The organism is Streptomyces mobaraensis (assembly GCF_020099395.1).
GTDB lineage: Bacteria > Actinomycetota > Actinomycetes > Streptomycetales > Streptomycetaceae > Streptomyces.
Genome location: NZ_CP083590.1, coordinates 7,303,907 through 7,638,929, shown reverse-complemented (window position 1 = coordinate 7,638,929; position 335,023 = coordinate 7,303,907). Strand labels below are relative to the sequence as shown.

Sequence of the window (335,023 nt, the reverse complement as noted above, 5' to 3'; positions counted from 1 at the left end):
CCGCAACCCGACGCGCCGCCGCACGCGGCGGAAGAGCACCCCCACTCCGTGGGGTGCTCCGGGACTCCGTCCCGGAGATCCGGCCACTCCGTGGCCCGGGAGGCCAACTCCGTTGGCCTCGGCTCGGATCGCTCCGCGATCCGCCTGACGGAACGCGCTCCGCGCGTTCCTGGGCTGGCTAGGGGTGGGGTGTCGGGGTGACGGAGCGTCAAGGGGGTTGTTGGGTCATGGGTTGGGTGGAGCGGTGTGCTGTCTTTCGTCATGGCGGTTTCTTGGGCAGGTGATGGCGCGCCGGGGTGCTTCGGAAAGGCGTGGTGCGTCATTCTGTCTGGCCGCTATCTTATGGAGAGAGGAGCGGTCCCCGCTGCGGATTCGGGTGACCGGCAGGGCATCCTGACTCGGACGGAAACATGTTCTTGAAAAGCTGAATTTGTTACCTTGGTATTCAACTCCTGTGTTTCTGGCGCAATTGGATTCCAGTGGATCCGAAAGGCTTCGGCGGGAATGGCGAAGGGAATTGGTATGCTGGGGAAAGAACTGTTCCCGCATCAGGTGGAAGCCGTCGACGCCATCCTCCGCGCCCTACGGACACCCGCCAGTGGGCACATGCCGGCCGGGGACTGCGGACCCAGGTCATCGCCGCGACAGGCTCGGGCAAGACTCTGATCGCCGCCGAGGCCACCCGGAAGCTGGGGGCGCGGCGAGTGCTGGTTCTGGTGCCGACTCTTGATCTTCTGACACAGACCGCGGCCGTATGGCGGGAGGATGGCCGTGCGGGGGCGTGATCGGGTCTGCTCGCTACGGGCCGGCGACTCCGGCGGCATGCCTTGTACGACGGATCCGGCCGAGTTGGTGGGGTGGGTGCGGGGCTGGAGCGGGTGACGGTGTTCGCCACCTACGCCGCCGTCGGCCTCGGCATCCTCCAGCGCGCACATGCTCAGGGCTGGGGGTGTGGGACCTGATGGTCGTGGACGAGGCCCACCGGACCAGCGGGGATGCAGGCAAGCCCTGGGCAGCCGTACATGACCAGACCAAGATCCCCGTAGCCGCCGTCTCTACATGACCGCCACGGCCCCGTGTCTGGAAGCAGCCGGGAGCGGTCGTGGCGAGGAGCCGCGCCTGATCGCGAGCATGGACCCGGCTCCCCGTGTTCGGGCCCGTGGCCTTCAAGCTCACCTTGTCTGAGGCCATCAGCCGCGGACTCGTCGCCCCTTACCAGGTCGTGTGCGTCGATATCACCGACCCTGAGCTCACGAGGCGCACCAGGTTGCCGGCCCTGGGGCGGATGCGGTGCGCGGGGTGCGGCTGGCGGCGCTGCAGGCTGGGGTCCTGACCGCGGCGGCGCAGGAGGGGCTGCGGAGGATGCTGGCCTTCCACGGCAAGGTCAGCGAGGCCGAGGCCATGGCCGCCGGCGTCGTCGGTGCCGCTGAGCGCTGTGGGAGGACGATCCGCGCCGGTTCCCGGCGCCGGAGCGCGTATGGGCCGGCTGCTGTGCGGCGAGCACCCCCCGGCCACCGGTAGGGTCGTGCTGGAGGAGTTCGCGTCCGACGTCATCGAGGGCCGGACGCGGGTGAGGGCCTGGGCTACGGCGGCCGTGCTGCGTGTGCTCAGCTCTGTGAAGGTACTGGGCGAAGGCGTGGATACAGCGAATTGTGATTCGGTCGCCTTTTGTGATGCGCGGTCGATGATCGATATCGTGCAAATGGTCGGTCGCGCACTCGGATGAGGCCTGGGGAGGGGAAGATCGCGTCACTGATCGTTCCGGTATTCCTTGCACCGGTGAGATTCCGGACGACATGCTGACCTCTCCGCTACGGCACCCTGGCGAAGATTCTCGAGGCTCTCCGCGCCCACGACACCGACACCATCGAAGCGCTCGCCGACCCCCGTGTGCGCAGCGGCAGTTACGAGCCTGAGAGGAGGCCGGCTGGCGCAGGTGGTCAGAGCGGTGGGAGGGCGGGCGGGGGCCGAGTGTGCTCGCGCGGGAGCTGCTGAAGTTCAGCACGCCGCGGGATCCGGCGCTGCTGGCGCGTTTGTGAAGTTGCGGGTGCTTGAGCCGAGAACGCCTTCTGGCGGCGCGGGATCGAAGCCTGCGTGCGGTATGTGAAGGAGTCCGGTGCCGGCGGTTGCGGGTGCCGTACGGGTTCGTCACCCCGGACGACTGGGTGCCGGCGGGGTTTCCGCTGGGGACGTGGCTGGCGGACCAGCGGCGTTTCAACAAGCCGGGCGCCTGGCTGCGGACCGGGTCGCCGAGCTGGACGGGTTCGGGATGGTCTGGTCCCACCGGGACGTCGCGTTCGAGGAAGGACTCGCGGCCGCCCGAGGGTGGGCGCTGTGCACGGGCATTTCCTGCCGCCGGCAACCGCTGTCTGGGATGGGTACCCGGTGGGGACCTGGGCGAAGAATCAGCGGACTGCGGCCCGGCTCGCGGACACCATCGCCGAGCGCCGCGGGGCCGGTCTTCCCGTCGAATCCAGCGTCAAGGCACTCACCGAGGCGCGGCGTGAGGCGTTGGAGGAGATCGACCCGGCTGGTGCCCGCGTGGGATGTGGGTGGCAGCGCTGCTTCCGTCTCGCCCAGGCCCATGTCGAGACGGCGGGGCGGTGCCGACGGTGGTAGGTGAGGTGATCGTGCAGGGCGAAGACCTGGACGCTGGGCGGCCGGCTGTCGCCTTGGCTGGGATGACCTGCTGCCGGTCCAGCAGTGGCTGCTTGAGAACGTTCTTGGTCTCACGCCGCCGAGGAAAGAGGAACGCCTGTGAAACGCACACAGAGCGACAGGTGGGCGCTCAACCTCCGTGCTGCACAGCAGTTCCACGCCCGCGAAGGCCACCTCAACGTACCTCGGAAGCACGTCGAACACCTGGAATCAGAAGGCGGGCCGCGGGCCGGCAGGGCGGCACTGGGGGGCCTGTGGCCATCAAGCTCGGCATGGTCCTCGACAACATCAGGAAACGGGCCGGCAAACTCACCGCACAACGCCGCACCGACCTCAACCAACTCGGAATGCGCTGGTGATGGGGTGGGTGAGTATGTGGAGCCGAGCTTGCTGATGGCCGGCGGAGGGCCTCCTACGACGGCAAGCTGTTCTGTGTCGTACGCGGTGACGGCAGCCGCTGGAGCAGCTTCCAGCAGCTCCCCTCCGGTTACATCCCCGTGGCCCCCGCACTCGCCCCGTACAACGGCACGCTGTACTGCGTGATGCGCGTCAGCGGCGGCCATGAGTTGTATTGGGCCACCTTCGGTGGTTTCGCCTGGAGTGAATTCACCATGGTCAACGGGGTCGCCAGCCTCGAAACCCCTGCCCTGGCCAGCAATAACGCCTACCTGTTGTGCGTCTGCTGCGGCTGACGCATCACTCTGACCGAGGGTCACTCTGGTTCCGGACGGCCGTTGGCGCTTCTCCGTGGTACGGATGCGGTCTGGGGCGCGCGCTCGTCGCAGGTGGTCTTCGAGGCGGTCTCGGCGGCGTCGGTCAGGGGGGTGGCCCGGTCGGCGGACTTCCCGTCGATCTCGCTGTCCTGGAAGCGGTCGGCGACGGTGATCCGCAGGCTGTCGATCTTCGTGTCGAAGGGCTCGATGCGGTAGTCGGGGGCGAGGGCGAGCAGGTCGCGGTGGAGCTGGTCGAGGAGGAGTGTCCAGGCGGGGACCTGCCTGTCGCAGGGGACGGGAAGGCCATGGGAGTCGTCCATGGGCTTCATGATGGCGGCGGGGTCGGAAATGGGCCGCGGCCGCGTAGCCAGCGGTGTTGGAGCGGGAGCCGTCAGCAAGGTGGGCGCTCCGTAGGGGCGTCCGGTCTTCGATCTGGTCAGGCGGCGGTCTGCTGGAGGAGGTCGGTGTTGGCCTTCACGTTGTACCCGAGCGCCATCGCATGGCGGGGAAGCTCGCCGAGGAGTTCGAGCGGGGGCTTGGTGTCGGGCAGGTCGGTCGGGAGGAGGGCGAAGATGTCGGGGTAGCGGTCTTCGGGGCCGGCGGTGAAGGAGTCGGTGTCCTGCGCTCCTCGGTTCTCGTCGGGGAGGGCGGGTTCGGCCCCTGGGGGTGATCTGGGGGAAGAGGGTGCGGGCGGCGTGTTCTTCGGTGGCCAGGGTCAGGTCGAGCCGGCTCGCGGGCTGGGTCGGGGAGGAACTGGGGCTTGACGTTCTTTGCCGGACTCCTTCCACAAGGGGGTGCGGCTGCCGGGGTGAGGGGCGTCGGTGGCCTTCTGGTGCTGGGTGGGGTAGAGCTGTTCGCCGCGCTGGACGCGTTCGCGGGCGGCGGCCGGTGGTGGAGGTCGGCGGCCACGTGGTCTGGCAGGAGAAGGCGTTTCAGGTGGTCGGCCTGTAAGGGCAGCGGGTGCTTGTGCTGGGTGAGGACGGCACGGACGCGTCGTTGCCGCTGGGGTGGTTGTTCGTCGATGCGGGCTTTGCGGTGGTGGGCGCGCGGGCGCCGGATGCGGTGCCGCAAGTGGGGGCTGTTAGGGACAGTTCCGCTGGCAGTCTGGCAGCGGCACTGGTGGCTGCCGCACGTCCGGGGGGGTAGAGATCGGTCGGCCGCACTCTGAGGGCAGCCGGGAGGGGCAGTGGAGCGGGCCTGTGCGGAGGCTGTTACAGGGGCGGGGTGCGCGCCTCGACCCGGTAGTCGAAGGCGACACCGCTGACGCTGGTGGTGGTCACCCCGCCGTCGACGGTCAGGACGGCCCCGTTGACGTAGGACGCGGCGGGCGACAGCAGCCAGGCGATCGCCTCGGCGACCTCCTCCGGCTCACCCGGCCGCCCGGCGGGAGACAGCCGGGTCGCCTCCTCGTACCCCGCCTCGGCGCCGCCCGCCAGCCCCGCCTCCGCCGCGAACCGCGCCATCCGCCGGTCGGCCATCTCCGTGCGCACCCAGCCCGGGCACACCGCGTTGGCCCGCAGCCCCTGCGGCCCGTAGTCGACGGCGAGGGAGCGGCAGAGGTGGAGCAGACCCGCCTTGGACGTCGCGTAGCCGGCGTTGCCGACGCTGTTGCGGAGCGCGGCGACCGAGGCGACCGCGACCACCGCCCCGCGGGCCGCCAGCAGATGCGGCAGCGCGGCACGCAACAGCAGGAAAGGACCGGTGAGGTTGGTCCGTATCAGCTCTTCCCAGTCCTCGACCGCGATGTCGCCGACCGCGCCGGGCCGCCCGACTCCGGCGTTGAGCACCACACCGTCGAGCCTCCCGTAGGCCGTCACCGTCTTCTCGACGAGCTCGCGCACGGCCTCGGGGTCGGCGGTGTCGGAAGGGTGTGCCAGCGCTCCGGTCTCCTCGGCCACCCGGTGCAGCGGCTCGGGCCGCCGCCCGGAGATCACGACCTGATGCCCGGCGGTGCGCAGCAGCCGGGCGGTGGCGGCCCCGATTCCCGTTCCCCCGCCCGTCACCAGAACAACACGCTGTTCGGGCATGGTCGTTCGTCCTCCGAAGGTGGTCGGCTTTTCGGCTCCCCGTGCTGTGATCATACGAAGTGCCGGCATGGCCGGGCCGAGCGGGGGGCGTGGTCGTCGGCGGCACCGCGGCTGGGTGCGGGGGCGGCGGAGCGAGGGGGCCATGAGGTCGTTTTCGTCGGCGAAGTCTGTTTGATTCCCGACGTGTCTCAGGGCCGAGAAGTGACTTTTGGGGTTGTGGAGTTCAGTGCGGTCACTGCGACTCGTTGGGGGCCCGTATCCCAAAGGTATTGCGGAAGGTTGTGTTCAGGGCATCTTCTGGGTACGGGCGGGGTGTTGAGGGCTCAGTCGTTGTGGGTGGAGACGTTCACCGGGCTGCGGAGGCGGCAGTTCGAGGGTCTGTTGCGGGTGGTGTGGGAGCGGGGTGGCAACGGTCGCGGCGGCGGTCGGCCCGGGGGGGGCTGCCGATGGCGGGCCGGGGTCCTGCTGGTGGCGGGCCGGGGTCCTGCTGGTAGTCGTCTCCTACCGCACGGACCTCACGATGCGACAGTCGCGCCGCTGTTCGAGATCTCGCCGGCGACCGTGGGCCGGGTCATCCGGCGGCTGCGGCCCCTGCCGGCCCTGGAGCCGGCCGCCCCGCCCACGGATGCCGCGGACCGGCTGTGGATCGTGGGCCGGCCCTTCGGCGCCTTCGGTGAAGCGGCCGGTCAGTGTGCGAGAAGGATGCGTCTTCGGAGTAGGTCGAAGCCGGCCCTGGCCGTAGTGCCGACGCTTGAGGAGCTTGATTTTCGTGATGTCGCCTTCGGCAGCACCGGAGTTCAGCGGGACGCTGAGGCCGGCGGTGACGGCATCGAGGTGCCAGGCCCACATCCACAACGGCGGAGTGGTACCGGCGGCGGAGGTGGGCGAGGTGGTCATGCAGGGCGAAGACCTCGGCCGCTGGGATGGGGTGTGTCGTGCTGGGATGGGGCGTGTCGCCGTGGCGGGGACACTCTCACGCCCGTCCGGCAGTGGATGCTGGGAAACGTCCTCGGCCTTGATAGGGCTCGTTGAATTTCCCCACCCCCTGCTCGGGGTATGGGACAGACCTGCTCGCTGTGGTTCCCCACCCGCGTCGGCCGACCTGCAGCCGGACGCCACAGTGGAGGGGCCGCCCGATAGCCAGCCAGCACCAGGGCCGAGCCGAACTGTCCAGGGTGAGCGCAGCTCATCGCGTAGCGACGCCGTAGGCGCCCTTGACCGGTCGGCACGGCCCGCACACTCATCGACCGGGCGGCCCCGGTAGCCAGTTGACCGCTGAACCAAGTGGGGAACCCGAGTAGCCCCGGGGAAATTCGCTGATCCCCATCAACCTCACCCCGGCCGGGAGGTACGAGCGGTCCGTGAAGCGCACGCAGGAGACACGTGGGCTCTCAGTGTCGGGGCGGCACGCCAGTACCGTGCACGCGAAGGCCCCTCAGCGTTCCCAGGAAGCACATCGAGTACCTGGAGCTGAAAGGCGGGACGACGGCCCTCAGGGCGGCGCTGAGGAGCCCCAGGCGGTGAAGCTCGGCATGGTGCTCGACAACGTCAGGAAGCGGGCCGGCAAGCTCACCGGGCAGCGCCGCGCGGACCCGGACGCACTCGGCATGCGCTGGGGCCGGGACCGTATCCAGCGGGAGCCGGCGGTAGAGAGCGGCTGGGAGTACGCAAGGGCCCCGGCCCTTGCGGGTCCGGGCCCGTCCTCGGGCTCTTCTACGCGGCGAAGCCGACGTTGGTGACGTATTCGTACTGCCCCCATTGGGAGCCCAGGTCGACGATCGTGTCGTCCCAGGCGGCATCGAGGCCCTGGTGGTCGCCGGCCGCCCAGGCGCCGATGATGCGGTCCCAGCGGCGCACGTTCAGGGTGCGGTATTCCACCACGCGCTGCAGCGGGCGCGGGACCTGGGACTGGTTCAGGGGGTGGATCTCCACCCGGGTCCCGCGTCCCTCACGGTTCAGGCGCCTGAGGAGGTGCCGGGCGACGTTGCGCCGGCGCACCGCCCGGTAGGCGGCATCGATGCGTTCCAGGTTCGCCTTCGACGGCTGGCGCTTGCCCTCCAGCCACGCCTTCAGCGTCCGGTCGGTGACCGTCAGCCCGGCCTCGCGCGCGGCCTGGCGGCTCTTGCCCGACTTCGTCAGGTAGTGCAGGCGTGCTGTCCAGCCGCGCCGGGCGGTCACCGGGGTGGCGATACCGCCCGCGAGTTCGTCGAGTGTGCGGGCGACGGCGTCGCTGCCCTTGATGCCCCGGGCACCGAACTTCCCGAAGTCGAGGTTCTTCTGCGGCACTACTCCTCTCCCTCCCCTTCCGTCTCGTTGGTGTCGGTCCCGGCGGTGTAGGTGTCCTTGACCTTCACCTCGGTAACACCACGGCCCTCCGGGAAGACACTGCGCCAGTCACCGATGACGTGGAGCTCATCGGTGCCCATCGCCCGGACGACCGCCAGGCCCTCATCGTGGGCCTTGAGCGCCTTCAGCCACAGGTTCGCGAACGCCTGCGAGCGGATGATGTGCATCCAGTCCGGACGGTAGAGCTCCCGGTTATAGTTCGACTCCCCCATCGTCGAGACGAACTTGGAGTACATCGCCTTCACATACTCCACAGTGACCTCGTCGCCCTCGGCGATCGCGGTGTCACGAGCGTCCTTCAAAGCGATACGGAACTTCTCCAGCAGGTTCTCGGTCGCCCCGGAGGTGTAGGACTCGTGGATCTCCGGCGGTGCGCACAGCGCGTGTTTCGGGCCCGACAGGCGCAGCAGCAGGCGCAGGGTCGGCTCGGTCACCCACAGCGGTCCCGGCTCGTCGCGTTGGCCGATCGGGTTCGGCAGGACCGCCTCATGTTCCCAGGCGGGCGGGGTGATCAGGTAGACGCCGGCGCGGCGGCGGTCGTGCGGGAGGCCGGCGGAGTGCTCGAGCCGGCCCAGGGGCAGGTGGGTTTTGAGGGCGGAGAGGTAGGCGCCGTTGACATCGAGCGCCGTCACCTCATGCTTCCCGGGCGGCAGCTGGTGGCGGGTCCATTTCGGGCGGGCCTCCCAGATCTGGTCCGCGCCACGGGAGGACTGCTTCTTGAGGATGTCCGGGATCCACGGGTGAGCGATGATGTCGTAACGGGCGCCCTTACGGGTCTCGTCCAGCAGCCGCATCGCATCCGGGATCGCCCGCTTCACCAGTACGGCCGTCGCCGCCTCCACGTCACCGTGATGCTCGACGAGCACGGCCTTCACCGCCCGGCCGATCAGATCGACCGGAGCAGACGGCTCCTGGAAAGCGCGACGGGACGGGCCCTGGGAACGCTCAGAGGGACGCGCCGCCGGGCGCGGTGCGCGCGACGGCGGCTCCCCGACCGAAGCGGCTTGAGACCGGGCGAGCGCCGTGACCGGCCGGGTGACAGGCCGGGCGGGCGCTGTGACAGGCCGGGCAGGTGCTGTGACAGGCCGGGCAGGCGGCGCGGTGGGCCTGTCGGGCGCGGCAGTAGCGGCCTGGCAGTCGGCCGGGTGAAGGTGCTGGGCGAAACCCGCCACCCGGGTCCCTGCCGGATACCCGCACAACACACACGGCTCAGGCACCGCGAGGACCTCCACCTCGTCACCCTCACCGCCTTCCTCGGACACCGCCGGGGAAGCCGGCGGAACGTCGGCCGCGGCAGAAGGCTGGGCCACGGCCGGCTCGACGCCAGACAGGGCCACCGGCACCGTGCCAGTGCTGATGCCAGCGCCGACGCCAGTGCCGGTGCCAGCGCCGGTGCCAGCGCCGGTGCCGGTGCCAGCGCCAGTGCCAGTGCCAGCGCCGGTGCCAGCGCCGGTGCCAGCGCCAGTGCCGGTGCCAGCGCCAGCGCCGGTGCCAGCGCCGGTGGCGGTGCCAGCGCCGGTGCCAGTGCCAGTGGCGGTGCCGGTGCCAGCGCCGGTGGCGGTGCCGGTGCCGGTGGCGGTGCCGGTGCCGGTGGCGCATTTGGCGGCCAGCCCGTCCAGCAGATACGCGTACTTGGTGCGGGTATCGCCGGCCGGGTCCCGGCCGCTCTCCCATGCGGCGACCGTAGACGGACTCACCCCGAGCGCCCTCGCCACCTGCGCCTTGGACAACCGGGCCCGTTCCCGCAACACCTGGCGGACCTGAGGAGAGGGGAGTTCGGCTTCCGGGCCTACGCCGGCGAGCAGCGAATCGATCGCATCGAAGTCACTCACCTGTCCACTCCCCCGGGGATGTATGGGGGATGTAGGTGACGGGGTTACGGGAAAGGTGCGGGCTGGGGGTGGGCCGGCCGACGCGCGGGTCGCCGTGCAGGAGGGTGCCTTCGAGGGCGTAGCGGTCGCCGTGTTTGGAGATCCCGGTGATCCGCGCGACCACGAGGACGGTGCCCTCGGTGTTGATGATCTGCACCTCGTCCTGCGAGAGAGCCCGGTCGGCATTGAACTTCCAGATGCCCCGGCCCGCTGCCCACGCCTCGTCCTCGCTCATCCCGGGGCGCCACCCCAAGGTGACACGCCCCAGGCGGTCGTCCGCGTCCGCAGCGCGTTCGGCACCGATCTGGATCTGCAGCACCGCCCACCTCCCCAAAGAAGAACTATCCAACTTGTTGCAATGTTAGCCAAACGGGCGCGAGGGGAAGGTGCCGCCGTCCCGGGCCGGGCGTGTCGCACGCCGAGGAATCGGCAAACCCCTCATGCGCGCAGGCTGCGGTCGGCGGGATGAGCTCATGGGTCACAGGAAGATGAGGCCGGACCGGGTGCGGCCGATCTTGGTCAAGTGTCCGGAAGGTCCTGTGGAGGCGGTCGTGGAGGCCGACGCACTCGACGCCGCGCTGGATATGGACAGCGTGCTGGCGCGGGTACCGTTGTCCGGGGTCGTCTCACAGGACGCCGGCGAGGCACCGCGGTGGCGGGTCGTGGTCGCGGTGCAGGACGGCTGTCCGCAGCCGGCCCGGGACGGCCTCAACTCACTGCTGTGGTTCCGGGCCAAGGACGAGGCACAGAACCCGGCGGAGCGGCGTGCCCTGCTGGCGGCCGTGACCCGGCTGGAGAGCGAGCGCGTCGATGACCTCACCGTGCTCGGGACCCCGCTACCGGATGGCGCGCCGAGGAGTACACAGGGCTGGGGTGCGACGGCATCGGGCAACCCCGGCCCACCGACTCCGAACCCCCGTCCCCAACTGGGACCGCGGCGCCCGGGACGCGAGCATCGACGACGGCCTGGTCCTGGACCCCGAAGCACCCATCGCACCCGCCCAGGCAGCGGAACGGCTGGCACTGCGCGATCTCGGCTACGCCGGGGGCCGCTTCCCCGAGGACGTGCGCGGGGACTCCCAGCGGGCGCTGACGACCCACCCGGTAGGCCGTTCTATCTGTTACGGCGGCAGGGCACCGGGCCCAGCGTGTCGCAGATCTTGAAACCCGTCCCCATGGGAGCCCATGCCGTTCGGCTGGTGCGACACGCTCGGAACCCGGCAGTACCGGCGCCGGCCGGTCCCGAACCTCCTGTGCGGTTTGGGGCGTCTGCGCTTCGGCCGCCGCTCGGCCACGGGGCGCGGCCGACGGCTCAGCTCACGCTGCGCAGGCTCTCCCGCAGATAGTCGTGCACCGCCTCCTCCGGCACCCTGAAGGCGCGCCCTACGCGGATGGCCGGGAGATACCCGGCGTGTACCAGCCTGTACACGGTCATCTTCGACACGCGCAGGGTGGAGGCGACTTCGGCGACGGTCAGCAGCCGCCCCTCGTAATCCGGCAGCGGCGGTTCGGGCCTGTGCCGGGCCTGCGATCGCGCTGCCGCGTGTCAGGCTCGGGTTGGGCCACAGGAGAACCGTCCGGGCGGGGCGGCTGCGCGGTGGCCGGGGCGCTGCGGGATGCGGGGGTGGCCCCGAGCGAGGGCGCCGGCGAGCTGGTTGAGGAAGCCCGTGCGGGCAGGACGGGGGGCTTTCTGGAAGGCTGGAGTAGTGCGTGCCGGGGCGGCGCACAGCTGAGAGCCGAAGGAGTCAGGCCGCACCGGGACCTCCTTGCGCGGAAGCTTTGGCCGTCTGCGCGGACGTGCTCGGGGCTGTCTGCGGCAGGGGTTCCACTGCCTGGTGGGCCAGGCCCTGCCGGAAACAACGGTCTTCGGGGCGGCGATCCCGGCCGCGAGGGCGCCCAGTGGGCCGGCGACTTGTGCCGACGCTCCGAAGGCGGCCGCGAGGCCACCGCCCAGCACGACCCGGATGACTACGGAGGCCAGGTGGGCGGCGAAGGCGGCTTCGCCTTCCTTGCGCCAGGGGAAGTCCTTGACCCGGTGGATCGCGCGGTACAGGACCAGACCCTCCACCGCAGCCGCGCCGGACGACCCCCATAAGGCCGCCGCCCACCACAGCGCCAGACCACTCCCCTCCCCCGCACAGGCCGAGCCGGTATCCGGCCGAGGATGCCGTACCTCTCCGAAGACCGCGAGAGGGGCAGCGGCCATATCCGTCCAGGAGCACAACAGGATCCGGACAGCTGGGCGCCACGGCCGAGCCGCGGAGAAAGCAACCTCGGCCCGGCCATCAGCCGCCGGCTCCCGTCGAATTCCAGAGCGCCAAGCAGCGCACCGGGGCCGGGAAGCATGTCATGCGGCTGCTTGAGCATCGGCTTCGCAGGAGGCGCCGGCACCACCGCGTCGTCCTGGGCGTTCCCGGCGGGCGGAAGCTGATTCATCCCCACGTCCAGAAGCACAACGGCCCCGTGCTGCCAGCAGTGTTCGGCCGTACGGGCACCGCTTCAGCGGTCAGAGTGACGGGGGAAGCCACCCGGCCCGGCTGTATCACACCTCTTCCTCACTGCTGTCGCGTCGGGAAGAGGTGTCGCCGCCTCCGGACGGCTTACCCACAGAGCCTGACCTGCGCGAACGGGCGGCATCCGATGTGGGGGGGGCGCCCACCTTCGGTCATCCCCTCGACCCCTCGCTCGGAGCAACCGTCCAGCCAACGGTTCAGCCGTTCCTCGGCCCGACCCGCTCCTGATACGGCAGGCCGGGTTCTTGGCCTTTGCTGCTGTAGCGCGCGAGATGAGAAAGCCCCCCGGGCACTGCCGGGCAGCGAAGCTTTCGTGGGCCGGGGTATCGCCCGCAACAGGGGATCAGGAGGGTGATCCGGGTTCTCCGCCCTGTTGTGCGCGCAGCAGGCGATCGGCCTGCGCACGGGCCAGGGGAAGAAGAACACGAGCGTTATCTGGGTTTTTATCCGCGTTTTGATAGGTCAGCAAGGCGACGACTGTGCCCACACGCACCGCTATCTGGGTGGAGCGGGCCGGGCTGTGTGCGCTGAGGAAAGCGAGCAGCCGGCCGTGGTGCGTCTCATCGAGCTCGGTCACCCGCTCCTCCCCCGGATGGAGCGGCGGTTCGTCGACCGTCCAGCGGAAAGCCCAGGCGATCGGGTCGACCACTGCCTCGGCGTCCTACCAGGTGGAGCGGCGGCGATCGGCTGGTGGACGGCATCCGCCGCTTCGGCACAGGCGCCGGTCGACACGGTCAGGACGGAGATCAGCCACGCGTGAGAGTGAGGTGTCGGTGGAGCACCGCACATCCTTACGCGCCGTGACGTCAGGGCCAGCCCGCTACCGTTCACCGTGCCGCCTGCTGTCACCGGTCGACTGCCTGCAGAGCGTACGCCGGGCGCTATGGGCGCCGTCCCAGCGGGGTCGTCAATGCGTTGGAGGCACTCCGGCCATGTCATGCTGAGCAGTCGCAATTTCTATTTACATAGGAAAGGGACACTATGCGCTTCCCGTGGCGCCGACGACCGGCAGGGCGGTCGCAACGGCTCCTCAGTTTGGCGGGCGTCACGCCGGGATCGGTTGACGGCACCGACGACCTCGACGTCTGCCGACAGGTCGCCTTTCGGGTCGCCCGGAAGGGTCACAGCGCGACCGTCGAGGTTCTGTCGGTCGTCGAAGACCTTCTGGGCGAAGAGGCAGAGTACGAGTTCGTCGTCACGTTTCTGGAGGACCTCCAAAACCTCGTCTCCCACGGCCTCGACGTTCTCCGGTCCGCTGACGAGATACGTCTGCTCCTCGGGCCCCGCAACACGATCTGCTGGGACACTCTGAACGCTTTCTGGGCCGCGGTGGCCGACTGGCGGGTGCGCACCGGCCAGCCGTTGCAGCCCGCCGCCCCGCTTCTTGGCGTCCAGGACGACCACCTGCGCATGCTTCTGTGGACGACGAACAGGGCACTCCCGTCGGGCGAGAAGCTCGGCATAGCCGACGCTGTGCGCTACGAGAAAGCCGGCGAGCCGACTATCCCTGGATACAGCCACATCGCGGTCGCACTGCGCATCGCCGGGCAGGACGGGTCCTGACCCCGCAATCGAAGGACGTCGCGCTCTCTCCGAGGCGGTCCCCTTCATTGCCCCTCCCCCTTTGTTGCTGTCGAACATGAATGGGTGTTGTCGGCGGTATGAGGTTCGGCAAGTCGCGCGGCCGTACCCCGTAGGGATCCAGGTTCGATGCTCACGCCCACAATGTGCCGGTGATGAAGAGCGAGGCGGATCTGCTGACGATACTGGTCAAGCTCGATGACCCGGAGTGGCTGGAGTGGCCGTCCGGCTGCGATCGCACCCGGACGGCTGCCCTGTTCGGCGACCTGGTGGCACGGCTTGAGGCCGACTTCACAACTCACTGCCGAGCGGGACACCCAGGACTCCAGCGAGTACGGACGTGTCGTCGTGCCCGCGGAAGCAACCTTGCGTGGGACTCGGATCGTGGCCTGCGTGAGCAAGTTCGGGTCCCTCGCCCTCATCTGTGCCGAGAACCCAGGAGCCTTCCTCGGCACAGAGGATGCCCAGGCCCAGGGCGAGCTGGATGCCGCCGATCTCGCCAAGGTCGAATGGGCACTGGCCGATCTCGGGTATGTGGTACTTCCCGAAGAACTACTGGAACGCGATTACGACGGGCCCAGCCAGTTGCCTTCGCATGTCCAGCGGCCCAGTTGGTGGCATCGCTTCTTCGGCAGCTTCTGATGACCACATTCTGAGAGCCAAGACGGTACCGACGACGCAACCGCCGACCAGGCCCGGGAAGTATTGGATCTGCTTGAGCCTGCGTTTGACGGCCTTCGTGATCCGGCGCCGAGGTCGGCTGCGGTGAGGTTGCCGACGTCGCGTCTGACAAGTGATCAGATGCCCTCCTGCCGATGGCGGCCGGTGAGTATGCGGACAGCTCGAAGACGGTGAGCCAGTCGGCATTCACGGCGGTGAACTCCCGAAGCGGGGCCGTTAGGTGGATCCGGACGCAGGCGCATACCAGGATGATTGGGCCACCGAGCCCAGGACGCGGGCGCGTATGAGCAGGCTGCGGAAGTCGCGCCATCCGAAGCCCTTGGGCTGGTCCTTGCGGCCGTTGTACTCGCAGACCGCGTGGGAGGTTCGAGACCGCTCGCCGGGTTTGTAGCAGGCAGGCGGGGATAGCACCACACCTCGCCCACAAGCTCAGTAGTGCGCCCCGGCTGCGTCCCGGACGGCGGTGTGGACGGCTCGGGCGAGGCGGGAGCCCCACAGAGATCGGGGGCCGGCGAAGGCGTGGGGTTCCTCGCCGGGGCGCGGAGCGTGCGCGGCGACGCAGACCGCGTCGGTGGGTGTGCCGGAGCAGTCGAACCCGGCGTCGAGCAGGGCTTGCACCTTGGCCTCGGTGGCCGTGGCCACGGCGTTGACCAGTGCCGCGTCGGTCAGGGGGGCCGGGACGGCGAGGACGATGTTGATGGTGCCAGGCCGGGGGCGGCGGTCGTGCCGTCGGCAGTGCGGCGGCCCAGCCGCGCACTCCAAGCCCCGCGGTGACGACCGCCTCGGCCCCGCCGTCGCGCGCGTGGCCGTGGGCCCGGACGTCCGCGGCCGTGAGCAGACCCACGCCCGGCCCGCGCGCGCCCGCCCCGGAGGCCAGGGCGGCGAGGTGCCGGTCCGGGTCGGTGCGCCGGTAGCCGTGCGGGACCTGGGCGTTGAGGACCCAGGACCGTTCACCGATGCCACCGCCGAGTACCGCGCTGCTGACCACCCGCCACCCGGGCCCCGCCCGCCACTCGCGCCGAGGTCGGCTGGGGGCAGCTGCGCGCGGTGGAGAAGGGCCGGCGCTCCCCGCTCTCGCCGCCCTTTAGCCGCAGCCGGCCCGACGAACACCGGCCGGAAGCGATGGCGCCTCTCCGCCTGCGGGGGAGGAAGCGGGGCACCACCGTCCCACACGGGCACATCCCAGTCCTGAGAATCAGGAAACGCACGTGCGCTCAAGCTGTGGTCGGCAGGATGGGCGCATGAGTCATGGGGAGACGACGCCGGACGGGGTACGGCCGATCAAGGTCAGGTACCCGGAGGGTCCGGTGGAGGCGGTCGTGGAGGCCGACGCACTGGACGCCGCGCTGGATGTGGACACGGTGCTGGTGCGGGGGCCGTTGTTCGGGGTCGTCGCACAGGATGCCGGCGAGGAACAGCGGTGGCGGGTCGTGATCGCGGTGCAGGACGGCTTTCCGCAGCTGGCCCGGGACGGCCTCAACTCGCTGCTGTGGTTCCGGGCGAAGGACGAGGCCAAGGACGTGATGGAGCGGCGGGCCCTGCTGGCGGCGGTGGCCCGGCTGGAGAGCGAACGCGTCGATGAGCTCACCGTGCTGCGGACCCGCTACCGGGTGGTGCGGGCCGAGGAGTACACGGGGCTGGGACCCGACGGGATTGAGCAGCCTCGGCCGACCGACTACGAGCCCGCCGTCCCCAACTGGGACCGCGGCGCCCGGGACGCGCGCATCGATGACGGCCTGGTCTTGGACCCCGACGCGCCGATCACGCCCCTTCAGGCCGCGGAACGGCTGGCGCTGCGCGATCTCGGCTACGCCGGGGGCCGCTTCCCCGAGGACGTGCGCGGGGACTCCCGGCGGGCGCTGACGACCCATCCGGACGTGATGCCGCTGCCCCCCGTCTTCCGGATCGTGGAGCAAGACGGGCAGGGGTGGAAGGCCAGCGGCGGTCCGCACGCCACCGCCCACGACGCCCGCAAGTCGCTGGACTTCGCCCTGACCTGGCTCGAGCCCCGCCGGCGCGGCCTCATCCCCTGGGACTGCGACGACAGAACGGTCGACGCCCGCGCGATCGCCGCGCAAGGAACCGACCCCGCGGCCGGAGAGCTGACCGAGTACGCACAGGCTGCCGACCGGCTGCGGACCGAACGCGCCAACCAGCTCGAGGCCGGCGGCACCGTCTACCGGATCTGCCGCGCCCGCCGACTCCTGCGCTGGGGCCCCGACGGGCCCGAAGGGCCACGCCCCTCCGACACCGACGGCCACCCTCCCGCGCAGATCCACCCCTACCTCGACGAAGACGGCAACGTGCACTACGACGATGACGCCAACGAAGACTGACATCACCGGCGTAGGCGACGGACGAGGCGCTGAACGAAAGGCCCCGCAGCGCGCTGCGGGCCCCCGCCGGGGCCTTTCGCGCCGGCGGCACGACCGCCCTCCTGGCTGAGCGAATTCGTCCGCACGGCACGCCCGCGAGCCGTAGGCTCCGTCCATGGGCGACTTTTATGTGCCGCATGCCTTCTCCGACATCGACGCGCACCCCGACCCCGGGCGGCTGGTCACCACGCTGCACCGCCTGAGGGCCGAGTCGTTCTTCGTCTCCTACAAGCAGCGTCTGCGCGGTCTGCTTCGGGCGCAGCCCGGCCGGCGGTTTCTCGACGTCGGGGCCGGCACCGGGGATGCCGTGCGCGAACTCGAAGCCGAGACCGGCGCCGAGGCCGTCGCCTGCGACCTGTCCCAGACCATGTGCGCCGAAATGAAGCGCGCCGGCCTCCGGCGGTTGGCCGTTGCCGACAGCCGTCGTCTTCCGTTCAAAGACGGGGCGTTCGACGGAGCGTGGGCGGACCGTGTCCTCCAACACGTCCAAGGCCCCGGCCAGGCGCTGGACGAGATGCTGCGCGTCGTCCGCCCGGGAGGTCGCATCGTCATCTGCGACCCGGACACGGCGACGCAGGCTCTGAACATCGAGGACCACCAGCTGGCCGCGGAGATCCTGGACCTGCGCCAGAGGGTCAGTGTCCAACACGGCACCTTCGCCCGACGCGTTCCCGGCCTGCTCACCGCGCGTGGTCTGCTCGACGTCGAGGTCGAGCCGCGTACTCTCCTCGTCCGCGACAAGAGCACCGTCGACGACACGATGGGCATCCGCAGCTGGGCCGAGGTCTTCGCCGACCTTGGCCACCTCGACCGGTCCGAGGCCCAGCGGTTCAACACGCTCCTCGACAAGGCGATCGAGGGCAGCCAGTTCCTGTACTCCGTCACCTACTTCCTCACCTCCGCCACCGTCCGGTAAGCGACGAGGGCGCCGCCATCTGACCCCGTCGGCGGCCCGCGTTTCCACGACATCGCGATGGGGCTCCTCCAGGCCGCCGGCGACTTCGCTGCCGTCGGCTTGACCGCAGAGACAGCACGGGGGCTTGGCCCTGTCCACGACCGGGCCCTGGCGGAGCGCCGGCACGCCCACCACCAGGAGCACGCCGTGCTCGGGCTGCTGTCGGCCGAGGAGAACCTGTGCCGCCCGCACGGGTAGCGCGCCACAGGCACCAGATGCCCGGGACTACGGCGCACGGGTGTGCGAACCGGCGCGCGCACGATGCGTTGAGTTGCGCGCGATGCAACGCACTCCCCCGCCTGGTGGTGCGCATCGGGCGGACTCCACCTGCGCCTGGCGATGCCTTCCCCTCTCTACTCGGTGTGGGCGGTGCCGCGCACCTCCAGGTGGAACGCACCATGAGTGCCACGCAGTCAGAGCTCCGCGAGGAGGCGGAGGACCGCGGCGGTGATCTCGCGTTGGCCGTCGAGGGTGATGTGGACGCCGTCGTCGAGGTGACGGCCGGTGACCGCCGGGCGGGTGTCGACCGCCGGTTCCGGGCGTTCGAGGAGGTACGCGGTGATGGCGTCGACGTCCTTGCCGGCCCATGTCAGTCCCGCCCTGCGGAAGGGCTCGAAGGACGCGACCCGCTTCTCGTCGACCGGTGTCGGGGTGAGCCAGACCCAGCGGGCGTCGGTGAGTTCGCGCAGGGCCGCCAGGTTGCGCCGGGTCTCGGAGGCGCTGACGAGGGTGGCCGGACCGGTGCGCCGGGCGTCGTTGGTGCCGAGCAGGCACAGTACCCAGCCGGGCCGGAGCCGGGTGAGGGCCGGGGCCTGGGCCAGGGCCTGGGTGGTGGTGGAGCCGGAGACGGCGAGGTTGGTGACGGCGACGCCGTCGGGCAGCAGGTGCCGCAGGATCTCCAGCCAGGAGAGCCGGTCGGCGGTGGTGCTCTCGCCGAGGGCGACGATCCGCTGCCCCGGCGCGAAGGGCAGCCGGGCCGGCAGGCCGGCGGTGCCCGGTGCGTCGCGGAGCACCGCCGCCGCCGTGCGGGTCTGCGCGTCGAGGGCCGCCAGCCGGTCACGGTACGCCGGTGGCGTCAGGCCGAAGAGCCCGGCGACACGGTCCTCGTCGAGGCCGGTGAGGTACGGGAGGTCGCGTTCGGGGCGCTGGAAGCGGACGAGTTTGGCGGTGAGCGCCTCGTGGGCGGCGGTCTCACGGTCGGGGTTCATGGGCACTCCTCGGTGCGGACGCGGTACGAGCCGGTGTGGGCGCCTGGGTGCGGGCACGCTCCCGGGGCAGCAGGAACCCGGCGGCCACGAGCCAGATCAGGCCGGAGAAGCGGGCGGCCGGCAACAGCGGTGCCGTGTCCTCGGCGAGCAGGACGAGCACGCCGAGTTGGGCGACGGCGGCGATGACCAGCCCGGCGTACGCGAACCAGCGGGGCAGCAGCCGGGCGAGCAGCCCGGGTACGGCGATGCCGGCGACGAGCAGGCCGAGCGGCGCGACGTGGCCGGGGCCGCCGGAGACGAACGCCACGTAGTGCAGGGCTCGGACGAGCCCGGGCTGCGCCAGGACCTCGGGGCGGGTGAGCACCCAGCTCGCGAGCGCCGAGCAGACCAGCAGGCCGGCCGCGAGCAGTCCGCCGGCCAGGGCGATGAACGCGCCGGGGGCCCGCACGCCGAGCCGGTGCAGACGGGCGGTGACGGTGGCGGCGTAGACGGTGAGCGGCATCGCGGCGGCGAACTGGAGCGCGGCCCCGAACCGTACGGCGTCGTCGTGGTCGCGGAAGTAGGCCACGATCGAGTCGGTGTCCCCGAAGGGCGAGGGGAAGGGGCTGCCGCCGGACAGTACGGCGGTAAGAACGACCCCGGCCACGAAGAGCGCGGCGAAGACGGTGGCGACGGCTCCGGGCGGCGGCCCGCCCTGGTGCGGGGCGCTGGACGCGCGGGTCGCGGCCGCGGTGACGGCGGTGCTCATGCGATCACCCGCCCACCGGTCAGGTCGAGGGTGGCGCCGGTGACCCAGGAGGCGGCGTCGGAGGCGAGGTAGAGAACGGCCTCGGCGATGTCGTCGGACCGCCCGAGGCGGCCAAGCGGGAACCCGGCGGCGAGTGCGGCCCGCTGCCCGTCGGTCGTCTCCCGCCGCATGCGGTCGTTCGGTACGGCGGAGGGTGCGAGGCAGTTGACGCGGACGCCGTGCCGGCCGACCTCGGCCGCCAGGTGCTTCGCGAACATCACCACCCCCGCCTTGGCGACGGCGTACGCGATGTTCGCACCGCCCGGGACGCGCCCCGCGGTGGAGGACATCAGGACGACGGCGCCGGAGCCCTTTTCGATCATGCCGGGCAGGAACGCCGAGACGGTCAGGAAGACCGAGGTGAGGTCGGATTCGATGACGGAGCGCCAGCGGTCCGGGTCAAGTTCCGCGGTGGGTACGGGGCCGCCCTGGCCGCCCGCGAAGGGGGCGAGGATCTCCACCGGGCCGAACTCGCCCTCCACTCGGGCGCGGAGCCGGTCGACGGCGGCGGGGTCGGTGACGTCGGCGGGAGCGGCCAGGGCCTGCCCGCCGCCTTCGGCGATCGAGGTGACGACCGCGGCGACGGCGGCCGCGTTCCTGCCGGTGACGGCGACCCGCGCGCCGTGCGCGGCGAGGGCCCGGCAGGTGGCGGCGCCGATGCCGCCCGAGCCGCCGGTGACGAGGGCGGCCTTGCCCGCGAGTCCGGAACGGGACCCGGGGCCGGGATGGGGATGGGGACTGGAGTTGGAGATGGGGCTGGGGCTGAGCGGGGCCGGGGAGGCCGAAGGAGATCGGGATGACACAGCGCAATCCATTCTCTCTACTGAACGATTCATACAGCTGAATCGTTCTGGTGGCGTACGATAGCCCCGTGAGCACGACAAGGCAACCGAGCGAGGAACCCGGCAGGGCTTCAACTCACCCCCGCGGCACGGCCTTTCTCCTGGCCCAGATCGGGGCGCACGCGGCGGGCCGCTTCGGCGAACGCGTCGCCGCCCTCGGCCTCACCCCGCCGGACGTCGGGCTGCTGCGCATGATCGCCAACCGCCCCGGGCTCAGTCAGCGGGCGCTCGCGGCGGACCTGGGCGTGGTGCCCAGCCGAGTCGTGACCCTCGTCGACCACCTGGACGGCAAGGGGCTCGTCGAGCGGCGGCGCAGCACCGAGGACCGCCGCAACCACGCGCTGCACCTCTCCCCCGGCGGCCGGCGGATGCTGGAGGAGATTGGCGAGGTGGCCGCGGAGCACGAGGCCGACATCTGCGCCGGCCTGGACGCGGAGGAGCGCGCCACCCTTACCGCACTCCTCGAACGCGTGGCCGCGCGACAGGGCCTCACACCTGGCGTGCACCCCGGCTACCGGGGCATGGCGAAAGGGAGGCCCCGGTAGGCACCGACACTCCCGACGGTCGTCGCGCGTCCGCAACGGCCGGCGCCCGCGCGGCGGATCATGCGGCCACCTCGGGTTCGGGAGATCCCACGAACGAGAAATGGGAGCTCCCCCGCACCCGGCCGGACTCTCTCGGCGGCGACAAGCCGCACCCCCCGCGCCGCAACCGCCGCTACTTGCGCAGACGGCAGAACAAGCACACCCGCGATCCACACGCGCGGGAACGAAGCGGAGCGGCTGAAGGAGCCCGTCGACGATCCGCTGCCCGAACTTCAGGAGCGCGGGGACGGGCCATCAGCGAGCAGCTGGTCTAGCGGGCGCGCTCTCCGGGCAGCCGGCCGTACTTCTTCACGTAGTCGTCGGTGATGCCCTCGAGGACGCCTTCGATCCGGCGGCGGCGGGTGGAGGACCAGTCGATGAGCTCGGAGCCGACGCCGGCCATCTCCGTCACCGGGCGCAGGCCCGGCGTCACCTCCCGGGGCGCGGTCGCCGACCCGGCTTCTCGCACCTCGGTGGTCATCTCCAAGGTGTACAGCGGGTCGGCCGCCACGATGTTCTTGTAGAGCCGGACCGTGTCCAGCGCGTACCAGAAGCCATCCGCGCGCTGTACCCGGTTGGCGATCAGACAGTGCTCATGCAAGACCTCCGTCCAGGAGCTCGCGCTTCATGCGGTCGGCGTCCGGGTGCCGGCCTTCCCCGGACACCAGCTTCGTCTGCCGTTCCGTCACCACCTGTCCGTCCGTGAGGACAAACACGGGCAGGCCGCGGCCCCTCCACGCCCCGGGCGGCCGCCCGGCCATCTCCTGGGTGTCCTTCAGCGACCAGTCGGCCACCCGGTGCCCGTTCCCCGATGCGACGCCTCGCCGCGCACGCAGTACCGCCAGGCATTCCGTCGCTGGACCTTCGCAACACTGATCAACCCGGCAGCGAACACCTGCTCTGGCCTGTGCGAAAGAACGGTTCCGCGGGGCGGGGGGGGTGACCGGAACTTCACGGTCGATCCCGCACAGCGGGTGCCGGCAGCGACGTCTCGCCCGTCCCGCGGGCGCCTCCGAGACCACGCAACTCCCGCGCGTCGCCCGGCCACACGCCCCCCCACCCCGAAAACCGCCAGCAGATGACTCCACTGTCAAGGCCCGTACATCTACGCACAGCTCTCCGTGGGTGACGCTGTCGGGGATTTTGTTGGCTGGTTCTGAACATCTGGGTGCCACGGGCCTCCGCGTCACTCGTTGATGGGGCTGTGGGGGGGTTCCGGGGGTATCCGGTTTCCGTCAGCCGGGTGGCGCGGGGATCTGGTAGGGCCGTATGGGTCAGGCAGTGGAGGATGAGGGTTGGCAGGCTGTGGCCGGTGTGGTGCCGTCGGTGGCTGCCGCGTTCGAAGCGGACACCGAGATCGGCCAAGCCCGTGATCTCGCTCGTTCCTTTCTGACGGACGTGCAGGCGGTGCACGGCTTGCCGGTGTCCGAGCGGGCGATGGGCATGGTGCTGCTGGTGGTGAGCGAGCTGGTGACCAACGCGCGCAAATACGCCCCGGGACCGTGCCTGCTATCGCTGGAGGTCGACGAGGGCGCCGTCGAGGTGACCGTGTGGGACAGCGAACCGGGGCTGCCGTCGGTAGGCGCTCCCGACGCGGAACGGATCGGTCAGCATGGCCTGGAAATCGTCATGGCGGTCTGCCGGAGCTTCGCGATGCACCGCGAACCCGTGGGCAAGCGCATCACAGCCGCCGTCGTGCTCGCCGACGGCCCGGGCGGCGGCCAGACGCCGTGATCACATAGCCACGCCCACGTCAAAGGGCGGTTTCCACCCTTGTGCACGCTCGATGCCCTGCACCGCCCGCACCGGGTGCGCATCGCGGCCGTGCACTGGATGCCGCAGCCCGGGCGGAGGGAGACGGTTGCGGACGGGGCGGGAGTGCACTGCACCGTCGGTCAGCGCACCGGTGCGCCTGATGGGCTGTGCCGTCACCGCGGCGAGCGTGGGGAAGGCGAGGGAGCCGGGCTGGAACCGCTGCCGCCCGCCGGAGGCTCCGACAGCGTCGGCACACCATCGCGAGATGGGAGCCCTTACGTCGCCTTGTGACGTCACAGCCCAGCAGTTGTCTTCGGGGTGAGGCTGGACGGCACGGCCGACGAGGTGACATCGGTCCTGGCGCGGGAACGGCCGTGATCAGCACTCGCTTCCGAGCGGATCAAGCCACATTCCGGCCCCTACGGTGACAGTCGCCGCTCTCCGAGGGCGGGATGACATTCCCCAGGCTCATGATCGGAATCGAGCACCATGTCGCATGACAACAGCACCGCACTCCGCCGCCTCGGCAAGGCGACTGCCGCCGTGGCGATCGCCGCCGCAGCATGCGGTCTCGCCGTGAGCCCCGCCGACACGGCCCCCAGCAGACGGCCTCGGTCTCCTCGGCCCTCGGCGACGGCAACCTCCTCCCCGGTGACGCACTGAGCGCGCACAGGTCAGGGCGCGTCCTTGTGTGCGGTCAAGGCCAGGTCACGGTGGGTGCGGGGGTGGCCGGTGCGGAGGGGACGCCGCTGGGGCCGACGGCGACGATCTCCAAGGCCGTCGTGGTTTCCTGCCCGTGGCGTAGCAGCTCGGGGACGTGGCAGACCGTGTTGGTGGTGGCGGCCAGGAAGACCTTCGGCCGCGTGCGGTAGACCTCGAAGTGGTGCACGGGCGCTGTGGGCGCCGGTTCTTTCCAGCGCAGGCGCAGGGCTTTGCCGCGGTCCGTGGCGCCGGCGGCGATGGAGACGACACTCGGGTCGGTAGGTGCCGCCGGAGCGGTCAGCGGCTCCTGGTGGACGGCGAGCTGCCCGATGCGGAGGGCGGAATGGGCCACAGTGGCGCTGGTGGCACTCAGGTGCAGGCCGATCTGGGCGATGGCCCGGCCCTGGTGGGCGATATCCAGGTCGGCCGTAAGGGTCTGCCAGTCGGTGGACGTGACATCGCCCAGATCCGCGAGGACGAAGCGGGTGGGGTCGTCGGTGAAGGCGAGTGCGGCCTTGAGGTGGAGGGAGTGCGCGGCCTCGCTCTTGGCGGTCACTGTGATCCGGGTTCCGGCGGCGACGGGCAGCTCTGCCTGGTAGAGGCGGAGGAGCTGGGGTTCGCCGGCCTCGACGGCACCCTGGAGGAGGAGGCTGGTACCCCCGTGGTAGGCGTCGTCGAAGGCGAGGGAGGGGGTGAGTCCGGCGCCGTCGCCGCTGATGATCCACCGATAGGTCGGCAGGACGTCCTGCAGCGACAGACTGTGCCAGCCGCCGACGCGTACTTTGTCGCCCTGGGCGTAGAAGTCGGTGCCGTGCCCGGTGTTGAAGCTGGTGACGAACGGCAGCTCGCACACCGGTGAGTACTCGGGGATGCAGCGGGCCACCCCGGTGCGTGCGGTGGCGCCGGTGGTGTCGGAGGGATCACCGTTCGGCCCGACCCAGAACACCGACTCCTTGCGGTAGTACTCCTCCAGCTTCATCGAGTCGATCTCGCCGAGGCTCGGCATCGACGCTCTTTGCGCCGGATACAGCCCCACCGAGACCCGATGCTCCTTTCCCGGTGGGCACACCTGGTCCAAGTCGCCGTATTTCTCGACGAGTTCCAGGCCGGCGTACAGGTCGTACGGGCTGCGGCCCAGCTTCCGCGCCAGAGCCGCGGATCCCTTCAAGTGATCGGCTCCCCACCAGTAGTTGAGGAACATCGAGTCGGCGACCTGTGTGCCGTCGTCCTGGAAGAACATCTTGTTCGCGTCGGTCAGTGCGTTCTGATAGGAGATCGACCCGTCCTCGATCATCGAGTCGTACCACATGACGTCCACTTGCCCGGGAGCCAGGCCGCGGGTGTAGGCCATGAAGGCGCGCATGTCGGCGCCGATCCGGTCGATGCGGGACGCGGGGGTCTCCTGGTTGACGAACCAGCCGTCGAAGCCGTAGGTCCGCGCGACTTCGACGAGCTTGTGCGCCACCGGGAAGGTGACCTGATGACCGCTGACCTTCTTCCGCACGAAGTCCCTGAGTTGCTGCCGGTGGTCTTCGTCCGAGCCCGCGGGAAAGAAGATCGAGCCGTAGACCTTGACGCCGTTGCGGTGCGCGGCGTCGATGATCGTGGGGTTCGGCGCCAGAATGAGCCCCTCCTTCAGCGAGCCGCCGAACGCCACGACGATATCCACGTACTGCCAGTAGCCGAATGCGTAGTATTTCCAGGTCGGTGCTCCCTGCGACGGATTCTTCGATGTCTCGTGGAATTCGGCCAGGGACACGAGCCGGGCTTCCGGGCGTGCGTTGGCGTTGGCGGCCACCTTGAGGTTCCGCACACGCTTCGCGAGCGGCACCCGGGAGCGGTTGAAATCCGCGTCCGGGTCCTCTTTCGGGTCCCAGTCCAGCAGGGTGCGCGGATGCCAGACCGAGGCGTACGGACAGAGGTCCGGTGGCAGCGGGCCAATGTCCTCGCCTGCGGAAGCCGGCGGAGTGTTCATCGGAAAGCCTTTCTTGCGCGGCTCCGGCAGTACCGGCGCTCGGACGGGCCGGGGCCGCGCGGATCTCGGTCCGCTCAGTCCATCGCGCCGAGCAGGGGTTCGATGTCAGCACCCGCCGCAGGTCACCAGGCTGGAGTACTCCATCGCGCCATCTGCCGGAGGCCGCACTTTCGGGCGCGTGGCCGGGCCGGGGGTCTGAGCAGGCAGCCCGCACCCTGCGGGCCGGCAGCAGGAACGACGACATGCCGCTCCGCTTCCGCACCGCCGACTCGCGCTCCCTTCGCTACGCCGCGGAGCGGGCCCTGGGCGACATGCGCGCGACCGTGCTCACCCCACTCGGCGGCTGGGGCGGTCTGGAGCAGATCCCCCCGCCCCCCTTCGCGCTGGACCGCGACTCCGCGCGGCGGTCCAGCCCGTAGGAGACCGACGCCATGGTCGGCGGCGTCCGCTGGTGCTACGGGTTCGAGCTGGGCAGGCACCGCGTTTCGACCACAAGCGCCGCCCGCTGGCGTTCGTCCTGACCGCGGGGCGGAAGGGGCGGTCAGTGGCGGGTGTCCGTGCGGGGGCGTTGGAGGGTGAAGGTGTCGACGGGGGTGAGGTCGCCGTGTGGGCCGTCGAAGGTGTAGTAGGTGACCCGCATGCGTGTCAGGCCCTCGTGGCGGTCGCCGGGGTCGACGTCGAACGCGGCGAAACCGCGGTTGTACTTGCGGTCCTGGACGGCCGCCCAGGGGGCCTCCTCGGCGATCCACACCGGTTCGCGGTGGCCGGAGGAGGTCTTGTCGTCCTTCAGGGCGACGAGGACCCGGGCTTGGGGCGTGTCGAAGAGGTCGTCCTGGCTCGTGGCGATGTTGCCGCCCGCGCCGATGACCATGTGGACGGTGCCCTTGCTCGTGTCGACCAGGTCGGTGCGGGTGGCCGTCGGTATGGGGGTGCGGGTCTCGTTGGGGAGGGTGCCGCGGACCGGGTGTGAGCGCTCGTAGTGGTGTTCGTGGCCGCTGACGACCAGATCGACGCCGTACGCGTCGAACAGCGGGCCCCAGGCCCGGCGCACCCCCAGGTCGCTGCCGGCGCTGCGGTGGCTGGAGATCATCGGCTGGTGCATGCACACCACGATCCAGTCGATGTCCCGGTCCGCCCGCGCCGCCTTGAGTTCCCGCTCCAGCCAGCGGCGCTGGGCGCCGCCCGAGTAGCCGCTGATGTAGGTGTCGCCGCCGTCCTGGAGTGCCACGTCGTCGTTGGCGAGGCTGATGAAGCGGACGGCGCCGACGGTGAACGCGTACCACATGCCCCGCGTCTCCTCGTCGCCCGAGGTGGAGGAGGGCAGCGCGAAGTAGGTCTGGTAACCGGCGGCGCCGATGGGGCCGTTGCCCTTCTCGTTCTCGTGGTTGCCCGCGCAGGGCATCCATGGGCGCAGCCGGGTGGAGCGGCTGTTGTTGATGAACCAGTCCGCCCAGGTCGCCACCCGGCTGGTGCCCCACGCGCCGGCGATCGCGGCGTAGCAGAGGTCGCCGTTGACGAAGTTGAACAGCGGGGCGACCCGTTCCACGGCGGCGACGATGTCGGCCGAGGCGGGCGAACCGACCTGGCTGCTGGTGTGCAGCGGGAAGCGGTTGACCGGGGAGGGGACACCGTCCGGGAGGTGGATGATCCGGCGCAGGTTGGGTGTGGCCTGGTCGCCGAAGCTGGTGAAGGTGAAGGCGGCGCGGCCGCGGGGTGCCGTGGTGAACGAGCCGGTCTCGGGGGTCGCGCCGTCGTGCCCGGCGGTGTAGAGGTACGTGGTCGAGGGGCGCAGGCCGGTGATCCGGGCGTGGTGGACGTACACCTCCTCCTTCGACAGCCCGTCGCGGTAGGTGCGGGTCTCGGCCTCGACGGCCCGGCCGCCGTGGCCGCCCGCGGGCGAGCCGAGCCGCACCTGGGGTCGGCGGACCGACTGCGGGGTGATCCAGGAGACGGTCATCTCCGACGACGGGTCCGAGCCGAACTGCAGGTGCACGCCCAGCACTCCGGGCGCGCCCAGCCGGTGCGGCCGGTTCTGCAGCAGGGGTCCGACGGCCGGCGCCGCCGGTGAGGGGGCGGCCGCCGCTTCCCCTTCACCGGCGGCGGTGGCCACGAAGGAGGCGGCGGCCGCGGCCGATGAGCCCTTGAGTACGGATCTCCGTGTGATCGCCATGTAACGCCCTGCTTTCGTGGGGGAGTTGATCAATCAGGGCACTGTAAGCGATGGCGTGTTGATATGCCCATGACGAATTCGTGGGTGCGGTGCGTCCGGTCGGGTGGATGGGAGCGGGCGCCGGCCGTGACGTCGCGCGCGTCAGCCGTTCGCCCGGGGTGCCGGGGAAGCCGGCCGTGGGCGGTGGGGAGCAGGCGCGCGATGAGTGTCCACGAGCGGGCGGCCAAGGCGGATGTCGGTCGCGGCGAGCGAAGGTCGTCTTGCCTGACCCCGCCGAGCCCAGCGGCACCCTGCGACGACGTCTGAAGGCGAGGAAGCCGCGGGCCGGCACCCGGCGTCCGCAGCGTGGCAGGGCGCAGGCGGCGACGGCGCGCAGTGCCCGGAGGGTACCGGCCGTCGCCTTCCCGCACCGGGCGGCGGACGGGGTCGGCAGTGGTCGCTTCGAGGGGGCGTTCGCCCGGCGGTCGGCGTCGGAGGCCGTTGTCAGTGGTGGGTGAGAAGGTGGGAACACCGAGTCGGAACGAGGGGGAGACGGCCATGTCCGGAACGCAGAACTACATCAATCACGTTGCCCTGGTGCTGGACGCCAGTTCGTCCATGTCGCATCTGAGCCAGAAGGTCGTCGACGTCGCCGACCAGCAGATCGCCTACCTGGCCCGCCGGTCGGAGGAGCTGGACCAGGAGACCCGTGTGACGGTGTACGTCTTCGCGAACGAGGTCGAGTGCGTCATCTACGACAAGGACGTGCTGCGCATGCCGTCGCTGAGGGAGCTGTACCGGGTCGGCGGGATGACGGCTCTGCTGGCGGCCACGCTGAAGTCGCAGCATGAGCTGGCGCAGACAGCGCAGCTGTACGGTGACCACAGCTTCCTCACGTTCGTCCTGACCGACGGGCAGGAGAACGCGAGCCATCACTGCGCGGACGCTCCTTCCGGTGACCGGCGTGAGCTGGTGCGGGCGGTGGCCAGGATGATCGAGACGCAGGAGGACAACTGGACGCTGGCCGTGCTCGTTCCGGACCAGATGGGCAAGCGCGAGGCCATGCAGTGCGGTTTCCCGAAGGACAACATCGCCGTCTGGGACGCCACGAGCACACACGGCCTGGAAGAGGCCGGGCAGGTCATCCGGGAGGCCACCGAGAAGTTCATGGTGGGCCGCTCGCAAGGGATCCGGGGGTCGCGGGCCGTGTTCTCCACGGGGGCGGAGGCGGTCAATCAGGAGACCATCAAGGCGGCCGGTCTCACTCCGGCGGACCCTTCGGGATACGAACTGATCCCGGTGGTGCGGGAGATGGCCATACGCGACCGGGTCGTCGAGCACGGTCACGCTTACCGTACCGGCTGCGCATTCTATCAGTTGAGCAAGTCGGAGAAGGTCCAGGCGCGCAAGCAGATCGCGGTGCTGGAGAAGGAGACGGACCGCGTCTACACGGGGCCGGAGGCACGCGCCCTGCTCGGACTGCCGGACGTGGAGGTCCGCGTCAGGCCCGACCACAACGACGACTTCACGATCTTCGTCCAGAGCACCAGTGTGAACCGGAAGCTCGTACCGAACACTCGGTTGCTGGTGATGCTCTGACGGAGGCGGTTTCGGGGCGCGCACGGGTTGGTACCCATCTGGACCTCTGGACGAAGCGGGCCTCGGCGCGGAGGTGAGCGGCCCGTGGCGGGATGCGCCGCGTCACGCGGGGTCGGTGGTGGGGGGTGGAGGGGCCAGGATGATGCCTCGGCGGGCGTAGAAGCGGCCCAGTCTGTCCCAAGGGACGGGGAAGTCGCGTTGGGAGGTGCCCGGGAAGCCGGAGGGGTTGTGGATCAGCAGGCAGTGCTCGGTGGCTCCGACCGCGAGCACCAGGTGGCCGCCCTTGGCCGGGGGTTCGCTGTCGGGGTGGCGGATCGACGGGTGCACCGACAGGATCGCCAGTCCGCCGGCGGCGAGGATGCCGGGGAGGTCGGCGGCGGACAGTTCGGGGCGCGCCTCGGCCGCCAGGCCGAACCGGTCCCGCACCCAGGAGGCGAACGGCGCGTGGATCAGGCCGTGCAGCCCGTCGGCGTGCTTGACGTATCCGCCGGCGGCGGTGCATTCCGCGGCCAGTTCCATCGCCTTCGGCGGGGTCCGCCCGAAGTGCGCGAGGGCCATGCGCAGACAGGCGATGCCGCAGAGCCGCCAGGACCACCACGCGTACTCCTCCGGGTCGGAGGCGCCGTACTGGGCCCAGGCCGGGTCCTCGCTCGCCCGGATCCGGCCGGTCACGATGTCCTCGACGAGGTGGGCGGAGGCCCACTGGGCGAAGTACGGAACCGGTGCCGGCCGGAGGGTGGTGAGCGTGTCTTTCATGGGTCCTGAGCCTATCCGGCCGGCCGGTCAAGCGGGCCTGGGCGGTCAGGGCGGTCTGGGCGGCTCCGGCGTTGGGCGGGCGGGGCCCCGGGCGTCCGTGTGCGCGTGACGCGTCGGGTCAGGTGGTGTGCCACTGCTGGTGGGAGCCGAGGTTGCAGTCCCAGAGGATGACGGACGCGCCGTTCCACCAGTTGGCGTTACCGATGGTCAGGCATCGGTCGTACACCGGATCGCGCAGCCGGGCGCCGTCCCAGACCCACTGCTGCGGGGCTCCGCCGTGGCAGTCCCACATGTTGAGCGCGGCGCCGTTCTCGCTGTTCCCGGCGACGACGTCGAGGCACTTCCCGTTGAGGTCGCTGCGGATGGTCGAACCGTCCCAGTACCAGCGTTCGTTGGAGCCGCCGTGGCAGTCCCACATGTCGACCAGCGCGCCGATGCCGGTGTTGCCCGCTCTGACCTCCAGGCACCTGTTGTTCATATTGGAGGCGATCATGAAGCCGACCTTGATCCGGGCACCGTCGGGGCGCTCCGCGGCCGGAACCGCGGCCGTGGCCGTGGTCGGCGCGGCGAAGAGGCCGGCCAGGCCCAGGCACAAGCCCACGGCTGCCGACAAGGAGCCCAACCGCCTTGACGTACGCACAGGTACCTCCAGTGGGTGCACGGGCTTTCGTCGGCGCCGACCCTAGGGGCCGGACAGGGCCACGGGTGAGACGAAAACCCGCCGCCCGTGTCCTGCCCCTCGTCGAGGGGCTGGTCCCGGGACGGGTCCGGGCTCGTGTCCGGCCGTCTGCGGCGGTCTCGCCGGGCGGCTGTTCGTGGATCCGCCCCCGGCCTCCGCGGTCGATGTCAGACCCTGGCCTCATCATGGAAGCCGGCCCGAACGCGATGGGTGATGTGCTGCGAAGGAGGGGCAGGAAGCATGGCCGACGGTACGGGCGGCTTCCACGCCGCCACGGGTGACGAGGGGCCGTCCGCGCCCGCCGGTCGGAGGCCCGACGAGCGTGCGGACGCCGTGCGGCAGGCGATGGACGGGCTGCACCGGATTCGTGCGGTGATGAACCCGCCGGCCGGCAGGCCGTTGTCCGTGCCCGCCGACTGGGAGCGCCTCCAGCCGGTCCGCGCCGTCGCCCTGGCGCTGGAGGCCGCCGGTGTGCCGCCGTCCGCCGTCGGGACCGACGGCCGGCGCCTGGCGACCGGTTACCGTGTGCACGCGGACGGGGGGACGGTACGCGTCGAGTGGGTCGGTCCGCCCGGCAGTCGCGTGCGGTATCAGCAGCAGGAGGGCCTTCGGCGGTGCGCGGACGTGCTGCGGGGGCTGGGCTGGCAGGCACTGGAGTACCGGGGGGCGCGGGGGCTGCGCTGGTTGGAGGTCGAGCCGCCGTGATCCCGGGACGGGGCGCCTCGTCCCGCGGAGCCGAGCCGATCCGGGCCCGGCCCCTTCCCTCCCCTCCCCTCCCCTCCCCTCCCCTCCCCTCCCCCGCAATGGTCGGCGTCGCGACGCCGTCGGTTACCGAATAGTGCACGCCGGCGCGGGCGCGCGGTTCCAGCGCATGCGGGACCAGGGCAGGGTCAGTCCGCTCCGGTCGGACACGTCGCGCGGGGCCAGGTCCGTGATCGGGACGGCTTCGTGGTGGCGGGCGTGGACGGTGTCGGTGTAGCGGTGGCCGGTATCGGCGGCGATGAAGGCGGTCGGGCGAGCGCTCACGTTCGTGGCGGGCGGCGAGGTAGCCGGCGCCGGTGGACAGGCCCGCGAAGACCGCGTGCCGCCGTAGCAGGTCGACGCTGCCGGCCAGCGCCGCCTCGAAGGAGATCCAGTGGAGGGTGTCGTATAGCTCGTGTGAAACGTTCCCGAACGGGATGGAGCTGCCGATTCCGGCGATAATGATCTCGGGGTCGGTGACGTGTTCGGCACCGAACGTGACGCTTCCGTACGGCTGGACGCCGACGAGCTCGACGTCGGCCGGCCCGTCGGGCCCGTCCCGCAGTCGGCGGGCGAGCGCGCCCGTGGAGGCCCCCGAGCCGACCCCGCCGACGACGGTCAGTCCGTCCGCGCCGACCGCCTCCCGGATCCGGTCGGCGATCGGACGGTAGCCGAGGTAGTGGATGTCGTCGTGGTACTGGCGCATCCAGTGGTACTCGGGGTGTTCGGCGAGGATCTCGTGGATCCGCTCCACGCGGCGCTTCTGGTCCAGTTTGAGGTCGCTGCACGGCTCCATCTGTTCCAGCGTCGCGCCGAGGACGGCCAGTTGGACGCGCAGAGTGCGGTCCACGGTCGTCGAGCCGACGATTCGGGCTCCCCGTCGCGCTGCGGGTCCGCGGGCACGGGCGCGCCGCCATCCACGCCATGGTCGCCGCCCGCGGCTACCCCTCCTTCGGCCTCACGACCGGGCGGCTCCCCGACGGGCTGACCGCCCGCCCCCTGACCGACCCTGTACCGCTCTATCCGTGGCACGCCGTCTGGCACCCGGCCACCGGCGCGTCACCCGTGCTGGACCGCACCCTCGAACTCGTCCATACCTACGCCCGGGACCACGGCTGGCACCGCCTCCCCGACCGCGAGTGGTGGCTGCCCGAGCCGGACCGCGAGGCCGTGGACCGGGCGGCGGGGGCGCGGTCGCGCTGAGCCTGTCCTTTAACCAGGCGGCTGGCTCAGTGCCGGGCTGAGTGTCAGTGCTGGCACGTAGATTGTGCGGGTGAGCTGGGATGTATTCATCATGCGGTTTCCGCCCGAGGCCGAGGCGATAGACGAGATCCCCGAGGACTGGGAGCCACCGAGCCTGGGCGCGGGCCGCGACGTTCGCGGTGTCCTTGCGGATGTGTTGCCGGGCATCGAGTATTCGCAGAATGGTTGGGGCGACTACGAGGGGCCCGGCTTCTCCATCAGTACCCCGGTCAACGAGGCTGATGACGCCCCGGTCGCCGGAGTCAGTCTCTTCATCCATGGCGACAGCGAAGCAGCAGCTCACGCTGCCCTCGCGGTCGCCGATGCGTTGAAAGCACGGGCCTTCGAGACCGGGTCGGGAGACTTCCTCACCGCGGACTGCGCCCAGTCGGCTTTCGATGCTTGGCGCGCATACCGGGATCGCGTCCTGGACCAGCGTGGGCACTGAGCACGTCTTCTGACCTCTGAGGCTGTCGCGTTCGATGATGTTCTAGGGCCGTCTGGTCGTCTTCCCGACGTCCTAGCGGGTCGTGGGACGGCGATTCTAGGAGCCAAGCGGTCTTCCTGGTCCAGGTGTTGAGGGTTTGGGGGCACGGGCCGGGACGGCCACCCGGCTCGAAGAACCGACGCCCCGCCACCCGCTACGACGTGGGCAAGACCGCGAAACGACCAGAAAGCATTACCGAACGAAACCTACTCAGACCATAAAGAACAAGCTGAGGGAGACGGGCGCGGGTCCGTCTCACGGTCCGTCCCGCGCGTCACTTGCCGAGGCTTCTCGCCGCGGCGGCGCGCCGGGCGAAGACCTCGTCCCGGGCGTCCTCCATCTCGCGGAGGGCGGACTTCCGTTCCCGCCGCGTCAACCGGTCCAGGTACAGGCGGCCGTTGAGGTGGTCGGTCTCGTGCTGGAGGCAGCGGGCGAAGTAGCCCCTGCCCTCGATCACCAGCGGATCGCCGTTCTTGTCACGGCCCCGCACGACGGCGCGGTCGGGGCGTGGCACGACGCGGTAGGGGCCGGGGACGGAGAGGCAGCCCTCGGATTCGTCCACCAGGCGGCGGTGTTCGGCGGGCACCTCGTCCAGGACGGGGTTGGCTATGTGCCCGACGTGGCGGACGCCCCACTCGTCCGTGATGTCCCAGACGAACAGGCGCAGGTCCACGCCGACTTGGTTGGCGGCGAGTCCGGCGCCGTCGGCCGCCTGGTTGGTGGCGAACATGTCGTCGATCAGCGCCGCCAGTTCGGGAGTGCCGAACCGGGTCACCTCCCGGCACGGACGGTGCAGGACCTCCTCCCCGACCACGGTGATCCGGCGCACCGCGCCGCGTTCCACCTCGGGGGCGAGGCGCGGGTACGACGCGACGGGCTCGCCCTGCACGCGTACGCGGCGGTCCCGCGCGGTGTCACCGAAACCAAGAGCCATGAACGATCAACGCCTTCCGTGTGTGCCGCCGGCGGGACGCGGGGTGCCGGTCCGGCCGTCTGACAGGTTGCCAGATGCTTTGCAAAGTAGCACCCTTTGCAAAGTGAGTGATCAAAACCCTCGAACCACACCCGCCGGTCCCCCGCCGGACCGCGCCCCGCGCTCCCTTCCCGACCACCCCGTCCGGATCGCGCTGCTGGACCTCCTGGCCGAGGCCGGCACCCTCACCTCCACCGAGGCCGCCGTCCGCCTCGGCCACAGTTCCGGCCTCTGCTCCTTCCACCTGCGTCAGCTCGCCCGGCACGGCCTCATCGAGGAGGTCCCGCACCAGGGCGGCCGGGCCCGGCCGTGGCGGCTGCGCTGGGGCTCGCCCGAACCGTCCGGCCGGCCCCCGCAGGCCGAACACGACGAACCGGAAGCGTTCCCGGCCCTCGCCCGCGGGCTGGAGGACGAGAGCTACCGGCAGTGGCTGACCCACCGGCACCAGGCGCCGGCGGAGTGGCAGCGGGACGACTCCTTCAGCGCCGTCCTCCACCTCACCCCGGCGGAGGCCGCCGAACTCACCTCGTCCGTCCGCCGCTTGTTCGCCGCCTACCGCGACCGCGACGAGGACCCGGCGGCGCGCCCCCGGGGCGCCGTGGCCGTGGCCGCGATCAACCGGCTGTTCCCCCTCGTCGGCGGGGCGTTCCCTGCGGCTTCGGCGGAGACGGGGGCGGAGTAGCACCCGGCGCGCCCCTCCCCGACGCGGGGATCACCGCGGCCGCGAACCGGTGTGATCCCGGCGGGCGGGCGGCAGCGCGTCCTTCTCCCCCGCCGGTTCCGCCACGGAGAACCAGGCGAGGACGGAACCGGCGACGCCGACCGCCGCGGTGGCCACCAGGACCCGGTTCAGGCCGTCGGCCATGGGGCCACCGCCATGTTGGAACAGGACGCCGAAGGCGGCGACCCAGAGCGTCTGCCCCAGTTGCCGGAAGGTCGTCATGGCGCCGGCCGCCATGCCGGACCGCTCGGCCGGGAACGCCGCGAAGACCGCGGTGCCCATGACCGGCCCCGTCAGTCCCACCCCGACGCCGGTGACGGCGAGTCCTACGGCCAGGGACGCGGCGGACGAGTCGGCGCGCAGCCCCGCCTGCAGCGCGCAGCCGGCCCCGTTCAGCAGCAGACCTGCGGAGAGGACCACGCGCGGAGGCTTTCCGTGCAGCCTACGGCCGCCGATCAGTGAGGTGACGAACGAGGCCAAGGCGAGGGGCATGAGCGCGAGCCCGGCACGTACCGGCCCCAGGCCGAGCCCCGACCGCAGACACAACGAGGTGTAGACGAGCGCCGCGAAGGCGGCCGTGGAGGCGATCACGCACGTCATCACCGCGGAGAAGGACGCCCGGGTGAACAGCCGCACGTCCAACAGCGGCGCGCTGCGGCGCAGTTCGACGCGGACGAAGACGGCGAAGGCGAGGGCGGCCAGGGCCGGCAGCCCGAGTGCCGCCGGGGATGTCCAGCCGTCTTCGCCGGCCCGCGTCAGGGCGTAGGCCAGCGATCCCGCGCAGACCGCGAAGGCGACCGTTCCCGGCAGGTCGACGCGGATCCCGGCATCCGGCCGCCCGGCCGTCAGGACGCGCAGGGACAGTGCGACGGTGACGGCGACGAGGGGGAGGTTGAGGAAGAAGACCGCCCGCCAGCCGAGGTACTGGGTGAGGACACCGCCGAGCATCGGCCCGACCGCGGCGGCCAGGCCGGTCACCGCCCCGAAGACTCCCATCGCCCGTCCCATGTCGGGGCCCCGGTAGACGGCGCCGATCAGGGCGAAGGTGGTCACGGCCATCGCCGCGCCGCCGATGCCCTGCACCGCACGGGCCGTGATCAGCACCCCCGTGTCCGAGGCCAGGCCGCACGCCAGGGAGGCGAGGCCGAAGACCGTCAGGCCGGCCACGTACACGGCGCGCGCACCGTGCCGGTCGGCCAACGCCCCCATGGTGAGCAGCGAAACGGCCAGAACCAGTGGGTAAACGGTCACCACCCACTGCAGGGCGGGCAGCGGAGCGGACAGGTCGTCCCCGATGTCGGGCAGGGCGACGGTCAACACGGTGGTGTCGAGCAGGAACAGGAACGTGCCGAGGCAGACGGCCGCCAACGGCCACCACTTGCGCATGGGGCTTCCTCCATGGAGCTTGTCGGTTGCCTCCACGGTCGGGACCGGCACCCTGATCAGCCATCCGGCCCGTCCCGCGCGCCGGATACTGGCACACTCGTCCCCCGTGAAGGGGGATACCGTCAGGCTGGACGAGGTGGACCGGGGGCTGGTCCATGCCCTGCAGATCGACGGGCGCGCCCCGTTCCGTCTCGTCGGCCGAGCGCTCGGCGTGTCCGAGAACACCGTCGCCCGCAGGTACCGCCGGCTGCGCGCCGCGGGCATCCTGCGTGTGGTGGGCGCCCTCAACGGCGCCCGCCTCGGGCACAGTGCCTGGACCATCCGGCTGCACCGCACCCCCGACGCGGCGACCGCCATCGCCAGGGCGCTCGCCGCCCGCCCCGACACCTCCTACGTCCATCTGCTCTCCGGCGGCACGGAAATCTCGTGCGGTGTCCGGACATCCACCACGGAGGAGAGCGAAGCACTGCTGCTGCACAAGCTGCCCAGGACCGGGCGCGTCACCTCCGTCTCCGCCCACCTGCTCCTCGACCACCACGCCCTGCCCGGCGACTGGGCCGGGATCGCGTGCCTTACGCCGGAGCGGACGGCGCTGTTCACGCCTCCGACCATCGGAGTCGGCGAGGTCTCCCTGGAGCCCGTGGATCGCCGGCTCCTGGAACTGCTGTCGCGGGACGGGCGGTCGAGTCACGCCGAGCTCGCCGTGGCGGCCGGTGCTTCCGAATCGACCGTGAGACGGAGGATCACCGCCCTGCGGCGGGCCGGTGTCCTGACCTTCCTCCTCGACATCCCACCGGCCGTACTGGGCTTCCGCAGCGAAGCCCGCCTGTGGATGTCCGTACGGCCCTCCGAACTCACCGCCGTCGCCTCCGCGATGGCCCGCCATCCCGAAGTCTCGCTCGTCGCCCGGACCACGGGTCCGACGAATCTGCTCGCGGCCGTCAACTGCCGGAACGCCCTCGATCTCGCGCGGTATCTGAGCGAGCGGATCGCCTCGTTGAACGCGATCCGCACGATGGAGACGGCTCCGGTGATCCGCACGGTGAAGCGGGCCGGCGCTCTTCTGCCGGTCGAACGCTGAGCGGGACGGCTGGGGGTGTCCCCGTCGCGCCGGGCGGTCCCGGGTTACGCCAGGCTGCCGCCGTCGATGGTGAGCACGGTGCCGGTGACGAAGGAGGCGGCGGGGTCGGCGAGGAAGAGGACTCCGGCGGCGATCTCCTCGGGGCGGGCGTAGCGGCCCAGTGCGTTGGTGGACCGCTGGCGGTCGGCCGTCGGGCCGTCCTGCGGGTTCATATCGGTGGCCGTGGAGCCGGCCGCGACGACGTTGACGGTGATGCCCCGGGGTGCCAGGTCCCGCGCGGCGCCCTTGCTGTATCCGACGACCGCCGCCTTGCCCGCCGCGTAGTCGGCGACGCCGGGGAAGGCGGTGCGGGCGGCGAGGTTGGAGCCGATGGTGATGACGCGGCCGTCGTCGGAGAGCAGGCCGGCGGCGGCGCGGATGGCGGCCACGACGCCGCCGACGTTGACCTCGTACTGGCGGTCGAGCGCGGCGGTGTCCGCGGCCGGGTCGCCGACCGTGCCGGAGGCGATCACTCCGGCGTTGTTGACGAGGATGTCCAGCCGGCCGAAGTCCTCGGCGACGGTGGCGACCAGCCGGGCGACCTGCTCGGGGTCCGCCTGGTCGGCGCGGTGGGCGGCGGCCCGGACGCCGAGGGCGGTCAGTTCGCCGACCACGTCCTCGGCCCGGGCGGCCGACGCGGCGTAGGAGATCGCGACGTCCGCCCCCGCCTCGGCGAGCATGCGTGCGGTGGCCGCTCCGATGCCCCTTGATCCTCCGGTGACCAGTGCGACCTGGCCGGCCAGTCGCCGCTCGCGAGGGGCCGGGGCGCTCTTGGTGGGTGTGGTGCTCGTGGGGACCATGGAAACCCTCCCTAGTTCTGTACCGATCGGTACTGAACGGGGACGCTACCATACCGTTCAGTACAGAACTTCGACGGAGGCAGCCTCATGACGCCCGGACGCCCGCGCGAATTCGACCTCGACGAACGGCTCGACCGCGCCCTGCGCGTGTTCTGGCGCCAGGGGTACGAGGGCACCGCGCTGTCGGACCTCACCGAGGCGATGGGCATCAGCCGGCCCAGCCTGTACGCCGCCTACGGCAACAAGGAGGCGCTGTTCCGGAAGGTGCTCGACCGCTACATGGAGACGGCCCTCCATGTGCGGGACGCGCTCCGGCAGCCCACCGCCCGTACCGCCACCGAGACCCTGCTGCGCGGCACCATCGCGGCCACCACCGGGGAGGACGGCCCCGGCTGCCTCATGGTGCACGGGGCCCTGGCCACCGGGGGCGCGTCCGGCGCTGTCCGCGCCGAGGCGGCCGCGCGGCGGCACGCCGCGGAGGACGCCCTGCGCGAGCGCTTCGAGCAGGCCGTCCGCGACGGCGACCTGCCCGCCGGCACCGACGCCGACGACCTGGCCCGCTACGTCTGCCTCCTCTGGTACGGCATCGCCGTCCAGGCGACCTCCGGCGCGACCTCCGGCGACCTGGAGGGCGCCGTCGACATCGCGATGCGGGCCTTTCCGGGGAAGTGAGCGGGCCGCATGCCTCCCGGGAATCGTCGGAGCGCGGCGCGAGTGGGTGGTTGAGGGATCGGGTGGTGGAGGAGCTGGGTGGTTTGGGGACCGGGCCGCGGCCGCGGCCCCCTGTCTCAGTGGGGCCCGTAGGCGGCCCCGAACGCTCGGCGTGCGGCGCGGCGCCACTGGTTGGCGGGCAGGCCCGGGCGCAGGGCCGCGAGCCCGCCGCAGTACTTGGTGAAGGTCGCAGAGCGCTCCCCGTAGGAGTGCAACAGCCGGTCCGCGTCGGTGAGATGGCCGGCCGACTTGGTCTCGACGAGGACGAGGTCCGTGTCGCAGTGCACCGTCCGCCCTGTCCGCAGATCGCCGCAGACCAGCCCGGCGTCGCAGGTGACGCGCTCGCCGTCGGCCACCAGGGTGGTGCGCAGATAGTCCGTGGTGACGGACGGGGTGAGCGCGGCGGGGGGTTCGATGCCGTAGGCGCGGCGCAGCGTGCCCGCGAGGAAGGAGCGGTGGCGGGCGTCGAGCGGGCCGGCGCCGTCCGTCAGGGCGCTGCGGTGTTTGACGGTGTCGCCGCGCCGTCCCTTGAGCTTGATCTCGAACTGCCGCTCGCCCGAGTCCTCGTACACCCGCTCACGGATCTTGAACCGGAGTCTGCGGCCCTGGCGGTGGTCGTGGAAGGAGCGGAGTCCCGGAGTGTCGTAGTAGACGGAGTGGTAGCGGAAGGCGCGCCGCCCGTCGATCGTCAGGGCGCGGAAGGGGCCGCCGGGGCGCCGCGGGTCCGTCAGCCGTTCGGCCAGCCGCAGGAAGACCTCCGTGGGGAGCAGGTAGGAGCGGTCGAAGCGGGTGAGGAGCCCGGCGCGTGCGTTGAGTTCGGTGAGGGAGACGGGGGAGGCGGCGTCGGCGGCGGCCCGGATGCCGCGGACGCCGGCCGATAGCGTCGCCATCTGTCCGATGCCGCTCACGCCGCCTCGCCGACGGGCTGGGCGCGGTGCGCGTTCACCCCGGGGAGCGCCGGCAGGGGCTCGCGGTACCGCACGTCGACGACGGTCAGGTCCCGGACGTAGTCGACGTTCAGCACCGCCCAGTGCACGGGCTCGCCGAGCCTTCGGGCGAGGTCGGCCCGCAGAGTGTCGGGGTCGCCGTGCGCGGTGTCCAGGGTGACCAGGGCCCGGCGCGATCCGGCCAACAGGCGTGGGTGGTCCGCGGCGTGGACGACGAGCAGCAGGACGGCGCTGAGCGCCGCGGCCGTCAGGAGCGAGAGGTGCGGCAGCGCGCAGAGCAGGCCGAGGACCATCGCGGTGAAGTAGTAGCCGACCTCCTCCTGCTGAACGGCGTCGGACCGCAGCCTGACCAGGGACAGCACGCCGAACAGCCCGAGCCCCAGCGAGGTCCCGCCGTGGCCGCCCCCCGTCGCGGCGAGGACGTGGACGACGGTGAACAGCCCGACGTTCAGCGCCAGTAGGGGCGGGACGAGGTCCCGGCGCCCGTGGCGCGGATGGTAGATGCGGAAGGTCAGCAGGCAGACGGCCGCGAGGTCGAGTCCCAGATGGGCGGTGAGGTGCCGCAAAACGTCCATGGTGGTGCCCCCTTGTGCGCGTTCTCGGTGTGGTGGAACGGGCACCGACGATAGGCGCGACCGCGGTGAACATGCGTTCGGCTGTGGAGAAACGATGCGCCATGATCCGTCCCCCTTAGCGCTCTCCGTTCGGGGGGAAAGAAGACGGAAGGCGGCCGACGGGCAACCCGCGCACGGAAGTTGACTCCCGGGACCACTCACCCCTCCCCCGGGCGACCGAGAGCAGGAAGGAAGAGTCATGGAGGAACCGCTGGGCACGGCAGCTCTGATCGTCAATTCGCGTGGGGAGTACCTGCTGCACCTGCGGGACGACATCCCCGGCATCTGCGACCCGGGGACCTGGTCGCTGCTCGGAGGGGGCCGGGAGGGCGACGAGGAGACGCCCGAGGCGGCCGTCGCCCGGGAGCTGAAGGAGGAAGCGGGCCTGGTTCTGCCCGGGCTCAGGCCGTACGCCGTTGTCCCAGCGCACGCGACGGACGCGACGGACGCGACGGACGCGACGGATGACCTGATCGCCGTCTTCCTGGGCCGCTGGGACGGTGAGGCCGAGGCCCTGCCCCTCACCGAGGGGATCATGGTGCGCTGGTTCCCGGCCTCGGTGATCCCGCGCCTGGTCATGTGTCCGTGGGCGCAGGCCGTCATCGAGCGGTACGAGCGGGAGAAAAATCTTTGAGCGGGGCCGGATTCCCCGGGGTGCGCGGCCTGGCCGCGGCGTGCGGTGGGGACGGTCGGCTTCGGGGCGTCAGGACGTGCGGTACACGGCCGCTTCGGCGATGAAGCGCAGAGCTCGGGGGGCCATCACCGGGCACCGTCCCCTCCGCCCCCGTACCCGCCGCCATTTGCCGCCGTTCCCCTCCATGCCTCCCGTGCACGGCACATCGCCGCCTGCCGACGACCGCGCGCCCGCAGCGCGCGAGAGCACGGGAGCGCGCCAGGCGGACGGCCCTGCCGTGCGCGCCCCCCGTGTGGTGCGCGCTACCGGTCCTCGGTGGAACGCGGCGCGGTTGGGCATGCATGTGCCTCAGTGAACGGGCCGCTTCCGCTCCCGGGAGCGGCTGGTGCGAGTGGGGAGGGTGTGGCATGCGCCGGGCGAGGTCGTGGGTGATGAGGTGCGGGGGTGCGGCCTTGGCCGTGGGGATGATGGCGGCCGGGCCGGCCACGGTGGAGGCGCAGGGGGCGGCAGCGGCCGTCAGCTGCGTCGGGACCAACACCGTCGGGTTCTCCCCGGGGCTCGGCCTCCAGGCGAGAAGGACCCGGATCTCCGGGACGGGCGTCTACACCTGTCCGTCCGCCCACCCGGGATTCGCCTCCGCCACGTCCGTGATCAGCGGCGGCGGTGTGAACGGGTGCTTCGCCTCGGATGCCACCACGGTGGAGAAGATCACCTGGAGGAACGGGGCGAAGAGCGTGGTGATCTATCCCATGGGGGCTGTCCAGCAGGTGGCCGGCCAGGCGGTCGTGCTGGTGGTCGGCAAGGTGGTCTCGGGCGCGTTCCGGGGGCGGACCGTCGCCTCTCCCGGGGTCCAGCTCACACTCGACGTGCCGGCGTGCACCACGGCACGGGGAGTGCGGGAGATCACCGGTCCTTCGACGCTGGCGATTCTCTGAGCACGCCCGACGACTCCGCGAGCGCGCCCGTCGACTCTCTGAACGCAGCCACCGACCGGCGGCCGTGGCGGACCACCTGATGGAGTACGTACGCGACATCGTCCCGGGTGCTGCCGGGGTTGACGGTGCACATGCGCAGCACCGTGGCGCCGTGCACCCGGGTGGTGAGGAGCAGCGCCTCGCCTTCCGCGCACACCGCCCGGCTGATGTCCTCCTGTGCGGCGTCGGCGTCCCAGCCGGGCGGGGCGTCGGCCGGGTGGTAGCGGAAGGTGAGGACGGCGAGGCTGGCCGGTGTGACCAGCGTCAGCTCGGGCCGGTCCGTGATCAGGGCCGCCGCGTGCTCGGCCAGGTCCATGCCGTGCTCGATCGCCTGCCGGAAGGCTCCCGCGCCGAAGGTCTTCAACGACAGCCACAGCTTCAGGGCCCGGAGTCCGCGGCTCTGCTGGGGGCCGTGGTCGGAGAGGTTCACCTCGTCGCCCCGGGGGAAGGTGGGGGCCAGGTAGCCGCTGTCCAGGGTGTGGCGTGCCAGGTCGAAGGTGGCGCGCAGCAGTTCCGGGCGGCGTAGGAGGACGCATCCGATCTCGTATGGCTGGAAGAGCCATTTGTGCGGGTCGACGGTGAGGGAGTCGGCGCGGCGCAGTCCCGTGCGCAGCCCGTGGCCGCGGGCGGTGGCGGCCGCCGCCGCGCCGTGGGCGCCGTCGACGTGGAGCCAGAGTCCTTCCCGTTCGCAGAGGTCGGCGAGGTCGTCGAGGGGGTCGACGGCGCCGGTGCCGGTGGTGCCGAGGGTGGCGACGACGGCGAAGGGGCGCAGGCCGGCGCCGCGGTCGCCGGTGACGCGCCGCGCGACCTCCGCCGGGTCGAGCCGCAGGGCGCGGTCGGCCGGTACGACGGAGAGGTGCCCGCGGGTGAGGCCCAGGAGGTGCGCGGCGCGGGCGACGGAGGGGTGGGCCTGGGTGGAGCAGTAGAGGCGGGCGCGGGAGCGGTCGTCGCTGAGGTGGTGGTCGCGCGCGACGGCCAGGGCGGTGAGGTTGGCGACGGAGCCGCCGCTGACGAACAGACCGCCGGCCTCCTCGGGCAGGCCCAGGAGTGCCTTGAGCCAGTCGAGCGTGGTGAGTTCGAGCTGGGTGGGTCCCGCGCCGACCAGCCACGCCCCGGGGACGGAGAGGTAGGCGGAGGCGAGGGCGTCGGCGAGGACGGCCGGGAAGTTGCCGGTGGCCGGGGTGAAGACGAAGCTCCGGGGGTGGTCCAGGCGGGTGGCCTGGCCGAGGGCGTCACGGGTGACGCGTTCGAGGAGGGCGCACAGGTCGTCCGTGCCGCTCTCGGGCAGGGGTTCGTCCAGGACGGCCCGTAGCTCGTCGGGGGACGGGACGCACAGCGGCGGGCGCGCGCGGGAGGTGGTGAACCGCTCGATGATGAGGTCGAGGGCGTGGAGGCCCGCCGTGCGCATCGGCCCCTCGGGCAGCCGGAGCAGGGGCGTCGTGGCCTCTTCCTTCTCTTCCTCCTCTTCTGTCCACGACAGGCCGTGGAAGGAGGAAATCCACTCCCGTGCCTCCGGGTGGAGGCGGGGCCGAGGTTCGAGCGGGGCGACGGGGTGCCGGAACTGGAGCAGGGCCAGCTCCTGGCCGGCCGCGACCGGTCCCGGACGGGCGACCGCCCAGTACAGGGCCTCGTCGTCGTGGAGTTCGGTCAGGTCCGCGGGCGCGGCGAGCGGGCCTGTCACAACTCGGCCGGCACGCCGGTAACGCCCGGTGGGAGCAAGGCCGTGCAGCGTGGTGTCCTCAGCGGCATGGACGACGAGTTGGCTCGGACGGCACGGTTCCGACGGCAGCGTCCCCGGCACGGACGGCGGCAGCGCGGGCAGGAGGAAGGAGAGGATGTGCAGCCCCAGCGTGGGCAGGAGTCCCGCCGCGCGTTCGGCGGCCTGGACGAGGGAGACCACGGTCTGGAAGCGGGGGTTGACCTCGACGGCCAGGAGCCTGCCGTCCTCTTCGACGAGGTCGAGTCCGAAGACGCCCCGGAAGCCGCGGCCCCGCAGCACCTCGCCCACGCGCCGCGCCGCCTCGCGGGCCTGTCCGTACAACCCGTCCGGCAGATCGCCGGGGTGGACGAGCTGGTTGCCGCAGTGTGTGCCCCAGGAGGCGGCGAGTTCGGGCAGTCCCACCAGCTGGTGGGAGACGGCCGAGACGACGGTCCTGTCCGGTCCGGCGCAGGCCGTGACGGTCAGGGAGATCCCGGGAGCCCGGCGGCTGAGCCGGACCGGCTCGTCCGGCCAGCCGGCGAGGCGGCGGTCGAGGTCGGCCGGGGAGGCGAGCGGGGCGGTGCCCCGTCCGATCAGGTTGTTCTCCCTGCGCTGGGCCACGGCCCCGGGCCAGTCGTCGTGCCAGTACGCCCGCGCCGGTGCCCGGCCGGTCGCGGGGACGACCACGCACGGCGGGGTGGCCACTCCCGCTTCCCCGAACAGCTCCAGCACGCTGATCTTGTCCGCCGCCCAGGCGGTCACCCCGGCGTCCGGCGCGAGCAGCCGGTAGCCGTGGGTACGGGCCCAGGTACGGGCGTTGGGGCCGTGCTCGGGCGCGAACGAGACGCACACACGTCGCCGCCCTGGCGTGCCCCGGAGGCTCGCGGACGCGGGCGGCGGCACGGGCAACGGCCGGAACGCGGACACCGGTTCATGGCGCAGCCAGGCCGGTGCCGGGCCGAACGACGCGCTGACGAACGCGCAGTGGTCCAGCCACACGGCCTCGTCGAGCAGGCCGTCCAGCAGCTCCCGGCCGGTGTCGGCGTCGATCCCCTCGATGTCTCCGGTGTGCTCCGTGGCCGGCCCGCCGTCGCCGGCGCGACCGTTCAGTCGTTGGTGCACGGTGCTCCTTCCCGGGACGGGTGCTGGGCGAGTGGGCGCGCAGGAGTGCGGGAGTGCGGGAGGCACCGGCGGGTGCGCACCGCTCGCACAGGCTGCCGTGATGACGGCGATCTCGCCGCTGGGCCTCCCGGTGCGTCGTCTCACGCTCCAAGGTGTCCTGGAGGAGTTCGCGCACCAGGCACTTGGAGACGCCGTATACGGCGCACCGTGGCGCGGCGGTCCCGGTCGAACGCCCCGGAGGGTCCCGGCGGCATATGAGGCGACTCCATGGTCGGACGGGTCTCTTCCCGGTGGACGGCCATGGGGAAGCCGACGGCGAACTCCACGGCGGTGCCGGGCGATGCCTGTCGCGGACGATGCCGCCGTACCGGCCGTCGTCGTTCTCGCGGGCGGTCACTCCGCCGGCTTCGCGAGGTCCGCGACGCGGTGGTGCAGGCGGTCCAGGTACGGCTCGCTCTCCGGTTTCATCAGGACGCTGCGCAGGACGTGCGTGTCCTCGTCATCGCGTACGACGTGCGGGTGGCGCCGGGTGAAGGCGTCCGCGTCGACCCGTGCGACGCTGAGGAAGACGGGGGTCTCCTTGGCTTCTTTGGCATCCATGCCGCGGGCTTCCATGCGGCGGACTTCCATGCCGCGCCGCATGACCTCTCGCGACGCGGTGCCGATGCGGGACAGAGCGGCGGGTTCGGTGCGCGGGTGGTACGTCATGATGTCGAGCTCGGGCCGCTGGTAGAGCTCCAGGTGGGGCGTGGCGGCGATCAGATCGGCCCATCGGAGGGCCGCCCGGCGCCCTGCGGCGAGCACTCCGCCCAGCCCCTGCCGGGTGAGCGGCAGCAGCCGGAGCGTCAGCCACAAGGCGGCCGCGGCGGCTCCCGACCGTGAGCACTCCAGGCTGATCTCGCCCAGGTGCGGCCGGGCGGAGGTGAAGTAGGTGTAGGGAGAGTCGTGCCGGTAGAAGCGGGCCACCGTGGGGTCGGCGAAGAGGACCGCGCCGCAGCCGTAGGGCTGGAGGCCGTGCTTGTGCGGGTCGATCACCACCGAGTCGCACCGGCCGACGGCCCGGAGCGCGTCGGCGGTGTCCTCGTCGAGGAGCGGGTCGTCGGTGAGCAGCGTGAAGAACCCGCCGTAGGCGGCGTCCACATGGACGCGGGCACCGTACCGCCGCGCCAGCGGCACGACGCGGTGCACGGGGTCGACCGCGCCCAGCGCCGTGGTGCCGGTGGTGACGACGACGGTGCCCACGTCCCCCGAGGCGAGCAGCCGCTCCAGAGCCCCCACGTCCATCCGTCCCGCGCCGTCGGCCGGCACGGTGCGCACCCGCACGCCCAGCAGGTGGCACATCCGCGCGTGGGTGTAGTGGGCTTCGGCACCGACCGCGACGGAACGTCCGGGCCGGCTCTCCCGGGCGACGAACAGCGCCTCCAGGTTCGCCAGGGTGCCGTTGCTGGTGAGATGCCCGAGAAAGGTCTCCCCCAGGCCCAGCATGGAGGCCAGTTGAGCGACGGCCTCCTCCTCCAGGGCGGAGGTGGCGGGGCCGCCGTCCAGCGCGTGGTTGTTGGAGTTGACGAGCATCGCGGCGAGGTATCCGGCGACGGCGGCCGGATGCGGGGGCTTGAGCATCTGTCCCGCGTAGCAGGGGTGGAAGAACGGGTAGCTGCCGCGCAGCCTGCCGGCCAGTTCGGCGAACGCCTCGGCGCAGGCGTCCTCGGTGACCTCCATGGCCGGGTGGGCCGTGTACTCCTCGTACGACCGGGTCCACGCCTCGAACGCCTCGACCCCGTACGCCAGCCACCGTTTCAGCTCCACGTCCGCCCCCCAGCGCCACAGCCCGACCGGGCCACGGTAGCCACGGCCCCTCCGGACGCGCGGCCCTCGTCCGCGGTCTCACCCGAACGGGGGAAGCGCATCCCGGGTGTATGTGCGCCGTGACGCGCTCCCCGGCCCCCGTCCGATGGCGGTGCGCCGTGCCCCTGTTGCTTGCGCGCGGGGGGCCAACTCCCCGCATGCCCCGGGGTGTCCGGGGGCCGCTTGCCGACAGCGGACGGCCGTCGCCCGATTCGGATAAGGCGGAGGGCCGACGCGCCCTACGGTTCCGGAGGGAATCGGCGTTCTGGAGGCGTACGTACATGGAGAACTGTCGCGATGCGCGGACGGCCGTGATCGTGGGTGCGGGCGTGGCCGGTCTGGCAGCGGCCACCGCCCTGGCACGCGAGGGATGGCAGGTGGAGATCGCCGAGGCCGGACCGCCGGAGGCGGCTTCCGGTTGGGGGCTGTGCCTCACCGGCCCTTCGCTGCGCGCGCTGGACGCGCTGGGTCTCGCGGACACGTGTCTGGCCGAGGGCTACGGCATGAGCACGATCACGCGTGTGGACGTGCGCGGTGAGCCCGTGGGTGAGGTCCGGTTGCCGCGCCTGATCGGTGCGCGGCGGCCGGCCATGGCCGGTATCGCCCGTCCCGCACTGCACGGCGTCCTGCGCGCGGAAGCCGAGCGGCGCGGTGTGGTGGTCCGCCACGGAGTGACCGTCACCGCGGTGGATCCGGAGCGGGAACCGGTCCGCGTACGGTTGTCGGACGGGACGGCACGGCGAGCCGCGCTGCTGGTGGGCGCGGACGGGATCCGCTCGACGACACGGGGTCTGCTGGGGCTGGAGACCTCGCCCGGCTGTCACGGGCAGGTGGTCTGGCGGGCTCTGGTACCACGCCCGCCGTGGGCCACCGGGATCCACCAGTTCGCGGGGAAGGCCGGCGCCGCCGGTCTCGTGCCCCTCTCGGACGGGCAGGCGTACGTGTTCCTGACGGAGAACACGGAGAACACGGAGAACGGTGCCGAGCGGAGCGTCCTGCCCGACGCCGAACTCGCCCCGCGCCTGCGGCGATTGCTGGCCCCCTTCCCGGGCCGGGTGGAGGAGATCCGCGCCCTGGTGTCCACGTCGGAATCGGTGGTGCGCCGCCCGGTGCTGACCATGCTCGTGGCGGGCGCCTGGAACCGGGGCAACAGCGTGCTGATCGGCGACGCGGCGCACGCGCCCGCACCGCAGACGGCCGGCGGCACCGCCCTGGCCGTCGAGGACGGGCTCGTGCTGGCCCGGGAGCTCGTGCGGCACGAGTCCGTCGGCGCGGCGCTCCGGGCGTTCGCCGGCCGGCGCGCGCGACGGTGCCGGACGCTCGTCGAGACCTCGGTGGCGATCGTCCGCCTGGAACGGGCGCGGCGCCACCACGTGGCGTACCCGCTGGTCGATTCCTGCCACCGGCTGATGGCCGAGCCCGCATGACCGTCCGGCCCGTCGATCCGGAGCCCTGGGGGCCGGGCACCGGCCGGCGGGGGCGGAGGACTTCGCGAGCCGGGCGCGCGGGACCACGGAGCGCGGCGACCGCGAGGGAACGGCGACCGCGAGGGCGCGCTGGTACGACGCCCCAAGGCGGCCCGGTCGTTCCCCGGCGGTCACATCGGCGAGGGGCCCCGAGGGAAGCGGCGGGCCGCGCGTCCGGAGGGGCCGAGGCAAGGGGCGGGCCCGGTGGCCATGGCCGCCGATAGATCCTGGAGAGATGACCGACACCACCGTGCCGACGCCGCTGCGCAACCACCTCATCACCAGGTCTCGCAACCCCGTCGACCTGCTCGACGCCGCCGCCCGGCTGTTCGGCGGGGCGATCGCCACATCGCCCCTGGGCGAGCTGAGCGGCGGCGAGCACGAACTGCGCGGCACGGCCGCGCACGACTTCGCGGTGGGCTGCTTCGCCTCGCCGCTCGATGTGCGCGTCGCCCCGGCCGGGGGCCGTGACGGCGGCTCCTACTTCGTCAACGTCGGTGTGTGCGGGGCCATCTCGGCTTCGTGCGGGGGCCTGCGGGCGACCCTCGACGAGTCGACGGCGGGAGTCGCCAACCCCGGGGACACCCAGGAACTGCGGCCCCTGCCCAGCCGGCGGACGCGGTTCCTGGGCCTGCGGATCGACGCCGCCCTGGTCCGGCGGGAGTTCACCGCGCTGACCGGGCGTCCGCCGGCGTCCACCGTGCGCTTCGACTTCGCCCTCGACCTGGCGGGGTCCAAGGGCCGGGCGGTGCGACTGCTGATCCACTCCCTCGTCGAACAGCTCGACTCGGGAGACCCCCTGTTCCAGCGCGCGGAGCTGCGGCGCGGCCAGCTGCGCTGCCTCGTCACCGCCCTGCTCCTGGCCCAGCCGCACTCGCACACCGACGAGCTGCGCGACGGTCCGCGACCCGGCCTACCGCGCTCCTTGCGGGCGGCCCTCGCGTACATCGAAGCGAACCTCGCCGAGCGCATCAGCCTCGGCGGCATCTCCGACGCCGCGGGCTGCAGTCCGCGGACCCTCAGCGCCGCGTTCCGCGACCGGCTCGGCCTGCCGCCCATGGCCTACGTCCGCGGCCTGCGGCTCGACCGGATCCGCGAGGACATCCTCGCCTCCACCGACCCTGTCGGCACGATCGCCTACCGGTGGGGCGTCGCGCACCTGGGCCGCTTCGCCCGCGAGTACCGCGCCCGCTTCGGCGAACTCCCCTCGGAGACCGCGACGCGCGGCTGACCCGGTCTTTCTCCCCCGGGGCCCCACCGACTCCGACCGCCCTGTGCCTCCGCACGACGCCGTGGTCCCCGCCCGCACCGTCGCCAATCTCCGCGGAAACCCGCGGCAGGCGACCTGACAGGCGCGGATGGCGCGGCGGCCGCGCCGACCACCTACCTCCGACGCCCGCCGGAGGCATGAGTGAGCACCGGCCCGGAACGCTCCCCCCTCAAGGGCACGTGACAATCTGCCCCGCCCAGGACATCCCGCCGCCGAAGGCCATCAGCAGGACCGGTCCGCCGCTGGGCAGTTCGCCGCGCTCGGTCAGTTTGGCGAGGGCGAGGGGCACGGACGCGGCGGAGGTATTGCCGGAGTCGACGACGTCCTGGGCGACCACCACGCTGTCGGGCAGGTCGAGTTGGCGGGCGACGGACTCGATGATGCGCAGGTTGGCCTGGTGGGTGACCAGGCCCGCCAGGTCGGACGGGGCGAGCCCGGCGCGGCGGCACGCCTCGCGGGCGAGGGCCGGGAGTTCGGCGGTGACCCAGCGGAAGACGGTCTGGCCCTCCTGGGCGAAGCGCGGGTGCCAGTCGCCGACGAGCCGGACGGCGTCGGCGCGCGTCGGGTCCGAGCCCCAGACGACCGGGCCTATCCCCTCGTGGCCGGCGGCGCTGACGACGGCCGCGCCCGCGCCGTCGCCGAGCAGGACGCAGGTGCCGCGGTCGGTCCAGTCGGTGACGTCGGACATCTTCTCCGCGCCGATGACCAGGGCGTGGCGGGCGGCGCCGGCGCGGACGGAGTGGTCGGCGGTGGCAAGGGCGGTGCAGAAGCCGGCGCAGCCGTTGTTGAGGTCGTACGCGACGGCCGAGGGGATGCCGAGGCGTCCGGCCACCTGGGCGGCGGTCGACGGGCAGCGGTCGACGGCGGTACAGGTCGCCACCGTGACCAGGTCGATGTCGGAGGGCGCCAGGCCGGCCGCGGCGAGGGCCTTGGCCGCCGCGGCGGTCGCCATGTCGGCGACCGACTCGGTCTCGGCGGCGATCCGCCGGGTGGCGATGCCGGTCCGGCGGCGGATCCACTCGTCACTGGTGTCGACCATGCCCGCCAGGTCGTCGTTGGTCAGGACGCGCGACGGCTGGTAGTGGCCCAGGGCGGCGATACGGGATCCCGGCACGGTCGTTCTCCTTGCTTCGGTCTGCTTCGCTGCTTGCTTCGGTCTGCTTCGCTGCGACTCGACAGGAAGGGCGGCGCACCCGGGGTCCGGCCGGGCGAGGCACCGCCACGCCGGAATATAGCAACCGACCGATCGGAAGCTAAATGCCGCCCGGATGACTAGGATGGCCGGATGAGCCCACGCAAGTCCGCCGCCGAAGCCCGCTCCACCCGCCGGCGCATCATCGACCGCGGCATCGCGATCGCCTCGGTGGAGGGCCTGGAGGGGCTGACCCTCGGGCGGCTCGCCACCGACCTGGGCATGAGCAAGGCCGGTGTCCTCGGCCATTTCGGCACCAAGGAGACCCTCCAGCTCGCCGTTCTGGAGGGCGCCTCCGCGGTCTTCGCCCATGCCGTCTGGCACCCCGCCGAGGACGCCGCGCCGGGCCTGCCGCGGCTGCGCGCCGTGTGCGAGGCGTGGATCGGCTACCTGGAGCACGAGCGCGCCGTCTTCCCCGGCGGGTGCCTCTTCACCACCGCCTCCGTGGAGTTCGACGCCCGGGGCGGCCGGGTGCGCGACGCGGTGGTGCGTCTCAGCCGCGTCTGGCGCCGCCGCCTCGCGGCCGAGGTCCGCCACGCGGTCGCGGCCGGTGACCTGCCCGCCGGCACCGACCCCGAGCAGGTGACGTACGAACTCGTCGGCTGCTACCTCGCGCTCAACCAGGAGTTGCAGCTCCTCGCCGACCCGGAGGCCCCGGCCCGTACCCGCCGCGCCCTGGACCGGCTGCTCGCGCCGGGCACCGCGGGCCGTCCGCGGTGACGGCGCCACCGGGCACCGCGAGCCGTCCTCGGTGACGACGCGGCCGGGCGCCGCGGGCCGACCTCGGTGACGACGCGGCCGGGCGCCGCGGGCCGACCGCGGTGACGACGCGGCCGGGCGCCGCGGGCCGACCTCGGTGACGACGCGGCCGGGCGCCGCGGGCCGACCTCGGTGACGACGCGGCCGGGCGCCGCGGGCCGACCGCGGTGACGACGCGGCCGGGCGGCCGACCACGGCCGGGACGGACCCGCGCGGAACGGACCCACGCGGAGGCGACCTCGCCGCCCGGCGGACGTCACCCGCGCACCGGTGAAGATTCCGTGTAACGCCGGACGCCCCCCACCGCGTACAGGGGGAGAGATCGGATCACGGAAGGAAACACGGTGGGGGAAGCACCCGGCGACTACCTGGAGTTCGCGACCGCGCGCAGCGGCTATCTGTTCCGCACGGCATGCCTGCTGACCGGCGGTGACTGGCACCTCGCGGAGGACCTGGTCCAGGAGACCCTCGCCAAGATGTTCCGGTCGTGGCGCCGGATCGACCGCCGGCAGTCGCCCGTCGCCTACGCGCACACCGTGCTGGTACGGACGTTCCTCTCGCACCGGCGGCTGCGCAGTTCGCGCGAGCGCCCCAGCGACTGTTTCCCGGACTCCGCCGGCCGCGCCGACGACGTCGAGCTGCGGCTGACGCTGCTGGACGGTCTGGCGCGGCTGGCCGCCAAGGACCGTGCCGTGCTCGTACTGCGTTACTGGGAGGACCGGACGGTCGAAGAGACCGCCGCGGCGATGAAGATCTCGCAGGGCGCGGTACGGGTGCGGAGCCTGCGGGCCCTGCGGCGGTTGCGCGAGCTGCTCGGGGACGAGCTGTCCGAGCCGGCCGTCCGCTGACCCGCCCCACTCCCCCCTTCCCACCGCGGATCCACCGAGGTGCCCGGCACCACCTTTGCTGCCCGGTCACCGCTGTTCGAGCCGTACGAACGGAGCTGTCCATGCCCCTCGACGACCACGACGACGCGTTGGCACGGCGGCTGTCCGCCGCCTTGAAGAACGCGGCCGAAGCCTGCCCGCCGCCCTCCCCCGGCCTGGTCGACCGCGCCACCGCGCGTGGGCGCCGGCTGCGCCGGGCCCGCTTCCTCCAGGCCGGTGCCGGGGCCGCCACGCTGACGCTCGTCGCGCTCGGCGGCACCCTGCTGCTGGACACCGGCGGGGCCGGCGGGGCCACGCCGGCCGAGGACGTCCGCCCCGCGGCCCCCCGCACCGCGCGGCCGTCCCCCACCCGCGTCAGCGGGCAGGAGATGGTGGCGACGCTCACGAGCCTGCTGCCGAAGGGCGGCACCGTCACGGGCGCGAGCGGGACCGGCTCGGGGGACGCCGGGCAGGCCCTGACCGCCAAGCTCACCTACACCGGCGCGCACGGCGCCACCGCTCTCGACATCGCGATCCGGCGGCTGAACCCAGGCGACCGGCCGGACGGCTGCCTGCCCGTCCAGGTCCGCCCGTACGACCGGTGCGAGGCGCGCGAACTCCCCGGCGGGGGAACGCTGTACACCACCCGGTCCTTCACCCGCCCCACCGGCGACACCGGCCAGCGGCGCTGGTACGCCGAGCTCGTCACCAAGGACGGCGTGTCCCTGCTGCTCCAGGAGTTCGGGGGCGGCGAGGAGAAGGCCACGGAGAGCGGCGCCGACCCGGCCCTCACCCTCGACCAGTTGGGTTCGATCGTGCGGAGTCCGGCGTGGCACAAGGCCGTCGACGCCCTGCCGCCGGCCGGCGCCCCCTCCTCGTCCGGGAAACCCACCGCCTCGGACGGGCGCCTGGCCCGGGTGCTGCTCTCCCTGCTGCCGCCCGGCGGCCGGATCACGGATCTGCACTCCGACGACGCCCTCGTCCAACTCGTGTACGACGACGGCCACGGCAAGTCGATGATCGAAGTGGATGTGCAGGACGGCATGGCGGAGGCGCTGGACGGCCATATGACCTGCCCGTCCGACGCCGGCGACGACTGCCGCGCCCGGCCCCTGCCGGACGGGACCCGGGTCAAGGTCACCCGCACCCCGTCGGAGAAGGGAGGCGACGCCGTCGTCTGGACCGCCGACACCCTCCGCAAGGACGGCCGTCGCGTCCTGGTCCGGGAAATCAACTCCTTCGCGGAGAGCGGTCCGGTCACCCGTTCCGAGCCGCCGCTCAGCCTGGACAGGATCCGGAGCATGGCGCTCGACCGGAAGTGGATCGAGTAATCCCGGGGAGGCACCAGGCCGTCGGGACCGGGGCGCCGATGCGGGCCTCACCGAGTACCTGCTGACGGGCCGGGCGCCCGGACGCGACACGACGTGCGCGGCCGGTCCGCTCCCGGTCCCCGCCGAGGCGAGCGCGCGACCGGCCTCGTATGGTCCCCGATGCCCCTGAAGTCCCTGCAGCCCTTCACCCTCCGAGGTGCCCGCGCAGCACCTCCGTATGGCTGTGGGCCGGGTCCTTGGCCGCGGTCAGGAGGGTGACGGGGCCTTCGGCGACGAGGCCGCGCAGACGCCCGAGGGCCTCGGCCGCCTCGGGCGCGGCGAGTTCGGCCTCGTAGCGGCGGCGGAACTCGTCGAACGCGCCGTCGTGACCGTGGTACCACCGGCGCAGCTCGGTGGAGGGCGTGAGCTCCTTGGGCCACTCGTCGACGTGCGCGTCCTCCTTGGCGAGGCTGCGCGGCCAGAGGCGGTCGACCAGGACCCGGGTGCCGTCGGCGGGCTCGGGAGGGTCGTAGACACGTCGCACGCGGACGCGGGGTGCGGGTTTCCGGCTCATGGAGGCTCCTGTCCTTCCGTCACGGTGGTGCCGTATGCCACGGCTGCCACAGGCCACCCTCCCGGAATCCGCCCGGTCCGCCGCGCTGCCACGACGCGGGTCGCGGGAAGACAGCGGAATCCCGACGGCCTGCGGTGACCGGACACCGCCCATGGCACAGTGCTGCCATGAGCAACCTCGATCTTCATCCGGCTCCCACTCCGTGCGGCGGCCGGGAGGACGTCACCGCGCGTCCCGTGCACGAGCTGCTGCGGGCGAAGAGCGTCCCGCTGGGTGAGAGCACCATGGTCCGGCGGCTGCTGCCCGGCATGGGACGGCGCATGATCGGCGCCTGGTGCTTCGTCGACCACTACGGGCCCGACGACATCGCCGGCCGGCCGGGGATGCAGGTGGCGCCGCATCCGCACATGGGTCTGCAGACCGTCAGCTGGCTGCACGAGGGCGAGGTCCTGCACCGTGACAGCCTCGGCAGCCTGCAGACGGTGCGGCCGCGGGAATTGGGGCTGATGACGTCCGGTCGGGCCATCGCCCACTCCGAGGAGTCGCCGCGCGAGCACGCCCGCCTGCTGCACGGCGCGCAGTTGTGGGTGGCCCTGCCCGACGCCGACCGGCACCGGGCGCCCATGTGGGAGCACCACACGGACCTGCCGCGGGTCCACGGCGGCGGCCTCGACGCCACCGTCATCCTCGGCGAACTCGACGGCGCCCGCTCCCCCGGCACCACCTTCACCCCGATCGTCGGCGCCGACATCACCCTCGCCGCGGGCGCCTCGGCACGCCTCCCCGTCGAGCCCGACTTCGAGTACGCGGCACTGACGATGTCGGGCGAAGCCGAGGTGGACGGCGTCCGGCTCGCCCCCGGCTCCCTGCTCTACCTGGGCTGCGGACGCCGCGAACTCCCGCTGCGAGCCACCACGGACAGCGCGTTCATGCTGCTGGGCGGCGAGCCGTTCGAGGAACACCTGGTCATGTGGTGGAACTTGGTCGGTCGTTCCCACGAGGATATCGCACAGGCCCGTTCGGACTGGATGAACGGCTCCCGATTCGGCACCGTGGACGGCTACGACGGGCCCCGACTGCCTGCTCCCGAACTGCCGCCGGTGGCGCTCAAACCGCGAGGAAGGGTGCGCTGAACCGGGCAAACGCGTAAGGGCCAGGCTGCTCGCCGCAGCCGTGGCCTTCCGGCCCAGTCCCTCGCCGAACCGGCCTGGGCGCCCGGCGGTTCGACAGCCGCATCAGGGACAGCCTGCTTCCAAAGCTTGGACCTCTGCCGACAACTTCTTTCATCCTCATGCCGACCTAATGCCGACTTCACTGACGGCTCATCAGTACCAGCGGCCGCTGCGCCTGGACAGCCGGGCGCGGCAACCGCGTTGTCCCGCCCCCGGACCACCGGGCCCGCTTGTAGGCTCGGGGTGTGACGACGAGCGCTGAGCGCGGGCGGGGCGGCGGTGCCGTGGCCGGGGCCGAAGGAGCCAAGGTCAAGGTGGAGTTGAGCGGCCTCCCGGAGACGCTGTTGTGGACCTTGTGGAACCGGGCCTGCGAGGCGGAGCACGCCGATCCGGTGCTGGCCGATCCGATGGCCGAGGCGCTGGTCCGGAAGCTCGACTACCCCTTCGAGAAACGGCTGGGACCGCCGCATCCGCTCTTCTCCCAGGTGCAGGGCCTGCGTTCGCTGACCTTCGACCGGGCGGTGCGGCAGTACACCGAGCGGCGTCCGGAGGCGACCGTCGTCGCGCTCGGCGAAGGCCTGGAGACCGGGTTCTGGCGGGTGGACAACGGGCGGCTGCGCTGGCTGAGCGTCGACCTGCCGGAGGCCGCCGGGTTGCGGCGCGCCCTGCTGCCGGAGCACCCGCGGGCGCGGGTCCTCGCCCGGTCCGCCGCCGATCTGAGCTGGCTCGACGAGATCGACGCCCCGGAACGGGGCACGATCGTGACCGCACAGGCGCTGATGATGTACCTGCGGCCCCGCGAGGTGCGGGACATCATCGCCGCGTGTGCCGAACGGCTGCCGGGCGGGGCGCTGGTCCTGGACTCGATGCCCCGCTGGATCACCCGGCTGACGCGCGAAGGGAAGATCCGCATCGGTGAGCTGGCCATTCCGCCGATGCGCTGGTCGATGGCGCCGGGCGACCGCTCCCGGCTGTACGCGGTGCACCCGCGGATCACGGATGTGCGGGCGCTGACCATGCCGCGCGGCCGCGGGGTGACGGGCCGGCTCGTCCGGTACCAGCACCTGGTGCCGGTCTTCCGGTCCGTCTCCCCCGCGGTGACGCTGCTGCGGTTCGCCTGACCGCGTAGCGGGACCCGGCCGGTCAGGCCGCGGCCCCGGCGCGTGCCACGACGCGGTACGCGTTGGAGAGCCGCGTCCGGCGGAGGAGCGGCGCGAGCAGCTGTTCCGCGCCGTACACACCGGCCAGCACGGGCACGGCCGACCAGAACAGGGCCGTACGGGCCCTCCGCTGGAGATTGCTGGGCGGGGTGGCGCGCCAGGGGTCGTCGGCGGGCGGCAGGGCGTGCGCGAGGGCGAGGAGCGCGGCGCCGGTGAAGTCGAACGGGATGTGCGGTTCCTGTCGTTCGACGGCGACGACGGTGTAGCCGAGTGCTCCCAGCTCGCGGCGGAGGTTGGCGAGCGGCATGAGGTGCAGGTGCTGGGGCTGGAAGTACGGGAACCACCAGCGGCCCAGGACCGCGCTCGCCAGGCACTCCGGGTCCGGGACCTCGACGATCAGGTGCCCGCCGGGGGCGAGGGCCGTACGGGCGGCGGTCAGTTCCGCGCGCGGGTCGGTGGTGTGCTCCAGGTAGTGGAACATGCTCACCGTGTCGTACGTGCCCTCCAGCTTGGGGGCGAGCTCGGTGAGGAGGCCGCGGTGCGCCTCGGCGATCCGGCCCTGGCGCCGGGCCTCCTTGACTCCTTCGCCGACGTCGAGGCCGTCGAAGTCGGTGGCCGGATGGACCGTCGCGGCCGTCCGCGGGAAGTGCCCGTGCCCGGTGCCGACGTCCAGCCAGCGGCGGGGCGTGCCGAACGGGAGGAGGGCGCGGGCACTGGCGAGGTAGCGCCTGCGGCTGCCCTTGCTGTCGAAGATCCACGCCGCCTGCTCGGCTCCCAGGCCGTCGTAGAAGTCCCGGTAGTAGAAGTCCAGTCCCTCGGGCGTGAGCCGGGGGTTCTGGAAGGAGTGGGAGCAGGCGCGGCACTGGTCGACCACGAAGGTGCCGGGCTTGTGCTGGAGCAGGTCGACGGTGCGCAGGCGGGTGCGCAGGCGGGAGGAGCCGCACCAGGGGCAGGTGGTGCGTCTCGGTTCGTGGAAGCGGTCGGTGCCGAGGGCGAGTTCACGTTGGTAATCGGCACGGAGCCGGTCTACCTCCTGGGTCCGGTTCATGGTCTTCCCGGTTCTCCTCGTCGGGTGGGGGCAGGGGTGGGCTCGGCTTCCGCCCAACGTACGGCGGCCTCTTCGAGGTGCGTGGCGGCCGCGGCGGCGCCTCCCGCGGCGCGGAAGGAGTCCCGGACGCGGTGGGCGGCCGCGCGGTACCCGGGCTCGGTGAGCACGGCGTCCAGTGCGGCGCCGATCACCTGGCGGTCGCCGCGGCCGAACCGGATCCGGATCCCGGCACCGGCCGCGGTGACCTGTGCGGCGATCACGGGCTGGTCGTCCCGGATGGGGGCGACGACCAGGGGCACCCCGTGCAGCAGGGACTCCGCGACGGTGTTGTGCCCGGCGTGGCAGACGACCGCCGACGCCCGCCGCAGCAGGGCGAGTTGCGGCATGCTCGGCACGGCCAGCACCGTGTCGTCCGAGGTGCCGGCGAGCGCCCCGCCCGGGTCGGCGACGACGGCCTGGAGGCGCGGCGAGCGGTCCCGTACGGCCGCCGCGCACTCGGTGAGGAACCGGCCGCCGAGGTCGGTGTTGGCGGTGCCGAGGGACACCAGGACGGTGTGCCGTGCCGGGTCGAGCCGCTCCCAGGGGAAGGGCGCCGTGTCGGACCGCCGGGCGAGGGCGGGCCCCACGAAGCGGGTCTGCGGGGGCGCGGCGCACCCGTCCGCCAGGGCGGTGGTGGTGAAGGCGAGGACGAGGTCGGGCGAGAAGCGGAGGTCGTGGGTGCGTGCCGGGTCGCCGAGCGTGGCGCGCAGTCCGGCCAGCAGTCCGTGGATCCATTCCGCCACCTTCGGCATTCCGGCGAGGACGGCGGAGAACTCGGCGGAGGTGGTGGCGGAGGTCGCGTAGGGGATGCCGAGCCGCTCGGCCGTCAGGGCGCCGACAAGTGCCTGCTGGTCGGCGACGATCACGTCCGGGCGGAAGACGGCGGCCGCCCGTTCGACCCCGGGCGCCATCGCCGTGGCGAGCGGGACGAGGAAGTCCTGCCACAGGAAGCGCAGTGCGGCGGCCCCGCGCAGATCGGGCGGCCGGTGGAGGTCGCGGGGTGCGTCACAGGGGTGGATCTCGGCGCCGGGTCCGGCCAGGTCCCCGACGGGCCCGGGGAGACCGGCCCAGGCGACCCGGTGTCCGCGCCGGGTGAGTTCGGTGGCCACCGCGACGGCCGGGTTGACGTGTCCGACGAGCGGCGGCACGACGAAGAGGAATCGCCTCGGCCGCCTCATACGCGCGCCGCCTTCGCCCGGTGACCGTCGCGGATCCAGTCGAGCAGGAGCGTCCCGACGGCCCGGGGGGCGTTCACGAGGACGGAGTGGCCGTGGCCCGCGATCCGGTGGGTGCGGCAGTCGGGGAGCAGGGACTCCAGCCACGGTGCCGTGCCGGCGAGGTCGGAGGTGCTGCCGTACACCGCGAGGACGGGCAGGTCGAGCTCCCGCCAGCGTTCCTCGGTGGGGATCCGGCTGGCCGCGATGTCGGCGGCGATCGTCGTCTCCCGCAGCAGCGGGCGGGCCTGGCGGACCAGCCGGGCCGAGTGCCGGCCGTAGTTCCGCTCGATCCAGGGCAGGGCGCGCGCGTCGTGGAGGCTGCCCGCGGAGTCCGCGAGGATGCCGCTCATCTTCGCGGCCCAGGCCGCGGTGGGCGGCTCGGACTCCACGACGACGAGGCCGGCGACGCGGTCGGGGTGGCTCAGGGCGTAGTCGAAGGCGACGGTGCCGCCGAAGGAGTTCCCGACCAGGTGGACGGGACCGGTGGTGTCCAGGCCGTCGACGAGGGCGGCGAGGTCGCCCGTGAAGTCCTCCAGCCGGTAGCCGGCGGCGGGGCGTTCGCTGCGGCCGTGGCCACGCTGGTCGTACATCACCACGTCGTGTCCGGCCTCGGCGAGCGCCGCGGCCACGGTGAAGTAGTAGCTGGTCAGGTTGTCGGTGGCGATGCCGTGGACCAGGACGGCGGTGGTCCCGCCGGGTGGTCCGACGCGGGCGACGTTGAGGCGCGGGCGGCGGGCCGTCGTCACCTCGTACGCCCTGCGACGTACCGGACCAGCCGCCCGGCGGAGAGCTCGATGACCTCGGTGAGTTCGAGGGAGGCGAAGAAGGCCGGGAAGTCGACCCGGTCGCCGTAGCGGCGCCCCAGTTCGGCGGTGAGGGTGACCAGGTCGATGGACTCCAGGTCGAGGTCCTCGACGAAGCGGGTCTCCATGGTGACGGGCGTGCTCTCCAGCGCGAGTTCGGGGATGACGGCGTGCAGGGCCTCCGTGAGCTCGGCGAGGACGGCGCTCTCGTCGGTCCCGGGGAGGGGGGTGACGGCGTCGGGCGTGGGGGTGGTGGTCATGAGGGACTCTCCTCGTGGTGCTGCCGGTGGGCGTCCTCGGTCCAGGCGACGACGTAGCGGCGGGGCGGCAGGCCCGCCGGGTTGCCGACCTCGGCGAGGGACACGGAGTGGGTACGGCCGGAGGGCGTGCGGACCGTCATCCGGTCCCCGTCCGCGGCGGTGACGCGGAAGTCGCGCGGCCTGCCGTGCAGACCGGTGCCCTCGGCCTTGGCCGCGGCCTCCTTGGCCGTCCAGAAGCGGGTGAGGGCGCGCGCGTCACCGCCGAGGCGGTCGTGGAGCGGGAGTTCCCCGGGGGCCAGGACCGCGTCGCGGGTGGCCGCCGGCCGCTCGGTGATCTCCTCGATGTCGATGCCGACGCCGGGGCCAATGCCGGGGCCGGTGCCCGTGGGCGCGGCGTCCGACGGGCGGGCCAGGGCGACCGCGGCTTCCGCGCAGTGGGCGAGCGACAGGTCGAGGAGCGGCAGTTCGCGGCCGTGCACCCCTTCCGCGTACGGCCGGCCGGTGTCGTCGTTGCGCACCCGGATCTCCGCGGGGAAGACGGGGCCCGCGCCGTGCCGCCACAGGTGGTGGCGTACGGCGTCCTTGGCGGCGATCCGGCCGAGCAGCCACTGCGCTCTGCCGCGCGCCGGGCGGGCCGCGTAGGCGTCGCGTTCGGCACCGCCCAGCAGGTTGCGCATCGCCAGGTCACGGGAGGCAGGGTCGGGCCAGTGCTCGAAGACCAGGTGCCAGCCGCCGGGCTGAATCCGGGCGAGGGTGCTGTCCCCGGGCCTGCGCCGGATGGCGTCGGCGGCGGCCGGCGAGTCGAACCGGCGGTCCTCCCAGCCGGTGATCTCGCACCGGACGGTTCCGCGCCGGCTGAGCTGGACGTCCGCCGCCAGCCGGGTCTCGGTGAGGTCGGTGATGCGGACGTGGCAGTCGAGGCGCTCGCCGGTGGCGGGTTCGGGGCCGTGGAAACGGATCTCGCGGATCCCGACCGGCAGGACCACCGTGCGGTCGGAACGGGTGGCCATCAGCCAGTAGCCGAGGAGCTGTCCGGCGCTGTCGAGGAGCGCACCGGGCGCGGGCGGAACGGTGAGCACGCCCCGGACGTGCCGTGCGCCGAGTCCGGTGACCGCGGTGACGCCCTGGAAGAGCGGACCGTGGAACATCCAGCGCTGGTCGTACATGCGCCGGGCGGACACGGTGGGCGCCTCCTCGCCGGCCGGCACGCTCCAGCGGGCCGGCGGCGCCGGGTACCGAGGCGCCGTTTCGGTCTCGGCGCGCGCGTACGGGCCGAAGTCCACGGTGTGGCGGCCCGGGCGTCCGGGGACGCTCCGGACGGTCATGGTCACGTCGACGGCGGGCTCGGCGACCAGCCAGGCGAGGAAGCGGGCGCCGCGGACGGCGACCGTGACACCGGCGCCGGACGCGGCCGCCGCGTCGGTCATGTGCCGGATCATGGTCGTCGCGGGGACGACGGGCCAGCGGTCGCCGATGTCGGGCCAGTCCGGCCGCTGGTGGTAGAAGCAGTGGTCGGTGAGGTAGGGCATGGTGTCGAGGGCCACTCTGAGCGTGGTGGTCCGCGCGGGAGGCGGCAACGCCGCGCCGGGGGCGGCCGCGGCGGACGGGGCCTCTTCCGGCCACCGGGGGGCCGCCCCGGCCGGGCCGGGGGCGGGGTCTCCGGTCGCGCCCTCGGACTCCGGACCGGCCACCGGCGCCGGCGTGCCGGGGGCGGAGGACTGCGCGGCCGCGCCGCGAGTGGAGTGCGCCGCGAAGAGGGCCGCGGCCGTGCCGGCCGTCTCGGTCAGCAGGGCGCGCAGCTCGGCTGCCTCCGGGAACCGCCGTGCGGCGGCGTCGAGCTGACCGGTACCGGGCGCTCTCGCACCGGTGAGGGCGGCGCGCAGTTCCGTCCGCAGCCGGTCCCTGGTGGCCGGTTCGAGACGGACCGGCCCGGCGTCCAGGCCGAGCCGTACGCCCGGGTGGGCCGGTGCCGTGGGCGGCAGCGGGACGGTGCCGGCGGAGCGGCCCGCCCCGGGGGCCAGGGCGGCGAGGTCGGGTTCCGCCCCGTACGCCCACAGACCGGCCGCCGCCCGGCGCAGCGGACCAAGGCCGTCGCCGTCGGTGCTTCCGACGGTGACCGCCAGGTGCTCGCGGTCGGCGAGGATGTCGTCGACGAGGGCGGGCAACTGGCCCTGGCCCGCCTGGACGAAGGCCCGGAACCCGGCCGTGTGGAGGGATGCGACCAGGCCGCGGAATCGGACCGGTTCCACAAGGTGACGTACCGTCACCTCACGGATTTCGGCCTCCTGCGCGGGGAACGGTGCGCAGGTGGTGCCCGACCAGACCGGCACCGAGGGGCGGTGCAGGGCGAAGCGCCGCATCGCCTCCCGGATCGGCCCGAGATAGGGCATCAGCATGGGCGTGTGGAAGCCGGACGCGAAGGGCAGCGTACGGCCGAGCACACCCGCGCGGCCCAGCCGTTCCGCGACCTTCTCCACCTGGGCCGCGGGGCCGCAGGCCACGGACTGGTGCGGGGCGTTGTCGTGGGAGAGGGCCACGCCGCGGATCCCGGACATGGCCGCCTCCACCTGCTCGGCGGGCGCTCCGAAGGCCGTGAAGACCAGGTCGGGGACCCGCAGCGTCAGGGGGTCGAAGTCCCTCAGGAAGGCGTCGACTTCCTTGTCGGCGAAGATTCCGCCGACGGCCATGGCGGTCCACTCCCCCACGCTGTGCCCGGCCAGGGCGTCGGGGGTGATGCCGCAGCGGCGGAGCGCGGTGGCGAGGAGCCGGCCGAGGTCGACGACGGCGGCGCCGTGTTCGGCCACGGCGCCGACGCGGGCCTGCTGCCAGGTGGGGCGGGGCAGCCCGAAGTGGCGGGCGACGTCCTCGCCCTGCGGGGTGAAACCGGCCTCCAGGCCGGGGAAGAGGAAGGCGGTACGGCCGCCGGCCGGCCCGAGCAGCGGCCTGGGCGCGAACCACACCTCGCGGCGGCCTCCCCAGGCCGTGCCGCGGGCGACCACTTTACGGGCGAGGGCGAGACGGTCGGTTCCGGGCCCGGCCACGGCCAGCCGGACGCCTCCGGTGCCGGCGTCCGTCGCGGCACGCAGCCGGGCGTCCTCGCTGTCGAGCAGCGCGCGCAGCCCCTCCGCCGAGTCCGCCGCGAGCCGCAGGACCGGTTCGGGCTCGTCGACCCGGAGCCCCGCGGACGCGGAACGCCTCTTCCCCACCGACGGGCGGAACTCCTCCAGCACCACATGGGCGTTGATGCCGCCGAAGCCGAAGGCGTTCACCCCCGCCCGACGCACGTCGGTCTCGGGACCGGCCTCCCAGGGGCGGGCCACCGGGGACGGGCGGAAGCGGGTGGCGAGCAGCCCGGGGTGGGGGTCGTCGCAGTGCAGGGTGGGCGGCAGCACGCGGTGGTGGAGCGCGAGAGCGGCCTTGACCAGGCCGGCGGCGCCCGCCGCGGGCATGGTGTGGCCGATCATCGACTTGACCGAGCCGATGACCGCGTCCGGTTCACGCGGAGTGCCGAACACCCGTCGCAACGTGGTGATTTCGGCCGCGTCCCCGTTGGGCGTTCCGGTGCCGTGCGCTTCGAGCAGCCCGATCGCGCCGGGCGCGGCGGGATCCAGGCCGGCCGCCTCCCAGGCGAGCCGGACCGCCCGCGTCTGACCGTCCGGGTCCGGGTTCACCAGGGCGGCGGCACGCCCGTCGCCGGCCACGCCGGTGCCCCGGACCACCGCGTACACCCGGTCGCCGGCCCGGACGGCGTCGGCCAGCCGCTTGAGGACGAGCACGGCGGTGCCCTCGCCCATCAGCACGCCGTCCGCGTCCCGGTGGAAGGGGCGGATCCGCTGGCTCGGGGAGAGGGCCCCGAGCCGGGCGAACACCGACCACAGCGTCACGTCGTGGCAGTGGTGCACGCCTCCGGCGAGCATCACGTCGCAGCGTCCGGCGGTCAGCTCGCCCACGGCCTGGGCGACCGCCAGCAGGGACGAGGCGCAGGCCGCGTCGACCGTGTAGGCGGGGCCGCGCAGGTCGAGCCGGTTGGCGACGCGCGAGGCGGCGAAGTTGGGGACCAGGCCGATGACGGCCTCGGGGCTGTCCGGCCCGAGGGCCTCCTCGAAGGCGGTACGGACCCGGGCCAGCCGCTCCGCGCCGAGCTCGGGCAGCAGCTCCCGCATCGTACGGACCAACTGGCCTGCGGTGCGGACGCGTTGGTCGAGCCGGGCCAGCCCGGGCGTAAGGTAGCCGCCGCGGCCCAGCACCACTCCGACCCGTGCGGGATCCACCGCGGCGAGCCCGCCCGCGTCGGCGATCGCGGCGGCGGCCGTCCGCAGGGCGATCAGCTGGTCGGGCTCGGTGGCCGGGACGGAGCCCGGCATGATGCCGAAGGCGGCGGGGTCGAAGCCGGCGAGCCGGTCGTCGACGAAGCCGCCGCGCCGGCAGTAGACGGCACCGGAGCGGTACTCCTCCTCGTCCCAGCGCCCCGGCGGCACCTCGGTGACGGCGTCCACGCCGGTGCGGAGGTTGCGCCAGTAGCGGTCCAGGTCGTCCGCGCCGGGCAGCACGACCGCCATGCCGGTGACGGCCACCGGTTCCTGCACGGGGTTCCCGGAGCGGCCGCGGTCCACCGTCACCACCCCGGAGCGGCGTGGACGACCTCGCACGTGGCGTCGTCGCCCCAGGTCAGCTCCCGCAGCAGGGCGAGCGTTCCCTCCCTCGGGTCGATCAGGCCGATGCCGCGCCGGGCGTACTCCCGGGCGAGTTCCGGGCCGACCATCCCGCCGTGCGAGCCGTCCGGGGCCCACGGCCCCCAGTGGACGGTCACCGTCCGCGCGCCCGTGGCGCGGTGCCACGCCCGGCCCTGGGCGGCGAGGGCGTCGTTGGCGGCGGCGTAGTCCGCCTGGCCCCGGTTGCCGTGCACCGCCGCGACGGATCCGAACAGCACGGTGAAGCACGGAGGTTCGGGGAGCCGGCGCAGCGCGGCGAAGAGCGTGCGGGCGCTCTCCGCCTTGGTGTCGTGGACGCGGGTGAAGGAGGCCGGGTCCTTGTCGGCGATGAGTCTGTCCTCGATGACGCCGGCGGCGTGCACGAGGCCGTCGACGCGTCCGTGCCGGGCGTGGATCTCCTTGACCGTCTGCTCGACGGCCTCCGCGTCCCGCAGGTCGACGGAGCGGTATCCGGCCGCGCCGCCGGACGTGCGGATCGCGGCGAGGGTCGCCTCGATCTCGCGGCGGGCCAGGACGAGGCCGGCCTGCCGGTCGATCTCCGCGGGCCGGAGCCCGTCGAGCCCGGCGAGCGCGGTCCGCAGGGCGGCGCGCCCGGTGACCCCCGCGATGCCGGGCGGCTCGGGGGCGTCGGACAGGGCGGTGCGGCCGAGCAGTTCGATCCGGCAGCGGGCGGCCGCCGCGAGGGCGACGGCGACGCGCGCCGCGATGCCGCGCGCCCCGCCCGCGAACAGCAGGACGGACTGCGGGCCGAGCCCGAGCGCCGTCGCCGCCCGCTCGGCCGTGGACGCGTCGTCCGTGAGCAGCGGGCCCAGCGGGGCCTCCCGCGGCTCGGTGCCGAACCGCCGGCCGTCGTCGGTGCGGACGACGACGGGTTCCCGGTCGGGGGCGAGGAGTTCCGCGACGATCGCGGCCGCCGTCCCGCCGGTGTCCGGCCCGCCGGGCAGGGTCACCAGGCGGGCGACCGTGTCCGGATACTCGCGGGCGGCGGTACGGAGGAAGCCGCCCAGCCCGTCGGCCCGGTCGCCGTCCTCGGCCCACCGTACGCACAGCAGGTGGCGGGGCCCGCGTCCCAGCAGCTCCTTCAGGAGGGGGAAGGCGCCCGGCAGCACGGGCCCGGCGCCCTCCCCGGCGGACCCGTCCAGCAGGATCACCGCGCCCAACGGCCCGGGTGCGTCGTCGGAACGGGTGGCGTGCGCTCCCATCTCCCCGAGCCGGGCGAGGAGCGCCCGGGCGGTCGCGTCGCCGCCGCCGAGCACGAGGACGCGGATGCCCCGCAGGTCCGGGGGCTCGTCCGGCGGCGGGGTGTCGTCCAGGGCCACGCGGCAGGGGACGTACCGCCGGGGCGCGACGCCGGCCGGTTCCGGCGCCGCCGTGCCGTCCGGCTCCTGGTCCTGGCCCGGTCCCGGGGCGAGGGTCTCCGCCGCCGGGCCGCCCGTGTGCGCGCCCATCCACGCGACGATCGACTCCGCGGTCCGGGCCCGGGTCAGGGCCTCCAGGTCCGCGTCGTCCGGGATCCGCGCCCCCGTGCCGGCCAGCCGTCTCGCCAGTTCGCCCGCGATCTCCGTCCGCTTGATGGAGTCCACGCTCAGGTCGGCTTCGAGGTCGAGCCCGGGGTCGAGCATCTCCACGGGGTAGCCGGTCCGTTCGCTGATGACCGACAGCACCGTGGCCAGCAGGTCGGGCTCGGCGTCCTCGGCCGGGAGGGCCGCCGCCTCGGCCGCCGTTCTCGCCGCGGGGACGGCGGCCGGCTCCGGCAGCAGTCCCGGCAGCGGCTCCGCCGGAGCCTGCGGCGGGACGGCCTCCGTCCCGCCGAAGTACGTCAGCAGGACGTCGCGCTGTGCCGCGATCAGCTCCCGGCCGCCCCGCAGGAAGTCCTGGAGAAGGACCGCGCGGTCGGCACCTCCGGCCCCGTGCGCGCCGGCACCGCCCGGGGCCGGTGCCGGCGGTGCGATCCGCCGGGCCGGCCGCATCCCTCCGGGGACCGGCCCGCCGTCCGCGGTGCGGACCAGGTGCCCGTCCACGATCCAGCCGGGGCGCTCCGGCGTCCGCCCGGGCTCGGCCTCCACCGCGTCCCGGCCCGCGAACAGCGCTTCCGCGTCGATGTGCACGCCTCCTGAGACCGCCAGCCGGGCCAGCGTCTCCAGGTGGCCGCGCAGCCCGGCCTCGGGGTGCGGCTCGAAGGGGACGGCGAGGTGCGGCCGGTCGCCGAGGGTGGCACGCACCAGGCCGGTGAGGACGGTGCCCGGGCCGGCCTCGACGAAGACCCGGGCCCCGGCCTCGTACATCGCCTCGATCTGCTCGGCGAAGCGCACCGGCGCCGTGATCTGCCCGGCGAGGCGGGACCGCAGCTCCGCGGGGTCGGCCGGGTGACGGGTGGCCGTCAGCCCGGACCACACCGGGATCTCCGGTGCCCGCAGCGGGCGGGAGGCGAGCGCTTCGGCGAAGGTCTCCGCCGCGCCGGCCATCATCGGGCTGTGGAAGGCGCACGCCACGTCGAGCGGCCGCACGCCGAATCCGGCGTCCTCCAGTGCCGCCGTTCCCCGGCGCACCGCCAGGCTGGGGCCCGAAATCGTCGTCTGGGACGGGGAGTTGCGGCCCGCGACCACCACGTCGCCGAGGAGCCCGGCCCCGGCCAGTACGGCTTCGACCGCGTCCGCCCCCGCCGTGACGGCGGCCATGGCGCCCGGCTCGCCCCCGGCCGCGCTCAGCATCGCCTCGGCGCGCAGCTCGCTCAGCTCCGGCAGGTCGGCGGCGGGGAACGCGTCGGCCACGCAGAGCGCCACGAGTTCCCCGTAGGAGTGGCCGGCCGCCATGTCGGGCCGGACGCCGAGCGTCGACAGCACGTCGTGGACGGCCAGGCAGGTGGCGCCGAGGGCGGGCTGGGCCCGCCGGGTGTCGGCGAGCCGGGCCCGCTGCGCGTCCCGCTCGGCCGGGTCGAACGCGGCCGGCGGGAACATCGCGGCGACCGGGGCGCGGCGCAGGCGCTCGTGCGTCTCCGGGAAGGCCGTGAACAAGTCGGCCAGCATGCCGGGCCGCTGGCTGCCCTGGCCCGGGAAGAGGAAGGCGAGCTTGCCGGCCGGACGTCCGGCGGTGGGCTTGGGGGTGCACGCCTCGGCCCGGGGGGTGAGGGTGTTGCACTCGGCCTCGGGTGCGCGTCCGTTCCCTTCGGCACCGGGAGTGAGGGCGTCGCACTCGCCCCCGGAAGCACGGCCGTCCCCATCGGCCCCCGGCATGAAAGCGTTTCCCCCGGCCGCGGACGCGAGCGCTTCGCGCTCCTCCCCGGCGGTGAAGACGCCCGGCGCCGCGCGGCCCGCCAGCGCGGCCCTGAGCAGGCCGGGGAGTTCGGCGAGGTCGGCGGCGACCACGGCCGCGGTGACCGGCCCGGCGGCCGGGTCCGCGGCCCGGCGCGCCGCCGCGCGCGCCAGGTCGCGAAGGCGCCAGGGCCGCCAACGAGCCGCGCCCGATCCGTCCGCGCCGGCCTCCCACCCCGCCTCCGACCCCATCCCCGCCAGCCGCAGCAGCTCCTCGATCGCCGCCTCGCCGCGGAACAGGAAGAGCTCGGCCGGCCAGGCGTCGGCGGCCTGGCGCGGGGGCGCGTCGTCTTCGCAACCGCGCAGCACCACATGGAAGTTGGTCCCGCCGAAGCCGAAGGCGCTCACACCGCCCACCCGTTCGCCGGGCGGCACGGCCCACGGCAGGGCCCGTCGGTGGAAGACGAACGGGCTGTTCTCCGGACGCCACGCCGGGTTGGGCCGCCGGACGTGCAGGGTCGGCGGGCGCACCCCGGTGTACAGCGCCAGGGCCGTCTTGATCAGGCCGGCGAGGCCGGCCGCGCACTTGGTGTGGCCGATCTGCGACTTCACCGAACCGATCACACACCCGCCCGGTTCGGCCCCGGATTCCCGGAACACCTCGGTGAGCACGTCGAGTTCGGTACGGTCGCCGACCACCGTGCCCGTGCCGTGCGCCTCGACCAGGCCGACCTGCGCCGGTGCGATCCGGGCCTGGGCGTAGGCCCGCTCCAGCGCCGTGCGCTGGCCCTCCGGCCGTGGCGCGGTCAGGCCGCGGGAGCGTCCGTCGCTGGAGGAACCGACGCCCTTGACGACGGCGTAGATCCGGTCGCCGTCGCGCCGCGCGTCGGCCAGCCGTTTGAGCACCACGCAGGCGATGCCCTCGCCCAGGGCGATGCCGTCCGCTTCGGCGTCGAAGGTCCTGCAGCGACCGGTGGGGGACAGCGCGTGCACGGACGAGAAGAGGACGTAGTCGTTGATGCCGTTGTGCAGGTCGGCGCCGCCGCACAGGACGAGGTCCGCCGTGCCCGTCGTCAGCTCCTTGCAGGCGGCGTCGAGGGCGGCCAGCGAGGAGGCGCAGGCGGCATCCACGGTGTAGTTGGCCCCGCCGAGGTCCAGGCGGTTGGCGATCCGGCCGGAGATGACGTTCGCGAGCATCCCGGGGAAGGAGTCCTCGGTGAGGACGGGCAGCTGCTCCGCCAGGTCCTCAGGGAGCGGCCCGCCCAGGTAGGAGGGCAGGACGGTGCGCAGCGCGGTCGCGTTCGAGAGGTCGCTGCCCGCCTCGGCCCCGAAGATCACCGCGGTGCGTGCGCGCGGGAAGTCGCGCCGCTCGTAACCCGCGTCGGCGAGGGCGCGCCGGGCCGCCTCCAAGGCGAGCAGCTGCACGGGCTCGACGGACGCGAGTGAGGCCGGCGGGATGCCGAAGCGCAGTGGGTCGAAGGGGATGCCCGGCAGGAAGCCGCCCCACCGGGAGGCCGAGGTGTCGTGCGCGGGCGCTTCCGGGCCGTGGTGGAGGGCCGGGTCCCAGCGGCTCTCGGGCACTTCGGTCACCGCGTCCGTGCCGGCGAGCACCTGGGCCCAGAAGGCGGACAGGTCGGGGGCTCCGGGGAACATGCCGGCCATGCCGACGATCGCGACGTCGAGCGGCGGCGCGGGGGCCGGGGTGGTGCGGGAGGGCGCGACGCCGGCCGCCGGTGCGGCGCGCCGCTCGTAGAAGGCGGCCGCCCGGTCCGTCACGGCGCGGTGCAGTGCGGCCACGGTCGTGGTGGCGTCGCGGAGCACCGCGACCTCCCCGGCCATGAACATGCCCTCGTCGAGCTGCCGTTCCTCGTCCACCGGGCGAAGTTCGTCGGCCACGCGCTCGACCCCCTTGGCGGCGATGCGCAGCCGTCCCAGGTTGAGCCGTTCCAGCCGCTCCCACGCCTCTCGCCCGCGAACGCCCTGCCGGCGCAGCTCCTCCTGGCGCCTGCGGTAGGTGTCGGTGAACGGGCTGGGTACGCAGCGGGTGACGTGTCCGGGGGCGGTGTCCAGCAGGACGGTGCTCTCCGCGGCGAGCACGGTGTGCTGGAAACCCGGCCGGACCGCGCCGCACTCCACCGCCTCGCGGGTGAAGAGGTACGCGGTGCCCATCAGGACGCCGACGGCGGCACCGCGCCGGGTGAGCCCGGCGGACAAGGCCGCGACCATGGCCGCCGAGCGCTCGTCGTGGATCCCGCCGGCGAACAACACCTCGATTCCCGGTGGTTCGTCCGGCTCCCGCCGGTGGCGGTCGTCGAGGAACCGTTCGAGGACGTCGAGTTGGGCCTCCCAGAGCGGGAAGGAATTGCTGGGGCCGACGTGGCCGCCGCACTCGGCGCCCTCGAAGACGAAGCGCCGGGCCCCCGCGTCGAGGAACTGCCCGAGCAGCCCGGGCGTCGGGGTCTGCAGGAACGTTCGGACGCCGTGGGCTTCCAGGGCGGCGGCCTGGGCGGGGCGGCCGCCGGCGAGGACGGCGTGGGTGGGCCGGAGTTCGCGGACGGCGTCGAGCTGGGCGCGGCGCACCTCGTCCGGCGCGAAGCCCAGGATGCCGACGCCCCAGGGCCGCCCGGCGAGCACGTCCCTGGTCTCCTCCAGGAGGGACCTCGTCCGCTCGGGGCCGGAGAGGGCCAGCGCGAGGAACGGGAGTCCACCGCTCTCCGCGACGGCCGCGGCGAAGCGCGCCTGGTCGCTGACCCGCGTCATCGGCCCCTGGGCTACGGGTAGTTCGGTGCCGAGCGAGCGGCACATGGCGGATCCCGGACGGAGCGCGTCGGCGGCGCCGGGGGCCCGGAAGGCCTGCTCGACGCCCTCGCGGACGGCCCGTACCGCGTCGCCCACCGTGCGGTGGTCCCGGGCGAAACGGCGGGCGAGGAAGGCGTCCTGCCCGAGCGGGACGGGGCGTTCCCGTAGCTCTGCGGGGAGGCCCGGCCGTTCCCGGTCCAGCAGGCGCCGCCCGTCGGCGTGGACCGTGCCGGTGCCGTCCGCCGTGCGCAGCAGGCGGGCGAGCGCGGGCGGGGTGGCCGCTTCCGCCAGCAGCGCGAGCTGTACGTCGAGGACGACGCCGGCGGCGCCGGCGAGCACGGCCGCCGCGGCGGTGTTGGGCCCGACGCCGCCGCACGCCCAGACGGGGACGTCCGACTCGGGGTCGGCGAGCAGCTGTTGCAGCAGCACGTAGGTGGACAGGTCACCGGCCGGCCCCCCGCACTCGCTGCCGCGCGCGACGATGCCGGCCGCCCCCGCCCGTACCGCTGCCCGGGCTTCGGCGCGGGAGCCGGCCTCGGCCAGGACGGTGACGCCGGGACCCCAGCCCACGGGCGGGCGGGCGCCGGGGGCGAGGAGGACGGTGTGCGGTCCCGGGGCGTGCCGGTCGCGGAGTTCGTCCGGGGAGAGCGCGCAGCCCTCCGCGACGCGTACGCCGAAATCGCCGCCGGTCCAACGACGAACGAGCGCGAGGGCTTCGCGGGCGTGCCTGCCCCCGTCGCCGAGGTCGAGGACGCCGAGTCCGCCGGCTCTGCGGACGGCCGCGACGAGTCGCGGGTCGGCCTCCCCGAAAGGACTGACACCGATCACGGTTGTCTGCACCACGAAGACGGCTCCCCACGAGGGACTCTGGAACCTGGACCATGCCGGAGGAGCCGGAGGCAGGACGCTCACTCGCGCCTCCGCAGTTGCTTGCGCCTCGGCAGCAAACGTTCCGGATCAACCTTCCACGCCCGCGACCGGCGGATCAAGTCGGGTCGCAGGGCGCACAGTTGCACACACGGGAATCTGTCAGCGCTCGCGCATCATATTCCGCTTGACAACGGACCTCAATACCTCATCCTCATGCGGGCCGATGGCCCCTTCCCGTAACCACGTCGACGTCTCGGCCGGCCGGCATCGACACCATCGGGTTCCCCCCGAACGCCCCCGCTCGCCGCCCCCCTGCAGCCGGCCCCGGGGACCCTGCCCGTCCGGCGCCCGCGACGCGTCCGAAGTCGCCGCGGTGTCAGGCCCTCCGTCGAGGTCCAGCTCGTAGGCACGTGCCCCTACCGTGCCGAGACCATCACCGTCGTCACGCCCGAAGGCACGCATTTCGCCGGCGAGATGCTGTGGGTGCGGAAACCCGGCCGGGCCACGTACCCCGTTCGGGCAGCATGACCTCCGACGGCGGGGCGCTGACGGCCGACACCGTGCCGCTGGACCTGCGTCCGTCTCCCGACCCGGACCGCACGGCCATCCTCCAGGCCGAACTCGCCGTCGACGGAGCGGCCGAGACGGGCACCGCGGACGTGCGCTTCCATTTCGACACCTGCCCTGCGGGACCGCCGGCCTCACCGCTCAAGGTCCCGATGGGGACCCGACACCGTATCCGGGGTGTGGTCCCGAAAGAGTGAATACGGGAGGCCAGCTGTTGGGGTGCCGGGCGCATGGGCATGGACACGGGTGCCGTCGTTCCCGGACTCTGAGGAGAAGCCTTGCGCACCCGTGTCGCATCGGTGGCTGTGGCAACCATGGCCGTCCTGCCGGTATCGGCCGTGCCGGCCGCCGCGCAGCCGTACCCGTCGGGTCCCTTCGCCATCCAGTCCGTCGGCAACTCCGGGACCTGTATCGCCCATGCTTCTTGAGGTCTCGGTCGAGGCGCGTGGTCTCGGCACCGTCTGGCCGTTTCCGGATCAGTGGGTCGAGAACGGGATGTGTCTGTGCAACGCACATGCGTCGTAGCGGTGGTCGGAGCCGGGCCCAGTGGATTGGCGGTCGCCGCGATGCTGCGCCGTGCCGGGGTTCCCCCGGTGGTGCTGGAGCGGGGCGAGGGGGTGGGAAAGAGCTGGGCCGACCGCTACGACCATCTCAGACTGCACACGGTGCGGGGGGCGTCGCGGCTTCCCGGCCTGCGGCTCCCGCGTGGTTGCGGTCCGTGGGTCGGTCGGGACGACTTCGTGCGCTACCTGGAGCGCTACCGCGAACATCACCGGCTTCCGGTGCGGTTGCGGACCACGGTGGAACGCATCGAACCGGGCCCCGCCGGGGCGGTGGAGCGCTGGCGGGTGCACACCGACGGCGGCGTGGTCGCGGCCAGGGCGGTGGTGGTGGCCACCGGGCGCTGCCACACCCCTCAACTGCCGGACTGGCCCGGCCGGCAGAAGTACCGCGGCCATCTGCTGCACTCGGCTCACTACCGCGGCCCCGCCCCCTACCGCGGCAGGTCCGTGCTGGTGGTGGGCGCAGGAAACAGCGGTACGGAAATCGCGAGCGTGCTGGCGGACGCGGGAGCCGACCGGGTGTGGCTGTCTTTTCGCACCCCTCCGAACATCCTGCCGCGCAGCTCCAGCCAGTGGCACGTGCTCGGGCGCCTGACGGAGTCCCTTCCCCTGTCCTGGCGCGACCGCTCGGCACTGCTCACCCAGCGCTGCTCGGTTCCCGACCTGACGCCCTTCGGTATTCCCCGGCCCCGCAAGGGGCCCTTCACCCGCAACGCCGAAGAGGGCAACAACCCGGTGCTCGACCACGGGTTCGTGGAAGCCGTGCGGGCAGGTCGGGTCCGGCCGGTGGCGGCGGTGGCCGGCTTCGAGACCGACCGGGTGGTGCTGACGGACGGCACCCGTCTCCGTCCCGACGTCGTCATCGCCGCCACCGGCTACCGCCCGGGACTCGAACAACTGCTGCCCGTCCAGGACGTTCTGGACGCCTCGGGCCGTCCCATCGTGCACGGGGCGGAGACCTCCCGCGCCGCCCCGCACCTGTACTTCGCAGGCTTCACCAATCCCCTCAGCGGCGCCTTGTACCAGGCCGGCGTCGAAGCACGTGCGATCGCCCGGACCCTCGTGGCCGGCACTCCGCGGGTGCCCGCGCCGCGCGGCACGTCCGACCCCGGCCGGAACCGCTCCGGACCGGGCCGGGCGGCGGGACACCCGCAGCCCGGTGAGTGAGCCGCCCCACCGCGGCGCGCGGCGACGAAGAAGGAAGAGCAGCCATGGCGCACGTCGGCCCGCGGTGCCCGGACAGGCCGCTGCCCTACCCGGACGGATGGTTCGCGGTCGCCTTCAGCAGCGAGCTGAAGCCAGGAACGGTCCTGCGCTCACCGCCGATGGGGCCGACGTGGTCCTCTGCCGCACCCGGCGGGGCACCGTCCGCGTCGTCGAACCTACGTGCGCACTCCACCCTGCGCGGGACGCACTGGCCGTAGGAGCACTGGCACACCGACGTGGCAGCCACGGACGGTGCGCTGCAGACCGCGGTGCTGTGCGCCGAGCGCACACTCGAACGCATCACCGTGCCCATGGGCATCGACGACTACGTGCCCCCGCGCGCACCTGCACGGCGTCGTCCTGGTCGCCCGCCCCTCCTGAGCAAGGCTCGCCCGCAGTCGAGCCGGGCGGCGCGGTGACGCGGACCGATCCGTTCGGCCACCTCGACGGGCAGCGCAGGCACCGACGGCTCGACGCCGGCGAAGTGTGCGGCGGCTTCGGCGTCGCAGACCTCCGCAGAAGCCACGCCGACCCTTCCCGGCACGGAGTCCGGGCGTCCCTCGCGCGTCGTTGCGGCGGTCGTCTGTCGCGTCAGGTGCTCCGGTTCGCCGCGGGTCCAGAGGATCAGGGCGCGGCGCGGGGCGGTCGGGGCGCGTGGCCGAACTCTCGCTGTCTCCGCCACCGAAGTCGGTGTGACGACCGACTGACCAGCCATCACAGCGTCGGTCGGCAAGCTCAAGACATGGCGCGGGACCCGGAGCACACAGTGATCAGGACTCAATGGCCCTAGGGCGCCCACACGTTGCCGGGGTCTTGTTACCGAATGCGGACAGACCTGAGCGAACGACGCCCGTCCTGACGTCGTCTCATGGGGTGCACAGCGAAACAGCCGATGCGGACGGTCGCCTTGTGGTCGAAGGGGAAGTGCCGTCCTGACAGACCGTGGGGAACCCTCATCATGATCAATCACCATGCCCGCCGTACCGCCCGTTCCGCCGCCCTGGCCGCCGTCACCGCCGCGCTGGCGCTGGGCCTGACCGCCTGCGATGGCGGCGACGACGCGAAGGCGTCGGGCGGCGACCACACCGCTGCTCCCGCCCAGAGCCGGTCCGCGTCCGACGCGCCCGGCAGAGACAGCGCGGGGCAGCCCGACAGTGGTGGTGACCGCAAGGAGGAGTCACGCCCGGCGACCGGCCCGGGCAAGACGCGGGAGGCCGCGGGCAAGAGCACGACGGCCGGCGCCCGGCAGTGCCGTGGCGACGAGATGCTGGTCACCGCGGTGCACCGGTTCGCCGGTCAGCAGGGCGACCACCTGCTGGTCACCGCGTCGAACAAGGGCACCACACCGTGCTGGGTCACCTCGTACCCGGCCGTGAAGCTCGGCGGAGACGTCGACACCGCAGCGCTGCCGCACTCGAAGAAGGACGACTCGGGCGGCGACCAGCACATCACGCTCCACCCTGGAGACAAGGCGTACAGCGCGGTGAACCTCTTCGACTACGGTTCGAAGAACCACACGGCGCAGTCCTTCGCCATCGCACTGCGCGGCGCGGACGGTCACGACGGCCCCTTCTATTCCGTCGACTCCAAGGGCGAGAAGCCGACGTTCAGCTGGAACGAGGCCGACGTCCTGAACTGGAGCACCAAGAAACCGTACGGCATCTGACGGTGCGTCGGCCGGTGACGTACCACCGTCTTCCGGCACGTCTGAGGCCGGCAACCCGCAGGGTTCCCGGGTGGCCGACGACTCGGCGCAGCACGCAGACCGCCCCCCTGCCCCGGTGACGATGAGGAGGCCGGCTCCGCCGAGCAACCGGGGAGTGCTATTGGCGCCGGTGTGGGCGAATGAGCCCTCGGGCTCGGCCACGGCCGCGGGGTGGACCGGCCTCTACCGCCGTGTCCGTACCGTGCGCACAGGCCGCCGCGACCGTCACCGCCGCGTGGAAAGCAAGGCACCTTTCGGTCAGCGGGCACGAGGGCCAGTACGCGATGCGGGAGATCGTAAACGCGCAGCACACCTGGCAGCGCGCGTCCCGGGCATAGGGGTCTGCGTCGCCTTGCCCTGCGTGCCGTGGCAGCCGTTTCGCGATCCTCCCTGGCCGCCCGAGCCGGACTGGCCACGCCTCGCAGGCCGAACCGCCTGGTCAAGCGGCTGACGGCCGCCTTGCCCGCAGGCTGCCCCCTGACACCCCGCTGAACGGCGGTCCCTGCGCCGCGAAGGCCCGGGAGCGGCTCCTTGTAGGATCCGGAGGCTGCGTCCAGGGATGCGAGGGGGAAACCGGTGATCGAACTGTCCGACATGATCGGTGAGTTGAGACAGCAGCTGAGCGCGGCCCTGGCCGACGGGGCCGGGGAAGCGGTACGGTTCGAGCTCGGGCCCGTGGAGCTGGAGGCGACCGTCGCCGTCAGCCAGGAGAGCGGCGCGGACGCGAAGGTGCGGCTGTGGGTCGTCGACGCCGGGGCGGACGGGAAGTACGCCCAGGCCCAGACCCAGCGGGTCTCCATCACGCTCATGCCACGCACCGGGGCGGCCGGTACGCATCCCGTCCTCATCGCGGGCGGGGAAGCAGACGGTGAGCGGTAGTCCTGAGTCGCTCGTGTACAGGATGACCGGGTGCTGAGCGTCGAGCGGGTGGCCGAGGTTGTGGTCGCCCTCCCCGGCGGGGGCGGGCGCCGCGGGTCGGGCTACCTGGTAGCACCCGGCCGGGTACTGACCGCCGCGCACGTCGTCGACGACGCGTTGGCCATCCGGGTTCGCTTCGACGCCGACCGGCCGGGCGAGCGGACCGGTACGGCAGATGTTGTGTGGATGCACCCGGGCATCGACGTCGCCGTGCTCGGGGTCGCGGACGAGGGAACGGGTGTCGCTCCCGCCGCCTTCGGGCGGCTCGGCGAGCAGGACGCGGTGGTGCGCTGCACGGCCGTCGGGTTTCCGCGGTTCAAACTCCGCACGGACGAGGACGGTTCGCGCTACCGGGACGCCGAACACGTCCACACGAGCTGCGCCGCGCTGTCCAACCGCCGTGAGGGAACCCTGGACCTCCGCGTCGACGCGCCACCCGCCGACGACCCGGACGCCGGGCGGGACGCCTGGGAGGGGATGTCCGGCGCGGCCGTCTTCAGCGGCGGGCACCTGGTCAGCGTCGTCACCCGCCACCACCGGTCCGACGGACCCGGCCGCATCGCCGCCGGCCGCGTGGACCGCTGGGCCGAAGTTCTGGCGGCGGATGAACTCGACGCGCTGGAAAAGGCTCTGGGCAGCGGCGTCCGGCCGGTCCTGCTGCCGGACGTCCTGCCCGCGACCCAACTCGGCCTCCTCCAGGAGTTCCACCGCGCGCACCTGGCCGACTACGCGCCCGAGGAACTGCGGGATAGGCGGCGCGAGACCGAAGCCCTCGTCGCGTTCTGCGGCGGCGCCGAGCCGTACCTCTGGCTCCAAGGCCCGCCGTGGGCCGGGAAGACCGCGCTCACGGCCTGGTTCGCGCTGCATCCGCCGAGGGGTGTGGTGCCGGTCTGGTTCTTCGTCACCGCGCGCGACGCCGGCCAGTCCGACAGCGGCGCCTGCTCCGAGGCGCTCGTCGACCAGCTCGCCGCGATAGCCGACCGGGAACCGGTCAGCCGCGGGCCGTCGCCCGCCCACGACGGCGAACGCGGTCTGCTGCTGCGCCAGGCGGCGGAGCGCGTCGCGCGGGACGGCGGCACCCTCCTGCTGATCGTGGACGGCCTCGACGAGGACCAGTCCCTCCGGCCCGGCGGCACCGGAAGGAGCATCGCCGCGCTGCTCCCCGAGCGCCTGCCGCCCGGTGTCCGCGTCCTGGTGACCAGCCGGAGCGGTGTCGAGGTCCCGGCGGACGTCAAGGGCGGGCACCCGCTGCGCACCTGCCCGGTCATGGACCTGCCGGCCAACGCGGCGGCACGGCACACCGAGCACGAGGCGCGGTACGAGCTTCAGCAGGCGCTGTTCGGCGGTACGCCGACGGAACGCGACCTCGTCGGACTGTTCACCGCCGCGCGCGGCCCGCTGACCGCCGGAGACCTGCGCGCGCTCACCGGCGAGCCCGAGTTCGTCCTCCGCCGGCTGCTGGGCGGCTCCTTCGGACGCATCCTGCGACCGCAGGCTACCGGCACGCCGGGCCGGAACGGCGACGGCACGGCCTCCCTCGCAAAGAGCCGCGGCTACGCCTTCTCGCACGATACGCTCCTCGCCGTGGCCCTCGAGGAGTTCGGGCCGGACCTGGACCCGTACCGGGAACGGCTGCACACCTGGGCCGCCGGTTATGCGGCGGAGGGCTGGCCGGCGGGCACTCCGGCGTACCTGCTGCGCCCGTACGGCCGCATGCTCGCCGCTCTTCAGGACCCGCGCGACGCGCGGCGGGCCGTCTCCCTGGCCACGGACACGCGACGGCACGAGCGGTTCCGGGAGGAGACGGGGAGCGATGCGGCGTGCCTCGCGGAGATCGCCGCGGTACGGGAGGCGGTGTACGGGCTCGGCGCGTCCGCCGGACTGGACGCCCTGGCGGCGCTGGCGGTGACGGAGGACCTCGTGGCCCGCCGCAACGAGCAGCTGCACTACGACGTGCCGGCCGCCTACGCCCGCCTGGGCAAGGTCCGGCTCGCCGTCGGCCTGGCCCGCAGCGTCTTCCATCCGCTGCACCGGTCGACGGCCCTGCAACGCCTGGCCCGGGTCCTGGCGGAGGCCGGTGACCGGCGGGCGGCTGGACTGGCGGAGGAGGCGGTACGGCTCGCCGAGGGGGAACTGCGCGGGAGCGACCCAAAGGTCGCGCTGACCTGCCTCTGGACGGCGCTGGGCATCCAATCTGCCGCGTTGGCGCGGACGGGCCGGCGGGAGGAGGCGATGACCATCCTCGCCCGGGTGCCCCAGCCGCGAAACAATCACGGTGAACGCGCGTCGTTCGCCCACGCCATGACGATCGCGGCCGTCGCGTTGCGGGACGCCGAGACGTCCTCCGGCCTCCTGCGGGCGGCGGAGGAAGCCGTCCACGGGATTGACTCCCCGCCGCAGCGGGCGTCCGAGCTGTCGGTCCTCGCGCGGGCCTGGCAGGACTGCGGATTCCCGGAGGAGCGGGACCGGCTGCACGACAAGCTGCTCACCTTGGTCCACGATCGTCCCAGGGACGCTCGCCTGCCGCCGATCGCCGCCCGCGCGCTGCGCGCGACCCGCCCTGAGGTGGCAAACGCCCTCATCGATAGCGCCCTCATCGAACCAGCCCATGGATTCGGCCACGGACCCGACGCAGTGTTCGCGTTCATCGCCGCCGGCAGGATGCCGGACGCCCAGCGCTTCGCAGCCCGCTTGGATCCGGAGAAGAGTCGGGAGCAGTGGGATGGCGATGTGCACCGGTGGGGGCAGATCGCGAACGCCCTCGCCGAGGGGTGGGCGCGCTGGGGCGAGGCCGCCGCAGCCTGGACGGCCCTCGAACTCTCATGGAGTAGTACTACCGACAAACTCTACCGGGACGGCAGCGCGACGACCGTCGCTACGCTCCTCGCTGAGTCCGGCCGGGCCGCGGAAGCCGAGGCATGGCTGACCAGTACGGAGGTTCTGCCCCGGCATGTCGCCGCCGAGGCGTTCTCCGCCCTGGCCCTCCACCACGCGGCAGATGACCCGGACCGCTCACTGCGGCTGCTTTACCAGGCTGTGCACGGTTCCCGGCCCGGCAGTCGGACGATCGCCTCCCACCAGCAGAACCACTTTGTCCCGCTGGCCGGCGCGCTCGCCGCGGCGGGGCGCCCCGACACCGCCGAGCGCCTGGTTGCCGCGTTCTCCGACCCGGCGGTCCGTATCCGCGGCCTGGCGACCGTGTCGCTGGCCGTGCGGTCGGCGTACCCGGGCCGTGCCCTGCGGCTCGTCGAGCAGGCCATATCCCTGGGGCCCAAGGCCGACCTCCGGAGGGCTCCTGGTGCCGAGACGGCCATCTACCAGGCGCTGGCCGGCGCCGGTGCCGCGGAACGGGTCACTGAGGCGCTCGACTACTTAGAGGATGTGACGGAAAGCGCCGATGCCCTCAACCGGGCCAGGCTCGAAGCGGCGACGCTGCTGTGGCCCCACGACCCGGACGCGGCGGCCGACTTGCTCGACCTCGCCGTGAGCGATCTGCTCGACCGGTCCGACGGGGCGAGCTACATCCAGTTCGTCCAGGCGCTGGTCGCCGTAGGCCGTCACGACGACAAGCGGGCCTCGACTCTCAAGGGCATCCTCGACGACCGCGAGCCCCGTACGTACCGGCGTTATCTCCACCCCAGGTGGTCGTATCCCTCCGGAGACGCGTACGTCGACACCGTGCCAGCCGGGCTGCTCGCGGCGGTGCGCTACGGCCCTCATACGCGCTACCACTCCATCGACGCAGTGGCCGAAGAAGACGAGGGAGTGACACTGCCGGCCGCACGAGCGGGAGCCGTCGCCCTCGCATACGCGGCACTCGGCGACCACCAGCCGGCCCTGGACCGCGCCCGCCGCGCCCGCAACGAAGCGGAACGCTCCGAAGTGCTCGCCCAACTCGCCGCCTACTACGCCTGCCTGCCCGGCGACTCCGTGGCTGCACCCCTCTACGAGGACGCCTCCGACATCCTGCCCACGATCCGGCGCCTGGCCGGCCTCGTCCTCCCGCCCCCGTCGGGCCCCGACATCCCCCGTGCCGAGGCCCTGCTGGCGGAGGCGCTCACTCCCGGCGGCTGGCACCACGCCGTGTCGGTGCTCGTGGAACTGGACCCCGCGGCCGCCCTCGACGCGGGCGACATCGTCCTCGCGCATCTCGGGGTCGAGGGCTGAGGGGGCTGAGGGGTGCATACGGGCGGATGCTCGGCCGGGTCGGGCCCGTACAGCTCGTCGCCACCGTGGAACATGCCCGTGGCGACCACCCGGCAGCCCCTTGGCCTGCGCAATGGCTTGCGCAGGCCAGGTGTGTGGCGGAACTCCGTCGGCCGTTCCCACGACGGGATCGCCGAGGCCCACACGGACTCGCACCCGCTCCGCGGGAACGCCGGGCCCGGCCGCTCAGGCGGCCTCGCCGGCCGCCGCGTCGTCGAGGCCGCGGACGGTGACCAGTCGGGCGGTGCCGTCGGCCAGCCGGTACGACAGGCCCACGACCGCGGCCCGTCCGGCGTCCACCGCCTCGGCGAGGACGCGGGAGCGGTCCAGCAGGAGGTCGACGGTGTGCCGTATGTGCTCGGCGATGAAGTCCTGGTCCTCCGTGCGCCCGGCCGCGCGCACGGCCAGCACGCTGGGTGTCACCCGTTCGATCACGTCCCGCACGTAGCCGCCGGCCGTCGTGCCGTCCTCCACGGCGGAGCGGGTGGCCGCGACCGCGCCGCACGCGTCGTGGCCGAGCACCACGACCAGGGGCGCGCCGAGCACGCTCACCCCGTACTCGATGCTGCCCAGCACCTCGGGGCCCATGACGTGCCCGGCGGTGCGGACGACGAACAGGTCGCCCAGCCCGCGGTCGAAGATGATCTCGGCCGCCAGGCGCGAGTCCGAACAGCCGAAGAGCACGGCGAAGGGGCTTTGGGCCGGAGCGACCTCCGTGCGGCGGGCGGCGTCCTGGTTCGGGTGCTCGGGCGTCCCCGTGACGAACCGCTGGTTCCCCGCCAGCAGCATCTCGAAGGCATCGCGCGGCGTCGGATTCTGGGCATGGGTCATGACCGCAGGTTACGGGACCGCGGTCCCGCCGGGACCCCCGCCCCGGCGCCTGTGTACGGGCTCGTCGGCCACCGGCGTGTGCACCTGTCCCCTGGTCCTCCTGCCGGCCACCGCCGTCGTGGGCACGCCGGCGGGTTCGCAGTGCGGCTACGCGATCGGTAGAAAGGCCGGCGGCGCCCTGCCGGCCCGCAGCCGCTCGGCCCGGCTGCACGAGGGCGCCCGGCGGGCGCCGCACGGCGGAGCGGGACGGGCCGGTGACCCGGCACCGCACAGCGGCCACGGTGGCCCTGACCGCCCTGACCGCCTTCGCGCTTCTGGCCGGGATCGTCACCGCACGCGGCGGTGGCCCGCTGCCGGGGGACGGCTCCCTGCTCTCCCGGGCCGTTGCCCACCGCCCGGCCACGGCGGTGACCGCGATACGGAGACTCACGGACACGGGGACGGGGCCGATGACCCTCATTGCCCGAGCACGCTTCCGTCAGCGGCTGTCGTCCGGCCCGCAGTTCCTCCGCCGGTGCTGTGCCAAGGTACGTGCCATTTCGCTCTTGGGTGGTCGTCGCTCTCGTTGTCCGTACGGCGTCGGCGCAGCGCGAAGACCGCTCCTGCGGGACGACGATGAGGAGGAGGAAGCCGGATCCGCCGAGCGGCCGGGGGGCGCTGTCGGCTCCGGCGCGGGCGAGCGAGCCCTCGGGCTCGGTGGCTGCCGGCCGGAGGGTCCGAGCCCGTCCGGGACGGGCTCTGACTTCGGCCGGCAGCCAGCCTATGATCACCCGGCAGAAGAGCCACAGGTTCGGCAGGTCGGCGTACGGGAGACGTGCGGGTGAAGAGGTCAGAGGTGCCTGCGGTGGGCGGGGCGGTGCGCATCCGCTTACTGGGGCCGGTCCGGTACGTCTCGGCCCGGGGGGACGCCAGCCGGCCCGGCGCTCCCGGGCCGCAGGCCGTACTGGCGGCGCTGGCGCTGAGCGCGGGGTCGATGCTGACGGTCGACGAACTGGTCAACGGCCTCTACGACGACGACCCGCCGGCCTCCGCCCGGCGGGTCGTCGTCAACTACGTCCACCGGCTGCGCACGCACTTGGAGCGCGAGGACGGCCCGGAGCCGGGCGGCGAGGGGCGGGACGCGCTCATCGCGACCGCGGCCGACGGGTACGTGCTCCGGCTGCCCGGGGAGCAGGTGGACGCCGTGCGCTTCGGCCGGCTCACCGCGCAGGCCCGGCGCCACGCCGGGGCGGGCGCCCCCGAGGCGGCGACTGCCTGCCTCGAGGAGGCGCTCGCGATGTGGCAGGGCCCCGCGCTGGCGGGGCTGCCCGGTCCGTTCGCACAGGACTGGCGCCGCGCGCTGGGCGAGCAGCGCGCGTCCGCGCTGGAGCTGCGCCTGGAACTGCTGCTGACGTGCGGGCGCCATGCGGAGGCGGTGCCGGACATCGAGCAGGCCCTCAAGGCGTACCCGTATCGGGAGCGACTGCACGGTGCGCTGATGCTGGCCCTGTACCGGTCGGGGCGCGGCGCCGAAGCGCTGTCGGCGTACGACCGGGCCCGCCGGGTGCTCGCCGACGACCTGGGCATCGACACCGGACCCGCCCTGCGCGAGCTGCACGCCGCGATCCTGGCGGGGGACCGGACTCTCCTCCTCCCGACCGCCGACGGCGGGGGCGGGGGCGGGAGGGGAGGCTCCACCGCTCCGCCGGACGCCTCCGGACTCCAGGAACCGGCCCAACTGCCGCCCGTGCCCTCCGACTTCACCGGACGCCACGAGCAGGTGGCCGCACTGGTCGCCGCGCTGACGACCGGCGGCCCGCACGCCGTGGCCGTCATCACGGGCATGGGCGGGGTCGGCAAGACGGCGCTGGCCCTGCGGGCGGCGCACGCGATCGCCGGGTCCTACCCGGACGGGCAGTTGTACGCGAGCCTGCGCGCCCCCGACGGCACCCCGGGCGAACCGGCCGGGATCCTGGCGGGCTTCCTGACGGCGCTGGGCGTCCCCGGCGAGCGGATACCGGTGTCCCTGGCCGATCGCGCGGCGCTCTTCCGCACCCTGCTCTCGCGGCGGGCCGTCCTGGTCGTGCTCGACAACGCCACGGCGGCGGCGCAGGTCGAACCGCTGCTGCCGGGCGCGGGCCGGTGTGCCGTGCTCGTCACGGGCCGTTCCCTGACCGCGATGCCGGCGACGGTCACCGTGCCGCTGAAGGGGCTGGGCGCCGACGAGGCCGTGGAACTCCTCGGCAGGATCGCGGGGGTCCGGCGGATCGAGGAGGAGCCGGAGGCCGTCGCGGCGCTGGCGGCGACCTGCGGCACCCTGCCGCTCGCGCTGCGGGCGGCGGGCGCGCGGCTGGCGGCGCGTCCCGCGTGGAGCGTCGCCGCGCTGCTGGAGCGGGTCTCGGACCAGGCCCGGCTGCTCAGGGAGCTGCGGGTGGGCGACACGACGGTCGAGGCGGTGTTCGAGATGTCGTTCGCGCAGCTCTCCGCCCCGCACGCCGGAGCGCTCCTGGCCCTGTCGATCCCGCACTTCTCCGAGTTCGGCGTCCAGGCGGCCGCGGCGGTCCTGCGGGTGCCGGAACAGGACGCGGAGGGCACCCTGGAGGCGCTGGTCGACGCCGCGCTCCTGGAGGCGGGCGCGCCGGGCCGGTACCACTTCCACGACCTGGTCGGGGCGTACGCGCGGGAGAAGGCCCGCACCGGACTGTCCGCGTCCGAACGCCGCGGAGCGGTGCGCAACGCGGTCGACTTCCTGTGCGCCGGGGTGGTCGCGGCCGTCGTGGCCTCCCAGCCGCTGGCCGGCCCGCTGACCGCCGACCTGCACCCGCGCCGGACCAAGGACGTGCACGTCGGCAGCGGGCGCGAGGCGATGCTGTGGATCCGCCGCGTGCTGCCCGAACTCACCGCCGTCGTCGAGCAGGCGGCGGTCAGCGGCGACGCCGAGTCGGTGGCCCTGGCCGTGGACGTGCTGGTCCTCGTGCCCTGCTTCGAGGAGGTACTGCCCCTGGGCCGGCTGGCGCGGGCGGCCACCGCGCTGGTCCCGGCCGCCCTGGCGCACTGCGGGGAGAGCGTGGTCGGCATGGCGTACTACGCGGCGGGCACCACCCTCAAGAAACACCTCTCCCCCGGTTCCCTGCGCCGCTCCCGGGAACACCTGCTGAAGGCGGTGGAGATCTTCGGCGCCGCGCCCCGGCCCGCCGACGGTCCGCGACCCTTCCTCGTGGTGCTCTTCGCCCTCGCCATGCTGGCCCAGATCGACGTGCAGTTGGGGGACTTCGCGTCGGCCCGCGGCCACGCGCAGCGGTCGGTCGCGTTGGCGGCGTCCACCGGCGACCGGTCCCTGGTCGCGCGGCGCGGCACCGTGCTGCTCCAGGTCGAGGTCCAGGACCCGGGCCGGCACGTGGACCTGGCCGCCATCGGAGCGCGGTGCCGGGAGCTGGCCGGTGTCTTCACCCGCGGCGAGGACGTGAAGTGGCTGATCAGGGTGATCATGACGGAGGCGGAGAGCCTGTTGTACGGCGGTGACCACGCGGCGGCCGCCCGCCTCTACCGGCGGGCGCTGGAGCGGGCCCGGGACAGCGACCACGTCCGCAACGAGGCGGAGTGCCGGTTCCAGCTGGCCAGGGCCCTGCTGGCGGCCGGGGAGGCGGAGGCCGCCGTCGGCCACGCCCGGGAGGCCGTGGCCGTGGCCCGGCTCACCCAGGAACACCAGCTCATGGCGGGCAGCCGGCAGGCGCTCGGCGAGGCCCTGCGGGCCGTGGGACGGATCGCGGAGGCGGACGGCCATCTGGCGCGCGCCGCGGACCTGTACCGGGAGATGCGGCTGGCCGCGCCGGCGGACGCTGCGACGACGTGAAGCCGTAACGCCGCGGCAGCGGTACGGCGTGACGGCGTACCACCGTCACGCCGTACCACCTTGACGCCGCGACGCCATGACGCGGCCCCGCCCCGATCATGGGGGTACCCGGGCGGGGCCGCGCCGGTCTGGTCACCCGCGTGCGGGTGTCCGCCGGTCTCCGGCCAGCCGGTCGGCGAGGACCGGCCCGATGTGGGCGAGCCGGTCGGGGCGGGTCAGCTCGCCGTGTGCGCCCTGGACGGGGGTGACGTCGATGCGGCCCGTGACGTACGGCCGCCAGGCGTCGGCCCGGGGGGAGCCCGCGGCCTTGCCCTCGGTGGCCTCGAAGAGCAGCATGTCGCCCTCGAAGGTCCGGGGCACGAAGCCGTCTTGGAGGGCGCCGTGGTGGGCGAACACCCGGACCATGGCGGCGAGGGCCCGCTCGCCGAGCAGCGCGAGCGGCCCGTCGGGGTCGGCGGCGTCCGGCCGGTGTCCCAGCGAGGCGAAGAGGGCCCGCCGGAGCTCGTCCTCGTCCGCCTCTCCCCCGGCGGGGACGGCGGCGGCCGGCGGGAAGCTGTCCATCAGCACGAGGGAAGAGACCTCCTCCCCTTCCTCCTGGAGCCGCACGGCCATCTCGTGGGCCACGAGCCCGCCGAAGGACCAGCCGAGCAGCGCGTAGGGTCCCCGCGGCCGTACCGAGCGGATCCGCGTGAGATAGGACTCCACCATCTCCGCCATGCTCGCCGGTGCGGCGTGTGCCTCGGTGAAGCCGTGCGCCTGGAGGCCGTACACCGGTTGGTCGGGCGCCAAGTGGCGGAGCAGTCCCGAGTACACCCAGCTGACGCCCGCCGCCGGGTGGACGCAGAACAGCGGGACGGGTGCGGCGGCCGTGGAGGGAGTGGAGGGAGAGGCCGCCGTGCGTGCCGTGGGGCGCGCCTTGCGCAGGGGAAGGAGGACGGCGAGAGAGTCCTCGCGCCGTTCCTGACCGAGCAGTTCGCCGAGTTCGGCGACGGTGGGCGCGTCGAACAGGGTCCGGATGTCGAGTTCGGCCCCGAGCACGGAACGCACCCGGCTGATCAGCCGGACGGCGAGCATCGAATGGCCGCCCAGGGCGAAGAAGTCGTCGTCGACGCCGACCTCCGGCACGCCCAGCACCTGCGCGAACAGGCCGCACAGCAGCTCCTCGCGGACCGACCGGGGGCCTCGGCGACGCACCGTCGCGCCGTCTCCCGGAGCCGGCAGCGACCGCCGGTCCAGCTTGCCGCGCGAGGTCAGCGGCAGGGCGTCGAGGACGACGAAGGCGGACGGGACCATGTGGCGCGGCAGTGCGGCCGCCGCGAAGCGGCGCAGGTCGCCCGGGTCCGTTGCCGACGGGCCGTCATCATGCCGGTCGCCCGGGTCCGCCGCCGGGCCGTCGCCGGGCCGTTCGAGGACCGTGTAGGCGACGAGCCTCCGGTCGCCCGGCCGGTCCTCGCGGACGACCACGGCGACCTGACGGACCGCCGGGTGACCGGCGAGCACCGTCTCCACTTCGCCCGGTTCGATCCGGAAGCCCCTGATCTTGACCTGCTCGTCGGCGCGCCCCACGTACTCCAGCACCCCGTCGGCGGTCCACCGCGCCAGGTCCCCGGTGCGGTACATGCGCTCGCCCGGCCCACCGTAGGGGCAGGCCACGAACCGCCGCGCGGTCAGCCCGGGCCGGCCGACGTAGCCGCGGGCCAGGCCCGCGCCCGCCAGGTAGAGCTCACCGACCACTCCCGCCGGAACCGGTCGCAGCCCCGGATCCAGGACGTACGCCCGGCTGTTGCCCATCGGCCGTCCGATCGCCGGCCGCTCGTGCTCCGCGGCGTACGCGTACGTGACGTACACCGTGGCCTCGGTCGGGCCGTAGCCGTTGACGGTGACGGTCCCGGGCACGGCGCGCAGCTCGCTCCACAGGGCCTGGTCGCAGCCCTCGCCGCCGAGCTCGATGATGCGCGGCCGCGCGGGCCGCGCGTCGGACAGCAGCCCCGCGGCCAGCAGTTGGCGGCAGAACGTCGGTGAGACCTCCAGGTAGTCGACGGCCTCGGCCGCGACGTACTCGGCCAGCGCCTGCGGATCGCGGCGCGTCTCGTCGTCGATCAGGTGCAGCTCGTGGCCGCCCATCGGCCACAGCAGCGGGCACCAGGAGGAGTCGAAGGTCAGCGGCCCGGTCAGCGCGGCCCGGATGCGCCGCCCGCCCGCCGCCTGGGCCGCGTGGACCTCGCCGAGGTGGCCGTGGAGCAGGTTGGCCAGGCTGCGGTGCTCGACCGCCACGCCCTTGGGCCGTCCGGTCGAACCGGAGGTGTAGATCGAATAGGCGAGGTGGTCGGGGCGCAGCCGTACGGGCCGGTCCTCGCGGGCGGGGTCGACGTGCGCGTAACGGATGCGGACGGCCTGGACGGAGGGGTCGTCGACCGGCAGGACCGGCAGGTCCGGCGCGCAGTGCGGCCGCATCCGGGCCTCGTTCGCCACATCGGTCAGCAGCAGGGCCGGGGCCGCGTCCTCCAGCATGAGGGCGAGCCGCTCGACCGGGTCCTCCGGGTCCAGCGGTACGTAGCAGCCGCCGGCCTTGAGCACGGCCAGCAGGGCGACGATGTGCTCGCTCGTGCGCGGCAGCAGCGTGGCCACGTGCTGGTCCGGGCCCACGCCCTGGCCGATCAGCATCCAGGCCAGCCGGTTGGCGCGGCTGTTGAGCTCGTGGAAGGTCATCGGGCCGTGCGCGTCCACGAGGGCCGTGGCGTCGGGCGTGCGCCGGGCGTGCTCCTCGAAGACCTCGTGCGGCAGCCGGTCGTCGGGCAGCGCGCGGGCGGTGTCGTTCCACTGGGTCAGGATGCGGCTGCTCTCCTGCGGGGACAGCAGGTCGAGCGTGCCGACGGGGGTGTCCGGAGCCTCGGTGACGGCGGTCACGAGACGCAGCAAGCGCTGGGTCAGGGACGTGGCGGTGCCGTGGTCGAAGAGGTCGGCCGCGTAGTGCAGGGTGCCGCGCAGCCCCGCGGGCGTGCCGTCCGCCGTGTGCCGCTCGGCGAAGGTGAAGTCGAGGTCGAACTTGGTGGGCGCGGCGTCGAGCTGCCGGGGCGTGATGCTGGTGCCGGGGAGGTCCAGGGTCGCCTCGGCGTTGTTCTGCAGGACGAACATGGTCTGGAAGAGCGGGTGCCGGGCACTGGTGCGCTCCGGGTTGAGCTCCTCCACCAGCCGCTCGAACGGCAGGTCCTGGTGGGCCAGTGCCGCGAGATCCGTTTCCCGCACCCGTCGTAGCAGTTCCGCGAAGGTGGGATCGCCGGACGTGTCGGTGCGCAGGACGAGCGTGTTGACGAAGAACCCCACCAGCTCGTCCAGCGCCTGGTCCGTACGTCCCGCGGTCGCGGTGCCCAGCGGAATGTCGGTGCCGGCGCCGAGCCTCGTGAGCAGGGTGGCCAGCGTGGCCTGGAGCGTCATGAAGAGGGTCGCGCCGTGGTCACGGGCGAGGGTTTCCAGGCGGGTGTGGAGTTCGGCGGGGATGTCGAAGTGGACGAGTCCGCCGGCATGGGTGGGCTGTGCCGGGCGGGGGCGGTCGGTGGGCAGGGCCAGTTCCTCCGGCAGACCGGCCAGGGCCTCGGCCCAGAACTCCGCCTGCTCCTTGCCTGTCTCCTCCAGAAGCTCACGCTGCCAGAGCGTGTAATCGCCGTACTGGACCGGCAGGGGCTCCCACCGCGGCACGCCCCCGGCCCGCCGGGCCTCGTAGGCGATGGACAGATCACGCAGCAACGGCACCTCCGACCACCCGTCGCTCGCGATGTGATGCAACGTCAGAAGAAGGACGTGGTCGTCGGTGGCCGTCGTGAACAGAGATACCCTGAACGGGAGTTCATCCGCCAGCCGGAAGGGGGTGAAGGCCTCCTCGTGGAAACGCGCGGTGACCTCCTCGGCCGCGCACCGGACCACCTTGAGCTCCACCGAAGCCTCACCGGGAGCGAGGATCCGCTGGAAGGGCTCACCCTCGACCGCGGGAAACACCGTCCGCAGGGACTCATGACGTCCCACCACATCGCCGACCGCCGACCGCAGGGCGGCCACGTCCACCTCACCCCGGACACGGAAGGCGAAGGGCGCGTTGTACGTGGGGCTCTGCTCGAACCGGTCGAGGAACCACAGCCGCTGCTGCGCGAACGACAGCGGCAGCACCTCCGGCCGCACCCGGCGCGTCACCGCCGGCCGGGCCGTCACTCCGTCGGCCAGGCAGGCGGCCAGGCCCGCCACGGTGGGCGCGCCGAACAGCGCGCGGACGCCCAGTTCCACGCCCAGCACCGAGCGGATCCGGCTGATGAGCCGGGTGGCCTTGAGCGAATGACCGCCCAGGGCGAAGAAGTTGTCGTCCACACCCACGCTCGGCACATCCAGCACCTGGGCGAACAGGCCGCACAGCAGCTCTTCCTGCACCGACCGCGGGTTCCGCTCCTCGCGGACCGCCGCCGACGCCGCTGCCGCTTCCTCGGCGATGGCACGGCCGCGTTCCTCGCAGCGGGCGCGCAAGGCGCGTTCCTGCTCCGCCGCCTCGAAGAACTCCAGCGAGCCGACGGGCGTCTCCGGGTCCGCGGCGGCGGCGTCGAGAAGGCGTCCCAGGAGGCGGTGGAGGGTCTCGGCGGTCGCGTGGTCGAAGAGGTCGGTGGCGAACTGCAGGATGCCCGCGATCCCCGCCGGCCCGCCGCCGGCCTCCCGTCGTTCGGTGAAGCTCCAGCCGAGGTCGAACTTGGAGGGCGCGGCGTCGAGAGGCTGCGCCGTGACGGTCGTGCCCGGGAGGTTCAGGGCGGCCTCGGCGTTGTTCTGCAGGACGAACATGGTCTGGAAGAGCGGGTGCCGGGCGCTGGTGCGCTCCGGGTTGAGCTCCTCCACCAGCCGCTCGAACGGCAGGTCCTGGTGGGCCAGTGCCGCGAGATCGGCCTCTCGCACCCGCCGCAGCAGCTCGGCGAAGCTCGGGTCGCCTGAGGTGTCGGTGCGCAGGACGAGCGTGTTGACGAAGAACCCCACCAGCTCGTCCAGCGCCTGGTCCGTACGGCCCGCGGTCGCGGTGCCCAGCGGAATGTCGGTGCCGGCGCCGAGCCTCGTGAGCAGCGCCGCGAGGGCCGCTTGCAGGGTCATGAAGAGCGTCGCGCCCTGCGCGCGGGCCAAGGCTTCCAGGCGGGTGTGGACCGCTGCGGGGATGTCGAAGTGGAGGAGCCCGCCGGTGTGGGTGGGCTGTGCCGGGCGGGGGCGGTCGGTGGGCAGGGCCAGTTCCTCCGGCAGACCGGCCAGGGCCTCGGCCCAGAACTCCGCCTGCTCCTTGCCCGTCTCCTCCAGAAGCTCACGCTGCCAGAGCGTGTAATCGCCGTACTGGACCGGCAAGGGCTCCCACCGCGGCACGCCCCCGGCCCGCCGGGCCTCGTACGCGGTGGACAGATCACGCAGCAACGGCACCTCCGACCACCCGTCGCTCGCGATGTGATGCAACGTCAGAAGAAGGACGTGGTCGTCGGTGGCCGTCGTGAACAGAGATACCCTGAACGGGAGTTCATCCGCCAGCCGGAAGGGGGTGAAGGCCTCCTCGTGGAAACGCGCGGTGACCTCCTCGGCCGCACACTCGACCACCCTGAGCTCCACCGAAGCCTCACCGGGAGCGAGGATCCGCTGGAAGGGCTCACCCTCGACCGCGGGAAACACCGTCCGCAGGGACTCATGACGTCCCACCACATCGCCGACCGCCGACCGCAGGGCGGCCACGTCCACCTCACCCCGGACACGGAAGGCGAAGGGCGCGTTGTACGTGGGGCTCTGCTCGAACCGGTCGAGGAACCACAGCCGCTGCTGCGCGAACGACAGCGGCAGCACCTCCGGCCGCACCCGGCGCGTCACCGCCGGCCGGGCCGCCGCCGCGCCGTCCGCGGCCTGTGCCGCCAGTCGTTCCGCCAGGCCGGCCACGGTCGGCGCGCCGAACAGCTCCCGCACGCCCACCTGCAGGCCCAGCACCGAGCGGATCCGGCTGAGCAGCTGGGCGGCCTTGAGCGAATGGCCGCCCAGGGCGAAGAAGTTGTCGTCCACACCCACGCTCGGCACATCCAGCACCTGGGCGAACAGACCGCACAGCAGCTCTTCCCGCACCGACCGCGTCTTCCGCGAGTACGTCATGACTCCCCCTTGAGGATCCGGTACCGGTTCACTTGCCGACGGCCGGTCGCGGCGTCAGGTCGTGCCAGTGCTCTTCGACGTAGTCGAGGCAGGCCTGGTAGCCGGCCGCGCCGTACGCCACGGTCCAGCCCATGGGGGGTGCGAGCCGCGTCGGCCACAGGGAGTGCTGATTGCTGTCGTTGGTCAGGACCAGGTAGGTCCCGTCGGCGTCTTCGAAGGGGTTCGTCACCACTGGGGTGTCCTTTCCGGCAGGGTGGAGAGAAGGGGGGGGAAGGTGGAGGGAGCGGGATGCGCCGTGCGGGCTCAGGCGGGGGCGCCGAGCGGCGGGCCGGTCAGCGCGCGGATGTGGACCGGCAGTTCGCGCCAGATGTCCGGGGTGTAGAAGTGCCCTCCGGGCAGGACGTCGTGGCGGTAGGGCCCCGTCGCGACCCGGCGCCACTGGTTTCCGGCGTCCTGCTCGATGACGTCGTCGTCGGTCGCCGAGAGCATCTGCACCGGGACGCTGACGGTGGTCCCCGGCGTGTAGTGGAAGGTGTCGCGGACCTGGATGTCCGCCCGCATGAGCTCCACCGCCATCTCCTGGAGGTCGGGGTCCTCCAGGACGTGCGCGGGCATCAGGCCGTTGGAGCGCATCCAGTCGAGCAGTGCCGCGTCGGTGTCCTGCCGGGCGGGGAACATGTCGCGGGGCGTCAGACCGCGGTCGGGGGCGTTGCACGAGGAGACGACCAGCGTCTCCGGCAGCGGCCCGCCGGCGCGCTCGATGCGGGCCGCGACGTCGAACGCCATCCAGCCGCCCATGCTGTGGCCGAACAGGACGTACGGACCGTCGACGGCGGAGAGCACGGCGGCGGTGGTGTCGGCCGCGAGCCCGTCCCAGTCCGTCGCGTACGGCTCCGCGAACCGCCCTTCGCGGCCGGGGTAGCAGACGGCCGACAGGGCCACGTCCGCCGGGAGGCACGCGCTCCACGCGTGGTACGGCCCGGTGCCGCCGCCGCAGAAACCCAGGCAGATGAGGGTGCGTGCGGTGTGCTCGTCCCGTTGGTTGACCCTGATGACGGTGGTGTCCTGTGTTCCGGGGGTTCGTTCGGCCATGGCGATTTTCTTCCTCGTCTTCTTGTGCTGCTCGTACTTCTTGGGCTTCTCGTGCTGCTCGTGCTGCTCGAACGGGTGCCGTCCGGCGGCGGGGCGGTGACCGGCGGGCCCGCGCCCCGCGTGGCGCGCCGCGGTCAGGCTCCGCCGTGCCGCGGTCAGACTCCGGCGCGCAGGGTGTCGACGTGCCGGGCCAGGTCCCGGAGCCGGGGATGCCGGTAGACCTCGCGGGTCGACATGGCGATCCCGAACTGTTTCTTGAGGCGGGCCACGACGCGCAGCGCGATCAGCGAGTGGCCGCCCATGGCGAAGAAGTCGTCGTCGGCCCCGACGCGTTCGCGGCCGAGCACCTCGGACCACACGGCGGCGATCAGCGTCTCGGCCTCGCCCTCGGGGGCGTCGCCCGGCGCCTCGTGTGCCGCCGGTTCCGTGCTCTCCACGGGGGCGGGCAGGGCGGCGACGTCGACCTTGCCGTTCACCGTCAACGGCAGGGCGTCGAGGGGGGTGTAGACGGTGGGCAGCATGAACCGCGGCAGTACGCCGGCCAGCCGCCCGCGCAGTGTCTCGGCGGTCGGGACCTCGTCCGCCGGGCCGGGCGCCGGCACGTAGTACGCGACGAGTTGCTCGCCGGCGACCGGGCCGCGGTGCAGCGTGACCGCGGCGGCGGCGACGCCGGGCTGACCGGCCAGTGCCGCCTCGATCTCGCCCAGTTCGACGCGGTAGCCCCGGATCTTGACCTGCCGGTCGATGCGGCCCAGGTAGTCGAGGGCCCCGTCGGCGCGCCGGCGCACCTTGTCCCCGGTGCGGTACATACGGGTGCCGTCGGCGGCGAAGGGGTCGGCGACGAACCGCGTCGCGGTCTGCGCGGGCCGGTTCACGTACCCCAGGGCCACCTGGGGTCCCGCGAGGTACAGCTCGCCCTGCGTGCCGTCGGCCACCGGCCGCAGATCGGCGTCCAGGACGTACGCCCGTACGCCCGTCAGCGCGCGGCCGACGTGCGGGGTGCCGCCCTCGATCCAGGCCGCGGTGGCGTCCACGGTGCACTCGGTCGGCCCGTACAGGTTCAGCGCTTCCAGCCGCCCGGTGGCGCGGGCCTCCGCCAGCTCCCGCCAGGTCTGTTCGGGGACCGGCTCGCCGCCCATGAACAGCCGCAGCGCGCCCGTCCGGTTCTCGGCCGCGCGGACGAGCAGGTCGGCGCGGAGCAGGTGCCAGTGCGAGGGGGTCAGGTCGAGGTCCCGCACGCCGTACGCGTCCAAAGCCTCGACCAGGCGCGCCGGGTCGGTGCGCTCGTCCTCGCCGAGCACGACCAGCGTGTCGCCCCGGCACACCCGCGCCCACTGCTGGACCGAGGCGTCGAAGGAGACGCTGGCGTTCCAGGCGACGACACGGGGCCGCGCGGCGTACATGCCCGCCTCCTCCAGCCCGGCCACCAGGGCGGCCACACCGCCGCGCGTGGTCGCGACGCCCTTGGGGGTGCCGGTGGAGCCGGAGGTGTAGATCACGTAGGCCGGGGTGTGGGCGGTGACCGGCACGGGCTCTTCGCCGCCACCGGCTCCGACATGTGCCGGGTGCCCGTCCGCGTCGGCTGCGATCCGGCCGTCCGCGTCGGCCGTGGTCCGTCCGGGCTCGACGGTGCGTACGCCGTCCGGCCACGCGCCGCCGTCGGCGGTCAGCAGGATCCGGACTCCGGCGTCGCGCACCATGCCGTGCCGCCGCTCCCGCGGGTACTCGGGGTCGATCGGGACGTACGCCGCGCCCGCCCGCCAGACGGCGAGCAGCGCGACGACGAGGTCCGCGCCCCGGGGCAGGCTGACACCGACCCGGTCGCCGGGGGTGACGCCCAGTCCGGTCAGCACGGCCGCCGTCGCGGCGGTGCGCCGGTCGAGTTCGGCGAAGGTCAGGTGGCTGCCGTGGTCGTGGACGGCGGTCCCGGACGGGTCGTCCGCCACGGCCTGCCGAAAGCGCGTCAGCAGGTCGACGGGTGTGGACGGGCCGTACGCCGTCGCCGGGGCGACGGCCGGCTCGGGGCTGTGGGGACCTTCGAGAACGCCGGTCACGCGGCCTGCTCCTCTCGTGCGGCGGGGGCCACGGTGGGCCAGCAGGCGTCGAGCCCGACCGGGTCGCCCATGGCGACGACGATGCGCCGGTCGCCCCGGAAGGGGTCGCGGCCGTGCGTGGCCAGGATGTTGTCGACGAGCAGGACGTCGCCGGGCTGCCAGGTCCGGCGCATCGTCGCGGCCTCGTAGGCGGCGTTGATCGTCTCGATGTCCTCGCGGCTCAGGGGCTCCCCGTCGGCGAGGGCGGTCTCGAACGGCAGGCTGTCCGGGCCGAACTCGTCGAGCAGCGCCTCCCGGAGTTCCTCGTCCAGCGACCACGAGTTCCAGAAGGCCATGTGGTTGAACCAGACTTCCTCGCCCGTCCCGGGGTGCCGGATGATGCCGGGCCGCAGTTGCCGGGTGCGCAGGGCGCCGGAAGCGTCCCATACGCAGGAGATGAGGTTGTCCGCGCAGTATTTCTCGACGTCCTCGCGGCTCTCGGTGCCGAACGCCGTGCGCCAGTCGAGCGAGATGTGTTCCGAGTAGGTGCGGGACAGCACCCAGCCGGCGGCGCGCATCCGGGCGACCAGGTCGGCGGGGAGGCGGCGCAGCACCTCGCGGCAGTCGGCGACCGGTGTGGCCCCGCCCTCCTCGGGGGCCGTCAGGCAGGCGAACAGCAGCAGACCGGGGAAGGTGAGGGTGTAGCTGTTCTCGTTGTGCATGCGGATCGACTGGTTCGGCGGCAGGTCGGTCGAGGAGTAGACGTCGTTGCCGTAGCTGCTGCGCGGGGTGGCCTTCTCGCGGTAGGGCGTGCGCTGCGGGACGAGGACGTCCCGTACCCGCGCGAAGTCGTCGACGTCGTGTACGGGCAGGCCGCGGAGGTAGAGCGCGCCGTGCCGGTGCAGTGCGGCGCGTAGTTCGGTGTGGACCGAGGCGAGCCAGGCGCACGCCTCGGTGGCGTCCGCGAAGTGCGGGACCTGGGTCGTGGCCGGTTTTCCGGTCTCGACGGTCCACTCGATGGTCGGCTCGATGGTCCGGGAGGGAGAATCACTCATCGTGGTGCGTGTCCTGTCGTGTTGACGCTGTCGTGTTGTCGCTACGTGTTGTCGCTGACGGATTTCCTCGAATGCCACCGGGTCCCGGACGTCATCCCCATCCGGTGTCCCCTCCACCGTTCGGGCCGTGGTGGATGACGGTCGGGATGCGGCGCAGGAGCATGGGGATTTCCTCGTGCTTCCGGAACGGGGGTGGATTCCTTTTTCCGGCCGGCGCCTCGTCTTTCCGGTCGGCGCATCGTCGGACTCGGGCGTCCGGCCGTCGGACTCGGGCGTCGGACCGGAGCACCGCACGCGGTCACCGGATCCGGAGACCGGATGCCGAGACCGGATTCGGTGACCGGATGCGTTCACCGGCCGGCGGGATTCACGCTGTCATCGGAAAAGCGCGCTCACCAAGGGAGTTCGGGGCTGGTGTTCACGCCTGTCGCATAGATGAGAGGGGGCGAAAAGGGGCGATTGCGATCACAAGGAGCACTCGGCCGGGCCCGCCGCCTCCCCTCGTGTCGGCAGGTCGCGGCGGGTGCGGATGGGCGAGCACAGCAGGATCAGCGCGGTCAGCGGGATGCCCGCGGTCATCAGACCCAGCGTCGGGCGCACCCCGAGCCAGGTGCCCAGCCCGCCGGCGAGCAGCGCGCCCAGCGGCAGGGTCCCGTAGTTGAGGAACGACGAGCAGGCGGAGACCCTGCCGAGCACTCCGGCCGGGCAGTATGCCTGGTGGAAGCCCGCCTTGATGACGTTGCCGGCCACGACGCCGACCGAGGCGCACGCGTAGCCCGCGACGAAGAGGGCCAGCCCGGCGCCCCGGGTGGTGAGCGCCATGAGCGGGGCGAGCGCCGGTACGCCGAGCTCGAACACCAGCAGTGCCCGTGCGGTACCGAAGCGGGCCACTCCCCGGCGCACCACCAGCGCTCCCAGGACACCGCCCGCCCCGCCGATCGCCACCAGTACCCCCACCCCCGTCCCGCTCATGCCGACGTCGCGTACCAGGAAGACCACGAGCAGCGTCTGGCATCCGCCCAGGAACAGGTTCGAGGCGGCTCCGAAGCACGTGAGGCTACGTAGGTAGGGGTCGCGCGCCACCAGCCGCACGCCCTCGCCGACCTCCTTGAAGAGGGCGCCCCGCGTCCGTACGACCACGGGTGCCGGCGGCTCGCGGTGCCGGATCCGGGACACGCACACGAACGACACGAGGAAGGTCGCCGCGGTGGTCAGCATGCCGTCGACCACGCCGAGGACCTGGGCGATCAGGCCGCCGGCGGCGGTTCCGGCGAGCTGCGCCGCCGAGGCGCTGCCGTGCAGCTTCGCGTTGCCCTCGGCCTGGTCCGCCGCGTCGACGAGGCCGGGAAGGTAGGCGGTGTACGCGGTCTGGAAGAAGACCGCGGCGGTTCCGGCGAGCAGGGCGGCCAGCAGCAGCCCGCCCACGTCGAGCGCGCCGGACCGGTGGGCCGGCGGGACGGCCAGGAACACCGCGCAGGAGACGGCGTCGCCGGTCAGCATGACCGCCCTGCGCGGCAGCCGGTCCACCCAGACTCCGGCCGGCAGGCCGATGACGAGCCAGGGCACCCAGGTCGCGGCGGTGAGCAGGCTCACCTCGAAGGTGCCCGCGTGCAGGGCGGAGACCGCGACGAGCGGCAGCAGCACGCCGGTGACAGCGGCACCGAACTTCCCCGTGGTCTCGGCGTACCACAATCGCCGGAAATCCCGGTTCCGGCCCAGGAGTCCGCCCCTTGCGGACCGGTCCGCGGGCCGCCTCCCGGCGCTCTTCCCGCTGTTGTCCGCCGTCCCTTCTCCGCGGCTCTCCCGCTCCCTCACCGCCATGGGGACGGCTCCGTCTGCTCGCCGTTGACCGGTTGTTGACCGGTCGCCTCTAGGGTGATCGCGATCGGTGGAAATCTCGAATACCGCAGGGGGGTCATGAATACCTCGCACTCACTCGGTGAAATGGATCTGAGCCGGGAAGCCCTGGACGTTTTCGCATTCGCGGCGGACCGGACCGTATTCGGCATCGCGGATCTCGCGGAGGCGGGCCTCGACCCCGACGACGCGGAGCGGGCCGTCAAGGAACTCCTGGGCTTACGGCTGCTGTGCCATCCCCAGGGGGTGCCGGACCGCCTCACCGTCGTGCCCCCGACGGTGGCCGCCAACCGGCTGCTGCGTCCGATGGAGCGCCGGATCCAGCACCAGCAGGAGGAGATCGAGCGGTTCCGGTGGATGTTCGACGCGTTACTCCCCGCCTACGAGGCGCGCCGCGCGCGCAACTCCGCGACCGCGCCCGTCGAACTGGTCACCGACCTGCACGTGGTCCAGGAGATCATCGAGGAGCTGACCCTCACCTGCCGCGAGGAGGTCCTCACCGCGCAGCCCGGCGGCGGGCGTTGCCCCGAGACGCTGGGGGCGGCGCAGGAGCGGGACCGCCGCATGCTCGCGCGCGGCGTCGCCATGCGCACGCTGTACCAGCACCCCGCCCGCTACCACCAGCCGACGATCGCCCATGTGCAGCACGTGACGAGCCTGGGGGCGGAGGTGCGCACCCAGTCCGAGGGCTTCTGCCGCATGCTGATCTTCGACCAGCAGACGGCGGTGCTGGGCGTACCGGACGACCCGCGGGCGGCCCTGCTCGTACGCGAGCCCCATCTCATCCACAGCATGCGGGGCTTCTTCGACTGGGCCTGGCGCGGTGCCTCGCCCTTCCCGCTCGCCTTCGACACCGCGTCGGCCGTCCGCATCTCGGGCGAGATCCAGGAAGCGATCGTCGCCATGCTGGCCGAGGGGCTGGAGGACAAGTCGATCGCGCGGCGGCTGGGCATGTCGGTCCGCAGCTGCCAGCGCCACGTCGCCGAGGTCATGAAGGCGCTCGGCGCCAAGAGCCGCTTCCAGGCCGGATTCCTCATCGGGCGGTCGCGCGACGACACCGCCGACGGGGCGCTGCCCGGGGCCGGGTGCCGCGTGCTCGCGAGCGCCGGTCCGGCGGACGCCCGGCGCCGGTGATGACGGCGGGGAGCCGTCCGCCCCGGGCGCCCGGCCCTCAGCCGGACCGGCGGGCGGGAACGGGCACGGGTGCCCCGGGGTCGGCCACGGCCAGGTCCGCGACGAGGCGGCCGAGGTCCGCGGCGTGGCGGTCGGCCTGCTCGGGCGCGTAGGTGGCCGGGTTGGCCTCCACGCACACGGTCGTCCCCTCCCCCGGCGACCCCACGTCGAAGAACAGGCTGAGGTCCGGGACGGGCCCGGTGACCAGCGTGCGCACCGAGCCCCCGGCGGTGCCGAACCGCAGGTCGCGGTCGAAGTTCACGACGTTGACGAGCGGTCCGACTCCGGGTGGGACCGCCGGGCCCGCGGCGGCGGCCAGGGCGCGCCGGAACTCCTCGTAGCGGTACCGGTGGTGACGCATCGCCTGCCTGATCCGGCCGTCCGCCCGCAGGCAGGCGTCCCGTACCGAGGCGTCCGGCGCCACGGCCACCCGCACGGGCAGGATGTTCGCCAGCGGCGCGACCACGCCGCGCAGTACGCGGGTGGGGCGGCCGGCCACGGAACAGCCGAAGGTCACCTCGTCCGCCCCGGTGACCTGCCGCAGGTACAGGGCGGTGGCCGCGATCAGGAAGTGCGCCGAGGGGATGCCCAGCCGCTCGCTCTGCTCCCCGGCCGCGGCGACGGCGGACGCCGGCAGGTGATGCCGGGCGTGCAGGGCCGCGGACGCGGGCGGCGCCTCCGCGTGAAGCCGTCCCGTGGCCGGCCAGGCCGCCGCCTCCGCCGCCCAGAACTCCCGGTCCGAACGGTACGTGCGGCCGGCCGCGTACGCCCGGTCGTGCTCCACCGCGGCCGTGACGGGCTCGAAGGGGTGCGGCTCCGCCGCGTTCCCGCTCAGCAGCGCGTTGTAGAGAGCGGCCGTCCTGCGGGCCAGGGCGGCCTGGCCGTATCCGTCCGCCACGATGTGGTGGACGCGGCGATACCAGAGGTGGCGGTCGGGCGCCACCTTGATCAGGGCGGCACCGAGCAGCGGACCGGTGGTGAGGTCGACCGGCCGGGCCAGGTCGGCGCGCATCCAGGCCACCGCCCGCCCGTCCGGGCCCGGGCTCCCGGTCATGTCCAGGACCTCGAACTCCCACTCGGCGGGCCGCAGTTCCTGCACCGGCGTCCCGTCGGGTTCCGTCACGAACCGTGCGCCCAGCGACCCGGCCTCGTCCACGGCGGTGCGCGCCGCCCGCTCCAGCAGCGCCGCGTCGAGAGCGCCGGTGATCTCGTAGTAGTCGCCCACGTTGTAGGGCGTGCCGGCCGGTTCCAGGATCTGGGAGATCCAGATCTCCAGTTGACCGGCTGTCAAAGGGACTCGCACGTTTCCGCTCCAGACGCCTCGGGACCGTCGTCCCTTCACCCTGACACCCGCCTCGGCCTGCGCGACAGGCCCCACCGGGGGTGGTGTTCCCGCCTGTCGTGCATCCGAGGGGCACTCTCGGGGCCGCGGCAGCGGGTCCGGCACACCGCGCGGCGACGGACGTCCGCGTCCGGCCGTCGAACAGCCGGTGGTCATGAATGATCACGGATGATCACGGAGCTGTCCGCGCTCCGTGGCCCGTCGGGCGCGTTCGTGGCGGCCGGCCCGCGCCTCGCCCGCGTGAGGGACCCGGCCGAGCCGGGCCCCGCCCGGACCCGGCCCTGAGGAAGCAGCTCAGAGTTCTGCCGTGCTGAACAGGCCGGCGCGGGCGGCGAGCAGGGCGGCGGCGGCCGCGCGGTGGGCGGCCTGTTCGTCGAGGGGTTCGCCGGTGATGAAGAGGCGGTGGTAGAGCGGGGCGGTGGCGGCCCGGATCAGCTCCACCGGGTCGACACCGGCGAGGAGTTGACCCCGTTCCACGGCGCGGGTCACGACTTCGGCGGCCTGCGGTGGCGGGCGGTGAAGAAGGCGCCGAGTGCCGCCGCGCCGAGGTCGGAGCGGAGGGCCGCGGCGATCAGGGCGGTCGGGGTGGTGCGCAGGTCGGGGTCGGTGAAGGTGGCGTAGACCTCGTGGGCCATCAGGTGGACGTCCTCGTCCACGTTCCCGGTGTCGGGGATCGGCCAGGGTTGGTCGGCGGAGAGCGCGAGCGCGTCGGCGATCAGGCCGTCGACGCCGCCCCAGCGCCGGTAGACGGTGGTTTTGTGGACGTCGGCGCGGTGGCGGATCGCCTCGACCGCGAGGTGGTCGTACCCCTTCTCGGCGAGCTCGGCGAGGGTCGCGGCGACGACGGCCGCGCGGACCCGGGCACTTCGCCCACCGGGCCTGGTGCCCGCCGTCGTGGCCTTCTTGGCCGTCGTGGCCTTCTTGGCCGTCGTGGCCTTCTTGGCCGTCGTGGCCTTCTTGGCCGTCGTGGCCTTCTTGGCCGTCGTGGCCTTCTTGGCCGTCGTGGTCTGCGACTTCTCAGGCAAAGTCAACTGCAGTCTCTTTAAGACTTGCGCAGGGGCGGATGCACTGCGAAGATCCTAACGCCACTCCGGTTGCTTTAGCTGCTGTAGCGAAGAAAGGACGCCCCCATGACCGCGTCGATCCCGAACCCCGAGGCCCTGCACCCCCTGCCCGAGCACGACCGGGTGGTCCTGCTCCGCCCGCTGGTCACCGACGCGCGGATCGAGGTCGGCGAGTACACCTACTACGACGACCCCGACGGCGCGACGGAGTTCGAACGCCGCAACGTGCTCTACGGCTACGGGCCCGAGCGGCTGGTGATCGGCAAGTACTGCGCGATCGCCGCCGGCACCCGCTTCCTGATGGCGGGCGCCGCCCACCCCACCATGGGGGTCTCCACCTTCCCCTTCACCATGTTCGGCGGCACCTGGACGGAACGGACCCTCGACCTGGTCACCGGCACACCCAGCCGGGGCGACACCGTGATCGGCAACGACGTCCGGATCGGCTACCAGGCGCTGATCATGCCGGGCGTACGGATCGGGGACGGCGCGATCGTCGCGGCGGGCGCCGTGGTCACCGCCGACGTGGAGCCGTACACCGTGGTCGGCGGCAACCCCGCCCGCACGATCCGGCGCCGCTACGAGGACGCCGACATCGAGCGGCTGCTCACAGCGGCGTGGTGGGACTGGCCGGTGGAACTGGTCACCGAACACCTCCGCACCATCATGGCGGGCACGCCCACCGAGATCGAGCGGATCGCGCGGCAGGCCGCCATGTGACGACGGAGAAGCGGGTCCGGCGGGTCAATGAGCTCGGGGCTCATCCGCCTCCGCTCACCTGTGCACGCCATCGGTTTCGTGCCGGCGGTGATCCATGCTCGACTCGGCCGGATCGCGCCCGCGTGGGATACGGCCGCTGATCGCCAACAGCAGGGCTGTCGACGGGGCAAGCGCACCTGCCACGACGAGTTGTACCCGGTAGTCGACGGTCGCGACCATGGCCGTGCCCGCGAGGAGGGCGAGACCGGTCGGGGCGAAGACCAGCGTGTTCGCCGTGGCCGCCACCCGGCCGAGGAGTTCGTCCGGCGTTTCCTTCCGCGCTGTGGTCAGTGCGCCGATGAGGGGCCAGGGCAGTCCGAGGCCGATGAGCAGGCTGCCGCCCAGTACGGCGGGGACGAGCGTGGTGAGCCGGGCCAGGGCGCCGACGGCGAAGAGGACGGCCCCGGTGGCCGACAGGACGTGTGGCGGAACGCGGCGCAGGAGCGCGCCGGCTGCCAGGCCGCCGGCGACCGACCCGATCCCTTGGACGGAGTTGAGGACGCCGGCGAATGCCGCGGGCTGATGCAGTCCGGTGCCGAGGAGGGCGTAGGTGGCCGTGCCGCTGAGGCTCGATGCCGCCATCGCGCAGCCGGCCGCGAGAACCAGGGAGCGCAGCGTCGGATGCCCCCACAGGTAGCGGACCCCTGCCGCGGTCTCCGCGGTCCAGTTCCGACGTGGCCGGTGGGCGGGGTTGGGTTCGCGCACGCGGAGGAGGCTGAAGGCGGCGGCGCCCAGGAGGAAGGACAGTACGTCCAGCAGAGCGACGGCGGGTCCGCCGAGCACGGCGAAAAGGCCCGCGCCGATCAGGGGGGCGAGGAGTTTGCTGCTCTCGATCGCCGTGCGGACCAGGCCGCCCCACTGTTCCTGGAACCGGCCCCCGGCGGTCGGCGTCCTTCCACGAGCCCGCAAGATCGACTTCGTTGAAGGATGTGCCCATGCCCGGTATGGCTGCTCGCTACCTCTACCTCACTCGCCACGCCGAGGCATCGTCGGACGAAAGTCAACTGACCGACGTGGGCCGCCGCCAGGCCGCCTTGCTGGGAGAGCGGCTCCGTGAGGTTCCGCTGTCGGCGATCCACCACGGTCCTCTGGCCCGCGCCGAACAGACCGCCCGACTGGTCGGCGAACGGCTCGACGGCATTCCCCACCGTCGCTCCGAAGCGGCCGGCGACTACGTCCCCTACCTGCCTACTCACGAAGAGCTGCCGCCGGAGGCAGCCGACGCCTGGCTCCAGTTCCTGGACCGGTTCACGGCTGAGGAACGCGAGCAGGGCCCCGAGCTCGCGGCGGCGGCACTCGCGGAATTCACCGGACCTGTCGTCGGCGACGAACCGCGCCACGAGCTGGTGGTCACCCACAACTTCCTTGTCGGCTGGCTCGTTCGGGCCGCGCTCGACGCGCCGAAGTGGCGATGGCTGGGCATCAATCATGCCAACGCGGCTCTGACCGTCATCCGCTACACACCCGACCGCCCCCCAGCGGTTCTCCTCTTCAACGACACCGGCCACCTCCCCGCCGGGCTCCGCTGGACCGGCTTCCCGCCGGAGCTCCACGTCTGAGGTCCCCGGGAGAATCGATGTCGCCGGCCCGGACGCGATCAGACGCGCCAGTGGCGGATCGGTTCAGCGCAGGTGAACACATCCGCTTGGCCGGCCCGTACGGCGTGCGCGAGGTCGATGAAGCCGCCGTAGGGTTCGGCGAGTCCCTCGCCGGAGGCCTGCATGGAGGAGATCGCCCCGAGGGCGGCGAAGGTGGGGTTGCGCGCGAGCAGCGGGCGGACGCTGACGATCTCATGGAACAGCGCGGCCGCACGCCGCGAGGCGTCGGGCAGGTACTCGGGCTTGGGAGCGTTGACCTTGTGGCGGGCCACCGCGGCGACCAGCCCCGAAAAGCCGGTCACCTCAAGGGCCTTGGGAAGGAACGCGGCCTGCTGCTCAAGAAGCCATGCCACATCGATAGAGAGCTCGGGCGGCATCACTCGGGCGGCCTTCGCCCCCGAGCGGCCGGTGGCGTCGGGTTCCTCGTCGGGGAACGCGGCGGTCTTGCCGAAGACGAACGCGCGGGACCGGCCGGACAGCAGTGCGGAGACAGTGATCGCGGTCGGCCTTCGGACAGGAGGCCATCATCCCTGCGGCGGTGCCGGGCCCGACGAGTCACGGAATCACCTGCTCGGCATCGTCTTGGAGCCAGCCGGTGTGGCCCCTGGCCCATGACATTCCCGGTCCGGCCTTCACAGCCCGCAGAGTGAGCAGGAGCACCGCCAGGCGCGCCTCCGCCTCGGGGGCTGGGGCCTGGGCGTGGGCGTGGGCGGCGACATAGTGACGGACTCCCGGCGCCAGAACGCCGATGAGCCGACGCACCGTGGCCCGGCTGACCCTCGCCGCCAGACCGCCCGTCTTCTGACCCGCGGTGAGCCCGGACGGTCGGACAGCCGCGTCGACCGTACCGACGGCCGGCCCAGAAGTTCCTCGGTGGCTCCGAAACCGCTGGCCTCGCGGCTTGTCGAGAGGGCGCTCAGCCCGGCCTGGCTGCCGAACCGACGGACATCCGTCGTGGTCCGTTGACCCGCCCCACCACTTGATGCACCCGGTTCTGCCGCGATTTCGCGAACCCGCAGGCATGACGCGAGTAGCGGAACGTTTCCTCTGGGTAGCCACGACAAGGTCCCCGTTTGGGGTCTGAGAGGTACGGGTTCCTGCCATGGGCGGGAGCCGGGAGAAGGGGCGAAACGATGAGAATGTGGGCACGCGTGGCAGCCTGTACGGCATCCGCAGCCGCTGTGATCAGCGGCCTCGGCATCGGCGCAACGACAGCCCATGCGGCCGCCGACAGCCACCCTCCGGCGACGGCGGCCGCCCCGGCGCGGCCCTTCGACAATGAGCCCGCGCCGAGTTGCTCGGACAACAACAACACGGTCCCTTGCTGGGAGTACCAGACCTGGTACTGGACGTACGACAACTGCAACAAGGCGGGCACCAACGCCGTAAACGCGGACCGGGGCAAGTTCGACAACCACGTGTGCGTCCTCACCGGCAACGGCGTAGGCGTGGGGCTGTGGTTGCACAAGCTCCACGACTGACCGCGCCGCACCTATGGCAACGGCGCCTGACCTCGAAGTGTCGTACGGAGTCCGGTTCGGGTCCCGCGAACCGCCCAAGCCCTGACGCGATTATCCCGCGATTGTCCAGGGCAGCGACCCAGCCCAAGGCGCGTTTCGACCGGCCTGCCGGTCAGGTGGAACGGATGTAACGGATACCCGGACCGAGATCGGCGTTGTCCGACAGCGGGGCGAGGTGAAGGGGGGTCTGGGAAAGGGTGATGCTGCTGGGGATCAGGCAGAGCGAGTCGTTGTAGCCGATGACGACGGTGCGGTCGGTGCGGTTCTTCACCGAGCGGGCGGTCATCAAGCGTGCGGGATCGCCGGCGGAGGGCTTGACGATGCGGGTGCATTCCACGAGGGCCGACTTGTAGACGGTCTTCTGGCCGCGGAAGCCGCGTTCGGACCAGAAGCAGATGTTGCCCGCGGTGCATTCGTCGGGCCCGACCAGGCGTCCGATCCGGCGTTCACCGGTGTGGTGGTCGGTGTCGCCGTGGCCGTGCCCGTCGTCGGCACCGGCCTTGCCCGGGATGCCGGCGCGGAACAGGGCCTCGCTGCGCCGGTGGACGGTCAGTGCCTCGTCCGGGCGGCCGGTCCGGCGCAGGAGCCGGCCGAGGGAGTTGAGAGCGGAAGGTTCGGCGAGGCGGCTCTGCGCGCCGGTCTGCCGGCTGAGGCAGTCGGCGCCTTGGTGGAGGTGGGCGATGCCTTCGTCGGTCCGTCCAAGCCTGTTGAGGGCCACGGCCGCGTAGTTGAGGGCCCAGCCGGCCTGGAGCTGGTCGTCGATCTCACGGGCGGGGGCCAGGGCCGTCCGCGCGGTGCTCAGTGCGGTGGTGTGGTCGTGGAGGCAGGTGCTGTAGGCCCAGGCGAGGTAGTCGAGGCGGTTTCGTCGCGCCTGCTGTTCAGAGCCGGGCAAAGCCGACGGCGCGCTCGGAGACCTCCGTCCACAGCTCCCAGTGCGAGGGGCGGTCGGAGAACCAGTGCATCGCCTCGGCGGTGTCGACGACCTGCCGGTGACGGCCGGCCGTCTGGGCCCGGCGCAGGGCGGCGAGCCACTGGGCCCGTTCGGCCTCCAGCCAGGCGTGGGCCTGGTCACGGTCGACCGGCGCGGTGGCCGGGTCGGGGCCGCCGCCGGCGTCGTCGTCGGAACCGTCGGGGCGGTGGTCGATGGTGAAGAGCCGTGCGGCGGCGGTGGCCCGGCGCAGCATCCAGGTGTCGGTGCGGGTGCGCGCGAGGGAGATGTCGGCGGGTGTGTCTTCCTCGTCCAACCGCTCGGTGGCGAACAGGCGGAGGAGGTCGTGGAAGCGGTAGCGCTCCGCGGTGGGGTGGGGCTGGAGGAGGCCGGCGTCGGTGAGGTCCTGCGCATACCGGGCGGCGTGGCGCGGGGGCAGACCGGCCAGGAGAGCGGCGGCCCGGGGGCTGAAGTCGGGGCCGTCCGCGAGAGCGGCGCGGCGGAAGACGGTGCGAGCGGTCTCGTCCAGTTGCCGGTAGGACAGATCGGCGCCCTGCTCGCCGCAGCCTGCATGACCGTCACGGCCATGCAGACCCCGGCGGCCGCCCAGGGCGCGACCAGCGGGCTCACCAACTGGCAGACCGGGTACTGCCTCGACAGCGACACCGGCGGAGCCGTCTACACCAGAGGGAACAGCAACGGCTGCGGCGCGAACAACCCCTACCAGCGCTGATTCGTCCACACCTCCGGCAAGCGCCTGATGCTGCAGAACAGCAAGACCGGCCTCTGCCTCACGGGCGGGGGAACCGGAAGTGACCGCGTCATCGCCAAAGCCTGCGACTCCGAAAACCCCCGGCAGTTGTGGGAGCAGCACTACCTGACGGCCGACGTCTCCGCGCTGATCAACCACCAGAACAAGCGGGCGCTGGACTCCAACATGAAGGGCAACGTGTACACCAGCGACTTCTCGGACTCCAACTCCTACATGAAGTGGTACATACCGTTCGCCTCGAACTGACGCCCGTATCGAGCCCCGCCGCGCCACGCGGCGCGGCGCGGCGGTGGCACCGCTCCTGGTCGGCCTGGCCCGGGCCGTGGAAGGCGGAGGTCGACGTCGACCTCCGCCTTGCCGGGATCAGCGGCTGAAGCGGCAGACGGCTTCCGCCCCGCTCCGGTCTCGGACGGTGGCCCAGCGCTGATACGGGCCGTCGACCTCGGCCCTCCCCGAAGGGGCGGGGCACCGCCCAGTGGCCCCAGGCGTACCGGACGCGCACGCGGACGCCGAGGAGATGCACGGCGAGGGGCCCGGCCCCGACCGGCAGTTCGCAGGCTCCCTCTGAGACGTCACGACCTTGACGACCCGGCGACGGAACCCGCCGCCGGATGGCCGGGAACGGCCCTAGGTCAGCCACAAACCCGGTGGCAGCATGAGCATGCCAAACAAGGAGCGTCGGTCGACTCAATGACCTCAGGGGGAATCATGCGAATGCCATCCCGTATACGTACGGCCTCGGCCGCACTCGCCGTCGCCGCGGCCGGCCTCACGTTCACCACCGCCGGGACCGGATCCGCCCAAGCGGCGGGCTGCCCGTCGAACGGCCAGGTGCTCGGGGCCATCCAGAGCATCAAGGTGGGCTCGCAGACCATCGGCCAGTTCTACCTCGGATGGAACTGCAGCGGTGCCTACACCGAGGTCAACCTGTGGAACACCAACTACGTCAACAACTGGCGCTTCGGCCAGGTCGATGTGAAGTCCAGCTCCAACTACGCAGTGAACCAGAACAAACCGGTGCTGAACAACGGCTCGTACTGGTTCGACGCCGGGTACATCCCGGTGACGAACGTGTCGAACACCCGGGAATACAAGGGCAACTGGAACTTCACCGCCTATGGGCACTCGTGCTCCGGGCAGACCTCGACGTGGAACTTCTCCTACGGCGGCGTGAGCACCACCGACAACCATCCGTACTCGAGCTGCAGCTGACGCTCCCGGCGCGTTGCCGATGAGCGGCTCCCGGAGGGGCTCGCCGGCCGGGCCCCTCCGGGAGCCGGAGCGTCGTCGCGCACGGACGGCGGCGCCAACCTCGACTCCCGGATGCGCACGTCACTGACGCACAAGGCGAAAGCCGGCCTCCCTCCGGACCAGGCCCGACAAGCGGTCGACCGCGCCCTCGCCCACGGACCGCCGAGCTGACCGGACGTGCCCGCAGCGCCGCGGAATCACGACGGCGATCACCGGCCGGCCGCCGGCGCACCCGGGCGCGGTCGGCACCGCGCGCCGGACGCACGGCCCGCGGCCGTGCTGTCGCCGTACGGACCTGAGTACCCGTACTCAGGCCCGGCTCCCGCGGAATCGGCAGACTGTGCCGCATGAGCGGAACGACGAAGCACACGGCGACGGGAGACGCGGGGCGCGCCAGACCGTCGATAGGGCAGGAGATCGGGCTCAGCCTGGCGTTGCTGCTCCTGGACCTGATGGTGATGGCCTGGTTCTTCTACGGCTACGGGATCACCGCGTGGGCGGACGGTTACGACACTCCCAACGCGCCGGAGGCGCCGGGGGTCGCACGCCAGGCGATGTGGGTCCTGGCCGGTGGTGCGGTGGTCACGGGCGGCGGCCTCCTCGCGCTCCGGCGTCCCGTCGCCGGCGCGTTCCAGCTCCTCGTCCTGGGCACCGGGGCCGCGTTCTTCGCCGACCTCGCGTCGCGCTGAGCCTCGCGAAGACCGCCGGGGCGGTGGAGCGGCGCTCGCCACCGGTTCGTACCCCGGCAGGGTGGCCGGGGGGCAGGCCCGGCGAACCGGCCGCCGTGGCCCGGCGGCGGATGCGCGGGAGGTCCAGGCCGGCCGTCCCTCACACCAGCAGTGAGGTGGCCGACCGGCGCGCGGACCGGGAGCGGCGCAGGTCGCGGCACGCTGGTGGTTGCGCGGGCACAGCAGGCCCACGTAGTCGCAGCGCGGCGGGTGGAACGCGTCCTCGGTGTGCCACAGCGGCTCGGCCTCGCTGCTGGAGCCCATCTGCGCGGTTTCCTCGCCGGGAACGGGCAGCACGTCGTGGACGATCCGGCCGTTCTGCTGGGTCGCCCAGCCGAACGCCTCACCGAGCAGGGCCGCGTGCAGCAGGAGCAGCGGCTCCTGGTGCCGGGTCCGCTCCGGATCCGGGGCGGGACGGGTCGTGGGGGTCGGTCCGATCCGTTCGTCGTCAACGCCGAAGCCCGTGACGACGAGGGCGCGGGGGCTGTCGCGGAGCCGCATGCCGGTCAGCTCGGCGCGGATGCGCGGCGGCAGTTGCTGCGCGGCGAGCCGGGTGCGGTGCAGCAGTTCCACGGTGGGGTCGAGCGGCACGTCGGCCAGGGTGTGCGACAGATCGTCGGCCTCCGTGCTCTCCTCACCGGTGAGTGCGACGGTACGCAGGTGCTGAAGGTCGGTCACGTTTCTCATCATCGGGGGCCACCGCCGGTGCGGCGACGGTCGCGTGCGCCTCGGAACGTACGCCGACGTCTCCAGACGGGCCGACGAGAGCTTCGAGGAGCGCACCCGGCTGCCGGCAAATCCCCTCCCGGCGAACCCCTATAGTCACCTTTTCGGGTGGTACGGCGCATGGGGTGCATGGCCGAGCGAACGGTGGAGAGAGTGATCGTGCACCCATTGATCACCGTCCCCCGGAGCATCCGTATGAGCCCACTCCTCACCGTTCCGGAACGGCCAACCGCCATGGGCCGCACGGCCGGACGGCAGCGGTGACGCGCCTCCGTATGCCGAAGGCCCGCCCCCGGGCCGCCGCCTCGTTTGTCACCGGGCTCGTGCTGCCGGCCGTCGCCCTGGCCGGCTGTGCGAGCCGGCAGCAGCCCCGCCCGGCCACTCCCGATGACGTCATCAAGGCGGCCACCCAGCGCCTCACGGACGCGTGCCTCGCCCGGCAGGGACTCAACCCACAGATCAGCGCGCAGAGTTCGCAGTCAGCCACCGAAGAGCGGCGAGTCACCGACGCGCTCTTCGGCGCGGGCCGGACGGAGCTGTCCGTCACCCTGCCCACCGGCTACGTCGTCCGCGCGCACAGCGACGGCTGCCTGGCCGCCGCCCAGCGGCGCCTCTACGGTGACCAGCCCCGCTGGTTCCGGGCATCCGTGATCGTCGACAACCTGAAGCCCGAGGCCGACCGCATCCACCGCAGCCTCGCCGAGGTCCGCGACCGGCACCGCACGGAGATCGCCGACTGGCGGCGGATGCGCGCGCGTGCCCTCACCGCGGCCGCCACCGTGCTCGACACCCCACCACCGACGGGAGAACCCCAACAATGAAGCGCCTGTCCGCCCTCCTCGCCGCCGTCCTGATCTCGGCCGGCGCCGCCCTGACCACGTCGGCCGACGCCCAGGCGGCGGTGTCGTGCCGCCGCGGCTACTTCTGCGTCTGGACGGACGCGAACTTCACCGGCATGAAGATCGAGCACAGCGGCGACGACCGCTGGTGGGAGGGCGACATGAACAACCACGACTCCTCCTGGGCGAACCACGGCGTCTCCGGGCCCGGCGTCAAGGACCACGTCAAGATCTACGACGGGCGCGAGCTGACGGGAGGCGTCACCCTGTGCCTGGCCCCCGGTCAGGAAGTCGCCTACAACGGTCACGCGAACGACAGGGGCGGTTCCCACACCTGGACCATGACGTGCTGATGGCCGTCTCCCGGTTCCCCAGGACCCGGTTCTTCCGCCGGAGCCCCGAAGCGACCGCGGCCGTCTCCCGTGAACAGTGGAGTGGTCGGTTCGGCAGGGGTTCCACGCGCCGGCACCGGGAATCCGCCGCTCGCCCCTTGACCGCCTTCGGGGACCCCTCGGAAACTTGGAGAGGTCTCCAAGTTTCCGGAAGGGCGTGGGGCGTGTGCAACCGGTCGAAAAGGGGCTGGTCGAAAAGGGGCTACGAGAGCGGCAGAAGGCCCAGCGGCGGGCCCGGATCCTCGACGCCACGCGTGAACTCCTGCGGGAGAACCCGGAGTCGGTGATCAGCGCCGAGCGGATCGCCCGGCGCGCGGGGGTCGCCCCGGCCACCGTCTACAACCTGGTCGGACCGCGCGACAAGATCTGGGAGGCGCTCGCCGACGGCTTCATGGACCGGCTCGAGCGCCGCCTGGCGGCGTCAACGCGGGGAGCCGCCGGCGGAGCCGTCGACCCGCGGCAGGTCGTGGAGGCGACCGTCCGGCTGTTCGTGGGCGACCCGGTCGTCTCGCGCCGCATGGTGCGCGAGTGGGAGGCGAGCGGCCTCGTCTTCCGTCGCGGCCCGCTCATCCGGCTCCGGCAGGCGATGGCGGACGCGCGGGACCGGGGTCTCCTGCGCGCCGACGTCGACACGGACGCGCTGGCCGCCGCCGTCGCCACCTCGTCCGTCGGCGCTCTGCACCAGTGGGTCGCCGGCCTGATCGACGACGACCGGTTCTTCGCGCGTGCCGTGTTCGCGCTGGACGTCGCGCTCGCCGCGGCGGCCGCGGCACCCCACCGCGACCGGTTCCTGGAACCGCTGCGCGTCGGGGGCACGGCATGACGGCCGGTGCCCGGCCGCGCCCCCGGAGTTTCGGGGGCGGCGGCGGGATCCGGCTCGCCGCGGACGTGTGGGGCGAGGCGTCCCCGCCGCCTCTCGTCCTGCTCCACGGCGGCGGCCAGACGCGGCACGCCTGGCACCGGGCCGGCCCCCGGCTGGCCGCGCTGGGGTGGCGGGTCGTCGCCCCGGACCTGCGCGGGCATGGCGCCAGCGGATGGTCGCCCGACGGCGACTACGACCTCGACCTGTTCGCCGAGGACGTCCGGGCGCTCGTCACCGCACTCGGCGACCGGCCGGTGCTCGTCGGGGCCTCGCTCGGCGGGCTGAGTTCGCTGCTCGCCGCCGGGGAGGCGCCCCGGGCGGACGTACGCGCTCTGGTGCTCGTCGACGTCGCCCACCGGCCCGACCCGCTGGGCGCGCGCCGGATCGCCGCGTTCATGCGCGGCCGGCCGGACGGCTTCGCCGGCCTCGGGGAAGCGGCCGCGGCGGTCTCCGCCCATCTGCCGCACCGCCCGCGCCCCGACGACCCCGAGGGGTTGCGGAAGAACCTGCGGCGCCACGGTGACCGCTGGGTCTGGCACTGGGACCCCCGGATTCCGGAGAGCTTCGAGGGCCACATGGACCCGCCCGGCATGGCGGACCGCCTCCTCGCGGCCGCGCGCCGGTCCGGCGTACCGATCCTGCTCGTCCGCGGCGGGCTGAGCGACGTGGTGCGCGCGGACATCGCCGAGCAGTTCTGCGACGCGGTTCCCCGGGCCCGGCGCGTCGATGTCGCCGGCGCGGGGCATATGGTGGCCGGCGACCGCAACGAGCACTTCGTCGACGCGATCGTCCCGTTCCTGGCAGAGGTGGCGGAAGGGGGCGCGTGAGGGCGGGGCCGCCGGTCGTCGGAGCGTCTCCACCCGGGCGGGATGGCGCGGAGCCGAGTGATCCGGGACGACCGGAACGCACGGCTGGTACGCATCCCCTCCGTTTCCCCGGAGCCGGCACCACCGCGCCGGCCCTCTGTTCACAAGGGCGGCGAACGCCCCCTTCACTCCCCCGCTCACTCCTCCGTGACCGGCTGCGGAACCGCCCTGGTCCGGCCGACTTCGACGCGGCCGGTTCCGGGCCGCAGGCATGGAAGGCACACGAGCCGCAGGGCATCGCCGCGCTTCGGCACCGGGGCGCCGGCGGTGGGCGTTCGGAAAGGCGGCGCGCCACCGGGCCCCCGGCGGCGGCCGCCCTCGTCGCCGCCGGCACCGGGGCGCCGCGGCGGCCGCGCCCCGGTCCGTCGCTCCTCACCGGCGGCCGGACCGCCGGCGCAGGAACCAGAGGCCCGCCGCGAGCAGGGAGACCGCGACGAGGACGAGCCCCGCGGTGCCCCAGAACCCGCCGGCGATCCGGACGTCCGCCACGGCGACCGCGGCGGCGGCGCCGAAGGGCACCACAGCGAGGACGACGACGCGCAGCAGCGCGACGAGCCCGGCCGTCCGGGGCGCGCGGAGGTGCCGTCTGCGGGCTCCGCCCGGCCGTCCGCCGGCGCCGGGGGTGTAGTAGCCGACGGCTTTGGCACCCAGCCGCAGGGTGTTCTTCCGGTAGATCACCGCCAGGGCGGGCACCCAGATCAGCGGCAGCACCATCCCGACGAGGAACAGGGCCACGATCGGGGCCATCGAGAAGACCTGCCGCACCCAGTAGCTCTTCTCCATTCTTCCCACGATGCCCAGGAGTTCGGCCATCCTGACGATCAGCGACCACCGGGTGCGCCGGGGGACCCGGCCCCGGCCTCCCGGCGGGTGGCGCTCCACCGCGCGCAGGGCCTCCATGGCCTCCTCGGTCGTCGGGTACACGTCCTGGAGGACGAGCAGGTCCGCCACCCGCCGTTCGTCGCAGGGGTCGTGGCCGGCGAGGGCGGCCAGTTCGAGCACCATCTGGGCCTGGGAGAGCAGGGCGGCGACGAAGCTCACGGGCATGAGGACCACGAACGGGCCCCCGAGCACCGCGCCGTCGGCCATGGTCAGGCGCGTGCCGTGGACGATCACGTCCCGGCGGAGTGCCTCCTCCCCCGCCAGGGGGTCGCGCTGCGGCCGGCGGTTCACGGAGCCGGCGGCGCGCGGGCCGAACCGCCGTACCGCGAAGAAGGCGAGCTGCTCGGGCATGTGCCGGGGATCGGCCCAGATCATCGGCAGCAGCGCCTGGGCCCGCACCACCGTCGACTCGTCCGGCCGCGGCGCCGGCCCTCCGCCGGTTCCCGGTCCGTCTCCGTTCATCCGGGCCCGCTTCCTCCGGCCGGCGGCCGGGCCAGGGCGGACTGCACGGCGCCGACGACGACGTGGGCGGCGACGCCGAGGAGCAGCACGTCGCCCACCATCTGCACCATGGTGACGACCCGCGCCGGGTCCGTGCGCGGGGCGATGCCGCCGAAGCCGACCGTGCTGAACACCGTGAGCGCGAAGTACAACGCGCCGGTCCGGTCGAGGTGTTCGCTGAAGTCGCCGGCCCGGGTCTGTTCCATGAGGTAGTAGGTGGCCGCGAAGAGGAGCAGGAACAGCGGAACCGTGGTGGCCAGCGCCTCGACCGCCCGCAGGCGGGGCCGGGAGGACCGCAGGACCGAGCGGATCTGCCACGCGAACAGGGCCGCCACGGCGGCCAGTCCGAGGACGAGGCCCAGGGCGGTGGAACCTTCGAACCTCTTGTTCAGGGGCAGGAGGTAGTAGGCGAGGACGAGCCCGGTCGCGGTGGCCAGCGGACGCAGCACGACACTCATCGGCCGGCCTTCCCGGCAGGTCGCCCGGCAGGTCGCTCCGCCGGCAGCCGTCGGGTGAAGGCGAGGGCGCCGAGGGTGATGCCCGCGGTGGCCAGGACGGCGGCCCGGAGGGCGTCGAGCTGGGCCGTGGCGTAGGAGTCGACGACCGCGTCGGCCTCGGCCGGCGGGAGCCCTGCGCGCCGGGTGGCGGCCCGCACCTGGTCCGTGCTCACAAAGCTGACGCCCGCCTCCATGGCGGTCCCGGCCTGGTGCCGGGCGGCGTCCGAGATCTTCGGGTTGTCGTCGATCTGGGTGGTGAAGGCGTGGACGAGGGCGCCGATCAGCAGGGAGCCGATGAGCGCGGTGCCCAGGGGCGAGCCGAGGTTCTGCGCGGTGTACTGCAGGCCGCCCGCCTCGCTGCGTTCGTCCTCTCCGACGCTGGACTGCGCGACGTTCCCCAGTTGCGAGGCGAGGAGTCCCATGCCCAGCCCGATGCCGCCCATCGCCAGGCCGAAGGAGAGGTTGTCGATCCGCGGCTCGATCGTGCCCAGCAGCCACAGGGCCGCCGCCAGCAGCACCAGCAGTCCGCCCCTCACCACCGTGCGCGGTGCGGCGACGCGGCCGAGGAGGGGGCCTGCCATGGCGGACAGCAGCATCGTCACGGACACGGGCAGCAGCCGGAGACCGGTCCGGAAGGCGTCGAGGCCCTGGACGACCTGGAGGGTGGGTGACGACGTATCTGACCTGGCGGCTGGTGTTCGCCGGCGAGGTCGTGGTGGTCCTCGCCATGCTGTGCGTCGTGCGGTGGATCCCCGACGTCCCGCCGGGGCCGCGCGCGCCGACTACGACCGGCTCCGCAGCCTCGAGACGCTGCGCGGCCGCCGCCTGCGGTACGCCGTGACGTCCGTCCTGCTGCTCCTGGTCTTCGTCCTCTCGCCGCTCGCGGTGGTGGCGACCTGGGCGAACAGCCAGGTCTCGGACACCGACCGCTATGTGCGGACCGTCGCCCCGCTGGCGAAGGACCCGTCCGTGCAGAAGGCCGTCACGGACCGGCTGACCACCCACGTCGTCGACAACGTCGACGTCAACGGGATCAGCGACGCCCTCAGCAGCGCGCTGGCCAAGGCCGACGCCCCGCCAGGGATCGTCGACAAGTCGCAGCTCCTCGCCGGGCCCCTGAAGAACGCGGTCACGTCGGCCGTCCGCGAGGTGATCGACAAGGTGGTCACGAGCGGCGAGTTCGCGGAGGTGTGGAACGGCGCGAACCGGCGGGCCCACGCGGCCGTCGTCAAGACGCTGACCGGCGAGGGGACCGGCGCGTGGAGGCCAAGGGCGACGCCGTCGTCCTGGACCTAGGCGGTCGACCGGTACATCCGCGAGACGGCCGGCGACACCGGCGGCACGAGCACCGCGGACGAGCTCCACAAGCTGTCGGAGATGCGCACCCGAGGCGACATCACCGACGAGGAGTTCCGCCTGGCCAAGGAGCGGATCCTGCGCTGACCGCTCGAAGGAGACACCGGCGGCCGTACGGCGCGGCGGGGTGACCTGTACGATCACCGGCGCACCGTCAGCGTTCCGGACCCCACGGCTACGGCACCCCGCAGCGGTCGCCGGGCGGCGTGTCTCCACAGAGCGGAGAGAACGTGTTCATCGCCTACATCACGGTCACCGTCCTCGGCGCGGTCTTCAACGGCGCCGCCGCCGTCACGTACCTGATCGGCCACGAATACCCCAAGTCCCAGGCGGACATGAAGGGCATACCCCGCAAGTACGTACCGGTGCTGGGCCTGTTGCTGGCGGCGGGCACCGTGGGGCTGGTGGCGGGGCTCGCGGTGCCGCTGCTGGGGACCCTCGCCGCATCCGGTCTCGTGCTGTACTTCATCGGTGCGGTCATCGCCCACCTGCGGGTGGGTTCGCGCGACATCGTGGGCGGGATCGTGTTCCTGGCCACCGCCGTGGCCGCCCTCGTCCTGGGGCTGTCGTACCACGGCGCTTGGTGAGCGGCGGGCTCGGCCGTCTCGGGCCCGCCACCGCGGGATACCCTTGCGCGGGGGCTCCGGCCCGCGGCGACCGCGCACAGCGCAGGCCGGTCCCCCCGCCGGCCGGTCCCCTCCGGGCCGCCGCGCCGGGAAGCAGTCAGAGCGGGGGCCCGTATCCATGCAGCGCACCACCTCCACCGGCCGGACCGGTCACGGGCGGCGGCCGGACGACGAGGTGGGGCTCGCGGTGCTCCTCCGGGCCTGGCGGGCGCGGGTGGGGCTCCGGCAGGGGCTGGGCCGGCCGCTGCCGCAGGTGGACGTCGCCGCGCGGATCGGCATGAGCGAGCGCTGGTACCGGGACCTCGAACGCGGCGCCACCCCGCGCATGGACGCCCGGACGCTCGCCGCCCTGTCGGACGCCCTCCGCCTCTGCGCGGACGAACGGGCGGCCCTCTTCCTCCACGCCGCCGGCGGCGAGCTCTTCCCCGCCGTGTCGCCCGCCGACGCCGACCTGGCACCACTGCGACGCCTGCTCGACCAGCGGCCGGAATGCCCCGCCTACCTCACCGATAACGCGTGGAACGTCCTCGCCCACAACGAGGCCATGGCCGAGTGGTTCCCATGGGTCCGACGCCCCGGGGCGAACCTCATCCGCTGGGGGCTCCTCTCCCCCGAGGCCCGCGAGCGACTCGCCGACTGGCCGCGGCACGGGCGGGCGTACCTCGCGATGCTGCGCTACGCCATGGCCCAGTACCCGGCCCACCCCGAGCTCGCGGAACTGCTGCGCACGGCCCTCGCCGACCCCGCGTGCCGGCGGATCTGGGACGACGGCCCGGTCGTCGTCGCCCACCGCGACGGCCACACGTTCCGCCTGAGCGGCGTCCCCCGCTTCGCGCCGCGCACGGTCGACGTCGTCGCCCGGGTGCTGCACCCGGTCGGCTGTCCGGGATTCCGGCTCACCTTCCTCGAACCGGCGGCGTGATCCGGGACGGCGCGTTCGTCTCGTGGAACCTGTCCGAGTACTGCGCCCTCTTCCCCGGCCGTCCGGCCCCGGACGAACCGGCCCGCTCCCGCCGCGTCGAAGCCGTCGACATCCGCGGCACCGTCGCGACGGCCACGATGACGCTCCGGCACGGCGTGGACACCTTCACCGACGTCTTCCTGCTGGTACGCGGGGCCGACGGCCGGCGCATCGCCAACAAGGCGTGCCACCGGCGGCGGTCCTGAGGGTCGCGCCCGGCAGGGTCAGCCGCGGGGCGCGGAGCCCGGCCCCGGGTCCCGGAAGGCGTCGCGGTGGCGGGCGGGGCTGAGGCCGCGGACCCGTTTGAAGGCGGCGCTGAGCGCGAAGGCGCTGCCGTAGCCGACCTGCCGGGCGACGGACGCCAGGGTGGCGTCGGAGGAGGCGAGGAGGTCGGCGGCGAGGGAGAGGCGCCAGCCGGTGAGGTAGGCCATCGGCGGTTCGCCCACCAGCTCGGTGAAGCGGCGGGCGAGGACCGCCCGGGAGACGCCGACCTCGGCGGCGAGCGCGGCGACCGTCCACGGCCGGGCGGGATCGGCGTGCAGCAGTCCGAGGGCGGGTCCCGCCACCGGGTCGCCGTGGGCGCGGTACCAGGCCGGGGCGGCGGCGCCCTCCCGGGTGAGCCAGGCGCGCAGCGCGCCGATCAGGACGAGGTCGAGCAGCCGGTCCAGGACGGCGGCCTGCCCGGGTTCGTCGCGGCCCATCTCCTCCTCCAGGAGCGGCAGCAGGGGCGAGTGCCAGGCGCCGGCGGCCAGGTGCAGCACGTGCGGCAGGGTGTGCAGCAGGCGGCGGCCGACCTCGCCGGCCAGCTGGTAGGTGCCGCTGACGAGGACGTGCGCCGCGCCGGGGCGCTCGCCCCAGGTCCGTACGCCGCGGTGGAGTTCCGCGCACAGGGCGGCCCCGGCCGGGTCGGTCGCCAGCTGTCCCGGGTGGATGACCGCCCGCGGTTCCGTCGTGGGGTGGTCGGCGACCGTGTACGGCTCGGGGCCGCGCACGACGGCCAGGTCGCCGGGGCGCAGCCGCACGGGCGGCCGCCGGTCGTGTGTGATCCAGCCCTCGCCGCGGAACATGGTCAGGACGGTCAGCGGCGCCTCGTCCCGGACGCGGATCGCCCACGGCGGGTCGAACACCGAGCGCAGCAGGAAGGCGCCTTGGGCCCGGGTGCCGGCCAGGAGCGCGCCGAGCGCGTCCCCGCCGGCCGGTGCGGGGTCGGCGGGACGCTCGCGTATGCGGCCGAGGTCCTCGGCCATGGCCGGGGGCGGGCCCGGCGGGTTGACTTGCGGCATGGCACTGCGAACGGGGGTTATGGGAATGTCGGTTGTACGCATGGCGGTCCTGTTCGGGGCGGTGGTGACCACCGGGCTCGGCGCCGGGCTCTTCTACTCGTATGCCTGCTCCGTGATGCCGGGGCTGGCCCGCGCCGACGACCGGACGTTCGTCGACGCGATGCAACGGATCAACGTGGCCATTGTCAACGGCTGGTTCATGCTCTCCTTCCTGGGCTCGCTGGCGCTGATCCTGCTCGCCGGCGTGCTGGAGTGGCGCGGTGGCGGCCGCACGGTGCTGCTGTGGATCGGGGCGGCCGCCGCGTTCCAGCTCGCCGTGCTGGTGATCACGGGCACGGTCAACGTACCGCTCAACAACAAGCTGGCGGCGGCCGGTTCCCCGGAGCACATCACCGACTTCGCCGCCGTCCGCGGCGCCTTCGAGTCGGTCTGGGTCCGGTGGAACCTGATCCGCGCCCTGGCCTCCACCGCCTCCTTCGCCTGTGTTTCCTGGGCCCTCGTGCTCGCCGCCCGCACTCCGGCCGCCGACTGAGTTCCGTTCCCCTCTTCCCCCGTCGCACCGGGTCGTTCCGGCGACCGGCAGAACATTGCCGGTCGGGATCCGTTGACACTCTCTCGTCGGGATTGCGAGTCTTTTTCTCACCGAGTCCTGAGAAATCGCTGGTCACACGCCCGTGAGGTGGGGTGGCGCACAGCGCCCCATGCCCGATTTCCTTTCGGATCGGACATCCCACCGAGTGCTGTTCCAGGAGCGATCTCGCATGCCTTCTTCGACGTTTTCCCGGCGCGGGCCGGCCCCGCGGCGAACCGCGGTCCACCAGGACGGAAGGCCCGATTCCGAGGAGCCGGCGGCGGCGCGGCGGGCCGACCGGCGGGTCATGGCACTCGCCTGCCTGCTGGTGTTCACGGCGCAGATGGCGACGACCGTCTACCTCCCGTCCCTGCCCACCGTCGCCGCCGACTTCGGGATCTCGCGGGGTTACGCGGCGCTGTCCGTCTCGGCGTTCGTGATCGGCGCCGCGGCGCCGGTGGTCCTGTGGGGTGCGGCCGCGGACCGTTACGGGCGGCGGGGGCCGCTGCTCGTCGCACTGGCGCTGTTCGTGGCCGCCGGCGTCCTCGTCGCGCTGGTGCGGTCGCCCGAGGCCCTGCTGGTGCTGCGCGCGGCGCAGGGCGTCGGGGCGGGCGGTGCCGCGATCATCGCCCGCATCCTGGTGCGCGACCGCTGGAGCGGCGACGAGCTGGCCCGCCGCCTGTCGGTGCTGTCGGTGGCGTTCATCACCGCGATGGGCGGCGGGCAGTTCCTCGGCGGCCTGATCGGCAGGTACGCCCACTGGGAGGTGGGGTTCGTCGTCCTCGCCGCGGTGGGCTCGGTGGCGGCGGCGCTGACCTTCGCCGTGCCGTTCGCGCCGGGCCGGGCCGTGCGGCGGCCCTCGGAGGTGCTGCGGATCTGCCTCGCCATCGGCGGGCGGCCGGGGTTCCTGCTGCCGGCTCTGGCCGGCGGCGCCGGGTTCGCCACGATCGTGCTGCTGCAGGAGGTCGCTCCGTTCGTCTTCCGGGAGCGCTTCGGGCTCACCGCCGACCGGTACGGGAGCCTCGGACTGCTCCTGGGCGCCGCCTACTTCGCCGGGGCGATGACCGTCAACCGCCTGGTGGGCCGGGTGGGCGCGGGACGGCTCATGGCCGCCGGGGCGGCCGTCATGACGGCGGCGGGCGCGGCGACGGTCGTGCTGTGGTCCGTGCCGGGACTGCCGGACGGCGGCGCCCTGGCGGTGTTCGTGGCGCTGTACTGCGTGACCACGTTCGGGCAGTCCGTCCTGTTCCCGAACAGCATGGCCGCCGCCGTGAGCGACCGGCCGGGCGACGGCGCCTACGCCGTCTCCCTCTGCGGCTTCCTCCAGCAGTCGATGGCGGGCGTCGCCGCGGCCGGCGCCGCGCTGCTCCACGCGGACCTGGCCTGGGCCGCGGCCACCGCCGCGCTCGGGGCGGCGGCCTGGCTGCTGACCTGGCTCCTGGGCCGGGTCGGCGCCGCGGCGGCGGCTTCGGGCGGCGAGGCGTCCCCGGGGGCGGAGGACGGGGCGTAGCCCGGCCCGCACCGTACGACGGCAGCGGGCCCGGCCCCACCGGAGCCGGGCCCGCCGTGGCCGGATCCTTCGTGGCCGGATCCGTCGTGCCTCAGTGGCCGCTCTCCCTCAAGGCGATGCCCTGAAGGTTGTAGACCAGGCCCTCATTGGACTCGGCGAGGGAGCGGTGCAGCACCTGCACGTGGACGTCCAGCGGTGTCCCGGGCTCGATGCTGTGGCCGGTCGCCGGGGATTCGATGACGAGGTGTCCGTCCTCACTGCCGTCCTTCACCACCGTGTACCAGTGGTCGGTGACCGCCGGGTTGAACCGGCTGCCGGCCGGCAGCCCGTCGAAGGAGAGCCGCCACTGCTGGACGCGGTTCTCGCTGGCGGCGAGGGTGAAGGTGTACGACCAGACGTAGCCCGTCGCCTCGGGAGGCCAGCTCTGCTCGAACCCGTTCTTCGTCTTGATGGTGACGTCGATCTTCGGCGGGCTCACCTTGGTCGTGACGCTTCCGGCCTTGTCCGGTGAGGTGTTGACGACGTCCGGCGTCTCGATCTTCGACGTGCTGGTGATGTCACCGGTGAAGCCGCGTTCGATCGTGCCGGTGACGCGGATGACGGCCGCGCCGCCCCGGGGCAGGTTCAGGGGCTGGACGAAGTCGCCGCCGGAGATGGTGCCTTCGCCGGCCGTGGCGCCTCCGGAGAGCTGGGGCGTCTCGAACGCCGGTCCGGTGAGCCGCGGGGCGAGGGTGCCGGTGAGCCGGGCGGCCGGTACGGCGTCCGGGCCCTTGTTCTCGACCGTCATCGTGTAGGAGATCTGCTTGCCCGCGTCGGCCGTCGCCGGTCCCCGCATGCCCAGGGGGACTTCGGCGGACGGCGGTGCCGTGACCGTCGTCGTGACGGAGTCGGAGTAGCGCGTCGCGATGTTGGCGCGCGTCTCCGAGGTGACGGTCGCGTCGCAGGTGATGCTGCCGCTGCCGCCGGTGGCGACGGTGCCGTTCAGCGGGATGACGGCCGTGCCGCCCACCGGGAGGTGCAGCGGTTGGGTGAACGTCCCGTCCGTGATGGTGCCGGTGCCCGCCGTGGCGCCGCCGCCGAGTTCGAGCGGCCCGAAGGTGGCTCCGGTCACCTCGGTCGGGAGCTTGCCGGTGACCTTCGCGTCCGGGACGGCGTTGGGGCCCCTGTTCTCGACCGTGATCCGGTAACCGATCGGCGAGCCGGCCTCCACCGTCTGCGGACCGGTCATCGCCAGCGGGAACTCGGCGGGGAGCGTCACTTCGAGGTCGCGGACCTCGTAGTTGTTGGTGAGCGCGCCGGTGGCGGCCGACAGGCCGAGCTTCAGCGTGGCCGGGAGCGCGGCCTGCCCCGGCGCGTTCCGCAGGTCGTAACCGTCGATCAGGCGCTGCCAGTTGTTGTCCTTGCGGACGGAGACCGTCACCTTGCGGTCGATGACCGAGAGCAGGATGCGGGTGGGGTTCTCCCGGCCGAGGCTCAGCGGCGGCAGGGCCGCGCCGACGAGGTAGCGGTAGCCGTCGTACCCGTCGCCCGAGCCGCGCAGCACGGCGTTGTCCGGGCGCGTTCCGGGCCCGGTGTCACCCGCGTCGCCGGGGTTGGAGAACGAGCCGTGCTGGTCGACGCCGATGCCGACGTAGCCGTGGGAGACGCCGGGCCGCCGGTCCGGCTTCCCCTTGCGGTAGCAGGCGTAGCCGAGGGCCCCGCCGGGGCCGCCCACGCCGGTCTCGTGCGCGCCGTCGATGAGGAAGAACGACATGCCGTCGGCCGGGTCGGCGCCGCCGTAGGCGGCGAGGTCGAACTGCACCGAGATGCCGTCGCTGCTGGGGAAGGCCACGTTCAGCAGGGCGGTTCCCGCCTTGAACGTCTGCGCCGGCGTGAGACTGAGCCAGCCCTGGCCGGTCATCCGCGCGGAGCCGTACAGCTTCCAGTCGGGCGGAGTGGCGGAGCCGGCGAAGGACTGCTTGTAGGGGAATAACGACATCCCGGTACCTCCGTGGCGAGGGAGCGCGTGCGGACGGGTCGCGGACGTGTGAACGTGCGGACGTGCCGACGCGCGGACGTCCGTGACGCCGCGAACGTACGGGTGCGCCCGGCGCGCCCGCACCGGCGGCATCCCGCCACCGGTGCGGGAACCGGCCCGTCCGGCCGCGGGGGCGCCCAGGCGGCGCACCGGCCCGCCGCGGTGGCCCGGCAGCGCGCCCGGCGCACCCGGAATATGCCCCTGACCATGGCCGGAACCGGGTCCGTAACCGTTTCTGCCGCCAGGGGCCCGGAGCGTCATTGGCCGGCTTTGGCCCCTGGCCGCGCCCGCCCGGCCGCGGGCGGGCGGGGTGAGCCCGGTCTCACTCGGACGGCGGCTCTTTCCTATGAAACGAGTTGCATAGATGATCCAGGGCATGGCGCTCGAGCACGCGATCCTCGTTTCCCTGCTGGAGAAGCCGGGCTCCGGCTATGAGCTGGCCCGGCGGTTCGAGCGGTCCATCGGCTACTTCTGGACCGCCACCCACCAGCAGATCTACCGGGTTCTGAAGCGGATGGTGGGCGACGGCTGGATCGACGTCCGGGAGGTGCCGCAGCAGGGCCGGCCGGACAAGAAGGAGTACTCGGTGGCGGCCCCGGGCCGCGAGGCGCTCGCCCGCTGGCTGCGGGAGCCGGTCGAGCCGGAGGGCCTCCGGCACGACCTGGCGGTGAAGATCCGGGGCGCGGCCTTCGGGGACCCGGCCGAGCTGGTCGACGAGGTCGAGCGGCACCGCCGGGTCCACGCCGAGCGGCTCGCCCACTACCTCGCGGGCGAGCGGCGCGACTTCACCGGCCCCGAGGCGCCCCCGGCGCTCGACACCGGCCAGGAGCTCCAGCACGCCGTCCTGCGGGGCGGGATCGCCTACGAGCGGATGACGCTCGCCTGGCTGGACGACGTCCTCGCCACCCTGCACCGCCTCACCGCCCCGCACCGCATCGGCTCCGCGCCGCGGTGAGCGCGCCCGACGCCAGTCAGCCCCCCGATCCCTCATCCCCCGAGCCGGAAAGGCGTACCTCCATGGCCATGGCCGACCCGCTGCTGTTCAACCCGCGCACCTACGACCCGGCGCACTTCGACCCCGAGACCCGCCGGCTGCTGCGCGCCACCGTCGACTGGTTCGAGGAGCGCGGCAAGCGCAAGCTGATCGAGGACTACCGCTCCCGCGCCTGGCTCGCGGACTTCCTCGCCTTCGCCGCGAAGGAGGGGCTGTTCGCGACGTTCCTCACCCCGGCCGAGGCCGCCGAGGGCGACGGGGACAAGCGCTGGGACACCGCCCGGATCGCCGCGCTCAACGAGATCCTGGGCTTCTACGGGCTCGACTACTGGTACGCGTGGCAGGTCACCATCCTCGGCCTCGGTCCGGTGTGGCAGAGCGACAACGCCGCCGCCCGCGCCCGCGCCGCGGAACTCCTGGCGGACGGCGAGGTGTTCGCGTTCGGCCTGTCCGAGAAGACGCACGGCGCCGACATCTACTCCACCGACATGCTGCTGGAGCCCGACGGCGAGGGAGGCTTCCGGGCCACCGGCTCGAAGTACTACATCGGCAACGGCAACGCGGCCGGCCTCGTCTCCGTCTTCGGCCGCCGCACCGACGTCGAGGGCCCCGACGGTTACGTCTTCTTCGCCGCGGACAGCCGGCACCCGGCGTACCACCTGGTGAAGAACGTCGTCGACTCCTCGAAGTTCGTCAGCGAGTTCCGGCTGGAGGACTACCCGGTCCGTGCCGAGGACGTGCTGCACACCGGCCGCGCCGCCTTCGACGCGGCGCTGAACACGGTCAACGTCGGCAAGTTCAACCTGTGCACCGCCTCGATCGGCATCTGCGAGCACGCGATGTACGAGGCCGTCACCCACGCGCACAACCGCATCCTGTACGGCCGCCCGGTCACCGCCTTCCCGCACGTGCGCCGCGAGCTGACCGACGCCTATGTCCGCCTGGTCGGGATGAAGCTGTTCAGCGACCGCGCGGTCGACTACTTCCGCTCGGCCGGCCCCGACGACCGCCGCTACCTCCTCTTCAACCCCATGACGAAGATGAAGGTGACCACGGAGGGCGAGAAGGTCGTCGACCTGATGTGGGACGTCATCGCGGCCAAGGGCTTCGAGAAGGACAACTACTTCGCGCAGGCCGCCGTCGAGATCCGGAGCCTGCCGAAGCTGGAGGGCACGGTCCACGTCAACCTGGCGCTGATCCTCAAGTTCCTCCGCAACCACCTGCTGGAGCCGGCCGGGTACGAGCCCGTGCCCACCCGCCTCGACGCGGCCGACGACGCGTTCCTCTTCCGCCAGGGCCCGGCCCGCGGCCTCGGCTCCATCCGCTTCCACGACTGGCGGACGGCCTTCGACGCGTACGCCCACCTGCCCAACGTGGCCCGCTTCCGGGAGCAGGCGGACGCCCTGTGCGCGTTCGTCACCACCGCCGCGCCGGACGAGGAGCAGAGCCGCGACCTCGATCTGCTGCTGTCGGTCGGCCAGTTGTTCGCCCTCGTCGTGCACGGCCAGCTGATCCTGGAGCAGGCGCGCCTGACGGGGCTGGACGAGGACGTGCTCGACGAGCTGTGCGCGGTGCTCGTCCGTGACTTCTCCGCGCATGCGGTCGAGTTGCACGGCAAGGACTCGGCGACCAAGGCGCAGCAGGGGTGGGCGCTGGGTGCGGTGCGTCGTCCGGTTGTGGACGAGGGGCGCTCGGCGCGGGTGTGGGAGCGGGTGGAGGCGCTGTCCGGGGCGTACGAGATGGCGCCGTAGGCGACGGCTGTCGCCGGGGGTGCCCCAGTCCCGCCCTTTCACCGTTTCTTGCGGGGGCAAGCCCCCGCCCCCCCAAACCCCGGACGGGCTGAATTCAGCCCGTTGGGGGTACCCCCTCTGGGGGAGTTTGAGGACAAGGGGGTCTGGGGCGCAGCCCCAGGAAACGGTGAAGGGGCGGGGCTGGGGACCAGAACCTCAGCCGCTCACCGGCGTCCACCGGATCCGCGTGCTGCACAGCGACACCACTCCCGCCGCCACCGCCACCGCGGCGAAACCCCAGGCCAACCCACTCGCGTTGGCGATGAAGCCGATGAGGGGCGGCCCGGCGAGCAGGCCCGTGGTGCCCATCGCGGCGACCAGGGTGAGGGAGTCGGAGCCCTGCCGGGCCGCCGCCGCGTAGACGCAGGGGGTGACGGCCGCGATGCCCAGGCCGACGCAGGCGAATCCGGCGAGGGCCGCCGCGACGCCGCCGCTCAGCAGGGCGAAGGCGAGTCCGGCGGCGGCGAGGGCGCTGCCGAGGAGGACGACGCGGCCGTCGCCCCAGCGGTCGCGCCAGCCGTCGGCGAAGAGGCGGGCGACGACCATCATTCCGGAGACGACGGCGATGCCCAGGGGCGCGAGTCCGGCGGACGCGTCGGCGACGTCCTTCATGTAGAGGGTGGACCAGTCGTTCATGGCGCCTTCGGTGACGGTGCCGAAGGCCATGGCGGAACACATCCAGAGCGTGATCCGGGACGGCAGGACCCACCGTCCGCGCGTCGGCTTCTTCTCCCCGGCCTCCTCCGGCCGCGGCTGCTCCTCCGTGAGGAGTCCGCCCCGCGCCGACGCGTTCAGCAGGACGAGGAGGGCGGCGGCCACGCCGAAGTGTGCCGCGACCGACGACGTCACCGCGGTCATGCCGGAGGCGAGGAGCGCGGCGAGCAGGGAGCCGCCGCTGAACGTGGCGTGCAGCCGGGCCATGGCCGTGCGCTCGAACCTCGCTTCGAGGGCGGCGCCCTGGGCGTTCATGGCGACGTTCAGGCAGCCCACGCAGACGCCGTCCACGCCCAGGACCAGCAGCGCCACCGGGTAGTTCGGTGCGGCGGCCAGGGCCGGGAGGAGCAGGGCCAGGGCGAGTTGCGACAGCAGGGCGAGCCGCCGGGAGCCCAGGCGCTTCATCAGCAGCGCCACCAGGGGGAACGACACCGCCGCGCCGATGCCCGCGGCCATCAGCAGGACGCCGACCTCGGCCGTGGACAGGCCGAGGTCCGTCTTGAGGGCCGGGATCCGCGCGGCCCAGGTGGCGTACTGGAAGCCCAGGGAGCAGAACAGCGCGACGATCGCCAACTGGGCGCGCTGGAAGGGGTCGTGGGGTCGGAACACGTACATCAGCTCGCTTCGTGGTGCACGGGCGGGCCGTGCGGCGCCGGCCCGCCCGGTCGGGGGTCCTCTGGGTCGTCGGCGGTCACCGGCCGGGACATGTAGACGGCGTGCGGGCCGTAGCCGTCGGGCAGCGTCACGTCCGGGTGCGCGGCGAATCCGCGGGCCGACCAGAACGTCTCGCTGCCGCCGACGGCGACGAGCGAGATCCGTTCGTCCCCGCGCGCCCGGGCGGTGCGCGTGAGGTGCCGCAGCAGGTGCCGGGCCAGCCCCCTGCGGCGCAGGTGGGGTGCGACGACGATGTCGTGCAGGTGCAGGTTGGCGGCCGGGTCCGCCGGCGCCCCCGGCGCTTCCGGCACCTCCGGCCGGGTCAGGTCCGGGCAGCGGAACGCCGGGTACGGCAGGGCCAGCAGGTAGCCGGCCGGCCGGGAGTCGACGTCCAGGACGAAGCAGGTGGCCGGGGAGGCGTCCGCGCGGGAGCGCAGCGCGGCGGGCCCCTCGGAGAGGCCGAGCGCGGTGTAGGCGCCGGCCTCCAGGGCCACGACGGCGTCCCAGTCGCGTTCGGCGATGCCGCGGACGCGGATGCCGCCGCTCACCGGTCCCACTCCGCTCCGTCGTCCGCGCCGCCGGCGCAGGTGTACGGCAGCGGGGCGATCCCGTTGAAGCCCTGGGTCATGTAGCTGGTGGCGTAGGCGCCGCAGGACAGCACCCAGACCGGGTCGCCCGAGGCGAGGTCGCCCGGCACCTCGACGGGCGCGTGCCCGGGCGTGTGGGCGTCGTCGCTGTCGCAGGTGGGCCCGGCGAGGACGGCGCGGACGTACGCGGCGTCGTGGTGCCCGGGGAACACCAGCCGGTACTGGAGCGCGTCCATCTCGTACAGGCCGTTGAACTTGCCGACGCTCAGGTACAGCCAGTGCTGCCGGCCGCCGTCCGGGCGGGGGCGCTCGGCGAGGCGGACGACGTGGGCGCGGACGGCGCCCTGGTCGGCGACGAGGTGACGGCCGGGTTCCACGACGAAGTCCAGCGGCGCGCCGTGGATCCGCCGCAGCGCGGCCATGCCCTCGCGGATGGCCGCGAAGATGGCGTCGAGCGGCGGGTCGAGGGGCATGCCCCGCCGGTCGAGGTAGCCGAGGGCGGGCAGGCCGCCGCCGAGGTTGACGTGGTCGAGGGTGATCCCGCGCCCGCGCAGGACGGCCAGCACCTCGCCGAGGGCTGTCAGCGCGTCGCGCCACGCCTCGGCCGTCATCTGCTGGGAGCCGACGTGCACGGAGAGGCCGGCCGGGGTCAGGCCGAGCTCGCGGGCGCGTTCCAGGACGCGGACGGCCTGGCCGGGCGGGCAGCCGAACTTGTGGGTGAGGCCCCACAGCGCGCCTTCCCCGCTGGTGGCCACGCGGCAGAAGACGCGGGCGCCGGGGGCGTGGCGGGCGAGGGCCTCCACGTCCTCCAGGCTGTCGGTCGCGAAGTCGCGGATGCCGAGCCGGTGGGCGTGGGCGATGTCCCGGTCGGACTTGACGGTGTTGCCGTAGTGCATGCGGCCGGCCGGTACGCCCGCGCGCAGCGCCTGTTCCATTTCCGGCGGGCTCGCGGCGTCGACGCCGGCGCCCGCGCGCGCCAGGGTGGCGAGCACCTCGTCGACCGGGCACGCCTTCATGGCGAACCGCACGTCGACGTCCGGGAGTTGGCGGCGGAGTTCGGCGTGGCGGGCGCGGATGCCGTCGAGGTCGAAGACGATCCGGTCTTCGTCGGAGGCGGCGAGTGCCGCGAAGAGCGGGGTGGCGGCGGGGCTGTCGCACAGAGTCGTCGCGGCGCTCATCAGGGCCGTCCCGAGGGGGTGCGGACGACGGGGGTGGTGCGGGCGGCGTGGACCAGGGCCTCCCATGCCTCGGTGAGCAGGGCGAAGTCCTCGATGTCGCGCCGGGCCTCGTCGAGGAGGCGCTCGCGGCGGCCGGCCAGCAGGTCGGCGAACTCCGCGTACCGGCCGCCGAGCCGGCGGTAGGCGGCGTCGAGGGCGTCGAGCCGCCGGACGTTCCCGGCCCGGTCGAGGCCGGCGCTCTCCCGGGCGAGTGCGGCGACGACGGAGGCCCGGACCCGTCCGCGGCCGTCGAGCAGCGTGTCGCCGGCCTCGGCCATGCGGGCGTAGACGGCGTTGAAGTAGAGCATGGACAGCAGGAACTTGGCGTAGCGCAGCTGGTAGGCCGTGAAGCCGGTGTCGGTGCGGCGCTCGCCGGTGTAGTAGTTGACGATGTGGCGGTTGTGCAGGACGCCGGGGAGTCCGGCGTCGTGGACGAGGTGGATGAGGAAGTAGTCGCTGCCGATGGTGTCGGTGGCGGGCGGCAGCGGTACGCGTTCGTGGACGTCGTGGAAGGCGATGTTGCACATGTCCACGCGCATCGGGTCGACGAGGGTGAGCAGGGAGCGGTCGCCGCGGAAGGGTTCCGTGCCGGCGCCGCGGAAGGACTCGGCGACGAGGTCGCGCTTCTGCTCGGCGGTCCAGTCCTCGGGTGCCCAGAGGCTGACCACGTCGTGGTAGACGGCGGGGTCGAGGGACTCGATCTCCCCGATGTCGACGGAGAGTTCGCCGATGAAGGAGGCGCCGACCATGGCGACCCGGCGGTCGAGGTGCTCCGGGGCGAGGGCCGTCGCGGTGACGTCGGCGCCGGCGTCCGCGGCGCGCCGGCCCAGCGACGTCAGCTCGTGGTGGATCGGGTACACCGGCTCGCCGTCGAGGGTCTGGTACCGGCTGTCGGAGTCCCTGCGGTGGACGGAGTCGCAGCCGAGCGCGGCGGCGATGAGGAACGCGCGGTTGGTGCAGGCGCCGTAGGAGAGGCGGTCCGGGAGCATCAGGTCGAGCAGCAGCTCGGGCTTGGGCCCGCCGGCGTCCGCGATCACCCGCCGGAGGAAGTCCCGCTGCGCGGCCTCGTCGAGGTGGTGCGCCGTGATGCGCGGGTGCGCGGGCAGCCGGCGGACGGCCTCGGCGTGGGCGGCGGCGTCGGCGGGCGCGCAGGAGTCGAGGACGAGCAGGTGCACCTCGACGTCGAAGTGCTCGACGGCGTGGGCGGCTTCGCGCCCGACGGCGGCGATCGTCTCGGCGCAGGGCCTGTTGGTGGGCAGGGTCAGACAGATTCCGCGCATATCTCTTCCTCGGTGGCCCAGCCGGTCTCGGCGGTCGTGGCGGCGTCGGCGGCTCCGGGGGCGCCGGCGTCCTCCCCGGTGGATCCGCCGTGCCAGGTCCGCAGGCCCAGCAACTTGGCGCCCAGGTCGTTCAGTTCGGCCCGCCCGTAGCGCAGGGACTCGTGCCGGACGGCGTCGCCGAGGAGGGTGGCGTTCCAGTCCGGCGTGGCGAGGTCGCGCCAGGAGGCGATCCGGGAGGCGCGCAGGGCCCGGTGGTTCTCCAGCGCGGGCATCATGGACAGGTACTGGACGGCGCGCACCCCGTCCTCCGACGTGTTGGGCGCCACTCCGTGGGCCAGCAGGCCGTTCCAGATGAGCAGGTCGCCGGCGCGCAGTTCGGGGCGGACGACGGGCATGTCGTCGCGGTCGATGCGGGGCCGGAGGGGGTCCCGGTCGTCGGGCTGGAGGGCCTTCCAGCGGTCGAACCGGCGGAAGAGTTCGGGACAGCACTGGAAGCCGCCGACGTCGGGCCGGGTGTCGTCGAGGGCGACGATGCCCTGGACGCGCTGCGGGAGGATGCCCTGGGAGGTGTCGACGTCCCAGTGCAGCTCGATGTCGAAGCCGCGTTCGCGGCGTTCGATCAGGGAGCGGGAGCGGTTGCGGACGTTGGGCGGGTTGAGGTTGAGCCGGTCCAGGGTCACCCACAGCTCTTCGCAGTCCCACACGTCGGCGAAGGCGTCGTAGACGCGCCGGGTCTGCCGGCTGTCCCAGATGAGCTGGTGGTGGTAGGCCTCGACGAAGCCGTAGACATGCAGTTCCCGGTCCAGGTCGGAGCGCCATTCGCGGTCCTGGTACCAGGTGTCGGGCCGGGCGGGGTCCATGCCCTGGAAGTCCCAGGCGAAGTCGAGGAGGCGCCGGGCGGCGGCCGCGGGGATCGCCTCGCGGACGATGACGTAGCCGTAGGTCTGCCAGAAGGCGAAGTCCTCCTCGGACAGCACTCTGAGGGGCCGTCTCTTCTGAAGGTCCCTCAGTTGGGTGCGCGCGAGGTAGGTCTCGCCGTCCGCGCTGAAGTAGGGGAGGTCGGTGACGGCTCGGTGGAGGTAAGGGTCAGCGGTCGGCATGCGGTACTCCGGATCCTTTCTGTCGCCCCCCGGATCTGGGAACGCCAACGGTGCACGGTGGGCGCGAGGGGCGCCGGCGCATGCCGGGGCCGCCTTCGCGCAGGGGTGGGTCGCGGTCCGGCCGGTGGGTCCGGAACGCGGGACGGCCGGGGCCGTCCGTCAGGGAGTGTGGGGCGGGAGCCGGTCGCGGCTCGTCACGCCTCCGGGAACGGCGCCCGTCTCGGGCCGTGGTCCCGGGCGCCGCCGGGGGGGCCGGTGAGTCCGTGTCGGTTCTTCCGGGCCGCGCGCCTCACGCGCCCCACGCTGTATGTGCACCCGATCAAGGTGGACTAGACCAACTCCGAATGTCAACATCCGAATTGAGATCATTTCACACGCTCATGATCCATTCGCCCGCTCTGCGCGGGCGCGCGTGAGGCCCCGTCAGGCCGCGAACGAACCCCGCAAACCCGGACGTTGTCCGTCGAAGTGATGCCGCACACCCTCTTGACACATGCGGTTAACCTAAGCGCACCCTTGTTGGTCTATACCAAAGCCATCGAGAGTGTCGCCGCCGCTCCGCCGACGCCTTCGCTGGCCGCTCCCCCACCGAAAGGCACCGGCCGATGTCCTCCAGTCAGCACAGCAACGCGTTGCGGCGACTCGCCCTCTCCGTCCTGCAGCCGGGTTTCGTGGGCACCGAGGCGCCGGACTGGGTGCTGCGGGACATCGGCGACGGGCTGGCCTCCGTCGTCCTCTTCTCGCGCAACATCGTCTCCCCCGAGCAGGTCGCCCGGCTCACCGAGCGGCTCCGGGCGGAGAACCCCGATCTGGTCGTCGCGATCGACGAGGAGGCCGGGGACGTCACCCGGATCGAGTCCGGGACGGGTTCCACCCGGCCGGGCAACCTCGCCCTCGGCACGGTCGACGACACCGGGCTGACCGAGGCCGTCGCCGCCGACCTGGGCCGCCAACTGCGCGCCGCCGGGGTGAGCCTGGACTACGCGCCCAGCGCGGACGTCAACTCCAACCCGGACAACCCGATCATCGGCGTCCGGTCCTTCGGCTCCGGCCCGGCGGTGGTCTCCCGGCACACCGCCGCGTGGATCCGCGGGCTCCAGTCGTCCGGCGTGGCGGCCTGCGCCAAGCACTTCCCCGGCCACGGCGACGTCGCCGTCGACTCCCACCACGACCTGCCGGTCTACGGCGCCGGCCGGGAGGAGATCGCCGCGCAGGCTCTGCCGCCATTCCGCGCCGCCGTGGACGCGGGCGTCCGCGCCGTCATGAGCGGCCACCTGCTGGTGCCCGCCTACGACCGCGACCTGCCCGCCACGCTGAGCCGGCGGATCCTGCTCGACCTGCTCCGCGGAGAGCTCGGCTTCGACGGCCTGATCGTGAGCGACGCCATCGAGATGGGCGCGGTCTCCGGCCCGCACGGCATCGGCGGGGCCGCGGTGAAGGCGGTGGCCGCCGGCGTCGACGCCGTCTGCGTGGGCGGCGAGAGCGCCGAGGAGTCCACCGCCCGCCTCCTGACGGACGCCCTCGTGGACGCGGTGGTCCGCGGCGACCTCGCCGAGGAGCGGCTCGCGGAGGCGGCCGGCCGGGTGCGGTCGTTCGCGGACTGGTCGGCGGGGCTGCGCCGGGCCGCCTCCGCCGGCGGGGCCGACGGGGACATCGGGTTCGCCGCCGCCCGCCGCGCCCTCCGGCTGACCGGGGCCGTGGACGCCGCGCTGCCGCTGTCCGCGCCGCCCCACGTGGTGGAGCTGGCCCCCGCCACGAACCTGGCCATCGGCAAGGAGACCCCGTGGGGCGTCGCCGGCCCGCTGAGCGAGCGGCTGCCCGGGACGACCTCCGTCCGGCTGTGCCCGCAGGACCTGGCCGCGCCCGACGCCGCGCTGGAGACGCGCGCGCTGGGGGCGGCGGTGGGCCGGCCGCTGGTCGTCGTCACGCGGGACGCCCCGCGCCACGCGTGGATGAGCCGGGCGCTCGCGGACCTCACCACGGCGCGTCCCGACGCGATCGTCGTCGAGATGGGGCTGCCGGGGGCCGAGGCGCCGGGGGCGGTGCAGATCTTCACCCACGGCGCGAGCACGGCTTGCGGGGTGGCCGCGGCGGAGGTGCTGGCGGGCAAGCGCTGAGCCCTCCCCCGCCCCACTCCTTCACCGTTTCCGCCAGGGCCGCGCCCCGGAGCCCCGGCCTCGCGGCCGCGCCGCGAGGTCCTCACCCGCCGGACGGGCCGGAACGCAGCCCGGCCAGCCGCTCCGCCACCTCCCCCGCGTCGGACGGCGGGACGCGCAGCGCGACATGGTGGTCGGGCCGGACCAGCAGCAGGTCCCGGGCCGCCGGTTCCTCCTGGGCGCGGACCAAGCCGCCGAATTCTCCGGCCAGTTCGCGCAGCGCCGGGCCGTCCGGGCCGCGCAGGGTGAACCACGGGCCGCCCTCGCCGCGCCGTACCCCGCCCGCACGCTCGCCCGCGTCGAGGCCGCCCCACGCCAGCGAACTCCACGGGTAGCCGACGCGCAGCGTCGTGGTGTCCTCGGTGACGGCGGCCTCCGTGCCCACGCCCGCCCTGCGCACGCCCTCGCGTACCGCGCCGAGGCGCTCGTCGGTCAGCCGCAGGGTCCACGCGGCGACCGGCAGGCGCTCCTCCTCGTAGGTGTCGAGCAGCGGCTCCGCCGCCTCGCCGCGGTGCACGAGCGCCAGCTTCCAGCCGAGGTTGAAGGCGTCCTGGATACCGGTGTTCATGCCCATTCCCCCGGCGATGGAGTGGACGTGCGCGGCGTCGCCGGCGAGGAAGACGCGGCCGACGCGGAACCGGTCGGCCATGCGGACGCTGATGCGGTAGACCGAGGTCCACCGCACGTCGGTCAGGCGGACGTGCGGCATGCGGGCGTGGCGGTCGAAGGTCCGCTGGAAGGACTCCTCGGAGGGCGGCAGCACCGCGCCGTCGGCGTCGCGCTCGGGCGCGGCCTGGAGCTGCCAGTGGTCGCTGCCGCGGAAGGGGCAGAGCATGATGCCGCCGTCCTCGTCGAACCACTGGTGCCAGTAGGCCGGGTCGAGCCCGTCGGCCCGTACGTCGCCGATCACCATGCACTCCTCGGCCTCGGTGGCGCCTTCGAAGGAGAGGCCGAGGAGCTTGCGGACGGACCCGCGCCCGCCGTCGCAGCCGACGAGCCGGCCGGCCCGGATCCGCCGGCCGTCGGCGAGGGTGGCGGTCACCCCGCCCTCGTCCTGGAGCAACCCGGTGAGTTCACTGCCCAGTTCGACCTCGACGCCGAGCCGGGCCAGGCGCCCGCGGAGGATCTCCTCGGTCCGCCACTGCGGGAGGAGCAGCCCGCTCGCGTACGGCGTGTCGGCCGTCGGGGTGTTGTTCTCGAAGCTCACGTAGTCGCTGACGGGGACGCCGCCGCGGTATTTGCGCAGGGTGATGTGCTCGATGCCGGAGGCGGTGGCCTCCTCGCCCACCCCCAGGTCCTCGAAGATCTCCCTGCCGCGCTGGTTGAGCCCCTTGCCGCGGGACTCCCGGTGGAACGCCGGCGCCTTCTCGACGACGCGGACGGCCACGCCGGCGCGCGCCAGCACGATGGCCAGCGTCAGCCCCGTGGGCCCGGCGCCGACGATCAGTACCGAGGTGTCCGACGGGGCGGTGGTGCGGGTCATGGCGGTTCCTTCCCCCGGTGAGCACTGAGGCGACGCCCGCTGTCCGCACGCGCCGCCCCGCCATGAAAGCCCATCGGCCCCCGAAAAGGCAACTCAGTAATGATTGATTCTCGGTAAGCCGACCGAGGGGGTGGCGCACCAGGGCGTCAGCGGCTGGAGAGCGTGGTCGGGCGCTCGGGTCGGTTTTCGGTCTCGGCGGCCGGCGCCGGACGGCCTGAATTCGCCGTTCCGACCGTGAGGTATACCTGCACGGCGCCGGCCCAGACGAGGGCCGAGCCGAAGAGGTGGAGGACGACGGCCAGGGCGGGCAGACCGCTCAGGGACTGCATCAGGCCGATGCCTCCCTGCGCCACGACGGCGATGAGCAGGAGCACGGTCTTCTGCCGGGCCAGGGCGTGGCCGCGCTTGGGCAGGACGGACAGCAGGTAGACCAGCAGGCCCAGCACGGCGGCGCCCAGCAGACCGTGCAGCGTGGTGACGAACCTCCAGTTCAGGGGCATCCGGGAGACGTCGGACGAGTCACCGGCGTGCGGGCCGGTGCCCGTGGCGAGGGTGCCCACCAGGATGAGGAGGGCGTTGGCGGCGACCAGGGCGACGGTGGCGGGGCGGACGGCCGGCGGCATCGGCACCGCCGGTCTCGCCTCCTCTCCGTGCCGCCGGACCCGGTGCCAGGTGACCACCGCGGCCGTGAGCAGCAGCATCGCGGCGAGGAAGTGCGCGGCGACGATGTACGGGCTGAGCTTCATCTTGACGGTGAGGCCGCCGACCAGCGCGTTCAGAACGACGATCCAGAACTGCGCCCAGCCGCCGCGCAGTACGGAGGGCATCGGGGTGCGCTGGAGCCGCGCCGCGACGATGACCCAGCCCACGATGGCGCAGAGCACGCCGGTGAGCAGGCGGTTGCCGAACTCGATGGCACCGTGCATCCCCATCTCCGCGGTCGGGGCGAGGGTGCTGTCCGAACAGGCCGGCCAGTCCGTACAGCCCAGACCGGAGCCGGTGACGCGGACGACGCCACCGGTGACGACGATGCCGATACTGGCCACGACCGAAAGGAGCGTTGCCCATCGGACGCTGCGGGGCGCGAGCGTATAGCGGTCGGCGAGCCAGGAGAGAGGTGTGCGCACGATGATCCCTTTCGTGCTCCGTGATACCTGGGCGTCAGCGTACGCGCGGGGTGGTGGCAAGGGTGCCGTTCTGGACAGGACCGGCGGGGCCCACCGCCACCCGGGGGCCCACGGCGGGCGCGGTCAGCCGTGGTCGTACACCGTGACCGGTATCCCCCGGTCCGTCAGCCGCGCCCGTATCAAGGGCTCCACCCGCTCCCAGCGCCCTCCCGCCAGGCCGCAGCCGATGCGGGGCATGTGCACGGAGGCGCCGAGCCGGGCGGCCTCGTCCGCGAGCTTCGCCAGGGCCGCGTCGATCGCCTCGTAGCGCACGGGCACACCACTGCCGCGGCCGGTGCGTATGCCGCGCTGCCCGACCATGTTGGCGATCCACAACTCCCGTCCCACCGGCACCATTTTCACGGCGCCGAGGCCGAAGTCGTTGTCGGCGCGGGCGCGGTGCCAGCGCCGGTACTCCCGCTCGGGCTCCGGCCAGCGCCGCGAGAGCGCCACGACGAAGCCCTTGCCCCAGCCGCCCAGGTCGTTGCAGACGTGCGCGATCACCCGGGGCCCCTTGCCCCGCGGTGCCGTCGCGTCACCCCGTACGTATGCGATGTCCGTTGCCACGCCCGTCCCCCTGTCCGTTCCCATGTCCGCAACGGTAGGGGGTACCACTGACAATCCGGCTCCGTCGGCGGCCTCCGGCAGCCCCGTCGGGTCCCTCGACCGACACGGCGACCCCGTCGCCGGTCTCCGCGCAGTCCGTCACCCGGTGTCCGCGCCGCAGGTCCGCGCCCAGGCCGAGGGCGCGCCGCCGGAGCAGTTCCGTGGTGCGCGCCTGCGGGATCGTGAGCGTGAACGGGAAGTCGGTGTCCAGCCCCCGGAAGTCGAGGCGCTCGTCGAGCACCGCGAAGTGTCCGCTGGGGATCCGGCCGCCTTCGGCCAGCAGGTCCCGGTGGGCGTCGCGGAGGGCCAGGGTCTCGATCGTCCGGGGGTGGACCGTCAGCGCCCGGGAGCGCGGGTCGATGCCCGGATCCCGCTCCAGGACCACCGTGGGGACGCCGGCCACCCGCAGTTCACAGGCCAGCCACGACCCCGTCGGCCCGCCGCCGACGATGACGACGCTCTGTTCCATGGCTTCGCTCTCCCTCATCGAATTCACCGGACTCACCCCGAACTCGCCGGAACTGACCGAATCGTGAGTCTCTATCACTGACCAAGACCGCCTGCGCCCAAGATACAATCGATCAGTGACCAAGAAGCAAGGGACGGCCGACCGCTCCAAGGTCGGCATCACGCTCGACCACGTGGTCGGCGCGGCGTTCGACGTCCTCGACAGGGGCGGCATCGGCAAGCTCTCCACCCGGGCGATCGCGGCGGAGCTCGGTGTCAGCATGAACACCGTCATGTGGCACATCCGCAGCAAGGACCGGCTGCTGGACGCGATGGCGGAGGCCGTCCTCGGGGAGGTCGGGCTGGAGGACCTGCCCGAGGAGTGGGACGAGCAGGCGGCCGAACTGCTGGGGCGGCTGCGCCGGGCGATGCTCGGGCACCGGGACGGCGCCGCGCTCGTCGCGGGCACGTTCCCCGCGGAGCCGCGGACCCTGGCGGTCGCCGACCGCCTGCTGACCGCGCTGCTGCGCGGCTGCCCCGACCGCCGGTCGGCCGCGTGGACGGCCTGGAACCTCTTCTACTTCACCCTGGGTCTCGTCCAGGAGGAGCAGGCCGTGCCCGCCACCGGCGCCCGCGACCGGCTGCGCGCGGGCGTGGACGTACGGGAGTTCCCGGGGCTGGGCGCCGCGCTGGAGGACTTCCTGTCCGTCGATTTCGAGGCGCGGTTCCGGTTCGGGGTGGGGCAGATCCTCCGCGCCGCCGCGCTGCCGGCGGCGCCCGGTGGCCCGCCGGGTCAGGGCAGGGGCATCAGCCGGTAGAAGACGGTCGCGACGAGCCGGCGGGCGAAGGCGGCGTCGAGCGGTCCGGGGCGGAAGAGGACGCGGTAGATCATCGGCGCCACCAGGTGGTCCATCACGGTCTCCGCGTCCGGTACGTGCTCGCCGCGCTCCGCCGCGCGGTCGAGGATCAGCTCGACCTGGTCGTGCGCGAAACCGGAGCACTGGCCGGCGTGGGAGCCGTCCGGGTCGCCGGCGAGGGCGTCGCGGATGTACGAGCGGCCGGGCGGGGACGACATCTCCTCCAGGAAGGCCACGGCCCAGTGCTCCAGGTCGGCCCGCAGGTCGCCGTGGTCCGCCGGGGGCGCCTCCGGGCGCAGGCGTTCCACCGCGACGTCGGAGAGCAGCTCCTGGAGGTCGCCCCAGCGGCGGTAGACGGTCGAGGGGGTCACCCCGGCCCGGGCCGCGACGAGCGGCACGGTCAGGGTGGCCCCCTCGGCCTGGAGTTCGCGTACGGCCCGGTGGACGGATTCCTGGACGCGGGCACTGCGGCCGCCGGGGCGTACGGCGGGTCTGGGGCTCATGACCCCAGCTTAACGCGACTTCATTGCGCGATGAGCTGGGCGGCGGCACGGTCCGGCGCCAGGCCCGGCCTGCCCGGTACGGCCTCGGTTCGCTCCAGGGCGTGACCGACGCCGAGGAGGGTCGCCTCGTCGAACGGCCGTCCGATGAGCTGCATGCCGACCGGCAGCCCCGCCCCGTCGAGCCCGACCGGGAGGGAGAGGGCCGGCAGACCGGTGATGTTCGCCGGGGCGCACAGCCGGACGTAGGCGTCGGCGACGGTCTCGGTGGTGCCGTCGGGCCAGCTCACGGTCTCCGTGTCCCGGGGGACGGCGGTGAGCGGGACGGTCGGCGCGGCGACGACGTCCACGGCGTCGAAGAGGCGCTCCCACTCCTGCCGCATGAGGGTGCGGGCGCGCTGGGCGCGCAGGTAGTCGCCGGCCGGGACGAGCCGCCCGGCCTCCAGCAGCGGGTGGACGTCGGCGCCGTACAGCTCGGGGGACGAGCGGAGGGTCTCCTCGTGCACCGCGCTCGCCTCGGGCACCATCAGCCCCCACTGCGTGGCCTTGACGTGCTCGGCGAGGGGGATCTCGACGTCGACGAGGCGCGCCCCGAGGTCCCGTAGCCGCTCGATCGCCGCGCGGACCGTCTCCTCCACGGCGGGGTCCACCCGGTCGAAGTAGTGGTTGCCCGGGACGCCGACGCGCAGGGAGCCGAAGTCGGGCCGCCACTCGACGGTCTGACGTCCCGTCAGGGCCGCGAGGACCAGTCCGGCGTCCCGGCTGGTACGGGTCAGGGTGCCGACGTGGTCCAGCGACCAGGAGAGCGGGACCACCCCGTCGACGGGGACGAGCCCGTACGTGGGCTTGAGGCCGACGACGCCGTTCAGCGCGGCGGGGACGCGGACGGAGCCGCCGGTGTCCGTGCCCAGCGCGAAGGTGGCCGCGCCGGCCGCGACGGCCACCGCCGAGCCGCCGCTGGAACCGCCCGCCACCCGGCCCGGCGCCCAGGCGTTGTGGGTCTGCGGGGTGGTCAGCCCGTAGGCGAACTCGTGCGTGTGGGCCTTGCCCAGCAGCACCGCCCCGGCCTCCGCCAGGCGCGCGGCGACGGTGCTGTCCCGGAGCGCCGTGTGGTGCTCGCGGACCCGGGAGCCCGCCCTGGTGGGCACGCCGGCCACGTCGATGAGGTCTTTGAGCGCCATCGGCACGCCGTGCAGCGGCCCGCGCCGCCGCCCGGCGGCGAGTTCGCCCTCCGCGCGGGCGGCGGCCCGGCGCGCGGCGTCGGCGAGGACCTCGGCGTAGGCGTTCAGATCCGGCTCGACGGCCTCGATCCGGGCGAGGACGGAGTCGGTGAGCTCCACCGGCGAGAGGTCCCCGGCCGCGACGGCGTCGGCCGCCTCGGCGAGCGTCAGCTCATACGGCCGCATCGGCGCGCTCTCCTTCCAGGGGGCGGGCGTGCGGAGAGCGGTCGGCGGCGGCCGGCCGGTACGCGACCCCGTCCGGCCGGTACTCCGCCGCGGGCCGGACGCCGTCGAGATCGAGTCCGCGCAGGGCGCCGAGGACGGACAGGACGTGGTCGGCCGTGGCCGCCACGGCGGCGGTCCGGCCGGCCGTCTCGGGCGGGCCCGGGTCCGGTGTGGTCATGACGTGCCTCCACCTTCCATGTAAAAGCAGAATCTTTGCGTTAGCAGCACCCTAGGCCCTAGGCTCCACTAAACGCAAAGATTCCGCCTTTACCGCCGGAGAGGACCCGCGCCCATGCTCCGCCCCGATCCTGCCCCCGAGCCGTCCCCTCAGGCCCCCGAACCGCCCCCTCAAACGGCCGTCCGCACGTCGTGGCAAGTCGGCGACGTCCGCGTCCACCGTGTCGACGAGATCGCCCTCCCGCCGGAGACCGGTGCGTGGCTGCTGCCGGACGCCACCCGGGACGTCGTGGCCGAAGTGCCGTGGCTGCGCCCCGACTTCACCACGTCCGACCACGCTCCCCTGCTCGCCAGCCACACCTTCGCCTTCGAGGCGGGGGGCAGGCGCGTGCTCGTCGACACCGGCATCGGCAACGGCAAGACCCGCGCCAACCCGGCCTGGCACCACCTGGACACCGGCTACCTCGGCCGGCTCACGGCGGCGGGGTTCCCGCCCGAATCCGTCGACCTGGTCGTCCTGACCCATCTGCACACCGACCACGTCGGCTGGAACACCCGCGCCGCCGGCGACGGTTCGTGGGTGCCCACCTTCCCCAACGCCCGCTACGTCACCTCGCGTACGGAGTGGGACCACTGGGCCGGGCAGGCCGACACCATGGAGGAGAGCCGCCGGCAGATGTTCCGCGACTCCGTCGACCCGGTCCGGGACGCCGGGCTCCTCGACCTCGTCGACGTCCACGACGGCGGCCCCGCCGAGCTGGCCCCCGGCCTCCGGCTGCTCCCGACGCCCGGGCACACGCCGGGTCACGTCGCCGTCGAACTCCGCGCCTCCGGAGGGTCGGCCGTCATCACCGGCGACTGCGTCCACCACCCCGTCCAGCTGGCCCGACCCGGCATCACCAGCTGTGTGGACACCGATCCCGCCCGGGCCGTCCGCACCCGCCGCGGCCTCCTCGCCTCCCTCGCCGGCACGGACACGCTGCTGCTGGGCACGCACTTCCCGCCGCCGACGGCGGGCCGCGTCACCGCCGAGGGGGACGGGTTCCGGCTCGTGCCGGTGTCCTGAGAACCGGCCGGGGCGAGGCCGGCCCAGGGCTCAGGACTGCGGCACCGCCTGGATGTCGAGCTCCACCCGGATCGTCGCGCCGATCATCGCGATGCCACGCTGGATCATCGACTTCCAGTTCAGCGTGAAGTCCTCGCGGTGGAGTTCGGTCACGGCCGAGCAGGCGGCGCGGGTCTCCCCCATGATGCCGGTGCCGATGCCCAGGTATCGGGTGTCGAGGGCGACGTTGCGGCTGACGCCGTGCAGGTTCAGCACGCCCTGGACGGACCAGCGGGGACCGCCGCGGTGGACGAAGCGGTCGCTGGTGAACTGCATGTACGGGTACTGGGCGACGCCCAGGAACTCGGCCGAGCGCAGATGCTCGTCCCGCTGCCGGACGCCGGTGTCGATGCTGGCCGTCTCGATCACCACGTCCAGGCGCGACTCCTCCATGCGCTCGCCGACCCACAGGGTCCCCTCGAACCCGTTGAAGCGGCCGTGCACTTGGGAGAGGCCGATATGGCGGGCGGCGAAGCGGACGGCGGTGTGGTCCGGGTCGATGCGCCAGGCGCCCGGGGTGGGCAGGGCCGGCGCGGGGGCCGGCTCCATCGCGACCGGTTCGACGGTGGCGTGGGCGCCGGCGGTACAGGTGAAGGGGCGGCGGACCGGGCGGAACCCCTCGCACGTCACCGCGAGGACGTAGTCACCCGGCGCCAGGGTGGCCGTGAACCGGCCGTGCGGGTCCGTCTGGCCGGTCAGCACCTCCCGGCCGGACGCGTCGCGGACCGACACGTCCGCGCGGTACAGCGGCAGTTGCACGGGATCCAGCACCTGGCACTCCAGCCCTCCCGCGCCCTCCGGGAGCCGGACGCCCCCCTGCCCCGACGAACCCTTCCAACGGCGCAACAGCACGAGAGCCATCCCCGCCACACCTTCCCCTCAACACAACAACAGCTCCCAACACCACCACATCAAGCCACACCAGCGCAAAACGACCCATCAGGCACCATCCGTACCATCGGTAACAGTGGCGGCCATCACGCCCACGGGGCATCATCCGGCGCAACAAGCCCTATCGGGCTCGATCCCCCGGATACCGGCCGGCCCGGCCGGTATGACGTCCCACGTCCCCACACCCCCGTCAGTCCACGCTGGACAGCACCTTGAGCAGGGCCTCGATCACCCGCTCCTGGACGTCCCGGCGCAGCGACGGGTACATGGGCAGCGAGAAGATCTCCTCCGCGCACCGCTCCGTGACGGGGAGGTGGGCGTCGGCGGCGGGGGTGCCGGCGAAGCCCTTCATGGTGTGGACGGGCCAGCGGTAGCTGACGTTCAGCTCGATGTCGTGGGCGCGCAGGCGCTCCAGGATGAGGTCGCGCCGGGGGTGGCGGGCGACGTAGAGGTAGTAGACGTGGTCGTTCCCGGGGGCGATGTGGGGCAGGGTGAGCGAGGTGTCCTTCAGGGCCTCCTGGTAGCGGTCGGCGACGGCGCGCCGGGCGGCGATGTAGTCGTCGAGCCGGCGCAGTTTGCGGCGCAGGATCTCGGCCTGCACCTCGTCGAGCCGGCTGTTGTGGGCGGGGAGGGTCTCGACGAAGTAGCGCTCCTCCATGCCGTAGTAGCGCAGCCGCCGCAGCGCGCGGTCGACGTCCGCGCGGCCGGTGAGGACGGCCCCTCCGTCGCCGTAGGCGCCGAGCACCTTGGTCGGGTAGAAGGAGTAGGCGGCGGCGTCCCCGAGCGTGCCGGCGGGCGTGCCGTTCCGGTGGGCGCCGTGGGCCTGGGCGCAGTCCTCCACGACCGCCAGTGCGTGGGCGCGGGCGACCTCCCCGATCTCCTCCATGGCGGCGCACTGGCCGTACAGGTGGACCGGGACGACGCAGCGGGTGCGGGGGGTCACGGCGGCGGCCAGGGCCGCCGGGTCCATGAGGTAGGTCGCCGGGTCGATGTCGACGAACCGCACGTCCGCGCCGGTGCCGGCGATGGCGACGACGGTGGGCGCGGCCGTGTTGGACACGGTGATCACCTCGTCGCCGGGGCCGATCCCCAGCGCCTGGAGGGCGAGCTTCACCGCGTTCGTCCCGTTGTCGACGCCGACGCAGTGGGCGATGCCGTGGTAGGCGGCGAACTCGGTCTCGAAGTCCCGCACGCTGGGCCCCAGCACCAGGCGTCCGGAGGAGAACACCGTGTCCACGGCGTCGAGGATCTCCGCGCGTTCGGCCTCGTACTCATCGCCGTAGGCCCATACCAGCACGCTCATGCACATCCCACCTCGGGTCGAAGACGGACAATCGGATGAAGCAGTGGGGCCGCTGGACTACCGCTCCGGTGCGAGGACTTCACCCGTCGCGGCGTCGCGTACGGTGATGGCCTCCATCGGGCAGGTGTCGGCGGCGTCGGTCACGCTGGGGTCGGGGTCGACGACCTCCTCGACCGGCCGGGCCCTGCCGTTGTCCAGGCGCATGTGCCGGGAGGCGGTCCCCAGGCACAGACCGGTGCCGGCGCAGACGTTCCGGTCCACCTCGATGCGCCACCGGCCGGCGGTGGCGGCCGGTCCGGGGGCCGCGGGACCGTCCTGTGGCCGGGCGTCGGGCGCGGTGCGGGGCTCGGGCATTCTCTTCTCCTCGGGGCGGGCGGCGGGGCGGTGGTGCGGGCTCGGGCCCGACGGGCCGGAACCGCGGTTCGGGGACGCGGTGCGGGGCCGTGGTCCGACGCCGTAGTTCAGGGCTGTGGCTCAAGGCTGTGATTCAAGTCCGGTTCCCAGAGCCGTGGTTCATGTCCGCGACTCAAGGCCGTGGTTCAGGGTCCGGCGCCTCGACGGTGTGCCGGTAGAGGGCGTCCACCGTGCGTTCCAGCGCCTGGTCCAGCGTCAGGCGCGGCTGCCATCCGGTGACGCCGCGGAACGCGGACGCGTCGATCTCGACGCTGTGGAAGTCGGCCAGTTCGGCGTACTCGGGCGGGTCGACGGTGAGGACGGGGACGGGCGGCCGGCCGGTGCGGTCCGCGACGAGGTCGGCGATCCGGCGGAAGACGGCGCCCAGCGGTTCGCCGTGGCCGCTGCCGATCAGCCAGTGCCGGCCGACCAGTTCGTGCCCGTGGTCGAGGGCCGCCGCGAAGGCCCGGGCGACGTCGTCGACGTGCAGCAGGTCGCGGAGGACGGAGCCGTCGTGCCACATGGTGATGGGCTCGCCGGCCAACGCCCGTTTGGTCATGGCCGCGACGACGCCCTTGGAGGTGGTGCGGCCGGGCGCGCAGCCGATGACGGTGGGCAGGCGCAGGGTGATCCCGTGGACGTCGCCGGCCCGGGTCGCCTGCTCCAGCAGCCGTTGGGCGGCGAGTTTCTGCCGGTCGTAGGCGCCCTGCGGCTCGTCGGGCTCGGAGCCGTCGATGCGCGGGGCGGCGGACAGGCCGACCTGGCTGGCCGCCCCGGCGTAGATCACGGTGGCCGGGCGGCCGCCGGGGCCCGGGCGGAGGACGTCCGTGAGGTGCCGCATGGTGCCGACGTTGACGCGCTCGGCGACCGGGTCCGCGCCCCGCCAGTTGATGTCGCCGGACAGGTCGGCCAGCAGGTGGACGACGACGTCGGAGCCGTCGACCGCGGCCGCGAGGGCCGCCGGGTCGGTGGCGTCGGCGGTGCGCAGTTCGACGTCCTTGGCGTCGGCGACGGCGGCCGGCGGGCGGTGGCCCCGGGTGACGAGGCGCAGCCGGACCGGCCGCCGGACGAACTCGGCCGCGACGGCGGAGCCGATGAACCCGGAGGCGCCGAGCACGGTCACCAACGGGCGCTTGTCGTCCGGGGTGTTCACGCGCCGCTCCCTTCCCGGCTCGCGCCCGGGTACCCGCCGTAGAGGGCGGCCTCGATCTCCAGCGACTCCCGGTAGTCCGGCAGCATGCCCCGCGCGGCGGACTCGTCCAGGGTGAGGGCGACGCGGTCGCGTTCGGACAGGATGGCGTCCTCGGTGGGAACGGGGAGGTTCAGCGCCGGGTCGTGGATGGAGACGGCCTGTTCGTGGGCGGCGGTGTAGGGGACGGAGAGGAGGTACGTCATGACCGTGTCCTCCAGGGCGACGAAGGCGTGGCCGAGCCCTACGGGCAGGTAGACGGCGCTGGGGTGTTCGGCGGTGAGCACCACCGACTCCCACACCCCGAAGGTGGGGGATCCGACGCGTAGGTCCACCGCGATGTCCAGCGCCCTGCCCTGGGAGCAGTGGACGTACTTGGCCCCTCCCGGCGGGGTCGTGGTGTAGTGGACGCCCCGGACGACCCCGCGCCGCGAACGGCTGTGGTTTGTCTGCCGGACGGGGAACAGGCCGTGCCCGGTGGCCTTGACGAAGGGCTCCTCCTGGAAGGGCGAGGCGAGGTGGCCGCGCTCGTCGGGGAAGTTGTCCGGGACGCAGTGAAAGGCGCCGGCGATCCTCAGTTCACGTACGTCCATGAAGGGGCCTTTCGGTAGGGGTGGGTGCCGTGGGGGAGCCGACGGCGGCCGTGGAGGCCGGGGCCGCGGTGCTGGCCGGGGCCCGGGCGGCGGGCGGTCCGGTGCCGCGTCGGGGTGCGCGCCGGTGTGTACGCGCGGGCGGCGGGCCCGCGTCCTCGTCGGGCACCGGCGGTCACCTCCACGGTCCGGCCCGGCGGCGGTCGTCGACGGAACCGGGAGAACGGAAGGGAGAACGGATGGGGAGAACGGGAACGGGGAGAACGGACGGGAGAGAGCCGACGGCGGGACGGCGCTCCGTGGCCGGTTCTCGGTGAACCGGTGCCGGGGCAGGGGGCGGGGACTCCCCGCCGCCCGGTCACCGAAACGATGCGCCTTCGGGGCCGTTCAAGGAAAGCGGCGTTCGAGCCCGGAGCTCGTCCGTCCACCGCGCGCGCCTCGCTCCCGGGCGTGGTCCCGTACCCGGCCCCGCCCGCGGCGGACGGGCCGGGGACGGTACGGTGACCTGCCGAGAGATCCGGTGCGGGCCGGGGCGGCCGGTGTTCAACCGCGCAGTCACCACGGTTGAACGGTCACCGGTGCGACGGCGGCGGCCGGGGCCGTGTGCCGTCGCGGGGCGCTTCCGGCATCGGCCTTCCCCACCGGCACCCGCGACAAGCACAACCAACGTGCCGGGCGGCCGAAAAGCAAGACCCGGAACCGGCCTTCGGCCTCCGCTCCGCCTGTGGGCCCGCCGTGCTCCGGGGACACCCGGGGCGGGACGGAAGCGAGGGCGGAGGCGGCGCGGGAAGCGGCCGTATCCGGACGTCCGCGGGCGCGTCCGGCCGTGCCATGCTGGCCTTCGGGAGGGAGCGGGGGCCTCCGGCGGCGTCGGCCGCCGGCCGGACGCCGCGCGGGCCGGGGCCGCTTCCCATCGCCTGCCGGGAACCAGCACGCTCCTCCGGCCGACTTCCTCGGGGCGGTGTCCTTCCCCGACGAGGCCGTGAGCCCAAGGAGTTCGGTCCGGATCGGGGAGCCACCGCGCGATCGTCCGACCACCGGGGCGCGGGCCGCGCCGGTGGCGGTGCACGGGTGCGAGCGCCCTCGACACCCGGAACCGGTCAACGGCGGCCTCACGGCCTCGGAGGGGAAACGATGCGGCACGGTACGGAGGAACTGCCGGAGGGCACACGGCGCCCGGCCGAGGACGAACGGCCCCGGTGGGTGCTGGTCGGCATCGCCGGGGTACTGTCGTTCGTGGCCATGCTCGACATGAACATCGTCAACGTCTCGCTGGCCGACATCGCGCACGACCTCCGGGTCTCCCCCTCCATGGCGCAGTGGACGGTACTCGGCTACCAACTGGCCGTCGTGGCCCTTCTGTTGCCCGCCGGGCGCTGGCTGGACCTGAGCGGCGGCGGGACGGGCACGGGGCTGCGTCCCGCGGTCCTGACGGCCACGTCCGGGTTCGCCCTGTGCGGCCTGCTCTCCGCGGCGTCGCCCTGGATGCCGATGCTGGCCACGGCGCGCGTGCTCCAAGGGGCGTTCGCCGCCGTACTGTTCGTCCTCATGCCCGTCCTGGCGGCCCGGTCCGTACCGCCGCACCTGCGCGGCCGGGCCATGAGCGTCCCGGCGACCCTGGGCCCCCTCGGCGCCGTCACCGGGCCTGCCGTGGGCGGTGTCCTGCTCGACGCCTTCGGGTGGCGCGCGGTGTTCCTCGTCAAGCTGCCGTTCTGCCTCGCGGCCCTGCTGGTGGCGCGCCGCGCGCTGCCCGCCCGGGGTCGCCTGGTCGCGCCGGACCGCCGGCTGCTGGCCGACGCCGCGCTCGTCGGCAGCGCGATCACCGCGCTGCTGCTGGCCCTGACCCTCGCCCCGTCCTCCCCCGCCTGGCTCCTGCTGGCGCTCGCCGGGCTGCCGCCCGCGGTGCGGTGGCTGCGCGGGCCGGGCGCCCGGCCGGTGGTGGACGTGGTCCGTGCCTCGGGTACGCAGGGCGTCTACGGGGCGGTGTTCGCGCTCGCCTGCGGTTTCGGCGCCATGCACTACGTCGTCGCCCTGCGGTTGCAGGACGACAGCGGGCTGTCGGCGACGGCCACCGGCCTGACCGTCCTCGCGTTCCCGCTCGCCATGGGCGTGGCCGGGCCCTTGGGCGGACGCCTCGCCGACCGGTACGGGCACCGGCCGACCGCCGTCGCCGGTGCCGCCCTCACCACCCTCGGCCTCTTCCTGCTCACCCTTCTCGGCGACCACGACTGGTCCACGGGCGACATCGTCTGGCGGCTCGCCATAGCCGGCGCCGGCATGGGCCTGTACGGCGGGCCCACGCAGGCCCTGGTGATGAACGCGGCACCCCCGAGGGCCGCCGGAACGGCCGGCTCCGCCGTCCAGCTCTCCCGCAACCTCGGCTTCACCTTCGGCCCCGCCCTGGCCTCCGCCACCTGGGGCCTCACCGACTCCCCCACGGGCGCCCGCTACGCCCTCGCCGTCGCCGCGACGGCGGCCGCGGCCGCGTGCGCGCTGCTGGTCGTACGGCGCGACACGGCGGGCGAGGCGGAGAGCGCGACGGCACCCGCGCCGCCGGTCGGCCACTGAGTCGCGGGCCGGTGCGGGGCTGCCGGGCGGCACCGCTCAAGTCCCCGACCCGGCACGACGGCACCGCTCAAGTCCCCAACCCGGCACGACGGCACCGCTCAAGTCCCCAACCCGGCACGGCGGCACCGCTCAAGTCCCCAACCCGACACGACAGGGCCGGCGGGCACCGCCCCGCGCCCGGCACCAACCACCGGGCGCCCCCTCTCCGCGCGCACCCGGGCCGCCGAACCCCGCGGGCCGGTATGGCGACCGCCGGACCCGACACCGATCACGTTCCGGACCGACGCGCCGCGACCCACCCACACTCCACCGCCAGCCCGGAGCCGACCCGTCACCCACCCCGCTCACCACCATGCGTCCGGCAGCCGTCGGATCCGCACCGGCCGAGGCTCCGGCCGCTCGGTACGCCAGGACCCGCTGCTCCGTTCAGCCGTGCCGGACCGCCGTCGCCCCCCGCCGGGCATCACTCGTAGTGCACCACGGCCTCCAGCGCCGCCGCGCGCACGTCCCCGTCCTCGTGCCGTCGCAGTTCGCGCAGCAGGACGCGCCACTCCTCCGGCCACCCCAGCCGCCGCCCCTGGGCGGCCACCAGGGCGACGGCCAGCAGCCCGCCCGGCACGCCGTCGGCGGCGGCCGTGTGCCGCGCCGCGGCCAGGACGGCCGCGGGGTCCGGCGGCGTCGCTCCGGCCACCTGGCGCTCCAGGTACTCGGCCGTGCGGCAGGCGAGCCCGGGGCGCCCCCGGAGCGCGTCGGCCAGCGCGGACAACCGGGCGCGGAGGACGCCGAGTTCCTGATCCGGGAGGATCAGAGAGCGCAGCAGGCCGGCACGGTGCTCGGCGACCGACGGTTCGTCCGCCAGTTGGTCGGCCACCGCCTCAAGGACGGGGACGGTGCCGGGGTCGACGCGGTGGGGCAGCCTCAGCAGCAGCCAGCGCAGGCGTTGACTGGCTGGACGGTCACGATCCGGCCTGGCGTCGTACTCGGCTCTCCGGACGGCGGTGAGAAGGTCGGCGATCGTGTCGTGGAACAGGCTGCCCGGTGCGGCGCCTCCGACGGGGTGGGGCGCTCCGGAGATGGCCAGGGACCCGAGTGCCCGGGCCGCCTCGCGCCAGCCGACGCGGACATCGAGGTCGGTGACGGTGCGGCCGAGAACGGTGGCGGCCTCCGGGGCGTACGGGGCCCAGGCCGCGAGGCGGTCGAGCGCCTCCTCGCGCACCTCGGGGTCCGTCGTGGAACACACCTCGGCGACCAGCCGGGCGTACCGGGGCCGGTGTTCCGCGGCCAGGTGCCAGGGGTTGGGCATCAGGAGCGCCCGCTGGACGCGCGGCAGCCCACGGCTCGCGTCGTCGAGCACGGCCCTCAGATCGGGGGCGCCCACCAGAGGTACCGCCGAGGCGACGACCGCGGCCCGGACGTCGGGGTGCTGGTCCGGTATCCGGTAGGCCGCGGCGAGCAGTGCCGCGGCGCGTGGCGCCGGGAGCAGCCGGGCCGCGAGCCGGACGGCCTCCTTGCGGCTGGTCACCTTGGCGCCCGGCTGCCGGAGGAGCACGTCCTCCAGTTGGCGGGCCAGTTCGGACGGCGCGACGGACCGTGCGGCGTGCCCGGCCGCGTACACGGCCACCCGGGCGCGGTCGCCGCCCGCGTGGCCGAGCAGGGTGCCGAGCACCTCGGCGGGCCGGCCGGCGCGGGGCAGCGCGGCCAGCGCGGCCTCCGCCAAGAGCACGTCCGGCGCCCCCAGTTGGTCAAGGGCCAGCCGGTGCCCGGCGGGCAGTCCGGCGACCGCGTGCAGGGCGGCGGCGCGCTCGGGCAGCGGCCGGGACGCGTCCGTGACGACCGCGCGCGCCACCCGGACGACCGCCTCCTGCTGCCGGGGCAGCAGCCGGTCGCCGTGGCGCGGTCCGGGCAGGGGGCGGTCGGCGCCCGGTGGCAGGAAGCGCCCGTACGGCGGCCGGTCGCCGAGGAGGGTGTCGAGCAGGTCCGTCCGGCGCGCGGCGAGGGCCTCCAGGACGGGCGGGAGGGCGGCGGCGGAGGGCTCGCGTTCCAGGACGCGGGCGACGCGTTCGTCGCGCGTCGCGGGCGGTTCCAGCCACAGCCGGACCGCCGTCCGGAACTCCTCGTCGTCAGCGGTGCCGAGGGCGTCCTCCAGCATGCGCTGGAGCGCGGACATCCGGTGGGCCCGCCGCCCGAGGGCGGTGGTGAACGCGAACAGCAGCCGGTGGTCCGCCTTTTCGTGGGCGGCTTCCAGCCAGGGGCGCAGCACCTCGAACAGCCGGTGCTCCTGGCCGCGCCGCAGGGTGCGGTGCAGCGGCCCGAAGTCGCGGTCGCCCATGTGTCCGGTGATGCGCTCCAGAGCGTGCAGCGCCCACTGCGGGAGGGCCGGCTGGGCACCCTCGCCCGTGCCGTGCGCGACGAGCAGGCCGGCGGCGAGCCGGCGCAGTGCGTCCCGGGTGGCGGCCGAGGCGTCACGGGCGCCGAGGGCGTCCAGCAGGATCCGGTCGAGCGGCCCGATGTCCTCGGCGGCGAACCGGGCGGGGTTCAGGCCGGCGAGGGCGCCGAGGGCGTCGGCGCGTACGGGGTCCCGTTCGTTGCGCAGCCGCCGCGTCATCAGCTCCAGTACCTCCGCCACCGCGGCCCGTCCTCCGTCGCGTCCCGCGCAGGCGACCAGCAGCGGCCAGACGGCGGCGCGGTCGCCCGCGTCGGGGCGGTCGAGCGCGGCGAGCAGGTGGGGCCTCGCCTCGTCGAAGGGGCCGTGCGCGCGGGTGTCCAGCAGGTCGAGCCAGAACATCTGCTCGGCGTCGGGCTCGGCGAGGGAGCCGCGGACCTCGGCCCAGCGGCGCTCGCGCGGGAGGAGGGCGAGGTCGCCGAGGGGCGCCCGGCCGGGCTCGTCGGCCGCCGTCACCTCGTCGAGGAACGCGGCGCGGCGGCCCGGCGGCACCGCCTTGACCAGGGCCGTCAGGTGCGGTGCGCTCCTCAGCCAGTGACGGCCCAGCAGGGGGAGGGACGGCGGGTCGGCCCGCACCAGCGCGCGGAACGCGCCGGACGGCAGGTGGGGTTCGTAGCGCGGGTGGTCCCGCTCCGGTGCGACGAGCCAGCGGACGAAGCGCTCGGCGTCCGCGGCGACGAGGGCGGCCGCGGACCGGCGGAGGCAGTCGGGCAGGGTGCCGGGGCCGTGGCGTTCCAGCAGGGTGAGCACCCGCTCCGGGTGGGTGGCTGTGACGACGGCCAGGGCGCCGGCGTGCCGCTGCCACCAGTCGGTGCGCTCCACGCCCGGGGGCCGCTCGGCGAGGTCCCGTTCGGCCTGGTCGAGGAAGGGGCCGGGGTGGCGGCGGGCCAGGCGCACCGGTGACGTGACGGCGTGCGCGAGGCCGGGCAGCGCGGTGGTCACGAACGGCCCCGAGCAGCCGGGGAGCAGCCGGGCCGCTTCCGTGACGTCCCCTTGCGCGCGGAGGCGGGTCACGAGCCGTTCGGTGAGGCCCGGGCGGTCTCCGGCCCACAGGAAGCGGGCGATCCGGTCGCGGGTCGCGGCGGACGCGTCCTCGTACGCCGTCTCGATCGCGGCGTCCGGCAGCGGGAGGGTTCGGGCGCCCCGGAGCGCGTACCCGGCGACGACGGGGTCGGGGTCGGCGAGGCGGGCCGCGAGGAAGTGCTCCTGCCGGCCGGCCAGGGCGGCCAGGGCCGCGAGGCGGCGCTCGTAGGCGCCGCGGCCGTCGAGGTCGTCCAGGACCGCGGTGAGCGTGCCCCGCTCGGCCAGGTCCGGCACGGTCAGCGCCAGCCGCCGCAGCCGGTGGGGGTGCGGGAGGGGGTCGAGAGCGGCGAGCAGCGTGTCGGCGGTGCGGAGCATGACGGGAGTGTGCCTGGTCAGGGCCGCTTTCGGCCAATGCATTACGGACGGCCGGGGGGGGCGGGGGCCGGTCCCCCACGACGGTCGTCACGTTCCTCGGTGGTCCCGGGAACCGCCCGGCCCCCCGTGAGCGTCATCCGGTCGCAGGCGTAACCTTCGTACCGGGATGAAACGGCGGACGCCGTTCCGCCCGGCTCCCTTCCCGACCACGTTCCGACCACGTTCCGACCACGGAAAACTCGCGAAAAACCCTGGAACCCACAGGGAACCGTGATGTTTTCGCGACGAAACGGCACAAATCCCTGGGACTCCATCCCATAGGGTCGAGCAGTGATCGAACGTCGTAAAGGGGCACATGCCCGGAAAGCCGCCGCTCCCGCCGGCCTCCGCCGGCTGCTGGGCACTCGTCAGGGAACCGCGCGCCGCCTCGGGCGGTGGTTGCGGCCGGCGTACCCGCGCCCGGGGCGGTCGGGCTGGCGGCGCTGGGTCCCCTCGTGGCGGCAGACCCTGGGGCTGATATTCAGCTGCGTCGGCGTCGTCACCGGCCTCCTGGCGATCATGTACGCGCGCACGGAGATACCCGCCGACCTCAACGCCTTCGCCACCCAGCAGGACAACGTCTACTACTGGGCCGACGGCACCGAGATGGCGCGCACCGGCGAGGTCAACCGGCAGGACCTGCCCCTCGGCAAGGTCCCGGAGAAGGTGCGCTGGGCGGCGCTGGCCGCCGAGAACGAGACGTTCTACTCCGACAGCGGCGTCTCCCCCAGCGGCATGCTCCGCGCCGTCACCAAGATGATCACGGGCGGCAGCACCCAGGGCGGCTCCACCATCACGCAGCAGTACGTGAAGAACGCCTACCTGAACCAGGAGCAGACGTTCTCGCGCAAGCTCAGCGAGATGTTCATCGCCATCAAGCTCGACCGCAAGCTGTCCAAGGACGAGATCCTGGAGCAGTACCTCAACACCAGCTGGTACGGGCGGGGCACCTACGGCATCGCGCGGGCCGCCCACGCGTACTACGACAAGGACGTCTCGGAGCTGAACGCGAGCGAGGGCGCCTTCCTCGCCTCGCTGCTCAAGGGGGCCGCGCTCTACGACCCCGCCGTGAGCGCCAAGAACCACGAGCGCGCGGTCGAGCGCTGGAACTGGGTCCTGGACCGGATGGTCGCCATCGGCAAGCTCTCCAAGAAGGAGCGGGCCTCGTACACCCGCTTCCCCGAGCCCGTCGCCCCGCCGCATCCCAGCGGGCTGGCGGGCCAGACCGGTTACCTGGTGGAGACCGCGCGGGCGTACGTGAGCGCGCACAGCGACGTCTCCGACCAGGACTTCGCCCGCGGCGGCTACCAGATCCACACCACCTTCGACCGGCGTCGCGTCGAGGCGCTGGCCAAGGCCGTGAGCAAGGCCCGCGCCACGCTCGGCCCGGACCCGGACCACCCCGACCGCGACCTGCGCATCGGCGCGGCCTCGGTGACCACCGACGGGCGCATCACCGCCCTCTACGGCGGCGAGGGCTATCTGAAACAGGGCTTCAACGACGCCAACTCCTCGGTGGTGCCCGCCGGGAGCGCGTTCACTCCGTTCGTCTACGCGGCGGCGCTGCGCGACGGCGTCCAGCGGGAGCGCGGCGAACCGCGTACGCCCGTCACCCCGGCGACGCTGTACGACGGCGACGACAAGATCTCGCTCATGACGCCGGAGGGCCCCTACTGGGACCGCTCGGGGAAGATCGTCAAGGCCGAGAACGACAACGGGAAGTCCTGGGGCAAGATCACGTTGAAGAACGCGGTCGCCCAGTCGGTCAACACCTCGATGATGCAGCTGGGCATGGACGTCGGCCTGGACCGGGTCGGCAAGGTGGGCGTGGAAACCGGGCTGCTGGAGAGCAGCCTCGGCGAGAAGCTGCCGTCGTTCTCGCTCGGCACCTCGACGCCCAGCGCCATCCGCATGGCCGACGCCTACGCCACCTTCGCGGCCGAGGGCCGGCACACCGACCCGTATTCGGTGAGCGGTCTCCGCCGGAACGGGGCGGACGTCCCCGTGGAGCGGCCCAAGCCGCGGCAGGCGCTGCCGGCGCCCGTGGCGAAGGCGGTGGACGACGCGCTGCGGGAGGCCGTCCGGCACGGCACCGCGCTCGCGGCGAAGGCCGCCGGGCCCGGCACGGCGGGCAAGACGGGCACGGCGCAGGACGCCAAGTCGGCCTGGTTCGTGGGGTACCGGGGCGGTCTCTCTACCGCGGTGTCGCTCGCCCGCATCGACCCGAAGAGCCAGGAGCTGCTGCCCCTGGACGGCGGCGGGGACGGCAAGGACAAGGGCGACAAGAGCAAGGACAAGGGGAAGGCCAAGGGCGGCGGTGGCCCGTCCCCCGCCTCCGTCCCGCTGGGCATCTGGACGCGGTACATGACCGGCCGCTCGTGAGCGGGGGCCCGGGGCGGTCTCAGGACCGCGCCGGGCCGGATACGACGTCTACTTCACGATCGACTTCCAGTCCGGGGACTGCGCCGGGTCGAGCCCGCGCAGCCGCGCCAGGACGTCGGGGTCCTGGACGTCCAGCCAGTCGGCCACCTGCTTGAAGGAGACGCAGCGGACGCCGTCGCGCTTGCACACGGACTTCACGACGTCCTCCATCGCCTTCATGTAGATGCCGCCGTTCCAGTCCTCGAAGTGGTTGCCGATGAACAGCGGCGCCCGGCTTCCGTGGTAGACGCGCTCGAAGCCGTTGAGGTAGCCGTCCCGGGTCAGTTTCCGCCACTCCGCGTATTTCTTCGGGTCACCCTTGGTGTTGTCACCGGACTGGTTGTAGAGGAAGTTGAAGTCCATGGACAGGACCTGCTTCTCGCTCTTGGGGTACGGCAGCAGTTGCAGCGGGAAGTTCCATATGCCGTCGATCTGGGACGGCCATATCTGGAAGTCGCCGGGCGAGCTGGCGTCGTAGCGCCAGTCGAACTGCCGCGCCGCCTTGAGCAGGTTCTTCTGGCCCTCCAGGCACGGCGCCCGGCCGCCGGCCAGTTCCTTCTCGTAGTCGAAGGGGAGCGGCGGCAGGTCCTTGTAGCCGGTGTTGGTCTTCCAGTGCTGGACGAAGGAGTACGCCTGCTCGATCTCGCTCTTCCACTCCGTCTCGCTCCAGTCGTCGCCGCCCTTCTTGCCGCAGAAGTGGCCGTTGAAGTGCGTGCCGATCTCGTTGCCGTCGAGCCAGGCCCCGCGGAGCTGCTGGAGGGTGTCCCGGATGTGGGCGTCCGTCGCGTAGGAGATGGCGGATTCGCCGGGCTTGTGCTGCGGGGGCTTGTACAGGGTCGCCTTGGACTTGGGCAGCAGATAGGTGCCGGTGAGGAAGAACGTCATGGTGGCGTTGTTCTCCTTGGCGACCTCGCGGAAGTGCGAGAAGAGGTGGTCGTCGCCCTCCAGGGCGCCGTCCCAGGAGAAGACGACGAACTGCGGGGGCTTCTCCCCCGGCTTGAGTTTCTCGGGCTTCGGCTGCTTCGGCTGGGGGCCGGTGTAGGACGTGGAGCCGTCGCCGAGCACCTTGACCTTGCCGTCCCACTTCTCCTCCGGCTTGCGGCGGTTCTGCGGCCGGCTCTTGTGGGCGGAGGCGGAGTCCTGTGACGCGCTCTGCGAGGGCGACGCCGGGGAGTCCTTTCCGCCGCCCTTCCCGCCGGAGTCCCCTCCGGAGTCGCAGCCCGACAGGCCGAGTGCGACAGTGGCCGCGGCGACCAGGGCCGTCGCACGCTGCATGGTCCTCTTCGACACCTTCGTACCCCCTGGCACCAAAACACACATTCCGGCCCCAGTATCACAGGGACCACTGCCCCAACTTCCCCCCACCCTGTTTCCATTCGGACATTCACCATCAAAAGCGTCGTAATCCATGGATGGTCAGGGCGCGGGAACCGGTGGGCCCGGCCGGGGAAACCGGACCGGGCCCGCCTCCCGGCCGCGCGGCGAGCGGTGTTCCCGCCCGCCGCGCGGCGGCACCGGTCAGGTGCGGTAGGCGTAGTAGACCGCGTCCGGGTAGGACGCGATGATGCTCGCCACCGACTTCCGGTAGGTGTTGGTGGAGTGGTACGTGAGGTACGGGAGGCCGTACCGGCTGCGGTACGTCACCATCATGGAGTGGTCCTTCGACCCGTCGGCGTCGAAGTCCATCTGCATGACGTCGCCGACCTCGAGCTGGTAGACGTTGGCCAGGCTGGTGACGCGCTTGGAGTTGAGCGCGTACCACGACCACTCGTTGACGCCGACCCAGCTGTCGGACTGGCCGGAGGAGGCGTACCACCACTTGCGGTAGTCGTCCGCCGGGCCGGTCTCGGGCTTCCAGCCGCCGGCCTTCAGGGCCTGGCTGAGGAAGTTGGTGCAGTCGCCGCCGGCGTCGTTGAACTTCCGGTAGGACGGGTTGTAGTTCCGCCAGTACTTCTCGGTGTACGCGGCCATGGCCGCGTAGTCGACGCCGGCCTTGGCGCGCTTGGGCACCGACTGGCTCGTCCACGCCGTGGAGGCGCGGGGGGCGCTGGGCGTGGGGCCGAGGGAGGCGACGCGCTTCCGCACCGTGGGGTCGTTGATGGCGATCGGACCGTCGTCGTCGGTCGTCAGGGCCGTGAGCTCCCAGGTGCCGCCCGGGCGGGCGGTGAAACGGGCCTCGTGCCGGGCCTTGAAGCCGGTCGTGACCGGCTCGTCGCCGCGGACCTTCTTGTACGTGAGCGTGGTGGTCTCGGTGAGCCGCACGACCGCCCGGCCGCCGGCGGAGCGGGTCCCGTCCACGGCGACCTGGACGTCCGCCTTGGTGTACGCCTCATGGAGCCCGGCGAGCCGCTTCTTGCGCGCCTGGAGGGTGGTCAGCCCGGCCTGCTCCGTCTTGGCCGCGGCCGCGGCCAGCCGCACCTTGCGGTCGAGCTGGGTGGCTATGCGCGGCGTCTTCACCGAGTCCAGCAGCGCCGACGTGCGCTCGGTCAGCAGGGTGTCCGCGGCCCGGCCGAAGGAGGCGACGGTCGCCTTGTCCACCGCGCCGGTCCTGGGCGCCGCGCTCGCGGTGGAGGCGGGCACCAGCACCGCCGGCACGGCCATGGCCAGCACGGCTCCGACGGCTGCTCTGAGAGTGGTTGGTTTCACGAAGTTTCCCCTTGTCACCCGGTCCACACGGACCGGGCACGGAATCTTCGCACGAGCCCCCGACGCCCGGAATGCTGGCCCCCGCATCCATCCCGGCCCGCTCCGGGCCGCCCGTGACGGCCCGTCCGCCGGGGCCGCCCCGGGGCTCTGCGGGCGGCGGAAAACCGCTGCCCCGGAGGGACCTTGTGACCTATGGTCCAGACATGACGAGACTCCGCAGGGCGGCCTCGGCCGCCGCACTCGCCTGTCTGCTTCCCCTCGCCGCGACCGTCACCGCCGCCTCCGCCTCCACGTCCGCCTCCACGGAAGCCCCCGGGACACCCGCCGCCGCTCCCCCGGCGGCGAACACCGCGCCCCGGCTCCCGGACCCCACCGGCCCGTACGCCGTGGGCCGTTCGACCCTGCACCTCGTCGACCACGGCCGCAAGGACCTCTGGGTCCCCGAGGCGGACGGCCGCGAGCTGATGGTCGACATCACCTACCCGGCGCGCCCCGGGGCCGGTCCGACCGCCCCGTACGCCACCACGGAGGAGGCACGCCTGCTCCTGAAAGACCGCGAACTGGACAAGGTCATACCGCCGGAGCGGTTCGCCGCGACGCGCACGCACAGCCGCGTCGACACGTCCCCGGTGGGCGGGCGCCATCCACTGGTAGTGCTCTCCCCGGGCTTCAGCGTCGCCCGCTACACCATCACCGCCCTGGCCGAGGACCTGGCGAGCCGGGGATACGTCGTGGCCTCGATCGACCACGCCTACGAGTCCGTGGGGACGCTGTTCCCCGGCGGCCGGATGCTGACCTGCGTGGCGTGCGAGAAGGCCAGGACCGAGAAGGACTTCCACGCGGCCGTGGTCAACCGGGCCGAGGACGCCTCCTTCGTCCTGGACCGGCTGACGGGTTCGCGTTCGCCGTGGAAGCACGCCGATCTGATAGACCGTCAGCGAATCGGCATGGCCGGGCACTCGCTCGGCGGCGCGACCGCGGCGGCCGTCATGGCGGCCGATCCCCGGGTGCGGGCCGGCGTCAATATGGACGGCTCCTTCCAAGGGGCGGTGCCCCCCGGCGGGCTCGGCGGCCGGCCGTTCATGATGCTCGGCACCGACGACGGGATCCACCGCCCGGGCGGTGAGGACACGTCCTGGGACGAGGCGTGGCCCCGGCTGGACGGCTGGAAGCGGTGGCTGACCGTGGCCGGCGCGGACCACTTCTCGTTCTCCGACTTTCCCTTCCTCGGCGACCAGCTCCTGCCGCCGGGGACCCCGTACCCGGGCTCCGGCCTCTCCGGCCGGCGGTCGCTGGACATCACCCGCTCCTACGTCGCCGCCTTCTTCGACCGGCACCTGCGGGGGATCCCGCAGCCGCTGCTCGCGGGCCCGACGCGCGCCAACCCGGAAGTACGGTTCAACCGGCCCTGACGAGGGAGTGACAGGTGACGACGGCCCGTCCCGCCGGTGAACGAGCGGCGCTCACGGCACGGCTGTCGGCCGAGGACGGGGTGGAACCGGCCGTGCGCGAAGGCCAGTTCCACCGCGTGCTGGTCGGCGCGCGGCGAGTGCTCTGCTTCCCGCGCACCCCGGACGCGGCGGCCCGGCTCCCCGCCCGCGCGGCGGTGTTGCGGGCGGTCGGCCGGGCGGGTCTGCCGTTCGCCGTCCCGGCGCCGCTCTCCGTCGAGGACGGCACCGGCGGGCCGGCCCACCTGGTGCTCACCCGAGTGCCGGGCGCGCCGCTGGAACCGTCCGCGCTCGCCCGGCCGGAGGCCTCCGACGCCGCGGCCCGGCAGGTCGCCGCGCTGCTGGCGGCGCTCGGCCGCGCGGGCCGGGAGCCGGGGCCGCGCGGGGAGCTGCCGGAGGCCCCCCGCGACGAGTGGCGGCGGTTCGCGTCCGACGTCCGCGCGGAGCTGTTCCCGCTGCTGTCCGCCGCCGGACGGGCGCGGGCCGAGCGGGAGCTGGCGGCGGCCGAGGCGCTGCCGTACGTGTCGGGTGCCCTGGTCCACGGCGACCTGGGCGGTGAGAACGTGCTCTGGGAGACGGAGGACGGGCTTCCCGTACTGCGCGGGGTGGTCGACTGGGACGAGGCCGCGATCGGCGACCCGGCCGTGGACCTGGCCGCCGTCGCCGCCTCGTACGGCGACGCGTTCCTGCGGCGCGTGGTGGCGTCGGCCGGCCCCGCCCTGTGCGGTGCGGCCGGCCGGGTGGCGGCGGTCCGCGGGACCTTCGCGCTCCAGCAGGCGCTGTCCGCGCTCCGGGACGGCGACGCGGCGGAACTGGCGGACGGGCTCCGGGGATACGGTCGCCGCCGAGACGCGACCGAGGTCACTTCCGGGGCAGGGCGTCGAGCCCCTCCCGCAGGTCGTCGGCGTTCATGACGGGGAGCAGCTCGACCTCGGCCTCCATGTCGAGGAAGAACCGCTCCAGCAGCGCCGGCATCTCGGAGGACTCCCGCATGTCGAAGACGAGGATGCAGGTGCGCCCGCCGTCCATGCAGGTGAAGTAGGCGGCTTCGGGGCGGAGCTGTTCCAGTACGTCCCGCATGGCCGCTCCCATGGTGCCGTTCCTGACCGCCTCGTTGGCCGTGTGGGTGTCCAGCCGGGCCCTGAGCAGAGTACGCATGGCGCTCTCCTTCGCCCTGGCGTGCCGCGCCCGGCGCTCGGGTTCCGCGCCGACCGGAAGCGCGGACGTCCCTTCCACCGTCCCTCGGGGCCGCCGGGGAGGCAAGGCGGTGGCGGTGGTGCTGCGGGGAAGGCGCGGCGGGGCCGCCCGGCGAAGTCCGGCCACACTCGGCTCAACCTGACCTGTACATGACCCCCCGGCGGTGGTGGCATGTCTCGCGCAGTCACTCGGCGGAGCAGCTGGAGGCATCCCCATGTGGAAACCGGCACTCATCGGCACCGCGGCCGCGGCACTCGTCGCCACCGCCTTCTCCCCGCGGGCCACGGCGGCCGAAGGCGCGCCGCCACCGGGCAGAATCCAGATCGACGTGGTCTCCGTCAACGGGTCCGGCTGCCCGGCCGGGACCGCGGCCGTCGCCGTGGCGGGCGACAACACGGCCTTCACCGTCTCCTACAGCAACTACCTGGCCCAGGTCGGCGTCGGCTCGAAGCCCACCGACTTCCGGAAGAACTGCCAGCTCGGCCTGAACGTCCACGTCCCGCAGGGCTACACCTACGCCATCGCCAAGGCGGACTACCGCGGATTCGCGCATCTGCAGAGCGGGGCGACGGGCCTGGAGAAGGCGAGCTACTACTTCCAGGGCATGCAGCAGACGACCTCCACCAACCACCGCTTCAGCGGCCCGTTCAGCGACGACTGGCAGACCACCGACGTGACGGACGTCGACGCGCTGGTCTACGCGCCCTGCGGCGTCCAGCGGATCCTCAACGTCAACACCGAGCTGCGGGTGAGCGCCGGCACCTCCGACCCGGCGTCGACCACCAGCTTCATGGCGATGGACTCGGCCGACGGCAGCGTCAACACCCTCTACCACTTCGAGTGGAAGCAGTGTTCCTGATCCGTGCCTCATCCGTGCTTCCGGGCGCGGCGCAGTGGGAGGGGACTTCATGCGCGGACGCACCAAGCTCAGACCGGCCGTGCTCGGCGGTGCCGTGGCGGCCCTGCTGACCGTCGCGGCCCCGCCGGCGGGCGCCACTCCGTTCGGGGTGCCGCCGCCGGACAAGGTCGTGATCGACGTGGTGACCGTCAACGGTTCGGGGTGCCCGGCGGGGACCGCGAACGTGGCGGTGTCGCCCGACAACACGGCCTTCACCGTGTCCTACAGCGACTACGTGGCCCAGGTGGGCGTCGGCTCCAAGCCGACCGACGCCCGCCGGAACTGCCAGCTCAGCCTGAACGTCCACGTCCCGCAGGGTTTCACGTACGCGGTCGCGCGGGCGGACTACCGCGGGTTCGCGCACCTGGAGAAGGGGGCCGCGGGGCTGGAGCGGGCGAACTACTACTTCCAGGGGATGCAGCAGACCGCGTTCGTCAACCACCACTTCACCGGTCCGCTCAACGACAACTGGCAGACGTCCGACACCACGGACATCGACGCGCTGGTCTACGCGCCCTGCGGGGCGATGCGCTACTTCAACATCAACACCGAGCTGCGGGTGGACGCCGGCACCTCGGACACCTCCAAGACGTCCAGCTTCCTGATGATGGACTCGACGGACGGCAACATCAGCACCCTCTACCACTTCGCCTGGAAGCAGTGCCCCGCGAGGTGAGACGTCCCGGGGTACGAACCGGCCCGCCCGGCGACGGAAGACGTCGCCGGGCGGGCCGGAACCACGGGGAGGGCGGGGAGCGCCTCAGTCGTGCGCCTCGGCTTCCACCGGCTTCGGGATGAGGAACGACGTCCCGATAGCGAGAGCCAGGATCACCACCCCGGCGATCATGCCGGCGACGTACCCGCCGGGCGAGGACGCGTCGGACGGTGCCGTGGCCGTCTTGACGGCGTAGAGCGCGGCGAAGCTGAGCCCGGCGCCGAGGTTGAAGGCGCCCGCGTTCAGGCCGGGCAGGAAGCCGGGGTTCTCCTTGGGCGAGAGCACGATGCCCAGTCCGTTGAGGACGATGTTGGCCACACCCGCGTAGGTGACGCCCACCAGCAGCGAGGTGACCAGCAGCAGGACCCGCGAGTCGGCCGGCACGGTCACGATCATCAGGATGACGGAGATCACGGCGCCGACGAGGCCCAGGCGCAGCACCCGGCCGTAGCCGTAGGTGGCGGCGAGCCGTCCGGCCACCGGTCCCATGGCCAGTCCGGCGAGGGCGTACGGGGTGAGGGTCCACCAGGCGGACTCGCTGGCGCTCATGCCGAGGCCGGCCTGCGCGTCCTGGGCGAACGCCGGGATCAGGCCGTTCATGACGGCGAAGACGCCGGTCATGGTGAGCACGGTGGTCAGCAGGGTGGCCCAGGTGGCGCGCTGCTTCAGGTGGTGGGTGGCGACCAGCGGGTTGGGCGAGCGGTCCTCGGTGCGCCAGAAGAGGGCGAAGGCGAGCGCGGCCACCACGACGAGCCCGACGACGAGCGTCCAGTCGGCGGCCTCCAGCTTCCCGGCCTCGTTGAGGGCGACGAGCAGCGAGCCGACGGAGACGACGAGGAGGCCGACGCCGGGCCAGTCCATCCGGTGGGCCGACGGGACCCTGGTCTCGGGGGTCATGGTGGCGACCATGACGGTGGCGATGAGGGCGACGACGGCCATCGCCCAGAAGACGGCCTGGAAGCCGTGGTGGTCGGCGAGGTAGCCGCCGCCGAGGGAGTCCACGCCCGCGATGCCGCCGTTGACGGCCGTGATCACGCCGAGCAGGGTGCCGTAGCGCTTGGGCTCGGGCACCTCGACGCGGAGCATGATCAGGGCGAGCGGCACGGTCGGGCCGGACGCGCCCTGGATGACGCGGCCGAAGAAGAGGACGGCCACGCTGTTCGCCAGCGCGGCGACGACGCAGCCCACGGCCATCAGGGCGAGCATCCCGACGAGCACCTTGCGGCGCCCGAGGATGTCGCCGAGGCGCGGGAGGAACAGGGAGAACAGCGCCGCCGAGGTGAAGAACGCGGTCTGGGTGAGACCGATCTCCGCGGACGTGGCGCCGAGGCTGTCCTCGATGCTCTTCAGCGCGGGGCTGAGCATGCTCGCGTTGAGCTGGAAGGCGATGCAGGCCGTGAGGAGGGCGGTGACCAGGACGGCCACCCGGGTGGTGCGGCCGGCCGGGGCGCCGGTGGTGCCATCGGCGCCGCGATGGCCGGTGTGAGAAACGTTCATGCCTCGACGTCTTCGTGGGGGGCGACACCCGCTGTCCGATGGGACAGCGGCGGAGCGGAGCGCGTCGGGTGTGCGGCATCGTCTCCGCCGTCCGCGGCGCGGGCCGTTCCGTCGGCCGGAACGAATCAGCCGGAACGAACCTGGTCACGAACCGCCCGTACGTCCAGTCCGTGCCCAAAGGTACCTGTTGCGGACCGTTGACCGGAGTCGGATGTTCCGCTCCAGGGCCGGACAGCTCCCTCACATCACCCGGTGACGCCCACGTCGTCACCGACCGCTACGAAGACCCCGGGAAGGCCGCCGATGGCCGTCAGGCGGCGCCCATGGTCTCCGCGAACGTCTCGGGATCGGCGTCGAAGCCGCGCAGGAGCGGGCGGAACGACCACAGCCCGGCGGCGTCGCGGACGAACTCGCCCACCGTGGCCGCGGTGGACCCGCCGACGGACGCGAAGTCCTCCTCCACCAGCACCTCGTACCCTGCCACGATCTGCACCCGGGGCGCTGCCACGTCCGCGAAGGTGAGCCGGCCGTCGGTCTGCTGGGCGGCCACGCCGACGACGACGCGCCCGTTGGCCTCGGCCATCCGGAACAGCTCGACGGTCATCACCTCGTCCCAGCCCAGCCCCTTGCCGTTGCGGCTGTCGCGGTTGAGGGTGACGGTGCCGTCGGGCGAGCGGCGGCCGAAGTGCACGAGCTGGGCCGGGGCGCCGTGCGGGTCGTCGGCCCTGAGGACGGCGATCACCAGGTCGAGGTCGTGCGGATCGGCGCCGTAGGGCGCGGGATCCCACTTCAGCCGCACCTCGGCCTTCTCGATGCCCTTGCCGAAAACGCTCACGCGTCGTCCCTCCCCGCGGTCCGGTGCCTGTGTCCCCACATGATGGCGTGCGGCGGGGCGGCCCCGGAAGGGGAATCGGACGGCACCGCACGGTGGGGGGACGCGGAAGGCGGACGGCCGCGGGGTCAGGACCTGCGGTAGCACCGCCGCATCCACGGCAGGGCCAGGGACCACAGCCGCCGCCACACCGGTCCCGGGAGGAACCGGCTGCGCTCCTCCCGCGCCACCCGCCCGTACGGGTGCTGGAGCAGCCGGGTGGAGGGGGCGGCGTAGCGGCGGCGGTACTCCAGGGCGACGACATGTTTGACGCTCTTGTAGCCGTACTCCTCCGGGGCCACCAGCCGCACGGGCGCGCCGTGGGCCGCGGTCAGGGGTTCGCCGTCAAGCCGGTCGGCCAGCAGGACGCCGTCGTCCCGGGCGGCGCGGCGGCGGCAGTCGCGGTAGCCGTCCAGGCCGGTGACCAGCAGCCAGCGGGCGCGCGGGTGGGGCCGGACGGTCTCGGCGATCAGCCGTTCGACCTCATGGAAGGGGACGCCCTCCCAGGTGAGGTCCCGCGCGCTCCAGGTCGACACGCAGTGCAGGTCGCCGCGGCGGGTGCGGCGCGGGGCGGCCCGGCGCAGCAGGTCGTCGAGGTCGAACTGGGCGGGCCGGGCCACGTCGCCGCCCACGGCCAGGACCGGCCGCTCGGGGACGGTGACGTGACGGCCGGCGAACTGCGGGGGTCCGAAGCGTTCGAAGGCGGTGATGTGCTGGCCGGGGGGCAGCGGCCGGTCCGGTCCGTGCCCGCGTCCCCCGTCCCCGGTGCTCACAGGGTCTGTGGGGTTCATGGGACCAGGCTGCCACCGGGGCGGGGCCGGCGCCCTCCGGGAGCCGCGGCCTTCGGGGCGGTATGCGCCGATTCGCCCCGTGGGTGCCGGACCGCCTCCCCGGCCACTTCTCTCCTGACGTCTTGTCAATGCAATGTCACATTACTACGTTACGCATCACACAGCGCTCAGCGGCCGTCCTCCCCAAGCACCCCGCACCAGGGGGCAGTTCGGCCGCTCCTCACATCCCCCCACGTATCCCCCCACTCTGGAGACAACGGTGTCCCGACACAGACCTGTCCGCCGCACCCTCGCCGCCGGCGCCCTCGCCGCGGCCCTGTTCGGCCCGGCCGTTCCGCAGGCCGTCGCCGCGCCGGCGGCCCCACCAGGCCACCCGGCCCCGAAGACGACCCCGACGACGGCCCCGGAGACGACGGCGGCGGCCGGCCCGGACTCCGGGCACGACCGGGCCGACCGCCTCGCCCGGGCGCCCCGCCCGAACGCCCGCCCCCTGCCGGCCCCCGGCGGCCTCCCCGACGGCCGGGTGGCGGGCGCCCGTACGCCCGCCGGCCCCGGCACGACGTCCCACCCGGGCCTGGCCCCCTGCACGCTCGACGGCATCACCGGCCTGGGGCCCGAGGCGTTCGCCGACTTCCTCGCCGATCCGGCCGTCACCGCCGACGGCTGCCTCCGCACCCTCATCTGGACCTGGGACGCCCGGCTCGCCCCCGTCATGTCCAAGGCGCACGTCCAGGCCGTCTCCCGGCGCATATCCGCCCTCGCGCCCCGGCACGACGGCCGCAACGGCAGCCATCTGCTGGAGATGCTCACCTACCTCCACGCCGTCGTGTACCACGACTTCTCGCGCTCCGAGATCGACGTCACGGACCCGCCGACCACCGAGGCCATGCGCCGCGCCCTCAGCGCCTTCGGCGGCGCGGCCCACAGCTTCGACGTCACGCGGTCCAACGCGGAGAGCCTGCGCGAGGCCCTGTACGCGGGCAGCGGCCCCGGCCTGCGGCAGTCCCAACTCGGCACGATCCGCAAGGTCCTGGCGACCATGGACCAGTACCACACCACGACGTACAAGGACCCGTCCTGGGGCGGCGCCGCGCTCGCCGGGCTGTCCGTCAACTACCTGGGCCTGTACCCGGGCAACAAGGACACCGCGTTCCGCACCGTCGTCACCGGCAACTCCGCGTACCGCGAGGCGTTCCGCAAGGTCGCCGGCTACACGCACCTGAAGGGCACGCCCAACGAGTGGGTGGTGCGGGACGCCGTCGGCGAGTACGGCCGCTTCGGCGAGGTCGACGCGCTGCGCACGGAGACGGTGTCCGGCCTCGGCGCGCTGCTGCCCGTCGTCGAGCGGAACTTCGGCGCGCTCGGCTCACCGTGGGCCAAGGCGGCGGGCTGGCTGGTCTACTACCAGTCCTGCGCCACCTACAGCGTCTGCAAGCCGGACATCGAGCGGCGCCTCTTCCCCGTCACCTACACCTACGACGGGGGCGGCATCAAGGTGCGCACCGCCCTGGACCGGGCCACCGTCGACCGCCTGTACTACGCGAGCAAGCAGGTGAAGGCCCAGTTCCACCGGGTGCTGGGCACCGACAAACCGCTGGCCGGCGACGTCAACTCCACGCTGAACATCGTCCTGTACGCCTCGCGCGCCCAGTACGAGGACTTCCAGCCGCTGCTCACCGGCCTGAGCACGAACAACGGCGGCATGTACATCGAGCAGGGCGCGACCTTCTACACGTACCAGCGACGCGTCCCGCAGGACTCCTCGCTGACCCTGGAGGAGCTCTTCCGGCACGAGTACACCCACTACCTCAACGGCCGGTGGGCCGTGCCCGGCCTGTTCGGCGAGGGCCCCTGGTACCAGGGCGACCGGACCACCGCGATGGACGAGGGCACGGCGGAGTTCTTCGCCGGCGCCACCCGCGGCGACGGCGTCAAGGTGCGCAAGTCCCTGGTCCGGGGCGTCATCAAGGACACCGCGAACGGCGGCCCGCGGATGAGCGTCGACCGGCTGCTGCACGCCACGTACGACGGCGACGGCTTCCGCTTCTACGACTACGCGGGCACCTTCTTCGAGTTCCTCTGGACCGAACGGCCGTCACTGCTGCGCGAGATGTACGGCCTGCTGCGGGCGGACGACCCGAAGGGGTTCGACGCCTGGCGCGACCGGACGGGCAAGGACGCGGGGCTCCAGCGCGCCTACGACGCCTTCCTCGACCGGCGGATCGCCGAGGTGGACCGGCTGTACGTGCCCAGCACCGACGTCATCCCCAACGACCGGCTGCGGGACGCGACCCCCGAGGCCGTGCGCGCGTCCTTGGTCTCGGCCGCCTCGCTGACGCCCGACTGCGTCGCGGGACCCGACCCGTCGGTGCGGCGCTTCGTGTGCACCGGCCGGATCACCGCGCGGCTCACGGACGCGGCCGACCCCGACCGGGTGTTCCGCGATATGTCGGGCACGGTCGACTACTTCATCCTGGAGCGGGCCCGGCCGGCCTCCACCAACCTGGAGGAGATGAACTGCTCCTTCGGCGCGGTGGACGTCTGGTCCGACGGCCGGGGCGGGACCGCCGACTACTCCTGTGAGGGGCCGCTGCGCAGCTGAGCGGCCGTTCCGTGGCGGGCCGGCGGCGCTGACCACGCCGCCGGCCCGCCCGGTCACCGTCAGGCGCCGGTCTCCAGGCCCATCGGCGGTTCGACGGGCGCCTGCGGCTCGGGACGCAGCAGGACGGCCCGGGCGACGGCCGGCGCGAACAGGGCGGACGGCGGGACGACGAGCCCCGTCATCGCCCGGAAGGCGGCCCCGACGACCGGGTCGCCGGTGGCCCTGCGGACGACGCGGGACATGTACCAGGCACCGGGCCGGTCGACGGCCCGTATCGCGGTCGCGTTCCCGACGGCGGTGGGCAGCAGCCGGTCGCCGCCCGCGGAGATGTTCCACGGCGGGCGGACGGTCGCGCACAGCGCCCGCTGCACCCGGCGGGTCGTCGGGACCCGGCGGACGTCGTCCAGCACCTGCCGCAGGGCCAGGGCGCTCAGCGCGGCCACCGTCATGCCTTGTCCGTAGACGGGGTTGAAGGCGCACAGCGCCTCCCCGGCGGCGAGGAAGCCCGCCGGGCGGCGGCCCGGAAGGTCGTAGCGGCGGCGGACATTGGCGGTCGACCGGTAGCCGTGGGCGGGGGCGAGCGGCTCGGCCTTGTCGATCCACTCGCCGAAGACGGGGTGCGGGAGGTGGTCGGCGAAGGCCCGGAACCCGGCGTCGCCGGTGGGCGGTTCGCAGCCCCGGAGCCCGGAGAGCAGGACGGTCCAGCGGTCCCCCTCCATCGGCAGGATGACCCCGCCGTACGGCTGGGTGGCGTCCGGAACGATGTAGATGCCCCGGAACGGCAGGTCCGCGTTGCCGCCGGCCCGGTAGAAGCGGGTGGCGTAGGCGAGTCCGGTGTCGATCCGCTCCTCGTGGGGCGGTTCGGCGCCGAGGTCCGTCAGCCAGCCGGGGGCCCGGGAGGAGCGGCCGGAGGCGTCCAGCACCAGATCGGCCGCGAGCGTGCCGGGCTCCTCCCCCGCCCGCCCGGCGCCCCGGGCCCGCAGCCGGACGCCCCGCACCCGGTCGGCGTCCCCGAGCAGGCCGGTGACCTCCGTCCCGTCGACGAGCCGGATCCGGGGATCGGCCAGGACCCGGCGGCGTACGACCCAGTCGACCAGCGGACGGGACGCGCTGACGAAACGGATGGTGGCGGGGGTGCGGCGGTACCAGCGTCCCGCCTGCCAGTGCAGCAGTTCGTCGGGCATCCCGATCGCCGGGGCACCGTGCCCGCGCAGCTCGTCCATGACCCCGGGCAGCAGCCGGTCCAGCGCCTGCCGCCCGCTCTCCAGCAGCACGTGCGTGTGCCGGTCCTGCGGCAGCCCGGCCCGGTGATCCGGCCCGTCGGGATAGCGGTCGCGTTCGACGATGGTCACCGTGCCGGCGTGGTCCGCCAGTACGTGTGCCGCGAGGAGCCCGGCCAGGCTCCCGCCGACGACGACCGCGTGCCGCGGCCGCTCCCGTCCCGCCGCACGCCGCGTCCCTGCCGTCTCGTCCACGCTCCACCCCCGACTCCGGCCGCCCCGGCCTCGCGACCGGAACGGGCGCCTTCCCCCGAGCACGGCCACGCTACCCGCCGGCCGGCCTCTCGCGGAACGGAGTCCGGCACGGCCGGGGGCCCGGCACCGGATCCGGCGTGAAGCGCCGTCCCGGGTGGCGCGTTCCGTTCCGTTTCCGCCGGCTCCTCAGCCCTCGGCCTCCGCCAGGAGCGCGGCGACGCCGTCCAGGAAGCGCCGCAGACCGAACTCGAAGAGCTCGTCGAGATCGAGGTCGTAGGGGCCGGAGGTGAGCAGCCGCGCCATCGTGGGGAGGCGGCCACCGGCCAGGATCCGCCGGAGCTCGGGCTCCTGGGCGTCCATCCACGTGTCGCTGTCCATGCCGGTCAGGGCCTGCGCCTCCTCCTCCGCCTCGATGTTGACGGCGGTGCCGCGGATGTAGTTGAGCAGCGTGAGGTGGGTGGAGAAGACCGTCGTGTTGTCCAGACCCCGGCCGTCCAGGGCGCCGAGTACCCATTCGGTGAAGGGCAGGGCGCTGGGGATCAGCTGGGGGCGGGTCACCGAGAGGGCGGGGGCGAGCCACGGGTGGCGGCGGAACGCCTGCCACAACAGCCGGGCCGCGACGGTCAGCCGGTCGCGCCAGTCGTCCGGCGGGGCGTCCGGGAACGGGGTCCGGGCGAAGACGGCCTCCATCATCCGCACCACCAGGGCGTCCTTGTCGGCCACGTGCCGGTAGAGCGACATGGTCGCCACGCCCAGGACGGTGGCGACCCGCCGCATCGAGACGGCGGCCAGCCCCTCGGCGTCGGCGACGCCCAGGGCGGCCTCGACGATCCGTTCGGGCGAGAGCCCGGGATCCGCCGCACCGCTCCCCCGCCGGTCCTGGGCCGGGGCGGGCTCCGGGGCGGCCGGACGGCGGGCGGGACGCCCCGGGCGCCGGGGCGGTGCGGCGACGACGGTGCCGACGCCCGGGACCGCGCGGACCAGCCCCTCGTGGCGGAGCTCGGTCAGCGCCTTGGTCGCGGTCGCCATGGCGACGCCCCACTCCCGGGTGATCTCGCGCGTCGAGGGGACCCGGTCCCCCGGGGCCAGTTCGCCCGTCTCGATGCGCCGCCGGATCTCCGTCACGATCCGGCCGGAGCGCGACGCCGTACGCCCGTCCACGGCCCCTCCCTTTCCGCACTAGTGCACCTCGAAGGGCATCACCGTAGCGACGGGCGCCGGGCGACGCGCGGCCGGACCGCCCCGAGCGGCCCCGACAGCGCTTCCCGCACTAGTGCACTAGTGCACTACACACCTCAACAAGGGCCTGCCTTCCGGTTATTGCCGCAAACCCCCGCTTGCCCAGCCGCATGCGTACGCCGTACATTCCTCGCCATGCAGAACACCGACATCCTGATATCCGGCGGAGGCGTCGCCGGCCCCGCGCTCGCGTACTGGCTGTGCCGGGCGGGCTTCTCCGTCACCGTCGTCGAGCGGGCGGCCGCGCCGCGGTCCGGCGGCCAGGCCGTGGACCTCCGCGGCGCCGGCCGGACCGTCGTGTCCCGGATGGGCCTCATGGAACAGGCGCGGGCGCTCGGCCTCGACCAGCGCGGCTTCGCCTACGTCGACGCCTCCGGCCGGATCTCCGCGCGGATGCCGGCGGACAGCTTCGGCGGGGAGGGGATCATTTCCGAGATCGAGATCCTCCGCGGGGACCTGGCGCGCCTGCTGTACGAGGCGAGCCGCCCCGGGCAGGACACCGAGTACCTGTTCGACGACACGATCACGGAGCTCACCGAGGACGAGCGGGGCGTCAGGGTCGCGTTCCGGTCCGCGGGCACCCGCCGGTTCGGGCTCGTCGTCGGGGCGGACGGCCTCCACTCGACGGTGCGCGGCCTCGCGTTCGGGCCCGAGCGGGAGCACGTCCGGCCGCTGGACCTGTACACGGCGTGGTTCACCGCCACGGACGGTCCGGACCTCGACGGCTGGTTCCTGATGCACAACGCGCCCGGCGGACGCGTCGCCACGGCCCGGCCGGGCCGGCGGCCCGGCGAGATCAAGGCGGGCCTCAGCTTCCGTTCACCGCCGCTCGCCGTCGGCCGCCAGGACGTGACCGCCCAGCAGGCGCTGCTCACCGAGCGCTTCACGGGGGTCGGCTGGGAGACGCCGTTCCTGCTGCGGGCGATGCGGGACGCGCCCGACTTCCTCTTCGACTCGATGGGCCAGGTGCGCCTCGACCGGTGGTCCCGGGGCCGGGTGGCGCTGCTCGGTGACGCGGGGTACTGCGCCACGCCGCTCACCGGGCTGGGCACCAGCCTGGCGCTGGTCGGCGCGTACGTCCTGGCGGGCGAGCTGACCGCGGCCGGCGGCGACCACCGGGTCGCGTTCCCGCGCTACAACCGGGTGATGCGGCCGTACGTCGACCGGGCCCAGGAGCTGCCGCCCGGCGGCGCGGCGGGGTTCGCGCCGATGAGCACGCTGGGCATCCGGCTGCGGAACCTCTCGATGCGCCAGGTCACCAGGTGGCCGATGCGGAACCTGCTCGGCGCCCAGTTCGCCAAGGCCGGGGACATCGACCTGCCCGAGTACCCCGTCACTGCGGGGCGGTGACACACCGGCCACTGGATCCCCGCCGGTGCCGGCCCGCCTTCGCCGTCCGCCCGCCCTACGCTCCGCCGCGGGGCGGCTCCGTACGCCCGACGGCGCACGGTCCGTACGAGGAACGGACCATCGCGTCGACTCACCCGAAAGAAGGATCCGCTCACGGATGACGACAATGAAGGGAGGAGTATGGCTCCTGCCCGCCAACCGGCTCTCATGGGAGCGGCACATGACGAACCCCGACCCATCGGCACGGCGTCTGCGCACACGCGTGGATCTCCACGGTGACCGCGCCGCCATCCGCCTCACGGGCGAGGTGGACCTCGGCACCGCGCCCGGACTGCGCCGGACCATCTGTGCCTGCCTCGGACAGCACCACCCGTACGCCCTGGACCTGCACCTCGCCGAGGTGAGCTTCTGCGACTGCACCGGGCTGAACACCCTGCTGTGGGCCCGGCTGGAGGCCGCGGACGCCGGGGCCGCGCTCTTCGTGCGGGGGCCGCTGCAGCGCGGCGTCGCCCGCCTCCTGTCGGTGACCGGCACCGATACGGTGCTCGGTCCCGTGGCGGCCGCCTGAGCGGCCGCGCCGGCCGCGCGTCTCACGGGCCGGTGGGCACGCGGTAGACCACCAGGGCCTCGTTCTCCTTCTCCAGGGTCAGGCCGCCCGGCACCGGGGCGGTCTCGCCGTCGTACGCGAAGTGCGCGCCGGGGTGCAGCCCGCCGACCCGCAGCCGTCGCAGGCGGGCGGTGCCGAGGACAGGGGTGCTGCGGATGCCGCCCGTGAGGGCCGCCGTCAGCAGGCGGGTGCGGGCGAGCCGGCCGGCGGAGACGATGCGGACGTCCAGGACGCCGTCGGCGAGGTCGTGGCGGCGCACCGGGGCCGCGCCCAGGCCGCGGTAGGTGCAGTTGCCGGCGAAGACCGTCCAGACCCGCCGGCGCCGGCCGTTGATCTCGACGGTGATGGGCCGGCCGGTCCGCAGGACGTGCACGGCGGCCAGGATCCCGGCGGGCCAGGCGCCGATCCGGGGGGCCCACCGCTCGCGGATCCGGACCAGCTCCGGGTAGGCGCCGACGCTGAACGTGTTGAGGAACCACCGTTCGTCGCGCTCCATACCGCCGCGGATCCGCACCATGTCGACGGCGACCGCCTCCCCGCACTCGACGGCCCGGCAGGCGTCGCCGAGGGTCTCGATGCCCAGGTCGTAGGCGAAGTGGTTGCGGGTACCGCCGGGCAGGACGGCCAGGGGCAGGCCGTGCCGCCTCGCGACGGCCGCGGCGGCGTTGACCGTGCCGTCGCCGCCCAGCACACCCAGCGCGCCCCCGAGCTCCCGCGCCCGGTCCGCCGCCTCCTCCAGGGCCTCGTCCAGCGAGGGGCCCGGCCCGTCGGGGCCGGTGCCGACGGTCAGGAACTCGGCGCGCGGCAGGACGGAGCGCAGGGGGTCGACGACGTCCGGGCGTTCGGTCAGCCGCTGGCCCGAGCCCGGGTTCGCCACCACGACCAGCCCTTTGCCCTCCGTGAGGGCGGGCGCGTCGGCCTGCGGCCGGGCGGGCGGCGCGAGCTGCCGGCGGGTGGGCGCCAGGCCGCGTACGGCGAACGCGGCGCCCGCGCCGAGCGCCGCCCCGATCAGCACGTCACCCGGATAGTGGACGCCCGTATAGACGCGCGAGAAGCAGACCGACGCCGCGAGCGGCGCCAGGGCGAGCCCCCAGCCGGGGTTCTCCAAGGCGACGCCGGTGGCGAAGGCGGCGGCCGACGCCGAGTGCCCGGAGGGGAACGACGTGGTGATCGGCTGGCGGGCCAGCCTGCGGACTAGGGGGACGACGTCCAGCAGGGGCCGCGCGCGGCGTACGGACCGTTTGCCGAGCGTGTTCACCGTGGCCGAGGCCAGGGCGAGCGACGCGGCACCGCGCAGCGCCGCCCGCCGGGCCGGCCTGCCGCCCAGTACGGCCGCTCCGGCCGCGATGCCGAACCACAGCAGGCCGCGGTCGGCGCTGCGCGACAACCGGGGCAGTACGCGGTCGGCGCCGGGCCAGTGCCGGGTCGCCACCGCGCGGAAGGCCGCTTCGTCCCATGAACTCACCGCTGCACGCATGCGCCACGACTACCCCGGCGCGCGATGTTGATGCGGACGTGCCGGAGGGCGGCGGCATCCGGGTTTCCGGTGCCGCCGCCCTCCGGCGTTTTGTTTCGCTCTCCGTCAGTACGCGGAGTTGACGTTGTCCATCGAGCCGTACTTGTCGGCCGCGTAATTGCAGGACGCGACGATGTTGGCGACCGGGTCCCAGATGTCCCAGGACGTGCCCTCGACGTGGTACGCCTTGAAGGTCGGGTCGATGATCTGCAGCAGACCCTTCGACGGCACACCATTGACCGCGTTGACGTCCCAGTCGTTGATCGCGTGCGGGTTACCGGTCGACTCCCGCATGATGTTCCGCTTCACACCCTCGTACGAGGCCGGAATGCCCTTGGCCTTCATGATGTCCAGGGCCTGGGAGATCCAGCCCTCCAGGTCGTTGCCGTACGCCTTCGGCGCGGGAGCGGCGGGGGCAGCCGGCTTCCGCATCGGCTTGCGGGCGGTGGAACGGTTCGCGGCCTGCTTCTCCGCGCGGTCCTTGTCCGCCTTCACCTTCGCCGCCGCCTCGGCCTTGGCGCGCGCGGCGGCCTCGTCCGACTTGTGCGCCGCCTCGCCCTGGCCCTGACCCTCGAACGCCTTGGCCTCGAACGCCACCGGCTTGACCACCGGACGCGCGTCCGCCACGGCCGTACCACCGGAGACCACCGCGAACGCGACCGCGGCGGCACCCGCGGCACCGAGACCGGCGGCGGAGAACTTATGGACCTTGGACAGACGGGTATAGCCGGAGTGGGTGGAACGCATGGAGAGGTGAACCTTTCGGATCGGGAAACCGCGACGGGCCTAGGACCGGCGCAAAGAAAAGCGCCGTTCTCGGTCGTACGGCGCCGTGCGGTCCCACCATTCTTAGCGGCGGCCGAAAACCCGAACAAGCACTGTGACCTACTCCCCCGCATCGTTCACCGAGCCGGGAAAGACCCGGAAATCCCCGGGAATTCGGGAACGCCTAGGACTAAAGAAGTCCGTATGTGATCGAGGCCCTATGCGCGGCCTCACACCCTGGGCCCCTCCAGATCACGCAGGGCGAGGATGCGCATACGCGCCGCGGCGGCGGCCGCGTGCGGCGCCGCGCGACGGCGCGTTCCGCGCGTGTGCGCCAACTTCCCGCTCCGTCACGCCGGTTGCGGTGCATCGGCCGGGGTGGAGCGGGCATGCGGTCGGGTGCCCACCGGCGGCACGGAGCCGGCAGCGATGGGCGTCAACGGCATGGACGGTTGTGAGACCGGGAGGTGAACGATGCTCTGGTGGGGCTGGTTGATCATTGCGGCCGTGGGCCTGCTCGTCGTGGCCGGCGCCCTGGCGGGCGTGCAGGCACGCAGGCGGGCCGGAACGGTGATCGTGGTCCGGCGTGGGCACCGGGCGGGCAGGGGAGGCACGCGGTGGACTCGCTGATGCTCGCGTCCGAGCTGGCCAAGCGGCCGGTGGTGACGCTCGACGGGGAGGCCGTCGCGGAGATCAAGGACACGGTTTTCGACGGCGCGGCCGGGCAGATCACCGGGTTCACGCTGAACGGGCGCGGCCTGCTGGCCGGCCCGCTCAAGCAGAGCCTGCCGTGGTCGTCGGTGCACGCGCTGGGCCGGCACGCGGTGATGATCCCCGGGCGGGAGGCGCTGGCCGAGCCGGCGGCCGTCGTGGCCTCGGGCGAGGCGGCGCACGGCGCGGTGCCGGGGGCGAAGGTGCTGACGGAGGAGGGCGTCGAGGCGGGCAGCGTGCTCGACGTCGTGGTGGCTCCGGATGGCCGCGTGGTCGGCTTCCGGATCTCCGCCACCGAGGCGTTCGTCCACCGGGAGCACGGGCGGAACAGCGTCTTCGTGCCCCGGGGCGAGGCGCTGGCCGTCTCGGGGCGGGCGCTGGTGGTGCCCTCCGACGCGCCCCGTTTCGTGGCGGACGACCTGCCCAGTTTCACCACGCAGGTCGAGCTCTTCGCCGCGAGGGTGACGGCCGCCGAGCGGCAGGCGTACGGCGGGCAGCGGACGGACGTCGGCGCGGCGGAAGGAAAGGAGCACCTGTGATGATGCTGTTCAGCGGGACGAAGGGCTTGCCCGTCGTGACGGCCGACGAGGCGGCCGAGCTCGGCACCGTCGAGGCGCTGGCCGTCGAGGCCCCGCTGGGGCTGATCGGTCACCTGCGGCTGTCCGGCTCCGGCGGCCCGGCCCGCAAGGGCCGGGCCTGGCTGCCCTGGAGTCTGGTGCGGGCGGTGGGTCCGGACGCGGTCATCGTCCGCTCGGCCGCGGAACCGGTGGTGGCGCGGGAGCCGGACCACCACGAGATCCTGGGCCGCCGGGTGCTCACCGACCGGGGTGACGAGCACGGCACCGTCAAGGACGTCGCCTTCGACCCCGCGACCGGGCGCATCGGAACCGTGCACACCACTCAGGGGAACGTGTCCGGGCACCGGTTGCTCGGACTGGGCGACTACGCCCTGGTGGTCCGCGCGGAGTGACCGGCCGGCCGGCTCTCGGGGCGGACGGCCCGGTCCGCCGTCCGCCGCACCCCGCGGGCCGCCGACGGAACCGGCGCGGCGGCCGGGCGGGGCAGGACGGCGCCGGGGGCGACCCCGGCGCCGGAGCCCGTCACGGCGTCGACGGCGTCGGTCAGTCGCCGGCGGGCGGCCCGCAGCGCGTCGGCGATGTCGCGGGTGCCGGTGGTCACGCAGAGGGTGTACGACACGTCCGCCAGCTGCCGCCCGATCGCCGGGTCCGCCGGCCGTGCGGTCGCGGAACGCTGCAGTGCCGTGTGGCGCTCGACGAGGTCGCGGAGAACGGCGGGGTGGGCGAGCAGCATGGATTCCTCCTGAAAGGACGTGGGCAGGCGTGCCGACCAGGAAGCGCCTGCCCCGGATCCCGCTCCTCATTCCGTTTCCGTTCACCGGTGCCTTCCGCTTCGCCGCCTGCACCGGCTTTTCCCTGTCGTCCCGGGGCTCCCCCGCGCCCCTGGGGGACCGCGTTCTCCGGGAGTCCCGCCCCGTCCGGGGAAGAGCAGAAAGGGCATTGTGCCGAGGGCATCAGTTCCGGTCTCGCGGATACACGTACCGGCATGAGCGGGGAACTCGCAGCCGTGGAAGAACTGTTGACGGGGGCGCGGACGCGCCGCCAGGTGGCCCGGGCCTACCGGAGGATCCGGGCGGGGGACGGGCCGGGACGGGACGGGCCGTACGCCCGTGGCGCCGCCGCCGGCTACCGGTGGGCGCTGGGCGCGCCCGGCGGGGCGCCGGTCACCGGCGCCACCCCGCACGGCGGGGTGGGCATGGAGACGCTGATGGCCGAGGTGGACGCGGCCGTGGTGCAGCTCGACGATCCGGCGCAGCCGCCCGCCGCCGCACTGTACACCCAGGGCGCGCACGACGCGCTGGCCTGGATCTGCGGTCTCAGCGACGACCACCCCTGACGGCGGGACCGGAGGCGGCACCGCGGGCGGGACCGCGGGCGGGACCGCGGGCGGGACCGCGGGGCGGGCGGTGGCTCAGGCCGGTACCAGGGTCGTCACCAGCACGTCGCGGACGGCGGGACGGCCGGGGTCGAGGGGGCGGACGGGCGAGACCTCGTGGAGGGTGGCCCGGTCGTCGCCCAGCAGCAGGGTGCCGGGCCGGGTGAGGGTGACGGCCAGCAGCCGGTCGCCGTCCGGCGTGTACACGGCGCTCTCGCCGCCGGTGGCGTTGTCCCGGGCGACGGCGAGGGACGAGACGAGCGTGACGCCGTCGCGGTGCCGGCCCTCGGGGGTGGGCTGCCCGTCGCCGTCGGCCGAGGCGAGGACGCGGAACGGGTGGACGTTGGCCTTCCACTCGGTGACGGTGTCCAGGGCGGTGGCCATGCGGCCGAGCAGCCGGAGGAGCGCGTGCAGCACGGGGTCGGCGGTGAACTCCGGGCTCAGGGGCTCGAAGTGGCGGTCGACGTCGACGTAGAGCGGGTTGCTGCGGTCGGGCTGGACGAACGGGACGTGGTCCAGCGCGCGGATCGTGCCGGTGGCCGGCGTCACGGCGAACTGGCCGTAGCGCCGCAGCCGTCGGGTGCCGTGCGCGGCGGCGTACGGGTCGGGGGCGAGCCGGTCCCAGTGGGAGGCGAACGCCGCCCAGCGTCCGTCGGCGGTCCGCGCGTCGAGGCGGGCGCGTACGTCGGGGGCGGGGAGCAGGTACACGCCCTCGGTGGCGAGGGCCCGCCGGGCGGCCTCCACCGGGTCGGCGTCCGTGCCGGGCGGGGGTGCCGGGTCGCCGGGCCGGGCGGTCGCGGCGGTGCCGTCGGTCGCGTCGGTCTTGTCGGTCACATGGTCCACGGGTGGTCGCCTCCCTCGGTCGGCGGGCCGTTCCCGCCGGGCGGGAAGCGGTGGCCGCGCCCGGGCCGTCGCGTGGCGGAACCGCCCGTGGGACGCGGACGGTTCCCTGACGGCCGTACTGCGCTGCGGACCGGGCGGGACCGGGCTCGGACCCCGGTCGGAATCCTCACGGTCCGGGTCCCGGCCAGGGCCTCAGTCGCGGTCCTCGTAGCGGGCCAGGGCGAGGCCGAGGGTGAAGAACGTCGGCGCCCATTCGCCGACGAAGATGCCCCAGCGGTCGGCCCGGGCGGTGCCGGCACTCTCCGCTTTCAGCGACCCGGCCCAGGCCACCACGGTCAGAGCGATGGAGCCGAAGGCCATGCAGTAGGCGTGTTCGCTCCGCAGACCGGCTTCGTGCAGTTTCTGGACGATCATGCTCCTTCACCCTTTCGTCGGGGACGTCGAGATCGTCGTTCCAGCGTGCACGCCCGCCTTCCGGGCCGCATCTCGGGCCGGGCGGGACGCTCGCCGGGTGCCGAGCACCGGGGAGGTGCTTCACCAGGGATGGTCGGGCGCCTCGTCGGGCTCGGTGACCCAGCCCGCGGCGAGGATCAGACCGGACTCCCGGTGCACGGCCAGGAAGCCGAAGGGGCGCTCGAAGAAGGCGGAGACGTGCCGGGAGCGGCGCGTCGGCACACCGGCCGCGGCCATGCCGAACGCGGTCACGGCCGCCGCCTCGAACCCGCGGGCGGTGAAGGCCGCCACGATGTCCTGCCGAGCCGACGAGACCGCCAGCGGGAAGGGGCTGATGCCCGGGAAGTGCCCGGTGGAGCGGTCGACGGCGGTGCGCAGGCCGAAGGCGCCCGGGCGTTCGAGGAGGTCGTGTCCGGCGCGGACGGTGAACCGGGCGGTGGAGGTCACCAGGACCGGGGCGCTGTCCCAGCCGGTGGCGTCGGCGACGGTGACGCCCGGGCCCGGGTTGCCGTAGGGCAGCGCGGAGCCGGGGACGGTGGCGTGGTCCCCGGCGAGCACGCCCGGGCCCGCCGCGAGGACCTCCGCGCCCGCGACCCCTTCGGCCCCGAGCAGCAGGTGCACGTCCAGGCCGTTGTCGCCCCGGATCTCGGCGACGGTCAGCGGTCCGGCGGGGGTGTCCGGCGCGACGCGGACCGCGTCCAGGTCCCCGCCGCTCCGGTACAGGCCGGTCAGCCGGCGGCCCCGCCAGGGTCCGGTCTCGGGGGTGAGCCAGCCCTCCGAGAAGGGTCTCGTCCACCGGGTGCGGACGAGCAGGGCGCCGGCCAGGACCATGGCGAGGTCGGGGCCGGCCGGCACGGGCATCGACGGGACGGCGCCGTCCGTGTGCCCGGCGGCCCAGGCGTCGAGCGCCCGGCCGTCCCGCTCGGCGTCGCCGGTCAGCTCGCCGCGCACCCCGCCGGGCAGCCGCGCCTCCCACACAGGCCGGACCGGCACGTCCCGCCTCGTCCACAGCCCGACGGCGGCGTCGACGCCGTCGGCAGCGCGCAGCAGCTCGACCAGCCGGCGGCCGCGGTCCGCCGCGTCGGCCGCTCCCGGCAGGCCCAGGACGCCGCGCAGTTCGGAGCGGGCCGGGCCGTCCGCGCCCGCCGCCAGGAAGGCGAGCAACGGCCAGACGGCGGCCGCGGAGAACACGGTCCCGCGTCCCTCGCCCGGTCCGACGGCGAGACGCGCCCAGTCGGCCGTCAGCTCGTTGACGGAACGTATCGATTCCTCGTCGGGTCCGGTCGGCACCGGGTCCCACCCCATTTCGTTCACGGACTTCTGTTCGCCCCCGCACGCGCACACGGGCGTCGCGAAGATCAGGGACGCCGTGGGCGTCCGCCGGGTTCCGCCGCGCGCGACGTGGCGGGCCGGTCAGGGCCGTTCGAGAACCAGGTGGCTCCATGTGACGTCCGCCCGGCCGAGCGGGTCGCCGCCGTGTGCGCGGTGGAGGGCGGCGAGCCCGTGCCGGCGGGCCAGGGCGGCGGTCTCGTCGGCGGTGACGGGGAACATCCGGCGCCCGGGCGGCACGGGTCCGTGCCGCAGGGAGAGGACGATCCGGCCGCCGGGGCCGACGAGGCCGCTCACGGTCTCCATGGCCGCCGGCCTCTCGTCCGCGTCCAGGTGCATCCACACGGCGGTCAGCAGGACGAGGTCGAACCGCCGCCCGCGCAGGGCCCGCAGCCCGGGCAGGGCGTCGTCGACCCACTCGATCCCCCGGTCGGCGTGCAGCCGCCGGCCCAGCGCGCGGAGCGCGGCCGTCGGCTCCACGGCGACGACGCGGTGCCCGCGTCCGGCCAGCGCGGCGGCGTCCCGTCCGCTGCCGGCCCCGATGTCGAGGACGGTGCCCGGCCGTTCGGGGAACAGGTGCAGCACCGCGCGGTGCACCTCGGCGAAGTCCACGCTCTCGTACTGCCCGGCGAGCGCTTCGGCGGCCTCGCCGTAGCCTGCGGTACCGGGTACGGGCGGGGGTTCGGTGGACGTCTCATCACGCATACCCCCGCACTCTAGGGGCTGTTGGGAGACGTGGTGCCGGCCGCCCCGGTCACCGGCCGCCCTGTGGCCTCCGGCGGCGGCGCGGGCGGCGGGCGGTCACGGCGTCCCGCAGTCCGTTCCGCAGTCTCCGGGCCGCCGGGGCGCTCGCCGCGATGAGCAGCCCGGAGAGCAGGTTGGCCAACAGGTCGTGGGTGATGAAGTCGTACACGGCGGTCCGGCGCGCGTCGGCCATGCCGGACCGCGCGCCGTGCTCCTTCGCGTACGCCGAGGCCACCGACGTCCGGCACATCCCCCCGGCTACCGGCGTCGTGCGAGAGGCCGCCGCGCTCCGCCGCCCTCGCGGGCGGGCCGGGACACGGGCGGTCCGGTACCGCCGCCCAGTCTGCACCGGCGGGGGGCGGAAGGGAAGCGGGTCGACGAGCAACCCACCCGGACCCGTGGGGTGTTCCGGCACGGGTCCGGCGCCTGCTCACCCGTAGGAGATGTGCGAGCAGATGTCGTCGTCGGCGGAGCGGGCTTCGTCGGTCACCCGGGAGGGGACGGTGGAGGGTGTCGACGCGGAGGGTGAGGGAGTGCCCGGTGCGGGGTGGGAGGCGTAGGAGGTGCCCAGGGTGACGTCGATTCCCGGTGCTCCCGGTGCTCCCGGCGTGGGGGCGGAGCGCAGTTCCGCGCCCGGGAAGCGGTCGGCGACGGTCCGCGCGCGGTCGTGGAGGCCCGGGCCGTAGGTGACGACGGTCGTCCGCTCGCGGGAAGGCGCGTCGCCGGTGCCGGTGACCGTGAAGCCAGCGGCCCGCAGTTCGCCGGCGGCCTTGGCGGCCAGGCCCGGGACGTTCGTGCCGTTGTGGACGCCGACGCTGATCCCGGCACCGGAGGCGGGCGAAGGGGAGGGCGAGGGCGAGGGTGAGGGCTTCGGACTTCTGCCGGCGGTCTCCTTGCCGTCGAGGGTGCGGTCGTGCCGCAGCGCGTCCCACAGGGCGTCGGCGTCGGGCTGGACGATCGCCACCCGGTTGCCCTGGTAACGCCAGGGCACGGTGACGAACTTGGTCTCGTGGAGGTCCACGTCCTTGAGCGACATGGCGAAGGAGAGCAGCTTCCGGGCCGAGTCGAGGCCCGGGTCGACGGTCAGGGAACGGGTGGCGGCGTCGGCCAGCGGCAGGAGGGTCGTGGGATCGAAACCCTCGCCCTTCACCTTCTTGATGAGGGCGCCGAGGAAGGCCTGTTGACGCCGGATCCGGCCGATGTCGGACCCGTCCCCCAGGCCGTGCCGCAACCGCACGTAGTCCAGGGCCTTCTGCCCCGACACGGTCTGCGGGCCCTTGGCGAAGATGCGCTCGCCGCGCGATCCGCGGTGGGGGTTGAGGTCCCCTTCGTAGACGTCACCGGGCAGGCACACCCGCACCCCGCCGACGGCCGAGGTCATCGCCGCGAATCCGGCGAAGTCGACGACGACGGTGTGGTCGACGCGCAGCCCGGTGAGTTTCTCCACCACGTTCTGGGTGCAGGCGGGGTTGCCCTTGGCCGTGAGCCCCACGGAGAAGGCGGAGTTGAACATGGCGCCGGACCGCGGCTCGGTCCATCTCCCGTCCGGCAGGCGGCAGGGCGGGATGTCGACCAGGGTGTCCCGGGGGACGGACACCGCGACGGCGTGTCTGCGGTCGGCGTAGACGTGCAGGAGGAAGGCGGTGTCGGAGCGTCCGACGTCCCCCTCTCCCCCGCCGAGCGCGCTGTTGGCCCCGGACCGTGAATCCGAGCCGATGACGAGGACGTTCCGGCCGCCCTGCCCTTCGGCGGGGCGGTTCTTGGACAGTCCCCCGGCGTCGAAGCTGTCGATGTTGCCGTCGAGCCGGCAGTAAAACCACACGCCTCCCGCGAGGAGCACGAGGACGCAGGCCGCGGCCGAGAACGCGAGGACGCGTATACGGCCGCGCCGCCGCCGCTTCACCCGCGTGGTGCGCCGGTCCGGGTGCGCGGTCCGTCGACTCGGCCGTGCGGTCTGTGGATTGGGTCCTGAGGTCCGTCGACCCGGTCCTGCGGTCCGTCGACTCGGGCCTGCGGTCCGTCGGCCGCCGTGGCGCCCGGCACTCGTGGCGCGCGTCATACGCACACCTTCATCCGCTTCCTCCGCAATTTCATGGTTGCGCAATATAGCAAGTATGAATGACGGCGCGACCGGGCGGCGCCCGGGCGCGGTGCGCGCCTCCGCGCGGCGCCCGTACGGGACTTCGGCGGGCCGCCCGGTGGGTAGGAGTTTTCGGGGCAGACCGCTCACCTGGCCTTGCGCCCACCCCCCGCTCCCGCTCCCGCCCGCAGCGACGACGAGGACCGTGCATGCCGAGCGCCGACCCCACACGGACCGAAGACCGAGCCGACTTCGAAGACGTCCTTGAACAGGGCCTGAGTTCACCGCGCATCACCGAGGCCCTCCGGACCACGACCGCCGTCTCCGCCGACCGGCTCCGCACCTGGGCACTGGAGTCCCGCGCGGCGATCGCCGCCGCCGCGATCCCCGAGTACCGCGCCTACCTCGAAGCCCGCTCGACGCGCCGGCGCGAGGCGCCGTCACCGCTCGGGAACGGACTGGGCGCGCTGGCCGTTCTCATCCCGGCCCTCGCGGCGGCCGCGGCGGCGGTGTTCCTCGTCCTCGGCTACGGCTTCCGCCTCCTCGGCGTCCAGGCCCGGCTCTCCCGCGGTCTGCAGGCCGCCGGCTGGACGGCGGTGGCGGTGGCGACCGCAGCGGTCGTGCTCGGGGTCGTCGCGGTCCTGGTGATCGCGGTACGCAACCGCACGGCGCGGCCCGCCGTTTCGAGCGGCGAACGCGTGGCGGAAGCGCGGGCGGCCTGGCGGCGGGCGCTGCTGGAGCGCGGGGTGCTGCCGTTCCTCCGCCATCAAATCGAAGAGGCGGGCCGCCCGGAGTGAGGGTGGCCCGATTCGGTTTCTTGCTTGCGCAACTATGAAACTATAGGGTCCGACCTGGGGCTGTCCCACCGCGTCCGGGGTTGTCCCACCGCGTCACCCCGACCGATCACCCATCATCTGGAGGAAGTTCATGGCAGTGACCCTGGCCAAGGGCGGCAACGTCTCGCTGAGCAAGGAGGCGCCGGGCCTGACCGCCGTCACCGTCGGCCTCGGCTGGGACGTCCGCACCACGACCGGCGCCGACTACGACCTGGACGCCTCCGCCCTGCTGTGCGACGCCAACGGCAAGGTGCCGTCCGACCAGCACTTCGTCTTCTTCAACAACCTGCGGAGCCCCGAGGGTTCGGTCGTCCACTCCGGCGACAACCTGACCGGCGGCGGTGACGGCGACGACGAGCAGGTTCAGGTCGACCTGGCCGCCGTCCCGGCCGAGGTCGACAAGATAGTCTTCCCGGTCTCCATCTACGACGCCGCCCAGCGCGGCCAGAGCTTCGGCCAGGTCCGCAACGCCTTCATCCGCGTGGTGAACCGCGCCGACGGCCGCGAACTCGCCCGGTACGACCTGACGGAGGACGCCTCCACCGAAACCGCCATGGTCTTCGGCGAGCTCTACCGCCACGGCCCGGAGTGGAAGTTCCGCGCCATCGGCCAGGGTTACGCCTCGGGCCTCGCGGGCATCGCGCAGGACTACGGCGTGCGGGTCTGAAGCACGGCGGAGCGGGCGCGGGCGTGCGGCGCGGACGGCGCCGAACCGAACACCGTCGCGACAGAGCCGCCGCCACGGCACCCCGGCGGAACGCCGTGACCGGCAGCGGACCGGATACCGGTAGTACCGTCCCCGGAATGACCGCGCCCTCCGCGAACCTCCTGTCCCGCGCCCTCGACACCCCCGGTGAGCCGCCCCTGCGACCGCTGCCGCCCGTGGTGGCGGAACTCCTGCGGACCCTGGGAGCCCCGCCCCGCCTGGCAGCGCACCTGCGCGCGGTCCACGACGTCGCGGCCCGGCTGACCGCCTGGGTGCGGGACCGCTACCCGGATGCGCCCGTCGACCACGACGCCGTCCTCCTCGGCGCCGCGACCCATGACGTGGGCAAGATCCTCCACCCCGGGGAACTGACGGGCCCCGGCTCGGCCCACGAGACGGCGGGCCGTGACCTGCTCCTGAGTCACGGCTTCACCCCGGCGGCGGCCCGGTTCGCCGCCACCCACGCGAGCTGGGACGACCCCGCCGTGACGATCGAGGACCTCCTGGTCAGCACGGCCGACAAGGTGTGGAAGGACAAGCGGGTCCCGGGCCTCGAGGACAGGCTTCTCCGGGAGTTGACCGCTGTGACGGGCAGGGAACCCTGGCAGGAGTACCTCGCACTCGACGACATCCTGACCCGCCTCGGCGCGGACGCCCCCCACCGGCTGGCCTTTCAGGCGGCGTTCCCGGTGAACGGGTGAAGCTACCGCTCGAAGCGGTGGCACCACCGGATCTCGCCTTCGTGCCATGCGTCCGTGGGCACGAGTCCCGCGGCGGCGGCCACGGCGGCGGACGCCCGGTGTTCGGGGTGGATGTGCGCGATGACGGTCCGCACCGACTGCCGTCCGAGCCAGTCGACGAGCCCTCGGGCCGCTTCGGTGGCGATCCCCCGTCCCTGCCACGGAGTCCCCACCACCCAGGCGATTTCGGCGCTGTGCCCGGGGCCGGAAGCGGTGACCGTGGCCTGGACGGTCCCGGTCAGGCAGGACTCTTCGCGGAGCCGTATCACCCAGTTCAGCCAGGAGACGGCCGGGTCGGGGGAGCCCGCGATCATGCGCCGGTAGCGCGAGCGGAGAGCTCGCGGCGGATCCGGGGTGCCGCCGATGAACGCGTGCAGGGCCGGATCGGACAGGACGCCGGCCATCTCCTCGGCATGCCCGACGCGCAATGGCAGCAGATCCAGCCGCTCCGTGCCGATGGCCTCGGCCGCCATGACGTTCATGACCCGGCCGCGATCAGGGCCGGGACACGCGTGCCCCGGCGCGCACGGCACTCGTGGTGGCGATTCCCTGGCACCCACATCTCCTTGAAGCCACCGGCACACGCGCCGGCCGAATCGAACCCTCCCACGGTCTCACCCACCCGGGAGCATAGCGAACCACCCGCACGCCACAGGCCCGGCTGTACAGGGTGGAGCCGGACGGAAACGAGGAAGCCGAGGAGCAAGCCCGGTCATGCCGCCTCCGCACCCCGGCACACCGGCTCACTCCGCCCGCGTGCTCAGCGTCGGAGCCGGTCTGAGGCCCCTCGGCCACGCGACCGCCCGAGTGCGCGGTCGGTGGGCTCGAAACTCGATGCCACCCCGCGGCCTGAGCCGCCTAGGATGCGCACACCCGACGCGGCCTGGTGCGACGCCGAATCGACCCTTCCCCTGGAGACGACATGAGCAGTGCCCTTCTTGTGATGGACGTCCAACGGGCCGTCGTGGACATCGCGGTCGACGACTCCGGATACCTGCCCCGGCTGCGCAGGGCGATCGACGGGGCGCGGGCGGCGGGTATCCCGGTGATCTACGTGGTCATCGCGCTGCGGCCCGGTTTTCCCGAGGTCGGGACGCGCAACAAGCCGCTGGCCGCCATCGCGCGGGGCGGGCTCTTCGTCGAGGGCGAGCCGGGCACGGAGATCCACCCCGATGTCGCGCCCCGGCCGGGCGAGGTGGTGGTGACGAAGAGGCGGGCGAGCGCTTTCTCGGGCAGTGATCTGGAGGTGGTGCTGAGGGCGCGCGGTATCGAAAGCCTCGTCCTCACCGGCGTCGCGACCAGCGCCGTGGTGCTGTCCACCGTGTGCCAGGCGAACGACCTGGATTTCGGTCTCACCGTCCTCTCCGACGCCTGCGCGGACACCGACCCGGAGCTGCACCAGGCCCTCACCGAGCGGCTGTTCCCGCAGTGGGCGGACGTCATCACCGTCGACGACTGGCTCAAGACGGTCGCGCTTCCGTAGTGGCGGAACGCGCGGAACGGGACGGTACCGGCTTCGTCGTGCGCGAGTTGAGCATGGCGGACGCCGCCACCGCGTCGGAGGTGCACCACGTCGGCCGCCGCGCCTACGCGGTCGAGGCCGAGCTCATCGGTTTCGCCGGCATCCCGGCTCTGCGGGAGAGCCTGGAGGAGATGCGGGCCCAGCCCCTGCGGTGGCTCGGTGCGGTCACCGGGGAGGGCCGGGTCGCCGCGTTCGTCGCCTGGCAGGAGCTCGGCGAGGAGACGGCCGTCGACGTGCACCGCGTGTGCGTCGATCCGCCCTGGTTCCGGCGCGGGCTGGCGTCGCGGCTGCTCCGCCACCTGCTCGACGAACTGGCCCCGGAGCACGACGCGGTGGTGAGTACGGGCGCGGGCAACCATCCGGCCGTGGCGCTGTACCGGCGGCTCGGTTTCGTCCGCGTCGGCGGTTTCGAGCCGGTTCCGGGGGTGCCCCTCGCCCGGTTCCGGCTGACGCGGAGGGTCACGGCGGGCTGAGCGCCCTGGGCCCGCCCCGTCCCGCCGCGCGAGTGACGACTCCACGCGTAGTACTCTCAGCGAAGTGGCTCACCCTTAGTACTACGACCGGAGTACCTCACATGGCACGACGTAACGACCAGCGCCGCGCCGCCCTCGTCGACGCCGCGATCGAGGTGCTGGCGCGGGAAGGTGCGCGCGGGCTGACGTTCCGGGCGGTGGACGGTGAGGCGGGGGTGCCCGCCGGGACCGCGTCCAACTACTTCACCAGCCGGGACCAGTTGCTCACCCAGGCCGGCTCCCGCGTCTACGAGCGGCTCCAGCCCGACGAGGCCCTGATCGCCCGTCAGCGGGCGGCCGGCCGCGACCGGGAGACCTACACGGAGCTGATGCGCGAGGTCGTCGGCCGCGTCGCCTCCTTCCGGACCGGGTACCTGGCGCTGCTCGAACTGCGGCTGGAGGCCACCCGCCGCCCCGAGCTGCGCAAGGTCCTCACCGAGCGGGTCCGGGCGGACGTCGACGCCAACCTCGCCTACCACGCGGCCTCCGGCCTCCCCGGCGACGCCATGGCGGTCAAGCTGCTCATCGCGACGCTGAACTGGCTGATCGTCGAGCAGCTCACCCTGCCGGACGTCTTCTCGGACGCGGAGCGCGACGAGCTGGTGCGGGCCGCCGTGGAGCGGATCGTGGTGGAGGAGGAGTAGGCGGCCGCCGTCCGGCGCGGAACAGCGGAATATTCATGTGCCCGGGCGGGTGCCGTTCCGGTAGCGTGCCGATCATGTCGAGCCCCGAAGCATCCAGGGTGGGGGCTGCCGGTCACGCCGTCAGCCCCCCGCACCACTGAATTCCACCGTCCTTCCGGACACTTGACCGGACGCGTGCGCCCGTGGGTGCTGACCGCGGTGACGAGACGAGCCTTCCCGCCTCTCCTCACCTCGGAGCCACTCGATGCCCCTCCCCTTGTATCTGCTCGCCCTGGCGGTCTTCGCCATGGGAACCTCCGAATTCATGCTGTCCGGCCTCGTGCCGGACATCGCCTCCGACCTCGGCGTACCGCCCGGTACGGCGGGCGCGCTCACCCCGGGCTTCGCGGTCGGGATGGTTGTCGGCGCCCCGCTCGCGGCCGCGCTCACGCGCGGGAGGCCGGGGCGGAGCAGTCTCCTCCTGTTCGTCCTCGGGTTCGCGGCGGCGCACGCCGTGGGGGCGGTGACGACGAGTTTCCCGGTCCTGTTCGCGACCCGGGCCATCGCCGCGCTCGCGAACGCGGGCTTCCTCGCCGTCGCGCTGACAACCGCCGCCGGCCTGGTGCCGCGCGACCGGAAGGGGCGAGCGCTGGCCGTCCTGCTGTCGGGGACGACACTCGCCACGATCGCCGGTGTCCCGGCGGGAGCGCTGCTCGGCACGCTGCTCGGCTGGCGGGCCACCTTCTGGGCGGTGGCGGCGCTCTGTCTGCCCGCGGCCCTCGGCATCCTCATGGGTCTGCCCGCCCTCCCACGGCAGGGGGACGCGGCCGGAAAGCCGGCCCTCCGCTCGGAGCTCTCGCGGCTGGGGAGCCCCCGGCTGCTCCTGGTGATGCTGCTCGCCGCGCTGGTCAACGCGGCGACCTTCGGGAGCTTCACCTTCCTCGCTCCCGTCGTGACCGACCGCGCCGGGCTGGGCAGGCTGTGGGTCCCGGCCGTCCTGATGCTCTTCGGGGCCGGTTCCCTCGCCGGTGTCACCCTCGCCGGGCGGCTCGCGGACCGGCGCCCCGGCGTGGTCGTCGCGGCCGGCGGCCCGCTGCTGCTCGTCGGCTGGCCGGCGCTGGCCCTCCTGGCCGAGCGGCCCGCCGCCCTGCTCGTCCTCGTGTGCGCGCAGGGCGCCCTGTCGTTCGCGCTGGGCAGCACGTTGATCACCCGGGTCCTGTACGAGGCGGCGGGCGCCCCCACCATGGCGGGCGCGTACGCGACCGCCGCCCTCAACGCCGGTGCCGCCGTCGGTCCGCTCGTCGCCGCCGCCACACTCGGCACCGGCCTCGGGCCCGTCGGGCCGCTGTGGGCGGGCGGCTGCCTCGTCGCGGCGGCGCTGTCCCTCGCGTTGCCCTTCCGCGCGGTGTTCTCGGGTGAGGGGAGTGAGGAGAGGAGGAACGGCGAGGCGGTCCGCTGACGCCGTCCGCGGCCGCTTTCCGCCGGGCGACGGACGCGGCCGCGGCCGCTCCGGCACCGGACGCTCGACCCCGCCGCGTCCGCTCCCCACCGGGCGTCCGGCCCCACCGCCTCCTCCCCCGGCACACGGCCGCCTGGCCCGTCCGCTTTCCGCCAAGTTCCCACGCCCACGCGGTGCCGGCGCCGGAAGGCTCCTCCCAGGAGTCCCGGCGCCACCCGCCCCCGTCGGTCCCGAGCGGAGCGTCGGCGCGGGTGGCCGGTTTCCCTCCCCTGCCGCCCTCCTCGTTCCGGTTCCGCTCAACGGGTGGGCGCACCACAGGAGTCCTGTCCCCCGTACGCACCTCTCATCGCACAGTGACCGAACGGAGACCGCGAATGAGCAGCGTAAGGACAGCGCGCAGGGCCCTGATCGCCGTGGCGGCGGCCGTGACGGTGGCCGCGACCGCCGCCACCTCGGCCGTGGCCGCCCCGGCGGCCGGCGGACGCACGTCGCACCAGGCGACCCAGGCCGCGTTGGAGGCGCACGTGCGGGCCGGGATACCCGGGTTGCTCGCGGAGGCACGGGACGAGAACGGGCGGTGGAACGGCGCGGCGGGCGTCGCGAACATGGAGACGCACCGCAAGCGGCTGTCCCAGGACCGCTTCCGGATCGGCAGCATCAGCAAGGTGTTCAGTTCGGTCGTCCTCCTCCAGCTGGAGGCGGAGGGCAAGGTCGGCCTCGACGACACGCTGGAGCGCAGACTGCCCGGCGTCGTCCGGGGCAACGGGAACGACGGCAGCCGCATCACCATCCGGCAGGTGCTCAACCACACCAGCGGCCTCTACAACTACACGGACGACGAAGGCATCCGGAAGGCGCTCAGCACGGACTTCTTCAAGCACCGCTACGACACTCGCAAGCCGGCCGATCTCGTACGCACGGCCCTGTCGCACCAGCCGAACTTCACGCCGGGCACGGACTGGCGCTACTCCAACACCAACTACATCCTCGCCGGGATGCTCATCGAGAAGCTGACCGGCCACTCCTACGCCGACGAGATCCAGCGCCGCGTCGTGAAGCCGCTCGGGCTGCGCGCCACGACGCTGCCGGGCACCGCGCCGGGCATCCCGGGCCCGCACGGGCGCGGCTACAGCAAGCTGTTCGACGACTCGTCCACGAAGGTCTACGACACCACCGAGCAGAACCCGTCGTGGGCCTGGGCCGCGGGCGAGATCATCTCGACCACCGGCGATCTCAACCGCTTCTACGGCGCGCTGCTCGCCGGCCGGCTGCTGCCCGAGCGGCAGCAGCGGGAGCTGCTGACCACCGTGCCGAGCAAGGGCGAGCCGGGCGAGACGGGGTACGGGCTGGGCATCTCGCGGGCCGTCACCTCCTGCGGCACGCCGGTCTGGCTGCACAGCGGCGGCATCCACGGTTCCACGTCGCTGGCCATGTCGTCGCCCGACGGGCGGCACACGGCGGCGTTCAACCTGAACGGCGACTGGGGCGGCGACCTGGCCGCCCTCGTCGACGCCGAGTACTGCGGCACGAGCACGCCCGCCCCGGGCGCCGGTGACCGGCGGGACGGTCACCGGGCGCTCCAGCGGATGACCGCACTGCGCTGACCCGACGCGGCGGGGCGGGGCGGGCAGGCCGGTACGTCCCCGCCCCGCCGGCTCAGGGGTGCGGCACCACGGCGACCGGGCCGGGCGCGTGGTGCAGGGCCGCCAGCGCGACGGGGCCGAGGCGGTGGACGCCGTGCCGCCCGGGCAGCCGGCGTCCGACGACCACGAGCGCGGCCCCGGCGCCATGGGCGAGCAGCACCTCGGCCGCGCTGCCCGTCTCGACGTGCACGGCCACGTCGACCGCCGGGTGGCGTTCGCGCCACGGGCGCAGGACCTCGTCGAGGCTCCCGCGCTCGCGTTCGTCCATCCCCTCGCCCTCCTCGGCGAGCCACAGGGAGCCGGGGCTCCAGGCGAAGACCGGCGGAACCGTCCAGGCCCGTACCGCCCGCAGCCGCGTGCCCAGCCGTTCCGCCGCGGCGAACGCGAAGTCCAGGACGGCGGCGCCGCGCTCCTCCAGGTCCTGTACGCCCACGACGACCTCGCCCGGGGCCGGGTCGTCCGCCGGACCGTCCGCGTACCGCCCGCTCCCCCGCCGGTCGTCGTCGCGCGGACCGCGGACGACCACGACCGGGCCGGTGGCCTGGCGCAGCACGTGCAGCCCGACGGATCCGAGGAGGTGGCCGACGACGGTGCCGTGGCCGCGCGAGCCGAGCACCAGCAGGTCCGCCCCGGCCGCCTCGGCGATGAGGGCGGGGACCGGGTCGGCGGCGACCTGCCGGGTGATGACGGTGAGGCCGGGGAACTCCTTGGCCGCCCGCTCCCCCGCGTCGCGCAGCACGTCGGCCGCCCAGCGTTCCCGCGCGGCGGCGTCGTCGGCGGGGACCACGGCGCGGGGGCGCCGTACGGAGGCGTGCACCAGGCACAGTTCCATGCCGCGCCGCGCGGCCTCGGCCGCCGCCCAGCCGGCCGCGGCGCGGCTGTGGTCGGTTCCGTCGACTCCGACGGCGATGGTGCCGGGCATGGGACCCTCCTGGGGCGCGGGGGCGGTGGGTGCGCGGGACGTGTGGCGGGAGCGACCGCCGTGTCCCACATGTCTGCCGCATCCAGCGTGGCGGCCGGGGCCGGTCTCCCGGGAGGGGCCGAAGGGCCCTGTTCCGGGTCCGAACGGGCCGGCGGCGACCGGCCGGGAGTCGGTCAGGCGTCCTCGCCCTCGAAGACTCGGTCAGGCGCCCCCGCCGCCGAAGAGACGGTCAGGCGCCGTTCAAGGGCTGACCGCCAGCACCACGTACGCCGCCAGCAGCGACAGGTGCACGCCGCCCTGGAGGGGCGTGGCCCGGCCCGGGATCACCGTGAGGGTGCCGACGGCGACGGTGAGGGCGAGCAGGACCATATGGGTCGCGCCGAGGCCGAGGACGAGCGGGCCCTCCAGCCAGACCGAGGCCGCGGCGACCGCCGGGATGGTGAGGCCGATGCTGGCCATGGCCGACCCGAGGCCGAGGTTGAGGCTGGTCTGGACGCGGTCGCGGCGGGCGGCGCGGACGGCGGCGATGGTCTCCGGGAGCAGGACCAGGAGGGCGATGACGACGCCGACGACGGACGCCGGGAGGCCGGCCGCGGCCACGCCGGACTCGATGACCGGCGAGACGCCCTTGGCCAGGCCGACCACCGAGATCAGGGCGACGCCCATCAGCCCGAGGCTGGTCAGCGCGGTCCGGGCGGTCGGCGGGTCGGCGTGGTCGTCGGTGTCGATGACCTCGCCGGCGGCCGTCACGGGCAGGAAGTAGTCCCGGTGCCGTACGGTCTGGGTCGCGACGAACAGGCCGTAGAGGAGCAGGGCCGCCAGGGCGGCGAAGACGAGCTGGGCGGCGGAGAACCGCGGTCCGGGGGTGCTGGTGGTGAACGTCGGCAGGGCCAGGCTGAGCCCCGCCAGGGTCGCCACGGTGCCGAACGCCGCGGCCGTCCCCTCCGCGTTGAAGACCGCCACGCGCCGCCGGAGCGCCCCCACCAGCAGGGACAGGCCGACGATGCCGTTGCAGGTGATCATCACTGCGGCGAAGACGGTGTCCCGCGCGAGCGAACTGCTCTTGTCGCCGCCGTCGGCCATCAGCGTGACGATGAGGGCCACCTCGATGACGGTCACCGCCAGGGCGAGGACGAGCGAACCGAAGGGTTCGCCGACCCGGTGGGCGACGACCTCCGCGTGATGCACCGCGGAGAGCACCGCGGCGGCCAGGCAGCAGCTCACGAGGGCCACGAGGCCGGGGGACAGCGACCGCCCCCAGGTCAGCGCGAGGACGGCGGCGGCCAGGACGGGCGCGCCCACCGGCCAGTGCGCCAGGAGGGAGCGGAACCGAGCGCTCATGAGCCGATCTTCGCAGATCGCCCGGTACGCGCATGTTTTCCGCGATCGTCCGCCTCTTCCGCCTCCGCCGCGCGACGATCACCGTGCGTGATGCGACCGTCCGAATATCGGACGAGCCACACACCGACTCACCTGCTTGCCCATAATCGAGACCTCCCGATCTCGCATATTGGACAGGCATGACCATGAGCCGGACACTGACGCCTTCGCCGCCCTCGGGCGGCGCCCCCGCAACCGACGCGCCGCCCGCCGCCGACGCCTCGCGGCAGAGCCCCTCGGGCTCGCTGTCGAACGGGCTCAAGCAGCGGCACCTGTCGATGATCGCGCTCGGCGGTGTCATCGGCGCGGGCCTGTTCGTCGGCTCCGGCGCCGGCATCGCCGCCGCCGGGCCCTCCATCGTGCTCGCGTACGCCGTGTCCGGCCTGCTCGTGATGTTCGTGATGCGGATGCTCGGCGAGATGTCCGCCGCCAACCCGGCGTCCGGTTCGTTCTCGGTGCACGCCGACCGGGCCATCGGCCCGTGGGCCGGCTTCACCGCCGGCTGGATGTTCTGGACGCTGCTGGTCGTGGGCGTGGCGATCGAGGCGATCGGCGCCGCCCACATCCTCCAGGGCTGGTTCCCCGGCACCCCGTCCTGGATGTGGGTGCTGATCCTGATGGCGCTGTTCTGCGGCAGCAACCTGGGCTCCGTCGCGCACTTCGGCGAGTTCGAGTTCTGGTTCGCGGCCCTGAAGATCGGGGCCATCGCCCTCTTCCTGGGCCTCGGCGTGCTGGCGATCCTCGGCGTGCTGCCCGGCAGCGACTCCCCCGGCACCGCGCACCTCCTGCACGACGGCGGTTTCCTGCCCACCGGCACCAACGGGCTGCTGATCGGCCTGCTGGCCTCGGTCGCCGCCTACGGCGGCCTGGAGACGGTCACCATCGCCGCCGCCGAGTCCGAGAACCCCGTGCGCGGCGTGGCCAAGGCCGTCCGGACGACGATGTGGCGGATCGGCGTCGTCTACGTCGGGTCGATGCTGGTGATCGTCACACTGCTGCCGTGGCACGACAAGGCCGTCACCGAACAGGGGCCGTACGCGGCCGTGCTGGAGCGGCTCGGCGTCCCGGGCGGCGGCCAGATCATGAACGTGGTGGTGCTGATCGCGCTGCTGTCGGCGATGAACGCCAACATCTACGGCTCGTCGCGCATGGCCTACTCGCTGGTCGCGCGGGGGGCAGGGCCCGAAGTTCCTGGCGAAGGTGTCGGGCGGGATCCCGCGCCGCGCGGTGCTCGCCTCGTCCGGTTTCGGCTTCTTCGCCGTCCTGCTCTCCTTCTGGTGGCCCACCACCGTCTTCGCCTGGCTGCTCAACATGGTCGGCGGCGTCGTGCTGATCGTGTGGGGCTTCATCGCCGTCTCCCAACTGCTGCTGCGCCGTCGGCTGGAGCGCGAGGCGCCCGACGCGCTGGTGGTCCGGATGTGGGGCTTCCCGTATCTGACGTGGGTGACGCTGGCGGGGGTGGCCGGGGTGCTGGTGCTGATGACGCTCGACGCGGACACCCGGGTGCAGCTGTACTTCACGGGCGGCCTGGCGCTGGCGCTCGCCGTGGTCGGACGGCTGCGGCAGCGCGCCGCGCGGGGCTGACCGGCCGGTCCCGTCCGCCCTACACCGGAAAACCTTCGCCGGAAACCTTCGCCGGAGAACCCGAGAGGCCGCTTCCCTATGGACGGGAGGCGGCCTCTCCGGCGTCCGCGCTTCACGCCCGTACCCCCCCGTACCACGGAGGCGGGAGTCGGGCACGTCACAGGAATAGCGGGCGACCCTCAGGGCAGCCGTTCCCTCGGAAGTCAAGAGACCGGACGGAAGTCAAGAGAACCGACTCGCGACGGCACGGGCATCTGACGGAACGTCAGGAAGCAGGGCTCTGTGCGTCGTCGCCTCGCGGGCCACCCTTCGACAGCTCGACAGAAAGGACGGACATGTTCTTCCTTGTCCTGGCCCTCTTTCTGCTCGGCGTCCTGACCGGGACGGCCGCGCACGTGCCGCTGCCCGTGACCCTCGTCTCCACCGCGGCGATCCTCGCCTGGCTGGCCGCCTTCGCGGTACGGGAGCGAAGCCGGGCGCACCGGCGGGACCGGTAAGGAGGATCCCTCATGAAACCCTTCCCTTCCCTCGACACGACCACCGACACGACCCTCGCCACGCGGAAGTCCGCCGAGGCGTACGGCCCGGCCGGCCCCCGGGGCTTCACCGATACCCACGGCCCGGGCGGCACGCACGGCTCCGCCGACGCGCACGAACGCGCCGGCGAGCGCCCCACCGCACCCGTCAGGCCGGACGCCGCCAGCCCCGGCCACGTACACCATCCCCCCGCCGACGACCCCGAGGAGCGGTTCCGGGAGGGCCGGGCCACCGGTGCCGGAGCGGCCGAACGCCGGCGCCGGAACGCCGACTTCATGGCCGTGACGTCGTTCGTCACGGGCCTGCTGAGCCTGCTGATCGCCAACCTCGTCTTCGGCCCCTGCGCCATCGCGCTGGGCGCCGCCGCCCTGGTCCGGGGCACCGTCCGGCGCTTCCGTGCCCGGCTCGGCATGGCGCTGGGGGCCGTGGGGCTGGTGCTCTTCGTCGCGCTCGCGGTGGCGGACGGGACGCCGAGCTGGCATCTGTGAGCCGGCCGCGACCGTGCGCGCGGAACCGCGCCGGTGCGCCGGTCAGATCCAAGCCTGCCGTTCCCGGCCGCGGGGGTCGTCGACCTGAGTCCACTCGGCAGCGATGCGCATCGTGGCCCGCCGTGTGGTGTCGTACGCGTCCCAGCCGGGATCGCCGGTCTTCGCGAAGCGGACCCAGGCGCCGTGTGTCCGGGCGGCGAGGTCCGCGGGGGGCCGGTCGGGGCCGAGGAGGGCGTCCGCACCCCGCAGCCGGGGAGCCTCCGCGAGATCGAAGACGAAGGGGAGCTCCACCGCGTGGGCGGCGCCGAGGTCTCCGTTCAGGGCGTGGGAGCGCCAGGCGAACTCGTAGCAGAACGTGGCGGACCGCGGGTGGCGGGCATGTGCGCCGGCCAGGGCCCAGCTTCCCGCGCCGAACAGCGCGTCGCCCATGATGGCCGAACGCAGCTCGCCGGAGGACGCCTCGGGGCGTGTCGCGCGGTACGTCCGCACGAGCCGCGCGGGCTCCGGGTGCGAGCGAGCCGCCGTGTCGTGGACGTCCGCGGCGGTCGAGGTGGCGTACTGGCCCACCGGGACCAGGTAGAGGTTTCCCTCCTCGGTGTTGGTCCCGACGAGCAGGTCGACGTCGGCGCTCAGGCCGGCGGCGACGGACTCGGCGGGCTGGGTGTCGAGGACCAGGCCGAACGGGCTGAGGCCGATCAGCGGGTCGTGATGGGTGGCGGTCCGCAGGTCGATGCCCGCGAGCCGGGAGGCGGCCGCGACCAGGTGCTCGTCGGAGACGTCCGCGAAGGCGTCGGCGTGCGGCTCGATGCCCAGGGTCCCGGCCGCGGCCTTGGTGACACGGGCGGCCTGCTCGGTCGTGAACGCGCCCAGGCCGCTGCCGCTCTGCGTGATCGCCCGGCGGAACAGGCCCGCGGCGTCGGGGGTGGCGAGGACGCCGCCGACGATGGTCGCCCCGGCCGACTGGCCGAAGAGGGTGACGTTGCCCGGGTCGCCCCCGAAGGCGGCGATGTTCTCCCGCACCCAGCGCAGCGCGGCGACGACGTCGAGCAGGCCGCGGTTGGCGGGCGCCCCGGGGATGTCGAGGAACCCGGCGATGCCGAGCCGGTAGTTGGAGGTGACCAGGACGACGCCGTCGCGGGCGAAGGCGGAGCCGTCGTACAGCGGGGACCGCGTCGACCCGGCGACGAATCCGCCGCCGTGGACGAACACCATGACGGGCAGGCCGTCGGCACCGGCCGCGGGCCGGAAGACGTTGACGGTGAGGTAGTCCTCTCCCCCGCTCCAGCCGGTGCCGAAGTAGGGGGACATGTCCACGCTGCCGAGCTTGCGCTCCGCCTGGGGGGCGTTGGGGCCGGGCGTGGTGGCGTCCCGTACGCCGTCCCAGGGGTCGTGCGGCTGTGGCGGGGCGAACCGGCCGGCGCCCAGGGGAGGAGCGGCGTAGGGGATGTTCAGGAAGGCGGCGGTGCCGTCGGCGCGGCGCAGGCCGCGGACGGCGCCCCGCGCGGTGGTGACGACGGGTTCGGGTTCGTGGGTCACGGCGATGCCTTTCCGCGGGCGTCAGCCCTGCTCGGAGTAGGGGGTGAAGGGCGCCCAGCCCTTGATGTCGAACGTGCCGCCGGTGCGCACGACTTCGGCGGCGCCGTGGCCGCCCAGGTGGGCGGGGATCACGAGCGCGTTGTTGTCGGCCGCCCAGCCCAGTACCTTGCGGCGGGTGACGCGGGCGCCCGCGGGGTCCTCGCAGAAGCAGCTGTTGGCGTCCGGTTCGAGGATCTGCACCGGGTTGTGCAGCAAGTCGCCGACGAACACCGCGCGGTCCGTCCCGGAGCCGAGGGTCAGCACGGAGGAGCCGGGGGTGTGGCCGGGAGCCGCGTCCAGGCGCAGGTCGGAGTCGATGTGGTGGCTGTTCTCCCACAGCAGTGTCTGGCCGGCGGCGTGCACCGGGGCCACGCTGTCCTCGAAGACGTTCTGGTTGCCGCGGCCGATCAGCGGCTCGTGGCCGTTCCGCGGGTCCCAGAAGTCGAAGTCGTCCTTCGGGATCAGGTAGGTGGCGTTGGGGAACGTGGGTGTCCACTGCCGCCCGTCCAGGTAGGTGTTCCAGCCGACGTGGTCGACGTGGAGATGTGTGTTGATCACGATGTCCACGTCTTCGGGCCGGACGCCGGCCCGGGCGAGGTTGGCCAGGAAGTCCGTCTCCAGGTGGCTCCAGACCGGCGCGTACGGGCGCTCCTTGTGGTTGCCCACACCGGTGTCGACGAGGATGGTCCGGCCCTGGCTGCGCAGCAGCCAGGTCTGGATCGCCGAACGCACCATCCTGGTCTCGGAATTCAGGAAGTGCGGGGCCAGCCAGTGGGCGCCGTTCTTCCAGACGTCCCGGGAGCTTTCCGGGAAGAAGGCGTGGGGCTCCATCTCCACGGACCCGTAGTACTCCCGGACGCGGGTGACGGAGACGTCGCCGAGCATGATCTGTTCCATGGGTTCCTCAAGGATTCGGGGGCTTTCCCGGAACCTACGGGCGGCGCCGGTACGGCGGTATCCGACACCTGACTGCACCTTGGCGCACCGTCCGCGCACGGTCCGGGCCGCTTGTAGCCTGACGTCGTGGAAGCGCACGGGAGGGAACGGATCGTCGGCCGGGACGCGGAACTGGCACGCCTCTTCCGCGCGATGGACTCGGCCACGGAGGACCCCGTCCTGCTGCTCCTCGGCGACGTGGGCATGGGAAAGAGCTCGCTGCTCGACCGCGCGGTACGGCGGGCCGCGGCGGGCGGCGCCCGGGTCCTGCGCGCCGAGGGCCGCCAGTCGGAGTCGGGCCTGGCGTTCTCCGCCCTGCACCAACTGCTGCGGCCCGTCCCGGCCGACATCGACGGGCTGCCGGAGCGGCAGCGTGCGGCGCTGCACGGCGCCCTCGGCATGGGCCCGGCCACGGCGGACGGCGACCTCATGCTGGTCGGCGTCGCCGTCCTGAGCGTGCTCTCGGCCCAGGGAGAGCGCGCGCCCGTGCTCGTGGTGCTCGACGACGCGCAGTGGTGCGACCGCGCTTCCCTGGACGTCCTCTCCTTCGCCGCCCGGCGCCTCGCGGGCGAGCCGGTCACGATGCTGATCGCGGCCCGTGCCGGCGATCGCCTCCCGGGCTTCGACCGGCACGTGCCCACGCTCACCCTGGGACCGCTCGACGCCGCCGAGGCCGGCCGTCTGCTGGACCTGCGGCCCCACGGCCCCACCGGCCGGACCAGGACGCGGATCCTCGACCAGGCCCAGGGCAACCCCCTCGCGCTGACCGAACTGGCGAAAGCGGCCGCCGTACGCGGGCCGGCCGCGAAGGCGCCGCCCGCGGGCCCGCTCCCGCTCACCGCTCGCCTGGAGCAGATCTTCGCGGCCCGCCTGGACGACCTGCCCGCCCCCACCACACGGGCCCTGCTGCTCCTGGCCGCCATGGACACCGTCGACTCCGCGATCGCCGTCCCCGCCACCGTCCCGGACGCCGAGGACGAGGCATGGCCGCCTGCCGAGCGGGCCGGGCTGATCCGGCGCACCGGGCACGACGTACGGTTCAGCCATCCCCTCGTCCGCTCCGCCGTGTACCACGCCGCGTCCCCCGCCGCCCGGCGCGAGGCCCACCTGGCGCTCGCCGAGCTGCTGCGGGACGAGCCCGACCGGCGTGCCTGGCACCTCGCCGCCGCGGCCAGGCGCCCGGACGCGGCCGTGTCGGGGGAACTGGAGCGGACGGCCCACCGGGCCCGTCGCCGCGGCGGCCACGCGGCGGCGGCCAAGGCCCTGCAGCGGGCCGCCGACCTCTCGCCGCGCCCCGAGCACGGCGCCCGGCTGCTCGTCGACGCCGCCGCGGAGGCGGCGCTCACCGGCGACCTCGCCTGGGTCGAGGAGCTGGCGGCCGCGGTACGGGCCCGCACCGACGACGCGTCCCTCCTCGCCGAAGCCGGGGCGCAGGCCGGACGGCTGGCCGTACTGACGGCGCGCCACAGCGTGGTCTTCCCCCGACTCCTGGAGACCGCCGAGGAGTTGAACCCCGTCGAGCCGTCCGCCGCGCTGGGCGCCCTGGCCGGCGCCGCCGTGGTCCGTTACTACTCCGGGCAGGACGCCCAGCGGCACCGCGTCGGGGCCGCCCTGCGCGGCCTGCGCCAGGACGCCTCCCACGCATGGCTGCGCGCCTGGGTGCGGGCCGTGTCCGACCCCTTCGACGACCGGGCCGGACTCCTCGCGCTGCTCCCGCGGGTCGCCGCCGAGGCACGCCGCCGTCCCGACCGGCTCGCCGCCTACGGTGTCATGGCCTGGCTGCTCGACGAGACCCCACGGGCCGTCCGCGCCTTCGACGAGGCGTTCGACCGCTGGGGGTCGCGCGGAGCGCTACCGGAGGGCCTGGGCGGCGCGGCCGCCTGGAGCTATGTGGATCTGGGCAGGTGGGGGCGGGCGCGGGAAGCCTGCGCCCGCGGCGGCGCGGTCGGTGCGGCGGCCGGCCTGGACCACGCCGTGGCGTGCGCGGCCGCGGTGGACGCCGCTGTGCTGGCCTACCAGGGCGACCCGACGGCCGCCCGCGCCCGGGCCGAGGAGGCGCTCGCCCTCGTCGACCCGCTGGAGAGCCGTTCGGTGTCCGTCTTCGCCCGCCGCGCGCTCGGCGCCGCGGTCCTCGCGGAGGGCGCCTACGAGCCGGCGTACGACCAACTCCGCTCGGTTTTCACGGCGGATGGCGGCCCCGTGCACTACCACGCCTCCTACCCGGCCCTGGCGGATCTGGCCGCCGCGGCGGTGCGCGCCGGCCGGCGCGCGGAGGCCGCCGCGATCGTCGAACGTGCCGCGCGCACCCTCGCCCGCGACGCCTCACCCCGCCTGCGCGCGCTGATCGACCGCGCGCGTGGCCTGCTGGCCGGCCCCCGGGACGCCGAGCCGCACCTCCGGGCGGCCCTGGCGGACCCCGTACTGGAACACTGGCCCTTCGAACGCGCCCAGACCCTGCTGGACCTCGCCGAGTGGATACGGCGCCGCCGCCGCATCGCGGAGGCTCGAGCGCCGCTCACCGAAGCCCTGGAGGTCTTCCGGCGCCTGGGCGCGCGCCCGTGGACCGAGCGCGCCCGCACGGAAGCACGCGCCGCCGGCCTCGACGTCATCGACACCGCCCCCGACGCGCTCGCCGAACTCTCCCCGCAGCAGCGGCAGATCGTCGGGCTCGCCGCCCGCGGGCTGACCAACCGGGAGATCGGCGAGCGGCTCTTCCTCTCCCCGCGCACGGTCGGCTCGCACCTCTACCGCAGCTTCCCGAAGCTCGGCATCACCGCCCGCTCCCAACTGCGCGACCTCATCGAGGGCCCCCTGGTGACAGCCGACCGCCGGGCCTGACGGCACGTCCGGACAGCGATGCCGTCATCCGACGCATACCGGCCCGCGGGCCGGCGAACCCTTGACAGCGTGTTGGTCTGAACCAACCATGCGGTCATGCCAGGACGCCGCGCCACCCTCACCCTGCTCCTCGCCCTCCTGCTGTTCACGGTCCTCACCGGGCCGTCGGGCTCCGCCGCCGCCCACGGCGCCGGACGGCCGGTCCTGCCGCCGGCACTCTCCCGCATACCGACGCACGACCGCGTCGTCTTCCTCACGATCGACGACGGCTGGTACCGCGATCCCTCGGCGGCGGCCCTGCTGCGCGACCGGAGGGTCCCGGTCTCCCTCTTCCCGCTCCCCGGCGCCGTGGATCAGGACCCCGGCTACTTCTGGCAGTTGACCGCGGGGCGCCGGTCGGCCGTGGGCAACCACACCGTCGGCCACCCCGACCTCACCACGCTCGACCCCGCGGGGCAGCGGCGGGAGATCTGCGGGGCCCGCGACCGGCTGGCCGCCGCGTTCGGGCGGGCGCCCGTCCTGCTGCGCCCGCCGTTCGGCCGCTACGACGACACCACCCGGGCCGCCGCGCGCGCGTGCGGCGTCCGGGCGCTGGTCACCTGGACGCACGACTTCACGACCTGGGGAGACGCTCCCCCGCCGGTGCCGCGGCTGCGGCGCGGCGACGTGGTCCTGCTGCACTTCACCCCCACCCTGACCGCCGACCTGGGCCGCGCCCTCGACGCGGCGCGGGAGGCCGGCCTCGTCCCGGCGCCGCTCGGCGCGTACGTCCCCTGAAGCCGCCGCTCAGCCGAAGTCGGTGAGCGGCGGCCGGTGGTGGCCGCCGTCGCCCTCGGCGAAGGCCGCGAGCACGGCTCTCCGTATGCGCGGCCGCCACAGTGGTCACGCCGGCGCCGCGTCTGCCGGGCGGCCACCGAAGAGGGCCGCCGGCCCGCACGACCTCCACGTGCGCGCGGGCCGGGCTCCGTCCGTCCCGTCCGGGAGGATTCCCCGGGCGGGGCGCCGGGTCAGTGGTCGATCCGCACCTCTTCGAGGCCCAGGTACATCACGGACGGCCGGGCCGGGTTGAAGGCGATGGCCGAGATGCCGTCGTGGGCGTTGTGCGTCTTGCCGACCTTGCCCGTCCGCGCGTCATAGCGGTACAGGTCGGTGCCGTACGCCTGGAAGTACGTGCCGTACTCGAAGTACAGGACGTTCGCGTCCACGGGGCTCGGCGCCAGCAGGGTGCTGTTGGTGAGCTCGGTGTCCGGGGTGTCGTCGACGATCCGGGTGTACGTCCGGCCGCCGTCGGTGGACCGGTACAGGTGCCGGCCCTCGGCGCCCGAGCTCGGCGCGGCCTCCACGAGGTCGATGCCCAGGGCGTAGACGACGTTGCGGTCGGCCGGGGAGACGGACGCGGCGAAGAGGTTGGCCTTGCCGCCGGCCGTGGCGGACAGGCCGGTGGCGGCGGTCCAGGTGGCGCCGCCGTCGGTGGTGACCGCGCCGCCGGTCGTCATGCCGCCGGCGACCGCGTGGTCGAGGTCGGCGGGGTCGAAGGACACGGTGTAGAGGTTGGCGCCCGGGCCGAAGGCGAGCTTGCCGACCGGCTTCCAGGTGGCGCCGGCGTCCGTCGAGTCGTAAAGCTGTCCATCGCTGCCGGCGAGGCGGACGTGGTCGCGGCGCGCCTTGTCGGTGCCGACGCCGACGATGTCGGCGCTGGGCGAGGACAGCTTGGTGACGGTCTTGCCGTCGACGCGGGCCAGGTAGCCGCCGTTCTTCTCCCAGGCGAAGGCCCGGCCGCCGGTGGCGGCGGTCAGCCAGGTGGAGCCGCTGCCGAGCGTCGCGACCTTGGTCCAGGTGCAGCCGGCGTCCGTCGAGCGCTGGAGCTCGTCGTTGTGCGTGGCGAGGAGCGTGTTGGGGGTGTCCAGCGCGACCAGGCCGTGGGTGTAGCTGACGGACTTCAGGGTGCCCGTCGTCGGGACGAGGGTCGCGCCGTCGTCGGTGGTGAAGGTGACGGCGCCGTCGCCGGCGACCTTGGCGCACGAGGGGGCCCGCCACCCGGAGGTGGAGTCCGCCGCCTGGGCGGCGAGGGACGACTGGGCCAGGACGATGGTGGTGACGGCCGCGGTGACGGCCCATCCCATCCGCTTCACGATCTCTCCCTTGTGGGGCGCAGACATGAGGTTGTTGTTGACGATCAGGTTCTATCGGGGCGGAGCTCCGGAGTAGAACACGCTTGAGCGCCAATCTTCCTGTCCAGAAAGGATCTTGACGGAAGGTTTCCGGTCTGCGGGCGGGGGTTTCGTCACCGTTCCGCTCGCCGGCGTTCACCCGGGCGCCACCCGTCGGCCGTCTCGTACGCCGTCCGTCGGCCGCCCCGCCGCCCCCGCGCCCCTCCCGGCCCGGGCTCCGCGGCGCGCCGTCCGATTCACCGATGCGGCAGGCGGCCTTTACCGCTTTAGCCGACCGATCTCGGGACCGGACCCTCGGACGTTCCTCGATTTTCGATCTTGATCATGGCGGTCACGCGAGTATTACCCGTCGGTATTCTCAGCGGTCGCGACCTGCGCATACCCTTCGAGTTTCGGAAGCGCTCCCCTTCCCCGCAAGCGGTCATTGCCCTGGCCATCTATCTGACGGCCGCAGGATGCGGGAGCAGGATCACATTCAGGCGATCACCCATTGACACTCCTCATTCAGTGATCAATCATCGCCGTACAGCCCAGACACCGATACACGGCGCCTGTCGTCCCGCGTTCGTCACGCCCCGGCGACCAGTGCGGCCCGGAGGTTTGCCATGCTTGACGACGCCTCATGAAGTCGTTCATGACGGCCGGTCGTTACCGGTGCAGCAGCCGGATTCCCCCCACGCGAACGCACGCCCCCACGCGGCCCCGCTTTCCCCCTTCCCCCTCCGTACAAAGCGGTGCCGTGCCGGGCGGGTTCCCGTCCCTCCCGTCCGGCGATCCCGGGCCCCGGGCGGCGGAAGCCCGCCGCAGAACCACCTCCCCTTGAGGAGAAGCAGCCTTGCCCGCGCAGCAGACCCCCAGCGCCCCTCTCCCCCAACAGCCGTACGCGGCGCGGAAGGCGGCGGCCGGCGGGCCGCCCGCCGCCCCCGATGGCGTGTCGGCCGGCCTCGCCCGGGACCCCGCCGCGCCGGACCGCGTCCCGGCGTCGTTCGCCCAGCGACGGCTGTGGTTCCTGGCCCAACTGCCGGGCGCGAGCGAGGCGTACCACGTACCGCTCGCCTTCGACGTGCGGGGCCCCCTCGACCGCTCCGCCCTGGCCCGCGCGCTCGACGCCCTGACGGCACGCCACGAGGCCCTGCGGACTCGCCTGTTGGCGGTGGACGGCGAGGTGTTCCAGCAGGTCGACCCGGCGGACACCGGGTTCGCGCTGTCCGTGGACGACCTGTCGCGGGCCGTCGGCGCCGACGCCGAGGTGGAGCGGCGGCTGGAGCGACTGCGGAGGGAGGAGGCCGCGGCCCCCTTCGACCTGGCCCGCGGCCCGCTCGCGCGCGGCCGGCTGGTCGTCCTGGGCGAGGACCGGCACCACCTGCTGCTGACCTTCCACCACACCATTTACGACGGGTGGACGGAAGTCCTGCTGATGCGGGAACTCGGCGCCCTTTACACCGCGTTCCTGCGCGGTGCGCCCGACCCGCTGCCCCCGCTCGTCTCCGGATACCCGGATTACGCCGTGCGGCAGAAGCGGGAGTGGGAGGACGGAACGTTCGCGGAGCAGGCCGCCTATTGGACGGAATCCCTGACCGGGGCGCCGCCGCTGCTGGAACTCCCCACGGACCGGCCGCGTCCGGCGGAACAGGATTACCGCGGCGCCGAGGTACGGTTCGCTTTCGACGCGGAACTGACGGCGGCGGTGAAGTCGCTCGGCGAGCGGCAGGGCGCCAGTTTGTTCATGACCGTGCTCACCGGCTGGTCCCTGCTCCTTTCCCGGATGTCCGGGCAGCGGGATCTCGTCGTCGGGATACCCGTCGCGAACCGCCGGCGGGGCGACGTCGAGGACGTCGCCGGATTCTTCGTCAACACCCTCGCGCTGCGCGTCGACCTGTCCGGTGCACCGACGGTCGCCGAGGCGCTGGACCGCGTACGGACGGTGGCGCGGGCCGGACTCCGCCGCCAGGACCTGCCGTTCGAGCACGTGGTGGAGCTGGTGAAACCGGTGCGCAGCCCGGCGCACACCCCGCTGTTCCAGAACATGCTGGCGTGGCAGTACACGGACGGCGGCGCGCTGGACCTGACGGGCACCGAGGTGACGCCGCTGCCGCTCCCGGCGCCGGGTGCCACCTTCGACCTGACGCTGATGGCGGCGGAGAAGGACGGCCGGCTGACCGGCAGCCTGCGGTACGCCGAGGCGCTGTTCGACGAGGTGACGGCCGAGCGGTACGTCGGCCGGCTGCGGCAGGTGCTGGCGTGGATGGCGGACGGCCCGGAGCGCCCGGTGGCGGATCTGACGCTGCTCGACGGGCCGGAGCGCCGCCGGGTACTGGAGGAGTGGAACGCCACCGCCCTGCCGGGCGCCCCGGCGGGGCTGGTGGAGCGTTTCGAGGAGCAGGCCAGGACGCGCCCGGACGCGCCGGCCGTGGTGGACGGCACCGTCCGCCTCGCCTACGCGGAGCTGGACCGGCGCGCCAACCGGCTGGCCCACGCCCTGATCGCCCGGGGCGTGCGGCGCGGCCACGTCGTGGGGCTGCACGTCCGGCGGTCGGCGGAGCTCGCGGTGGGCGCCCTCGGCGTCCTCAAGGCGGGTGGGACGTGTCTGCCGCTCGACCCGGACCTGCCGCACGAGCGGCTGGCCGGCATGGTGGAGGACGCCGGTCCCGCCGTGGTGCTGAGCGGTGAGCCGGCGCCGCCCGAAGGCTGGACGGCGCTCGCCTCCGTGGCGGCGGACCGCGAGGACGCGCCCGGCGTCGCCGTCTCCCCCGACGACCTGGCGTACGTCATCTACACGTCCGGTTCGACCGGCCGTCCGAAGGGCGTGGCGGTGCCGCACCGCGCCGTCCTCAACCTGCTGGACCACTGGGTGGCACGCTGCGGCGCGCTGCCCGGCGAGCCCGCGTCGCAGTGGGCGAGCACCGGCTTCGACGTGGCCCAGCAGGAGCTGCTGCTGCCGCTGACCACCGGGGGCGTGCTGTGCCCGGTCCCGGACGAGGTGCGCCTCGACCCGGCGGCGCTGCTGGACTGGATGCGGGAGCACCGGGTGGCGCAGGCGTTCCTGCCGCCGGCCTTCGTCCGGTGGATCGACGAGGCCCCCGGCGAGCGGCTGAAGGGGCTGGCGCTACGGCAGTTGCTGACGGGAGTGGAGTCGCTGCCCGAGGGCACGCTGCACCGTCTCACCGAGGCCCTGCCGGGGCTGCGGCTGCTGTACGGCTACGGGCCGACGGAGACGACGGTGTACAGCACGGCGTACTTCACGCCCCGGCCACTGGACCGGCAGAGCCCGGTGGGCCGGCCCATCGCCAACACCCGGGTGTACGTGCTGGACGAGCGGCTGCGGCCGGTGCCGCCGGGTGTGCCGGGTGAGGTGTACGTGGCGGGGGCGGGCCTGGCCCGCGGCTATCTGGGCCGTCCGGGGCCGACAGCCGGGCGGTTCGTGGCCGACCCGTTCGTACCGGGCGGGCGGATGTACCGCACCGGCGACCTGGCCCGGTGGCTGTCGGACGGCGAACTGGAGTACGCGGGGCGCCGGGACGACCAGGTGAAGCTGCGCGGGTTCCGGATCGAGCCGGGCGAGGTGGAGGCCGCGCTGCGGGCCGAGCCGGGCGTCGGCGAGGCGGCGGTGCTGGTGGACCGCGCCGCGCGGGGCGGACCCGTCCTGGTGGCGGCCGTGGGGCGGGACGGCGCGGAGCCGCGTCCGGCGGCGGAGTGGCGGGCGGCGCTGGCCCGGCGGCTGCCGGACTACATGATCCCGCAGGTCTTCGTGGAGTTCCCGCGGCTGCCGCTGACGGCCAACGGCAAGCTCGACCGCGCGGCGGTGCTGGAGCGGGCCGCGTCGCGCGGCCCGGCCGCGGTCAACCAGGCGAGCCCGCGCGACGACATCGAACTGACGCTGTATCAGATATGGCGGAGTGTCCTGCTGCACCAGGACATCGGCGTCCGGGACGACTTCTTCGCCCTCGGCGGCACGTCGATCTCCGCCATCAAGCTGGCGCACGCGGTCCGCGAGGCGTTCGGCGTGACGCTCCAGGTGCGGGACGTCCTGCTGCACCCGACGATCGAGGCGCTGGGCGGCCTGCTCCGCGAGGGCGCAGCGGGGCGCCGCCCCGGGAGCCTGATCGAGTTCCGCGCGGGGGCCGGTGCGGCGCGGGTGGTCTGCGTTCACCCGGCCGGCGGTACGGCCTTCTGCTACCTGCCGCTTGCCGGGCTGCTGCCGGACGAGGTCGGCGTGACCGGCGTCCAGGCACCGGGCCTCAACGAGGGCGAATCGTTCCTGCCCACCGTCGAGGCGATGGCGGAGGAGTACCTGCGGCTGATCGAGCCGCTGCCCGAGGGGCCGCTGGTGCTCACCGGGCTGTCGTACGGCGGCCTGATCGCCCACGAGATGGGCCGCAGGCTGGCGGCGGCCGGCCGCACGGAGGTGAGCGTCGTGCTGCTGGACACCCACGGCACCGACGACCCCGCCGAGCGGGCCGCGATCGAGCCGGTGGAGCTCGCCGAGTTCCGCGACAAGCTCGTCCGCTTCAACGGGATGTACCCGGGCATCGACGACGAGCAGATCGAGCGGTACTTCCAGGTCTACAACCACAGCCGGCTGACGACGCGCGACTACGAGGTCCCGCCGACGGCCGCCCGCACGGTGCTGCTCCAGGCCGAGGGCCCGGAGGACGACCGGGTGGCGCCCGGACAGCTGGCCCGCCAGCGGGAGTTCTGGACCCGTCGGACCGGCGCGGACCTGACCGTCGAGCCGCTCGCGTGCGGCCACTGGGACGTGCTGGAGGGCGGCGGCGTGACCCGCGTGGCCGCGCTGATCGAGGCCGAGCTGTCCCGCCTCCCGGCGTCCCCCGCCGCCGTCCCCACCCCCCGTACCGCCCCGGCGCAGGAGACACGATGACGAACATCCCCCTCGGCCTGGCCCGGAGCGTCCTCGACCGGGCCCGCCGCACCCCGTCCGCCCCCGCCGTGGTGGAGGGCGACCACATCCTCGACTACGCCGCGCTCGACGCCGGTTCCGCCGCCGTCGCCCGCGCCCTGCGCGCCCACGGGGTGCGGCCGGGGCAGGCGGTGGCCGTGGCGCTGCCGCGCTCGGCGCGACTGGTCCGGGTGATGCTGGGCGTGCTGCGGCTGGGCGCGGTGGTGGTCCCGCTGGACGCGCAGAGCCCGGCCGGCCGGCAGCGGCACATCCTCGCCGACTCGGGCGCCACCGTCGTGGTGCATGACGGGACGCCGCCCGCCGGCGCGGGCGAGGGCGTCACCCCGCTGGAGGCGGCGGCCCTGGAAGCCGGCCCGGCGATGGATGACGAGCAGCCGGACGAGCCGGCGGCCGACCCGTCCGGCACGGCGTTCGTCTTCTACACCTCGGGCACCACCGGCCTCCCCAAGGGCGTGGAGGTGCCGGACGCCGGGATCCTGCGGCTGGCCCGGCCGGGCTGGCTGCGGCCCGGCGGCCCGAAGCGGCACGCCTGGCTGGCCAACCCGGCGTTCGACGCGCTGAGCTTCGAGGTGTGGGTGCCGCTGCTGACCGGCGGCTGCTGCGTGGTGATCGACGACGCGACGGCGCAGTCGCCCGAGCTGCTGGACGCCGCGCTGCGCGACGCCCGGGTCGACACCCTGTTCGTCACCACGGCCCTGTTCAACGCCGTGGCCGACACCGTCCCCGACTGCTTCTCCGGGATCGGCGAGGTGCTGATCGGCGGTGAGAAGCTCACCCCGCGCGTCATCCGCGACTGGTACCGCGCCAACCCCGGCAGCGCCACGACGCTCTACAACGTGTACGGGCCGACGGAGTGCGCGACGTTCGCGCTGATCCACCCGATCCCGCGCGACTTCGACGGCGACGCGGTGCCGATCGGCCGCCCGCTGCCGGGCACCGGCACGCTGGCCGTGGCCGACGACCGCCCGGCCGCCCCGGGCGAGCTGGCCGAACTCCTGCTCTCCGGCGAGGGGTTGGCAGCCGGTTACCGCAACCGTCCCGAGGAGACCGCCCGCGCGTTCGTCCGCCTGCCGTGGCACGACGGCGGCCGGGAGCGGTACTACCGCACCGGCGACCTCGTCCGGCTGGACGACGACGGGCTCGTCACCTACGTCGGGCGCGCGGACCGGCAGGTGAAGGTGCGGGGCTTCCGCATCGAGCCCGGCGAGCTGGAGCAGCGGATCACCGCCCATCCGTCCGTCCGCCGCGCCCATGTGTGCGCCCGGCCCGACGCGGCCGGGGTGCTGGAGCTGCTGGCGTTCGTGGTGCCGGACGAGGGGCTGGCGTACGAGGAGTTCGACCGCCATCTGTCCGCGGCCCTGCCGCCGTACATGCGCCCGCACCACCTCTACCGGGTGGCGGCCCTGCCGCGGAACGCCAACGGCAAGGTCGACGAGGCCGCGCTGCTCGCGGGCGCCGAGGAGCCGTGGCGCCCCGAACGCGCGGTCGGCGCCGACGAGGTGACGGCGTGGCAGCGCGAGGTGCTGGACCTGGCCGAGGACGTGCTGGGTGTCACCGGCCTGCGGCCGGGCGACCGCTGGATCGCCAGTGGCGGCGACTCGCTCAAGGCGCTGCGGCTGCGCTTCGAGGCGCGCCGCCGCTGGGGCTGTGAGCCGCCGCGCGCGGCCGTGGTCGAGGGTGACTTCGCGTCCCTGGCCGCCGCCCTCGCCGCCCTGCGCGACGGCGCCCCGGCCGCGTACCCGCCGGTGCCCGCGCCGACGAACGCCCTCACCGCGCCCGCGACCTCGGAGCAGCAGCGGCTGTGGCTGCTCCAGCAGCGGGACCCGGACTCCCGCGCGTACCACGTCGGCATGGCCTTCCGGCTGGACGGCGCCGTGGACACCGGCGCGCTCCGCGAGGCGCTGCGCCGGCTGGTGGCCCGCCATCCCGCGCTGCGTACGGCCTTCGTCCCCGCGGCCGAGGGCCTGCGGCAGGAGGTCGGCGCGCCCTACGACCCGTGGGTGACCGGCACGGACACCGGGGACGAGGCGCAACGCCGTTTCCTCACCGCGCCGTTCGACCTGGCCCGGCCCGAGATGTTCCACACCCGCTGGCTTCCGGACGGCGACGGCGGCGGGACGCTGCTGCTGCGGCTGCACCACATCGCGATCGACGGCTGGTCGCTGAACGTGCTGTTCGAGGAGGTGTCCGCGGCGTACGCGGCCCTGGTGTCCGGCGCGGAGCCCGAGGAGCCGGCCGCCGTGCCCACGCCGCTGGACTTCGCCGGGTGGCAGGCCGCCTGGTTCGCTACGCCCGGCTACGCCGAGCAGCGGGCCGCGCTGCGCGCACGCCTGGACGGCGTCGAGGAGGCGGAACCGGCCCTGCCGTCCCTCCCCCGGCCGGCGGAGCCGGGGCGGCTGCTGCGCACCACGCTCGACGGCGAGCGGCGCGCGGTACTCGACCGGCTCTGCGCCGACCTGGGGCTCACCCGCTTCCAGCTGCTGCTGGGCGTGTACGCGTGGAGCCTGTACGGGGTGGCGGGCCGGACCCGGCCGCGGCTGGCGGGCCCGGTGGCCAACCGGCCGGTGCGGGAGTTCGCGGACAGCGTCGGCATGTTCGCCAACACCGTGCCGCTGCCCGTCGAGGTGGCGCCGCGCGAGAGTCTGCGCGGTCAACTGCTGCGCCAGGGCGGGCTGGTGCGGGAAGTGCTGGAGCGGCAGGACGTGGCGTTCGCCGACGTCCTGGCCGACCGGCCGGCCAGCCCGGACGGGCCGCCCTTCGACTTCCTGTTCGTCCTGGAGAACACGGACTTCTCCGCGCTGTCCCTGCCGGGCGTCACGGCCCGTCCGCTGTGGCCGGCGCCCGCGGACGCCAAGTGCCCGATGACGCTGTCCGTCGTGGAGCGCCGCGACGGCCTGGACTGTCTGTGGGAGTACGCGGCCGACCACTTCACGGCCGACGAGGTCGCCGCCATGGACGGCCTGTTCCGGCGGGGCCTGGACGCGCTCGCCGAGGGCGGCGACACGACCCCGGCCGAGCTGGTGGCCGGCTACCGGCGCGCCCTGCCGGAGCCCGGCCGGGGCCCGGCGGCCGAGCCGGCGTTCGCCACGGTGGCCGAGGGCTTCGCCCGCCAGGTGCGCCGCACCCCGGAGGCGACGGCGGTGGTGACGCCGGAGGGACGGGAGATCCGCTACGCCGAACTCGCGGCGTACGCTGAGGGGTTGGCCCTCGAGATCAGGGACCGGCACCCACTGCCGCCCGCCTACCGTCCGGCGAGCGTCGCCCTGTACCTGGAGCCGTCGGCCGAGCACGTGGTGGCGCTCCTCGCGCTGGCCCGGCTCGGGGTGACCGCCGTCCCGCTGGACCCGGCGTACCCGCCCGAGTTGCTCCGGCAGGTGCTGGACCAGGCGGCGCCGCTGTGCGTACTGGTCCCGCCGGGCGGCGCCCCCGCGCTCGACGCCATCGCCCCGGAGGGGCTGCCGCGCCACCCGGTGGTGCTGTCGGCGGCCCCGGACGGCACGGACCTCCCGGAGAACCCGGGCACTCGCCCGCTGTACACCCTCTTCACCTCCGGCTCCACGGGCCGCCCCAAGGGTGTCCAGGTGCCCGACGCGACGCTGTGCAACCTGCTGTGCTGGCAGGAGACGGACGGCGGGCTCGCGGGGTCCGCGGTCACCCAGCAGTTCTCGATGCTGTCGTTCGACGTGTCGTTCCAGGAGATCTTCACCACCCTCACCGGCGGCGGCCGGCTGCACCTGGTCCGGCCCGGCTGGCGGCGCGACGCGCCCGCGCTGCTGGAGCAGTTGGAGACGGCCGGCGTCGAGCGCCTCTTCCTCCCTTACGTGGCCCTCCAGTTGCTCGCCGAGCACGGGGTGCGGCTGGGCCGCTTCCCGTCCCGGCTGCGCGAAGTGGTCACGGCGGGCGAGCAGTTGCTGTGCACCGACGCCATCCGCAGCTGGTTCGCTGGACTGCCGGGCGCCCGGCTGTTCAACCACTACGGGCCGACCGAGACGCACGTCGTCAGCGGGCTGTGCCTGGACGGCGACCCGGCCGGCTGGCCGTCCCGCCCGGCGATCGGCCGCCCGGTGGCGGGCGCGGTGCTGCGGGTGGTGGACGCGGCGGGCGAGCCGGTGCCGCCGGGCTGCCCGGGCAGCCTGCTGATCGGCGGCCCGATGGCCGCGCCCTGCTACCTGGGCGACGACGACCTCAACGCCGCCCGGTTCACCGAGGTCCCCGGGGAGGGGCTGTTCTACCGCAGCGGCGACCGGGCGGCCTTCGACCGGCGGGGGCTGCTGCACTACCTGGGCCGCGAGGACCAGCAGGTGAAGCTGAGCGGTCACCGGCTGGAGCTGGGGCAGGTGGAGGCGGCGCTGCTGCGCCACCCGGCCGTCGTCAACGCGGTCGTGGCGCAGGACGGCGGGCGCCTGGTGGCGTCCCTCCAGTGCCACGGCGAGCCGCCGGCCGCCGACGACCTGACGAGGCATCTGGCCGGGCTGCTGCCCGCGCACGTGCGGGTGGACCGCTTCCGCGTCGTGGAGGCGCTGCCGCTGACGCCCAGCGGCAAGCTGGACCGCCGCCGGGCCCTGGCGGCGCCGGGGACGGACCTGCGCCCGGGACGTGCCTCCGGGCCGGCGCCGACGCCGCTGGAGGCGCGGATCTCGCGGCTGCTGGAGGAGGTGCTGGGCCGTCCGGTCGGCCCGGACGAGCGCTTCTTCGACGCCGGGGCGTCCAGCCTCGACCTGATGCGCTTCCACCTGCGCTGCACCGGCGAGCCTGGGCTGCGGTTCTCGATCCCCGACCTGTTCGAGCACGTCTCCGTCCGGCGGCTGGCCCGCTTCCTGGAGGCGGACGGGGCGCCGGACTCTCCCGCCGTCGCGGGGGACGCGGCGCCGGGCTCTCCCGCCGTCGCGGAGGACCGTCCCGCCGCCGACGAGCCGATCGCCGTCGTCGGCATGGCCGTCCGGCTGCCCGGCGCGGACGACCTGGCCGCCTTCTGGGACCTGGTCCGCGAGGGCCGGCGCGGCATCGAGACCTTCGAGGCGGCCGACGGACTCGTGGGCGCGCGCAGCCAGTTGTCGGGCCCGCTGGACTTCGACCCGGAGCACTTCGGCATCAGCCGCCAGGAGGCCCGGCTGATGGACCCGCAGCAGCGCCATCTGCTGATGGCGTCGGTACAGGCGCTGGCCCACGCCGGGATCACCGGCGACACGGGAGCGCGGCGCACCGGCATCGTCGCCGGCTGCGGGGAGAACACCTACTTCCAGACCCTGCTGCGGGACGCCGACCCGGCCGCGCTGCCGGACGCGTTCCGGCTGGCCCAGCACCACGACAAGGACTTCCTGACCACCAAGGTCGCCTACCACCTGGGGCTGACCGGCCCGGCGTTCACCGTGCAGGCGGCGTGCTCCAGTTCGCTGCTCGCGGTGCACGTCGCCGCCGGGCTGCTGCGCCAGGGGGACGCGGAGGTGATGCTGGCCGGCGGTGTCCTCGTCGACCCGACGCTCACCGGCGGCTACCGCTACCAGTCGCAGCACATCTTCTCCCCCGACGGGCACTGCCGCCCCTTCAGCGACGACGCGGCCGGGACGGTCGGCGCGAGCGGTGTCGGCGTGGTGGTGCTCAAGCCGCTGCGGCTGGCCCGGCGGGACGGTGACACCGTGTACGCCGTGGTGACCGGCTCGGCCGTCAACAACGACGGCGCGGACAAGATGAGTTACAGCGCGCCGTCGCTCGCCGGGCAGCGCGAGGTGATCCGTACCGCGCTGCGGCGCAGCGGCCGGACCGCCGCCGACCTCGGCTACGTCGAGGCGCACGGCACCGGCACCCGGCTCGGCGACCCCATAGAGGTGGGCGCGCTGCGGCAGGCGTACGGCCTGGCGGAGCCGGGCCGGTGCGCGCTGTCGTCGGTGAAGAGCCAGCTGGGCCACCTGGGGGCCGCGGCGGGCGTCGTCGGTCTCGTCCGGGCGGCGCTCGCCGTGCACCACGGGATCGTCCCGCCGACCGTCGGCTTCCGGCGGCTCAACCCGCAGATCGCCGACGAGCGGCTGCCGTTCAGGATCCCGACGGCGGCGGAGCCCTGGCCCGCGGACCGGCCGCGGGTCGCGGCGGTGAGCAGCTTCGGCATCGGCGGCACCAACACCCACGTCGTCCTGGAGGCCGTCGAACCGGCCGCCCGCGACGCGGCCGGGCCGGCCGTGCCCGTCCTGCCGCTGTCCAGCGGCAGCGAGGCCGGGCTGCGCGCCGACGCGGCCCGGATCGCCGACTACCTGGAGGCGCGCCCGGAGGCGTACGGGCGGGTGCTGCGGCACCTCCAGGCCGGGCGGCCGGCCCACCGGTGGCGGGCGGCGGCGGTGTGCGCCGACGCGGCGGAGGCGGTGGCCTGGCTGCGGACGGTGACCGGCGGCACGGCCGTGACGGCGGACGGCACGGCCGTCGACGCCGTGGGCCGGACGGCCGGGGAACTGGCCGCCGCCTGGCGGGCCGGTACGGACGTCCGCTGGCCGGCGGGCCCGGCGCAGGCGCCCTGGGACTTCCCGCCGCCCGCCTTCGACCTGGCCCGCTACGAGGTCGAACGGGCCGCCCCCGCACAGGAGACGGCCCCCGCACCGGAGCCCTCCTGGCCCGAACGCCTGCCGGAGGCGGAGTGGCTGCGCCAGCCGCACTGGGTGCGGCGGCACCACGCGGCGGCGGACCCGGCGTCCCGCGTCGCCGGCACCCTCGTCGTCCTGACGGACGGCCCCCTCCCGGACGGCACGCTGCGCCCGTTCGAGGCGGCGTACGAGCGGGTGGCGCACGTCCGGGCCGCGGCGGCCTTCGCCCGCGTGGGCGCGGACCGGTACGAGGCCGACCCGGCCGACCCGGCGTCGCTGCGGCTGGTGTTCGACGCGCTCGGTGCCTCCGGGGCGGAGACGGTCGACTGGCTGCACGCGCTGCCGCTCGCCGTCGAAGGCCCCGTCGGCGAGGAGTCGCTGGACCGCGCCCGGTGGGCCTGTCTCGACACGCCCGCCGCGCTGCTCCGGGCCGCCGCCGAGCTGCCCGCCGGGACGCGGCTGCGCCCGTGGTGGCTGTCGTACGGCGCCCAGCCCGTCGAGGGCCCGGTCACCCGGCCCGAACTCGGCCTGCTGGCGGGCGCGGCGGAGGTCGTGCCGCAGGAGTGCGGCGTCGACGGCCGCTGGCTGGACCTGCCGGGCCGCGCCCCGGCCGACTGGGCGGCGCTGCCCGCGCTGCTGGCCGAGGCGGACGCGGCGGACGAGACGGACACAGCCGTGGAGCTGCCGCGCCGGCTGGCGCTGCGGCAGGGCTATTGGTGGCGGCAGGCGCTGCTGCCGGTGCCCGCGCCCGCCCCGGTGGCGGCGCCGGCGCGGCCGGTGGGCCCGGGGACGTACCTGGTGCTCGGCGGGACGGGCGGCATCGGCCGCAGCGTCGCCGCCTGGCTGCTGGAGCACGCCGACTGCCGGGTCGTGCTGCTGGCCCGCCGCGCGGAGCTGCCGGAGGAGCTGGCGCCCTGGGCCGACCGCGTCGATCTGCTGGAGGCGGACCTCGCGACGGCGGCACTGGAGGCGGTGCTCGACCGGATCACCACCCGTGTCGACGGCGTGGTGCACGCGGCGGGCGTGGCCGCGGGCGGCCTGCTGGTCCGGCGTGACGCGGAGGCGGCGCGCCGGGCGTCGGCGGCCAAGCTGCGCGGCGCGCTCCTGGTGGAGCGGCTGATCGAGCGCGACCGGCCCGCGTTCGCCGTCTACTGCTCGTCGATGGCGGCGCAGTTCGGCGGCGTCGGCCAGTTCGACTACGCCGCCGCCAACGGCCTGCTGGACGGGTTCGCCCGGTACCAGGGGGACGGGAGCACGCTGCGGATCGGCGTCGACTGGGACGTGTGGAGCGAGACCGGCATGGCGCTGGGCGCCCTGCACGCCGACGCCCGCCACCAGGCGCATTTGGCGGTGGGGCTGACGGTGAAGGAGGGTCAGCGGCTGTTCGCCGACGCCCTGCGGCTGCGGCTGCCCCAGCTCCTGGTGTCCACCACGGATCCCGAGGAAGCGCGCGTCTTCTACGCGCCGCCGCCGGGCGGGGACCGGCCGGCGGCGCCCGAGGCGACGGTGGCCCCGGCCGCCGCCGAGCGGCTCGCGGAGTGGCTGTGCCGCTCCCTGGGAGTGGACGAGCTCAACCCGGAGGCGTCGCTCTACGACCACGGCGCCGACTCGCTCACCCTCCTCGACCTCATCAGCACGGTCGAGGACGAGTACGGCGTCGAGCTCGAACTGTCGCGGCTGAGCCACCGGGTGAGCCTGACGGAGGTGCTGGCGCACCTCGCGGCGGCCACCGGCGCTTCCGGTGCCCCCTCCGACGAGGTGCCGCTGGACGTCTGGCAGGAGGGTGCGGGCGGCGACGTGCTGTGCCTCGTCCATCCGGTCGGCGGCGACGTCCAGGCGTACCGCGAGCTGGTGTCGGCCCTCGATCCCCGGCTGACGGTCTGTCTGATCAGCGACCCGGGCCTGCGCGGCGCGGAGGCCCCGGACTGGACGGTCGCCGAGCGCGCGGACCGCTACCTCGCGGCCCTGCGCCGGCGCTTCCCCCGGGACGCCTGGCGCTGGCGGCTGGCCGGCTGGTCGTTCGGGGCGTGGGTGGCCCAGGCGATGGCGGCCGGGGCGGAGGCGGCCGACGGGCCGGTCGCGGAGCTGTACCTGCTCGACCCGCCGCCGCCCGGCGCCGGGAAGGACGTACTCGGCTACGACGAGGGGCAGTTGGAGCGGCTGTTCGCCCGGGAGCTGGCCGAGGCCGGCTCCGGTGCCCCGGCGGGTCCGGAGGCCCGGGCGTACGCCGAGCGGCTGGCGCGCTGCTGCCGCGCCAACCTGGCCGGCATGGCGGCCCACGAGCCGCCGCCGCTGCCCGGCACGCCGGTGCGGCTGTGGCTCGCGGACCGGGCGGAGTCCGGGCTGCCGTCCCGAGTTCCGGCCCAGGAGCAACGGCGGTTGTGGGCAGGGCGGTTGCCGCTGCTGGCGGAGGCGCGGTGCCTGGACACCACGCACTACGGGATCGTCCGGGCGCCGCACGTGACGGCGGTCGCCGAGGCCGTCAACGCGGCGTGCGTCCCGGCGCCGGAGCCGCCCGCCCGTATCTGACCGCCCGCCCCTCACCGACCACCACACGGACGAACCGAGGCCGAGACAACACCCCATGAATCCCTATCAGACACTTCCGTCCCGCTCCTTCTGGCGGCCCGCGGTCGCCGAGCCCGCGTGGGCGGACATCGACGGCCTGTGGACGCCGAAGTTCGCCATCGGCCAGGACGACGTCCTCCTCACGGCCGGGTCCTGCTTCGCCCGGCACATCGGCCGCGCCCTGCGCGACCGGGGCATGAACTGGCGCGACACCGAGCTCGCGCCGCCCGGCCTGACGCCGGAGCAGCGCCGCGACCGCCACTTCGGCGTGTTCTCCTTCCGCACCGGCAACATCTACACCGCCGCCGTGCTGCGCCAGTGGTTCGCGTGGGCGCTGGGCGCGGAGGAGCCGCCCGAGGAGGTCTGGCAGGAGGACGGGCGCTTCCACGACCCCTGCCGCCCGGCGGTCGAACCGGCCGGGTACGCCTCCGCCGAGGAGCTGTTCGCCGCGCGGGCGGCGACGCTCGCCGCGGTCCGCGAGGGCCTCGCCGAGGCGGACTGCCTGATCTTCACACTGGGCCTGACCGAGGCGTGGCGCGACCGCGACAGCGGCACGGTCCACCCGGTCTGCCCGGGCACCCTGCGCGGCACCTTCGATCCCGCGCGGCACGTCTTCCACAACTTCACCTTCGACGAGGTGCGCCGGGACCTGACCGCCGCCCTGGAGCTGGCCCGGTCCGTCAACCCCGGGCTGAAGGTGCTGCTCACCGTCTCGCCGGTGCCGCTCACGGCGACCGCGACCGGCGGGCACGCCCTCACCGCCACCACGTACTCGAAGTCGGTCCTGCGGGCCGTCGCCGGCCAACTCGCCGCCGAGCACCCGCACATCGACTACTTCCCGTCGTACGAGATCGTCACCGGCACTCCGTTCCGCGGCGCGTTCTTCGAGCCGAACCTGCGGACGGTGACGCCGGAGGGCGTCGCCTTCGTGATGGACCGGTTCTTCGGCGCGCTCGAAAGGCGCCCGTCTTCTGATACCGCCGTACCGGCCCCCGACCGCTCCCCCGCCCAGCCCACCGCCGGAGAGGACTTCGAGTGTGACGACGCCGTACTCGACTACTACAGCCCCCGCTAGGCCGGCCGCCGCCCGCTTCCTGCTGCTGGGCGACTCCCACGCCGGTCCGGTCGGCCGGGCCGCGGCGGCCGCCCGCGTCCCGTTCGCGGGCGGGCCCATCGGCTCGGGACGGGACTTCACCGCCGGCTTCTACGACCTGCGCGGGAACGACGTCGTCTTCCGCGACGCGGAGACGGAAACGCGTTACCGCTCGTTCCTCGACGAGCTGGGCGTCGCGGGCCTGGACCGGCTGACCGTGCCGCTGGTGTGCACGTTCGGCTTCAGCGCCCACTTCGTCGCGACGACCGAGAACTGGCGGATCTACCGCACCCGCGGCGGCGCCTTCCCGCCGGGCTTCCTCGACAGCCCGCTGTTCGACGCGCTCGTCCGGGCGGGCGTCCGCGACGCGCTGGCGTTCTACGCCCACGCCCGCGGCCTCGGCCTGCGGGTGCTGGCGGTGATGCCGCCGCAGCGGGTGCCCGGCATGTCGGACCGCGAGGTGTTCATGGCGGCGCAGGAGCGCGTCCGCCAAGCCGTCGCCGAGCTGGGCGTGGAGGTCGTGGACCTGCGCGCCCGCACCACCGACGCGTCGGGCATGCAGCGGCCCGAGCTGTGCGAGAAGGACGACATCATCCACGGCAACCTCGCCTTCGGCCGCGTCATCCTCGCCGAACTCCTCGACCGCGGGCTCTGAAAGCCCCCCACCCCTACCGCGACGCAGTACAGGAAAGGCCATGGAAGACTACGCACTCGACGCCGTGAAGGCGCTCACCACCCGCCCGAAGCCCGCCTACGAGACCATCACCCTGGACCCGCTGACCCCGGTCCTCGGCGCGGAGGTCTCCGGTGTCGACCTCTCCCAGGAGCTGACGGAGCGTCAACTCGCTGAGGTCAAGGACGCTTTCCTCGCCCATCACGTCCTGGTCTTCCGCGACCAGGAGATCACGCCCGAGGACCACAAGCGGTTCGCGACGCACTTCGGCCCGCTGCACCCAGTGGCGCTGGCCGCCCCCGACAGCGACCCGTACGTGCTGGAGATCAGCGCGTCGGCCGAGTCGAGGAACGTGGCGGGCAACGGCTGGCACGCCGACGGCACCGCCGACGCCGAGCCGTCGCTCGGCTCGATGCTGCACATCACCCGCATACCGGAGGCCGGCAGCGGCGGCGACACCATGTTCGCCAACATGCACCTCGCCTACGAGATGCTCTCCCCCGCCATGAAGGCGTTCCTGGAGGGCCTCACCGCCGTCCACGACGGCGCCCAGCCGTGGGGAAAGCAGGGCCCGCCGGCCGAGTACGAGGTGCCGGTGAACGAGCACCCGATCATCGTCCGCCACCCGGAGACCGGCCGCAAGCTCCTCTTCGTCAACCGCCCGTACACCTCGCACATCCCGCAGCTGTCGGCCGCGGAGAGCGATGCCCTGCTGGAGATGCTGTACCGGCACATCGCCGGCACGCCGCTGCTCGTCTGCCGGGTCCGCTGGCAGCCGAAGACCCTGGTGTTCTGGGACAACCGCTGCGTCCAGCACCACGCGATCTGGGACTACTACCCGCACAGCCGCTACGGCCGCCGGGTCGCCATCGACGGGACCAAGCCGCGGGCCTGACGCGACGCGTCGTCAACGGCGGGCCGCCCGCCCCGCGTTCACGGGGGGGGCGGACCGCCGTTCGGCGTGCCCGTCAGGGCCCGGTGTCCCCCGGGTGGGAGCAGAGGCCGCCCCGGTAGCCGCTGTCGTACCAGGCGCCGGTGGCGTCGAGGTCCAGGTTGGTGCGGCCCGGTCCGACGCAGCGGTGGTAGTTGGACCGGGGGAACCGCGTGACCTGGATCCACACGTTGGTGTTGGTGGCGCAGTGCTCGTAGTAGGCGCGCTCGCCGCCCCTGCTCTCGTTCCAGCCGCAGCCCTGGATCCGTTCCGGGGCGGCCGTCGCGGGGGCGACCGTGGCACAGGCGAGGGCGCCGGCCAGGGTGACCGCCGCGAGGCCGAGCCGGGCGGTCGTGCCGGACAGTGATCCGCGGAGTTTCATACGTCGTCTCCTTCGCCGGAGGGTGGTGGCGGGGCCGGTCCCGCCACCGCTGCTGACGACGCCAGAGTGGCCTGGCGGGAGCCGTGTCACCAGGCGTTTCGACGGTGCTCGAAGGGGCCGGAACGGCGTTGCCGGGATCGAACGGCCGTCCGTTTTCCCGGGGTTCCCGGCCCCGGCCCCTCAGGCGCCGGCGGTCCCTCAGGCCCAGGCAGCCCCTCAGGTCCCGCCCGCCTCACCGTTCCCCCCGCCTCAGGCCCCGGCGGCCCGCTCCAGGCTCCCGGCCAGGCCCGCCGCGAGCCGCCCGCAGGCCGCCCGGCGCCGCTCCTCCCGGCCGTCCACCGTGTCCGTGCCCTGCCCGGCGAGCGCGAGGGCGTAGGCGTTCACCGCGGCGAACGGGTAGCACGCCGCGTAGGCGGCCGGGTCGGCCGCCGCGTAGGCCGCCGCGAGCGCGCGGGCGTGCACGAGGGCGTTGGCGTCCGCGTACGACGTCACGTTGGCGCCGGTGTTGAGCTCGGCGTAGCCGTCCGCGAACTCCCGGGCCTCCGCCTCGCCGTAGTCGTTGGTCCGCGCCCAGGCGAGGGCGTTGGACGCGGCCGTGGCGAAGGCGTCGGCGTACGGGTAGGCGCGCCGGTGGACGTCCCGCAGCGCGGATTCGAGGGCGGCGGCCCAGGCGTCCTCCGCGACCGGCTCGCCCTCCGCCGCCCTCAGGTGCAGCGCCCGTACGGCCTCGTACGGCGTGGCCCCGGGTCCGGCCAGCAGCGGGACGACGGTTCGGGCGTGCCAGTCATGGACGACGGTGAGGGGGATCCGGCCGTCGAGGCGGACGCAGGCGTCGTGGACGCGGCGGGCCCACTCCCCCGCCGTGCCGGGCTCCAGGCCGTCCCACAGCGCGCCGGTGAGCTGGACCAGCCAGTCGGGCAGGTCGGGCAGGTCCGGTCCCTGCGCGGGCCGCTCCTCCCACCGGCCGGCCGCGGCGGCGTCGAGCCGGGCGAGGAAGCGCGGGAGTGCGTCGGCGGAGGGCGCGGGACGGCTCACGGTTCTTTCTCCTGTTCCGCTGTACTGCTGCGTGACGCGGGCCGGAGCGCTCCGGTCCGCCCCCGTATCCTCACCCGCCGGGGGCGCGCGGCGCGATGTCGCGGTGATCACGCTTCGGGCACGGCGGGTCCCGTGGGTCAGCGGGCGGTCCAGCCGCCGTCCAGGACGAGTGTGGTGCCGGTGACGGCGGAGGCGTACGGGCCGCAGAGGTAGGCGACGGCCTCGGCGACCTCCTCCGGTTCGACCAGCCGCTTGAGCGGCGTCCCGGCGAGGAGGACGTCGTTCAGGACGTGCTCCTCGGGGACGGAGTGGGCGGCGGCCTGGTCGGCGAGCTGCCGTTCGAGGAGCGGGGTCCGGACGTAGCCGGGGCTCACACAGTTGGACGTCACGCCGTGCGGCGCCCCTTCGAGGGCGGTGACCTTGGACAGGCCCTCCAGGCCGTGCTTGGCGGCGACGTAGGCCGACTTGAACGCGGAGGCCCGCAGTCCGTGGACGGACGATATGTTGACGACGCGCCCCCAGCCCCGCTCGTACATCCCCGGCAGGGCGCCTCTGATCAGCCGGAACGGCGCCTCCAGCATGACCGTGAGGACGGTGTGGAACGCCTCCGGCGGGAACGTGTGAATCGGGCGCACGGTCTGGATGCCGGCGTTGTTGACGAGGATGTCGGCGCCGGCCGCGGCGCGTTCGGCGGCGTCGAGGTCGGTGAGGTCGAGGACGACGGTCTCGACGGCGCCGGGCAGGTCCGCCGCCCGTCCGGCGAGCGCGGCTAGCTCCGGCGCGTCGCGGTCCAGGGCGCGGACGGTGGCCCCGGCCGCGGCGAGGCGGAGGGCGCAGGCCGCGCCGATACCGCTCGCCGCGCCGGTGACGAGGGCGGTGCGGCCGTGGTGCGTCGTTCCGGGGACGGGTGTCGGTGTCATGGGCGCAGCGTAGGCGGCGGGCGCCCGGGCGGTCGACGGTCCGCCCGGGCCGCTCGGGATGCGTCAGGCCACTCGGGACCGTCGGACTCCTCAGGGCCGTCGGATCCTCAGGGCCGTCGGACCCCAAGGACCGTCAGCCCCCCTCAGGACCGTCAGTCCCCTCAGGACCGTCAGGCAAAGGCGTTCTGCCCCGTGAGCCGGACCGAGAGGTCCCAGAGGCGGGCCGCCGCCTCGGGGTCGACGGCCCACGGCTTGACGCCTCCGAGGAGCATGTCGTCGGTGGTGGCGGGGCCGGCGACGTCGCAGTCCTGGCAGTACGTGCCGCCGTGCCCGGCCAGGAGGGGCGAGGTGGCCGCCCAGACGGTCGTCGCGGCGCCCTGGGCGGGGGACTTGAAGCCCGCCGCCGGGGTGCCGTCCGCGTCCATCCACCCCTGGGCGATCTGCTCGTCGCGGGGAACGTGCCGCTGGAGCGGGGTGAGGATGCTGCCGGGGTGGACGGAGTGGGCGCGCAGGCCGTCGTCGGCGCCCAGGGTGTCGAGGTGCAGGGCGAAGAGGGCGTTGGCCGTCTTGCTCTGGGCGTAGGCGAGCCACCGGTCGTACCCGGTGCGGAAGTGGAGGTCGCCCCAGCGGATGCCGGAGAGGAAGTGGCCGGAGGAGGCGACCGTCACCACCCGGGATCCGGCCGGGTTCAGGGCCGGGCGGAGGCGGTTGACGAGGGCGTGGTGGCCGAGGTGGTTGACGGCGAAGTGGAGCTCCAGGCCGGCGTCGGTCCGCGTCTCCGGGCAGGCCATGACACCGGCGTTGGCGATGAGGAGGTCGAGAACGCGGCCGGTGGCGAGGAAGCCGTCGGCGAAGTCCCGGATGGACGCGGGGTCGGCGAGGTCGAGCGCGTGGACGGTGACGGCGGCGTGCGGCCCGGCGGGGAGCGCCGCGCGCACGGCGGCCTCCGCCGCGGCGGGCCCGCGGACGGCGACGAGGACGCGGGCCCCGGCCCGGGCGAGGGCCCGCGTCGTCTCCAGGCCGAGGCCCGAGGCGCCGCCGGTGACCAGGGCGGTCCGGCCCGTCAGATCGATGCCCGCGAGGACGTCGTCGGCGGTGCTGTGGGCTCCGAAGCCGGAACCGAGCGGGCGCTGCCGGCGCATGCGGTCGTCCGGCACGTGGTGCGGTGTGTTCATGACCGGGACGCTAGGAGCTGGAGTGCGGTCCAGGTCAAGCTAGGCTGCGGCGCCATGGACACGAGTGCGGGCGACACGGGTGCGGACGAGACGGTTGCGGGCCAGACCGACGCGGGAGGCACCGGCGCGGGCGGCCTCTGCATAGGCGAGGCCGTGCGGGCGACCGGGATGAGCGTGGACACCCTGCGGTTCTTCGAGCGCGAGGGCCTGCTGCTGCGCCCGGTCCCGCGCAACGCGGCGGGCCGGCGGGTGTACGAACAGGCGGACGTGGACTGGCTGTTGCTCGTCGGCCGGCTCCGGGCGTCGGGCATGCCGGTGGCGACCGTCGGGCGCTTCGCGGCGCTGGTGCGGTCGGGGCCCGGGAACGAGGCGCAGCGGCTGGAGCTGCTCCGGGAGCATGAGCGGGCGGTCCGCGCGAGGATCGCCGCCCTCGGGGCGGACCTGGAGGTCATCCGGCACAAGGTGGCGGTCTACGAGCGGCATGTGAGCGAGGGGACGGCCGCCGGGCTCTGGGCTCCGCTTCCTTCCGCGCCCGCCGATGTCCCATAAGCCCTTTTTCCGGGGGCAGTTGCGGCAGTGCGAACCCCTGTCGTCACTCCCCTATCATCTGTCACATCCGGGCGCCCGACCGACGGCGTCCGGACGACAGGATTCCTACGGGGAAAGGCCCACAGGGCATTGCAACGTACAGGTAAGCGTCGAATATCCACCGTGGCCTTCTGCGCCGCGGTGACCCTCGCGGGCGGCCTCCAGGGCTCGGCCGGTGCCGCCGGCTCCCACCCGGCCGGGCCCGGCACCGCCCGTCCGGCCGCCGCGCCGGCCCCGGCGGACGTGCCGGACTCCGGCGCCTCCCGCACCGACGGCACGGTCTTCAGGAACGGCACCATGTCGCTGGGCCCGGCGCCCGCGGCCCGCCGGTCCGTGGCCGCGGCCCCGCACGGCGAGGGATGGCAGCTGGACAAGGCCACCAAACTGCTGGCCACCGGCTACACCGTCAAGTTCTACGACCAGAAGTCCGCGGACGTGCTGGCGCGTTATGTGAAGGCGTCGGCCGCGGACCTCCAGCGCGTCACCAACATCCGCTACACGGTCGACACCAAGCCGGTCGGCTGGGACTACTCCCGGCCGCGCGGCGAGGTCGTCATCGGCCTGCTGAAGCGGCCGTGCGTGCCGGGCGCCACCCCGGACGTGCCGTGGAAGGTGGTCCGGGACGGCTCGGGCACGGCCAACCTGAGCTGCGGCTTCTACTCGTCCTCGCTCCCCGACACGGCGACCAGCGGACACGCCTACATCGACAGCGAGTTCTTCACCGCCGACGGCAAGGCCATCCCGTGGATGGGCGAGACGTACCTGCGCAACCACATCAGCCACGAGCTCGCGCACACGATGGGGATGGCGCACGCCAACCGCAGCGAGAAGCGGGGCGACTGCGCGGTGGGCAGCGACTCCGGTGAGAAGCCCGTGATGTGCACGCCCAGCGACGCGTACCCGGACAAGCGCGCGGGCACCTACGTCCAGCAGTTCGACATGCAGGGGCTGCGCTTCCTCGCCCGGGGCGCCGGCGTGGCGCTCCCGCCGCAGGGCCGGGTGGCCGGACTGGCGAAGAAGTGCCTGGACGTCAAGGGCGGCAAGGCGGCCAACGGCACCCGCGTCCAGCTGTTCACCTGCAACGGCGGGGTGGCGCAGTCGTGGATCGTACAGAAGGACGGGACGTTCCGCGCGCTGGGCAAGTGCCTGGACAACGCCGGCAACGCCAAGAAGAACGGCAACACGATCCAGCTGTCGGACTGCACCGGCGGCCCCGCGCAGAAGTGGAAGGTCGACGCCAAGGGGCGCATCGTGCACGTCGCCTCGGGCAAGGTCCTCGACGTGACCGGTGGCCGGACGGCGAACGGCACCATGATCCAGCTGTACTCGGCGAACGGGTCCAAGGGCCAGGTCTGGTCCGTTCCCAAGTGACGTCCCGCCGGTGACGTTCCACTGCTGAGGTTCCGTACCCGCCGAGGGGCCGGACGGGCGCGCGCCCGTCCGGCCTCCGTCGTTTCCGGCGCACCTCCCCCGGAACCCCCGTCGCATGAGCCCCGCCGACCTGGGTAGCAGCCCGTTCACCGCGGACGGCGTGCCCCTACAGCGGCACCGCGCGGCCCCCACAGGGAAATCGGTGAAAGGAGTGGTGACCGTGTTGATGGCTCACCCCGCTGTTCTGGCCAATCTCGTGGAGCAGTACACGGCGCTCGACCTGCTGCACGCGGAGTCGGGTGACCCGGAGGCGCGGCAGCGGCTGGACGACGTCGCCTACCTCCTCTGCCTGGCCACGGGCACCAACGACGTGGACGCCGCGCTGATCGCCGCCCGGTACCGGCTGCCGGGCGCCCGGGTCCGGGACGATTCCCTGCTGGCCGCGAGCGAATGAACGGACATACGGACCGGCCCGCCGGCCGGACGCCGTGTGAACGCCCGGTGAAGGGGTAACCGGAGGGCTCGGAAAGCGAGCACTCGTCCAGCACGGAAACACGCAGGGAGGACACACCATGGCCACGGGTGAAACCGGATTCAGTGACGTCGTCTTCGATCTCGTCTCGGTGCAGTACCACTCGCTCAAGGCGGGCCATGACTACGGGCAGTACGTCCGTGACGCCGAGAACGCCGGCAAGAAGGAGATCGCGGAGTTCTTCCGCTCGGTCATGGCCGAGGACGCGCGCCGCGCGGCCGAGTGCCACCGGTTCCTCAAGGGACTGTCGGGGACGAAGGACGCGGGTCCGGCCGCCGACTGAGCGGGCCGGATCATCGTCGGAGGGGGCCGTTCCGTCCGGTGCGGCCCCCTCGTCCCGTTCGGCCCGCCCCCCGGGAACGGCACGGTGCCAATCGGCGGCGCTAGGCGACACGAGGCGGCGCGAGGCGACACGAATCGGGAACACACGGCCGGAAATTCCGGCCGGATTGCGAAAACCCCCGGCCGGGGGTTGGCTGGAAGCGGCGGTTCCGCACGCGTACGGCCGCCGGCCGGAATTCCGGCCCGGAACACCCGGGAACACCGGCCCATTCGGGCACCGGGCCGCGTCGCGTTTCCGGCCCGGCACCCGGCGTAAACGCAGCGAAAGCACAGCGAAAAACAGCGAAACGCGAAACGAGTGCGGAGGAACCGCCGTCGATATGACCGCCCCCGATGCCCTGCCCGTTCTGACATCCCTCGACGACCTGGTCGCCATGGTCGAGCGCGGGAAGAACCTGTTCGTGCGGTGGTCGCGGGGGCCCGGGACGGATCTGGGCCCCGCCTCCAGCACCGACGACCTCACCGGCACCAGCCTGCCCGGCCTGTCCGTCAACGCTCTCGACGTCGAACCGTGGTGGGACGACCGCCCGCTGCGGCTCTGGGTCGCCCGGCGCCTCTACGACTACTGCCATCTGCGCCGCGACAAGGGCCCCGGCGTACGGCCGTGGGTGCTCGACGGCCGGGAGATCGGCCGGGGGCCCGACAACGAGCCGCTGGTCCGGGACGTACGCCCGCTCGCCTGGATCGACACGGGGGTGATCGACGAGGCGGAGCGCGAGGTCGTCCGCCAGCGCGGCCCCTGGGGACCACTCCGCCGGTCGGCCGACGGCGAACCGGCGGGCTGAACGGGACGGGACGAAACGGGTACGGGACCGAACGAGACGGAACGGGATGGGACGAGTCGAGGGCGCGGGAAGGACCCCGCGCCCCTTTCTCACACCTCCAGCAGCTCCCGCATCACCGCCGCCGACCGCACCGCCGCGTCGCCGCAGCAGTTGTTGAACAGCACGTGCACCTGCTCGGCCTCCCCGGCCAGCCGGCGGATCCGGTCCCGCCAGGGCGTGAGCTCCTCGGCCGTGTAGGAGTGCCGGTACGCGTCCTCCTTCCCGCCGGTGCGCCACGCGGCCGACCGCCCGTGGAAGCGCACCACCGCCAGCTCGGGCCGGGTGACGGCGGCCACCGGCGGCATGGCGTCCGGCACGTCCTGGGCGGTGTCCACGGCCACCAGCGACATCCCGTGCGTCCGCAGCACGTCCAGCGTGCGCTCCCGCTCCCCCGGGGCCAGCCAGCCCGGGTGCCGGAACTCGACGGCCAGCGGCAGCCGGCCCGCGCGCCGCCGGCAGTCGGCCAGGAACGCGTGCCCCCGCTCCCCCGCCCGCACCCACGGCGGGAACTGCAGCAGCACCGCCCCCAGCCGCCCCGCGTCCCACAGCGGGCGCAGCGCGCCGGTGAAGCGCCGCCACAGCTCGTCCACCACGCCGCGCGGGAGCCGGGCGGGGGTCAGCCGGCGCTGCGGGGGTCCGGGCGGGCGGAGGTCGGGCGGCAGGGCGCCGGCGTGGGCGGAGTGGCCGGTCAGGGTGGCGAACGCCTTGACGTCGAAGACGAAGCCGGGCGGGGTGCGGCCGGCCCAGAGCGCGCAATTGCGGGTGCTGGGCAGCCCGTAGTACGTCGCGTCGACCTCCACGACGGGGAACCGGGCGGCGTAGTGCCGCAGCCGCTCCTCGGGGTCGTCGCGCGCGGCCGGCGGGTACCAGCCGCTGCCCCGCAGGGCGGGGTCGGTCCAGGAGCAGGTGCCGACGAGGTACTTTTCCATGCCGGGGCGGTTACCCCGTCGCGGCGCGGGTCCGCACGCCCCGTCCGCGCGCCCGCCGGTGCGGTTGAACTCCCGTCGGCCGGTTATCCGTTGGGCGTGACGGCGACGGAGAAGAGCACGGAGGGGGCCGGTCCGGGCCCCGGGGTGGAGCGGCGGGCCCCCGACGAGCCGACGCAGTTGCGCGCCGGCTCGTGGTGGTCGGTGCTGCGGCGGACGGCGAAGGAGTTCGTGGACGACGAACTGGCGGACCGCGCGGCCGGGTTGACGTACTACACGATGCTGTCCCTGTTCCCGGCGCTGCTGGTGCTGGTGTCGCTGCTGGGCGTCGTCGGGAAGTCGGCGACGGAGAAGCTGCTGGCGAACCTGGACCATCTGGCACCCGGCCCGGTGCAGGACATCCTCACCGGCGCGGTGCGCCAGGCGGGCGCGAGCGGGGGCGCCGGTTCCGTGCTGGCGGTGGCGGGTCTGCTGGGCGCGCTGTGGTCGGCGTCGGGCTATGTGGCGGCGTTCATCCGCGCCTCCAACGCCGTCTACGACATCAAGGAGGGGCGGCCGGTGTGGAAGCTGACGCCGCTGCGCCTGGTGGTGACCCTGGTGCTGATGCTGCTGGCGACGGCGAGCGCGCTGATCGTGGTGTTCACCGGCGGCATCGCCCGGCAGGCGGGCACCGCGCTGGGCGTCGGGGACGAGGCGCTGACGGTGTGGTCGGTGGTGAAGTGGCCGGTGCTCGTGCTGCTGGTGACGGTCATGATCGCAATGCTGTACTGGGCGGCGCCGAACGTGCGCGGGCGCGGCGTCCGCTGGGTGACGCCGGGCAGTCTGGTGGCCCTGGTGCTGTGGATGGCGGTCTCGGCGGGCTTCGCGGTGTACGTCGCGAACTTCGGCACGTACAACAAGGTGTACGGGACGTTCGCGGGTCTGATCGTCTTCCTGATGTGGCTGTGGTTCACCAATCTGGCGATCCTGCTGGGCCTGGAGTTCGACGCCGAGCTGAGCCGGGAGCGGGCGATCCTCGGCGGCCACCCGGAGGGCGAGGAGCCGTACGTGCCGCCCCGGGACACCCGTGCCTGGCCGCCGGGCGACGACGGCGCGGCGTGACGGCAAAGGTCCCGCAGGGATGAACGCCCGGGGGCGCGAGGCTCAGCCTCGCGCCCCCGACCGCTGTCTACCAGCTCCAGTAGCCGTGCGAGATCCAGCCGGACACGCCCGTGGTCACGTCGTAGACCTTGTCCCACTGGCCGTCGCCCGAGACGTCGCGGTGCGCGAGGCGGTGGTCGCTGTAGCACAGGCCGACGACCGAGCTGGACGTGCTCGCGGCGGCGCGGATGCGCACGCCCTCGCCCCTGCAGTGCCCGTAGACGTCGTCGGCGTGCGCCGGCGCGGCCAGCGCGGCGCCGCCGAGCGTGGCGGCGGCCAGCAGGCCCGCCATGGCGGCGGCACGCTTGCCCGCGGTCTTCCCCCGGTTTTCGGAATTCACTTGGTGCTCCTTGCTATCGGTTTCACACCGGTCACCGCTGGTCGCGTGCCCGGCGAGGAGGAACGTAGCAGCAGATGATCTTGAAAATGGGCCCTGATGCGATATGAAGACATGTTCATGATCAAACAGTGACAGTGCCGCGCCGCCCGGCACGCATGCCCGGCGGCCGGCCGGGCACCCGGTACCTGTGCCGGAGGCCCAGGGCCCGGCCGCCGTACACGGACGACCAAGCGGAGGATCACGCATGACGGACAAGGACACGCCGGAGCACAAGACCGGCAAGCCTCGCACCGCCGTCGAGGAGGCCGTCAAGGAGCTCGGCGAGATCACGTCCCGCCCGGACCGCCGGCACGAGCGGGACGCGGCCGACGGCATCACGCCCAGCACCGAGGCGCAGGAGTCCGTCCAGCGCGCCGGACGCGACGGCGGCGGGCGGCCGCGGAAGGGACACTGACCCCGCACCCGGAGGTAAGTACGCACGGAAAAGGGGGTACTTGGCCCGGCCCGCCGCCTCTCCGAGACTGACACCGCGGCCACCGCCAGGGTGGCCGCGGTGTCGGCGCACGGGCGCGGAGAGGCGGCGGAACATGCCGGGAACAGGGCGGGAAACGGAAGCGGCGACCGGGCGGCGGGAGGCCCGTTCCGTGGCGGTGCTCGGGCTCGGCAACATGGGCACGGCCCTGGCCGGCACCCTGCTGACGGCCGGCCACCGGGTGACGGTGTGGAACCGGACGGCCGCCAGGACCGCGGGCCCGGCGGAGTGCGGCGCGGCGGTGGCCGCGACCGTCGGAGCGGCGGCCGGGGCCGCGGACCTGGTGATCGTCTGCGTCCGCGACTACCCCGCCGTCGGGGAGCTGCTGGACCGGGCCGGGCCCGCCCTGAAGGGCCGGACCGTCCTCAACGCCACCAACGGCTCCCCCGCCGAGGGCCGGTCCATGGCCGGGCGGGCGGCGGCCCTGGGCGCCGGCTACCTCGACTGCGGCGTCATGGCCGTGCCCGCGATGATCGGCTCTCCGGAGGCCCTGCTGCTGTGCAGCGGCTCCGAGGCGGCCTACGCGTCCTGGCGCGACGTCCTCGACGCCCTGGGCCGCGGCTCCTACCTGGGCGAGGACCCGGGGCTCGCCCCCTGGCCGACCTGGCCCTGCTGACCGGCATGTACGGCATGCTGGGCGGCTTCCTGCACGCGGCGGCGCTGGTGCGGTCCGCCGGGGCGTCGGTCGGAGACTTCACCACCGAGCAGCTGGTGCCGTGGCTGCGGGCCATCGCCGGGATCCTGCCGGGGATGGCCGCGCGGGTCGACAGCGGTGACTACACGGCCACCGGCTCCGACCTGGCCATGCAGGTGTCGCACGACGCCATCGGGGACGTCAGCCGCGCCCAGGGCGTCGGCACGGAGCTGTTCGACCCGCTGCTCGGCCTCATGCGCCGCCGGGTGGCCGACGGCCATGGGAACGAGGACCTGGCGGGCGTCGTGGAGCTGCTGCACCGCCGCTGACCCGCCGAGAGCCCCGGCGTTTCCCCCGAGGAGCGCAGGGCAGCCGCACGGAGGAGACTGGAGGTGACGTCGCTGCGGGGCCGCGCGCGGGAGGAAGGAGCGCAGCATGTCCGACGACGCGATGGGTGACGAGGTCTACCAGCCGGTGCGTTCCGACACCCGGGACAACCCCGACGACCTGGACCTGGAGAACGCGCTCGACGGCGACGGCCTGGACGAGGTGCTCGACGAGGGCTGGTCGCCGCCGGAGAAGCCGCTGGCCGTGACCCACCACGGCACCACGGCCCGTGAGCAGCGCGAACGGGAGACGCTGGACCAGCGGCTCGCCGAGGAGGTGCCGGAGGTGGCCGTCCCCGACGGCGACGGCATCGGGGACGCGCCGCGCGACGGGGAGCCGATCGACGAGGAGGCCGGCGACGTGCGCGCCGGGCGGCTCACCGGGACGGCCGACCTGATGCCGCCCCGCATGAACGACGTGTACGCGCGGGACGTCGGCGTCAACGGCGGGGCCGCCTCCGCCGAGGAGGCGGCGATGCACGTGGTGCCCGAGGAGCCCGTCGTCCCGCCGGAGGAGTTCGAGGGCTGAGCCACCGGACGGCAGGTCCGGCCGTCAGACGCGGCGCCAGGAGTCGTCCCGCAGGTGCGACCCCGCCTGGGGTCCCATCCGCAGCATCCCGCCGTCCACGCTCCACGACGCGCCGGTGACGTAGGACGCCTCGCTCCCGCAGAGGAAGGCGATCACCGCGGCCACCTCCCGGGCGTCCCCCGGCCGTCCCGCCGGTACGCCGGGGCGGTGGACCCCGTGCACGTCGACGTCCTCCTGGCCGGTCATGGGGGTGGCGATCTCGCCGGGCGCGACGGCGTTGACGGTGATGCCGTGTTCGGCGAGTTCCAGGGCCATGACCTGGGTGAGCAGGCCGAGACCGCCCTTGGCCGCGCAGTAGGGGGCGGCGCCGACGCGCGGCTGGTGTTCGTGGACGCTGGTCACGTTGACGATCCGGCCGCCGTCGCCCTGCCGGATCATCCGCCGTGCGGCGCGCTGGCCGCACAGGAACGGGCCGACGAGGTCGACGTCGAGGACCCGCCGGACGGTCTCCAGGTCGAGGTCCAGGTAGGGCGTGGCCGTGCCGGTGCCGGCGTTGTTGACGAGGACGTCGATCCGGCCCAGTTCACCGGCGAGCGCGTCGACGGCGTCGGCGGCCTCGGGCAGCAGGGTCAGGTCCATCCGGGCCAGGGCGGCACGCCGCCCGTGGGCGCGGACCTCCTCGGCGGTGCGCTCGGCGCCCTTCCGGTCGCTGTGCCAGGTGATGCCGACGTCCAGGCCCTGCCGGGCCAGGTGGACGGCCGTGGCGCGGCCGATGCCGGAGTCGGCGCCGGTGACGACCGCGACGCGGGGGCCGGCCGTTGCGCTGCTCATCCACGGGCTCCTCTCGTGCGGGTGTCGGCCTGCGGGCCACCGGTTCGCGGCCGGGGCCCCGCGGGCGGGTACCCGGTCGGCGGAGCCGCTATACGGGGTCCGGGACGGGCGCCGGGAGGACATCCGCACGACGCCCGCGCGCCGCCGGGCCGGGCCCGCGCCGTGCGAGGCGGCGGGCCGGCCGCGGCGGCGCGCGGTCGAGGTTCCGGGGGCCGGCCCCGGGGGGCTATTTCTTCTTGGTGACGGCCTCGGTCACGGCCGCCGGCGAGTCGTACTCCTTCTTGGGCATGTTGCCGAGCGCCTCCAGGGTGGTCTTGTCCGCGCCCTTCTTCTTGGCGTGTTCGACGAGGGTTTCCTTGTCGGCGGGGTAGTGCATGCCGCCGAGGCTCTTCTGGAGCTCAATGGGGTTCGGCTTCGCTGTCATGGGCTCCGGGTACCCGTGGGACGCCAGGGGATGAGCGGGCGCCCGGGAATCACCCGGACGGCCGAGCTCCCGGAACCCCGCTGCGCCGTCCTCCGGCCCTCCGCATAAGGTGGCGATCATGGAAACGGAAGATCGGAATCCGCATACCCGGCCGGGCCCGTGGGAGCGCTTCCGGCGGTCCCCCTTCCTGCCGGCCACCGTGCTCGTCCTGATCATCTCGGCGGCGGCCGGCCTGTTCGCCGGTTCGTACACCTACGCCATGGCCAACCCCACCCCGCACCGCATCCCCACCGCCGTCACCGGGGTGCCCACCCCGGACGTCAAACGGGTCGAATTCGTCCAGGGCATGGAACGCGCCCTCGACGCGTCGCTCGAACTGCACCACTACGACACCTACGCCCAGGCCCGGCGGGCCGTCGAGGAACAGAAGGTGTACGCGATCCTGCGGCCCCGGCCGCGCGGCGCGGCACTGGACGTCTCGGGCGCCTCCGGCGCCACCGTCGCCCAACTGCTGAGCGAGACCGCGCCGAAAGTGGGGGACGCGATCGGGGTGCGGGTCGCCGTCACCGACATCAACCCGCTGCAGGAAGGCGACCCGCGCGGGCTGGCCCTCTTCTACATCTCGCTCGCGGCGGTGATCCTCGGCTTCGTCGGCGCCATCCAGCTCAGCGTCCACGCCCGCTCCCTCAACCCGGCCGAGCGCGTCGCCTTCACCCTCGCCTACTCGGCGCTCGGCAGCTTCGCCATCGCGGCCATCGTGGACTGGGGGCTGGGCGCGCTGCGGCTGCCCTTCGGGGAGTCGTGGTTCATCCTCGGCCTCACCATGTTCACCAGCGGCATGGTCTTCACCATGTTCAACACGTTGTTCGGCCGGTGGGCGATGCTGCCGACGTGGGGCCTCATGGTCCTGCTGGGCAACCCGTCCTCCGGCGGCGCGGTCTCCTGGCCCCTCCTCCCCTCCCCCCTCGGCGAGATCGGCCGCTGGCTCCCGCCCGGAGCCTCCGTCAACGCCCAGCACGCGGCCGTGTACTTCCGCGGCCACCAGCAGCTCTTCCCGTTCGCCGTCCTGGCCGTCTGGGCGGCGGTCTCCACGGCGGTCTTCTGGGTCTGGCGCCACCGCCACCCGGGCGGCCGGGAGCTGGGCGACCGGCTGGTGGAGGCACCGCAGACCTGACCGTCCTCATGGGCAGCCGTCGGGGACGGCGAAGCACCTGTGCCGGAAAACGGGCCGCCCCTGGCTCCGGTCACCAAGCGACGACAATCAGCCCGTTCCCGCCCCTGCCGCCCGGCCTGCCGGCCGCACCGGCCGAGCCCTTGGTGGGCGAAGCACCGCTCTTGCCGCCCGTACCGCCGATGCCGCCGCCCTCATCGAGCTCGAGGATGCCGGTCCCGCCGTTGCCGCCCTTGCCCACGCCCTTCGGCGGTGTGTAGAAGGTGCCGTCCGGAAGCTTGATGCGAGCGGTGTGGACGGCTGCTCCGCCGGCGCCTCCTGGGCCCGTCAGGCCGCCCGTCGTCCCCTGGTTCGCGTTCTTCTTCACGGCCTTGCTGCCACGGCCGGCGCTTCCCTTGGCACCGGGCTTCCCGACCGCGTAGCTCTGGCACCAGGCTCCATGCCGCGTATAGCCGCCTTCGCCTCCTCCCGCGACGGGTGCGCCGGACGCGCCGGAGACGCCCTTCTCCGTTCCCCCTCCACCTCCGCTCCCGCCGTGTCCCGCGTTTCCGCCGGAACCGCCTTGAGCCCCTGCGAGGATGCCCCTGGAACCGTCAGTCCTGTTGTAGTAGGCGTAGCTGACCTTGGGGGACGCTCCCTTGGTTCCGGCGCTGCCCTTGCTGCCCGCATCCCCGTCGGTGCCCAGTCCGTTGCTGCCGGGCTTTCCGCCCGATCCTCCGGAACCGCTGCTTCCGCCCGCGCCGCCCGCGGCCGGTTCCAGCACGAAACCGCGGAACTTCAGATAGCTCCAGACGCAGTACTTGAAGGTGCCGGATCCGCCCCCTCCCCCGCCGGCTCCTCCGCCGCCACCCGCACCGCCGCCACCGTCACCCGAGCCCGAGAGGACGCCGGACCCGAGCCCTCTGCCTTCGCCACCGCCACCGCCGCCCGCACCGCCGGCCCCGCCACCGCCGCCACCGGGGCCCCACACGTAGAAGTAGACCTTCTTCACTCCCTCCGGAGCCGTCCAGGTCTGCACACCGCTGCCGGGCGTGAAGACCTTGTACCGGGAGGGGGCGGCATCCGCGGGAACGGTCAGCTGCCCGGTCATCAGACTCGCGGCCGCCAGGGCCGTCAGCCACCCTGCCAAGGGACGCGATCGCTGCATGTCAACCCCTTCCGCCCCCGCCGGGCCGGATGTCCGGTCACGGGGAGGGGGCAGGTCATCGTCTGTCGAAGACGCGAAGCTCTCCGGGAAGTTGGCTCCCGGAGACCGGTGAACGCCCGTGCGGAGCCGGGGTCAGGAGCCGTCGCCGTTGTCGGCGCCGTTCAGTCCGTTGTTGGCCTGCACAGTGGTGCACGTAGCGGTGTCGAACAGCGCCCCGGCGAGCTTGTTGCCCTGCTGGGGCACGTCGTTGGCGACATTGCCGTTGGTGTGCGCCGGCAGGTGGTCCGAGCAGGTGATCGTGTCCGCCGTGGCCGTACCGGCGCCCATGACCCCCATGAGCCCGGTCAGCAGCCCGGCACCAGCGGCGAGCACGGCAACGTGGGTGAACTTCTTCATGGCTTTGTCGGCCTCCGGTTTTCGGCTCCTCGCCCCTGGACCGTCCAGGCGCGATACCCGGCTAACCGGCGGGACCCGGCGAGGTTATGGCCGACAACCCGAATGACGGATGATCGGATTCTGACTGACCGTCATCGCGGTGATCTTCGTGAATCTACGGCTTGACCTGCGCTGTCGGCGGTGACGAAGGAGACGCGGTGCCGCCCCGGAGAACGACCGGTTCGGGCAGCGGCCCGCTCACCCGGCCCGGCGGCTCCGGATCCTCGCGCCGGACCGCGGTGCCGTGACCGCCGAGCACGCCCACGCCTCCGGTGTGCGCCGGGTCGATCCGGAAACGGCGGTCAAGAAGGCCGTCCGGGACCGGGCCATCCAGGTCGTCACGGGCCGGGGCACATCCGCGGCCGGCCGGTCCCGCGCTGTGACAACCTTCGGGCAGGCGCGGGAAACGACCGGGGATGACCGCGGTGTGGCTGGTTTTCCGCCTGTACGGCCTCGGCGGAATGCCCCCAGGATTTCTCTCGCCTACCGGATGGCCGCCCTTCGAGGGCCGTAACCGATGATCAGTTCGGGTAGCTAGGGGGACGACATGCACAGCGTACGCAAGAGGATCACATCGGCCGCCGTCGCGGCCGCCGCGGTGCTGGCCGTAGGCGGGATCACCGTCCAGGCGCAGGCGTCGCCGGGTGGAGCGCTGGACCAGGGAGAAGCCCACCGGACGGTGTGGACCAGTGACCGCTCGGGAGAGGTCCAGGTCAACTGGGAGTGGGCGGGCAACGGCAAGGGCAGTTACGACGGCCACTACTGGGGCAAGTTCTACGACCACAAGATGGACGGCAAGTACGTGGTCCTCCAGGCGAAGTGGGAGGGCAGAGGCTGGTTCACCGTTCAGTCGGCCCAGAACGGCGAAGGCTTCAACTCCCGTTTCCACGACATCAAGGGCCTGAACTTCCGTGCCTGCCTCCAAGGCGGAGGCAAATGCGGGGCCGCCGCCTGGTAGGGACGCGGCGCGCGGGCTCGGGCGCCGTCCGATGCCCGCTTCCTCGCCGCCCTGTCTCGTCCGGCTCCCGACCGCCTGACGCGGTCGTGCGCGCGTTCGCAGAGTTCGCAGGGATGGGGGTCACCGGCGCGGTCTCCGTTGCCCCCCGGCCCCCATCCGCGCCCCCGCCGGCTCACGGCGGCTCACGGCGGCTCACGGCGGGAAGCGCGTCCGGTGGGCCCCCGGTGTGTGGCCGAAGGCCCGGCGGAAGACGTCGATGAAGGCGCTGCTCGACGCCCAGCCGCAGCGGCGGGCCACGGTGGAGACCGAGGCGCCCTCGGCCAGCAGGAGCAGCGCGTGGTGCAGCCGGACCTGGGTGCGCCACTGCGGGAAGCTCATGCCGAGTTCGGAGCGGAAGAGCCGGGTGAGGGTGCGTTCGCCGGCGCCGTACGCCGCGCCGAGCTGGGCGAGGGTGCGGTGGTCGGCGGGGTCGTCGCGGAGGACGGCGCAGACCGCGGCCAGGCGGGGGTCCCTGGGGGCGGGGACGTGCAGGGGCTGTTCGTCGGAGCGGCGGAGCCGGTCGAGGAGGACGGCGCGCAGGCGGAGGCGTTCCGCCGTGGGGGCCGCCGTGGAGGCCGCGGTGGGGTCGGTGGGCTCCTCGGTGTAGGCGAGGATCAGTTCCCGCAGCAGCGGGCCGACGCCGATGACGGCCGGCCGGTTGAGGGACAGCGGGTTCTCCGCCAACGGCAGTCCGACGAGGTGGATCTCGGTGTCGCCGTACGCGCGGTGCTCGTGCACCGTGCCGGCCGGGATCCAGAGCGCCCGGTTGCCCGGCGCGATCCAGCTGCCCTCGTCCGTCGTGACGGAGAGGACGCCGCGGCCCGCGTAGACGATCTGGTGCTCGTCGTGCCGGTGCGCGTCGACCTCCGTCCCCGCGCGCAGCGGCCGGTGGCCGGTGGTCGCGTGCGGTGTGTGCCGGATACGGATCCCGTGCCCGCCTCGCTCGTCCCCCCGCGGTCGTGTCGTCGGCACCCCGGTCTCCCTTCTGGTCCAGACCTATTGACGGGGGCGGCGGGCGCTCCTACGTTCCCTGACACCCCACTCCCACCCCCCACTCAGGGAGCGAACGTGACCCCTCGAACCCTTGGGACGGTACGCCTGTCGGCCACCGTCCTGGCCCTGGCGTGCGCCCTGCAACTGCCCGCCGCCGCGTCCCCGTCCGGTGGCTCGTCCGGCACCCCGTCCGGCACCTCGGGGGAGGTCTGCGCCACCAAGCCCAAGCCCGCGGGCAAGGTCCTCCAGGGCTACTGGGAGAACTGGGACGGCGCGGCGAACGGCGTCCACCCGCCGCTCGGCTGGATCCCGGTGACCGACGACCGGATCCGCGGCCACGGCTACAACGTGGTCAACGCGGCGTTCCCGGTGATCCTCTCCGACGGCACGGCGCTGTGGGAGGACGGGATGGACGCCACGGTGAAGGTCCCGACCCCGGCGGAGATGTGCCGGGCGAAGGCGGCCGGAGCGACGGTGCTGCTGTCCATCGGCGGCGCGGCGGCCGGGATCGACCTCAACTCGTCCACCGTGGCGGACCGGTTCGTGGACACCGTCGTGCCGATCCTGAAGAAGTACAACTTCGACGGCATCGACATCGACATCGAGACCGGCCTCACGGGCGGCGGCGACATCACCAGACCGTCCGCCTCCCAGGCCAACCTCATGCGCATCATCGACGGCGTGCTCGCCCGGATGCCCGACGGGTTCGGGCTGACGATGGCGCCGGAGACGGCGTACGTGACCGGCGGCAGCGTGACGTACGGGTCCATCTGGGGCGCCTACCTGCCGATCGTGAAGAAGTACGCGGACAACGGCCGGCTCTGGTGGCTCAACATGCAGTACTACAACGGCAATATGTACGGCTGCTCCGGTGACTCCTACTCCGCCGGGACGGTCGAGGGGTTCACCGCGCAGACCGACTGCCTCGACCGGGGCCTGGTCGTGCAGGGGATCACCGTCAAGGTGCCCTACGACAAGCAGGTCCCCGGCCTGCCGGCGCAGCCGGGCGCCGGCGGCGGTTATATGACGCCCGGTCAGGTGGGAGAGGCGTGGCGCACCTGCAATGGCCGGCTCAAGGGGCTGATGACCTGGTCCGTCAACTGGGACGGGTCGAAGGGGTGGACGTTCGGCGACAACGTCAAGGCGCTGCAGGGCCGGTGACGTCCCGCCCTACGGAAGGTTCGCCGACAGCGGGGCGCGGTCCCGCCACATCGCCACCATCGGCTCCAGCATCGGCCCCAGTTCGGGCATCCGCGGGACGACGCTGAGCGCCGACACCGTCTGGAGCAGCCGCGCCCCCTCCATGACGTGCAGCAGCGCGCGGTCGACGGGGACGCCGCCCGCGCGCTCGTACGCCTCGACGCCGAGGGGGCCGACGAGGGTCAGGTCCCACTCGACGGGTCCGCGCGTCGCGTCCTCGAAGTCGCTGAAGCGGTATCCCTCGGCGGTCCGCAGGACGTTGTACGCCGGGGAGTCGCCGTGCAGGGCCTGGAGGCGGGCGCCGGGGAAGCGGGCGGGCAGGTCCCGGACCAGGGTTTCCAGCGCGGCGTACTCGGCCTCGGCGCGGTCGAGATCGGCCGTCGTGAGCGTCTGCGGGTCCTTGCGCAGGGCCGCCAGCGCGGAGCCGATCGCCGGAACGAGCGGGGCGAGGACGGGCAGCTCGCCGGGGTAGTCGGCGAGGTGCCGGTGCAACTCGGCCGCCCAGGCGGTCTGTTCGGTGAAGCGCTCCCGCATCGCCTCGGCGTCGTCCTGCGGGAGGTCGGCGAGGCGGTCGGTCTCGGTGACGAACTCCCAGAAGGTGAGCGACGTCCCGTCGATCTCCACGGGCTCGCGGGGCACCAGCGGGCTGGGCCCGACGACGGGGACGCCCCGGTCGGCCAGCCACCCGGTCACCGCCAGTTCGCGCCGCTGCTTGGCGAGCAGCTCGTCGTACGGCGTGAGGGCCAGGGACGGGACGCGTACCACGACGGGGTCCGGCGCCAGGTGCACCAGGACGTTGAAGACGTCGTGCAGGACGCGGGGTTCGCCGGCGCGCAGGCCGAGCCGGCGGCCGGCCCGGGTCGCGAGGTCCACGGCGCGCCGGGCGCGGTCGCTGAGGGCGGCGTCGGGGGAATGCGGGTTCACCATGGAAATGATCTTGCCTGGTGGGTGGGCCGGTTGTCGACGCCGTTTCCCGGCCCGCCCCCCGGCTCAGGCGGCCGCGCTCCGCCGCCGGTAGGTCAGCACGAGGTGTGCGCCCATGCCCAGGACCAGTCCCCAGAAGGCGGATCCGATGCCGAAGAGGGTGACGCCGGAGGCCGTGGCCAGGAAGGTGACGAGGGCCGCCTCCCGGTCGTCGGCGTCCTGGACGGCGCCGGTCAGGCCGCCGGACAGGGCCCCGAGGAGGGCGACGCCGGCGACCGCGGCGACCAGTTCCTTGGGCAGGCCGGCGAAGAACACCACGAGTGTCGCCCCGAAGACGCCGATGAGCAGGTAGAACACCCCGCAGGCGACGCCCGCGACATAGCGGCGGCGTGGGTCCCGGTGGGCTTCGGGGCCGGTGCAGATCGCGGCGGTGATGGCCGCGAGGTTGACGGCGTGCGAGCCGAAGGGGGCGAGCAGGGTGGAGACCACGCCGGTGGTGCCGATCAGCAGGCGGTCGTCGGGCCGGTAGCCGGACGCGGTGAGGACGGCCATGCCGGGGGCGTTCTGCGAGGCCAGCGTCGCGATGGCGAGGGGGACGGCGATGCCGATGAGGGACGCGGCGGAGAAGTGCGGCGCGGTCAGGACCGGCCGGGCGAACTCGATCCCGTCCAGGTGGACGTCGAGGCGGGAGTCGGCGGCGGCGCAGATGACGCCGACCGCGAGGGCCGCCAGGACGGCGTAGCGCGGCAGCCACCGCTTGGCGAGGAGGTAGGCGAGGAGGACGGAGCCGGCGACGAGGGGCGCGGTCTTCAGTGAGGTGAACACGCCGACGCCGAAGGGGAAGAGGATGCCCGCGAGCATGGCGGAGACGACGGCGGCCGGCACCCGGCGTATGAGCCGGCCGAACACGCCGGTCAGCCCGGCGACGGTGATCGCCACTCCGGTGACCAGGAACGCCCCGATCGCCTCCGGGTAGGAGTAGGCACCCAGTCCGGTCACCAGGAGTGCCGCGCCGGGCGTGGACCAGGCGGTGATGACGGGCGTCCGGGTCCACAGGCTCAGGCCGAGGCAGGTGAGGCCGCTGCCGAGGGAGATCGCCCAGACCCATGAGCCGGTCTGCGCGGTGTCCAGGTGCCCGGCCCGGGCGGCGGTGAGGACGATGGCGAGCGGGCCCGAGTACGACACCACGACGGCCACGAGCCCGGCGAGCACGGCGGAGACGGAGGCGTCGCGCAGGAGGCGCGGCCGTCCGGGCGGTGCCGCTCCGGACGCGTCGTCCTGGACGGCGGCGGGATCGGTGGATCTGCTGGTGCCGGAGGTCATGGGGGGTCCTCTTCTGTCGCGGGGCCCCGACGGTATAGCGCCGACGATCAAGCTTCCACCCTGGGCAAAGCGGTGGAGCGGAAAGGGGACTTCGCGCGTGCGCCGCGTGACGGCGCCCCTCGGGCCGCACCCCCACCCCTCCTCAAGAACGACTTAGGTTAGGCTGACCTAACCAACAACCCGACCCGGCCGAACAGTCGGCGACAGGAAAGGTGCCACCGTGACGACGGCGTTCCCCCACGAGGTCCGTCCCCCGGCCCTCGCGCCCCTCGGTGAACGCGACCCGGTCCGCGTCCGCGCGGCCCGGCCGGCCGACGCCGCCGCGCTGTACGCGCTCTCCGAGCCGTTCATGCGCTCGGGCGCGCTCCGCCGGCGCGCCCGGCGGCTCTACGAGCTGACGGCGGACCAGTTCCTGGTGGCGGAGGACACGGACGGCACGCCGGAAGGCTGTGTGGCCCTGCGCACCTATCCGGACGAACCGGCCGCCGTCCTGCACAACTTCTGTGTCCGGGCCGACCGGCAGCGGCGCGGCGTGGGCTCGCGGCTGCTGGCCGCCCTGCTGGCCGAGGCGGCCGCCCGCTCGGCGAGCGAGGTCTTCGCGGCCACGACCGGCGGCGGGCGGTCGTTCCTCCGCGCCGGCTTCCGGGAGACCGACGCCTTGGCGGCGCCCCGCGTCTGGGCCGCCGCGCTGGACCCGGCGCGCGGCTCGCGGATCTTCGTCCGGGACCGGCCCTTCACGGAGACCTTCCCGCGGACCCGGCCGGAACACGCCGTCACCGGGTGACAGGGACGTGGCCGCACGCCCGGCGGCCCGGACCGCGTACGCTGCGCACGCGGCGGCCTCGGGAAGCCGCCCGATGGTGGGGAGCGGAGGTGGAGGGTGGACGTCCGGCAGCTGGAGTACTTCCTGGCGGTCGTCGACCGCGGCGGGTTCAGCCGGGCCGCCTCGGCGCTCTACGTGTCGCAGCCGTCGCTGTCCCAGGCCGTCCGGGCGCTGGAGCGTGATCTGGGCGCGGAGCTGTTCCACCGCATCGGGCGCCGGGTGGTGCTGACGGAGGCGGGCAGGGCGCTGATCGACCCGGCCCGCGCCGCCGTACGGAGCCTGGAGACGGCCCGCGCGAGCGTGACGTCCGTGCGCGAACTCCGCTCCGGGCGGCTGGACATCGCGGCGATGCCCTCCCAGGCGGTCGAACCGCTCACCACCCTGATGCGTTCCTACGCCGAGCGGTACCCCGGCGTGGTGGTGACGGTCGCCGCGGCCTTCACCGCCCGCGACGTCGTCGAGGCCGTGCGGACGGGGGCTACGGAGCTGGGCCTGCTCGCGTCGGCCGATGAGGTGCCGGACACCGAGGTCCGCTCGCAGGTGCTGGGCGAACAGCGCTTCGTGCTGCTGGCCCCGCCCGGAGGGCCCTTCGCCGGCCGGACGAGGGTGCGGTGCGAGGAACTGGCCGGGCAGCGGCTGATCGTGGGGCAGCCGGGGACGGGAATGCGTACGTACGTCGACTCCCTGCGGGACCGGGGCGTCGACTTCACCGTGGCGGCCGAGACCGGGCACCGGGTGGCGCTGCTGCCGCTGGTGCTGGCCGGGGCCGGACTCGCGGTCGTGACCGAGGCGTGGCGGGACATCGCCCGGCGGACGGGGGCCGACGTCCTGGACATCGAACCCGCGACCGCGCTGCGGGTCTCGCTCGTGAGCCGGCGCGGAACCCTCTCCCCCGCCGCCACGGCGTTCTGGTCGGCGGCGGCCCTGCCCGTCCCGACCGACGGATAGGCGCTCCTTATCAGGCGCATCCGGTCTGCGTCTTGGACGCCCCCCGGAGCCCGCTGCTGGAATCGACGGCATGACGAACCACCGCATCGCCCTGATCCCCGGCGACGGCATCGGCGCCGAGGTGCTGCCCGCCGCCCGCCGGGTCCTCGACGCCGTCGCCCGCCGCCACGGCATCGGCCTGACGTACACGTCGTACGACGACTGGTCGTGCGAGCGGTATCTGCGCGAGGGCGCGATGATGCCCGCCGACGGTCTCAAGCGACTCCGCGACAAGGACGCGATCCTGCTGGGCGCGGTCGGACACCCCGGGGTGCCCGACCACGTCTCGCTGTGGGGACTGCTGATCCCCATCCGGCGCGGCTTCCGGCAGTACGTGAACCTGCGGCCCGTCCGCGTCTTCGACGGCGTCGACAGCCCGGTGCGCGGCGCGCGCCCCGGCGAGGTCGACTTCGTCGTCGTGCGGGAGAACGTGGAGGGCGAGTACAGCGAGATCGGCGGCCGGTTCAACCGGGGTCTCCCGGACGAGACGGCCGTCCAGGAAGCCGTGTTCACCCGGGCCGGCGTCACCCGCGTGCTGGACTACGCCTTCGGGCTCGCCGCGCGGCGCGGCGGCCTGCTGACCTCCGCGACCAAGTCGAACGGCATCGTGCACACCATGCCGTTCTGGGACGAGCTCGTCGCCGAGCGGGCCGCCGCGTTCCCGAGGGTCGCCTGGGGCGCGGAGCACATCGACGCGCTCGCGGCCAAGTTCGTCCTCGCACCGGGCCGGTTCGACGTCGTGGTCGCCTCCAACCTCTTCGGCGACATCCTCAGTGATCTGGCGGCCGCGGTCGCCGGGTCCGTCGGCATCGCCCCGGCGGCCAACCTCAACCCGGAGCGGGAGTTCCCGTCGATGTTCGAGCCGGTGCACGGCTCGGCGCCCGACATCGCCGGGCGGGGCATCGCCAACCCGCTGGGCGCGATCCGGTCGGCCGCCATGATGCTCGACCACCTCGGCCACCCGGCCGCGGCCGGGGACGTCATGGACGCCGTCGTCGCGGTGCTGGCCGGGACCGACGTCCGCACCCCCGACCTGAGCGGCACCGCTACGACGGCCGAGTTCACCGAGAGGCTGCTGGCGCTCCTCTGAGCCTGCGGAGCCTCCGGGCCGCGCCCGTTGCCCGACGAGGAGAGGCGCCGCGGCCGCGGCCGTGCCGGCGACTCGGCCTGCCGGCCGTCCTGTCCGAGTGCCGGGCCCTGGCCGGCCTCGCCGGCGACAGCGTCGTCACCTCGCCGCCCGTCCCCCGGGAGAACGTCCTCGGCACCGTGCGCGTCGACGAGGTCCCGCGGCGGCCGCGCACCTGTGCCCCGACGGCGCGGGACGACGCCGCCGGTCTGTCCCCACCCGTTCGGCCCCGCCCGTTCAGCCCTGCCCGGACCGCCACTGCCGGGCCAGCACCCACACCAGGTAGCAGCCGCCGACGACGCCCGTCAGCACCCCGACGGGCAACTGCGTGGGCGCCAGCATCCGTTGCGCGGCGATGTCGCTGAGCGACAGCAGCAGGGCGCCCATCACCGTGGACGCGAGCAGGTTGGGCCCGGTGGCCCGGGTGAGCCGGCGGACGACCTGCGGGGCGACCAGGGCGACGAACGGGACGGGCCCGGCGACGGCCGTGGACAGGGCCGTGAGCCCGACGCCGACGGCGAGGGCGCCGGAGCTGACGCGCTGGACGGGCACCCCGAGCGCGGCGGCCGTGTCCTCGCCCATCTCCAGCATGCGCAGCGGCCGGCCGAGCAGCACGGCCGCCGGCCCGAGGACGGCCAGCGTCGCCACCATCGTCCAGACGTGCTCCCAGCCGCGGCCGTTGAGGCTGCCGGTGAGCCAGACCTGGGCGCTCTGCGCGTCGTTGAAGGAGGCGCGCGCGATCAGGTAGGCGTTGGCGGCGGAGAGCAGCGAGCTGACGCCGATGCCCACCAGGATCAGCCGGTAGCCGGCCGCGCCGCCGCGCCAGGCGAGCAGGTAGACGGCGGCGCTGGTGATCGCGCAGCCGATGACGGATCCGGTGGCGACGGAGGCCGCGCCCGCGCCGAGCACCAGGATGGTGACGAGGGCGCCGGTGGCGGAGCCCACCGTGAAGCCGATGACGTCGGGGCTGCCGAGCGGGTTGCGGGCGAGGGTCTGGAAGAGGGCGCCGGAGAGGCCCAGGGCGGCGCCGACCAGCAGCGCGGTCAGCAGCCGGGGCAGCCGGAGCTCGCCGACGATGTAGTCCGCGCCGGGCACGTTCTCGCCGGCCAGGACCTTGAGCACGTCGGGTACGGGGACGTGGAAGTCGCCCGTGGTCAGCGTCCAGACGCCGACGGCGGCGGCGGCCAGCGCGAGGAGGACGCCGACGGCGGTGGCGCGCGGGTCCCAGCGCACCGACAGGGTCCTGCCGGGCCCCGGCAGGCGCAGGGCGCGCGGCCGGTGCCGCGCCGCCGGACCGGCGGCGGGGCGCGCGGGCGTGGTGCTGCTGGTCACAGTTGGGCGATCCTCTTGCGGCGGACGAGGGCGATGAACAGGGGCGCTCCGAGGAACGCGGTGACGACGCCGGCCTCCAGCTCCTCGTTGGCCAGCACGACGCGGCCGACGATGTCGGCGGCGAGCAGCAGGGCCGCGGCGAGGACGGCGCTGTAGGGCAGCAGCCAGCGCTGGTCGGGGCCGGTGATCAGCCGGGCGAGGTGCGGAACGGCCAGTCCGACGAAGGCGATCGGGCCGACGGCGGCGGTGGCCGCGCCGCACAGCAGGGTGACCGCCGCCATGGTCGCGAACTGGGTGCGGCCCGGATGGGCGCCCAGTGACCGCGCGGTGTCCTCGCCGAGGGCGATGGCGTTCAGCGGCCGGGCCAGCAGGGCGGCCAGCAGGGCGCCGGCGCCCAGGAAGGGCAGCACCTGGACGAGGACCGAGCCCGACTGCCCGGCGAGCGTGCCGATCTGCCAGAACCGGAACTTGTTGAGGCTGAGCGGGTCCAGCAGGACCAGCCCGTTGACGAAAGCGGTCAGCACGGCCGAGACGGCCGTGCCCGCGAGCGCCAGCCGGACGGGTGTGGCCCGTGACCGGCCACGGGTGCCCAGGAGGTAGACCACGGCCGCGGCGACGGCCGCGCCGAGCAGGGCCGCCCAGACGTAGGCGGAGAAGGAGCCGAGGTCGAGCAGGGCGGTGGAGCCGGCGACGGCGGCGGCCGCGCCCGCGTTGACGCCCAGCAGGCCGGGGTCGGCGAGCGGGTTGCGGGTGAGGGCCTGCATCAGGGCGCCGGCCAGGCCGAGGGACGCGCCGATGACGATGCCGAACAGGCTGCGCGGCAGCCGGGAGGTGCGGACGACGATCCAGTCGTCGCTCCGCGGGTCCCGGGTCAGCAGCGCGTGGACGACGTCGCCGGGCGCGATGCTCTTGGCGCCGATGCCGATGCCAAGGACGGCCAGGACGAGGACGAGGCCGACGCAGACCAGCAGCCCGGCGGCCCGGCGGGCGTGCCAGGCGCGCCCGGCCCGGGGCGGCGCGGGGACGGGAGCGGGCGGGGACGACGAGGATGAGGGTGAGCCGGTGACGGCCGGGGCGGTCGTGCTCACGCGTGCTCGTGCTCTTCGTCCTCGTGGTGGTCGTGGTTCTCCACGCCGCGCTTCCAGTACCCGTCCACGTCCACCTGCTCCTTGGCCAGGCCGAGGTCGCGGCGCAGGTAGCGGCGGATGGGCTTGAGGCTGGTGGCCTCGCCGGCGACCCAGGCGAAGCCGAGCCCGTCGGTGGGCAGTTCGGCGGCGCGGATGGCGCGTTCGATGAGGTCGCTGTGGCCGGCCGGGGTGGAACCGCGGTGCAGCCAGGTCAGCGAGAGATCGGTGGCGGTGCGGAAGGTCTGCTCGTCCTCCGGGCCGGGGACCTCGGCGAAGGCGATGACGCGGACGCCGGCGGGCAGCTTCTCCAGCCAGCGGCCGAGGGCCGGCAGGGCGGTCTCCTCGGCGGCCAGCAGGTACCAGTCGTGGACCATCGGCAGCACCTCGGAGCCGCGCGGGCCGAGGACGCCGAGCCGCATGCCGGGCCGGGCCCGCTCGGCCCAGGTGGAGCCGACGCCGCTGCCGTGCAGGACCATGTCGACGTCCAGCTCGCGGGCGTCGCGCCGGTAGTGACGGACCGTGTAGTCGCGGGTGATGGGCTCCACGGGGGCGTCCATCCAGGTGTCGTCCACGACGACCGGCTCGACGGGGAGTTCGGCGCCGTCGTGGGCGAAGCAGAGCTTCACGTGGTCGGTGGGTGCCTGCTCGCAGAACCCGTCGAGGTCGGGGCCGCCGAGGGTGACGCGGACGGTGGAGGGGGTGATCCGGTCGACCTTCCGCACTTCCAGCAAGCGGTACTTGAGGGGGTGGCGGACGATGCGCATGCGCGGGAGCAGCGTGTCGGTGGTCATCGATCATCCCTATCCGGTCGGGCGTGCGGCGGGGCCGGTGCCGGTACCACCGCGGCCCCCGGCGCGGGGTACGCGCCGGGGGGCCGACGGGAATCGGCTCGTCGGTCGGGCCAACCCCCCCGACCGAGGTTAGGCTACCCTAACTCAGATCATGAGGTCTGCGCCATCCGCCCGGCGACCCGGCCCTGTTCGAGCCGGATCACCCGCGGCAGCCGCGCGATGGTGGCCGGCCGGTGGGCGATGACGATGAGGGTGCGGTCCTCGCTCATGCCGTCCAGGGCGTGCTCCAGCCGGGCCGCCGTCACGGGGTCGATGTCGGCGGTCGCCTCGTCGAGGACGAGCACCGCGGGGTCGGCGAGCGCCGCCCGCAGCAGTCCGACGATCTGCCGCTCCCCCGCCGACAGCCGCTCGCCGCGCACGCCCACCTCGGCGTCCAAGCCGCCCAGGTCGCGCAGCCAGTCCTCCAGTCCCAGCTCGCGGACGGCCCGTTCCATCGCGGCCCGGTCCGGGGCGCTGTGCACCAGCTCCAGGTTGCGGGCGACCGTGCCCGTCACCATGCGGACCTCCTGCGGCACCAGGACGACGCGGCGCCGCAGTTCGGCCTCGGACAGCTCGCGCAGGTCCGTCCCGGCGAACCGGACGGCCCCGCCGTCGGGGGCGTAGAGCCCGCAGAGCAGCTTGGACAGGGTGGTCTTGCCGGAGCCCGTCTCGCCGACGACGCCGACGCGGTCGCCGGCGGGGAACGCCAGGGACACCTCACTGAGCACCCGGGTGCCGTCCTGGTACCCGTACTCCACGCCGTCGCAGCGCAGTTCGCCGCGGAGCGGCAGGTCCGCCGGGCCAGCGGCGGCGGGCGCGGCGGGCTTGACCCGCTCGGTGGCAGCGAGCAGATCGAGCAGCCGGGCCAGCCCGGTGCGCGCGGTCTGGACGTGCCCGACGAGCTGCGACAGGTCCGAGAAGGAGTCGAAGAGGTTGCGGCTGGCGAGGACGAAGGTGACGACCGTACCGATGGTGATGTCGCCGTGCGACGCCTGCCAGCCGCCGAAGAGGAGCAGCGCGACGAGCGCGACGCCCTCGATCAGGCTCACCAGGTCGATGCGGTTCTCCACCCGGACCGCCCGGCGGGCGGCGGTCACCGCGACGGCGTTCTCCCGCCCGAAGCGGCGCATCCAGCCCGGCAGTCCGCCTGCGGTCTGCAGCGCCTCGCGGACAGCGAGGGTCTCGGTGAACGTGGCGGCCACGGTGGCCTCGGCCGTCGCCTTGCCACCGAACGCGGCGGACGCGTCCCGCTGGAACCAGCGCATCGCCAGCAGCGCCGGCGGGACGAACACGACGAGCTGCACCAGGGCGAGCTGCCAGGAGTAGAAGAACAGCACGCCCAGCGTGAAGACCAGGGTGGCCGTGGCGGACACCAGGTTCCGCAGGTGCATCCGGACGAACGCGGCCAGCGCGGCCACCTCGCCGGTGGTACGGCGCAGCAGTTCGCCGGTGCGGTGCGACTCCAGGAACCGCAGCGGCGCCGAGGCCAGGTTGCCGACGGACCGTTCGCGCAGGCTGCGGACGACGTTCTCGCCGGCCTTGGCGAGCAGGAGTTCGCCGGACCGGGCGAGGCCCAGCTGGACGACGGCGAGGGCGACCAGCGCCCCCGCGGTGACGAGCAGCCCGGTGCGGTCGTGGTGGTCCAGCGCGTCGGTGGCGCGGCCGACCAGCGGGGCGACGGCGACCAGCGCGGCGGAGTCGGCGAGGCCCACCGCGACGGCGGTGATCAGGGCCCGCCGGTGCGGACGGAGGTGGGGGGCGGCCCGGCGCAGCACCTGCCGCTCGTCGGGCCGGTCGTCGAGGAGTACGGGCTCAGCCACGGTCGGCCTCCAGGTGCGCGGCGGACAGGGCGGGTTCGCGGGGGGTGGCCGTCGCGTCGCGGTCGGCGAGGGTGACGACGCGGTCGGCGGCCTCCAGGACGGCCGTCCGGTGGGTCGCGAACAGCACCGTCCGGCCCTCGGCCCAGCTCCGCAGCCGCTTGAGGACCAGGGCCTCGGTGGTGGTGTCGAGGGCGGACGTGCAGTCGTCCAGCACCAGCACCTCGGGGTCGCCGAGCAGCCCGCGGGCGAGGGCCAGGCGCTGGATCTGGCCGCCGGACAGGGCGGTTCCGCTCTCGCCGAGCGGGGTGTCGTAGCCGTCGGGCATGGCGGCGATCTGGTCGTGGACGCAGGCCGTCTCGCAGGCGGCCCGCAGGGCCTCGTCGGACAGGTCGCGGCCGAGCCGCAGGTTCTCGGCGACGGTCCCGGACAGCAGCAGCGGCCGCTGGGCGACGTAGCCGATCCGGCGGCGGACATCGTCGAGCGCGGCGTCGCGCAGGTCGGTGCCGCCGTAGCGGACGGTGCCGGTGGCCGGGTCGTCCAGCCGGGCGGGCAGCCGCAGCAGGGTGCTCTTGCCGGAGCCGGTGGCGCCCTGGACGGCCACGAACTCGCCCCGGCGGACGGTCAGGTCGAGCGGGGCGAGGACCGTGACGCCGTCGCGGACCGCGCTGACGCCGGACAGTTCCAGGTCCCCGCCGGGGGTGAGGGCGACCGGCTCGGCCGGGTCGGTGACGGTGGACGTGAGGGACAGCGCCTCGTCGATCCGGGCGGCGGCGACGTCGGCCTGGCCGCGTTCGAGGAGCCGCGTGACGAGGACGCGGGTGGCCAGGGTGACGGTGGCCATCCACGAGGTGAACGCGACCAGCCCGCCGATGGTCAACCGGTGGTCGAGGACGGCGAGACCGCCGACGCCCACGCCGACGGCGACGGCCAGCCGGGGCACGAAGGGCGCGACGGCGGCCCAGTCCGCCTCGATGCGCGCGGCCTTGACGGTCTTCTCGGTGACCTCGGCGCTGGCGGTGTCGTGCCGGTCGAGCAACGGCCGGTGGCCGCCGGTGCCGCGCAGCCCGGTGCCGACCTGGAGCAGGTCGGCGACGGCCTCGGCGCGTTCGCCGTGGGCGGCGGACAGCTCGTCGCTGGCGGCGCCGAAGCGGCGCGGGAAGTACAGGTTGACCCAGGTGAGGAAGGGCAGCATGCCCAGCGTCACCAGCAGCAGGACGGGGTCGAGCGCGGCCAGCCCGGGCAGCACGACGACGAAGGTGGTGGCGAGCACCACCCACACGGCGAGGCCGTGCACCCACTCGCGGACCATGTCCGTGTCCCGGGTGGCGCGCATGGCCAGGTCGCCGTGGCCGCGCTCGGCGAGGGCGGCCCGGTCGAGCCCGGCCAGCCGGCCGAGCAGCCGCGACCGCAGGTCGGCGCCGACCCGGGCGTCGGTGACGCTCGCCCAGTACTGCCAGCCGTAGAGCCCGGCGAACTGCACGCAGGCGGCGAGCGCGGTGGCGCCGGACCAGAGCAGCAGGGCATTGTCGTCCTCGCCCGTGATGCCGTCGTCCAGGGCCCGCTGGACGCACCACGGGACGGCGAGCAGCGCGACCTGGCGGAGGCAGGCGGAGACCATCCCGGCGAACAGGGTGGCCCGGTGCGGGCGCAGCGAGCCGCGCAGCAGCCGGCGGGCGCGGCGGCGGCGCTCGGCGGGGAGGGTCTTCGGGTCGTCGTCCTCGGCCTCGTCGGCGGGGGCCTCGGCCGGCTTCTCCTCCCTCACCGGGCCGGTGGCCGGCGCCCGTTCGTCGGTGGGGGCCCGGTCCTTCGCGGGCTCGGCGGCCGGCCGGTCGCCCGGTGGCCGGTCGGCGTGGCCGGGGAGCTGCTCCGGCTGGGCGGGGTGGGTGCTCACGACGTCAGGTATCCGATCCGAGGGGTGGTTCGACCGCGCGGCCCGGCCGGGACGACCGGTCCGGACCGCGCGGGGCGGGGGCGGGGGTCCGGGTCAGGACCGCGCGGCGAGACTGGCCGGGCGCATGTCCGTCCAGTTGGCGTCCACGTACTCGGTGCAGCCCTGGAGGCTGTCCTCGCCGTGCACGACGGTCCAGCCGGCGGGGACCTCCGCGAACACCGGCCACAGCGAGTGCTGGTTCTCGGCGTTGACGAGGACGTAGTAGCGGGCGTCGTTGTCCTCGAAGGGGTTGGTGGCGCTCATCTGCGGTGCTCCTTTGGTGAGGTGGGGGGGGATCCGGGTCGATTGTTGGTGATCTCGGGTGGTTCAGGAAAGGGCCGCGGTGGTCTCCGGGGCACCCTCGTCCGGCCGGGCGGTGAGGAAGGCCGCGAGCTCGGCGACGGTGGGCCGGGCCAGCACGTCGCCGACGGTCACGCCGGTGCCGAACGCGTCGCGGACGCCGTGCAGCAGGGACATCAGCAGCAGCGAGTGGCCGCCGAGGTCGAAGAAGCCGTCGTCGACGCCGACGTCGGGCAGTCCGAGCACCTCGGCGAAGACGTTACACAGCGTCTGCTCCACGGCGTCGCGCGGGGCCCGGCCGGTAGAACCGACGGCCGTGTCGGCGGCGGTGGGCGCGGGGAGGGCCTTGCGGTCGAGCTTGCCGTTGACGGTCAGCGGCAGCGCGCCGAGGACGACGAACGCCGACGGGACCATGTACTCCGGCAACCGCGCGGCCAGCGACCGGCGGAGCTCCGCGACGTCCACGGCATCGGCGGCGGGGACGAGGTAGGCGGCCAGGCGCTTCACGCCGGGGACGTCCTCGCGGACCACGACGGCCGCTTGGGCGACGGAGGCGTCGGCGGTCAGCGCGTCCTCGATCTCGCCGGGCTCGACCCGGTAGCCGCGGATCTTGACCTGATCGTCGACCCGGCCGAGGAAGTCCAGCAGCCCGTCCTGCCGCCAGCGTACGACGTCGCCCGTGCGGTACATCCGCGCACCCGGCTCCCCGAACGGATCCGCCACGAAACGGCCGGCGGTCAGGCCGGGACGGCCGAGGTAGCCCCGGGCGAGTCCGACGCCGGAGACGTAGAGCTCGCCGGGGACGCCGACGGGCACGGGCCGGAGGTGGGCGTCGAGGACGTGGGCGCGGGTGTTCCAGATCGGACGCCCGACGGTGGCGGTGGCGCTGTCCAGCGTGCCCCCGCCGAGGGTGTTGATCGTGTACTCGGTCGGGCCGTAGAGGTTGTAGCCCATCACGCCAGGCGTTTCGCGCAGCCGCGTCCAGAGGGAGTCGGCCACGGCCTCACCGCCCAGCAGGACCAGCGCCGGCCGGTGCCGGTCCTCGTCCAACAGGCCGCATTCCACGAGCGCTTGGGCATAGGAGGGCGTCACATTGATGACGTCGACCTCGTGCTCGGCGCAGTAGGCGGCCAGCCCCTCCGCGTCACGCCGCAGCGACTCGTCCAGGACATGCACCTCGTGCCCCTCGACCAGCCACAGCAGCTCCTCCCACGACATGTCGAAGGAGAACGACACCGTGTGCGCGATCCGCAGCCGCCGACCGCCCGCGGCCGAGACCACCGGCTCGAAAATCGCCTCGCGGTGATTGAGCTGCATATTCGTCAGACCCCGGTACGGCGTCACCACACCCTTCGGTCGACCCGTCGACCCCGACGTGAAGATGACATACGCCGCCGCGTCGAGATCGACGTCCGCGTCCACCGGACCGGCCGGGAAATCGGCCAACTCCTTGGCGACGCACGGATCGTCCAGTTCGACGACGGGGACGCCGTGCACGTCCGGCATCCGGTGCCGGGCGGTCGAGTCGGTCAGCAGGACCACGGGACGGGTCTCGGCGACCATGTAGGCAAGCCGGTCCACCGGATAGTCCAGCTCCAGCGGCAGGTACGCCGCCCCGGTCCGCAGCACCGCGAACAGCGCCGCGACCATCTCCAGCGAACGCGGCAGCCCCAGCGCCACCACCCGCTCGGGACCGGCGCCCCGGGCCGCCAGCAGCCGTGCCAGGCGGTCGACCTCGGCGTCCAGTTCGGCGAAGGTCCACACCCGCTCGTCGGCCACCAGCGCGACCGCGTCCGGGACGGTCGCGGCGCGCTCGGCCAGCAGCTGCGCCACCGACTTCTCGGGCAGCGCGCGGTCCGTCGCCGCCCACTCCCCCAGCACCAGGCCGCGCTCGCGCGCGGTCAGCACGTCCAGGGTGCCGACGCGGCGGTGCGGGTCCTCGGCGATCTGGGCGAGGAGGGAGAGGAGGCGTTCGACGAGGGCCTCGGCGGTGGCACGGTCGTAGAGGTCGACCGCGTACTCGAAGGCGATGTCGATCTCCTCGGCGGTGGGCGTCTCCTCGAAGTTGAAGTCGAGTTCGAACTTGGCGGCGCCGAGCTCGAAGGGCAGGATGCGGCTCTCCAGGCCCAGGAGCCGGCCGGCGCGGCCGTCGTTGTTCTGGTAGCCGAGCATCACCTGGAACAGCGGGTGGCGGCCAGCCGCGCGCGGCGGGTTGAGCGCCTCGACGAGGCTGTCGAACGGCAGGTCCTGATGGGCGAAGGCGGCCAGGTCGTTCTCCCGTACCCGGCCGAGCAGTTCGGTGAACGTCGGGTCGCCGGACAGGTCGTTCCGCAGCACCAGGGTGTTGACGAAGAAGCCCACGAGCCCGTCAAGCGCAGCGTCCGAGCGGCCCGCGACGGGCGCGCCGAGCGGGATGTCGTCCCCTGCGCCGAGCCGGTGGAGGAGCGTGGCGACGGCGGCCTGGAGCACCATGAACGTCGTGGTGCCGGTGGCCGTCGCCGCGTCGCGGAGGCCGCGGTAGACGGCCGGCGGCACCTGGGCGCGCACGGTGTCGCCGCGGTGGCCGGTGTCCCGGCCGCGTGCCCGGTCGCGGGGCAGGGCGAGTTCCTCGGGCAGGCCGTCCAGGGCCTGCCGCCAGTAGGCGGTCTGCCGGTGATGGGCGCTCCGCTCGTCGGCCGGGTCGCCCAGCAGCTCGCGCTGCCAGAGCGTGTAGTCGGCGTACTGCACGGGCAGCGGCTCCCAGCCGGGGGCCGTGCCCGCCGCGCGGGCGGTGTACGCGGCGGTGAGGTCGTCGATGAACGGCAGCATCGACCACTCGTCGCCGGCGATGTGGTGGAAGAGGAGGACGAGGACGTGGTCCTCGGGGGCGACCTCCAACACCGTGACACGCAGCGGTAGTTCGCGCGTGAGGTCGAAGGCGTGGCGGACGGCCGTCTCGACGTCCGCGGACAGGGTCTCCTCCGTCGTGGCGGCGGTGTGCAGCGCCTCGGCAGGGTCGGGCGCGTCGAGGATCCGCTGGACGGGCCGGCCCTCGTGTTCGGCGACGACCGTGCGGAGGCTCTCGTGGCGCCGGGCCACGTCGGCGACGGCGTGCCGCAGCGCGTCCTCGTCGAGCGCGCCGGTCACGCGGACGACGAGCGGGACGTTGTACGTGACGCCCGCGTCGTCGAGGTTCTGGAGGTACCACATGCGCCGCTGGGCGTGCGAGAGCGGCAGTTCGGCCGGGCGCTCGCGGCAGGTCAGGGCGGGGCGGCGGTCGGCGCCCGGGGCGGTGCGCTCGGCGAGCGCGGCCGGGGTCGGGGCCTCGAAGAGGTCGCGGACGGCGAGGTCGGTGCCGAGTTCGGTGCGGATGCGGCTGACGAGGCGGGTGGCCAGGAGGGAGTGGCCGCCGAGATCGAGGAAGTGGTCGTCGGGGCCGACGGCCTGGACACCCAGCACCTCGCCGAAGAGGGCGCAGAGAAGTTCCTCGCGCTCGTTGCGGGGGGCGCGGCCGGTGCCGCCGAGGTCGGGGGCGGGGAGGGCCTTGCGGTCGAGCTTGCCGTTGACAGTCAGCGGCAGCGCGCCGAGGACGACGAACGCCGACGGCACCATGTACTCCGGCAGCGACGCGGCGAGCGACCGGCGGACCTCGGCGACATCCACGGCACCGGCGGCCGGGACCAGGTAAGCGGCCAGGCGCTTGAGGCCGGGGACGTCCTCACGGACCACAACGGCCGCCTGAGCAACCGAGGGGTGCCCGGTCAGGGCGTCCTCGATCTCCCCCGGCTCGACCCGGTATCCCCGGATCTTCACCTGGTCGTCGACCCGGCCCAGGAAGTCCAGCAGCCCGTCCTGCCGCCACCGCACCACGTCACCCGTGCGGTACATCCGCGCACCCGGCTCCCCGAACGGATCCGCCACGAACCGGCCGGCGGTCAAACCCGGACGGTCGAGGTACCCCCGGGCGAGACCGACGCCCGACACGTACAGCTCGCCGGGCACGCCGACCGGGACCGGCCTCAGCCAGGCGTCGAGGACGTGGGCGCGGGTGTTCCAGATCGGACGCCCGACGGTGGCGGTGGCGCTGTCCAGCGTGCCCCCGCCAAGGGTGTTGATCGTGTACTCGGTCGGACCGTAGAGGTTGTAGCCCATCACACCCGGCGTCTCACGCAGCCGCGTCCACAGCGACTCGGGCACGGCCTCGCCACCCAGCAGAACGAGGACGGGCCGGTGCCGGCCGTCGTCCAACAGGCCGCATTCCACGAGCGCTTGGGCATAGGAGGGCGTCACATTGATGACGTCGACCTCGTGCTCGGCGCAGTAGGCGGCCAGCCCCTCCGCGTCACGCCGCAGCGACTCGTCCAGGACATGCACCTCGTGCCCCTCGACCAGCCACAGCAGCTCCTCCCACGACATGTCGAAGGAGAACGACACCGTGTGCGCGATCCGCAACCGCCGCCCGCCCGCGGCCGAGACCACCGGCTCGAAAATCGCCTCGCGGTGATTGAGCTGCATGTTCGTCAGCCCCCGGTACGGCGTCACCACACCCTTCGGCCGACCCGTCGACCCCGACGTGAAGATGACATACGCCGCCGCGTCCAGATCGACGTCCGCGTCTACGAACTCACCCGGCAGCGCGGCGAGTTCGGTGACCATTGCCGGGTCGTCCAGCTCGACGACCGGGACGCCGTACACGTCCGGCATCCGGTCACGGACGGTCGAGTCGGTGACCAGGACGACGGGACGGGTCTCGGCGACCATGTAGGCGAGGCGGTCGGCCGGGTAGTCGAGTTCGAGCGGCAGGTACGCGGCGCCGGCGCGCAGGACGGCGAACAGGGCGGCCACCATGTCGAGCGACCGGGGCAGCCCGAGGGCGACCACCCGGTCGGGTCCGGCGCCCCGGGCGAGGAACAGCCGCGCGAGGCGGTTGACCCGGGCGTCGAGTTCGGCGTAGGTCCAGACGCGGCCCCCGGCGACGAGGGCGGCCGCGTCCGGGACGGCGGCGGCGCGCTCGGCCAGCAGGTCGGCCACCGAGGCGTCCGGCAGCTCCCGGTCCGTCGCCGCCCACTCCCCCAGCACCAGGCCGCGTTCCCGCCCGGTCAGCACGTCCAGGGCGCGGACGGGCACCTCGGGACCGGCGGTGACGCGGTCGAGCAGGGTGACGAGCCGTCCGGCGTGCTCCTCGACCGTGGCGCGGTCGAAGGCGTCGGGGCGGAACTTCCAGTCGAAGGTGAGCCGCTCGCCGGGGTTGGCGGTGAAGATGAGCGGGAAGTGCGTGGCGTCGACGTCCGTGACGCCCTCGACGCCCAGGGCCTCGCCGACGCGGTCGCGCTCGTCCTGGTCGACGGGGGTGTTGCGGAGCACCTGGAGGGTGTCGAAGAGGCGGGCGAGGCCGGTGGTGCGCTGGATGGCGCCCAGGCTGAGCTGGTGGTGGGGCAGGAGGGCCGCCTGTTCGCGCTGGAGGCGGGTGAGGAGGCCGGCCGCCGTCTCGTCGCGGTCGAGGCGGACGCGGACGGGGACGGTGTTGAGGAACATGCCGACGGTCCGGTCGATGCCCGGCAGGTCGGCGGGGCGGCCGGAGACGGTCGTCCCGAAGACCACGTCCTGCCGGCCGGTGAGCCCGGCGAGGAGCAGGCCCCAAGCGCCGGAGAGCACGGTGTTGAGGGTCAGGCCGTGGGCCTGGGCCCAGCCGGTGACGCGGGCGCTCAGTTCGGCGGTGAGCTCGGTGGTGTGCTCCTCGGGGAGGAGCGAGGCGCGCTCGCGGGCGTGCGGGGCGACGAGCGTCGGCTCCTCGACGCCGGCCAGGGCCGTGCGCCACGCCTCCTCGCCGGCGGCGGTGTCCTGGGCGTGCAGCCAGGCGAGGAAGTCCCGGTAGGGGAGCGGCTCTTCGCCGTCGGGGGATGCGAGGGAGCCGGTGGTGACGAGGGCGTGGCAGTGGGCCAGCAGCTCCTGGAGGAACAGCCCGGACGACCAGCCGTCCCACAGCAGCGTGTGGTTGGTGACGAGGATGTGCTGCCGGCCGTCGGGGGTGAGGACGGAGACCAGGCGCAGCAGCGGCGGGTTCGTCAGGTCGAAGCGGGTGCGGGCCTCGGCGTCCCGGAGCCGGGCGAGTTCGGCGTCGGCGGCCTCCGGCGCGAGTTCGCGCAGGTCGGCCTCGGTGACGGGCACGTCCACCGCGTCCGGGATGAACTGGACGGGCTCGTCGAGTCCGTCGTGCAGGAAGCCGGCGCGCAGGTTGGGGTGGCGGTCGAGGACGGCGGTCACGGCGGCGCGCAGCGCGTCGAGGGGAACGGGCCGGCGGAGGGTGACGACGTCGCGGGAGGTGTAGACGTCGAGCGCGTCCTCGTCGTACAGGGCCTCGAAGAGGAGGCCGCGCTGGAGCGGGGAGAGCGGCCAGACCTCGGCCTCTTCGGGCGCGGCGGCGCGGGCCTCGTCGCTGGGCCGGGGCAGCTCAGGCGCGGTGAACGGGGTGCTGTCAGAAGCCTCCCCGCGTGCGCGCTCGGCGAGTCCGGCCGGGGTGCGGCCCTCGAAGACGTCGCGGGGGCTGAGGGCGAGGCCCTCGGCGCGGGCGGCGCCGACGAGGCGGATGGAGGTGATGCTGTCGCCGCCGAGGCGGAAGAAGTCGTCGTGGACGCCGGCCCGGGGCAGGTCGAGGACCTCGGCGAAGATCCGGCAGAGCAGGGCCTCGGTGGCGTCGGCGGGCTCGCGGTCGTCGGCGTGCCCGGCGTAGTCGAGGGCGTCGTCGGCCGGCAGCGCGGTCCGGTCGATCTTGCCGTTGACGTTGAGCGGGAGCGCGTCGAGGACGGCGAAGGCGGACGGGACCATGTACTCGGGCAGCCGCGCCGCGCAGGCGGCCCGCAGCTCCCCGGTGTCCGGCGTGGCGCCGGGAGCCGGGACGACATAGGCGACGACGCGCTTGACGCCGGACGCGCTCGTGCGGACGAGGACGGCGGCGTGGCCGACGGCGGGCTGGTCGGCGAGGACGGCCTCGATCTCGCCGAGTTCGATGCGGTAGCCGCGGATCTTCACCTGGTCGTCGGTGCGGCCGAGGAAGTCCAGGCCGCCGTCCGGGCGGCGGCGGACGAGGTCGCCGGTGCGGTACATACGGCTGCCGGCCGGGCCGTAGGGGTCGGCGACGAAGCGGGACGCGGTGGTGCCCGGGCGGTCGAGGTAGCCGCGGGCGAGCTGGGCGCCGGCGAGGTAGAGCTCGCCGGGAACGCCGACGGGCACGGGCCGCAGCCAGCCGTCCAGGACGTGGGCGCGGGTGTTGCGCAGCGGCCGGCCGACGGTCGGGGTGGGGCTGTCGGCGAGGTCGGCGGCGAGGGCGTCGACGGTGAACTCGGTGGGCCCGTAGTAGTTGACGCAGGTCAGGCCGGGTGCGCGGTGCAGCCGCGCCCACAGCGCCTCGGGCACGGCCTCGCCGCCGAGCAGCAGGACAGCCGGCCGGTGCGGGGCGTCGGGGTCGAGGAGCCCGCTGTCGAGGAGCTGCTGGGCGTACGTGGGGGTGACGTCGAGGGTGTCGACGCGGTGTTCCCGGGCGTACGCGACGACCGCCTCGGCGTCCCGGCGCTCGTGCTCGCCGAGGACGTGCAGCTCGTGGCCGCCGATCAGCCAGATGAGCTGTTCCCAGGAGGAGTCGAAGGAGAACGAGGCGGTGTGCAGGGCGCGCAGCCGGTCGCGGCCGGTGGCGCGGACGGCGTCGGCGAAGATGGTGTCGAGGTGGTCGTGGGCGAGCGCGGTGAGGCCGCGGTGCTCAATGACGACGCCCTTGGGGCGGCCGGTGGAGCCGGAGGTGTGGATGACGTACGCGGGGTGGCCGGGGGCGACGGGTCCGCCGCGCTCGGCGTCGGTGAGCGGCCCGGCGGGCAGCGCGTCGAGGGCCGCGCGGACCTCGGAGTCGTCGAGGAGGACGACGGCCGTGCCGGGGGTGGCGGGCAGGCGGTCGGCGACCTCGCGGGTGGCGACAAGGAGGGCGGGCCGGGCGTCGTCCAGGAGCAGGGCGAGGCGCTCGTCGGGGTGGTCGAGGTCCAGCGGCAGGTAGGCGCCCCCGGCCTTGAGGACGGCGAGGATCGCCGTGACGGACGCGGTGGAGCGCGGCAGGGCGAGGGCGGCGACGCGCTCGGCACCGAGGCCCCGGGCGCGGAGCAGCCGGGCGAGCCGGTCGGAGCCCTCGTCGAGTGCGGCGAAGGAGAGCCGCTCGGTGCCGCCGTCGAGGGCCGGGCCGGCGAGGGCGGTGGCGTCGGGCGTGCGGGCGGCCTGCGCGGTGAACAGGTCGGTGACGGTGCCCGCCGGGACGGGGTGCTCGCCGCCGTCGGCGGCGGCCGTCAGCTCCTCGCCCTCGCCGGGCAGCAGGGTGTCGAGCCGGGCCAGCGGGGTGTCGGGCTGTTCGGCGAAGAGGGTGAGCAGGCGCAGGAAGCGGTCGGTGACGCGGCGGGCCGCCGCGTCGTCGAACAGGTCGGGCCGGTAGCCGAGTTCGAGGCGCAGGGTGGCGCCGGGCAGCACGGACATCGTCAGCGGGTAGTGCGTGGCGTCGCGGGCGCCGAGCCCGGTGACGCGCAGCCCGCTGCCCGTGGCTGCCGCGCCGAGGGTGTCGGAGACGTCGTCGCTGCCGCTGTAGTTCTCGACGACCAGCAGGGTGTCGAACAGCGGCCCGTCGACGGCCGTGAGCCGCTGGATGCCGCCGAGGCCGAGGTGCTGGTGGTCCATGAGGGCGGCCTGGTCGGCCTGGACGGCGGCGGCGGTGCTCGCGAGCGTCGCGTCGGGGGCGAGGCGGACGCGGACCGGCAGGGTGTTGATGAACAGGCCGACCATGGTGTCGGCGCCGGGCAGGTCGGCCGGGCGGCCGGAGACGGTGGTGCCGCTGACGACGTCGGTGGCGCCGGTGAGGGAGCCGACGAGGACGCCCCAGAGGGTGTGGGCGACGTTGCCGAGGGTCAGGCCGCGCGCGCGGGCCACGGAGGTGACGGCGGCGGTGAGTTCGGGCCCCGCCTCGGTCTCGACGGTACCGGGTTCGACGGCCGCGCCGAGCGCGGCGCCGGGGGCCACCGGGTGGGGCTCGGTGAACCCGTCGAGGGCGGCGGCCCAGGCCCGGCGGGCGGCCTCGGTATCGCGGGTGGCGAGCAGTTCGAGGTGGTCGCGGTAGGGGCGGACGGGCGGCAGGGCGGCGAGGTCGCCACGCGTGCCGACGAGGGTGAGCAGCTCCCGGACCAGGATCGGCATGGACCAGCCGTCGAGGAGGAGGTGGTGGCAGGTGATGACCAGGCGGGCGCGGTCCGCGTCCAGGCGCAGCAGGGTGAGCCGCAGCAGGGGCGGTTCGGCGAGGTCGAAGCGGTGGTTCCAGTCCTCGGCCATGGCCGCGCGGACCGCGTCCTCCTGGGCCGCCGCGTCGCCGGCGAGGGCGGTGAGGTCGCGTTCGCGCACGGGGGTGTCGACGTCGCGCGGGACGAACTGGACGGGCTCCTCGCCGTCGTCGTACCAGAAACCGGCGCGGAGGTTGGCGTGGCGGCGCAGCAGGGCGTCGGCGGCGGCCGCCAAGTCGGCGGTCTCCAGCGGGCCTTCGAGGTCGAGGTGGGACTGGACGACGTAGACGTCGCGGGCGTCCTCGTCGTAGACGGCGTGGAAGAGGAGGCCCTCCTGGAGGGAGGACAGGGGGTAGACGTCCTCCAGCGCGGACCCCGCTGCGGAGTCGGCCTGGGTCGGTGCGGTGGCGTCGTTCATGGTGGGGTTCTCGGTCCAGGAGGGAGTGGGGGCGGTGGGCTGCTGGTCGTGGCTCATCGGCTGGCCGGGGTTCATCGGCGCCTACGCAGGCGGGCTTCGAGGCGGTCGATGCGCTTCTGGTCGAGGCTGACCAGGCGGACGTCGGACGGGGTGATGCCGCCGGCGTGGGGGTCGGCGGTGTGCCGGGCGAGGGCGTCGAGCGCGGCGAACAGGCGGTCGGCGAGGTCGGCCACCTGCTCGTCGGTGAACAGGGCCTGCGGCCAGCTCCATTCGACGGCCAGTTCCGGCCTGCCGTCGGCGCCGGTGGTGACGGCGGCGTCGAGCTCCAGCGGGTACGGCACCGGCATGGCCGGGTCGGGCGCGGCGCCCTCGGCGACGGCGGCCCGCTCCGCGTCGGGGGCGAAGGGCCAGCGGCCGTCGCGCGGCCCGCCCTGGTGGTCGGTGCGCCCCCGGTAGTTGAAGAGGAGCTGCGAGGCGGGGAGCGCGGCGAGCAGGGGCGCGGTCTGCGCGTTGAGGTGGCGCAGCAGGCCGTGGCCCAGGCCCCGGTCGGGGGCCGCCCGCAGCTGCTCCTTGACCCGCTTGAGGGCGTCGCCCGCCGCCGGGCCGCCGGCCAGGGCGGCGGGCACGTCGAGCGTGGAGACGTCCAGGCGGACGGGGTGGACGGTGGTGAACCAGCCGACCGTGCGCGACAGGTCGGGGGTGAGCCCGGCGCTGTCGCTGCCGCCCCGGCCGTGGCCTTCCAGGTCGATCTGGAGGGCGCCGGTGTAGGCGGCGGGCAGGGCCGGGTTCGCGGCCCGGCGCCAGTCGGCGGCGGCGAGCGCGAGGCCGGCCAGCAGGACGTCGTCCACGCCGGCGGAGAACGCCTGCGGCACGGCGGTCAGCAGGGGCGCGGTGCGGTCGGCGGGCAGGGTGCGGCGCAGCGTCCGCAGGGTGGCGGTGGTGTCGCGGCGCGGGTCGGCGGGCGTACGGGACAGGGGTGCCTGCGGCCCGGCGAGCGCGGTGCGCCAGTAAGCGGCCTCGGCGGTACGCGCCCGGGTGTGGGCGTGCTCCAGCAGCTGGGCCGTCCAGGCGCGCAGCCCGGTCGCCTCGGGTTCGAGGGCGGGGGTACGGCCTTCGGCGCGGGCGGCGTACGCCTCGGCGAGCTCGGGGAGGAGAACGCGCCAGGAGACGCCGTCGACGGCCAGGTGGTGGACGGTCAGCAGCAGCCGGCCGTCCGCGTCCGGCCCGGCGTCGCCGTGGACGGCGCGCAGGACGGTGCCGGTGGCGGGGTCGAGCGCGGCGGCGGAGGCGTCGGCCTCCTTGACGAGCAGGTCCCGCAGGGCGGCGGCGTCCAGGCCGGTGAGGTCGGCCTGCCGCAGGGTGGCCGGGTCCGTCACGGCGGGGGCCGTGTCGGCGGGCAGGATCTCCTGCGTCCAGAGTCCGTCGGTGCGGTCCAGGCGCAGCCGCAGGGCCGGGTGGTTGCGGGCGAGGTCGGCGAGGGCCACGCGCAGCGGCTGGGGACGGAGCCCGGCGGGGACGGTGAGCAGCACCGACTGGTTGAACCGGTCGACGGGGCCGCCGTGTTCGCGCAGCCAGTGGACGACGGGCAGCAGGGGCAGTTCGCCGTCCTCGGCCACGGGCGCGGCGACGGGCTCTTCGGTGACCGCCGTGCCGCCCGCGGCGGCGAGGGCGGCCGGGGTCGGGTACTGGAAGACGTCCTTGGCGGCGACGGCGAAGCCTGCCTTGCGGGCGGCGCCGACGAGCTGGATGGAGACGATGCTGTCGCCGCCGAGGGCGAAGAAGTTCTCGTCCTCGCCGACCTCGGGCAGGCCCAGGACCTGCGCGAACACCGCTGCCATGGCGGTGGCCGGGGTGGCGTTCCCGGTAGGGGCCGGGCGGGGTGCGCGGCCGGGCTCGGGCAGGGCCTTGCGGTCGAGCTTGCCGTTGACGCTCAGCGGCAGCGCGTCCAGCAGGGTGACGACGGCGGGGACCATGTGCTCGGGGAGCCGTGCGGCGAGGGCGTCGCGCAGGCCCTGCGGGTCGGGCGTGGCGCCGGCGGCCGGGACGGCGTAGCCGACGAGCTGCCGGGCGCCGCCGGGGGCGAGCGGCCGGGCGACGACCGCGGCCTGGGCGACGGCGGGCAGGTCGGCCAACGCGGCCTCGATCTCACCGAGTTCGATGCGGAACCCGCGGATCTTCACCTGGTCGTCGGTGCGGCCGAGGTACTCGACCGAGCCGTCGGCGCGCCGCCGGACGAGGTCCCCGGTGCGGTACATGCGGCTGCCGGCGGGCCCGTACGGGTCGGCGACGAAGCGGGACGCGGTGAGGCCGGACCGGTTGAGGTAGCCGCGGGCCAGCTGGACGCCCGCGAGGTAGAGCTCGCCGGGGACGCCGACCGGGGCCGGGCGCAGGGCCGCGTCCAGGACGTGCAGGCGGGTGTTCCACACCGGCCGGCCGATGGGGACGACGCCGGCGCCGGGCTCGGCCCGGTGGTGGGTGACGTCGACGGCGGCCTCGGTCGGCCCGTACAGGTTGTGCGGCTCGATGTGCGGCCACAGCGCGGCGAACCGGTCCACGGCGGCGGCGGGCAGGGCCTCGCCGGAGCAGAAGACGCGGCGGACGCCGCGCAGTCCGGTGCGGATCGCCTCATCCTGCTCGGCCGCCGCGGTGAAGGCGGTGAGCATGGACGGGACGAAGTGGGCGGTGGTGACGCCGGTTTCGGCGATGAGACCGGCCAGGTAGTCGGGTTCGCGGTGGCCGCCGGGCCGCGCGAGGACCACGGCCGCGCCGCTGACGAGGGGCAGGAAGAACTCCCAGACGGAGACGTCGAAGCTGGCGGGGGTCTTCTGCAGGATCCGGTCCGCAGGCTGGACGTCGTACGCCTCCCGCATCCAGTCGAGGCGGTTGACGATGGCCTCGTGGGTCACCACGACGCCCTTGGGGCGGCCGGTGGAGCCGGAGGTGTAGATGACGTACGCGGCGTGGTGCGGCGCGGCTTCCACCGGAACGGCGGCCCCCGGGCCGGGCTCGTCGGTGAGGACGACGGGCGTCCCGTCGAGGCGCGGCAGCCGGTCGCGGACGGCGCCGACGGTCACCACGGCCACCGGCGCGGCGTCGGCCACCATGTCCGTGAGGCGCTCGGCCGGGTGGTCGAGGTCCAGCGGCAGGTAGGCGGCGCCGGACTTCAGGACGCCCAGCAAGGCGACCATCAGTTCGGCCGAGCGCGGCACGGCGACGGCCACGATCCGGTCGGGCCCGGCGCCGAGGTCGGCCAGCCGTCCGGCCAACGCACGCGCTAGATCATCGAGTTGACGGTACGTCAGCTCGTGGTCGGCATACCGGACGGCGAGCGCGTCCGGCGTCGCGGCCAGCCGCTCGGCGAACCGGGTGACGAGGGTGCCCGCGGGCACCGGGTGGTCGGTGGCGTTCCACTCCCCCGCCAGCGCCCGGCGCTCGCGCGGGCTGATCACCTCGACGCGGTCCAGGGGCCGGCCGGGGGCGGCGAGGGCCTGCTCCAGGACGTGCAGCAGCCGCTCGGCGAGGAGTTCGGCGGTGGCGTGGTCGTACAGATCAGTGGCGTGGATGACGGTGAGGTCGGTGTGCGCGCCGTCGGCGGACTCCAGGAAGGTGAACGCGAGGTCGAAGCGGGCCGCGTGCAGCGGGTCGGGGAGCAGCGTGGTCCGGGCGCCGAAGAGGGCGTCCAGGCCGGCGGCCTCCTTGCGGTGCTGGACCATCACCTGGAACAGCGGGTGCCGGCCCAGCGACCGCTCCGGGCTGACGATGTCCACCAGCCGGTCGAAGGGCAGGTCCTGATGGGCGAGCGCGCCGAGCACGGTCTCCCGGGCCCGCTCGACGAGCCGCTCGAAGGTGAGGGCGGCACCCTCGGAGGCCGTCAAGTCATGCCGCAACACGAGGGTGTTGACGAAGAAGCCGACGACGTTCTCGACGGCCTCGTCCACGCGTCCGGCGACGGGCGTGCCCAGGGCGACGTCGGTGCTCCCGGCGAGCGTGCCCAGCAGCAGGGCGCCGGCCGCCTGGGTGACCATGAACGGGGTGACGCCGGCGCCGTGCGCGTACGTGCGCAGCGCCCGGTGCAGGGCGTCGGGCAGTCGCAGCCGAACGGCGCCGCCGCGGCCGCTCGGCTCGGCCGGGCGGGGACGGTCGGTGGGCAGGGTCAGCTCGTCGGGGAGGCCGGCGAGCCGCTCGGTCCAGTAGGCGGTGAGGCGCTCGTCGGCGGGCAGGTCGCGCTGCCACAGGGCGTGGTCGGCGAACTGCAGCGGGAGCGGCTGCCACCCGGGGACGGCGCCCCGGCGGCGGGCGGCGTAGGCGGCGTCGAGGTCGCGCAGGAGCACGCCCTCGGACCACTCGTCGCCAACGATGTGGTGCAGGGCCACGCACAGCACGTGCGTCTCCGGTCCGGCCGTGAGCAGCGTGGCGTGCACCGGGGGCGCGGCGGCCAGGTCGAAGGCGCGGGCGCCGGCCGCGGCGACGGCCTCGTCCAGCCGCTCGGGGGCGACGTGCCGGACCTCGAACGGGATCCGGGCCTCCTCCGGCGTCAGCACCTTCTGGTACGGGCGTCCGTCGGTGTCGGGGAAGGCGGTGCGCAGCGCCTCGTGGCGGGCGACGACGTCGGCGAACGCGGCGCGCAGGGCGTCAACGTCGAGCGGTCCGTCGATCCGCAGCGAGCAGGGGATGGTGTAGGCGGTGCTGGGGCCCTGGAGCTGCTGGAGGAACCAGAGGCGGGCCTGCGCGGGCGACAGCGGCACCTCGGCCGGGCGCGTCCCGGCGGTGGGGCCGGGGCGGTCCGCGCCCGCGCCGTCCAGCCGGCGCGCGAGGGCGGCGGGGGTGCGGGCGTCGAACAGGTCGCGGATGGTGACGGGGGCGCCGAGCGCCGTGCGGACGCGGCCGACGAGCCGGGTGGCGAGCAGCGAGTGGCCGCCGAGGGCGAAGAAGTCGTCGTCGGGGCCGACGGCGGGCAGGCCGAGGACGTCGGCGAACGCGCCGCACACCAGGGCCTCGCGCTCGTCGCGCGGCGCCCGGCCGCCGCCACCGGCCGTGCCGGCGAAGGCGCCGGCGTCGGGCTCCGGCAGGGCCTGCCGGTCAAGCTTGCCGTTGACGTTCAGGGGCAGCGCGTCCAGGAGGACGATCGCGGACGGGACCATGTACTCGGGCAGGTGCGCCGCGATGGCAGCGCGCAGCTCCCCCGCGTCGGGACGGGCGCCGGGCACGGGGACGGCGTAGCCGACGAGGCGCTTGACGCCGCCGGCCGCGCCGCGCGCCAGCACGGCGGCCTGCGCGACGGCCGGCAGGGCGGCCAGTGCGGCTTCGACCTCGCCGGTCTCGACGCGGAAGCCGCGGATCTTCACCTGGTCGTCGTCGCGGCCGAGGTAGTCGAGGGTGCCGTCGGCGTGCCATCGGACGACGTCGCCGGTGCGGTACATGCGGGTGCCGTCGGGGCCGTACGGGTCGGCGACGAAGCGGGACGCGGTGAGGCCGGGCCGGTTGCCGTAGCCGCGGGCGAGGCCGGAACCGGCGATGTACAGCTCGCCGGGGACGCCGACGGGCACGGGCCGCAGCCGCGAATCGAGCACGTAGACGCGGGTGTTGGCGATGGGCCGGCCGACGGACGGCGCGGGGCTGTCGTCGAGGGCGGCGCCGAGGGTGTCGACGGTGTACTCGGTGGGGCCGTAGAAGTTGTGGCCGATGAGGCCTTCGGTGTCCCGGATGCGGGTCCACAGGGCGTCGTCGACGGCCTCGCCGCCGAGCAGGAACAGCACCGGCCGGTGGCCTTCCCCGTCCAGCAGCCCCCACTCGACGAGCTGGCGGCCGAAGGACGGGGTGACGTCGAGGGTGTCGATGCGGTCGGCGCGCAGCCGGGCCGCGAGGGCCTGCGGGTCGCGGCGCGACTCCTCGGTGTAGACGTGCAGTTCGTGGCCGCAGACCAGCCAGAGGAGCTGTTCCCAGGAGGAGTCGAAGGAGAACGAGGCGGTGTGCGCGGCGCGCAGCCGACGCCCGCCGGCGGCCTCCTCGGCGCGGGCGAAGACGGTGGAGCGGTGGTGGTCGAGCATGTTGACCAGGCCGCGGTGCGGCACCTGGACGCCCTTGGGGCGGCCGGTGGAGCCGGAGGTGTGGATGACGTACGCCAGGTCGTCGAGGGCGGGGCGGCGCGGGGTGACGCCCGGGTCGCCGTCGTCGCGCACGTCCTCCAGGAGGACGGCGGTGCGGCCGTCGAGGGGCAGCCGGTCCGCGACCTGACGGGTGGTCAGGACGGCGAGCGGCGCCGCGTCGTCCAGCATGAGCGCCACGCGATCGGCCGGGTGGTCGAGGTCCACCGGCAGGTAGGCGGCGCCCGCCTTGAGGGTGCCGAAGAGGGCGGCGACCAGGTCGGCGGAGCGGGGCAGGGCGAGGGCCACGACGGTGTCCGGGCCGGCGCCGAGGGCGGTGAGGCGGCGGGCGACGGCGTCGGCGCGGGCGCCGAGTTCGGCGTAGGTCCACCGCTGGTCGCCGCAGACGACGGCGGTGGCGTCGGGTGTGGCGGCGGCCTGCGCGTCGAAGGCGTCGACGACGGTGCCGGCGGGGATGTCCCGCTCGGTGGCGTTCCAGGCGCGCAGCAGGGTGTCGCGCTCGGCCGGGGCGAGGACGTCGAGGGAGCCGATGGGCGCGTCCGGGCGGGCGGCCATGGCGTCGAGCAGGCGCAGCAGGCGTGCGCCCAGGTCGGCGGCGCGGGCGGCGGTGAAGGTGTCGGGCCGGTACTCGACGGTGATGCGTGGGGCATCGCCCGGCAGGACGAGGACGGACAGCGGGTAGTGGGTGGCGCCGCGGTGGCCGATGCCGGTGACGCGCAGGTGCCCGGGGCGGCCGGACGGATCGGGGGCGGTCAGTTCGTCGGCGTCGACGGGGTAGTTCTCGAAGACGAGGAGGGTGTCGAAGAGGGTGCCGAGCCCGGCCTGGGCCTGGATGTCGGCGAGCCCCGCGTACTGGTGGTCGAGCAGGCGCGACTGGTGGTCCTGGAGGCGGGCCAGGGCGGCGGCGACGGTCTCGTCCTCGTCCACCGTGAAGCGAACCGGGATGGTGTTACTGAAGAGGCCGACGATGGACTCGACGCCGGGGATGTCGGCGGGACGGCCGGAGACCGTGGCGCCGAAGACGACGTCGGTGCGGCCGGTGAGCCGGCCCAGCAGGACCGCCCAGGCGCCCTGCACGAGGGTGTTGAGGGTCAGGCCGTGGTCGCGGGCGAGCGTGGTGAGCGCCGCGACCGTCCCGGCGGGCAGCGGCAGGTCGACCTCGCCGGCCGTGGCGCCGGCGGCCGGGTCGCCGTCGGCGAGGGTGTCGGCGAGCAGCGTCGGGGCCGTGAGGCCGTCGAGCGCGGTGCGCCAGGCGGCGGTGTGCGCGGCGGCGTCCTGGCGGGCGAGCCAGGCGAGGTGGCCGGCGTAGGAGGCGGCGGACGGGAGGGCGGAGGCATCGCCGCCGGCCGCGTAGGCGGCGATGACCTCGCGCAGCAGGACGGGGGTGGACCAGCCGTCCATGACGAGGTGGTGGCGGGTCAGCACCAGCCGGTGGCGCTCGGGGCCCAGGCGCAGCAGGGCGCAGCGGAGCAGCGGCGGCCGGGCCGGGTCGAACGGGGTGGTGGCCTCGGCGGTCTCGACGGCCTCCACCGCATCGGCGGGAGCGTTCGTCAGGTCGTGGACGGTCCACGGGACGGTGACCCGTGCGGCGACGGTCTGCACCGGCCGGTCGGCGACGGTGTGGTCGAAGGCGGCGCGCAGGGCGGGGTGACGGTTCGTCACGGCGTCGACGGCGCGGCGGAGCGCGGCCTCGTCGAGCGGGCCGGTCAGTTCCAGGCCGGTGAGGGAGGTGTAGAGGCCGTCGGCGCCGGTCTCGTAGAGGGCGTGGAAGAGGAGGCCGTCCTGGAGCGGGGAGAGCGGCCAGACGTCCTCGGTGCCGGGCCGGGCGTCGAGGACGCGGTCGAGGGCGGCCTGGCCGAGCCCGGCGAGCGGGACGTCGGACGGGGTCGGCCGGGGCTCGCCGGCCCGGGCGGCCCATCGAGCGAGGGCGTCCAGGGCGCGGAACCAGCGGTCGCCGAGGTCGCGGACGGCGTCCTCGGTGAGGACGCCCTCCGGCCAGGTCAGCACGGCGGTCAGCTCGGGGCCTTCGGGGCGGTCGTGGACGAACGCGCCGACCTCCAGGGCGTGTGCGGCGGGCAGTCCGGGGTCGCAGGCCGCGGCAAAGGCGTCGCCGGCGGGCGTCCAGGGCGCGTCGCCGGACGCGAACCGGCCGAGGTAGTTGAAGAGGAGCCGCGGCGCGGGCGCGGCGGCGAGCTCGGCGCGCGCCTCGGGGTCGAGGTACCGCAGCAGGCCGTACCCGGTGCCGTCGTCGGGCAGCGCGCGGAGCTGCTCCTTGACGAGGGCCAGGGCGCGCCCGGCGTCGTCCGGGTCGATGCCGCCGAGGTCGAGGCGGGCGGGGTACTCGCTGGTGAGCCAGCCGACGGTACGGGAGGTGTCGGCGCCGGGGACGAGGTGGTCCTGGCGGCCGTGCCCCTCCAGGCGCAGCAGCAGATCGGCGGGGGCCGCGGCACCCTGCCGCTCCCGCCGCCGGCCGAGCACGGCCAGGGCGAGGCCGGTGAGCAGCACGTGGTCGACGCCGGCCCGACGGGCGGCGGGCACGTCGGCGAGCAGCGGCGCGGTGCGGTCGGCGGGCAGGGTCAGCCGCAGGGTGCGACTGGTGGCGGCGGTGTCGCGGGCCGGGTCGACGGCCCGCTCCCCGAAGAGCGACCCGGCGCCCGGCGCCAAGGCCTCGCGCCAGAGCGGCAGTTGGGCGCGGACGGCGTCGGAGGTCGCGGCGGAGTGCAGCCCGCGTGCCCAGCGGCGCAGCGGGGTGCTCGCCGGTGCGAGCGCCTCGCCCTCGTACGCGGCGCGCAGGTCGGGCAGCAGGATGCGCCAGGAGACGCCGTCGACGGCGAGGTGGTGCACGGCCAGCACGAGCCGCCCGGGCACGTCCGGGCCGAGGTCGCACCAGGTGGCGGCGAGAACGGTCCCGGCGGCGGGGTCGAGCCGGTCGACGGCGGCGGCGCGCTCGCGCTCGACGGCGGCGTCGCGGTCGTCGTCTCCGGCGATGTGTGCGCGGTGGAGGGCGACGCCGGGGGCGGCGGAGGCGGGGAGGATCTCGGTGGTCCAGGTGGCGGCGCCGACGGCCGCGTCGGAGACGGCGGCTCCGGCCTCGGGGGCGGCGCCCAGGGGCGCGCCCGGGCCGGGGGCCGTCCGGCCGAAGCCGCCGTCAGCCGACGGGTCCCCGACCGGCCCGGGGGTGCCGGCCACGAACGCGGCGGCCGGAGCCGCCTCCAGGTCGCCGGAGCCGGCGGCACCGGCGGACGCCGGACGCACGACCCGCTCGGACACACCGGCCTCGGCCCCCGTACCCACGAGCGCGTCCGGGCCACCCTGGCCGGCGGCCGAGTGGGCGACACCGCCGTCAGCCGACGGGTCCCCGACCGGCCCGGGGATGTCGGCCTTGAGCGCGGCGGCCGCCGTCGCCTCCAGGTCGCCGGAGCCGGCGGCACCGGCGGACGCCGGGCTCACGGCCTGCCCCTGCACACCGCTCTCGGACCCGGCGCCCACGGGCGCGTCCGGGCCGCCGTGGCCGGGCTTCGCCCCGGCCGTCCGCGTGCCGGTGCCTGGCACCGGTACCGCGCGGCCGTGCTGCCGGCCCGCGACCGCGCCGTACCCGCCGGACTCGCCGTCCAGGCCCGTCACCAGCCGCATCCTCAATGCCTCATGATGACGCGTCAGCTCATTCAGCGCTCCCGTGAGCCGCTCCGGGTCCAGTCCCGCCGGGACGGTGACGACGGTCGTCTGGGCGAAGCGCCGTACCGGGCCGCCGCGTTCACGCAGCCACTCCGTGATGGGCGTCGCGGGAAGGGGGCCGGTCGCGTCCTCGCGGCGGTCTTCGGGTGCGGCGGAGTCGCCGGCCAGGCGTTCCGCGACGGCCGCGACGGCCGCGATCGTCTTGCGTTCGAAGACGGTCCGGGGCGTGATGCCCCAGCCCGCCCGGCGGGCGCGGCTGCCGAGCTGGATGGCGGAGATGCTGTCGCCGCCGAGGGAGAAGAAGTTGTCGTCGACGCCGACGGCGTCCAGGCCGAGGACGTCGGCGGCGACGTCGGCGAGCACCCGCTCGGCCTCGGTGCGCGGGGTGCGCGACGTGGGCGCGGCGGCGGGGGCCGGGTCGGGCAGGGCCTTGCGGTCGAGCTTGCCATTGAGGCTGAGGGGCAGGGCGTCGAGGAGGACGACGGCCGGCGGGACCATGTGCTCGGGCAGTGTGGCGGCCAGCGCGGCCCGCAGCTCCTCGGGGTCGAGGGCCTGTCCGGCGGCGGGCACGGCGTAGCCGACGAGGCGGCGGGTACCGCCGGGGGTGGTTGCGCGGGCGGTGACGGCGGCCGCGGCGACGCCGGGCAGCGCCTCCAACGCGGCCTCGATCTCGCCGAGTTCGATGCGGAAGCCGCGCACCTTGACCTGGTCGTCGGTGCGGCCGAGGTATTCGACGACGCCGTCGCCGTGCTCGTCGACGGCCCACCGGACGAGGTCGCCGGTGCGGTACATGCGCGTACCGTCCGGACGGTACGGGTCGGCGACGAAGCGGGAGGCGGTGAGGCCGGGGCGGTCGAGGTAACCGCGGGCGAGCTGGACGCCGGCGAGGTACAGCTCGCCGGGGACGCCGACCGGGACCGGGCGCAGCTCGGCGTCCAGCACGTACAGGCGGGTGTTCCACACCGGCCGGCCGATCGGGACGACGCCGGCGCCGGGCCGGGTGCGGTGGTAGGTGACGTCGACGGCGGCCTCGGTGGGCCCGTACAGGTTGTGCAGCGGCACGTCGGGCAGCGCGTCGTACCAGCGCTCGACGACGTCGCCGGGGAGGGCCTCGCCGGAGCAGAAGGCGCGGCGCAGGCCGGCGCAGGAGCGGGCGGCGGACGGCTCCTCCAGGAAGGCGCGGAGCATGGAGGGCACGAAGTGCAGGGTGGTGACGTGCCGTTCGGCGATGAGCCGGGCCAGGTAGGCGGGGTCCTTGTGGCCCTCGGGGCGGGCGAGGACGACGGTGGCGCCCTCGCACAGCGCCCAGAAGAACTCCCAGACGGAGACGTCGAAGCTGGCGGGGGTCTTCTGGAGGACCCGGTCGTCGGCGCGCAGCCGGTAGGCGTGCTGCATCCAGGCGAGGCGGTTGACGATGGCGCGGTGGGTGACGACGACGCCCTTGGGGCGGCCGGTGGAGCCGGAGGTGTAGATGACGTAGGCGGCGTCGTCGGGGCCGGGGCGGGTGACGGCGGCGCTCTCGCCTTCCTCGGACGGCTCGTCCAGCAGGAGGGCGTGCTCGCGGACGGCGGCCGGGAGCCGGTCCAGGACCGCGCGGACGGTGACGACGCGGACCGGACGCGCGTCCTCGGCCATGGCGGCGAGCCGGTCGGCCGGGTAGTCGGTGTCGAGCGGCAGGTAGGCGGCGCCGGACTTGAGGACGCCGACCAGGGCGGTCATCAGCTCGGCGGAGCGCGGCACGGCGACGGCGACGACCGTGTCGGGTCCGGCCCCGGCGGCGGCGAGCCGGCGGGCCAGGGCCTCGGCGCGGGCGTCGAGTTCGCGGTAGCTGAGGAGGGTGTCCTCGAAGACGACGGCGGTGGCGTCGGGGGTGGCGTCGGTCCGTTCGGCGATGCGCTCGACGAGGGTGGTGGCGGCGAGGGGCCGGTCGGTGGCGTTCCAGGTGCGCAGGACCGCTTCCCGTTCGCCGTCGGCGAGCAGTTCGGCGCGGTCGAGGGTGAGGGCGGGGTCGGCGGCGAGCCGGGCGACGAGGTCGGCGCAGCGCTCGGCGTGGCCGGCGAGCGTCGCGGCGTCGTACAGGGCCGGGTTGGCGTCGAATTCGAGGTGCAGCAGGCCGTCGGGGCTCTTGGTGACCGACACCGACAGGTCCTCGACCGGGCCGGAGGCCAGGTTGACGGTGTGTCCGGGGATGCCCGCGAAGTCGAGGTCGAGGTCGAAGGGCTTGATGTTGAGCATCGGCCCGTACAGCCGCGCCTCGCCGCCGACGAGGCCGAGGTCGCGGCGGATGTCCTCGCCGCGGTAGTGCTGGTGGCGGCGGGCGTCCTTGAGCTCTCCGGCGGCGCGCCGGATGAGGTCGGGGAAGGTGTCGCCGCCGGCGACGGACAGCCGGACGGGCAGCACGTTGACGGCCATGCCGGGGACGCGGAGGGTGCCGGGGGCGCTGCGGGCCATGAAGTGCATGCCGAGGACGGCGTCGGGGGTGCCGGTCATCCGGTGCAGGTAGGCGGCGACGCCGGCGGTGGCGGCCTCGGCCCAGGTGGCGCGGACGCCGTCGGCGCAGGCCAGGACGGCGGCGGAGCGCTCGGCGCCGAGGGTGACGCGGTGCCGGAGGAAGGTGGAGGACGCCTGGGCGGTCTGCTCGGTGAGGCCGGTGGCGGCCGGGCGGCCGGTGTGCCGGCCGGTCCAGTAGGCGCGGTCGGCGGCGGGCTTGTCGGAGGCGAGGTAGGCGCGGTCGGCCTCGACGAGCCGGGCGACGGGCTCGAACGGCGAGGCGGGGACGGGCTCGCCGTGCACGAGGGCGGTGTAGACGGCGGCGACGCGGCGGGTGAACAGGGCGACGCTGTAGCCGTCGACGACCAGGTGGTGGAAGTACTGGAACCACAGGTGGTGGTCGGGGGCGACGGTGACCAGCAGGGAGCCGGTGAGCGCCGGGGGTTCGCCGTCGGCGGCGTCGAGGCGGGGCGGGCAGGAGAGCTGGGCGCGGACCAGTTCGACGGCGGCGTCGACCGGGGAGGCGGCGCCGGTGGTGTCCAGCCGGGGCAGGTGCCAGGCGGCGGCGTCGAAGGGGACGGGGACCTGTACGGTGCGGCCGTCACGCTCGGCGAGCCGGATGTGCAGGCCGTCGGCCTCGGCGAGGGTGCGGCGGAGGGCCTCCTCCAGGGCCGTGACGTCCAGCGGGCCCTGGAGTTCCACGTACTGGCCGACGTTGTAGCCGGGGTTGTCCGGGTCGATCCGCTGCGCCGAGAGCACGCCCTCCTGGGCTCGTGTGAGCTCCAGGGTCCGTCCTGCGTCGCTGGTCACCTCTGGCATGGCGCCTTCCGGGTCGTTCGTGGAGGGTGGGGGGGTGGGGGAGGTACGGGTTCGAGGGCCCGCCGGCCGGACCGGCGGCGGGCCCCGGTGCGCGGGGTCCGGGGGGCGAACCCCCGTCGGCCTACAGGCTCTTGAGGATCTTCTCGATCTGGTCGAGGACGTCGATCGAGGTGCCGTAGCGGTCGCTGGTGGCGTAGGTGACGGGCAGCACGTGGTCGTCCTTGGCCGCCTTCAGCAGCTTCCAGGAGGGCTTGTCCTGGAGTTCCTTGGTCTCCTTGGGCACCTCGCCGGTGGCCGCCATGCGCGGGACGAGGATGACGTCGGCGTCGGAGAGGACGTCGATCTTCTCCTGGGAGTAGGTGACCTCGTGCTCCTTGCCCTCGGCGGACGCCTTGGAGAAGTTCGCGCCGACGTCGGCGAGGATGCGGCCCACCCAGGAGGTGCGGGTGTCCACGAGGAACTCGCCGTTGCCGTAGGAGGAGGCGAGGGCCCACTTCACGGACTTGAGCTTGTCGGCGTAGCTCGACTTGATCTTGTCGGCCTTCTCCTTGTAGGTCGCCTTCAGCTTGTTGAGGGCGTCCTCCTTGCCGACGGCCTGCGCGATCTTCTCCTGGGCGTTGTAGAGGTCGCCGGGGGTCTTGATGCCGAAGTAGAGGGTGGGGGCGATGCCCTTGAGCCGGTTGATCTTCCAGTCGAACGCGGCGGCGCCCTCGACGATGATCAGGTCGGGCTTGAGCGAGGCGACCTTCTCGATGTTGGTCTCGATGCCGGAGCCGATCGAGGTGATCTTCTTGCCCTGTTCCTTCTGCGAGGGCAGCAGTTCCATCGGGTTGTTCTCGTCGATGGCGCTGGTGCCGACCGGCTCGACGCCGAGGTCGAGCAAGGCGCCGGTGGCGTAGGAGATGCTGACGATGCGCTCGGCCTTCGCGGGGACCGTCACCTTGCCGTCGGTCGTCTCGATCACCCGCTTCCCGCCGTCGCCCGCCGCGGACTTGGCGTCGTCGGACGAGTCGTCGCTGCCGCAGGCGCTCACGGTGAGCAGGGCGGCCGCGGCGAGGACGGCCGCGACGCGGCTGCGGCCGGCCTTGCGGCCGCTACGGACGGGACGGGTGTTCATGGTTCTCCTTGAGCGGGTGCGGTATGGGCTCGGCGGGCGTGTGCCCGGCGTGGCGCGAAGGGCCTGAAGTGGTGCCCACGGCCCGGTGTGGTGCGGAGTGAGGCGGGGAGGGCGTCAGACGCCGGCGGTGAGCAGGGTGTGCCAGCCGCGCAGGGTGGGCTCGGCCTCGGCGAGTTCCGTGAAGTCGGCGGCCAGGCCGCGGGCCCGCCAGCGTTCCACCAGGCTCATCAGCCGGATCGAGTCGAGTCCCAGGTCGCGCAGGTCCTCGTCGTCCGGCAGGTCGGCGGGGTCCTCGCCGAGGACGTCGGCCACGTCGAGCCGGAGGGTGTCGATCGGGACGGGGGTCGCGGGCATGCGGAGTCCTTGGATGGGGGCTTGGGGTGGGGGGAGTTCAGCCGACGGGCGTGGCGACGGTGCCCGCGGTGCCGGCGGTCTCGGCGGCGTCGGCCCGTCCTCCGGCCCGGCCCGCGAGGACGTCCCGCTCGGTGCGGCGCAGCAGCAGCGAGTCGCAGATCTCGCCGGAGCGGACGGCCAGGGTGGAGAGCAGGGAGGAGGTGATGCCGTGGGTGTGCTCGGTGCCGCCCTGGAGGTAGATGCCGACGCGGACCCGGTCGGTGGTCAGGACGCGGTGGTCCCGGTCCACGCGCAGCCGGCCCTGCTCGTCGGTGAGGCACTCGGCGGCGAGGTCGCCGAGGAGTTCGCGAGGGTCGGCCGCGTGGTAGCCGGTGGCGAACACCACGGCGTCGCAGTCCAGCGTGAACGTTTCCCCGGAGGTCAGGGAGCGGATCACCGCGCGGGCGCCGTCCGGCAGGTCCTCGACGGCGGTGAGCCGGCTGGTGTTGAGGATCCGCAGCCGCTCGCGGCCCTGGACCTTCTCCTGGTAGGCGGTGCGGTAGAGCTGCTCGATGAGCTCGCCGTCGACCACGGAGTAGTTGGTGTTGCGGTGGTAGCCCAGCAGCGTCCGCTTGACGTCCTCGGGGGCGTCGTAGAAGTGGTCGACGGCGGCCGGGTCGAAGATGCGGTTGGCGAAGGGGCTGTCGTCGGCCGGGCTGTAGCCGTAGCGGGAGAAGACCGCGCAGACCTCGGCGTCGGGGAAGGTGCGGTGCAGGTACTCGGCGCTCTCGGCGGCGGACTGGCCGGCGCCGACGACCACGAACCGGCGGTGCCGGCGGGCGGCCGGCTCGGCGGCGCGGAACAGCAGGTCGCGGTTGTGCCAGAGGTGCGGCCCGAGGGCGACGCCTTCGGGGAGGCGGGGGGTGAGGCCGGTGCCGACGGAGAGGTTGCGGGTGCGCCGCACGGTCTCGTCGGCCGGGTCCCCGACGGACCGTGAGACGACGTCCACGGCCTCCACCGTGCCGCCGCCCCCGACCGCGCGCACGGCGGTCGCGGTGCGGCCGTACTCCACGGCGGAGCCGAACGCGGCGGCGCACCACTCCAGGTAGTCGTGGAACTCGATGCGGGTGGGGAAGAACGTCTTCTGGTTGATGAAGTCGGCGAGCCGGCCGCGGTCCCGCAGGTAGCACAGGAAGGAGAAGCGGCTGCTGGGGTCCCGCATGGTGACCAGGTCCTTGAGGAAGGACACCTGCATGGTGGCACCCTCGAGGAGCATTCCGCGGTGCCAGCCGAAGCGCTCCTGGCGCTCCACGAAGCCCGCGCGGATCGCGCTGTCCGGGGCCCGGCGGTTGTGGTCGTCGATCGCGATGGCGAGGGCCAGGTTGGCGGGACCGAAGCCTATGCCGACCAGATCCTCGATGGGGGCGCCCGCCGTGTTCGCGCTGTCCCCGCGCCGTGCCGACATGCTCATCCTCTCGTCGTACCGCCCGGTCCCGGCCTTGACGGCCGTGTCGGCCGGGCATGGGTCGGGAAGGGCAACCCGCGCAATCGTTGATTAGGTATGCCTAACCTAACTTTCTCAGCAGGTCAGGTGTCAAGTCCACCGTCAGATCTCGCGTCCCAGAGGCCCCTTGGCGAGCGGCTCGCGGGACGGCGAACGGGCCGGGAGGCACGCGTCACCGCGCCCCTCCCGGCCCGCCTTTCCCGGAGAGCTCAGACGTCCAGCATCCGGGGCAACGCCCGCACGAAGGCGTCGACTTGTTCCCGCCCGATCACGAGCGGCGGCGCCAACCGGACGACGTCCGGGCCCGTCGCGTTCACCAGGAAGCCCGCCTCCAGGGCCGCCCGCTGCACCTGTACGGCCACCGGCCGCTCCAGGACGAGCCCGAGCAGCAGCCCGGCCCCGCGCACCGCGCGCAGCAGCGGATGACCGGACGCCCGGGCTCCGGCCGTCAACCGCTCCCCCATCCGCCGGACATGGGCGAGGACGTCCTCCTTCTCCAGCGTGTCGAGCACCGCCAGGGCGGCGGCACAGGACACCGGGTTGCCGCCGAACGTCGAGCCGTGCTGCCCGGGCGACAGCAGCCCGGCCGCGTCGCCGAAGGCCACGGTGGCCCCGATCGGCAGCCCGCCGCCGAGCCCCTTGGCCAGGGTCATCACATCGGGCACCACGCCGTCCGCCTGGTGGGCGAACCAGTGCCCGGTGCGGCCGATGCCCGTCTGCACCTCGTCCAGGACGAGCAGAGCTCCCGCCGCGTCGGTGATCTCGCGGGCGGCGGCGAGGTAGCCGGGCGGCGGGACGACGACGCCGTTCTCGCCCTGCACCGGCTCCAGGAACACGGCGGCGGTCTGTTCCGTGACGGCGGCGCGCAGGGCTTCGGTGTCGCCGTACGGGACGTGGGTGACGTCGCCGGGGAGCGGGAGGAAGGGCTCCTGTTTGGCCGGCTGGCCGGTGAGCGCGAGGGCGCCCATCGTCCGGCCGTGGAACCCGCCCCGCGCGGCGACGATGCGCGGCCGCCCGGTCCGCCGGGCGATCTTGAACGCGGCCTCGACCGCCTCCGCCCCGGAGTTGCAGAAGTAGACGCGTCCGTCGCGGCCGGCCAGCTCCAGCAGCCGCTCGGCCAGGGCCACCGGGGGCTCGGCCATATAGAGGTTGGACACGTGGCCCAGGGTGGCGATCTGCTCCGAGACCGCGCGGACGACGGCCGGATGTGCATGGCCGAGCGCGTTGACGGCGATGCCGCCGACGAAGTCGACGTACGTCCGCCCGTCGGCGTCCCGGACCGTCGCCCCCTCCCCGCCGACCAGCGCCAGCGGGGGTGTGCCGTAGGTGTCCATCAGCGCGCCCCGCCAGCGGTCGGCCAGCCGCTCGCCCGGCGTACGGGTGCCGTCCCCGGTCACGCGGTCACCTCCACCAGCGCGTCTTCCGGCACGCCCGGCGGCGGATCGGGCACCACGGTCGTCCCCACCGCCTCGTCCGTGAACACCTCCAGCAGCAGCGAGTGCGGCACCCGGCCGTCCAGCACGTGCGCCGCGCCCACCCCGCCCCGGACGGCCCGCAGACAGCCCTCCATCTTGGGGACCATGCCGCTCGACAGGGCGGGGAGCAGCGCCTCCAGGTCGCTCGCGGTGAGGCGGCTGATGACGTCGTCGCTGTGCGGCCAGTCCGCGTAGAGCCCCTCGACGTCGGTGAGGACGACCAGTTTCTCGGCGCCGAGCGCCCCCGCGAGCGCGGCGGCGGCAAGGTCGGCGTTGACGTTGTACACCTCGCCGTCCGCGCCCCGGGCGACCGGCGAGACGACGGGGATCCGGCCGCGGTCGAGCAGTGCCTCCACCGTGCTCGGGTCGACGGCGACGACGTCACCGACGAGGCCGATGTCGACCGGCTCGCCGTCGACCTCGGCGTGCCGCCGGACGGCGGTCATGGTGTGCGCGTCCTCGCCGGTGAGGCCGACGGCGAACGGGCCGTGCCGGTTGATCAGCCCGACGAGTTCGCGCTGCACCTGCCCGGCGAGGACCATCCGGACGACGTCCATCGCCTCCGGCGTGGTCACCCGCAGACCCGCCGTGAACTCCGAGGCGATGCCGAGCCGGTCGAGCAGCGCGCTGATCTGCGGCCCGCCGCCGTGCACGACGACCGGCCGCACTCCGGCGTACCGGAGCGACACCATGTCCTCGGCGAACGCGGCCTTCAACTCCTCGTCCACCATGGCGTTCCCGCCGAACTTGACGACGACCGTCTTGCCGTGGAGGCGGCGCAGCCACGGCAGCGCCTCGATGACGGTCCGGGCTTTGGGGGCGGCTGCGCGCCGCGAGGGAAGGGTGGGATTCATGAGGAGTAGGCGCTGTTCTCGTGGACGTAGTCGGCGGTGAGGTCGTTGGACCGGATGACGGCGGATTCGGCGCCCTCGGCCAGGTCGGCGGTGATGCGCACTTCGCGGGGCCGCATGTCGACGAGGTCGCGGTCGTCACCGACGGAGCCGTTGCGGCAGACCCACACGTCGTTGATCGCCACGTTGAGCCGGTCGGGATCGAAGGCGGCGGAGGTGGTACCGATCGCGGACAGCACCCGGCCCCAGTTGGGATCCTCACCGTGCAGCGCGCACTTGAGCAGGTTGTTGCGGGCGATGGACCGGCCCACCTCCACCGCGTCCTCCTCGCTGGCCGCGTTGATCACCTCGATGCGGATGTCCTTGCTCGCCCCTTCCGCGTCCCCGATCAGCTGCCGCGCCAGGTCGTCGCACACCTCGCGCACGGCATCGGTGAAGACGGCGGCATCCGGGACGATCCCGGAGGCGGCGGAGGACAGCAGCAGCACGGTGTCGTTGGTGGACATGCACCCGTCGGAGTCGACCCGGTCGAAGGTCGTGCGGACGGCGGCACGCAGCGCGTCGTCCAGGCCGGGCGCGTCCACGTCGGCGTCGGTGGTGAGGACGACGAGCATCGTGGCCAGCCCCGGGGCGAGCATCCCCGCGCCCTTGGCCATGCCCCCGACCACCCAGCCGTCCCGCTCCACGACCGCCGTCTTGTGCACGGTGTCCGTCGTCTTGATCGCGATGGCGGCCTGTTCCCCTCCCTCCGGGGAGAGTGCGGCGACGGCCTTCTCCACACCGGGCAGGAGCCGGTCCATGGGCAGCCGGACGCCGATCAGCCCGGTGGAGGCCACCGCCACCTCGCCGGCCGCACAGTCCAGGACCCGCGCCACGTGCTCGGCGGTGGCCCGGGTGTCCTGGAAACCTTCCGGGCCGGTGCAGGCGTTGGCGCCACCGGAGTTGAGGACGACCGCCGCCGCCTCCCCCGACTTCAGCACCTGCTGCGACCACAGCACCGGAGCCGCCTTGACCCGGTTGGAGGTGAACACCCCCGCCGCCGCCCGCCCCGGCCCCTGATTCACCACCAGCGCCACATCCGGCGCACCACTGTCCTTCAGCCCGGCCGCCACACCGGCCGCCGTGAAGCCCTTCGCCGCCGTCACACTCACGGAGCCACCCCTGTCGTGGAAAGTCCCAGCTCCTCGGCCAGCCCGAGGGCGATGTTCATGCTCTGCACCGCACCACCGGCAGTGCCCTTCGTCAGGTTGTCGATCGCGCTCACCGCGATCACGCGGCCCGCCGCGTCGTCCAGGACGACCTGGACCTGCGCCGCGTTGGACCCGGTCACCGCGCCGGTGGACGGCCAGCGCCCCTCGGGCAGGAGGCGGACGAACGGCTCGTCGCCGTACGCCTTCTCGTACGCCGCGCGGACGGCCTGGGCGGTGGTGCCGGGGCGCGCCTTGGCGCTGCACGTGGCGAGGATGCCGCGGGGCATGGGCGCGAGGGTCGGGGTGAAGGAGACGCTCACCGGCCCCCCGGCGACGGCGGCCAGGTTCTGCGCGATCTCCGGCGTATGCCGGTGCCCGCCCCCGACCCCGTACGGACTCATCGACCCCATCACCTCACTGCCCAGCAGATGCGGCCTCGCCGCCTTCCCCGCACCCGACGTCCCCGACGCCGCCACGACCACCGCCTCCAACTCCACCAGCCCCGCCGCGAACACCGGCCACAACGCCAACGACACCGCCGTCGGAAAACACCCCGGCACCGCCACCCGCTTCGTTCCCCGCAACGCCTCCCGCGCCCCCGGCAGCTCCGGCAGCCCGTACGGCCACGTCCCCGCATGCGGCGACCCGTAGAACCGCACCCACTCCCCCGCGTCCCGCAGCCGGAAATCCGCACCGCAGTCGATGAGGAGGGTGCCGGGGGCCAGTTCGCTCGCCAGCGCGGCGGACGCGCCGTGCGGGAGGGCGAGGAAGACCACGTCGTGTCCCGCGAGCACCTCGGGGGTCGTCTTCTCCAACACCCGTTCCGCCAGCGGGGCGAGGTGGGGCTGCACCTCGCCCACCGTCCGTCCGGCGTTGGAGTCGGCGGTCAGCGCGCCGATGTCGACGTGGGGGTGCCGCAGGAGCAGACGCAGCAGTTCACCGCCCGCGTATCCACTCGCGCCCGCCACAGCTATGCGCACCATGTCTGGTCCTCGGATCCGTTCCTTGCTCGTGGGGTGGGGGCCGGCCGCCGTGCGCGGGAAGGCGCGGCACGCTGCCGGAGGAGCGGGGCAACGGGCGGGCGGTCCCACCGGGCCTTTCCTGCCACCCGGACGGAGCTTAGCTTAGGCTACCCTTACCGTCTTCTGTCGACAGGGGCGGGCCCCCGCGACCCCGGGAACCCCGCCCCGCCACCCTCCCGGCGGCATCACCCGCGCGAGTGAGGTCTCCTCGCCGTTTGCCCAGAACAGGGCCGTTACGCGTCAACTCTTCCTGGTGAGGCGTCCGTTACTTCTGGTAGACAGCTCCCCGTCTCTCAAGGGCGGCCGCCCCGCCGCCCGACGGAAAGGGAAGCATGGACGAGGAAGAAGACCGCCGCCTGTACGCGATCGCGCCCGAGATCAGCCGGGTGACGGTCGGCCTGCTGCGGACGGTGGTCGGCCTGGAGCCGGCCGAGCGGGTGCCGGAGGAGGCCCTGGGGGTGGCCGACGACGTGCTGTCCCGGCTCGGCACGGACGGACTCCGGTCGCTCGTCATGAGCCTGGCCGGGTGGGCGGCGGTGGGCATGGAGAACGTCGCGCAGCTGACCGGCAAGACGTACGAGGCGCTCGTCGACGAGATCGAGCTGACCTGCCTCGAGGCCAACCCCGAGGGTTGAGGGGGCGCGGCCCGCCCGCGCCCCCCGGCCGGCGCCGGAAGGCGCGCACCCGCCCCTGAACGCGCCCGGCCCCGGCGCCGGCATCCCCCTGGCACACACCCGGAAGCCGGGCCTGCGCCGCCCGAGACCGTTGCCCCCCTCTCTTCGGTTCCGCGAGGAATCCGATGCGGCCCGGACGCCCGCGTGGTGCGCCGCCGCGCGCTTCCGGGCGCCCATAGCAGCCGACTCCCCCTCGCGGTAGGGCGGTCGGCCCGCGCCCGGAGGAAAAAGGGGGCGCACCGCGCAACTCCCCAGAAACCCGATAGGACTATTGCATTCTCCGCTAAGATGCTCCATCGAGCGATGCCATCGATCCGATGAGCGGCCCGCCCCGGGCCGTGCGGGTTCTACGACGGGGACCGACTGCGCGTCAGCTCACCGCCCGGGCCGCGGTACGTGCCCCCACGCGCACCTGCCGCCCCGCACCTCCTGTGCCGTCCGACCCGTTTTCCGTCGCCGTTCCAGGACCAGGACCCCTTCCGCATTCGCGCAGGCACAGCCGCCGCAGCCCCTCGACCGCCGGAGGACAGCCGCCCATGCACCAGACCACCACGCTGCTCATCGAACTCGGCGCCGTCATTCTCGCCCTGGGTATCCTCAGCCGCCTCGCCGGCCGGATCGGTTTCTCCCCCATACCCCTCTACCTCCTGGCGGGCCTCGCCTTCGGTCGCGGGGGCATCCGTCCGCTGGGCGCGAGCGAGGGGTTCGTCGCCACCGGGGCGGAGGTGGGCGTCGTCCTGCTGCTGCTCCTGCTGGGACTGGAGTACAGCGCCTCCGAGCTGATGAGCAGCCTCCGCACCCAATCCCCGTCCGGGGCGGTGGACTTCCTGCTCAACGCCCTGCCGGGGGCCGCCGCGGGGCTCCTGCTGGGCTGGGGCGCGGTGGCCTGTGTGGCGCTGGCGGGCGTCACCTGGGTCTCGTCCTCCGGGATCATCGCCAAGGTGCTCGCGGACCTCGGGCGGCTGGGCGCCGAGGAGACGCCGGCCGTGCTCGGCGTCCTCGTCATCGAGGACCTCGCGATGGCCGGCTACCTCCCGCTGCTGACCGCCCTCCAGGCGGGGCTGAGCATCCGGGCGGGCGGGCTGATCCTGCTGACGTCCCTGGGCACGGTCACCGCCGTGCTCTACGTGGCGCTGCGCCACGGGCACGTCATCAGCCGGGCCGTGTCCTCGGACAACCCGGAGCGGATGCTGCTGGTGGTGCTCGGGCTGACGCTGTCGTTCGCGGGGGTGGCGCAGGAGCTGCACGTGTCGGCGGCGGTGGGGGCGTTCCTCCTCGGCATCGCGCTGTCGGACGAGGTGGCGGAGGACGCCCGGGCGCTGCTGTCGCCGCTGCGGGACCTGTTCGCCGCCGTCTTCTTCCTCTTCTTCGGGCTGAGCACCGATCCGGCGTCCGTGCCCCCGGTGCTGGGCCCGGCGCTGGCGCTGGCCGGGGTGACGGTCCTCACCAAGGTGGGGACGGGCTGGTACGCGGCCCGCCGGGCGGGTGCCGCGCCCGCGGGGCGCTGGCGGGCCGGCGGGACGCTGGTCGCCCGGGGCGAGTTCTCCATCGTGATCGCCGGTCTGGCGGTGGGCGTCGAGCCGCGCGTAGGGCCGCTGGCCACGGCCTACGTCCTGGTGCTGGTGGTGCTGGGGCCGCTCGCGGCGCGGTGGACGGAACCGCTGGCGCGCCGGGTGACCCGGCGGCGCGCCGTCGCGCCCGTACCGGCGCAGGCCGGGCCGGTACGGGCGGCGCCGGCGGTGGAGCACGCGGACACCCGGTGAACAGGGCCTCAGAGGCGGTGTCCGGGCGGCAGCGGCTGTTCCGTCCAGACGGTCTTGCCCTCCCGCTCGTAGCGGGTCCCCCACCGCTCGGTGAGCTGGGCGACCAGGAACAGGCCGCGCCCGCCCTCGTCAGTGCTGCGGGCCCGGCGCAGGTGCGGCGAGGTGTTGCTGGTGTCGGTCACCTCGCAGATGAGGCTGTGGCCGCGGATGAGCCGCAGGGTGACCTGCCCCTTCGCGTACCGGTAGGCGTTGGTCACCAGTTCGCTGACGACCAGTTCCGTCGCGAAGACCAGGTCCTCCAGGCCCCACTTGGTGAGCTGCTCGGTCATCAGCCGACGGGCCGCGGCGGCGGCCTGTTCGTCGCCGGGCAGCGTCCAGGTGGCCACGCGCTCGGGGCCCAGGACGCGGGTACGGGCGAGCAGCAGGGCGACGTCGTCGTGCGGCCGGGCGGGGAGCAGGGCGTCCACCACGGCCTTGGCCGTCTCCGGCAACGGCCGGTTCGGGACGGCCAGTTGGCGGCCGAGTTCGGCGAGCGCGGAGTCGACGTCGCCGCCGGGCGACTGGATGAGCCCGTTGGTGAAGAGGGCCAGCAGGCTTCCCTCGGGGAGCTCCAGTTCCGTCGCCTCGAAGGGCAGGCCGCCCAGGCCGAGCGGGGGGCCCGGCGGCAGGTCGGGCAGGGACACCCGGCCGTCCGGGGTGACGACCGCGGGCGGCGGGTGGCCGGCGCGGGCCAGGGAGCAGCGGCGGGAGACCGGGTCGTAGACGGCGTAGAGGCAGCTGGCGCCGGTGACCTGGTCGTGGGGGAAGTCGCGGGTGTTGACCTCCTGTTCGGCGGCCAGCCGGTGCACGAGGTCGTCGAGGTGGGACAGCACTTCCTCGGGTTCCAGGTCGAGTTCGGCGAGGGTGTGGACGGCGGTGCGCAGCCGGCCCATGGTGGCGGCGGCGTCGATGCCGTGGCCGATGACGTCGCCGACGACGAGGGCGGCGCGGGCGCCGGAGAGCGGGATGATGTCGAACCAGTCGCCGCCGACGCCCTCCGCGGCGCCGGCCGGGATGTAGCGGTGGGCGACCTCGACGGCGGGCAGGTCGGGCACCTCGCCGGGGAGCAGCCGGCACTGGAGGGTGAGGGCGGCCTGGTGCTGCCGGGTGTAGCGGCGGGCGTTGTCGATGCAGACGGCGGCGCGGGCGGCGAACTCGGTGGCGAGCGTGAGGTCGTCGTCCTCGAACGGCTCCGGGCGGCGGGCGCGCCAGAGCACGACGAGGCCGAGGACGAGGCCGCGGGCGACGAGCGGCACCATCATCACGGAGTGCACGCCGAGTTCGGCCGCGCGCTCCGCCCGTTCCTGGGCGACGGCGGTCAGTCCGGCGGGCCCCCGGCCGTCCTGCACCAGCACCGGGCTCTTCTCGGCGAGGCAGCGCGCCTGGGGGCTGCCCGGCGGGAAGACGATGCGGTGGCCGACCGGGTGGAGCGCCTCTTCCACTTCGGCGACGACGGAGACGGCGGCGGCCCGGCAGACGGCGCCGGTGCCGTCCTGGGAGGGTTCCTCGCCGCGGCTGACGTTCTCCAGGAGGTCGACGGAGACCCAGTCGGCGAGCTCGGGGACGAGGACGTCGGCCAGTTCGCGGGCGGTGGTGTCGACGTCGAGGGAGGTGCCGATGCGGCGGCCGGCCTCGTCGAGCAGGGCGAGCCGCACCCGGGCGCGGTGGCGTTCGGTGACGTCCTCGACCAACTGGGTGACGCCGAGCACCCGTCCGGCCGAGTCGGTCGTCCGGAACGCCGAGACGGAGACGAACCGTTCCTCCGCCGGGGCCGCGCGGAGCCGGCAGGGCTGCTCGGTGAAGATCATGGGCCGTCCGGTCTCCAGCACCTGCCGCAGCCCCTTCTCCACGGTGTCCGCGTCGTCGGTGATGAGGAAGTCGCCGGTGCGGCGTCCGACGGCCTGCTCGGCGCGGATGCCGCCGATGTGGGCGACGGCCCTGTTGACGCGGAGAATGCTGAGGTCGGGGGCGTGCACGGCCAGCCCGATGGGCGAGCGCCGGAACAGCCCGTCGAGCACGGACCGGTCGGTCTCCCACTGGACGACCTCGTCGGCGGGGGCGCCGACCAGGAACCACTCCGGCGGGGCGTCCGGCCGGACGACGCGCCGGGCCCGGACCCCGACGTGGATCCGGGTGCCGTCGCCCCGGACCACGGGCAGCACCCCGAACCAGCCGCCGTCCCGGACGCAGGCCCTGGCCGTCTCGACGACGACGGTACGGTCGCGGGGCGCGAGGAGGACGTCGGCGGCGGGCCTGCCGGTCACGTCCTCGGCCCGGCGGCCCAGCAGCTCCGTGGTCTGCTCGCCCCAGCCGACGACCGTCCCCCGGTGGTCGAGCACCATCGTGGCCGCGCGGGCGAGCGAGAACGGGTCGTCCGGACTCTCGCTGACGGGCGTCATGGCTGCGTCCGCCATGGGCTGCCTCCTTCCGCGCGGGGCCGGCCGGCCGCGCTCGCGCCGGGACACCGTCCACCCGGGACACCTTCCACAGTGACGGGTGTCGGGCCCGCACGCCCTTCGGGGGCGTCCGGCCCGGCGGGGGCCCGGGACGGGCGGTTCCGGGCAAGCTCGGCCGGGACGGCAAATTGCTTTGTGCCCTCGTCGATTTATGGTGATGATTCGGGTTATGAACCGTGGATTCGATGATCTGGTGGCCGAGGCGGCCTCCGTTTCCGTGGACGGCTGGGATTTCTCCTGGCTGGACGGCCGGGCCACCGAGGAACGCCCTTCGTGGGGCTATCAGAAGCTGATGGCGCGGCGGCTGGCCGGGGCGTCGGCGGCGCTGGACGTCCAGACCGGAGGCGGTGAGGTGCTGGCGGGCGCCTCGGTACTGCCGCCGACGATGGTGGCCACCGAGTCCTGGCCGCCGAACGTCGCCAAGGCCACCGCGCTGCTGCACCCGCGCGGCGCGGTCGTGGTGGCGGCGCCGGACGAGCCGCCGCTGCCCTTCGCGGACGCGGCGTTCGACCTGGTGACCAGCCGGCATCCGGCGACCGTCTGGTGGTCGGAGCTCGCCCGGGTGCTGCGGCCCGGCGGTACGTACCTCGCGCAGCATGTCGGGCCGGCCAGTGTGTTCGAACTGGTGGAGTTCTTCCTCGGCCCGCAGCCCGAGGCCCGCCGGAAGCGGCATCCGGACGACGAGAGCGCCGCGGCCCGGGCCGTGGGGCTGGAGGTGGTGGACGTCCGGTCGGAGCGGCTTCGGATGGAGTTCTTCGACGTCGGCGCGGTGGTGTACTTCCTGCGAAAGGTGATCTGGACCGTTCCCGGGTTCACCGTCGACCTCTACCGGGACCGGCTGCGCGCACTGGACGAGCGGATCCGGGCGGAGGGCCCGTTCGTCGCCCACTCGTCCCGGGTGCTGTTCGAGGCCCGCAAGCCCGCCTGAGCCGGAGGCCGTCCGCGCGAACGGTCCTTGCCCGGCGGTGGGTGCCGCCGCCGGGTAGGACCGGCGCGCTTGAACGCGCGCCTCGCTGCCGCGGGCGCGCGTCCGGCTCTTCTTCACCGCGATCGGTCCGGTCTCCACCGCGACCGGTCCGGTCCTCACCGCGACCGGTCCGGGCCGGCCGTCGTGGTCCCGGTCCGTGGTGGCGGCCGCGAAGGTGCCGCCGGTCTCGTGCGGGGCCGTGCCGGTCCGCGGCAGGAAAAGCATCGATCCCCGCTGGGAGCGGCGACTGCCGACAACAATTTCCCGAGCTCGCAGGCCATTTGAGGCAGCTCCGGCGTGAGGTGACTCCGGCCCGGTGCCCTCCGGCCGGATCCCGCCGCACCCCCGGGCGGTACCGGGAGCCCCGCATCGAGCGCACTCCCGTCCCCCGCTTGTCACGACTCCCGCCTTCCCCTTGCGCGTTGACCCCCCTATGCTGCCCGGGGAACGCTGCGGTCCAGACCAACGGTGTGGAAGCAATGGGGAGTTGCGGCCATGTCCGCAGGCCCGCGCTGTTCCGCCGAGGGGGGTGCAGTCCCCACGCCTGCGGAGGAACCATGACGCTCTCTCCCACCGTCCGCCATGCCGTCGTCGCCGTCGCCGTCGCCTCAGGAACCGCTCTCTGTCTGCTGACGGGAACGGCCGCCGCCCTGCCGGCCGGCGCGGCACCGGCCCCCACCGCCCCCGCCGCTCGCGCCGCCGCCGTCGGCCCGCTCGGTGCCGAACTGCTGTCCGCCTCCGACAAGGTCGGTCTGGCCTGGACGGGCGACCAGTCCGGCAGCAAGGACCAGAACTGGGGCAACGGCGGCACCTACCACTACGTGTTGAAGCCCGTCAGCGGGCAGGCCACCCCGGACGTCGACTGGAAGGTGCGGTTCACCCTGCCCGAGGGCCAGGCGTTCGACAGCGAGTACCAGCAGGACCAGGTCACCGTCGCCGGCTCGACGCTGACCGTGGCACCGTCCCAGGACTGGCGCAGAAAGGTTCCGCAGAACGGGCTGGAGATCATCATCGCCTGGAAGGAGGACCCGTCCCCCATAGCGGCCGTCCCCGGGAAGCCCGACGCTCCCGCCACCTGGGCCCCGTACGTCGACACCAGCCTCTACCCCGAGCCCGATCTGCCGAAGATGGCGGAGGCCAGCGGGGCCCGGCAGTTCACCACGGCGTTCGTCGTCTCGGACGCCCAGGACCGGAAGACGCCGGTGTGGGGCGGCCAGCACGCGCACCCCGTCTCGGGCAACTACGGGGTCCCGCGGATCAACGCCCTGCGGCGGGCCGGCGGTGACGTGGTCGTCTCCTTCGGCGGCGCCAACAACAACGAGCTCGCCCAGGACATCACCGACGTCGGCGCCCTCACGGAGGCGTACGGCGGCGTCGTCGAGCGGCTCAAGGCGTACAAGCTGGACTTCGACGTCGAGGGCACCGCCGTGGTCGACAAGGCGGCCAACACCCGCCGGGCCAAGGCGCTCGCGGCGCTCCAGCAGCGGTACGCGGCCAAGGGCACGCCCCTGCACATCTCGTACACGCTGCCGGTCCTGGCGAGCGGGCTCACCCCGGACGGCCTGGAGGTCGTCCGCGACGCGCTGCGGAACGGGCTGGCCGTGGAAACCTGGAACGTGATGGCCATGGACTACGGCCCGCCGGTCCAGGACATGGGCCAGGCCGCCATCGACGCGGGCACCAACCTGCACGACCAGCTCGCGTCCGTCTACCCCGGCACCCCCGACGCGGCGGTGTGGAAGATGATCGGCATCACCCCGATGATCGGCGTCAACGACAGTCCCGGGGAGACCTTCCGGCTGGAGGACGCGCGCCGGCTCGCCGCGTGGGCGGCCCAGAAGCACATCGGCCGGCTGTCCATGTGGTCGGCCACCCGTGACCACCCGTGCGACAAGCCGACCGCGAGCCCAGTCTGCTCCGGCATCCCCGGCCAGCAGGAGTACGAGTACAGCAAGGTGCTCGGTACGTTCACCGGCTGACCTCCCGCACGGGTGCGCGACGGCACGGGTGCGCGACGGGACGGGTGCGCGACGGTACGGGGGCTTCCGTCCCCGTACCGGGTGGTCGGCGGCCGTGCCCGGGGTACGGGCGCGCGCCGGGACCGGTACCGTCGGTTCCGGCAGCGCCGGGGCTCCGGATCACGACGACTCCGAGGACGGTATGACCACGACTCCTCCGCTCGGCTACGCGTTCGACAACGACAGTGAGCACGCCACGGAGCAACACCGTTGCCTCGCCGCGGCGTACGACGGCTTCACCACCCACCGGCTCGCCCGGCTCCCGGTCGCCCCCGGGGCGCACTGCCTGGAGGTGGGTGCGGGCGGCGGCAGCGTCGCCCGGTGGCTCGCGGCCCGGGTGGCGCCGACGGGGTCCGTACTGGCCACGGACGTCAAACCACAGCACTCCCCGGCCGCGCCCGGCCTGCGCGTCCTCGTCCACGACGCGCGCAGCGACCCGCTGCCCGAGGGCGCGTTCGACATCGTGCACGCCCGGCTGGTGCTGATGCACCTGCCCGAGCGCATCGAGGTGCTGCGGCGGCTGGTCGGCGCGCTCCGGCCCGGGGGCTGGCTCCAGCTCGACGAGTTCGACGAGACCACCTACGGTCCGCTGGTGCCGGTGGGCGGGTGCGCCGCCGCCGCGGCGGCGGCCTACCGCGACTACCTCGACGCCAAGCTCCGCCTGCTGCGGGCGGCGGGGGTCGACCTGGCGTGGGGACGGCGGGCCGCGACCGCCATGCACCGGGCCGGGCTCGTCCGCGTCGACGCCGAGCCCGCCGTCCAGCAGTGGCGCGCCCACTCCCCCGGCACGGCCCTGCAGATCCACAACACCCACCACCTCCGGGACCGGTTCCGCTCCGCCGGCCTGACGGACGACGGGCTGCGGGCGGCCCGCGAGGTCATGAGCCACCCGGACTTCCTGGCCACCTCCTGTCTGATGTACTCGGTCCAGGGCCAACGGCCCCTCGGTTTCTAGCCCTTCGCACGGCCGCCGCCCCGGGGGACGGAGAGGAGCTCCCGCCCGCGCTCCGGGGTGATCAGCCCGGCCAGGAGGGGGTCGGCGAGGAGGACGGCCGGGGCGAGGTGGTCGTCGTTCAGCGGGCGCCACGCTCTCATGGCCTCCTTGAGCTCCGGCCAGAGGGTGTCCTCCAGGCGGCGGCGCGCCTCCTCGTCCTCCGGTGCGTCGGCGAGCCGCGCGGTGACGCGCCGCACCGCCGCGTCGAACTCCGGATTGCCGTAGGGGAAGGGGAACCCGGGCTCCCGCAGGCGCCGCCGGTGGTCGGCCACGAGCGCCCGCACGGACTCCGGCCCGCTCTCCTCCAGGGAGGTCAACGCGGGGTTCGGCCGCCCCCAGGGGCCGCGCGCGTTCTCCGTGAAGAGGAGCGGCAGCAGTTCGGGGCCGAAGAGGGGTTCGTTGCCGGCGTCGACGTACGACGATATGAGCGTGTACGGGGAAAGGGTGTGCCAGTCGCCCAGCAGCACGAGCAACTGGAAGCGGAGCAGCTGCGCCCGCCGGCGTCCGTACTCCGCCGCCTCGGCCAGCACCGCCAGGGGTTCGTCGACGGCACCGCCGAGCGCGGCCCCGCGGGCCTCCTCGACCCGGGCGTCCCAGTGGTCGCGGGTGGCGCCCGGTGGTTGCCGCAGGGCGTGGAAGGAGGCGAACTCGCCGCGCATCAGGGAGTGGAAGGAGTCGTGCCGTTCAGGCCCCATGCCCGACCAGGAGGACAGCCAGTAGGCCGCCCACTCCCCTCGCTCGTCGACGTCCTCCGGGTCGAGCAGCATGACGCAGGCGTCGCCCTCCAGGGAGAGCTTCAGCGACCGGGCGAGGATGGCCCCTTCGTCCGGCTCGCCTTCCTCGACGTCGTCCCCCGAGTACGCGTCGATCCACCCGGCTTCGTCGGAGGCGGCGAGCCAGTCGAGCCCGCGCGTCCCCGCGAGCCGGTAGACGAACGGGCCCGCGTCCCGCCACCCGTCGGTGGCCAGCAAGAACTCCCGTAGCGACGGCGGCAGTCGGCGGCCGAGCCGGGCCTCGGCCACGGCCACGTCCGCGTCGCTCGCCGGGGCGAAGCCGAGCCAGCCGTCGCGCACCACCTCCTCGTCCAGCGGGCGGTCCTGCTCCGGGTCGTGCCCGGCGATCCACTCCTCGCTCCAGCGCTTCAGGAACGGCCGCCACTGCTCGCGGTCCATCGGGGGACTCCTCCGGGTCGGGATCCCCGCGTCGTCGGGATCACTTCGTCCATCACAGCACGGGGGTACGACATCGGGTCCCGGGCGGCTTCCCGGCCGGCAGACCGGGAAGCCGCCGGGGTCACGCCGAGCGCCCGGCCTCGGGGGCGGTCTCCGAGGCGGGTTCGGCGGCCGGTTCAGCGGCAGGTTCAGTGGCGGGCTCCGTTCCGCGGGTGGTGCGGCGGGCCGCGGTGCGCAGGCCGGCGGCGATGCCGAGGAGGGCGCAGGCGGCGGCGATGAGGTAGATGAGGCCGAGCCCACGGCCGTCGCCCCAGCCGTGGGAGGAGCCGTAGGCGGTGACGGCCGTGCCCAGGCCGGTCATCACGGCCACGGAGAGCGTCTCGCACAGCTGGAGCCCCGAACTTGCCGCCCCTTCCTGACCCTTGGGGGCCAGGGAGAGGACGATAGTGGTGACGGCGGGGTAGACGAAGCCCATGCCGAGGCCGGCGACGGCCCAGCCGCCCACGGCGAGCGCGACGCTCTCCAGTGAGGTGCCCACGGCCAGCGCGATCATGCCGTCCCCGGCCACCAGCAGCACGAAGCCGAGCACCACCCGCGCGTGCCGGCCGGAACCCCCGCCCCGGGTGTCCAGCCTGGCCTGGAGCCACGCGCCGGTGACCCAGGTCAGGGCACCCGCGGAGAGCGCGAGGCCGGAGCCGAGGGTGTCCAGCCCCATGACCCGGGTCATGCTGAGCGGGAAGAAGGACTCGCCTCCGTAGTAGGCGGCGCTGACCAGGCCGCGCACGATCATTCCGGCGGGCATGCCGCGCCGGGCGGTGAGGGTGCCCGCGGGCAGCAGCCTGCGGAGCGCGGGCAGGGTGACGGCGAGGCCCGCGACGACCAGCGGGACCAGCACCACGGGGTCGCGGTTCTCCAGCCCCGCGAGGAGGGCGCCGACTCCGAGCACCAGCAGGACCGTGAGCGGCAGCCGGTTCCCGCCGGGCCCGGAGCCGGAGGGCGCGAGCCCGCGCAGGGCGGGCAGGGTGAGCAGGGCGGCGACGGGGACGAGCGGGACGAGCACGAGGAAGACGACCCGCCAGTCGGTCGCGTTCGCCAGCGCCCCGGCGACGGCCGGGCCGAGCAGGGCGGGCAGCGTCCACGCGGAGGCCACGAGGGCGAGCATGCGGGCCCGGAGCTCGTCCGGGTAGGCGCGGCCGACGATCAGGTAGGCGAGGGCCAGGACCCCGCCGACGCCCAGACCTTGCAGGGCCCGGCCGGCCAGCAGGACGTACCAGTTGCCGGCGAGGGCGGCGACGACGCAGCCGGCGACGAACACGGTGAACGCCTGGAGGTACGGGCGGGTGGGACCGCCCCGGTCGGCGCCCTGGCCGGCGGCGACCGTGCCGAACAGGTTGGCCAGCATGAACGCGGTGAACGCCCAGCCGAACAGGTGTACTCCGCCCAGGTCCTCGGCCGCGCGCGGCAGCACGGTGGCCACGCCCAGCCAGAGGAAGGCCACCAGGGTCACCGAGGTGATCAGGCCGAGGGACAGCGCTCGGTGGCGTGGGGACAGCACGCCTTCCGTGGCGGGGGTGGTGCCGGACTCGTCCCGCATAGGACCTCCGTTCGCCCGGACGTCCACGACGCGTCTCACCGCACGCCCCGCCACGGCGGCGGATCGTCCACGGGCTTTCATAGGCACTTGGCTATTTAGGCAACGGATTATATAAGCGGGATTTGATAGAGTGTCAACGTGAGCGAGATTGCGCGGAGTTCGGCCACAGCCATGACAGAGGCGGCCGAGGTCGCGATGTTCAGGGCGCTCGGGCACCCGGTGCGGCTGGGCATCATGAAGGCGCTGGCCGAGCGGCCCGAGACGTGCGCCTGCGATTTCACCGAGCTGTTCCATGTGACGCAGCCGACCATCAGCCAGCACCTGAGGGTGCTGCGCGAGGCGGGGCTGGTGGTCACCCGCCGCCAGGGCGTGCAGATCTGCTATTCGGTACGGCCGGAGGCGCTGCACCGGCTCCATGAGGTGCTCACCGCGATCCAGCCGCCCCGCCTGGCCGCCGCGGGCTGACCGCACCCCCCGCTCAGGCCCGCTTTACGGCCCTGTTCGGAGGCGCCCGCGACCGCCCGTCCCGGGCCCGCGCGCACCCCGCCCCGGACCGCGCCCGCGCGGGTCCGCATGATGAGCCGATGACCAGCACCGATCCCCACCCCAGCACGGAAGCCGTCGTCAGCGCCGTCCGCGAGGTCGCGGCGGAGTACGGGCGCGCGGTGACCGCCGCCGCGCACGACATCGGTGCCGACCAGGTGGCCCGCCGCACCTCGGCCCCGCTCTTCGCGGTCGCCGACCCCGACGGCTCGCTGCCGCACGAGGCGTACGTGGAATTGGCCGGTCCGCCGCACGTGGAGCTGACGGTCCACCCGGAGGGCGACACCCGCGTCATCGTGGACGGCGTGGACTTCCCGGACGTGGCGCACGAGCACGTGGCGGACTTCCCGCGCGCCCTGTTCTCCGGGACCGCCCACATCGTCAGCCGCTTCTTCCCGCCGGCCACCACCCTCGTCGTCCCGCTGCCGGGCGACGTGACATACAAGGAACATGTGGGTGTGCCCCTCTCCCCCTGGCTGACGGCCCGGCGGCGCTGAGCCCCGGCCGCCCGTCACGGAAGTTGATCTTGCCGGGGTAGGGTGACCGCCCGGTGCCCGTCAGAGGATCCGCCGGATCCGGCACCGGACAGCAAGGAGAGTCACCGATGCGTCGTATGTCCACCTTCGTCGTCACCGCCGCGATGGCCGCGGGCGTCGTCTTCACGGCCCTGCCCGCGCAGTCCGCCGTCGCGTCCGGCGGCATCACCTGCAACGTGGCGGAGCTGCACCAGCAGATCACCCGGCTCCGGGACCGCGCGGCCCGCCTCGACCACAGCGGCGACCACAGCGGCGCCCGGAGCGCGCGGTCGGAGGCCGACGCCCTCCAGCGGAAGATGCAGTGGTGCATCGACTCCGACAACAACGTCTGATCCGGCGCCTTCGGGCGCGGGCCGGGGCGGTACGCGCCGCCCCGGCCCCGGCGTCAGCGAGCGGTGAGCGCCGCCCTGTCGCGCACGGCCGGCAGCGGGTCGTGCCGCACCCGCCCGGCGGGCAGGCCCGCCGCCGCGAGCCCCGCCGTCATCGCCCGGACAAGGGCGGGCGGACCGGCGACGAACGCCGTGCGCCGGGACCAGTCGGCGTGTCGCAGCACCGCGTCGGCGACCGCCTCCCAGCGGCCGGGCCCCGGCCCGTCCTCGATCACCGGGACCACCCGCAGCCAGGGCCGGCGCCGGGCCAGGCTCGCCGGGGTCTCGGCGTCGTAGAGGTCGGCGAAGCTCCGCGCCCCCAGGAAGAGGTGCACCCCGTGCTGCCCCGCGCGGCCCGAGGAGAGCTCCTCCAGCAGCGCCTTCGCGGGGGCCCAGCCGGTGTCCCCGGCCACCAGCAGGACGTCGCCGGTGAGGTCGTCGTCCAGTGTCATCGTGCCGCTCGCCGGCCCCAGGCGCAGCGTGTCGCCGACGCGGGTGTCCGCCACCAGCGCCTCGCTCACTCCCCCGCCGCCGGCCAGCCGGACGTGGAACTCCAGCTCCCCGTCCGGGCGCGGGGCGTTGGCGAACGAGTAGTAACGCCACGCCTGCGGGAGCCGCGGCGACTGGACGGCCGCGTACTGGCCGGCGCGGTAGGCGTACGGTTCGCCGGTGCGCACCCGGAGCACCGCCACGTCCCGGCGGAGCCGCTCGTGCGCGGTCACCTCGGCCTGCCAGGCGGGCGGTTCGCCGAGGGCGGCCTCGGCGCCCTCGACCATCGCGGCCACGGCGAAGCGCAGCATGCGCAGCCACGCCGTCTCCATGGCGTCCGTCCAGCGTGAGCCCGCGGTGCGGCGCAGCGCCTCGCGCAGGGCGGTCTCGAACGCCTCGTAGTGCGCGGGCCGGACGCCCAGCTTGCGGTGGTCGCGGCCGAGGCGCTTGAAGGTGGCGGTCACCTCGTCCGGGTCGTGCAGGTGCTCGATGAGGTAGTGGAAGATGTGTGCCAGGTGGCGGCGCTGGAACTCCATGGACTCCGGGAACAGCGACCGCAGATAGGGCCACCGCTGGAAGAGTTCGTCGTAGAGCTCGGTTATCAGCTCGTCGAAGGGTGACACGAGGTCGAGTCCGCGCAGGATCTCGCGTTGGTCGGCCGCGCCGTCGTAGGGGGCCGCGGTCCGGCGCGGCGCGGCGGGGGTCCGCCGCTCGCCCGGGGAGAGCAGCGTGCGGCGGAGCCGCATCGCGTCGTGGCGGGCCAGCAGGCCGTGGTACTCATCGCCGACGGGGCTCATGTCAACACCCCGCCGGACGGTCGCCGCGGCGCGCGTGGCGACCGTGCGGGGGACGGGCCCGCACGCGCCGTCCGGGTACGGGGACGTGCGGGCGGGTGGCGGGGGCGCTCCAGTCGTGGCGTGACACGGTGCGGGGACTCCTGTCGGAGGGGTGGTAGGGGCCGGTGCCTGCTGCGGCCGGTCCCGGCCGTCCGCGTGGGCGGCGCGCGCCAGTATGGCACCCGGTACCTGTGCCCGAGGGGCCCCGTCCACCAGGGCCGTTCGGCCCTTCCGGGGCGTCGTCTCCGGTGTCCTGACGGAGCGTCATCCCATGTTGTGACGGAGCGTCAGGGGACCCTTGGACCGCGGCGGGTCCGTTCGGCCCAGCGTCCGGCCGGGCCCGGGCCGCCGATCCTGGACGCGGGCCGGGAGGAGCCGCCGACCCGTGGCGACCCCGGCTCCTCCCGGTTCGCGCGTCGTCGGGGCCCGCGCTGCGACCAGGCTCCGCTCCGAGGAGGAACGTCATGTCCCACGCAGTCCTGGCGCTCGGCGTCGTGGTGCTGTGCGCGTCCGGCTGCGTCTGGTACCTGCCGGCCGTCATGGACGTCCGGGCCGGCGGCGACCGGCCCCGATCGCGCCGGCTGGCGGCCGGCGCCTGCCTGACGGGCTGGGGGACGACGGCCCTGCTGGCGCCGCTGCTGCTGGCCGGGGCGGGCTGGCCGACGATCGGCGGCGTCGCCGCGGCGGGCGGCGCGGTCTGCGCGGCGCTGCGCTCGCGCGCCCTCGTCGAGCGAGGACGGGAACGGCGGGAGACCGACCGGCACTGGGCGGTGCTCGGCGGCCCGGTCCCCGGCGAACCGGCGCGCCCCCGGCGGGCGTTCACCGGCTGGCTGCTCGTCGGGCTGGCGGCGGCCGTGGCGGTCTTCGCGGCAGTGCTGGCCGGGGGGACGGCGAGCGGCGCCCGGCTCGCGGGCGCGGTCGTCGCCGGGGCGGCCATCACCCTCGTCTTCCTGGGACTGGCCGGGGTACGGGCGCACACGACGGCGCGGCGGGGCTGACGGGGAACGGGGAGACTCCCCGTTCGCCGGACAGCGCGGCCGCCCGCGGGGGACCATGGGGCGACGGGCGCAGACAGAGAGGTGACGATATGACTTCCCGCATCGGCAACTCCAAGACCATCGACGCACGGGCCCGCGCGCATCTGGGGTCGAAGGGGCTGCTCCGGTGCCGCACCTGCAACAGTTCCAAGGTGTCGGTCCACGATCAGGGCACCCTGGGAGTCCTGGTGATGTGCCAGGTGGACGGCTGCCTCGGGGTGCACACCGTCTTCCAGAGCTGAACCGTCTTCCAGAGCTGAGGGGCGCCGATGAACTGCCCCGCCTGCGGCAGCGCCAATACGACGATCTACCCCCGGGACGACGGGTCGGCCTACGGTGAGTGCGGGGACTGCGACGTCTCGTTCACGATCAATCCCTGAGACGGATCAGCCCTTGGGACGGATCGGTCCCGGAGACGGATCAGTTCCTGAGATGAGAGCGGCCCCCGATACGAGGGCGGCCCCGCCGGTACCGGCGGGGCCTTTCTCATGGGTGCGGGGCGGGCTTACGAAGTGCGGGCGGGCCCGCGCCCGTCCGGCGGGGGTCAGTGGCGGATCGCCGCCACGTGCCGCCGCTGCTCCCGCAGCTGCTGCGCGGTGACCACGTCCGCCGCCTTGACGGCCTTGCCGGCCTGGTCCGCCGTGGCCTCGGCCTTCACCCCGGCCGCCGGGGCGGGCGGCGTGGCGCAGGCGACGTCCGTGCCCGTCGTGTAGACGCCGTCCTTCTTGGCCTGGCCGCCCTGGTACTCGTAGTAGACGTACGAGTAGAGGTCGATCCGCCTGCTGGGGCCGCAGGCCGAGTCGGCGGCGATGTCGTAGGTCAGCTTGACCGTGCGGGAGGCGCCCGGGATGACGGGCACGTTGTAGCGGACGACGCCGGTCTGCTTGTTGACGTCGCACTGGACGGCCTCACCGGTGCAGGACTTGAAGGTGTACTTCAGCCCGGGGTCCTGCGAGGTGTTCCAGGTCGGCTGGATCGACTGGTACACGAACTGGGTGTTCGTGGTCTGGTCGTTGGTGAAGGTCATCGTGAGGGTGACCGTGGAGCCGGGGGTCGCCGACGGCTTGTCGGCGGTGATGGTCATGGGCGGCGCGGCGGCCGCCGAGGCCGGCTGCTGGACCAAGCCGGGCAGGCCGATGCCGAGGGCGAGGAGACCGGAGAGACCGAGGCGTCTGCGTGTTGTAGGGCGCATGGCGGAGGAGAGTAGACAGCCGTGATTCCCGTGACTGCACCGCCCGAAAGGGATCGGCCACGCTCCGAAGGAGGCGTGTGACTCCCGGTGCTGGTGCGGCGCCGAATGCCGCGCGTGGACAGGTGTGCGAGTTGGCCGGGAAATGACGGGTGGAGGGAGGCAGGGAGGGGCGGAACGGGCCGTTTCACCCCACCTTCCGCAGCCGTTCCGGCGTCGCCGTGCGCAGGAACGGCGGGACGGTCACGACGACGGCCGCCGCGAAGACCAGGAAGGCGGTCCGCTCCCCGAAGCCCTGGGCCAGCAGCCCCGCCGCGCCCGCACCGAGGGGCATCGCACCCCAGCTGAGCAGCCGGTGGGCGCCGCTGTAGCGGCCCATCATCGCGCCCGGGACGAGGTGCTGGCCGATCAGGCGGGCGTTGACGGTCCACAGGGTGCCGCCGAGTCCGCCGAGGAACGCCGCGCCGGCCACGGCCCACGGGCTGCCCGTCAGCCCCGGTACGGCCACCATCAGGAAGGTGGTGACCAGGTCCGCGAGGAGGGCCCGGCGCCGGCCCAGCAGCCGGTTGACGCGGGTGACGGTGAGGGCTCCGGTCAGCCCGCCCAGCCCGAGGGCGCTGACCATGATCCCGTAATCGCCGGCCGACAGGCCCATGCGCCCGGTGGCGACCACCGGCATCAGGGCCGTCCAGGCGCCCCAGCTCGCGCAGAGCACCGTGAGGGTGAGGGACATGGTCCGCAGCAGCGGCTCCCGCCACAGGAACCGCAGTCCGTCCCGGATCTCCCGGTGCACGTCCGGCCGCGGCCCGTCGGCGGGGCCGGACGGTACGGGCCGGAACCTGCCGGCGAGCAGCAGGAGCAGGCCACTGCCGGCCGCGTAGACGACCCAGACGGAGCCGAGGGCGATGCCCGTGCCCGCGGCCAGCAGGAGGCCGCCGACGAACGGGCCGCCGAACTCGTTGGCGGCCGTCTCCGCCCCGGCGATCCACGCGTTCACCCGCTCCCGGCGGGACGGGGGCACCAGGGCGGGCACCAGCGCCGCCGCGGCCGTGAGCGCGACGACCTCGGCGACGCCCAGCACGAGGGCGGCCCCGAGGAGGACGGCGATGCCCGCCCGGCCCGTCGCCACCGTCGCGGCGAGCCCGCCGACGGCCAGCAGCCGCATGCCGTCCGCGAGCCACAGCAGCTTCCGCCGGTCCGCCCGGTCGGCCAGGACGCCGATGTGCAGGGCGGTCAGCAGCCACGGCAGCGTCAGCGCGAGGGAGACGGCCGAGACGAGCGCGGGGGACGTCGTCAGCCGGGTCGCCAGCAGCGGCAGGACGACCTTGGTGACGCCGTCCGCGAGGTTGGTGACGACGGTGAACACCGGCAGCACGACGGAGTTGCGGGTCCCGGCGGGCGGCCCGTCCTCGGCCCGTTCCTCTGCGGCCCGCTCCCCCACGGCCTGTTCCTCCGCAACCTGTTTCTCCGCCGCCCGCCCTCCGGTGGCGACGGCGTCCTGCGCGATGCTCACGATTAACCCCCTAATGCGGATGACCGGTTAGCGAGACGGGAGCCTGGCACGGGGAGCGACCACCCGTCAACCGGTGACGGCGATAGCCGGTTAAGCTGTGCGGGGAGGTACGAGATGCGCGAAGCACCGCCGGCGGCGCGGCTGGTCGAGGCGTTCGTCAACACCGTCGACGTCGAGCGGGGGACCGACGACCTGCCCGGCCCGGCCGAACTGGCCGTCTGGTTCCGCGAGCACGGACTCCCGGCCGGGAATCCGGCGCCCGGCGCCGAGGACCACCGTCTCGCCCTGGCCTTGCGCTCCGGACTCCGCGAGGAACTGGGCGTCCACGTCGGCGACTCGGCCGACCCCCGGCACGTCGAGGCCGCCGAGGCGGCGCTGGCGGCCCTGCCGTTGCGGGCCGTCCTGCGCCCCGGCATCACGGGCGCCGCCCTGGTCCCCGATCCCGAGGCACCCCCGGCACGGCGCGCGCTGGGCGCCCTGGCCGTCGCCTGGAGCGAACTGACCGTCACCGGCGAGGCGGCCCGCCTGAAGCGCTGCGCGGAGCACGACTGCGCCTGGGTCTTCTGGGACACATCCAAGAACCGCAGCCGGCGCTGGTGTTCGATGCGGGTCTGCGGCAACCGCGCCAAGGCCCGCCGCTACGCGGCCCGGCAGACGGCCGGCTCGTGAGAGCCGCCTCCCCGGCCGCCGTTAGCGGGTCTCAGGGACCCTGCGGGCCGAAGGCGTTCCGCCGTCCGTCGTAAGCCGCCCGCTGGCCCCTTGCGGAGACCGGATGGAGCTGCCTACACCCTGGATTAGGGTGGCCGGGTGAAAGCGACAGGAACACTGACCGGGCTGGCCGTCGGGGACGCGATGGGCTTCCCCACCGAATTCAACGACGTGGCGTCGATCCTCGCGAAGTGCGGGCCCTGGCGCACCATGGACCTGCCGCGCCCCGCGTTCATCACGGACGACACGCAGATGACCCTCGCCGTCGCGCGGGCGCTCCGCACGGCCCTGGAGCGGGGTCCGCTGGAGGCACGGCACCTGGCGCCGGCGCTGCGGGCGGAGTTCATCGCCTGGTGGCGGTCCCCGGACAACAACCGCGCCCCCGGCCGCACCTGCCTCACCGCGTGCGAGCGCCTCGCCGCGGACGACGGCCCCTGGCAGGCCGCCTGCGACCCGCACTCCAAGGGGTGCGGGGCGAACATGCGGGTGGCTCCCCTCGGTCTCGTCCCCGGCCTCTCCCCCGAACAGCGCGCCGGCGCCGCCCAGTTGCAGTCCGGCCTCACCCACGGGCACCCCGCGGCCCTCGCGGCGAGCGATCTGACCGCCTACGCGGTGCACGTGCTGGCGCAGGGCGCCCGGCCGGCGGAACTGTGCGGGCTGCTGCGCTCGTACGCCGACGAGAACCGCACCCGCTACCACGAGCGGTGGCTCGGCGACCTCTGGCAGTACGCTCACGACCCCTCCCCCGAGGCGTTCATCGCCCGCGGCTGGGACACCTGCCGCGCCGCGCTCGACCGGCTGGAGGAGGCCCTGCGCACCCCCGACCCGGAGGCCGACCCGTGCCTGGCCACGGGCGCGGGCTGGATCGCCGAAGAGGCCCTGGTCACGGGTCTGTTCTGCTTCCTCCTCTTCCCCGGCGAGCCGCTCGCGGCCGTGCGCCGGGCCGCGTGCAGCTCGGGCGACTCCGACTCCATCGCCTGCCTCGCCGGCGCGTTCGCCGGCGCCCACCTCGGCGCCGCGGCCTGGCCCGAGGAGTGGACCGACCGCCTGGAACACCGGGACGAACTGCTGGCCTTCGGCGCCGCGTGGGGCGGCTGAGCCGCTCCGGGGCGTGTAGGGGCCGGCCGACTGGGTCCGGCCTCCGGCGCGGCCGGTGGGCTGGACGAGTCCGGGCGGGCGCGGGCGAGTTCAGGCGGGCCGGTCTCGGGGTCGATGTCGGCTTAGGTGTCGGGTGTGTCGGTATCGGGCCCGGGTGATCGGTGTCGGTGTCAGCCAGGGTCCGGCAGGCCCGCGATGGCTCGTAGTGCGGCGAGGTGCCGCCGGTAGCCGGACCGCCCCTCGTCGGTGAGGGAGAGCCAGGTACGGGCCCGCCGGCCCACCCGCCCCTTGGCCACCGCGACCCAGCCGGCCTCTTCCAGGGCCGCGGCCTGCTTCGAGAGCACCGAGTCGGTGATCTCCACCAGGTCGCGCACATAGCCGAACTCGGCCTTGTCTACGGACGCGAGGGCCGCCACGATCGACAGCCGCACGGGCGACGAGAGCAGCGGCGCCAGCGCGTGCCGCGGGTGCCGGCCCCGGGCGGCGGGGCGCGCAGAACTCTCAGGACTCTCAAGGCTCACCGTCGTATCCCCCGCAGGGCGCCGACGGCCGGTGGCAGGGCGCAGGCCACGGCCGCCACGACGGCAAGCGGGACGCTGCCCTTCAAGACGGTCGTGCCGAGAACCACCGTGCCGGTGTACAGAGCGGCCCAGGTGCCGATGACGGTCAGGTGTGTGCGCGCGAAGTGCCGGGGGACGACCGGCTGCCGCCCGGCGTACCACGAAAGAACGCTGACGAGCGCCGCGTTGAGGGCACCGACCACGGCCGCCGCGGCCGGTCCGTGCCAGAGGACGACCGCGGGCACGAGGAGCGGCTGCCAGCCCGCGAAGATCCACAGGTAGGCGGCGTACCACCCGCCGCGCCGCCGAGCGGCCGTCTCGAAGCGCTGGACGCCGAGCAATCGGGCGGCGGCTTGGGTGTGTTCGGACATGGTTCCCCCCTTGTCGGTCGGCCGGACGGGCGATCGCACCCGATCCGTTCCTTGCCAGCATGGCAGATACTTTCCACCTTGGAAAGTAATAAACACGGGCCGACCGGCAATCCGCCCGCGGCCACCTGACGCGGTGTTGATCTCCCCTCCCCTACGCTGAACGGCACGTCGGCGCCGGGCCGTTCACCGGCGTCCCGAGGGAGGGGAGAAGCGGAATGACCAGTGCCGTACAGCCGGCTCTCTGGCGGCGGGTGGGGGTGGTGGCGGCCCTGATGGTCGCCGCGTTCACCTTCAACACGGTGGAGAACCTGCCGATCGGACTGCTCACACTCCTCTCGGACGACCTGGGCACCTCGCTCGGGGCCGTCGGGATCCTGGTCACCGGCTACGGCGTGACGGTGGCCGTCGCCTCCCTCCCGCTGGCCCACGTCACACGGTCCGTCCCCCGCCGCCACCTGCTCACCGCGCTGCTCGCGGCGCTGGCGGTGGCGAACGTGGCGGCCGCGGCCGTCGCCTCCTACGAGTTGATGTTCGTCGCACGGGTGGTGACGGCGCTCGCCCAGGCGCTGTTCTGGGCGGTGATGGGACCGGTGGCCGTGGGGCTGTTCCCCGAGCGGGTGCGGGGCCGGGTGCTCGGCGTGCTGTCCGTGGCCGGCTCGCTCGCCATGGTGCTGGGTGTTCCGGCCGGAACCTGGCTGGGCCGGCACCACGGCCGCGAGGCGCCGTTCGCCGTCCTGGCGGGAGCGGCGGCCGTCTCCATGGTCCTGATCGCCGCCCTGCTGCCCGCCACCCGGCCCGAGGAGGGGCACGGCTCGCGCGGCACACGCCCGGACCGGCGCCGCTTCGCGGTCGTCCTGGCCACCACGGCCCTGTCCGTGACGGGCGCCTTCGCCGGGTACACCTACGTGGTCGAGTTCCTGGGCGAGGTCGGGGGCTTCTCCGACGACTCCGTCAGCGCGCTGCTCACCGTGCCGGGCGTGGCGGGCGTCGTCGGGGTCGCCGTCGCCGGCCCGCTGCTGGACCGCTTTCCGCGCGCCACCCTGGCCGTCCCGGTCGGCACGCAGGCGGCCGGGATGCTGGGGCTGTACGCGTTCGGCGACCGGCAGGCGGCGGCCGTGGCCTTCCTGGCGCTGCTCGGCGCCTCGCTGGGACCGGTGTTCATGGCGACGCAGGCCCGGGTCCTGGAGTCCGCGCCCGGCCGTACGGAGGTCGCCCTGGCCGCGAACTCCGGTGCGTTCAACGCGGGGGTGGCCGTCGGGGCCCTGCTCGGCGGCGCGCTGCTGCCCGCGGCGGGCGTGCGCGGCACGTTCCTCGCGGGCGGCCTGCTGACCCTGGCGGCGCTGACCGCCCTGCTCGGCGAGCGGCTGCTGCCGGCCACCGCGCCGCGCGGTCCGGCGATCTCGTCCTGAACGGCCGGGCACCGGGCGATCCCGGGACGGAACCGGGCGCTCCCGGATCGGAACCGGGCGTTCCAGGAACGCAAAACGAGGTGCCCGCGCCGGCTCCGGTGAGCGAGACTGACGGCATGCGCGACGACAGAACGGTACGGATCTCCAAATACCTCTCGAAACACCTGCGCCACGATCCCGGGCGCATCGGCATCCGGCTCGACGCGGCGGGCTGGGTGCGCGTCGACGAGCTCCTGGCCGCTGCCGCCGCCCACGGCTTCCCGTTCACCCGCGAGGAGTTCGACCACGTCGTGGCCGTCAACGACAAGCGGCGGTTCGCCGTGGACGGGGAGCGGATCCGGGCCCGGCAGGGGCACTCGGTGCCGGTGGACCTGGCCCTGCCGCCCGCCGAGCCGCCGCCGTACCTGTACCACGGCACCGTCGCGCGCTTCCTGCCCGCGATCCGCGCCGAGGGACTGCGCCCCATGAACCGCCACCACGTGCACCTCTCGCCGGACCGCGAGACCGCCGTCCGGGTGGGCGCCCGGCGCGGCCGCCCGGTCGTCCTCGCCGTCGACACCGGCGCCATGCACGCCGCCGGACACGTCTTCCACGTCACCGACAACGGCGTATGGCTGACGGCCGCGGTCCCCGCCCGCTACGTGCGCTTCCGCTCCGGCGGCGGGCCGGACGACGGGGAGGGCGGGACGGGGGCGACCGGGCGGCCGTGAAGCCGGCCCGCCGGCAGCGGACGCCGCGTACCCCCGCGCGTAGCCCAAGCGACGTACGAGCGCTCGGCCGGCGTCAAAGCAGCCCGGTGGGCACAGGAATGTGAGCGCATGCTCGGTCGGGACGTCATCGCGCCGGCGGCAGCCGGTGCCGGAGGGCCGGCCCGGGCGGCAGCCGCGTAAGCCCGTCGCTCCCGCCCGGGCCGCTGCTCGCCGCACGGCCGTTTCCACGAACGAGGCGGCCGCGCCGCGCGGTTGCTCCTGGTCGTGGGCCCGGCCGCGCACGATCCCCCGGTGCGGCAGGACCGGTTCGCAGGCGTCGCAGGCCGGAGCCGCGTCCTGCCGCCCAAGAAAATACAAGCGCGTACGGGCCCGACGGGTCCAGGATGAACTCCGGGCGCCCGGCACGGGGGTGCGGGCGCCGCCGAGGTCCGACGGCCCGGCCGGGGCGGCGCGCGTTCCCCGGCCGGCCTGCGGTGGCGATGACGGACGGGTTCCGCCTGCGGCACGTCCGCCCCGTCGCCCCGTCCCCCCTCGTCTCGTAGGGGCGGGGAACGCGCGGCGTCCGCCCGTGCGCTCCCCGCGAGCGGATGGCGACTGGTGGGACGTTCGCCGCGCCACGGGCTGCCGGCCGGCGGACCGGCTGCGACGACCGGGCGCACGTGACGAGGCCGACCGCGTACGTCACTCTGCGACCGGGCGGCCGTCGGCGACCGCACGGCCGTCCCGGGCGGCGGGCCCGCCGCGCTGATTGGGGGCCGCGGGGGCCGCTCCGCTAGCCTGAGCGGCACGATGAAGCGTTTTTCCACGTCATGGGGCACGTTCGACCTCACCCGCTTTCCGGAGGACCCGCGCGACCGGCTGTTCGCCTGGGACGCCGCCGACGAGTACCTGCTGCGGCACCTCGCGGACGGGGACGACGGTCCGGTGGACCTGTCGGGCGACGTGGTCGTCGTCGGCGACCGCTGGGGCGCCCTGGTCACGGCCCTCGCCGCGCACCGCCCCGCGCAGATCACGGACTCCTTCCTCACCCAGCAGGCGACCCGGGCCAACCTGGCCCGCAACGGCGTCCCGGCGGAGTCGGTACGGCTGCTGTCCACGCGGGACGCCCCGCCGGAGCGGATCGACGTCCTGCTCGTCCGGGTGCCCAAGAGCCTGGCCCTGCTGGAGGACCAGCTGCGCCGGCTGGCGCCCGCCGTGCACGCGGGGACGACGGTCGTCGGTACGGGCAAGGTCACCGAGATCCACACGTCGACGCTGAAGCTGTTCGAGGACGTCCTCGGCCCGACCCGGACGTCGCTGGCGGTCAAGAAGGCCCGACTGATCTTCTGCTCGCCGAACCCGGACCGCGCCCGGCGGCCCAGCCCCTGGCCGATCGAGCACACCCTGGGCCCCGACGCCGGGCCGGCCGCCGGACTGACCGTGGTCAACCACGCGGGCGTGTTCTGCGCGGACCGCCTCGACATCGGCACCCGCTTCTTCCTCAACCACCTCCCGCGGCGGCGGGGCGGCGGTCGCGTGGTGGACCTCGGCTGCGGCAACGGCGTGCTGGGCACGGCCGCCGCGGTGGCCGACCCGGACGCCGAGGTGCTGTTCACGGACGAGTCACACCAGGCCGTCGCCTCGGCGCGGGCCACCTTCCAGGCGAACGCCGGGGCCGCCCGGACGGCCGAGTTCGTCGTGGGCGACGCCCTGTCGGCGGTGGCCCCGGGCTCGGTTGACCTGGTGCTCAACAACCCGCCGTTCCACTCGCACCAGGCGACCACCGACACCACGGCCTGGCGCATGTTCACCGGCGCCCGCCGGGCCCTGCGCCCGGGCGGGGAACTGTGGGTCGTCGGCAACCGGCATCTCGGGTACCACGTCAAGCTGCGCAAGATCTTCGGCAATTGCGACGTGGTCGCGAGCGATCCCAAGTTCGTGGTGCTGCGGGCCGTGAAGCGGTAGCGCCTGGCGGCGCGGTCGGGGTGGACGTGCCGGGCGCCGACGGGCCTGCGCCCCGGCGTGCCGCCGGTGTTCGGTCTCGGCCCGGCCGTCGGCCGGCCCTCCTGGGGTGCGCCCCTCCCCGCCCTTTCACCGTTTCCCGCGGGAGCGCCCGCGCCCCCGTGCAAGCGGCTGCGCCGCTTGTCCTCAAACGCCGGACGGGCTGAAAGGGTCAGCTCGGCAGCGCTACCTCCTCCACCCTCGGCAGGATCAATGCCCCCGCGGCGATCATGAGGGCTCCGACGGCCTCCGGGATCAGCCACCACCCGGTGCGGACGTGTTCCTCGTACACCACCAGTCCCAGCGTGAGGCTGACGAGCGCGTCCCCGAGGGTGAGGGCGGGCTGGGAGGCGAGCAGCGGTCCCGACTCCATGGCGTTCGAGAGCAGGAAGAGGGAGGCCGCTCCGGCGGCGGCGAAGGCGTACGTCTGCCAGCAGGTGAAGAAGGCGCCCGCGCCGTGCCGGGCGAAGGTCGTGGCGGCGTCCTTCATCAGCGCGGCGGTCAGGGCGTAGCCGACGGCCGCCGCCGCGCCGAAGAGGGCGGCCCGCGCCTTGCCCCGGGGGCGGGGCAGGGCGGCCGCGACGCAGGCCGCCATCGCCGCGACGGCGGCCGTCAGGGCGGCCAGCCAGCGGGCGGTGCCGACGTGGACGTGTGCCCCGCCCGGCGCGGCGGCGGCCAGGGCCAGCCCCAGCCCGGCGGCGACCAGCAGGATCGCCGCCCAGCCGTACGCCGGCAGCCGGCGGCGGAAGACCGTGCCGGCGATCAGCAGCGCGAAGGGGAGTTCGCTGACGAAGATGGGCTGCACCAGCGAGAGGGAGCCCAGGGAGAGCGCGAGCGCCTGGAAGACCGCGGCGCAGAGGACGGCGGCGATGCCGGCGAACCAGGCGGGGTGCCGCAGCAGGTCGCGGACCAGACGGAGGCTGAAGGCGTCGGCCTTCGGGACGGTGCGCGCCGCCATGCGCTGGAGCACCACGGCGGTGGCGTTGCTGAGGGCGGCCAGTACGGCGAACAGCAGCGTGAGGACGTCTGCCACGTATCGCTCCCCTCCTGTCCGGGCGGCGGGCGGTCGCTTGCGTCACGGTGGCAGAGCGCGCCGCCCCACCGGCCCCGCGGGGCCGCCCAGGCGCTCGGCCGTCACGCGATCAGACGATCCGACGCATGCCCAGGACGACCGGTTGCGCGCTTGTGCCCGGTGCGGTCACGTGCGGAAGGTGGCGGTGGTGCCGGGCGTACCGGCCCGGCCGGTGTTTGCCGAGGAGGGCAGTGTGATCCACATCAGTGAGACCCTGGCGCTCCAGACGATCGAGGACTTCCTGGACGCGGAGGAGCGGGCGCGGCTGGCCAAGTTCGTGGACGCCGACCCCGTCGCGTCCCGCCGTCCGGTGCGGCAGGCGGAGGTCGTGCCCGCCCCGGCCGGGGCCGAGGACATCCTCCGCAGGGCGACAGAACGGGCGCTGCCCGCGATCCGGCGCGCGCTCCCGTCGGTGCGGGAGGCGGGCCCCTGGGGCTACACGGAGCTCTGGCCGGGGGACGCCGTCCCCACGCACCTCGACGGCATCCCGTCCCCCGGTACCGCCCCGCGCCGGATCGGGCGGATCGGGGTGTCGGTCGCCGACGCGGACGAGGGCGGGCTGTTCTACGTGGAGACGACGTCCAGCGGCGTGCCCTGGACGGGCGCGGTGGCCGGCGAGGCCGAGGGCTTCGCCCCGGGCACGCCCCTCACCCGCTGCCTCCCCCACCAGCCGGCCGGCCGCGGGCACGAGGCCGAGCCGAGCTGGTTGTCCCGTACGCCCACGACCCGGTGGACGACGGCCGCTCCGGCGGGGGTGGCGGTCGCCTACGGGTCCCAGCTGATCCACGGGGTCACACCCGTGACGCGCGGCCGGCTCCGGAAGTTCGTCGCGGACCTGATCGCGTGAGAACGGGGGCGGGGCGCGGCCGTTGAGGAACCGGGCGGCGCCCCGGCCGCCCCGGATCGGGCGAGTGGGCTGGGCCGCGCCGGCCGCTCCCAACTACCGGGCGGACACGGCCCGGTGGCTCGCCGCTCGGCCACGCCGCCTGGTGGGTCCGGTCGCGAACACGGCGTGCACGTTCCGGAACGGCACGGCTCCCTCAAGCCGCGCCGCGCACACGCCGTCGGTACGGACGAGGCCGCGCGCCTCCGGGAGCGATCCCGTCAGGTGCGTGCCCGCCGACCGGCTCTTCGTGACCTGACCGGCCGCGCCTGACCGGCCGCGCCTGACCGGCCGCGCCTGACCGGCCGCGCCCCGGCGGGGACGCGGCCGGGCGCCGGTCCGGCCCGGTCACGCCCGCGCGGCCGCCTCCCGGGCGGGCTCCGTCTCGCCGGAGGCGGCCTGCGCCGGGGGCTGCGGCGGGGCGGGGCGGACGAGGGCCAGGGTGAGGAGGCCGCCCAGGACCGCGGCGGCGGCGGACCAGAGGAAGACGGACTGGAGCCCGTCGGCGAAGGCGCGGTGGACCAGGTCCTCGGCCGCGGACCGGTGTGCCTCCGGCGCGGCGGCGACGAGGCGCCGGGCCTGGCCGCCGGCGAGGGCGGACGCGGCGCCGTGCGCGTCCGGGACGGCGCCGGAGAGATCGGCGCGGGCGGCGTGCGTGAAGACGGCGCCGAGGACGGCGATGGCGAGGCTGGTGCCGAGCTGACGGAAGGTGTTGACCGCGCCGGCGGCCATGCCCATGCGCTGCGGCGGCACACTGCCGGTCGCGGCCGAGACCAGCACCGGCGTGGCGAGGCCGACGCCGACGCCCGCGACGGCCAGCCCGAGCACGAGGGCCGAGCGGCCGGCGTCGGCGGACATCGCCGTGTACAGCAGGTACATGCCGAGGGCGACGAGCAGCAGGCCGACGCCGATGGGCAGCCGCGGCGCGATCCGCTGGGTGTACCGCCCGGCGAGCGCGGCCACCAGGAAGGAGGCCACGGCCATCGGCGTCAGCGCGAGGCCGCTCTCCACCGGGCCGAGGCCGAGCACGGATTGCAGCCATATGGAGACGAGGACGAGACCGCCGAACGCGCCGCCCTGGAACAGCAGCGCGCCGCCCATCAGGCCGGCGAACGACGGCCGGCGGAGCAGGGCGAGGTCGAGCATGGGCACGTCGCCCCGGCGCCCGGCGCGGGTCTCGGCGAGGACGAACGCGACGAGGGCGACGGCCGCGACGGCGAACGAGGTGAGGACGGTGGCCGAGGTCCAGCCGGACTCGGCGCTGCGGATGAACCCGTAGGTCAGGGCCGCCGCGGCGAGGGTGAAGGTGACGGCGCCGGGGATGTCGACCCGGGTGCGCCGGGCGCCGGCGGCGCGCGGCCGGTCGGCGCGGACGACGCGGAGGGTGAGCAGCACGGCCGCCGCGGCGATCGGCAGGTTGACCAGGAAGATCGCCTCCCAGCCGATGTGCTCGGTGAGCAATCCGCCGAGGATGGGCCCGGCCGCCGCGGCGGCACCGTTGACGGCGCCCCAGATCCCGAACGCCGTGCCCCGGTCCCGGCCCTGGTAGGTGGCGCCGAGCAGGGCGGCGGAGGTGGCGAACATCGCGGCGCCACCGGCGCCCTGCACCGCGCGGGCGGCGATCAGGACGCCGGCGTTGGGGGCGAGTCCGCAGCCCAGGGACGCCAGGGCGAACAGGGTCAGGCCCGCCGCGTAGAGCCGGCGGTGGCCGAACAGGTCGGCCAGCGAGCCGGCGACGAGCAGCAGCGCGGCCAGGGACAGGGCGTAGGCGTCGACCACCCACTGGAGGGACGAGAAGGTGGCGTCGAGGTCGTCCCCCATGTCCGGCAGGGCGACGTTCACGATGGTGACGTCCACCAGCAGGATGAAGGCGCCCAGGCTCACCGCCACCAAGGGCCACCATTTACGCATGATCACTCCGTTTCCTCCGGGCCGCGGAGCGGTCTCCACGTCACCCGCGCCGCAACCATCCGCCGGAACACCCGCCTCGCACAGCCAGGACCGCGTCGGGCGCGGAATCCGACAGCATTTACCGTGGGACGGTGAATCTCGACACCGCGCCCGACGACCAGCGAGCGGTGCTGCCGCCGCTCGACACCTCCGACCAGGCCCTCGTCCACGCCCTCCAGATCGACGGCCGGGCGCCGTTCCGCAGGATCGCCGAGGTTCTCGGCGTCTCCGATCAGACGGTCGCCCGCCGCTACACGCGGCTGCGGTCGGCCGGCGTCCTGCGGGTACTGGGGCTGACCGAGCCGCTGCGCCTGGGGCAGGCGCCGTGGATCGTCCGGATCCGCTGCGCGCCGGGCGCGTCCGCGCAGATCTCCGCGGCGCTGGCCCGGCGCCGGGACACCACCTGGATCAATCTGACGGCGGGCGGTACAGAGATCGCCTGTCTGGTGCGGCCGGAGCGGCCCGGGGAGGGCGTGCTGCTGCTGGAGAAGCTGCCGGGCACGCCCCGTGTGGTGGACGTGGCGGCCCACTCGCTGCTGCATGTCTTCTTCGGGCAGGAGCGCAGCCTGCTGACCAAGTCGGGCCCGCTCTCCGCCGGCCAGGTGGCCGCGCTGTCCCCCCGGGACGCCCCGGCGTCCCCACCCGCCGACCCCGGCCCGGCCTTCCCGGTCGACGCGGCGGACCACCGGATGTTCGACGTCCTGGCGCTGGACGGCCGGGCCTCCGTCGGGGAGCTCGCGGCGGCCACCGGCTGGTCGCAGACCACGGTGCGGCGCCGGATGGCGGAGCTGCGGGCGGCCGGGGTGCTGTACTTCGACGTCGACTACCACCCACGGCTGCTCCAGCGGAACTTCCGTTCCCTGCTGTGGCTGAACGTCGAGCCGTCCCGGATCGAGGAGGTCGGCAGGGCGCTCTCCGCCCATCCGGAGGTGGCGTTCGCGGCGGCGATCACGGGGGACGCCAACGTGCACGTCAGCGTGACGACGCCGGACGTCACGGCGTTCTACCGCTACCTCACGGGTCCGGTGGCGGCGCTGCCCGGCATCCTGGGCACCGGCTCGGCGCCCGTCCACCGCACGGTGAAAGGGGCCGGGCCGCTGTGGACGCCGCAGTGGGGGCAGTGGTGAGCCGCCGAAGGCAAGGGGCCCACTGGGCAGTTGTGGTCCGGACCAATCGAAACGTCGATTTCCGGACCTCTCCCCTCTCGTGCCTCTGAGGAATGTGACGGGGGAAAATGCCGAAACCCTCCCCCCGCCACTCCCCTTTCGCATACCTTCCGTCGCAACGGACACGCCACCGGTAATCGCCCGAGGGCGGGAGAGGATTGTGTGACCGTGCCGTGCACCCGCCCGACTCCACCGAATCCATCATGAGGCGCACCTTGAGGCAGTTCGCCGGAAGGAGGCAGTCGATGACCGCCGCACCACCCGAAGTGCTCGCCGAGTTACAGGAGTTACGGGTCAGGGTTCCGTATCTGACCGGTGCGATGGTGGCGAGCACGGACGGCCTGGTGATCGCCCACCTGCTCGCCAACGCGGAACCCGACGGGGTGGCCGCGCTGACCGCCGCGGCGCTGGGCGTGGGAGCCCGGCTGACGGACGCGGTGGGCCACGGCGGCTTCCGCGAGCTGCTGGTCAACGGCGAGTTCGGCTACGTGGCCACCTACGCGGCGGGCACCGCCAGCGTCCTGACGCTGCTGGCCACCGCCGACGCGAACGTCGGCCGGCTCAACATCGAGGCCCGCCGGGCCTGCCCCCGCCTCGGCGCCCTGATCGACGGCGCCCTCCAGCGGCAGCGGCAGCCGTAGCGGCGCGCCCCCGACGACTCACGGGGGCGATCCACTCCGTGAAGCGCCCCCGTACGTCCCGCATCCCTTACCGACACCGAAAGCGGAACTCTCATGGCCAACACCGAAATGGCACTCAAGGACGCGATGAACTCCATCGAGGGGGCCATCGGCGTCGCGCTCGTCGACTACGGCAGCGGCATGGCGCTCGGCACCCTGGGCGGCAACCAGTCGATCGACCTCAACGTGGCCGCGGCGGCCAACACCGACGTCGTCCGGGCCAAGCTGCGCGCCATGGAGATGCTGAACCTCCAGGACCGCATCGAGGACATCCTCATCACCCTCGGCACCCAGTACCACCTGATACGGCTGCTCACCGGGCGCGGGGGCAGCGGCCTCTTCCTCTACCTCGTGCTGGACGCCAAGCGGGCCAACCTGGCGATGGCCCGCCACCAGCTCAAGCGCATAGAGAGCGACCTGGAGGTCTGAGCGCCGGGCGGTCACCGGACGGTCAGCGCAGGCCCGCGGGCTCGCGCTCGGCGGCCGCGCGCTCGTCGAGGAAGGCCGCGAGCTTCGCGGCGAAGCCCTCCGGGTCCTCCCCCGGAGCGCCGTGCCCGGCGTCGATCTCCGCGTACCGGCTGTCCGCGATGCCGGACAGCAGCGCCTGCTGCTGGCCCGCGTCGATGATCCGGTCGTGCGCGCTGGCCAGCACGAGGGTGGGCGCGGTGATCCGGCCCAGCAGCGGGCCCAGGTCGACCGTCAGATCGGCCTCGGTCTGCCGGTCGGTGCCGTGGGCGATCGCCCCGGAGAGCGCGCCGACCAGGGCCTCGTAGGACGCGTCGTCCGTGTGCTCCCAGTACCGCGGGCCGAAGGCCATCAGCGGCAGCATCCGGACGAACAGGTCCGTGCCGTGCAGGGCGTCGGTCCGCAGCAGGGCGAGCCAGTAGCGGAACTCGGCGGCCATCCGGGAGTCCGTGCGCACCCACGCGGCGTGCAGCGCCAGCGAGCGGACCCGGCCGGGGTGCGTCGCCGCGAGGTGTACGGCCACGACGGCACCCAGCGAGTGGCCGGCCAGGTGGAAGGTGGCGAGCCCGGCGTCGTCGGCGGCGGCGAGGACCTCGTCGGCGAGGTCGGCGACGGTGAGGGGGCCGCCGTGGTCGGTGGTGGCGCCGGATCCGGAGAGGTCGGGCGCGACCACGGTGAAGCGGTCGGCGACGGCCCCGGTCAGGGGCTGCCACTGCTCCTTCGTGGCGCCCGTGCCGTGGACGAGGACCAGGCCGGGGCCGGACCCGGTGCGGTCGTAGGCGACGGTGGCCTCGCCGTGGGACAGAGTGGCGGTGGTGCTGGGCATGGGTGTCCGTTTCTCGTGTGAAGCGTGAAGTGTGAAGTGTGAAGGGGGATGTGGCTACGCGGGGACGCCGGCCCGGATGGCGGTGAGCAGACCCCGCAGCGCCTCGTTGAAGGCGGCGGGCCGCTCCTGGTGCGCCATGTGGGCGGCGCCGGCGATGACGCGGACCTCGGCGCCGGGGGTCAGCCCGGCGCACTCCCGGGAGATCGCGACGGGGATGTGGCTGAGCTCGCCGTGGACGTAGTGGACCGGCACCCGCAGCTCCGGCAGTACCGGGCGCGGGTCGTACGCGAGGGCCTGGTCGAACTGCCGGTCGATGAAGGTGCCCGAGTCCAGGATCTGGCGGATCGTCCAGTCGGCCAGCGCCGGCGAGGCGTCCGGCCCGAACCAGCCGGGGACCCAGCCGGCCACGGTGCCCGCCCGGTCCTCGCGCAGGCCGTCGAGGAGGTCCGTGGGCAGCGGTTCGAGCGTCGGCCAGTGGGCGGAGCCGTCCACCGAGACCGCCCCGGCGACCAGTCCGGGGTGGCGCAGGGCGAGTTCGAGGGCGAAGACGGCGCCGATGGACGAGCCGACGACCACGGGCCGGTCCAGCCCCAGGGCGTCGATCAGTTCGGCGGTGTCGCGGACCACGCCGTCGATGTCGTTGCCGGCTGCGGGCCGGTCCGACCGGCCGCAGCCGCGCCAGTCGACGGTGACGACGCGGTGGTCCGGGGTGAACGCGGGGAGCTGGGCGCCCCACACCCGGCCGCTGGTCCCCCAGCCGTGCAGGAACAGCAGGGCCGGTCCGGTGCCCTCGTCCTCGTAGTAGAGCGTGGTGCCGTTGACGTTCGCGTACGGCATGGCGGGCTCCTCCCCGGGCGGTCGGGCCGGCGCTGGATGCCGGTCCGTCGATGGCCCCACTCCATCGCGCCGCCCGCCCGCGACCAAGGTGCGAAGTGCGCCTACACTCATCACGAATCGAGATCGGTGCAGGTGAGGGGCGGGCGAACGTGGAACTCCGGCAGCTGGAGTACTTCCTGGCGGTGGCGGAGGAACTGCACTTCGGGCGGGCCGCCGAGCGGCTGCACATCGTGCAGTCGGCCGTGAGCCAGCAGGTGCGCCGGCTGGAGCGGGAGCTGGGGATGCCGCTGTTCGACCGGACGACCCGGGCCGTCGGGCTGACGGAGGCCGGACGGCGGCTGCTGCCGCACGCCCGTGAGGTGCTGGCCGCGCGGGAACGGGCCCGGGCCGCCGTCGACGAACTGCGCACCGAGCGCGCCGCCACCCTGCGGCTCGGCACCAGCTCGGGCCTGGGCGCCCGGCTGGAGGCGATCCTCGACGGCTTCGCCCGGCTCGCCCCCTCGGCCCAGCTGGAACTCGTCACCGCCGCCACGGACGACCGGCTGCGCCGCGTCCGCTCCGGCGAGCTGGACGCGACCCTGCTGCGCGGCGGCCGGCCGGTCCCCGGGCTGGAGTTGCTGCCGCTGTGGGAGGACGACGTCATGGTCGCGCTGCCCGCCCGGCACGACCTCGCGGTGCGCGACACGATCGACATGGCCGATCTGGCCGGGCTCCCGCTGCGGCTGTCCGGCCCCGAGCGCAACCCCGCGCTGTACGACCTGGTGGTGCGCTCGTGCGAGGAGGCCGGTTTCACCCCGGAGTTCGGCCCGGAGTTCACCACGGCCCAGGACACCCTGGCGTCCATCGGGTACGGAAAGCCGTCCTGGACGGTCTTCTACGCGCCGCACGCCGACCAACTGCCCGTGCCGGGCGTGGTCTTCCGGCGACTGCGCGCCCCCGCGCCGGTCATGCGGGCGTACCTGGCGGTGCGCCCGGACCCGCCGCGGGCGGAGCTGCGGGCGCTGATCGAGGCGTGCCACCGCGCGGCGGCCTGAGCCGGGCGGGGCGGGAGTGCCGGGCGGGCGGAAGTTCCGGGCGGGATAATTCCGTTGGGCCGCGGCCGGCCGCTCCCTAGGATGCGGCACATGATCGCCTCCTCCGCGTCCGTCGCGGACCTCCTGAACCGCCACCGCCCCGCCGACGACCGGGAGCGCGCCGACGTCGAGCGGATACGCGCCCTGCTCGCCGCCGACGACGACCCCTGGCAGCGCGTCCTGCCCCTGCACCTCACCGCGACCGCGGTGATCGTCCATCCGGAGAGCCGCCGGGTCCTGCTCCGCCGCCACCCGCGTCTCGGTTCCTGGCTGCTGGTGGGCGGGCACGGCGATCCCGGGGAGTCCGACCCGCTGGCCGTGGTGGCGCGGGAGGGGCGGGAGGAGACGGCGCTGACGGACCTGGCGCCGTGGCCGGACGGGGAGTTGACGCACGTCGTGGTGGTGCCGGTGCCCGCCTCCGACCGCGAGCCGGCCCACGACCACGCCGACCTGCGCTTCGTCCTGGCGACCGGGACGCCGGAGGCGGTCCGCCCCGAGCACCCGGAGGCGGAGCTGCGCTGGGCGGGCGTGGACGAGGCGTTGGGGATGGTGGCCGAGGAAAACGTGCGCGAGACGCTGTCCCGGGTACGGCCGCTGCTGGAGGGCTGACGCGGGGCGCCTGGCACGGCGGGGGCGTGGCGGGGGGGGCCTGTCGCGAGAGCACCCGGCGTGGCGCGGGGCCGGCGTGAGGCAGGGCTGGGGTGACGCGGGGCCGGCATGTGCGGCCTGGTGCGACGGACCGCCGGGCGCGGGCCGGGCAGCGCGAGCATGAGCGCGAGGGGCCCGGCGGACGCCAGCCCGGCGCGATGCCGGCCTGGTTGCGCGGGGCGGCAGGATGCGAGTCCAGCATGCGGGGCCTGCGCGACGCGGGCCCGACGTGCGAAGCCCGGCATGCCACGGGCCCGGCACCCCACAGGCCCGGTGCGCCGCAAACCCTGCGCCACGCCACCGGCACGGCCGGCTCGGCGCAGGGCAACCGGCCAGGCAGGCGGCCCGCACGGGCAGCGTCCCGCCCGGCAAGCCGCCGGCTCGGCGACCGGCAGCCGGCTCAGCGTCCCGCGGCCACCGCGTGCTGTCCGCGCGCCCGTTCGCCGTCGGCCGCCGACGCGTCCGCCGCCGGCGTGTCCACAGCCGTACGGCCACGGCCGCTCGACGCGATCGGCCCGGTGCCGCCGTTCTTCCGCCGGGGCGGCGTGCGACGCGTCGCGGCGACGGCCACGCCGAGCAGCACGATCAGGCCGCCGACGCCGGCCAGCGGCGCGGGGACGTTGCCGAACAGGGCGGCGTCCAGGGCCAGGGCCGCGACGGGCACGGCGTAGAGCACCAGCGAGCTGGTGGCCGCCGTCGCGGCGCGCAGGACGCGCGACCAGGTGCAGAAGGCGAGGACGGTGCAGCCGAGGCCGAGCCAGCCGACGGCCGTACCCTGCCGCCAGCCGACCGCGGCCGACTGCCGTACGGCGTCGGGGACCGCGAACAGCAGCGGCAGCAGGCCGAAGAGGCTGCCGTAGAAGATGCAGTCCAGCCCCGAGTAGCGGCGCAGCAGCGGCTTCTGGAGGACGAACGAGGTGGCCTGCGCGGCCGCGGCGACGACGATCATCGCCATGCCGGCGTGCGAACCGCCGCCCGCGCCGCCGGCCATGGCGACGACGAGAGCTCCGCCGAGCGCGACCAGCAGGCCGGCGACGCCCCGGGCGCCGGGCCGTTCCTTGAGGACGAGCATGCCGAGGAGCGTGGCGAAGACGGGCGAGGTGGCCACCAGCATGGCGGCGGTGCCGCCCTCGACGTGCCGTTCGCCCGCGTACAGCAGGAGTTGGTAGGCGGTCATGCCGGTGAGGCCGAAGCCCGCCATCCGCAGCGCGTCCGCCCGGCGCAGCCGGCTGATCCGGCCGGTGAGGGCGCAGGGGACGAGGATCGCCGCGGCGCAGACGAGGCGCAGGATGGCGATGGACGTCGGGGAGTAGCCGTCGAGGGCGACGCGGATCGCGGGGAAGGCGGACCCCCAGAGGATCGCCGTCGCGGCCATGAACGTCCAGGGGGACGTCGTTCGGCGCTCGGCCGTCATGGGAGGTCACCGCCCATCGGTAGGGGACGTGCAGAAGGGCCGTGGGAAGCGGTTGTCCGCCGTTTTTCCGGGCCGCTTTCGACGCTAGCGGCATTCCACCCATAAGTCGAATAATGAATTCCGTGATAAAACCCAAGGCTTCCTTTGGGATTCCCCGGAGAAGCGGCCGGGGAGCGGGTCGTCCGCGGGCACGACAAGGGGGCCGGGGTCGCGCCGGGCGCCCTCCCCTCCTCGGGGCGCCGACCCTTCCCCGGCCCGCTCAACTCCCATGATTCCAGAGCGCATTCATTCAGTCACGACCTGTAACCGGACGGCCGGGGTGCGGCTCCCGGCCCCGCGCCCCGGCGTGCGCCGTTGTGCCCCATCTGCTCAGCTGGATGAGTGGGCGCAAACCGCCCCGGGAGGAGGAGTCCACATGGCTATGGCCACTCGGGATGCCACCCGGACCGGCACCGGGACCCTGCGCGAGCTGCTGGCCGCGCCGGGCCCGTTCGCGTCGGTCTATTTCGACCTCGAAGCACGCCCCGAGCGGGCGGAGGAGGCCGGGGCCCGCTGGCGCGAACTGGCCGCCCGGCTCGCCCGCGAGGGCGCCGACGCGGCCACCGTGGACGCGCTCACGGCCCGCGTCATGGACGCGCTGCCGGGCACCGGCGTCCTCGCCCTCTTCGCCTCGCACGGCGAGGTGCGCCACGCCGCCGGGCTGCCCGGCGGACACCACGGCGACGTCGCCGAATTCGCCGCCGTACCGCACCTGTTGCCGCTGCTGGAGTGGCGGCAGGAGCACCCCGCGCACGTCGTCGCCGTCGTCGACCGCACCGGCGCCGACCTCCTCGTCCACCCCGAGGGCGGCACCGAGGCCCGGCGGCGTACGGTCCAGGGGACCGACGACGAGATCCTGCGCACGTCGGGCCTGCCGAACATGCGCTTCCAGCACCGCGCCGAGGACTCCTGGGAGCGGAACGCGAAGGTCGTCGCCCAGGCCGTGGACGAGGCGCTCGCCGAGGTCTCGGCGTCCCTGCTGCTGGTCGCGGGCGACGTCCGGGCCCGGCAGTACCTGACCAAGCACCTGCCCGCGCGGGTCCGCCGGGACGTGACCGTCGGGCACATCAGCGGCAGCCGGTCGGCGGACGGCTCGGCGGCGGTGCGGACGTCCCGTACCGAGACCGAGGTGGCCCGGGCCGGCCACGCCCGGACCGCGGAACTGCTGCGCACGCTGGAGCATGAGCTCGCGCCCGGTGGGCACGCGGTCGAAGGGGTCCGCGCCACACTCGACGCGCTCGCCGTCGGCCGGGTGGGGACCCTGACGGTCACCGACGACCCGCGGGACCAGCGGACCGCCTGGTTCGGCGACTCGCCGGCCGAGCTCGCCGAGCGCCGCGACGACCTGCCGCCGGACGGCGGCGGGGAGCCGCACGAGGGGCGCCTCGCCGACGTGGCGGTCCGGGCGGCCCTGCTGACCGGCGCCGACGTACGGGTGCTGGAGCCGGGCGAGCCCCGGACCCCGGCCCAGGGCACGGGCGGCATCTGCCGCTACCCGTGACGGCCGTCACCGCGGTGTCACGGGTGACCGTCGAGACAGCCGATCCAGACGAGCAGGACAAGGAGAACACCGTATGAAGGTGGCATTTCTCGTGGCCCCCGAAGGCATCGAACAGGTCGAGCTGACCGACCCGTGGCAGGCGGTCCTGAACGCCGGCGGCACCCCGCGCCTCGTCTCCACCGAGCCGGGCAGCGTGCAGGCGTTCCACCACCTCGACAAGGCCGACACCTTCCCCGTCGACGACGTGGTGGACCAGGTGTCCGTCCAGGAGTACGACGGGCTGGTGCTCCCCGGCGGCGTGGCCAATCCGGACGCGCTGCGGATGCACGAGGGCGCCGTGTCCTTCGTCAAGTCCTTCTTCTCGGCGGGCAAGCCCGTCGCCGCGATCTGCCACGCCCCGTGGACGCTGGTGGAGGCCGACGTGGTGCGCGACCGGACCCTGACCTCATGGCCCAGCCTGCGCACCGACGTCCGCAACGCGGGCGGCACCTGGGTGGACGAGCAGGTGAAGGTGTGCACCGGCGGCCCCAACACCCTGATCACCAGCCGGAAGCCGGGCGATCTGCCGGCCTTCTGCTCGGCGTTCGTGAAGGAGTTCCGGCAGACCGCGAACGCCTGACCGCGACCGCCCGGGCGCAGGCGTCCGACCGACGCGGCCGGCGGCACCCCGCCCGTCACGACGGGACGCGGGCGGCCGCCGGCCGAGTTGCGGCGACGGGCGGCGCCCCTAGCGTGGCACTGTGATCGGCACACCGGATCTCCGAGCCGGTACGGGCGGACCGCTCCGCCGGCTCCTGCGCGCTCCGGGCGCACCGGAGGCACTGCGCCGCGCCGCCTGGGTGACCGTCGCCGGCTGCGCGGGGTTCTACACGTTCGCCTACGGCTTCGGCCGGCGCGACATGGCGCTCTTCGCCATGTTCGGCGCACTGCCCCTGATCCTCTTCTCCTCGGTTCCGGGGCCACCCGCTCGGCGCACCGGGACCCTGCTGCTGACGCTGCCCGTCGGCTGGGCGCTGGTCACCGCCGGCACCCTGCTCGCCGTCCGCGACTGGGCGGCGGCGCTGGGGATGCTGGTGGTGGGCTTCGTCGTCTCCCTGCTCGCGAACGGGGGGCCGCGGACGGCCGGCCCGGCGCCCGCCTTCCAGCTGTACTACGTGCTCCCCTGCTTCCCTCCCTACGCGCCGGACGCCCTGCCCGCCCGCCTGGCCGGCCTCACCGTCGGCATCCTGCTCACCGCCCTGGTGGACCGGCTGCTGTGGCACGAGCCGCGACCCGTCCCGTACCGGACGCTGCTCGCCGACGCCACCGCGGCCACGGCCGGCTACTGCGCCGCCGTCGGGCGCCTCCTGGCCGGTGACGCGCCCCCCGAGGACGTCCGGTGCGCGCGGGAAGCGGCCGACCGGGCCCTGACGGCGACGCTGCTGTCCGAGGTGCCGCCCACCGAACGCCCCACCTCCGCCACGCCCGGCGACCGGGCCCTCAGTCACACCCGGGCCACGGTGCGGTACGTGCGCGATCTCCTGAACGGCATCGTCGACAACCGCGGCGAGCCGGTGCCCGGCGCGCCCGCGCTGCTGCGGCACTGCGCGGACTCCCTGCGCCGCACCGCCTCGTCGCCGCGCCCGGACGTCCGGGACCCTGAGGACGAGGACGCTCTGCCCGCCGCGCTGGCCGCGTTCGACGAGGAACGGGTCCGGGGGCTCGCCCGGGCCACGCCCGGACGGCTGCGGCAGGACGCCGTGGTCCGCCAGGTGGCGGAAGGGACCCTCGTGGCGGCCGAGGCGGGGCGCCTCGCGGCCGGCGGGCGGCTGTCCGCCGCCTGGGACTACCCCGGCAGCCCCTTCGCGTACGCCGGCGTGGGCACCGCCGCGTGGTGGTGGCACCGGCTGGCCGTGCGCCTGACGCCGACGTCCGTGCTGTTCCGGAACGCCGTCCGGCTCTCCCTCGCGCTCGCCTGCGCGCGGCTCCTGGTCGGCGTCCTGGCACTGCCGCACGGCTTCTGGGTGCTGCTGGCGATCCTCAGCCTCATGCGCACCTCCGCGGCCGACACCCGGGCCGCGCTGATGCCCGGTATCGTCGGAACGGTCGTGGGCGGCGTCCTCGCCACCGGAATGCTGCTGGCCGTGGACGGCACGACCGTCTTCTACGCGGTCTTCACCCCCGTCTTCCTGCTCGTGGGCCTGACCGTGGGCCCTGTGCTCGGCCCCGCGTGGACCCAGGGCGTGGTGACCGTCCTCCTCGTGCTGGTCTTCGGCCAGGTGTCGCCGCCCGAGTGGAACCTGCCCGCCGTGCGGGTCCTCAGCGTGCTGGTCGGCGGCGGGATCGGCGCGGTGGCGAGCCTGCTCGCCTGGCCCCGGGGCGCGACCGGACAACTGCGGCGTGACATCGCCGACTTCCTGACCCGGGCCGCCGCGGCGTGCCCGGCCGTGACCGCCCGGCTGGTCCGCCCGCACGGCGGCGGCGTGGGCGAACTGGCGACGGCGCGGCGGGCCTTGTTCCTCGCGCAGGGGACCTACCTCCAGTACCACATGGAGGCCGCCTCGCGGGACGGCCGGGACCCGTCCTGGGAGGCGTTCATGCTCCCCGGGTACGCGGCGGTCGGCGGCGGCGCCATGATGCTCGCCCGGCGCCGGGACGGCGACCGGCCGCCGCTGCCGGCCGCCGCCGGCGAGGAGTTGGCCGGGCTGGCGGGGCTGGCGGCGGCGGAGTGCCTGGCGGCCGCGGAGGCCCTCCGCTCGGGGCGGGCTCCCGGACGGGACTCCGACGGCGCCCCGCCCGCCGAGGCGTCCGGCGCTCTGCGCTGGGCGGCCGGCCATGCGGCGTCGGCCACGGTGGCCGACGTCCTGCTGGTCGCCGAAGCGGAGGCTTGGCTGGCGGGGGTGGTGCGGGACGCGGGGGCGGCCCGCGGGTGAGGGTGCCCCGGTCCCGCCCTTTCACCGTTTCTTGCAGGGGCTCCGCCCCCGCACCCCCGAAGCGCCCTGCGGGCGCTGTCCTCAAACGCCGGACGGGCTATATAAGCCCGTCCGGCGTTTGAGGACGAGCGGCGAAGCCGCGAAAAGCGGAGTCTGGGGCGCAGCCCCAGGAAACTGGGGGCACCTCCCAGCGGTAGCTGGGGGAGAAAGGGCGGGACCGGGGCACCTCACACCGGCTCGGCCCCCCGCCGCCGCAGATACACCACCCACGTGACCACCAAACACACCACATACCAGCCCAGAAAGGCCAGATACGCCGGCTCCCCACTGCCACCGCTCTGGAACGCCTGCCGGAACGCGACGTTGATCAGAACGCCACCGAGCGCCCCGACCGCCCCCGCGACGCCCATGGCGGCATTGGCATGCTGGTGCGCCAGCCGATGCGCTGCCTCGGCCTCCGCACCGCCCGCGACCCGCCGCCGTGCCGCCGCGCGATGCAGCGCGGGGATCATCTTGTAGGTCGAGCCGTTGCCGAGTCCGCTGAGGCAGAAGAGGAGCACGAACCCGGTCAGGAACAGCGGCAGCGACCCCTCCCGCGAGGCCGCGACGACGAGGCCGGTGCTCCCGGCCATCGCGGCGAACGTCCAGAACGTGACGCGCGCCCCGCCCCACCGGTCGGCCAGGACGCCGCCCAGGGGCCGGACCAGCGAGCCCAGCAGCGGCCCCAGGAAGGTGAGGGAGGCCGCCCGGACGGGCGTCGGGAAGTCGTCCGGGAACTGGACGAGGAGCACCTGCCCGAAGGCGAAGCCGAAACCGATGAACGAGCCGAACGTCCCGATGTAGAGCAGGGAGACGGTCCAGGTGTGCCCCTGCCGGGCCACCTCGCGCAGTGGGCGGCCGGGCGGGCGGGGGCCGCCGAGGTCGTCCATGCGCAGGGCGGCGGCGAGGGCGGCGAGCACGATGAGCGGGATGTAGACGAGGACGATCAGCCGGGGGTGCCCGGCGCCCGCCGTGCCGAGCACCAGGAGGCCGAGCACCTGCACGGCGGGTACGCCGAGGTTGCCGCCGCCGGCGTTGACGCCGAGGGCGCGGCCCTTGAGATGCTGCGGGTAGAACGCGTTGATGTTGGCCATCGACGAGGCGAAGTTGCCGCCCCCGACCCCCGCGACGGCGGCCACCAGTATCAACGTCGGGTAGGAGACGCCCGGTTCGAGGACGGCGGCGGCGAGCGCGGTGGGGACGAGGAGGACGACGGCGCTGATCACCGTCCAGGTCCGGCCGCCGAAGACGCCCACGGCGACGGTGTACGGCAGCCGCAGCGCGCCGCCGACGAGCGTGGGCACCGCCGTGAGCAGGAACTTCCCGGCCGGGTCGATGCCGTACTCGGGACCGAGGAAGAGGACGAGGACGGACCACAGGCTCCACACCGAGAAGCCGATGTGCTCGCAGAGGACGGAGAGGACGAGGTTGCGCCGGGCGGTGCGGGCGCCCCCGGCCGCCCAGAACGCCGGGTCCTCGGGCCGCCAGTCCTCGACGCGCCGTCGGCGGCGTGGTGTTGGTGCGGCGGATGGTTCGTGGGCCCGTTCGACGGCGGGGGTGACGGGGTTCACGAGTACTCCCGGGGCGGGGCGGACGGACGGTCGGCGGAAGGTCGGTCGGCGGACGGAGCGGTGGTCGCGTCGGCGGGACGGTGCCGGTCGTCGGAGGCATCGGCGAGGCGCACCGGCCACACCGGCAGCACGGCCGAGGTGCCGCCGGGTGCCCCGGGCTCGTCGGGGCAGGCCCCCGAGCGCAGGTCGAAGGCGCGGTGGTACATGGGCTCGACCACGACGGGCGCGCCGTCGCGGCTCCCGAGGAGGCCGCGGGACACCACGTACGCCCCGCTGAACGGGTCCCGGTTGCCGACGGCGTAGAGCCGGCCGGCCCGGTCCCGGAAGACCGCCACCTGGTGGCCGCCGACGAGGGCGGCGACCCCGCGTCCCGGGATCAGGTCGTCGTAGGGGCAGACGGGGGTCCAGCCGGCGCCGGTGTCGACCTCGACGGCGCGGTGAGCGGCGCGGCGGGCGGTCACCGGGCCACCCCCGCGACGGTCGGCACGGGGAGGACGGGCGGGGCGGCCGGGCGGATCCGGCCGGGTTCGCCCTCGAAGCGGACGGCCGGGTCGGGGGTGCCGGGCGCGTTGACGAACGAGACGAAGCGGCGCAGCCGTTCGGGGTCGTCGAGGGTGGCGCGCCACTCGTCCTCGTAGGTGGCGACGTGCTGGGCCATCAGGGCGTCGAGGTCGGCACAGATGCCTAGGGAGTCGTCGACGACGACGGACCGCAGCCGGTCGAGTCCGCCCTCCATGCGCGCGATCCAGGGGGCGGTGCGCTCCAGCCGGTCGGCGGTGCGGATGTAGAACATCAGGAAGCGGTCGAGGGTGCGGACGAGGGTGTCGCGGTCGGCGTCGGCGAGGAGCAGTTCGGCGTGGCGGGGGGTCGTCCCGCCGTTGCCGCCGACGTAGAGGTTCCAGCCGGCGGCGGTGGCGATGACGCCGAAGTCCTTGCCGCGGGCCTCGGCGCACTCGCGGGCGCAGCCGCTGACGGCGGCCTTGAGTTTGTGCGGGGAGCGCAGGCCGCGGTAGCGGAGTTCGAGCTCGACGGCGAGGGCCACGGAGTCCTGGACGCCGTAGCGGCACCAGACCGAGCCAACGCAGGACTTCACCGTGCGCAGCGCCTTGCCGTAGGCGTGTCCCGACTCGAAGCCGGCGTCGACGAGCCGCCGCCAGATGTGCGGGAGCTGGTCGACGGTGGCGCCGAGCAGGTCGATGCGCTGCCCGCCGGTGATCTTCGTGTAGAGGCCGAAGTCGCGGGCGACCTCGCCGATGACGATGAGCTTCTCGGGGGTGATCTCGCCGGCGGGGACGCGGGGGACGACGGAGTAGGAGCCGTTGCACTGGAGGTTGGCGAGGAAGTGGTCGTTGGTGTCCTGGAGGGCGGCCTGTTCGCCGTCGAGGATGTGGACGGAGTTGCCGAGGCGGGGGTTGAGGGTGGCGAGGATGGAGGCGACGACGGGTTTGCAGGTGTCGCAGCCGTCGCTGCCGTGGGCGGCGCTCCCGTGCTCGTCGATGAGGCGGGAGAAAGTGGTGATGCCGGTGACGCTGATGATGTCGAAGAGTTCGGCCCGGGTGTGAGTGAAGTGTTCGCAGAGGCCCTTGGGGGCGGGCGTGATGCCGGCGGGGGTGGTCGCGCCCTCGACGAGCTTGGTCAGCATGGAGACGCAGGAGCCACAGCCGGTGCCGGCGTGGGTCTGCCGCTGGACGGCGCGGACGTCCCAGCAGCCGTGGTCGGTGACGGCGGCGCGGATGCGGCCCTTGGTGACGTTGTGGCAGGAGCAGACGATCGTGGTGTCCGGGAGGCTCTCCGGGCCGGGCGCCGCGCTGCCCACCGCGGAGGCGGGCAGGAGGAGCCGTTCCGGCGCGGTGGTGAGCGGGGTGCCCGCCTCCGCGAGTGGCCGGAGCACGTCGTAGGCGTCCGTGTCGCCGACGAGGACGCCGCCGAGCAGCCGGCCGTCGGGGGCGACGACGAGCTTCTTGTACACGCCGTCGCGGCTGTTGGCGTAGCTGACCTCCAGGGCGTCGTCGCCGGTGGCGTGGGCGTCGCCGAAGCTGGCCACGGCGACGCCGAGGAGCTTGAGGCGGGCGGCGGGTTCGGCACCGGTGAAGCTGCCGTCGCCGCCCGTGATCCGGTCGGCGGCGGCCTCGGCCATCGCGTAGCCGGGGGCGACGAGGCCGTGCACCCGGCCGTCGGGGGTCAGGGCGCACTCGCCGACGGCCCAGACGCGGGCGTCGGCGGTGCGGCACCCCTCGTCGACGACGATGCCACCGCGCTCGCCGACGGGCAGCCCGCAGGCGCGGGCGAGTTCGTCGCGGGGCCGGACGCCGGCGGAGAACACGACCAGCCCGCAGGGGACGACCGTGCCGTCCGAGAGCGTCACGCTGCCGACGGTCCCGTCCGGCCCGGCCTCGACGGCACGGGCACCGACACCGGTGTGCACGACGACGCCCAGCTCCTCGACCTTGCGGCGCAGGGCGGCACCACCGCCGTCGTCGACCTGGGCGGCCATCAGCCGGGGCGTGAACTCGACGACATGCGTCTCCAGCCCCAGGGCCCGCAGCGCCCCCGCCGCCTCGAGACCGAGCAGCCCGCCACCGACGACGAGCCCGGTCCGCACGCCCTCGGCACGGGCGCGCAGGGCTTCCAGGTCGTCGAGAGTGCGGTAGACGAAGCAGCCGGGAGTGTCCTGACCGGTGACGGGCGGGACGAAGGGGCGCGATCCGGTGGCCAGCACGAGGGTGTCGTACGCGTACACCGCACCCGAGCGGGTGGTGACCTTGCGGGCGACGCGGTCGATCGCCGTGACGGGGTCGCCGAGATGCAGCCCGATACCGGGACGGCCCGCGAACTCCTGCGGCCAGAGCGACAGTTCCTCCTCCGAGACGCCCGAGAGGAACGAGGTGAGCCGGACGCGGTCGTAAGCCGGGCGCGGCTCCTCGGCGAGGACGGTGACGTGCGGGGCCTCCGCACCGAGCCCTTCGGTACGCCGGACGAACGCTTCCAGGAAGCGCTGGCCGACCATGCCGTGGCCGACGAGCACGAGGTGGGTCGGGGTGTGGTGAGGCGGAGTGCGGTGGGGCGGGGTGCTGGGGGTGGTCATGTGGTCGGTCCGCCTTTCGGGAGCGTCAGCGGGTGCACGGGGGCGGCGGGGGCGGCGCGGCGCGGGAAGCGGCGTCGGGCTCGCGCCCTGGGTGCACTTGAGTGCCTGCGGGGGCCCCGGCGCCGTCGGCGGGGAGGACGGTTCAGCTGGTGCGACGAGGGACGAGGGCGTCGCATGGCGGGCTCGCGCCCGATGACTCCCTCGGGTGACCTCGGTGTCAGTGGAGCCCCGGCGCCATCGGCGGGGAGGTCGGTTCGGCTGGTGCTGCGAGCGACGGAGGGCGAACTCGTGCCCCCGGTGCACTTGAGTGACTGCCGGGCCCCGGCACCATTGGCGGGGAACGCAGTTCAGCCAGTACGACGGGAGCGACGCAGGACGAACTCGCGCCCTCGGTGCACTTGAGCGACCGCCGGACCCCGGCACCATCGCCGGAGTGAACTGTCCCGCTCGCGCGACGGGGATGTCGCGCGGCGGCCTGGCTGGGCCGTCGAGCCTCGGCGCCATCGCCGGGAGGGCGGTTCGGCTGGTACGAGGGCGTCGCGCGGCGCCCTCGTCACCCTTGACGGCTACGGAATCCGGCATCTTCGGCGGGGAGGGGAACGGTCCGGTCGGTTCGGCACGGCGTCCGGCGAGCCCGCGCCCGACGGTGTCCCCGGCGGCCTCGATGTCCTTGACGGACACGGAACTTCGGCGCCTTCGGCGGGGAGGACGACGCGACTGGTACGGCGGCGACGCGCGGCGGGTTCGTGCCCCACAAGGCCCCCGGGTGTCCTCGCCGGCTCCGCGCCCCCGGCGCCATCGGCGGAATGGACGGATGGAAGGACGGATGTCCGGCCGGTGTGGCGGGGAACGTGCGGTCCGGTCCGCGCGGTGGCGGACGACGCCGGGGAGCCGCCCGGCCGTCGTGGCGGCCGTCGTACCGGCCGTCGTGGCGCGGCCTCATGGGCAGCCCTCCCCCACGAGCAGGTCCAGCGCGTACCCCGCCACGGGCTCGCCGCGTGCCACGGCGTCCCCCACGTCGCCCACGGTCGTCAGGTCGCCGACGAGGATCGCGCCGACGGGCACGCCCCCGCGCAGCACCAGCTTCCGGTAGGTGCCGCGCGTCGCGTCGGCCAGGGTGACGACCTCGGTGTCGTCGCCCGAGGCCGTCGAGTCGCCGAACGCGGCCACCTCCACCGGGCCCCCGCCGAGCCGCAGGAAGCGGACGGGAGAGGCGGGACGACGCGTGCCGGCCGGGGCTCCGGAAAGCTCCGCCGCGCGGGCGGCGGCCAGGGCGTCGGCCTGTTCCCAGGCGGCCTCCGCCCGGCCGTGCACGACGTTCCGCTGCTCGGCGCAGTCGCCGATCGCGTACACGTGCGGCGCGGACGTGGCGAGGCTGTCGTCCACGACGACGCCGGTGGCCACGGCGAGGCCGGCGGCCCGCGCGAGTTCGGTGCGGGGACGGACGCCGCAGGCCAGGACGACGGTGCGGGCGTCGAGCCGCGTCCCGTCCGACAACCGCAGCCCGGCGATCCGGCCGTCGTCGCCGAGCGCCGTGGCGGCGCCCGGCTCGTGGTGCACCCGGACGCCGAGCGAAGCGAGGGTACGGCGCACGACGGCGGCGGCGCCCGCGTCGAGGTGACGGTCCATCACATGAGCGCGGTCGTGGACCAGATGGACCGGGACCCCCGATCCCGCGAGCGCCTGCGCCGCGCCGACGCCGAGGACTCCCCCGCCGACCACGACGGCCGTCCCGCCGTTCCGGACGCCCGCCGCGATCCTGGCGCGGTCGCCGAGCGTGCGCAACGCGTGGACCCCGTCCCTGAGGGCCCCGGCGGCGGTGCGCAGCCCGGGCAGGTCCGGCAGGACGGGTGCGGCGCCGGTGGCCAGGACGAGGGTGTCGTACCCGGCGGTCTCCCCGCCGGCCGTGCGCAGCGTCCGCGCTCCCGGGTCGATCGCGACGACCTCGGTGCCGGTGCGGACGGCCGCCCCGCCGGTGGGCAGGGCGACGGCGCCGGACGGGTATCGGCCGCTCAGCAGGCCGGTGAGGAGGGTGCGGTTGTAGGGCGCGTACGGCTCGGCACCGTAGAGCGTCACCCGCGCGCTCCCGTCCGGCGCGAGCGCGAGCAGCTGCCGCGCGAACCGGGCGGCGGCCATCCCCGCCCCGACGACGGCGACGTGGTGGGGGGCGCGGGCGCGCGGCGACTGCCGCGCGGCGGATGCCGGGACGGGCGGGGCGCCGGCGCACGCCCGGTGTCCGTCCGATGATCCGGGGCCGTCCTCGGCAACGCGCAGGGGGCCCAGCCCCCGACCGGACGGAATACCAGCACACACACGGCGCCCACCCGCCGGTCCAGGGCCCTCCTCGACAGCGCGCAGGGGACCCGACCCCCGCCCGGACGGAGTACCGGCACACACGCCGCACCCGCCCGCCGGTCCAGAGCCCTCCTCGGCAACACGCAGGAGACCCGGCCCCCGACCGGACGGAATACCAGCACACACACGGCACCCACCCGCCAGCCCAGCACCCTCCTCGACAACACGCAGGAAGCCCGGCCTTCGATCGGACGTCCCCGTCGACCGTGGCGCCGCCGCGCCGCCGGCCGATGCCCCGTCCACCGACGACCGCCTCACGGATGACGTCCTGGTCCGCGCATCCGGCGACGCCGACGCCAACACCGACGGAATGCCGCCCGCGCCCGCGGACCGTACGATCGACCCCCGCCCCTCGGCGGACGCCAGGCAAACTCCGGCGGCCCCGCCCTGCGGCGTTCGCGCCCCCGCCACGCCCCCGCTCACCACGCCCCCTCCCACTCCGTCGCCTCCCACTCCGTCACCCCCCGCTCCGCCGCCTCCACCCGCACCGCGCACACCTTGAACTCCGGCATGCGGGAGACGGGATCGAGGGCGGGGTTGGTGAGGGTGTTGGCGCGGCCGGGGCCGGGCCAGTGGAAGGGCATGAAGACGGTGTCGGGCCGGATCCGGTCGGTGACGACGGCGGGGGCGGTGACGCTCCCGCGCCGGCTGGTGACGGTCAGCGGGGCGCCGTCGGCGACGCCCAGCCGGGCCGCCAGCCGGGGGTGGACCTCGACGAAAGGGCCCGGCGCCGCCCGGTCGAGCTCCGGGGTGCGGCGCGTCTGGGCGCCGCTCTGGTAGTGGGCGAGGACGCGCCCGGTCGTCAGACGCAGCGGGTAGTCCGCGTCCGGTTCCTCGGCCGCCGGCCGGTGGGAGACGTCGGCGAAGCGGGCGCGGCCGTCCGGGGTGGCGAAGCGGTCGAGGAACAGCCGCGGGGTCCCGGGGTGGTGGGGCCGTCCGGCGCCGGTGCGCGGGCAGGGCCAGAAGACGCCGTCCTCGGCCCGGATCCGGGCGTAGTCGATGCCGGAGTAGTCGGCCTGGCCGCCGGCGGACGCCTCCCGCAGTTCCTCGAAGGCCTCCTCGGCCTCCGTGGGGAACCCCTTCTCGACGCCGAGGCGTTCGGCGAGCCCGTGCAGCACGTCGAGGTCGGTCCGGACGCCGGGGGGCGGGGCGAGGGCCGGGCTGCGGAGGATGACCCGGCCTTCCAGGTTGGTCATGGTGCCGGTCTCCTCGGCCCATTGGGCGGTCGGCAGGACGACGTCGGCGAGTTCGGCGGTCTCGGACCGGACGACGTCGCAGACGACGAGGCAGTCGAGAGCGCGCAGCCGCTCGGTGACATGCGAGGCGTGCGGGGCGGAGACGACCGGGTTGGACCCCATGAGCAGCAGGGCGCGTACGCCGCCGTCGGTGCCGAGCGTGTCGAGGAGTTCGTACGCGGAGCGGCCGGGGCCCGGGAGGGTGTCGGGGTCGACGTCCCACACGGCGGCGACGTGTGCGCGGGCGGCCGGGTCGGTGATCGACCGGTAGCCGGGCAACTGGTCGGCTTTCTGGCCGTGTTCGCGTCCGCCCTGGCCGTTGCCCTGCCCGGTCAGGCAGCCGTAGCCGCTGTGCGGGCGGCCGGCCCGGCCCGTCGCCAGGCACAGGTTGATCCACGCGCCGACGGTGTCCACGCCCTTGCTGTGCTGCTCGCCGCCGCGCGCGGTGAGGACCATGCCGGTGGGCGCGTCGCAGAACAGCTCCACGGCCCGGCGCATCGCGGCCACCGGGACGCCGGTGATGCGTTCGACCCGTTCCGGCCAGTGCGCCATGGCGGCGGCGCGGGCCTGCTCCCAGCCGGTGGTCCGGGCGGCGACGAACGCCTCGTCCACCCGCCCGCCCGCGACGACGAGGTGCAGCAGGCCGAGGGCGAGGGCGAGGTCTGTGCCCGGGGCCGGGCGCAGGTGCAGGTCGGCGGTCTCGGCGGTCCGGGTGCGGCGCGGATCGACGACCACCAGCTTGCCGCCGGCCGCCTGTTGGGCCCGGAAGTAGCGCATGGCGGGCGGCATGGTGTCGGCGGGGTTGCCGCCGACCAGGATCAGGCAGCCGGTGCGGGCGATGTCCGCGAGCGGGAACGGCAGCCCCCGGTCGAGGCCGAACGCCGCCCGCTGGGCCGCCGCGGCGGACGACATGCAGAACCGGCCGTTGTAGTCGATGTTGGCCGTGCGCAGCACGACCCGGGCGAACTTGCCCAGCAGGTACGCCTTCTCATTGGTGAGACCCCCGCCGCCGAACACGCCCGCCGCGTCGCGGCCGTACCGCGCGGCGGCGTCCGCCAGCCCCTCGGCGGCCCGGTCCAGCGCCTCGTCCCAGCCGGCCTCCCGCAGCCGGCCGGTGCGGCGGTCGCGGACCAGCGGCGCGGTCAGCCGGACCCCGGGCGCGAGCACGGCCGCGGCCGAACGGCCCTTGCCGCACAGCGCTCCGCGGTTGACCGGGAAGTCCGGCCGCTCCTCCACCACGACGGCGGCACCGCCGCCCGGTCCCGTACCGCCAGACTCCGGGGAAACGATACGGCGCAGCCGCATGCCGCACTGCAGGGAGCAGTACGGGCAGTGGGTGTCGGCCGGCTGTGCTGCTGAGGTCATGCCGGTAAGCGTCATCCGCCCTCGTTACCACGGTGAAACATCCGTGTTGCCGCGCGCTCACGGAGCACACACCTCGGGCGTTACCCGATGTGCGTTCGCCGACACGTTCTTGTACGAAAGCATGCACCGTCCTTACGCCCCCGTCACTACGGCGAAATGACGGCTTAATCCCCGTCGGCGACTCTCGGCCCATGGGAACAGCCGTGCCGGGAGCGCCCGGTGAGCCGATCGGGCCGCTGACGGGCCTCACGGTGGGGGTCACCGCGGACCGGCGCCGCGACGAACTCGCCGCCCTCCTGCTCCGCCGCGGCGCCTCGGTGAGCGTCGCCCCCGCCCTGCGCATGGTGCCGCTCGCCGACGACGCGCTGCTCCGCACCGCCACCGAGGCGTGCCTCGCCCGCCCGGTCGACTACGTGGTGGCCACCACGGGCGTCGGCTGGCGCGGCTGGATGAGCGCCGCCGAGGGCTGGGGCCTCGCCGATTCCCTGCTCACGGCCTGCCGGGAGGCCGCCGTCCTCAGCCGCGGCTCGAAGACGACGGGGGCGCTGCGCGCCTGCGGACTGCGCGAGGACTACGCACCGGAGTCCGAGACCATGGACGCGGTCCTCGCCTGGCTCCTCGCCCGCGACCTGCACGGACGGCACGTCGTCGTTCAGGAACACGGCGCCCCGATCGCCGGCTTCACCGACGCGCTCCGCGCCCGGGGCGCCCACGTCACCGCACTCCCCGTCTACCGCTGGGGCCCGCCCGAGGACCCCGACGCCGTACGCCGACTCGCCGTCCGGACGGTACGCCGGGAGATCCACGCGCTGCCGTTCACGAGCGCACCGGCGATCGAGGCGTTCCTGACCGCGGCGGGCCCGGGACGGGACGACGTCCTGGCCGCCCTCCGCCAGGACGTGGTGGCCGCCTGCATAGGCCCCCTGTGTGCCCGCCCTCTTGTGGCGGCCGGAGTCCCCTGCGCCTGGCCCGACCGCGGCCGCCTCGGCTCCCTCGTCCGCCTCCTCACCGACGAACTCCCCCGCCGCCACCGCCGCGAACTCACCACCCCGGCGGGGCCCCTGACCATCCAGGGCACCGCCGTCCTGACCGGCGACACCCTCCTCCGCCTCCCGCCCCTGCCTGCGGCCCTGCTCGCCGCTCTGGCCGAACGCCCGGGCACCGTCCTCAGCCGCGCGGAACTGGTGCGACGGCTGTGGCCGGTGGCGGGGGGCGGTGTGCTCGGGCGGGAGCCCGAGCAACAGCAGCACGCGCTGCGGGCGCTGGAGGCGACGGTGGGGCGACTGCGGGGGGCGTTGGGGGCTTATGGGGGTGTGGTGGGGACGGTTACTAAGAGGGGGTATCGGTTGGTGGGGGCGGGGGTTGAGAGGTAGAGGGGGAGTAGGGGGTAAGCCCCGCGTGCGCGGGGACCACAGCCGCTCCAGCTCGACGGCCACGCTCGTGTGGGGACCACCCCCGCACGCGCGGGGACCACCAGCGGACCCAGCCGCTCGCCGGTCACCGGAGGGGACCACCCCCGCACGCGCGGGGACCACCGATGCGCCTGCTGCCTTGCCTGCTGGCCATGGGGACCACCCCCGCACGCGCGGGGACCACGACTGGCGGCCCCTGCCACGGACTCTGGACCGGGGACCACCCCCGCACGCGCGGGGACCACCGCTCGGCGGTGGCCTTCCAGAAAGCGGTGGTGGGACCACCCCCGCACGCGCGGGGACCACAGGCCTCGACCTGGGACTCTACCCGGACCCACCCCCGTTTTTACCCACTTCCGCAGATCGCGACATAAGACTCAAAAGCCCCACGTCACACCGCCGCAGCCCCCCGCTCCACCGCCGTGACCAGCATCGCGCCAATCGGAATCAGCCGGTGATTCAGCGCGTCGAGCGCCTGCCGCTCCGTCTCCGGGATGTGCCACTCCTCCCACCACCCGGCCTCCTCCACCGAGCAGGACTCGAAAGCCTCGGCTTCCCATGCGCGAAGCAGGTCGGCAGCGTACGGAACAGCCGGTCGGGCCTGGTGGGCGTAAGCCTCCAGGAGGGCGATCATGTGGCTGTCCGGGAGGTAGCCTCGCCAGGCCGCGAGGAGGGTGTCGGCGATGCCGACGACGTCCTCCAGCCACAGCACGTGCTCGGTCACCCAGCCCTGCGGGTCGGGGCAGGCGGGCATGCCGGGCAGCAGGCGCCGCTGGAGCCCTTCGCGACGGTGGAAGAAGTCCTTGCCCAGGGCCACCTCTTCACTCGTGGGCAGCCAGGCGTTCCGGCTCAGGGCGGTCACGGCGGCATCGAAGGGATGGGTCGTCATTCCGCCACCCTACGCGGTGCGGAGTGCCGCTCGGGAGGGGAGGTTGTGCCTGTTCAGGGGTGGTTCGGCGGCGGTGTGGCGGCACGTCGCCGCACCACCCCGCCGCGGCCCGGTCAGCATGCCTCGTGGACGTCCGCGACCACGCAGCTCACGTTGTCCGGAGCACCCGACGCGTGCGCCAGGGCGACCAGTTCGCGAACGGTCCCTTCCGGATCCCCGCCGGCGGACGCCACGCGTCGTACCGCCGCGTCCGGGACGACCGCCGAGAGGCCGTCGGAGCACAGCAGGTACCGGTCACCCGTCCGCACTTCGCGCAAACGGACGTCGGCGACGGCCCGTTCCCCCGCGCCCAGCGCCCGGAGCAGCAGCGCCCGTTGCGGATGGGAGGCGGCCTCCTCGGGGGTGAGGGCTCCCTGTTCGACCATCGCGCGGACGAGCGTGTGGTCGTGGGTGATCTGGAAGAACTCACCACCGCGCAGCAGATAGGCGCGGGAATCACCGATGTGGACGAGGGCCATGCGGGAGCCGGTCAGGAGCAGCGCCGTCAGGGTGGTGCCGGAAGCGGCGGAGGCGTCGGCCGTCGCGCCGTCCGCCGTCGCGCTGTCCCCCGTCGTACCGTCCGGCGCCGCGACGTCGCGCACCGCCCGGTCCGCCCGCTCGACCGCCTCCTGAAGGGCGTTGAGCAGGTCACCGACGCCCGGGTCCTCGAACCCCTTCAGCGCCTCGACCGCCGCGGCGCCCGCCCGTTCGCCGTGCTCGCCGTACCCGTCCGCGACGGCGAGGAGGCGGGGGCCGGCGTAGGCGGTGTCCTGGTTGCGTGTCCGGACGGATCCGGTGTCGGAGAGGGCCGCGCAGCGGATGCGCGGGGGCGTGCTGTCGGGCGTCGTCATCACAAGGTGGTCCTTCCACGAGAGGTGGTCGACGAGGAAGGCGGCGAGTTCGCGCCGGGCGGCGAACGCCGTCTCGGACTCGGACCAGAAGGCGCGGACCTCCTCGGCCGCCGCGGGCGGCGCCGTGTCGTGGAGTTCGCACACCCGGCGGATCCGGGCCAGCGGCATGCCGACGCGCCGCAGCCACGCCACGAGCCGGGCCCGTTCGAGCTGCCCGGGTGCGTAGAAGCGGTAGCCGGTGGCCGGGTCGACGCGGGCCGGGGGCAGCAGGCCGAGGTCGTCGTACAGGCGGAGCGCCTTCGGCGAGAGCCGGGACGCCCTGGCGAACGCCCCGATGGTCAGCAGTCCCATGACCGGCCCTTCGTCCTTCCTCGCGCCGGGCCCGTCGCCCGGCATCGCACCGCACCGCCGATGCTGCGGCTTCCCCCAGGGGCAAGGTCAACGGCCCGCCGCCCGTCCGGCTAGCGTGAAGGCACGCCGCGCCACACCACCAAGGGGTCCCGACATGGCAACCGACGCCCTCTACCCGCCGATCGAACCGTACGACGAGGGGATGCTCGACGTCGGGGACGGCAACCTCGTCCACTGGGAGGTGTCCGGCAGGCCGGACGGGAAGCCGGCGCTCGTCGTGCACGGCGGGCCGGGGTCCGGCTGCTCGCCGGAGGCCCGCCGGTTCTTCGACCCGGACCGCTACCGCGTCGTCCTGTTCGACCAGCGCGGCTGCGGCCGCAGCACACCGCACGCCGCCGATCCGTCGACCGACATGCGGCACAACACCACCCACCACCTGGTCACCGACATGGAACGGCTGCGCGAGCACCTCGGCATCGACCGGTGGACGCTGTTCGGCGGCTCCTGGGGATCCACGCTCATCCTGGCCTACGCCGAGCGGCACCCGGAGCGGGTCGCGGAGATCGTGATCACCGGGGTCACCACCACCCGCCGTTCGGAGATCGACTGGCTGTACCGGGGCGCCGCCCGCTTCTTCCCCGAGCAGTGGGAGCGC

General features: G+C 74.0%; 265 protein-coding genes and 10 pseudogenes (1 of these 275 only partly in view). 133 read left to right on the top strand and 142 right to left on the bottom strand.

Annotated elements, in window-relative coordinates; translation table 11 throughout:
• Positions 1 to 479 precede the first annotated feature (479 nt).
• The 4 genes from K7I03_RS33525 to K7I03_RS33520 all read left to right on the top strand — a co-directional run bounded on the left by K7I03_RS33525 (position 480) and on the right by K7I03_RS33520 (position 3,350).
• A complete protein-coding gene (locus K7I03_RS33525; protein ID WP_224347370.1) occupies positions 480 to 785 on the top strand; it encodes a DEAD/DEAH box helicase family protein in 306 nt (101 codons plus the stop codon).
• Positions 786 to 827: 42 nt separating this feature from the next.
• Complete coding sequence (locus K7I03_RS33980; RefSeq protein WP_263457562.1) at positions 828 to 962, top strand: hypothetical protein; 135 nt, start codon at positions 828 to 830, stop codon at positions 960 to 962.
• Positions 963 to 2,094: 1,132 nt separating this feature from the next.
• A complete protein-coding gene (locus K7I03_RS34465; protein WP_398858436.1) occupies positions 2,095 to 2,619 on the top strand; it encodes a helicase associated domain-containing protein in 525 nt (174 codons plus the stop codon).
• A 578-nt stretch (positions 2,620 to 3,197) separates the two neighbouring features.
• Entirely contained in the window at positions 3,198 to 3,350 is a 153-nt protein-coding gene (locus tag K7I03_RS33520; protein ID WP_224347369.1) for a hypothetical protein, read from the top strand.
• Between the two features lie 20 nt (positions 3,351 to 3,370).
• On the opposite strand, the gene K7I03_RS33515 is transcribed toward K7I03_RS33520, so the two are convergent.
• The gene (locus tag K7I03_RS33515; protein ID WP_224347368.1) at positions 3,371 to 3,691 is read right to left on the bottom strand and encodes a hypothetical protein; all 321 of its coding nucleotides are present in this window, start codon (positions 3,689 to 3,691) and stop codon (positions 3,371 to 3,373) included.
• 891 nt (positions 3,692 to 4,582) lie between these two features.
• Positions 4,583 to 5,398: an SDR family NAD(P)-dependent oxidoreductase gene (locus tag K7I03_RS33510; RefSeq protein WP_185942998.1), complete on the bottom strand. Its 816-nt coding sequence runs from the start codon at positions 5,396 to 5,398 to the stop codon at positions 4,583 to 4,585.
• A 297-nt stretch (positions 5,399 to 5,695) separates the two neighbouring features.
• Here K7I03_RS33510 and K7I03_RS33505 point away from each other — a divergent pair.
• A pseudogene (locus K7I03_RS33505) lies at positions 5,696 to 6,049 on the top strand (transposase family protein); the annotation flags it as partial.
• A gap of 1,062 nt (positions 6,050 to 7,111) precedes the next feature.
• Here K7I03_RS33505 and K7I03_RS33500 read toward each other — a convergent pair.
• Genes K7I03_RS33500 through K7I03_RS33490 form a run of 3 tightly spaced genes read right to left on the bottom strand, consistent with a single transcriptional unit; the run spans position 7,112 to position 9,934 of the window.
• The gene (locus K7I03_RS33500; RefSeq protein ID WP_185943000.1) at positions 7,112 to 7,684 is read right to left on the bottom strand and encodes a transcriptional regulator; all 573 of its coding nucleotides are present in this window, start codon (positions 7,682 to 7,684) and stop codon (positions 7,112 to 7,114) included.
• The gene (locus tag K7I03_RS33495) at positions 7,684 to 9,576 is read right to left on the bottom strand and encodes a helix-turn-helix domain-containing protein (RefSeq protein WP_224347367.1); all 1,893 of its coding nucleotides are present in this window, start codon (positions 9,574 to 9,576) and stop codon (positions 7,684 to 7,686) included. Before K7I03_RS33495 ends, K7I03_RS33500 begins: the two co-directional genes overlap by 1 nt.
• A complete protein-coding gene (locus K7I03_RS33490) occupies positions 9,569 to 9,934 on the bottom strand; it encodes a hypothetical protein (RefSeq protein WP_185943001.1) in 366 nt (121 codons plus the stop codon). The genes K7I03_RS33495 and K7I03_RS33490 overlap by 8 nt, the downstream gene beginning before the upstream one ends.
• A 121-nt stretch (positions 9,935 to 10,055) precedes the next feature.
• Here K7I03_RS33490 and K7I03_RS34170 point away from each other — a divergent pair.
• Positions 10,056 to 10,388, top strand: a pseudogene (locus K7I03_RS34170) (DUF5954 family protein); the annotation flags it as partial.
• A 37-nt stretch (positions 10,389 to 10,425) separates the two neighbouring features.
• A complete protein-coding gene (locus tag K7I03_RS33480) occupies positions 10,426 to 10,779 on the top strand; it encodes a DUF5954 family protein (RefSeq protein WP_317988284.1) in 354 nt (117 codons plus the stop codon).
• A gap of 148 nt (positions 10,780 to 10,927) precedes the next feature.
• On the opposite strand, the gene K7I03_RS33475 is transcribed toward K7I03_RS33480, so the two are convergent.
• Complete coding sequence (locus K7I03_RS33475; RefSeq protein WP_224347755.1) at positions 10,928 to 11,116, bottom strand: helix-turn-helix domain-containing protein; 189 nt, start codon at positions 11,114 to 11,116, stop codon at positions 10,928 to 10,930.
• A gap of 1,355 nt (positions 11,117 to 12,471) precedes the next feature.
• A complete protein-coding gene (locus K7I03_RS34165) occupies positions 12,472 to 12,777 on the bottom strand; it encodes a hypothetical protein (RefSeq protein WP_313772156.1) in 306 nt (101 codons plus the stop codon).
• 386 nt (positions 12,778 to 13,163) lie between these two features.
• Between K7I03_RS34165 and K7I03_RS33465 the strand changes: the two genes are divergently transcribed.
• Complete coding sequence (locus K7I03_RS33465; protein WP_185943003.1) at positions 13,164 to 13,691, top strand: hypothetical protein; 528 nt, start codon at positions 13,164 to 13,166, stop codon at positions 13,689 to 13,691.
• A gap of 411 nt (positions 13,692 to 14,102) precedes the next feature.
• Positions 14,103 to 14,351 carry a hypothetical protein gene (locus K7I03_RS33460; protein WP_224347365.1) on the top strand — a complete coding sequence of 83 codons (249 nt, stop codon included), beginning with the start codon at positions 14,103 to 14,105 and terminating at the stop codon, positions 14,349 to 14,351.
• Positions 14,352 to 14,363: 12 nt separating this feature from the next.
• Here the strand turns inward: K7I03_RS33460 and K7I03_RS34560 are convergent.
• Positions 14,364 to 14,813: pseudogene (locus K7I03_RS34560) on the bottom strand (IS630 family transposase); the annotation flags it as partial.
• Positions 14,814 to 14,906: 93 nt separating this feature from the next.
• Positions 14,907 to 15,378, bottom strand: a pseudogene (locus K7I03_RS33455) (adenosylcobinamide amidohydrolase); the annotation flags it as partial.
• 253 nt (positions 15,379 to 15,631) lie between these two features.
• Between K7I03_RS33455 and K7I03_RS33450 the strand changes: the two are divergent.
• The 3 genes from K7I03_RS33450 to K7I03_RS33440 all read left to right on the top strand — a co-directional run bounded on the left by K7I03_RS33450 (position 15,632) and on the right by K7I03_RS33440 (position 17,918).
• Positions 15,632 to 16,726 carry a DUF5954 family protein gene (locus K7I03_RS33450; RefSeq protein WP_185943004.1) on the top strand — a complete coding sequence of 365 codons (1,095 nt, stop codon included), beginning with the start codon at positions 15,632 to 15,634 and terminating at the stop codon, positions 16,724 to 16,726.
• 154 nt (positions 16,727 to 16,880) lie between these two features.
• Positions 16,881 to 17,681 carry a methyltransferase domain-containing protein gene (locus tag K7I03_RS33445; protein WP_185943005.1) on the top strand — a complete coding sequence of 267 codons (801 nt, stop codon included), beginning with the start codon at positions 16,881 to 16,883 and terminating at the stop codon, positions 17,679 to 17,681.
• Positions 17,682 to 17,780: 99 nt separating this feature from the next.
• On the top strand, positions 17,781 to 17,918 hold the full coding sequence (locus tag K7I03_RS33440) for a hypothetical protein (protein ID WP_224347364.1): 138 nt from the start codon (positions 17,781 to 17,783) through the stop codon (positions 17,916 to 17,918).
• A gap of 215 nt (positions 17,919 to 18,133) precedes the next feature.
• On the opposite strand, the gene K7I03_RS33435 is transcribed toward K7I03_RS33440, so the two are convergent.
• From K7I03_RS33435 to K7I03_RS33425, 3 genes are read right to left on the bottom strand one after another with little or no spacing between them, the layout of a single operon-like run.
• The gene (locus K7I03_RS33435) at positions 18,134 to 18,928 is read right to left on the bottom strand and encodes an SGNH/GDSL hydrolase family protein (protein WP_185943006.1); all 795 of its coding nucleotides are present in this window, start codon (positions 18,926 to 18,928) and stop codon (positions 18,134 to 18,136) included.
• Entirely contained in the window at positions 18,912 to 19,676 is a 765-nt protein-coding gene (locus K7I03_RS33430; RefSeq protein ID WP_224347363.1) for a hypothetical protein, read from the bottom strand. The genes K7I03_RS33435 and K7I03_RS33430 overlap by 17 nt, the downstream gene beginning before the upstream one ends.
• The gene (locus tag K7I03_RS33425; protein ID WP_224347362.1) at positions 19,673 to 20,518 is read right to left on the bottom strand and encodes an SDR family NAD(P)-dependent oxidoreductase; all 846 of its coding nucleotides are present in this window, start codon (positions 20,516 to 20,518) and stop codon (positions 19,673 to 19,675) included. The genes K7I03_RS33430 and K7I03_RS33425 overlap by 4 nt, the downstream gene beginning before the upstream one ends.
• A gap of 68 nt (positions 20,519 to 20,586) precedes the next feature.
• Here K7I03_RS33425 and K7I03_RS33420 point away from each other — a divergent pair, with 68 nt between their 5' ends.
• The gene (locus tag K7I03_RS33420) at positions 20,587 to 21,102 is read left to right on the top strand and encodes a MarR family winged helix-turn-helix transcriptional regulator (RefSeq protein ID WP_185943008.1); all 516 of its coding nucleotides are present in this window, start codon (positions 20,587 to 20,589) and stop codon (positions 21,100 to 21,102) included.
• Between the two features lie 310 nt (positions 21,103 to 21,412).
• Here K7I03_RS33420 and K7I03_RS33410 read toward each other — a convergent pair whose 3' ends face one another.
• On the bottom strand, positions 21,413 to 21,742 hold the full coding sequence (locus K7I03_RS33410; RefSeq protein ID WP_224347361.1) for a relaxase domain-containing protein: 330 nt from the start codon (positions 21,740 to 21,742) through the stop codon (positions 21,413 to 21,415).
• Entirely contained in the window at positions 21,735 to 21,935 is a 201-nt protein-coding gene (locus K7I03_RS33405) for a hypothetical protein (protein WP_224347360.1), read from the bottom strand. The genes K7I03_RS33410 and K7I03_RS33405 overlap by 8 nt, the downstream gene beginning before the upstream one ends.
• A 475-nt stretch (positions 21,936 to 22,410) precedes the next feature.
• Between K7I03_RS33405 and K7I03_RS33400 the strand changes: the two genes are divergently transcribed.
• Complete coding sequence (locus K7I03_RS33400) at positions 22,411 to 22,875, top strand: ATP-binding protein (RefSeq protein ID WP_185943009.1); 465 nt, start codon at positions 22,411 to 22,413, stop codon at positions 22,873 to 22,875.
• Between the two features lie 718 nt (positions 22,876 to 23,593).
• On the opposite strand, the gene K7I03_RS33395 is transcribed toward K7I03_RS33400, so the two are convergent.
• Positions 23,594 to 25,573, bottom strand: coding sequence for an endo-beta-N-acetylglucosaminidase (locus K7I03_RS33395; RefSeq protein WP_185943010.1), 1,980 nt, complete (start codon positions 25,571 to 25,573; stop codon positions 23,594 to 23,596).
• A 242-nt stretch (positions 25,574 to 25,815) separates the two neighbouring features.
• Here K7I03_RS33395 and K7I03_RS33390 point away from each other — a divergent pair, with 242 nt between their 5' ends.
• The gene (locus K7I03_RS33390) at positions 25,816 to 25,992 is read left to right on the top strand and encodes a hypothetical protein (RefSeq protein WP_185943011.1); all 177 of its coding nucleotides are present in this window, start codon (positions 25,816 to 25,818) and stop codon (positions 25,990 to 25,992) included.
• Between the two features lie 122 nt (positions 25,993 to 26,114).
• On the opposite strand, the gene K7I03_RS33385 is transcribed toward K7I03_RS33390, so the two are convergent.
• On the bottom strand, positions 26,115 to 27,743 hold the full coding sequence (locus K7I03_RS33385; protein ID WP_185943012.1) for a purple acid phosphatase family protein: 1,629 nt from the start codon (positions 27,741 to 27,743) through the stop codon (positions 26,115 to 26,117).
• A 537-nt stretch (positions 27,744 to 28,280) separates the two neighbouring features.
• On the opposite strand from K7I03_RS33385, the gene K7I03_RS33380 reads away from it, so the two are divergent.
• Complete coding sequence (locus K7I03_RS33380) at positions 28,281 to 29,321, top strand: vWA domain-containing protein (protein WP_185943013.1); 1,041 nt, start codon at positions 28,281 to 28,283, stop codon at positions 29,319 to 29,321.
• A gap of 102 nt (positions 29,322 to 29,423) precedes the next feature.
• Here K7I03_RS33380 and K7I03_RS33375 read toward each other — a convergent pair whose 3' ends face one another.
• Positions 29,424 to 30,077: a C39 family peptidase gene (locus K7I03_RS33375; RefSeq protein ID WP_185943014.1), complete on the bottom strand. Its 654-nt coding sequence runs from the start codon at positions 30,075 to 30,077 to the stop codon at positions 29,424 to 29,426.
• 118 nt (positions 30,078 to 30,195) lie between these two features.
• The gene (locus K7I03_RS33370) at positions 30,196 to 30,690 is read right to left on the bottom strand and encodes an RICIN domain-containing protein (RefSeq protein WP_185943015.1); all 495 of its coding nucleotides are present in this window, start codon (positions 30,688 to 30,690) and stop codon (positions 30,196 to 30,198) included.
• A gap of 306 nt (positions 30,691 to 30,996) precedes the next feature.
• Here K7I03_RS33370 and K7I03_RS33365 point away from each other — a divergent pair, with 306 nt between their 5' ends.
• Positions 30,997 to 31,461, top strand: a complete 465-nt coding sequence (locus tag K7I03_RS33365; protein ID WP_185943016.1) for a hypothetical protein — start codon at positions 30,997 to 30,999, stop codon at positions 31,459 to 31,461.
• Between the two features lie 123 nt (positions 31,462 to 31,584).
• Here K7I03_RS33365 and K7I03_RS33360 read toward each other — a convergent pair.
• Positions 31,585 to 32,365, bottom strand: a pseudogene (locus tag K7I03_RS33360) (pyridoxal-phosphate dependent enzyme); the annotation flags it as partial.
• Positions 32,366 to 32,421: 56 nt separating this feature from the next.
• On the opposite strand from K7I03_RS33360, the gene K7I03_RS33355 reads away from it, so the two are divergent.
• Both K7I03_RS33355 and K7I03_RS33350 read left to right on the top strand, forming a co-directional pair.
• Positions 32,422 to 32,700, top strand: coding sequence for a hypothetical protein (locus tag K7I03_RS33355; RefSeq protein WP_224347359.1), 279 nt, complete (start codon positions 32,422 to 32,424; stop codon positions 32,698 to 32,700).
• A 70-nt stretch (positions 32,701 to 32,770) separates the two neighbouring features.
• Complete coding sequence (locus K7I03_RS33350) at positions 32,771 to 33,187, top strand: hypothetical protein (protein ID WP_185943017.1); 417 nt, start codon at positions 32,771 to 32,773, stop codon at positions 33,185 to 33,187.
• Between the two features lie 313 nt (positions 33,188 to 33,500).
• On the opposite strand, the gene def is transcribed toward K7I03_RS33350, so the two are convergent.
• Positions 33,501 to 34,160 carry a peptide deformylase gene (def, locus tag K7I03_RS33345; RefSeq protein ID WP_185943018.1) on the bottom strand — a complete coding sequence of 220 codons (660 nt, stop codon included), beginning with the start codon at positions 34,158 to 34,160 and terminating at the stop codon, positions 33,501 to 33,503.
• Between the two features lie 103 nt (positions 34,161 to 34,263).
• Between def and K7I03_RS33340 the strand changes: the two genes are divergently transcribed.
• Entirely contained in the window at positions 34,264 to 34,881 is a 618-nt protein-coding gene (locus tag K7I03_RS33340) for a winged helix-turn-helix domain-containing protein (protein ID WP_185943019.1), read from the top strand.
• Between the two features lie 30 nt (positions 34,882 to 34,911).
• Here K7I03_RS33340 and K7I03_RS33335 read toward each other — a convergent pair whose 3' ends face one another.
• Positions 34,912 to 36,306 (bottom strand): MFS transporter, encoded by a 1,395-nt coding sequence (locus K7I03_RS33335; protein ID WP_185943020.1) that lies wholly within the window; start codon positions 36,304 to 36,306, stop codon positions 34,912 to 34,914.
• A gap of 106 nt (positions 36,307 to 36,412) precedes the next feature.
• Between K7I03_RS33335 and K7I03_RS33330 the strand changes: the two genes are divergently transcribed.
• On the top strand, positions 36,413 to 37,387 hold the full coding sequence (locus K7I03_RS33330; RefSeq protein ID WP_185943021.1) for an Lrp/AsnC family transcriptional regulator: 975 nt from the start codon (positions 36,413 to 36,415) through the stop codon (positions 37,385 to 37,387).
• A 44-nt stretch (positions 37,388 to 37,431) separates the two neighbouring features.
• Here the strand turns inward: K7I03_RS33330 and K7I03_RS33325 are convergent, their stop codons facing one another.
• Positions 37,432 to 38,226, bottom strand: coding sequence for an SDR family NAD(P)-dependent oxidoreductase (locus K7I03_RS33325; protein ID WP_185943022.1), 795 nt, complete (start codon positions 38,224 to 38,226; stop codon positions 37,432 to 37,434).
• An 87-nt stretch (positions 38,227 to 38,313) separates the two neighbouring features.
• Here K7I03_RS33325 and K7I03_RS33320 point away from each other — a divergent pair, with 87 nt between their 5' ends.
• A complete protein-coding gene (locus K7I03_RS33320) occupies positions 38,314 to 38,898 on the top strand; it encodes a TetR/AcrR family transcriptional regulator (RefSeq protein WP_185943023.1) in 585 nt (194 codons plus the stop codon).
• A 116-nt stretch (positions 38,899 to 39,014) separates the two neighbouring features.
• Here the strand turns inward: K7I03_RS33320 and K7I03_RS33315 are convergent, their stop codons facing one another.
• Both K7I03_RS33315 and K7I03_RS33310 read right to left on the bottom strand, forming a co-directional pair.
• Positions 39,015 to 39,827: a polyphosphate polymerase domain-containing protein gene (locus K7I03_RS33315; protein WP_185943024.1), complete on the bottom strand. Its 813-nt coding sequence runs from the start codon at positions 39,825 to 39,827 to the stop codon at positions 39,015 to 39,017.
• Positions 39,828 to 39,841: 14 nt separating this feature from the next.
• Positions 39,842 to 40,459 carry a DUF4956 domain-containing protein gene (locus tag K7I03_RS33310; RefSeq protein ID WP_224347358.1) on the bottom strand — a complete coding sequence of 206 codons (618 nt, stop codon included), beginning with the start codon at positions 40,457 to 40,459 and terminating at the stop codon, positions 39,842 to 39,844.
• A gap of 238 nt (positions 40,460 to 40,697) precedes the next feature.
• On the opposite strand from K7I03_RS33310, the gene K7I03_RS33305 reads away from it, so the two are divergent.
• Positions 40,698 to 41,132, top strand: coding sequence for an NUDIX domain-containing protein (locus tag K7I03_RS33305; protein WP_185943025.1), 435 nt, complete (start codon positions 40,698 to 40,700; stop codon positions 41,130 to 41,132).
• Positions 41,133 to 41,584: 452 nt separating this feature from the next.
• A complete protein-coding gene (locus K7I03_RS33300; protein ID WP_185943026.1) occupies positions 41,585 to 42,067 on the top strand; it encodes a hypothetical protein in 483 nt (160 codons plus the stop codon).
• On the opposite strand, the gene K7I03_RS33295 is transcribed toward K7I03_RS33300, so the two are convergent.
• Both K7I03_RS33295 and K7I03_RS33290 read right to left on the bottom strand, forming a co-directional pair.
• Positions 42,036 to 44,927, bottom strand: coding sequence for a pyridoxal-dependent decarboxylase (locus K7I03_RS33295; protein ID WP_185943027.1), 2,892 nt, complete (start codon positions 44,925 to 44,927; stop codon positions 42,036 to 42,038). The genes K7I03_RS33300 and K7I03_RS33295 overlap by 32 nt on opposite strands.
• A gap of 393 nt (positions 44,928 to 45,320) precedes the next feature.
• Positions 45,321 to 46,733: a pyridoxal phosphate-dependent decarboxylase family protein gene (locus K7I03_RS33290; protein ID WP_224347357.1), complete on the bottom strand. Its 1,413-nt coding sequence runs from the start codon at positions 46,731 to 46,733 to the stop codon at positions 45,321 to 45,323.
• Between the two features lie 320 nt (positions 46,734 to 47,053).
• Here K7I03_RS33290 and K7I03_RS33285 point away from each other — a divergent pair, with 320 nt between their 5' ends.
• Together K7I03_RS33285 and K7I03_RS33280 are read left to right on the top strand one after the other, a co-directional pair.
• Positions 47,054 to 48,199, top strand: a complete 1,146-nt coding sequence (locus tag K7I03_RS33285; RefSeq protein ID WP_221903007.1) for an FAD-dependent monooxygenase — start codon at positions 47,054 to 47,056, stop codon at positions 48,197 to 48,199.
• 274 nt (positions 48,200 to 48,473) lie between these two features.
• Positions 48,474 to 49,469: a helix-turn-helix transcriptional regulator gene (locus K7I03_RS33280; protein WP_221903008.1), complete on the top strand. Its 996-nt coding sequence runs from the start codon at positions 48,474 to 48,476 to the stop codon at positions 49,467 to 49,469.
• Positions 49,470 to 49,677: 208 nt separating this feature from the next.
• Here K7I03_RS33280 and K7I03_RS33275 read toward each other — a convergent pair whose 3' ends face one another.
• Entirely contained in the window at positions 49,678 to 50,622 is a 945-nt protein-coding gene (locus tag K7I03_RS33275; RefSeq protein ID WP_185943028.1) for a beta-ketoacyl-ACP synthase III, read from the bottom strand.
• Positions 50,623 to 50,793: 171 nt separating this feature from the next.
• Here K7I03_RS33275 and K7I03_RS33270 point away from each other — a divergent pair, with 171 nt between their 5' ends.
• The 3 genes from K7I03_RS33270 (at position 50,794) to K7I03_RS33260 (ending at position 53,656) form a co-directional block, all read left to right on the top strand.
• The gene (locus K7I03_RS33270) at positions 50,794 to 51,420 is read left to right on the top strand and encodes a TetR/AcrR family transcriptional regulator (protein WP_185943029.1); all 627 of its coding nucleotides are present in this window, start codon (positions 50,794 to 50,796) and stop codon (positions 51,418 to 51,420) included.
• A 383-nt stretch (positions 51,421 to 51,803) separates the two neighbouring features.
• Positions 51,804 to 52,307, top strand: coding sequence for a SigE family RNA polymerase sigma factor (locus tag K7I03_RS33265; RefSeq protein ID WP_185943030.1), 504 nt, complete (start codon positions 51,804 to 51,806; stop codon positions 52,305 to 52,307).
• A gap of 101 nt (positions 52,308 to 52,408) precedes the next feature.
• The gene (locus tag K7I03_RS33260; protein ID WP_185943031.1) at positions 52,409 to 53,656 is read left to right on the top strand and encodes a hypothetical protein; all 1,248 of its coding nucleotides are present in this window, start codon (positions 52,409 to 52,411) and stop codon (positions 53,654 to 53,656) included.
• Positions 53,657 to 53,840: 184 nt separating this feature from the next.
• Here K7I03_RS33260 and K7I03_RS33255 read toward each other — a convergent pair whose 3' ends face one another.
• Complete coding sequence (locus tag K7I03_RS33255; protein ID WP_185943032.1) at positions 53,841 to 54,209, bottom strand: DUF488 domain-containing protein; 369 nt, start codon at positions 54,207 to 54,209, stop codon at positions 53,841 to 53,843.
• A 167-nt stretch (positions 54,210 to 54,376) separates the two neighbouring features.
• Here K7I03_RS33255 and K7I03_RS33250 point away from each other — a divergent pair, with 167 nt between their 5' ends.
• Both K7I03_RS33250 and K7I03_RS33245 read left to right on the top strand, forming a co-directional pair.
• Entirely contained in the window at positions 54,377 to 55,342 is a 966-nt protein-coding gene (locus K7I03_RS33250; protein WP_185943033.1) for a pirin family protein, read from the top strand.
• 284 nt (positions 55,343 to 55,626) lie between these two features.
• A complete protein-coding gene (locus K7I03_RS33245; RefSeq protein ID WP_224347356.1) occupies positions 55,627 to 56,502 on the top strand; it encodes a class I SAM-dependent methyltransferase in 876 nt (291 codons plus the stop codon).
• Positions 56,503 to 56,524: 22 nt separating this feature from the next.
• Here K7I03_RS33245 and K7I03_RS33240 read toward each other — a convergent pair whose 3' ends face one another.
• Genes K7I03_RS33240 through K7I03_RS33215 form a run of 6 tightly spaced genes read right to left on the bottom strand, consistent with a single transcriptional unit; the run spans position 56,525 to position 71,513 of the window.
• Positions 56,525 to 57,589 (bottom strand): class I SAM-dependent methyltransferase, encoded by a 1,065-nt coding sequence (locus K7I03_RS33240; protein WP_185943034.1) that lies wholly within the window; start codon positions 57,587 to 57,589, stop codon positions 56,525 to 56,527.
• Positions 57,586 to 58,806, bottom strand: a complete 1,221-nt coding sequence (locus K7I03_RS33235; protein ID WP_185943035.1) for a glycosyltransferase — start codon at positions 58,804 to 58,806, stop codon at positions 57,586 to 57,588. Before K7I03_RS33235 ends, K7I03_RS33240 begins: the two co-directional genes overlap by 4 nt.
• The gene (locus K7I03_RS33230; protein ID WP_185943036.1) at positions 58,803 to 59,591 is read right to left on the bottom strand and encodes an alpha/beta fold hydrolase; all 789 of its coding nucleotides are present in this window, start codon (positions 59,589 to 59,591) and stop codon (positions 58,803 to 58,805) included. The genes K7I03_RS33235 and K7I03_RS33230 overlap by 4 nt, the downstream gene beginning before the upstream one ends.
• Positions 59,588 to 59,908, bottom strand: a complete 321-nt coding sequence (locus tag K7I03_RS33225; RefSeq protein WP_185943037.1) for an acyl carrier protein — start codon at positions 59,906 to 59,908, stop codon at positions 59,588 to 59,590. Before K7I03_RS33225 ends, K7I03_RS33230 begins: the two co-directional genes overlap by 4 nt.
• Entirely contained in the window at positions 59,905 to 64,494 is a 4,590-nt protein-coding gene (locus tag K7I03_RS33220; RefSeq protein WP_224347355.1) for a type I polyketide synthase, read from the bottom strand. Before K7I03_RS33220 ends, K7I03_RS33225 begins: the two co-directional genes overlap by 4 nt.
• A gap of 29 nt (positions 64,495 to 64,523) precedes the next feature.
• Positions 64,524 to 71,513: a type I polyketide synthase gene (locus K7I03_RS33215; protein WP_185943038.1), complete on the bottom strand. Its 6,990-nt coding sequence runs from the start codon at positions 71,511 to 71,513 to the stop codon at positions 64,524 to 64,526.
• A gap of 551 nt (positions 71,514 to 72,064) precedes the next feature.
• On the opposite strand from K7I03_RS33215, the gene K7I03_RS33210 reads away from it, so the two are divergent.
• The 5 genes from K7I03_RS33210 (at position 72,065) to K7I03_RS33185 (ending at position 80,666) form a co-directional block, all read left to right on the top strand.
• Entirely contained in the window at positions 72,065 to 72,304 is a 240-nt protein-coding gene (locus tag K7I03_RS33210) for a hypothetical protein (RefSeq protein WP_185943039.1), read from the top strand.
• 282 nt (positions 72,305 to 72,586) lie between these two features.
• Complete coding sequence (locus tag K7I03_RS33205; RefSeq protein ID WP_317988283.1) at positions 72,587 to 73,837, top strand: flavin-containing monooxygenase; 1,251 nt, start codon at positions 72,587 to 72,589, stop codon at positions 73,835 to 73,837.
• A gap of 997 nt (positions 73,838 to 74,834) precedes the next feature.
• Complete coding sequence (locus K7I03_RS33195) at positions 74,835 to 75,542, top strand: DUF4232 domain-containing protein (protein ID WP_185943040.1); 708 nt, start codon at positions 74,835 to 74,837, stop codon at positions 75,540 to 75,542.
• 615 nt (positions 75,543 to 76,157) lie between these two features.
• Positions 76,158 to 76,460 (top strand): trypco2 family protein, encoded by a 303-nt coding sequence (locus K7I03_RS33190; RefSeq protein ID WP_185943041.1) that lies wholly within the window; start codon positions 76,158 to 76,160, stop codon positions 76,458 to 76,460.
• A gap of 30 nt (positions 76,461 to 76,490) precedes the next feature.
• The gene (locus K7I03_RS33185) at positions 76,491 to 80,666 is read left to right on the top strand and encodes a trypsin-like peptidase domain-containing protein (protein ID WP_185943042.1); all 4,176 of its coding nucleotides are present in this window, start codon (positions 76,491 to 76,493) and stop codon (positions 80,664 to 80,666) included.
• Positions 80,667 to 80,891: 225 nt separating this feature from the next.
• On the opposite strand, the gene K7I03_RS33180 is transcribed toward K7I03_RS33185, so the two are convergent.
• On the bottom strand, positions 80,892 to 81,536 hold the full coding sequence (locus tag K7I03_RS33180; protein WP_185943043.1) for a carbonic anhydrase: 645 nt from the start codon (positions 81,534 to 81,536) through the stop codon (positions 80,892 to 80,894).
• A gap of 835 nt (positions 81,537 to 82,371) precedes the next feature.
• On the opposite strand from K7I03_RS33180, the gene K7I03_RS33170 reads away from it, so the two are divergent.
• Positions 82,372 to 85,368, top strand: coding sequence for an AfsR/SARP family transcriptional regulator (locus K7I03_RS33170; RefSeq protein ID WP_185943044.1), 2,997 nt, complete (start codon positions 82,372 to 82,374; stop codon positions 85,366 to 85,368).
• Positions 85,369 to 85,500: 132 nt separating this feature from the next.
• Here the strand turns inward: K7I03_RS33170 and K7I03_RS33165 are convergent.
• The 6 genes and pseudogenes from K7I03_RS33165 to K7I03_RS33140 form a co-directional block, all read right to left on the bottom strand.
• A pseudogene (locus K7I03_RS33165) lies at positions 85,501 to 91,506 on the bottom strand (non-ribosomal peptide synthetase); the annotation flags it as partial.
• A 28-nt stretch (positions 91,507 to 91,534) separates the two neighbouring features.
• Positions 91,535 to 91,735, bottom strand: coding sequence for an MbtH family protein (locus tag K7I03_RS33160; protein WP_278255091.1), 201 nt, complete (start codon positions 91,733 to 91,735; stop codon positions 91,535 to 91,537).
• Between the two features lie 74 nt (positions 91,736 to 91,809).
• Complete coding sequence (locus K7I03_RS33155; protein ID WP_185943047.1) at positions 91,810 to 92,598, bottom strand: thioesterase II family protein; 789 nt, start codon at positions 92,596 to 92,598, stop codon at positions 91,810 to 91,812.
• A gap of 155 nt (positions 92,599 to 92,753) precedes the next feature.
• Complete coding sequence (locus tag K7I03_RS33150) at positions 92,754 to 94,652, bottom strand: non-ribosomal peptide synthetase (RefSeq protein WP_185943048.1); 1,899 nt, start codon at positions 94,650 to 94,652, stop codon at positions 92,754 to 92,756.
• On the bottom strand, positions 94,649 to 95,686 hold the full coding sequence (locus tag K7I03_RS33145) for a TauD/TfdA family dioxygenase (RefSeq protein ID WP_185943049.1): 1,038 nt from the start codon (positions 95,684 to 95,686) through the stop codon (positions 94,649 to 94,651). Before K7I03_RS33145 ends, K7I03_RS33150 begins: the two co-directional genes overlap by 4 nt.
• Positions 95,687 to 96,151: 465 nt before the next feature.
• Positions 96,152 to 97,405: an MFS transporter gene (locus tag K7I03_RS33140; RefSeq protein WP_224347754.1), complete on the bottom strand. Its 1,254-nt coding sequence runs from the start codon at positions 97,403 to 97,405 to the stop codon at positions 96,152 to 96,154.
• Positions 97,406 to 97,630: 225 nt separating this feature from the next.
• Between K7I03_RS33140 and K7I03_RS33135 the strand changes: the two genes are divergently transcribed.
• Positions 97,631 to 98,677 carry a helix-turn-helix transcriptional regulator gene (locus K7I03_RS33135; RefSeq protein ID WP_224347352.1) on the top strand — a complete coding sequence of 349 codons (1,047 nt, stop codon included), beginning with the start codon at positions 97,631 to 97,633 and terminating at the stop codon, positions 98,675 to 98,677.
• A gap of 37 nt (positions 98,678 to 98,714) precedes the next feature.
• Here K7I03_RS33135 and K7I03_RS33130 read toward each other — a convergent pair whose 3' ends face one another.
• The 3 genes from K7I03_RS33130 to K7I03_RS34155 all read right to left on the bottom strand — a co-directional run bounded on the left by K7I03_RS33130 (position 98,715) and on the right by K7I03_RS34155 (position 101,089).
• Complete coding sequence (locus K7I03_RS33130) at positions 98,715 to 100,007, bottom strand: condensation domain-containing protein (RefSeq protein WP_185943051.1); 1,293 nt, start codon at positions 100,005 to 100,007, stop codon at positions 98,715 to 98,717.
• Positions 100,008 to 100,352: 345 nt separating this feature from the next.
• Positions 100,353 to 100,547 carry a TetR-like C-terminal domain-containing protein gene (locus K7I03_RS34160; RefSeq protein ID WP_313772157.1) on the bottom strand — a complete coding sequence of 65 codons (195 nt, stop codon included), beginning with the start codon at positions 100,545 to 100,547 and terminating at the stop codon, positions 100,353 to 100,355.
• The gene (locus K7I03_RS34155) at positions 100,544 to 101,089 is read right to left on the bottom strand and encodes a TetR family transcriptional regulator (RefSeq protein WP_317988282.1); all 546 of its coding nucleotides are present in this window, start codon (positions 101,087 to 101,089) and stop codon (positions 100,544 to 100,546) included. The genes K7I03_RS34160 and K7I03_RS34155 overlap by 4 nt, the downstream gene beginning before the upstream one ends.
• 99 nt (positions 101,090 to 101,188) lie before the next feature.
• Between K7I03_RS34155 and K7I03_RS33120 the strand changes: the two genes are divergently transcribed.
• Entirely contained in the window at positions 101,189 to 101,842 is a 654-nt protein-coding gene (locus K7I03_RS33120; protein WP_185943052.1) for a CatB-related O-acetyltransferase, read from the top strand.
• 54 nt (positions 101,843 to 101,896) lie between these two features.
• Here K7I03_RS33120 and K7I03_RS33115 read toward each other — a convergent pair whose 3' ends face one another.
• Entirely contained in the window at positions 101,897 to 102,790 is an 894-nt protein-coding gene (locus tag K7I03_RS33115) for an MFS transporter (RefSeq protein WP_185943053.1), read from the bottom strand.
• 26 nt (positions 102,791 to 102,816) lie between these two features.
• On the opposite strand from K7I03_RS33115, the gene K7I03_RS33110 reads away from it, so the two are divergent.
• Positions 102,817 to 103,440: a histidine phosphatase family protein gene (locus tag K7I03_RS33110; RefSeq protein WP_185943054.1), complete on the top strand. Its 624-nt coding sequence runs from the start codon at positions 102,817 to 102,819 to the stop codon at positions 103,438 to 103,440.
• A gap of 38 nt (positions 103,441 to 103,478) precedes the next feature.
• On the opposite strand, the gene K7I03_RS33105 is transcribed toward K7I03_RS33110, so the two are convergent.
• Positions 103,479 to 103,856 (bottom strand): toxin Doc, encoded by a 378-nt coding sequence (locus K7I03_RS33105; RefSeq protein ID WP_185943055.1) that lies wholly within the window; start codon positions 103,854 to 103,856, stop codon positions 103,479 to 103,481.
• Positions 103,857 to 104,630: 774 nt separating this feature from the next.
• Between K7I03_RS33105 and K7I03_RS33100 the strand changes: the two genes are divergently transcribed.
• A complete protein-coding gene (locus K7I03_RS33100) occupies positions 104,631 to 104,960 on the top strand; it encodes a hypothetical protein (RefSeq protein WP_185943056.1) in 330 nt (109 codons plus the stop codon).
• Between the two features lie 151 nt (positions 104,961 to 105,111).
• On the opposite strand, the gene K7I03_RS33095 is transcribed toward K7I03_RS33100, so the two are convergent.
• On the bottom strand, positions 105,112 to 105,891 hold the full coding sequence (locus K7I03_RS33095) for a tetratricopeptide repeat protein (protein ID WP_224347350.1): 780 nt from the start codon (positions 105,889 to 105,891) through the stop codon (positions 105,112 to 105,114).
• Positions 105,878 to 106,243: a hypothetical protein gene (locus tag K7I03_RS33090; protein ID WP_224347349.1), complete on the bottom strand. Its 366-nt coding sequence runs from the start codon at positions 106,241 to 106,243 to the stop codon at positions 105,878 to 105,880. The genes K7I03_RS33095 and K7I03_RS33090 overlap by 14 nt, the downstream gene beginning before the upstream one ends.
• Before the next feature lie 30 nt (positions 106,244 to 106,273).
• Between K7I03_RS33090 and K7I03_RS33085 the strand changes: the two genes are divergently transcribed.
• The 8 genes from K7I03_RS33085 to K7I03_RS33050 all read left to right on the top strand — a co-directional run bounded on the left by K7I03_RS33085 (position 106,274) and on the right by K7I03_RS33050 (position 112,324).
• Complete coding sequence (locus K7I03_RS33085; protein WP_224347348.1) at positions 106,274 to 106,660, top strand: hypothetical protein; 387 nt, start codon at positions 106,274 to 106,276, stop codon at positions 106,658 to 106,660.
• Positions 106,661 to 106,687: 27 nt separating this feature from the next.
• Positions 106,688 to 106,945, top strand: a complete 258-nt coding sequence (locus K7I03_RS33080; RefSeq protein ID WP_224347347.1) for an RICIN domain-containing protein — start codon at positions 106,688 to 106,690, stop codon at positions 106,943 to 106,945.
• A gap of 468 nt (positions 106,946 to 107,413) precedes the next feature.
• The gene (locus K7I03_RS33075) at positions 107,414 to 107,911 is read left to right on the top strand and encodes a hypothetical protein (RefSeq protein ID WP_185943057.1); all 498 of its coding nucleotides are present in this window, start codon (positions 107,414 to 107,416) and stop codon (positions 107,909 to 107,911) included.
• Positions 107,912 to 108,297: 386 nt separating this feature from the next.
• Entirely contained in the window at positions 108,298 to 108,639 is a 342-nt protein-coding gene (locus K7I03_RS33070; RefSeq protein ID WP_185943058.1) for a DUF6234 family protein, read from the top strand.
• 1,040 nt (positions 108,640 to 109,679) lie between these two features.
• Positions 109,680 to 110,225: a hypothetical protein gene (locus tag K7I03_RS33065; RefSeq protein WP_185943059.1), complete on the top strand. Its 546-nt coding sequence runs from the start codon at positions 109,680 to 109,682 to the stop codon at positions 110,223 to 110,225.
• Positions 110,222 to 110,596, top strand: coding sequence for a peptidase inhibitor family I36 protein (locus K7I03_RS33060; protein WP_185943060.1), 375 nt, complete (start codon positions 110,222 to 110,224; stop codon positions 110,594 to 110,596). Before K7I03_RS33065 ends, K7I03_RS33060 begins: the two co-directional genes overlap by 4 nt.
• A gap of 205 nt (positions 110,597 to 110,801) precedes the next feature.
• Positions 110,802 to 111,458, top strand: a complete 657-nt coding sequence (locus K7I03_RS33055) for a TetR/AcrR family transcriptional regulator (RefSeq protein ID WP_224347346.1) — start codon at positions 110,802 to 110,804, stop codon at positions 111,456 to 111,458.
• On the top strand, positions 111,455 to 112,324 hold the full coding sequence (locus K7I03_RS33050) for an alpha/beta fold hydrolase (protein ID WP_185943061.1): 870 nt from the start codon (positions 111,455 to 111,457) through the stop codon (positions 112,322 to 112,324). Before K7I03_RS33055 ends, K7I03_RS33050 begins: the two co-directional genes overlap by 4 nt.
• A gap of 411 nt (positions 112,325 to 112,735) precedes the next feature.
• On the opposite strand, the gene K7I03_RS33045 is transcribed toward K7I03_RS33050, so the two are convergent.
• The 3 genes and pseudogenes from K7I03_RS33045 to K7I03_RS33035 form a co-directional block, all read right to left on the bottom strand.
• A complete protein-coding gene (locus K7I03_RS33045) occupies positions 112,736 to 113,707 on the bottom strand; it encodes a hypothetical protein (RefSeq protein ID WP_185943062.1) in 972 nt (323 codons plus the stop codon).
• On the bottom strand, positions 113,704 to 114,204 hold the full coding sequence (locus K7I03_RS33040; protein WP_185943063.1) for a potassium channel family protein: 501 nt from the start codon (positions 114,202 to 114,204) through the stop codon (positions 113,704 to 113,706). Before K7I03_RS33040 ends, K7I03_RS33045 begins: the two co-directional genes overlap by 4 nt.
• Positions 114,201 to 114,905: pseudogene (locus tag K7I03_RS33035) on the bottom strand (MFS transporter); the annotation flags it as partial. The pseudogene K7I03_RS33035 and the gene K7I03_RS33040, both read right to left, overlap by 4 nt.
• An 82-nt stretch (positions 114,906 to 114,987) precedes the next feature.
• Between K7I03_RS33035 and K7I03_RS33030 the strand changes: the two are divergent.
• From K7I03_RS33030 to K7I03_RS33010, 5 genes and pseudogenes are all read left to right on the top strand, one after another.
• Positions 114,988 to 115,539, top strand: a complete 552-nt coding sequence (locus tag K7I03_RS33030) for a hypothetical protein (RefSeq protein WP_185943064.1) — start codon at positions 114,988 to 114,990, stop codon at positions 115,537 to 115,539.
• 15 nt (positions 115,540 to 115,554) lie between these two features.
• Positions 115,555 to 115,686 carry an SHOCT domain-containing protein gene (locus K7I03_RS33025; protein ID WP_398858604.1) on the top strand — a complete coding sequence of 44 codons (132 nt, stop codon included), beginning with the start codon at positions 115,555 to 115,557 and terminating at the stop codon, positions 115,684 to 115,686.
• Positions 115,687 to 115,829: 143 nt separating this feature from the next.
• Entirely contained in the window at positions 115,830 to 116,186 is a 357-nt protein-coding gene (locus tag K7I03_RS33020) for a DoxX family protein (protein WP_185943065.1), read from the top strand.
• Positions 116,187 to 116,343: 157 nt separating this feature from the next.
• A complete protein-coding gene (locus K7I03_RS33015) occupies positions 116,344 to 117,147 on the top strand; it encodes a helix-turn-helix transcriptional regulator (protein WP_185943066.1) in 804 nt (267 codons plus the stop codon).
• A pseudogene (locus K7I03_RS33010) lies at positions 117,147 to 117,392 on the top strand (nuclear transport factor 2 family protein); the annotation flags it as partial. The gene K7I03_RS33015 and the pseudogene K7I03_RS33010, both read left to right, overlap by 1 nt.
• A gap of 18 nt (positions 117,393 to 117,410) precedes the next feature.
• On the opposite strand, the gene K7I03_RS33005 reads toward K7I03_RS33010, so the two are convergent.
• Positions 117,411 to 118,433: an AraC family transcriptional regulator gene (locus tag K7I03_RS33005; protein ID WP_185943176.1), complete on the bottom strand. Its 1,023-nt coding sequence runs from the start codon at positions 118,431 to 118,433 to the stop codon at positions 117,411 to 117,413.
• Positions 118,434 to 118,494: 61 nt separating this feature from the next.
• Here K7I03_RS33005 and K7I03_RS33000 point away from each other — a divergent pair, with 61 nt between their 5' ends.
• Together K7I03_RS33000 and K7I03_RS32995 are read left to right on the top strand one after the other, a co-directional pair.
• Positions 118,495 to 119,001, top strand: coding sequence for an anthrone oxygenase family protein (locus K7I03_RS33000; RefSeq protein WP_185943067.1), 507 nt, complete (start codon positions 118,495 to 118,497; stop codon positions 118,999 to 119,001).
• Between the two features lie 346 nt (positions 119,002 to 119,347).
• Positions 119,348 to 120,550, top strand: coding sequence for an MFS transporter (locus K7I03_RS32995; RefSeq protein WP_185943068.1), 1,203 nt, complete (start codon positions 119,348 to 119,350; stop codon positions 120,548 to 120,550).
• A gap of 91 nt (positions 120,551 to 120,641) precedes the next feature.
• Here the strand turns inward: K7I03_RS32995 and K7I03_RS32990 are convergent, their stop codons facing one another.
• A complete protein-coding gene (locus K7I03_RS32990; protein ID WP_185943069.1) occupies positions 120,642 to 122,528 on the bottom strand; it encodes a DUF11 domain-containing protein in 1,887 nt (628 codons plus the stop codon).
• 415 nt (positions 122,529 to 122,943) lie between these two features.
• Here K7I03_RS32990 and K7I03_RS32985 point away from each other — a divergent pair, with 415 nt between their 5' ends.
• Positions 122,944 to 123,522, top strand: coding sequence for a PadR family transcriptional regulator (locus tag K7I03_RS32985; RefSeq protein WP_185943070.1), 579 nt, complete (start codon positions 122,944 to 122,946; stop codon positions 123,520 to 123,522).
• A 68-nt stretch (positions 123,523 to 123,590) separates the two neighbouring features.
• Entirely contained in the window at positions 123,591 to 125,312 is a 1,722-nt protein-coding gene (locus K7I03_RS32980) for an acyl-CoA dehydrogenase family protein (RefSeq protein WP_185943177.1), read from the top strand.
• A gap of 195 nt (positions 125,313 to 125,507) precedes the next feature.
• Here the strand turns inward: K7I03_RS32980 and K7I03_RS32975 are convergent, their stop codons facing one another.
• From K7I03_RS32975 to K7I03_RS32955, 5 genes are read right to left on the bottom strand one after another with little or no spacing between them, the layout of a single operon-like run.
• Positions 125,508 to 126,680 (bottom strand): MFS transporter, encoded by a 1,173-nt coding sequence (locus K7I03_RS32975; protein ID WP_185943071.1) that lies wholly within the window; start codon positions 126,678 to 126,680, stop codon positions 125,508 to 125,510.
• Positions 126,680 to 127,267, bottom strand: a complete 588-nt coding sequence (locus K7I03_RS32970; protein ID WP_185943072.1) for a GNAT family N-acetyltransferase — start codon at positions 127,265 to 127,267, stop codon at positions 126,680 to 126,682. The genes K7I03_RS32975 and K7I03_RS32970 overlap by 1 nt, the downstream gene beginning before the upstream one ends.
• Positions 127,264 to 128,484: a type III PLP-dependent enzyme gene (locus K7I03_RS32965; RefSeq protein ID WP_185943073.1), complete on the bottom strand. Its 1,221-nt coding sequence runs from the start codon at positions 128,482 to 128,484 to the stop codon at positions 127,264 to 127,266. Before K7I03_RS32965 ends, K7I03_RS32970 begins: the two co-directional genes overlap by 4 nt.
• Complete coding sequence (locus K7I03_RS32960; RefSeq protein WP_185943074.1) at positions 128,484 to 129,803, bottom strand: DUF6271 family protein; 1,320 nt, start codon at positions 129,801 to 129,803, stop codon at positions 128,484 to 128,486. The genes K7I03_RS32965 and K7I03_RS32960 overlap by 1 nt, the downstream gene beginning before the upstream one ends.
• A complete protein-coding gene (locus K7I03_RS32955) occupies positions 129,785 to 130,903 on the bottom strand; it encodes a phytanoyl-CoA dioxygenase family protein (RefSeq protein WP_185943075.1) in 1,119 nt (372 codons plus the stop codon). The genes K7I03_RS32960 and K7I03_RS32955 overlap by 19 nt, the downstream gene beginning before the upstream one ends.
• 605 nt (positions 130,904 to 131,508) lie before the next feature.
• On the opposite strand from K7I03_RS32955, the gene K7I03_RS32950 reads away from it, so the two are divergent.
• Positions 131,509 to 133,020: a glycoside hydrolase family 3 protein gene (locus K7I03_RS32950; RefSeq protein WP_185943076.1), complete on the top strand. Its 1,512-nt coding sequence runs from the start codon at positions 131,509 to 131,511 to the stop codon at positions 133,018 to 133,020.
• Positions 133,021 to 133,102: 82 nt separating this feature from the next.
• Here K7I03_RS32950 and K7I03_RS32945 read toward each other — a convergent pair whose 3' ends face one another.
• The 4 genes from K7I03_RS32945 to K7I03_RS32930 form a co-directional block, all read right to left on the bottom strand.
• Entirely contained in the window at positions 133,103 to 134,542 is a 1,440-nt protein-coding gene (locus tag K7I03_RS32945; protein ID WP_185943077.1) for an FAD-dependent monooxygenase, read from the bottom strand.
• A gap of 146 nt (positions 134,543 to 134,688) precedes the next feature.
• On the bottom strand, positions 134,689 to 135,669 hold the full coding sequence (locus K7I03_RS32940; protein ID WP_224347345.1) for a COX15/CtaA family protein: 981 nt from the start codon (positions 135,667 to 135,669) through the stop codon (positions 134,689 to 134,691).
• Positions 135,670 to 135,792: 123 nt separating this feature from the next.
• Positions 135,793 to 136,299 (bottom strand): macro domain-containing protein, encoded by a 507-nt coding sequence (locus tag K7I03_RS32935; RefSeq protein WP_185943078.1) that lies wholly within the window; start codon positions 136,297 to 136,299, stop codon positions 135,793 to 135,795.
• The gene (locus tag K7I03_RS32930; RefSeq protein WP_313772159.1) at positions 136,244 to 136,783 is read right to left on the bottom strand and encodes an FAD-dependent monooxygenase; all 540 of its coding nucleotides are present in this window, start codon (positions 136,781 to 136,783) and stop codon (positions 136,244 to 136,246) included. The genes K7I03_RS32935 and K7I03_RS32930 overlap by 56 nt, the downstream gene beginning before the upstream one ends.
• A gap of 115 nt (positions 136,784 to 136,898) precedes the next feature.
• Here K7I03_RS32930 and K7I03_RS32925 point away from each other — a divergent pair, with 115 nt between their 5' ends.
• Complete coding sequence (locus tag K7I03_RS32925; protein WP_185943079.1) at positions 136,899 to 137,579, top strand: TetR/AcrR family transcriptional regulator C-terminal domain-containing protein; 681 nt, start codon at positions 136,899 to 136,901, stop codon at positions 137,577 to 137,579.
• On the opposite strand, the gene K7I03_RS32920 is transcribed toward K7I03_RS32925, so the two are convergent.
• From K7I03_RS32920 to K7I03_RS32910, 3 genes are read right to left on the bottom strand one after another with little or no spacing between them, the layout of a single operon-like run.
• Positions 137,555 to 138,121 carry a TetR/AcrR family transcriptional regulator gene (locus K7I03_RS32920; RefSeq protein WP_185943080.1) on the bottom strand — a complete coding sequence of 189 codons (567 nt, stop codon included), beginning with the start codon at positions 138,119 to 138,121 and terminating at the stop codon, positions 137,555 to 137,557. The two genes, K7I03_RS32925 and K7I03_RS32920, sit on opposite strands and share 25 nt — an antisense overlap.
• 20 nt (positions 138,122 to 138,141) lie before the next feature.
• Positions 138,142 to 139,524, bottom strand: a complete 1,383-nt coding sequence (locus tag K7I03_RS32915) for an amidase (protein WP_185943081.1) — start codon at positions 139,522 to 139,524, stop codon at positions 138,142 to 138,144.
• The gene (locus K7I03_RS32910; RefSeq protein ID WP_185943082.1) at positions 139,511 to 139,741 is read right to left on the bottom strand and encodes a hypothetical protein; all 231 of its coding nucleotides are present in this window, start codon (positions 139,739 to 139,741) and stop codon (positions 139,511 to 139,513) included. Before K7I03_RS32910 ends, K7I03_RS32915 begins: the two co-directional genes overlap by 14 nt.
• A 114-nt stretch (positions 139,742 to 139,855) precedes the next feature.
• Between K7I03_RS32910 and K7I03_RS32905 the strand changes: the two genes are divergently transcribed.
• Positions 139,856 to 140,806, top strand: coding sequence for an MBL fold metallo-hydrolase (locus K7I03_RS32905; protein WP_185943083.1), 951 nt, complete (start codon positions 139,856 to 139,858; stop codon positions 140,804 to 140,806).
• Positions 140,807 to 140,836: 30 nt separating this feature from the next.
• On the opposite strand, the gene K7I03_RS32900 is transcribed toward K7I03_RS32905, so the two are convergent.
• The 5 genes from K7I03_RS32900 to K7I03_RS32880 all read right to left on the bottom strand — a co-directional run bounded on the left by K7I03_RS32900 (position 140,837) and on the right by K7I03_RS32880 (position 145,214).
• On the bottom strand, positions 140,837 to 141,706 hold the full coding sequence (locus K7I03_RS32900) for a YceI family protein (protein ID WP_185943084.1): 870 nt from the start codon (positions 141,704 to 141,706) through the stop codon (positions 140,837 to 140,839).
• A gap of 220 nt (positions 141,707 to 141,926) precedes the next feature.
• Entirely contained in the window at positions 141,927 to 143,039 is a 1,113-nt protein-coding gene (locus tag K7I03_RS32895) for a DegT/DnrJ/EryC1/StrS family aminotransferase (protein ID WP_185943085.1), read from the bottom strand.
• Positions 143,040 to 143,096: 57 nt separating this feature from the next.
• Complete coding sequence (locus K7I03_RS32890; RefSeq protein ID WP_185943086.1) at positions 143,097 to 143,393, bottom strand: ferredoxin; 297 nt, start codon at positions 143,391 to 143,393, stop codon at positions 143,097 to 143,099.
• A 172-nt stretch (positions 143,394 to 143,565) separates the two neighbouring features.
• A complete protein-coding gene (locus tag K7I03_RS32885; protein WP_185943087.1) occupies positions 143,566 to 144,585 on the bottom strand; it encodes an NAD-dependent epimerase/dehydratase family protein in 1,020 nt (339 codons plus the stop codon).
• Entirely contained in the window at positions 144,582 to 145,214 is a 633-nt protein-coding gene (locus K7I03_RS32880) for a dTDP-4-dehydrorhamnose 3,5-epimerase family protein (RefSeq protein WP_185943088.1), read from the bottom strand. The genes K7I03_RS32885 and K7I03_RS32880 overlap by 4 nt, the downstream gene beginning before the upstream one ends.
• Positions 145,215 to 146,345: 1,131 nt before the next feature.
• On the opposite strand from K7I03_RS32880, the gene K7I03_RS32875 reads away from it, so the two are divergent.
• Positions 146,346 to 147,779: an MFS transporter gene (locus K7I03_RS32875; protein ID WP_185943089.1), complete on the top strand. Its 1,434-nt coding sequence runs from the start codon at positions 146,346 to 146,348 to the stop codon at positions 147,777 to 147,779.
• Between the two features lie 463 nt (positions 147,780 to 148,242).
• Here the strand turns inward: K7I03_RS32875 and K7I03_RS32870 are convergent, their stop codons facing one another.
• On the bottom strand, positions 148,243 to 151,620 hold the full coding sequence (locus tag K7I03_RS32870) for a hypothetical protein (RefSeq protein WP_185943090.1): 3,378 nt from the start codon (positions 151,618 to 151,620) through the stop codon (positions 148,243 to 148,245).
• 330 nt (positions 151,621 to 151,950) lie between these two features.
• Here K7I03_RS32870 and K7I03_RS32865 point away from each other — a divergent pair, with 330 nt between their 5' ends.
• Positions 151,951 to 154,041: a transglycosylase domain-containing protein gene (locus K7I03_RS32865; RefSeq protein ID WP_224347344.1), complete on the top strand. Its 2,091-nt coding sequence runs from the start codon at positions 151,951 to 151,953 to the stop codon at positions 154,039 to 154,041.
• A 48-nt stretch (positions 154,042 to 154,089) separates the two neighbouring features.
• On the opposite strand, the gene K7I03_RS32860 is transcribed toward K7I03_RS32865, so the two are convergent.
• Together K7I03_RS32860 and K7I03_RS32855 are read right to left on the bottom strand one after the other, a co-directional pair.
• Complete coding sequence (locus K7I03_RS32860) at positions 154,090 to 155,355, bottom strand: polysaccharide deacetylase family protein (protein ID WP_185943091.1); 1,266 nt, start codon at positions 155,353 to 155,355, stop codon at positions 154,090 to 154,092.
• Between the two features lie 243 nt (positions 155,356 to 155,598).
• Positions 155,599 to 156,690: an amidase domain-containing protein gene (locus K7I03_RS32855; protein WP_185943180.1), complete on the bottom strand. Its 1,092-nt coding sequence runs from the start codon at positions 156,688 to 156,690 to the stop codon at positions 155,599 to 155,601.
• A 239-nt stretch (positions 156,691 to 156,929) separates the two neighbouring features.
• Here K7I03_RS32855 and K7I03_RS32850 point away from each other — a divergent pair, with 239 nt between their 5' ends.
• Positions 156,930 to 158,138 carry an alpha/beta hydrolase family protein gene (locus tag K7I03_RS32850; protein ID WP_185943092.1) on the top strand — a complete coding sequence of 403 codons (1,209 nt, stop codon included), beginning with the start codon at positions 156,930 to 156,932 and terminating at the stop codon, positions 158,136 to 158,138.
• A 62-nt stretch (positions 158,139 to 158,200) separates the two neighbouring features.
• Entirely contained in the window at positions 158,201 to 159,088 is an 888-nt protein-coding gene (locus K7I03_RS32845) for a phosphotransferase family protein (protein ID WP_185943181.1), read from the top strand.
• Here the strand turns inward: K7I03_RS32845 and K7I03_RS32840 are convergent.
• The gene (locus K7I03_RS32840; protein WP_185943093.1) at positions 159,036 to 159,332 is read right to left on the bottom strand and encodes a hypothetical protein; all 297 of its coding nucleotides are present in this window, start codon (positions 159,330 to 159,332) and stop codon (positions 159,036 to 159,038) included. The two genes, K7I03_RS32845 and K7I03_RS32840, sit on opposite strands and share 53 nt — an antisense overlap.
• 253 nt (positions 159,333 to 159,585) lie before the next feature.
• Between K7I03_RS32840 and K7I03_RS32835 the strand changes: the two genes are divergently transcribed.
• Both K7I03_RS32835 and K7I03_RS32830 read left to right on the top strand, forming a co-directional pair.
• Positions 159,586 to 160,230: a DUF4360 domain-containing protein gene (locus K7I03_RS32835; RefSeq protein ID WP_185943094.1), complete on the top strand. Its 645-nt coding sequence runs from the start codon at positions 159,586 to 159,588 to the stop codon at positions 160,228 to 160,230.
• Positions 160,231 to 160,279: 49 nt separating this feature from the next.
• The gene (locus K7I03_RS32830) at positions 160,280 to 160,945 is read left to right on the top strand and encodes a DUF4360 domain-containing protein (protein ID WP_185943095.1); all 666 of its coding nucleotides are present in this window, start codon (positions 160,280 to 160,282) and stop codon (positions 160,943 to 160,945) included.
• 84 nt (positions 160,946 to 161,029) lie between these two features.
• Here K7I03_RS32830 and uriT read toward each other — a convergent pair whose 3' ends face one another.
• The 3 genes from uriT to K7I03_RS32815 all read right to left on the bottom strand — a co-directional run bounded on the left by uriT (position 161,030) and on the right by K7I03_RS32815 (position 164,143).
• Positions 161,030 to 162,481 (bottom strand): uridine transporter UriT, encoded by a 1,452-nt coding sequence (gene uriT / locus K7I03_RS32825; protein WP_185943096.1) that lies wholly within the window; start codon positions 162,479 to 162,481, stop codon positions 161,030 to 161,032.
• Between the two features lie 310 nt (positions 162,482 to 162,791).
• Positions 162,792 to 163,316: a TerD family protein gene (locus tag K7I03_RS32820; protein ID WP_185943097.1), complete on the bottom strand. Its 525-nt coding sequence runs from the start codon at positions 163,314 to 163,316 to the stop codon at positions 162,792 to 162,794.
• A 125-nt stretch (positions 163,317 to 163,441) separates the two neighbouring features.
• Entirely contained in the window at positions 163,442 to 164,143 is a 702-nt protein-coding gene (locus K7I03_RS32815; protein WP_185943098.1) for a molybdopterin-dependent oxidoreductase, read from the bottom strand.
• 259 nt (positions 164,144 to 164,402) lie between these two features.
• Between K7I03_RS32815 and K7I03_RS32810 the strand changes: the two genes are divergently transcribed.
• The gene (locus K7I03_RS32810) at positions 164,403 to 166,745 is read left to right on the top strand and encodes a collagenase (RefSeq protein ID WP_185943099.1); all 2,343 of its coding nucleotides are present in this window, start codon (positions 164,403 to 164,405) and stop codon (positions 166,743 to 166,745) included.
• 59 nt (positions 166,746 to 166,804) lie between these two features.
• On the opposite strand, the gene K7I03_RS32805 is transcribed toward K7I03_RS32810, so the two are convergent.
• On the bottom strand, positions 166,805 to 168,220 hold the full coding sequence (locus tag K7I03_RS32805; RefSeq protein ID WP_185943100.1) for an FAD-dependent oxidoreductase: 1,416 nt from the start codon (positions 168,218 to 168,220) through the stop codon (positions 166,805 to 166,807).
• Positions 168,221 to 168,406: 186 nt separating this feature from the next.
• Entirely contained in the window at positions 168,407 to 169,381 is a 975-nt protein-coding gene (locus K7I03_RS32800; protein ID WP_185943101.1) for a TetR/AcrR family transcriptional regulator C-terminal domain-containing protein, read from the bottom strand.
• A gap of 213 nt (positions 169,382 to 169,594) precedes the next feature.
• On the opposite strand from K7I03_RS32800, the gene K7I03_RS32795 reads away from it, so the two are divergent.
• Together K7I03_RS32795 and K7I03_RS32790 are read left to right on the top strand one after the other, a co-directional pair.
• Complete coding sequence (locus K7I03_RS32795) at positions 169,595 to 170,809, top strand: FAD-dependent monooxygenase (protein ID WP_185943102.1); 1,215 nt, start codon at positions 169,595 to 169,597, stop codon at positions 170,807 to 170,809.
• A 157-nt stretch (positions 170,810 to 170,966) separates the two neighbouring features.
• Positions 170,967 to 171,377 (top strand): STAS domain-containing protein, encoded by a 411-nt coding sequence (locus K7I03_RS32790; RefSeq protein ID WP_185943103.1) that lies wholly within the window; start codon positions 170,967 to 170,969, stop codon positions 171,375 to 171,377.
• A 22-nt stretch (positions 171,378 to 171,399) separates the two neighbouring features.
• On the opposite strand, the gene K7I03_RS32785 is transcribed toward K7I03_RS32790, so the two are convergent.
• Together K7I03_RS32785 and K7I03_RS32780 are read right to left on the bottom strand one after the other, a co-directional pair.
• On the bottom strand, positions 171,400 to 172,893 hold the full coding sequence (locus K7I03_RS32785; protein WP_185943104.1) for a bifunctional phosphatase PAP2/diacylglycerol kinase family protein: 1,494 nt from the start codon (positions 172,891 to 172,893) through the stop codon (positions 171,400 to 171,402).
• A 105-nt stretch (positions 172,894 to 172,998) separates the two neighbouring features.
• On the bottom strand, positions 172,999 to 173,679 hold the full coding sequence (locus tag K7I03_RS32780) for a transglycosylase SLT domain-containing protein (RefSeq protein ID WP_185943105.1): 681 nt from the start codon (positions 173,677 to 173,679) through the stop codon (positions 172,999 to 173,001).
• A 635-nt stretch (positions 173,680 to 174,314) separates the two neighbouring features.
• Between K7I03_RS32780 and K7I03_RS32775 the strand changes: the two genes are divergently transcribed.
• Together K7I03_RS32775 and K7I03_RS32770 are read left to right on the top strand one after the other, a co-directional pair.
• Positions 174,315 to 174,947: a PRC-barrel domain-containing protein gene (locus tag K7I03_RS32775; RefSeq protein ID WP_185943106.1), complete on the top strand. Its 633-nt coding sequence runs from the start codon at positions 174,315 to 174,317 to the stop codon at positions 174,945 to 174,947.
• Entirely contained in the window at positions 174,947 to 175,378 is a 432-nt protein-coding gene (locus tag K7I03_RS32770) for a PRC-barrel domain-containing protein (RefSeq protein WP_185943107.1), read from the top strand. Before K7I03_RS32775 ends, K7I03_RS32770 begins: the two co-directional genes overlap by 1 nt.
• Here K7I03_RS32770 and K7I03_RS32765 read toward each other — a convergent pair.
• The gene (locus tag K7I03_RS32765) at positions 175,351 to 175,719 is read right to left on the bottom strand and encodes a DUF5133 domain-containing protein (protein WP_185943108.1); all 369 of its coding nucleotides are present in this window, start codon (positions 175,717 to 175,719) and stop codon (positions 175,351 to 175,353) included. The genes K7I03_RS32770 and K7I03_RS32765 overlap by 28 nt on opposite strands.
• 252 nt (positions 175,720 to 175,971) lie before the next feature.
• Here K7I03_RS32765 and K7I03_RS32760 point away from each other — a divergent pair, with 252 nt between their 5' ends.
• Positions 175,972 to 176,322 carry a hypothetical protein gene (locus K7I03_RS32760; protein WP_221903010.1) on the top strand — a complete coding sequence of 117 codons (351 nt, stop codon included), beginning with the start codon at positions 175,972 to 175,974 and terminating at the stop codon, positions 176,320 to 176,322.
• Positions 176,323 to 176,397: 75 nt separating this feature from the next.
• On the opposite strand, the gene K7I03_RS32755 is transcribed toward K7I03_RS32760, so the two are convergent.
• From K7I03_RS32755 to K7I03_RS32730, 6 genes are all read right to left on the bottom strand, one after another.
• Positions 176,398 to 177,204, bottom strand: a complete 807-nt coding sequence (locus K7I03_RS32755; RefSeq protein WP_224347343.1) for a 2OG-Fe dioxygenase family protein — start codon at positions 177,202 to 177,204, stop codon at positions 176,398 to 176,400.
• 192 nt (positions 177,205 to 177,396) lie between these two features.
• A complete protein-coding gene (locus K7I03_RS32750) occupies positions 177,397 to 177,618 on the bottom strand; it encodes a hypothetical protein (protein ID WP_185943109.1) in 222 nt (73 codons plus the stop codon).
• A 120-nt stretch (positions 177,619 to 177,738) separates the two neighbouring features.
• A complete protein-coding gene (locus K7I03_RS32745) occupies positions 177,739 to 178,947 on the bottom strand; it encodes a serpin family protein (protein ID WP_185943110.1) in 1,209 nt (402 codons plus the stop codon).
• 123 nt (positions 178,948 to 179,070) lie between these two features.
• Positions 179,071 to 179,691, bottom strand: coding sequence for a class I SAM-dependent methyltransferase (locus K7I03_RS32740; RefSeq protein WP_185943111.1), 621 nt, complete (start codon positions 179,689 to 179,691; stop codon positions 179,071 to 179,073).
• 49 nt (positions 179,692 to 179,740) lie between these two features.
• Entirely contained in the window at positions 179,741 to 179,965 is a 225-nt protein-coding gene (locus K7I03_RS32735; RefSeq protein WP_185943112.1) for a hypothetical protein, read from the bottom strand.
• Between the two features lie 195 nt (positions 179,966 to 180,160).
• A complete protein-coding gene (locus tag K7I03_RS32730; RefSeq protein WP_398858394.1) occupies positions 180,161 to 181,789 on the bottom strand; it encodes an LCP family protein in 1,629 nt (542 codons plus the stop codon).
• Between the two features lie 230 nt (positions 181,790 to 182,019).
• On the opposite strand from K7I03_RS32730, the gene K7I03_RS32725 reads away from it, so the two are divergent.
• The 3 genes from K7I03_RS32725 (at position 182,020) to K7I03_RS32715 (ending at position 184,053) form a co-directional block, all read left to right on the top strand.
• Positions 182,020 to 182,607 (top strand): hypothetical protein, encoded by a 588-nt coding sequence (locus K7I03_RS32725; RefSeq protein WP_185943113.1) that lies wholly within the window; start codon positions 182,020 to 182,022, stop codon positions 182,605 to 182,607.
• Positions 182,608 to 182,737: 130 nt separating this feature from the next.
• Complete coding sequence (locus K7I03_RS32720) at positions 182,738 to 183,313, top strand: TerD family protein (RefSeq protein WP_185943114.1); 576 nt, start codon at positions 182,738 to 182,740, stop codon at positions 183,311 to 183,313.
• 137 nt (positions 183,314 to 183,450) lie between these two features.
• Positions 183,451 to 184,053 (top strand): HD domain-containing protein, encoded by a 603-nt coding sequence (locus K7I03_RS32715; RefSeq protein ID WP_185943115.1) that lies wholly within the window; start codon positions 183,451 to 183,453, stop codon positions 184,051 to 184,053.
• A 2-nt stretch (positions 184,054 to 184,055) separates the two neighbouring features.
• On the opposite strand, the gene K7I03_RS32710 is transcribed toward K7I03_RS32715, so the two are convergent.
• Complete coding sequence (locus tag K7I03_RS32710; RefSeq protein WP_185943116.1) at positions 184,056 to 184,574, bottom strand: GNAT family N-acetyltransferase; 519 nt, start codon at positions 184,572 to 184,574, stop codon at positions 184,056 to 184,058.
• A gap of 440 nt (positions 184,575 to 185,014) precedes the next feature.
• Between K7I03_RS32710 and K7I03_RS32705 the strand changes: the two genes are divergently transcribed.
• The 5 genes from K7I03_RS32705 (at position 185,015) to K7I03_RS32685 (ending at position 189,812) form a co-directional block, all read left to right on the top strand.
• Positions 185,015 to 185,575, top strand: a complete 561-nt coding sequence (locus tag K7I03_RS32705; protein WP_185943117.1) for a cysteine hydrolase family protein — start codon at positions 185,015 to 185,017, stop codon at positions 185,573 to 185,575.
• Entirely contained in the window at positions 185,575 to 186,087 is a 513-nt protein-coding gene (locus K7I03_RS32700) for a GNAT family N-acetyltransferase (RefSeq protein WP_185943118.1), read from the top strand. The genes K7I03_RS32705 and K7I03_RS32700 overlap by 1 nt, the downstream gene beginning before the upstream one ends.
• Before the next feature lie 101 nt (positions 186,088 to 186,188).
• Complete coding sequence (locus tag K7I03_RS32695; protein WP_185943119.1) at positions 186,189 to 186,770, top strand: TetR/AcrR family transcriptional regulator; 582 nt, start codon at positions 186,189 to 186,191, stop codon at positions 186,768 to 186,770.
• A 244-nt stretch (positions 186,771 to 187,014) separates the two neighbouring features.
• Positions 187,015 to 188,208, top strand: a complete 1,194-nt coding sequence (locus K7I03_RS32690) for a Cmx/CmrA family chloramphenicol efflux MFS transporter (RefSeq protein WP_185943120.1) — start codon at positions 187,015 to 187,017, stop codon at positions 188,206 to 188,208.
• A 374-nt stretch (positions 188,209 to 188,582) separates the two neighbouring features.
• Positions 188,583 to 189,812, top strand: a complete 1,230-nt coding sequence (locus K7I03_RS32685; RefSeq protein WP_185943121.1) for a serine hydrolase domain-containing protein — start codon at positions 188,583 to 188,585, stop codon at positions 189,810 to 189,812.
• Positions 189,813 to 189,864: 52 nt separating this feature from the next.
• On the opposite strand, the gene K7I03_RS32680 is transcribed toward K7I03_RS32685, so the two are convergent.
• Both K7I03_RS32680 and K7I03_RS32675 read right to left on the bottom strand, forming a co-directional pair.
• Complete coding sequence (locus K7I03_RS32680; protein ID WP_185943122.1) at positions 189,865 to 190,773, bottom strand: universal stress protein; 909 nt, start codon at positions 190,771 to 190,773, stop codon at positions 189,865 to 189,867.
• Between the two features lie 240 nt (positions 190,774 to 191,013).
• On the bottom strand, positions 191,014 to 192,114 hold the full coding sequence (locus K7I03_RS32675) for a calcium:proton antiporter (protein ID WP_185943123.1): 1,101 nt from the start codon (positions 192,112 to 192,114) through the stop codon (positions 191,014 to 191,016).
• Between the two features lie 179 nt (positions 192,115 to 192,293).
• Here K7I03_RS32675 and K7I03_RS32670 point away from each other — a divergent pair.
• From K7I03_RS32670 to K7I03_RS32660, 3 genes and pseudogenes are all read left to right on the top strand, one after another.
• A pseudogene (locus K7I03_RS32670) lies at positions 192,294 to 193,737 on the top strand (amino acid permease).
• A gap of 335 nt (positions 193,738 to 194,072) precedes the next feature.
• Entirely contained in the window at positions 194,073 to 194,234 is a 162-nt protein-coding gene (locus K7I03_RS32665; RefSeq protein WP_185943124.1) for a hypothetical protein, read from the top strand.
• Positions 194,235 to 194,246: 12 nt separating this feature from the next.
• The gene (locus K7I03_RS32660; RefSeq protein WP_224347341.1) at positions 194,247 to 194,762 is read left to right on the top strand and encodes a DUF4190 domain-containing protein; all 516 of its coding nucleotides are present in this window, start codon (positions 194,247 to 194,249) and stop codon (positions 194,760 to 194,762) included.
• Between the two features lie 42 nt (positions 194,763 to 194,804).
• On the opposite strand, the gene K7I03_RS32655 is transcribed toward K7I03_RS32660, so the two are convergent.
• Together K7I03_RS32655 and K7I03_RS32650 are read right to left on the bottom strand one after the other, a co-directional pair.
• Positions 194,805 to 196,298: a carboxylesterase/lipase family protein gene (locus K7I03_RS32655; protein WP_185943125.1), complete on the bottom strand. Its 1,494-nt coding sequence runs from the start codon at positions 196,296 to 196,298 to the stop codon at positions 194,805 to 194,807.
• A 21-nt stretch (positions 196,299 to 196,319) separates the two neighbouring features.
• On the bottom strand, positions 196,320 to 197,234 hold the full coding sequence (locus K7I03_RS32650; protein ID WP_185943126.1) for an MBL fold metallo-hydrolase: 915 nt from the start codon (positions 197,232 to 197,234) through the stop codon (positions 196,320 to 196,322).
• 126 nt (positions 197,235 to 197,360) lie between these two features.
• Between K7I03_RS32650 and K7I03_RS32645 the strand changes: the two genes are divergently transcribed.
• Together K7I03_RS32645 and K7I03_RS32640 are read left to right on the top strand one after the other, a co-directional pair.
• Positions 197,361 to 200,111, top strand: a complete 2,751-nt coding sequence (locus tag K7I03_RS32645; protein WP_224347340.1) for a helix-turn-helix transcriptional regulator — start codon at positions 197,361 to 197,363, stop codon at positions 200,109 to 200,111.
• A 96-nt stretch (positions 200,112 to 200,207) separates the two neighbouring features.
• Positions 200,208 to 200,888 carry a polysaccharide deacetylase family protein gene (locus K7I03_RS32640; RefSeq protein ID WP_185943127.1) on the top strand — a complete coding sequence of 227 codons (681 nt, stop codon included), beginning with the start codon at positions 200,208 to 200,210 and terminating at the stop codon, positions 200,886 to 200,888.
• Positions 200,889 to 201,118: 230 nt separating this feature from the next.
• Here K7I03_RS32640 and K7I03_RS32635 read toward each other — a convergent pair whose 3' ends face one another.
• Positions 201,119 to 202,234: a WD40/YVTN/BNR-like repeat-containing protein gene (locus tag K7I03_RS32635; RefSeq protein WP_185943188.1), complete on the bottom strand. Its 1,116-nt coding sequence runs from the start codon at positions 202,232 to 202,234 to the stop codon at positions 201,119 to 201,121.
• Positions 202,235 to 203,117: 883 nt separating this feature from the next.
• Here K7I03_RS32635 and K7I03_RS32630 point away from each other — a divergent pair.
• Genes K7I03_RS32630 through K7I03_RS32610 form a run of 5 tightly spaced genes read left to right on the top strand, consistent with a single transcriptional unit; the run spans position 203,118 to position 218,998 of the window.
• Complete coding sequence (locus K7I03_RS32630; RefSeq protein WP_185943128.1) at positions 203,118 to 207,161, top strand: non-ribosomal peptide synthetase; 4,044 nt, start codon at positions 203,118 to 203,120, stop codon at positions 207,159 to 207,161.
• A complete protein-coding gene (locus K7I03_RS32625) occupies positions 207,158 to 216,298 on the top strand; it encodes a non-ribosomal peptide synthetase (protein WP_185943129.1) in 9,141 nt (3,046 codons plus the stop codon). The genes K7I03_RS32630 and K7I03_RS32625 overlap by 4 nt, the downstream gene beginning before the upstream one ends.
• A 55-nt stretch (positions 216,299 to 216,353) precedes the next feature.
• Positions 216,354 to 217,412, top strand: a complete 1,059-nt coding sequence (locus tag K7I03_RS32620) for a GSCFA domain-containing protein (RefSeq protein WP_185943130.1) — start codon at positions 216,354 to 216,356, stop codon at positions 217,410 to 217,412.
• Positions 217,375 to 218,085, top strand: a complete 711-nt coding sequence (locus K7I03_RS32615) for an SGNH/GDSL hydrolase family protein (protein ID WP_185943131.1) — start codon at positions 217,375 to 217,377, stop codon at positions 218,083 to 218,085. The genes K7I03_RS32620 and K7I03_RS32615 overlap by 38 nt, the downstream gene beginning before the upstream one ends.
• A 40-nt stretch (positions 218,086 to 218,125) precedes the next feature.
• A complete protein-coding gene (locus tag K7I03_RS32610; RefSeq protein ID WP_185943132.1) occupies positions 218,126 to 218,998 on the top strand; it encodes a TauD/TfdA dioxygenase family protein in 873 nt (290 codons plus the stop codon).
• A 73-nt stretch (positions 218,999 to 219,071) separates the two neighbouring features.
• On the opposite strand, the gene K7I03_RS32605 is transcribed toward K7I03_RS32610, so the two are convergent.
• From K7I03_RS32605 to K7I03_RS32590, 4 genes are all read right to left on the bottom strand, one after another.
• Positions 219,072 to 219,416, bottom strand: coding sequence for a DUF6355 family natural product biosynthesis protein (locus K7I03_RS32605; RefSeq protein WP_185943133.1), 345 nt, complete (start codon positions 219,414 to 219,416; stop codon positions 219,072 to 219,074).
• A 249-nt stretch (positions 219,417 to 219,665) separates the two neighbouring features.
• Complete coding sequence (locus K7I03_RS32600; protein ID WP_221903011.1) at positions 219,666 to 220,451, bottom strand: SpcZ; 786 nt, start codon at positions 220,449 to 220,451, stop codon at positions 219,666 to 219,668.
• Positions 220,452 to 220,588: 137 nt separating this feature from the next.
• Positions 220,589 to 221,371: a 3-hydroxybutyrate dehydrogenase gene (locus tag K7I03_RS32595; protein ID WP_185943134.1), complete on the bottom strand. Its 783-nt coding sequence runs from the start codon at positions 221,369 to 221,371 to the stop codon at positions 220,589 to 220,591.
• A 170-nt stretch (positions 221,372 to 221,541) separates the two neighbouring features.
• Positions 221,542 to 222,546, bottom strand: a complete 1,005-nt coding sequence (locus K7I03_RS32590) for an oxidoreductase (RefSeq protein ID WP_224347339.1) — start codon at positions 222,544 to 222,546, stop codon at positions 221,542 to 221,544.
• Between the two features lie 54 nt (positions 222,547 to 222,600).
• Here K7I03_RS32590 and K7I03_RS32585 point away from each other — a divergent pair, with 54 nt between their 5' ends.
• From K7I03_RS32585 to K7I03_RS32565, 5 genes are all read left to right on the top strand, one after another.
• Positions 222,601 to 223,095, top strand: a complete 495-nt coding sequence (locus K7I03_RS32585) for a MerR family transcriptional regulator (protein WP_185943135.1) — start codon at positions 222,601 to 222,603, stop codon at positions 223,093 to 223,095.
• Positions 223,096 to 223,257: 162 nt separating this feature from the next.
• A complete protein-coding gene (locus K7I03_RS32580) occupies positions 223,258 to 224,505 on the top strand; it encodes an RICIN domain-containing protein (RefSeq protein ID WP_224347338.1) in 1,248 nt (415 codons plus the stop codon).
• Between the two features lie 220 nt (positions 224,506 to 224,725).
• Positions 224,726 to 224,959, top strand: a complete 234-nt coding sequence (locus K7I03_RS32575; protein WP_185943137.1) for a DUF5133 domain-containing protein — start codon at positions 224,726 to 224,728, stop codon at positions 224,957 to 224,959.
• Between the two features lie 118 nt (positions 224,960 to 225,077).
• Positions 225,078 to 225,320, top strand: a complete 243-nt coding sequence (locus K7I03_RS32570; RefSeq protein ID WP_185943138.1) for an acyl carrier protein — start codon at positions 225,078 to 225,080, stop codon at positions 225,318 to 225,320.
• A 379-nt stretch (positions 225,321 to 225,699) separates the two neighbouring features.
• Complete coding sequence (locus K7I03_RS32565) at positions 225,700 to 226,164, top strand: DUF6098 family protein (RefSeq protein WP_185943139.1); 465 nt, start codon at positions 225,700 to 225,702, stop codon at positions 226,162 to 226,164.
• 89 nt (positions 226,165 to 226,253) lie between these two features.
• Here K7I03_RS32565 and K7I03_RS32560 read toward each other — a convergent pair whose 3' ends face one another.
• The gene (locus tag K7I03_RS32560; RefSeq protein ID WP_185943140.1) at positions 226,254 to 227,132 is read right to left on the bottom strand and encodes a DUF72 domain-containing protein; all 879 of its coding nucleotides are present in this window, start codon (positions 227,130 to 227,132) and stop codon (positions 226,254 to 226,256) included.
• 96 nt (positions 227,133 to 227,228) lie between these two features.
• Here K7I03_RS32560 and K7I03_RS32555 point away from each other — a divergent pair, with 96 nt between their 5' ends.
• Positions 227,229 to 228,230 carry a YihY/virulence factor BrkB family protein gene (locus K7I03_RS32555; protein WP_185943141.1) on the top strand — a complete coding sequence of 334 codons (1,002 nt, stop codon included), beginning with the start codon at positions 227,229 to 227,231 and terminating at the stop codon, positions 228,228 to 228,230.
• A gap of 67 nt (positions 228,231 to 228,297) precedes the next feature.
• On the opposite strand, the gene K7I03_RS32550 is transcribed toward K7I03_RS32555, so the two are convergent.
• The gene (locus K7I03_RS32550) at positions 228,298 to 228,609 is read right to left on the bottom strand and encodes an SH3 domain-containing protein (protein ID WP_185943142.1); all 312 of its coding nucleotides are present in this window, start codon (positions 228,607 to 228,609) and stop codon (positions 228,298 to 228,300) included.
• 244 nt (positions 228,610 to 228,853) lie between these two features.
• On the opposite strand from K7I03_RS32550, the gene K7I03_RS32545 reads away from it, so the two are divergent.
• From K7I03_RS32545 to K7I03_RS32530, 4 genes are all read left to right on the top strand, one after another.
• Positions 228,854 to 229,063 (top strand): hypothetical protein, encoded by a 210-nt coding sequence (locus K7I03_RS32545; protein ID WP_185943143.1) that lies wholly within the window; start codon positions 228,854 to 228,856, stop codon positions 229,061 to 229,063.
• Between the two features lie 133 nt (positions 229,064 to 229,196).
• Positions 229,197 to 229,757, top strand: coding sequence for an NAD(P)-binding domain-containing protein (locus tag K7I03_RS32540; protein WP_224347337.1), 561 nt, complete (start codon positions 229,197 to 229,199; stop codon positions 229,755 to 229,757).
• 5 nt (positions 229,758 to 229,762) lie between these two features.
• On the top strand, positions 229,763 to 230,104 hold the full coding sequence (locus K7I03_RS32535) for an imine reductase family protein (protein WP_224347336.1): 342 nt from the start codon (positions 229,763 to 229,765) through the stop codon (positions 230,102 to 230,104).
• A 106-nt stretch (positions 230,105 to 230,210) separates the two neighbouring features.
• Positions 230,211 to 230,690, top strand: a complete 480-nt coding sequence (locus K7I03_RS32530) for a DUF5709 domain-containing protein (RefSeq protein ID WP_185943144.1) — start codon at positions 230,211 to 230,213, stop codon at positions 230,688 to 230,690.
• Between the two features lie 24 nt (positions 230,691 to 230,714).
• Here K7I03_RS32530 and K7I03_RS32525 read toward each other — a convergent pair whose 3' ends face one another.
• Together K7I03_RS32525 and K7I03_RS32520 are read right to left on the bottom strand one after the other, a co-directional pair.
• Positions 230,715 to 231,521, bottom strand: a complete 807-nt coding sequence (locus K7I03_RS32525; RefSeq protein ID WP_185943145.1) for an SDR family oxidoreductase — start codon at positions 231,519 to 231,521, stop codon at positions 230,715 to 230,717.
• Positions 231,522 to 231,747: 226 nt separating this feature from the next.
• Positions 231,748 to 231,945 (bottom strand): DUF2795 domain-containing protein, encoded by a 198-nt coding sequence (locus K7I03_RS32520; protein WP_224347335.1) that lies wholly within the window; start codon positions 231,943 to 231,945, stop codon positions 231,748 to 231,750.
• Between the two features lie 118 nt (positions 231,946 to 232,063).
• On the opposite strand from K7I03_RS32520, the gene K7I03_RS32515 reads away from it, so the two are divergent.
• Entirely contained in the window at positions 232,064 to 233,119 is a 1,056-nt protein-coding gene (locus K7I03_RS32515; protein WP_185943146.1) for an ABC transporter permease, read from the top strand.
• Between the two features lie 70 nt (positions 233,120 to 233,189).
• Here the strand turns inward: K7I03_RS32515 and K7I03_RS33975 are convergent, their stop codons facing one another.
• Together K7I03_RS33975 and K7I03_RS32505 are read right to left on the bottom strand one after the other, a co-directional pair.
• Positions 233,190 to 234,263, bottom strand: a complete 1,074-nt coding sequence (locus tag K7I03_RS33975; RefSeq protein ID WP_185943196.1) for a hypothetical protein — start codon at positions 234,261 to 234,263, stop codon at positions 233,190 to 233,192.
• A 132-nt stretch (positions 234,264 to 234,395) separates the two neighbouring features.
• Complete coding sequence (locus K7I03_RS32505) at positions 234,396 to 234,659, bottom strand: hypothetical protein (protein ID WP_185943147.1); 264 nt, start codon at positions 234,657 to 234,659, stop codon at positions 234,396 to 234,398.
• Between the two features lie 586 nt (positions 234,660 to 235,245).
• On the opposite strand from K7I03_RS32505, the gene K7I03_RS32500 reads away from it, so the two are divergent.
• Positions 235,246 to 235,656: a hypothetical protein gene (locus tag K7I03_RS32500; RefSeq protein ID WP_185943148.1), complete on the top strand. Its 411-nt coding sequence runs from the start codon at positions 235,246 to 235,248 to the stop codon at positions 235,654 to 235,656.
• A 192-nt stretch (positions 235,657 to 235,848) separates the two neighbouring features.
• On the opposite strand, the gene K7I03_RS32495 is transcribed toward K7I03_RS32500, so the two are convergent.
• On the bottom strand, positions 235,849 to 236,667 hold the full coding sequence (locus tag K7I03_RS32495; protein WP_185943149.1) for an AraC family transcriptional regulator: 819 nt from the start codon (positions 236,665 to 236,667) through the stop codon (positions 235,849 to 235,851).
• A gap of 96 nt (positions 236,668 to 236,763) precedes the next feature.
• Between K7I03_RS32495 and K7I03_RS32490 the strand changes: the two genes are divergently transcribed.
• Positions 236,764 to 237,849, top strand: a complete 1,086-nt coding sequence (locus tag K7I03_RS32490) for a chitinase (RefSeq protein ID WP_185943150.1) — start codon at positions 236,764 to 236,766, stop codon at positions 237,847 to 237,849.
• 9 nt (positions 237,850 to 237,858) lie between these two features.
• Here the strand turns inward: K7I03_RS32490 and K7I03_RS32485 are convergent, their stop codons facing one another.
• Both K7I03_RS32485 and K7I03_RS32480 read right to left on the bottom strand, forming a co-directional pair.
• Positions 237,859 to 238,815 (bottom strand): aminoglycoside phosphotransferase family protein, encoded by a 957-nt coding sequence (locus tag K7I03_RS32485; RefSeq protein WP_185943151.1) that lies wholly within the window; start codon positions 238,813 to 238,815, stop codon positions 237,859 to 237,861.
• Between the two features lie 63 nt (positions 238,816 to 238,878).
• Positions 238,879 to 240,135 carry a benzoate/H(+) symporter BenE family transporter gene (locus tag K7I03_RS32480; RefSeq protein ID WP_185943152.1) on the bottom strand — a complete coding sequence of 419 codons (1,257 nt, stop codon included), beginning with the start codon at positions 240,133 to 240,135 and terminating at the stop codon, positions 238,879 to 238,881.
• Positions 240,136 to 240,355: 220 nt separating this feature from the next.
• Here K7I03_RS32480 and K7I03_RS32475 point away from each other — a divergent pair, with 220 nt between their 5' ends.
• The 3 genes from K7I03_RS32475 to K7I03_RS32465 all read left to right on the top strand — a co-directional run bounded on the left by K7I03_RS32475 (position 240,356) and on the right by K7I03_RS32465 (position 243,035).
• Positions 240,356 to 240,919, top strand: coding sequence for a GNAT family N-acetyltransferase (locus tag K7I03_RS32475; protein WP_224347334.1), 564 nt, complete (start codon positions 240,356 to 240,358; stop codon positions 240,917 to 240,919).
• Between the two features lie 96 nt (positions 240,920 to 241,015).
• The gene (locus tag K7I03_RS32470; RefSeq protein ID WP_185943153.1) at positions 241,016 to 241,906 is read left to right on the top strand and encodes a LysR family transcriptional regulator; all 891 of its coding nucleotides are present in this window, start codon (positions 241,016 to 241,018) and stop codon (positions 241,904 to 241,906) included.
• 70 nt (positions 241,907 to 241,976) lie between these two features.
• A complete protein-coding gene (locus K7I03_RS32465) occupies positions 241,977 to 243,035 on the top strand; it encodes a tartrate dehydrogenase (RefSeq protein ID WP_185943154.1) in 1,059 nt (352 codons plus the stop codon).
• A gap of 273 nt (positions 243,036 to 243,308) precedes the next feature.
• On the opposite strand, the gene K7I03_RS32460 is transcribed toward K7I03_RS32465, so the two are convergent.
• The 15 genes and pseudogenes from K7I03_RS32460 to argC all read right to left on the bottom strand — a co-directional run bounded on the left by K7I03_RS32460 (position 243,309) and on the right by argC (position 280,647).
• Positions 243,309 to 244,403: a FecCD family ABC transporter permease gene (locus K7I03_RS32460; protein WP_185943155.1), complete on the bottom strand. Its 1,095-nt coding sequence runs from the start codon at positions 244,401 to 244,403 to the stop codon at positions 243,309 to 243,311.
• Entirely contained in the window at positions 244,400 to 245,491 is a 1,092-nt protein-coding gene (locus K7I03_RS32455) for a FecCD family ABC transporter permease (protein ID WP_185943156.1), read from the bottom strand. The genes K7I03_RS32460 and K7I03_RS32455 overlap by 4 nt, the downstream gene beginning before the upstream one ends.
• The gene (locus tag K7I03_RS32450) at positions 245,488 to 246,321 is read right to left on the bottom strand and encodes a siderophore-interacting protein (RefSeq protein WP_185943157.1); all 834 of its coding nucleotides are present in this window, start codon (positions 246,319 to 246,321) and stop codon (positions 245,488 to 245,490) included. Before K7I03_RS32450 ends, K7I03_RS32455 begins: the two co-directional genes overlap by 4 nt.
• 149 nt (positions 246,322 to 246,470) lie before the next feature.
• The gene (locus tag K7I03_RS32445) at positions 246,471 to 248,180 is read right to left on the bottom strand and encodes an ABC transporter ATP-binding protein (protein ID WP_185943158.1); all 1,710 of its coding nucleotides are present in this window, start codon (positions 248,178 to 248,180) and stop codon (positions 246,471 to 246,473) included.
• Positions 248,173 to 250,071 carry an ABC transporter ATP-binding protein gene (locus K7I03_RS32440; protein WP_221903013.1) on the bottom strand — a complete coding sequence of 633 codons (1,899 nt, stop codon included), beginning with the start codon at positions 250,069 to 250,071 and terminating at the stop codon, positions 248,173 to 248,175. The genes K7I03_RS32445 and K7I03_RS32440 overlap by 8 nt, the downstream gene beginning before the upstream one ends.
• 93 nt (positions 250,072 to 250,164) lie before the next feature.
• Positions 250,165 to 250,374, bottom strand: coding sequence for an MbtH family protein (locus tag K7I03_RS32435; protein WP_004945011.1), 210 nt, complete (start codon positions 250,372 to 250,374; stop codon positions 250,165 to 250,167).
• 126 nt (positions 250,375 to 250,500) lie between these two features.
• Positions 250,501 to 260,181 (bottom strand): annotated as a pseudogene (locus K7I03_RS32430) (amino acid adenylation domain-containing protein); the annotation flags it as partial.
• Positions 260,178 to 273,185 carry a non-ribosomal peptide synthetase gene (locus K7I03_RS32425; RefSeq protein WP_185943160.1) on the bottom strand — a complete coding sequence of 4,336 codons (13,008 nt, stop codon included), beginning with the start codon at positions 273,183 to 273,185 and terminating at the stop codon, positions 260,178 to 260,180. The pseudogene K7I03_RS32430 and the gene K7I03_RS32425, both read right to left, overlap by 4 nt.
• A 130-nt stretch (positions 273,186 to 273,315) precedes the next feature.
• Positions 273,316 to 274,311 carry an ABC transporter substrate-binding protein gene (locus K7I03_RS32410; protein WP_185943161.1) on the bottom strand — a complete coding sequence of 332 codons (996 nt, stop codon included), beginning with the start codon at positions 274,309 to 274,311 and terminating at the stop codon, positions 273,316 to 273,318.
• A 114-nt stretch (positions 274,312 to 274,425) separates the two neighbouring features.
• Positions 274,426 to 274,665, bottom strand: coding sequence for a phosphopantetheine-binding protein (locus K7I03_RS32405; RefSeq protein ID WP_185943162.1), 240 nt, complete (start codon positions 274,663 to 274,665; stop codon positions 274,426 to 274,428).
• Positions 274,666 to 274,702: 37 nt separating this feature from the next.
• Positions 274,703 to 276,109, bottom strand: coding sequence for a lysine N(6)-hydroxylase/L-ornithine N(5)-oxygenase family protein (locus tag K7I03_RS32400; RefSeq protein ID WP_185943194.1), 1,407 nt, complete (start codon positions 276,107 to 276,109; stop codon positions 274,703 to 274,705).
• Between the two features lie 248 nt (positions 276,110 to 276,357).
• Positions 276,358 to 277,482 (bottom strand): acetylornithine transaminase, encoded by a 1,125-nt coding sequence (locus K7I03_RS32395; protein ID WP_185943195.1) that lies wholly within the window; start codon positions 277,480 to 277,482, stop codon positions 276,358 to 276,360.
• A 59-nt stretch (positions 277,483 to 277,541) separates the two neighbouring features.
• Positions 277,542 to 278,477, bottom strand: coding sequence for an acetylglutamate kinase (gene argB, locus K7I03_RS32390; protein ID WP_185943163.1), 936 nt, complete (start codon positions 278,475 to 278,477; stop codon positions 277,542 to 277,544).
• Positions 278,474 to 279,625, bottom strand: a complete 1,152-nt coding sequence (gene argJ, locus K7I03_RS32385; protein WP_224347332.1) for a bifunctional glutamate N-acetyltransferase/amino-acid acetyltransferase ArgJ — start codon at positions 279,623 to 279,625, stop codon at positions 278,474 to 278,476. The genes argB and argJ overlap by 4 nt, the downstream gene beginning before the upstream one ends.
• Positions 279,622 to 280,647 carry an N-acetyl-gamma-glutamyl-phosphate reductase gene (argC, locus tag K7I03_RS32380; RefSeq protein WP_224347331.1) on the bottom strand — a complete coding sequence of 342 codons (1,026 nt, stop codon included), beginning with the start codon at positions 280,645 to 280,647 and terminating at the stop codon, positions 279,622 to 279,624. Before argC ends, argJ begins: the two co-directional genes overlap by 4 nt.
• A 371-nt stretch (positions 280,648 to 281,018) precedes the next feature.
• On the opposite strand from argC, the gene K7I03_RS32375 reads away from it, so the two are divergent.
• Positions 281,019 to 281,321 carry a hypothetical protein gene (locus K7I03_RS32375; protein WP_185945397.1) on the top strand — a complete coding sequence of 101 codons (303 nt, stop codon included), beginning with the start codon at positions 281,019 to 281,021 and terminating at the stop codon, positions 281,319 to 281,321.
• 575 nt (positions 281,322 to 281,896) lie between these two features.
• The gene (locus tag K7I03_RS32370; RefSeq protein ID WP_185945398.1) at positions 281,897 to 283,123 is read left to right on the top strand and encodes a cation:proton antiporter; all 1,227 of its coding nucleotides are present in this window, start codon (positions 281,897 to 281,899) and stop codon (positions 283,121 to 283,123) included.
• An 8-nt stretch (positions 283,124 to 283,131) separates the two neighbouring features.
• Here the strand turns inward: K7I03_RS32370 and K7I03_RS32365 are convergent, their stop codons facing one another.
• On the bottom strand, positions 283,132 to 285,576 hold the full coding sequence (locus tag K7I03_RS32365; protein ID WP_185945399.1) for a SpoIIE family protein phosphatase: 2,445 nt from the start codon (positions 285,574 to 285,576) through the stop codon (positions 283,132 to 283,134).
• A gap of 211 nt (positions 285,577 to 285,787) precedes the next feature.
• Between K7I03_RS32365 and K7I03_RS32360 the strand changes: the two genes are divergently transcribed.
• The 3 genes from K7I03_RS32360 to K7I03_RS32350 all read left to right on the top strand — a co-directional run bounded on the left by K7I03_RS32360 (position 285,788) and on the right by K7I03_RS32350 (position 289,558).
• Positions 285,788 to 286,546 carry a class I SAM-dependent methyltransferase gene (locus tag K7I03_RS32360; RefSeq protein WP_185945400.1) on the top strand — a complete coding sequence of 253 codons (759 nt, stop codon included), beginning with the start codon at positions 285,788 to 285,790 and terminating at the stop codon, positions 286,544 to 286,546.
• A gap of 596 nt (positions 286,547 to 287,142) precedes the next feature.
• Positions 287,143 to 288,564, top strand: coding sequence for a glycoside hydrolase family 18 protein (locus K7I03_RS32355; protein WP_185945401.1), 1,422 nt, complete (start codon positions 287,143 to 287,145; stop codon positions 288,562 to 288,564).
• A gap of 181 nt (positions 288,565 to 288,745) precedes the next feature.
• Complete coding sequence (locus tag K7I03_RS32350; protein WP_185945402.1) at positions 288,746 to 289,558, top strand: class I SAM-dependent methyltransferase; 813 nt, start codon at positions 288,746 to 288,748, stop codon at positions 289,556 to 289,558.
• Here the strand turns inward: K7I03_RS32350 and K7I03_RS32345 are convergent.
• Together K7I03_RS32345 and K7I03_RS32340 are read right to left on the bottom strand one after the other, a co-directional pair.
• Positions 289,555 to 290,769 carry an SMI1/KNR4 family protein gene (locus tag K7I03_RS32345; protein WP_185945403.1) on the bottom strand — a complete coding sequence of 405 codons (1,215 nt, stop codon included), beginning with the start codon at positions 290,767 to 290,769 and terminating at the stop codon, positions 289,555 to 289,557. The genes K7I03_RS32350 and K7I03_RS32345 overlap by 4 nt on opposite strands.
• Before the next feature lie 121 nt (positions 290,770 to 290,890).
• Positions 290,891 to 292,363 carry an MFS transporter gene (locus K7I03_RS32340; protein ID WP_185945404.1) on the bottom strand — a complete coding sequence of 491 codons (1,473 nt, stop codon included), beginning with the start codon at positions 292,361 to 292,363 and terminating at the stop codon, positions 290,891 to 290,893.
• A 138-nt stretch (positions 292,364 to 292,501) separates the two neighbouring features.
• Between K7I03_RS32340 and K7I03_RS32335 the strand changes: the two genes are divergently transcribed.
• From K7I03_RS32335 to K7I03_RS32325, 3 genes are all read left to right on the top strand, one after another.
• On the top strand, positions 292,502 to 292,828 hold the full coding sequence (locus K7I03_RS32335; protein WP_224347330.1) for an ArsR/SmtB family transcription factor: 327 nt from the start codon (positions 292,502 to 292,504) through the stop codon (positions 292,826 to 292,828).
• Positions 292,829 to 292,947: 119 nt separating this feature from the next.
• Positions 292,948 to 293,403: a hypothetical protein gene (locus tag K7I03_RS32330; RefSeq protein WP_185945405.1), complete on the top strand. Its 456-nt coding sequence runs from the start codon at positions 292,948 to 292,950 to the stop codon at positions 293,401 to 293,403.
• 107 nt (positions 293,404 to 293,510) lie between these two features.
• The gene (locus tag K7I03_RS32325; RefSeq protein WP_185945406.1) at positions 293,511 to 293,774 is read left to right on the top strand and encodes a hypothetical protein; all 264 of its coding nucleotides are present in this window, start codon (positions 293,511 to 293,513) and stop codon (positions 293,772 to 293,774) included.
• Between the two features lie 53 nt (positions 293,775 to 293,827).
• Here the strand turns inward: K7I03_RS32325 and K7I03_RS32320 are convergent, their stop codons facing one another.
• Positions 293,828 to 295,096, bottom strand: coding sequence for a globin domain-containing protein (locus tag K7I03_RS32320; RefSeq protein WP_185945407.1), 1,269 nt, complete (start codon positions 295,094 to 295,096; stop codon positions 293,828 to 293,830).
• Between the two features lie 503 nt (positions 295,097 to 295,599).
• On the opposite strand from K7I03_RS32320, the gene K7I03_RS32315 reads away from it, so the two are divergent.
• Both K7I03_RS32315 and K7I03_RS32310 read left to right on the top strand, forming a co-directional pair.
• Complete coding sequence (locus K7I03_RS32315; protein WP_224347329.1) at positions 295,600 to 296,133, top strand: hypothetical protein; 534 nt, start codon at positions 295,600 to 295,602, stop codon at positions 296,131 to 296,133.
• Positions 296,134 to 296,222: 89 nt separating this feature from the next.
• Positions 296,223 to 296,414, top strand: a complete 192-nt coding sequence (locus K7I03_RS32310; RefSeq protein ID WP_185945408.1) for a hypothetical protein — start codon at positions 296,223 to 296,225, stop codon at positions 296,412 to 296,414.
• Between the two features lie 302 nt (positions 296,415 to 296,716).
• Here the strand turns inward: K7I03_RS32310 and K7I03_RS32305 are convergent, their stop codons facing one another.
• The gene (locus K7I03_RS32305) at positions 296,717 to 297,364 is read right to left on the bottom strand and encodes a hypothetical protein (protein ID WP_185945409.1); all 648 of its coding nucleotides are present in this window, start codon (positions 297,362 to 297,364) and stop codon (positions 296,717 to 296,719) included.
• A 184-nt stretch (positions 297,365 to 297,548) separates the two neighbouring features.
• Positions 297,549 to 298,802 (bottom strand): MFS transporter, encoded by a 1,254-nt coding sequence (locus K7I03_RS32300; RefSeq protein WP_185945468.1) that lies wholly within the window; start codon positions 298,800 to 298,802, stop codon positions 297,549 to 297,551.
• Positions 298,803 to 298,988: 186 nt separating this feature from the next.
• On the opposite strand from K7I03_RS32300, the gene K7I03_RS32295 reads away from it, so the two are divergent.
• On the top strand, positions 298,989 to 299,543 hold the full coding sequence (locus K7I03_RS32295) for a CGNR zinc finger domain-containing protein (protein WP_185945410.1): 555 nt from the start codon (positions 298,989 to 298,991) through the stop codon (positions 299,541 to 299,543).
• Positions 299,544 to 299,681: 138 nt separating this feature from the next.
• Positions 299,682 to 300,680, top strand: a complete 999-nt coding sequence (locus K7I03_RS32290) for an ADP-ribosylglycohydrolase family protein (RefSeq protein WP_224347328.1) — start codon at positions 299,682 to 299,684, stop codon at positions 300,678 to 300,680.
• A gap of 170 nt (positions 300,681 to 300,850) precedes the next feature.
• On the opposite strand, the gene K7I03_RS32285 is transcribed toward K7I03_RS32290, so the two are convergent.
• Positions 300,851 to 301,201, bottom strand: coding sequence for a winged helix-turn-helix domain-containing protein (locus K7I03_RS32285; protein WP_224347327.1), 351 nt, complete (start codon positions 301,199 to 301,201; stop codon positions 300,851 to 300,853).
• On the bottom strand, positions 301,198 to 301,611 hold the full coding sequence (locus tag K7I03_RS32280; RefSeq protein ID WP_221903541.1) for a hypothetical protein: 414 nt from the start codon (positions 301,609 to 301,611) through the stop codon (positions 301,198 to 301,200). Before K7I03_RS32280 ends, K7I03_RS32285 begins: the two co-directional genes overlap by 4 nt.
• 215 nt (positions 301,612 to 301,826) lie before the next feature.
• Here K7I03_RS32280 and K7I03_RS32275 point away from each other — a divergent pair, with 215 nt between their 5' ends.
• From K7I03_RS32275 to K7I03_RS32265, 3 genes are all read left to right on the top strand, one after another.
• Positions 301,827 to 303,020, top strand: a complete 1,194-nt coding sequence (locus tag K7I03_RS32275; RefSeq protein ID WP_185945412.1) for an MFS transporter — start codon at positions 301,827 to 301,829, stop codon at positions 303,018 to 303,020.
• 116 nt (positions 303,021 to 303,136) lie between these two features.
• A complete protein-coding gene (locus K7I03_RS32270) occupies positions 303,137 to 303,730 on the top strand; it encodes an RNA 2'-phosphotransferase (protein ID WP_185945413.1) in 594 nt (197 codons plus the stop codon).
• 789 nt (positions 303,731 to 304,519) lie between these two features.
• A complete protein-coding gene (locus K7I03_RS32265; protein ID WP_185945414.1) occupies positions 304,520 to 305,674 on the top strand; it encodes a methyltransferase in 1,155 nt (384 codons plus the stop codon).
• A gap of 208 nt (positions 305,675 to 305,882) precedes the next feature.
• On the opposite strand, the gene K7I03_RS32260 is transcribed toward K7I03_RS32265, so the two are convergent.
• Positions 305,883 to 306,743 (bottom strand): DMT family transporter, encoded by an 861-nt coding sequence (locus K7I03_RS32260; protein ID WP_185945415.1) that lies wholly within the window; start codon positions 306,741 to 306,743, stop codon positions 305,883 to 305,885.
• A 232-nt stretch (positions 306,744 to 306,975) separates the two neighbouring features.
• Between K7I03_RS32260 and K7I03_RS32255 the strand changes: the two genes are divergently transcribed.
• On the top strand, positions 306,976 to 307,629 hold the full coding sequence (locus K7I03_RS32255; RefSeq protein ID WP_185945416.1) for a hypothetical protein: 654 nt from the start codon (positions 306,976 to 306,978) through the stop codon (positions 307,627 to 307,629).
• Positions 307,630 to 308,013: 384 nt separating this feature from the next.
• Here K7I03_RS32255 and K7I03_RS32250 read toward each other — a convergent pair whose 3' ends face one another.
• Complete coding sequence (locus K7I03_RS32250) at positions 308,014 to 309,576, bottom strand: MFS transporter (protein WP_185945470.1); 1,563 nt, start codon at positions 309,574 to 309,576, stop codon at positions 308,014 to 308,016.
• Between the two features lie 131 nt (positions 309,577 to 309,707).
• Here K7I03_RS32250 and K7I03_RS32245 point away from each other — a divergent pair, with 131 nt between their 5' ends.
• From K7I03_RS32245 to K7I03_RS32235, 3 genes are all read left to right on the top strand, one after another.
• Positions 309,708 to 310,742 carry an Lrp/AsnC family transcriptional regulator gene (locus K7I03_RS32245; protein WP_224347326.1) on the top strand — a complete coding sequence of 345 codons (1,035 nt, stop codon included), beginning with the start codon at positions 309,708 to 309,710 and terminating at the stop codon, positions 310,740 to 310,742.
• A 284-nt stretch (positions 310,743 to 311,026) separates the two neighbouring features.
• Positions 311,027 to 311,422, top strand: coding sequence for a roadblock/LC7 domain-containing protein (locus tag K7I03_RS32240; RefSeq protein WP_051072525.1), 396 nt, complete (start codon positions 311,027 to 311,029; stop codon positions 311,420 to 311,422).
• A 93-nt stretch (positions 311,423 to 311,515) separates the two neighbouring features.
• Positions 311,516 to 311,890 (top strand): hypothetical protein, encoded by a 375-nt coding sequence (locus K7I03_RS32235; RefSeq protein WP_004941414.1) that lies wholly within the window; start codon positions 311,516 to 311,518, stop codon positions 311,888 to 311,890.
• Positions 311,891 to 311,912: 22 nt separating this feature from the next.
• Here K7I03_RS32235 and K7I03_RS32230 read toward each other — a convergent pair whose 3' ends face one another.
• Both K7I03_RS32230 and K7I03_RS32225 read right to left on the bottom strand, forming a co-directional pair.
• Positions 311,913 to 312,752, bottom strand: coding sequence for an alpha/beta fold hydrolase (locus K7I03_RS32230; RefSeq protein WP_185945418.1), 840 nt, complete (start codon positions 312,750 to 312,752; stop codon positions 311,913 to 311,915).
• Positions 312,753 to 312,806: 54 nt separating this feature from the next.
• Positions 312,807 to 313,589: an alpha/beta fold hydrolase gene (locus K7I03_RS32225; RefSeq protein WP_185945419.1), complete on the bottom strand. Its 783-nt coding sequence runs from the start codon at positions 313,587 to 313,589 to the stop codon at positions 312,807 to 312,809.
• A 149-nt stretch (positions 313,590 to 313,738) separates the two neighbouring features.
• Between K7I03_RS32225 and K7I03_RS32220 the strand changes: the two genes are divergently transcribed.
• Together K7I03_RS32220 and K7I03_RS32215 are read left to right on the top strand one after the other, a co-directional pair.
• The gene (locus K7I03_RS32220) at positions 313,739 to 314,623 is read left to right on the top strand and encodes a LysR family transcriptional regulator (RefSeq protein ID WP_185945420.1); all 885 of its coding nucleotides are present in this window, start codon (positions 313,739 to 313,741) and stop codon (positions 314,621 to 314,623) included.
• Between the two features lie 90 nt (positions 314,624 to 314,713).
• Positions 314,714 to 315,271 (top strand): NUDIX hydrolase, encoded by a 558-nt coding sequence (locus K7I03_RS32215; protein ID WP_221903542.1) that lies wholly within the window; start codon positions 314,714 to 314,716, stop codon positions 315,269 to 315,271.
• Positions 315,272 to 315,710: 439 nt separating this feature from the next.
• On the opposite strand, the gene K7I03_RS32210 is transcribed toward K7I03_RS32215, so the two are convergent.
• Positions 315,711 to 316,724, bottom strand: coding sequence for a DMT family transporter (locus K7I03_RS32210; protein WP_224347325.1), 1,014 nt, complete (start codon positions 316,722 to 316,724; stop codon positions 315,711 to 315,713).
• 415 nt (positions 316,725 to 317,139) lie between these two features.
• On the opposite strand from K7I03_RS32210, the gene K7I03_RS32205 reads away from it, so the two are divergent.
• From K7I03_RS32205 to K7I03_RS32195, 3 genes are all read left to right on the top strand, one after another.
• Positions 317,140 to 318,264, top strand: coding sequence for a baeRF2 domain-containing protein (locus K7I03_RS32205; RefSeq protein WP_185945422.1), 1,125 nt, complete (start codon positions 317,140 to 317,142; stop codon positions 318,262 to 318,264).
• A 73-nt stretch (positions 318,265 to 318,337) separates the two neighbouring features.
• Positions 318,338 to 318,883, top strand: a complete 546-nt coding sequence (locus K7I03_RS32200; protein WP_185945423.1) for a type 1 glutamine amidotransferase domain-containing protein — start codon at positions 318,338 to 318,340, stop codon at positions 318,881 to 318,883.
• Between the two features lie 121 nt (positions 318,884 to 319,004).
• Entirely contained in the window at positions 319,005 to 321,176 is a 2,172-nt protein-coding gene (locus K7I03_RS32195) for an FUSC family protein (RefSeq protein ID WP_185945424.1), read from the top strand.
• Between the two features lie 227 nt (positions 321,177 to 321,403).
• Here the strand turns inward: K7I03_RS32195 and K7I03_RS32190 are convergent, their stop codons facing one another.
• The 5 genes from K7I03_RS32190 to K7I03_RS32170 form a co-directional block, all read right to left on the bottom strand.
• A complete protein-coding gene (locus tag K7I03_RS32190) occupies positions 321,404 to 322,786 on the bottom strand; it encodes an MFS transporter (RefSeq protein ID WP_185945425.1) in 1,383 nt (460 codons plus the stop codon).
• Positions 322,783 to 323,247, bottom strand: a complete 465-nt coding sequence (locus K7I03_RS32185; RefSeq protein ID WP_185945426.1) for a nitrite reductase (NAD(P)H) small subunit — start codon at positions 323,245 to 323,247, stop codon at positions 322,783 to 322,785. The genes K7I03_RS32190 and K7I03_RS32185 overlap by 4 nt, the downstream gene beginning before the upstream one ends.
• Positions 323,244 to 325,871 (bottom strand): nitrite reductase large subunit NirB, encoded by a 2,628-nt coding sequence (gene nirB, locus K7I03_RS32180; protein ID WP_185945427.1) that lies wholly within the window; start codon positions 325,869 to 325,871, stop codon positions 323,244 to 323,246. Before nirB ends, K7I03_RS32185 begins: the two co-directional genes overlap by 4 nt.
• 939 nt (positions 325,872 to 326,810) lie before the next feature.
• The gene (locus K7I03_RS32175; RefSeq protein WP_449657239.1) at positions 326,811 to 328,145 is read right to left on the bottom strand and encodes an NAD(P)/FAD-dependent oxidoreductase; all 1,335 of its coding nucleotides are present in this window, start codon (positions 328,143 to 328,145) and stop codon (positions 326,811 to 326,813) included.
• A gap of 500 nt (positions 328,146 to 328,645) precedes the next feature.
• Positions 328,646 to 330,826 carry a molybdopterin oxidoreductase family protein gene (locus K7I03_RS32170; RefSeq protein ID WP_185945429.1) on the bottom strand — a complete coding sequence of 727 codons (2,181 nt, stop codon included), beginning with the start codon at positions 330,824 to 330,826 and terminating at the stop codon, positions 328,646 to 328,648.
• 191 nt (positions 330,827 to 331,017) lie between these two features.
• Here K7I03_RS32170 and K7I03_RS32165 point away from each other — a divergent pair, with 191 nt between their 5' ends.
• Positions 331,018 to 332,199, top strand: coding sequence for a uroporphyrinogen-III synthase (locus K7I03_RS32165; RefSeq protein ID WP_185945430.1), 1,182 nt, complete (start codon positions 331,018 to 331,020; stop codon positions 332,197 to 332,199).
• Positions 332,200 to 332,629: 430 nt separating this feature from the next.
• Here K7I03_RS32165 and K7I03_RS32160 read toward each other — a convergent pair whose 3' ends face one another.
• The gene (locus K7I03_RS32160; RefSeq protein ID WP_185945431.1) at positions 332,630 to 333,127 is read right to left on the bottom strand and encodes a hypothetical protein; all 498 of its coding nucleotides are present in this window, start codon (positions 333,125 to 333,127) and stop codon (positions 332,630 to 332,632) included.
• A gap of 113 nt (positions 333,128 to 333,240) precedes the next feature.
• The gene (locus tag K7I03_RS32155; protein WP_185945432.1) at positions 333,241 to 334,368 is read right to left on the bottom strand and encodes a MerR family transcriptional regulator; all 1,128 of its coding nucleotides are present in this window, start codon (positions 334,366 to 334,368) and stop codon (positions 333,241 to 333,243) included.
• A 154-nt stretch (positions 334,369 to 334,522) separates the two neighbouring features.
• Here K7I03_RS32155 and K7I03_RS32150 point away from each other — a divergent pair, with 154 nt between their 5' ends.
• Positions 334,523 to 335,023: the start of an alpha/beta fold hydrolase gene (locus K7I03_RS32150; RefSeq protein ID WP_185945433.1), read on the top strand. Its footprint extends 540 nt past the window's final position; the window shows 501 of its 1,041 coding nt (coding positions 1–501); the start codon lies at positions 334,523 to 334,525; the stop codon falls past the right edge of the window.

What these genes read in the sequence shown, in the direction of transcription:
- K7I03_RS33060 (WP_185943060.1), top strand. Translation starts at nt 110,222, where the DNA reads ATGAAGCGCCTGTCCGCCCTCCTCGCCGCCGTCCTGATCTCGGCCGGC.
- K7I03_RS32520 (WP_224347335.1), bottom strand. Translation starts at nt 231,945, where the DNA reads ATGACAGCGAAGCCGAACCCCATTGAGCTCCAGAAGAGCCTCGGCGGC.
- K7I03_RS32535 (WP_224347336.1), top strand. Translation starts at nt 229,763, where the DNA reads ATGTACGGCATGCTGGGCGGCTTCCTGCACGCGGCGGCGCTGGTGCGG.
- K7I03_RS32765 (WP_185943108.1), bottom strand. Translation starts at nt 175,719, where the DNA reads ATGCTGCTCGCCCACCCCGCCGTTCTCCGCGACCTCGTCGAGCGCCAC.
- K7I03_RS32660 (WP_224347341.1), top strand. Translation starts at nt 194,247, where the DNA reads ATGAAACCCTTCCCTTCCCTCGACACGACCACCGACACGACCCTCGCC.
- K7I03_RS32205 (WP_185945422.1), top strand. Translation starts at nt 317,140, where the DNA reads ATGGCTATGGCCACTCGGGATGCCACCCGGACCGGCACCGGGACCCTG.
- K7I03_RS33270 (WP_185943029.1), top strand. Translation starts at nt 50,794, where the DNA reads ATGAGCCCACGCAAGTCCGCCGCCGAAGCCCGCTCCACCCGCCGGCGC.
- K7I03_RS32370 (WP_185945398.1), top strand. Translation starts at nt 281,897, where the DNA reads ATGCACCAGACCACCACGCTGCTCATCGAACTCGGCGCCGTCATTCTC.
- K7I03_RS32635 (WP_185943188.1), bottom strand. Translation starts at nt 202,234, where the DNA reads ATGGGATGGGCCGTCACCGCGGCCGTCACCACCATCGTCCTGGCCCAG.
- K7I03_RS32360 (WP_185945400.1), top strand. Translation starts at nt 285,788, where the DNA reads ATGAACCGTGGATTCGATGATCTGGTGGCCGAGGCGGCCTCCGTTTCC.
- K7I03_RS32890 (WP_185943086.1), bottom strand. Translation starts at nt 143,393, where the DNA reads ATGCCCGAGCCCCGCACCGCGCCCGACGCCCGGCCACAGGACGGTCCC.
- K7I03_RS32345 (WP_185945403.1), bottom strand. Translation starts at nt 290,769, where the DNA reads ATGGACCGCGAGCAGTGGCGGCCGTTCCTGAAGCGCTGGAGCGAGGAG.
- K7I03_RS32485 (WP_185943151.1), bottom strand. Translation starts at nt 238,815, where the DNA reads ATGGTGAACCCGCATTCCCCCGACGCCGCCCTCAGCGACCGCGCCCGG.
- K7I03_RS33105 (WP_185943055.1), bottom strand. Translation starts at nt 103,856, where the DNA reads ATGCCGCCCGAGCTCTCTATCGATGTGGCATGGCTTCTTGAGCAGCAG.
- K7I03_RS32915 (WP_185943081.1), bottom strand. Translation starts at nt 139,524, where the DNA reads ATGCGGCCGTATGAGCTGACGCTCGCCGAGGCGGCCGACGCCGTCGCG.
- K7I03_RS33040 (WP_185943063.1), bottom strand. Translation starts at nt 114,204, where the DNA reads ATGAGTGTCGTGCTGCGTCCGCTGGCCACCGCGACCGGGCTCGTCCTC.
- K7I03_RS32210 (WP_224347325.1), bottom strand. Translation starts at nt 316,724, where the DNA reads ATGACGGCCGAGCGCCGAACGACGTCCCCCTGGACGTTCATGGCCGCG.
- K7I03_RS32565 (WP_185943139.1), top strand. Translation starts at nt 225,700, where the DNA reads ATGACCGCCCCCGATGCCCTGCCCGTTCTGACATCCCTCGACGACCTG.
- K7I03_RS32525 (WP_185943145.1), bottom strand. Translation starts at nt 231,521, where the DNA reads ATGAGCAGCGCAACGGCCGGCCCCCGCGTCGCGGTCGTCACCGGCGCC.
- K7I03_RS32860 (WP_185943091.1), bottom strand. Translation starts at nt 155,355, where the DNA reads ATGCAGCGTGCGACGGCCCTGGTCGCCGCGGCCACTGTCGCACTCGGC.
- K7I03_RS33400 (WP_185943009.1), top strand. Translation starts at nt 22,411, where the DNA reads ATGGGTCAGGCAGTGGAGGATGAGGGTTGGCAGGCTGTGGCCGGTGTG.
- K7I03_RS33315 (WP_185943024.1), bottom strand. Translation starts at nt 39,827, where the DNA reads ATGGCGACGCTATCGGCCGGCGTCCGCGGCATCCGGGCCGCCGCCGAC.
- K7I03_RS32620 (WP_185943130.1), top strand. Translation starts at nt 216,354, where the DNA reads ATGAATCCCTATCAGACACTTCCGTCCCGCTCCTTCTGGCGGCCCGCG.
- K7I03_RS32960 (WP_185943074.1), bottom strand. Translation starts at nt 129,803, where the DNA reads ATGCGCGGAATCTGTCTGACCCTGCCCACCAACAGGCCCTGCGCCGAG.
- uriT (WP_185943096.1), bottom strand. Translation starts at nt 162,481, where the DNA reads ATGAACGTTTCTCACACCGGCCATCGCGGCGCCGATGGCACCACCGGC.
- K7I03_RS33080 (WP_224347347.1), top strand. Translation starts at nt 106,688, where the DNA reads ATGCTGCAGAACAGCAAGACCGGCCTCTGCCTCACGGGCGGGGGAACC.
- K7I03_RS32315 (WP_224347329.1), top strand. Translation starts at nt 295,600, where the DNA reads ATGTCCCACGCAGTCCTGGCGCTCGGCGTCGTGGTGCTGTGCGCGTCC.
- K7I03_RS32750 (WP_185943109.1), bottom strand. Translation starts at nt 177,618, where the DNA reads ATGATCGTCCAGAAACTGCACGAAGCCGGTCTGCGGAGCGAACACGCC.
- K7I03_RS32375 (WP_185945397.1), top strand. Translation starts at nt 281,019, where the DNA reads ATGGACGAGGAAGAAGACCGCCGCCTGTACGCGATCGCGCCCGAGATC.
- K7I03_RS32705 (WP_185943117.1), top strand. Translation starts at nt 185,015, where the DNA reads ATGAGCAGTGCCCTTCTTGTGATGGACGTCCAACGGGCCGTCGTGGAC.
- K7I03_RS33000 (WP_185943067.1), top strand. Translation starts at nt 118,495, where the DNA reads ATGTCGGTTGTACGCATGGCGGTCCTGTTCGGGGCGGTGGTGACCACC.
- K7I03_RS32230 (WP_185945418.1), bottom strand. Translation starts at nt 312,752, where the DNA reads ATGCCCAGCACCACCGCCACTCTGTCCCACGGCGAGGCCACCGTCGCC.
- K7I03_RS32270 (WP_185945413.1), top strand. Translation starts at nt 303,137, where the DNA reads ATGCGCGACGACAGAACGGTACGGATCTCCAAATACCTCTCGAAACAC.
- K7I03_RS33050 (WP_185943061.1), top strand. Translation starts at nt 111,455, where the DNA reads ATGACGGCCGGTGCCCGGCCGCGCCCCCGGAGTTTCGGGGGCGGCGGC.
- K7I03_RS32835 (WP_185943094.1), top strand. Translation starts at nt 159,586, where the DNA reads ATGTGGAAACCGGCACTCATCGGCACCGCGGCCGCGGCACTCGTCGCC.
- K7I03_RS32280 (WP_221903541.1), bottom strand. Translation starts at nt 301,611, where the DNA reads ATGTCCGAACACACCCAAGCCGCCGCCCGATTGCTCGGCGTCCAGCGC.
- K7I03_RS32640 (WP_185943127.1), top strand. Translation starts at nt 200,208, where the DNA reads ATGCCAGGACGCCGCGCCACCCTCACCCTGCTCCTCGCCCTCCTGCTG.
- K7I03_RS33070 (WP_185943058.1), top strand. Translation starts at nt 108,298, where the DNA reads ATGAGCGGAACGACGAAGCACACGGCGACGGGAGACGCGGGGCGCGCC.
- K7I03_RS33430 (WP_224347363.1), bottom strand. Translation starts at nt 19,676, where the DNA reads ATGAGCACCGCCGTCACCGCGGCCGCGACCCGCGCGTCCAGCGCCCCG.
- K7I03_RS32785 (WP_185943104.1), bottom strand. Translation starts at nt 172,893, where the DNA reads ATGCGTGCAGCGGTGAGTTCATGGGACGAAGCGGCCTTCCGCGCGGTG.
- K7I03_RS32795 (WP_185943102.1), top strand. Translation starts at nt 169,595, where the DNA reads ATGCAGAACACCGACATCCTGATATCCGGCGGAGGCGTCGCCGGCCCC.
- K7I03_RS32305 (WP_185945409.1), bottom strand. Translation starts at nt 297,364, where the DNA reads ATGCGCCCTACAACACGCAGACGCCTCGGTCTCTCCGGTCTCCTCGCC.
- K7I03_RS32840 (WP_185943093.1), bottom strand. Translation starts at nt 159,332, where the DNA reads ATGCGTACTCTGCTCAGGGCCCGGCTGGACACCCACACGGCCAACGAG.
- K7I03_RS32965 (WP_185943073.1), bottom strand. Translation starts at nt 128,484, where the DNA reads ATGAGCGCCGCGACGACTCTGTGCGACAGCCCCGCCGCCACCCCGCTC.
- K7I03_RS32955 (WP_185943075.1), bottom strand. Translation starts at nt 130,903, where the DNA reads ATGCCGACCGCTGACCCTTACCTCCACCGAGCCGTCACCGACCTCCCC.
- K7I03_RS32330 (WP_185945405.1), top strand. Translation starts at nt 292,948, where the DNA reads ATGACCAGCACCGATCCCCACCCCAGCACGGAAGCCGTCGTCAGCGCC.
- K7I03_RS32160 (WP_185945431.1), bottom strand. Translation starts at nt 333,127, where the DNA reads ATGACGACCCATCCCTTCGATGCCGCCGTGACCGCCCTGAGCCGGAAC.
- K7I03_RS33305 (WP_185943025.1), top strand. Translation starts at nt 40,698, where the DNA reads ATGGAGGAACCGCTGGGCACGGCAGCTCTGATCGTCAATTCGCGTGGG.
- K7I03_RS33045 (WP_185943062.1), bottom strand. Translation starts at nt 113,707, where the DNA reads ATGAACGGAGACGGACCGGGAACCGGCGGAGGGCCGGCGCCGCGGCCG.
- K7I03_RS32900 (WP_185943084.1), bottom strand. Translation starts at nt 141,706, where the DNA reads ATGGCTCTCGTGCTGTTGCGCCGTTGGAAGGGTTCGTCGGGGCAGGGG.
- K7I03_RS32395 (WP_185943195.1), bottom strand. Translation starts at nt 277,482, where the DNA reads ATGGACACCTACGGCACACCCCCGCTGGCGCTGGTCGGCGGGGAGGGG.
- K7I03_RS33065 (WP_185943059.1), top strand. Translation starts at nt 109,680, where the DNA reads ATGCCGAAGGCCCGCCCCCGGGCCGCCGCCTCGTTTGTCACCGGGCTC.
- K7I03_RS33480 (WP_317988284.1), top strand. Translation starts at nt 10,426, where the DNA reads ATGACCTCACCGTGCTCGGGACCCCGCTACCGGATGGCGCGCCGAGGA.
- K7I03_RS33380 (WP_185943013.1), top strand. Translation starts at nt 28,281, where the DNA reads ATGTCCGGAACGCAGAACTACATCAATCACGTTGCCCTGGTGCTGGAC.
- K7I03_RS32505 (WP_185943147.1), bottom strand. Translation starts at nt 234,659, where the DNA reads ATGAAGAAGTTCACCCACGTTGCCGTGCTCGCCGCTGGTGCCGGGCTG.
- K7I03_RS32240 (WP_051072525.1), top strand. Translation starts at nt 311,027, where the DNA reads ATGACCGCCGCACCACCCGAAGTGCTCGCCGAGTTACAGGAGTTACGG.
- K7I03_RS33310 (WP_224347358.1), bottom strand. Translation starts at nt 40,459, where the DNA reads ATGGACGTTTTGCGGCACCTCACCGCCCATCTGGGACTCGACCTCGCG.
- K7I03_RS32610 (WP_185943132.1), top strand. Translation starts at nt 218,126, where the DNA reads ATGGAAGACTACGCACTCGACGCCGTGAAGGCGCTCACCACCCGCCCG.
- K7I03_RS32930 (WP_313772159.1), bottom strand. Translation starts at nt 136,783, where the DNA reads ATGGAACAGAGCGTCGTCATCGTCGGCGGCGGGCCGACGGGGTCGTGG.
- K7I03_RS32355 (WP_185945401.1), top strand. Translation starts at nt 287,143, where the DNA reads ATGACGCTCTCTCCCACCGTCCGCCATGCCGTCGTCGCCGTCGCCGTC.
- K7I03_RS32605 (WP_185943133.1), bottom strand. Translation starts at nt 219,416, where the DNA reads ATGAAACTCCGCGGATCACTGTCCGGCACGACCGCCCGGCTCGGCCTC.
- K7I03_RS32920 (WP_185943080.1), bottom strand. Translation starts at nt 138,121, where the DNA reads ATGAGCCCCAGACCCGCCGTACGCCCCGGCGGCCGCAGTGCCCGCGTC.
- K7I03_RS32815 (WP_185943098.1), bottom strand. Translation starts at nt 164,143, where the DNA reads ATGAACCCCACAGACCCTGTGAGCACCGGGGACGGGGGACGCGGGCAC.
- K7I03_RS32780 (WP_185943105.1), bottom strand. Translation starts at nt 173,679, where the DNA reads ATGCGTTCCACCCACTCCGGCTATACCCGTCTGTCCAAGGTCCATAAG.
- K7I03_RS32770 (WP_185943107.1), top strand. Translation starts at nt 174,947, where the DNA reads ATGATGCTGTTCAGCGGGACGAAGGGCTTGCCCGTCGTGACGGCCGAC.
- K7I03_RS32435 (WP_004945011.1), bottom strand. Translation starts at nt 250,374, where the DNA reads ATGAGCGCCACCAACCCCTTCGAGGACAACGACGCCCGCTACTACGTC.
- K7I03_RS32995 (WP_185943068.1), top strand. Translation starts at nt 119,348, where the DNA reads ATGGCACTCGCCTGCCTGCTGGTGTTCACGGCGCAGATGGCGACGACC.
- K7I03_RS32740 (WP_185943111.1), bottom strand. Translation starts at nt 179,691, where the DNA reads ATGCGTGATGAGACGTCCACCGAACCCCCGCCCGTACCCGGTACCGCA.
- K7I03_RS32250 (WP_185945470.1), bottom strand. Translation starts at nt 309,576, where the DNA reads ATGCGTAAATGGTGGCCCTTGGTGGCGGTGAGCCTGGGCGCCTTCATC.
- K7I03_RS32500 (WP_185943148.1), top strand. Translation starts at nt 235,246, where the DNA reads ATGCACAGCGTACGCAAGAGGATCACATCGGCCGCCGTCGCGGCCGCC.
- K7I03_RS33285 (WP_221903007.1), top strand. Translation starts at nt 47,054, where the DNA reads ATGGAGAACTGTCGCGATGCGCGGACGGCCGTGATCGTGGGTGCGGGC.
- K7I03_RS33435 (WP_185943006.1), bottom strand. Translation starts at nt 18,928, where the DNA reads ATGAACCCCGACCGTGAGACCGCCGCCCACGAGGCGCTCACCGCCAAA.
- K7I03_RS33015 (WP_185943066.1), top strand. Translation starts at nt 116,344, where the DNA reads ATGCAGCGCACCACCTCCACCGGCCGGACCGGTCACGGGCGGCGGCCG.
- K7I03_RS32215 (WP_221903542.1), top strand. Translation starts at nt 314,714, where the DNA reads ATGATCGCCTCCTCCGCGTCCGTCGCGGACCTCCTGAACCGCCACCGC.
- K7I03_RS32720 (WP_185943114.1), top strand. Translation starts at nt 182,738, where the DNA reads ATGGCAGTGACCCTGGCCAAGGGCGGCAACGTCTCGCTGAGCAAGGAG.
- K7I03_RS33975 (WP_185943196.1), bottom strand. Translation starts at nt 234,263, where the DNA reads ATGCAGCGATCGCGTCCCTTGGCAGGGTGGCTGACGGCCCTGGCGGCC.
- K7I03_RS32990 (WP_185943069.1), bottom strand. Translation starts at nt 122,528, where the DNA reads ATGTCGTTATTCCCCTACAAGCAGTCCTTCGCCGGCTCCGCCACTCCG.
- K7I03_RS32530 (WP_185943144.1), top strand. Translation starts at nt 230,211, where the DNA reads ATGTCCGACGACGCGATGGGTGACGAGGTCTACCAGCCGGTGCGTTCC.
- K7I03_RS33180 (WP_185943043.1), bottom strand. Translation starts at nt 81,536, where the DNA reads ATGACCCATGCCCAGAATCCGACGCCGCGCGATGCCTTCGAGATGCTG.
- K7I03_RS33365 (WP_185943016.1), top strand. Translation starts at nt 30,997, where the DNA reads ATGGCCGACGGTACGGGCGGCTTCCACGCCGCCACGGGTGACGAGGGG.
- K7I03_RS32680 (WP_185943122.1), bottom strand. Translation starts at nt 190,773, where the DNA reads ATGCCCGGCACCATCGCCGTCGGAGTCGACGGAACCGACCACAGCCGC.
- K7I03_RS32980 (WP_185943177.1), top strand. Translation starts at nt 123,591, where the DNA reads ATGGCCGACCCGCTGCTGTTCAACCCGCGCACCTACGACCCGGCGCAC.
- K7I03_RS32450 (WP_185943157.1), bottom strand. Translation starts at nt 246,321, where the DNA reads ATGACCACCGACACGCTGCTCCCGCGCATGCGCATCGTCCGCCACCCC.
- K7I03_RS33390 (WP_185943011.1), top strand. Translation starts at nt 25,816, where the DNA reads ATGCCGCTCCGCTTCCGCACCGCCGACTCGCGCTCCCTTCGCTACGCC.
- K7I03_RS32760 (WP_221903010.1), top strand. Translation starts at nt 175,972, where the DNA reads ATGAGCGGGGAACTCGCAGCCGTGGAAGAACTGTTGACGGGGGCGCGG.
- K7I03_RS32895 (WP_185943085.1), bottom strand. Translation starts at nt 143,039, where the DNA reads ATGAGCGTGCTGGTATGGGCCTACGGCGATGAGTACGAGGCCGAACGC.
- K7I03_RS32985 (WP_185943070.1), top strand. Translation starts at nt 122,944, where the DNA reads ATGGCGCTCGAGCACGCGATCCTCGTTTCCCTGCTGGAGAAGCCGGGC.
- K7I03_RS33445 (WP_185943005.1), top strand. Translation starts at nt 16,881, where the DNA reads ATGGGCGACTTTTATGTGCCGCATGCCTTCTCCGACATCGACGCGCAC.
- K7I03_RS32310 (WP_185945408.1), top strand. Translation starts at nt 296,223, where the DNA reads ATGACTTCCCGCATCGGCAACTCCAAGACCATCGACGCACGGGCCCGC.
- K7I03_RS32410 (WP_185943161.1), bottom strand. Translation starts at nt 274,311, where the DNA reads ATGAACACCCGTCCCGTCCGTAGCGGCCGCAAGGCCGGCCGCAGCCGC.
- K7I03_RS32340 (WP_185945404.1), bottom strand. Translation starts at nt 292,363, where the DNA reads ATGCGGGACGAGTCCGGCACCACCCCCGCCACGGAAGGCGTGCTGTCC.
- K7I03_RS33260 (WP_185943031.1), top strand. Translation starts at nt 52,409, where the DNA reads ATGCCCCTCGACGACCACGACGACGCGTTGGCACGGCGGCTGTCCGCC.
- K7I03_RS32790 (WP_185943103.1), top strand. Translation starts at nt 170,967, where the DNA reads ATGACGACAATGAAGGGAGGAGTATGGCTCCTGCCCGCCAACCGGCTC.
- K7I03_RS33385 (WP_185943012.1), bottom strand. Translation starts at nt 27,743, where the DNA reads ATGGCGATCACACGGAGATCCGTACTCAAGGGCTCATCGGCCGCGGCC.
- K7I03_RS32910 (WP_185943082.1), bottom strand. Translation starts at nt 139,741, where the DNA reads ATGACCACACCGGACCCGGGCCCGCCCGAGACGGCCGGCCGGACCGCC.
- K7I03_RS32685 (WP_185943121.1), top strand. Translation starts at nt 188,583, where the DNA reads ATGAGCAGCGTAAGGACAGCGCGCAGGGCCCTGATCGCCGTGGCGGCG.
- K7I03_RS33110 (WP_185943054.1), top strand. Translation starts at nt 102,817, where the DNA reads ATGCCCGGTATGGCTGCTCGCTACCTCTACCTCACTCGCCACGCCGAG.
- K7I03_RS33450 (WP_185943004.1), top strand. Translation starts at nt 15,632, where the DNA reads ATGAGTCATGGGGAGACGACGCCGGACGGGGTACGGCCGATCAAGGTC.
- K7I03_RS32560 (WP_185943140.1), bottom strand. Translation starts at nt 227,132, where the DNA reads ATGGAAAAGTACCTCGTCGGCACCTGCTCCTGGACCGACCCCGCCCTG.
- K7I03_RS33510 (WP_185942998.1), bottom strand. Translation starts at nt 5,398, where the DNA reads ATGCCCGAACAGCGTGTTGTTCTGGTGACGGGCGGGGGAACGGGAATC.
- K7I03_RS32945 (WP_185943077.1), bottom strand. Translation starts at nt 134,542, where the DNA reads ATGACCCGCACCACCGCCCCGTCGGACACCTCGGTACTGATCGTCGGC.
- K7I03_RS32200 (WP_185945423.1), top strand. Translation starts at nt 318,338, where the DNA reads ATGAAGGTGGCATTTCTCGTGGCCCCCGAAGGCATCGAACAGGTCGAG.
- K7I03_RS32350 (WP_185945402.1), top strand. Translation starts at nt 288,746, where the DNA reads ATGACCACGACTCCTCCGCTCGGCTACGCGTTCGACAACGACAGTGAG.
- K7I03_RS32830 (WP_185943095.1), top strand. Translation starts at nt 160,280, where the DNA reads ATGCGCGGACGCACCAAGCTCAGACCGGCCGTGCTCGGCGGTGCCGTG.
- argB (WP_185943163.1), bottom strand. Translation starts at nt 278,477, where the DNA reads ATGAATCCCACCCTTCCCTCGCGGCGCGCAGCCGCCCCCAAAGCCCGG.
- K7I03_RS33320 (WP_185943023.1), top strand. Translation starts at nt 38,314, where the DNA reads ATGACGCCCGGACGCCCGCGCGAATTCGACCTCGACGAACGGCTCGAC.
- K7I03_RS32480 (WP_185943152.1), bottom strand. Translation starts at nt 240,135, where the DNA reads ATGACCTCCGGCACCAGCAGATCCACCGATCCCGCCGCCGTCCAGGAC.
- nirB (WP_185945427.1), bottom strand. Translation starts at nt 325,871, where the DNA reads ATGACCACCCCCAGCACCCCGCCCCACCGCACTCCGCCTCACCACACC.
- K7I03_RS33250 (WP_185943033.1), top strand. Translation starts at nt 54,377, where the DNA reads ATGAGCAACCTCGATCTTCATCCGGCTCCCACTCCGTGCGGCGGCCGG.
- K7I03_RS32165 (WP_185945430.1), top strand. Translation starts at nt 331,018, where the DNA reads ATGGGAACAGCCGTGCCGGGAGCGCCCGGTGAGCCGATCGGGCCGCTG.
- K7I03_RS33515 (WP_224347368.1), bottom strand. Translation starts at nt 3,691, where the DNA reads ATGGACGACTCCCATGGCCTTCCCGTCCCCTGCGACAGGCAGGTCCCC.
- K7I03_RS32265 (WP_185945414.1), top strand. Translation starts at nt 304,520, where the DNA reads ATGAAGCGTTTTTCCACGTCATGGGGCACGTTCGACCTCACCCGCTTT.
- K7I03_RS32320 (WP_185945407.1), bottom strand. Translation starts at nt 295,096, where the DNA reads ATGAGCCCCGTCGGCGATGAGTACCACGGCCTGCTGGCCCGCCACGAC.
- K7I03_RS32875 (WP_185943089.1), top strand. Translation starts at nt 146,346, where the DNA reads ATGCGGCACGGTACGGAGGAACTGCCGGAGGGCACACGGCGCCCGGCC.
- K7I03_RS32275 (WP_185945412.1), top strand. Translation starts at nt 301,827, where the DNA reads ATGACCAGTGCCGTACAGCCGGCTCTCTGGCGGCGGGTGGGGGTGGTG.
- K7I03_RS33120 (WP_185943052.1), top strand. Translation starts at nt 101,189, where the DNA reads ATGACCGCGTCGATCCCGAACCCCGAGGCCCTGCACCCCCTGCCCGAG.
- K7I03_RS32225 (WP_185945419.1), bottom strand. Translation starts at nt 313,589, where the DNA reads ATGCCGTACGCGAACGTCAACGGCACCACGCTCTACTACGAGGACGAG.
- K7I03_RS33240 (WP_185943034.1), bottom strand. Translation starts at nt 57,589, where the DNA reads ATGAACCGGACCCAGGAGGTAGACCGGCTCCGTGCCGATTACCAACGT.
- K7I03_RS33225 (WP_185943037.1), bottom strand. Translation starts at nt 59,908, where the DNA reads ATGACCACCACCCCCACGCCCGACGCCGTCACCCCCCTCCCCGGGACC.
- K7I03_RS32170 (WP_185945429.1), bottom strand. Translation starts at nt 330,826, where the DNA reads ATGACCTCAGCAGCACAGCCGGCCGACACCCACTGCCCGTACTGCTCC.
- K7I03_RS32650 (WP_185943126.1), bottom strand. Translation starts at nt 197,234, where the DNA reads ATGGAACAGATCATGCTCGGCGACGTCTCCGTCACCCGCGTCCGGGAG.
- K7I03_RS33355 (WP_224347359.1), top strand. Translation starts at nt 32,422, where the DNA reads ATGGTCGCCGCCCGCGGCTACCCCTCCTTCGGCCTCACGACCGGGCGG.
- K7I03_RS32325 (WP_185945406.1), top strand. Translation starts at nt 293,511, where the DNA reads ATGCGTCGTATGTCCACCTTCGTCGTCACCGCCGCGATGGCCGCGGGC.
- K7I03_RS32880 (WP_185943088.1), bottom strand. Translation starts at nt 145,214, where the DNA reads ATGGACGTACGTGAACTGAGGATCGCCGGCGCCTTTCACTGCGTCCCG.
- K7I03_RS33075 (WP_185943057.1), top strand. Translation starts at nt 107,414, where the DNA reads ATGCCATCCCGTATACGTACGGCCTCGGCCGCACTCGCCGTCGCCGCG.
- K7I03_RS32715 (WP_185943115.1), top strand. Translation starts at nt 183,451, where the DNA reads ATGACCGCGCCCTCCGCGAACCTCCTGTCCCGCGCCCTCGACACCCCC.
- K7I03_RS33210 (WP_185943039.1), top strand. Translation starts at nt 72,065, where the DNA reads ATGACCTCCGACGGCGGGGCGCTGACGGCCGACACCGTGCCGCTGGAC.
- K7I03_RS32870 (WP_185943090.1), bottom strand. Translation starts at nt 151,620, where the DNA reads ATGCTCCGCACCGCCGACACGCTGCTCGCCGCTCTCGACCCCCTCCCG.
- K7I03_RS33395 (WP_185943010.1), bottom strand. Translation starts at nt 25,573, where the DNA reads ATGAACACTCCGCCGGCTTCCGCAGGCGAGGACATTGGCCCGCTGCCA.
- K7I03_RS32975 (WP_185943071.1), bottom strand. Translation starts at nt 126,680, where the DNA reads ATGTACGTGTTCCGACCCCACGACCCCTTCCAGCGCGCCCAGTTGGCG.
- K7I03_RS32710 (WP_185943116.1), bottom strand. Translation starts at nt 184,574, where the DNA reads ATGAACGTCATGGCGGCCGAGGCCATCGGCACGGAGCGGCTGGATCTG.
- K7I03_RS32365 (WP_185945399.1), bottom strand. Translation starts at nt 285,576, where the DNA reads ATGGCGGACGCAGCCATGACGCCCGTCAGCGAGAGTCCGGACGACCCG.
- K7I03_RS33280 (WP_221903008.1), top strand. Translation starts at nt 48,474, where the DNA reads ATGACCGACACCACCGTGCCGACGCCGCTGCGCAACCACCTCATCACC.
- K7I03_RS33135 (WP_224347352.1), top strand. Translation starts at nt 97,631, where the DNA reads ATGGATCTGAGCCGGGAAGCCCTGGACGTTTTCGCATTCGCGGCGGAC.
- K7I03_RS32235 (WP_004941414.1), top strand. Translation starts at nt 311,516, where the DNA reads ATGGCCAACACCGAAATGGCACTCAAGGACGCGATGAACTCCATCGAG.
- K7I03_RS33155 (WP_185943047.1), bottom strand. Translation starts at nt 92,598, where the DNA reads ATGGCCGAACGAACCCCCGGAACACAGGACACCACCGTCATCAGGGTC.
- K7I03_RS32690 (WP_185943120.1), top strand. Translation starts at nt 187,015, where the DNA reads ATGCCCCTCCCCTTGTATCTGCTCGCCCTGGCGGTCTTCGCCATGGGA.
- K7I03_RS32585 (WP_185943135.1), top strand. Translation starts at nt 222,601, where the DNA reads ATGGACACGAGTGCGGGCGACACGGGTGCGGACGAGACGGTTGCGGGC.
- K7I03_RS32730 (WP_398858394.1), bottom strand. Translation starts at nt 181,789, where the DNA reads ATGACGCGCGCCACGAGTGCCGGGCGCCACGGCGGCCGACGGACCGCA.
- K7I03_RS33145 (WP_185943049.1), bottom strand. Translation starts at nt 95,686, where the DNA reads ATGAGTGATTCTCCCTCCCGGACCATCGAGCCGACCATCGAGTGGACC.
- K7I03_RS33235 (WP_185943035.1), bottom strand. Translation starts at nt 58,806, where the DNA reads ATGAGGCGGCCGAGGCGATTCCTCTTCGTCGTGCCGCCGCTCGTCGGA.
- K7I03_RS32515 (WP_185943146.1), top strand. Translation starts at nt 232,064, where the DNA reads ATGGAAACGGAAGATCGGAATCCGCATACCCGGCCGGGCCCGTGGGAG.
- K7I03_RS32545 (WP_185943143.1), top strand. Translation starts at nt 228,854, where the DNA reads ATGACGGACAAGGACACGCCGGAGCACAAGACCGGCAAGCCTCGCACC.
- K7I03_RS32905 (WP_185943083.1), top strand. Translation starts at nt 139,856, where the DNA reads ATGCTCCGCCCCGATCCTGCCCCCGAGCCGTCCCCTCAGGCCCCCGAA.
- K7I03_RS32595 (WP_185943134.1), bottom strand. Translation starts at nt 221,371, where the DNA reads ATGACACCGACACCCGTCCCCGGAACGACGCACCACGGCCGCACCGCC.
- K7I03_RS32405 (WP_185943162.1), bottom strand. Translation starts at nt 274,665, where the DNA reads ATGCCCGCGACCCCCGTCCCGATCGACACCCTCCGGCTCGACGTGGCC.
- K7I03_RS32850 (WP_185943092.1), top strand. Translation starts at nt 156,930, where the DNA reads ATGACGAGACTCCGCAGGGCGGCCTCGGCCGCCGCACTCGCCTGTCTG.
- K7I03_RS33325 (WP_185943022.1), bottom strand. Translation starts at nt 38,226, where the DNA reads ATGGTCCCCACGAGCACCACACCCACCAAGAGCGCCCCGGCCCCTCGC.
- K7I03_RS33255 (WP_185943032.1), bottom strand. Translation starts at nt 54,209, where the DNA reads ATGAGCCGGAAACCCGCACCCCGCGTCCGCGTGCGACGTGTCTACGAC.
- K7I03_RS32570 (WP_185943138.1), top strand. Translation starts at nt 225,078, where the DNA reads ATGGCCACGGGTGAAACCGGATTCAGTGACGTCGTCTTCGATCTCGTC.
- def (WP_185943018.1), bottom strand. Translation starts at nt 34,160, where the DNA reads ATGGCTCTTGGTTTCGGTGACACCGCGCGGGACCGCCGCGTACGCGTG.
- K7I03_RS32295 (WP_185945410.1), top strand. Translation starts at nt 298,989, where the DNA reads ATGCGCGAAGCACCGCCGGCGGCGCGGCTGGTCGAGGCGTTCGTCAAC.
- argC (WP_224347331.1), bottom strand. Translation starts at nt 280,647, where the DNA reads ATGGTGCGCATAGCTGTGGCGGGCGCGAGTGGATACGCGGGCGGTGAA.
- K7I03_RS32590 (WP_224347339.1), bottom strand. Translation starts at nt 222,546, where the DNA reads ATGAACACACCGCACCACGTGCCGGACGACCGCATGCGCCGGCAGCGC.
- K7I03_RS32625 (WP_185943129.1), top strand. Translation starts at nt 207,158, where the DNA reads ATGACGAACATCCCCCTCGGCCTGGCCCGGAGCGTCCTCGACCGGGCC.
- K7I03_RS32675 (WP_185943123.1), bottom strand. Translation starts at nt 192,114, where the DNA reads ATGAGCGCTCGGTTCCGCTCCCTCCTGGCGCACTGGCCGGTGGGCGCG.
- K7I03_RS32725 (WP_185943113.1), top strand. Translation starts at nt 182,020, where the DNA reads ATGCCGAGCGCCGACCCCACACGGACCGAAGACCGAGCCGACTTCGAA.
- K7I03_RS32155 (WP_185945432.1), bottom strand. Translation starts at nt 334,368, where the DNA reads ATGGGACTGCTGACCATCGGGGCGTTCGCCAGGGCGTCCCGGCTCTCG.
- K7I03_RS33005 (WP_185943176.1), bottom strand. Translation starts at nt 118,433, where the DNA reads ATGGCCGAGGACCTCGGCCGCATACGCGAGCGTCCCGCCGACCCCGCA.
- K7I03_RS33335 (WP_185943020.1), bottom strand. Translation starts at nt 36,306, where the DNA reads ATGCGCAAGTGGTGGCCGTTGGCGGCCGTCTGCCTCGGCACGTTCCTG.
- K7I03_RS32935 (WP_185943078.1), bottom strand. Translation starts at nt 136,299, where the DNA reads ATGGGAACGGACAGGGGGACGGGCGTGGCAACGGACATCGCATACGTA.
- K7I03_RS32465 (WP_185943154.1), top strand. Translation starts at nt 241,977, where the DNA reads ATGACGAACCACCGCATCGCCCTGATCCCCGGCGACGGCATCGGCGCC.
- K7I03_RS33375 (WP_185943014.1), bottom strand. Translation starts at nt 30,077, where the DNA reads ATGAAAGACACGCTCACCACCCTCCGGCCGGCACCGGTTCCGTACTTC.
- K7I03_RS32695 (WP_185943119.1), top strand. Translation starts at nt 186,189, where the DNA reads ATGGCACGACGTAACGACCAGCGCCGCGCCGCCCTCGTCGACGCCGCG.
- K7I03_RS32540 (WP_224347337.1), top strand. Translation starts at nt 229,197, where the DNA reads ATGCCGGGAACAGGGCGGGAAACGGAAGCGGCGACCGGGCGGCGGGAG.
- K7I03_RS32950 (WP_185943076.1), top strand. Translation starts at nt 131,509, where the DNA reads ATGTCCTCCAGTCAGCACAGCAACGCGTTGCGGCGACTCGCCCTCTCC.
- K7I03_RS32400 (WP_185943194.1), bottom strand. Translation starts at nt 276,109, where the DNA reads ATGTCGGCACGGCGCGGGGACAGCGCGAACACGGCGGGCGCCCCCATC.
- K7I03_RS33195 (WP_185943040.1), top strand. Translation starts at nt 74,835, where the DNA reads ATGATCAATCACCATGCCCGCCGTACCGCCCGTTCCGCCGCCCTGGCC.
- K7I03_RS32665 (WP_185943124.1), top strand. Translation starts at nt 194,073, where the DNA reads ATGTTCTTCCTTGTCCTGGCCCTCTTTCTGCTCGGCGTCCTGACCGGG.